Origin of the sequence: Xanthomarina arctica, from assembly GCF_014638915.1 — a bacterium.
In the GTDB taxonomy this organism is placed as follows: domain Bacteria; phylum Bacteroidota; class Bacteroidia; order Flavobacteriales; family Flavobacteriaceae; genus Xanthomarina; species Xanthomarina arctica.
Map to the genome: position 1 here is coordinate 1,038,083 of NZ_BMFQ01000001.1, position 418,993 is coordinate 1,457,075.

Sequence of the window (418,993 nt, forward strand, 5' to 3'; positions counted from 1 at the left end):
CTCTTTTACAGAGCGATTAATTGGTCGTAATAGGTTATTTGACCTTACAATGCCATTAAATTACAGCCTCTAATATCAGAATTATCAAATCTTCCAATAATTTCAAAAGCTCCATTATTATATACACGACCTAAATCTTGTGTGGCAATAAAAGAACAGGAATTTATATTGGCTAAATCTATAATATTAATCCCTCCAGTTTTATTGTTTTCTAAAATAGTTAAGGCATCTTCTGGATCTCTAGCAAAAATCTTCATGGTTTTAGAACATTCAAAAACACCATTTCCTTTAGAATAGCCTTGACTCAATAATTCGGTCATACCATATTCGCTATGAATATTATCAACGCCGAAGCCTTCTTTTAAGATAGAGTGAAGTTCATTTCTTACTAATTCTTTACGTCTCCCTTTCATGCCCCCAGTTTCCATTACAATGGTGTTTTTTAACTGAAACTGATGACTTTCTACTAAATCTAAAAGGGCGAAACTAACACCAATTAAAAGTACATTTTCACCTTGAGCCTCTAATTCAATTAAAGTATCTTTTAACTCTGAAAGATTGTCCAAATAAAAACCACTTTTAGGTTTCAGGGATTGCTTTATTAAAGAGTCCACCATATAGATTAACGAAGACCCATCACGTTCTAAATAACTAGGTAATAAAGCTAGAATGGTATAATCTTCTATAGGTCCATAAAACTGCTTAAAACCTTCATTAAAGCTATTTTCGTAGATGTTTAAATCGGTTACTAAATGTTTGCTAGTTATGCTTCCAGTAGTTCCAGAGCTAGAAAATGTTTTTTGAACAGGTTGTTTTGAACTCAAGATATCATGAGTTTTAAAAAACTGAATAGGTAGGAAAGGAATCTCTTTTAAAGATTTAATATCGCTTGGATTTTTATAAAGTAAATCACAAAAGGAGCGATAGACAGCATTATGATCAAATTGAAATTTGAAGGTTTTAAAAGCCAGAGCTTCAAATTCCTTTTCGGTATTGATATTAAATAGGTTTCCTGTGTCTATCATTTTGAATTAAGTCTCGAGACAAAAGTATGTAAAATAAAAAAGCGTTACCAAATTTTGATAACGCTTTTAAAATGTATTATAACAAATGATTATCTAACCACTAATTTTTTAGTAATTGTTTGACCATCTTGAGCTATTTTCATAATGTAAACACCAGTAGTTAATGAAGATACATTAAGTCTGTTATTATTTACAGTATTGTTTAATACTTGTTTTCCTAAGATATCAAAAATGGTAACGCTAATAACATCATTAGTTTTGCTAGTAATATTTACAAATCCAGTTGAAGTTGGGTTAGGATAAACGTTAAAGTTACTTAATTCAAAAACGTTAGCAGACAAAGTAACATCTAATAAAGATCTTGAACTTATCTGTGGAGCACCACCAAACTCACCAATTAAACCAACTAAAGGCGCAGCTCCAGAAGGGATAGTTTGGTCAATGTAATCAGCTTCGTTAAAAGGTCTGAAAAACATAGAGTTAGTTGAAGCATCAGAAATATCGTAATTCGTATTGGTTTCAAAAGTTCCACCAGCGTCAGCAAATGTTGTACTGTTAATTCGTACTAATTCAGATTCATATTGTTCCCAATCAGTAAGAAGAGTAGCAATTGTAACTACTTGAGGTGTTACTGTAGTTCCTGTGGTAACAGAAGCATCAGAAACAGGGATAAATTGTAAAACACCATTAAATTCTGATGCTTGTCCCATTAAACCAGACATACCGTCTCCAATAGCAAAAGTTGTTGAAATATTTCCTGATGTATCATCTATTAATATTCCAGCAGTTGCATCTTGGATATATTTTTGATTTCTACTAGCTCTTGTAAAAGTAACAGTAGGGATGCTTGTTAATTGATAATAAGCTCCAGTTCCGTTAGCAATAAAATCAGCTCTTAATGCAGCTAAATCTGCAACAACGGTAGCAGAAGCTACTGAAAAGTTTACAGTAGATTCTACTGCAGGTGAAATTGGAGTATGAGAGTCATCAACTAATTGCATAAATACAGCATAAGATGTTCCGTCAGTTACTGTAATAACTTCATCATCTGTATCGTATTTCATTGGTTGTGCAGTTCCATTAATGGTCCAATGAATATGTCCATCGAATCCACTTCCAGTAGCACCAACATTAAAATTTTGTACATTAATTGAAAGGATAGCAGTAGTTGTTCCAGGAGTTAATGTTGCACCTTCCGCAGGTGTTAAAATAGTTAATGCAGGCTCAGTAGAACCCATTGTAGTATAAGTTCCAATTGGAAATTGAGAAGTACAAGTTGCATTATCTGAACAGCCATCTGTTGCATTAGCACCACTAAAAGACCAATTTGTTTCAACAAAAGTAGTTCCATCAGGTCCTGTTCCATCAACTCTATAAGCCCAACCATCTAAATAATCCCATGGTAATCCAGTACCATCGATGTTAATATCTCCAAAAGTGTCAATAACATTTCCATTAAAGAATAACTCCAAGGCATCATCACCATTCACGTTCGCGGAAGAATCGTCATAATCTCCAGTAATACCAAAATAGGTCATTAAAGAACCTGGATTCGATCCTTCATTATAAATATAAATAAAGTCTCCAGCAGTTGCAGTTCCAGTGAAAGTGATTTCTTCACCATCAGAGCCACCACCATTGTTAGCAGATCCAAAACCGTATAGAGAAAGGTCAGAAATATCGTTTGCAACGTATATTTCTATTAATTTAGGTGTTCCTCCAGTTAATGGGCCATCAAATGCTCCAGTGATAATCATGTCTTGACCATAAGTTAAGGTAGCCATGAATGTTAATAATAATAAGTAAATTTTTTTCATAATTGATTGTTTATATAAATAATTAAGGAAACAAATATAAGAATTTAATGCCTAAAAAATATTAGAAACAACAATTAATTAGCTATTTTACAATATAATAACATGGAAGTAATAATTACCTAATAACAAGTTTTCTAGTGGTAGAGTTGCCGTTTTCTGTTATTTTTAGAATATAGACGCCTGCCTTTAGTTTAGAAACATTTAACTCATTTTGTGTAAGAGTAACTGTTAAAATATTCTTGCCTAAAACATTGTAGATTTCAATAATTTTTGGAGAATTGCTATTAGAAGTAATATAGACTTTGTCTTGACTAACTGGGTTCGGGAAAATGGAGAGATTTTCAATGTTAGAAGTGTTATCTAAAACCATACCATTAGTTTGGCTAAAGCCATTTACTGTAAACAAGCCAATTGCTATGGTAATAATTATTAAGTAATGCTTTTTCATTAAAAAGTATTTATATAAAGTTACAGATTTTTATTCAAAAAGTGTACCAAAAAAGAGTAAAATAAAATAATTCGATTTCTAGTGTTAATTCAATGTAAGAAACATGTTACTTAATTGTTATTTGTGGAGTTATGGCTTTAACTAATTATGAATAATGGTATCTTTACCATGTATTTTGGAAAACAAATTATATGAATGAAAAGGACATAAAGATTCTTTTAGTAGATGACGAACCGGATATTTTAGAAATTGTTAGTTACAATTTATCTAATGAAGGTTATCAAGTTATTACTGCAGAGAATGGATTAAAAGCAATAAAAAAAGCTAAAAAAGAAAAGCCTCATTTAATTATTCTTGATTTAATGATGCCGGAAATGGATGGTATTGAAACTTGCGAAAACATCCGACAAATTCCTGAATTAAAAAACACCATTATTACTTTTCTAACTGCTAGAGGTGAAGACTATTCTCAAGTAGCAGGTTTTGATGCTGGAGCGGATGACTATATAACGAAACCCATAAAGCCAAAACTTTTGGTTAGTAAAGTAAAGGCTTTGTTAAGACGTTTAAAAGACGACGAGCAAGAGGAGCCAGTTCTTGAAATTGGACATTTAATAATTAACAGAGAGGAATATAAAGTTACTTACAAGAACAAGGATATTGTTTTGCCTAGAAAAGAATTCGAATTATTATCTTTATTAACATCTAAGCCAGGAAAAGTTTTTAAGCGCGAAGAAATTTTGGATAAAGTCTGGGGAAATGAAGTTGTAGTTGGAGGAAGAACTATAGATGTTCATATTAGAAAACTGAGAGAAAAAATTGGAGACGATTCCTTTAAAACAGTAAAAGGTGTAGGGTACAAGTTTATTGAATAATGCAAAAAATAAAAAAAACATATAAATTCGCTTTCAAAACAGCGTTGTATATTACTTTTTCAATGACACTCCTTACGAGTGTTTTTTTGCTTCTTATGGGTCAATTATCAGTCCTTATAATTTTATTTGCCATTGCTTGTTACTGTATTTCCTTTATTATTATCCAGTATCGTGCTGAACGTTTTATTTACAGACGGGTTAAGAAAATCTACGACGACTTAACTTTATTAGAATCGGCTTCTTTAACAAACAAGCCTATTACTACAGATATGGCGACTCTTACCAAGGAGATAGATAAGTACGCCAGAGATAAAAAATTAGAAATAGAGACTCTTAAAATTAGGGAAGAGTATCGAAAAGAATTTATTGGCAATGTATCTCACGAATTAAAAACCCCTCTTTTTACGGTTCAGGGCTATTTATTAACTTTAGAAGATGGTGCTATAAACGATAGTAAAATTCGAGATAAGTATTTACTAAGAGCTAATAAAGGTGTTGAAAGGCTTATTTATATTGTTAAGGATTTAGACATGATTACTAAATTTGAAGCAGGAGATTTAAGGTTAAAAATAGCGACCTTCGATATAGTAGAGTTAATAAAAAGTGTTTTTGATCTTCTAGAGATGAAGGCCACTAAGAAAAAAATCACGCTTACACTAGATGTCGATTATCCCAAGCCAATTTTTGTAAATGCAGATGTGGAACGTGTTCAGCAAGTGCTAACAAATCTTATTGTCAATTCAATTAAATATGGAAGAGAAAAAGGAACTACAGAAATTAGCATAGAAAACCTGATTAAAAACAAAGTCATTGTTAGAGTTACAGATAACGGAGAAGGAATTGCTAAAGCAAATCTATCCAGAGTATTTGAACGCTTTTATAGAGTCGATAAAAGTGGCTCTAGAAAAGAAGGTGGTTCTGGTCTAGGTTTATCCATAGTAAAGCATATTATTGAAGCTCACGACGAGAAAATATATATTGAAAGTGAACTTGGTGTAGGGAGTGAATTTTCATTCAGTCTTGAAAAGGCTGAATAATTTTTTATAGTTTATTTCATATTCAAAATCGCTTAGTCCTTTGTAGCTAGATGTTTTTTCCAGCGCTTTCAAAGTGAAATCTTCTTGTTTACAGCTCGGCACTAATTTTTGTTTGTCTAATCTTTCGGCTAGATATTCTTGTTCAAATTGTCCAGGAGTAGGAATGAAAAAGGCCTGCTTCCCTAATTTCGCTAAATCCATAATGGTTGTATATCCAGATCTAGAAATAATTAACTTGCTTTCATTTAAAGACGTTTCTAACAAATCACTAGTCATAAAATTATAGAGAATCATATTGCCACGCTTTTCTATAATCTGCTCTTTTTCAACAACACCTTTAACAAATAATACAGTCCCTGGATAAAATTTTAATTCTAAAAGTAATTTTTCTTCCAGCATGGTTCGTTGTGGTTCAGGACCAGAAAGCAACACCATAATATCGTTCTTAATAGCGCAGTCTTTTTTTGTAAACCTGCTTAAAGGACCAATAAATTTAACGGCTATATCCTTGGTGTCTGTGTGACCAAGTTTTCCACTTAGATTTTGAAACCCTTTATTGTCCGGAACCCAACATTCATTAAAATGTTTAATAATTTTTAGATGTAATTTAGTGCTTATCCATGTGGTATTACCACTCAAAACTTGGAGCTGATGGGTCATAAAAACGCTTGGCACGAGTTTATTGTAAACACCCAATCTGTTATCTGAAATAATTCCATGAATGTTTTTGGTTTCAACAATTTCTTTCACTTCCTTTTTTTCAGCTTTAATAGCTTTTAGTAATTTAGGAGAATGTTGCAATAACTTTAGCTTAAAAAAATGTCTATTTTTTGCGTAGGTTACATTGTAAGCAGGAAGTTCTATGTGTTCTAAATCGGGGAATTCTTTTTTTAAAAGCTCTAGAGCAACACCATCGCTAGCAATTACAGGAGTAAACTTATTTTCAATTAAAGCATTAATAATTGGAATAGACCTTGTGGCATGACCTAATCCCCAGTTTAATGGCGCAACTAAAATTCGTTTGTTCATTTGGTTTTTTATGGCGTGCCTTTTGAAAAAAAAATCAAAAAAGGATACCGCTACTATCGGTCACGCTAATTTTGATAAAAACAAAGATAAGGATATTACCCCTTGCATATATTTCCTTAATTTTACCGAATTATATTTTAATTGTAAAATTAATTCAGTGGGAAGTAAAAATAAATTAAAACGTTTTAGAGAAAACGAAACTTTTGCCAATGTGTTTCAGCCATCTAGAGACGAATTGGTGAATAATCAATTCGATTTAAAAGGCAATTGGAACAAGATTTTTTTTAAAAACAGTAATCCCTTGGTTTTGGAATTAGGTTGTGGTAAAGGAGAATATTCTGTGGCACTAGCTAAAAAATATCCAAACAAGAATTTTATTGGAATTGATATTAAAGGCGCTAGATTTTGGAGAGGAGCAAAAACAGCACTCGAAGATAACTTGCCTAATGTCGCTTTTATGCGTTCACAAATTGAATTAATCGATCATGCTTTTGCGGCAGGCGAAGTGGATGAAATTTGGATCACATTCCCAGATCCTCAAATAAAATATAAGCGTACTAAACACAGAATGACTAATTCAGAATTTTTAAAACGTTATAAAACCGTTTTAAAACCAGATGGTGTAATGAATCTGAAAACCGATAGCGAATTTATGCATGGTTACACGCTTGGTTTACTTCATGGAGAAGGCCACGAAGTACTTTATGCAAACCATAATGTGTATAAACAAGAAGGAAGTCCAGAGGAAGTTACTAGTATTCAGACCTATTATGAAAGTCAATATTTAGAACAAAACAAACCAATTACGTATATTCGATTTAAAATTAAATAAGTTTGAATTTAACAGCACTCTTTTTTATAGCTATGCTTGTGGCTTTTGCGGCAGCACTTCCGCCAGGATTGTTAAACATGACAGCGGCTAAAATTAGCTTAAAAGAAGGACGTACCAGAGGCATTATGTTCTCTATTGGAGCTGTTATAATTTTTTTATTTCAAACTCTTTTAGCTACTGTTTTTGCAAGATATTTAACCAAGCATCCAGATATTATTAATGTTCTTCAACAAGTAGCTTTTGTTATTTTTGTTTTAATTACTATTTACTTTTTGCTCATTGCAAAAAAAGATAATAAACCAGAGAAAGATTTAATAACTAAAAGCAAACGAAGTCGTTTTTTTCAAGGTATGTTCTTGGCTAGCATCAACATGTTTCCAATTCCTTTTCAGGCATATATGACCATTACTTTTGCTTCAATTGGATGGTTAACTTTCGATAATTATGGAATTTCAACTTATGTTGCCGGAGCAACCTTAGGGTCTTTTTTAAATTTATATTTTTATATTTTCTTCTTCGATAAAATAAAGAAGACTAAAGAAACGTCTCAAAAAAATATGAATTTTATTATTGGAATAATTACTGGTATCATCTCCATTATTACTTTAATAAGTATTCTAAGAAAGTACTATTAACACTCTGTTATGCAACCAGAAACGCTCAATTTTTTCGAGAAAGTTTATCAAGTAGCTAAAAAAATTCCTTATGGGAGAGTAACAAGTTATGGAGCTATAGCAACATATCTTGGAGCGGCAAGAAGTGCCAGAATGGTGGGTTATGCCATGAATGGTTCGCATAATAAAGACGTGCCAGCGCATCGGGTTGTAAATAAAAAAGGCTTGCTAACTGGCAAACATCATTTTGATGGTACTAATTTAATGCAACAGCTATTGGAGAGTGAAGGTGTTAAGGTGAAAGACTTGCAGATTCAACATTTGGAAACTGTTTTTTGGGATCCTGCCAAGGAATTATAATTATTTTTAAATTTTCCAAAAATAGGAAGTAATTACAAATCTTTAATCTCATAAGAAAACCATATTCCAGCATCAATCATTTCAATTAATCTATTTCAAATTCTAAACAATTCGCTGTATCTTTGCTGTTTAGAATTAATCTTAATAAAAACCGAAAATCTAATCTGTTTTCTAGATTTTATTTTCTCTAGTCTATTATATAATGAAATTAAATAAGCAAGATATATTTAAAGCACTTGAAACTATTTCAGCTCCTGGTGAAGGAAAAAACATGGTAGAAAGTGGTGCAGTTAAAAACATAGTTACTTTTGCCGATGAGGTAATTGTAGATATTGTAATAAATAATCCAAGTTTACAAGCCAAAAAGAAAATGGAAGTAGAGATCATGAAAACCATTCATGATTTGGTATACGAAAAGGCTAAAATTACTGTCAATGTAAAGGTGGAGGCAACGACACCGACTAAAAATGAAATAAAAGGAAAATCGATTCCTGGAATTCAAAATATTATTGCCGTTGCTTCTGGAAAAGGTGGTGTTGGAAAATCTACAGTTACTGCAAATTTAGCAGTGACTTTAGCTAAAATGGGTTTTAAAGTTGGGATTTTAGATGCCGATATTTACGGGCCTTCTGTTCCAATTATGTTTCAGGTAGAAAATGAAAAACCTTTGGCAGTTAATATCGAAGGGAAATCTAAAATGAAACCCGTAGAAAATTATGGGGTAAAAATATTATCTATAGGATTTTTCACTAAACCAGATCAAGCAGTTGTTTGGAGAGGACCCATGGCGGCAAAAGCTCTTAATCAAATGATTTTTGATGCACATTGGGGAGAATTAGATTTTATGTTAATCGATTTACCTCCAGGAACGGGAGATATTCATTTAAGTATTATGCAATCTCTACCAATTACTGGAGCCGTAATTGTAAGTACACCTCAAAAAGTTGCTTTGGCAGATGCAAAAAAGGGAGTTGCTATGTTTCAACAGGAAAGTATAAACGTACCTGTTTTAGGAATTATAGAAAACATGGCCTATTTTACACCAGAAGAACTGCCTGAAAATAAATATTATATTTTTGGAAAAGAAGGTGCTAAGCATTTAGCCGAAGATTTAGATGTTCCCTTTCTAGGAGAGCTTCCATTAATACAAAGCATTCGTGAAGCAGGAGATATTGGACGTCCGGCAGCGATGCAAACAGCAACTCCTTTAGAAGAGGCTTTCGAAAAAATAACACAAAATGTAGTTCAAGAAGTGGTAAGAAGAAATACTGATTTGCCTCCAACTGAAGCTATAAAAATTACTACTATGGCTGGATGTTCAGCAGTTAAAAAATAGGTTATGACTACAGAAGAACTAAGAATGAATATTGAAAAAGCGCTTGACGAAATTCGTCCATTTTTACAAAGTGATGGTGGCGATATTTCGTTGTTATCCATTGAAGATGGTAAGCTTGTAAGAGTGCAGTTAGAAGGAGCTTGCGTAGGATGTAGTGTCAATCAAATGACGCTTAAGTCTGGTGTAGAAATGACAATTAAAAAATATGCACCTCAAATTGAACAAGTTATTAATGTTGAAGCTTAATTAAAATAAAAGCTTAAATGTGACTTTTGTCACATTTAAATAATAAAGTAAATAATAACTTTGTTTTTTGAAATTTACAATTCATGATTAAAACAGATATTCTTATTATTGGAGCTGGTCCAACAGGCTTATTTGCCGTTTTTGAAGCAGGCCTTTTAAAATTAAAATGCCACTTAATAGACGCTTTACCTCAAGCAGGAGGGCAATGTTCAGAGATTTATCCTAAAAAACCGATTTACGATATTCCAGGATTTCCAGAAATTTTAGCAGACGATCTAACTAAAAACCTATTAGAACAATGCAAACAGTTCGAACCAGGATTTACTTTAGGTGAACGTGCTGAGACTATAGAAAAGCAAGAGGATGGAAGTTTTATTGTAACAACTAATAAAGGCACCAAACATCAAGCTCCAATTGTTGCTATTGCTGGTGGTTTGGGTAGTTTTGAACCAAGAAAACCTTTAATTAATAATATTGAATCCTTTGAAGATAAAGGCGTGGAATATTTTATAAAGGATCCTGAAAAATATAGAAACAAACGTGTCGTAATTTCTGGCGGAGGAGATTCAGCATTAGACTGGAGCATCTTTTTATCTGATATTGCTTCTGAAGTGACCTTAATTCATAGAAGAAATGAATTTAGAGGAGCTTTAGATTCTGTTGACAAAGTACAAGAATTAAAGAATTCAGGAAAAATAAATCTTATAACTCCTGCCGAAGTCATTGGAATTGTTGGCGAACATCACGTTAAAGCAGTGGTTGTGTCTCAAGCAGAACATATAGAAAAAGAATATGAAGTGGAATGTGATCATTTTATTCCTTTATTCGGATTGTCTCCAAAACTAGGTCCTATTGCAAACTGGGGATTAGAAATTGAAAAAAATGCCATTAAAGTGAATAACGCTTTAGATTATCAAACTAATATTCCTGGTATTTTTGCTATTGGAGATGTTAATACGTATCCAGGAAAGTTGAAACTGATTTTGTGTGGTTTTCATGAAGCTACTTTAATGTGCCAAGCGGCATATCAAATCCTAAATCCTGGAAAAAAATATGTCTTAAAATATACAACAGTTAGTGGGATTGATGGTTTTGATGGCTCTAGAAAAGAGGCTCCAAAAGCAGTAGTTAAAGCTATAAATTAAATTATTAAACCTTTCAGGTTTTTTGCAATATCCTAACATGGAACAAGACGTTAACATTAAGATAATAGATAGAAACGGTGTTGCTCACGCTATTTTAGCGCCAACAGATATGGCCATGAACTTGATGGAGGTGGTTCGTAGTTACGAACTTGCTCCAGAAGGAACTATTGGTATTTGTGGCGGGATGGCCATGTGCGCTTCTTGTCAATGCTATGTTTTAAGCGATACAAAATTACCAGACATGCAAGATGATGAAGAAGCAATGCTTAGTGAAGCGTTTTATGTTAAAGAGAATTCTCGTTTGGGTTGCCAGATTCAAATAACTCCAGAAATGGAAGGTTTAGAAGTAGAATTAGCTCCTGAAAGTTAAAATTTCTGTGAAGGCAGGAATGCTATTCCGTTTTGTAATCCATCAATTTTCTTGGACCTTCTAACAGGACTCTTACAATTTGAAGTGTGCCATTTTCAGTAGTATCTATAAACCATTTAATCAACGAAATTTCTCCATTTTCTATTTCAATACCCGTTATGCTTCTGGGGTGAACACAACTCCCAGCATTAAAATAGGCAATCTCACTTGGATTTGGGAATCGTGGTCTGTGTGTATGTCCAAGAATAGTAATTAAATTGTTGTTTTCTATAATCCACTTCTTTGTCCGACGTTCTATTTTAATCAACTCTTTATAGTTTTTTGCAGGACTAGTTGGATCTGCAATTCCCATAACATTTAGGGGTTTCCATAAAGCACGAACCATGAAGCGACTAATTTTCCAGAAGGTATAATTCCACGAATCTGCTTGATGTCCGTGAGTTAAAAACACTTGCTGTTGGGTGTTAGTATTTCTTAAAATAATACCCTCGCTATAAGTTACATTACAAAATAGATCCACATCTTCACCTAATTTTTCATCGAAATAAGTAGATAGATTTTTCGTTACATAATCTGGATTTTGGTAAACCATATCATGGTTTCCCCATATTAAATGAAGTCGTTCCTGCTCGTGAAAAAGCTTCATTAATAAATAGATGTTTTTGTGAGCTTCAAAAATAGGTTGAAAGGAAATGTTTTCCCAAAGTTCGTCTCCATCTCCTATTTCACAATACTGAAATCCTTCAGCATAATAATGTTTTAAAGCATGAAAATAGATGTTTCGGTTATTGGCAAAATCGTCTGCAAAACTATTATCACCTCGATGGCAATCGCTGAATAAAATGAATTTACTAGAGTCATCAAAATTGATAACTTTTGCATTTTTATAAGCTCTATCTAAGCGTTTTTTGGATGAAAACATAAAGTAAATGTAAACAAAAAAGATAAAAAAATGCTCCTCATAATTGAGAAGCATTTGGGTTATTTTTCATTTCACATAAATTGCGTCCGAGGGAGGTAATTAAATGTCGCTTAGCGACTATTTGAAAGCGTTTAAGCCAGTAACATCCATTCCTGTAATCAGTAAGTGAATATCGTGAGTTCCTTCGTAAGTAATCACACTTTCAAGGTTCATAGAGTGTCTCATAATAGAGTATTCTCCACTAATTCCCATACCGCCTAGCATTTGTCTAGCTTCACGAGCAATATTAATTGCCATGTCCACATTGTTTCTTTTTGCCATAGAAATTTGTGCTGAAGTTGCTGTTCCATTGTTACGCATCACACCTAATTTCCATGCTAATAATTGTGCTTTGGTGATTTCAGTAATCATTTCAGCTAATTTCTTTTGTTGTAATTGGAATTGACCAATTGGTTTTCCAAACTGCATACGTTCTTTACTGTAACGTAAAGCGGTATCATAACAATCCATGGCTGCTCCAATGGCTCCCCAAGCAATACCAAATCTAGCAGAATCTAGGCATCCAAGTGGTGCGCCTAGTCCAGATTTATTAGGTAATAAATTTTCTTTAGGAACTTTAACATTATCAAAAATAAGCTCTCCAGTTGCTGAAGCTCTTAAAGACCATTTGTTATGTGTTTCAGGAGTTGAAAAACCTTCCATACCACGTTCTACAATTAAACCGTGAATTCTTCCTTCTTCATTTTTAGCCCAAACTACTGCTACTTGCGCAAAAGGCGCATTAGATATCCACATTTTGGCACCATTTAAAAGATAGTGGTCACCCATGTCTTTAAAATTGGTTACCATGCCACCTGGATTAGAACCATGATCGGGTTCTGTTAATCCAAAACAACCCATCCATTCTCCAGAAGCTAGTTTTGGTAAGTATTTTAGACGTTGTTCTTCATTCCCATATTTCCAAATTGGATACATAACCAGAGAAGATTGTACAGAAGCTGTACTTCTAACACCAGAATCACCACGTTCAATTTCTTGCATGATTAATCCGTAAGAAATTTGGTCTAAACCTGCTCCTCCGTATTCATGAGGAATATAAGGTCCAAAAGCACCAATTTCGGCTAATCCTTTTATAATTTGTGTTGGGAATTCAGCTTTTTGAGCATAGTCCTCTATAATAGGTGATACATCACGTTTAACCCACTCTCTAGCCGCAGTACGTACTAATTTGTGTTCGTCGGTTAATAATTCGTCTAGATTATAATAATCAGGAGCTTCAAATAAATCAGGCTTCATTTTTAAATCTTTATGTTAGAAAAGCAAATGTAACAATTTGTTACATCTTTAGATAAAAATCTTTTGTCAAATTTATATACTCTGTAGTGTATTGATGTCTCGAAGTTTCTATGGTAAGATCTTCTAAAATAGGTTCGCTTTTAGTGAATGAAAACTGAATGAGACTTCGTTTAATTTCTGAAGTAGGTGAACCTTTTACGTGCAAAATTCTATTTGGAAATAAACCAACTTTTATAGCCAAAGCAATAAAATGTTCTTCTTCCTTAAAAGGAATAATGACAGAGAAGATTCCATCTTCTGATAACAATTTTGAAGCACTTTCAACTAAATGATTAAAAGGCATGGCATCTTCAAAGCGGGCCAAATCACGTTGGCTGTTATCTGTTTTATAATCTTCAGAATAAAATGGCGGATTTGAAATAATCAAGTCGTAAGTGTCTTCTATCTCTTCTGCAAATTCCTCAAGTGACGCATGATAACAAAATAATCTGTCGGCCCAAGGAGAGCTTTCAAAATTTTCAACACATTGTTCGTAGGCTTCATCATCAATTTCAAGCGCATCTATCGCTTCGGCATAACTTCTTTGAGCTAGAATAAGTGCTAAAACACCAGTTCCAGAACCTATATCTAATATTGAAAAGGGATTTGTTTCGATGGACGTCCATGCGCCAAGAAGCACGGAATCTGTGCCGATTTTCATCGCACATCGGTCTTGGTTTATACTGAATTGTTTAAATTTGAAGGGTTTACTCACAAATTCCAAAAATTAAATTCCAAATTCCAAAAGGATCAGGATTTGTTAATAATAGCAGATAATATTTTACGAAGTTGTTCTGCTTCATTTATTAAATTAATTAAATCTTCATCTATAGGATTTAAATCTCTAAGCAGTTTTAGCCATAAAACAGATTCTTTGGCTTCCTTTCTTGAAATTTTTAATCTAAACTTGAAATCTTTATCCCCAAGTTTTTCATTCGCTTCAATATAGTTTGCAGCAATTGATCCAGAGGATTTAACTAATTGTTTTCCATCTTCAATATTTGAAATTGTTTTTTGAAGTTGTCGTACTTTCAATCTACAGTCTTTAGCAAACAAATATGTTCTTTCCTCTAAATCGTATATTTTATAAGATGCCATAGTCGGAAGTTTTGGAATTTGTTATTTCAAGTTTGGAATTTTTTAAAGATATAAATCTATGAGCCCTTCTGGAGTTTCAACAAAAACGGTCTTATTTGGTCTATCTATTTTATTAATAAACTCATCATTCATTGGAATTAAGATTTCAATTCCATCTCTGTCTATTTCAAAAAGAGCTTGAGCTGTAGAATCATTAATCGATACAATAGTTCCCACAGTTCCGAAGTTGATGTCTTCTACTTTAAAACCAATAACTTCATGGAAATAAAATTTATCTCCTTCTAATTTTGGCAAAAATTCAAGAGGTAAATACACATCACATTTTATCAAGGCATCAGCATCTGGTTCGTTGTCAACATCTTCAAAACGCACACGTAATAAATCTGATTTATGTAATTGAGAGGCTTCAATAAAGAAGGGTACTAAATTATTTCGTAAATCAACAAACATGGCATCTAGGTTTTCGTATAAGCCTGGTTCGTCTGTATCTAATTTTATAAGTAATTCGCCTTTAAAGCTGTACTTTGATACTATTTTTCCTAAGTAAAAACAATCTTCTTTTTTCATATTTATTTCCCGTTAAAACGGGAACCTTTTTTTAATTATGAGAATCCCACTTCTGTAGGAATAAAAAAACCCAGACTTTAAAAAGTCTGGGTTCAAAAGTATAAAAAATAATTGTTTTTATTCTTCTTCGCCTGAAGCATCTGCTTCTGCTACTGGAGCATCTTCTGCTACCGCTTCAACAACTTCCTCTACAGGAGTGTTTGCTGCAATACGAGCTTCATTAGCTACTTTTTCAGCTTCGAAAGCTTTTGCTTTAGCTTCTGCATCAGCTTTTGCTAATCCATCAGTTTTTGCTCCTACTTTACCAGCTTTTTCATCTAACCAAGCAGTGAATTTTGCTTCAGCTTGCTCTTCAGTTAAAGCTCCTTTTCTTACACCACCGGCAAGGTGATTTTTAAGCATTGCGCCTTTGTAAGAAAGTATTGCTTTAGCGGTATCAGTTGGTTGTGCACCATTCTGTAACCATTTAACAGCACCATCAACATCTAATATAATAGTTGCTGGGTTTGTGTTTGGATTGTAAGCACCTAATTTCTCTAAGTATTTACCATCTCTTTTTGATCTAGCATCTGCTGCAACGATCCAATAGTAAGGTTTCCCTTTCTTTCCGTGTCTCTGTAATCTAATTTTAACTGCCATATAAATTAATTGATGAGGTTCGCGACCTCTATTATTAATAAGTGTGCAAAGATACGATATTTTTTTAATTCTCAACTTTTTATATAAAAAGGAATTGTTAGTTTTTTTTATCTTATTTTTGAGTCCTTATTATTAATTTTTAAAATTTTTTATGAAAAAGTTATTGGTACTTGCATTAACCATTTTTACAATGGTAAGTTGTGGTGATGAAATTGAGTTTAATTCACCAGCAATGCAGGGAAAGGTAGATGGTAGTAACTGGAAAGCAGTCTCTTATAGTGGGTATATTGATGAAAATGGAAAATCAATTATTACTGGAGATAATAATTACGAAACTGTAAGCTTACAGGTGTCTTCCTTTGCTGTTGGAACTTATTTGTTAGGTGAGAGTAATACAAATATAGCGACCTTAATAGATTCTGACCTTCAGGAATACTCAACAAATAATTTGCCAGATGAGAATATCGAATTGTATCCGCCAGATGGTATTATAGAAATTACGGAGTTTAATTCTTCTAATAATTCCATTACAGGGAAATTTTGGTTTAATGCTTACTCTGCTTCAGGAACTGAAACAGTAAATTTTAGTCAAGGGATCTTTTACAACTTGCCTATTCCTTTTTCCTCAGATCCAGTTTTATTATCTTGTGATGAGGCTGTAGCTGCAACAATAGCGGCTCAAGAAACCTTTAATTCAACAAGCACAACAGCTCCTGCTTATCCTACAGTTTGTAATGCGTATAGAGCAGCATTAATGGATCAGCAAACGGCTTGTGGTGACGATACTGGAGTGCTTCAGGCAATCATAGATACGTTATATTGTGGCGATGATGATAATGATGGGGTTTTAACTATTAATGAAGATCTTAATGGAGATGGAGACCCTACGAATGATGATACTGATGGAGATTCAATTCCAAATTATCTAGATGAAGATGACGATGGCGATTCTATTTTAACTATAAATGAAGATATAGATGCTGATGGCGATGTTGTAAACGATGATACTGATGGCGATTCAATTCCTAATTATCTTGACAACGATGATGATGGCGATGGAATTCTAACTATAGACGAAGATGCTAACGGAGACGGAGATCCAACCAACGATGACACGGATGGGGACAGTATTCCAGATTATTTGGACAACAATTAATTTCCAATATAAAATAAAGTAATAAAAACGCAACTTGAAAGAGTTGCGTTTTTTGTTTATAACTGTTTGCTGTTTCTCTTTAAAAAAGCATTAATTCTATGTAATTTTATAGTCTTATTTTTTTATAAAATTCATATAATTTTCCCCAGCTTATACTGAGCGTAGTCGAAGGATGGGGAAATCTAAAAGGGACTTATGTATTTAATTTTCGATACCGAAACAACAGGTTTACCAAAACGCTGGGATGCACCAATTACAGATACTGATAATTGGCCAAGATGTATTCAAATTGCTTGGCAATTGCATGACGATATGGGAAAATGTATCGAACATCAAGATTATTTAATCCAACCAGACGGATTTAATATTCCTTATGATGCCGAGAAAATTCATGGTATTTCTACCGAATTAGCCCAAGAACAAGGAATCCCTTTAGCAGACGTTTTAGTAAAATTCAACGAAGCCTTAGCTAAAGCCAAATTTGTTGTGGGTCAGAATGTTAAATTCGACCTCAATATTATGGGAGCCGAATTTGTAAGAGAAAACATAGAAAATCCCTTACAAGAACTTCCGGTATTAGATACCTGTACAGAACATACAGCTACACTTTGTCAGCTTCCTGGCGGACGTTATGGAAAATTTAAGCTTCCAACACTAACAGAGTTACATCAGTTTTTATTTAATCAGCCTTTTTCTGAAGCACATAATGCCACGGCAGATGTGGAAGCAACCACACGTTGCTTTCTAGAATTAATTCGTCGTGAAGAATACAGTCAAGAAAAACTAGACGTTCAGCCAGATTATTTTAAGAATTTTTCTGAAGCCAATCCAAAGGAAATAAAACTTATCGGTTTAAAGCATATCAACCTAAAACAGGAAAGTGCTAAAATCAATAAACGCATCCAAGAGGAACAATCGGTTGATCTTTCTGAAGCTGAAATAAAGGAGAATATTTCAGAAATGGCTGAAGCAGAATTTGTTCATCTGCACAACCATTCGCAATTTTCAGTCTTACAATCTACCATTAGTATTCCCAAATTAGTAGCCGCAGCGGCAGATCAAAATATGCCTGCTGTAGCCTTAACAGATCATGCCAACATGATGGGAGCTTTTCATTTTGTAAAAGCTGTTAACAATCATAATAAAGGGATTCAGACTAAAAACAAAGAAGCTGAAGATCGTGGGGAAATCCCTTCGTTAAAGGAAATAAAACCTATTATTGGTTGCGAATTTTTTGTTTGTGAAGACCATTTAGATAAAAGTAGAAAAGACAACGGGTATCAAATAGTACTCTTAGCAAAAAATAAAAATGGCTATCATAATTTAGCCAAATTATCGTCTCATGGCTTTGTAAATGGGTTTTATTATTTACCAAGAATAGATAAAAAACTTATTCAAGAATATAAAGAAGACTTAATAGTTTTAACAGGGAATTTATACGGAGAAGTACCAAGTAAGATTTTAAATATTGGAGAAAATCAAGCCGAAGAAGCCTTGTTATGGTGGAAGGAAGAGTTTGGCGAGGATTTGTATATAGAATTAATGCGACATAATCAGGAGGATGAAAATCGTGTAAATCCTGTTTTGGTAGAGTTTTCTAAAAAGCATAATGTCAAACTTGTTGCAACAAATAACACGTATTATTGTAAGCAAGATGATGCCAATGCCCACGATATTTTACTTTGTGTAAAAGATGGCGAAAAACAAGCAACGCCAATAGGTCGCGGACGTGGTTATCGTTACGGTTTACCAAATCAAGAGTATTATTTCAAGTCTTCAAAAGAGATGAAAAATCTCTTTAAAGATTTACCAGATGCTATTTCTAACATTCAAGAAGTTGTCGATAAAATCGAGTTTTATCAACTTGCCAGAGAAGTCTTATTACCTGCTTTTGATATTCCAGAGGAATTTAAAAATGATGACGACCTCACTGATGGAGGTAAACGTGGTGAAAATGCCTATTTAAAACATATAACCTTTGAAGGTGCCAATAAGCGCTATCCAGAACTTACTGAAGAAATTACTGAAAGATTAAATTTTGAATTAGATGTTATTCAGAATACCGGATATCCTGGTTACTTTTTAATTGTTGAAGATTTTATTCGCGAAGCTCGAAAGATGGATGTCTCTGTTGGTCCTGGTCGTGGTTCGGCAGCAGGTTCGGTTGTAGCTTATTGTCTTAAAATTACAAATATAGATCCTCTAAAATATAATTTACTTTTTGAGCGTTTTTTGAATCCGGATCGTGTAAGTATGCCCGATATCGATATTGATTTTGATGATGAAGGAAGAAGCCGTGTCATGGATTATGTTATCCAGAAATATGGAAGCAACCAAGTGGCTCAAATTATCACTTATGGAACCATGGCTGCTAAGTCGTCTATTCGAGATACGGCTAGAGTTTTAGATTTACCGCTTTTTGATGCAGATAGAATTGCCAAGTTAATTCCAACTATGTCTAAGTTGCATAAAATTTTTGGGGCAGATGAAAAAGCCTTGAAAGGGATGTTTCGGGCTGAAGATTTGGAAAAGGTCAATCAGCTATTAAACATTTCAGATGGTGATGACTTGGAGGCAGAAACAGTAAATCTAGCTAGAACCCTTGAAGGTTCTGTTAGAAATACAGGAATTCATGCCTGTGGCGTAATTATTACTCCTGACGATATTACCAAGTTTGTTCCAGTAGCAACAGCAAAAGATTCAGATTTGTATGTTACCCAATTCGATAACTCGGTTGTGGAAGATGCAGGTTTGCTTAAGATGGATTTCTTAGGTCTAAAAACTTTGACATTAATTAAAGACACTGTAAAAATTGTCAAAGCAAAGCATGATGTTGATCTCGATCCAGATACGTTTCCCTTAGACGATGAAAAGACTTACGAGCTCTTTCAAAAGGGAGAAACGGTAGGTGTCTTTCAATACGAATCTCCTGGAATGCAAAAACACCTTAAAGAACTAAAGCCAACAGTTTTTGAAGATTTAATTGCCATGAATGCTTTGTATCGTCCTGGACCTATGGAATATATTCCAAGTTTTACCCGACGTAAACACGGACAGGAAGATATTGAGTATGATCTTCCAGCAATGGAAGAATACCTTAAGGAGACTTATGGAATTACGGTTTATCAAGAGCAAGTAATGCTACTTTCTCAGAAATTGGCTGGTTTTACTAAAGGTGAAGCCGATGTTTTAAGAAAAGCCATGGGTAAGAAACAAATTGCGGTTTTGGATAAAATGAAACCTCAGTTTATTGAACAAGCGGGAGAGAGAGGACATGATAAGGACAAACTTGAGAAAATCTGGAAAGATTGGGAAGCTTTTGCCAGTTATGCCTTTAACAAATCGCACTCCACTTGTTATGCTTGGATTGCCTATCAAACCGCTTATTTAAAAGCACATTATCCAGCAGAATATATGGCGGCTGTGCTTTCTAATAATATGAATGATATCAAGCAGGTTACGTTTTTTATGGAAGAATGTAAACGAATGAAGCTAAACGTGCTTGGTCCAGATATTAACGAGAGTTATTATAAGTTTTCTGTAAATCAAGATAATGCTGTCCGTTTTGGAATGGGAGCTATTAAAGGAGTTGGGCATGGAGCCGTAAAAACTATTGTAGAAAACAGAAAAGACGATGGCAATTATAAATCGATTTTCGATTTTGCAAAACGAATAGATTTAAGAGCTGCTAATAAAAAAGCTTTCGAAAACCTAGCTTTAGCTGGTGGTTTCGATTGTTTTGCTACGACGCATAGAGCGCAATATTTTCTTGACGAGGGCGATGGTATTACTTTTCTGGAAAAGGCAATCAAGTATGGGGCAAAACATCAAGAAAATGAAAATTCGGCGCAAGTAAGCTTATTTGGTGAAGCCAGCGATGTTCAAATTGAAGAGCCTTTGGTGCCTCCTTGCGAAGTTTGGGGAACCATGGAAAAACTAGCTAGAGAAAAAGAAGTGGTTGGAATTTATATTTCTGGTCATCCTTTAGACGATTTCAGAATAGAAATGAAAACTTTTTGTAATGCCAATTTGGCATTGTTAAGAGATTTAGATCAATTTATCAATAGAGAGCTCACTTTTGGTTGCGTGGTTTCAGATGTGCAACATAGGGTGAGCAAACAAGGAAAAGGATGGGCTATTTTTACTGTTGAAGATTATACAGATAGTTTTGAATTTCGAATTTTTGGAGAGGAGTATTTAAAATTCAGACATTTCTTGTTAAAAAATTCCTTTGTTTATGTCAAGTTGTTTGTTCGTGAAGGTTGGGTAAATAGAGAGACTGGAAATAAAAGTGAGCCAAGAATGCAGTTCAATAGTTTCCAGTTGCTACATGATGTTATGGATACTTATGCTAAGAAGTTATCCATTCAATTACAGATTTCCGATTTGCAAGAAGATCGTATTTCAAAATTAAAAGAATTGTTTACCATGCATGCAGGCGATAATCTCCTAAACTTCATAATTTATGATACGGAAGAGCAGATAAAACTGGTAATGCCCAGTAGAAAACAAAAAGTGAAAATCTCGCAAGAACTGTTGGATGAATTGGAATCGAATGATGTTTTTTATAAGTTGAATTAGAATTTTTTAGGAGTAAAGACTCTGGTGAAAAAGAAGCATATAGAATTAAACAATAGGACAATAAAAGAAACAAATTGTCAGGGTGTAAGCTTTGGCAAAATTTTTGACTAATATTGTATAATAATAAGAAGTTGAACATATTAAACTATAAATTATGGCATTAGAAATAACAGATGCAACGTTTGAAGAAACAGTATTAAAAAGTGATAAACCAGTGATGGTAGATTTTTGGGCAGCTTGGTGCGGACCATGTAGAATGGTTGGACCAATCATTGACGAAATAAGTACAGAATACGAAGGTAAAGCCGTTGTTGGAAAAGTAGATGTAGATGCAAATCAAGAATTTGCTGCTAAATATGGTGTTCGTAACATCCCAACAGTTTTGGTATTTCAAAATGGAGAAGTAGTAGGACGTCAAGTTGGTGTAGCGCAAAAAAGTGCTTATACGGAAGCTATCGATGTGCTTTTGTAACATACTTTTTATAAGAAAAGATGAAAGGTTTGCTTAACGGCAAACCTTTTTTTTGTTAAAAAATGAAGGTGTTTTAAGGTTTTTGAAAAATTTTCATGAATTAAAAATGTGTTTATGTTAACCTTACTTGTAAGATGCTCATTAAAGGATATAACTCAAGTATAATTTAAAACACGATAAAGATGAAACTAAAATTTTTAAGATGCTTATCCTTAGCATTTGTTACCGTATTAGTATTTTCATGTAGTAAAGATGATGATAACGATGAAATCATTGTAGAGCCAACTGTTAATCAATTATTCAACATTCAAAATGCTACCTTGCAGAATGCCGATTTCCCCACAAGAAACTCAGATGTAAACTTAGAAATTCTAAATATAAATACGCATGTTATTCCCGGTGGAACTTCATATGCAACCATAGAAACAAGCACTCCTGCGCAAAAAATATTTGTAGGTGCTGTAGATAAAATAGGATTTTATGAACTTGAATCTCAAAATAATTCCGACTTAAATCAAAATTTCATCTTAAAAATCAACCAATTAAATCACGAAAGTAGTTTTACTCTCCAATTAGCATATCTCGATGCAAACAATAATGTAAGTGAAACAATTTATGTAGACTTATTTGTAACCATTGTTGGTACTGGAGCTTTACAGGTAAGTCTTTCTTTTGATAATGACAAAGACATTGACTTGCATCTTATCGAGCCAAATGGCGACCATATTTATTATAGTAATCCGCAAAGTAATAATGGTGGCTATTTAGACTTAGATTCTAACCCAGGTTGTTCTATTGATGGAATTAACAATGAAAATATTTTTTATCCAGACAATGCCATTATAGAGGCAGGTACTTATTTTGTCTATGTAGACATGTATAGCAATTGTAATCCTGATATTGCGACTAATTTTGTAACATCGGTTTATTTAAACGGTGTAGAAATACCTACTTCTACTCAAAATCCATTTACAGGAAATTTCCCTAATGGTTTTCCAAGTAATTATGGCGGTAGCGATATAGCAAGCGATATAGCACCTATTTTCTCTTTTGAAATTACAGAAGGAATGGCCAGAGCTTCGCAATCTGAAAGAAAGTTGCAACCTAAAATATTAACTCCTTCCGCTAGAATGAAAATGATAGAATCAAATTCTCATTAATCCATAAATATCATTTTAATGTTTAAGGCAAACCCAAGTTATTTATTTGGTGTTTGCCTTTTTAATTAAAACTTAAGCGAAATATTGTGGTAACGAAATTCTAAAAGAAAAGATAAAAGGTTTGCTTTAACGAGAAACCTTTTTTAGTTTAGGGGCTTATGGATTTAACTAAAGAACTTAACAAAACTGGAGGTTTTAAAAACTTAGATTTACTTGCCAAGCAGGTTGTTGAAGGATTTATTGCCGGAATGCATAAAAGCCCGTTTCATGGTTTTTCGGCAGAATTTGCCGAACATAAAATCTATAATCAAGGAGAGAGTACCAAACACATCGATTGGAAACTCTATGCTAAAACAGATCGGTTATACACGAAACGTTATGATGAGGAAACCAATCTTCGTTGTCATTTAATAATTGATAATAGCAGTTCTATGCACTATCCGGAGCTGAAATCGTTTTCAATAGATCATTTAAATAAAATAGCATTTACAGCTTTAGCTTCTGCTTCGTTAATGCATGTTCTAAAAAAGCAGAGAGATGCCATAGGAATGAGTATTTATAGTGATAGCTATAATTACTATGCGCCAGAGAAAGGAAGTGAGAGACATCACCAAATGCTCTTAAATCAACTTAGTGACCTCGTTGTTACAAAACCTGTCAATAAACAAACAGAAACTTATACCTATTTACATCAAATAGCTAAAAAAATAAAGAGACGTTCACTTATTTTTTTCTTTACAGACATGTTCCAAACGGATGTCGATCAAGAAAAATTATTTGAAGCTTTAAGACATTTAAAATACAACAAGCACGAAGTAGTATTGTTTCATGTGTTTGATAAAGAAAAAGAAGTGCTATTCGATTTTGATAACACACCAAAGCGTTATGTGGATGTCGAGACTGGTGACCACATTAATCTGTATGCCGAAAACATAAAAGAGACCTATAAAAAGGAAGTTTCTGATTTTTTTGAGACCTTAAAATTAAAATGTGCTCAATACAAAATAAAATATGTGGAAGCGGATATTACAAAAAATTTCGATAACATCCTGACAACCTATATGGTAGAGCGACAAAAATTTGGATAAATAAAAAAAATAAAAAAAACTTCAAAAAACATTTGAGATGTTATAAATGAGGTGTATATTTGCAATCGCAATTAAGCAACGGTCTGGTAGTTCAGCTGGTTAGAATGTCGCCCTGTCACGGCGAAGGTCGCGGGTTCGAGTCCCGTCCAGACCGCTAAAATTGTTAATCGCTTAGAAATCAATTTGATATCTAAGCGATTTTTTTTTTGGTGTAAAGTGAAGGTATTCTTAAGGATGTATGATTGTTGGTTTTGTCTTTGACGGTATAAACCAACTGATGCATTAAGTTTATAATAACCTAATGCATCAATTAGATATTTCTAAGAAAGAAATATATACCGTTTTAAACTTAGAGCCCTTACCTCACTAAAGAAAAATGCGAACGAAATTGCTTTGTTTGCCCGGATTCTTCAAAAGTTAATACAAACCAATAGTCTGTAGCAGGAAGAAGTTCTCCATTAAATGTACCATCCCAACCACGACCTGATGGTTTAATGTTTGCTAAGATCTTGCCATAACGATCGAAAATATTAATGGAAGCTTCTGGTTGATTACTTAACGAAGAGATGTTCCAGATGTCATTATAACCATCTGCATTAGGAGTAACAAATTTAGGGTAATCTATAATATTTATATCTTCAATAATGATATAACCACAAGAAGGGGTGTCCGTTTTTCTGTCATAAACATAAACAGTATGTATGCCACCACTGACATTAGTAAAAACCCCGCCATTATTTAGTATCGGGCCATTGTCTAATTGAAACCAATATTCACCATAGCCATCTACTGTAACTGTGATACTTGGATTGGGATTGAACGTGTCAGATTGCGTTACGCTAACAAAAACTGCTTGTCCAGATTGGATTACTTCAAAAGGTTCGCTTATTTCTGAAGTACAGTTAGCAACTGAATTAATTTCTGTGATAGAAATGGTATATAAGCCAGGAGAGGCTGTATTAATTACATAGCTACCTTGATTAGCTCCTGCGATTAAAACACCATCTAAATACCAAGTGTATTCGTAATTAGGATCCTGTAAATCACTTATTAAGGTGACTTGGTTTTGTGAGATTCCAGTTTCAAAATCAACACATATAGTATTAAGTCCATCTACAGAAGTTATTTCTGGTTTTAAAATAGGACTTACAGTATAATTGAAAGAAGTCGTTGCAAAACACACATCAGGAATATGAATGTTTGTAACTCGAATATAAATAGTTTGATTATAAGCGGTAGTATTAATAAAGTTAGCTGGATCTGGAATTGAGTTGAACCCATCTATAGCATCTTGACTATTCCAATAGTAACTAACTTCAAAAATGCTCGAATTTTGACCATTTAAAACTTCAGAATCTAAGGTGGTTAAATCGAAAGGGAAATAGCCGTCATTCATGCCATCGTAATCACATTCTATAATAGGGTTTGGCATGGTTGCCGTAGCGGCATCTTCCACAAATAAGTCAAACGGAAAAACATCAGAACATAATGTGGTGTTATTAGAAATACTTACATAGATGATTTGATTATAAGCTGCAGTATTTGTATATGGGTTAGTTGAAATTAAAATACTTGTCCCTGGATCTTCATAAAATGTAACCGTAAAATCTGCTTGGTTTTGGGTAGCACCTAATATGTTTGGTATTTCGGCTAATAAATTAAAACTATCAATTCCATTACTACTTGTACTACATGCGGTTAACATAGTTAAATCTATTACAGGGATTGGATTTACAATAATCTCCATAGTTTGGGAGATGGCGCATTGTCCTGAATTAGGCGTAAAAGTATAGGTAGTATTGGCTGTATTATTTATTGAAGGATTCCAAGTTCCAGCAATTCCATTATTCGATGTTGTTGGTAATGGAGCTAAACTATCACCATTGCAAATAGGAGTAACCTGTGTAAACATTGGTGTTACAATTGGATTTACAATTATTTGCATTGTCTCTACAGTTGCACACTGTCCTGCATTGGGAGTAAAAGTATAAGTTGCAGTTGTAGTGTTGTCAATTGTTGGATTCCAAGTTCCAGTCACGCCATTATTAGAGGTTGTTGGTAATGGTGTTAAAGCATCTCCACTGCAAATAGGTGCAACTTGTGTAAACAGAGGTGTTACAATAGGATTTACAATAATGTCCATAGTTTGTGTGGCAGCACATTGCCCTGGATTTGGTGTAAAAGTATAGGTGGTTGTTGTGGTATTGTCCAAAGTTGGGTTCCAGTTTCCGGTAATTCCATTAGTCGAAGTTGTAGGTAGAGGACTTAAAACGTCCCCATCACAAATAGGATTAACTTGAGTAAATGTTGGAGTTATGGATGGGTTTACAACAATTTCCATGGATTGTGTTGTAGCACATATTCCCGAATCTGCTGTAAAGATATAGGTAGTGGTTGCCGTATTGTTAATGGATGGGCTCCAGGTTCCTGTTACGCCATTATTGGATGTGGTTGGTAAAGGCGCTAAAGATTCTCCACTACAAATAGGAGCAACTTGAGTAAAGGTTGGTGTAATTATTGGATTTACGGTAATGGTCATAGTTTCTACCGTTCCACATTGGCCTGCATCAGGCGTAAATGTATAGGTTGTTGTGGTTGCATTATCAATTGCAGGGCTCCAAGATCCAACAATGCCGTTATCAGATGTTGTTGGCAGTGGTGCTAAAGTATCTCCACTACAAATTGGGGCAACCTGAGTAAATGAAGTTGTTATAATTGGGTTTACAACAATTTGCATATTTTCAACTAATGCACATTGACCTGCATCCGGTGTAAAGGTGTAGGAAGTGGTTGAGGTATTGTTAATTGCAGGACTCCAGGCTCCTGTTACACCATTATTGGATGTTGTTGGCAAAGGAGCTAAGGTTTCACCATTACAAATAGGAGTTACTTGAGTAAATACGGGAGTTATAATTGGGTTTACAACTATATCCATTGTTGGCGATGTTCCGCATTGACCGGCATCAGGAGTAAACGTGTAAGTAGTTGTTGTTGTATTGTCGATTGCTGGGCTCCAGGTACCTGTTACACCATTATTGGACGTAGTTGGTAAAGGAACTAAGGTTTCTCCACTACAAATAGGAGCAACCTGTGTAAAGGTTGGTGTAATTATTGGATTTACGGTAATTGTCATTGTTTCTAACGTACCACATTGACCTGCATCAGGCGTAAATGTATAGGTTGTGGTTGAAGTATTATCTACTGTTGGATTCCAAGTTCCTGTAACACCATTATCAGATGTAGTTGGTAATGGGGCTAAAGTTTCTCCATTACAGATAGGTGCAACTTGCGTGAAAGTAGGTGTTAAAATGGGGTTTACAGTTATTAGCATGTTTGCAACTATTGCGCATTGCCCTGCATCTGGTGTAAAAGTATAAGTTGTTGTTGACGTGTTGTTAATTACAGGGCTCCAGGTTCCTGTTACACCATTATCGGATGTTGTTGGCAAAGGAGCTAGGGTTTCACCATTACAAATAGGAGCAACCTGAGTAAAGGTGGGGGTGGCAATTGGATTTACCGTGATGGTCATCGTTTCTACTGTTCCACATTGACCTGCATCAGGAGTAAATGTATAAGTTGTAGTTACTGTATTATTCATTGCAGGACTCCAGGTTCCATCAATACCATTATCTGATGTAAGTGGTAAAGGAGCTAGAGCATCACCTTCACAAATCGCCGTTACTTGAGTAAATATTGTTGTTATATTAGGGGTAACAGTAACCATTGCCGTTCCAGATTGGGGATTGGGGCAGATAGGCATATTGGCTGCATCGAATATTTCAGCGCTTGTTAGCTCTAGCGTAGTATCTGTAGTTGGATTTAAAGAAATGGTTGCTACTCCTGCAGCATTAAGAAGAATATTTAGAGAAGTGGTACCTCCATCTAAGGTATAGTAAACTCTAGCGTCTGGTGTTCCTGTTATAGTAAAAGTTACATTCTCTCCCTCACAAGCAGTTGTAGGCGAAACAGCAACCGTGGCTTCTGGTAAGAGAAACACAATTAAATCAAACTCAACGATGCTATAACAGTCCGTGCCACTTGATTTAGCTTTTGCATAAATGGTTTGCGGGTTAGAGGTGTTTGAATAAATAAATCCATTTAATGGGTATAAACCGTCTGTAGCATCTGCCAGACTGGCAAAGTATTGAACAGGATCACTACTGATGCTACTGCTTAAACTATTTAAAGAAAAAAGTCCTATATCTGGAGTACTGCTACAAGTTATTTGATCACCAATATCGTTAACCGTAGGAGGCGTAGGAAAAGCACCAGTGCCATCCATTGCAGTACCTGTCCATTCTAATTCAAAACCACCATCACCATGAGGTCTATCTATAACTAAATAATAAGTTTCTCCAGGAAGAACGTCTAACCACCATACATAACCATTTCCATTTCCGGCTGGTCCAGCTTGTGTTGCGGATGTACTACCATTTATTCCTGTATGATTATTTAAAAGATCAGCTGCGTCTGGGTTTGTTGTAGAACATCGAACAGGAGTTCCTAAATTGGAACAATTATTTGTTTCATATACAAAAAAATCATAATCAACTGTAATATCTGGATCATTAGGGATTAAATCGAAGCCTAATTGTCCAGCTTGAACTATATTTATTTTTAACCATAATGAGTTATGCTCAGCACCAGAACAACTTGAAACTTCCCAGTCATCACCAAAACCAGAGGCATTAGACATGAAATTTCCATTTCCACAAACGGTAATGGCATCCACGCAATCATTGGGTTCATTCTGTGCTTGAACTTGTGAAAACAATGCTATAAAAATCCCTAAAATTAAATACTTGTTCATTTTGAACGTTTTCAGTTTTATAAACTCTAATAGTCAAACTGTTTTTAAAATTCAGGTGGACTATTAGATGCTTATTGTAATTAATATATTAAATGGTTTTAAATGACCATTAAATTTAATCTAAAAAAAGCGGATTACTCTTTGATAATCAGTCTATTATTTAATTATCAAGAATTCCGAACGTCTGTTCTGAGCATCTTCTTCCTCTGTGCAATTTGCTTTACAAGCCACTTTAGGGTCTGCACTTCCAATACCTTCAGCTGAAAGTCGGTCTTTATTTATTCCTTTAGAAATAAGATACTGAACGGTTGATTGAGCACGTCTTTCAGACAGTTTTAAATTGTATTCTGGACTCCCTTGGCTGTCTGTATGTGAACGTACCAATATTTTCATATCGGGATAATCATTCATTATTGTTACCAATTTATCTAATTCGAATGCACCTTGCTGTGTAATGTTACTTTTATTAAACTCGAAGTAGATGTTGTTTAATTTGACTTCGGTTTCAGTAATCATTTCATTTATTGGATTTAATGAAGCATTTACAGCTAAGGCATCTTTTTTAGTGCCTGTAACAGGTATGGTAAGGGCATCATATCCATCTTTTGAAATTGTGATATAATAATCAGGTTCGCAAGAAACATGAAAGGACGTGTTGCCTTTAGAATTACTAGACTGTTCTGTAATAGGATTATTTTGAGAATCTTTAATAACTACTTTGGCTCCTGAAATTAGAGCATTTGTTTTAGCGTCTTTTACAGAAACTATAATTTCTACATGGCAAATTGGAATGGCCAAATAAATATTGTCTACTCCAGAACGATTAGATGAAAAATACCCGATTTCCTTAAGTGTATTTATACTAAAAGCGAAATCGTCTCTATTAGTATTAACCGCGTTTCCCAGGTTGATGGCGTCTTCATTGTTGTTTAATTCTACTTTAAAGATATCTAATCCACCAAAACCTTGTTTGCCACTTGATGCAAAATAAAGGATGTTGTTGTCGCTAATAAAAGGAAAACCTTCTTTTCCAGAAGTATTTACACGTGCTCCTAAATTTTCTGGTTTGCTATAAGAATTACTGCTAATAGAAACTTTCCAAATATCAGTATCTCCTAATCCTCCAGGCATATTAGAAGTAAAAAATAGGGTTTTGCCATCCGAACTTAAACTTGGGTGACTTACAGAATAGTTAATACTATTGAATGGTAATGCTTGGATGTTTTCCCATTTCCCATTAACTAAATTTGCTTTATATAAGCCTTGTTGCGCTAATTTTGCCTTATTGTTTTTTAATTTTTTGTAAGAACCTTCACTGTGTCCATCACGAGAAAAATACATGGTTTTACCATCGGCACTTAAAGTAATTGGGCCATCATGATAAGGAGTGTTTAAACTTTTAACAGCTTCCGGTTCTGTTAAACTTCCATCCTCATTTCTTACCGATTTGTAAATGTCTAAATAAGATTGGTTTGTCCAATAATCTTCTTTTTTGCCGTTACTTCTTGTACTCACAAAATAAAGAATATTATCATTTGTTAGAATAGCCCCAAAGTCACTTCCTTCAGAATCACTTATTGTAGTTTCTTCAACCTCGAAGAATTCTGACTTATCTGTTAGTTGAGGTATATAATTTGGATTTTTCAAATGATTTTTGGCACGAATATCATTAGGCATTTTTTGCGCAAAAACATCCATTTGCTTATTAGCCTCCTTATATTTTCCTTGAGATTTTAAAGTTTGTGCATATTTAAAATATGTTTCAGCATCTTGATCTGTTTGGACTGCTTTGGCATACCATTTAGTAGCTTCTTCAATATTAAAAACATTGTAATAGCTGTCTGCTAATTGCTTATAAACATGCGCATCTGCTTTATTGTTCTTAATTAGTATTAAGTAGGCATCGATAGCATCGACATATTGATAACTCTCAAAAAGATTGTCAGCTTTTTCAGAATTTTTGTTTTGTCCGAAGCTGGCCGTCACAATAAGGGCGATACTTAAAAGACTATATATTTTTTTCATTTTAAACACTTTTTTTATTAGAAAAATCTAGGTGAAACAGATACTTTTTTAGGGAAATTTAAATCGAATAATAACATGATTTCATGAGAACCGGATGTTGAAATATTAAGTTCAGATGTTGTAAAATCATATGCATATCCAATTCGTATTTCCGGAGTTATTGCAAAATTTGCCATAGCTCCGATAGAATCGTCTAGACGATAGGTAGCTCCTATTTCAAATTTTTCGAAGAATAGAAAGTTTGCTGAAACATCTAATGATGTTGGTGCTTCAAACGCCGATTTAAGTAAAAACGAAGGTTTAAATTTTGTGTTAGAAGATAAATTAAACACATATCCGGCAGATAAGAAATAATGCATCACATCTGAGCCATATTTATACTCTTGACCATTGTCTGATAAATCTAAATACGTATTATCTAACATGTTTGGGATAGACAAAGAAACATAGTATTTATCTGTGTAATAAAAGACACCGGCTCCAATATTTAAAAAAGTATTACTCGTGTTTTCACTAAAAGCTTCATCGCCAGCATCAGGTACATATCCATTACCTATATCGCTGTAAAGACCAATTTTCTGGAATGTTGCGCCAGTTTTAACACCAAAAGCCAATTTATGTTCTCCTCCTAAATTTAAAGTATATGAGACATCTACATAAGCATTTGTTTCCTCTACTGGTCCAATTTTATCTGAAACAAGGGAAAGTCCTACTCCTACATTTTTTCCTACAGGACTGCTAGCAGAAAAAGTAGCTGTTTTAGGGGCGTCATTTATACCAACCCATTGAGAACGATATAATAATCCAATAGATAAATCTTCTTTAGAACCTGCATATGCAGGATTTATAACATTCATAGTATACATGTATTGTGTATACTGAGGGTCTTGTTGAGCATGTACACTGCCTAAGATCATAAGTGCTAATGCGATTGTAAAATATATTTTTTTCATCTGTATTTTATATTGCTTTTTCATTTATGATTATTCTGGGCCGTTAATAAATACCCATCCAGTTTCGGAGGTGCCATCTGCTTTCCTTAAACTGTAGAAATAGGTACCGTCTGGAAGTTCTTTTCCTTTGTCCGATTGACCATACCATTGGTTTGTATAGTTGCCAGTAAACTTAAAGACTGTTGTGCCGTAACGGTTAAAAATTTCTAAATGTGTCACTCCGTAACCTGTTAGGTCGAAGTTGTCGTTTTTACCATTTCCATCAGGGGAAATTCCTCTTGGTATATTTTTACATGATAATCTTTCTGTTGTAAATGAAGCCGTAGTTGAACAGCTTCCAAATTCTACAGTAACTGTAAATTGCGTAGGTGCAGTAATATTTTGATTTTGATTCGCATATTCGGTGACATTAAATGTTTCCGAATTTTCACCTACTACAAGGCCATTGGCATCCATCCAAGTATATGTTACATCATTTGGATCATAAGAGTTACCAGCGGGTGATGCGGTTAACCAATATTCTGTATCGTTACAAGCTCCTTCAATTGAAACTTCTATTTCATCAAGTATTGTAATGTCAAAAGAACTGATACTACCTTCAATACAATTAGCAAGGTCTTCGACTATTTCATAAACAATCGTGTAATTGCCCATGGCACTTGCTGAGATATTAATTTCCCCAGTAGTTGCATTGATGGACAATCCTGTTTCAGAACTAAATACACCTCCAGGTGTAAAACCAGTCTCTAAAGTTGGTAATACATTCGTACTATCTTCACAGTAAACGTTATCAGCATAAGTAAATCCGGAAACAGTACTTGTAACTTGAACTACTTCAATAGGAGTTGTATAAGTTCCTGCTTGAGTACAATTGGCTAGATCTGCATCAATGGTGTAAACCACAGTATGTGCTCCTGCAGTTGCAGATGTTAAATCGACTTCTCCAGTAGTTGCATCAACTGTTATAGTTGTTGAACTAAATATGCCACCAGTTGTGAACCCAATTGCTAGATTAGGTAAAACCGTATCTCCTGTTAATAAACAGAATGACTGAGTTCCATAATCAAACATCGTAACTGGACTAATTGTATCCTGAATGGTTATATTAAATGTGCTTGTAGCACCTTCTAAACAGTTTGTTAAGTCTTCGGAAATAACATACGTAATGTTATAGTTTCCAGCAGTACTTGTTGTCGTATTAATTTCACCTGTTGTTGAATTAATATTTAATCCCGTTTCTGCACTAAAAGTTCCACCTGCTGTAAATCCTGTTGCAAGATCTGGTAATATGTTACCGCTATCTGAACAATAAAGGTCTTGTGCATAGGTAAACATGGTTTCAGGAACAATTGTTTCAACTATTTCAATAGTAGTTGTAGATGTACTTCCGTCGATACAGTTTGTTGGATCTGCTTCTAAAGTATAGACAACATCGTGCATGCCTATTGTTCCAGAAGTTAAATCTATTTCTCCTGTTGTAGCATTAACTGTTAGAGTTGTAGAACTAAATACACCTCCTGTTGTGAATCCAGTAGTAAGATTTGGTAATACTGAATTGCTTGAAAGTAAGCAGAACGGTATTGTACCATAATCAAAACTGGTAACAGGTGTTATTGCATTGGTAAATTCTATGGTTGCCGTATAAGTTCCTGCGAGTGTACATGCGTCTGTATCTCCATCAAAAGTATATACTATATCATGTATACCTGCAGTAGTAGATGCCATGTCAATTTCACCTGTTGTAGCATCAACAGTTAAAGTAGTTGAACTAAATACACCTCCCGTTGCAAATCCGGTAGTTAATGATGGCATTGGATTATCGGCGATTACAATACATGTTGTTGCATAACTGAAAGTTAGTTCAGGTGTAAAAGAATCGCTGACTATAACTTCAATTTCGGTACGTGGTCCTTCACAACCATTGTCGTCAACATTTACAACATAATAAGATGTTGTTGCAATTAAAGATGTGTCTGGAGTTGGAGCTGTGGTACTTCCAGTTCCACCAACAGCTTGCGTGTACCAAAGTAAGGTGTAACTACCGGTTGGTGTTGCCGTTAACTGTTGAGCAGTATCGTTTAAGCAATATTGAACAGGTGTTTCAACAGTTGGCATATCTGCTATTCCATTATAACTGATTTCAATATCATTTTCACAATAGCTTGTTTTCCAAGTAAAGGTATAAACGCCAGGTTCTAAAAAGCCAGAAATAGTAGTTGAATTGCTATTTGCATCAGCAAAAGTGACTAAGCTAGGATTACTATCACTAGGAATCCATGTTCCAGCTCCATTGGCTTGAACGGTAGCAACGGCATCATTACAATCAACTTCAAACGATTCTGTAATAATTTCATTGTTACCAACAATATTTACAGCGTCTATAACATTTCCAATATCATCGTTTGTGGTAGCTCTAAAAATGAATCGGGTAGAATTTTGACCTGCTGGTACTTGATATTCTCCTGATACAAGGGTCCAAGCCATTCTAACAGCTACGTTTTCGTTAATCACGGTATAAGGACCACCAGGTGGGCCGGCAACTACTTGAAGGGAATTGTCTTCAGATCTTCCTAAATGTGCATAACTAAAATCGAATAATGTTATTTCAGATGAATCAAAGTCTCTATAATAGCCTCTAACTTCTGGGTCATTTGGATCTATTAAATTGTCATCATCGGTTCTTATTTGAACACATTGACCACCTTCATAAGGTTCAAAACCTGAAGTCGATAAGTCTTCCCAAATAATCACTGAATTTGCTTCTTCTAAAAGGAGATTACTACGCCATCCTGTTATAACTTGTGTTGTTACAAAGCCTAGGAAACTACCAGTCCTGTCCATTAAAGGATCTTCGAAACCACCATTTACCGTTTCTACTGAACAAAGGTCTGAAGGTGTTCTTAAACATACTTTAAATTTGCGACTATTAGCTATTGTACTATTTAAAGTCAACCTTAATTTATAATCTTCACCTACAATTAATTCAGATGAATACATAGCGACTAATGCTTTGTCGTAGGTACACGCTAATTCTTCAAGATTACCAGCGCCATTATCTTTGTAAAGCGTCATGGTAATATCCGGATAAGCTTCATCTCCAGTTGCATAGTAAAAGGTTCCTGAAAACCCGTTAACCTCTATAATATGGATGACAGATTCAGCTGTAAAGTTAAACCAGACATCTCCTGCATTATCACCATCACAACTCATAGTTTCTGATGAAGCAGTAGCGCCAAGGAATGACACATCTGCAGCAAAAAGATCACAGAATTCATTTGAATTTATTGGAAGAGTAGTAGCTGTTGAAACATCATCATTTCGAATGAATTTAAAAGGTCCCGACCAATAACTTTCGTCATCTGTGCCACAAATAGCTCTTACAAAGTATTCGTAAGTAGTTGCATAGGGATCAATAAAATCTGAAGCTGTTGGTGTGTAAGAGTTTGTAGATACAAGCGTCCCAGATTGCGGTATGGTACCGTTTCCTAGAGGTTGTACAGCCACTTCCCATTGTGTTTCACTGCCACCTGCTGTCCAAGACATGACATTTGTTGCGCTAATGGTAAGATCTGTAGGTTGTGGGCATGAAATGGCACCACATATGGCAGCACCTTCATACACAATAGTTCCTAGTGGAAGACCAACAGGGCTTTGATAAACTATTCCTTGTTCGTTTAAGATGTCAAACTGGTAATTATCGTATTGATGCTGTGCACTACCTAAAGTGGAAAATAAAACTGAAAATTCTACTCCAGAACATAAAAATACCGTAAATTCTTCATCTTCTTCCCCTTCGAAATCTAATGATTGTACCACTTGGTTGTTCTGAGTAATGTCTAGAGTTGCCGATATATCATAGTCACTTGTAAGTATAAAGGTATATTGACATAGGTTTTCAAAACTACATTTTGTTAGTAATTCTTTAGGACCAGTCCATTCGCTTTCCGAGCTGTCACAGATAGCTCTAACATAGACATCATAGCTAGTGGATGCCGTAAGTCCAGATACTGGAAACGGATTGGTTGGAGCGCTGTATAAATAGTTAGGGTCTGTATTTCCTACAGGAGCAGGTGTTCCTGATGGTTGCACTGAAATTTCCCATTCAGTTTCATCACCATTGGTATCCCAACCTACCAGTACTTCTGTGTCTATAATGTTGTAGAACGTAATATTAGTTGGTTCGGCACATTCAGGTCTATCTTCAATATTAATATTGTCTAAAATAAGAGCTGCACCACGATAACCTTCATCCCTAGGCGGGTAAGTTGGTATGTGAAATGCGATGTTTATATCACCAACAATTCCATCTGGTAAATTAATTATTTTAACTAAATAATTTACATTATTGATAACTACAGGGTCATCTCCAGAATCGTATAAAACGGTTGTGAATTGATCTAAACCAGTTCCATTGGTAGAAAGGAGTACTTCTAAATCTTCAATTCTCCAGTCGTAAGTCACTCTGTAGTAGTATCTTAATCGTTGATTCTCTGTGATAGTAATTGTAGGAGAAATTAACCAGTCGTCGCTAGCACCGTTAGTTTGTGTACTAATAGCTGCTGCTTGATCTCCTTCATAGGGATATGCGACATTGTTCATTTCCCACCAATTGATATCACCATTATTATTAACAGTTTGCCAACAATCTTCCGAAGTAGAGTCATAGTTAAATGTTTCTACAAAAGGCGTTGTAAATGGCAAGCATAAAGTATCAAATCGCATAGGGCCAACCCATACACTTCCTTCAGGGTCACAGTCTGCCATTACATAGAATTCATAAGCTGTGTCTGCTGTTAAATCTGTAGCAGTATAATTTGGAGTGGTAGTTGATTCACCTGTTGTGGTTGGTATCCCTGTTCCTTCAGGTTGAACCACAATATTCCAAGCTGTTTCTTGATATCCTGGAGTCCAAGATAAATCTGCAGTCGTTTCTGAAGTTGTATTTACGGTTAATAGAGTAGGGTCTGGACAGTCTGGAGCATCAATTATACTCACATTATCTAGTGTCAAGGTAGATACAGGTCCTGTAAGTTCAGTAGGTACTCTAAAGGCTATATATATGGGGCCGTTTCCGTCTATTATTATAGATCTTGTTTCGAATCCGCTATTGGTGATTATTTCCAGAGGAGAAATCACTGAAAAACTACTTGGATTTGTATTTGTTGTAGACATAAGGACCTCTATTCCATGTCGGGCAACGCTATAAAATGGTGAAAAGTCAGCTCTAACCTCAAATGTCAACAGCTTTTCGCCATCTAAATTAATTTTTGGAGAAATTAAATAATCGTCACTCCCTTCACCTTGATATATAACATTCGTTTCTCTTATCCACCATCCTGGGGAGCCATCATTATCTCCTGTAACTTCCCAACAGAACTTTTTCGTATCTGGATCATTTTCATTAAAACTTTCATAGAATGGCGTATCATAGGATGTACATAACGTGGTAAATGGGACAGGGCCAACCCATTGACTCAAGTCATCTACTCCACAAGCAGCTCTGACATAAAATTCATATCTGTTACCTGAATCTAAACCAGTAGCTGGGTAAAGTGTATTGATATCTGTTAGAACACCAGGTGTTGTAGGTACTCCAGAATCTAGATCTTGAACTTTTACTTCCCATTCGGTTTCATCACCACCAGGAGTCCAGAAAAACCTTGCTGAATTGTCTGTAATGATTATCGCAAATGGATCCAGTGGATCTGGACAAGATGGTTTGTCTTCAATAAACACATCATCAATAGAGTATCTAAGAGCAGTTTCAGTTGTATTAGGCTCAATAATCCAAGCTACATTTACCTCTCCAGTAATATCAGGTAAATCAACAATAAATTCTTCAAAATTTGTATTACTTATACTTGTTGGAGCTAATGCCACAATCGTAAAGTCGTCATAACCAACTCCGGTTGTTGATAATTTTATGGTAACAACTGATGTGCCTTGCGTAGAATTTTGTTTAAAGCGTAAACGTTTTGGAGTACCATCAAAATTTATACGAGGTGAAACATAGAAATCATGATTTTCGTATCGTGAGGTACGTGTTACTGTGGTTGCCCATCCGCCAATAAAATTCCAGGTAATACCATCGCCATTAGCATCAATAGTGGTCCAGCATGGTTCTGGGTTTTCGTTTGTGGCATCGTTAAAATCTGTAAAATATGGTGTGTCAAATGTTGTACATTGTGTCGTAAATGTGTCTGGATTGCTCCATATTCCTGGAGTACCATTACATACAGATCTTACATATAAATCGTAAGTAGTAGCTGTAGTTAATCCTGAAATAGCATTATCTACATTGGTACTGGTTGGTGTTCCAGAACCTGTAGGCTCTCCAGAACCAGTTGGTACTGCAATATATTCCCAAGCATTAGAAAATCCTCCAATATTATCCCAAGAGTATGCAACACTGTTTTCTGTTAAATTATTATATCCAAAATCAGCTGGAGGTGCACATTCTTGCCCTGAAATAACCAATTCAAAGCACAATCCTGCCCCCGAACCAAATACTGAAGAGACTATTATAATATACGTTTCACCTGCTTGAACTTCTAGGTTACTTATTGATTTAGGATCTGAACCTTGTGTTGTATACGTACCTGCAAGACAATTAACACCAACATCTTCACAACTGTTGTAAACAAGTAGTGAGCTTAAACTGTTCCAACAGTTAGTTTCTGCGTTATTATCATCATACGTAGTTTGTGTTAATGTTATTAACCCATCTTGGGTAGGAGTGTAGGTAAAAAATACTTTATCTCCCATTAAATAGTTAGTTGTACCTGTACCTGGTATGCAACCTGAACCCTCAGTCGTATAAACTTCGTCTGGGTTTACCCAATTAGCTAAATTGTCTGCAAAAACATATGGGGTTGTCGAAATATCAGGAACAATAATAGGCTCAGCACAAGATAAACCATATTTTAAGGTTTCAAATGTAAAAGGTCCTTCAAACGCACTTTGTGTGCCATTATCACAAATAGCAGCAATATAGATGTCAAATTCTGTTTCTGGGTCTAAACCAAACAATTCAGAACTAAAGCCTGATACACCACTACCACTTGCTGCTGGAGGGAATCCAGTTGGTACACTTTGTATTTCAAAATTAGTAGCAGTAGGGTGTGTCCATGTTACTAAAGCTGAATCTACAGTAATACTTTCAATAGTTACGTCTTCCACTCCAACGCAACCTTCTAAAATAGAAACTTGGTCAACAAACCATTCGTCTCCCGTTGGTGTTGCGCCATCTTGTGTATTAATAGCTACGAAAGCGACATATATGTTTAACCCTGTTGGAATACCAGTTAATTGTACAACCTTTTTCTCGTATTCTGTTTGTAAGCCTGAGTTTAAATCTGATTCAGTATAAGATTGTAAAACAATATTGAAACCATCAATATCTGGTTGTGCAGCTGTAGAAACCCGTATTTGATATTCTGTACCATAGTCTATTTCACTTGCTTGTTTTGTGTAAAATTGAATTTCCCCATTTTCTGGAACAGAAATTAGTGGTGTAACCAAGAAATATTCTGCGGTGTTTTGATCACCAATATTATCTGCGCTAGGATTTATTGATACACCGTCGGTACCTAAATAGCCGTCCGTTGTAGAACTCCAATCTATATTAGCATTAGGGTTCCCGAAAAGGGTCCATGTTGCAGGAATACCAGAATCAAATGATTCATTTAATTGGGCAAATCCTTTTCCGGAAATTAGAAAAAATAAAGATAGAATAAAAGCGAAATTAAGGCTTCTGTTTTTATCCATTCTTCTTGAAGAAAAGCAGGATTTAGTTGCTACAGTTTTGTGTAACTTGTTTATCATGTCAAACAATTTCAGTTAATAATTTAGGTTAAATATATGTATATATATACTATATATATAGTTTAAGACTTTGCTTTTTACCGAAATTTAAAAGGCAAGAACGCGTATTAAAACACTTTAAATCAGTGTGTTATGTTGTAAAACGCTCTTTAGAAGGAATTATGAAGAAGATTTGTTGTTTTGGATGGTTTCAACCTTTTTTTGTAGTGTATTTATGGTTTTTTTGTTTTTTCTTTCTATCAGAATAACAATTACAATGAAGAGAATCACTATTGATATAATCCAGTTGAGTCTATTCCTGAATTGCGATTTAATATGATTTAATTCTTCATTTAAATTTTTAGAATTCTCTTTAATTGAATCGCTAACCGAGTTTCGTTCAGATTTTTTTACCTCTAATTGTGTCTTTAAAAACAACTCGTAATATTTCTGATAATCATCTGATTTGTTTAGGGCTAAATAGTTTTCAAAGAGCCCTTTGTAAATACCTAAATTTAAAACTAAATCGCCTACATTTTTGGAATTATTTAGAGCCTCCAATAATAATATAACAGCCTCATTATATTTGCCTTCTAAGGTGAGCACTTCTGCCATGCCTTTTTGTGCAAAAGATACCAAGCTAGTAGCATTTTCAAGATTGGCAAACTCAATAGCTTTGCTAAAACTCTGTTTTGCATTGCTGTATTCTGACAATTGAATATAGCAGTTCCCTTTATTGTAATATCCAATACTTCTATTATGATAGTTTTGCCCAATCCCATCATATACATTAAGGGCTTTATTGAAAAATTCGAGAGCTATGTCGCAATTCAGATTATCCTTATATATAAACCCTTTTACTAAATAACTTGCAGCCAATATGGTTGTTACAGAGTCTCGTTCAGAATAAATGAGATATCGATTTTCAATTTCTTCCATTGATTCGATGGACTTATCATAGATTTTTAGTTGCTGATATTGAACACCTGTCATGAATAGAATTTGAATTTGCAGTTTTTTGTCATCCAGATGACTTGAAAATTCTTTTGCTTTAATAATATACTCTAAAGCTTTTTTGTAGTCTCTTTTGGATGAGTAGCCAGTGGATACCACAATTAAAGCCCGAGTTCTTGATTCTATAGAATAGGATGTGTTATTAAAAATTGATAAGGCAGCTTCAATCGTTTTATTTGGGTTTTCATATACATTTTTTGTTGCAGCACTTAACAAGCTATCAACTTGTTTTTTCTGTAACTCTGTTGCGTTAATAGACACTATACTTATAAAAAGCATATAAAAAGGAAGATGATATTTAAACTTTATACTCATTTAGTATTCTTTTTAATTTCTTCTCTTTCTGTTTTTAATAAATTTATAAATGTGGCTGGAGACATCCCTATTATCGATTTAAATATAGTTGCGAAACTACTATGAGTAGAAAAACCACTTTCTTCTGCCAAAAAACTGATTTTATAATTCATATAATTTGAATCAGTTTTTAATTTTTCAATAATATAATTAATTCTAAGTTTATTAATGAAGGTATTAAAATTGTCATTATAGTGCTTGTTTATAATCTCTGAAAGGTATTTTGTGTTAGTTTCAAATTGACCAGCTAAAACAGCAAGCGACATATCATTATTTAAATATTTTAAGGATTTTTCAAAGCGTTTTAGTTTTAATAAAATATTTTGTTCTGTTTCTTCAGGAATAATGAAACGTTTCGAGGTTTTTTTGATTGAAGGTTTTACCTTTAAGAAGTTAGTTCTACTTACCTCCAAATAATTAATAATTTCTTTTATACGTTTTTTTCTATTTTCACTTTTTATAAGTATTAATATTCCTACGATTATAATAAAGAAAAGGACAGCCAATAAAAAGTATAAATAATTGGTGAATTTTTGATTTTCGGTTCTTAATTGTTTTTCTTCTTGACCACTAAAAATATTGTAAAATGTATTTACAGATTCTTGTTCTATTTGTTCAACTGAATTGTTTAAAACCAAAAATTCATCATTATAAGCTTTGTGTTGATTTTTTTGATTTGAAGCCAAATAACTAATGGCTAAATCATTGTTTATTTGTTCTAAAAGAAAGGGATTGTTTATAATTTCAGCGAATCTTAAAGCAATAAAAAGATTCTCTTTACATTTTTCAAATTCCTTTTTTTGTAAATATAAATGGCCTAATTCTTTATAAATTAGGGCTTTCTCATAAAGATTATTTTTAGGAGAAGAATTTAATAAGTCGAGGGTTTTCTCAATGTATACAAAGGCAGAATCGTATTTAGAGAGGCTGAAAAAAGCACGTTCTTTAACAAGATAAAAGGCTCTTTTTTCGTCAAAATTAGTTATTAAGAAACTTTTAAACTGAATTTTAGCTTTGTCAATGGCTGTAATTGCTTCGTCCGTGTTAAGCCTGTCTAGAAGCATATGTATGTGTTCTAAAGAGATCTGACTTTCGAATAGGTTTTTATCAGATATTAATTTGGAAGTTAATAAGCTGGCTTTGTTGAGATATTCTTGCGATTGTTGGTCTAGATAGAGCTTTCTTAAGAGCGTAGCTTTAATTATATGATTTTCTATTCGAGTCTTAATATCAATTCTATCAAGTTGATTGGTGTCATCAAATGCATGAATTATAGCATTATTATAATCGCCTTTAACTAAATACCCTTTAGACAACAGCAAGTTAGCTATGGCTCTTTCTTGTGGTTCTTGGTTGGAATTTAAAATGTGAGACGCAATTTTAATAGCCTCATCTGGATTGGAGTAAATAAGCTCTTCTGCTTTTAAGGCAAGATTATCTTGTTGCGAATACAAACTAATTGAAATCAAGAAGCTAATAATCGTAATGAATAAAGTCTTATTTAGTATAAGTCTTTTTAAACAATCCTGTTTTTTTCTGCTTATCAAAAAGTTTATTATGTTTTAATTTTTTTTACAAATATAGCTTTCGAAGCTTAACGTAGGCCATTTTAGTTGAAAAACTATAATATAGTAAAGATACTAAACTTTAAAAGACGATTGTTTTTATGTCTTAATTTTGGGTATTAAATTAAAATTATATACCATTTGTTTTCTGTTTTTCCTTCTTTATAAAACATAAAAAAAGCAGCCATTGTGGCTGCTTTTTTCTGAAAAAAACTACTCTTTTTAGAGTAAATAATAAACACCTTAATTTAGTTTGGGTAAAATAAGAGTATTTATTTTTTGATTTAAAACTCGGACTATCAGTTAAAAGATAGCCCATGTTTTATTTTTGCTATTAATCAAAATAAGGTCTAAATATTTATCTTTTAATCACTTTGATTGTTTTTTGTGAACCATTGATCGTTACTGTAACAAAGTAAACTCCATTATTTAATTCATCCATATTAATGGTTGTTTTTAAGTTGTTTGGAGTAACTAATTTCACCTGTTGACCAATAATGTTATAGATACTAACATTTGAGATGTTGTCTTTAGATTCAACAGTTAATGTGTTAATTACTGGGTTAGGGTAGTATTTAAACGATTCGAAATTATAAGATTCCACACCTATAGTTTCACTTGGATATATTGTTAAATTAAATTCACCAGTTTTATAATAATTACTTACTTGAATTAAATACGTTTGCCCAGCTTCTAATTCTGGAGCTATTTCCGTACCATTATAGCAACCAGTTCCTGCTAGAAGGTCATCGTATACTAGTTCAGAACAATTGTCAGAATTATATATTGCTAATCTTGGGGAATCTGTAGTTTGCTCCGTTATAAAGTTATATACGCCTGAATTAGTAGGTGTAAAGTTATACCAAATAGTATTACTTGAATTACAAACATTCTCTGAAGAAGGATATGCATTCTCAAAAGTACCTGTTACCATGTTATTACCAGTCGCGTCTTCCGATTCCAGAATCACAATAGAGTTTGAACAATCGTTGTTTGCAACAGGATCTGGTAATTGATAGATACATAATTCAAAGTCTACACTAGGAGCCGTGTTAGAAGTTCTAACCATAATATATACAGTTTCTGAAGCATCCATGAAAATAACTTGTGGGGAACTTCCATTGTTTGTACAATTATCATCAACTGGAGCTAAAGCACCACAAGTTCCTGAATATACATTAAGGTATAAGCCTGGTTCAAAATATTCAGTTATTCTCGTATAATTAAGTTGATATGCACCAGCATCTCCTGATGTAAAAGAATACCATACATCTCCCCATCCTTCTGTGTATTGATCATTACAAGAATTGTCTGTAGAAGTGGTAGCTCCTAAAGTATTACCAGTTATTACATTGTTACAAGTCTCATCGGTAGAGACTGTTATTTCAATAGCTCCAGTACACTCGTCGTTTGCAGGCGGTGTTGTTGGTAATCTTAAACACATATCATAAGTATGAGCCAATTCACCACTACTTCTTGAGCTATTTCTAATATAATATGTATCACCTACTGTTAAATTAGAAAAAAGTACATAATCGCTACGGAAACAGCCAAGGCTTGTAAAAGTACCACAGTTTCCTGATAGTAACTCAGTAGATTGCTTAGTGTTATAATCATCTTCTACACCAATTACACCCACTATATTAGAATATTCTAAAATGATGGTTTCATTAGTAGCAACAAATTCATACCAAACGTCATTCGTATTTGCAAAACCTGCTTCACAGTTGATAGGATTAGCAGCATTTTCTGTTGCTCCTGCATTGGTTCCGCTATAAATTGTAGTACAGTTTTCATCGGTGTTTACCGTTAACTCAATGCTATTTCCACAATCATCGTTTGCTGGTGGGCAAAAATAATAGGTCTCAGCTACAGTATAACAATCGGAATTATCATTATTGGTTAATGTTAATTCTGTTGTAGATCCATTACTAAAAACACCTATATTTACTATTCCAGTATTAGTAATATTAATTGGAGTAGCTCCGCCAGTTAAAGTTAATGAATTAGCAAGTCCTAAATAGGTAATATCAACATCAATTGTATAATAGCCATCTGAACAAACGGGAATTGGTGTTAGTGTAAATTCAGGATTAATACAATCATTTTCTACTATTGTAAGATTATATGCAATTGTACTATCAAATCCATTACTACTAGCTACAAAAAAGTACGAGTTACCAGCGGATAAAACAAGCTCTTGTATCTCTTCTCCAGTATTAATGTCATCGACACACTCTGCTGTTCCTGAATCTGGACAACCATTAAAAATATGAAGTCCTCCATAACTACCCGTGGTTACATTAAAATAAACATTTATTGAAATATCTGTGGCTGGTGTGATTTCATAAAATACATCATATCCATCGATATAGTTTGTATTATATCCAAAACAAGGACCTTCATTCACATTATTTTCAAAGTTTACTGTATTTTGTGAATTAGTGTATACACCCGCGCTTAAATCTATAGTAAGTGGCATTGAACATGTAGCACCTACATCTGGTGTACTACGAGTTGTAAAACTATTTTCAGTACAATCTACAGTTGCAGATCCTATACCATTAAAAGGTACAATGTTAACAAAATATTCAGTTTCAAATAACAAACCAAGTCCATCTAACGAATAACTAGTTTCGCTTGTTGTTCCTGCATTTAAAATATCACTTAGTCCAGAGGCAGTTCCAATTGAAACGCTATATCCTGTTGGTAAACCAGTGGCAGCTTGCCATGTTAAAGTGGCATCTGGATTTACATCATCAGCACCATTTAAAGGTGATAATAACGTTACATCGCAATTTGGTACTTCTGATGCTACTTGTACAATAGAAATATTGTCTATAAGAGTCGTTAATACCCAGTTGTTAACGTCAGCAAAAACGACAAATCGTGCTTGAAAATTACTTCCTGCTGTAAGAACACCAAGATCTGTAGCAGGTACAGAATAACAACTTCCAGTAAATGTAAAGTTAGAGTCATCTACTGTTACACCAGTAATCCAAGTCGCTCCACTATCTAAAGAGTACTCCATAGTAACACTTCCCCAAGGCGTAGCAGGTCCAGCAGGCGCAGGTGGCCAGCCCCAACCTTCTGTATATGTATTCACTGAAAAACTAACGGTTAATTCAGTCGCATTGGTTACAGTTGTATAATTTGGTGTGGTTAAAGTGGCAATTGCTTGGGTTACGCCATCAGGGTATTGTGTTACTGTAATACCCTTTCCAGTTGCTTCACACGTTGTGCCAGCTGAAACTCCAAAGCCTCCAGTTTCAGTCCAACCTGTAGGAATACCGAAATCTGTGGTGGTGTCAAAATTTTCAACAATATCTACTTGAGAGAATGCTGTAATGCTTAAGAGCATCATTAATAAAAAAGTAATCTTCTTCATTTTTTTTTGTTTAAATTAGTAATTAGTTAAGTTTTTTTAAGAACGTTTTTAGAGATGAAAATTATGATGTAAACATTTTCGGAATGTCGTTCAGAGTTGAAATATATAAATAGATATACTATATATAAAGAGGATGTCTTTTGTATTTCCCGAAATTTGAAAGCAGAAAAAACATATTAAAATGTTGATTAATAGTGATTTAAAGTGTTATGGGGGTTTTTATATAATTTTATAATTTGGGGATTGTAATTAAGAGAATTTGGAGTTTATCCTTGTTGATTTATAGCCCTTTGATGAGAAATTAAGCATTAAATTGCAAAAGTAATTTTTCATGTACTTAATCCATAAACTCATTTATTGAATAGTTAAGAGTTAAAGTTTCTGAATTTATTACCACATAATCTTAGTAGTGCCTGTTGGGCTGTTTTTGTTCTCAACTAAATTGATATTGAAGATGAGTTTTTAAATCATTTTCAAAATAATAAAATTGCTGAAGTATAAAATTTGTATATATTTGCAGTCTTATTTTTTAACAAAAGAGTCATTTTTATTGAGATACTTTTTATAAAGCTAAGTTCATAAAAAAAATAGAAACTTGTATAAATAAGTAATGCAAGAATAAATAGTTCGGGTAGTCTAAAATCCGTTCAAAGTATTATATTATTTTAAGCCCCTTAAGTCTTAAATAATATCAAAAATTTAGTTGTGTTGTTTTGACAGGTGTAGTAGTCTGTCAATGGTAGTAAAGTTGAAGGTTTTCAGCTTTATCCAATGGAAAGCTTTCCTTTTTTCTTTTTAGAAGATTGGGATGCTTTTTTGTTTTTAGACATTTCATTATTAAACCTACTATTATACATAGTTAGTTTATTCTTATCTTCTCCAACCTTCCTTCTTTATAAGTATAACATTAATTTAACTCTTAATTTAAATCTTTTTCACCTTTTTAAAGGGATCGAAAAATTTTAACAATTAATGCTTTCTGGCTTTTAAACTGTTTATTAAAAAATTCTCTAAAAGCTGTATGAATGACGTGAATATTTATTAATTTCGAATGATTCTAAATAAGGATTGTAAATAATTTAAAATACCTATTATGAAAGTAGCATCATTAGTCTATAATTTGGAGTATAATGAAACAAAACCAGCCATTCAAGTTTTAATGGAAACCGAAACGGGCAAGGAAATTAGAATTGCATTTAAAGAAGGACACGTAATGAAAGAGCATAAAACTCCTTTTCCTATTGTAGTTGAAGTTTTTGAAGGTGCTATAGATTTTGGTGTAAATGGAGAAGTCCACCATTTAAAAAAAGGCGATTTAATTGCCTTAGAAGGAGGTGTGCCTCACGATTTAACTGCCATTAAAACGAGCACAGTGCGCTTAAGCTTAAATAAAATGGATTCTGCAAAACGTGTGGAAGATGTTGCTAACAAATCTTAATTTTTTATAACGCTTAAAAAACAAGGTGAAATAAATCTCTAAATATTTATTTATTAAGTCAATATATAAATGTTTTGAGCCAATCTGCCTTTTATAATATTGGTAGTTTTGAGAGTTGAAAAATGCATTTTATGTGTTTTTAACAAATATATATAAACTCTAAAACTATTATTATGGCAGAAATTAAAATTGAAAAGAAAAAACCAGTATGGCCATGGATTTTGGGCTTTATTATTTTGTTGGGTCTTGTTGCTTATTTCGTTTATGAAAATAACGAAAACGAAGATTATTCAGACGATGTGAATTCTGAAGAAATCTACAATAAGAATACCGATACAATATATAAAAACAATACCTACCAAGATACGCAAGCTTCTCCAGACTCTAACTTCAAGGTCGCTTTGATGGATTATAGTGAATCAATTAGTGATTCCACTAGAATTGGTGTAGATTCTACTTACACAAAAACAGCTTTGTATTATTTATCTAATGTTGTTATTGCAACTGCAACACAACACGACTTAGAAAGTTCCAAAGCCTGGAATGATCTTGAACAATATGCGTCTCAGGAAGTTGGGATGAACACTTCCGACATGCCAGAAAGATCAGGGATTTCTAAAAACCTGAAATCAGTTACTAATAATATTGTAACTGTTTTGGAAACGCTTCAAACCAAAAATTTTCCAGCGCTACAAGCTGAGGTTGCCAATTTGAAAGCCACTTCTAATAAGCTTACTTCATCAACTATTGATAAACAAAAAACAACACTTCAGACATTTTTTAGAAAGGCGAATGAAGTGCTTATCAAAATGAACTCTTAAATTAAAACATCATGACAGAACATAAAAAACATCTCTATTATATGAATGAACTTTCAGATTATAAAATATCTGAAGGTTACCCAGACGTGAGAGGCTGGGATGTGAAAGATTTTAACAATCGTGTTATTGGAAAAGTGGATAATCTGTTAGTGAATCCTGAGGCTGAACGTGTTGTTTATTTGGATGTAGAGGTTGATAAATCCATTATTGATGCAAAACACGATCCATACGGAAGACCAAGTCATGTGGAAGTACGTGAATTTGTGAATAAAGATGGAGAAAACCACATTATTATTCCAATAGGTTTGGCAGATTTAAATACGGATTCAAAATATGTGTATACCGATATATTAGACCATCAAACATTTTCTGAAACCAAACGTTACCGTAAAGGTGATAACGTTAATAGGGATTATGAAATGCAGGTTTTGAACTCCTACGAAAGAAGAACGAGCCCTAAAGAAAATGACAATATTATTATTGGGAATGATGAGGTGAATTTTGGAGAAATTCCGAATGAGGCACGTATTAGGAAAATAGTTCGTGAAGAAATAAGAGCCTATCACAACATTAGAAATACTGGAGATTTAGATGGATTAGGGAATTCTGATGTTGATGAGACCGTGATTTTTACTGATGATGAATCTGAAATTGAAAGAAGACAAAGAAACAATCATATTTATGATGACGACCGTTTTTACCAAAGAAAGGAGTTCGATGACGAACAGTTTAGAAAAAATCGTAATCCAAGATTTTAGTTACCTATTTAATTTAATAAGAAAAAGCTTCACTTATACTGAAGCTTTTTTTATATAATATTTTCAGTATTTGAATTCTTGTTTTTAAGTTGTTTATGCCCCTGTTTTGGTAAAGATTGATATAGCTCCTCTATGCGTTTTAAATCCGTAGCGTTTGTTATAGTTTGTTTTGTGTCTTCATATAATAGTTTGGCTTCTTCAATAAGAGCATCATGGTATTCTGGAAAATGGATTTCCTGTAAAAGTAAATACTTGAACATGATAAATAATTTTTGAATGCAACTTAAATCGTGCTTGCAGTAGGTTCTATAAGAAACCATAACCTGGTAAAGTATCTCTCTAAAATTAACAGTAGTTATTTCAATCAATGGATCACTATTTTTCGAAGTAAAAATGGTTCTATCATTTTTCTTCAGTCTTATAGCAAACAATTCAGTTAAATAATCAATGGTACTTAAAGCCGTCCCAGGATCATTTATTCCAGGAGACATGGCTTTTATTCCTATTTCAGTAATTTGCTTAAAGGCAAGAACATAATTATCTTCAACAAATTCACCTCTTGCAAAATTGAAATTAGATAATACCTGTTTTACTAAATTGTTATCAATTTCTTTACTAATTTGAATAATTGGGATCTCTTGTAAAACAAACATGCCTTGAAAAGGAAGTATTTTCAACTGAATACCTTGGTCTTCACAAACATCTTTTAAATTATTTATAGCTACATTTTGAAAATAACCAGTTTTTGAACTGTAATATGTTTTCCAATTGGAACTATCTGGGAAATTAGGCGCTTTTTCCGATTCATTTTCCAATAAGGATTCTAGACGTTCTTTTGCCTTGCCATAAATATTGTCTAAAATATTATTTATTTGAATGGCTTGAGAAATGGAATGAATAAAATATAGGAAGGCACCCAGACAAATAACGGTGAAAATAATACCAATAAGAACAGAGAAACCGGGTAATTGGTATTTGTCTGTTTCTCGTGGGTTTATTCCAACAAGTGTGAAGATATTATATAAAATGGTAGCCAAATAGATTCCTAAAATATATTGATGGCTTCTATTGGAGATCAAGTCCGGTAGTACACGGGGTGAAAAATTACTGGATGCCTGATTCAACATCACCATTACCATAGAAAAACTAAATACCATAATTGAAATTATGCCACCAGTTAAAAAGCTTAAAAGTGTTTTTGCTGTGTCTGCATTGTTTATAACTAGTTGCGGAACATGCTCTAAAACAAATGCTGAAATCCCTTTTTTTTCTAGATAAAGCATAAGTATGGCAAAACTAAAACCGGCAATACTGAACAATGTTGGGTAAAAGGCTATTTTGCCCTGAATGGTATGTATAAAACTTATAAATTTATTGTAAAGCGATTTCATATATTGGTTTGAGTCTACAAGTTACCAACATTTTTTTGATTTATAAACAAGATGATTAAGACACTTTAATGTATTTGATAATGGAATCCATTTTCATGAAAATAATTAATTTCTGAATTTTATTTTGTAGGCAAATACATATATTTATGCTTTTTGTCGATAAAAAAACGCTTTTTATCGTGTTTATTGTTTTTTATTTGTACCTTAGAGTATATTTACAGCCCTTCTTAAGTCCCTAAATCGATTTATTCAGCTTAAATAAGGTTAATTATTCCATTCAAGACATAGTTGTCTTACTCCCTCATGTTAATAAAATATGTTTGTAATTAATTTATGCACATGTTTTAAAAATAAATTAATATATCCATTTATTCCCTCTATTAGAGTTTTGTAAAAAACAAAACTTGTTAAACATTATTTATTTGTTAACCCTAAAATTGAGAATATATGAAATCCCTAACAATTACTTTATTAGTCGTATTATTTTGCGTAACCGTATCTGGAGTTAATCTGCAAGATCCAGTAATAACTAAACCAACTAAAGAGAAAAATATTTCGAGTGTTGACAACTTCAAGTATAATTTTGAAGTTAATAGACATGTTAAAAAAGGAGTGAAAGTACCTGAGCAAGGATAGTAGTTCTTTCACTTCATCAAATATAAGCGCGTTTTTTATTTTATAATAGGCGTGCTTTTTCATGTCATTAAATGAGGATTTTTAATCATATTATGAGATAGATGGTATTCGTGTCATAAAAAATTATAAATTTGAAAGACACTGAAATAAATCTGTATTGTATTATAAAATAGTCTTTATACTATCCTTATTTTTAAGCTTACCCTTAAAAGCGCAAAATACACCTTCTAATACACTATTAGATAGTATCAGTTATTATCGAAATTTGGCACAAATAGATTTAGATGCTGATAAGAGATTATATTACATTAAATATGCCATAAAATTATCTGAGGCTTCCAAACAAGATTCCACAATATTAAAAAGTAAGCGCATTCTTGCTACACTCTATCTCAGGGAAAGAAATGTAGATTCCTTATTCGATTTAAACCACGAAAATTTAAAGCTTGCAACCAAAATAAATGATTCTTTAGCACTTGGCTACATAAATAATGTTTTAGGCTGGTATCATAAACAAAAAGAGCAAAAAGACAGCGCCTATTTTTACTTTTATAATGCTTCAAAACTGTTTAAAAAATTAAATAAAAGTCAAAAAGAAGCAGAAGTATTGGCTAGTATGGCCGATATTCAATTCGAAGAAAGAGATTATATAGGTTGTGAACAAAATGCTTTTAATGCCATAAGAATTTATCAGAATCTTCCAGATTCGGAAGTGAAATTCGATAATTTATGGGCATTATACAATTTAATAGCTATTGCTTCTGATGAATTGGGTATATACGATAAGGCTATAGAATATCATGAAAAGGCTTTAACGTATAGCGATAAAATACAAGATAATTTTATTTACACCCTATATTCAAATAGTAATATAGCCTTAATATATAAAGAATTAAAACAGTATGATAAAGCTTTAAAAATCTATCAAAACTTATTTCAAAATAAAAAAATTCTACTTAAGGAGCCTGAAAATTATTCTCTTATTTTAGGTGATTATGCCTATATAAAACATTTGTCAAAAAAATACAGTTTAGATGAAATAGGAGATATGTTTTCAGAAGCATATCAAATTAGTGATAGTATACAAGATCCTTATAGTATGATGTCTGTTAGTTTAAATGCTTCTGAATTTTATTTAGACCAAGACAATAAAGATTCGGCACTTTTCTTCGCAAATAAAGCATACACATTAGGATTGGAAACTAGTTCTAATAATGTGATTCTGAAATCCCTTATGCTTAAATCAAAAATAGAAGATGAAGTAAGTGCTAAAACCCATTTAACAGAATATGTAATTCTAAGTGATAGTCTTCAAAATAAGGAAAGAGCTATCAGAAATAAATTTGCTAGAATAGAATTTGAAACAGACCAAATTGTAGAGAAAAATATACAGATTTCAAAAGAAAGACTGTGGTTGCTATTTTTATCAATAGGGTTGATTTTTACCTTATTATTATTGTATATCATTGTTACCCAAAGAACCAAAAACAAAGAATTAAAGTTCAATCAACAGCAGCAGGAAACCAACGAAGAAATATATAATTTAATGCTGTCTCAACAGGATCAAATAGATGAAGCAAGAGTTGCAGAGAAAAAAAGAATTTCGCAAGAAATGCACGATGGTATTTTAGGCAGACTCTTTGGAATTAGATTGAGTTTGGATAGTTTAAATATGAGTTCTAAGCCAGAAGCCATAGATTCTAGAGAAAAATATTTAGGTGACCTTAAAGAAATTGAAGAAGACATACGGAAAGTGTCCCATGAATTAAATACAGATTTTGTTTCTGGTTCAAATTATATAAGCATTATCAAAACCCTTTTAGAAACCCAAACCAAAGCATATCAACTAAATTATGTTTTAAGAAACGACGATAATATTGACTGGGATGGTATTTCCAACAAAACAAAAATCCACTATTACAGAATTATTCAAGAATCTATTCAAAATATTTACAAGCATGCCAATGCAACAGAAATTCATATTAGCTTTAACCAAATAAATAATGTAATTTGCTTAGCAATTGCAGATAATGGTACTGGATTCGATGTTAATAAAGCTAGAAAAGGTATCGGATTAAAAAATATAAATTCAAGAGTTAAAGAAATTGATGGAGAATTAGACATAATTTCTTCTATGGATTCTGGAACAACATTAACTATAAAAGCCCCAATTTTAACCTAAAAAAATTCATGCAAGAATCTATTCGCATTTTAATGACAGACGATCATCCCATGATTATAGAAGGATATCAAAATACGTTGTTAGCGACTAAAAAAGAGAGTCAAGATATAAAAATTGATATTGCAAATAATTGCGACGAATCCATTAAATTAATGAATAAAGCCATTGCGCTAGATTACCCATATGATATTTTATTTATGGACATTAGTTTACCACCATCTTCCGATGGTAAATATACTTCGGGCGAAGATCTAGCCATGCATGCGCGAAGCATCATGCCAAATGCAAAAATAGTAATCCTTACTATGTTTAATGAAACCTATCGGGTGAATAACATTGTAAAAACCATCAATCCAGAAGGATTTTTAATTAAAAGCGATTTAACTTCTAGGGAATTAGCAAATGCTTTTCAGGCGGTTCTGGCTAACCCTCCATTTTATAGTGGTACAGTAAATAAGATTATTAGAAAAACAATTTCTACAGATCTAGTTGTAGACGAAGTAAACAGAAAAATTCTTCACTTATTATCACAAGGGATTAAAACTAAAAGCCTCACGGACTCTATAGATCTATCCATGAGTGCCATTGAAAAACGAAAAAAACACTTAAAAGAACTTTTTAGAATTTCGGATGGAAGTGATGAAACCTTGCTGGAAGAAGCAAGAAAAAAGGGTTTTATATAAAATATCTATCAAAAAGTGTTAAAATTTCGGTTTTTGAGCTAATTACAACCTGTCAAAATCCTTGATGTCATTGATAATTACGGTTTTACCGTAACTATCTTGTGGTTTTACCGTAACAAAATATTAAATATTCACTTTATATTTGACCTATCAACAACATTTAATTAATCCCTCAGAAGTAATTAGTTGATAATAGCATTTACACTAACCTTGTGGTTTTAACATCTGTTAAAGCTACAAGGTTTCTTCTTTCTAGAAACTAAAGATGTCACTTTTATATTCCCAAAACTTCTTAATAAAAAATCCAAAGTAGATTACAGCGACAATAAATTTTATAAATGTCCCGGTTAAAAAACCAAGAAAGGACCCAAATGCCGCTTTTGCCGCCGTTTTAGAATCAGACTTATTTAATATTTCTCCAATAAAAGCACCAACAAAAGGCCATACTATAATTCCAAAAACCCCTAAAATTGGAAAAATAATAGCAACTATTAACCCCAGTGTTGTACCAATAACGCCATATTTACTGCCTCCAAATTTTTTAGTTCCCAATGCAGGAATAATATAATCCAATGCAAAAACTATTAATGCAATTGCTAAAGTAATGCCTAAAAACAACCAATTATTAGGGATGGCATTTGTTAAATACAGTAGTAGTAATCCAACCCAACTTAATGGAGGTCCAGGGAGTATGGGTAGAAAGCTTCCTAAAACACCAAGTATCATAAATAGCAAGCCTAAGAGAGTCAAAAAAATGTCCATAAATTTTTAGTTATAAGACGAAGATATAAAATGATTGTTACATTTTATTAACTAATTTATTAGTTTAAACTAAATATTTAGTTATATTTGTATTCAACTAAGTTTTTAGTTTTAAATAATTCATGAAAATTATGCAGCCCACAAAACAACTCACCAAAGCCGAAGAAGAAATCATGCAGGTGTTATGGCAACTTGAAAAAGCAAATGTCAAACAAATTATAGATCTCTTGCCAGAACCGAAACCAGCCTATAATACAGTTTCAACCATAGTTCGAATTTTGGAAAGCAAAGGGTTTGTAGACTATGAAAAACAAGGGAAAGGGCATATCTATTTTCCCATATTAAAAAAGCAGGATTACAGCAATCAAAGCTTGAATTCGCTTGTGGATAATTACTTTCAAGGTTCTTTTAAAAGCATGGTATCCTTTTTTGTGAAGAAAAACGACATCAGTTTACAAGATTTGGAATCTGTTTTAAAAGACATTAATAAAAAAGATTAATTATGGTACCATATATCATTCAAGCAATCGCATTTCAGTTATTCTTTTTAATAGTTTATGATGCATTCTTAAAAAAGCAAACCTTCTTTAATTGGAATAGAGCTTACCTTTTAATAACCGCAACTTTATCTTTTGTGTTGCCCATTATTAAAATTGAGATGTTTAAAAACATCGTTCCACAACAATATATTATCACACTTCCAGAAGTTTTTATTGGAAAACAAAACCCTATAGTTTTAGACGAAGTTTTAATTGAAGGAGTTAATCAGGCTTCGAGTTTCTCTTGGTCTTGGATGTATTTGTTCTACATTGGATCCACTATTGCTTTTGCCTTTTTTGCTTATAAACTGATTAACATTTTCCGATTAATATATAACAATGAAAAACACGTAGAATCTAATTTGAAAATAGTGAATTTAGAAAATAGTCGGGATGCTTTTTCCTTTTTTAATTACATTTTTATGGGTATGCAATTAGAAAACGAAGAAAGAGATACCATTTTAAAACACGAGTTGGTCCATGTGAAACAAAAACACAGTTTCGATATGTTATTTTTCGAAATCCTTAGAATTCTGTTTTGGTTTAATCCATTCATTTACATGTATCAAAATAGAATTTCGGTGGTACACGAATTTATAGCAGATGCTGAAGCTGTAAAACACAATAAAAAACAATATTATCAAAACCTGTTATCGCAAGTTTTTAATGCCCAACAGGTATCATTCATCAATCCATTTTTTAAACAATCATTAATCAAAAAACGAATCGTTATGTTACAAAAATCAAAATCAAAACAAGTCCAATTAGTAAGGTATGCACTATTAATTCCCATGGTCTTTGGGATGTTAATTTATTCTTCTTGTAGTGATACAAATCAAGAAAGTATTGCTGTTTTAAGCGAAAATCCTCAAGAAGATCAATTAAAAATGATCATTGAATCCTTTGACACCGATGGGAAATTAAATGACACCGAAAAGGAAGAGATGTCAGCCTATTTTTTAGATGTAATTAAAGCAAATGTTCAAGGTCAGGATGTTTCAACAAAATCAATTAGCACCTCTGATTTTGATAAAAAAGAAGATGTGCCATTTTCAGTTATAGATCAAGTTCCAGTATTTCCAGGTTGTGAAAGTGGCAGTACTAACGAGGAACAGAAATTATGTATGAGTAAACAAATTAATACACTTGTTGCTAAAAACTTCAATACAGATCTAGGAAAAACATTAAACTTAACGGGTATAGTAAATATAGCTGTTTATTTTAAAATAGATAATCAAGGAAATATTATTGAAGCTAAAGCAAGAGCAGAAAACCCAGAACTGGTAGAAGAAGCTCTTCGCGTTGTAAATATGTTGCCAAAAATGATACCTGGAAAGCACAATGGAAAAGCTGTTAATGTTCCTTATTACTTGCCAATTAAGTTTCAAATAAATGAGTAGATATTTAGTTCTATTTATAATATTCACCTTTTTTAAAACCGAAGCTCAAACTTCGGTTTTAATGCTTGCAGATAGTTTGTATTCCAATGGATATTATACCAAAGCCATTGAAACCTATAAAACCCATCAAAATCAGGAAGATGTCTATGAGAAAATTGCCAATGCGTATATAGCTATTGGAAATTATAACGAAGCACTCGCAAACTATAAATTGTGTATGGACGCACATCCAGATAATTCACTTTTAAAGATTGAGCACGCTAGATTGTTATTTAAAACGAAGGATTTTAAATCGGCTTCTACCGAGTTTAAAAAGTTAATTTCTATAGATTCATTAAACCCAAATTATCATTATGAATATGGATTGGTGTTAGAGAAAGAAGCTGACTCCTTGGCTGTTTTAGAATTTATGAATGCCATTAAATTAGATAGTTTGCATCAAAAAGCCATTTATAAAGTGGCAAAATATCATTTGCAAAAAAGACAGTTTAAAACGGTTGAAGAATTGGTAGACATGGGTTTACAATCAAATGATTTTAATTTGGAACTTATAAGTTTAAAGGCTCAGAATTATTTTTGGCAACAGGATTATCATAAAGCTATTCTTTGGTTTGAGAAATTGCTGGCATTGGGTGAGTCATCACAATTTATTTATGAAAAGTTAAGTGAGTCTTACAGTAAAACTTATAGAGAAAAACAGGCGATAGCGTATGGTTTGCAAGCGCTTAAATTTGAGCCAAATAACACAAAGAATTTGTTTATACAAGGACGACTTTATGAAAAAGTTAAGGATTATACTGCAGCAGAAACCTATTATACATTAGCATTAAAAATTGAAGATATTCCGTTAGATAAACAATATGTGCAATTAGGCAGAGTCCTAAATTATCAGAAGAAATACAAAGAAGCTATTACCGTTTTAAATAAAGCACTTCAAGAAAACCCTAGAAATGACATGGCGGCATTTTATTTACTACAAACAAAAAATGCCTATTATAAAGATATCGATGTAAAAATAAAGCTCTACGAAAAATTTATCAAAGAATTCCCCGAAAGTGTTCTCAATGCCGTTGCTGCACAACAATTATCTGAACTAAAACAAGAAAAGTTTATGAATACAGATTAAAATCTAAAAAAATTGTACTTTTCCGTTTCAAATCTGTGTATGAAACATTTGTGCCTTTTATTTGGTTTTTTATTGTTTGTTTCTTGCAATTATTTTGATGTCAAGAAAACAACATCAGATGCTATTTTAAATGAAGAATTAAAAACATTTAATTGGAGTGATGTAGACGATTATCCTTCTTTTGCATCTTGTAATGATGGTGTTTCAAAAGAAGAAAAAAAGCGCTGTTTTCAAAATACCTTAACAGTTATTATCAGCAATAAAATTCAAAAAGATACCATTGTAGTATCTCAAAATATTGATGACACTATTTATATTAAGTTTCAAATTTCAGAAACTGGAAAATTGTCATTTATTGAAGCTAAAGTAGACTCTGTCACGCTCCGAGAAATCCCAAATATTAACGAGTTACTTGCAAATAGTTTGGATTCCTTGCCTACAATTTATCCTGCAATAAAACGTGGACAGCAAGTAAAAACAGCTTTTACCTTACCAGTTATTATAAGAGTCAATTAAAATTTTCTAGCTACAAGTTAAATTTAAAGCCAACCGCGAAATCCACTGGAAAGTTTCCTTGATTTTCAGAAAATATGGCAAACAAGCTATTATAAGCAAGCGTTATATAGCCGTTTTTAGATACTTTAATATCACTACCTAACCCAAAGCTAAATGGTGCATTAAAACCAGAACCGGATTGTTCTAAAGTGAGATATGATCCTGGGTTTTCAGGATCTTCATAAACTAAAACTTCATTGTAAAAGGTATAAGTGGCAAAAGTTGCGTTGGCGTAAACACTAAACGTTTCTTTATCGATAAAACGGAATCTATAGCCTAAAGCTAATTGTGTTGCAGAGTAATTGATATCGTCAGAATCCAAGGCTGTTCTTAAACTAAAATACCCTGCATGACGTTTAAATTTTCCATCGCTATAAATTTCGAGTTCGGCACCAAAAGAAGGAACCAATGTGTTGCTAGGATTAGAAATAAAAGGCTGATTGGTGAAACCACCGAATGCTCCTAGTCGCAATTTTAATTTAGATTGCGGCTCGAAGTTGTAACTTAAATCACTTGTAGAATTATAAACGTTTATATAATTTTTTAAACTTGGGAATGTAAATTTAACTTTTTCGGCTGTAAGACCATATTCTTGTGTTAAGCCATTTAGAGTAGTTATATATTCTTGCTGATTTTTCCCGGTTTCAGAGTTTTTAGTATCTACCAATTCTATAATAGAGCCATCTGTAGTTCTAACAAAATAGCGAGACTTTCTTGTATTAGCTGTCCAAAGTAAATCTAAATTACCGCTAACTTCAGTTTTAAGTTCTAAGGTTTCACCATTTATTGTATAAGTTTCCTGTGCTTTAAGAGTTAAAAACGGTAGTAATAAACACAAAATAAGGACTATTCTTTTCATTGGATTTAGGATTTCAATTCTTGTAAATTTAGCAAAAATAAATGATTTGCACACTATTTTTTAAAGTCTCTATCTTTCCATTTGTAGCTTGAAAAAAGGGACAGACTGGCAATGTAAACGGTGAAAAAGGGGTACATAAAAGCACTAATAAGATAACTTTTAAAAAGCCTTTTTTGATTAAAAAATATAGCAGTTTTAAAAAGCAAAATAAAATCAACAGACAGTTTTAAAATCAAAATAATTAATAGAATTTTTAAATTTAAGGATATAATTATAGTTAATAATAAGGAAGAAATAGTAACAGCATTCATTAATAAAACCAGCAAACCTGTAAGCTTTCCAAAGGTGTTTTTATAATGTGTTGTTTTCGAAGCCCATCTCACTCTCTGCGATTTTAAACTTGAAAAATCCGGTTGTGGTTTGGTTAAAACAATGGCTTCTTTAGCTTTTAAAAATAATACAGAATCTCTGTGTTGTTCTATGGCTTTTTGTAATAAAAACACATCGTCTCCACTAGCTATTTCAGAATTACCGTCAAAACCATTTAGTTTTTTAAAGAACTCTTTTTTGTAGGCTAAATTGGCTCCATTACTTAAAAAAGGCCTTTTCAAGCCAAATCCACCAATAGTTGCTCCAATTAAACTCAAAAAGTCAAAGGCTTGAAATTTGTCTAAAAGCGTTTGAAGCCTATAATAGGCAACGGGACCAACAACCATGTTGCAATGGGTTTTGTTAATAAAGCTATTGAAACATTCAAGCCACAAATTAGGTAGCAAACAATCGGCATCCGTGGTTATAATCCATTCGTGTTGTGCTGTTATAATGGCTGTTGAAATGGCATCCTTTTTTGGAGATTTTGAAGTTCTTTTATTCTGAATGATTTTGAAATTTATCTCAGTTGTATCAAGATAATTTCTAATGATTTCAACCGAAGTGTCTTCAGATTCATCGTTGACAAAAATGAATTCAAAGTTTGAAGGTGTGTATTTTAGTTTAGAAATGGAATCTAATAATTCGGGTAGGTTTTCGGCTTCATTCCTAAAAGGAATAATCACTGAAAATTTGATTTTTTTTGATGTCTTTTCAAATTCAAAATCATCAACTTTATCAAAACCATAAATAAAACTTCCTATTAAAATAACATATAAGAACGTGATGATAAGAAAAAAACCGATCATGATTCGACGTTTTTTGGAAGTTTAAAATTTAAAACATACACACTTCCAAGGATACTTGGAAATACAAAATTTAAAAGCCACATACAAGTTACGATACTTAAAGTAGTGAGTTCGTTAACGCCAATAATGGAGAATAAATAAACAGCAACACTTCCTTTGATAACCACATCGAAAATAAAAATTGATGGAATAATAGAAGCTAATAAATACATAGATGTTATAATAATCATAGCATTTTTATATGCTAATTCCGTCCCAAATAATTGTAATAAAAAGTAGAATTGAAATGAAAAAATTAGATATCTAAGAACTGAAAACATGAAGCAAAACAGATAGTTTTTGAATGGTATATTTTTAAAAAAGATTATGACTTTTTCAATAGAAACACCTTTAACAGTGACTTCTTTTTTCTTCAAACCCAAAAAGATAACACTTGAAATTACTAATAAAACAGTTAAAAACCCGAAGCTATTAAGGTAATTGATGTCTATTTGATGTTTTGTTATAAATAAATATAAGCCAATACCTCCAAAAACAACAGTCACTAGCATTTGCATCATGTTTCCAAGGAAAGTTAGTAGGACTATTTTTTTTCTTAATTCTGAAGAAAAAAACATGGCTTTCGCTCCATATTCTCCAATACGGTTTGGGGTAAATACCGAAGCTGTTAAGGAACCTAAACTTTGTTGAAGCGCATTTTGAAATGATATTTTTTTGAAAATAAACACTAAATCTTGCCATTTTAAAATTTCCAATAACCAGTTAAAACAACTTAAAATTATTAAAAAAGTGATGTTTTTTAAAGAAAATATCCTGTTTTCATGTAAAAAACGACTAAAAACCTTAAAATCTAATTGGTTGTTTGTGGTTAGTTTGAAATAAATAAAATAAAATGCACCAACTACCAAGCTTATTTTAAGAAGCACAAAAAAGAATTGTTTAGTTTTGTATGGTAAGGTTCTAAGCATTTTTAGAATGACACATTTATTTGCCGCAAATTAAACAATATCCTTTATATGAACACATTTTTTATAAACTTCAAACAAGCTTCTGTTTCCATTGTTTTTCTCTTCCTTTCAATTTCAGGTTTTAGTCAAGCTGAAACTAGTAAATGGAAAGTGCAATTAGCAGTAGGTGTAAACAGTCCGAGTTCTAGTGGATTTATTCCCGGCCTGGAAGCAAACCCTATTAATTTTCCAACTATTAATTTAGGAGTTCAACACATGTTTAAAAGACAGTTTGGTGCTAAGTTAGATTTTGGCTACAACAGGTTTTCTAATGAGAGTTCATCCCCATTTTTTAAAGTGAACTACACAAGAATAAACGCCCAGTTTATTTACGACCCAACACCAATAATAACCTTTTTGCCAATGGGTTTTGGGGTAGTAGCGCATGCTGGACCTGGTTTTAGCATGATAAAACCTTTGGGGGAATATGGGGCAAACAAAACATCCTATTTAAATGTTATGGGTGGAATAGAATTTCATTATAGCATAACACAATTGTTAACTGTTTATTTGGACGGATCTTATATTTATGGAGTTAGTAGCGATTTCGATCCTGTTTCAGAAGGTTATGGCTCGTTTAACGGGAATTTATTAACAGCAACCATTGGTGTGTCTTATTCTTTAAGTGGTTGTTATTATTGCGATTAATGAGCAAAGAAAAAATTATACTAGGTATTGATCCAGGAACAACCATTATGGGATTTGGTCTTATAAAAGTGGTTGGAAAGAACATGCAGTTTATGCAATTAAACGAATTGGATTTAAAAAAATACGACGACCATTATTTAAAGCTGAAGCTTATTTTTGAGCGAACTATTGAGCTTATTGAAACGCATCATCCAGACGAAATTGCGATAGAAGCGCCTTTTTTTGGAAAGAATGTTCAAAGTATGCTTAAGTTAGGAAGAGCTCAAGGAGTTGCCATGGCTGCGGGTTTGAGTAGAGAAATTCCTATTACAGAATATGCGCCAAAAAAAATAAAAATGGCCATTACTGGAAATGGAAATGCTAGTAAAGAGCAAGTGGCCAAAATGCTTCAAAGTTTGTTAGGTATTAAAACACTTCCAAAAAATTTAGATTCTATGGATGGCTTAGCTGCTGCTGTTTGTCATTTCTACAACGAGGGCAGAATTGAGATTGGAAAAAGTTATTCTGGTTGGGCAAGTTTTGTGAAGCAGAATGAAGATCGGGTTAAGAAGTAAGCAGTGGTCAGTGGCAGCTTACAGACTGCTAAATAATAAAAAAAGCATGAAGAATATTATGGAATCTGATCGTTCAGAAAAAAAAGAAAAAGCAGGAATCTACATCCACATCCCATTTTGCAAGCAAGCCTGTTTTTATTGCGACTTTCATTTTTCGACATCATTAAAAAAGAAGGATGAATTAATTGAGGCCTTAGCTAAAGAGTTGGAACTCCGTAAAGATGAATTTGAAGGTCTAACAGTTAATACTATTTATTTTGGAGGAGGAACCCCAAGTTTATTAACGATTGATGAATTACGATTTTTGATTGCTGAAGTATATAGAAATTTTAAGGTTTCCGAAAATCCAGAAATTACTTTAGAAGCTAATCCAGACGATTTAAGTGATAATCAAATAATAGAACTTTCTAAATCTCCAATTAATCGTTTAAGTATAGGCATTCAATCTTTTTTTGAAGACGATTTAAAATCTATGAATCGGGCACATTCTTCGGAAGAAGCAAAAAACTGTTTGTCCGTTGCAACCCGTTATTTCGATAATATTACCATCGATTTAATTTACGGAATTCCAAACATGAGCTTGGGAAAATGGCATGAGAATCTTCAAATAGCTTTTGGGTATGGTGTAAACCATATTTCAAGTTATGCTTTAACAGTGGAGCCAAAAACAGCTTTAGATACCTTTATTAAAAATGGTAAGTATCCTGCAATGAATGATGAGTTGGCGCAACTTCATTTTAACCATTTAATGTCAGAAACAGAAAAACAGGGTTTTATTCATTATGAGATTTCAAATTTTGGCAAACCAAATTATTTTTCTAAACACAATACAAGTTATTGGCAAGGTAAGCCCTATTTAGGGATTGGACCTTCGGCTCATTCATTTCATGGAAATACAAGAAGCTGGAATGTTTCAAACAATACCAAGTATATTAAAAGTATAAATGAGACTGTCTTGCCGTGTACTAAAGAAATTCTGACCGTTCAAGAGCAATATAACGAATATGTAATGACGGGTTTAAGGACTATTTGGGGGGTATCTCTGGAAAAAGTGGAACAAGATTTTGGTGAAGATTATAAAACCTACCTTTTAGATCAGTCGAGGAAGCATTTGAATCAACAATTACTGAGGCTTGATAATGATAAATTGGTAGTTACTTTAAAAGGGAAATTTTTAACAGATGGAATTGCTTCAGAGCTATTTATGATTTAGTATCTTTGAAATAATAACAGAAAATCATTCAATTAATACCCTTTTCATGCTGGCAACCATTCAATACAATTCAAAAAAACACCAAATAGATTTATCGAAACCTTTAGATATTTCCATTCCATTAAGAGCATCAAAAAGCAATGTGAATGCTTGGTATTTAGAAGAACCTAAAATAGAGCCGGTAAAAGATGGCGAGTGGATTGCAAGTGTGGCAGAAGGAGCAGATGTTAATTTTAATAATATTTGGTTTAATCCGCATGCACATGGCACACATACCGAATGTGTTGGTCATATTACCGAAAAAGTACATTCTATCAATCAGCAATTAAAGCAGTTTTTCTTTTTGGCTGAAGTAATTACGGTTGCGCCAGAAAAAAAAGGAGACGATTTTGTTATTTCCAAAAAGCAAATTCAATTTGCCTTAGGGAATAAAAAACGTGATGCCGTTGTAATTAGAACAATCCCAAACACAACCGAAAAATTATCTCATCAATATTCTCATACTAATCCGCCATATTTATTATCGGAGGCAGCCATTTATTTACGTGAAAAAGGCGTGAATCATTTATTAATAGATTTGCCAAGTGTGGATAAAGAAGAAGATAACGGGGAACTGTTGGCACATAACGCATTTTGGAATACAGCGGGAAGAAAAAGAATGGATGCTACCATTACCGAATTTATTTTTGTTCCAAATTCAGTGGAAGATGGTACGTACTTTTTAAACATACAAATTGCACCTTTTGAAAATGATGCTACGCCAAGTAAGCCAGTTTTATATGAAATTTTAGAGTAGATTCAAATTTCTCTTACCCTGTTCAGAAATATCTTTTTTTCTGTTTTCGAATATTAATGGATTTTGATTTTTTATAAAAATACATTGACAATTAATAGAGCATACTTTTTATTTTTTTTTTATTTTGATGTTAACTTTTAATGGTTCCTTCCATTAAAGAGAGAACAATATAAATTGAAAATTATGGAATCAGTAAAAGACACCCCAAAAGTAACTATCGTTAATGAAGGAAAAAACATAGCTGTAATTGCTTACATCACAATTATTGGATTAATTATAGCATTTGTTATGAATAATGAAAAGAAAAATCCTTTTGCTTCCTATCACATCAAACAATCTTTAGGGTTGGCTTTAACGGGTCTAGCTTTAGGAGTTATTGGTATGATTCCCATACTAGGATGGATTATTAATATTATAGGCATTTTTGTTTTGATTTATATGTGGATCATGGGATTGGTCAATGCCATTAATGGAAATGAAAAACCAGTACCTATTTTGGGAAACAAATATTTAGAGTGGTTTAAAAATTTATAGAATAACTTAATTATGAAAACATACGTTTTAGTATTTCTCAGCTTTTTAGCATGCAATATATTTTATTCGCAGGCCCAGCCAAAAATTGAAGATTATTCTTTGGGAAGTTTAGATGTTAATGTCATGGTTATACCTTTTGGTATGGAAAATCCAATTAAAGTGGGAACCATGTCCAAGTCGGGAGACATTATATTAGACTTTTCAAAAGAGCTTCCTGACATTTCTAAGGAAGAAAAAGAAAGTGATTCATCAAAATTATGGTACACCCTATTTTCTCAATGCGAAAATCGCTTTGAAATAGTAGAAGAAAAAGATAATATTTTTTCGTTTGATACAGGCGCATTATCACTTTGGACCAGTGATGAACGTTATGTAGGCGTGATTTTTACGGTATCAGATGAAAATTTGGTACCATGGATTGAAGATCCAGCTTACATGGAACCAATTATGGCGTCTTATTTCGAATTGATTTATGTTGCTAAACCATTTCAATATAAAGGAAACTGTAATACAACAAGAATGATGGAAGAGGGCGAAGAAGATGTAAAAATAGATTATACCTACAATCTAAATTTAAAAGCGGGTTTTAATTTTATAGAATACAGAATTGAAAGCATCTATAAAACAGATCCAAATATCATGGCTTCTTTTCCAGACAAAATTTCCGTAACCTCTGTGGAAGGGATTCCAAATTGTAAATGGGTTGGGAAGTATTTTTAAAATGACATAAAAATTTAGTATTTTTAAACACGTTCAAGCATTAAATTTGAACGTGTTTTCTATGAATATCGAACAACTTCGCAATTATTGTTTAAGTAAAAAAGGAACCACTGAAGATTTTCCCTTTGATAAAGACACTCTAGTATTTAAAGTGCTTGGAAAAATGTTTGCTTTAATCGGACTTAAAAAATGGGAAGCAGGCGAGAAGGCTATTAACCTAAAATGCAACCCGGATTATGCGGAAGAACTTCGTGAAGAATACAGTAGCATTCGCGCAGGTTATCACATGAGCAAAAAACATTGGAATACTCTTTATATACATGAAGGGGAATTGCCTCCAAAATTTATTTGCGAACTAGTCGACCATTCCTATGATATGGTAGTAAAAGGCATGACTAAAAAAATGCGTGATTCTCTTCAATAAAAACACTATTTTTGCAACTCAGAAATCTGACTTCTGAAATCAAAAATCTAACATCCCATGAGTATATTACAAACATTACAAGAAAGAAGCAACAATACTTGCGAATTATGTACTTCTACCGATAGTTTAACACAATATACATTACCACCATCTTTAAACGAAAATGTAGATAACAGTGTGTTGGTTTGTAAAAACTGTCTGGACCAAATTGAAGGTAATGCAGATATGGACGTAAATCATTGGAGATGTTTAAACGATTGTATGTGGAATGAAAATGTAGCAGTACAAATTCTTTCTTGGAGAATGTTACAAAGACTTCGTGCAGAAGGGTGGCCAAAAGATTTATTGGACATGATGTATTTAGATGATGAAGCCATGGCTTTAGCCAGAGCTACTGGAGAACATGAAGATGAAGCGAGCAAAATAATCCACAGAGATTTAAATGGTGTTATATTAGAAAACGGAGATTCGGTTGTGTTAATTAAAGACTTGAAAGTAAAAGGATCAAGTATGGTTGCTAAGCAGGGAACAGCTGTTAGAAACATTCGTTTAGACCACGAAAATGCAGAATATATAGAAGGAAAAGTAGATGGTCAGAATATTGTCATTATAACCAAGTATGTAAAGAAAACATAATTTGTAAAATTCTTATTTACAAGTTGTTAAGAAATGATTGTTGAAATTAAGTAGTTTGTCGGAAAAAGAAACACCTATCCTTACTTTAACTAATTCTTACGGGTTTTGTCGAGTATTTTATTTGTAAATCACTAATCATTATATATTTACAGCATCGAACCTGATTAATAGCATAAACAGATAGATTAACTTAATTTATGTTATTATGAACCTTACAATCACTCACTACAACAATTTTTTTAAAGTTACAGGTATTTTAAACAGACATACTGTTGGAATGTTTCAGAATGAATTCCAAGATGTTTTTGAAAAACTACAAACTGTTACCATTAGTATCGAAGGCTTAGAAAGCATCGATAAAGATGGTGTAAATGCTTTAGCAAAACTACATAATGAATCTATTTCATTAAAAAAACAGCTTTCAATTATTGGTTTTGGATGTAAGGATTTGTACGATCATTTTAAATCCAATGACGCAGCCTAATTAGCAGGACATATCTGCAATTATTTTCCATTCCCCATTAATTTTTTTGAAGATTATAATAAAGACGCCATTGGCATTTCCAACATCTCTGGTTAAATGGTATTCGCCCATAACCCAATATGTGTTGTTTTCAATTTTAGAAATATCGTTTATTACAAATTTTAAAATACCACTTTCAGCTTTAGTGGGGTAACCTTTTTTGTAGTTGGCTAAGGTTTTATCCCAGCCAAGGGTTAAACCACTTCCACCATAAAATTTAAGGGAGTCATTTTTCCAATAACCTTTCATGAAACCTTCAAGATCGTGATTGTTCCATGCTGTTTCTTGTAATTCCAAAACAGCTAAAATGGCATTTTTGTCATCATTAAATTGGGTTTGTGCCGAACAAAAAACCGTAGAAACGAATAAAATTATAGAAACGAATTTTTTCATAGTAGTTATTTTAGTTTACAAATTTAAAGATACTAACAAAAATTAACTTTGCTATCTGGGAAATAAGATGTTTTTGTAACTTTAATCTGATTTTTTATAACTTTAACGAATAGTTTAAGGGCCTGTTTTTTAGTTTAGTAAAAATAGGATATATTAGTCTCGTTAACTTTTTGTTATCTAAAACTATTTAATTTCTCCCTAATTAAATTAATAGCACAGATAAGGCTCTAATAGGTATTAGAGTTGGTTTAATTTTTTAAATTAATATGCCCGATGAAAAACACAAACGACGTAAAAGCCGAAATTAAAAAATATATTTTAGAAGCATCTTTATCAGATATCAAAGATGTGGAAGACGATGCCTTAATTTTTGAAAATGGCTTATTGGACTCCATGGGATTATTATTTCTTATTGAATTTTTAGGTGAAAGTTTTGAAGTAGAAGTTACAGACGAGGAGTTAAATCCAAAAAATTTCGAATCCATCAATAATATTGTCTCTTTTGTTTCTAATAAACTTTCTGTAAAAGTTTAATTTCTTCAGCAATCAACAACTAACGTAATATGTGTGGCATAGCTGGCTTTTATGGCGATTTAGATAAGGAGAAATCCGTATCTACACTACAACACATGCTTACTAGAATCAAACATCGTGGTCCAGACCAAAGTGGTGTATATGTTTCTAATAAGGCAGGTTTGGGTAGTGTTAGATTAAGCATTATTGATTTAAGTTCTGGCACCATGCCTATTTCTAATCAAGATGATAGCTTATGGATTGTTTTTAATGGCGAAGTTTTCAACTACATTGAGTTAAGAGAAGACTTGCTCCAAAAAAATCACACTTTTAAAACGCAAACCGATACCGAGGTTATTCTGCATCTTTATGAAGAATATGGTCCAGAATGTTTGAATATGCTTAATGGACAATTTGCTATTGCCATTTGGGATAAAAACAAAGAAGAGTTGTTTCTAGCCAGAGATCGCGTTGGCATTAGACCCTTATTTTATACACAAACTGAGAATGCCTTTGTATTTGCTTCCGAAATAAAATCCTTTCTAGAATATCCAGAAATAAATTTAAAATTTTCAAGTAAAGCGCTTTCAGAATATGTTACTTTTTGGACAGCATTATCACCAAATACAGTCTTTGAAGATGTTTTTGAAGTGCCTCCAGGAACTTACATGCTTATTAATTCTGTAGGGATTTCAAAAACAACCTTTTGGGAACTGCCAATAGTAAAACCAGATGACTATAAGTTTACAAACCTTGAAGAAGCTAAAAAAGCTTTTGAAGACATTTTTCTAGATTCAATTAAACTAAGACTTCGCGCAGATGTGCCTGTAGCCGCTTATTTAAGCGGAGGCATTGATTCTAGTATTACAACCGCTTTTATTAAGCAGATTTCACCAGAAAGACTGAGAACCTTTTCTATTGGTTTTACAGAAAAAGATTTTGACGAATCATCTTATCAAAACATAGCTGCGGCATATTTTAACACAGAACATTCTAGTGTTACTTGTAGTGAAAACGATATTTCAAATCACTTTAAAGAGGTAGTTTGGTTTACTGAAGCACCACTTTTAAGAACGGCTCCAACACCAATGAGTTTACTTTCTAAAAGTGTGAGAGACCAAAATATAAAAGTGGTAATAACCGGGGAAGGCGCCGATGAACTTTTAGGAGGTTATAATATTTTTAAAGAAACAAAAATCAAACACTTTTGGGCTAAAGATCCAAAATCGAAATACAGGCCTTTATTATTGAAAAAGCTGTATCCATATCTGCCACAGATTAGCAATTCTAGTAGTAACATGCTAAAAATGTTTTTTGGGTATAAACTAAGTGAAACCGAGTCTCCAATTTATTCACATCTTTTAAGATGGCATAATACCAGCAGAATTAAGAATTATTTTTCTGAAGAGATTAAAGAAAATATTAAAGATTATAAACCTATTGAAGATTTAGGAAAACAATTGGAGTCTAAATTAAAGGGCTACGATTATCTCACAAAAGCACAATGGTTAGAGATCCATTTGTTTATGTCAGGCTATTTATTGTCTTCACAAGGAGATAGAATGGGAATGGCTAATTCTATTGAAGGTCGTTATCCATTTTTAGATCATCGCGTTATTGAATTCTGCATGAATTTACATCCAGATTTAAAACTTCATGGGTTAAACGAAAAATACCTTCTAAAGAAAATGATGGCAGGCAGATTACCAGAAGAAATTTTAAACAGATCTAAGCAAGCTTATCGAGCTCCAATTAGAAGCCTTTTTGTTTCAGAAGCCTTGCCGGAATATTTAAAAATCATGCTTTCAGAAGATAGCATTAAAGAATTTGGTGTTTTTAATGTAGACCATGTTAAAACATTACATTCAAAAATAACATCAAATAAAGGAGTTTCAGAAATAGATAATATGGCTATGACAGCTATTTTGTCTATCCAGATTTTATACGATTTGTTTATAAAAAAATCAATCCCTAAACTCTCTGAAACCGAATTAATTACACTAGATAAAATAATTGTTGAATAAAAACAGAACATCATGAAATCAGAATCACGTAAACCTTTTTCAAAAGACATTATTCATATTGAAAACATAGACCAAGTTTGTAATGATATTATTGCCAAACTTAAAACAGATGTCGCAAAAAACTTACAACGTCGTGGTGCCATTGTTGGTATTAGTGGAGGAATCGATTCGTCGGTTTGTCTGGCTTTGTCTGCAAAAGCTTTTGGTTCTAAAAATGTCTTAGGCATCATGCTTCCTGAACAGGATTCTAGTGATGACAGTAGACAATTAGCCGAAGAATTAGCAGCTACTTATGGTGTAAGTACCTTAATTGAAGATATTACAAAGGCCTTGGATGGTTTTGGTTGTTATGAAAGGAGAGACGACGCCATTTTAAGAGTTATTCCAGGTTTCGATAAAAAAGTGGATAAAGCTAAGATTGAAATTAAGCAGAATATTGCTGAAAATATTCCGGCTATTTTCTCTATTACAGTTATTAAACCTAATGGAGATGTTGTTAGTAAGCTATTACCAGCAAGAGAATATTTGCAAATTGTAGCTTCTACTAATTTTAAACAACGTAGCAGAATGTCTATGTTATATTATCATGCCGAACGTATGCATTATGCCGTTATTGGAACGCCTAACAAACATGAAGTAGAACAAGGGTTTTTTGTTAAATATGGTGACGGTGGAGCAGATGTTATGCCAATTGGGCATTTTTATAAAACACAGGTGTATCAATTAGCAAAACACTTAGGTGTACCACAAGGAATTATTGATAGAACACCAACAACTGATACATATACAGCCGAACAATCTCAAGAAGATTTCTTCTACCAAATGCCTTTTGAATCTATGGATTTAATATGGTATGGTTGGGAAAATGACTATCCGGCAGATGAGGTTGGGAAAGTGATGGACAAGACAACCAAAGAGATTGAAAACATCTATAAAAGCTTTGAAAGAAAAAGAAAAACAACTGAATATTTAAGAATGAAACCTATTTTCTAAATCCTAAAACATGAATGTTTTCGATTACTTTTTTGAATCTACTAAAAACCTTGGAAAGGACTTTCTCTTGGGTTCAAAAGAAACTATTTCTTTCAAAAAACTGTATAACAACAGCTTAAAAATTGCCACATTTTTAAACAGATATATTGGAGCAAACAAGAATATTATTTTAATTAGTCCGAATTCGAAATACTTTATAACGGCTTATTTGGGCATATTAAAATCGGGGAATACATGCGTGCCCTTAAACTTTGCCATAGAACAGGAAAACCTGGATTTTATATTAAATACAACGGAATGTGATACTGTTTTTATGGCAAAAAGTGCCAGATCTAAGTATAAAATCCCTTCACATATTCAAGTTATCGAGGAAGAAGATTTAGATCAAATTATAGCTAATCAATCTATAGTGGATTATTATGTTGAGGTTGAAAAGAATCAACTAGCAGAAATTATTTTCACTTCTGGCTCAACAGGAATCCCTAAAGGTGTCATGATTAGTCATGAAAATATTATAGCCAATACAAATTCGATTATTTCCTATTTAAACCTCACCTCTAAAGATACTATGTGCGTGGTTTTACCTTTCTTTTATTGCTATGGATTATCCCTTTTGCATACACATTTAAGAGTTGGTGGTTCCATTGTTTTAAATAACAGTTTCATGTTTTTAGGCGCTGTTTTAAACGATTTAAATGACTACAAATGTACTGGTTTTGCAGGTGTTCCTAGTCATTTTCAAATATTATTAAAGAAATCAAAAACATTCAAAACAACCCCATTTCCAGATTTAAGATATGTCACCCAAGCCGGAGGGAAACTGCATACCGTTTTTATAGATGAATTTGTAAAAGCTTTTCCAAAGAAAGAATTTTATGTCATGTACGGACAAACAGAAGCAACAGCGAGATTGTCTTATTTAGAGCCAAAAATGATTCATAAAAAAACAAGCTCTATTGGAAAACCCATTCCAGATGTCACTTTTAAAATTGTGGACGACATGGGCAAAACACTTGGTGTTAATCAAGAAGGAGAGTTGTTGGCAAAAGGGAAAAATATCATGTTAGGCTATTATAAAGAGCAGAGTGAAACTAAAATGGCTATTAAAAATAGCTGGCTTTATACTGGAGATGTTGCCGTAGTTGATGAAGACGGATACTATTATTTAAAGGCCAGAAAGAAAGAAATTTTAAAGGTTGCTGGAAAAAGAGTGAGTCCAAAAGAAATTGAAGAAGTTATCCTTTCTGTTGAAGAAGTTATGGATTGTACTATTTCTGGTTATGACGACGATTTATTTGGGGAAGCCATTCAAGCAACGATAGTCGCAAATGGCAATTTTGATGAAGTCCAATTAAAAGAAAAAATACTTCATGCCTGTTCTAAAAAATTGGCACTTTATAAAATACCTCAAAAAGTTATTTTTGAAAAAGTAATGAAAATGAGCGCTTCCGGAAAAAAAGTAAAGTAAAATACTATTTGGTAACTGCCTTCCTGTTGATTGACTTATTATAAAAATCTAAATACTCCTTTGAAACTACTTCATATTTGATAGATTTTATAAATAAAAAATAAGACACATTTCTAACAATATAGGGACTAAACCCAGCATAGCTATAAGATCTAGTGGTGTTAATGTTCTTTACTTCTCCAAAGGTTATGGCGTATTTAGCTCCTAAATCTTTACTTTTTTCTGCCACATCGTATAAGAAGGCAGGAATTATTCCCATGCCTCTATATTTAGGAACTGTAAAAACATTTTCCAATAACACTTCGTCTTGCTTAAGTTGTGGGAATCTATTTCCCCAAGTGGCTCTTAATTTATTGTTTTCTGATGAATCAATTAACCAAACTCTAGCACACGGCACTTGTTCTTTTGTCTCACCAATATAACAGGTATTAAATTTAAGAATGAAACCATTGTTTGGGTTGTCTATAAAAAAGGGTTTATCTGCTTCCGTAAATTCTCGAATGCTAATAGGTTTAAGCGTTCTGGGTTTTTTAAACGGAATACTTAAATCTCGCTTAAAACCAAAAGCTATTTCTTTAGAATATAATCTGTTTGAAAATGCGTTCCAAAGATATTTAGCTTTACCATCTTTTATTAATTTTGGTAATAAAGCAATTTTGCTAAATAAATTACTGCTCATAAATTTATAATTACAACTGTTAGAGGTATTTGTAAAAATAAACATAAAGTTTAAATTCTTATTAAAAACCTCCAATTGATTACAAATTATTTGAGGGCTTGTTGTTGTTTTTGCATAAAAGCATCTGCCTGTAATTGCATAAGTTCTCGGGCTTTTTTGCGCTTGTAATTATAAAGTTCCTCTTCATCTGCAATATCATTGTAAACCTTGTTGTTAATTTCAATATCAGTTTTTAGCAACACTTGTCTTTCTTTCACATTTCTTTCAGACCACGTTTTTATGGCGCTTTCAGAGTCTTCAAGTTTATAGTCGTAAGTTCCTTTTGGCGAAAGAAGTTTTGCTATAATTGGAGACGTTTCAATGGCTAAAAACAATAGAAAGATGAAAAATGAAGGTAACCATGGTAATTCGTTTAAAGCGGTCACACGAGCCATTAAACCATCAAAACTACTGATAATGGGTTGCGTAGCTATCACTCTAGAATTATAATTGCTTTCTAATTCTGAAATCTGTGTTTCTAGACCAGCGATTTTAGCTTTATTTTCTGTTTTTAGTTCCTGTAGTTCTACTATTCCAACATCATGCTTGTCTCTTTTTTCTTTGTAAACAGGTCCTTTTCCTAACAATTTGGTGCCGGCTGTGCCTTCAGCTTCATTAATATATATGTCGTATAGCTTATTAACTTCTTCATTTTTTGCCAAAATTTGAAGTTCTAAACCAGCAATTTCGTTGTTTAAATCTGTGATTTTCGGATTGTATTGTTGTGCAATTTGATCTTTATTAGCAAGAGTCAATTCGTTTTTTTGTTCTAAAAGAACCTGATTGATTTCCTTTTCAAAAATTTTCAATTCTAAGGGTTTTGAAATCACGATGGCAATAATGATTGCTAGAATAATTCTTGGTATCGCCTGTATAAATTCATCTAGAAAGCGATCACGTTTCTTAATGGTTGAAACAATAAAACGGTCTAAATTAAAAATAAGTAAACCCCAAACAAGTCCGAAACCAATGGCGATAAATGCATTATCGAAAACAGTAAAAAGGGCATAACTGGATGCAATAAAAGCCATTACAGCTGTAAAAAACACGGTAGCTCCAATACCTGCATATTTGTTTTGCTCACCATTGGAACAAGTCTCTAAAATGTCTGAATCTGATCCAGAACATAAGATGAAGAATTTCTTTAACATGATTTGATTGATTTTGATTGATAGACTATTAGAACGCAATTCTTGTCTATTTGTTACAAAAAAAAGCCTCGAAATTTCGAGGCTTTAGAATAGGTTGATTTTCTCTATGTTAATCGTCTATTGTAATTGGTTCTTTACTCAAGTAAACTTCAGGATTTTTAGAAGTTGAATTTTTAGAAGAAATATTGATTGATTTATTGTCTTTTAAAAGTTTTATTGCTTCATCTGAAGTGATGCTTTTTTCTTCATAATAAAATGCAGCATTCTTTTTAGCCATCTCAATCACAAAATCTAAAGGTGCTTTTGGAGGAGGTGGAGGAGGAATATTTGACATTTCACCTTTTTTCGCCATGTTGTTCTGAACTTTATTTTGTTCTTCAATGGAAGTAAAACGAACTGTTCCAGCGTGATTCTCAATATTGGTTGTAATAATTATATATGGCTCCTTTTGAGTAATTTTCAAAATTTCATCATATGAAACAGCTTTTCCGTTGTAAGAGTATGAAATATTATCATTTTTTAGACTTAAAACATAGTCGTAAGCAGATTTATGTGGAGGTGGTGGAGGCAAGTCATTAGCTTTTTTCATTTTTGAAGCTGGAGCAGGAGTTGCAGGTGGAGGAGGTGGTGGCGGAATAAAACTTTTTTCACCTTCTTTCACAATTGGCGAATTTGTGTAATTTTCATCGTTTTTATCCACTAATTGAATTACAATGGGCATTTTTATATGTGAAGTTGTTGGTCTTATACTAAAAATCTGAATTAAATTGCTCATTGGATTCTCGTATAATAAGGCAACGGCTTCTTTATTTAAAGTATTACCAGTTATTTTAACCGCTGGTTTACCTATAAATTTAATAACAAAACTGCTAATAGCTTCGCCAGTATTGGTTCCTAGAATAAATTTTTCAGCAGCTTCCTTCGTTAAATTAACTGTACAACCATTGCAAGGAACACCATTAATGGTTGCAATGGTTTCTTGCATTGCTTCAGGAGTTATTTCACTAATAACTTTAGTTTCTTTTTCAATGACATCCTTCGTACTAAAACTATAAATTAATAATGCTAAAATTGGGAGAAGTACGATGCTTCTCAACCAAATACCTGTTTTTGATGATGATGTTTTCATAACTGTAAATCGTTTTTTGATTGATGAATAATTGATGGCTGTTGCCAATTGAGGTTCTAATACATTTGATGAGAATGCTAATAATATTTGTTGATAGGCCGATAAAGTGATGCCTTTTTTAATGACTTCTCTATCTGCTAAAAATTCATGATTTAATTTGATGTCTCTTTTCAAGAGATAAATTAGCGGATTAAACCATAATACAATTTGAAAAATTTCAATAAATAGGATGTCTAAGGAATGCTTCTGATAAACGTGAGCTTCTTCATGAATCAATACTTCTTTAGGGATTTTTTGAGATTCAAAAAGTATTTTATTTAGAAAAATATATTTTAAAAAAGTGTGTGGAACTATTAATTCTTCTAATAAAACGTTTATCGACTTCTGAGTTTTTAACTTCGGATTTCGACTTATTTTAAGCAAGATGCTACTTAAGTTGTAAATGAATTTTAAACCAAAAAACAGAACACCTAATAAATACACAGCCCATAAAATGTATGGTAAATAATTTACAGACTCTTCAATAAGAATTAAAGGTGTTGAAGTGGAATTGTTAATTGCAGCTTCATTTATAGTTATTGGAGCTTCAACAATTTGCGTAAAGGTTATAAAAGGAATCCCAATGGAAATTATTAGAGAGGCTAATAGGTAAACCCTTTTAAAAATATGCATGTTTTCCTTCTCTAAAACGAATTTGTAAAAGAGTAAGAAAATTGCAAGACAAGCGCTGGATTTTATGATGTATTCTACCATGGCTATTTATTTTTAATTTCGGAATCAATTAATTTTTTTAAATCTTCTAATTCTTCTTTGGTTAGGTTGGTTTCCTGGGTAAAAAACGAGGCGAATTGAGATGCGCTATCATTGAAAAAGTTTTTAATCAAGCCGTTAACATGTTTAGAGAAGTAGTCTTTCTTCTTAACCAATGGAAAGTATTCTCTGGATTTACCATATAATTTATAGTCAACAAACCCTTTATCTGTCATGCGTTTTAATAGGGTAGCTACTGTAGTTGTAGCTGGTTTTGGTTCTGGATAGGAGTCGAGTAGATCTTTCATAAAAGCTTTTTCATGCTTCCATAAATGGTTCATTAAATCTTCTTCAGTTTTGGATAAGGATTGCATTGCTCTACAGATTTAGAATGTATTCTACAAATGTAGAGTAAAATTTAAATATTCCAAATATTTTTAACCTTTATTTTATAATCACATATCTTTGTACCTGATTTAATGAATCTAAAGAATAGATGAAAAGACTTGTAATTAGTTTGTTGGTTTTAATTTCAATTAACTCTTTTGGACAAACTGTTCAAGATTTAATTGATAAAGTAGATGTTGATAGATTAGAAATATCTGTTCGTGAGTTTTCTGGGGAACAAGCAACTCAGGTCAATGGAACAGAAGTTACCATCATAAATAGGCAACATACAAACAACGATTTGGCTGCCGAATACCTAAAGGAAAGACTGCAACAATTTGATGATTTAACTATTGAAGAGCAACTTTTTAATACAACTGGTAAAAATATTATTGCGACACAATTAGGGAAAATAAATCCAAACGATATTTACCTGGTTAGTGCACATTATGATGCTACTGCCGATTATTGTGCAGACGATAATGCCACTGGAACTGCGGCTGTTTTAGAAATAGCGAGAATTCTTTCCACTCAATGCATGGAAAATACCATTGTCTATGCTTTCTGGGATGAAGAGGAAATAGGTTTACGAGGTTCTCGGTATTATGCAGAACAAGCAAATAGTGCTAACCTAAACATTCTTGGAGTGATTAATTTGGATATGGTGGGTTATGATGGCGATGCACCAGGAGAATCTGGAGATAACGATTTTGATATTGACGTTAGAGATGTGCATGGTTCTTTAGCCATTAAAGACGATTTAATGAGTATCCTAAATACCTATACCTTTAATTTAAATCCAATAATTGTAAATCCTGGAACTTCAGCAAGTGATCATGCATCTTTTTGGACAAATAGCTTTCCTGCAGTTTTGGTTGGAGAATCTTGGGAAACCAGCGATGAAACACCTTTTTATCACTCTTCGGCAGATAGATTGAGCACATTAGATTTACCTTATTTTACAGAAATAACCAAGTTAGTAACAGCTTATATGGTTACCAAAGGCAGCTTACTTTCTATAAATAATACTTTATCTAGTTCTTCAACATCTATACAGGCAAACCAAAATGGAGCCAGCTATCAGTGGTATAATTGTGATACAAATACCTTGTTGGAAGGGGAAACAAATCAATCATATTACCCAATAATTTCTGGGAATTATTCTGTAGAAATATCTATGGAATCATGCACAGAAAAGAGTGATTGTTCTTCATTTACATCTCTTTCCATTGAAGAATCTATTTCTGATTATTTTGAGATTACGCCCAATCCTGTAACATCTATTTTAACTATAGATTCTTCTTTAGAATCATTTATTTATTTTCAATTATATAATGTTTCAGGACAATTAGTATTAGAATCCTCTTCTAATAAAAAGAAATCTGTAATAGATATGTCGGCTTTTGCAACAGGTATTTATTATTTAAAAATAAAAGGAAACGAAAAAATAAGCACTTTTAAAGTTGTAAAAGAATAAGCTTATTCAAAAGGAACAAAAAAAAATCCGTTCAATTTTTGAACGGATTTTTTTAGTTTTATTATTTACTTAGCTCAGTAAAATATTTATAGAATAAAGGTATAGTTTCAATGCCTTTATAATAATTAAACAAACCAAAATGTTCATTTGGAGAATGAATAGCATCGCTATCTAAACCAAATCCCATTAAAATGGTTTTGCTTTTTAATTCTTGCTCGAATAAGGCTACAATTGGAATACTTCCGCCGCTGCGTTGTGGAATAGGTGTCTTTCCAAAAGTATCAAAATAGGCTTTGCTAGCAGCCTTATAACCTATGCTGTCAATTGGAGTGACATAGCCTTGCCCACCATGATGAGGGGTTACTTTTACGGTTACGCCTTTTGGAGCAATGCTTTCAAAGTGTTTTTTAAATAATTGAGTGATTTCTTCCCAATCTTGATTTGGAACCAATCTCATAGAGATTTTTGCAAAGGCTTGACTTGCAATAACTGTTTTGGCTCCTTCACCAGTGTAACCTCCCCAAATACCATTAACATCTAAAGTTGGACGAATGGAATTTCTTTCGTTGGTAGTATATCCTGCTTCACCATAAACAGCATCGATATCCAACGATTTTTTATAAGCTTCTAATGAAAAAGGTGCTTTTGCCATTTCTGCGCGTTCTTCTTTTGAAAGCTCTTCTACTTTATCATAAAATCCAGGAATGGTAATATGATTGTTTTCATCATGCAATGACGCAATCATTTTTGTTAAAACATTAATAGGGTTTGCAACTGCACCACCATATAAACCAGAGTGTAAATCTCTATTTGGTCCAGTAACCTCCACTTCAACATAACTTAAACCACGAAGGCCAGTAGTAATTGAAGGCACGTCTTTAGCAATCATTCCAGTATCTGAAATCAAGATCACATCATTTTTTAATTTCTCTTGGTTGTTTTTTACAAATATGGCGAGATTCGAACTTCCTACTTCCTCTTCCCCTTCAATCATGAATTTTACATTACAAGGCAATTGATTTGTTTTGGTCATCAATTCCATGGCCTTTACGTGCATGTACATTTGACCTTTGTCATCGCAAGCGCCACGAGCAAAAATAGCTCCATCGGGATGTATCTCTGTTTTTTTGATAACAGGTTCAAAAGGAGGTGAGTTCCATAAATTTAATGGATCTGGCGGTTGCACGTCGTAATGACCATAAACTAAAATAGTTGGTAAATTTTTATCGATTATTTTTTCCCCATAAACAATAGGGTAGCCAGCAGTTTCACAAATTTCAACATGATCGCAACCAGCTTCTTCTAGTCTTGTTTTAACAACTTCAGACGTATGTATCACATCTTTTTTATAAGCTGAATCTGCACTTATAGATGGAATTTTAAGTAAGTCGATAAGTTCGTTTAAAAAACGATCCTTATTTTCATTGACATAATTAGATATATTCTTCATGTGTTTATATTTATTATTTTTTATTAATCGGATGCAACTTCCATATAATTAGTACCTTTTTTAAGGATAAATCATAGATGTTTCATAGAAATTTTTTGAATTTCATCAAAAATACAAAACATGTTGAACTTTTTTGATAAGATACGATTGTATATTAAAACTAATTTTTATATTTGCACTCCTTATCGCGGGCGTGGTGGAATTGGTAGACACGCCAGACTTAGGATCTGGTGCCGCGAGGTGTGGGAGTTCGAGTCTCCCCGCCCGCACAACGATGAGAAGATGAAGCTTTGATACTATTTAGTATTGAAGCTTTTTTCGTTTTGATATTCTCCTGTTTTTACCCCAAATATTTACGGTTGTTTTTAAATTCTTCTCATGTCTATGTTATTTAAATATGCAGTTATCTTAATTTTAGAATCTTAAAACGAAGGAACACATAATTTAATTTTTATCATAAAAAAAAAGGTTCAACCGAAGTCGAACCTTTAAATATTCAAATAGTGCTATTAATTAATACAATTCTCTCAGATTTTCACAAGTTTAGTGGTTAAATGTCCTCCTGAGATATTTTGCGCTTTTATGATATAGATACCACTGTTTAAAGAAGTAATATCGAATTCATTGTTTCTTGAAAAGTTACCAGAATAGTTTTGAATTAGTTTTCCAGTAATATCATATATTTCTACGTTAGTGATGTCTTGACTAAATCTAAAACTAGTATGAGCTGGGTTTGGGTAAATTTTGAATGCTTGAGCTTCTGTAAACTGTTGGGTACTCAATGTACTCGCATTTCCGAAAATTTTAAATTGACCCGGTGCAATTGTAATAGGGCTAGTTGTATTACTTACTTCTATACTTGTGCTACCAGTTTCATCCATTAATTCAAACCATGTTCCAGTGTTTGGAAAATTAGGATTGATGTTTTGACTCACTACATCAAAATTCGTGATTATTATAACATCTTTTAATTGATTAGAAGGAATGGCATCATCCCAAATATGAATTCTGGGTGTTAGATTGCCAGATTCTATAGTATAGCTTCCTTCAAAGACAGGTTCATTAACTTTCAAATCATTTAGTCTTGCCCAATCGTTATATATTTGATTGCGATTTGTTATTCCCAACCAATCATCAGTCCATTGTGGTTGAGGTTTGGTGTCTAGTTTACAATCACCGTCTGTTCCATCTGGAGTATTTACCGTTCCATTACTACAGGTGAAGATGGAGTTTTGCATCCCAAGATCTCCAAAATGCCAAATCATTTTTGGTCCAGGAATGGTTAATGTTACTGCTCCTAGTGCTGACATTCTTGCTAACGACGTGTCTAAATCTTGAACATCATAACTCGCATTTGAATTCCCGTATTGAAGGTTTTTATACATCAAGCGTTCTTCGTCATGACTTTCTGCATATCCAACTAATCTTGGTGCATCAAACCCTCTAGAATCGCTTCCCATTCGGTTTATATTTGAATTACTTGCATAACCCATTGTTAATTGGTTATATGGGTCTGTCATTTTTCCCCACATCATGATTCCTTTGCTAACAGCGTCTGTTAATCTATAATTAGCCCACTGTTGTTCTTCAGTAGCAGAACCTAAATGCTCAAAAATGACGTAATGCGATTCATCTAAACTCCAGCTATAATCGGCGTAGTCTTTTAATACATCTACACGATCTTGTTGGTAGCTATTGGTACAGCCTTCATCACTAGCCGTACAGTTTTGAGTAAAACCTTTAGTTAAATCCCATCTGAAACCATCTATATTGAAGTCTTCAACCCAATGTTTTATAACATTCTGAACATATTTTTGTGTTCTAGGTTGTTGGTGATTAAAATCTTCACCTACATTGTAGGAGTGTCTTGCTACTGTGTTGAAATAAGGGTTTTCCGTACTTGGACTTCCCCAGCCATCTCCATCAGGATCTTCCATCCACATACGAACCATTGGGTTTCTACCAAAGGCATGATTAAGTGCAATGTCTAAGATAACTGCGATATCGTTTTGATGACATAAATCAATAAACTCTTTTAATTTATCTTCTGTGCCATAATATTTATCTAAAGCCATATGAAAAGAAGTGTTATAACCCCAGCTTTCATTGCCTTCGTATTCCATAACTGGCATTAATTGAATGGCATTGACATTTAAATTTTTGAAATAATCTATTCTATCAATTAAATCTTGATAATTACGATTGGCATCGAAATCACGAATTAATACTTCATAAATAACTAAATCTTCTTTAGCAGGTTTCGTGAAGTTGGTTACTTGCCAATTATATGGTGTTTGTCCAGTTTTTAAAACGGTAACTTCTCTTTCTTGGCCAACAGGATACGTTGGCATATTTGGATAGGAATTACTTGGTATTCCTGGATCGTCAAATGGCGAAAGAACTAATGTTGAAAATGGATCCGCAGTCTTCACCATGACAGGTGAATTTGCAATTGGTGATTCGTCAACAACCCAATATTGATATGTATAATCTACACCTGAAGTTAATCCTGTTAATTCTAACCAGAATTTAGAACTTGAAGGGTCTTTTTTCATTCCATAAGATGTGTCCGGTGACCAATTGTTAAAGCTACCAGCTACATATACAAAATCTTTATTAGGAGCATCTAAAACTAAAATTGCTTTTGTGTTATCGTTTTCATTGTAGTTAATACCTTCATCTAAATTAGCTGGTAATGCTTCTTCTGATACATTAGGATCTATAATAACAGCAAATGTTTTTGATAGGGTAGTTCCTGCTTGCGTAACATCTAATACATAGTTTTGATTGGATGTTATACCTGTATGAGTGTATGTGAAATTGGAAGTACTAGAATTTGAATTTAATAGTGATCCGTTAGCATATAACTGATAATTAGCAACTCCATTCGTGTTTGACGCAGCGATGTTGAAGCTATTTGTGGATAATACCGTTGTGCTGCCTTCAGTTGGATTCGTTAATGTGACTTGAAAAGAACCAACATTTATAAAAAAATCTGAACAGCCATTGTCTTTAAGTTCCTGAGAACCGTCGGCGCTTCTAAATACCATTCCCATTTTAGTAGCATTTGTAGCTTGCGTGGCATTTAAACTATAATAGGTTTCAGGAATGAAGGTGATACTCCAAACTCCGTTTCCGTTGTTTGTCATTTCACCTACACCATCATCTTGTCCCCAATTTCCAACTACTCCAAACCCCCATGGGTCAGAGTCCTCACCAATTCCCGAATGCAAGTATATTTTAGTAGGGTTGTTTAAGTTATTACAGTCTGTTACACTGTTTATATTATTTAAATCCAGCGTTATTGTTATGGATTCATCCGTATTAAAAGGGTTTGGATTGATAGTAATCTGTGAGTACCCTACATAGCAGGATAATGTAATAAATAGAAATAGTAATTTTTTCATAGTTTTAAACTTTAAAAAAAAGGCTACCATTAGTGGTAGCCTTTTTAATGAAAACAGTTTAGTTTAGTGTAAGTGTATATGTATAAGCTCTTGCCACACTTAAATCAAGAGTAACTGTATAATTTCCTGCTGTAGGAACTGTAATGTTAGTACCTCCTAGCTCTAAGAAGCCATCTGCATCTGTATCCCCATAATCCAATTCCCATTCGTCATTCGCACGGAATTTAATTTCTTCTGCAGTTAAATCTAATGTTACAGACCATGTACCACTACCAGCATCATAGGTCATATCTTGGTCATCATTCCAACTTCCAGTTCCAGATCCAATTAAACCCCAAGATGTTTGAGTTTCAGAATATGTTAGAGCATCAGTATCTGCTTGAATAAAATAATAACCTGCGGTTGCTGTACAATTTACTTCGCCATCTTCTACTAAAATTCCAGTAAAAGTACCGTTATCTCCCCAATCAGGATTTCCCCAATCAAAGTTTCCATCGGCATCAGGGCCTAAGAATTTATGTTCGCCATCTAACCAAACATAACCTTCATAATCTGCAGTCAAACCAGATGATGCAGCTAATAAGGGTGCCGATGCTGGATCCCATCCTTGATGATTTCCTGGTACAGCAAGTTTAGGTTGTATAATTAGGGTTAACTCTACAGTGAAATTAACAAGATCTACATCGATTTTATATATTCCTGAATCATAGCCTGAAAGATTCGTGCCTCCAAATTTAGTTAGTAAACCGGAATCAGTTGCTATTTCTTGCCAAATTGTTTCTCCTGTTATATTATCTTCTATAAAATTAAAATCGTCTGTATCCGTTAATTCAACAGTGGCTGAAAAAACATTATATTCAACTAAAGTCATAGCTGTAGCCGTACTTGGGTCAAAAGAATTAAATGAGGCATTTACGTACAATTGTTCAACAGTTTGTATAAACGGAGTTACCAAAAGTGTAATAACATTTGAGTACTCGCCTGCCGCATTTTTTACTCTTACATCAACATTTGATTCTACACTATGGCCAATTCTTACTGTTTCTAAAAGAAATGTATTTAATTCGCCAGCAGTCCAAGACATGTTATTCTCATCTGTTACTCCTGCAATAAAAGGTTCTGCAAATAAAGTAGAAGTTTCCGCAAACTCTACAGTATAGTTTTCTCCATCAGTATCTTCCCAAACTATTGTTAGAACCACATTATTCATATTAGTATCATCGATAATAATATTAGTTCCTGTTTCAGGTGTCTCTATTTGAAATGAAGCTGCAGTAGGTTTATAACCAAAGTCATCATTATTTTCGCACGAGGCAAATCCTAATATAACGGCTAAGCCTAAAAGAATTTTATAAATATTTTTCATAGTTTTAATTTTGTATTAATAGGTATGTATACTCACGAGGGACACTTAAATCTAAAACAACTGTATAATTGCCTGCAGCAGGAACAGCGATATTATCGGGAGAATTCAAATCTAGAAATCCATCGGCACCTGTATCTCCATAATTCCAATCCCAAGCATCATTTGCTCTAAATTTAATTTCACCAGATGTAAGTGAAATATCCAATCTCCAAGTTTGAGTTGCCGGATCATAAGTTAAATCAGTATCGCCATCCCAACCTCCAGGAGTTGCGTCACCAATTATTCCCCAACTACTATAATTGGTTTCACTATAGGTTAAAAGTACTGTATCTACTTTTACATAATAGTAACCAGCGGCCGCCAAACAATTAACCTCATCCTCTTCTACTAAATGTCCAGTAAAAGTACCATCATCACCCCAATCTGTATTCCCCCATTCGAAAGCTAAACTTTCATTAGGAGCAAGAAATTTGTGTTCACCATCAAGCCAAACATATCCTTCGTAATCTGAAGCCGCGAAGCCTGAAGATGCTAATAATGGTGCTGTTGGAGGATCCCATCCTTGATGATTTCCTGGGACAGCTATTTTTGGTAAATCTGTAGTAAATGTCGTTACAAGAATAGTTACAGTCTCTGAATATTGAACCAATTGGCTAGGGTCTCCTATTGAAGACTTGATTCGAATATCGATACTTGTTTCTGTAAAAGGAGTTACTCCTAACCCGGCTAATGTTGCATTGAAGTCTGCGATATTCATTGTAAAATATGTCTGATCAATGGTCGCAGGAATAGCTACATCACTAAAGTCTGTACCACTTAAAGCCATTTCGATAGCGTAGTTTATATTAGTGGGTGTTTCATAACTAGAATCATCCCAAGAGAATGTAATAGCGGTATTTGTTTGTTCTTCAAATTGATTAAGAATAAAATGTTGACCATCCGAAGGTGTCAAAATAGTACTAGAACTTTCTGGTGCTACTATTAGCTTTTCATCATCCTCGGAACATGCTCCTATTAGTAAAGCTAAAGCAAATAAATATGATATTTTTATGATATTTTTCATTTTCATTATTTTAAAATTAGTAGCCTGGATTCTGTTCTAAGTTGGGATTAGCATTTAATGCTGATTCTGGAATTGGAAATAAATTGTAGTTTGTAGAAATAGACGTACCATTTTGTACATTCCCTTTCCATGGCCATAGGTAAGAGCTACCTGTAAATTTCCCAAACCTGATAAGATCAGTTCTTCTATGTCCTTCAAGGTTTAACTCTCTGGCTCTTTCATCTAGAATATAATCTAAGGTTAAATCACTCATAGTGATTGGAGTGGCATTAGATCTAGTTCTAACCGCATTAACTAAACTAAGTGCTTTTGTCATGTCGGTTCCTGCAGCGCCCTGTAGCGCACATTCTGCGTACATAAGATTGGCATCGGCAAGTCTGTAAAGCGGAAAATCTGTACCTGAAAATTGTGTTGCTCCAGATGAACTACCATCAGAATCAGTATTTCTAAATTTAATTGAAGGGTAACCGTCCGTCCATGCTTTATAATCTGCCATGACATAATTATGTCCTGTAGTCCAAAATAAAGAAGCTCGTGCATCAACAGAAGTCCCTAGGTCTCCAAATAATCCGTACCATGCTTCGGTGGCACGATGTCCAGACCAGCCTTCAGAGGCTCCAAAATCAGATAAATTCATAGTCTCTGTACCTAAGTTTCCATTTACAATGTAAGTTGTGTTACCAAAACTTTGGCTAAAAACGGCATCTGCTATTAGTGGAAAAATAATTTCAGAAGAATTATCGTTATCTCCAGAAAAATTCTGTACAAAATTAGTAGCTAACGCGTATCCGCCTTCGTCAATTACAACATTTAAATAAGTTAAAGCATCAGTATATCTACTCGTTCCAGTATAAACTTCAGCGTTCATGTATAATTTTGCTAAAAGCATAGAGACAACATAACGATTTGCTCTTCCATAGTCATTATTTAATGAAATTAAGGGTTGGATTTCAAGCAATTCAGATTCCACAAAATTAAACAACTCTTCTCTAGAAGCTTCAGGTAAAGGCGTGGTTTCGTTTAAATTTTCTTCAGTAACTAAAACACCCTTTCCAAATATATCGATTATATAGAAGTAAGCAAGGGAGCGTAAAAAACGTGCTTCATAAATGGCTTCTTCAGAATCTGGAATATCTGTTGCAGTATTTAAAATACTTAATAAGTTGTTACATTGTGGGATCGTGTAATAAGCTCTGTTGTATAGGTATCTAAAAAACTTATTGTTAGCATCCCAATTGGATGTTGTAGTCAACTGGTCTAACCCATCATCTCCCCATCTATTTTTCATGCCATCTGCAGTGAAATCTTGTAAATTAATAATTCCTCTTAAAAATGGTGATTCCCCAGCATCGTCACTAATATCAGATTCTGTCGGTCCATTAGGTCCAGATAGTGCAAAAGAAGCATAAAGCCTTGATACAATACCTTCAATGGCATTTGGGTCATTAGCTAAAATCTCTTCTAAAGATAATTGCACTTTAGGTTCGGTATCTAAATCGTTGGAACATGAAAATAGTGTCAGTGCCAAAAATCCAGTTAATATTAATATTTTTTTCATAGTTTATTTTTTAAAAGTCAAAATTAACACCCATTGTAATGGTAGTTGGGATTGGATAAAAATCACGATCTATGCCTCCAAAATTTTGAGGATCCATACCAGAATAGTTTGTAATTGTAAATGGATTTGAAACAGCTCCATAAAATCTTACATTACCATCCTTAATCATATCATAAAAGGTGTAACCTAAAACAATATTATTACATCTCAAGAATGTTGCATCTTCTAAGTAATAGTCAGAAAACTGGATGTTACCATTTACGTTTTCAAATGCTGGATTGGCAGCGCCACTGTAAAAATCTAAAGCGTTAGTAATACTATTCGTGTTATTTGGCACTACTGTTTCCGTAAAACCGTAGTTTAATTTGTTGAAATTATATAAGTTCCCACCAACTTGTCCAATAAATCCACTTGACAAATCCCAGTTTTTATAATTAATATCTAAGCCAAAACCGTAATTCCAGTTTGGAGCTATTTGCGCAAAGTATCTATCTTCGTCGGTAATAATATTGTCGCCATTTAAATCTGCAAAGGCTCCGGCAACTGGGTTTCCATTAGTGTCATAAACTTGTTTAAACACATAGGCACTTTGTGCTTGTTGTCCAACAACATCTCTCTGTAGAAATGCTCCAGTACCTCTTAAACTACCGCTTCTGTTTATATCACTCTGACCCCCAATATTTGTTACTTCATTATAGATGTATGTTAAATTACCATTGACAGAAACTGATATCGCATCGGTTTGTATTGGGTTTAATATTAAATTTAATTCAAATCCTTTTCCATCTATTGCGCCAACGTTTTTTACAAAAGTATCTGAAAAACCTTGTCCAGGTGGAACATTTACTCGAGCCAATAAATCTTGAGTCTCTCTTTTGTATATGTCGAAAGATCCAGACACGAAATTCTGTTTAAAGAAACTAAAATCAACACCCAAGTTTAAGGTAGTTGTTTTTTCCCATGTTAAATAAGGATTAAAAGGTAATGCAGAATATAAGCCTGCACCAGGAAGATATTGACTATTATTACCACCAGCAGTAAATAAGGGTGTTGTAGGGTAGTAACCAACAGCGCCAGAAATGTCCTGTTGTCCAGTTTCACCCCAACCAATTCTTAATTTTAAGTCATTGACAAAATTGGCATTTTCCATAAACTTTTCACTAGTAATTTTCCAAGCAAAAGCTGCAGCAGGGAAGAAACCCCATGCATTTGGATCCCAAGGATCATCGTCAACGAATAATGAAGAACCATCAGCTCTAAATGAAACGGTAAAAAGATATTTGTTTAGAAGATCTAAATTAGCTCTTCCAAAAAATGATTGCAAGTTCATAACATTATAATAGCGGTTATTCGGGTTGCTTTCGTTGTATACTTCATAACGTAGTCCTGTATCGTCATTATATAAATAGCGATCTTGGTTTCCATCATTTTTAAAGTTTTGATATGAATAACCAATTTGAGCATCTAATTTACTGACAAATTTATCTTCATAAGATTTAGTGTATTGTAAAAAGGCATCTAAAGTGGTATTTGTTAGCGCTTGATTTTCGCTGTAATTTACACCAGGATTAAACACATAATTAGTATTAATATTATTGTCAGAGCCATTGAATCTGTAAGTGCTAGCTGCGTTATCAAAGTAATTTTCTACAATTTTCGATTTTGAAGCATCAAGCCCTGCATTTACAACAGCTCTCAATCCAGGTAAGAAATCGAATGAATAATCTAATTCTAAATTTCCTAAAAATCTTGTGGTGGTTTCTGGTCTTTCACGTTGTTCTAGTAATGCTAACGGATTGTATTGACCATCAATTCTTAAATAATTACCGTCCACATTTGTATTAAAGTAATAACCACCAAAACGGTTGTCTGTGGCGTTGTTGTAAACTGGTTTAGTTGGGTCAAAAACCAAAGAACCACCCAAAGCGCCTCCAGAGTCTACAGAATTTTTATCAGCATAAGTAAGTTTGGCATTTGCAGTAACTTTTAATTTATCGTCAAAGAATTTTGGTGATAAATTAATGCTACCAGTTACTCTTTCATAATCATCTCCAATAACAACACCTTCTGCATTGGTATAACCAATAGATGCTCTAAAAGGCAACGCGTCAAATAAATATGCTCTTGCACTAAAATTCGTATTTGAACTAAACGCAGTTCTTAAAACATTGTCTCTCCAATCTGTGTCATATATAGCACGATCACCGACGGATGTACTTATAATTTGCGTGACAGGTTCGTTGGTTTCAACGGATCCTACGGGCACTCCAAGATTCTTAACATAATCAGGATGATATTCTTGTATAAACCTCACGTAGGCATCACTATCCATCATATCCAAGCCTTCACTTGCTTGATTAACCGAAATGTTGGTTGAAAAATTGAATTGCGTTTCTCCAGAGGTTCCCTTTTTTGTGTTAATGATGATCACACCATTTGAGGCTCTTGACCCATAAATGGCAGTTGCAGAAGCATCTTTTAATATTGAAAAACTTTCAACATCATTCGGATTTACTAATGACAAAGGGTTACTAACTCCCGCAGGGTTAATGTTCGATAATGGAACTCCGTCAATAACAATAAGCGGATTGTTATTTCCAGTTAGAGATGCACCACCTCTAATTCTAATATTTGGAGCAGCATCTGTTTGACCTCCAGAAGGTGTTATTCTAACACCTGCAACTTTACCATTGATTAATTGATCTGAAGAAACCATGTTCCCTTTATTAAAGTCTTTATCTGTAATTAAGGAGATAGATCCAGTAACGTCAGATTGTTTGACACTACCATAACCAATCAATACAATTTCATCTAATTGATTTGTGTCTTCTTCCAACGTTAAGTTTAATTGTGTTTCACCCTTATAGGTGATTTCTTTAGTAAAATATCCTATAAAAGAAAATACTAATATATCGCCATCAGTCGCTTGAATTTCATATATCCCATCAAAATTTGTAATCGCTCCTGTAGTTGTACCTTTAATAACGATATTTACGCCAGGCATAGGCATCATAGATGATAGTTCGGTAACTGTTCCTGTTACTTGCTTCTGACCAAACATAAATGTTGGTAATAGAAATAGTATAAACAGTACGCTATTTATTGTTGTTTTCATATAAAGCTTTTGAATTAGTCTTAATTATATTCGTTATATTTTCACTTCTCGAAGTTAAATCTAGGTAATTAAAATGTAAATAAAATGTTGAACGTTGCGATATTCGTAACGAAAACGTTTTCGTGTTAACAACTTTTTAAGATATTCGCTGTTTGCACAAGAAAAACATTCAAATATGCACTTCAAGTGGTATATTTATTAAATAATTAAATTTATGAAGAAGAAAGTTACATTAAAACAAATGGCACGAGAATTAGATGTTTCTATTTCAACTGTGTCGAAAGCTTTAAGGAATAGTAAGGAAATTAGTGAGGACACTCGAGATAAAGTGCAAGCATTTGCTAAGCTATACAACTATCGCCCAAACAATATTGCATTAAGCCTAAAGAACAGAAAGACAAAAACGATAGGTATAATTATACCAGAGATTGTTCATCATTTTTTCTCTAAAGTTATTCGGGGTATAGAATTAGTAGCGAATAAAAGGGGGTACAATGTAATTGTAGGGTTATCTAATGAGTCGTTTGATAAAGAGGTTATTAATATGGAGATGTTGGCCAATGGTAGTATAGATGGGTTTATTCTTTCTATATCCAAAGAGACTTTACAGCAACAAGATTATCACCATTTTAATGAGACCATAAGTCAAGGTATGCCTATAGTTATGTTTGACCGCGTAGTAAATGAGATCAATTGCGATAAGGTTATTGTGGATGATATTTTAGGGTCAAAAAAAGCAGTAAATAAATTAATTGAAACAGGCTGCAAAAACATAGCCATAATAACTACTAAAGACTATGTAAGCGTTGGTAGATTAAGAACTCAGGGGTATTTAGAAGCTTTAGAAGAACATAAAAGAATTCCGGAATCAAGGTTAATATTGAAAGTAGACGACAAATTAGTTTCAGAAGATCATTTAGAGGTTCTTGAAACTGAAATAGAATTGCTTTTTGAGCAAAATAAAGATTTAGATGGCATTTTTGCTGTAAATGAATTGTACGCCATTATAGCTATGAAAGTTGCTAGAAAGCATAATAAACGTATTCCGGAGGATATTCAAGTTATAGGGTTTACAGATGGCGTATTATCTAAACACGCTACGCCTAGCTTGACAACCGTAAGTCAGCATGGGCAAAAAATAGGAGAGAAAACAGCCGTATTATTAATTGATAAGTTAGAAAATGAAGATGAGGAAGAACGGTATCAAACTGTTATTATTGAAACAGAATTGATTGAAAGAGAATCGACAAAATAAAAATTAATACATCATAATTTAAAATATTTTATATATTTACACCCTATTCAAAACTTATATTTTCACTTCTCACCATAAGTTTTGATAAGTAATTAAGCTTGTCAAAATAGTATTAATCTAAATATACTATTATGAAAAAGCGTATCCTTGGATTTTGGGAAATTTGGAACATGAGTTTCGGATTTTTGGGAATTCAATTTGGCTTTGCCCTACAAGGAGGCTTTATGTCTCGTATTTTTCAAACGCTTGGAGCAGAAAAAGATGCCATCCCATTATTGTGGATTGCAGCACCCTTAACTGGATTATTGGTTCAACCAATAGTTGGTTATTTAAGCGATAGAACTTGGCATCCTAAATTAGGTCGACGCCGACCATATTTTTTAATTGGAGCCATATTAAGTTCCTTCGCTTTGTTTTTCGTTCCAAACTCTCCCACATTATGGATGGCTGCCGGATTTTTATGGATCCTAGACGCGTCTATTAATATTTCTATGGAACCCTTTCGAGCTCTTGTAGCCGACAAGTTGCCTCAATCTCAACGCTCTTATGGCTTTGTTGTACAAACACTAATAATTGGAATAGGAACTTGGATAGCAAGTAATTTACCTTGGATGGTATCTCAATTAGGGGTTAGTAATTCTGCCGAATCTGGAGTCGTTCCAATGTCGGTTAAAGTCGCATTTGCAATTGGTGCATTTGTGTTTTTAGCCAGTATTCTCTTTACAGTATTTAAAACAACCGAGTATCCGCCAGAGGATATGGAAGAGTTTGAACGTGAGAAAGCTAAAAAAAATCAATTTATTCCAGACATACTTAAAAACATAGGAAGCATGCCTTTAACTATGAAAAAACTTGGAATCATCCAGTTTTTCTCATGGTTTGCGTTTTTTACCATGTGGAGTATGGCTAACCCGGCGTTAACGGAACATGTTTATCACACCCCAGCACCTCTAGAATCTAATTTTGATTTGGCTATTGTGGCGCAAGCAGACGCTTTTAACATTGCAAATACCGCTTTTCAAGAATCTTCAAATGCTGTTGGATCTGCCATGGGAGTTTATGGTCTATCGTCTATGGCTTTTGCTTTACTGCTAACTTTTTACACTTCCAAAAGGAGAATTAATAGAAAACTAGTTCATATGTTTTCTTTAATGTTAGGAGGATTAGGGTTCTTACTTATGAGCTCAGCATCCCCAGAAAATTTAAAATACTGTTTTGTTCTTATTGGTTTTGCTTGGGGTAGTATACTATCTATGCCTTATGCTATGCTTTCTAGTTCTGTAGACCCTAAAAAAATGGGGGTAATTATGGGAATTTTCAACATGTTTATAGTAATCCCTCAAATAATTGCGGCCTTAGGTGGTATCAATTTTGTGTCCGGATTATTAGGAGACGAGGCCATTAATGCCATGACTGTTGCAGGAATAAGTTTAATAATTGCAGGTTTTTGTAATTTATTAATTACTAATAAAAATGCGATAACCTATCAAGCAGAAGAAATATAGAATGAACAAAAAGGGATTTATATTCGATTTAGATGGTGTCATCGTGGATACTGCAAAGTATCATTTTTTGGCATGGCAAAAATTAGCGAAAGGTATTGGTGTCAATTTTACCGAAGCTGAAAATGAACAATTAAAAGGTGTAAGCCGTGTGAAATCATTAGAGAAAATTTTAGAATGGGGAAATAAAACCATCTCTGAAGCTGATTTCATGAAACTGATGACTCATAAAAATGAGGATTACCTAACCTATATAAACGACATGAATGAAGAAGAAATTCTTCCAGATGTTGTAAGAGTACTAGATTTTTTGAATGAAAAAAATCAAGGAATTGCACTAGGTTCAGCTAGTAAAAATGCTAGAATCATCTTACAAAAAGTAAGTTTATTGGATAAGTTTAAAGCTATTGTTGATGGAAATGATGTGGTGAAAGGGAAACCTAATCCAGAAGTTTTCTTGAAAGGAGCATCCGCACTTCTTATCGAACCTAATCAATGTATTGTTTTTGAAGATTCCGTTGCTGGAATTCAAGCGGCCAATGCGGCAAATATGATAAGTATTGGTATAGGTGAACAAGATATTTTATATGAAGCAGATTATGTGTTTAAGGATTTTACAGAAATGGATGTTAATTTCCTTAACGAGTTAATAAAAAAGTAAATTTTACAAGAAGCAATATTCGATGTGAAATATTGGCTTCTTAATAGCGTATAGAAAATGAATTTAGATTATATAAAACCAGACGAGTGGTCAATAATTGAAGAAGGATTTAATCCAGATCATATTAAGGCTTCCGAAAGTATTTTTAGCCTTGGCAATGGTGCCATGGGACAGCGTGCCAATTTTGAGGAGCATTATTCTGGAGCAACTTTTCAAGGTAGTTATATTGCTGGAGTGTATTACCCAGATAAAACCCGAGTTGGATGGTGGAAAAATGGCTACCCAGAATACTTTGCAAAAGTCTTAAATGCGCCAAGCTGGATAGGGATTGATGTTCTTATTGATAACGAAAGGCTCGATTTAAATACCTGTAAAAATGTCAAAGATTTTAGACGTGAACTTAATATGAAAGAAGGTTGGTTGTCTCGCTCATTCATGACGACTTTGAACAACGGAAAAGAATTAAAAGTTCAAGCCAAACGTTTTTTAAGTCTAGATTTAGATGAAGTTGGCGCGATAAACTATGAAATTACACCACTAAATGGCGATGCTAACATTGTTTTTCAACCTTATATAGATGCAGGTATCACAAATGAAGATACCAATTGGGACGATAAATTTTGGGATACAACCAAAGTAAGCCATCAAAATAATCAAGCATTTATTAATGCTAAAACCATGAAAACAGAGTTTCATACTTGTACTTTCATGGAGTCCAAATTATTTATTAATGGGGAATCTATAGTTATAGAACCTATTGTAAAAACAGAAGCAAGTTCTATACAATTTGGTTATAGTCAAAACGTCAAACAAGACGAGACCTTTGCTATTCATAAATTTGGTGGTTATACAGTTGATAGAAATCATAAAAAAGACCAATTAATATCTGCAGCAAAAACGACTTTAAAGAAAGCTACAGAACTTGGTTTTTATGCTTTATTAGAAAATCAAAAAACAGCCTGGGCAGATATTTGGAATCTGGCCGATATCACCATTAAAGGAGATGTTAAAGCACAACAAGCTATTCGTTTTAATATATTTCAATTAAATCAAACCTATTTAGGTAAAGACTCTACATTAAATATTGGACCAAAAGGATTTACTGGCGAAAAGTACGGTGGTAGTACCTATTGGGACACAGAGGCTTATTGTATTCCTTTTTACATGGCTACAAAAGATCAAAAAGTAGCGCGATCACTTTTAGAATATCGTTTTAATCATTTAGAAAAAGCGATTGAGAATGCCGAAAAATTAGGCTTTAAAAATGGTGCGGCTCTTTATCCAATGGTAACCATGAATGGGGAAGAATGCCATAACGAATGGGAAATTACTTTTGAGGAAATTCATAGAAATGGCGCCATAGCTTTTGCTATTTTTAATTATTATCGCTTTACAGACGACTTTAGTTATATTCAAGAAAAAGGATTAGAAGTACTTATTGGTATTGCACGTTTTTGGCATCAACGCGCCAACTATTCTGTAGATAAAAAGCAATATGTTATTCTTGGAGTTACCGGACCTAATGAATATGAAAATAATATAAATAATAACTGGTACACAAACTACAGTGCTAAATGGTGTATAGAATATGCTCTTGAAAATATCCAAAAGATAGAATCAGAATATTCAACCGATTATACCCGTATCATGAATAAGACAAGATTGTCTAAAGCGGAATTAAAAGAATGGCAAGATGTTTCTAGTAATATGTATTTCCCTTTTAATGAAGAGAAAGGTGTGTACTTGCAGCAAGACGGATTTTTAGATAAAGAATTAATTACCGTTGCCGATTTAGATCAATCACAAAGACCAATTAATCAAAAATGGTCTTGGGATCGTATTTTACGTTCGCCATATATTAAACAAGCAGATGTATTGCAAGGTTTTTATTTCTTTGAAGATCATTTTACAACCGAAGCTTTAGAAAAGCACTTCGACTTTTATGAACCTTTTACAGTCCATGAAAGTTCATTGTCTCCATGCGTACACAGTATTCAGGCGGCCAAGTTAAATAGAATGGAGCAAGCCTATCAGTTTTATTTAAGAACGGCGCGATTAGATTTAGACGATTATAATCATGAGGTAGATGAAGGTCTTCATATTACTTCTATGGCTGGAACTTGGATGAGTATTGTTGAAGGTTTTGGTGGTATGCGTGTTAAAAATAACACCTTGTCTTTCGAGCCTAAGATCCCAAAACAATGGGAAGCATATTCCTTTAAAGTGAATTTTAGAAACCAAATCATTAAAGTCCATGTGTGTCAAAACGAAACGCATTTTGAAATTGAAGGTGAAGGGGAACTGAATATCTTGGTAAATAATGAAACCATAACGATTGCACCAAATAATTTAGTAACCGTATGAGATAATGAATAATCTAGGTAAACTTTTTAGCATATTCGTTTTTTGTATAACGCTCTCATGTCATGATGAAGGTGAAAAAACAGTGGTTGTTTCTAACGAACCAATTTCTGTTTCAAATACATCTTTAACACATGTAGAACCATTAAATTGGTGGGTTGGAATGAAAAATAACACCCTGCAATTATTAGTAAATCATCCTAAGATTGGTTTTACGACACCTGAAATAACATACAACGGTGTCACAATAAAAAAGGTTCATAAAGCAAAAAGTCCTAATTACTTGTTCATTGATTTAGAGATTTCAGAAGATACGAAGCCTGGGAAATTCGATATCATTTTTAAAGATGAAAATGATACTGTTGAAACCCATACGTACCAATTACTTGAACGCAAAAATCCAGCGAATGATTATATAGGTTTTAATAGTTCAGATGCTATTTTTCTATTAACCCCAGACCGTTTTGCAAATGGAGATCCTACAAATGATGTTGTAAAAGACTTAAATGAAGTAGAAATAGATAGAACTGATGGTTATGCCAGACATGGTGGCGATTTACAAGGCATTATAGATCATGTGGATTACATTTCAGACATGGGCTATACAGCTGTTTGGCCAATGCCTGTTTTATTAAACGATATGTTTGAAGCCTCATATCATGGTTATGCTATAACAGATTATTCCCAAGTAGATCCTCGATTTGGAACTCTAGAAGAATATCAAGAGCTGTCTTTAAAGTTGAAGGAGAAAGGCATGAAATTGATTATGGATCAGGTTGCTAATCATTGCGGTTTAGAACATTGGTGGATGAAAGATTTACCTTCTGAAGATTGGGTAAACAATCAAAAAAACTACGAGGAACATTTTGAAAACTGGAATGGAGAAACAAATATAGTCTCGAATCACAGGCGTACTACAAATCAAGATTTGTATGCTTCAAAAAGAGACAATCAAGAAATGACAGATGGCTGGTTTGTTTCTGCGATGCCAGATTTAAACCAACGTAATCCATACATGGCGAAATATCTGATTCAAAATAGTATTTGGTGGATTGAAACGTTAAATTTAGGTGGCATTCGTCAAGATACGTATCCGTATTCCGATAAAAATTTCATGCGTGATTGGGCAGGAGCCATCATGACAGAATATCCAAACTTTTCCATTGTTGGTGAAGAATGGAGCTCTAATCCACTTTTGGTTGCTTATTGGCAAACAGGAAATAACAATAAAGATGGGTATGAGTCAAATCTGAAATCAACTATGGATTTCCCTATGCAACATGCAATCATAGATGCCTTAAACCAGGAGGAATCATGGGATAAAGGATTCGTGAAAATATATGAAGGTTTAGCAAACGATTTTGTTTACCCTACGCCTAAAGACATCATGATTTTTCCTGATAACCATGATATGAGTCGCATTTTCACACAACTAAACGGCGATATTCCTAATACCAAAATGGCGTTAGCAACCGTGTTAGCATTGCCTAGAATTCCGCAAATATATTACGGAACAGAAATTTTAATGAACGATTTTGATAACCCAGGAGATCATGGATTAATTCGAACCGATTTTCCAGGAGGGTGGGAAAGCGATCAAATAAACGCATTTACAGCTGAAGGCCTAACGGATAATCAGAAGAACATGCAAGAATTTTTAAAAGCAGTTCTTAATTATCGTAAATCAAGTAAAGCCATTCACGAAGGGGAAACAATACATTTTGCACCTTTTAAGGGAACCTATTGTTTTTTTAGAATCCTAGATGATGAAGTGGTTGTTGTCATAATGAATAAGAATAAAGAAGCTATAACGCTCGATCTGGAACGTTTTGGTGAACTTGGATTACAAGGAAAACAATTAACTAATGTCATCTCTAATGAAACCTTTGAATGGGCAGATTCGATGACTTTAGAAGAAAGAGGAGTAACCATTTTGACAACAAAAAAATAATTTCAAAAATGAAAAATTTCGCTTGCTTTTTAGGGTTGCTAATTGGATTTAACAGTTTGGCTCAAGTGACCATTGTGGTTGATGAATTTCCAGAGAATACACCCGAGAATGCAACTGTTTTTATTTCAGGAAATTTTGATGGTTGGTCTGGAGGCAAAAAGGAATATCAGCTTGAGAAAAAAGAGAATTCTTACTTTATTACATTTCCAGAGTCATCAGAAAACCTGACATTTAAATTCACCCAAGGATCATGGGAATCTGCTGAATGCACTAGCCAAGGACTAAGTATTGATAACCGTTCCTATGCATTCAACAAGCCTAACGATACTATAAAAATACAAATTGCTGGTTGGGATAATCTTTTCGACCATGAAAACGTTTCTACGGCAACAAAAAATGTTTCCATTATATCAGAAGATTTTGAAATTTCACAGCTGGATAGAAAGCGACGTGTTTGGATGTATTTGCCTCCAAATTATAAAACATCCAACAAATCCTTTCCTGTTGTTTATATGCACGATGCTCAAAATTTGTTTGATAAAAGGACCTCATCGTATTCAAATGAGTGGGAAGTTGATGAAACCTTAAATAAACTATTCAAGGAACATAATTTTGAACTTATAGTTGTCGGAATTGATCATGGAGGAGATAAACGTTTGGATGAATATTCTCCATGGAAAAATGATGAATATGGGGGAGGAGAAGGTGATGCCTACATGGAATTTATTGTCAATACACTAAAACCATATGTTGATAATCATTATAAGACGCTCACTGATAAAAGTAATACCGCTATTATAGGCAGTTCCATGGGAGGATTAATTTCTTATTATGCCGCATTGGAATATCCAGATATATTTGGAAAAGTAGGTGTGTATTCTCCTGCTTTTTGGTTTGCACCTGAAGTGTCAGATTTTTCAAAAACAAATGGAGAAATTCAAGACACTAAAATTTACTTTTTGGCTGGTGGAAAAGAAGGTGAGAATACTGCTTTTTCTGAAATAAGCCAGACAGCTAGTGATATGAATAATATAATTAACGTTCTAAAAGCTCAAGGTTTTCCTCCAAAAAATATACAGTCAAAAGTTGTCGCGGAAGGAAAACACAATGAAGATCTTTGGAGAAATGGTTTTGAAGAAACAATATTGTGGTTATTCCCAGAAGCTATCAACGAACGTGAATTTGTTAGTTTAAAAGAAACTGATTCTGGTTTGAATATCAATGTAAGTGATGGACAGTATCAGATTAAATTTTATTCACCAGAAATTATAGAAACGACATTTATTCCAGAAGGCGAAGTGTTTAAAAATCAATCTCACGCAGTGGTTTTAAAACCAAAAAAACTGGAAATAGTTTCGGTAGCGGAGTTAAATAAAACGATTATTTCTTCGGAAGGCATTGAAATTACAGTTCAAAAACAGCCTTTCAAAATTTCATATTCCTACAAAGGCAACCCAATTACTTCCGAAAAAAATGGCTATCAAAAAACGGATGATTTTGAGACCATTCAATTCAATTTAACAGAAGATGAAGTGTTATATGGAGGAGGTGCTAGAGCGCTAGGAATGAATCGTCGTGGTAACCGATTAGAATTATATAATAAAGCACATTATGGTTATGAGGAGAGAAGTGAGTTGATGAATTTTACCTTACCTATAGTAATCTCCTCTAATCAATACATGATTCATTTTGATAATGCACCCATCGGGTTTTTAGATTTAGACAGTCAAAACGACAATACTTTAACTTACGAAACCATTTCCGGCCGTAAAACCTACCAAATAATTGTTGGAGATTCATGGTTAGATCTTATTGATAATTATACCGATTTAACAGGGAAACAACCCATGTTGCCACGTTGGGCTTTTGGTAATTTTTCGAGTCGTTTTGGGTATCATTCACAAAAGGAAGTGATGGAAACCATCGAGACCTTTAGAGATGAAGATATTCCTGTAGATGCCATTATTTTAGATCTATATTGGTTTGGAAAAAACATTCAAGGCACCATGGGTAACCTAGAATTTTTTAGAGATTCCTTTCCTAATCCGAAGCAAATGATCAAGGATTTGCACAACAAAAATGTAGAAACCATTTTAATTACAGAACCTTTTATATTAACAACATCTAATCGTTGGGAAGAAGCTGTAACGGAAGATATTTTAGCAAAAGATTCTATTGGAAATCCGTTTACTTATGATTTCTATTTTGGGAATACCGGCCTAATCGATATTTACAATCCGAAAGGAGAACAATGGTTTAAAAACATTTATAAAGATTTAGCTTTACAAGGTGTCAACGGTTTTTGGGGAGATTTAGGAGAACCAGAAGTGCATCCTTCAGAATTACTTCATGCCACAGGAACTGCCGATGAGGTTCATAATATTTACGGCCATGATTGGGCGAAATTGGTTTATGAAGCTAGTCTAGAAGTGAATCCAAATAAACGTCCGTTTGTTTTAATGCGTGCTGGATATTCTGGGTCACAACGTTACGGGCTTGTGCCATGGTCTGGCGATGTGAATAGAACTTGGGGCGGCTTGCAAAGTCAAACCGAAATAGCTTTACAAATGGCCATGCAAGGTTTAGCATATATGCATAGCGATTTAGGTGGTTTTGCAGGGGCGAATCTAGATGATGAATTATATACCCGATGGCTTCAATACGGTGTCTTTCAACCAATATTTAGACCTCATGCACAAGAAGAAGTGCCTAGTGAGCCTATATTTAGAGAAGAGAAAACGAAAAATCGTGCTAAAAAAGCTATTGAGCTACGTTATCAGTTATTGCCATATAATTACACAATAGCCTTTCAAAATAATCAAACAGGAAGCCCACTTATGCGTCCGGTATTTTTTGATGAACCTACAAATAACGAACAGTTAATTAACGCCAACACATATTATTGGGGTGAAGATTTTTTGGTTACACCTATCGTCAATCCGGATGTGACTGTTCAGCAAGTCTATTTCCCAGAAAATCATGTTTGGTTTGATTTCTATACTGATGAAAAATTCATAGGAGGTCAAAATAAAGACGTTACAGTTTCAATAGAAAACATACCAACCTATGTAAAAGCAGGTGCATTTATTTCTTTGGCACAATTAGTACAATCTACTAAAAACTATAGCCTAGATAATTTCGATTTACATTATTACCATGATAATTCAGTAGAAGAAAGTGAACGTTTTATATATAATGATGATGGCACTACACTGAATGCTTTTGAAAAAGAGCAATATGAGAAACTCATTTTTGAAGCAGAAATTGAAGAAAAATGGTTAGAAATAGATTTTGAAGCTGAAACAGGTTCGAACTATAAAACCAGCACAAAAAATATAGATCTTATTATTCATAATGTGAATTGGCAACCAAAAACCATTAAAATAGACGGAAAAAAAGTAACTGTTAATTGGGATTCAGAAAAAAATTCCCTTTCAATTCCTGTAATTTGGGAAACCTCAAAAGAATTAGAAATCAATGTTAAATTATAAAATAATGAAGAAGTTAATTTTAGTACTGGCCATTATGTTTGTTACATTTTCTTGTAAACAAGATAAGGCAAATCAAGTGGAAACAGTAGAAACTGAAGATGTAGAAGTTGTTGAACTAGCTCCAATGTCAGACGACGTTATGGAAACAGCTGTTATTTATGAGGCTAATATTCGTCAATATTCGCCTGAAGGAACTTTTGATGAATTCACTAAAGATATTCCACAACTGAAAGAGCTTGGTGTGAAAATTATTTGGTTAATGCCTGTGTTTCCAATTTCAGAAACCAAGCGTAAAGCGACTGGAGGAGAAGATAGTAAGTTTGCTAGCGACTTCCCAGAAGACGAGCAAGGTAAATATTTAGGGAGTTATTATGCCGTAACCGATTTTACCAAAATAAATCCAGAATTTGGAACCATTGAAGACTTTAGAAAATTAGTAAATACAGCCCATGAAAACGGTATTTATGTTATTTTAGACTGGGTGCCTAATCATACAGGATGGGATCATGAATGGTTAAAAACGAATCCGGAATATTATACTCAAAATGAACAAGGTGAAGTCATTCATCCTGAAGGAACAGATTGGACAGATGTTGCCGATTTAAATTATGATAATCAGGAGATGCGAATTGAAATGATTGAGGATATGAGTTATTGGTTAAATGAAGAAGGTGTAGATGGACTCCGTTGTGATGTTGCAGGTTCTGTACCTACAGATTTCTGGGAACAAGCTATTCCTCAGTTAAGAAATCAAAAGGATATTTTTATGTTAGCTGAAGCTTGGGAACCAGAATTATTAAAAGGAGATCTTTTTGATATGGCTTATGCTTGGGATGGACACCATTTATTAAATGATTTAGCTAATGGAGATAAAAATCTAGAGGATTTAAATGTCTACATAAACAAGGTTTCAAACGATTATGAAGACGACGATATTTTAATGAATTTCATTACCAATCATGATGAGAATTCTTGGAATGGAGCCGTTAAAGAGCGTATGGGTGATGCCTCTCAATTAATGTTAGCTGTTAGTTATGTCATGCCAGGTATGCCTTTAATTTATTCAGGACAGGAGTATGGTTTAGATCACCGTTTATTGTTTTTTGAAAAGGATTCTATTCCAAAAACTAAAGGCGTTGCGTGGGACGATTTAAAAAAATTAGGAGCACTTAAAAATACAAATCCAGCTTTGAATGGAGGTAAGCAAAAAGCTACGGCACTTCAGTTAGAAACGGATAATGTCAATGTTTTAAAATATACTAGAACTAAAGATGGGAATTCTGTAACCCTTTTAGGGAATTTTTCTAACGAACCACAAACGTTTACAATAGAAGAAGAAGGTGAGTTTTTAGATTATATGGCTGATGAGAAGATAGTTTTGAATAACCAATCTATGACCCTACAGCCTTGGGAATATAAAATTTTTGTGAATTAGTATGCGTCATATTTTAATCATAATAGTTGTGTTTTTAACCATGAGTTCTTGTAAAGAGAACCAAACGGATGTGGTTATAGAAAATGAAGTAGAAGTCATAGAGCCTCAAACACCATTTGTTTGGCAGGCTGCTAATATTTATTTCTTATTAACAGATCGTTTTAATAATGGCGATAGTTCAAACGATCTTAACTTTGATAGATTCAAAGAAACAGGAAAACTTCGTGGTTTTGAAGGTGGCGATTTAAAAGGCATCACACAGAAAATCAATGAAGGTTATTTCAACGATTTAGGAATTAATGCCATTTGGATGACACCTATTGTGGAACAAATTCACGGAGGAACAGACGAAGGAACGGGAACTACCTATGGTTATCATGGTTATTGGACAAAAGACTGGTCTGCTATCGATCCGAATTTCGGTACAAAAGAAGATCTAGAGGAATTAGTAGAGTCGGCTCATAAGCATGGCATAAGAGTTCTTTTAGATGCTGTTATAAACCATACCGGACCAGTAACAGATAAAGATCCCGTTTGGCCAAGCGGTTGGGTACGTACAGAACCACAGTGTAAATATGATAATTACGAAAATACGGTTACGTGTACCTTAGTAAAGAATTTGCCAGATATTAAAACTGAAAGTAATGAAGAAGTAGATTTACCTCCTCAATTAGTAGAGAAATGGAAAGCTGAAGGTCGATACGAAGAGGAAGTAGCTCAGTTAGATGCCTTTTTTGAGAGAACAGGATACCCAAGAGCACCACGTTTTTATATCATGAAATGGTTGTCAGATTATATTACGGATTATGGAATCGATGGCTACCGGGTAGATACAGTGAAACATACTGAAGCTTATGTTTGGCAAGAATTTAGAGACGTCTGCGACTCGGCATTTGAAACCTATAAAACAGAAAATCCAGAGAAGGTTTTGGACGATAACGATTTTTATATGGTAGGTGAAGTTTATAATTATGGAATCTCGGCTGGGAAGGCCTTTGATTTTGGAGATAAAAAAGTTAATTATTTTGATGGTGCCTTTGATGCTCTAATAAATTTCGAACTAAAATGGAATGTTGCTCAACAATCTAAAGAAGCAGTTTTTAAAAGTTATTCAGATTCTTTGCAGACCAGTTTGAAAGGTTCCAATGTTCTTAATTATTTAAGCTCGCATGATGACAGTCAGCCTTTCGATCCATCTAGAGAAAAAACTTTTGAAACCGCTAACATGCTTTTACTAACACCAGGAGCTTCACAGGTTTATTATGGAGATGAATCAGCTAGAAGTCTTATTATAGATGGTACGGATGGTGATGCAACATTACGATCAAATATGAATTGGGAAGCCATTCAAAATAATGATGAAACCAAAACCGTTTTAAATCACTGGCAAAAATTAGGTAAGTTTAGAGCCAATCATCCAGCTGTTGGTGCCGGAATTCACGAGATGATTTCCCAAGAACCTTATGTGTTTCAAAGGAGCTATAACAATAATGGGTTTTCAGACGAAGTCATTATTGGTTTAGACCTAAATAGCGGAACAAAAACAATGGATGTGTCTTCAGTATTTGCTGATGGAGATCTTTTACATGATGCCTATTCAGGTCAAGAATTCACAGTCGAAAATGGAAAAGTAATTATAGAGTCTGAATTTGATATCGTTCTCTTAGAAAAAAAATAAACTTTGGAAACTGAAAAGATTTGTATTTTCATGAATACATATATTATCTGCAGGTCTTAACAGGTATTACTCTATATACATTCTCGGTTCCACCAAATAAGTAAAAGCTTCAACATCATGTTGAAGCTTTTTGTTTTCTGTACTTTTGTATTGTAAGGTTACGGGTTATCTGTCGACCAATATGAGCTAAAAGCATTCAAATATTAATTAAATTAGAAAGATCATTATGCTAACTTGGAAAGATGTTATTAATTATTCTGTCAATGGAAATCCAATACCAGATAAGCGTGTTGAAAAATCTGAAGCTGAGTGGAAAGCACAATTAACTTCAGAGCAATTTAGAATTACAAGACAAAAAGGGACCGAGCATCCAAATAGTGGTGCACTTTGCAGTGCCCATGAAGCCGGAATATATAATTGTTTATGTTGTAATACACCAATGTTTGATTCAACTATAAAATTTGATTCAACTTCAGGTTGGCCAAGTTTTACACAACCTATAAAACCTAATGCTATTAAATATGAAAAAGATATGGCGTTTGGAATGGTTCGCGTAGAAGTCATGTGTAATTCTTGTGATGCACATTTAGGACATGTATTCCCAGATGGTCCAGAGCCTAGCGGATTGAGATATTGTGTAAATTCAGAATCCATTCAATTAGAAAGAGATACAAATGAATAATAAAAATATACAACGAGCTACTTTAGGTGGTGGTTGTTTTTGGTGTACAGAAGCTGTTTTTGAGGAGGTAAAAGGAGTTGAAAAAGTAGTTTCTGGATATACAGGTGGAACTGTTCCGGGAAAACCAACCTATAGAGAAATAGGTTCAGGCTTAACAGGTCATGCAGAGGTTGTTCAAGTAACTTTTGATGCGAATGTTATTTCTTATGAAGACATTTTAGTCATTTTTATGACCACACATGATCCTACTACTTTAAATCGTCAAGGTGCAGATAGAGGGACACAATATCGTTCGGTAATTTATTACCATAACGAAATGCAAAAGGAAATTTCTGAAGCAGTTGTAAGTGCAGTTTCTTCATATTATGAAAATCCAATTGTAACTGAAATAAGTAAATTGGGGATATTCTATGAAGCCGAAATGGAACATCAAGATTTTTACAAGAATAACCAAGAACAAGGCTATTGCAGTTTTGTAATTACTCCAAAACTAGCTAAGCTACGTAAACTTCATGCTGATAAATTGAAAACGGCCTAATACAAAAATAAAACACCTAAAAGATGCATACTACGAAACTCAATATTCAGAACAAAAAAGGACATCAATTGCAAGCCTATTTGGAATTGCCTGCCAACCAAAAGCCCAATCATTTTGCCATTTTTGCACATTGTTTTACTTGCAATAGTAATTTTAACGCTGTAAAAAACATTAGTAGATCACTTACAAGTCATGGGTTTGGTGTCGTGCGTTTTGATTTTACAGGATTAGGAAAAAGTGAAGGCGAATTTTCTGAAAGTTACTTTTCTGCAAATGTTGATGATTTGTTAGCCGTAAGCGATTTTCTAAAAGAGAATTACCAAGCTCCAGGTTTGCTAGTTGGGCATTCTTTAGGTGGTGCAGCTGTTATTGTTGCGGCTTCTAAACTTGATAATGTTAAGGCTGTTGCAACCATAGGAGCGCCAGCAACAATAGAGCATGTTACACATTTGTTTTCGCATGGTATTGAGGATGTTAAAGAAAAAGGTGAAGTGGAAATTAATATTGGAGGCAGACCGTTTAAAATAAATCAAGAATTTGTTGAAGATTTTAGCAAAACAAATTTACCAGAAATCACAAAAAACTTACGCAAACCGTTATTGATTATGCATGCGCCTTTTGATACTATCGTTGGTATTGAAAATGCGAATAAATTGTATCACGATGCACATCATCCAAAAAGTTTTATAAGTCTAGATCAGGCAGATCATTTACTTTCAAATAAACGTGATAGTTTGTATGTTGGAAATATGATTGGCACTTGGGTAGAACGCTATTTTGAACCTAAAGATAATGACATGTTATCTACCGAAGGGGAACAATTAGTAGCGCATTTAAATTTAAGAGAAGACAACTTTACTACCTCAATTCAAACTCAAAAGCATCATTTTCTTGCTGATGAACCTGAAAGTGTAGGTGGTGACGATTTTGGGCCATCGCCATATGATTTTTTAAGTGCAGGACTTGCTGCTTGCACAGTCATGACCTTGAAACTTTATGCAGAACGCAAGAAATGGGATTTACAGGAAGTTTTCGCATATATAACCTACTCTAAAAAACATAGTGACGATTTAATGCTTGATGTTGAGAAGCCTATGCGAATAGATCATCTTCAAAAGAGATTGAAATTTATTGGAAATTTAGATGAGGCTCAAAAGCAAAGGTTAAAAGAAATAGCTTCTAAATGTCCAGTGCATAAAACTCTTCAAAGTGAAATTGTTATTGAAACCGAGCTCCTAGATTAATCACTTATTTTTAAGGTATAAATATTGCCACCTATAAACCAAATACGTTCGTCTGTAATATAAATTGTGCTATTGTCTTTAAAACAAACACCTTCTTTTTGTGAAATATGGTTTAATGATATGGGTTCTATTGTCGCATTACAAAAATCATCAGTGTCGAAATTGGTTATTTTCCAAATCGTATTTTTATTTAGGAAGACAATCGTTTTTTGATCTTTACTTATGTCGGCAGATGTAATTTTGCCACCATTTTCTAAATTAAAAGAGCAAACATATTCTGCAGTATGGTTTCCAATAGTATTTGGGACTTTAAATAACATGGTTTCCTTCTTTTTCTTATTTAGAATATAGAAATGATTTTTATATATAAAAAAGGCTTCAAAATTGAGAGGTTTGACGTTTTTGGGTAGTTTAAAAGTTATAAGATCGGCAAAAGTTTTATGTGCAATACCTTCAGGGTTTGGTACTTTGTAAATGGTGAAGTGATCCCTTTCTTTTTTATTATTTCCAAAGTCTCCAATATAAATATTGCCTAGACTATCGCTAGTTAATTCCTCCCAATCAATATTTTTAGCGTTGCTGATTTCTATTTCTCTTACAAGATTCCCATTTGTGTCAACACCAAATAAGGAATTGGAATTTTTCGAATCTTCAATAGTCCAAATAAGTGGGGAACCTACTACTTTTTCAGCGGCGGAAGCTTCTTTCAAGGATAAAGGGAAACTCGCTGTTTTATTTAAACGCCCTTTACTACACGATGATAGTAGAAGAGTTAAAAATATAATATAGAATTGGTTACGGATCATTAAGGCAAATAAAATAGGATTTTTTCAAAACTAATTATAAAAATGAGACCAACCCAAAAATGAATTTAATAGTTTTGATAAAATATAGCATTTAACTCCCTTTTTATGACATCTGTAAAAGACTTATTAGATATTTTAATTTTAGATCAACTTTCGGAGAATAACTTCGAAGGGAAAAGTGAACCAGTTGGAAGTCCCAATGTATTTGGCGGACAAGTGCTTGCTCAGGCCATAAATGCGGCTTACAGAACCATAAACAACGGTCGAGTACTGAACTCGATGCATGCTTATTTTCTTGAAGCAGGTAATTTGAATGTATCTATTGAGTATCAAGTTAGTATTATGAGAGATGGCGGAAGTTTTTCAGTGAGACGCGTTACTGCTAGTCAGAAAGGAATAGCTATTTTTATTCTTTCTGCATCCTTTCATAAGGAAGAAAAAGGCTATGATCATCAAATAAAAATGGATCCAAATATTGTCCAACCTGAAGATTTAATGAGTTGGACTGATATATTAGAACAATTTGGAGACATGTTACCACAAAAAACCAAAGCTTTTTTAGAAATTCCAAGACCAATAGAATTCAAACCTACGGTAATTCCAAATCCTTTTGAAAAGAAAAACCTGCCTCCTTATGCAGACATCTGGTTTAAATTAAAAGGAGATACATCTAAATTAGATTTAGCTACAAAACAAAAGTTGCTAACCTATATTTCAGATTATAATATTTTATCGGTTGCCATACAACCTCATGCTAGTAAAGCACATTGGGGGAATTTGCAAACAGCAAGTTTAGATCATTCCATGTGGTATTTTAGAGATTTCGATTTGGACGATTGGATGCTTTTTTCTTTGGAATCTCCAAGTACGTCGAATGCTAGAGGTTTTGCCAAAGGAAATATTTTTACTAGAGATGGGAAACTTGTTGCTTCTATTGCTCAAGAAGGTTTAATGCGTCCAATAATCAAATAAAATGTCACATGCTTGTTTAAAAATAGGACATCGTGGAGTTAAAGGCTATGTTGCTGAAAACACATTAGAATCCATTCAAAAAGCACTAGACTTTGGTGTAGATGGTATTGAAATAGATGTGCATTTGTGTGCCTCTGGAGAATTAGTGGTATTTCATGATTTCACCTTAGATAGAATGACTAATGGTACTGGCGAAATTGGAAAAATGTCGCTTCAGGAATTAAAACAATTGAAAGTAAATAGTCAATACACCATTTCAACTTTAGAAGGAGTTTTAGATGTCATTGATAAAAAATGTCTTTTGAATGTTGAATTAAAAGGAAGGCATACAGCCTCAAAAACATGTGAGGTCCTTCAGAAATACATCAAAGAAAAAGCTTGGAAATACTCCGATTTTATTGTGTCTAGTTTTCAACATCGCGAACTTCAAGATGTTTTTAATATTGACAAACAGATGCCATTAGGTATTTTAACAAAAGCAAGCGTCGCGGAAGCTATTGAATTTGCCGAAACAGTAAAAGCATGTGCAATTCATCCTAATTTTGCTTTATTAACTTCTGAAAACGTAATTCGTGCTCAGACTAAGGGTTTTAAAGTGTACACGTGGACAGTAAATGAAGAGCAAACCATTGAAAGAATGAAAAGTTATAACGTAGACGGAATAATTTCTGATTTTCCAGATAGACTATGATAAAAAAAGATATTATTATCGTTGGGGGTGGAGCTGCAGGATTTTTTGCGGCCATAAATATTGCTGAACAAAACCCAAACTTAAGTGTTGCCATTCTTGAAAGAGGAAAAGAAGGCCTTCAAAAAGTTAGAATTTCTGGAGGAGGAAGGTGCAACGTGACTCATGCTGAATTTATTCCTCAAGAACTTGTATTAAATTATCCTAGAGGCGAAAAAGAATTATTAGGTCCTTTTCATCAATTTATGACAGGAGATACGATCGAATGGTTTGAAAAGCGAGGAGTTCCTTTAAAAATAGAAGAAGATGGTAGGATGTTTCCGGAGTCAAATTCTTCACAAACTATTATTGATTGTTTTTTAAATGAAGCTGAAAAACATCAAGTTGAGATATTATATAACCATGCGGTAAAATCGATTCATGTAGATGATAATCTTTGGGTTGTTGAAACATCTCAAGGTGAATTTTTATCAGAAAAATTAATTATTGCAACAGGTAGTAATCCGAAGATCTGGAATTTACTTGAAGACTTGGGACATAGCATTTCGCAACCTGTTCCTTCGTTATTTACTTTCAACATAAAAGATGAAAGAATTAATGATATTCCTGGAGTTGTAGCTCAAAATGTAGAGATTAAGGTCGTTGGAACCAACTTGTGTTCTGAAGGTCCTTTACTAATAACTCATGTTGGAATGAGTGCGCCAGCAATTTTGAAATTATCAGCTTTTGGAGCTATTGAATTGGCCGAACGCGATTATAAATTTGAGGTTGAAATTAATTTTATCAAGCAATCTTTTGAAGACTGTTTAGACCATTTAAAAGAATTAAAACAGCAATTAGCTAAAAAAACAGTTTATAAGTCTACCCAATTTGATTTGCCTAAACGCTTATGGCATAAATTGGTTTTCGCATCGGGTATGGACCAAGAAAGCCGCTGGGCCGATTTAAATAAAAATCAGTTAGAAGGATTAGCTTCTCAACTTACCCGAGCAGTTTTTGAAGTTGATGGGAAAAGCACTTTCAAAGAAGAATTCGTTACCGCTGGAGGAATCGATTTAAAAGAAATTAACTTTAAAACGTTTGAGAGTAAAATTCATAAGAACTTATATTTTGCTGGAGAAGTAATCAATGTAGACGCGATAACTGGAGGATTTAACTTTCAAAATGCATGGACAGGCGCCTTTATTGTGGCTAAGAATATTTCTTTGTAACGTACTAATTTCGGTTTTTAATCTACTGATTTTCAAAAACCTAGTTGGTTTTATTTTACAACTTACTTGCGAATATTATATATAATATATATATTTACTATATACAATCTATATATCATGGGAAAAACAAAAAAATTAATCGAGTTAGACAATAAGGCCATTGAAATTCTTGAAAAGCAAGCAAAACTTCAAAAGCGTTCCCTAAAAAATTATCTTGAATACATGTTAGAAGATACAGCTTTGCGTTATAGTGAACCATCCGAAGAGTATAAAGCGATGATGGACGATATGCTGGAGAGGATGGAAAATGGAACACTAAAAACTACACCACTTTCAGAAGTTCTAAAACGTTATGGTCGTGAATTATGAAATTTCTAACGAAGCTGATTTAGAGTTGCATAAGGCTCTTTGTTATTTGAAATTATTTGATAAGGAAGATGAATTTAAAGATGATTTGCTTGACCAACTGAGGGTTATTTGTTCAATGCCAAAAGCATTTCAGGTAAGGTATAAAAAAGTGCGAATTGTAAATTTGGAAAAGTTCCATTATTCTATTCATTACTCGATTTTTAAAGACAAGATAATTATTTTAAGAATTATAAATCAAAATCAAGATTTCTAAAATGAAAACACACATCGCACTTTTAAAAGGAATCAATGTTGGTGGACACAAAAAAGTCCCAATGGCAGACTTGCGTCAATTACTAGAGAAAGCAGGTTTTGAAAAGGTGCAAACTTATATTCAAAGTGGGAATGTGATTTTTCAATCATCAGAAAAAGCCAATACAATCGAAAATAAAATTCAGAAAGCCATTTTAGCGCAATTTGGATTTGAAGTGTTTGTTCAGGTAAAAAAAAGGCAGGATTTGGAACGGATATTTAATGATAGTCCATTTTCAGAAGAAAAAAAGAAGGCTAGTTATTTTATGATGTTGCACGAAACTTCAACTGGAGATTTGGTGAAAGTAGCTTCAGAAAAAGTATATGAAGGCGAAGAATATCAAATTATCAACGATTGCATTTATTTTTATTGTGAGAAAGGATTTGGGAAGGCTAAATTCAATGCAACCATTTTTGAAAGGAAACTAAACACATTTGCAACAGCCAGAAATTATAACACCATGGTAAAATTAATTGCAATGTCATTAGAAAATGAAAAAGAACCTTAGATATTTACTATTTTTGCATACAATAAACGAACAAATTAAAAACCTGTCTTTAGACAGTCTTTGTCCGAAGAAAAATAGTAAATGACAGAGAAAGACTTTATTCCTAAAGCATATTCACAATCAATTGAAAACGGAACCGTTACTTGGGAATCGCCAAGTAATATTGCTCTGGTAAAATATTGGGGAAAGAAGAAGGATCAAATTCCGGAAAATCCATCCATCAGTTTTACATTAAATATCTGTAAAACAATTACAAATCTAACTTTTACACAGAAGGAGCGTGACAATGATTTTTCATTCGAAATCTTCTTAGATGAAGAGAAAAAGGACGATTTTAAACCAAAAATCGAAACATTCTTCAAAAGAGTTGAGGTTTATTTGCCTTTTTTAAAGGACTTTCATTTTCAAATAGAAACGTCGAATACGTTTCCACATAGTTCTGGAATAGCTTCTTCAGCCTCAGGAATGAGTGCCTTGGCTTTGTGTTTAATGAGTTTAGAACGGTCACTGAGCGTAGTCGAAGTGACAGACGAATACTTCAATCAAAAAGCATCCTTCTTGGCGCGTTTAGGGTCTGGATCTGCAAGTAGAAGTATTGAAGGCGATCTAATTGTTTGGGGCAAAACAGATGTTATAGAAGGAAGTAGCAATTTATTAGCCACAAAATATCCCTATCAAGTACACGAAAAATTTAAAGATTATCAAGATACTATTCTTCTAGTCGACAAAGGTGAAAAGCAAGTAAGCAGTACGGTTGGTCATAATTTAATGCATAACCACCCGTATGCACAAAATAGATTTCAACAAGCTCATGACAACTTGAATGCCTTGAAACTAATATTAGAATCTGGCGATTTAGATAAATTTATTGCATTAATTGAGAGTGAAGCCTTAACGCTTCATGCCATGATGATGACAAGTATGCCGTATTTTATATTAATGAAGCCAAACACGCTTGAAATTATCAATAAAATCTGGGATTTTAGAAAAGATACCGGATTACATGTTGGTTTTACATTAGATGCCGGAGCGAATGTACATGTGTTGTATCCAAAAAAGGAAGCTAAGGTAATCTTAGAGTTCATTAAGGATGAATTAGTTGCATATTGTCAAAACGAACAATATATTTGTGACCAAATTGGATTTGGCGCCAAATTAATTAATAATTAAAAAGGAATAATTAATAATTATAAATGATTAACTTTAAGTAGTTTAATAAAAAGTAAGTCATTATGAAACCAAATATTATTAAGGAAAAAAGCTTCGATTTTGCCGTAGATATCGTTAATCTTTATAAAGATTTAGCCTATAATAAAAAAGAGTATGTTATGTCAAGGCAACTCTTAAAATCAGGGACTTCTATTGGTGCAAATGTTAGAGAAGCGGAGTTTGCACAAAGTAAACCCGATTTCATAAATAAAATGTCAATTAGCCTTAAAGAAGCTAATGAAACTGACTATTGGCTTGATTTGCTTCATGCTACCAATTTTTTAAATGCAGATGAATTTGAGAAATTTAAGCCTAAATCGCAGGAAATGTTGCGATTATTAGTTAGTATTGTTAAATCATCTAAAGATTAATTGTTAACTTTGCATTATTAATTTTTCATTAAAAAAATGAAAGGACCCCTTTTTTACTCAAAAATATTACTCTTCGGAGAATACGGAATTATTAAAGATTCTAAAGGCTTATCCATACCTTATAATTTTTATAATGGTGCTTTAAAGATGAATAATGATGCTTCTGAAATTGCAGTAAAATCAAACGAAAGTTTAAAACGTTACGTAGATTTTCTTCAAACAATTGATTCATCTTTAGTTTCTTTCGATTTTGATAATCTTAAGAAAGATGTTGAGGCAGGAATGTATTTTGATTCTTCAATTCCTCAAGGTTATGGTGTTGGTAGTAGTGGTGCTTTAGTCGCCGCGATCTACGATAAATATGCTTTTGATAAAATTACTGTTTTAGAGAATTTAACCAGAGAAAAGCTTTTAAAGTTGAAAGGTGTGTTTTCTGCAATGGAATCTTTTTTTCACGGAAAATCTTCAGGTTTAGATCCTTTAAATAGTTATTTGAGTATTCCAATTCTTATCAATTCTAAAGATAATATTGAAGCCACTGGAATTCCTTCACAAAACTCCGAAGGTAAAAACGCTGTGTTTTTATTGGATAGTGGTATTATTGGTGAAACAGCGCCAATGGTTAGTATTTTCATGGAAAACATGAAACAGGAAGGGTTTAGAAAAATGATTAAAACTCAATTTATAAAACATACAGATGCTTGCGTTGATGATTTTTTAAATGGAGATATTAAATCTTTATTTGGAAACACTAAGAAGTTGTCTAAAGTGGTTTTAAATCATTTTAAGCCAATGATTCCTCTAGAGTTCCACGAGCTTTGGAAAAAAGGTATTGAAACTAATGAGTACTACCTAAAACTTTGTGGTTCTGGTGGCGGTGGATATATTTTAGGTTTTACTGAAGATATCGACAAAGCAAAACAATCCCTTAAAAATTATAACTTAGAAGTGGTTTATAATTTTTAAAGCATAAAAATGGTTTCTTTTTGTTTTTGAAACCTTAAAAATTAACCACTTATATGCTGTTTAATTCACTTGAATTTGCAATTTTTCTGCCAATAGTTTTTCTGCTTTATTGGTTTGTTGCCTCAAGAAAAATTTCCTATCAAAATATTTTAATTCTAGCTTCTAGCTACTTTTTTTATGGCTGGTGGAACTGGAAATTCTTATTCCTAATAGTTTTTAGTTCCTTTTTAGATTTTTATTTGGCTAAGGCTATTTCCAAGACGAGCAAAATTCAACACCGAAAACTATTTTTAAGTTTAAGTATTATTGCCAATTTAGGCTTGTTGGGTATTTTTAAATATTACAATTTTTTTATTGATAGTTTTTCAACAGCATTTAGCTTTTTTGGCCAAAACATCAATCCAGATTACTTACAATTAATCCTTCCAATTGGAATTAGTTTCTATACGTTTCAAACCTTAAGTTATACGATTGATGTGTATCGGAAGAAAATTGATTCGACAAATAATATTCTAGCTTTTTTCTGTTTTGTTAGCTTTTTTCCGCAATTAGTTGCTGGACCAATTGAAAGAGCTTCTAATTTATTACCTCAATTTTTTAAGAAACGATCATTTAACTATGAAAAGGCTGTTGATGGTTCCCGACAGATGTTATGGGGCTTTTTCAAAAAAATAGTCATCGCTGATAATTGTGCTTATTATGTTTCGGCTATTTTTAATGATGCAAATGAACACTCTGGAAGTACTCTGGTTTTAGGAGCTGTATTATTTGCGTTTCAAATTTATGGCGATTTTTCGGGATATTCAGATATTGCCATTGGTACAGCAAAGCTTTTTGGTTTCGAGTTTAAACAAAATTTTGCCTTCCCTTATTTCTCTAAAAACATTGCAGATTTTTGGAGACGTTGGCACATTTCCTTAACAACTTGGTTTAGAGATTATCTCTATATTCCTTTAGGAGGAAGTCGCGTAAGCAACCTAAAAACATATCGAAATATATTTATTGTATTTATTATTAGTGGTTTTTGGCATGGCGCCAATTGGACATTTATTGTTTGGGGTCTTTTGCATTTTTTATATTATGTGCCAACCATCCAGTTGAATAAAAACAAAATATCTCTTAAAAATAACACGGTAAATTCTACTTTATCTCACCTGAACTCAGGTATTAAAATGTTGTTTACTTTTAGTTTAGTAACCTTTGCTTGGATATTTTTTAGGGCAGATAGTATTAAAGACGCATTTGCCTATATAAATGGTATTTTTTCGAAGTCGCTATTTACTTTGCCACAATTTATAGCTGAAGAAAAACTTTGGATTGTCTTGTTCTTTATTGCCTTTCAAATGTTTATTGAATGGCAAGGAAGATTTAATAATCACGCCTTAGAGCGTTTTGGAATCCAATTTCCAAAGTATGTGAGATATGGTTTTTATTACGGATTGGTAATGATTATCTTTCTTTTTGGAAGCAAGCAGGAACAGTTTATTTATTTTCAATTTTAATGAAACAATATTTAATTAAACTTTTTATATTTTCAGTGGTAATTGCCATTTCTATTGGGTTTGTTTTTTCTAAAGCCGATGGACGTTTCGATCCTTTTTATAAACGGTTTACGTCCTCTAAACAAAGTTCACTAATTTTGGGGTCGTCAAGAGCGGCTCAGGGCTTGGTGCCTTCTGTTTTTAATGAAGAGTTAAACAAGGATGGCTTTTATAATTATTCTTTTACATTCAACACTAGTCCTTTTGGTCCTACCTATTTAAATAGTATCAAAAATAAATTTAATGAAGAGTCGACGAACAATATTTTTATAATTTCTGTCGATCCTTGGGTACTTGTAAGCGATGGTTTGGATCCGGAAAATGCCTTACAATTTGACGAATCTGAAAACTTTTTAGGAAAAGTAACATCTGTAAATTCTAACCCAAACTTGTCTTATTTCGTAAATGGTTTTACTGATTTATATGTAAAAGTACTTATTAATAATTCTAATTTTCTTTTACATGATGATGGTTGGTTAGAAGTGAGTATCAAGCAGGATTCTCTTCAATTAGAAAAGAATTTGAGCAGTTCCATAGATAATTATACCCAAAAGCTTGAAACTTATCAGTTTTCAGAATTAAGACTCGATTATTTAAAACAAACCATCTTGTTTTTAAAACCATTTGGAGAGGTTTATTTGGTAAGATTACCCATTCATGAAAAAATGAAAGCTATTGAGTATCAAATCATGCCTGATTTTGATGCACGAATTAATAAGTTATCAGAAATCACTTCGGTTAAATACATAAACCTCTATAATGAAGATGGCTTATACCAATTTACAGATGGGCATCACTTAACTAAGGAATCTGCCATGATGGTTTCAGAAAAAGTAGCTAACTTTATAAAAAATATTGAAGCAACAAATAGTCGTATAAATGAAGATCAATAGAAAACAAAAACATATCCTACTAAAGTTTTTTAGCATGTTTTCTGTCGTTAGGGGTTACAACATCCTTATTGTTATTATTGCGCAATACTTATCAGCTATTTATATTTTAGCACCAGAAAAATCCTTACGTGAAGTGTTTTTTGATGTCAATTTATTGATGTTGGTTTTGGCCTCGGCGGCTACAATTGCATCAGGTTATATTATCAATAATTTTTACGATTCTGAAAAGGATTTAATTAACCGTCCAAACAAATCGATGTTGGACAGGTTAGTCAGTCAGAATACCAAATTATCCTTGTATTTTGTGCTTAATTTTCTGGCAGTAGTTATGGCAAGCTATGTGTCTTTTAATGCAGTAATTTTCTTTTCCATTTATATTTTTGCTATTTGGTTTTATTCGCATAAGCTAAAAAAGATGCCATTTATTGGTAATCTAACATCAGCAATTTTAACCATTACCCCATTTTTTGCCATTTTTATGTATTATAAAAATTTCGAACATGTAATTTTTGTACATGCCGCTTTTTTGTTTCTAATAATTTCAATGAGGGAATTGACAAAAGATTTAGAGAACATCAAAGGCGATTTGGTTCAAAATTATCAAACCATTCCTATTGTTTATGGTGAAAACGTTTCAAAGGTTATGTTAACGGTACTTGCTTTTTTAACAACTATTCCAGCGTATTTTTTATTATTCAGGTACCAGGTAAGTCAAATGGCCTATTTCTTTTATCTAAGTGTTATTTTACTATTCATTTTTATCGTACTCCTTTGGGCTTCAAAAACAAAAACGCATTATTTGGTATTACATAATATTTTGAAATTTATTATAGTGGCAGGGGTTTTTAGCATTATGCTCATAAATATCAACTTACTACTTAATAGAATTTAAGATTTGTTATTTAGTTGGTTGAAAGCAATCTGTCTTTCTGTATCTTTGCAAAAAATTAGTAATCATGAGCAGAAATCAAGGTAGCGGAAGTAAAGGAAAATCTACAGCAAGAGGGCAGAAGAATGAAGGAGCTAGTCAAACTAGTCGTGGGGGTAGTAGTTCTGATAAGGGTAAGAGTTATGCTAGAGGTAATTCTCCAATAAAAAAGACGCAATTTTCTAATGCTAAACCTAAACCTGAGAAAAAATCAGCGCCAAAAAAATCGAATCCAGATGAGATGCGTTTAAATAAATACATTGCTAATTCTGGAATTTGCTCACGTAGAGAAGCCGATGCTCATATTGCTATTGGTTTAGTGTCTGTAAACGGAAAGGTTGTTATAGAAATGGGTTACAAAGTAAAGCTGGAAGACGAAGTTCGTTATGATGGAAGACGTATTAACCCAGAAAAGAAAGCTTACGTTTTACTAAATAAGCCAAAAGGCTTTGCTACAACTACTGCCGAAGGAAAAGGTAGAACAGTTATGGATTTAGTAGCAAATGCTACTTCTTCAAGAATTAAACCTATTGGACGTTTAGGAAGAAACTCTAAAGGGCTTCTATTGTTTACTAATGATGAAAGTATTGCTGAAAAATTCACCAATTCTAAAAATGGTGTAGCACGTTTATTTCAAGTTGAATTGGATAAAAATCTAAAATTAGAAGATCTTAAAAAAATAAGAGAAGGTTTTAAAGTTGAAGGTAAACTTATTGCTGTTGAAGAGATTAGCTATATAGATGGTGCTTCAAAAAAAGATATAGGCCTTAAAATTAAAAACACTGGTAATACGATTATAAGAACTATTTTCGACGAATTAAAATACGAAATTGTAAGTTTGGATTGTGTTGCTATTGGACACCTTACAAAAAAAGATATTCCTAGAGGGCACTGGAAACACCTTACAGAACAAGAATTGAATACCTTAAAGATGTTGTAATTTTTAAATCAACTCTTAACCATTACTGTATACGTTGATATTAAATCTTCTCCAAAATACACATGCACATCATAAAATCCTTTCGAATTAAATTGGTGTTCTAGAGTTAAGGAAGAGCCTTTTAATAAATAGGAAGTGGGTTTGACTTTTTTAGAGTGATGCCCATTATCTATTAATAAATGGATTTCTTTTTGTGTAACTGGTTTTAGAAGAACATACTCAAAGGTTAGCTTATCATGCTTAGTTATAGATTGATGCATCTTTTTTGGTGTGGTGTGAGCTAATAAATTTTTATAAGCTTTACCATAAATAACGGGTGCTTCTAAAAAAGCATCAAATGTAGTTGTGTTCTCAAGAAACCATTTTTCTTCAATTGGAAAGTGATTTATAGCAAATAATTCAGGTTCAGATAAAAAGAATCCCTCGTTGTATTGAAAGTTAAACTCAAAAGTTTCGGCATTTTGTAAGCCACTTGCCCAAGTTGGATCACATAAGTACCATTTACCATTTAACTCAATAGCATTCCATGAGTGGTTTGGAGCTTCTAATTTATCAATATTTGTAGTGCTTGTTCTGCCGTAGCCATGGACAACCTCACAGTTCAAATTGGCCAAACCAGCCATTTTCTTTACTAAATAAGCATAGCCAGTACAAATTGTTTTTTTGTTCTTTAAAAGCTCACGGAATATGGTCTTATTAAATTGAGAGTTCCAATTACTTAGTTTGAGACTATCATTTTGAAATTTATTTCGTTTGCGTTCATTTCTTAAAAACAAATTATAATCGTTAGAAATATTTGTGCAAACCCATAAATATATGGCTTTGAAACGTTCTACATCGGTTGGTAATCCTGCAGTTAGCTTATCAACGAGCTGAGGTAAATTATTTAAATTTTCATTTTTGCATGCCAAGACATTCCTATCCGCTTTGCTAAAATCAATATGACTAAAATCAGATTGTTGCGGATAAACTTTAAATACAAAAAGGAATACTATTAAAAACCAGAGGTTTTTCATCTGGAAATAGAGAGTTACTTATTACGTTTAGATTTATAAGGTTTATCCACTTCTGGAGCCCCTAACATTTCAACTACTTCAGTTCCCATGGTAACTTCTAGAAAAGTATGCTTTTCATTAATTTTTATTTCGGTCGTGTTAAAGCCCAAATGAGTAAAAATTAATATATCATTCTTTTTTAATTCCTTTGGAAAGGTAAATGTCCCATCTTTATCAGTAGATGTTCCTACTGTGGTTCCTTTTAAGGTAATATTCGCCTCCAAAGGTTGGCTAAATTCATCCTTCACCACACCTTTTACAGTAATCTCTTCATTGGTTGAAGCCTTATCTGTTTGTGCGTATATAGGATTTGAAACTAGTAAAGCTATCATAAAGATGCCAAATAGACCAGTTGTTTTCGCTAGCTTTTTCAAGCTAAATCTGTCGTGTGTACTTGTGAAGTGTGTTTTCATAATAATAGAGTTTTATCAAATTTTTATTTTACGTTTTCAAGTTTTCATGTGTATTTTTTTAGTGCAAACCTCTTTTGAGAGAGTTAAGTTATAAATTCTATTTAAGGTAGTGAAAAAACATTTAAAATAAGTTAGTTTTATAAAAAAAAGTATTTCTTTTGCACCAAATTTAGCTGAACAAATTGAATCATGTTTCTATGTTCGGGCTTTTGAAAATAGGGAAGTTATTCTCAAAAGCAGCTTTCAGATTAAGTAACCGAATTTTAAAGCTTACTTTCACTTTACCAATTTATGCTAGCCAGCATAACAATGGCTTTATGCCTACAACACAAAATCAAATTCAAGTTTGATTTGTACTCATTATTGTTTACTTTTAAACGTTTAGTTTTTAAAAATTAGAATATTTACATTTTAACAACATATAATGAATACAAAATATATTGATTTAATCAATCAAACTTTTTATTTTCCACAAGAAGAATTCAAACTAGAAGATAAACATCTTCAATTTCACAATATAGACTTAATGGGTTTAGTTGAAGAATATGGTACGCCATTAAAATTCACCTATTTACCACAAATCTCTACTAATATTGGCCGTGCAAAAGGATGGTTTGCTAAAGCTATTAAAAATCATAAGTATAAAGGAAAATACAATTATTGTTATTGTACTAAAAGTTCGCATTTTAAACATGTTTTAAATGAAGCTTTAAAGAATGACATTCATATTGAAACATCTTCTGCTTTCGATATTGATATTGTAGAAAATTTAAAAGCCGAAGGTAAAATTACAGATAAAACTTACGTGATTAGTAATGGGTTTAAACGTGCTCAATATGTAACCAATATCGCTCGATTAATTAACGGTGGACAAAAAAATTGTATACCGATTATTGATAATTACGAAGAAATTGATTTGCTGTCTCAAGAAATTAAGGGGAAATATAATATTGGAATTCGTATCGCATCAGAAGAAGAACCGAAGTTTGAGTTTTATACCTCTCGTTTAGGAATTGGATATAAAAATATAGTTCCTTTTTATAACAGACAGATAAAAGATAATAAAAAGGTTAAGTTAAAAATGCTTCACTTTTTTATCAATACAGGAATTCGAGATAATGCCTATTACTGGAATGAACTTTCTAAATGTTTAAAGGTTTATACAAGTTTAAAACAAATTTGTCCTTCCTTAGATAGTTTAAATATTGGAGGAGGATTTCCAATAAAAAATTCATTAGGTTTTGATTTTGATTACGAATATTTGGTAGATGAAATTATCAATCAAATTCAATTATTCTGTGACCAAGAAGGTGTTCCTGTACCAAATATTTTTACGGAATTTGGTAGCTTTACAGTAGGGGAAAGTGGAGGAGCTATTTACGAAGTGCTTTACCAAAAACAGCAAAACGATCGTGAGAAATGGAACATGATAAATTCGTCTTTTATTACAACCTTACCTGATACTTGGGCTATTAATAAACGTTTTATTATGTTGCCAATTAATAGATGGAACGACAGTTATGAACGTGTATTGTTAGGAGGTTTAACCTGCGATAGCGACGATTATTACAATAGCGAACAACACATGAATGCTATATATTTACCAAAATATAATAAAGAAAAACCGTTGTATCTTGGTTTCTTTAACACAGGAGCTTACCAAGAATCTATTGGTGGATTTGGAGGCTTGCAGCATTGCTTAATACCTTCGCCAAAACATATTTTAATTGATAAAGATGAAGATGGAAACTTCACAACAAAATTATTTAGTGAACAACAAAAAAGTGAAGACTTACTTAAAATTTTAGGTTACCATGGAGAATAAAACGTATGCTGGAATAGAAGAAGAATATTCGAAATTAGACAGTGCAAAAATTGTTTTAATACCTGTGCCTTATGATGGTACAAGTACTTGGCAAAAAGGAGCTGATAAAGGTCCAGAAGCTTTTTTAAATGCTTCAGAAAACATGGAGCTTTACGATATTGAAACAGGTACTGAAGTGTATCTGCAAGGTGTTTATTTAGCAGATGCTGTTACCGAGAATTCATCACCAGAAGCCATGGTGGATGCTGTACATAAAGCGACAAAAAAGTATATTAAAAGAAATAAATTTGTTACTGCTTTCGGCGGAGAACATTCTATTTCTATTGGTACTATTAGAGCTTTTAACGAATGTTTCGACAATTTAACTGTGGTACAATTAGATGCTCATGCCGATTTACGTAAAGAATATCATGGTTCAAAATGTAACCATGCCTGTGCTTTATACGAAGCTAGCCAAAACACAAACCTAATTCAAGTAGGTATTCGTTCTATGGACGTTCTTGAAACAACTGTCATGGATACAGAGAAAACCTATTTTGCTCATGAAATGGCTGTGGACGATACATGGATGGATTCTGCAATTCATCAAATGACGGAGAATGTGTTTATCACTATAGATTTAGATGCCTTCGATCCTTCCATCATGCCAAGTACTGGAACACCAGAACCTGGAGGTCTTTTATGGTATGAAACTTTAGAGTTTTTAAAACAAATTTTCACCGAAAAGAACGTTGTTGGATTCGATATAGTTGAGTTATGTCCAAATAAAAATGAAAAATCTTCAGATTTCTTAGCTGCAAAACTATATTACAAAATGCTTAGCTATAAATTTCAAAATGAAGGTGTGGACGATGAATATGACAACTCTTTTGATAATTCACACGTAAATAAAAATAACAATTCTAAATTCAATGAAGAAGATGAGTACTAAAGGAGCAATTTCTAATTTTATAGAAAAATATTATTTACACTTTAATGCAGCAGCTTTGGTTGATGCAGCAAAAGGATACGAAGACCAATTAAATTCTGGTGCTAAAATGTTAGTATCTCTTGCAGGTGCTATGAGTACTGCCGAAATAGGGAAGATTTTCGCTGAAATGATTCGTCAAGATAAAGTACAGATTATTTCTTGCACAGGAGCGAATCTTGAAGAAGATATCATGAATTTGGTGGCACATTCACATTATAAAAGAGTACCAAACTACAGAGATTTAACACCTCAAGATGAGTGGGACTTGTTAGAAAAAGGACTTAACAGAGTAACGGATACCTGTATTCCTGAAGAAGAAGCTTTTAGACGCTTACAAAAACACATTGTAAAAATCTGGAAAGATGCCGAAGCTAAAGGAGAACGTTATTTACCGCATGAGTATATGTACAAAATGTTACTTTCTGGAGTCCTTGAAGAGTACTACGAAATAGATTTAAAAGATTCTTGGATGTACGCGGCAGCAGAGAAAAATTTACCAATTATTTGCCCAGGTTGGGAAGATAGTACTATGGGAAATATCTTTGCAAGCTATGTGCTTAAAGGAGAACTAAAAGCTAGTACCATGAAATCTGGAATAGAATATATGACATTCTTAGCAGATTGGTACACAGAAAATTCTAAAAACGGTATTGGATTCTTTCAAATAGGTGGTGGAATTGCAGGAGATTTCCCAATATGTGTGGTACCAATGTTGTATCAAGATATGGAAAGACCAGAAACGCCTTTTTGGAGTTATTTCTGTCAGATTAGTGATTCTACAACTAGCTACGGATCCTATTCGGGAGCTGTTCCTAACGAAAAAATTACTTGGGGTAAATTGGATATCGATACTCCCAAATTTATAATTGAAAGTGATGCAACCATTGTTGCCCCGTTAATATTTGCTTATTTATTAGACATGTAACCTATTTAAAATGAAACGAGTAATAGTTGATTATCAGAAATTGAACGAAGATATTTTAGATCTTCTAGTTGAAAAATTCCCTGACGGTTATGATGATGATGATATCATTTCCTTCAGAAACATTAAAAATGAAATTGTAGAAGCTGTTGAAGTTAAAACCGAAGACACCATTTACTTGGTTAAAGTTGGGGTTAGACTTGTTCAAGCCATGGAGAATTATTCTGAAGATGATAATGAGGTTGATGAGGACGAAGTTGTTGTTGACGAAGAAGCTGGAAAAGATCTAGATTTTGACGACGACGACGCAGAAGACGACGTAGATGAAGTTGACCATGTGGAAGACGTTGTCGACGATGTGGATGAAGACGAAGACGAGGATTAATTAAATAAAATGATGAGAGTAGCTGAATTTTTATCCTTTGAAGATGGTTTTTATACCTTCTTATTTGAAAATGGAGAAGAATTGGTTTTCGACGAAGTTCACCCTAGGGTTTTGAAACAATTTGACTTAAAGCATGATGAAAGTTTTATCAATAAATCTTTTAAAATAACTTTTGTCGAAGTTTCTCAAAAGAATGATGAAGATTTTGTAATTTACAGAGTAGAAAGTTTAAAACAACTTTAATTTGTAAATTTATGAACACGTCATTTCACATGTCATTACCATGTTTAAGTGTAAAAGCAACGAAAAGCTTTTATGAAAACAGTATTGGCGCAACCACTGGCAGGCACACTCAAAATTGGGTAGATATAAATTTATTTGGTCACCAACTAACTTTTATCAAAGCCGAAAAATTTCATTTTAATAGTCCTAATTATGTGTTTGAAGGTAAGATTTTACCTTCCTTCCATTTTGGAATTATAATAGACGAAAAAACATGGAACGACATCTATTTAAAGCTTAAAAAGCAAAATCTAGAGATTGTTGAAAAAACCATGTTTTTAAACGGAAAAGCGGGAGAACATGCTTCTTTCTTTGTTAAAGATCCAAACGATTATATGTTGGAATTTAAATGCTTTAAAGATTCTCAAAACATATTTAAAACCTAGAAAATATTTTTTCTTGATAAAAATAATTCTAGGCCAAGAAAAACTTGAAACAACAATTGCAGTTGCAGTTGTTGTTTCAAGATAATATTGGTTTTTATACTTCTTCAATTATTGGCTTGCCCAAAACAATATTTTTTTGTAGATGTTATCTAAAACAAATTTGTAGTCAGGATTCCTGGCTCTGATAGTGTTTTTAAAGAATTATTTTAAGATCTTGGTAATACTGTCGGGTAATATGTAAGCCATTATGTCCCGCATCTATAATAGGAAATAGTGTGATGTTATTTGGTTGGATAGCTTGAAGTTTTTTAGCATTTGTTTCTGGATGAATCAAAAAGTCGCGAGTGCCATAAAAAATCTTAATCGGACAGGTTACATCCTTTAAGAATAGATAGGTTGGAATGTCGTATTTAATTATAAAATCTGGAATTGGAGGCGCAATTTCTTCAGAAATCAAGGTTTTCCAAGAATAATAAGGCGCATTTAAAATAAGCATTTTGGGCTTATTCTTAGATGCTAAATAGCTTGCGAGTCCAGAGCCTAAAGAAAACCCTAGTATTACTATCTCATCTTCGCTGTAACGGGTTTTAGTGAAATCGTAAACCTTTTGCATGTCACTAAATAACTCATCAGCATTAGAATAGTATCCATCACTTTTTCCATAACTTCTATAATCAACAAATAGAATGTCGTAATTATTTTCTAGGTATAAATTGGCGCGTTTTCCCCAATCATGAATTGCGCCTGCATTACCATGCAAATACAAAATGACTCCTTTCGGATTTTCTGCTTTAAATAAAACGGCATTGAGATTTATTTTTTCGGCAACAGGAATGTTGATCTCTTCAAAGTTTTCTTCGAATTCAAATGGATACTCTTTTGCTAATAATTTCGGATTGAAAAAAAAGCGTTCCTGTTTAAAATATACAAAAACTAGGGAAAGTATATAGAGTATAAAAAGCGATGCCACAATTCTGGCTAGGCGTCTAAGTATTTTAGGAAAATTTATTTTCAAGGGGTTTCTTTCTTAATATTTCATATAAAAGTACACTATAAACTATAATATATTCCAAACCAATAATCCATAAATTTTCGGAGTTGCTAGTATTGGTATAAGCCAAATAACTTAGAATAATAACAAAACTCCAAACCAGTGGAAATTTATAATTGGTAAACACGCTTAAAATTAATAGCGTTGCAATGTACCAAGGATGAACTGTCGTGGCTGTAAAATAATAGAAGGATAAAGCAAAAAGCATAAAGGTAATAAGCTGTTTTACAGATAAGTTTTTTCTAAAGAAGCTTAGAGAAATCACAAATAGAAAAACCAATACGGCAGAAATTGTTCCAATAAAAGCTATTTGGTTATAACCTGTAAATACATATCCAATTTCTCTGGCTAAATAATATAAACTGGCATTAAATTCAAAATTTTGAAACCATAAACCTACTGTTTCGGCATAGTTGGTAATAAATTGTTGCGAATAAAAAGGCGCGAAAAGTAAGATGGTAACCAATCCAACAATTGTATAAAATATAAAGCTTTTCTTCCAACCCAATTTAGAAAAAAGTAAGGGCAGAAATATAAGAGGAATAAGTTTTATGGATACGGAACAAGCGAAAATTATGGCTGCCAGTTTCCATTTATTTATTTGCAATAAATAGAAACTCCATACCAGAAAAAAGATCATGACGCCTTCAAAATGTAGGTTTCCAGTAAGTTCGATGATAATAAACGGATTTAAAATAAACCAAAAAATATGATATTCAGGAAGTTTAAGCTTTTTAAGGAGTTTTCTTCCGAAGACTAAAGTTCCAAAATCTGCTGCAATAATAATAAGACGAAGTCCAATAACAGAACTTAAAATAGACTGTCCTGGAAATAGATTAGCAACAACAAAGCACAGCTGATTTAAAGGTGGATAATTCGTAAAATGACTAGCGCTCAAACTTCCCATGCCATCAAATAATTCTTGGGCCTGATTTATGGGGTATTCTCCTTTTGAAATAAAAGATTCTGGTGTAAATAGGTATGGATTCAGGCCTTCTAAAATCATACGTCCATCCCAAATAAAACGATAAAAATCTTGAGAAAGATTTGGAATGGCTAAAATAAAAACCGCCCGAAACGCAAAGGCTAAAATTGCTAAAAACTTAAAATTGCTTTTATTGATTTGTATTAATTTATAGAAGAGAAAGAATAGAGCGGCATACAAGGTTATTAGCTTGATGGCATCTGTTCTTTGTAAATTGTAAGCAAAACTAAAATAGAAAAGCATACTAGATATAGACAATAGTATGGGAATTTTATAAAGTTTTAAATTGGTGGTATTAAGAAACATCAACCAAAGATAGATATTATTTGCTTTTCAAGTTTTATAATGAAGAACCTATTTATGAAGAAAATATGCAATTCATATAGTAAAATACTTAATAGATGTTATCTTACAAGCTGTTTAAAAATATCAAATTCACCTTATGAAAACTTGGAAAAAAATTGGATTGGTACTTTTGGTTATACTTATTATTTTTGGAATTTGGTTTTACCCAAAATACAAAATGCTAAATCTAACCATGCATCTTTTTGAAGAAGATCAAATTGTACACAATTTTAGATCTTTTGAAACAGTTTGGCCAGTTGCAATTATGGAAGCTCCAGACAACAAGTTTGTTTATCCAAAAGGAACTCCTTTAGAATTGCCTGAAGATTTTCAATATGACGGTACGGATTACAATACTCAGAAATATATAGAAGATGCTTGGACAACAGGCTTACTAGTTATTCAAAATGATAGTTTAGTTTATGAAAACTATTATTTAGGAAATACGGAGTCTACCAGAAACATATCTTGGTCTATGGCAAAATCCTTCATATCAGCCTTAATAGGAATTGCTGTTGAAGAAGGAGATATTAAAAGTATTGAAGAAAATGTAGAAGTCTATGTGCCAGAATTAAAAGGATCGGCTTATGAAGGTGTTCGTATTAAAGATGTGCTACAAATGTCGACAGGAGTTGCTTTTAATGAAGATTATGGCGATTTCTCTAGCGACATTAATCGTTGGGGAAGAGGATTTGCTATGGGAGGTTCTCAAGATGAATTCGCAGCTAGTTTAGAACGTGAATTAGAACCAGGAACTGTAAATCATTACGTGAGTATCAATACACATGTTTTGGGTATGATTCTAAAAAGAGCCACCGGAAAACCCATTACAGAATATATGCAAGAAAAGCTATACAATCCATTAGGGATGGAGTATGATGGCTATTGGTTGCTAGACGGATCAAATATGGAAATGGTTCTTGGAGGTTTAAATTTAACCTTGAGAGATTATGCAAAAGCTGGTACCTTATTTTTAAATAAAGGTGTTTTTAATGGGAAACAAATAGTGCCAGAAACTTGGATTGAGGATTCAACTATTCCAGATGGCACACACGTGCAACCTAGTGATGATTCACTGGGTTATGGATATCAATGGTGGATTCCAGAAAGCAATCAAGGAGAATACATGGCAATGGGAGTTTACGGACAATATATATATGTGAACCCAACAACCAATACGGTTATTGTACAGCTTTCTGCAAATCCAAAATATAACGATAAAACGAATGTTCCAAGTACTTCCTTTTCACATTTAGCACTTTTTAGAGCCATTGCTTTACCTTTTCAAGAAGTGGAAAACATTGAAGATGTTGAAATTATTGTTGAATAGAATTTAGAAAAAAGAGAAATTTAATTGCTTAGGAAAAAAAAGATTGAAAATGATTATAGATGTACACACCCATATAAATAACTACCATGAAGATCGCGTAGTTTCTCTTGAAGATTGTTTAAATCTGCTAACCGAAACGATGGTAGAAAACAAAGTTGATTATTCTTTAGTTTTAACTTCTTACAAGGTCAATGAACACAGGCCAAGCACTAAGCAAGTGGTTGAGGCTATTAAAGGACGGGATAATTTAGGTGTTGTTTCTGGAATTAGTTACCTGAATTATAATTATAAAGACATCATTGAAATTAGTGATTATCTTGAAAGAGGACTTATTAAGGCCTTAAAATTTTATCCAGGTTATGAACCATTTTATCCGAATGATTCCCGACTAAAAGTATGGTATGAAATGGCAATAGAATATGATGTCCCTGTCATGTTTCATTCGGGAGATACCTATGCGCCAACTGGAAAAGTGAAATATTCTCATCCACTTCATATAGACGATTTAGCAGTCGATTATCCAGATTTAAAAATAGTTATTTGTCACGTTGGAAATCCGTGGATTAGAGACTGTATGGAAGTGGTTTATAAAAATCAAAATGTCTATGCGGATATTTCAGGTCTTGTTCTAGGTGATTTTTCTGAAAAGTTTGAACGCTTCATGAAAAAGGAAATCGAAGAAATGATTACTTATGCAGGAGATCCAAATTATTTGTTATACGGAACAGATTGGCCAATTTCAAATATGAAATCCTATTTAAAGTTTATGGATCAATTAGAATTAGATGACGAAAAAAAGGAGCGGATTCTTTGGAAAAATGCAGCCGATCTTTATAAAATAGATGTTAGTAAACTTTAAGCTCTAGAAGTTATAGATTTAAAAAATACAAATCCAAAACCAAGGAATAGCATTAGGTGAAATGGGAATAAACCAAAATCGCCTCCTTGATCGCCTACAATAAAAGCAGAATACATTCCGAAGCCAAAATAGAGAGCTAGTAAGCCTTCAAAAAAAACATAGATAGGAATGTTTTTATTAATGTATTTATTGCTTTTCCAATTATCGGATAAGGCATTGATATTAAATTTTGGTGTTCTAATAAAATCGCTTCGTTTTCCTAAATGACCTTCCATTACCGCAATAGAATTATGTAAAGAGAAACCCATGGCGATAGAGAAGAAAGTAAAGAACATAACAATATATTGTACAAAATCCTTGAAACTATTACCGTAAATTTTCTTGTACATAAACCAATAGCACACAAAGAAAATAACAGAGCTTACTACAAAGAAACTCATCATGTAGAAGTACGGTTTTAAATGCGCGTATTCGTTTTTTATGTACAGCATAGGAATGCTCAATACAGCGACTATTAATACATTTAAAAACATGGTAGAATTTAATAAGTGCAAGAGTCCATGAACTTTTCTTTTCTTTGAAAGTTGTTTGTTAGAAATAACTTTCCATGACATTTTTCTGAAATTCTCAGCACCACCTTTGTTCCATCTAAATTGTTGTGAACGTGCTGCGCTAATAACTATTGGAAGTTCGGCAGGAGTTTCAACATCTTCCAAATATTTAAATTCCCAATTTTTAAGCTGGGCTCTGTAACTTAAATCTAAATCTTCGGTTAGGGTATCTCCTTCCCAGTTTCCAGCATCCAGAATACAAGCTTTTCGCCAAACGCCGGCTGTACCATTAAAATTAATAAAATGCCCTTTGGAGTTCCTGCCTACCTGCTCTAAAGTAAAATGTGCATCAAGAGCAAAGGCTTGAATTTTTGTTAATACGGAGTATTCTCTGTTTAAATGACTCCAACGTGTTTGGACGACACCTATATTCGAGTTTTTAAAATACGGAATGGTTTTCTTTAGCCAATTAGGCTCTGGAAGAAAATCGGCATCAAAGATGGCTATGAATTCTCCTTTTGCAACTTTTAAACCTTCTTTTAATGCTCCAGCTTTAAACCCAGTTCTATCTGTTCTGCAAATGTGAACAATATCCAAACCGGTGCTTTTTAAAGCTTCAATATGTTTTTGTGTCGTTTTTAAAGTTTCGTCTGTAGAATCATCTAATACCTGAATTTCCAATTTGTCTTTTGGGTAATCTATTTTGGATATGTTATCCAACAAACGATCCATAACATACATTTCATTATACACTGGAAGTTGTATGGTTACTAATGGTACTTCAGATGGGTTTGAGAAATTAAATTTAGGCGATTTGTCTTTCTTTTTTTGAGCCGATAGATAATTTGATAGCAGGTTTAGTTGTGCCAAAGCATACATGAAAATAAGTAGCAAAGCAATGGTGTAAACTACAATAATAAGACTGACTAGATACATCATTTAAAACTGTATTTAAAAATCCAACTTAATATTTTAATACCTGCCATAACAGCACCTTCTATAGTTCCTGATACTTTAGAAATACCAATTCTGTTTCTATAATTCACAGGAATTTCAATATAACTCATTTTTTGTTTTAATACTTTTAATTGCATTTCTACGGTCCAACCATAGGTTTTGTCTTCCATGTTAAGTGCTAGTAACTTATCATATTTAATAGCTCTAAATGGCCCTAAATCTGTGAAGGTTGATTTAAAAAAGAGGCTCATTAAAAAAGTAGCTAACCAATTCCCGAAAATTTGTGGTTTGGTCATAGATCCAGTTTCTCTAAGTTGTTTAACACGAGCTCCAATTACAAAATCAATGTTGTCTTCAACAATAGGTTGAATAAGTTTGGTTAATTCTTCTGGATAATCACTATAATCGCCATCCAGGAATACAATGATATCTGGTTTCGAGTCTAACTTTGAAATATAATCCATGCCTTTTAAACATGCATAACCGTAACCTTTGTTTGATTCTTTTAAAACGGTAGCTCCAGCATTTCTAGCATTCTCTTCTGTCTTGTCGGTTGAATTATTACTGATTACAATAATTTCATCAACAATTTCAGGAATATCCTTAATTACATGAGCAATAGAATCGGCTTCGTTGTAAGCTGGAATAATAACTTTAATTTGGTTCATTTAGTGCTTTAAAAACGGTGCAAAAGTACAATAGTTTTATTGTTATTTCTGTTTTAGTAAATCCATTAAATCAACATCGTTTCCTAAAAGGATTTCAGTTGGATTAATACGTCCATCTTCTGGGCCATTTTCTAATTTTAGAACACCTCTTGGGCAAACAGCAGAACAAATACCACAACCTACACAACTAGAACGAACAATATTTTCGCCTTTTTGTGCATAAGCTCTTACATCAATTCCTTGTTCGCAATAGGTGGAGCAGTTTCCACAAGAAATACATTGTCCGCCATTGGTTGTAATTCTGAAACGAGATTTAAAACGTTGTACTATTCCTAAATAGGCGGCTAAAGGACAACCAAATCGGCACCACACACGATTTCCAAAAATAGGGTAGAAGCCTGTACCAATTACTCCGGCAAAAATAGCTCCTATTAAGAATCCATAAATATCTTGAATGGTTTGTGTTTTAATGCCTAAAACAGCTTCGGTTCCTGAAAAATAAGTGTAAAGTGTAAAACCAGTCATCACGATAGCAAATACCAAAACCCCATGAACAATCCATCTTTCAAATTTCCATGCTATTAAAGATTTGTCAGATAATTGTCTGTAAGGATCGCCTAAAGTTTCTGCCAAACCTCCACAGCCACAAACCCATGAACAGTACCATCTTTTTCCGAAGAAATAAACCATGACAGGAACAATTACTAGTGTAAGGACAACACCCCAAACTAAAATAAATAATCCCAAACCACCACTAGCCATAAGTTCGTTTAGATTCCAACTAAAAAAGAAATCGTAATCTAAAGGGAAGGCATTTTTAAAATCGTACCAAGGTTTTTCAAAACGTACTAGAATTTCAGGAATAAGAAAGGCGAATACAATTTGAAAGAAAAGTACAGAGGTTGTGCGTAATATTTGGTATTTGTTATGACGATATTTGATGTACATTCTCACAGCCATAACCGTCATAACCGTACAATATAAAAACCCATATAAGAACCATTGACTGGCTAGGTTGCCGCTTAAATTTTCGCTAATGGGATCCACCACGTAAGTCCAGTTGACAATAAAATCGGGCCTAAAATAAAGGAGCAAGTAAAAGCTAACCAAAAACACAAATGCAAACCAGCCAATCCAACCTCGATTCATGGAAGCATCAAACCAGATGCCATTGTTCTTGATACCTGGACGACCTAAAATAACGACGTTTGGAATGATGTACATTAATGCGCCAAGTATACCCAAGCCAAAAGTTAACCACCAAAAAAGGCTTTTGTTTTCCTTTACAATTCCTGTTCCAGATTTTTTTGCTATTTCATAACTTAAGCTATGTGGTTTGTCCCAAATAACTTTGCCCCATTCACTATTTTGTTTGTAAGTTTCATTTGCAGTCTCTAATGCTGAAGTGATTTCAGATGAAAATGAAAATGGATTAGAAAATTCTTTCCCAACAACATGGGCTTTCATGTCATTAATGAACAGCTCACTTTTTATACCTTTATTACTTACTAACTCATCCAGTATTTGGGGTGTGACTTCATATTTTCCAATGAAAATTAATGAGATAAACACGGTGAGACCTGCTAAGAATAAAGTAAGTCCTATATTTTGGATTGTTTTCATTTATTTAATTGGTTTGAAAGATTCGTTTCCAGCTTTTCTTTTTCAATTGAATGTTTGTATTATTTTCAATATTGAATTTTGCTACGATTTCTTTTTCATGAAGTTTGTAAAATTCTGGGTCAAAATTAGCGTCCGCTAAATGTTCTAAGACGTATTCGACGGATTTTTTTTCAGTCAATACTTTATCAAAAAACTCATGGCGCATGCGTATTCCGAAATTATTAATACCTAAAAATTCGCGGGTATTTTTATCATAATTTATATGAATGCATCTTTTTCCACTTTCGTGTTCCCAATAAAAACGTGCTTCATTTTCTTTAGGTTGCGCCCAAACCCAACCATAGGTCTGGTATTCTATATCAATAAACTTGGCAGAATTAAACCAATGTCCAGGTTTGTATGCCATTCTGTTGCCACAAATAGTTTGTGCTAAAACTTCTCCCATCATACGTCCTGTGTACCAAACAGCTTCAATAGGCCGTCTATTTCCAATGGCTTCGTGTTGTTCAGCACAATCGCCAATGGCATAAATGTTAGGAATATTTGTTTCTAAAAAACGATTGACTTTGATGCCTCGTCCTGTTTCAATATTAGAATTTTTTGCAACATCAATATTAGGTGAAACCCCAGCGGTAAGTCCAACAAGATTACATGGAATTTCCTCGCCTGTTCCTTCAATGATTATAGATTTTACTTGTCCGCTTTCATCTGAAATAACTTCTTTTAGACTAGAAGATAAACGTAAATCAATACCATTATTCAGTATTTCCTTGTTTATCATTTCGCTTTCTTCTTTAGGAAGAACACCATTCCAAAAACTGGATTCACGAACTAAGAATGTTACAGGAATATGTCGGGAATGCAACATTTCTGCTAATTCAATGCCTATTAAGCCACCACCAACAATTACAGCACGTTTGCATGCTTGGTTATTTGGAGCATATACCTCTAAATTTTCTAAATCTTGTTTGCTGTATAAACCTTGAACTCCTTTTAAATCTTGTCCAGGCCATCCAAATTTATTGGTCTTACTGCCAGTAGCAATAATAAGTTTGTCGTAAGATAAGTTGGTGCCATCGGCAAAAAGAAGAGAGCTAGTATCTGTATCGATATGTTCAACGTACCCCGTTTTTAAGTCGATACGATTTTTTTTCCAAAACCAGTCTTCATAAGGTTTTGTGTGCTCAAATTTCATATGACCCATGTAGACGTACATTAATGCAGTACGAGAAAAGAAGTAGTCTGATTCTGCCGAAACAATGGTGATTTGCTTATCGGAAGCTTTTCGGATATGTCTTGCAACTGTAACCCCAGAAATTCCGTTTCCAATAATAACTATGTGTTCCATGAATGTGGTTTAGTTTGATGGTTTGTCGAAAGGTATGTTAAAACCTTAACCAAATAATTTCACTTTGTTTAAATTTAGAGATTAATTAACAGATATGAAGGTCGTTTTCCAGTTTTGTTTGATATTTCTTTTGAGTTCATGTAGCATGATGGACTATAAGCCCGCGAAAATTAATGGGGTGAGTTTTGTGGCATCAAGAGATTCCATTTCGAACAAACATATTAAGCCAGTGGTTAGTTTAAATGCTAACTATGTGGCAGTTATGCCTTTTGGCTTTATTAAAGAGTTGCAGCATCCGGAGATTGTTTATAATACCGGTAGGCAGTGGTTTGGTGAAACTAATGATGGCGTCAAACAATACATTGATGAATTTAATAAGGAAGGTTTGAGCGTTATGTTAAAGCCACAAATATGGGTTTGGCGTGGTGAATATACTGGAAATATAAAAATGGATTCTGAAGAAAATTGGTCAAGTTTAGAAACGTCTTACTCAAAATTTATATTAGACTATGCACAGTTAGCCCAAGAGATGAAAGTTGAAATTTTGTGTATTGGAACCGAGCTGGAACAATTTATAGTCCATAGACCCCAATTCTGGAAAGATTTAATTGGGAAGATTAGAAGTGTGTATGATGGAAAACTTACTTATGCGGCTAATTGGGATGAATTTAAAAGCGTCCCGTTTTGGAGTCAATTAGATTATATTGGCGTGGATGCCTATTTTCCAATAAGTAACTCACAAACGCCAACGGTTGAAGAATGTTTAGAAGGATGGCTGGAACATAAGGTTATTATAGAAATGCTTTCAGAGCAGTATTCTAAACCTGTTTTGTTTACAGAATTTGGGTATAGGAGTGTTGATTTTTCTGGAAAAAAACCATGGGATTATGATAGAAATAACCAAGTTGCAAATTTAGAAGCTCAAGTAAATACAACCCAAGCGCTATTTGAAACATTTTGGCAGGAAGATTGGTTTGCAGGTGGTTTTGTTTGGAAATGGTTTCACGACCATGAAAAAAGTGGAGGTGAAACTAATAACCAATTTACGCCACAGAATAAGCCTGTGGAATTATTAATACAAAAACAATATAAAACGTTTTAATAAGGTTTTGAATGTTTCTTAATCTAACATAATTACTAAATCTTCAGAGTTAACCATAACCCCAGCCTTAAGTACCAATTTACTAATAATTGCGTCTTCATTTGCTGTAATAGTCGTTTCCATTTTCATGGCTTCAATTATAAACAACGGTTGATTTTTAGTTACTTTTTCACCTTTCTTAACCAAAATGGTAGAAAGTAAACCTTGTAAAGGAGCTCCAATTTCTTTTGAATTGGATTTGTCTGCTTTTACATTTTCAATTTTATTAACTTTAATCGATTCATTCTTTATTTGAACAGAGCGACCTTGGCCATTCACTTTAAAATAAACAGTTACCATTCCGTCATTGTTAGCATCCCCAACAGATTCCAGATTGATAAGTAGTGTTTTTCCTTTGTCTAATTCTACAATAATTTCTTCGCCAATCTCCATGCCATAGAAGAAATTTTTGGTCGGTAAATTCATTAAGTTGTCATATTTCAAATGCTTGTTATATGAGTCCGTAAAAACTTTTGGATAGAGTTTATAAGATAGGAAATCGGTTATTTTAATTGGTCTACTTAAATCTTTTTCAAATATTTTTTTGAAGTCTTCATATTCGGCATCGAAATCTAAAGGAGCCATATGAGCATTTGGTCTGTCTGTATAAGGTTTTTCGTCTTTTAAGATGAGTTTCTGAAGTTCTTTTGGAAAACCTCCAACCGGTTGACCAAGATCACCTTTAAATAAGCTGACTACAGATTGTGGAAATGAAATGGTATCTCCTCTCTCTAACACGTCCTGAACTGTTAAGTTATTACTTACTAAATATTGAGCCATATCTCCAACCACTTTCGAGCTTGGTGTTACTTTTATAATATCTCCAAATAACATGTTGACATCGGCATACATGGCTGTAATTTCATGGAATCTATCTTCCAAACCAAGTGCTTGTGCTTGAGGTTTTAAATTTGAATACTGTCCTCCTGGAATTTCATGTTTAAAAACTTCTCCAGATCCGGATTTTAAACCAGATTCAAATGGGTAATAATAATCTCTAACCGTTTCCCAATAGTTGGAATAATCGTTTAAAGAATCGATATTTAAATGACTTTCCCTGTCTTGAAACTTCATCATTTCAACAACCGAGTTAAAATTTGGTTGCGAAGTTAATCCAGATAAACCACCAAGAGCAACATCCACAACATCTACTCCAGCTTCAATAGCTTTTAAATAAGTAGCAGATTGAATGGACGAGGTATCATGGGTATGTAAATGAATAGGAATATTTATTTCTTGCTTTAAAGCTGAAATTAATTCGAAAGCAGCATAAGGTTTAAGTAAACCGGCCATATCTTTGATAGCAAGAATATGTGCCCCAGCATTTTCAATATCTTTAGCTAAAGTGGTATAATATTTTAGATTGTATTTTTTGTTTTCAGGATTTAAAATATCTCCTGTGTAGCAGATAGAGCCTTCGGCCAAACCTTGAGTTTTGGTTCTAACATGTTCAATACAAGGAGCAATGGATTTCATCCAATTTAGGGAATCGAAAATTCTGAAAATATCAACACCGTTTTCCCAAGATTGTTCTACAAATTTTTCAATAAGATTGTCAGGATATGCTGTGTAACCAACGCCATTGGAGCCTCTAATTAACATTTGAAGTAACACATTAGGTATAGCCTTTCTCAATAATTGTAGTCTTTCCCAAGGGTTTTCTTGTAAAAAACGCAAGCATACATCAAAAGTAGCTCCACCCCAAACTTCCATACTAAAGATGTTCGGGTTGTTTTTTGCATAACCTTCAGCTACTTTCATCATATCGAAAGTACGCATTCTGGTGGCTAATAAACTTTGGTGCGCATCGCGCATGGTTGTATCCGTAAAATGAATTTTCTTTTCATCTTTAAGCCATTGCGAAAATTTATCTGGACCTAATTTGGTAAGCAAATCTTTAGTCCCTTCTGGGTAACTAGCATTTGGATTAAACTTTGGAACAATAGGTTTTACAAATGTTTTAGTTGGATCTATTTTTTTAACATCAGGATTACCGTTAACAATAACATCTCCTAAATAAGTTACTAATTTGGTAGCTCTATTTCTAGGAGCTTTAAAAATAAATAAATCTGGATTTTGCTTGATAAAATTAACAGTTACATTTCCTTTTCTAAAGGTTTCATGCTGTAAAATATTGTCTAGAAAAGACATGTTTGTTTTGACACCTCTTATTCTAAATTCGGCTAACGCACGACGTACTTTTCTACAAGCGCCATCTAAAGTTCTACTGTTAGCAGTAACCTTTACAAGCATGGAATCGAAAAAAGGAGAAACAATTGCTCCTTGGTAAACAGATCCAGCATCTAAACGTATTCCGAAACCAGAAGCACTTCTGTAAGTAGTAATTTCTCCATAATCAGGTTTGAAATCGTTTTGAGGATCTTCAGTAGTAATTCTACATTGAAGCGCGTATCCAGTAACCTTTACCGATTCCTGATTTGGTATTTTTATTTGTTGATCGGCTAATTTATAACCTCCAGCAATAAATAATTGTGTTTTAACTAAATCGATATTTGTAACCACTTCCGTAACGGTATGTTCAACCTGAATACGAGGGTTCACTTCTATGAAATAAATTGAATCGTCGTCATCGACTAAAAATTCAACTGTTCCAATGTTATTATAATCTACAGCTTTACAAATTTTAATAGCATACTTGTAAAGTGCATCTTTAGTTTCTTGTTTTAAATCGTAAGAAGGCGCAAACTCAATTACTTTTTGGTAGCGTCTTTGTACAGAACAATCGCGCTCAAATAAATGCACGGTGTTTCCATAATTATCTGCAACAATTTGAATTTCTATATGTTTTGGATTCTCAACAAATTTTTCAAGAAAAACGGTGTCATCACCAAAAGCATTTAAGGCTTCACGTTTACTTTCGTTGAAAGCTCCTTTTAATTCTGAAGCTTCTCTAATGACTCGCATCCCACGACCACCACCACCAGAAGCGGCTTTAAGCATGACCGGATAACCAATAATTTCGGCTTCGCTTAAGGCCGTTTCAATATCAATTAAAGGTTTTACGTTGCTACGAATAATTGGAATGTTGTTAGCTACAGCTACTTCTTTAGCGGTAATTTTATCTCCAAGTGATTTAAGAACAGACACTTTTGGGCCTACGAAAATGATGCCGTTCTCTTCACATTTTTGAGCAAACATGGCATTTTCAGAAAGAAAACCATAACCAGGATGAATAGCATCTGCACCACATTCCAAGGCTACTCTAATAAGTTCGTCTATGTTTAAATAAGGTTTTAACGGATCGTTATCTTCACCAATTTGGTAAGATTCGTCAGCTTTGTATCGATGTAATGAATATCTATCTTCAAAGGTGTAAATACCAACAGTTTTGACATTGATTTCTGTGCAGGCTCTAAAAATTCTAATGGCAATTTCTCCTCTGTTGGCTACAAGTACTTTTTTGATTTTCATTTTCTAGTTGTGTGTTTATTGGAAATTTAGCGAATGTTCGCTACAAATGTAGCAAACGCCGATTAATTTATCAAAAATTATTCAATCAGAAAGTTACAGCTTATTAATAAGTTTTAAGCAATATTTTTTTTATAATATCTGTGAAGTTCTTCTGGCGAAGCCCCAAACCATTTTTTGACATAGATAGTCCAGAAATGGTATTGTAATTTCCAAATGCCATGTTTTTCATAACGCCTGGATGAGGTTATTAATTTTTTATTGATGACTTTAAATTGTTTGCGTTTATAAAGCTCGTTAATAAGAATGTTGTCTTCATAAATGATATAATTTTCATCAAAACCACCAATATCTTGGAACAATTTTTTGGTAATAAACTGGCTTTGATCTCCACCTCTAGAAACTCTCCATTGAAATTGGGTTAGCCAGCTTGCTAAACGTAACCACCAATGCTTGTCGTTAAATTGTAATCTAAAACATCCAGCTAAATGACCTTTTTCAAATTCATTAATAATATGTTGGTCAAAGTTTTTAGGAGGATAAGAATCTGCATGTAAAAAATATAAAATATTGCCTGTAGCAATCTCAGATCCGGAGTTCATTTGTTTTGCTCTTCCTTTAGGACTTTCAATAAAACATAATTTAGGATTAGATTTTTTTTGAAAAAAGGAGGTGGCTATGTTTTGAGTGCCATCCGTACTGCCTCCATCCACAACAAGGATTTCTGCTATATTTTCTTCTGAAGAGTTTTCTAATAAATAAATTAGTAGATGTTCAATAGTTTCAGCTTCATTTAAAATAGGAATAATGATGCTAATTTTATTCATTCAAATCCCAATTATAATCCTTGTAGCTCTTTTTTGCGTTTGGTGAAATTTCAATTTCCGAATAGTCATTTAGAAAATCGATGAGAGTCCCGTTTTGTGTGAAATCTTTAGAAAACCAGCTAAATATTTTAGAGATTTCTATGTTGTTTTGAGAGATCTCATTACGGTTTTTATCAGCCAAAAATTCTTCAGTAGCAACCGTTAATTGCAAATCTAGTTTTGAAGGCACATAAGCTTCGTTTAATAATTTTGGACAAGAAACAGAAGCACAAACAATAGCAAAATGAATTCTAGGCTCATTCATTTTTCTTAAGATTTCATGCTCAATTTCTGATAGAGACATAGGGTTTTTACCAATTGGAATAAATTCTTGATCCCATGGGTTTTTAATGTCTTTAATGCTTTTAACTGGATAATTATCGATAATAAGTTTTATGGTAAATGCATTGTAGGCATTAATCCAATAGCTTAGGGTTTCGTTTTTAGACCAGGAATCTTTTGGTTGATTTTTGGTGAATTCATCTAAACTGGATTGTAATAATTGTTTATCGGTTAAGATGGTTTTATAATTCACTTCACCCAAACTATTCACATGTTTTTGAAGCAATTTATCCAAAGAATTGTATTTCATTGTTTGAGCTTTTGCTGTTTGAAAAACTGTTGCTAAAACAAATAAAATTATCAAAAGAGTTTTATTTTTCATCTTTATGTTTGAATTTGAGCGGGTATAATTCTTGATTTACAAAATCTTTAGGAAATATGTCATCATCAGAAAAACCCAATTCAATATCTCTGCCATTCTCTGGAATGTAGTCCGTTTTAAAAAGATAATCCCAAAGACTTAGAGTAATGCCATAATTAACGCCGTACTTGGTGTGTTTAGGAAGCTCTTTGGCATGGTGCCAAATATGCATTTTAGGATTGTTAAAGATGTATTTTAATTTGCCATAATCCCAACCCAAATTAGCGTGGTTTAAATGACCAATCGTGATATTGAAAAAATGAATAATAGCGACATCTAAAGCATCAAAGCCACCGATGATTGCTAACGGAATATATAAAAGTGACTTGTAAACCACAGGTTCCATCCAATGATAACGTAGATGAGCCGCGAAACCCATTTCTTTCACTGAATGATGCACCTTGTGGAAATTCCATAGAAACGGCACGCGATGTAATAAGCGATGCGTATTCCATTGCACAAAATCTGCTACAATAAAGAAGATAAATAAACCTAAAGCTTTTGGAAGCTCGTTGATAGCTATTAACTGAAAGCTACTAAGAGATAAACCAACTAATCCTAGAATGTCATTAAAGAATTCTGCAACAGTGTTTGATAAGGCAATAAGAACAATAAGGTTTAATAAAAAGAAATTAAAGAACATATAAAAGGTGTCCAGCCAGAAATCTTTTCTAAAAATAGATTGTTCTTCTCTCCATGGAAAGGCAATTTCGAGAATCCAAACAGCTAACGATATAAGGATTAAACCGTAAAAATAGTTGTCCCAATGGGTTATTGAAAACATCTCGGTTTTGAGATAATTCCAATATCCAGAATAGGAGTTTTGTATTAGTTCTAAGTATTTTTCCATTTATGTTTTGAAATCTGAATGTGATTAAACAACAAGCTTTTTTTTGATACCTACAAGGTTTTAAAAACCTTGCAGGATAAGATGAAACCTGAAAGGTCTATGCTAAAGTGTTTTAATCAATTCCCTAAACAAGATAATCATTTCTGGTTCAGCTTTTCCAGCCATGGCAATTATTTCATTGATATTTACGGGTTTAAGGTTTTCTGGGTCGCATTCATCCGTTAAAACTGAAACCGCTGCCGTTTTTAAATTTAAATGATTGGCAACAATAATTTCTGGAACGGTACTCATTCCAACGGCATCTGCGCCAATAATTTTAAGCATTCTGTACTCAGCTCTAGTTTCTAGTTGAGGTCCAACAACACTGGCATAAACACCTTCATGAAGTGTTATGTTGTTTGATTTTGCAATTTCTTTAAACGTCTTATTTAAGTCAAGGTTATATGGTGCGCTCATGTCTGTAAAACGTTCCCCTAAAAGTTCTACGCCTCTAAACGCAAGAGGAGAACTTCCTTGAAGATTGATGTGGTCGTCTATTAACATCAGTTCTCCCTTTTTGAAGTTTTTGTTGATAGCCCCAGAAGCATTAGAAACCAAAAGCGTTTTTATACCTAATTTTTCCATAACACGAACTGGATAGGTTACGTCTTGCAACGAATACCCTTCATAAATATGAAATCGGCCTTGCATGACAATTACTTTTTTTCCTTCTAAATTTCCGTAGATAAGTTTTCCTTTGTGAAACTCGACGGTTGCCGTTGGAAAATTAGGAATGTGATTGTAACTAACTTCGGCAAGAATTTCTATATCGTCAATTAATTTTTCTAATCCTGTTCCTAGAATAATGCCAATTTCAGGATTTATAAATCCTTTTTCTTGTAAATATTCTGCTGTTTCTTTAATGTATTTTATCATCTGTAATTAATTCATTAAGTGTTATATTGTCTTTCATGTCTTCAAAAGTATCTATGTCATTTAAAGTCTCTAATTGAAAAACGTTTAAATGTTCTAAATCTTTTAACGTGCTTTCTAAAACGGTTTCGGTTCCCCAAACTTTGTTTTCAAATATGTTAAGATGCAGTTGTTTCATGCCTAATAAATAATAGCCACCATCCAAAGCAGGGCCTAAAACAACATCGTGAGAATCTAATTTAAGAAAAGCATCTGTAATATGTTCTGTCTTTAAGTCTAAAATATCACTGCCAACTATCATTATTTTTTCATAACCTGAAGTAAAGAGATCGGTAAAGGCATTTTTCATTTTAATACCTAAATCGTTTCCTTGTTGGAGTTTTTTTATAAAGGTGTCATCATTCCAAATATCATTTTTATGAATATGTTCAGAGTAAAAAACCACTTTGTCAGCCTTTACTTTTTCAGTAATATCAACTGTATGTTGCAATAAATGTTTGTAGATTTTTAGAGCGGCTTCATCACCAATAGTTTTTGCTAAACGCGTTTTACATGTTCCTAGTTCCGGATTTCTGGTAAAGATAATCAGGGCTTTTTTTGAGGTTGGAAAATGAAAATCGAAATTCATTTCATTGTCACTATTCGTGTCTTTTGTGCTTAATATTCCCATGGGTTGAAAAAAATAATTAGTTGAAAACTTTTTCTCCTGAAGTTAGCCATTTGCTCCATTCTGGTGAAAACGTATGAATTTTTTCAGTTAGCGTTTCGGTACTGTCGTAAACTTCAAATCCGTTGTTCTTCCATTCAAAAATACCACCATATAGGTTAAGAACATTGGTGTAACCCGCTTTTGTGAGTTTTTTAGCAATATTTTCAGAGCGAATTCCTAAAGAACAATAAACGACTATTAGTTGCTGTTTGTTGTTTAATTGTAAGGTTGTTTCTTGTAAATCAAATTCATTATAGCCAACAGGAATGGCATTTTTTAGGTGACTCACCTGGTACTCATTGAATTCGCGAGCATCCAAAATGATAGCTTGAGTTTTTGGCATGGCTAATTCTTGCACGGAAATATAGGCGACATTTTTGGTGTTGTATTTTTGAAGCAAATCTTCCAGAGTTTCTTGTGCTGAAAGCGAAAAGGATGCAAATGTGAATAAAAAAAGGAATGTCAGTTTCATGTGTTTTATAATATAAGATCTAAACCTTGCAAACTACTTTCAAAAGCTGGTAGGATCTCGGTATTGTCCCAAATACCTGAAATTATGGTATTCGCATAAGCTTCAGGTAGTATGCCGTTTATCATCAAAGAATTTGCTAACTTGTAATTGTAGTTTAGTGTATGATGTTTAAAGGTTAACTCATTATTTTTATCGTCCAAAATCGCATACCAAACAGTAGGTTTGCCATCGTTAGCAGGCATTCCAATAACGCCTGGATTTAGCCATAATTTAGTGTCTTTTTCATCTTGGAAAGGCAAACCGCAATGTCCTGCAATTATAACCTCACTTTTGGTCGCTTCAAAATTAGATTGCTTACGTCCCCAAGGTGTTGATTTAAAAATAAATTCCGAAACATTAAAATAGGAGCCATGTAACACGGTGACTTTCTTTCCTGCATAATTAAATTGAATATGGTCTGGTAAGGTTGCAATAAATTCCAAAGAAGATTTTGATAGTTTACTTTGAGCATAAGGATACCAGAGTTGCGAATATCCATCGCATGTAGAGCCTTTTTTAAAATCGCAACCACAATCTGTAGCTTCTTCCCGCAATTGTATTTCTACATTGCCAACAATGCTTTGGGCTTTCCATTTTTTAAAGGTTTGAATGGTTTCTTCAGGTTGAGCACAATAGCCAACAATATCCCCAGTACAAATGCAATTTTCAGGAGGAATTCCCTCAGCTTTAGCCACAGCTATTAACGCTTCAAGGGCTTGAAGATTACTGTACACACCACCAAAGAGCAGTACTTTACCAGATAGTATTTCTAAATTCTCTATTTTTTTATCCATTTTGGAATCATATATAAAATTATGCAACTTGTAATTCCCCAAATATTAACCCAGAGTAATTCGGCATATTTTCCTTCAGTAAAAATAAGTGACTTTGGGAAAATTTCGAACACTAGAATAAATCCAAATATCAAGCCACAAATAACACTCAAGTAAAAACTAATTTTTGGGACTTTCATATTCCAAAACATAAAAACGGGGGTTAATCCAATAACCATGGTGCCTGAAACTGTGGTTGCAGATAAAATTTCAGCATTTAAAAATACAGGAATGGTGCCCAATACAGCAATTAAAGCCATAGAAATACGTCCAAAAGTAAGGCTTTTATTCAAGTTTAAATCTATGGCCAAGAGTTTTGAAAAAGATGAAAAGGTAGAATCCAATGTGGAAGCAGCCGAGGTTATCATGATAAAATTAATAACTAATAAAACAACAATACCAAAGGCTTTTCCAACTTCTACAGCAGCCTGACCTTTCATGCCCTGTGTATGTGCGTACACCCCAATAATGCTAAATAAAATAATACAAAGTGCGCCTAAAACACTTGCCCATAGAAAACTTTTACGCGTTACTTTTGGCGAACTTATAAAGGCTCTATCTGTTAAAACAGGATCGTGAAACGGGTAACTAAAAGATTGAATAATGGCGGCGAAAAACAGATTAAGGCCAAGCTCAAAGCTCCAAGTTCCAGAGGTTATAATATCTTTTGTGGTGAAATTATCAACCGATAGGACATTCCATAGAATAACAATTAATAGCACTGAGAATAAGCCCATTTGTATAACATCTGTAAAAATAGAGCTACTCAATCCGCCTTTAATAGCATATGCCAAGGTCAAGAGTGTAAAAACAATAATTGCCCAATAATAGTTTGCACTACCCATTTCGCCAAAGTAACTACCAATAACCATGGTGTTACTCCAAACTTCGTTGAAAAGCCTAATAGCAATTAGAATTGAGAATAATGCCATAGCTCCTTTCCCAAATTTTGTGGTTAAGAACTGATGGATGCTCTCAAAGCCTCCTTGAGTTCTAATCTTGTAAATTAGCAAACCTGCGACGGCAAAGGATAAATAATAACCTGCATAAGCGAGACCTCCAACAATGCCAAAATCCATCCCTAGATTTGCTGCGTTGGTAATACTTTTGGCGAAAATCCATGAAATTATTAAACTACCAGTAAGAATAAAGGTGTTGGGGGCTTTATGTTTCCTAACGGCTTTAAAAAATTGGTCCGTTGTTTTTGCTAAGGGAGATAGGAAAAACAATATGAAGCTCGATAAGATGATTAATGCCCATTGATAATTGAGAACGCTCATTCAATTATTAAGTTACATTTCCTTGACAACTACTGCCTGCTCCAGCTGTACATCCATAACAATGTTGTGAAATAACAATGTCTCGTCCTTCTAATAGTTCTTCATTAAAATCTGAAATATGCCTCGATTTACTATTTACGGGGAGTTCTAACATTTGGTTGAAGTCGCAATCAAATAAATAACCATCCCAACTTATAGACAAGGTGTTTGTGCACATAACATTTGAAACAGCTGCAGGATTATAAGCTTCAACTAAAGAATACATATAATCTTCGTAATTTTCACTTGCAATTAGATAATCTAAAAAACGTGCAATGGGTAAATTAGTAATTGCAAAGAGATTGTGGAATTCAATGCCAAAATCGTCCATCAAGGCTTTCTTAAAGTCTTTTTGCATGGCGGCTTGATCTCCTGGTAAAAAGGCACCAGATGGATTGTAAACTAAATCTAATTTCAGATTACTTCCAGGCATGCCATAACCAATAGCATTTAGCTCTTGCAGAGCTTTAATTGATTTATCAAAAACACCATCACCTCTTTGTTTATCCGTTTTTCCTTTGGTCCAGTGTGGCATGGAAGATACTACGTGAACATTGTGTTTTTTAAAGAACTCCGGTAAATCGTAATATTTTTTGTTTGCTCTAATAATGGTTAAGTTGGAACGTACAATAAAATCTTTGATTCCAACTTTGGCGGCCTCTTCCACAAACCATCTAAAGTCTGGATTCATTTCTGGAGCACCACCAGTTAAATCTAAAGTGTGAGCGCCAGATTTTTTAATAACCTCAAGACACTGTTTCATGGTGTCTCTAGTCATAATTTCTTTCCTGTCTGGCCCAGCATCTACATGGCAATGATCGCAAACTTGGTTACACATGTATCCAACATTAATTTGCAAGATCTCTAGTTTTTTTGCTTTAAGAGGAAATTGATTCGTTTCTGATATTTTATCTTTAAACGTTGGTAATTCACCATTTTTAAAAATACCATTTGAGAGTATTTTTAGTTGTTTATTGCTTTGCGCTAAATCACTTCCTAGTTTTTGTAGGGATTTTGTTGCCATTAATTGGGTTTCTTATTTACAATTCTTACGAAATAAATGAAGGAAAGGTTTTATTACTAACCGTCTAATTTATTTACTTTATTCATCATTTGTACTCCATGCACTAAAGTTGCACCACCACGAATGGCAGAAGCAACGTGTAAGGCTTCCATCATTTCTTCTTTGGTAATACCGCGTTTCAAGCTGTCTCCAGTATAGGCATCAATACAATATGGGCATTGAATGGTATGTGATACGGCTAAAGCAATTAGGGATTTTTCTCTTTCAGAAAGAGCTCCTTCTTTAAAAACACTGTTGTAATAATCGAAGAATTTGGAGCCTAATTCTTCATTCCATTCAGATATTTTACCAAATTTCTTTAAGTCGGCCGGGTCGTAATACGTTTTTTGCATGTTTCTTTTGATTGATTTAAAAGATGAATTTACTTATATAAGTCGGAGCTAGTTATTAAAGTTTACATAAAATTGTAAAACTACTTTTAATGTCCTACTTCTAAGGTATGGCGTGTATTTGTAGAAAAGTAGGAGAATGCTATCAAATTTACTTGCATATTAGCTTTTATTTCTTTAAAATATTTTGGGTAAATTAATTGGGACACAGGTAGTTCACTCATTATGCCTGATTGCAAATTTAAATGATTTGCTTTTTGTTAAAATAATAAAAAATAGTTAGATTTGAGGACTGTTTTTTTGAAGGAAGAGAGGTTCTCTTTCTTATAAAAAAATAGAGCAAGCAATAAATTTTTTGGGCTCTGCTTTCCATAGAAAAAGTATGAAGTTCCATTTTACTATTAACTTTTAACAAGCTTAAAAAACACTAACTCAAGTTCAACTAAAACATTACGTTTATTATGAAACACTTAAAATTTCGCTTTTCACCTTTATGTTTATTTTTAATATCCATATTATTTTTAGGATGTTCTGAAGGGAAAACTTCTTCAGACTCTCAAAAGAATATAGATCTAGTTAATAAATATGTTCAGGCAGTAGAAGCTTTAGATTATGAAGGCATGGGGTCTTTGTTAGATGAGAATTATATAGGAATAGGACCTTCTATAGGAGATTCTATTAATAAAAGTAATGCTTTAATTAACTGGGAAAAGAATGCAACAACTTTATACCAAAGTATTAAATACAAGAAATCTCGTACTTTTTCGGTATCAGTTACTGATGGAGATCAGCCAGGGAATTGGGTTTCAAACTGGGCAGAAGTAGCGATTACTTATCAAGGTGATAAAGGATCTGTTGATTTATTGGCCAATACCATCTATAAAATTGAAAACGATAAAATTGTTGAGAGCTACACTTTTTATAATGAAGCAGATGCTTTAGAACAATTAGGATATGTTTTTATCAATGTTAATAATCTATAATAATCAGAACGATGTTAAATAAACAAATATTAAGTACCTTTTTAGTAGTCTTTATGTCTATGAGTTACCAAGTCTCAAATGCTCAAGACAACAATCCTGGAATAGCAAAGAGTTTAGGATTGTATGTTTTTCCTACAAAGAATCAAAGTGCGGATCAGCAATCAACAGATCAAATGGATTGCTATACATGGGCAAAACAACAAACAGGAGTTGACCCAATGAATCCACCAAAAGCTACAGCTGCTCAAGTTGAGAAAGGACCAGATGGTTCTTTACTAATTGGAGGTGCTGGAGGTGCTGCTGCTGGTGCTGCTGTTGGAGCCATAGCTGGTGACGCGGGAGAAGGTGCTGCTATTGGAGCTGTTCTTGGTGGCTTACGTAGAAAAAGAGCTTCTATGGCTGCAAAAGAACAACAACAAGCTGCTAATAATCAGGCAGCAACTGCTAGTGATCAACAACAAATGGGCGATTATAAAAAAGCCTTTACTGCTTGTATGCAAGGTAAAGGGTATACTGTACAATAGACCTTAAATACATTTCAATATATTTCTGAAGCTCCACCTGTTTATATTAGGGTGTGAGCTTCAGTTTTTTTAGGGCGTCCCCTTGTGCTTTTAGTTTATTTGTGGACTTAATTTTAGATAGGAGATACATTAACTAGTAGTAATTTGTGATGCCCTATTTTATTTTTTCTTTCACAAAGCAGATTATCTGGTAGGGAATTTTAATGGCTTCTACTCGTCCCTTCGAAAAGATAGGCTATTTGACTATACTTTTTGTGCTTGAAGAGTTCGATCAATAAATTGGGGGAGCTAGACAAAATAAGACCAACTTTGTTTTTTTAATTTATTTCACCCGGATTCACTACGGATTCACTACGGATTCACTACGGAGTTAGTACGGAGTCTGACCCGTCCTAAAATAACTGCACAGATTTATTCAATTTTCTGATAAATAGAATGAATGGAAATAATTTATACTGTTGGTTTATAATTATGATCAGTTGGATATCTTTTTTTTATCAAATATTATTTTCGCATACTTCTAACGATATTCACAAAAGAACAATTGTTATATTCTGAAATTTTTGAAGAGTTTCATGTATATTTATCAAGGAAGAATAATTTCCTATTTACAGCTGACACATATTATAGAAAAACATCATGAAATCATCAAAAAAAATTGGACTTGTATTATCAGGAGGAGGTTATAGAGGAATCGCTCATATAGGTGTTTTAAAAGCCATGGAGGAACTGGATATTAAACCAGATTACATTTCTGGTACAAGCGCAGGCGCCGTAGTAGGAGCACTTTATGCTGCTGGGCATTCTTGGAAAGAAATTTTGAAATTGTTTACTAATATTGAGTTGTTTTCAATCCATCATTTTGCGATGCACAAACCCGGTTTATTTGATGGGAAGAAACTTGCAAATCAAATAAGTTCCTTTTTTAAAGAAGATAGTTTCGAGAGTTTAAACATACCGATGTTTATTGCTACCACAGATTTGCTAGAAGGAAAAACACAGTTTTTTTATAATGGAAAGATTGTGATTCCCATGATAGCATCTGCTTCCGTTCCAGGGGTTTTTTCGCCGGTAGAATTTAATAACTACCTATTATGTGATGGTGGTGTTACAAATAATTTCCCGATTGAACCATTACTAGTATATTGTGATAAAATTATAGGAGTTTATCTCAATTCGCTTGAAGAAATTACAAAGGAAGACCTAAAGACAACGAAATCTGTCTTGGATCGAAGTTATAAAATTGCTAGAGTTAGGGAGACGAAAGCGAAATTTCAAGACTGTGATGTCCTTATTTCACCAAACGACATTGGCCAATATGAAGTGTTTTCAAAAGCTCACATAGATACCCTCTTCGAATTGGGATATCGCGAAGCAATTCAAAAATTAAGTGTAATGCCATTTGTTACTACGAAATAACAATTATATAGATCACTATGGAATAAAGTATTGACCTATAGTGGTAACCAATTATTTTGATTAATTTTATACTTAAATTAAAACCAAATATTAGAAATTCATTTAACATGAAAAAACAATCCTTAAATAGTATTGCATTAACAGCTTTTAGTGCCTTTGCATTAATGACAAGTTGCGAGCAAGCAGAGAAGAAAACGGCAGATGCTGAGCCTGTTGTAACGAAAGAAGTAGTAACTTCTGACGAAGGTCTTACACCTGAAGAAAAGAAAACAAAAGCAGCTTCCATACCAGACAAGGTACAAACTGTAGCAGGAGAGCTTACATTTTTTGATGGTGTACCAACAGGTAATACAAGCGAATTAGTATATGATTATCTTGACCGTGCTAGAGGTGTAGACGTTTTTCTTGATAATGTTGGGCCAATATCTATTTACAGTCTTCAGGTTGCTGTAGCTGCTCAAGGCGCAGATGCACCTAATAAAGTAGCTATTTGGGAGCAGTTAATGGATTCTCGTACGCCTGTGATTACCGCTAACACCTCTACCATGTATGCGTATTTTTGGACCGACTTAGCAAAAGACGGCCCAACGGTTATTCAGATTCCACCAGGAATGCTTGGTTTCATGGACGATGCTTGGCAACGTTATGTTGGCAATATGGGTGTAGTAGGCCCAGATAAAGGTAAAGGAGGAAAATACCTTGTAATCCCTCCGGGATATACTGGTGAAATCCCTGAAGGTTATTTTATTTTAAAACCACCAACATTTAGAAACTTTATTTTCTTGAGAGGTTCAATTGCTAAAGGCTTAGAAGCTGCCACGGAGAACTTCAAACAAGGCCTGAAAATTTATCCTTTAAAAGATAAAGCCAACCCAGCACCTACCGAATTGGTAAACATGTCTGGACGTTCTTTCCAAACTATTTTCCCGAATACTATAGAATATTTCGAAATGTTGAACGCTATTGTTCAAGGTGAGCCAGATGATGCTATCGATGCAGAAGTTCGTGGTGAATTAGCGGCTATTGGAATTGTAAATGGAAAACCATTTGCACCAGATGCGCGAATGACTAAACTTCTTACCGAAGCGGCAACTTTAGGTAATGCGGCTGGTCGTGCCATTACATATGCACCTCGTATTCCTGGTGTAGAGATTTATCCAGGAACAAAACACAACTGGGATATGGCTTATGCTAGTAAAAACACGTCGTTTGAAGCAGACGGTATTATGGATTTAGATGCTAGAGTATTTTTCTACTTTAATGCAGGTGGTGTAACCCCAGCAATGGCAGTAACACATGCAGGAGCTGGTTCTGATTATGCCTTAGGTATGTTGGATAGTGATTCTAAGCCTTTTGATGGTTCTAAAACCTACAAATTACATTTGCCTCCAAACGTACCAGTAAACGATTTTTGGGCAGTGACGCTTTATGATACGCAGACACGTTGTATGTTGCAAACAAGTCAATTATTCCCTACGGTAGGTAGTCAAACTGATGGTTTTGTTAAAAATGAAGATGGATCTTACGACCTTTATTTTGCACCAAAAGCTCCAAAAGGGCATGAAAGCAACTGGTTAGAAACTGTGCCAGGTAAAAGTTGGTTTAGTATTTTACGTTTGTACGGACCACTTGAAGCATGGATAGATAAAAGTTGGATACCAGGTAATATTGAAATGGTAAAATAATATTTAGAAGTAATTTATTTAAAGTACGGTTTAGCTTGAAAGAGTTAATCCGTATTTTTTTATAAAATTATTAGAGTTTTAAAATTGGAAGACAGTAACATCCAAGATCGATTTATTCACTAAGAATGGGAACCTATGTATATAACAACTTTAACTTCTAAATTGTTTTATTTTAATAAATTATTACCTTGCATAAGAATACTAAATTGTATTATTTAATTTTAGAAACACGAATCTCATGAAAAAACAATCATTTAAAATTATTGCTATAACCATTTTCAGTGGCTTGACACTGATGCTTGGTTGTAAGCAAGCCGATAAGAAGGCAGAAGAAACGAAACCTGAAGTAGCGACTCTTAGTCCTGAAGAAGCAACAAAAATAGGTGTTGAAGGCGTGGTCTACGGGATGCCTCTAGTTATTATGAATCTAACTAAAAACGTCTCTACAAATGTAGCTGGCCCAGAACCAGACGCACATGCTCCAATCAATCAATTTGGTAATATGGCCGCTTATCCGCCGGCGTCAGACCACAGCGTTGTAAGAATGAATGTGGACACACTGTATTCTTGGGGATGGCTTGACCTATCTGATGGACCAGTAGTTGTAACCATTCCAGATACTGGCGATAGATACTACTTAATGCCATTGGTTGATGCATGGACAAATGTATTTGCTTCTCCAGGTAAACGTACTGGAACTAAAGCTGGAAATTTTGTTATTACCGGTCCAGGTTGGAAAGGTGATATCCCTGAAGGTATGAAAGTTTACGAATCTCCAACCAGTATGGTTTGGACCCTTGGTAGAACTCAAGCTAATGGACCAAAAGATTATCCTGCAGTTCACAAAATTCAGGATGGTTACAAAATTACACCGCTTAGTGCTTGGGGAACAGATTACACAGCGCCTGCTGGCGTTGTCAATGCTGATATAAACATGGATCCTCCAATAAAGCAATTGGAAGCTATGAATACAACTGAGTTCTTTAACGCGCTTACGGAACTTATGGTTAAAAATCCTGCTTATGCTGAAGATGCACCAGCCTTAGAAAAACTTTCCTTGATTGGTGTTGTTCCTGGGAAGGAATTCGACCTTTCTAAACTAGATCCAGCTGTTGCCAAAGCACTTGAGAACGTGGTTCCAATGGCTTTAGGTAAACTAAAAACAGCTCCTCTTGCTGCACCGGTTGACGGTTGGGAAGTCCCTCCTGCTAAAGTTGCAGATGCTGGTACTGATTATGGTTTACGTGCTGTAGTTGCAATGATTGGCCTTGGTGCAAACATTACTGCTGACGCTATTTATCCGAACGCTTTTGAAGATGCAGATGGAAACAAACTGAATGGAGCTAATAATTACGTGCTTCATTTTGACAAAGGAGAAACACCACCTACAAATAGTTTCTGGTCTTTGACTATGTACAATGCAGAATCTTTCTTTGTTGAAAACCCGATTAATCGCTACAACATCGCTGGTTGGATGCCATTAAAATACAATGACGACGGATCACTAGATGTTTACATCCAGAAAGAGTCTCCAGGAAAAGCAAAAGAGTCTAACTGGTTACCTGCCGCTGCTGGAACATTTAGTGTTACTCTTAGAGTTTACTGGCCTAAAGAATCTATGATTGATGGAAGTTGGAAAACTCCAGGAATCAAAAAGGTTAACTAATAATAGAAATTTATATTCTTAATTTATTTAAAGTACGGATTGGCTTGAAAAAGGTGCTCCGTACTTTTTTATGGAATAAAATCAATTAAAGATAAAAATGGTATTGTAGGAGGACAAATAGGATATTGGCTCTGGGAGAATTTACTACAAGCTATTGGTAAATACAGTTCTGCTTATGTGAGCCAACAACGTTTAAAACAAAATTTCTATCAGATTAACTTAACTTTTATGACCAATGCTTTAACTGGAACTAAATCGGCTAAAACTTCAGTTAGCAAATAGAAAGAGAATATTCATTTTAGTTAGCAGTGCAAAATAATTATTTACGTAAACTGTGTTCTCTAAAAGTTTAAAGATATTATGACTTAAATTGTCTTTTTGAAAATAGAAAAGCGGCTATTTGTAGTGCTAAAATGTTTTAGGTCGTATTCCGTACCTGTATTCAGAGAAACTATGGAAGCATTTTAAGAAATGAACAAAATATATTATGTTAATAACCAAAAAACCCGAACATAAGTTCGGGTTTTTAGTGGTGGTGCCTCCAGGTGTGCCAGAAAATTAGCTACCTACATCTAATGTGGTTTTAGATTCCATAAAAGCATTGGAAGCTAAAATTGAAAACATAAATAAGTTGCCAGAACTAAATAAAACGTCCATGTCAAACGCAGCAATTGGAACTGCAACTGCTGATGGAGCTATTTATGTCGCAAAGGCAATTTTCGCACCTAAAACACTACCTGCCACAAAAGGAGATGTTGAAGCTTTGAAGCTTGAGATTCAAAATTTGAAGTTTTTATTAAGAGCTAAGAGTGCTAATTAGGATTAGAAATGGTGTCCATTTTGATTAAGCCTGTATCAAATTGAACTCAATTGTAGTCAAAACTAACAGTTAACCAACTGTAGTCTAATATTTAAATAAGGGGCTTATTATATTCAATTAATAAAAAAAGTAAGGTGTAACACTACTTTTGGTAAGGTCATTCCTTACTTTTTTTATTCCATTATCATAATTCAATTATTATAGATTAATTATTTGTGCCTTATAAATTATTAGTAACACTCAATCTTCCTTTCATTAATTATCTTTATTATTTAGTAAATTGTATTCTCATGGTCACATAATGCCCCAAATAGGGTACAGATGTAACCTGTAGCAACAGTGGTGCAACAGTCAGCAACAGTCAGCAACAGTCAGCAACAGTGATGCAACGGTCATCAACAGTCTACCAACGGTGGAGCAACGGTGTTGCAACAGTCAAATAATTAAAGAAGTAATGTTGTGCCTTACTTTTTTTATACCCAGACCTTACTTTTGGTAAGGTCTTACCTCACTAAAAGTAGTAGAAATAATAGGGCTCTGTATTTAAAATTTTTATATCCATATAAAAACAGCATAATACGGAATACCATAATTAAATGTTTTTCTTTTTTACTATCTTTCAATCCCTAATAAGAATTAATTAATCATAGCAATTTATTATTTTAAACACATCTAATTTTGTGTTTATAAAACATTGAAATAAACTATTTATGGCCAAAAAGTCCACTAAAAAAGAAAAATCAATGGAGGAAACCTTATGGGATTCCGCCAACAAATTAAGAGGTTCAGTAGAGCCTTCAGAATATAAACACGTTGTTTTAGGACTTATCTTCCTAAAGTTTGCCAGCGATAAGTTTGAAACTCGTCGAGAAGAGCTTATTGCCGAAGGACAAGACAAGTTCTTAGAAATGAAGGAATTTTATAACATGAAAAATGTGTTCTTTCTTCCTGAACATTCTCGTTGGTCTTACATCATGCAACAAGCCAAGCAAGATGATATTGCGCTTAAAATTGATACGGCACTTCACACCATAGAAAAAAATAATCCAGCCTTAAAAGGAGCTTTACCAGATAACTACTTTTCAAGATTAGGATTAGATAAAAGCAAGTTGGGCGCTTTGCTTGATACTATCAATAATATTGATACTCAAAAAGATAAAGATCAAGACATTGTTGGACGTGTCTATGAATACTTTTTATCCAAATTCGCAATAGCCGAAGGCAAAGGGAAAGGAGAGTTTTATACGCCTAAAACCATTGTAAACCTAATTGCAGAAATGATAGAACCATACAAAGGTATTATTTACGATCCTGCTTGTGGTTCTGGTGGTATGTTTGTGCAGTCCATGAAGTTTATCGAAGCGCATCATGGTAACACCAAAGAAATTTCTATTTACGGACAAGAATATACCAATACCACATACAAACTGGCTAAAATGAATCTTGCCATTCGTGGTATTTCAGGGAATTTAGGCGAAAAAGCAGCCAATACATTTGCGGACGACCAACATAAAGATTTGAAAGCTGATTATATTATGGCTAATCCACCCTTTAACCAAAAAGATTGGCGAGCGGAAAACGAATTACTGGACGACCCAAGATGGCGTGGTTATGATGTGCCACCAAAAAGCAATGCCAATTATGGATGGATATTAAACATTGTTTCCAAATTATCTGAAAATGGTGTCGCAGGTTTTTTGTTAGCCAATGGCGCACTCTCTGGTGGTGGCGAAGAATACAAAATACGGAAAACACTTATTGAAAATAACTTGGTTGAAGCCATTGTTATTTTACCACGTAGTATGTTTTATACTACTGATATTAGTGTCACCCTTTGGATTCTAAATAAAAATAAAACGCATCATATTAAGACTGTTGGAGATCAAGAACGCGTTTATCGTGATAGAGAAGACGAAGTCTTGTTTATGGACTTACGACAAATCGGTGAGCCTTTCGAGAAAAAATACATTCAGTTTAGCGAACAACATATTCAAGAAGTGGCTTTAACCTATCATAACTGGCAACAATTAGATAATGAGTATGAGAACATTCCAGAATACTGTGCTTCGGTAACCAAAGAAGACATTGCTAAAAAAGATTACTCCTTAGTGCCAAGTAAATACATTGAGTTTGTAAATAGAGATGAAAATATAGATTTCGACACAAAAATGGCAAGCCTTCAAACTGAAATGTCTGAACTATTAAAAGCCGAAACCCAATCTAAAGCCGATTTATTAAACGTTTTTAAAGAATTAGGATTTGAGATCGAGTTATAAAAAATTAGGACAGTTTATTCAGGAGGTAAATATTCGAAATAAGGATTTAGGAGTTGAAAGACTTTTAGGTGTAAGTATTAGAAAAGTGTTGATGCCTTCCATAGCAAATACTATAGGAACTGATATGAAAACCTACAAAATTATTAAGCGTAACCAGTTTGCTTATGGTCCAGTAACGTCCCGAAATGGTGATAAAATTTCAATTGCCTTATTAGAAGATTTTGATGAAGCCATTATATCGCAAGCCTATGTAGTTTTTGAAGTGATTGATGAAACTCAATTATTACCTGAATATGCTATGATGTGGTTTAGAAGACCAGAATTTGATAGATATGCACGTTTTAAATCTTATGGAAGCGCACGAGAAACCTTCGACTGGAATGAACTTTGCGATACCGAACTCCCAATCCCAAGCATGGAAGAACAACGAGAAATTGTTGCCGAATACAATACCATAACCAACCGTATTACCTTAAACGAACAACTCAATCAAAAACTGGAAGAAACAGCTCAAGCTTTATACAAACATTGGTTTGTGGATTTTGAGTTTCCTATTCATTGTCATTCAGAGCGCAGCGAAGAATCTCACATTAACACAGATTATTCTAAAGGCTATAAATCTTCTGGTGGAGAGATGGTTTATAATGAGGAATTGGATGGGGAGATTCCTTTGGGATGGGAGGTTAGAAATTTAAGCGATCTTTCAAAACTAATAACAAAAGGTACTACTCCACGAAAGATGTATTCTAATTTTATAAAAGGGAAAATTCCATATATAAAAGCACAATCAATTGGTTCAAATCATTTTATTAATCCGTTGAAAACTGATTTTATTGATGTTGATGATCACAGGAAAGAATTGAAAAGATCTATAATAATAGAAGATGATTTACTATTTACTATTACAGGCACATTAGGTGAATTTGCTTTAGTTGATAAAGAAATAAAGGAAGCTAATACAAATCAAAATGTAGCCATTATAAGGTTTAAGGAAAAAAGGATTCATCCTCGTTTTATTGTTTTTTTATTAATGGGAAACTGGCATAAAGATTTTTTATTAGAGAATACTCAAGAAGCAGTACAAGCAAATCTGAATTTATCAATGATAGGAAATATGAAAATAATATTACCTCCTAAAAGATATTTAGAAATAATTATAAAACCGATCGATGTAATAATTGAACAAAAATATAATCTACATAAACAGAATAATAGATTATTGTTATTTGAACAATTAATTCTCTCCAGAATGTCAAAAGAGGAAGTATTACTGGAATAAGCTTAAAACAAGATTTATGCATGTAAGTAAAGTATTAATAGAAAATTACAAATGTTTTGAGGGTAGGTTTGATCTTCCATTGTCCAACGATGTAAATATTATAGTTGGAAATAATGAGGCTGGTAAATCAACCATTATAGAGGCGATCCATATATGTTTGTCAGGTTTATTAAACGGTAGGCATTTAAGAAATCACTTGTCTCAATATTTGTTTAATAATATAGTTGAGAAAAATTACCTCGATAGTTTAATGTCCGATGAAAAGATAGCTCCACCAAGGATTACGATTGAGGTATATTTAGAAGATGGTCCTGCCCTTTTTGAAGGGAATAATAATTTGGATAAAGCCAAAGCTTCTGGAATATCACTCAAAATTGAGTTTGATAGTGAATATCAACTTCAATATGAGGAATTATTAAAGTCGGATGAAGAAATAAAAAGTATCCCAATAGAGTATTATAAAATTACATGGAGATCATTTGCAAGAGATGGTCTAACATCCCAAGCTATTCCTTTTAAATCAGCAATTATTGATTCCACAGCAACTCGATTTCAAAATGGCTCTGATATTTATATTTCAAGAATTGTAAGAAATGAATTGGATGAAAAGCAAAAAGTAGAAATTTCTCAAGCCTATAGAAGTCTAAAAGAGCAATTTAAAGAAACTCCTTCTATTTTGGAGATTAATGAAATGATAACTTCTATTGCTGATATTTCAGATAAAGAAGTTAAAATTGGTGTCAATTTAGCAACTAAAGACGCTTGGGAATTTGGTTTAACAACATTTTTAAATGATGTGCCATTTCAAAATGTTGGAAAGGGTGAACAATGTATAGTTAAAACAAATCTTTCATTAGGGAATAAAGCTTCAAAAAACGCAGGTGTTATACTTATTGAGGAGCCTGAAAACCATCTGTCTCATACAAAGCTAAACCAATTTATAAAGGGAATTACAAACAAATCCAAAACAAAACAGGTCATTATTACAACTCATGATAATTTTGTGGCAAATAAATTAGGGTTAAATAATCTGATTTTGTTACATAAACAAAAAGTAATGACTATTGGTGATTTGAAAGAGGAAACACAAGAGTTTTTTCAAAAATTACCAGGTTACCAAACCTTGAGAATGTTACTTGCCGAAAAAGCAGTTTTAGTTGAAGGAGATTCAGATGAATTGATTGTTCAAAAGGCTTATATGAAGTCTAATGATGGAAAACTTCCAATTGAAGATGGCATTGATGTAATTTCGGTAAAACTGACATTCAAACGGTTTTTATATATAGCAGAACAATTAGAATTACCTGTTGCTGTTGTTACAGATAATGATAAAAATTATAAGAGAAACATAAAGAAAAAATACAAGGAATTTAAAGAAGTTTCAAGTATCCAAATTTTTGCAGACAAGAGAACTGAATTGAATACGCTTGAGCCTCAATTTGTAGAGGCTAATAAACATCAATTAAAGAAATTATGTGAGGTTATTGAGCTTGATTTTGAAAAATATAACAGTGAAGAGTTGATTTCAAAAAAAATGCAAAAGATGAAGACTACTTGGGCTTTAAGAGTATTCAATTCAAGTGAGCAATTAGAATTTCCAGATTACATTAATAGACTTATCAAATGGTGTAATGAGTAGGCACAAATTAATCATATCATCAGCAGGTTCTGGTAAAACTACATTTCTGGTAAGAGAGGCGCTTAAATTGAAAGATAAAAAAATTTTAATAACAACATATACAGAAGCGAATGAAAAGGAAATTGAAAGAAAATTTATTGATGAAATAGGATTTATTCCAACTAATGTCACATTACAAACTTGGTTTTCATTCTTAATTAGTCATGGTATTAAACCTTTTCAAGGCTTAATGAATGAGGATTTATTTGAGAAGGATATTAGAGGCATGCTACTTGTTAGTAAAGCATCTGGCATAAAATTTATTTCAGGGAAGGGATTTTCTGTCTCTTTTAAAGAGGAGGATAATTTTGATAAGCATTATTTCAGTAAGGAGAGGCGTATATATTCCGATAAAATCTCGAAGTTCATTGTTAATTTGTCATCTATAGATAAAGGGAGTACATTCAACCGAATTTCAAGAGTTTTTGACCATATAATGATTGATGAAGTTCAAGATCTTGCAGGAAATGATTTAGAAATTATTAAGTTGTTAATGAAGAATTGTTCTGGAGTAACAATGGTAGGTGATCCAAGACAAGTAACATATCTAACTCATATAGAAGCTAAACATAAACCTTACAGAAAAGGTAAGATTGCAGAGTTTTTAAAAGATAAATGTAAAAATTTAATTAAGGATGGAATTGACGAGTTAACCTTGAAGGATTCTCATAGGTGTCCTCCAAGTATTTGTGATTATGCATCAAGACTATATTTAGAATTTGAACCTACTACCTCATGTGGATGTTGCAATATAGTACCCAATATTCATGAAGGTGTTTTTTTAGTGAAACCAGAGCATTTGAATAATTATTTAGAGAAATACAATCCAATTCAGTTAAGATGGGATAAGCGTGCAAAAATAAATTTAGATTATTATGCCATGAATTTTGGAGAATCAAAAGGGGCGACATTCGAAAGAGTATTAATTTATCCTACTGAAGATATGAGTAATTGGATAATTGACAATAAATTAAAATTATCGGATGGGGCTAAAGCTAAATTTTATGTTGGATTAACCAGGGCTAAATTTAGTGTTGCTATAGTTCTTGATTATGATAACTCTATTGATTACAAAGGTTTGATAAAATATCAATTAGAAGAATGAAATTTATTTGAGCAAAATTGCAACAAGTTTTTTTAGGTCTTATTGAGCTATTTGAATGCATTATTGTATTGAGTAAATCTATGTTTTAGGATGACGAAGTGGTTTTATAGGTTTTTTTAAAAATGTCAAGTATTCAGAACAAAAAACTTGACATTTAATATTTATTTGTATCTTTGTTGTAAATGAATATAGCACGTAAAATAGCAAGTCAGATAAAACGCTTTCCGTTTGGTAAAAGCTTTGGGTATAAAGATTTAAACATCACCAAAGACCAATATGTAACGGCAGCAAAAGCCTTGGAGCGTTTACAGAAAAAAGGTGTTATTAAAAAAGTGGCAAATGGCAAGTTTTATAAACCAGAAGAAACCATTTTTGGAGAATTAAGACCCAGCGAGTACGAGCTGTTAAAACCATATCTTTTTGAGGGAAATAAGCGTATAGCATATATTACAGGAGCCTCGTTATACAATGGAATGGGTTTAACAACACAAGTGGCTGCCAGAATTAAGATAGCCAGTAGGGGAAGGCGAATATATGTGCAAGCAGGAAATATTAAAGCAACTCCAGCAAAAAGTTATGTAGAAGTCACTAATGATAATTATATACAATTAGGCTTTTTAGATGCTTTAAAGGATATTAATAGAGTTTCGGATTTAAACCCGAAATCGGGTGTTATTATATTGAGCAACATATTAAAGGAAATGTCAGATAAGACATTGAAAGAAACTATAAAATATGCTATGGCTTATCCACCAAGAGCAAGAGCCTTATTGGGTGCATTACTTGAAAATATGGGGAAGAATGAATCTATAGGAAAGCTTAAAGACAGTTTGAATCCTTTTTCGGAATACAAAGTCGTTATAAGCAAGGAACTTCCAACAGCTAAAAATTGGAATCTAATATGAAACTACACGATGACATAAAAGTTTTTGAAGATGCCGTTAAAATTACGGCACAACAATTAGGCATAGCAGAAATTCATGTAGAAAAAGACTATTGGGTAACACTGGCTTTGCATACTATATTTAATAATCCAGTTGGAGAAGAAACCGTTTTTAAAGGAGGAACAGCCTTGTCAAAATGTTTTGGTTTTATAGAACGTTTTTCTGAAGATATTGATTTAGTGGTATTGCATCATGAAAATGATTCTGGGAATCAATTAAAAAATAGGCTTAAAAAAATAACGAAAGCTGTAGCTACAAAAATAGAAGAAGTAGAGATTGAAGGCATTACTAATAAGTTTGGAATGATTCGAAAAGTAGCTTATAACTACCCAAAAATGTTTGAAGGGAATTTTGGTCAAGTTAGAGATGTTATTGTTGTTGAAGCTACTTGGTTAGGACGATTTGAACCTTATCATAAACAGCACATAAGTTCTTACATCTTTGACATGATGAAGAATAATAAGCAGCTTGAAATAGCTGAAAAGTATGACATGCAACCTTTTGAAGTTCAAGTTTTAGATGTAAAAAGAACCATTTGTGAAAAAATAATGAGTTTGGTTCGTTTTTCTTATGGCGAAGATCCATTTACTGATTTAAGAAATAAAATTCGTCATACGTACGACATTCATCAACTATTAAAACAAGATGATATTAGGAAGTTTTTCAATTCATCTGAATTTGATGACATGTTGCTAACGGTAGGGAAAGATGATGTATTAAGTTTCAAATCTGGAAATGAATGGTTGGAAAATCATCCAAAGGATGCTTTGTTGTTTAATGATGCAGAAACCATTTGGGATAAAGAACTAAAAGAGACTTATAATAACGCTTTTAAAGATTTAGTTTACGGAGAATTACCTGAAGATAGCGAGGTTTTAGAGACATTAAAAAGAGTTAGAAAACGATTGCAAGATGTGGAATGGAATTTAAAAATTAAAGAATGAAATTTACCGAAGCTAAATTAGAGCAAGCAGTTATAGGGCTTTTGGCGAGTGGGCTTTGCTTAAAGAAGTTGGTACAAAATCTGTAAATTTGAGTAAATGACAGAAAAAAATCGAATAGAACGTTTACAAGTGGTCAAATAGGTGGTCAAATCAGTGGTCAAATAAATAAACATATAGAAGATTTAACATATATTGAGCGAGAAGGAGGTACAAGAGGATATTGGAAAGTAAATTTAAAAAGTGATGAGTAAAAAATTCACCGAAGCAAAATTAGAAGAAGCATTTATAGAACTTTTGGGTCAAGAAGATTATACCTATGTGTCTGGTAAAACTATATCGAGAGCGCCTGACGAAGTGGTTATAAAAGCAGATTTGAAAGCCTTTCTACAAGAGCAATATAGAGCTGATAAAATTACAGATACTGAAGTCGGACAAATAGTCCAAGAACTACTATTACTTCCAGCTTCAGATTTATACGAGAGTAACAAGACGTTTATGAAAAAGCTATCTGATGGCTTTGCTTTTAAACGTGAGGATAGAAACCAAAAAGACATTTGGATCTACCTTATTGATTATTCTAAGAAGAACAAAAACATCTACAAGTTTGTCAATCAATTAGAAATTCATGGTACAGAACCACCACATCGTATTCCAGATGGTATTGTCTATGTTAACGGTTTACCATTAGTTGTTTTTGAATTTAAGTCGGCAATTGTCGAAGATGCTACGATTCATGATGCATACAAACAGCTAACTGTTAGATATGAACGTGATATTCCAGAGCTGTTTAAATACAATGCGTTTTGTGTTATTAGTGATGGTGTAAATAATAAAGCAGGTTCGTTTTTTGCGCCTTATGAGTTTTATTATGCATGGCGAAAAATTGAAGGACTGAAAAAGGAAGTAGATGGTATAGATTCTATGTACACTTTAATTCAGGGTATGTTTAACCACAACCGATTTAGAGACCTTGTAAGAAACTTTATTTTTGTGCCTGATTCATCAAAGAAAGATGAAAAAATAGTATGTCGTTATCCACAATATTACGCTGCCAATAAATTATTTAAAAATATCATTAAGCACCAGAAACCAGAAGGTGATGGAAAAGGTGGTACTTATTTTGGAGCAACTGGTTGTGGTAAAAGTTTTACCATGTTGTTCTTAACACGACTTTTAATGAAAAGTGTCGATTTTTCAAGTCCGACTATTGTGTTGATTACAGATAGAACAGATTTGGATGACCAATTGTCCAAACAGTTTACAAATGCCAAAGGCTATATTGGAGATAATAATGTACTTAGTGTTGAAAGTCGTAAAGAATTACGAGAGCTTCTACAAGGACGTGAAAGTGGTGGTGTGTTTTTGACAACCATTCACAAGTTTACGGAGGATACAGAATTACTTACTAATAGAACTAATGTTATTTGTATTTCGGATGAAGCTCACCGAAGTCAGGTGAATCTGGATCAGACCATAAAGATAACCGATGAAGGCGTTAAGAAATCTTACGGTTTTGCAAAATACTTGCATGATTCTTTGCCTAATGCAACCTACGTTGGTTTTACTGGAACGCCTATTGATGCCACTTTAGATGTGTTTGGAAAAGTAGTGGATGCTTATACCATGACAGAATCTGTTATTGATGAAATAACAGTAAGGATCGTTTATGAAGGCCGTGCAGCTAAAGTAGCATTGGAAAGTAAAGAACTTCAAAAAATAGAAGAATACTATAATCAAGTTGCAGAAAGCGGTGCAAATGAGTATCAGATAGAAAAGAGTAAGAAACAATCGGCAAGTATGTATGCGATTCTTGGAGATCCAGACCGATTACAAGCTATTGCTGAAGATTTTGTGAAACATTATGAAAATAGAATCCACGAAGGAGCTACTGTAAAAGGGAAAGCCTTATTTGTTTGCAGTAGTCGTGAGATAGCTTACAATCTATATAAAAATATTATTGCTCTACGTCCAGAATGGGCAGAACTAATGATAGCAGAAGAAGGTGTTGATTTAACTGAAAAAGAAAAGGAAGAAATCAAACCTATGGAGCGCATTAAAATGATCATGACGCGAGATAAGGATGATCAGAAAGAATTATACCACTTATTAGGAACAAAAGACCATCGTAAAGAATTGGATAGGCAGTTTAAGAATGAGAAATCTAACTTTAAAATTGCGATAGTTGTGGACATGTGGCTAACAGGATTCGATGTGCCATTTTTAGATAGTATTTACATAGATAAACCGTTACAACAACATAATTTAATTCAAACCATATCGAGAGTAAATAGGACTTTCAAAGGAAAAAATAAAGGTTTGGTTATAGATTATATTGGTATAAAGAAACAAATGAATTTGGCTTTAGCTCAATATGGTAAAGGAGATAAAGATAATTTTGAAGATGTCAAGCAATCGGTGGTTATAGTAAGAAATCACTTAGATTTATTAGCAAAATTATTTCACAAATTTGATAGTGCTGATTATTTTGGAGGATCTCCATTACAACAATTGCACACATTAAATAAGGCGGCCGAATTTGCCCAACAAACCAAAGAGTTTGAGAATCGATTTATGGGAATGGTAAAGCGATTGAAAGCAGCTTATGATATATGTTCAGGAGGTGAAGAATTAATTCAATTTGAAAAAGACCAGATACATTTTTATTTAGCAGTAAGAAGTATTGTTTTTAAGCTAACAAAAGGAGAGGCCCCAGACACTGCTCAAATGAATGCCAAAGTTAGGGAGATGATAAAAGAAGCTTTAAAAAGCGAAGGTGTAGAAGAAATATTTAAAATAGGAGAGGAAACTCAGACAGAGCAAGATATTTTTGATGAAGCTTATTTGGCAAGAATAGATAAAATTAAGTTGCCAAATACTAAAATTAAACTCCTTCAAATGCTCTTGGCAAAAGCCATTGGTGAAATAAGCAAACGCAATAAAGTAAAAGGCATTGATTTTTCTAAAAAGATGCAGGCTTTAGTGGAGCGTTATAATACCAGAAAAGATGATAGCTTTAGAAGTGAAGTTTATGAGGAAATTGCAGATCAGTTAACAGACCTGATTATGCAAGTTCGTGATGAGTTTTCGGCAGGAGATGAATTGGGTATTTCTTTCGAAGAAAAAGCCTTTTATGATATTTTAAAAGAGCTTTGTGCAAAATATGATTTCTCATATCCAGATAACAGGTTAATAGAGCTTTCTAAAGCCGTAAAAGAGTTAGTCGACTCACAAGCCAGATATCCAGATTGGAGCAAACGAGACGATATAAAAGCCGCTTTAAAAGTAGGTTTAATTCTATTGCTGGATGAGTTTGGTTATCCACCAGTAGAACGTGATGAAGTTTATAAAGATATTTTTGAACAAGCAGAGAATTTTAAGAGGAATAGTAGCAGATAAAGCAATTATTTCAATTGATTTTTTACTTTTCTATTTTGTTTTTCATTCGTGTTTTAATAATTAACTAATAATTTTAAAATGTGAATTATGAAAGCTATGCTTAAAGAAGTATTAAATAAAATAGTAAAAATTGAAGAAGCACAATTAAAACTATTAGATCTTTTGGAAGATAGAACTATTAAGGTTCAAGCGCCGAATGTTAATGAGCTTCTTAATCAAAGTAAAAGTCAAAAGGAACTAAAAAAACTTGCTAAAAAAGAAAAATCTAAAAAAGATGATGAAGAATTTCTTTTATATTTTCTAAATAAAGAGGAGATTAAAAAAAAATTCAATTTGGCAGCAACCCCTAATAGTAATCGTGTATTAGCTTATTTAAAAACTATGGATCCTTCTGTATTTGATGGATTTAAAAGAATTAAATAAGACCTGTTTAATATCCTTTATTTTTAGATAGTCAATAGATTAGGGTTAAACATAAATAAAATCATGATAACTAAAACAATTCAAATTCAAGAAATTACTGTTGATGAATTAGCTGATAAAGTGCCTGATAAACTTTTATTAAAAAAGGAAGATTATTTAGATCAGTTAAGTATTAATGGAATTGATGTTTATTTAACAAGAGAAGAAACGGTTGATTTTTTAAAGATCAACTTTTCAACATTAAATCGGTGGACAAACAAAGGCTATATAAAATCCTGTGGTATTGGGTATCGACGATATTATAACAAAAAGGAAATTATTGATTTATTAAAAAAGAATGAGTTAAAATATAAAAGTTAAAGATATTTTGTAGTTTAATTATTCTAAACTTTTTGCCTTATGACAAGGAATGAATTGTATAATTTAGTTTGGTCTAAACCAGTATCTCAAATTCTTAAGCAGTATCCCATAAAAATTACAACTTTTAAAAAGCTTTGTGAGGATAACGTTATTCCTCTTCCAAAAAATGGATATTGGTCTAAAATAAGGTTTAATAAAGAAGTTGATATAATTCCTTTGCCAAAATCCGACAAAGAGAATATTGACATTTCTTTGTCGGAGAAATTAAAAGGATTGTCAGAATTGAATTTATTAATTAGAGAAATAAAAAATGACAAGTCTTTACCTTTAAAGGTTCCTGAGAATTTCACTAAAACGGATAAGATAATAGTTAGAACAAAGAAGTATTTCAGCGAATCAGCAAAAATTAAATACCCTAAAACCATTGAAGAGCCTAAAGAAGGTGTGTTTTATATCTCTGTTTCAAAATTACTTGAAAGAAGGGCATATTTGTTTGCCGATACCTTGATAAAGTTAGTTCGAGCAAGAGGACATGATGTGGCTGTAGTAACTAATCATAAATACCATAATTATAATGGTACAAAACTGATAATATTTGGTGAGTATTTTAATATTCGGATACGAGAACCAGATAATAGGGTTATGGAAAAACATGATACGTATGATTGGATGCAGGCAAAGTATTATCCATCTGGTAAGCTGACACTTAATTATGATAGACGAATTTATGGTAAAACATGGGGTGATACTGAAACTAAATTCGTAGAAGATAGGCTACCAGATATATTGGCCTTTTTTGAAATTCGAGCAAAAAGAATAAAAAAAGAACGAATAGAGAGAGAAATTTGGCACAAAGAATATGAAAGAAAAAAGAAAATTGAAGAGGAGTTAAAAGCCAAAAGAAATCAGGAATTAAAAGATTTTAAATCGGTGATAAATCATTCAAGTCGTTGGCAGAAAGCTATGGATTTACGTAATTATATTCAAACTGTAGAATCCAATGCTATCAAGAATAATAAACTTACTCAAGAGCTTAAAGACTGGTTAGAATGGATAAATGATAAAGCAGATTGGTATGATCCATTAATTGAAAAAGAGGATGAGTTATTTGAGAATGTGGATAGGGATACTTTGGAGTCTAAAAGTCGATTTTGGTAAAAAAAATACTTCTTTAAGGTTATATTTAAAGTTTAATCTTTTATTTGAATTTTATTGAAGGAAATAGTTTTTTGTTAGGGCATGTAATCAACTTCTCCATTATAATTTCCATTAATTTCTATACCGTCCCAATTAAAAGTGTAATCAATATTAATATACGTAAATCTTCCATCACTATTATATTCAATTGAATTTATAGTAGCTGAACCAGATTGAAAATTATTAGAATTTGTCTCTGCACAACAGGTAAATCCAAGGGTGTCTCCAAAAGAAACAAAATCTCCATCTTCTTTAATAATATTTTTATCAAACTGAACCACCCCATGAATCAATCCATTATTAGTTGAATAAATCCCTGGTACTAAATTACCATCTGAATTATCAATTTCAAAGCGACCTCTTACTTCAGTGTATGAATCTAAAGTCTTGTCAGCTGAGGAAAAAATAATTGAACGTAAGTCTGCTCTATTATAAGCATAGTTAGTATAGTAATCGCTTCCATTAACTGAAAATCCATTTTGTATATTACTTGAATCGTCATCATTAGAACAGCTTAAAATTATTGCTGATAATAATAAAAAAAAGACCTTTTTTTTCATATTTGAATTGTTTAAGTTTAAGGAAACGCTTTAGTTTTGGTTAATAGTCTAATTATTGACTACAATTCCCATCAATAATATCTTGTTGAGACGGATTGTATGCATTAGATTCGGTAAGAAATTCTCCCGTAAAAATATTACATATAGGTTGGATGCCACATAAATCTGTTAGAATACTATTATTTATAATATTTAAGGACATACGTAAGGATCCAATATTCTGTAGGCCATTTAAATTTGTTAAAACAGGATTGTTATTTATAACCAAGTTGGTGCCTACTTGTCTAATGTTATTTAAACCAGATATGTCTGTTAACATATCATTATTTTTAATTTCCAGACTATAGCCTACAGATGAGATATTTTCTAAACCATCTAAATTAGTTAAGATACTATTTCCCTCAATTTTCAAATATCTACCCACAGATTTGATGTTCTGTAAACCATCTAAATTAGGAAGTGAATAATTATAGCCTATATATAATTCCTCTTGCATTCTTATATCGACGTTTTGTAAACCACTTAAGCTTATTAAGACACTATTTTCATCAATAGATAAATGATTAACACTTGTCAGGTTAAGAAGCCCATCTAAATTAATCAAAGCATCATTCAAAGAAATATATAAATTAGTATCAACATGTGTAAGATTTTGAAGACCTTCTAAACTTATTAAGGCATCATTATTTCTTATATGTAAATTTTTAATAGAAGTGATATTTTCTAGCCCTTCCATATTTATTAAAGAGTTATTATCACTGATTTGAATTAAACCATTAAAAGATGTTACATTTTGTAATCCAATTAAATTTATTATAGAATTGTTGCCAATTACACGCATTCCACTTTTTAAAGATGTTAGGTTTTCTAAACTACCTAAACTTAATAATGAAACATTATTTATTATACTTATTGATTCCATAGATGTAATATTTTGGATGCCATCTATATTTATTAATGAATCATTATCCATTAGAACTAAACTTCCTACATAGGTGAGGTTCTGTAAACCATCTAAATTAGTAATATCTTCTCCAGAAATTTTTAATGCATAGGTGATTTCAGTATAACAATTATTTGTAAAATCATCAACTTCATTTTGAGTATTTAGTTCTATAGATCCAACATATGTTGTTTCACAACCTTCATTTTCAATATCAGCATTGTCATCATCAGATCCGCAAGAAAATAGGATTAGGTTTAATAAAATAAGAGGTAATAATAATTTCAATTTTTTCATAAGATTTGGGTTTATAGGCTTACTAATGTGAATGTTATCAGTTGTTAATTATTAAAGAAGAATAAATTTGAACTATGAAACCCAGGCTCTCCATTTATGCTTGATTTATCTAATTCACCAGTCTGTATATTAATTATTCCTGCTTCATTTCTACCATCGCCTCTATAAATATATTCGAATCGGGAATCTTCTGAATCATATCCTATGGCAGAACCACCAATAAAATCGGATAACGTACTAATTTGATTTCCATGAATGTCATAAAGATATTCAAAAACTTCAAAATTAATCTCTCTTCTACTTATGATATAAATTTCAGAATTAGAGCTAATAATATTAAATATATTCAAGTTGCTTGGCAAAGATATTTGGGTCATTGCGTTTGTATCTAAATCTATGATTACTCCATTAATTTGATTAGTTTCTTCATCTAATATTACCAACTGATTTAGTTTATCTAAATAAAAAATATCTAAATAACCATTAAATCCATAAATAGCAGATAAATTGATATTTTCAACAATCTGATTTGAAATTATCTTTCTAAAATAGATATGAGAACTTTGATTGTCTTCCAAGACCAAATAGATATTTTCATTATTGTCAATTACTGCTTTTTCTAAATGTTCTTGGTCTGAGATTAAAATTGGTATTTCTTGCGTAGGATAATGATACTCATCACTGTTTAAGATATCTAATACATTTGCCTTATGGAATACTAAATCATTTGAAGTATCACTTAAAGAAGAAAAGTAAAAATTGTTAGTGGTTTCATTGAAATAAAAATTGAACGTAACATGATAGCCATATTTAAATAAACGTTTTATAACCATATTAGAATCATCTCCAATAATAGCTCCAGAGCCATCTGTTTCAAAAATCAGCTTGTATCTTGTGTCAGTAACTTCATCTCCATTTTCTGAATTATCATCACTTGAGCAACCTATAGTTAATAAGATTAATGTAAAAATTGCTAATAAATTTTTCATATAAGTAGGGTTTAATTGAGGGTAATTCTTAATAATTGGACTAATATAAATGTTTTTTTTAAATTTTCCTTTGAGTAAATTTTGTTGGAATATTATTTGTCAACCATTTTATGTCAAAATTATTTAATTTAAAAAGCTTCAAAAATTAGAATGGAGGTATTTAATTTTATATGTATATTTGATTAGAAAATAATTATAAATCAGAGTACACGATCAGGTACATGATTTAGTTAAAATAAGCAGAAAAATAACGTAAAATCGGGTTTTTCTCAAACTCATCCCTCTAAAGTTACTGGTTCGGTTCCAGTTTGGGCTACTAAACAAGAATAATCAGAAATGATTATGTTTTTTCATGATTTTATTTTTTTACATGATAATTGTAAAATGAATACGGAAGTGAAAACGATTTTATTTGAAACAAAATTTAGCATATACTTTAGGTTTGGTGGATTCATAATTCAGAGTAAGTAACAGCCTTATTGTTTTAAGACTATATCTTTAGAATGTCACTTTAAAAAAATCTATAGCTTGTTGAGCCCGTTGGTCGTAGATTTGGTAATTCTCTTCGTCTTTACATTTCCCTTTACGGCTTTAAATTTTGAAGTGGTTGAGCTTATTTGTAAATGAAAAAATTGGGTTATATTTCAAGGAGAATACATATTTTTTCTAAATAATAGTAGTCAATCTGAAGAGCTAATGAAAGTTTGGATGGGGTTAGTTGTCTCTTTTGTATAGATCAATAAATGGTTCTAAAAAAAATGAGATGGAATTTTTACTAAGCAGAAACAAACATGTTGTCCCTTATGTTGTCCCCGTAAAAAGCAAAAACCCCATAAACACTGAAGTTTATGGGGTTTTTTGGTGGTGCCTCCAGGAATCGAACCAGGGACACATGGATTTTCAGTCCATTGCTCTACCAACTGAGCTAAGGCACCAATCGCGTAATTGCGGTTGCAAATATATATTCTATTTTATTATTCGCCAAATGAAAGTAAATAAAAAATCGTTTTGTAATTTTACAAACTTGATTTATGATATGAATTTAATTATTGACGTAGGAAATACTTTTGTGAAATTTGCTGTTTTTCAGGGAGATGAGATTGTTTTTCAGTCTTCCGTTGAAGAATTTTCTTTTGAAAAAAACTTTGAAATTATTTTAAAAAATCATCCAGAAATTGATAAATGTATCATTTCTTCGGTTGGAAAACTTAATGAAGAAGCTTTAAAACACCTAAAACATAACCTAAAAGTCCTTGTTTTAGATTCAGAAACTAAATTACCTTTTAGTAATCAATATGCCACTCCAAAAACTCTAGGAAGAGATAGATTAGCATTGGTTAGTGGTGCAGTAAAACAATTTCCGGGAGTAAATGCGCTTGTAATTGATGCAGGAACATGTATTACTTACGACTTTATTTCTAGTGAAAATGTTTATATGGGTGGTGCCATTTCACCCGGAATTAGAATGCGTTACAAATCTTTGAATAATTTAACGGCCAATTTGCCGTTATTAACTACACAGATGCCAGAACACTTAATTGGAAACACAACAGATAACGCTATTCACTCCGGTGTGGTTTTTGGTGTTTTAAATGAAATTGATGGCATTATTAGCCGTTATAAAGATAAATATCTAGATTTAACAGTTATTTTAACAGGAGGTGACGCTAATTTCTTGTCAAAACAATTAAAAAATAGCATATTTGCCAACTCAAATTTCCTTGTAAAGGGATTGAACCATATTTTACAATTTAATTCAACCGAATGATTAAAAAACTGTTATTAGTTTTTATTGCATTATTTGCAATTCAAAGTTACGCTCAAGAAGGCACAGCCTCTCCATATTCTTTTTATGGTTTGGGTAGCTTAAAATTTAAAGGAACTACCGAAAACAGAAGTATGGGAGGGTTAAGTGTTTATTCAGACAGTATCCACCTAAATCTTAGAAACCCAGCTTCCTATGCGTCCAAAAATCTAGAACGTTACGATTACGAAAGTAGACCTGTAAAATTCACAGTAGGGGGTAATCACAATAATTCAAAACTTAAAAGTGATACGGCTTCAGATGAAGTCAATTCTACTACCTTCGATTATTTTGCTATGTCTTTTCCTGTTGGGAAGTTTGGCGTGGGAATGGGTTTAATTCCTTACACGTCTGTTGGATATAAATTAGAAACTTTAAACGCAAGCAACGAGCTTTCAAGTAAGTTTAGAGGAGATGGAGGTATTTATAATGTTTACGCGTCCGTAGGATATTTAATATCAGATGGTTTTAGTGTAGGTGTTGATCTTGGCTATAATTTTGGGAACATTAAAAATAACACCATTGAATATGTTTATGATAATGAAGGTGATTTAACTCAATATCAAACTAGGGAAGATAATAATTCTGACGTAGGTGGGGTTAGTATGAATTTAGGCTTGATTTATTCTAAAATGATTAATGACGAGTTTGAGCTTACCACTAGTTTTACTTATAGACCTACGGCTAAATTAAGATCCCTAAATTCTCGTACTTATAATACCGTTAGTATAAACCCTTTTACCGATCAAGAGACTGTAATAAACTCTATTGAAGCTAATTTACAAGGGCTTAAGGATACCAGTTTAATTGTGCCAACAAAATTATCTGTTGGAGTTGGAATTGGCCAGCCTAGAATTTGGTTTGTAGGTGCGGATTATGGTTATTTAAACTCTAAGAAATTTGAAAACGAATTATATGCAAATAGTAATTCGGCAGGGAACGTAACCTATTCGAATGCTTCTTCTGTATCTGTTGGAGGATTTTTTATTCCAGATTACAGGGCGTTCTCAAGTTACTTAAAAAGAATAGTTTACAGAGGTGGAGTTAGGTTTGAAGAAACCGGTTTAAATATTAATGAGGAGGCTATAAATGAGTTTGGCATATCTTTTGGAGTAGGATTACCAATGGGGAACTCTTTCTCGAATGCCAACTTTGGAGTTGAGTTTGGAAAAAAAGGAACCACGAGTAGTAATTTAATTCAAGAGAATTTTGTTAACGTCTTCATGAGCTTATCGTTTAACGACAGATGGTTCGAAAAAAGAAAGTATAATTAAAGAATAAAATAAAAGTTATGAAAGCCAAAATTACATTAATGTTGTCCTTTTTATTTTTAGGATTAAGCTATGTGTCTGCTCAAGATGATGATTCAAGTACATTGTCTATCATGTCTGAATATGCAAAAGCTAAAAATTACGAAGCTGCTTATAAGCCATTTATGGAATTAAGAAAAAGCAACCCTAATTACAGTAGAGCCATTTATGTGTATGGTGAAAATATTCTAGATTATAAGATTGAGAATTCTACAGGTACTGAACAAGTTGCATACATAAACGATTTGGTAGGTCTTTGGGGTGAAAGAGAGCAATACTTTGCTAGTAAAACACCAAAAGGTGAATATGCTGCTAAAGCATGTCAGTTAATGTATGATTATAGAGAGGTGTTAAATAAAAGCAATGCAGATTTATATTCTTGTTTTGATGCTGCCTATAATTTAGATGCCGCTACGTTTACAAATCCGAAATCACTTTATACTTATTTTTCATTAATGGTTGATTTGTATGATTCTGGAGATAAAACAGCTTCAGAGTTATTTAATAAATACGATGATATTGTTGAAAAAGTTGATCAAGAAATAGAAAACTATTCTGAAAGTTTAAATGTTCTTATTGAAAAAGAAGAAGCTGGAACTGCTTTAACTAGTAAAGAAGAAAGATACAAAAATTCTTATGAAAGTTATTTAAGAGCTTACGATCAAATTTCAACTAGTATTAATAGTAAATTGGGAACTAGAGCCAACTGTGAAAACTTGGTGCCACTTTATACTAAAGATTTTGAAGCAAACAAAACTAATGCTGTTTGGTTACAAAGAGCGGCAGGAAACATGTCGTCTAAAGATTGTACAGACGATCCATTATTCTTTAAATTAGTAAATGCGTATCATAAATTAAGTCCTTCAGCTAACTCTGCTTATTACTTAGGGATCTTAAAAGACAAAGAAGGTAAAACTTCAGAAGCTATTAAGTTCTACGAACAAGCTATTAGTTTACAAACAGACTCATTTAAGAAAGCAAAACTTTACGAGAAAATTGGAGACAAATTAAAAGCTAAAGGAGATTATGGTTCTGCAAGAAACTATTTTAGAAATGCTTTAAAGCACAATCCTTCTAACGGAAGACCGTATTTAAAAATTGCGGACATGTATAACAGAAGCGCCAATAATTGTGGAGATACTAACTTTAACAAGCGTGCTGTGTTCTGGTTAGCTGCAGATGAAGCTCAAAAAGCTGGTCGTGTGGATCCAACATTAAAAAGTGCCGCTGCTCAAGCCGCTGCAAGTTATGAATCGAAAGCACCTCAAAAAGCTGAGATTTTTAGCGCAGGAAATGCAGGCCAAAAAATTAATATTGGTTGCTGGATTGGAGCGAGTGTTACCGTACCAAGTATATAATGATTAACACAGTTTTACATAAAACTAATTACATAGTCACAGCTTTTGCTGTGACTATGTTTTTTTTATATAGTATTTATTTATTCTTTTAAAATGGACATATATAAATCGCATAGAATATTTTTAGTTTGTAGTGTCATTTTAATGACGCTCATTTCATGTAAAAATAACTTCGATGAGGTTAAAAAAATTGGTGTTTCGGAAAACGCACCTATTGGTATTGCAGAAGGACTCAATTTAAAATATACGGATTCTGGTCGAGTAACTGTAAATTTAAGAAGTCCGAAGATGTTGGATTATTCCAACAGAATATTTGTTTTTAACGAATTTCCAGATGGCATTGACTTAGATTTATTTGATGAGGAAAACCAGAGAAGCAACGTGATTGCAGATTATGCTATTGTGTACGATAAAACTGGAATCATCGATTTACAAGGTAATGTAGTGCTGTCTTCAACTAGTAAGGACACCTTATTTGCCGAACAACTTTATTTCGATCAAAAGCGAGAATGGCTCTTTACCAACAGGCCTGTTACTTTTAGAACAGGGAGAGATGTTATTAATGGTAAAGGTTTCGATTCCGATGTTAAGTTTACCAAAGCCCAAGTTTTAGAAATTGATGGGATTATAACACTTGACGAATAATTCTGTATCTTTACCCAACTATTTTAATACATACCCAATGAAAATATTCAAGTTTTTTCAATATGCTTATTTGTTCTTTGCTGTCATATTTATTTATGATGCCGTAGATGAATATATGGAAACTGGAGTCATAGCTTACACCTCATTATTATTGGCTGCTGCAGCCGTTTTTATGTTTTTCTTCAGAAAAAGATTTAATAAGAAATTCGAAAATAAAGGCGATAATTAAAACATGAACCCAGATGTTATAATTATTATTGCTTCCTTAATTCTTTCTGCATTTTTCTCAGGAATGGAGATTGCTTACGTGTCTTCAAACAAAATTCATATAGAAATTGAAAAAAAGCAACAGGGTGTTTTAGCAAAAATTCTTACTAAATTAACTGCTAGACCTTCCAAGTTTATCGCAACCATGCTTATTGGTAATAATATTGCCTTGGTAATTTATGGGTTTTTTATGGGCGATTTATTGGTAGCTTGGTTTGTTTCTTTTTTGCCATCAAGTTCTAATGTTGTAAATTTTCTTTTAGTAGATTTTAGTTTACTTACGCAAACCATTATCTCCACACTGATTATTCTAATTACTGCGGAATTTTTACCTAAAGTGTTTTTTCAAATCTATGCCAATTCATTCCTGAAACTTTTAGCAGTTCCTGCTTATGTTTTTTATGTTCTGTTTGGTTACATCTCTAATTTTGTAATTTGGATTTCAGATTTGGTATTAAAAAAATTCTTTAAAACCGAAGGAGATCAAGTTCAATTAGCATTTACCAAGGTGGAATTAGGTAATTATATTAGCGAGCAAATGGAATCTGCTGAAGAAAGCGATAATATAGATACCGAAATACAAATATTTCAGAATGCCTTAGAATTTTCCGAAGTAAAAGCTAGAGAAGTCATGATTCCCAGAACAGAAATTACTGCTGTGGATGTGACCGAGAATTCAAAAAATCTCAACATACTTTTTACGGAAACTGGTTATTCTAAAATATTAGTATATAAAGATACCATTGACGATATTTTGGGATATGTTCATTCTTTCGAATTATTTAAAAAGCCTAAAAACTTGAAATCTATTTTAGTTCCTGTAGAATTCGTTCCCGAAACTATGTTAATTAAAGATATTTTAAGTGTTCTTATTAAAAAACGAAAGAGTATTTCTATCGTTTTAGACGAATATGGTGGAACTTCTGGTATTATAACTGTAGAAGATATTGTAGAAGAGCTTTTTGGGGAAATTGAAGATGAACATGATACAGTCGTGTTAATTGAAGAAAAACTAGGAGACGATTTATATAAGTTTTCGGCAAGACTGGAAGTTGACTACCTTAATGAAACCTATAAGATCAACCTACCTGATAGCGAGAATTACGAGACTCTAGGAGGTTTAATTGTGGACTATACGGAGGAAATACCACAGCAAAACGAAATAGTTAAAATTGATAGATTTCAATTTACTATCCTAGAAGTTTCCAGCACAAAAATCGATTTGGTAGAACTAAAAATATTGGACACCGACTAAATTTCTATCCTTAAAAAGCGTTTTATTTAGGTTTTTTTGGCTTCTACCATGATAAAATTCACATTAAACTCAGGTTTAAAGAATTAATATAGCATTCTATTTTATTATTAAATAGAAAATGGTATTTTCGCGCACGATAATTTATACACATTTATAATCAATATAGAAATACAAAATGGCAGTTTTAAATAAAATTAGAAAAAACTCATTCGTTTTAATATTGGTAATAGCTTTAGCATTATTCGCTTTTATTTTAAGTGGACTTTTTGATGGAACAGCAAGCTTTACCGATAAATCTTCAAACATTGTAGCAACCATTAACGGGAAAGATATTACCCGTGAAGCGTTTATGCAAAAAGTTGAAGTTGCTCAAAGACAACTTGGTCCTAATGGAACCAATACACAAGCAATGAATAGAGTTTGGGAACAGGAAGTAAGACAAGCTGTTTTAGAAACACAATTTCAAGAATTAGGTTTATCTGTTGAACAAGATCAAATGAGAGATTTGTTAAGAACAAATTTAGCAAACAGTCCTGAATTTCAAAATGAAGCTGGTTTATTTGACGAAAACAAGTTAAACGAATACATTGCTAATTTAAAAGCAACCTCTACTGTTGCTTATCAACAATGGATTGATTATGAAAATAGTATTGGTGTAAGTGCATTACAACAAGATTATTTTAACTTAGTTAAAGCAGGAATGACTGGTACAGTTGCTGAAGGAAAACTAGAGCATATTTTAGAAAGCCAAACAGTGGACATTAAATACGTGCAAATTCCTTACACATCTATCTCGGATAGCGCTATTTCAGTTTCTAAATCTGAAATTACTTCTTATATTAACAAACACAAAAAACAATATGAAGTAGATGCTACTAGAGATATTCGTTATGTGGAATTTAAAGAAGTTGCTACTGTTTCAGATGAAAACGCTGTTAAAGAAGATTTAACTAGTCTATTAAAAGACCAAGTAATCTATAATGAAGATACAAAGGTTAACGATACTATTAGAGGTTTTGCTCAAGTAGCAAATAATAAAGTGTTTGTAAACTCTTATTCAGATATTAAATTTGAAGACCGTTTTATATTAAAATCAGAATTACCAACATCTGTTGCAGATACTATTTTCAATATGAATGTAGGTAGTGTTTATGGTCCTTATAAAGACGCTAACTATTTTAAATTAACTAAAGTAGTTGCAGCAACACAAATGCCAGATTCAGTAAAGGCAAGACATATTTTAATTCCTTTTGTTGGAGCTGCAAGTGCACAACCAGAAGTTGTACAAACAGAAGTTCAAGCTAAGAAAACGGCAGATAGTTTATTGACTATCTTAAAAAAGGACAATTCTAAATTTGGTGAATTTGTAACAACATATTCTTCAGATCAAGGAAGTTTGGCTAATGGAGGAAGTTATGATTACTTCACTTACAACACCATGGTTGAAGAGTTTAGAGATTTTGTTTTTGAAAATAACGAAGGAGATATCGAAGTTGTGAAAACGGTTTTCGGTTACCATATTATTGAAGTTGAAGGTCAGAAAAATAAACAACGTGCTATTAAAGTAGCAACTATTGCTAGAATTATAGAGCCATCTGATGCTACTATCAATCAAATATTCAACGATGCTTCTAACTTCGAAATTGCTATCCAAGATGGTGATTTTGATGCTATTGCTAAAGAAAAAGATTTAGCTGTACGTCCAGTAAATGGGATTAAGAATTTGGATGAAAACATACCTGGATTAGGAAACCAAAGAGCTTTAGTTCGTTGGGCTTTTGAAGAAGGAAAAGAAGTAGGATCTACTAAACGTTTTAACTTAAATGGAGGTTATGCTATTGTACAAATAACGGCTTCTAATGCAAAAGGTTTAATGAATACTGAACAAGCGTCTGTAACTGCTTTGCCAGCTATTAGAAAAGAAAAGAAAGCCAAAATAATAATGGATGATATTTCTGCAACTACTGTTGAAGAAGTAGCAACTTCTCAAAACGAAACGGTTAAAACAGCTTTAGCAATCACCATGAAAAACCCAACTATTTCAGGTGCTGGAAAAGAAGGTATTGTTGTAGGAACAGCTTTTGGACTTAAAGAAGGTGCAACATCTAAATTAATAAAAGGAGAAAAAGGAGTTTATATGATTGAAGTTACCAAAAAGACACCTGCTACAGAATTGGATAACTACCAAGGGTTTGCTAACCAAGTTGGTGCTTCTAAAATGAGTAATGTAAATACCCAACTATATAATGCTTTAAAAGATGCTTCAGATATTGAAGATAATAGAGCAAATACAGTTCAATAAGAATACACTTATATAAGTTATTAAAAGCTTCACAAACATGTGGAGCTTTTTTTATGGCCTTTATTTAATCATTTCAGAATAAGGTACAATCGTATGATATCCTTTATTTCTGAAATAGGGTGTAGGATTTTCTTCAGAAGTTACCAATACAAAATCGCCACCCCAAGCTCCAAGACTTTTTATAGAACCCTTAAAATCTGGAAATAGCTTTTCTTTAACAGAAACTTGTTGGAGGATACTTGAGATAAGCTGTTCGTGGCTGTTTAAAAGGGTGTTAAAGTCCTTTAAATTGGAACTAGAGATTAGTTTTAAAGTAATTTTACTTATTTCCTTAATCACTTGTGTTTTATCTGCTGTACTTGCTTTGTATTGCGCAATCCCATCCCGACTGTTTTGTTTTTTGTTTAGGTAGACAAAATAGAGGGCTTCTTTAAAAGATGGATTAAAGTCAACTTCTGTAATAAGGTTTTGATTATTGTTGCCTATTTGATAGGAAATAGGATGGTTGTTCTGTGCACAAGCAATATCGTAACCTGAACCACCAAAAGTTAGTTCTAATAATTTGTATGCGTCTACTTTTGCCCAACTGGCTATGTTGTTTATTAATGTTGAAGAAGTTCCTAAACCCCAATCTTGAGGAAAAGTGAGTTTTGTTTCTACATGACAACCAGAAGTTAAAAACTCTGGGTTTAGTTTTTTGACTGCTTGAAGAATGTTTAATAAGCGGGTTTGTTTCTCGCTGTTATTTGGAATTTGTAGAGAAATGTCATTTGGATTAATTTCAAAGACGGTTTCAAACCAAATCTTATTTTCAGAATCGAAACTCTTCCAAGTTACTTTATGTTCGTCGCAAGGCGTAACTTCTAGAGACTGTCCAAATTTAGTAGGAATGGCCAAAGACAAAGCCCCATCAAGAACCACATATTCTCCTGTGATGAGTAATTTTCCGTTGCTATAATGGGTTTCAATCTCAGATTTTGTTCTGCTTTTGGAGGCCGAGCGTAGTCGAAGCCACTCTTTATAGTGACTATCATTCATGCATTCTGCATATTCAGATAGCTTTTGAAAATTTTCTTCTATCAAAGCTGTTTTTTTGTTTCTACTCCAACCTTGAATTTGTTTTTCTCTATAGAAAGCATCATCTATACGTTGAAACTCTTCAAGGTAAATTAGATTTACGGGTAATCTTTTTCTAGTGTGATTTGCTCCTTGTCCATTTTGATGTTGAGCTATTCTTTTTTCAATATCAATAGTACTTCCTGTATAATAGGAACCATCAGAACATTCTAGTATATAAACAAATCCTTTTTGCATTATTTTTTATTTTGTGGCTTCGACTACGCTCAGCCACCGAACTCGACTAAACCCAATCACCAGTTTTAATGTTGAAAATTATTTTTTTCGTAAATTATGGATGGCTTCAACAACAGCACTATGCGTTGCTGTATGTGTTTTAAAATAGTTTGTTAATGTGGCTTTTTCTTCTTCAGTTGCTTCAAACTGATTCAATATATTCATGAGATGCATTTTCATATGACCTTCCTGAATTCCTGTGGTAGTTAAAGAGCGGATGGCACCAAAATTCTGTGCTAACCCAGCAACTGCTACAATTTGCATGAGTTCTTTTGCAGTAGGTTCATGTAATAACTCCAAGGCCAACTTTACAAGCGGATGCAAACTGGTTAGGCCACCAACAGTTCCTAAAGCAAGAGGTATTTCAATCCAAAAGGTAAAGATGTCGTTTTCTAATTTTGCATGAGTCAGACTGCTGTAACTCCCATTTCTGGAAGCATAGGCATGAACACCTGCTTCTACAGCTCTAAAGTCGTTACCCGTAGCTAAAACTACGGCATCAATCCCATTCATAATACCTTTGTTGTGGGTAACAGCTCTAAAAGGTTCCACTTCGGCAATTTTAACTGCTTGAATGAATTTTTTAGCAAATTCTTCAGAATTTATTGACGGATTTTCAGTTAGATCTTTTACGGGACAGCTCACTTCTGCTCGTACAAGGCAATTAGGAACATAATTAGAAAGGATGCTCATAATAATGTCAATGCTCTTTTCTTTTTCAGAAAAGGAAGCGTATTCAACTGCCTCTTCCCGAAAGGTTATAGCAAATTGCTCCAAACACGAATTGATAAAATTGGCTCCCATGGCATCCAAGGTTTCAAATGTGGCATGTAATTGGAAGTAGCCTTCTATGCTTTCGGTTTTATCACGAAGTTCAATATCTAAAATACCACCACCACGTTTTTCCATGTTTTTGGTAATGGCTTTTGTAGCCGCTATAAGTTTTGGTTTTACAGTTTTAAAGAACTTGTTTAAAGCATCAAACGATCCATAAAACATAAAATGAACTTGTCCGATTTTGGTTGTAGATAGGACTTCGGCTTTAAAACCACCTCTTTCTAACCAGAATTTAGCAGCTTTACTCGCCGCCGCAACCACAGAACTTTCTTCAATGGCCATGGGAATAGCATGCATTTTACCATTGATTAAAAAATTGGGTGCTACGCCAAATGGTAAATAATAATTGGTAATGGTGTTTTCTATAAACTCGTCGTGTAATTGCTGTAGCTTGATGTTGGAATTCCAATATTGCTTGATAATATGTTTTGCTTCATCCTTATTATTGAAGTAAGTAGCTACAATCCAATCGATTTTATGCGATTTGGAAAGTTTTGAAAAGCCAGAAATAGATTTGTTCATGGAAATTATATTGAAAACACAAAGATACTGTTCTTGTAACTATTTTTATATTAGTTGTGTTTTAAAAGGCTATTTAACTGTTAATATTGACGGTTTTTTGCATATTTTTTAGTAAACTTGGCATTATTTTATTCCTAAGAAACATTTAAATGAAATTTACTAAACATCTTCTCATACTTTGCATTTTTGCAACTTTCTTAACATCAGCACAGAATCAGGAAATATCCCTTGAAGACATTTGGTCTGGAACCTTTAGAACCGAAGGCATGGACGCTTTACATTCTATGAAAAATGGACAGCAATATTCTGTTCTTAATTTTGATAGAGTAGCTGGATCGACCTCAATAGATGTTTACGACTACAAAACTTTAAAAAAAGTAAATACATTAATTAATTCAAATGAAATTGAACCGATTACGTATTTCACCGATTATACCTTTAGCGATAATGAAAGTCAAATTCTTCTTGCTACAGATGTAGAGCAAATTTTTAGACGCTCTTCCTTAGGGAAATATTATATTTTCGATACTAAAACCAAGCAAGTAACTATAGTTGCTGAAGAAAAAATACAAGAACCAACCTTTTCGCCAGATGGGACTAAAATAGCTTATGGCTATAGTAACAATCTTTTTGTTAAGGATTTAAGTTCTGGAAAAACTACCCAAATTACCTTTGATGGTGAAAAAAATAAAATAATCAATGGTATTACAGACTGGGTTTACGAAGAAGAATTTGGTTTTGTAAGAGCTTTTGAATGGAATGCAGATAGTAATAAAATTGCCTTTATTCGTTTTGATGAAACCAATGTACCAGAATTTTCCATGGATGTTTATGGTTCGGCATTGTATCCTACACAAGACGTTTTTAAATATCCTAAAGCTGGTGAGGCCAATGCTATTGTATCTCTTCATTTATATAATTTAAAAACCGATAAGGCTTCAGAAGTAAAAGTAAAGAAAGCGTATAAAGATTTTTATATTCCAAGAATAAAATGGACGAACAATCCAGATGTGTTAAGTGCTCATTACTTGAATAGACATCAAAATGAATTGGATTTATGGTTAATTGATGCCGAAAAAAACACCTCTCAATTGGTTTTGGAAGAAAGAGATAAAGCTTATGTGGATGTAACAGATAACTTAACCTTTTTAGAAGATAATAGTTTTATCTGGACCAGTGAGAAAGATGGTTATAATCACATTTATCACTATTCTAAAGATGGAGAACTAATAAATCAGATAACCAAAGGTAATTGGGAAGTTACTAGTTATTATGGTTACGACGAGAAACACGATAAAATATTTTTTCAATCTACAGAAATTGGTTCAATCAACAGAGATGTATATTCTATAAAACTTAATGGAAGAAATAAAGAACGTTTAACTAATAGTGAAGGTAATAATAGAGCTTCTTTTAGTGCTGATTTTTCTTATTTTATCAATTCCTTTTCAAGTGCATCTACACCTCCGGAATATACTTTAAACGATGCTAAATCAGGAGACTTAATAAAGGTTATAAAAGATAACGACAAGCTTTCTAAGAAACTTTTAGATTACAAAATGTCTAAAAAAGAATTTAGTACAATCCAAATTAATGGCAACGATTTGAACATGTGGATGGTTAAACCCGCAGATTTTGATGCTTCTAAGGAATATCCGTTATTTATGTTTCAATATTCAGGGCCAGGTTCTCAAAGTGTTTCTAATACCTGGAATAGCGCAAATGATTATTGGTACCAATACCTTGCACAAAAAGGCTATATTGTAGCTTGTGTGGATGGAAGAGGAACTGGTTTTAAAGGCGCAGATTTTAAAAAAGTCACTCAAAATGAATTGGGTAAATATGAGGTAGAAGACCAAATAGATGCGGCCAAACAATTAGGGAAATTACCATATATTGATGCCTCTAGAATTGGAATTTGGGGTTGGAGCTATGGAGGCTTTATGAGTAGTAATGCTCTTTTTAAAGGAAATGATGTTTTTTCTATGGCTATAGCAGTAGCACCTGTTACTAGCTGGCGTTTTTACGATTCTGTTTATACGGAACGATACATGACTACACCACAAGAGAATGCAAGTGGTTATGATGATAATTCGCCTATAAACCATGTTGATGGATTAGAAGGTGATTTTTTATTGATTCATGGAACAGGAGACGATAATGTGCATGTGCAAAACACCATGCGTATGGTTGAAGCTTTGGTTCAGGCCAACAAACAATTTGAATGGATGATTTATCCAGATAAAAATCACGGTATTTATGGTGGCAACACTCGTTTGCATTTATATACTAAAATGTCAGATTTTATAGATGATACATTAGGTGATAAAAGAGATGTTTCTGAAGATAATAAAGTAGAGAAAGTAAAGATTAAAGGATAATAAACTGACTAACTAATAATAAAAAAAATGGAATATAAATTTGGAGGTTCTATTGAGAACCAAAAAACGGTATTAGGGCATCCTTCAGGGTTGTTTGTGCTTTTCTTCACAGAAATGTGGGAACGATTTTCGTACTATGGTATGCGGGCTTTGCTTGTGTTGTTTTTAGTATCAACGCTAATAGATGGAGGCTGGGAATGGACTAGATCAGATGCTTTGGTACTTTATGGTTGGTACACAGGATTAGTGTATTTAACGCCAATAATTGGAGGTTTTATTGCCGATAAATTTATGGGTTATAGAAAAGCGATTATTTTAGGAGCTTTTATTATGACTTTAGGGCATGCTTCTATGGCTTTAGAAGGAATGACTTCTATTTTCTTTTACGTAGGATTGTCCTTTTTAATTATAGGAAATGGTTTTTTTAAGCCAAACATTTCTTCTATGGTTGGGCAATTGTATAAATCGCAAGGAAAAGAAAAAGATGGTGGATATACCATTTTTTATATGGGAATCAACGCAGGTGCCTTTTTAGGAATCTTATTGTGTGGTTATATAGGTGAAAACATTGGATGGCATTTTGGTTTTGGACTTGCTGGAATCTTTATGTTTTTAGGAATGTTGCAATTTTATTTTACTCAAAAGATCTTTGGTAAAATTGGATTATCTCCTAACCAAACTGAAGATTTTGAGAAGAACTTTGAAAATAGTATGGAAACATTAGAAGATAATGTTAAAGCTGTTGCCGATGTTGCCGAAAGCCCTAAAGTAGTAAGAGATAGAATGTTTGTTATTGGTGTATTCTCATTATTTGTAGTATTCTTTTGGTGGGCTTTCGAGCAAGCTGGGGGTTCTATGACGGTTTTTGCGGCAGATTATACAGATAGAGCCTTAGTTGGTAGTGCAGCAATGACGTTTAAAATTGTAAACACAATTATAACAGTAGTGCCTATGTTAGTTATTACTTGGGTATTGGCCATGTTATTTAAACAGACTTATAGCTCATATTCTTTAGCTAATATCTTATTAGGCTTGAGTTTTGTTATTATTTGGGGAATCGTAATTTGGATGTTAAATAGAGAATTTCAATCAGATACAACAGAAGTTCCAGCATCTTGGTTCTCAGTTTTAAACTCCTTATTTATTATATTATTTGCTCCTGTTTTCTCTAAAATATGGGAAAGTAAATTGAATCCTTCAGGACCTATTAAATTTGCCATTGGTTTGTTGTTAGTAGGATTAGGCTTTGGAGTCTTAGCTTATGGAGCATCTACCATTCCAGATGGAGCCCAAACGGCATCTGTAAGTTTAATGTTCTTAGTTGGTGCCTATTTTTTACATACTTTAGGAGAACTTTGTGTATCTCCAGTAGGTCTATCTTATGTTAGTAAGTTGGCTCCTATTAAATTTGTAAGTTTAATGTTTGGAATTTGGTTTACCGCTAATTTCTTTGCGAATCTTTTAGGAGGTTTCACAGGGAGTTATATCGACTCTATTTCGGAGGAATACGGATTATCCACTTTCTTTTTAATGTTTACCATCATTCCAATTGTGGCGGCAGTGATAATGATGCTGTTAAATCCGATGCTTAAAAGAAAAATGCACGGTATTCAATAAAAATACGGATGCACTTAAATATTGCATTAAAAGATATAAAAAACACGCTATAATTAGCGTGTTTTTTATATTTTAGGGCGTTATTAATATTTTAAATTAATTACTAACTAGCTTAAAAAAATTATACATGAATACAGATATTGAAAATCTATTTAAAGACACCGTTCTCGGGCATCCAGTCGGATTATTTATCCTGTTTTTCACAGAAATGTGGGAACGTTTTTCTTTCTATGGAATGCGTATTCTTCTTATTTTATTTTTAACTGCACCAATGATGAGTGACAATCCAGGATGGGATTGGCCACGTGAACATGCATTATCATTAATTGGAACCTATGCCTCTTTACTATATCTAACTCCAATTGTAGGAGGTTGGATTGCCGATAAAATTACTGGATATCGTATTGCTGTAATTATTGGATGTTTGGTCATGACCCTAGGTCACGCAGCAATGGCAATGGAAACCACGCTTACCTTTTATTTGGGTCTAGCCTTACTAGTAATTGGAACTGGTTTTTTTAAACCGAATATCACCTCTATCATCTCTGAAATGTATAAAACTAGAGAATCCAAAAAAGATGGGGCTTATACTATCTTTTACATGGGTGTAAACGCAGGTGCTTTCTTCGGAATGATGCTTTGCGGATATCTAGCTGAAAATTACGGATGGCATTGGGGCTTTGGATTGGCAGGCGTATTTATGCTATTAGGAATGCTTCAATTTATCTTAGCTCATAAAATCTTTGGAAAAATAGGTGGTAAACCAGTTAAAAAGGGAGAAGTTGTGTTATCGGATAATGTAGATTCTACGAATCCTGAAGCGGTGGAAGAAGAATTGAAAGCTGAGATAAAACATAATCCATTTACGAAATTTGATTACTTATTAATAATCTTATCGTCTGTGGGTGGTTTGCTTTATCTTTTTAATGATCCATTGGAGACTATTTATTCCAAATCTTTGCTCCCTTTTGAAATTGCCGGAATGAGTGGTACTAATATTGTAGTTTTAGCAGCCTTGGCGATGTTTTTAGTTTTATTGATAACACGTATTGCCCGATATTTACCTATAGTAAGAGATAGACTGATTGCCGTGACCATATTTGCTCTTTTTACGGTGTTTTTCTTCGCCTTTTTTGAACAATCTTTAGGATCAATGACTTTATTTGCTAGTGATTACACCGATAGGAATTTGAGCGGAAATTCAGCAACTATTTTTAAAATAGTAGATGCCTTATTAACCACAATTCCTTTAATTATAATAACCTATGTTATTACACTTATATTCAAGAAAACATTCACAAAAATTGGAGCTTCAAACATTATCCTCGCCATTGCATTTATTGGCGTATGGGGATTGGTAATATTCCGTTTGTACGATAAGTTTAGCCAAACAGAAATGACGGTTGATGCGACATGGTTTGGAATTCTTAACTCATTCTTTATAATTACTTTGGCGCCTTTATTTTCAAAATGGTGGGAAAGTAAATACAATCCAAGTGCTGCCATGAAATATGGAATTGGATTGGTGCTTTTAGGACTTGGTTTCGGTATTTTGTCTTATGGGTCCGCAGATATCCCTCCAGGAGCTCAAACAGCATCTGTAAGTATGATATTTTTGATTCTAGCATATTTACTCCATACCATGGGAGAATTGTGCTTATCACCATTAGGACTTTCCTATCTTAGTAAATTGGTGCCAGCAAGAATGATTGGTTTTATGTTTGGAGTTTGGTATCTGGCTATCGCTGTAGGCCAAAAAGCTGCAAATACCATGGGAGGCATGATTGATAAAATATCTGAACAATATTCTTTGGGAACCTTCTTTTTAATATTTACTCTAATTCCTATAGGTGTTGGTTTAATATCTTTTTTCTTAAATCCATTACTAAAAAAGTTAATGCACGGTGTTCGTTAATCGAATATTTAGTTAAAAACAATAAAAAACACTTCTGTTTTGGAGTGTTTTTATTATTTTAGGAACAGTTTTTGAAACCTACAAAACTTAATTGTTAAGTTTGAAATTATAAATTATTATGAAAAAATTACTATCAGTATTATCTATTTTGCTTGTTGTTGTCAATATATCTGCACAGGAAATTAATTGGGTAAGTTTGGAGGAAGCCGTTGCTCTTCAAAAGAAAAATCCTAAAAAGATCATGATCGATGCCTATACCAATTGGTGTGGCCCATGTAAGATGTTAGATAAAAACACCTTTCAGAATAAAGATGTAGCTGCCTATGTAAATAAGTATTATTACGCGGTTAAATTTAATGCTGAAGGGAATGAAGTTATTAATTTTAATGGCAATATGTTTGATAATCCTAGTTATAATCCTGCAAATGCAAATAGACGAAATTCACCTCACGAATTAGCAGCTTATTTTAGCGTAAGGTCTTATCCAACTATTTTGTTTCTAGATGAAAAATCTGATTTTTTAAGCCCTGTTATTGGCTATAAAACACCGCAACAATTAGAAGTGTACTTAAAAATGTTTAATGATAACGAACATCTTAATATGAAAACACAAGAAGATTTTTCTGCTTACTACAGTACTTTTAAGCCAGAATTTTCAAATTAATCACTAGATAAATTAGTGATAAAAGCTCCCTTTTCACCTGTTTGGTGAAAAGGGATTTTTTGTTTTTCACAAGTTTCTTTCCAACGTTTTACATAAGACTTATAATTACTGCCGTCTGCAATAATATATTTTGGTTGCAAGGAATCGATGAGTCGATTTAAATTGATTTTAGGCGAATTTCTAAGTAAAACAAAGTCAGGCTTAAAGGAGATTGTTTTATATATCCCCAAGCTATCAATAACTAACAGCCAATTATTGTTTATAGGATAAATAGGCCTTAAGGTATCTTCTTTTATTTTAGAAATATCATGATAGGTTGTAAAGCTGTTTATCATGGTTTCCATTACATTGGTAGTGCTATCTAAATTGTGATATAATTCCAGTGTGTTTCCTTTCTGAATACCAAGAATACTATACCTGCTTTTATGAAAAACTATAAAGTTGTTTTTTGTTTCATTCATGTATTTTGTATACATATATGTGGTTTGACATATTATGATGGTGAGCAGAAATATGATGGTGTTTTTAAAGTTTTTAGCTTTATAAAAATGATATAAACTGATTATAACAAGGTAGCTGGCAATTACTTGCATCCAATTAAAAGAGATGTCTTTAATTATAAATTTTTCATGCTGGGAAACCCATTTAAAGAACCAATTCATCCCACCAATAATATGCCCGTAAATAGTGGCGACAAAATCTGGCAGGAAGTTGATGTTTGCCAAAATTATTACAACAATGCCATAACCTAGTATAATGCCTAAAAATGGTATGACTACCACATTAGAAAGTAGAAAAAGCCCTGGAATTTGATGGAAATAAAAAAGACTAATAGGTAAAACCCCAATTTGTGCGGCAATAGATACTGCAACAACTTGCCATAATTTATCTACCAACCAATATTTAGATTTCCTATAACCATATAATAGTGGGAAAACAGTAACAATAGCAATTACAGCAAGATAACTTAATTGAAACCCGACATCAAAAATTAAATTCGGATTAAAAAGTAACAGAATAAATGCTGAGGAAATTAAAATGTTTAGGGTGTTTTTTGGTCGCTTTAAATTCATTGTTATTGCTATCAAACTAAACATCAGAGAGGCACGTAAAACGGAAGCAGATAAACCCGCTATTACTGCAAAACTCCAAAGACAAATAATCAACAGAATGATCTTGTAAACATGCCCTCGTTTTAAGTATTCTAAGGGTTTAAATACAAAGTTTAAAAGCAAGAGTATAATTCCAACATGCAAGCCTGAAACAGCCAAAATATGCAAGGCTCCTGCATTTTTATAATCGTTGTAAACATCTTGGGAAAGGTCCTGTCTTTGCCCTAGTAAAAGCGCGTTTATAATGGCTAGTTCATTGGGTTTAAAAGGATGTTCCTTTAGCTTTTTATTAATATGTGTTCTTATGGCATCTGCATAGCCACTCAAACTGTTTTTATTGGTACTTTCTATTAAAATAGTTTTATAATCAGAATACATTTGGGCGTAGATGTATTTGTTCTCCAAGAATTGTTTGTAGTTAAACTGATTTGGGTTTAATGGGTTTTCTGTTGGTATTAATTCGGATTTTAACACCAGAACATCATCTACTGAAAAGGGCTTTGTAAGAGAGTCTTTTCTAATATTTAGTAAAGCCAAGCCGTTAACCGAATTGCTGTCTAATTTAATTAATTTCACAACATACCTGTCGTTGTAGCTATTGGGTTTTAAAATGCTGGAAATCTTTAAGCTTATTAAAGAAGTGGCTTCTGTTTGATATGGCCTACTAGATGTATAGTGGTTTTTATAATGTCTTTGATTATGAAGGTTTTCAACTAAGACACCCAAAGAAATCATACATAAATAGGAGACACACCCAAACCAGATGTTCTTAGAATGTAATGGTTTTGAGATAAAATAGATTACAGCAAGTAATACTAGAAGAACGCCAAATGCGATGCTTGCAGACCTTAGTGGAATATCGCTAAAATGAGACAATAAAATACCTGTAACCAGAAAAATGGTTAACTTAATGATAACGAAATCAAAGAGTTTCACATAAGTAAGATACTTAAAATCTTACAATATCCGACGTGCTTGGACAAAAGCAAAATACCAATACTTTTCGGATAATTCGGATGTCATAACACCTTTACTTGTAGAAGCATGGATAAATTCAACATAACCTGGTCTAGATTCAGTAACCATGCCTACATGATTAATATGTCTGCTGTTTTTTTTGGTAGCAAAAAACAGTAAATCACCTTTCTGCACTTCCTTGACATCTACCCAGTCTCCAGTTGTAGCTAAACCTCCTGTAGTTCTTGGTAAAGCAATGTTTTCACTATTGTAAGCCGTAGTAATTAAGCCAGAACAATCCATGCCACTTTTGGAAGTGCCACCATATTTGTAACGAACACCATTATATTTCTCTGCCGTTTTAATAATGTTTTTTATGCTAGCGCTTTCAGGAGCATCAGTCTTATTAATTTTTGAAACAGTTGTTGTTTTAGGAGACTTTTTACTTGAACTGCTTGTACTTTTAGTAGATTTACATGCCGAAATGGTTAAAAGAAGAAGTAATAAGTAGGTTATTTTTCTCATGTTAATTTTTTATAGCGTTATAAATTAATTTGGCAGTTTTTTCGCTAGCTCCTTTTCCACCTAGTTTCTTTTCAAGTTCGTAATATTCTAAAAAAGAAATAGCTCTATTATAAGGATCGAGTATAATATCAAGCTCTTTTTTTAAAGTTTTTGTGTTGAAATCGTTTTGAATTAATTCCGTAACCACCTTTTTATCCATTATTAAATTTACTAAAGAAATATATTCTAAATTAATTAGTCGTTTTCCAATTTGGTACGAAATCCAGTTGCCTTTGTAACAAACTACCTGTGGCACTTTAAACAAGGCAGTTTCTAAGGTAGCCGTTCCTGAAGTTACTAAAGCGGCTGAGGAGACCGAAAGTAAATCGTAAGTTTTATTAGATATAAAGCCAACCTTGGTATTCTTAATAAAAGGTTCGTAAAAGCTATAATCTTGACTTGGAGCTCCAGCAATTACAAATTGGTAATTTGGATAATCTTTTATAACGGAGAGCATTACTGAAAGCATTTTTTTTATTTCTTGCTTTCTGCTTCCTGGTAAAATTGCAATAATCGGTTTTTCATTTAGTTCATGATCTGCCCGAAACGTATATTCATTTACTTGTGTTCTATTGGCAATGGCATCAATAGTTGGATGCCCAACAAAATGAACTGGATATTTATGTTTGGTTTCGTAAAAATCCTTTTCGAAAGGTAGAATCACATACATTTCGTCTACGTCTCTCTTTATTTCTTTTATTCGGCTTTCTTTCCAAGCCCAAATTTGGGGTGAAATGTAATAAAATGTTTTAAAGCCCTTTAGTTTTGCCCATTTGGCAATTCGTAAATTAAATCCAGGATAATCAATAAATATAATAACATCTGGATTAAATTCTTCAATATCCTTTTTGCAAAAAGAGAGATTGCTGAATATGGTTCTTAGGTTCATAAGCACTTCGGCAAAACCCATAAATGCCAAATCGCGATAATGTTTTACTAAGGTACCACTGGTTTCACTCATTAGATCGCCACCCCAAAACCTAAAATTAGCATGCACATCTTCTTTTTGCAACGCTTTCATTAGGTTAGAGCCATGTAGATCTCCTGAGGCTTCTCCAGCAATAATATAGTATTTCATTTGTTTATGTTGCTTCTTTTTTATTAATCGCACAGATGTTTTTTATTTATATAAATTTAAAAACAAAAGTTGAAACAGCAATAATAATTGTCATTAATAAGACACCTCTAGCACGATAATCCTGTTTCTTTTTTATAAAAACGAAAAAAGCTATCAAATTTAAAATGGCTCCCAAACTAATTAGCTTCCCTAAAATACCTTCGTTAGAAGCAGTGCTTAAAACGGTAAAAAAATCTTTACCCTCTCCAAAAATTAAAGAGGCGAAATAGAGTCCCATAACGTTTGCAATTAGACCTACTAATAAACCAATAATAACTTCTTTCTTAATCATTAAATTTCCATGTATTTAAGGTTGAAATGGTATGATGTGCTGTTAAATCAAATTGGACAGGAACTACTGAAATGTAGCCATTTTCTAAGGCCCATTCGTCTGTATCTTCACCAGGATCCAAATTTACAAATTTTCCAGTAAGCCAATAATAATCTTTTCCTTGAGGCGATTGTCTTTTGTCAAATTCCTCTTCCCAATTGGCTTTAGCTTGTCTGCACACCTTGATCCCTTTAATGTCTTTCTCAGGTAAATTAGGGAAATTAACATTTAAAACCACCTGATCTGGTATGCCATTTTCCAACGCATTTTTAGCAATAGTTTTTACGTATTTTTTGGCTGTTTCAAAATTGGCATTGTAATTATAGTCTAATAACGAAAAACCAATGGCAGGAATTCCTTCAATTCCAGCTTCTAAAGCAGCACTCATCGTGCCAGAATAGATAACATTAATAGAAGAATTGGAGCCATGATTAATTCCAGATACACATAAATCTGGGCGTCGATCTAAAATTTCTTTAACGGCTAGTTTGACACAATCGGCTGGTGTGCCAGAGCAACTGTATTCCTCTTGCTCGCCGTCATCAATATAAACACGTTCTAAATGTAGCATAGAATCAATTGTGATGGCATGTCCCATACCGCTTTGCGGACTATCTGGAGCAACAACTACAACCTCGCCAAGTTCTTTCATGACATCAATTAATGCTCTGATACCCGGAGCTGTAATACCATCATCATTAGTGACTAAAATAAGTGGTCTTTTTGTCATTTTTATTTCAAATTAACATTGCTAAAATACATAATTTCCTACGTATGACCTGATTTTTTCTGGTTTAACAAAAAATTATTACCAAATGTCTATGTTGGCATAGTTTTTTCTTTAAATTAGTAAAATAAAAAGATACTTTTAGAATTGTTTAAGCGTTTTACCGTTTTATATTGCCCACAAATTTAAATTCTAAGCGTTATTATTAAATTAATATGATAAGATTTATGAAAAGGAATTATAAGGTTTTAGTATTGGTGCTTTTATTGGCATTTGCGTCATGTAGTTTTACTACAAAAACGTTTGAAGATCCTGATAATGACAAGCTACTTATACAAGTAATTACTTATGTGCTTCAACGAGGTCATTTTGATCCAAAAGAAATAAACGATGAGTTTTCAGCAGAGGTTTATGCAGATTATTTGGATCAACTAGATCCATTAAAACGATATTTCTATAAATCGGATATAGAAGAATTTTCGGAATATGAATTTCTTTTAGATGATCAATTAAAAGAATATGATATTTCCTTTTTCAATTTAACCTTTGATAGACTAGCGGAACGTATTGAAGAATCTAAATCTATTTATAAAGAAGTTTTAGAAAGTCCATTTGATTATTCTGTTGACGAAGAATTTAATTCAGACTACGAAAGTATTGGATACGTAAAGAACAAAAAGCAAATGAAAGATCGTTGGAGACAACAACTTAAGTTTTCTAATTTGGTGAATTACGACGAACTAATGATTGAACAAGAAACGGGAGGAGTTAAAAAAGTTGTAAAAGTAGAAGATGAAGATGGTGAAATTGAAGTAAAAGAATCTGAGGATTTAACTGCTGAGAATGAAACTAAATTTGTTAAGAAAACACCAACCCAAATTGAAGAAGAAGCTCGTGCTGAAACTTTAAAATCTATTGATTTATATTATAACGATTATATAGACGAACTGATTAGAAGCGATTGGTTTACCATTTATATTAATGCTATAGTAACAAAATTTGATCCTCACACAAATTATTATGCTCCAGAAGAGCAGGAAAATTTCCGCGAGCAGATTTCAGGAAAATTAGAAGGTATTGGAGCGCGTTTATCAAAACGTATGGATAATGTTAAAATTATGGAACTTATTTCTGGAGGTCCAGCTTGGAGAGGAAATGAACTAGAAGTTGGAGATATTATATTGAAAGTACGTCAGGAAAAAGAGGTAGAGCCAGTAAATATAGTTGGTATGCGTCTAGACAATGCTATCAAATTAATTAAAGGCCCAAAAGGAACTACGGTTGTTTTAACAGTTAAAAAGGTAGATGGTACTATAAAAGATATTAACATTACTAGGGATGTCATAGAAATTGAAGAAACATATGCTAAGACTTCTATTGTTGTTAAAGACGGTAAACGTTTTGGGGTGATTAATCTTCCTAAATTTTATGTAGATTTTGAAGATTATAAGAGTAGAAATGCGGCCTCAGATATTAAAAAAGAAATAGAGCGCCTAAAAGAAGAAGGCATGGAAGGTCTTGTGCTTGATTTAAGAAATAACGGAGGGGGTTCGCTTCCTGTGGTTGTTGATATAGCTGGTATGTTTATAAAAGATGGTCCAGTTGTGCAAGTTAGAGCTACTGGTGAGCCTAAAGAAGTTTTAGAAGATAAAGACAAATCTATTGTTTGGGATGGTCCATTAGTTATTATGGTAAACGAGTTATCTGCATCAGCTTCAGAGATTTTGGCTGCAGCGATGCAAGATTATAAACGTGCTATTGTTATTGGAAGCAAACAAACTTATGGTAAAGGAACTGTTCAAAACTTTATGGACTTGAATAACATGGTGCGTAATAATAAAAATGGCGATTTAGGTGCCTTAAAGTTAACGACCCAAAAATTCTATAGAATTAATGGAGGTTCAACGCAACTTGAAGGTGTTAAAAGTGATGTAGTTGTTGTAGATAGATATAGTTTTATTGATATAGGTGAAAAGGACCAGAAAAATCCATTGCCTTGGGATAAAATTGAAGCTGTAGATTATGATATTTGGGATGGGAATGTTGATTATACTGAAACCATTCAGAAAAGTACTTTGAGAATGGATAATAACGAACAGCTTCGACTAATTGGTGAAAATGCTAAATGGATTAAAACCAGAATGGACGAAAACATTCATTCTTTAAATTACACTACGTATAAAGCGCAATTAGAATTAAATGAAGAAGAAGCAAAGCGTTTTGAAAAAATTTCTAAATACCAAACAAATCTAACCTTCGAGTCCCTACCATACGAACAAGAAATGTTTGTTACAGATACTATTTTAAAGGAAAAAAGAGATCGCTGGCACAAGAGTTTAAGTCAGGATGTATATGTTGAAGAAGCTATAAATGTCCTTGAAGATTTAAATACAACTTACTCTATTAAAAAAGTGGCTTCTACTGTTAAAGATTAATAATAATGAGTGATATTACTGGCTCATTAAGCAAATTAGCGCTCCAAAAATTCAAACATAATTTTTGGGGCGTTTTTAGCTTTTGGTTTATTGTTTTGGTAGGAATTATTTCAGTTTTCGCATATGCTTTTGCGCCAGATAATTCGCAACATGCCAATCAGATGCATTTATCTATTCATTCTAAAAGACCTGGTTTTAAAGTGCAGATGCTAACGATACCATCTTCCATAGAAAACAACCAATCGGTTGTAGATAAACTGTTTTTTGGAAAAAAAAATACAGAAACCGAAATTCCAATTACGGCTTCATATATAAAAGATCATATCTTATTTTATACCGAATACGCTTCTGATGGACTTGAAGGAGCCGAAAAAGAACTTGACTTAACTTCATTTTCTAAAACTCAAGTTGCTTCTCTAATTAAAGAACGTACTTTTTTGTTTGGAACAGATAAATACGGTCGTGATTTATTAAGTCGCATTCTTGTTGGCGCTAGAATCTCATTTTTTATAGGTTTTGTTGCTGTTTTCATCTCTTTGATTATTGGCATATTTATGGGGAGCATGGCAGGATATTTTGGAGGTAAAATTGATGCCTTTATCATGTGGATTATAAATGTAACTTGGTCTATTCCAACCTTGCTTTTGGTAATTGCTATTACTTTGGCTTTAGGAAAAGGGTTTTGGCAAGTGTTTATTGCAGTAGGTTTAACCATGTGGGTTGAAGTGGCAAGAGTTGTTCGTGGGCAGATTATAAGCGCGAAGGAATTACCATATGTAACGGCAGCAAGAGCGCTTGGTTTTAAGGATTTCCGAATTATAACGAGACATATTTTGCCAAACATCATGGCGCCAGTTATTGTAATTTCTGCTGCTAATTTTGCGGCAGCCATATTAATAGAAAGTGGTTTGAGTTTTCTAGGGATAGGAGCGCAGCCACCCATGGCAAGCTGGGGAGCGATGATAAAAGATCACTATAATTACATTATTTTAGGAAAACCTTATTTAGCATTAATCCCTGGATTGTGTATTATGAGTTTGGTGATGGCATTTATGCTAATAGGAAATGCCTTGCGAGATGCTTTGGATGTAAAAAATTGATTAGAAGTGTCTAAAGTGCTTAAAGTTGGTACATGATTCTAGAACAAACCTGTGTGACTAAAGGAAAGCAATTTTACAACTAACATTATTCCAACTGCATGTTATTATTTAGGGAGTCTATATAGGCTAAAACTTCTTCCTTACCAATATCTTTAGAAGACGATGTGATAAAATAATTAGGGAACTCTTCCCAAGTCTCTAGCATGATGTTTTTATATATTTCAACATGGTTGTCAATAGCCTTAGGTTTTAACTTATCTGCTTTAGTGAAAATAATGGAAAATGGAATGCCATTTTCGCCTAGCCATTGCATGAAATCTAAATCTATAGGTTGCGGTTTATGTCTTATATCTACCAAAACAAAAGCAGAAACCATTTGCTCACGCATTCTGAAATATTGTGTAATAAACTTTTGGAAAGTCTTTTTAGCACTCTTTGAAACTTTGGCGTAACCGTATCCTGGCAAATCGACTAAATACCAACTTTTATTGATAATAAAATGATTTATAAGTTGGGTTTTTCCTGGTCTTCCAGAGGTTTTTGCAAGACTTTTTCTGCTAGTAAGCATGTTGATAAGAGATGATTTTCCAACATTACTTCTACCAATAAAGGCATATTCTGGAATGGCGTTTTTCGGACATTTTTCAACATCAGAATTACTCATTATAAATTCTGCCGATTTAATTTCCATATATCGTTTTTACTTTTTGTGTTGTTTAAAACAGGCTTAAACAGTAAGATTTAATTAGGGTTTGGCTTTTTAGAAATTTCTTTTTTTAAGCCAATTATTAAGAATGTCGTTAAATTGGTCAGGACGTTCCATCATAGCGGCATGGCCACATTTATCAATCCAAAATAGCTCAGAATCTGGTAAAAGTTCATTAAACTCTACTGCTACTTCTGGAGGAGTTACGGTATCGTTTTTCCCCCAAATAATACAGGTTGGCACTTTCATTTTAGGCAAATCTTTTGCCATGTTGTGTCTAATAGCGCTTTTTGCTATGGCTAAAGTTTTTATTAATTTGTTTCTGTCGTTTACGGTTTCATAAACTTCATCTACAATTTCTTTAGTAGCAACCTCAGGATCATAAAAAACATCTTGAGCTTTCTTTTTTATTACTTCATAATCACTTCGTTTGGTATAACCACCTCCCATGGCACTTTCGTACAACCCAGAACTTCCAGTAATAATTAAGGCTTTAACCTTTTTAGGATATAGTTTTGTATGGTAAAGTCCAATATGTCCGCCTAAAGAATTTCCTAGTAAAATAACTTCGTCAAATCCTTTATACTCAATAAAGTCATGTAAATATTTAGCAAAACTTTTTACGTTCGTTTTTAATAAAGACATGGTATAGATAGGCAATTCTGGAATAACAACTTTATAGCCAATGGCACTAAAATATTGTGTGACTGACTCAAAATTACTCAATCCACCCATCAATCCATGAAGTACAATAATTGGAATTCCTTCTCCAACTTCTATATATCTATATTCTTTTTCTTTTTTTAATCGATACCCCATTAAGCCGTAAGTCTTTTCATTGAAAACAAATATAGTTAAATCATTCAAATTATTTTCATAATAATTCATTCTCATGCAGTCACTCTGTAAAAGAGATGTTAATAAGAAATGCGATTGAAATAAGACGACTTGTAATCTGCTGAAATTGAGTGTTTAGGATGGTTTAGGTAAGTGAGATTTCGGATTAAACATGCAGTTAGTCGAAAATTTATCAACAAAGTGGTAAAATGTGGTAAAAAGTGGTATATTTTTCGATATATTTGGAACTTAAACCCAAATTCAAGAATCAGACGCTTTGAACTCATTAATAGGAACATACGAATGTAAAGTAGATGCAAAAGGAAGGCTTATGCTTCCTGTTGCGCTGAAAAAGCAGTTGTCGCCTGTTTTACAAAATGGCTTTGTTCTAAAAAGGGCCGTTTTTCAATCTTGTCTGGAGTTGTATCCTATGTCTGAATGGGAAGCTTTAATGCAACGCATAAACAAGCTAAACCGTTTCAAGAAAAAGAACAACGATTTTATCAGACGTTTTACGGCTGGTGTAAAAGTGATTGAAATTGATGCAACAGGACGATTGTTAATTCCGAAAGATTTGGTGCTTTTTGCCGATATCTCTAAAGAAATTGTGTTATCTGCCGCTGTTAATATTATAGAAATTTGGGATAAAGAGAAGTATGAACAAGCCATAGACGATGCTACTGTAGATTTTGCAGATTTAGCTGAAGATGTTATGGGACAAGACGATGATGAAGATGGAATATCATAACCCTGTTTTATTAAAAGAAACCGTAGATGGTTTAAACATCAAGGAAGGTGGCGTTTACGTAGATGTCACTTTTGGAGGTGGTGGGCACAGCAGAGAAATTCTAAAAAGGCTTGGAGATAAAGGGAAGTTATTTGCATTCGATCAAGATGCTGATGCTCTTGAGAATACATTAGAAGATGACAGGTTTGTCTTAATTCATGAGAATTTTAGGTTCATTAAAAGGTTCCTTAGATTTTATGGCGTGAAAAAGGTGGATGGTATTTTAGCGGATTTTGGTGTATCCTCTCATCAATTTGATGTTGCAGAACGTGGTTTCTCAACCAGATTTGAAGCAGATTTAGATATGCGAATGAATCAGCAAAACAAATTATCGGCATTTCATGTAGTGAATGAATACACAGAAGAACAGATTAAAGACGTGCTTTTGCAGTATGGCGAATTAAGGTCTGCTCCAGCAATGGCAAGTGTTATTGTGGCAAGTAGAGTGGTTGAGCCAATTAAAACCAGTGAGCAATTAAAAGGAGTTTTAAAGAAGTTTTTACCTCCTAAACACGAAAATAAAGTTTTGGCCCAAATCTACCAGGCTATCAGAATTGAAGTGAATCAAGAAATTGAAGCCCTAAAGGAGTTTTTGTTGCAGACCCCAGATTTATTGAAAAAAGGAGGCAGGTTAAGTGTTATTTCATATCACTCCTTGGAGGATAGATTGGTGAAACGATTTATTAGAAACGGCATGTTTGAAGGAGAACCAGAAAAAGATGTTTTTGGAAATTTTGAAGTGCCATTAAAAAAAGTGGGCGGACTTATTGTTCCAACTAAAGAAGAAGTAAAAATAAACAATAGATCAAGAAGTGCCAAACTTAGAATAGCAGGCAAACTATAATTGAATATTTCTCCCCTTTGGGAAAATTATAGATTCAACAAAAAAAATAAGATTAACGCATGTAGTTAGTTGTCGCAAAGCGATAGATGGGATGAAAAAGAGTATTTCAAATATTTTAAAAGGAACTTTTCTAGTAAACGACGATGCGTTTAAAAACTGGAGAATGATTCTTTTTATTTCATCATTAGCATTTGTTATGATAGCTAGTTCTCATAGTGCAGATAATAAAGTACATAAAATAGCCAGAATTAATAATGAAGCAAAAGAATTGCGTTCGGCATTTGTGGATGGCAGGAAAAAACTCATGGAACTCAAGAAAGAGTCAGTTGTAGAACTGAAAATGAAAGAAAAAGGCTTAGCCATTTCGGAGATTCCACCAACAAAAATTAAAGTTAAATCTCAAAACTAGTTCAGCTTGGCAACAAACGAGAAGAACATATTAAACCGATTGTATTTTGTAGCAGGATGTATGTTCATCTTCGCTCTAGCAGTGGTGTTTAAACTTTTGAGTATTCAATTTGTACAAGGTGATAAATACAGAAGCTTAGCTGAAGAGCGAACAATCAAAAATGTTGTGATTCCTGCAAATAGAGGAAATGTTTATTCTGTAAACGGAAATTTATTAGCTACGTCTATTCCTAAGTACGATATTAGAATAGATGCCCTGACGCCCTCGTCAGCTACTTTTGAAAAATATTTAAAACCCTTATCAGATTCGCTTTCAAAATACTCAGGTAAACCTTCATCTTATTATCAAAAGGAAATTAGAAAAGCCAGAGCTAATAAAAATAGATATTATCTCTTGGCTAGAGATATTGGGTATTCAGAGTATTTAAGAGTAAGGAATTTTCCCTTGTTAAGCTTAGGTGCTTATAAGGGTGGTTTAATAGTAGAACAAACTACAAAGCGAGAGCATCCAATGGGTGGTGTCGCAGAAAGAACCATAGGTTATGAGCGTTTTGATGACAAAGGAAATGTTACTAGACCAGGGATTGATGGAGCCTATGGAATTAAATATCTGCGTGGAACTGATGGCTTAAGGTTGAAACAAAAAATAGGAAAAGGTCAATGGAAACCTATTGCAGATTATAATCAAATAGAGCCAAAAGATGGCTACGATTTATATACTACCATCAGTGTTAATATTCAAGATATTGCCCATAACGCTTTATTGCAACAGTTAGAATATTATGAAGCGGAACATGGTTGTGTGGTGGTTATGGAGGTGGCAACTGGTGAAATTAGAGCTATTTCAAATTTAGGAAGAACTAAAACTGGCTCTTATTACGAAAAATTAAATTATGCTGTTGGAGAGGCTCATGAGCCTGGTTCTACTTTTAAAGTTATGGCTTTAATGGCTGCTTTAGAAGATAAGCTAGTAGATACGTCAACGGTTGTGGATGCTATGCAAGGTGTTAAAACCTTCTACGGTAGAAGAATAAAGGATTCTAAACATGGAGGTTATGGAAAAATATCTGCTGCAAGAGCCTTAGAAGTATCTTCAAATATTGGTATTGCGACCATTATAGATGAAGCCTATTCTAAAAATCCAGAAAAATTTATCAATCGTTTAAAAAGCTGGTCGTTAGATACGCCTATTGGTTTACCAATTTTGGGTGAAGGAACACCATTTATTCCGGAGCCAGGTCATGCTAAATGGAGTAAAAATGCTTTGCCTTCTATGTCTTATGGCTATAATTTAAAATTAACGCCCTTGCAAACCTTAACATTCTATAATGCAATTGCAAATAATGGTGTTATGGTGAAGCCTACTTTTATTAAGGAAGTACGTGAGTTAAATAAACAAATAGAGACTTTCAAAATAACTGTTATCAACAATAAAATATGTTCAGATAAAACTATTGGTGAAATGCAGGAAATGCTTAAAAACGTTGTGGTTCGGGGTACAGGGAAATCGTTGTATTCGCCTTATTTCTCTATGGCAGGAAAAACGGGAACAGCACAAACGGAATACTGGATGGAGGATTGGGAAGAAAACCCGAGATACGTATCCTCTTTTGCAGGATATTTTCCAGCTGAAAATCCAAAATATTCATGCATTGTAATCATTCATAAGCCTAGTATCAAAAAAGGGTATTATGGAGCAGATGTTTCTGGGCCAGTTTTTAAACGAATCGCTCAAAAAGTCTTTACAGACACACCCATTATAGACGTAGTTGAAACTTTAGAAGTAATAGATGTTCCTGTTGAAAAGGAGTTTGACAGTTATTATAAAACAGCGCAAACCTATTTAACCATTATGCCAAATGTGGTTGGTTTGCCTTTAATGGATGCTCTTGCTCTGTTAGAGAATATGGGATTAGATGTAAAAATAGAAGGTGTTGGTGTAGTGAAATCGCAATCTCTAGTACAAGGAATTAAAATAAAAAAGAATCAGGTAATTGTTATTCAAGCCTCATGATGACTTTAAAAGACATATTATATAAGGTAACCCTAAACGCTGTTGTAGGGAACACGAGTGTGTCGATTAATAACATCGATTTCGATTCTAGAAACATTTCTAAGAATGATGTTTTTGTTGCCATAATAGGGACAGTTTCCAATGGACATGAATATATAGATACAGCCGTTAAACAAGGAGCTATTGCTATTATTTGCGAAGAATTACCTGCAGTATTAGTAGAAGGTATTACTTATGTTCAAGTGGAAAGTTCCTCAAGAGCTTTGGCTATTATGGCTTCTAATTTTTATCAGAATCCATCTGATAATCTAAGACTTGTTGGTGTAACCGGAACCAATGGTAAAACTACAATTGCTTCTTTATTGTATCAATTATTTAAAAAAGCAGGATTCAAAGTGGGCTTATTGTCAACCGTGAAAATCATGGTAGATAATAAAGAGTATAAAACCTCACATACCACCCCAGATTCTTTAACTATTAATAAGTATTTAAAGGAAATGAGTGATGAAGGGGTAGCTTTTTGTTTTATGGAAGTGAGTTCTCATGGCATTCATCAAAATAGAACTGAAGGTTTGCATTTTGAAGGAGGTATTTTTTCAAATCTATCTCACGATCATTTGGATTATCACGACACATTTGCTGAATATAGAGATGTGAAAAAATCATTTTTTGATAAACTTCCTGCATCCGCTTTTGCTTTAGTAAATGTAGACGATAAGAATGGTTTGGTGATGTTACAAAACACCAAGGCAAAGAAACATACCTATGCATTAAAGGGATATGCAGATTATAGAGCTCAAATTTTAGAAAATCAATTAAACGGACTTTTGCTTAAAATTAATGAAAGTGAAGTTTGGACAAAATTAATAGGGAATTTTAACGCGTATAATGTCTTAGCAATTTATGCCACTGCCGAATTATTAGGTCTTGAAAAAGTAGAAACTCTAAGAATAATAAGTGAATTAGAGAGTGTAGCTGGAAGGTTTCAATACCTAATTTCCAATGGAAAAATAACAGCCATTATAGATTATGCACACACACCTGATGCTTTGAAAAATGTTTTAGAAACCATTAATAGCATCCGAACTAAAAACGAAGAGTTAATTACCGTTTTTGGTTGTGGTGGCAATAGAGATAAAACAAAGCGTCCTAAAATGGGACATATCGCTTCTGCTTTAAGTACTAAAGTTATTATAACAAGCGATAACCCAAGAAATGAAGTTCCAGAGACTATTATAGAAGAAATTGAAAAAGGTATAGAGCCTCAAAATTTTAAAAAAATAGTTTCGATTTCAGATAGAAAGCAAGCAATTAAAACAGCTTGTCATTTAGCCAAACCCAACGATATTATTTTAATAGCAGGAAAAGGTCATGAAACTTATCAAGAGATTAAAGGTGAAAGATTTGACTTCGACGATTATAAAATAGTAAAAGAATTATTAAAACAATTAGAAAAATAGTATGCTGTATTACCTGTTCGAATATTTAGACACGCATTTCCAAATTCCTGGAGCTAGACTTTTTGGTTATATCACCTTTAGAGCGGCTATGGCTATTATTTTGTCGTTGTTAATTTCTACCATATTCGGAAGACGTATTATTAGATATTTACAAAAACAGCAAGTAGGAGAAACTATTAGAGATTTAGGTCTAGAAGGGCAGGTTGAAAAAGCTGGAACTCCAACTATGGGTGGAATTATCATTATTCTAGCCACGCTTATTCCTGTTTTGCTTTTAGCGAAATTGGAAAACATATACATCATCCTTCTTATTATTACAACACTTTGGATGGGAACCATTGGTTTTATAGACGATTATATTAAAAAATTCAAAAAAGATAAAGAAGGACTAAAAGGAAAGTTTAAAGTACTTGGCCAAGTTGGTTTAGGAATCATTGTTGGAACTACCCTGTATTTTCATCCAGATGTTACTTTAAAGGAAAAATTACCAATCGCGCAACAACAAGAAATTTTAGCGGCAAACCCTAAAGTGGAGTCAGCTAAGTTGTTTCAAGACGAAGAGCGTTCAACTAAAACTACCATTCCGTTTGTAAAAGCGAATGAGTTTGATTATGCTGATATTATTGCTTGGGTAAATTCAGATTGGGCAAAATACGCTTGGATTATTTTTATTCCAATTGTTATTTTTATTATCACAGCTGTTTCAAATGGTGCCAATTTAACAGATGGAATTGACGGCTTAGCAGCAGGAACATCCGCCATTATTGTGCTTACTCTGGGAATCTTTGCTTTTGTGTCTGGAAATATTGTTTTTTCAGATTATCTCAACATCATGTATATCCCAAGAGTCGAGGAAATTACTATATATATCGCGGCCTTTGTTGGGGCTCTAATTGGGTTTTTATGGTATAATACTTATCCGGCTCAAGTATTTATGGGAGATACCGGAAGTTTAACCATTGGTGGTATTATAGCTGTAATTGCAATTGCCGTAAGAAAAGAATGGTTAATACCTGTGTTGTGCGGTATTTTCTTAGCTGAAAACTTATCCGTAGTCATGCAGGTTAGCTGGTTTAAATATACCAAGAAGAAATATGGAGAGGGTAGGCGTATTTTTAAAATGTCGCCTTTACATCATCACTATCAGAAATCAGGATATCATGAAAGTAAAATAGTTACCAGATTCTGGATTGTTGGAATCTTGTTGGCTATTATATCCATTGTAACATTGAAAATTAGATAACAAATTTGTTATGCTGAACTAGCCTGTACTGAGCGCAGTCGAAGTGAAGTATCTCAAGATATAATAGAATGGCAAAACAAAGATTAGTCATATTAGGCGGAGGAGAAAGTGGCGTTGGAACGGCTCTTTTAGGAAAGGCAAAAGGCTTTGAGGTTTTTGTTTCAGATAAAGGAAAGATTAAAGAAAAATATAAACAAGTTCTTATACATAATGAGATTGAATGGGAAGAAGAAACCCATACAGAGTCAAAAATTCTAAATGCGGATTTGGTAATGAAAAGCCCTGGAATTCCTGATAAAGCGCCTTTGGTAAAACAAATTCGTAAAAAAGGGATCCAAGTGGTTTCAGAAATTGAGTTTGCTGCCAGATATACAAATGCCATTATTGTTGGTATTACCGGAAGTAATGGCAAAACAACAACGGCTTCGTTAGCGCATCATATTATCAAGCAAGAACTAGAAGTGGGCTTGGCAGGAAATATAGGTGACAGTTTTGCGAAACAAGTTTTGGAGAACGATTATCCAAACTATGTGTTAGAGATTAGTAGTTTTCAGTTAGATGATATTATAGATTTTAAGCCACATATAGCTGTAATAACTAATATCACTCCAGATCATTTGGATAGATATAATTATGAATTTGATAATTATATCGCTTCAAAATTTAGAATTGCTCTAAACCAAACAAAAGAAGATTATTTGATTTATGATGCCGATGATCCTGTTATTCTGGATTGGTTAGAAAAGCATCCAGTTCAATCCACATTATTACCATTTTCTCTAGTGAAAAAAATTGAAAATGGTGCGTATTTAGAAAATGAAAAGATAATTATAACAATAGATAACACCCAAATAGACATGTCAGCAAAAGACTTAGCATTAGAAGGAAAACACAATATTAAGAACGCCATGGCTGCTTCAACAGTAGCTCAATTATTAAGAATTAGAAAACAAACCATTAGAGAAAGTTTAGAGAATTTTCATGGCGTGGAACACAGATTGGAAAGTGTTTTGAAAATTAACAAAGTTCAGTATATAAACGACTCTAAGGCAACCAATGTAAATGCAACCTATTATGCATTAGAAAGCATGGATGCGCCAACAGTATGGATTGTTGGAGGTCAAGATAAAGGGAATAATTATAAAGAATTATATCCATTTGTAAACGAAAAAGTAAAAGCCATTATCTGCTTGGGTGTTGATAACGAAAAGCTATTGGAAAACTTTGGTTCCATGGTGGATGTTATTGTAGAAACTCAGTTTATGAATGAGGCTGTTAAAATAGCTTACAAGATAGCCGAAGCAGGAGATAATGTTTTATTGTCGCCAGCTTGTGCAAGTTTTGATTTGTTTGAAAACTATGAAGATAGAGGAAGACAATTTAAAACTGCAGTAAGAAATTTATAATAAATTCCTGCGCATGCCTGTCGGCAGGTAGGAAAGCAGGAATCTAAAAAAGATGGTGGTTAATAATATTATATGCGTTACTATAAGATAATTGGGATAAATTAAAAAAGAGATTCCTGCCTACGCAGGAATAAAAAATGAACATATTTAAAAACATAAAAGGAGATCGATTAATCTGGGCAATTGCGGCTTTGCTAGCAATTTTCTCATTCCTTCCTGTGTATAGCGCAGCGAGCAATCTAGCTTATGTTGGAGAAAGTTCAAATACCTTTACTTTTTTCCTGAAACATTTAATGCACTTGTTTTTGGGTTTTACTATTATGTATGCCGTTCATAAAATTCCATATCGTTATTTCAGGGGTTTATCTATTGTTTTGTTCCCTGTTGTTCTGGTATTGCTTGTTATAACAATGCTTCAAGGTACTACCATTGATGGCGCTAATGCAAGTAGGTGGATTCAAATTCCATTGGTTAACATGTCTTTTCAAACCTCCACCTTTGCTTTTGTAGTCTTAATGGTGTTTGTGGCGCGATATATGTCAAAGATTAAAGATCAAACCATCACTTTTAAAGAATCCATATTACCGCTATGGATACCTGTTTTTCTAGTGTTAATACTTATTTTGCCTGCCAACTTTTCAACGGCAGCCATTATGTTTGTTATGGTTTTGATGTTAGTGTTTTTAGGAGGGTATCCTATTAAATATTTATTTGTAATTGTTGGAACTGGTATTCTAGCCTTATCATTTTTTGTTCTAATAGCAAAAGCTTTTCCAGATGCTATGCCAAATAGGGTTGATACTTGGATGAGTCGTGTTGAAAGTTTTTCAGATGAAGGAGATACCGAAGCCGATTATCAAATTGAAAAGGCAAAAATAGCTATAGCTACTGGAGGTATTCAAGGAGTTGGACCGGGAAAAAGTATTCAAAAGAATTTTTTACCTCAATCATCTTCAGATTTTATTTATGCTATAATTGTTGAAGAATATGGATTGATTGGAGGTTTTGTATTAATGATATTCTATCTGTGGCTTTTATTTAGAATCGTCATTGTTTCGCAAAAAGCTGATACCATTTTCGGAAAATTAATAGTGCTTGGCGTCGGTTTACCCATCGTGTTTCAAGCTTTAATAAATATGGCAGTTGCAGTAGAATTGTTTCCAGTTACCGGACAGACGTTACCATTAATTAGTAGTGGAGGAACTTCTATCTGGATGACGTGCCTAGCTCTTGGAATTATTTTAAGTGTGAGTGCTAAAAGAGAAGAATTAAAAGAACAGGAAGATAAGGAGGATAACCCATTGGCTGTTCTTTCAGAAGCTATTTAAAGAGAACATAGAATAAAGAATAAAGAAAATAGATAGTGTCAACAACAAAAACATATAGAATTATTTTATCAGGAGGCGGAACAGGTGGACATATCTACCCTGCAATTGCTATTGCAAACGAATTAAAGCAACGTTTTCCTGATGCTAAATTTTTATTTGTAGGTGCAAAAGATCGCATGGAGATGGATAAAGTGCCTCAAGCTGGTTATGAGATTGAAGGGCTTTGGATTTCAGGAATTCAAAGAGAACTTACATTAAAAAACTTGAGTTTTCCTTTTAAATTAATAAGCAGTTTGTTTAATGCCAGAAAGATAATTAATAGGTTTAAACCAGATGTGGTTATAGGAACTGGAGGTTTTGCAAGTGGTCCTTTATTGCAAGTAGCAACGTCAAAAGGAATCCCTAGTTTAATCCAAGAACAAAACTCATATCCGGGAATCACTAATAAGTTACTTTCCAAAAAAGCCAATAAAATTTGTGTGGCATATGATGGCTTGGAACGTTTTTTTCCTGAGAATAAAATTATAAAAACAGGAAATCCTGTTAGACAAGGGTTGTTAGACATTGATACGAAAAGAACGCAAGCTCAAACGTTTTTTGAATTGGATAAAGATAAAAAGACACTTTTTGTCTTGGGTGGAAGTTTAGGTGCCAGACGGATTAATGAGTTAATTGAAAAAGAGTTGGATTTCATCATAGGTCATAACATGCAGATTATTTGGCAATGTGGCAAATTGTATTTTGATCAATACAAGATTTATAACAACACCAAACACGTGCAAGTACATGCATTTGTAAATAATATGGATTATGCCTATGCGGCTTCCGATATTGTTATATCAAGAGCTGGAGCAAGTTCGGTTTCTGAATTATGTATTGTAGGGAAACCTGTCATATTTATTCCTTCACCTAATGTGGCTGAAGATCATCAGACAAAAAATGCTATGGCTATTGTTAATGAAAAAGCGGCATTATTAATTCATGAATCTGATTTGGAAGTGGATTTTGAAAATAATTTTGGGCAATTAATGGCTTCTGCTGAAAAGCAAAATGAGCTTAGCCAAAACATAAAAAAATTGGCATTAGTAAATGCAACAAAACAAATTGCAGACGAAGTAGAAAAACTATTAAAAAAGTAGGTTTTATATGAATTTAGACAACATAGATAACGTTTATTTTATTGGAATTGGTGGTATTGGCATGAGTGCCTTGGCCAGATATTTCCATGCCAAAAACAAACGTGTTGCAGGATATGATAAAACCCAAACAGAGATCACAGATAGTTTGGAAGCCTTGGGTATCAAAGTTCATTTTAACGATTCGGTTTCAAACATTCCTAATCCATTTTTTAATTATGATACTACTTTAGTTGTTTATACGCCAGCCATTCCTAAAGCAAATATGGAATTGGTTTATTTTAAAAATGAACCTAGTTTTACCGTTTTAAAACGTTCTCAAATTTTAGGTATCATAACTGAAAACACCTTCTGTCTTGCAGTAGCTGGAACACATGGAAAAACAACAACAACAAGTATTTTAGGACATTTGTTAAAGGAATGTGATGTTCCTGTTACAGCTTTTCTTGGTGGCATAAGTGAGAATTATAATTCTAATCTGATACTTAATGGAACCGATGTTTCGGTTGTGGAAGCAGATGAGTTTGATAGATCTTTCTTAACGCTTTCTCCAGATATTGCTTGTATTACATCTATGGATGCCGATCATTTGGATATTTATGGAGATGCATCAGAACTAATAAAATCTTTTGAAGATTTTTCAAAAAGAGTGAAAGAAAATGGAAAGCTATTTGTTAAGAATGGTTTGCCACTTAAAGGAATAACTTATGGAATTGAAGATAATTCAGACTATTCCGTTCAAAATATAAAAATAGAAAATGGTGTCTATGTTTTTGATGCAAAAATGCCAGAAACAACACTTAAAAATATACAATTTAACCTACCCGGTAGACATAATTTGTCTAATGCATTAATAGCCTTGGCGATGGCTGTAGAATACGGTTGCCCTCACCAGCAGCTCGCCAAAGCATTAGCATCTTACAAAGGAGTTAAACGTAGATTTTCATATCATATTAAAACGGAGGATTTGGTTTACATAGACGACTATGCACATCATCCAGAGGAAATAAATGCGGTATATCAAGCGGTTCGTGAAATGTATCCAGGAAAAAAAGTGTTAGCCATTTTTCAACCACATTTATTCAGCAGAACTAGAGATTTTGCAGACGATTTCGCTAAAAGTCTTTCTCAATTCGATGAGGTATTGTTGTTAGATATCTATCCTGCAAGAGAATTACCCATAGAAGGAATTACATCAAAATGGTTGTTGGATAAAATTGAAAACCCAAACAAACAGTTAATAGATAAAACAGAAATTATTTCAAAAATAAAAGAAAGTCAAGCTTCCATTATATTAACAATTGGAGCAGGAGATATTGGGGAAGAAGTGAAACATATTAAAAAAAGTTTAAGCGTTGAAAATTAATTGGAACTATATAAAAATGATACTTCTACTATTCTTAGTAGTGTTTCTTTATGCGTTTTCTTCAGAAAAAAATGCCTTAAGAAAAGTGTCAGATCCAATCATAAAATTTAAAGGAGATCACAACCTTTTTCTAACACATGAGAATGTTAGTAAATTGTTAATACAAAAAAACGAGAGTATAAAAAATAAGCCTAAAGAAACTTTAGATTTGAATGTTTTAGAATCTGCCCTGAATTCTAATCAAATGGTCAAGTCCGCACAAGTGTATATGTCTGTAAACGGCTTATTTATGGTGGATATTGAGCAAAAAAAACCTATAGCAAGAGTTCAAACAAATGCATCTTATTACATAGATGATCAGGGAAGTTACATGCCTTTGTCATCTAATTATACTGCAAGAGTTCCTCTTGTGACTGGAAATGTTGAAAAAAACAACCTATCCAATGTATTTAAAATTGCCCAAAAGGTAAATGAGGACGATTTTTTAAGAAAACATGTGATAGAGATTCGTCAAGCAGAAAAGAATACAATTGCTTTAAAGTTTAGACAAAATAATTTTACCATTCAGCTGGGAACGTTGAAGAATTTAGATAAAAAAATCATGAATTTAAAAGCATTCTATAACAAAGCTTTAAAAGAAAATTCACTTGACACGTATAAGACGGTTAATTTGGAGTTTGAAAGTCAAGTTGTTTGTACTAAAATATAAACTATGGAAAACAATATAGCAGTAGGATTAGACATAGGAACCACAAAAATTGTGGCCATGATTGGTCGTAAAAACGATTATGGGAAGGTGGAGATTTTAGGTATTGGAAGATCCAAAAGCCTAGGTGTACATCGTGGGGTGGTAAATAATATTACACAAACCATTAAATCTATCCAACTTGCGGTTCAAGAAGCAGAAGCAGCATCAGAGTTTAAAATTGAAAATGTAACGGTTGGGATTGCAGGTCAACATATTAGAAGTTTGCAACACAGCGATTATATTACCAGAGCAAATTCTGAATTAGTTATAGATGAAGATGATATTGAACGCTTAATAAATCAGGTTCATAAGTTAGTCATGCTTCCAGGAGAAGAAATTATCCATGTGTTACCACAGGAATATAAAGTAGATGGGCAAGCAGAAATTAAGGAGCCTGTTGGAATGTATGGAGGTAGATTAGAAGCAAATTTCCATGTAGTTGTAGGTCAGGTTTCTTCTATTAGAAATGTAGGTCGTTGTATTAAAAGTGCAGGTTTAAATTTAGAAGGGATTACTCTGGAGCCTTTAGCATCGGCAAATGCCGTTTTAAGTCAGGAAGAAAAAGAAGCAGGTGTTGCTTTAATCGATATAGGTGGTGGAACTACAGATTTAGCCATTTTTAGAGATGGTATCATTCGTCATACAGCCGTTATTCCTTTTGGAGGAAACGTTATTACAGAAGACATCAAAGAAGGCTGTTCCATTATAGAAAAGCAAGCCGAATTATTAAAAATTAAATTTGGTTCTGCATGGCCAGGAGAAAATAAAGAGAATGAGATTGTATCTATTCCTGGTTTAAGAGGAAGAGATCCAAAAGAAATCACATTAAAAAATCTTTCAAAAATTATTCACGCACGAGTTGTGGAAATTATAGAACAGGTTTATGCCGAAATAAAAAATTACGGTCACGAAGAACAGAAAAAGAAACTTATTGCAGGAATTGTTTTAACAGGAGGTGGCGCACAATTAAAACACTTAAAGCAATTGGTAGAATATATCACTGGAATGGATACCAGAATTGGTTTTCCAAACGAGCATTTGGCAGGAGATAGTGACGAAGAAATAACAAGCCCATTATACGCAACAGCAGTTGGTTTGGTAATGGATGGTCTAAAAAGACAAGAAAGAAAAAAGGCCGAAATAATTATTGAAGAGGTTCAAGAAGTCGAAGATTTAACAGAAGTTGAAACAGAAATTGAAGAACCGCAACCAATAATAAAACCAGAAAGACGTTCATTTTTAGACAAGTTAACAGAACGAGTAAAAGATTTTCTCGATAATGCCGAGTGAATTTTTAAAAAGAAGTAAAGATTAATCCATAGATATTTTAAATATCGCAAAAAGTAATAGAATAATTAAAACGAAATTCATGAGCAGCAACAAAGAATTCGAAGGTAATATTTCATTTGATCTCCCTAAAAATCAATCAAATGTTATAAAAGTCATAGGTGTTGGTGGTGGAGGTAGCAATGCTATCAACCACATGTTCCAACAAGGTATAAAAGGTGTCGATTTTGTAATTTGTAATACAGATGCACAAGCGCTACAAAACAGTGGAGTTCCAAACAAAATCCAATTAGGTTTAAATTTAACCGAAGGATTAGGTGCTGGAGCAAATCCAGATGTTGGAGAGAAATCTGCAATAGAAAGTTTTGAAGACTTACAGCGCATGTTGGATACCAATACTAAAATGATATTCATAACCGCTGGTATGGGTGGTGGAACCGGAACAGGAGCCGCACCAATAATTGCTAAAATGGCTAAAGATTTAGATATTTTAACAGTTGGGATTGTAACCATGCCTTTTCAGTTTGAAGGAAAAATGCGTAACGAACAAGCGCAAATTGGTATAGAGAACTTACGTAATGTGGTCGATTCGTTAGTGGTAATTAACAACAATAAACTTCGTGAAGTATATGGAAATTTAGGCTTTAAAGCTGGGTTCTCTAAAGCAGACGAAGTGCTTTCTACTGCCGCACGTGGTATTGCAGAGGTAATAACACATCACTACACGCAAAATATTGATTTACGCGATGCTAAAACAGTATTAAGCAATAGTGGAACTGCTATTATGGGTTCTGCTACATCTTCTGGTCAAAATAGAGCACATGACGCTATTAGTAAGGCGCTGGATTCACCTTTATTAAACGATAATAAAATTACTGGAGCTAAAAACGTATTGTTGCTTATCGTTTCTGGTGCACAAGAAATTACTATTGATGAAATAGGTGAAATTAACGACCATATTCAAAACGAAGCTGGTCATGGTGCAAATATTATCATGGGTGTAGGTGAAGACGAATCTTTAGACGAATCTATCGCTGTTACCATTATTGCAACGGGTTTTGATATCGATCAACAAGACGAAATTTCTAATACAGAAACTAAGAAAGTTATTCATGCTTTAGAAGAAGATAAACCTTTTGAACATGATTTAATAAAAAAAGAACAAGCTCCAGCCATTATAACTCCTAATATTGAGTTAGAAAAAAAAGAACCAACAGTTGTTAAGCACACTTTAGATTTAGACGAATTAGATACGTTTGGAAAACCAAAAAATGTTACAACTATAAATGACCTTATTCAAACTACTGGAGCTATTAGAAATATAGATGTTGTTTACCAGGATGTTCTAGCGAAGTTTGAAGAGGAAGATTTTATTATTACAGATGTTCAAAATCAAGCAGAACAGGAAGAAGAAGAAATTGAAGATGAACAGCAAATTACGCTAACCTTCGATATGCCAATTAGCAATTCGCCTGTAATAAGTAAAGATGAGGACTTTGTGGTGCACAAATTGGATGAGAATATTAAAAAAATTCCTGTTAACGATTATGTAGAATTAATTCCTGTTACAGAAACTAATAAACATGGCGAAACAAGATATGTTTTAGACGATTATATGGAAATTGAGTCTGGAATCAATAAAAACCAAAAGCAGGAAAAGGTCATGGAGATCGCTGAAGAATACGATAAAGAAATTGTTTTCGAAAAGAAAACAATTAAATCGGAAGAAACAGAAACTTCTATAGACGAAATTGATCCTATGAATACGCCAATTTCAGAATTGTTAAAAGAACGTGCTGAAGAGCGTAGACGTAAAATGAAAGATTTTAATTATAAATTTAATACATCTAAAATTGATGAAATTGAAAAAATTCCAGCATACAAACGTCGTGGAATCGATTTAGATTTATCAAAACACTCGTCAGAATCTAATATGTCTGGTACTAGTGTTAGTATTGATGATAACGACGATATTCAATTTAGAAGCAATAATTCTTTTCTACACGATAATGTAGATTAAGTTTTAGTGATTAAATTTAGTGATAGTGCTTCTTTAAAACCCGAATGATCTAATTGATCTTTCGGGTTTTATATTTTTCAGTGATTTTATCAATGGTGGTTTTTTAAAAATCACATAGACTTTAAATTTTTAAATTCATTTAAGAAGAAAACTTATTTTCTTAGTACCTTCGTGGCTTGCAATAAAACAAAAAACATGAGTTTACAAGAAGATATCATGACAGCCATGAAAACGGCCATGAAAAGTAAAGATCAAATGGCTTTAACGGCTTTAAGAGCTGTTAAATCGGCCATACTTTTAGCGCAAACAGAAAGTGGAGCTAAATTAGAATTAACCGAAGAGCAAGAGCTTAAAATACTTCAAAAGCAAGTAAAGCAACGCAAGGATAGCGCTGCAATTTATTTGGAGCAAAGTCGCGAAGATTTAGCGGCTCCAGAATTAGCTGAAGCAGAAGTAATCTCTCAATTTTTACCAGAAGCACTAACCGATGAAGAAATAGAAAAAGTAGTTGTTATGACTATTGAAAGCGTTGGAGCAGAAGGCATGAAAGATATGGGAAAAGTTATGGGAATAGTAAGTCAGGAATTAGCTGGAAAAGCAGATGGGAAGACTATTTCAAATATAGTAAGAGCTAAGTTGGCTTAAACCAACAAAATCTTTCAGGTTTTAAAAACCTGAGAGGTTTATCGAAATTTTTAGCAGAAAAGACAAAAGAAGAAGCGATGCTTCGAGAAAAGTATTTTAAAACAGGAATAGGAAGAGAATTTTTAAAGAGTAACATAAAATCATAATTGGCCTCGTAGTTCAACTGGATAGAATATCAGATTTCGGCTCTGATGGTTGGGGGTTCGAATCCCTTCGAGGTCACTATAAAAACTAAAAACAAGCAAGTAATCTAGCTTGTTTTTTTTGTTTAAAGATATAGCTTATTAGCTGTAAGCACTCAAATTGATATATTTCAGAATTCCGATATATAGTTTTTCACTGAATTATATTTTTAATTTACTAGATTTATCAAAATATTACTCCAAATTGTATTTTATGATTAACCTACCTGAATTACCAATTGAATACCTAATCCTCTTTGGGTTTTTGGTTACTGTATTAACTGGTTTAATGCTTTATGCCTTAGTTAATATGGTCGAAATGGTATATGTCATGATTTTTAGAAAACCACTTTATCGACATGCTTCTATTTGGTTAAAAAAAATACCCAAAGATCAAAAGGCTATTTTAGAGAGACAGTTTACTTTTTACAAGCGACTTTCAGATAAGGAGAAACGGTTTTTCGAACATCGCTTGGCTCTATTTATTGCAAACAAGGAATTTGTAGGTCGAAATGGAATTATTGTTTCAGAAGAAATGAAAGTTTTAATTTCTGCTACAGCAGTTATGCTCACTTTTGGCTTCAGAAATTTTTATATTCGATCCGTTAAAATGATTTTTATCTACCCTACCGAATTCTATTCTGAAACCAATGAAACGTATCATAAAGGTGAGTATAATTTCAGATTTAAAGCCTTGGTGCTGTCTTGGGCTGATTTCTTGGAAGGTTATGATATAGAAAATGATAACCTTAATTTAGGTATCCATGAATTTGCACATGCCATTCATTTAAATAGTATGAAGGAAAAACATGTGGGTGCTACTATTTTCACTGATACCTTTTACGAATTAAACCATATGTTGGCCAGCCAAGAAACCTTACGAGAACGTATGATAACTTCTGGTTATTTTAGAGAATATGCCTTAACCAATCAATTTGAATTTATAGCAGTTATTATTGAAACATTTATAGAAACACCGCAACAATTTAAATCGCAATTTCCGGATATTTATGCTAAGACAAAGCAAATGTTAAATTTTAATTTTTCTGGGTATTAGTCTGTTTACATGACATTTGTCATTCTTTTTTATGTATAGTGTAGGTATCTTTAGTATAGAATTTAAAACGATAACACATGAAAAAAAGAGCACCAATTTCAGACATTATGACTAAAGATGTCATTACTTTAAATCATACAGACGATTTAGAAACAGCAGAACATTTATTTAAAAGCAAAAAGATTAGACACATTCCTGTAGTTAGTGGCGAAAAAATTATTGGCATGTTAAGCTATACTGATTTATTGAGAATTAGTTTTGCTGATGCTATTGATGAAGAAGAAGATAATGTGGACACTGTAGTTTATAATATGTTTACTATAGAGCAGGTAATGGCTAAAAACTTAACAAGTGTAAACTCATCTACAACCATTAAGGAAGTTGCTGAAATACTAGCTAAAAAAGAGTTTCATGCACTACCAGTTGTTGATAACAAAAAGTTAGTTGGTATTGTTACCACTACAGATTTGATAAACTACTTAATTGAACAATTCTAAACAGTTAGTTAATAATTCAAACTAAAAAAAAGCTCCATTTAGGAGCTTTTTTTATGAGTTGGCAAGTTGTTTTAATTCCTTTATGGTTTGTGTTGGATTTTTGCTTTTAAAAACATGGCTTCCTGCAACAAAGGCATCAGCTCCAGCTTCTACAAGCTGTTTTATGTTTTTGTCTGTAACACCGCCATCAATTTCGATTAGCGTATTTAAGCCTTGTTCGTCAATCATGCGTCTAAGTTTCTTAATTTTATTATAGGTCATTTCTTCAAATTTCTGACCTCCAAAACCAGGATTAATAGACATAAGTAATACCATGTAACATTTTGGTAAAATGTCTTCTAAAACAGACACGGGTGTTGTTAAGTTTAAAACGACTCCTGCTTTGCAACCAGCATCTTCAATTTGTGAGAGTGTTCTGTGTAAATGCACAGTGGATTCGTAATGCACAGTAATTATATCTGCTCCAACTTTGGCAAACTCTTCAATATAGCGTTCTGGCTTTTCTATCATTAAATGCACGTCTAATGGCTTAGTAGCATGCTTTTTTATAGCTTGAATTACTGGCATCCCGTAAGATATGTTCGGAACAAAATGCCCATCCATAACATCTATATGAAACCAATCGGCGTCACTATTGTTAACCATTTCTACATCGCGTTGCATGTTACCAAAATCGGCGGCTAACATGGAAGGTGCTATTAGTTTTGAGTTCATTGTTGTGTAGTTATTTTGTTTGCACAAAGCTAAGGATTTTTATTTTTAGGTAGTTAGTAGGTCTTCAATAATTTGTAAAAAGAGCGTGCTATTTTCAGTGTCTTTTTTCTCTAAATTAATAACATAATTTTGTAAACCATATAAAGCATCCATATGTTCTATAACACTATAGCCTGTGTCAAAACCCTTAAAGCTTAATTGTGAAATGGATTTGTTTAATAATTCTATTATATCGGTATGTCTAGAGTCTTTTTTTATTTTTAGATAAAGGGCATCTATAATCACAGATTCTCCTTCTAATATTTGAAAAAACACCTGACCTCTCTTAACTAAAACTCCAGTAATATTTTTACTGTCATTCTTAGTTTGAGTTTCATTAAATATTGCTTCGAAACCCATAATATTAATATTTAACTTCGCTTTACTTTTATAACATATTGTTTTTAACATGTTTAAAGATAATATAAAATTTCTGAAAGTTAAATCTATTTCGTGTAGAGGGTTTGAAAAATTAATTAGAAAAGTATGTAAATGAATGAAGCCAGAGTAATCAGCTCTGGCTTCTTTCATCAATCAAAAAACGAACAGTTTTATTCTCACCGAAGTGGGAATCTTATACTGTTTGTTGAGATAAAATTCCAAGCTTCAAAATCCAAAATCCAAATTCCAACCTCTTGGTATTTGGATTTTTGTTTTTGGAATTTAAAACTTACCCTAGGTAAGTTTTTAATATTTTACTTCTAGACGTATGTTTTAATCTACGAATAGCTTTTTCTTTAATTTGTCTTACACGTTCTCTAGTCAGGTCGAAAGTTTCGCCAATTTCTTCTAAAGTCATTGGGTGTTGATTTCCTAAACCAAAGTATAAACGAATAACATCTGCTTCACGAGGTGTTAATGTTTCAAGCGCTCTTTCAATTTCTGTACGTAAAGATTCTTGTAATAATTCTCTATCTGGATTCGGAGATTCGCCAGAATTTAATACGTCGTAAAGGTTAGAATCTTCACCTTCAACTAAAGGTGCATCCATACTTACGTGACGACCAGAATTTTTCATAGACTCTTTAACATCGTTAATGGTCATGTCTAATTCTTTTGCAATTTCTTCAGCACTTGGTGGACGTTCGTGAGCTTGCTCTAAAAATGCAAATGTTTTATTAATCTTATTAATAGAACCAATTTTGTTTAAAGGCAAACGTACAATACGAGATTGTTCTGCCAAGGCTTGTAAAATGGATTGTCTAATCCACCAAACAGCATAGGAAATAAATTTAAAACCACGAGTTTCATCGAAACGTTGTGCTGCTTTAATAAGTCCTAGATTTCCTTCATTAATTAAATCTGGTAAGGTTAACCCTTGGTTTTGGTATTGCTTAGCTACAGAAACTACGAAACGTAAGTTAGCTTTTGTCAACTTCTCTAAAGCAAGTTGATCTCCTGCTTTAATACGTTGCGCTAATTCTACTTCCTCGTCTGCTGTAATTAAGTCAACTTTTCCAATTTCTTGAAGATATTTGTCTAAAGAAGCGGTTTCTCTATTGGTAACCTGCTTGGTAATTTTAAGTTGTCTCATCTAATTGTAAGCCTATAAATAAGTTAAGTTGTTACTTTATGTTATGGTTATACGTTTAAAGAGCAATTTTTGTTACATAAAATGGTGTTTATTTTTTGAAAATTAATTTTTTGGTCAAAAACAAATTGAAATTTAGTAACTTAGCCTTAGTTTAAAACAAAACTTATAACATGAAAAAATTAGTATTTTTATTTTTTGCATTTGCTATGATGCAAGTTTCGGCACAAAATTTATCGTCAATTGCTTCTTCTGCATCAAGTGGATCTATGATTGAAAACTTAGCGTCTGATCAAGTAAAGAATTTAACAAAGAAATTAAATTTAAGTGAAAGTCAACAACAACTAGTTTCCGGATTGGTAGTTAGCCAACTAAAAAGTGAAAAATTCCAAAAACTTTTAGGAAGTTTAGGAGCTGATAAATTAATGGGTTCAAGTAATACCTCTGATAATACAGCGGAACAAACTGATAAAATTCAATCTGCTTTATTAGGAGACGAAGGGTTTCAAAAGGAAATGGGTTCTGTTTTAGATAAAAAACAAATGGAAACCATGAAATCTTATATACCAAGATAAACAATAGATAAGAATATAGAAAGCCCTTTCAAACTAGTTTAGGAATTGCTTTCTAAAATACAAAAACCTCACAAAATTTATAATTTTGTGAGGTTTTTAGTTTTCATTAAAACCAATTGAGGCGACACCTGAATCCGTTTTTATTCCCGTATCTGGCCATCTCCAAATACATAATATTTATTGGTAACCAGTTGTTTTAAGCCTAGAGGTCCACGATGATGTAATTTGTCTGTGCTAATTGCTAACTCTGCACCAACACCCATTTGTCCACCATCTGTAAATCGGGTAGAGGCATTATGGTATACTGCAGCACTGTCTATTTGTTGCATAAAAGTTGCTGCTTCGTTTTTATCTTCCGTTATTATAACCGAAGAATGTCCACCAGAATATTTGTTAATTATTGCAATAGCTTGATCTAATCCGTCTACTTCTCCAATTAATAATTTCATGGCTAGAAATTCTTCATACCAAGTATTCTCATTTGAAATTTGAGTTTCATCGAATAAAATCTCACCTATTTTTTTATCAACTACCAACTCCACATCAACATGATCCAGTGTTTTTTGCAACTCTTGAACTTTCTCTTGATAATCCGGAATGTTTCTATCAATAAGTACTTTGTCTAGCGCATTGCAACCTGAAATTTTATCTGTTTTGGCATTAATAATTACTTTCACTGCTTTTTTCCAATCGGCATTTTTAGAAACATATAAAAAGTTATTTCCACGGCCGGAAATTAAAACGGCACATGTTGCGTGATCCTTAACAAACTTAATTAAGCGTTCCCCACCACGCGGGACGATTAAATCGATTTTCTCCGTAGGATTTTTTAAGAATTCCTGTGTTTCTTCACGTTTTAAATGTAGTAACTTAATCCAGTCTTTAGATAAGCCATTTTCTTCAAGAGCTTCATGCCAGCACTTTTCTAAAATTAGATTGCTATTTATGGCTTCCTTTCCACCTTTTAATAAAATTTTATTGTTCGCTTTAAAAGCCACTACTGCGGCTTCAACTGTTACATCTGGCCGTGATTCATAAATAATCATGATTGTTCCAAAGGGAGCTGTTTTATTAGTAATCTGTAACCCGCTATCCAGAGTTAAATCTGAAATTATCATATTTACAGGATCTTCCTGTTCTCCTACTTCTTTTATAGCTTGAATCATAGCATCTACTTTAGATGTATTTACGACCAAACGGTCATACAAAGCTTGATCCTCTTTATTAAATGCTTCTAGATCTTTTTTGTTTGCTTTTATAATGTTGTTGCGTTCTCTATCAATAATTTGAATCATTGAATTTAAAACGTCATTTTTTTTATATGTATGTAATAATTCCATAAGTGTTTTTTAGTGAATAAATTTAGTTCCTACTTCCTTGTTATCGATAATATCAATAATTACATTTTCACGTTTGCCATTGGCTATGTAAGTTGGAATATTCATTTTGGCTGTGCTTTTGGCAACACGTAATTTTGAAGCCATACCTCCACGACCTTCGCCTTCTTTTTTATCCGAAGCTTTTACATATTGTTCCACGTTTTGATTACCTGTAACTTTATGAATTCTTTCAGAGTCTTCGTCATCTGGATGTCCTGTAAAAAGACCATCGGTATCTGATAATATAATTAAACGGTCCGCATCTATCAATTCTGCAATCAAACTGGCTAACTCGTCATTATCAGAAAACATAGACATTGTTAAAGAAACGGCATCATCTTCATTGGCAATGGGGATTACACCTTCAGACAATAATCCTTCATAACAGTTAATCATATTCTCACGATGTTTTCCATAATCAAAATCTCGTTTCGTGGCTAAAACTTGCCCGCAACGCATGCCGTAATCGTGAAACAAACTGTAGTAATGACGCATCATCCTTGGTTGACCTACGGAGGAATATACCTGACGTCTTATTGATTTATCGGTGATATTCGTGTTTCCTAATACCTCCATTCCAGCAACTGCTGAACCCGAGGATACTAAAACCACCATAATTTCGCGCTCATAAAGCACGGAAATTTGACGTACAAGCTCTTTTAGAACAGGGCCAAGAATACGGTTATCTCTATTAGTTAATACGTTTGTTCCTACTTTTACTACGATACGTTTAATGTCGTCGTCCATATTATTTTTCTTGTCCTAATTCTATTGCCCTATTAAATGCGGCATAAGCGGCATCTTGAATAAGTTGTTTTACATTATTGTCTTCCATAGAATCTATAGCCGCCTGCGTGGTGCCTCCTTTAGAAGACACGCGATCAATCCAAGCTTCCGGAGAAATATCCGATTGATTAAAAAGCTCAATGGCTCCTTCAAAGGTATTACTGACTAATATTTTTGAATCATAATCTGAAAAGCCCATTTTTAAAGCGGCTTCCAACATGGACTGCATAAAATAGAATACATAAGCTGGTCCACTTCCTGAAATACCAGTTGAGGCATCAATGAATTTTTCGGTATCCACATGAATTGAAGTTCCAGTAGTATCCAATAAGTTTCTAACCATAATGAGTTCTACTTTTGAAACATCTGATGATTCGGTATAGGAGGTAACCCCTTTACCCACTTTTGCAGGTAAATTGGGCATGGCTCTAACCACTTTTTTAATGCCTAATTGTTCTTTTATTGTGTCTATTGTTACTCCGGCCATTAACGATACAAATAGTTGCTGCTTGTTAATGTATTTTGTCATACTTTTAAATAAGTCTTCAATATGGTATGGTTTTACGGCAAGAAAGACGATATCTGCTTTTGGTAAGCAATCTTCTAAATTATCGTAAACATCGAAATGAGCTTCTTTGCTTAATGTTGTAATTTTTTTAGGATCTGTATCATATATATTCAGGTTGTGTTTTCCTAATAAAGGCGATTTTGCCATTCCTTCGGAATACGTTAATCCCATGTTTCCAGCTCCAATTACTAATACTCTCATGTTTTATAATGTATTGATTATCAATATTAATTTCTATAAAGAGTGCAAGGACTGTACGGAAGACCCGAAAAAAATAATTAATTTCAAGAAATCCCATATAGTTAGAAAGTAGGGGGAATGGTTAGTGTATTCTTAATATTAGGTCTGTTCGTTGCCAAATTTACAATTAGAGCTATTGTTGATATTGACAAAAGGTGACAGCTTGTCGGGAATAAAAAGGCCCACACTGGAAATAACGAATTGCTGTGCCATAAAAAAAAGCCTTACAATTTCTTGTAAGACTTCTTTATTGTTATCTAAAAACGGGGATTTTTCTATCTTTTTTCTGCTAAACCACGGGTTAACCAACCTCTTCTGCTAGCGGTTGCTATGGCATATGGTGTAATCCAAAATAATCCAAAAGTGTACAGAATACTATAGGAATATGCCCAAATGGACTCTTTTGTTTCATAGTGATGCGAATAAAAGAGAACTGAGAATGTTGAAGTTACTAGAATGCTTAATAAGGTGGATCCTAGAAATAAAAATGGGTGAGTTAGAACAAAAAACAACATAAAAAGCACAAAAGGGTAGCTCATTATAATTCTTGTTGATTGACTTATAAAAAGTAAACGACTACCAAATTTACTACCTTCTTTAAAGTTGGTGAAAACATATTTTGACATGGCAATGTTTTCTCTTACATTACTTCTTCCCCATCTAATAAACATTTTGTAAAGTCCAGTGTATTCTTCTGGCACATTTGTATAAGCTACAGCGTTTTTTTGAAACAGCACATGCTTTCCTTGTTTTAGAATCATGTTTGTCATGGCTCGATCTTCTCCAATATCTGATGGTTGTCCCATAAAAGTTTGGTTGATCCATTCTGGTAAACAAGCATAAACAGCCGAACTTCGGTAAGCTGCTAAAGCCCCAGGAGTACATAATACGGAGTTCAATGTGCTTTCTGCAGAACGTACAAATTCAAAGCTCATTACAAAGCTTACATCCAACATTTTTGGAAGCATTTCTTTTTTATTGTTTAGAACTCTGATGTTTCCTGCAACGGCACCACATTCTTTATCCGCTACAAACGGACTTACTAAATTTCTTAAGGTATCTTCTTTAACTATGGAGTCACTATCAACAGTAACAAAAACATCTCCTGTTCCTAAATTAAAGCCACGATATAAGGCATGACGTTTTCCTTTGTTTTCAGGTTGTTTAAGGATTTCTAAACGATCTCCAAGGCGTTTTTTAGCATCAACCATCCAATCCCAAGTATCATCTAAGCTACCGTCGTCTATTGCAAGTATTTGCATCTTTTCAATTGGATAGTCACTTTCAGCTAGACTCATTAGCGTATCCCAAACTTGTTTTCCTTCGTTATATGCAGGAACGATAATTGTACAAGTTGGTAATTCTTCGTTTGAAACAGATTCAATAGCTTTATATTTAAAATATCTATAAGCTATATAAATAAAGTAAAATGCTTTAAAGAAAAAGAGTATTCCGGCAAGGATTAAGAATGCAAAACCAAATGTTGAGCTTTTTCGATCTTCATTAAATTGCGCAAAATCGCCATGGAATTTATTAAATAGAAAAATTCCAATGATGATTAAAGCAATGGTGCTTATAAGAGTTATTCTATTATAAGAAACATCAGTATCTCCGTTATCATCTATTGTGAATCCAAAGTATTCTTTAATTTTTTGAAGGTTAGATTTTATTGTTGATTCTTCTGAGGGAGTTATTTTTGGAGCCATAAATGTGTCTATCGTTTATTTTGTCTTTGTTAGATGTACGATGATAATTCATGTTTGGACTTTCTTTAATATTTTTTTAAGAGAATAAAGCTACATTTTTTTGATTTTGGATACTTTCTAAGAATTTAACTGTCTTAGAGGAATAAAAAAAAGCCTATTCAAATAAATGAATAGGCTTTCTACTATAGATTATAAAACTAATAATTAGTCTTGTTTATCTTCTCTTGGTTTTCTGTCATCACGACGATTATCACGACCTTTATTGTCACGAGAACCACGATTATCACGTCCACCAGATCTGCTATCCTCTCTAGGAGGTCTTTCTTTAAAACCTTCTGGTTTAGGTAAAATAGCTTTTCTAGAAACTTTTTCTTTACGAGTTCTTGGATCTTGACCAAAATACTTCACATCAAAAACATCTCCCATGTTTACAACATCGGCAACATTTTCAGTACGTTCCCATGCTAATTCACTTACGTGTAATAACACTTCGTTTCCTGGCGCATCCATATATTCTACAACGGCACCAAAATCAAGCATTTTAATAACTTTTACTTCGTAAATGCTACCAACTGTTGGTTTGAATAAGATAGAATCTATTCTAGCCATTACAGCATCAATACCTTTACGTCCTACACCTAAGATTTCAACAATACCTTCTTCAGTTACTGGATCTTCGTTAATTACGATAGTAGTATCTGTTTCTTTTTGCATTTCCTGAATCACTTTTCCACCAGGTCCAATTAAGGCTCCGATAAATTCATTAGGAACACGTCTTGTAACCATTGTAGGCGCATGTTCTTTAACATCCGCATTAGGTTTAGCAATAGTTTCAACTAGTTTATCTAAAATATGTAAACGACCATTACGAGCTTGTTGTAGTGCTGCCACTAAAATCTCGTATGATAATCCTTTTACTTTAATATCCATCTGACAAGCGGTAATACCATCTGCAGTACCAGTCACTTTAAAGTCCATATCTCCTAAGTGATCTTCATCACCTAAAATATCAGATAATACAGCGTATTTTCCAGAAGTTGCATCAGAAATTAATCCCATTGCAATACCAGAAACTGGTTTTTTCATTTGAACCCCAGCATCCATAAGCGCCATTGTACCAGAACAAACTGTTGCCATAGATGAAGAACCATTAGATTCTAAAACTTCAGAAACAATACGTACTGTATAAGGACAATCTGCAGGAATCATATTTTTCAAAGCACGTTGTGCTAAGTTACCATGACCAACTTCTCTACGAGATGTTCCACGGATTGGTCTTGCTTCACCTGTACAAAAAGGAGGGAAGTTATAATGTAAATAGAAACGCTCTTCACCTTCTTGAGATGGCATATCTATTTGGTTAGCATCTCTAGAAGTACCTAAAGTTACAGTTGCTAATGCTTGAGTTTCCCCACGTGTAAAGATTGCAGAACCATGTGTTGATGGTAAATAATCTACTTCACACCAAATTGGTCTAATCTCGTCAGTCTTACGACCATCTAAACGCAACCCTTCATCTAAGGTTAAATCTCTAATAGCAGCTTTTTCAGCTTTACGGTAATAGTCAGAAACTAAACCTCCGTAATCTGCTAACTCTTCTTCAGAAAAAGTAGCTTTGATATCTTCTTTTATTTGTTGAAAAGCAGCACTTCTTTCGTGCTTAGCAGATCCAGCTTTTGCAATAGCATACACTTTATCGTAAGCCATGTCATGTACCTTCTTCTCTAATGCTTCGTCTTTTCTTTCTGGTTGGTATTCACGAGTTGCTTTCTTCCCAAATGCTTCTGCTAATCTTATTTGAGCAGCACATTGTATTTTAATATGCTCGTGAGCAAACTTAATAGCGTCTGCCATTTCTTCTTCAGAAATTTCATGCATTTCACCTTCTACCATCATTACTGAATCTGCAGAAGCACCAATCATCATATCGATGTCAGATTCTGCTAATTGTGCAAATGAAGGGTTGATAATAAATTCACCATTTACACGAGCAACTCTAGCTTCAGAAATTGCACATTCAAAAGGGAAATCTGATAATTGAATCGCTGCAGAAGCGGCTAATCCTGCCATTGCATCTGGCATAACTTCTGGATCGTGAGACATTAATTGAATCATCACCTGAGTTTCAGAATGGTAATCTTTAGGGAATAATGGACGTAATACGCGATCCACTAAACGCATAGTTAAAACTTCACCGTCACTAGGTCTCGCTTCTCTCTTAAAGAAACCACCTGGATAACGACCAGCAGCAGCAAATTTTTCTCTGTAATCTACTGTTAATGGTAAGAAATCTAAATCTTTTTGTTCGTAGTTGGAAACAACTGTACATAATAACATACATTTTCCTGACTGAACAACAACAGAACCATGTGCCTGTTTTGCTAATTTTCCGGTTTCGATAGTAATTTCTCTACCGTCTCCTAGGTCTATGACCTCTTTAAAAACTTTTGGAATCATAATTTTTTTAATTCTAATTAAACATTGGTAGTTGTGTTGTAGTAGTAGTTGTTGTGACCAATGAAAAACCGTTAGTCCCGAACTCGATTCGGGATCTAGCTTCTTATTTTACGAATTTTTAACTCTTACGATTGAGTTATTATAATACAAAAAAAGAGGCGCGAAGCCTCTTAATTATGTGATTATTTTCTTAATCCTAATTCTTTTACAATTGCACGATATCTTAAGACATCTTTCTTAATTAAGTAATCAAGTAAGCTTCTTCTTTTACCTACTAACATTACTAAAGAACGCTCTGTATTGTAATCTTTACGATTTTTCTTTAAGTGCGTTGTTAAATGCTCAATTCTGTAAGTGAATAATGCAATCTGTCCTTCTGCAGTACCAGTATCTTTTGCATTTTTGCCATGTTTTGTAAAGATGGCTTCTTTTTCTTTTTGATCTAAATACATTCCAATATTATTTTAAATGATTTTTATGTACATGAAAGTTTTTCTTTCAAGCTGCAAATATAATACTTTTTCGCCAATTGTAATCTTTTGTAAAAATATTATTTGATTCAACAATGAAAAACTAGACTCTTAAAGGTTGATTTGTAATTAAATCGATATATAAATTAACTTTATTTTTTAGATTTTTTCTATGAGTAATAAAGTCTAAAAAACCATGTTCTAATAAAAACTCTGATGTTTGAAAGCCTTCAGGTAACTCTTGCCCAGTGGTGTCTTTTACAACACGTGGTCCGGCGAAACCAATTAAAGCTCCAGGCTCAGCAATGGTAATATCTCCTAACATGGCGAAGGATGCTGTTGTTCCTCCTGTTGTTGGATCTGTACATAAAGAAATATATGGTATTCCAGCGTCTGCCAGTTGTGCTAATTTAACCGAAGTTTTGGCTAACTGCATTAAAGATAGAGCTGCTTCCATCATTCTTGCTCCTCCAGATTTGGAGATAATCATAAAAGGGATTTTCTTTTTTAAGGAATAATCTGCGGCACGAGCAATTTTTTCGCCTACTACAGAACCCATAGAACCACCAATAAAAGCGAAATCCATACAAGCAATTACTAAATCTTTTCCATTAGATTTACCTACAGCAGTACGAACAGCATCTTTTAAATTAGTTTTTTCTTGGGCTGCTTTTAAACGGTCTGGATATTTTTTAGTGTCTTCGAATTTTAAGGGATCTTTTGACTCTAATTTAGTGTCGAATTCTTTAAATTTATTGTCGTCGAATAATATTTCGAAATACTCTTTACTTCCTATTCTTACATGGTAACCATCTTCTGGGCTCACATAGAAATTTTGTTCTAATTCTTTGGTATCTACTATCTTTCCAGTAGGAGATTTATACCACAAACCTTTAGGAGTATCCTTTTTTTGGTCGGTAGTGGTTTGAATTCCTTTTTCTTTTCTTTTAAACCAAGACATAATGATTAACGATTTTAGAATTATGATTTACGATTTTAGAATTTTAAAATCGTTAGTTTCCTTGTTAGTTATAGAAGCAAAATTAAACGTTTCATTTGAATTGAGCATTTCACTTTTATATATTTTATAATGTATTTACATTATTCAAATCTTCGAAAGCCTTTTTTAAGCGTTCTACAAAGGTTATTTCTCCTTTACGTAACCAAACTCTTGGGTCGTAATATTTTTTATTTGGAATATCTGAACCCTCAGGATTTCCAATTTGTGATTTCAAATAATCTTGGTTTTCAAGAATGTAATCACGAACGCCTTCAGTAAATGCATATTGCATGTCTGTATCGATATTCATTTTTATAACACCATAACCAATAGCTTCGCGAATTTCTTCTACCGTTGAGCCTGAACCACCGTGAAAAACAAAATCGATATGATTGTGTTCTACACCAAATTTCTTAGAAATATATTCCTGAGAGTTTTTAAGGATTTTTGGAGTTAGCTTCACATTTCCAGGTTTATATACGCCATGAACGTTTCCAAAGGCTGCTGCAATAGTAAATTGGTTGCTTATTTTGCTTAATTCTTCGTAAGCATAAGCTACTTCTTCTGGCTGAGTGTATAATTTAGAATCGTCTACGTCTGTATTATCAACACCATCTTCTTCACCCCCTGTAATACCAAGTTCAATTTCTAAAGTCATACCCATTTTACTCATTCTAGTTAGGTATGCTTTACAAATCTCTATATTTTCTTCAATAGGTTCTTCACTTAAATCAATCATGTGAGAACTATATAAGGGTTTTCCTGTTTCTTTAAAATGTTGCTCACTAGCATCTAATAAACCATCAATCCATGGCAATAATTTTTTAGCACAATGGTCTGTGTGTAAGATAACAGGGATACCATAAGCTTCGGCCATTAAATGCACATGCTTTGCGCCGGCAATACAACCTGCGATGGCTGCTTTTTGGTTCTCGTTACTTAATCCTTTTCCAGCATTAAAAACACCTCCACCATTAGAAAATTGAATAATTACAGGAGCGTTTAAATCTCTTGCAGTTTCCAAAACACCATTGATGGTACTTGAGCCAACTACGTTTACAGCAGGTAAGGCGAATCCTTTTTCTTTAGCTAGTTTGAAAATATTTTGAACTTCTTGCCCTGTTGCAACTCCAGGTTTAATGTTATGTGCCATAATTGTTAAATTAAAAAGTTTGAAATACAAAAATAAGAAAATTAAATAGCTTAGAAAGGGTAATTGATACCTATGTTATAAACAGCATTTGAAAAATTGTAATCTTTAAACCATCTATCATTTTCAGGATATGATGGATCATAGGTTTTAAAACCTATGTCAAAGCGGAAAACTGCAAAGCCAAAATCGTATCTTAATCCAAAACCAGAACCAATGGCAATATCCTTTAAGGAAGAAAAATTGTTAAAGGTTGCTTGTGGGTCTGTAACATCATCTAATACATTCCAAATATTTCCAGTATCGATAAAAAAGGCGCCATTGAAGCTATCAAAAAGATTAAATCGATGTTCAATATTAAAAGCTAACTTTAGGTTTGCTTCATTAAACTCGTCATTACTATCTAAGCTTCCAGGGCCAAGACTGTAGGCAACCCAAGCACGGTTATCGTTAGTTCCTCCAGCAAAGAAACTCTTAGAGAAAGGAATGTTTGTAGAGTTTCCATAAGGAATGGCAATTCCAGCAAAGCTTCTAATGGCAAGGACATTTTTTTTGCCTAAATCCCAATGCTTTATATAGTCGAATTCCGTTTTTACATATTGTGAATAGGCTACATTGAACATTTCATATTGTCCTGCATCATTTTTCTTTAAATTTCCAAGTTTTGAAATAGCACCAAATAAGTTTCCAGCAAGCTCTAATTTTAATCTGAAGATAGAAAAAGTCTCATCATATAAATTCTCCCTATTATCTCTTGTGAAATTAAAATTAGAGGCAAAAATTAAATTATCTTCGGTAAGCCTTATTTTTCTTTCGTTAATGGAATATACGTCGTCGTATTCAGCCTCTCCTGGTTGCAAGGAAGTGTCTCCTGATAACACTTCATTTATAAACATATCGGTTTGACCTGGATAGGTTAAATTGTTCCCATTATTATAATCGATGCTGTTAGATATGGCATTTAATTCGTCGTATGAGTTTTGATAAACTCCAAAATAATTATCTGGATTTAAGTTTCTTACATATTGGATGTTAAATAAATCCAGCCTATTGGTTACTAAGTTTGAAGCGTACCATTTATAGTTAAAAATACCAGAAACCGTTTGCTTGTCTAACCCAACATTGGTCTGACTAGAGGTTGAAATGGAAATCCTAGTGGTTGGAAACATGGTTTTTGGGATAATCCGTGCTGTATTGAACGGAAAAAACAATCTTGGAATGGTTAGTTTTAAATCGACACCTATTTCAGTAATATCAAAAAAGGGATCGCTTGCATCAGCTCCATCCTTGGATGCTCCAATGGAGCCAAAAGCTGAAAGTTCTAATGTTTCTGCACCTCTAAAAATATTACGCATTAACAAACTAGGGTTGAAGGCTAGGCCAACAGATTGAATATTACTTTGAGAAACTTCAGCACTAAAATTTAAGCCGAATTTTTTATACGGTGTCAGTAGAATATTTGCTGTTAAAGTAGTATCCGGATTTTCTATATAATCGATGCTAGGGTGTTTAAAAGTCTGTAAATTATTAATGTGTCTATAAGTGTTAGATCTATCTTTATCTCTAAAAACATCACCAGGAGTAATAAATATAGCGTCCGTTATGGCTTTTGGTTTAAAACGCATCTTTCCATAACTGTACAGATTGAATTTTTTAAATGTGATTGAATCTTGAATTGCTAAATCTTTATTCTCGTACGAGTAATCAGTATAAATATTAACTTCTTTAATTTTATAAATACTAAAAGGTTCTTTGTAGACTGTATCTTGGGTAGTAATAGATCTATTTAAAATCTGCAAATCCACATTTACTTTGTTGTTGGTGTTAATGGTATCCATATCAAAATACACATAATCCTGACTAAAATGATAGACTCCAGAGTTTCTCATTTCTTGATTAATTCTAGCTTTCTCGCTAGCAAAAGTGGCCGTTCTATATTGTTTATTTTTTTTAATAAAGGAATTTTCCTTAGTTGAGTTGTAAAGAGAATCAACTACTGGAGAAGCAATGCTTCTTGAAAGGGAATCTACAATATAAGGTTCTCCAGTTTTTATTGAATAATTGATAGAGGCTTTTTTGCTTTCTAAGCTATCTGTAGTAGAAGTAGCATCCACATTAAACCAACCATTATTAAAATAGTATGCTTCTAATTGTTTTTCAGATCGTTTTGTTTTATCATGATTAACAAATACTGGTGCTTCGCCTGTTTTTTTTAGCCAATCGTTAAAACCAATTCGGGCTTCTATATATCTTTCTAATTGTTTTTTAGAAAGAAAATTTTCTAAGTGTTTTCGTTTTTTAGGTTTAGAGTCTATTTTAACGTTAATGATGGAATCTATATTAGGCCTAGCAGCGTTGTAAATATAAAGTCTTAAAGGAGTATTGATAATTTTTTTGTTGCTTTGTTGAAACAGTAAATTATTAACACGCTCTGAATTATCCTTTTTACCATTTACATAAATAGAATTTTCAACAAGTAAAAGTTTGTCTTCAGGTACTCTTTTTACTGAATTACAGGAATACAAAAAGCCAGTAAATACAATAAATAATACTATTTTTGAGAAATGTAGTTTCAAATACAAATTAAATTAGCTAGTAATAAAAGAGTTGCTGTTTTTAGGAGTAATATATATTACTTCAATTTAACTCAAAAATACATTATTTCAATCGAAAAATATATTTAAATAAGTTTGAATGTTATCTAAAAACCAAATAAAATTAATAACGAGTTTAAATCAAAAAAAATTCAGGCTTCAGCAGGGTTTATTTGTTGCTGAAGGTGTTAAAACTATTAACGAATTAATAGGCTCTCATTTTAAATTACAACAGTTATATACTGTAGATTCATTCAAAATTGATGCCAATCTTGAAACGCTTATTTCTGAATCTGAATTAAAAAAAATAAGCTTTCTAAACACGCCTAATACGGCATTGGCAGTTTTTAAAATTCCTGAAGTAAAACAGGTTCATACAGATAAATTAATTGTTGCCTTGGATAATGTTCGAGATCCTGGAAATTTAGGAACCATCATTAGACTTTGCGATTGGTTTGGGATTACAGATTTGGTTTGTAATTTAGAAACAGTAGATTGTTTTAATCCAAAAGTTATACAGGCTACTATGGGTTCTATAACAAGGGTTAATATAACCTACTTGGACTTGCCTGAATTTTTAAAACAAACAGATTTAGAGGTTTTTGGCGCTTTTATGGATGGTGATAATATTTATAAGAAAAAATTGACTGGAAAAGGGGTTTTAGTACTTGGAAACGAGGCGAATGGTATTTCTAAAGATATTGAAAGTCTTATTTCGTCTAAAATTACCATCCCTAGATTTGGCGATTTGCAATCTACCGAAAGTTTAAATGTGGCTACTGCTACTGCTGTTATATTGAGTGAATTTAGAAGAGGTTAGTTGTAGAGCTGTTAGTTGTTGAGCCGATTATAACCAATATACTTTTTACAACTTTACAACAAACACCTACTGGAACGTAAAGTTAATAAACACGCCACGAGTTTGCATTTTGTCAATATTTCCAGTCCAAGGGCTATTTATATCTTCGTCTCTAACTAACTCGTCGTTAATTGCGAAAATTCCACGAATAGAAGGTGTGAATTTGAAGTAGAATAAATAAAAATCGATACCAAAACCTAGCTCGTAATAATACATGTTTTTAGTCGTTCTAAATTTTCCAGCACTATTGTCGTCTGGGTTATCTTGATTACTAGAAAGATTTAATGAGGTAGATACACCACCAATTATAAAAGGTTTAAAATTGTTTAAGCGCTTTGTAGAAACCTTAAGTAATAATGGGACATGTATGTAAGTGGATTTTATTTCTCTTTCTAAATCTGAAGAAGTGAATTCTACACCATCAAAATAACTCTCTGGATATTCTAGAACTCGAGTAGTAATACTTAATCCCGGTTCTAATCTTAAATCTAAAAAGCTATTTATCCTCATGTTTCCAACTAATCCTACATTAAAACCAGTTGATTTTTTTGTTTGAATGTCTGGTTCGTTGTATATATAATCGAAATTAAAATCATAACTATTAAATCCAAGAAAATAACCATAGCTTAAAAAAGCTTTGTCAACATTTTCATCATTTAGTATTTTTTCTTTAGTAAACAGTTGAGCAGAAGCCGACTGAATAATGAATAAAAAAGCGAACAGAAAAATGATGTTTTTCATATTATTTTTTTGATGATGTATATATGGTTGCCACTCCAAAGGTTTGTGGTTTGTTTACAACATTTATAAACCCACTTTCACGCAAAATATTGTTTAAAACTTCACCAAAAGGAAAAACAGATGCAGAATCGCTTAAATATTTATAGGCACTTTGGTCTTTAGAAAAGAGTCTTCCAATAAGTGGCATGATGTTTTTTGTGTATAAGTTGTAGCCTTGTTTAAAAGGTGTTTTTGTAGGAACAGATGTTTCTAAAATAACAAAAATACCACCAGGTTTTAAAACACGATGAATTTCGGAGAGACCTTTTTCTAAATTTTCAAAATTTCTAACACCAAATCCTACAGTAATAGCATCGAAAGTATTTTCTTCAAAAGGCAAGTTTTCAGAATCGCCAACTACCATTTCTATTCTATCCTGTAAATTTTTATTTAATATTTTCTTTTTTCCAACTTCAAGCATGCCTTGGCTAATATCCAAACCTATAATTTTTTCAGCTTTCGTTTCAGCTAAATTAATTGCTAAATCTCCTGTTCCTGTGGCAATATCCAATATGATGTTCGGATTTGTTTGTGCAACCAGATTCACTACGTTTTTTCGCCATTTAATGTCTATTCCAAAAGAAATTACACGATTTAATCCATCGTATTCCTTGGAAATAGTATCAAACATCTTGGTTACCTGTTCCTTTTTGCCTACTTCACTGTCCTTATATGGCTTAACTTTTGTCAATGTGTTATTTTTTTTGCACAAACCTACATATTTATTTTCAATTTGAATTGTTCAATGAAACTCAAATTTCATATTAATAGGATGATTTCATCATTTTATTAAAATAAACAGTTTCATTGAAAAATAAACATTTAAAGGAGGTTTTACCAACTTTAAATCAAATAATTATATCTTTAATTGTCCTTTAATGTATCAATTTAGCAGTATATTTGTGACACTTTTATTATTATTTAACACATGAAAATAATTATTGCTGGAGCTGGTGAAGTAGGATTTCATTTAGCAAAATTATTATCCTACGAGTCTCAAGAAATTACCCTAATAGACACCAATAAAGAGAGTCTTACTTATGCAGACAATCATTTAGATATTAAAGTTATTAAAGGCGATGCTACTTCAATAGCCATTTTAAAAGATGCTAAAATTGAATCTAGCGACTTATTAATTGCGGTAACCTCTTCAGAGACTACCAATATAACCGTTTGTGTTTTTGCAAAACAACTTGGAGCTAAAAGAACCATTGCAAGGATTTCTAATACCGAATTTATCAACCATAAAGATGAGATTGGCTTTGATAAATTAGGAATAGACGAGTTAATTTCGCCAGAATCTTTAGCTGCCTCAGAGATAGAACTGCTATTAAGTCAATCTGCCTTTAACGATAGTTATCAATTTGATGAAGGAGCTTTAACAATGGTGGGTTTAAATCTTTCTAGAACAGCTCTCTTTGTTGGGAAAACTGTTCAGGAAGCGGCAAGAATATATCCAGAAATACACTTTATTCCAATAGCAATTCAACGTTTTGGAACGCAATATACCATTATTCCTCGCGGAGATACCCAATTTAAAGAAGGTGATAATGTTGTTTTTATTACTTCGGAAGGTGGTGGCCAGGAATTATGTGAGCTTACAGGTAAAATAAATACAGAAATTAGAAACGTCATGATTCTTGGTGGTAGTAAAATTGGCTACAAAACGGCAAGAGATTTATGCAAGGATTACGCAAATGTAAAGTTAATTGAGAAAGATAAAGATCGTGCTTTCGATTTAGCCGACGAGTTAGCTGATGTTCTAGTTATTAATGGCGATGGTAGAAATGTTGATCTTTTAGATGAAGAAAACCTAAAGGATATGGATGCCTTTATTGCTGTTACTGGTAATTCTGAAACCAACATCATGTCTTGTTTGGTTGCTAAATCCAAAGGCGTTAAAAAAACCATTGCTTTAGTAGAAAACATGGATTATTTTGAGCTTTCACATTCTATAGGAATTGATACCTTGATTAATAAAAAACTTTTGGCCGCAAACAATATTTTTAGATACATTAGAAAAGGTGAAGTTATAGCCATGACGAAGCTAAATAATATGAATGCAGAATTATTAGAATTTAATGTGAAGTCCACATCTAAGATCTGTAATAAACTAATTAAAGATGTCGATTTTCCAAGATCTGCTATTATTGGTGGGATTATTAGAAATGGCAAAGGACATACTGCTCTAGGAGATTTTAGAATTAGTGTAGATGATAAAGTTGTGGTTTGTTGTTTACCAAGGTCAATCAAACTAGTTGAAAAATTATTCCTATAATTTAATATCTGTGAAACTTAACTATAAAATTATTTTTCATTTTTTAGGACTTCTACTATTATTTAATGGGGGTTTCATGTTGCTTTCATCTCTAGTAAGTTTAATTTATAAGGATGGCGTTACTCTAGAGCTATTTATATCTGGTGGCGTTACTATTTTAGTTGGTCTTTTAGTTATGTTTTTTACTAAAGATCATACTAAAGAAATGAATAAACGTGAAGGCTACATAGTCGTAGCCTTTGGTTGGTTGGTAATGACATTGTCTGGCGCAATTCCTTATATTTTGACAGGAAGCATTACTAATTTTACCGATGCCTTTTTCGAAACCATGTCAGGTTATACCACTACGGGTGCTACTATATTAAACGATATTGAAATTGTTCCAAAAGGGGTTTTATTTTGGAGAAGTTTAACTCATTGGATTGGTGGGATGGGAATTATAGTATTAGCTGTGGCCATATTGCCTTTACTTGGAATAGGAGGGATGCAAATGTTTGCCGCCGAAGCTCCTGGTCCAAGTGCCGATAAATTGCATCCTCGTATTACAGATACAGCTAAACGCTTATGGCTTATATATTTTGGATACACAGTTGCAGAAACTATTTTATTAAAGGTAGCAGGGATGTCTTTTTTCGATGCCATTAATCATTCTATGTGTACCTTATCTACTGGTGGGTTTTCAACTAAAAATGCGAGTGTGGCTTACTGGAATGGACAGCCCATTATTCAATATATTATTATTGCTTTTATGTTTTTGGCAGGGACTAATTTTGTATTAAGTTATTTTGCTTTTAAAGGGAAAGTTCAAAAAATTATTAAAGACGAAGAGCTTAAGCTTTATTTTAAATTTATTGTAATCTTCACCATTATAGCATCTTTAATTATTTATTTTAGAGCAGATTTGACTGTCTCAACCATTGAGCATCCTATGGTTTGGGGGAAAGCAGAGAGTTCCTTTAGACATGGTTTGTTCCAGGTGATATCCGTTATTACCACCACTGGTTTTATTACGGCAGATTATACCTTATGGACTCCGTTTTTAATGGTTTTCTTTTTTGGTTTGATGTTTCTTGGGGGCTCGGCAGGTAGTACTGCTGGGGGAGTTAAGGTGGTAAGACACTTGCTTTTAATTAAAAATGGATTTTTAGAGTTTAAACGAGCTTTACATCCCAATGCTATTTTACCTGTTAGATATAATGGGAAGGGTGTCACGGGAGATATTGTATTTAATATCCTAGCCTTTTTTATTCTTTATATGCTGTCTTTTATTGTGGGAGCATTGGTTTTTTCTATGTTTGACATAGATTTTATGTCAGCCATTGGATTATCGGCTTCTAGTTTAGGGAACGTTGGTCCAGCTCTTGGTAATTTTGGTCCTGTAAATAATTATGCAGCCTTGCCTGCATTGGGTAAGTGGTGGGCTTCCTTTTTAATGCTTATTGGACGTTTAGAATTATTTACGGTGCTTATTTTATTGACGCCTTTTTTCTGGAGAAATAGGTAAGTTTCAAATCGTTCCAGATTTATATTTAACCTAATTCATAGATATTTGCCAATAAATAGTACTATTCACTTCTTTTTTTTGTTGAAATCCACACCATATTCTGTATAAAATTAGGTTTTGATCAATACTTTCATGTTTTCAAATACCTAAAATTCGTTACACTCTAAAATTTAAGATTATGAAAATTAATATGAAGCAACATTTATAATCTGAAATTAATTAAAAAATAATCCTTATTTTGCTTCTCAGGGATTATTGAGTTTTAATTATTTACGTTTAGCAAATCATAGTATAATAAAGGCTTCTAAAAAATCCATATTTGCGAATGCTGCTTTAGAAGATTTACTTTAAAAAATCTTCTTATATTTAGTTTAATCCAATTTAAAAACATCACAATTAATGAGTTTCGGTGCTGTACAATCTGCTATTTCTTCGTTAAAAAACAATCGAAATCTTGTATCTAAAAGAAAGAAACTAAAAAATGGTTTAGTAAAAATGGAGGGTGCGGAGTCAATCGTATTTGAACATAAGGCTTCACCTGAAAAATTAAATGAATTAAGACTAAGACTTCAAAAAGAGAGAAAGGAAAGACGGTTAAAAACCTTAATTATTTTTAGCATTTTTATGCTCTTATTAATCACAGTGATTGCTTATTTCTTTTAAATAAAAGACCCTTCAGGTTTTTAAAACTTGAAGGGTCTGGAATATGTTCTTTAAGCCGAAAAAATTAACTAACAGCTTCTTTGATACGTTTTATAGCTTCAATAATTTGCTCTTGGCTCGCTGCATAACTAATACGAATACAATCGGGGTTTCCAAAGGCTTCACCTGTAACAGTTGCTACTAAAGCTTCTTCTAAAAGATATAATGAAAAATCTGTCGCGTTATTGATCTTTTTTCCTTTTAAGGTTTTTCCGAAGTAATAAGAAATATTAGGAAACACATAAAAAGCACCTTCTGGGGTGTTGGTTTTAAAACCTTCAACTCCTGAAAGTAAATCTAATACCAAATCCCTACGAATTTTAAATTCGTCTATCATGTATTTTACACGTGTAGGAGATTCATTTAAAGCCGTTATGGTAGCACGTTGTGCAATACAATTGGCACCACTAGTAATTTGGCCTTGCATTTTGTTACAAGCACGAGCAATTGCTTCTGGAGCTCCAATGTATCCAATTCTCCAACCCGTCATTGCAAAGGCTTTAGAAACACCATTTACAGTAACTGTTCTATCGAACATATCATCAAATTGAGCCATGCTTGCATGACCTTCTGATGTGAAGTTTATGTGTTCGTAGATTTCATCTGAAACCACATAAATATTTGGATATTTTTGAAGTACATCTGCCAAGGCACGTAATTCTTCGGTACTATATAAAGACCCACTTGGATTACATGGCGAGCTATACCAAATCATTTTTGTCTTTGGTGTAATAGCTGCTTCCAGTTGTTCCGGAGTCATTTTAAAATCGTTGTCAATAGATGTTCTTACTTCTACAGGAACGCCCTCAAAAAGTTCTACAATATCTGCATAACTCACCCAATATGGACATGGTAAGATAACTTCATCTCCTTTATTGATCATGACCGAAGCCACGTTTGCTAAAGATTGTTTTGCGCCAGTAGACACGACAATTTGAGGTAATTTATATGTTAAATTATTATCGCGTTTAAATTTAGTAATGATGGCTTCTTTTAGCTCTACATAACCGTCAACAGGAGAATAAGAATTATAGTTTTCATTTATAGCTTGAATGGCTGCATCTTTAATATAATCTGGCGTGTTAAAATCTGGCTCGCCAAGACTTAATCCAATTATATCTTTTCCTTGTGCCTTAAGTTCTCTTGTTTTTGCTGCCATAGCTAAAGTGGCAGAAGTGGACATGTTTAAAACTCTCTCTGAAAGTAAGCTCATTGTTAAATAGTGTTTAGTAGTGCGAAAATAAATTAAGCCAAACTAGGGTTTTTACCTAGTACTTTTAATTGGTTGTAATGTTCTCCAATGGCAGTCCAAATAGAATTATATTCATTGTAAGGTAAGCTAAATTCATGTGCAGTATCCTTAACTATTTTGGCTATGTCTTTATAATGAACATGGCTGATATTAGCAAATAAATGGTGCTCAACCTGTCTGTTTAATCCGCCAGTATAAAATTCTACCATCCAGCTTTTTGGTGAAAAATTAGAGGTTGTAAATAACTGATGGATTGCCCAAGTATTTTTCATGTTTCCATTTTCATCTGGCATAGGCATATCCGTATTTGGCATAACATGCGCCAATTGGAACACAACACTTAAGATAATTCCAGCCGTATAATGCATGATTAAGAAACCAATTAATACTTGCCACCAAGCATAACCTAAAACTAAAGGTAATACCACCCAAATAGAATAATATAATATTTTACCAATAATTAACTTCGTCCATTGAGTTGCAGGATTAGGGAAATCGCCATAAGATAATTTTCTTTTTAAATAGATATATGTCTGTTTAAAATCTGTAGTAATAGCCCAATTAACAGTTAATAAACCATATAGCAAAAAGGCATAATATTTTTGATATTGGTGAATTTTCAACCATTTAGAATGCTTCGAAAAACGAATGATTCTTCCGGCATCGATATCTTCATCATGACCTTGAATATTGGTGTAAGTATGATGTAAAACATTGTGTTGTACCTTCCAGTTGTAATCGTTTCCAGCAAGGATATGAATACTACTTCCCATTAATTTATTAACCCATTTTTTGCTTGAAAAAGAACCATGGTTTGCATCGTGCATCACATTCATGCCTACGCCAGCCATTCCAATTCCAATAACCATCACGGATACAATAAGTAACCATGTTGGTAAATCAACTGTTAATAATAAAACTAGAGGGCCAAGTAATAATGTAAACATTATGATGGCTTTAATATATAGTTTCCAGTTTCCTGTTTTTTTTATGTCATTTTCTTTAAAATAATTGTTAACACGTTTGTTCAGTGTTTTGAAGAATTTCGCAGAGTCTATTCTTGAGAATGATAATGCTTGTTTTGTCATGCTATTGTTTTTACAATCTGATAATCTTATATAAATAACTATCAAATATGACGCCAAAGATAAATAAATATGACGTGCATCTTAATAAATTTTTCATAAAAAAGCACATTAATTTAGCTACTTTTGTGCAAAATTAAAAGATATGCAGTTACTTCTTAAATATTTCCCTAACCTCACTGAGGATCAAATCGATAAATTTACAAAGCTAGAGGCTTTATATCAAGATTGGAATCTAAAGATAAATGTGGTATCAAGAAAGGATATAGACGAACTTTATTTAAGACATGTCCTGCATTCTTTAGCCATAGCCAAAATTGTAGACTTTAAACCTGGAACTAAAATTTTAGATGTTGGAACAGGAGGCGGATTTCCTGGAATTCCCTTAGCCATTATGTATCCTGAATGCTCGTTTCATCTTGTGGATAGCATTGCTAAAAAATTAAAGGTTGTCGACGAGGTTGTTGAAGGTTTAGGTTTAGAAAATGTAAAAACCACCAATAAACGTGTTGAGGAAACTAAAGGTACTTACGATTTTATTGTAAGTAGAGCCGTTGCCGCTATGCCAACTTTTGTGCATTGGGTAAAAGGTAAAATTGCTAAAAAGCAAAATCATGAATTAAAAAATGGTATAATATATCTTAAAGGTGGAGATTTAGGCGAAGAGCTTCAAAATTATAAAACTGCAACCATTTACGATATTACTGATTTTTTTAATGAAGACTTTTTCGAAACTAAAAAAGTGGTGCATCTGCCTTTGAAGTATAAAGGTTAAATAATTTATTTCATATAAAAAGAAAGCCTTCCCATATGGAAAGGCTTTCTTTTTTGCTTGTTTTTTAGGATTTTTCTATTTCACGATAAGCTTTGTTTTTAAACTCTGAGTTGTTTGTGTATCTACATTTAGAATGTACATGCCTGATGCAAGATTCAATGGGATTGTTGATTGACCAGATAAATTTGTCATTGCACTATAAACTACTTTTCCTGTAATATCAACAATTGAAATGTTGGCATTTGGGTAGTCTTTAGAACTAATTAAAGTTAGATTATTTGTAATTGGATTTTGTTTGAGTTTGATGACATTATCCAAGTATGTTTCTGTAGATAAGGTTTGTTGCAAGATTTCAAATAAAGCAAAAGCTACATTTCCTTGAGTTAAGGTAACATGAGGTTCGTTAATTTCCGGCATATACCAAGCATCAAAAGGTGTGATATTGGTGGTTGCTCTGGCAGTTGTAACACCAGTTGGTGTGTGGAACCAGTCAATTTCGTTGTTAGTAACCTCAAAAGCCATAGAACTTACGCTTGGAATAAAATTAAAATAATCTGTACTTAATGAAGCTAAAAATTCTCCAACAAGCCCATCCGTTGATAAATCTTCAGTTAAATTTAAAATATCAAATAAGCCACCAGATGCCGCATCAACACCATTAGAGTATGAAAATGCTCTAGAGTCTGCATTATTAATTCTATCGTTCGCTAAAGGAAACCACCAAGCAAAATCTAGATGTACTTTACTAGTTTGAATTTGTGTGCTTGCGCTTGGAGTAAAATAAGTTTCAATCTTCATCTCGGCTCCAGTCATGATATCGATATTTGCATTTAAAATACGGCTTCCAGGGTTTAAATTATTGGCAGCGGTTGTATTGTCAGGGTAACGACTATTAATGCCACTTCCGTTTATTATAGATACATTACGCGATAATTCTGGAAAGCCTGTCGTTGTTAAATTATTCATTCTTCCATCAAAAACAGCTTTAAAAGGGTGTGCTCTTGGTAAAGACAACGAGCTGTTAAAAGTCACGTTATCACTATTGGTGATATGAGGTTCAAATTGATCTGTAAGCATTTGTCTAGCGGCTGAAGATCTTAACATGCCATCAATAATTGGTTGTAATTCCTCCACATTTTGATTTCCTAAAACCCAAAAATCATCTAACCCAAAAGCTAAAAAATTAAATTGATGTTGAAACCCAATTGGAACATTGGCTCCATGATGAGGTGCATCAAATGAGATCCAAAGGCGTGTGTCATGATTCATATTTTGATTTTCCATATAATTCATAGCATATCTAGATATGAGGCCTCCCATACTCGGGCCAATAATAACGTTTTCTGCGATGCCCACTTTTTCAGCATTTATGGTGTTTATAAGTTCTACCAGCAACATGGCATTTCTTTCAATAAAATCGACACCACCATCAATAACTGTATTATCTGCAGTTCTTGTGTAGATAGGGAAATTAAGAATAATAACATCGAAACCTTCATCTCTAACTAAATCGCCTAGATTTGAAGTGGTGCCACCATCGTTGAAATTTAAAAGTTCATATATTCCAGTAACGTCTCTTCCGTCTCCAGGATCAAAACCATCTACAAGAATAATAGGTTTGTCAAGAATATTATCCGCACTTAAATAGGTTTCATATTCTCCTGTCCCTGGATAAGAAACAGTTTCGCCATAAGGGGACAAATCTGGAGTAATAGTAGAATTAAAGGTTGTGATAACACGATTGGAATTGGAATATAAATCCTCATTCGAATATTGGATTTCCATGTGGGCCTGACGTGTGATAATATCGCCATTTGCAAGAGTTAATTTGAAGGTGATTGTTTTTTTACCGGCTTCGGTGTAAGTAACTACCATATTCTGGTTTAAGCTAACAACTTTATAACCAGAGTCATCATTAAAATCTATTTGAATGTTTTCAATAACCTGATTTGTGGTATTGAAAATATTTGAAGCGGCTAAGTTAAACGTAGTTTGCAAACCTTTGTGATTGTTTCGTAGTGGCGAAGCTAGTGTGATGTGTTTTTTTTCAAAAACTGGAGTATTACGGGTTCTTACCAGGTAGCCTTCTGCATCTTTTCTTACGGCATTATTTTGTAAAGCTTGATCTTGAAAAGACTCATAATCACTGTGGATTATGGCAAGAGGAATAATCTTAGTAAAATAACTTTGCTTGCTTTGTTCTTTTAAGTTTTCTAAAGGAAGGTAGCGTTTTTCCAAGTCTCCTTGCACTATAGCTTTGTATGCTTGATAGAAGTTATAATTATTAACGGTCCTTTCATTGTAGGTTTCAAGGTCCGTTATTGGAGAATTTGGAATTAAAACAGAAGTTTCCATATCTGAAACATCAAATTTTTCAAATGCGTTCTTTTTATCTTGAGAGAAGACGCTAACTGTTAGAAGGATTAAAAATAGAAAGTAGTTTTTTTTCATCTTAATGGTCATTTGATTACCTTTTAAATATACTAAGTTTTGGGGCAAATTACTGATTTATAGGAAAAAAGGTATAAAAAAACCCTTAAGTAGTAAAACTTAAGGGTTAAAATATTTGATGTGTTATGTTTTTAACCTAAGAAAGGGTATCTGTAATCTACAGGGGTTACAAATGTTTCTTTTATCATTCTAGGAGAAATCCATCGCATTAAATTTTGTGCAGATCCTGCTTTATCATTTGTTCCAGAAGCTCTTGCGCCACCAAAAGGTTGCTGTCCTACAACGGCACCAGTTGGTTTGTCGTTAATGTAGAAGTTTCCAGCACTATTTTGTAAAGTTTCAGTTGCTTCAACAATGGCATAACGACACGTAGATAATATAGCTCCAGTTAATGCATATTCACTAGTTTCATCAACTAATTTCAATGTTTCAGAAAATTTGTTTTCTTCATAAACATAAATAGTCATAACAGGACCGAATAATTCGGTACACATGGTATCGTATTTAGGGTTGGTAGTAACAATAACTGTTGGTTCAATAAAGTAACCTTTAGATTTATCGTATCCACCTCCAACGATGACCTCAGCGTCAGTTGCTGCTTTAGCTTGGTCAATATATTTAGCTAATTTATCGAAAGAACCTTCATTTATAACGGCAGTAACAAAATTGCTTGGATCTTCAGGTGATCCCATTTTGAATGATTTTACATCTGCAATCACATATTTTTTAACATCTTCCCATAAGTTAGAAGGAATATATGCTCTTGATGCTGCGCTACATTTTTGTCCTTGGAATTCGAATGCACCTCTAGAAATAGCAGTAGCTACTTGTTTAGCTACAGCCGATTTGTGAGCCACAATAAAATCTTTTCCACCAGTTTCACCTACAATTTTTGGATAGGTTTTATAGTTTTCAATATTATTACCAATTTGTTTCCATAAACTTTGGAAAACAGGTGTAGAACCTGTGTAATGTAATCCTGCAAAATGAGGATTAGCCATAACGGTATCTGTAATCATTCCTGGATCTCCAAAAACAACATTTATAACACCATCTGGAACCCCAGCTTCCTTAAAGATATCCATAATAACTTTTGCTGAATATATTTGGTTGTTACTTGGTTTCCATACAACAACGTTCCCCATTAAAGCCATACAAGAAGGTAAGTTTCCAGCAATAGCAGTAAAGTTAAAAGGTGTTACCGCATAAGTAAATCCTTCAAGAGGTCTGTATTCTACTCTGTTCCAGGCATCACTTGTGCTTTCTGGTTGTTCCATGTAAATGTCTGTCATGAACTGAACATTAAAACGTAAGAAATCAATCAGCTCACAAGCTGCATCAATTTCAGCTTGATGTACTGTTTTAGATTGCGCAATCATAGTTGCGGCATTTATTTTTGCTCTATATGGTCCAGCAATTAATTCAGCTGCTTTTAAAAAGATACCAGCACGTTGTTCCCAAGGCATTTGAGACCAAGATTTTCTAGCTTCTAAAGCTGTTGCAATAGCTTCTTCTACATGAGATTTTTCAGCTAAATGGTACGTCCCAACTACATGCTTATGGTCGTGAGGTGGAGACATGGTTCTGGTGTTACCAGTTGTAACATCTTTTCCGTTAATATACATTGGTACATCAACTTGACTATTGTACATTTCTTTATAAGCTTTTAAAACGGCTTCTCTTTCCGGAGATCCTGGAGCATAACTCATAACAGGTTCGTTTACAGCTATTGGTACATTAAAAAATCCTTTTCCCATGTTTGTTTATATTTTGTAATTTGTAAAAAATTCAGGTGCAAAGTTACAAATTTTTTACCGATTAACATTTCATTGTTATCCTAAAGGCAAGTTAAATTCTAAGTTTTTTTGTAAGTTGCTAAACCGTTTTTAGACAATTATTTTATGTGTACCGTAACTCTTATTCCTTTGGGGAAAACCAATTTTGTATTAACTTCTAATAGAGACGAAGCGCCAGACAGAGAAACTTTAGATCCAGAATTTTATATGGAAGCGCATGTGAAACTTTTGTATCCCAAAGACAAGGTAGCAGGTGGGACATGGATTGGTGTAAGTAGTAAAAAACGACTTATTTGTTTGTTAAACGGTGGTTTTACAGAACATAAAAGACAAGAAAAGTACAGAATGAGTAGAGGCGTAGTGGTTAAGGAATTGTTAACTACAAACCATCTTTTTAAAACCATTGAAGCCTATGATTTTTTTAATATCGAGCCGTTTACCATTGTGTTAGTGGATTGGGTTGATGAATTACATTTTTATGAACTTGTTTGGGATGGGATTGCCAAACATCTTACTAAATTACCTTTGGAACCTAGAATATGGTCTTCTTCAAGTTTGTATACAAAGCCGATGAAAGATTCCCGATTAGATTGGTTTAAAGGCTTTAAAGCCAATAAAGAATTAATACCCGAAAATATGCTCGAATTTCATAATTCTGCAGGAAAGGGTAATTCGGATTTTGGAGTTGTCATGGATAGAGGTTTTGTTAAAACAACAAGCATTACCCAAGTTATAAAACAAGATGAAGAAATTGACTTGCAATTTTTTAATCTTCAGAAAAACACAAAATCAAATACGACATTTATTTTTGAAGAAAATACCCATGGATAATTCAGGAATCATTATCACTTTAGGGTATCCTGAAACTGTTGTTATGATTTCTGATGAATGGTATGTAAACTATCTCCATTATTTGGGAATAGGTACCAAAAATTATGTTAGAGCTGGACATGCTGCATTGGTTTTAATAGATAAAAAGACAGGGTTTTTAGAATATTATGATTTTGGTCGTTACATAACATCCAGTTCAAATGGACGTGTAAGAAGTAAAGATACCGATTGTGAATTAGAGTTTCCTATGGTAGCCAAAATAGGTAATGAGAACATTTTAAATTTAAATGATATTCTAGAGTTTTTGTCGACTAATCCAGAATTAACGCATGGTAAAGGAACCATGTACGCTTCTGTTAATAATGAAATTAATTATTTCGAGGCGAAAAAATACATCTTAGAACTTCAAGACAAACAACAAGTTCGCTATAGTGCTTTTATTACAGGCGCTAGTAATTGTGCTCGTTTTGTAACCGATGCTTTAATTGCTTCAGTGACAAATAACAGCATTAAAAAAAGATTGCGTCGCTCTAAGCGGTTCACACCAAGTACAGTTGGTAATGTGTTGATAGCGGCATTAAATTCCAAAGTTTATCAGGTAGATGAAACAGGTAAGTTTTTAGATAATAAACTATCTATTAGAGCTATTAATAAAACTTGTTTTTTGGATAAATTAGTGAATCACAAACCTGATTTTGAAGGAACCTTACTCCCTAAGGCCTTAGATCATGTTCATGAATTTGCTCAGTGGTTGCCAGGGATTGGATCTGGAGCTTGGTTTGAATTACATGAAACAGAAATTCTTCACGAATATGTTTTTAGGCGCATTTCGCCATATGGAAACGTAGATATTCACGCTATTTTTGCTGTTAATGATACATCTTTCGCTTTTGGAGATGGTTTCACATTTATGCATAACTCTACCTGTAAATCTCTTCATATTAAACAAGATGAAAAAACCTACATATTTAATAGAATATAGAATTTTAGGTAAAAAAGTAGAAATTAATTTAAGGCGTAAGGCGCACTCAATTTGAAACTAGGAATGGCTACATCAAACTTTTTGGATGTAGATAAATTGACCATATTATAAAAACCATGCATAGCACCAAAAGGTGATGATAATAACGCTCCAGAGGTATAAGTATGAGATTCTCCAGGCTTTAAAACAGGTTTTTTGCCAATAACACCTTCACCAATTACTGTTTCTATATTGTTAAGAGCATCAAGGATGGTCCATTCTCTAGCTTGTAGCTGCACAGATTCTTTGCTTCTGTTTTCAATAGTTACTTTATAACCAAAAGCATATTGAATTCTATATTCTTTATAAAAAGAACCTTCAAAGTGTGTTTCTACCGAAATTTTAATCCCTTTTGTTACTTGTTGAACCATTTTAATTTGGGTGTCTATTAATTAGGTTAGGCAAAATTATAAAATAAAAATATTAATATAGTAAAATATTAGACGATATGCACGTTTATCGCGTTTTAATTGGTAATATTAACAGAGTTGGATTCTCCTACACCAACCAATCTATCATATCTAGCTCCTAAATCTCTGTAATAAACTAGTACTTTATAATTGTTATCTGTTTGGTTGTAATTCCCGCTTATGGCACCTTCCTGTATTTCGTCATTGTCGTCAACTAATACATATTTATAATTGTAAAACCCTTGTTTTAATAGAAGTTGAGCTTCATAAACTCCTCGGGATTCATTAAAGATCATTTTGTTTTCTTCGTTTGTTTCATAATTATTGAAATTCCCATAAACGTAAATGTTTTTGTTCATTAAGTTCGCGTCTGGCAATAAGGAGAAATGAATCCATGCATAGTCAGCTTCTATCCATGGTCTTTCGGTGTCTAAAGCTGTAATTACAAAGTTTCCATCAATATCTGGATTGTAGGTATAAGGGTTGTTTCCTCTTACATAATTTGTGAACAGGAAATTATTATATAATTCGTTTAGTTCAATAAATTGGATGGCCGAGTTAGAACCTTTAATGTCTTTGTTTTCGAAATTTAAAAATTCATTGCCGCCCCAAAAACTGGTTTCAGTGGTGTATTTGTAAACAAGTTCATTACCTAAGGTGTATTGTGGTTTTACATTAGAAATAGCTGTATTTAGATTGTTGTTTTGAACAATTAAAGTTTTAACTGTTTCGGCAGGGTTATTAAATTGAATGCTGCTGGAGCTTATGTTTATATCAACGGTTTGTTTTTCATATAAATACTTTACATCTCTTGATGTTCTTATAAAAACACCAACACTGGCATTGGTTTCAAAAATCATAAATTTTCTTGAAAAAACCATCTCGTCATAATCATTGAAAATTTGGAGCATATAATTTCCAGACTTTATTAAACCGCGAGTATACTCATTAGGAATAGTTAAGTTGTAATGAGAATATATTTGAAAGGTATTGAAAGAGTTTTCGTAGGTTCTTAATCTTTGGTTGTCGTAACCACTCATATATTCAGCTTTGCTGAGGTTTGAGGGCGTCCAATCGTAATCAAAATGTTCTATCTTATAATAGTAATCGTCTTCATTGGCATTTAAAGCATCAAACTCCAGAACAATCCGATCTCCCAATTTAATAATTGGCAATTGACTTTGCTGTGTGTCTCCAGTAAATATAATTGTTTTTATGTCTACTGGAGGTGTCATTTCCTCAGTAACTTGAGCAAAAGAAGGTATTGAAATAATGATAGCAGAAAGCGTGATAAAAAACCTAAAAAGCATACGTATTTAATTTAGCAATAAATATAATCAAATTTTGTGCCTATTCTCAATATGGCATTATAATTGTTTAAAGTTTCCATATTGCAATAAACTGTTAGAAAGCTTTAAAACGTCAGTTTTAGGCTCTTTTTTCTAGTTTTCAACCCTTTAAATTACAGGAATAACCTTTTGTCGGATTTAATTTACAGAATGACTAATATATTTATTTATGTCCTTTCTAGTTCGGAAATTTGTCATCCCTCAGAGATATTTATTTAACCTCATGTGTCCGCACTTCATTTAAAAGTGTCCGCATCTATTATTACCAAATAGTACTTATGAAAACTAAAATTACACAAAACTTATTATTTTTAGGGATTTTCTTGATTTCGACTATGAGCTTTGCTCAGGCTTTACCAGTAGGTTCGCCAACATATTATCTTGTAGAAGATGTATTTCCTACTAGAGTAACAACAGGAACTGAAATTACAGTTATTGGAGGTTCAGGCTTCACTAATTCTACGGTTGTGTCTATTAGTGATATTGCCACCGGTACTGAAGTGCCAGGTAATGTTGGAACTCAATTAAGTTTTCCAATAACTACAACCGGAAACAGTCAAACTGATAAACTACTTAAGATCGATAATTTACCTGTTTATAGGAATTCGTTCCATACAGATAGCCTAGTTAAAATTAGCTATGTTAAGCCTAGTTCTAGATCTTATTCCGAAGATCGTAATTATGGAGTGACAGAAATTTTTACTGATTGGGATTACAACGGTAATGGATATTATAGATCTTCATGGTATTCCTATAGTAATAAGGCTACATGGCCCGACGCTAGTCATGATTTATTAGCTTACACTATTACTCTCGATTCATCTAGTTCATTCCCTGGAACGTATACATACTCAACAGGTGTTAATGATGCGTTGCTTGATACTATAGATGGTCTTATTTATATTGCTCAAGACTATAAGGCGTATTCTACTAACGGGATTACAGGGACTCCACATAGCTCTAATTACTTGGCTATGGCAGATTTGATCGATGGTCATGAGGATTTACGTAAATTAAATGATAATGTGCGTGCTACCGTATATGATGTACTTATTGATGGTAAAAATGGTCAAGGTTTAGATTTGGGTACTGGTATTACGAATTTTAATAAAGAAGCAAGTATTCGTTTTTTTAGTGGAAATGGAGCAGTTGGAGCAGTTGGTGATGGAGTTCCGGATTTGTTGCTAACTCAAATAGCAGATCCTGGTGGGTCTGATATTTATTATTATGCCGATATTGATGGGAATGTTCTTGGGCATCCACTTAAATTGTCGATTTCTAACTCTGCGCCTAAATTATATCAATGGTATTTAGATTTATACAGAATGGATCTTAGCGTACCTTATGATTTATCTCTTCCGGTAGTTGAATCTTTTAATAATAATGATGATCGACCTTTTAGAATGATAGCGTTTGAGTTAGATGAATTTGGTATTGATTCTACTAATATTGGAGAAATCAATAACATTAATATGCTTGCTGGTGGTTCTGCAGATATTGCTTTTATGGCATATAATAAAGCGGCATTTGATATTAAATCACCTACAATTGTGCAATTTCCTGTGTCTAGAAATGTATGTAAGGTCCCTAATAGCACTGGCGTTACTTTTAACACAGAAGCGGATATAGATGGGGGAGGAACTGGAGCAACTGGAGAAGCTTTAGAATATCAATGGTATAGAAATTTTGCAAAAATTCCAGGAGCAACATCAAATACATATACTTTGCCAAGTGTTACTTTGGCAGATTTAATTACATACAAAGTAAGGGTTTATAATGATTTTGGTGCTATTGATTTACCTGTAAGTTTATCAGAAGGAGGCACGCCAACCTATTGGAATGGATCTAGTTGGGAGCTTCCTGCAGCATTATCTGCGGCTGGTGTTACTGTAAGTGGTGCTGATAGGAACTTAATTTTTAGTGAAAATTATGCAGAGAATATTAATTTGGAAGGTTGTGATTGTAGAGTTCCTGCAGGTAAGACAGTAACTATTCCTGCCGGGAAGACTTTAAAATTGTATAGTACTATTACTGTTGAATCAGAAATAGCAGAAGTATTAGATGTAGATGATAATGTTGTTATTCCTTATACACCTGCCGGAACTTTCACCCTAGAAAATAATGCCAGTTTAATACAAATTAAACCGGTTACATCTAATGAAAATAGTGGATCTATTAATGTAAAAAGAATAGCAAGTGATATTCAAACTTACGATTACATCTATTGGTCATCTCCTGTAGTAGACTTTAAATTGTCTAATATACCTGGATCTGCTGGATATAGTTGGAATGTAGGTTATGATAATACTAATGGTTCTTATGGTAATTGGGCTTCTGTTTCTTCTGGCATGACTATGACTGTCGGAAGTGGATACATTAAAAGAGTACCTTCTTCTTTAGACTTTACTACTACATTTACAGGAAAGCCTAATAATGGAAATGTATCTTTGGATGTTTATAAAACACCTTCTTCTGGAGATAACGTAGCGGCTAACAGGCATTGGAATCTTGTTGGGAACCCATATCCATCATCGATTAATGCAAACGATTTTCTTGATGTAAATACAAATATTAAAGGAGCTGTATATTTATGGAAACATGATGCCGCGCCAGCAGGATCAATAAGTGATCCCTTTTATGGAGGTTCTCCTTTAAATTATAGTGATCAGTATTTGACCTATAATGGAGTCGGATCTACTCCAGATACAGGGTATGATGGAAATATTGCTTCTGGACAAGGGTTTTTTGTGCAAGTACTTGATGGTTCGCCAGAGACATCATCACTTTCATATACAAATGAAATGAGATACGATGGTAGTGAAGAGGCCTATGGAAATTCTCAATTTTACAGAACGAGTGAAACCAATACTTCTGAAGCTGAAGTTCAAAAAGAATTAGTATGGTTAAATTTAGTGAATGAGGCAAATAGCTCTTCCGTAGCTTTAGTCGGTTATGTGGATGGCGCTACAAATGGTGCAGACCGTATGTATGATGCTATTTTTAATGGAGAAGGCATGAGCATGTACTCTGTATTGGATGATTCAAAAATGGTTATCCAAGGCCGTTCTTTTCCTTTTGAAGAAACAGACACCGTACAATTAGGTATAGATATTCCGGCAAATGGAATTTATAGAATAGGTATAGAGCAATTAAAAGGAGATGTTTTCTTAACTAACGGGCAGGCTATCTACCTTGAAGATACGTATACAAACGTAATTCACGACTTAAGAGATTCACCATACAGTTTTGCTGGAGTGGTAGGAAGTACTATTGATAGATTTGTATTACGTTACACGGCTTCTCAACTTTCAGTTGAAGGATATGAATCAAATAGTACTTTTGTATATTTAAAAGATCAACAGTTTTATTTGAAATCAACAAAAAACATTAAATCTATAGACCTATACGATGTTACAGGAAAACAATTACCTGCATACAAAGTAAGTGCTAATTCTAATACGTTTAATGCACCATTTCAATATCCAAGAGGTGTGTATATTGCGGTTATTAAATTAGACGATAATGTGGTTATTACTAAAAAACTAATAAACTAAGTTTATAGTCATATCATTGTAAAATAAAGAGGAATACATAGTGTTCTCTTGAAGCCCATAAAAAGCATGCTTTTTATGGGCTTTTGTTTTTTAGAATATTTGCGAAGTGTCATTTTACAAGGTTGATTTAGAGCTTTTAGCCAGGAAAAAATCCGATGAACTGCATTTCAACTTTGTTTTTTTGCTAGTGGGCTAAGATTTTTTATTTAATGAGTTTTTGTTCGGAATTTTGTGTCTTGAAGATTATATAATTCTAACACCTAACGGTTTAATAGAGGTGTAGATTAATTGATTGATAAGCTATGATAAAAATTATTCGCCACTTATTGTTATTAGGGATTTTCTTGCTGACGGCCTTGAACTATGCTCAAACAATAACTAATGTTTTTCCACATAGAATTACAACAACGTCTAAAGTGACTATTATAGGAACTGATTTTACGGTTGCGACAGCTAATGCCATTAATATTGTTGGTTATACAGGTAATACTTTTATCTCTACTAGAACCCTTGTAAGTGCTACAGAAATGAGTTTTATTATTACCTATGCTGATAGTGCTAATGTACCTTTGGATCCTTTGGATTCCGGACTAGTCTTAAATATTGGTGGGACTAATAATGCTACTCAAGGCCTTTATTATATTGCACCAAAATCTAACTCCTTAGAAACAAGTTCTTCTTTTTTTGTAAAAGAAATTTATACCAATTGGGATAATAATGGAGCTGGGTTTTGGAGGTCCACTGAATATGTTTATCAACAAGAGCATACATACCCTAATGATTCTCAAGAATTGCTAGGTTACAGGATGTCTAATAATATTATTTATTCTACGGGAGTAAACGATTCTCTTTTGGAGGCCAGACTGTATTCATTGGGAGTTTTAAGTCAAACTGATATCGATAATGGGAATAGTTCAAATTCTCCAAATTATAGAAAAAAAGTTTTTAAAGCCTATTCTACAAATGGAGTTCAAGGTAAAACCAACGGTTCTAATTTTATTTTAGCTGGTGATTTGATGGATAACAATCTAACAGGATCTGCTGAAAACAGTACGAATAACAATCTGTCTAGTCTTACGGAAATTAATAACCTTACTATTTTTGATGTCATTATTGATGGGATAAATGGATTAGAATTAAGTACAGGTATTTCCAATTTTAATAATAGTACAGATGTACGTTTTTATAGTGGAGATGGACAGCCAGGTGCGATTGGAGATGATGGTGCTCCAGATTTATTAATTAGTCAAATAGCCGATCCAGGAGGTACTGATATTTATTATTATGCAGATAATGATGGGAATGTAGTGGGGTGGCCAGTGAAATTATATATATCATATAGCGGAAGTACACAGTTATCAAGATGGAGATTAGATTTATATAGCTTTCCGAACAATCAAGATTTTTCAATAGCTAACCCAACTAAACGAGGTTTAACTAGTAATGTGAATCAAGAGCGATCTATAAGAATGGCTGCCTTTAAGTTGGAAGATTTTGGGATAGATAATTCTGTGCCTTTTAAAAACGTAGGTTCTATAGAAAATATAAATATGGCTGCCGGAGGTACTGCAGATATTGCTTTTATGGCCTATAATAAAGCAGCTTTTGATATTAAAGTTCCTATTTCGAATCCTCTTTTACCAAAATACGTATGTAGAACTGATGGAAATTCTTCTGTAGTATTTGTTACAGATGCAGGAGTAGAAGATGCTAGTGGTAATATAATAACACCTAGTCCTGGAGATCCTTTAGCCTTAACATACGAGTGGTTTAAGTATAATGTACCAATATCTCCTGCACAAAATGGCCCAAATTTAACTATTAGTAACGTTATTCCGACGGATTTGGCAACCTATAAAGTTAAAATTCACAATAGTAAAGGCACAATTATTATGCCTGTAGATTTATCTCAAGGAGGAACGCCTTACTTATGGAATGGATCTTCTTGGAACTCGCCTTACGGTAGCGTAAACTCAGAAGAACGAGGATTAGTTTTTACATCTGATTATAATGATGATTTATTAAATCTCGATGAAAATGTTGATTTAGTAGGTTGCGATTGTCAAGTAGCTTCAGGTGTAGATGTGGTTATTCCAGATGGAAAAAATATGAAATTATATGGTTCTATTACAGTAGATCCTGAAGTATTAGAAGTGACCGAAGTGATTGATGGCGAAACAGTTGTTGTTGTGTCGCATATACCTGCCGGAACTTTTACCCTAGAAAATAATGCCAGTTTAATACAAACGAAAGACGTTAGCCTTATTGGTAATGAAAATAGTGGTGCTATTAATGTAAAAAGAATAGCAAGTGATATTCAAACTTACGATTACATCTATTGGTCCTCTCCTGTAGTTGGCAATCTTATCTCAGCTATTCCAGGTTCTACAAATAACACATATGTTTGGGACCCTACGGCTTCTAACTCGAATGGTACAACTGGGGATTGGTTGTTTTATTCAGGTGCGATGGCTCCTGGGAAAGGTTACATAAAAAGAGTGCCATCTGCAACGCCTTTAATTACTACAACATTCAGTGGTAAGCCTAATAATGGACCAATATCTATAGATGTTTTTGAGTCAGATAGTCCAGTGCCTTCTACTGATGATAGGAACTGGAATCTTGTTGGAAATCCGTATCCATCATCAATAAATGCTGAAAAATTATTGACTTCCAATACAAATCTTGTAGGAGCCATTTATTTATGGAATCAAACGACTGCGCCTTCAGCAGGAAACAATCCATATTATGGTAGCTATCCTCTTAATTATGGCGATCAGTATATTACACATAATGGAAGTGGATCAACACCTCCAATACCTGCATTTAACGGAAATATTGCTTCTGGACAAGGCTTTTTTGTGAAAGTGAATGGTGATTCGCAAGTTAATTTTACTAATTCAATGAGAATAAACGATAGTGGAAATGCTTATGACAATGATGAGTTTTTCAGAATGACAGAGTCTCCAACCTCTGTAACTGAAGTTCAAAAAGAATTAGTTTGGTTGAACTTAACTAATGAAGCAAATACTTCTTCTGTGGCTTTGGTGGGTTATGTTGAGGGGGCTACTAATGATAGAGATAGGATTTATGATGCCGTTTTTAATGGAGAAGGTATGAGTATGTACTCTGTATTGGATGATTCAAAAATGGTTATCCAAGGCCGTTCATTTCCTTTTGAAGAAACAGACACCGTACAATTAGGTATTGATATTCCGGAAAACGGAATATATAGATTAGGTATTGATAACGTTCAAGGTGCTTTATTTTTAGATGATAACCAGGCTATCTTCCTTGAAGATACTTATACAAACGTAATTCACGACTTAAGAGATTCACCATACAGTTTTGCTGGAGTGGTAGGTAGTACGGTTGATAGATTTATCCTACGCTATACAGCAGAAAGACTTAATGTAGGTGTTCATGAAACAAATGACACTTTTGTGTATATTAAAGATCAACAGTTCTATTTAAAATCCACTAAAAATATTAAATCTATAGACCTATACGATGTTACAGGAAAACAATTACCGGCATACAAAGTAAGTTCTAATTCTAACACATTCAATGCACCATTTCAATACCCAAGAGGTGTGTATATTGCGGTTATTAAATTAGACGATAATGTGGTTATGACTAAGAAATTAATAAACTAAGTTTTAGTCATAACATTATATAATAAAGAGGAATACATAGTGTTCTCTTCAAGCCCCATAAAAACATGCTTTTTATGGGGCTTTTGTTTTTACTCAAATAACAAACTTCCGTGCTTCATAAAACTAGGAATTTATTTCTGACTTTAAATTCAATTTAGGAATAGGAAGGTTTGTCAAAAGCATACTGTTATTATTTCCTTTTTGCTCTTTTTGTAAGATGATTCTTCCTTGTGTTGGTGTTTTTCTTGAAGTTTCATGAAATTAACAATGCCAACTTATAATTAATTCAATAAAATCAATTTTTTTTACAAAAAAACCTATGAAAATTCATTCTTTTTCAGTTATCAATTCGTTATGAATGAGATAATTGTTAAAATTATGACGTATGGCTTGATGCCAATAAAACTAGTTGTTTTTTGGGTTTAAGGAGGTAAATATGCTTGAAAGTGCATTTCAACTTTGTTTATCTGCTGAACGACCAAAATTTTTTATTTAATAGAAAATTGTTCAGAATATTGCACCCGTAAAATAAGCTATTAATAACTATAACTGCTAATCAATCAAGATTAGTGAAGATGAAGCCTTAACCTATGAAAAGAAAAATTACTTTTAAATCAATCCTTAATATTAAATCGGTTAAACCATTCATGGTTCTGGTTTTATTATTTATAACTGGGAATTTTTATGCCCAAGTTACAACAGATGTGTTTCCTTCTAGAATAACCACCAGAGCAACGGTGTCTATTATTGGTAGCGGTTTCACACCTAGTACAACTATTTCTGTTAGTGGAATATCTCTTACAGGGGGAAGTGTTACTTATATTAGTCCTACAGAGATGTCTTTTAAAGTATCTCATTCAGGAACTACGGATGTAACTGGAAATTTAACTGTTGGAGGTGTTGCAACTGGATTAACAATTGATTATGTTGCTCCAACATTAAAAACTTTGAAAAATGGTCCAACTAGTAATGTGACTAAAATTACTGAACTCTTTACCACATATAATGGATTTTGGAGATCTTCACAATGGAAAGCAGATCCAAGTGATATGAGTTTATGGCCTAATACAGGACATGACGTTTTAGCATTTACCTATAATGGTATTACTTATTCTACTGGAGTAGATGATGCTGTCTTAACTGCTAATGGTGTAACATTTGATTCTCAATTATTCTATGCTTACACTACAAATGGTGTAGATGGTACAACACAGCCTAGCAATTATTTAGCAATGGCAGATTTGATAGATGGACAAGTAAATGAAGGGACAGCTATTACTTCACCGGAAATTGCTGGTACAACTATTTACGATGCTATTACAGATGGAGTTAACGGATTAAATATAGGAACTGGTGTTACTAATTTTAATCAAACATCAGATGTTCAGTTTTTTAGTGCTGGAGGTCAAATTGGTGCAGTTGATGATGACATGCCAGATTTTTTAATATCACAAATTGCTATGGCTGGAAGTACAGATGTGTATTTTTATGCAGATGCAGCAGGTAACGTCGTAGGAAGACCTATTAAAATTACCATTTCAGAAGAAGCAGATCTTCAAGGAGATGCATTAATTGCTAAATGGCGTTTAGATTTATATAATTTCCGAAATGGAATTAATTATGGTTTAGCAACTCCTACATCAAGAGCTTTCTCAGCAAATGAAACGCGTCCTTTACGTATGGTAGCATTTCGTATGGATGAATTTGAAATTACAGCTAGCAATGTAGCAGATATTAATAATGTGAATATGGTAGCTGGTGGAACAGCCGATCTTGCTTTTTTAGCTTATAATAGAGGTTCGTTTGATATTAAAACACCTGTGTTTGAGCAATTCCCTGTTTCAAGATTTGTATGTAGTATTCCAAGCACTTCAGATATTACATTTACAGCTACTGGAATTGTTTCTGGCGGAGCTACAGGAGATCCACAGGAAACTTTAACTTATCAGTGGTATAAATATAATACTTTGATTCCTGGTGCTACTAATAGCACTTATACACTTACAGACGATATTGAGCAAGCAGATTTAGCAACTTATAAGGTTAGAATTACAAATGCTTTTGGATCTGTTGTTGCTTCGGCTGGTTTAGTTCAAGGTGGTACGCCAACTTTCTGGGATGGGTCAACTTGGCAATTGCCTCCAAGTTACATAGCAGCTGGAATAACAGTTGATGATCAAGATAGAAATTTGGTCTTTTCAGAGAATTATAATCAATCTGAAGATTTAGAAGGATGTGATTGTTTAGTTCCTTCTGGAAGTAATGTTACTATCCCTTCAGGAACTACGCTTAAGCTTTTAAAAAATGTTGTTGTAGAGTCTGGAGGAACCTTAACAATAAAAGATGATGCAAGTCTAATTCAAACGGAAAATGTTTCAGTAAATGCAAATGTTGGTTCAATAAGAGTTGAGCGCGAAACAACAGGTTTACATGCAGACGATTTTATTGTTTGGTCTTCACCTGTTAATACTTTTGATGTTGCCGGAATTACAAATCCTTATACAACTTCAGTTTTTCAATATGATATAAACGATATTAATACTGATGGTACAGCTGGAAATTGGGTTGCCGCTTCAGGTAACATGGTTATAGGTGAAGGATATAGTGTTCAAGTACCTAGTGAGTATGTAACTTCAGGATTTACAGCAACTTTTCAAGGAACACCTAGAAATGGTGCGATTGATGTAGCTGTTTTTAAATCTCCTACAGCAACGCAACCTGAAGAAGAAAGCAGACATTGGAACTTAATAGGAAATCCTTACCCTTCTGCTATAAATGTAGATGAGTTTTTAGCTAACAATATGGAATTGGATGGTAATGTTAGACTTTGGTCTCAAGGAATTCCAAATACAAACATCTCTTCTAGTCCTTTTTATACAGGTGTAGAATATAATTATGGAGATCAATACGTAACTTATAACCGTACTGGTTCAACTCCAAACGTTTTTGGTGGGAATATAGCTTCTGGTCAAGGATTCTTTGTTCAAGTAAGCGAAGCTTCGCCTGTATCTTCTACTGTGAATTTTCAAAACAGTTTAAGATTTGATGATGCAGGAAATGCATACAGCAATTCTAACTTCTTGAGTACTGATGAAACGTCAACAGTAGATAATGCAAACAAAGATTTAGTTTGGTTAAGTTTAGTAGATGCAAGTAACACGTCTTCAGTAGCTTTAGTTGGTTATGTGTCTGGTGCTACAAATGGTGTAGATCGTTTATATGACGCCTTAGCAGATGGTAATGAATTAAGTATCTATTCAAATGTATCAAATTCTAAGATGGCTATTCAAGGGCGTTCATTACCGTTTGATGAAGCTGATACGGTTTCATTAGGAGTTGATATTCCAGAAAATGGTGTGTACTCAATTGGTATCGATCATTTAAATGGTGATGTTTTTGTTACTCAAGAAGTAGGAATCTATCTTGAAGATACTGTTCTTGATGTTACTCACGATTTAAGAATGCAACCATATAGCTTTACAGGAACAGCTGGTACAACTTTAGATCGCTTTATATTGAAATATACTGCACCACTTTCTGTAGAAGCTTATGACCTTGCTGATACGTTTGTCTTTGTTAAAAACAATGAGTTGTTTGTTAAATCTTCAACTAATATCAAATCGATTGAAGTTTATGATATAACAGGAAAACAAATTACTGTTTATTCAGCAGATGGAAATGACACACGTTTTACAGCTCCATTTAATTTTTCTAGAGGTATTTACCTTACAACTATTAAAATGACGAATGGTGTAGTTGTTACCAAAAAGTTGATTAACTAATCACACAATATCTAAAGGGTTAAAAATTATTAATTCTTTTAATTTCTAAAAGCTCTCATCAAAATTTATTTTTGATGAGAGCTTTGTTGTTTTACAGGGCTAATTAAAAAGAACATTAGCATAAATTCGTGTATGATTTATTGTCTAAATATTTTTTATTTAGAATAAATATAAATAGCAAAGTTCAGTAAAGTGTACTATTAAATGATGTTTAATTTCGTAGATTTGCACCGATTTTTAATAACATTGAAAATCTGAATCACACTTACTATTAACAAATAGATTTATAAATATGTCAAACGACATTAAGATTAAAAAAGGTCTGGATATTAAACTTAAAGGTGAAGCTGAAAAATCAACTGAAAACGCGATAATCAGTAACTACTGTACCTTAAGGCCAGAAGATTTCCATGGAGTTAATCCTAAATTGTTAGTAAAAGTTGGAGCTAAAGTAAAAGCAGGAGAAGCTGTTTTTTATGATAAATCCAATGAAGCTGTAAAATTTGCTTCTCCTGTTTCTGGCGAAGTTTTAGAGGTCTTGCGTGGTGAGAAAAGAAAATTATTAGCTATTAGAATTCAGGCAGATAAAGAGCAGGTTTTTCAAGATTTTGGAAAACTTGATGTAAATTCTGCGAATGCTGAAGCTATTAAAGCCCGTTTATTAGAAGCTGGTTGTTGGCCATTTGTAAAGCAACGTCCTTATGATGTTATTGCAAATCCAAACAAAGCACCAAAGGCTATTTTTATTTCGGCTTATGCATCAGCTCCTTTAGCTGCAGATTTAGATTATACTTTAAAAGGAAAAGAAGCAGAACTTCAGGCAGCCGTTTTAGCATTAGGTAAATTAACCGAAGGTCAAGTACATGTGTCTGTAGCTAAAGATGGTTCTTCACCATTAGCTGGTTTATCAGGAATTACTTTACATAAAGTTTCTGGTCCACATCCTTCTGGGAATGTTGGAACACAGATTAACAAAATAGATCCTGTAAATAAAGGCGAAGTTGTTTGGACAATAAGCGCTCAAGATCTAGTTATTATTGGAGAATTACTGTTAACCGGTAAATTCAATGCAGAACGTATTGTTGCAATGGCTGGTTCTTCAATAAAAAAACCAAGATATTTTAAAACCAAAATTGGTAGCGAAATTGCAACCATGGTTTACGATAACGGGATAGAAAAAGATAGTAACGATCGTATTATCTCTGGAAATGTTTTAAGTGGAAAACAAATAAAACCAGATGGTAATTTAGATTATTACAGCAATATTATTACAGTAATTCCAGAAGGAGACGATTATGAATTGTTTGGATGGAACAAACCTGTATTTAATAAAATATCGACCTCAAGAGCACTAACTTTTTCTTGGTTAACACCAAATAAGAAATTCGAATTAGATACCAACACAAATGGGGAACATAGAAATTTTGTGTTAACAGGTAATTACGAACAAGTATTTCCTTTAGATATTTATCCGTTACAAATACTAAAAGCTTGCATGTATAGCGATTTAGACGAAATGGAAGCTTTAGGGATGTACGAGGTTGCACCTGAGGATTTTGCTCTAACAGAATTTGTTTGTGTGTCTAAGCAACCACATCAAGATATTATTAGAAGAGGTTTAGACGTAATGATTAAAGAAATAGGATAATTATATAACCATGGGTTTAAAAAACACATTACATAATTTAAAAGAAAAGTATAAAGGAACCAAGATGGCTCCAGCGTTTAACGCTCTACATACTTTTTTATACTTGCCAAATGAGACCACACATAATGGAACTCATATTAAAGTAGCAGACGATTTAAAACGTACCATGAACATAGTTATTATGGCTATGGTTCCATGTTTGATATTTGGAATATTCAATGCAGGGTATCAGCATTTTGAAGCTTTCGGTACGCCAGTGGAATTTTTATCGTGGGACGCTTTTTACATTGGGATAATAAAAATATTACCTCTACTAATTGTTTCTTACGGAGTAGGTTTAGGGATCGAATTTTTATTCGCTATCGTTAAAAAACACGAAGTAGAAGAAGGATATTTAGTAACCGGTATGTTAGTGCCTCTTATTGTTCCTATAGATACACCACTTTGGATGTTAGCTGTTGCAGTTGCATTTGGTGTTGTTATTGGAAAAGAAGTATTTGGTGGTACTGGAATGAATATCTTAAATCCGGCTTTAACTATTAGAGCCTTTTTATTCTTTGCTTATCCAACTTGGATGTCTGGAGATAAAGTTTGGATTGAAGGAGCTGTTGAAAGAGATCAATTAATTGCCGCAGGTGAAAAATTAGATGCTGTTTCAGGAGAAACTATTCTAGGGACTTTAGCACAAGGCAAAGCAGTTGGCCACGATATTATGGATATGTTCTTAGGGTTTATTCCTGGTTCTATTGGAGAAACATCAACCATACTCATCATATTAGGTGGGTTATTCTTGATCTTTACTAAAATAGGAAGCTGGAGAATCATGCTATCTTCAGTAGTTGGAGCTATCACTATGGGACTTATTTTTAATGGTCTTGTCAATGCTGAGGTTATAACGGAAGGAAGTAAGTTTTTCGGATTAATGAGTACACCTTTTTGGCAACATCTAATTATTGGTGGTTTTGCTTTTGGAACTGTTTTTATGGCAACAGATCCAGTTACAGCATCTCAAACAAATAAAGGAAAATGGATTTATGGTTTCTTAATAGGATTTTTGTCTATCATGATTCGTGTCTTTAATCCAGCCTATCCAGAAGGTGTTATGTTAGCTATTCTGTTAATGAACGTATTTGCACCAACTATCGATCATTATGTGGTTCAAGGAAATGTGAAACAAAGAATGAAACGTCTTAAAGTTAAAAATGCCTAACTATGGAAAAGAGAACAGATAAAAATTCATACACCATTATTTTTGCCATAGGAATGGTATTAGTAGTTGGTTCCTTATTAGCTTATGCTTCTTCATCTTTAAAGGATAGAATTACTACTAATAGAGAATTGGAAATGCAACAAAATATTTTGTATGCTATGGGAGTTAATGAAAATGACGATAGCAATGCTATTTTTGTATCTACCCAAGAAGCACCAAAATTATTTTCAGAGTATATAACAGAGCAATTAGTTATTCAAGGTGATAATGTTACTGAAGATAATAAAGCTTATTTAATAGATGTTAAAAAAGAGCAAACAAGAGCAAAAGCTGGCGAAGAAAGAAGATTGCCTTTATTTATTGGAGAAAAAGAAGGACAGACGTTCTATATTGTTCCAATAAGAGGTAAAGGTCTTTGGGATGCTATTTGGGCTTACGTAGCTTTGGATGACAATTTGGTTGTACAAGGTGTGTTTTTCGATCATAAAGGAGAAACTGCTGGTCTTGGAGCAAACATCAATAAACGTTTCTTTATGGACGATTTTATTGGAGAAGACTTAATGCATGATGGGAAATTTAAAGGGATTGCTGTTGCAAAAGGTAATGCAGATCCTTTAAATATAGACAAAACTGATAATGAAGTAGATGCCATTGCAGGTGCTACTATTACTGGTGATGGTGTTTCTGCCATGCTAAAAAGCGAACTGAAACTATACGTGCCTTATTTTAAAAACTTAAAAAATAATTAAACTATGGGACTTTTATCAAAAAAAGATGCCAAATTAATAATAGATCCTTTAGCAGACGATAACCCAATTACTATTCAAGTTCTTGGTATTTGTTCCGCTTTAGCAATTACTGCAGAACTAAAAGCGTCATTAGTTATGGCCATCTCAGTAATATTTGTTCTTGGAATGGGTAACGTAGTTATTTCATTAATGCGAAATATTATTCCTTCTAAAATTAGAATTATCGTACAACTTATTGTAGTTGCTACTTTAGTAATTATAGTAGATTTAGTGCTAAAAGCTTTTGCTTACGAACTAAGTAAAACACTTTCTGTATTTGTGGGATTAATTATTACTAACTGTATCATTATGGGACGTTTTGAAGCTTTTGCTTTAGGAAATGGTCCTTGGCGTTCTTTTCTTGATGGAATAGGAAACGCTTTAGGATATGGTGTTATTTTAATTATTGTTGGATTCTTTAGAGAATTATTAGGTTCTGGAACCTTATTTGGATTTCCTGTATTAGGAGACCCAATAGCAAAAACTGGATTGTACTCAACTGGTTACGAAAATAATGGATTTATGATTATGCCACCAATGGCGTTAATAGTTGTAGGTATTATTATTTGGGTACAACGTAGTAGAAATAAAGCATTAATAGAAGACTAATAAGTAAACAGTGTTCAGTCACAAATTACAGTATATACTGTTAACTGAGACTGCGACTGAAAACTAAAAGAATATGGAACATATAGAATTATTTTTCAAATCGATATTTATAGATAACATGGTATTTTCAGTATTCCTGGGAATGTGTTCTTACCTTGCTGTATCTAAAAAAGTAAAAACAGCTGTAGGTCTAGGTGCTGCAGTTATTTTTGTATTAGCTATAACAGTACCTTTAAACTGGTTGTTAGATCAGTATTTATTGCAACCAGGAGCTTTAGTATGGCTAGGACCTGAGTATGCAGATTACGATTTAAGTTTCTTATCTTTTATTATGTTTATTGCTACCATTGCAACTATGGTACAGTTAGTAGAAATAATTGTTGAGAAGTTTTCACCGTCATTATATAATTCACTTGGTATTTTCTTACCGCTTATTGCTGTAAACTGTGCCATCTTAGGAGGATCATTATTTATGCAATCTCGAGAAATTGCTACTTTAGGTTTAGCAACAACTTACGGAATTGGTTCTGGTATTGGATGGTTTTTAGCCATTCTTGCAATTGCGGCTATTCGCGAGAAAATTAGATATTCAAATGTTCCTGCTCCTTTAAGAGGCTTAGGAATTACATTTATTATTACAGGTTTAATGGCTATTGGTTTTATGAGTTTTGGTGGTATGCTAACTGGAGGAGATGATGAAGTTTCTGCTGAAATCGAAACTGTGGAGGTTATTGAACAATCAGAAACTAATGTAGAAACACTAGTTGAAGATGATAATATTGAAGACGAAAATGACATGTCTATTAACGAAGACAAAACATTAGCTAACAACACAATAAAAGAGTAACATGATAGTATTAGCAGCAGGTACCTTAGGAACAATCATAATAACAGTAGTCGCTTTCTTAATAATTACATTGTTATTAGTTGCGTTGTTATTAGTGGTAAAACAAAAATTATCCCCATCTGGTCCAGTAAAAATTACTATCAATGGAGAAAAGACAATAGAGGTATCATCTGGTGGAAGTTTATTATCCACCTTGAGTTCAGAAAAAATATTTTTACCATCGGCTTGTGGTGGTGGTGGAACATGTATCCAATGTGAATGTCATGTATTATCTGGTGGAGGTGAAGCACTTCCTACAGAAACGCCTCACTTTACACGTAAAGAATTACAACATGGTGCACGTTTATCTTGTCAGGTAAAAGTAAAACAAGACATGGAAATAACCATTCCAGAAGAAGTTTTCGGAATTAAAAAATGGGAAGCAACTGTTGTAAGAAATTATAATGTTGCCTCATTTATTAAGGAATTTGTTGTAGAGATACCTGAAGATATGGGTTACAAAGCTGGAGGTTATATTCAAATAGAAATTCCTGAGTGTACTGTAAAGTTCGAAGATATGGACATAACAGCACATCCAGAAGAACACGAAACACCTGATAAATTTCAAGCAGAATGGGACAAGTTTAAACTTTGGCCTTTAGTAATGAAGAATACAGAAGTTGTTGAGCGTGCTTATTCTATGGCTTCTTATCCTGCAGAAGGACGTGAAATTATGTTAAATGTACGTATTGCAACTCCTCCTTTTGATCGCGCTAAAGGTGGTTGGGCAGATTTGAATCCAGGTATCGCATCATCTTATATTTTCAATCAGAAAAAAGGTGACAAAGTAATAATTTCTGGACCTTATGGAGAATTCTTCATTAATGAATCAGAAAGTGAGATGTTATATGTTGGTGGAGGTGCAGGAATGGCACCAATGCGTTCACACTTATATCACTTATTCAGAACCTTAAAAACAGGAAGAAAAGTAACTTATTGGTATGGTGGTCGTTCTAAGCGTGAGTTGTTTTACTTAGAGCATTTCCGTGAATTAGAAAAAGACTTCCCTAACTTTAAATTCTACTTAGCTTTATCGGAGCCTGCTCCTGAAGATAATTGGAAAGTAAAAGAGAATATTGATGCTCCTGGAGATGGATTTGTAGGGTTTATTCACAATTGTGTTATCGACAACTATTTAAATCTGCATGAAACACCAGAAGATATAGAATTATATTTCTGTGGACCTCCTTTAATGAATAAAGCAGTTCAAAAAATGGGTGAAGACTTTGGAATTCCAGATGAGCATATTAGATTTGATGACTTTGGAGGCTAATGGTATAATAATTAGTCTTTTAATAAAAAATGCTCCTATAACCATAGGAGCATTTTTTGTTTTACCTGAATTAATACTGATAAATTATGGATAATTTATAAGAGGTTTAACATTTTTGGTGTTTAATTTTTACCAAAAATGAATTATATTCGGAACCTTAAATAAAAATAGATAAACATGAAAAAGAATTACTTTAAAGCTTTATTATGTCTGGGGATAGCATTTATTTCCTCTAACGGAATTCAAGCGCAACAGCCTAATAAAAAAGGTATTAATACTACTGCAAAGACATTAAGTTTAGCAAGTAGCCAACGAGCAGATTTTCAGGTAACTCCTGAAACTCAAAAGGGAATGGAAGAAACAGGTTATGCAAGATGTTTAACTGTTGAAAATGAAGAAATCCTTCTTGCGAACGACCCAACTAGATTAACTGCAGAGCAATTTGAACAGTGGATAGCACCAAAAATTTTAAAAATGAGAGCAGATAAAGCTGCCGGAAGAAGCACACAGGTTGTGTATAATATACCTGTAGTAGTGCATGTTATTCATGATGGTAAAGCTATTAATACAAATGGATCCTATAGTGAAAACATATCAGATGCTCAAGCTATATCTCAAATTGCCGTATTGAATGAAGATTATCGTAGAATGGCAGGAACCAATGGTGGTGAAAATACCACTGGTGTAGCTGTAGATGTTGAAATTAATTTCTGTTTAGCACAACAAGATCCTGATGGGAATTTTACTTCAGGGATAGTACGCCATAACATTAGTCCTTATTCGAACAACCAAACACCAAGTGTTACGGATGATTGGGAAATTAGAACGGATGTACAGCAAATGAAAGCAGCAACCCAATGGGATCCTACTAAGTATATGAATATGTGGTCTATTAAACCAGGTGGGAATTCTTTAAATGACCCTATAGATCCAGGATTAAGTGGTTTATTAGGTTATGCGCAATTTCCTTCTGGATCTGGTTTAGGTGGTCTTTCAGGTGGAGCGGCTGCTACAGATGGTGTAGTTGCCGGCTATGATGCCTTTGGAACTATTGAGGCTAATGATGGAAGTTTTGTTATAAACGGAAGTTATAATTTAGGAAGAACAATGACCCACGAAGTAGGTCACTGGTTAGGCTTACGTCATATTTGGGGTGATACTTCCTCTTGTGGTGGAAATGGTGATTATTGTGATGATACTCCAGATTCTAATACTGCAAATTATAATTGCGTAGCTGTAACACATTGTAGTTCAGCAGATCAATATCAAAATTATATGGATTATTCTTATGATTATTGTATGGATACGTTTACTGCCGATCAAAAAGCAAGAATGGTAACCGTTATGGAAAATTCTCCTAGACGTATGGAACTAAACGCTTCTGTTGGTTGTCAAACTGCTGCACCATTTATTGGTTTTGGAAGTGTAAATAGTAATATGTACGAAGCTACTGGCTGTGATTTTACAGATTATAATTTTGCTATTAATATTACAGAAGCTCCTACTGGAACAGCTACAATTACATTTAATGTAGACGGTGGCTCTGCAACTAATATGTTCGATTACGAACTAGTAAACTCTAGTGTTACTTTTGCAAATGGCGCAACTGCTTCACAAGATTTAACTTTACGTGTATATAACGATGGTTTTGTTGAAGGTGATGAAACTATAAATATTTCTATGGCACTTTCTGGAAGCAGTGATGCACAATTAAACCCAGGAGCAAATGCTATTTCTATTACTTTAATAGATGATAATGTGGCAGTTGGTACAAGTTCTAATGTTGTTTATTTTAGTGATGATTTTAATGATCAAGACATATCCGATTGGACACTTATTGATGCAGATGGAGATTCAAGTAATTGGGGAGATATATTTCAAGTTACTAATGCTGGAGGTACTGCAGTTTCTCCGGTGTCTATGATTTCTAGATCTTGGACAGTTAATCCTTTATTTCCAGATAATTGGGCAATAACACCAGCCGTTAATTTAGGAGATGCAACAGGTACAGTAACACTTTCTTGGAAAGTTCAAGCAGCAGCAGCAGCTTGGGATTTAGAGAAGTATTCAGTTTATGCAGCTACTACCAATACACAAGCTGCTTTATTAGCTTCTCCAATCTCATTTACGGAAACATATAATGATCCTACTGATACTGGATCGTCATATAATAGAACATTAGATTTATCTTCTTTTGCAGGGGAATCAACTGTTTATATAGCGTTTAGACATTGGGATTGTTCAGATCAAGACTGGTTGTCTATTGATGATGTAGAAGTTAGTTCTGTAATGAGCGTCACGATACAAACAGCAGTAAATACTGGAACTTCAGCGCAAATGAGTTTAAATGGTATGGGTACTGCTTATGCTTATGACAGTGCAAATGGTAACATTATGGCAAGTGTGCAAAATAATGATACTTTTGATTATGGATGTACAGATATTTCTGTAATGCGCGCAGGAACGGGAGCTCAATTATTTGAAAACCCACAGCCAGCAGAGTATGTTATGGATAAAGCGTTTAGAATAACGACAGACAATGCAAATGTGTCTGGAGATGTGTCTGGGACTTTCTACTTTACTGAAGCAGAAATTGCAGGATGGGAAGCTGCTACAGGCAAAGTAAGAGCTGACCTATATATTATTAGAGAAGTAGCTGGTACAGTAGTTGAAATCTCTGGAGCAATTGTTGGTGCATTTGGTGCAAATGTCACTTTACAAGCTAACTTTAATGGTGTTAATGGTGATTTCTACTTTGGACCTTTAAATGCTTCATTAAGCATTACTGAAAATGAGTTTGAATCATTTAGCCTATATCCTAATCCGGCGACAAGTGAAATAACTATTCAGTTAAGTTCTAACAATAATGTTAATTTAACATTATACGATGTAAGAGGGCGTATTATATTTACACAAGCTTACACCAATAATGCATCTGTATTTACTAAAACAATTAATCTTGAAGCAGTAACTTCAGGGATGTATTTATTAGAAATTCAAAGTGGTTCTAAGAAAATGACTAAAAAGATAGTTAAGCAATAAACTACTCTAATTTTAATAAAAAAACCCAACACGCATGTGTTGGGTTTTTTTTTGTTCATCACTTAAAAAAATTAAAAATAATGGCTAATTTTTAAGTAATACCAATCTAGATGGACAAGGCTTACCAATAATTTAGTAATTTTGCAATATGAAAAAAGCACTTTCAGAGCAAGAATTACATAATCTAGCTATGAACCATGTAGGCAAAGATTTAGAAAAACGTGGGTTCGAGTTTATAGCAGTCAATAGTAAATTAAAAAGGCATCCACAGTTTGTATGCATGGACAAAACAAAACAATACTTTTTTGTTATTGTTAAAGCTGTGATTCTTCCAGAAAATCCAAATAATTACGATATCGTTTGGATGGAATCTTTTAAAAAACACGCCACAGATAAAGATGCTAAAGTGTTGTACGCCGGAGTTGGCTTAGGCAATCCAGAAGGTGAGGAGTTACCCATTTATTTAAACGAAGAATATTTAATTGAATATAACGGGATTCAGGTTCTTGAAACTAATTTGAATTAGAATATAGATGAAAGATAAAAGAAAAAAGAATGTTTGTCATTTCGAGTTTAGCGAGAAATCTCAATATTTCACATTATTAATACTTGTGTTTTTTCTATTTTTTTCCTGCGAACAAGAACCCAAAAACACCAAATTATCAGGAGAAGTTTTTGGGACAGGCTTTTCCGTGATTTATGATTCTGAAATAAATTACCAAAAGCAATTTGATAGCTTGTTTCATGTTATTAATTTATCCATGTCAACTTATCAACCAGATTCTGATATTTCAAAAATAAATAGAAATCTGGCTTTTAACATAGATTCACATTTTGTAACTGTTTTCGATGCTTCTAAAGATATTTATAAAGAAACTCAAGGTGTTTTCGATCCTACTATTGGAGCTGTGGTTAATGCATGGGATTTTGGTCCCGAAGGAAAAATAGAGAGCTTAGATAACCTTAAAATAGATAGTTTGATGCTTAGTGTTGGACTGGATAAATTAAGTAGAACAAATCTTACTATTCAAAAGCAAAACCCAAATACATTTATAGATTTTAATGCCATTGCCAAAGGTTATGGCGTAGATGTTATTGGCTTATTTCTGGAGAGTAAAAACATTCATAATTATTTAGTTGAAATTGGTGGCGAAATTAGAGCTAGAGGAAAGAATATAGAGAAGAAATCTGCATGGAAAGTTGGTGTTGAGGAACCACATTTTGATGGTACGCAATCCATTTTAAAGGCGATTTCTTTACATGACGAAGCCATGGCAACTTCCGGTACATATAGAAAGTATAAAACTGATGAAAACGGAAATAAATATTCTCACATTATCGATACAAAAACAGGTTATCCTAGTAAAACTAATTTGTTGAGTATTTCTGTTCTAGCCAAAGATTGTATGACTGCAGATGCCTATGCAACGGCCTTTAAAGCCATGGGCGTGGAAACAGTAAAAGAGTTTTTAAAAACACATCCAGAACTTAAAGTGTTTTTAATTTATGAAAATGAAAACAATGAATTTGAAACCGTTTCCTTAAATGGGTTTCCTGAAAGTTAGAAGTTTAATACAGTAATTTTTAAGCCTTTTTAAGGTTGCTTTTAGAGTTTCAAAAACCAAATAGATTCTATTTAGATTTTTGGATCGCGTTGTTTTATAGATAATTGAGATATTTTGTGTAATTTGTTGCAAATGCATGTTATGAAACAATTATTACTTTTCATTTTAATACTCCCAATAGTAGGTTTTAGTCAGTGTCCTCCAACAGGAGGGATATTTACTTCTCAGTCGGAAATAGACGCTCTGTCTATAGATTACCCAAATTGTACAGAAGTTAATGCTTTTTCAATTTCTGGAGATGATATAACCGATTTAAGTGGACTTAATCAATTAGTATCATGTACTAGTTTTGGGATTGGTCCTACCTTAGTATTACAAAATACAATGGGTTTAAATTCTAATATCCTGATCCGCTATGTTGAAGGGACAGGAACTTCATTTAGCATAACTAACAATGGGTCCTTATTAACTTTAGATGGATTAGAAAATTTGAACAGCCAATCAGGTTTTGAAAGTTCCTTTAGTATTAGTAATAATCCAATGTTGCTTAGTGTTGAAGGTGCTCCAAATATATTTTCTCCTCTTACTTATTTTTATATTGAAAACAATGATGCACTTTTAAATTTATATGGATTAGAAAATTATGCTGCAGGAGAATATACTAGCATTTCTAATAATGATAGTCTTATTGATTTAACAGGTCTTGACGAAATTTATGGTGAAACAGTTCGTATTTCTAACAATGATAATCTTGCAAGTTTAAATGGTCTTTTTAATAGTGGCTTTGATGATTATTTATATATAGAAGGCAATCAAAACTTAACCGATATAAGCGCCATCTTTGCTGGGAGTTATAATGATGATGGTTTAATAATAAGGAACAATCCAAATTTATCAATTTGTAGTACAGATTCAGTCTGTTTTTTTATAGATAGTAATATAGAAGAGGGTGTTATGTTGCCAGGAATTTTTGAAAATAATGCCCCTGGCTGTAATAGTAATTTTGAAGTGGAAAATTTTTGTGGAGTTAATTCAAATGATGATTGCGGATACACTATTAACTTTTTAACCTTAGGAGAGCTAATAACAGCAAATAATGAATTTGCTACGACCTCTTTACAAACACCTAGTTGTGATGATATCGATAATAGAAAAGATGTTTGGTTTGCTTTTAATTCGGAAAGTAATACAACTATTGATGTTATTATACAAGCAGGTTTTTATGCGCAATTATGGGATTCTAATAGTGCATTTGCTGATTGTGACAATCTAAATCTAGTGGAAAACGCATGTGGTACACAACTAAACGATATTCCTGTGACACCAAATATGTTTTACTATATCCAAGTATGGAACGATGATCCTGCTAATAGAGGAGGTTCTTCATGGTTTGATCTTACCGTTCAAGATGGTGCTTTGTCAACACCAGAATTTCAACGTGATTTAGTAAGTCTATACCCTAATCCAGTGCAAAATGAGTTACACATTCAAACTAATTTTACAATTGAAAAAGTTGAAGTTTATAACTTATTAGGGCAACAGGTTATGGTAAGCAATGCAACAACGCTTCATGTTTCCAGTTTAACTGATGGTTTGTATTTAGTAAAAGTATTTAGTAATGGAAGCGTATTTACTCATAAAATAGTGAAGCAATAAATTTTTGGCGGAAGTTTCCTTCTAAAAAGCATGAATCAATAACAACAACCATCCTATTACTAAAAGTAATCCACCTATTGGCGTGATAGGTCCTAAAAATCGAAGTTTCTTGCCTTTAGCATCAGATATTACCAAACCATAAATACTAAAAGAAAATAATACAATTCCAATAGTAAAACACCAATATATTGCTGAGGAGATGCTTTCAGCATTGAAACCCAAAGCAACTAATAAAATAGCATGATACATCTGATACTTTACACCAGTTTCAAAACTATGTAATTGATCTGTAGATAAAATTTTCTTTAATGCATGCGCTCCAAAAGCGCCAAATATTACAGATAACATGCCGAAAATAGCACCTGTTATAATTATGTGTTGTTGTATCATAGAATCTATTTTTTTTACTTTAAAATTTAAGGTTGAAACCTTGTAATTTCAACAGAATGAGGTACGAGAGACGAGAAATCTTATAATATTGAGATTCCTCTTCGTGCCTCATTCAGAATGACAATCTATTCCCAGAATAGAATTACATTCTAATGTCTAATCCTATAAATTTTAAATCCATAGAGGTTTATTTATAAACTACGGGTATAATTTCACCTTTAGCTAAACAGTATTTTTCAATATCTTCTTTTGGAAGTTTAGCAGTATAATCTACTTCATCCACTTTAAAACCTATACTTCGCAGTTTATCAAAATAATCACGACCGTAGATTCTAACGTGATCATATTGACCAAAAATCTTAGCACGTTTCTCTCTATCTGTAATAGAATCGTCTTCAAAAGTTTCAGCGCGTTTCAAATCTTGGGGAATCTGAAAAATACCATAACCACCAGGTTTCATCACTCTGTATAATTCTTGCATTGCCTTAGTATCATCAGGAATGTGTTCTAATACATGGTTGCAGAGTATCACATCATAGCTATTGTCTTCAAAAGGAAGGTCGCAAATATCTGCTTTTACATCAGCAATTGGTGAAAGTAAATCGGTAGTGGTATATTCTAAGTTTTTAAGCTTTCTGAAGCGTTTTAAAAAGCATTGTTCAGGAGCAAAATGTAAAACTTTTAATTTTTCAGAAAAGAAATTAGTTTCATTATTAAGATATAACCATAACAAGCGATGTCTTTCTAAACTTAACGTAGAAGGAGAAAGCACGTTGTTTCGTTGATTGCCATAACCATAAGGTAAAAAACTTTTAAATCCTTTTCCGTCAATAGGGTCTGTAAATGTATTTCCTCTTAAAAATAAAGTTAATATAGGGCTTGCCACATAGCTTAATCTAATAAGTAAGGGTCTTGGGACTGTGTTTAGGATTTTTTTGAAAAGTTTTTTTGACACGAATTTCACGAATTATCACGAATCATTTAAAGAACGATTCGTTTATATTTTAAACTTTCTTCTCCAAAATTAATAAGGAGACCAAGCTTTAATTTTGATACAGCTAAATAATTTAAAGTTTGTTTTACATGTGATGAATTTAAACATTCAATTGCTTTTAATTCCAGGACTATTTTATCATCAATAATAAAGTCTGCTTTGTATTTATGTGGAAGTAAATTTCCTTTGTAACAATTCCATATTTTTTTTCACGTGAATATAAAATATTATGGTCCATAAATTCAATTTCTAAAGCATCGGCATAAACAATTTCATTAAAACCTTTTCCTAATTGATTATGGACTTCCATACATATCCCAATTATTTTGTAAGCTTCTTCTTTATATATTAATGAAGTCATAATTAGTGGAATTCGTGTCAAAAAAAAGGAATAATGTATTCAGTTTTAATTAGTGAATCTCAGCGTAATTTTTTAAAGCACTAAAGCCTTCTGACGAAACTCATCTTCCTCATTAGATACTATCCCTAAAGCCTCATAAACGTAAGCAAAGGTTGAAAGTAATTCTGGTTTACCATCTAATATCGCTACATCATGTTCAAAATGTGCACTTGGTTTATTATCTAAAGTCGTAATTGTCCAACCATCTCTATGTTGCTTAATTCTATGCGTTCCCATATTTATCATAGGTTCGATGGCAACAACCATTCCGTCTATAAACTTTTTACCACGACCACGCTTACCATAGTTTGGCATCTCTGGATCTTCATGCATTTTCTTTCCTAAACCATGTCCAACAAGTTCTCTAACAACTCCGTAACCATGATCTTCACAAAACTTCTGAATAGCATAACCAACATCTCCAACACGGTTGCCAACTTTAAGTTCGCGAATTCCTAAATATAAAGATTCTTTAGTTACGTCTAATAATTTTTGGATTTCAGGAGCAATTTCACCTACAGCAAAAGTATAAGCATGATCGCCATAATACTCGTTCTTAATCGCACCACAATCAATGGAAATAATATCTCCCTCTTTTAAAGGTTCGTTTGTTGGAAATCCATGAACTATTTGAGAATTTGGACTCATACAAAGTGTATTTGGGAAATCATATAAACCCAAAAAACCAGGAATAGCTCCTTGCTCTCTAATATATTCTTCGGCTAATTTATCCAACTGTAAAGTGGTAACACCAGGTTTCACCTCTTTGGCAAGCATCCCTAAAGTTCTTGAAACAACTAAGGCGCTTTCACGCATTAATTCAATTTCTTCTTTTGTTTTAACTATAATCATTCTTAAAAAAATATGTGCAAAGATACTTAAAATTAAATGGAATTCTTTTTTCTGAAACATGACTTTTGACAGTCTTTAGGTGATATTTATATAATATTTTTGTACTCTAAATAAACATGATGTACAATTCTATAAGCGCAGAAGATGCCGTAAAAGTTATAAAGTCAGATAGTAAAGTATATATTCAAGCTGCTGCTGCAGTACCACAAGTTTTAATTCGAGCCTTGACAGCAAGACACGAAGAATTGCGAAATGTCGAAATATGCCAGTTACATACCGAAGGAGACGCACCTTATGCCAATCCAGAATTTAAAGATAGTTTTCATGTGAATTCTTTTTTTATAGGAAAAAATGTGAGACACACGCTTAAAGCTGGAAACGGTTCTTATACGCCCGTTTTTTTAAGTGAATTACCTCTTCTTTTTAAGAGAAATATAATCGATTTACAGGTAGCTTTGATACATGTATCAGTTCCAGATAGACATGGATATTGCTCATTGGGAGTTTCGGTAGAAGCTACATTGGCAGCAATTGATAATGCCGATTTTGTAATTGCTCAAGTAAACAAGCAAATGCCAAGAACGCATGGAGCTGGAATTATTCATGTTTCAGAAATTAATTCATTTGTTGAATGCGATGAACCTTTGCCAATTCACGCAATGTGCGAGCCAACAGAGATAGAAAGTAAAATAGGGAATCTGGTAGCTGGTTTAATTGAAGACAGAAGTACGTTGCAAATGGGGATTGGAAATATTCCAAATGCCGTTTTATCCCGACTAATTAATCACAAAGATCTAGGACTGCATACAGAAATGTTTTCCGATGGGGTAATCGATTTAATTTTAAATAATGTTATTAATGGGAATTATAAAGGCATCAATAGAGGTAGAGCTTTAACCACATTTTTAATGGGTACAAAACGTTTATATGATTATGTAGATGATAACCCATTTATTGAAATGAGAGCTTCAAATTATACAAATAATGTGTCTATAATTAAGCAAAACCCTAAAATGGTGGCTATAAATTCTGCTATTGAAGTGGATGTTACCGGACAGGTTTGTGCAGATTCTATTGGAGCACACATGTATTCTGGTGTTGGGGGACAAATAGATTTTATTCGTGGTGCCTCGTTAAGTGATGGAGGGAAAGCAATTATAGCTTTGCCTTCTACAACAAAATCTGGAATTAGTAGAATTGTTCCAACATTAAAACCTGGAGCTGGCGTTGTTACAACTCGATCGCATGTTCACTATGTGGTTACGGAATATGGTATTGCAAATCTGTATGGGAAAACAATCAAAGAGCGAGTAAAATCCTTAGTTAATATTGCTCATCCAGATCATCGAGAATCGATCGATAGAACCTATTTTGAATTAATAGGGTATTAATTTATTGTAAAAAAATAAGCCACGAATTCACTTTTTTTAAAACGATGAATTCGTGGCTTTTTATATTTTATCTTCTAAAAAAATAAAAGAAACCTTTCTTTTTTTCTAGTTTAAGAGGGTTGTAGTTTGGATTAGACAATATTTGGTATACTTCTCCCCAACCAATAAAACCACCAATATTTCGATCGTCTATAAATAAATCGGCATGGATTTTTCTACTTTTTGAAGAATCAAATTCTTCTTCGGGAAAACTTCTATTTACGGCATAAAAATTTAATCCATTGTCTTGGCAAAAGTCAACAGCTTCTTGGAGCCTAACATCACTTCTGTAAGTCCATAGAATTAATCGATGACCATCTTGTTGTAAGCGTTTTAAAGTTTCGAAAGCAAAAAGTTTAGGTCTGCCAATTTTCGGGTAAGCATCATCAACGATGGTTCCATCAAAATCTATAGCAAGAATAAGTTTATCGTTAAAATTCATACCTTAAAGTTGGTGTCAAAAATACGTAATTTATAGTTTTAGACTAACGAATGTTGTGTCATTTTTTCTGGTTGCTCAATTCCCATAAGTTTTAAAATAGTTGGCGCAATATCACCTAAAACACCATCTTTTATAGCCTTTAAATCCTTATCGATTAAAATAACTGGAACTGGATTCGTGGTATGTGCTGTATTTGGCGAGCCATCTGGATTTATCATGGTTTCGCAATTACCGTGATCTGCAATTAAAATAGTTGTATAATTATTTTCCAAGGCAGTTGTCACCACATTTTTTACACAAATATCTACTGCTTCACAAGCTTTTATGGCAGCACTCATAACACCTGTATGTCCAACCATGTCACCATTAGCAAAGTTTAAACATACAAAATCTACCTGCCCTTTTTTAAGTTCCGGGATTAAAGCATCTGTTAATTCAAAAGCACTCATTTCTGGTTTTAAATCGTAAGTAGCTACTTTTGGTGAATGACGTAATAGACGTGTTTCCCCATTAAAAGCAGCTTCTCTTCCTCCAGAAAAGAAAAAAGTAACATGTGGATATTTTTCTGTTTCTGCAATTCTGATTTGCGTTTTATGATGTTTTTCTAGAACTTCACCTAAGGTATCGGTAAGGTTGTCTTTATTATAAACAACGTGTATGTTGTTATAGGTTTCATCGTAATTAGTCAAGGTTACATAATATAAACTTAATTTGTGCATATTTTGTTCATGAAAATCTTGCTGGGTCAAGGCTTCTGTAAGTTGTCTGCCTCGATCTGTTCTAAAGTTGAAAAAGATTACGACGTCACCATCTTTTATTTTTGCTACAGGTTGATTATTATCATCAACCATAATAATTGGTTTGATAAATTCGTCCGTAACCTCATTGTCGTAACTATCTTGAATAGATTTTAAAGCATTTTTAGAATGCGCTCCAGTACCATGTACCAAAGCATCATAGGTTAATTTTATGCGTTCCCAACGTTTGTCTCTATCCATGGCGTAATAACGCCCAGTAATTGTGGCTAATTTTGTTGGAGAGTTAATTATAAATTCTTCCAAATGTGAAACAAAACCGTAACCTGATTTTGGGTCTACATCGCGACCATCTGTAAATGCATGAATATAAGATTCTTCGACACCTGATGTTTCTGCAGCAGAAATTAACCCTTTTAAATGATTGATGTGAGAATGTACCCCACCATCGCTTAGTAAACCTAAAAAATGAATGGGCTTATTATTGATTTTCGCATAATTAAAAGCGGCAATTAAAGCAGGTTCTTGAGCTAAGGTGTTATTCTTTACAGCAAGATTTATCCTAACTAAATCTTGATAGACTATGCGGCCAGCACCTAAATTCATGTGTCCAACTTCGCTATTTCCCATTTGTCCTTCTGGTAAGCCTACATGTAAACCATCTGTTCTTAAACTGGCATTTGGATATTTGGAATAAAGTGAATCTATAAAAGGAGTATAGGCATTGTCTATGGCAGATACTTTTGGGTCTGGAGATTTCCCCCAACCGTCAAGTATCATTAAAATAACTTTCTTATTCATGGTTTTGGCATTATATGTCAAAGATAAAAGTTTAAAACTCTTTAGCTTTATAATGAATAAAAAAGTTAAGGCAGTCGTCGTAAATTTGAATTGTTTGGAAAAAATCTTTAATTTAATTTTTTAAACATAACATGATGGATTCCAATATTTGGGATATTAAAAGTATCTCCAATTATTTTAAAACCATGGTTTTTATAAAATTTAACGGCTATTTCACGCGCATTAAACCAGAGTACATTTACTTCTTCCTGATTTAAAATGCATTCGCCTGCTTCGATCAGTTGTGCTCCTAAACCTTGATGTTGAAATTCTTTTAATATAGCCATACCTCGGAGTTGGTATTGCTTTTCTTCAGAAAATAATAGAGATTTATTTTTCATAAAAGATGCTACACCAATTAATTGTTTTTTAGAAAACAGACCTAAATGAAAAGTGTCTTTGTCTGTATCTCCTTCAAATACGCAAGTTTCAATGGGTTTTCCTTCACGTAAAATAGGTTGTCTAACACGATAGGTCTCTGTATGTGAAACTTGTGTTACTTGATACATTTTTCTTTGTTTGAATTCAATTTTGATAAAAATTTAATATGTTTTTATTTAAAAAACTAGCTCACTTTGAGGTTGTTAGTTTTAAAAGTGTCTAGCAATCTATAAACTTATAATTTTTTTCTTTTATTAGATGAAATACTTATATATATTTGCACCGGAAATGCGAGAGTAGCTCAGTTGGTAGAGCGTCAGCCTTCCAAGCTGAATGTCGCCGGTTCGAACCCGGTCTCTCGCTCTAAAGCCTCATCAAATCGATGAGGCTTTTTTTATGGGATCCTAATTACCTTAATCTGCAAAATTTAGGGTGAGAAGTTTATGCTGAGTTTCGTCGAAGTAAACCCGGTCTCTCGCTCTAAAGCCTCATCAAATCGATGAGGCTTTTTTTATGGGATCCTAATTACCTTAATCTGCAAAATTTAGGGTGAGAAGTTTATGCTGAGCTTCGTCGAAGTAAACCCGGTCTCTCGCTCTAAAGCCTTATCTAATCGATGAGGCTTTTTTTATTTCAAATGGTTTAGCTCTGTATTGACCTCAATTTCAAAAGCGACTTTCTTGTATTCAAAAATCCTTGCTGATAGCGTCCCTTTTAAAACAATTGATTTTCCTTTAACTCTCAACCAACTGCCTTCTCTCAGTCCAATTACAGGTTGTGAGTAGAACGCATGAAACTCATTAATTCTTGTCTCTCTAGTTTCACCCATGTGTGTATTATTTTTAATAGGATCTAGATAATGCGGATTGATATTGAAAGGTACAAAACCTAAAGCTTTAAAACTTGGCGGATACACAATGGGCATATCATTAGTGGTGTTTATAGTTAGGCCACAAATATTGCTTCCAGCGCTTGTCCCTAAATAAGGAGTTCCTTTTCGAATCGCCTTTTTTAATGGTTCTATTAACTGGTTTTTATATAATTGATACAATAGGACAAAGGTATTGCCACCTCCTGTAAAAATAGCTTCGGCGTTTTCAATGGCTTCCGCAGGATTATCAAATTCATGGATGCCTTTCACGTTTTTATTGATCTTCTTAAAAGCATCTTTAACTTTAGCCGTATAATCTTCATGCGAAATGCCACTAGGTCTTGCATAAGGTATGAAAACAATGGTTTCTACATCTTCAAAGAACAGCGATAATTCATCTAATAAATATTCTAAATAACCACTTCCATGAAGGGTTGAAGTACTTGCTATAATTAAGTTTTTCATTTACAGTAATTTGTTGTAAATTTAAGTAAATACATACCAGAACAATAGTTAAATGGTTTTGTATTTTAAATTGCTAACCTTCAAAAATTTAAATTATGAGAAACATTTTACCTTTAATTGTCTTTTTTATGAGTTTTTCCATTGCTGTGGCTCAAAATAGTGATAGAATTGAAATTTCTGGAAAAGTTATTGTGGATTCTAACGATGTAGAAGGACTTACCGTTAATAATTTAACATCAAATAGAATTGCAGTTACAGACTTGAATGGTAATTTTAATATTTATGTGGCATTAAATGATCAAATTAAAATATCTGCTTTACAATTAGATACCATCTTAATTATCGTTACTCAAGACATTCTAGATTCTAAACAAATTACTGTTTTTCTTGATGAAAGATTAACAACTTTAGACGAAGTCGTTATTTTGCCTTTCAGTTTAACTGGCGATTTGGAAACAGATTTAACGAATGTGAGAACCTTTAATCCAGAATTCGAGTCTATGTATTTTGGGGATTTTGATTGGGAAGATGCTCCTAATGCTGAAATATATTATCAAAAAGTTGAAAACACGATTATGAATCGAGGCAAGTTTTATAATGGTGTCGATTTTGTAAAATTAACGAATTGGTTGGTAAAACCTATGTTTGCCTCTAATACGTCTAGAGTTGATAAGAATACAGAGAATTCAAATTTTGATACGTTAAGAAATACGTATACCACGGATTTTATTAGTACAAACTTTAATATTCCTGAAGATCAAGTTATAGATTTTATAGCTTTCGCTGAAGTTAACAATGCAGATCCATCCTTATATGATAATGGAAAAGAAATTGAATTAATCGAATACTTGGTAAGCCAAAGCCATTTGTTTTTAGATACTAAATCCAAAAAGAATTAATTTTTTTCTATTGGTTTGCATTTAAAGGGCTTCAGGTTTTAACATAAGTTTAATTCCTTGTTGTATTTATTTTAAGATTTGAAATGGTTTCTTTAGCATGACTAAACCAAACCATTTGAAACAACATTATTTAGCTATTACTTTTTGTCTTGTTACTTCCTGTTTATATGCACAAGAGGTTACACGGATTGAGGTTTCAGGTAAATTAATTGGAACTGATGATGCGGAAGGTGTCACCATTTTTAATACCTCTTCAAATAAAGGAACTGTTGCAGACAGTCAAGGTTATTTTATTCTTGAAGTAGCACTAAACGATGTTTTAGAAATTTCAGCCTTACAATACGAAGCAAAGACTGTGAGCGTAAATCAAGAAGTCATATCTTCAAAACAATTACGTCTTTTTTTAGTAGACAAAGTAAATGCTTTAAAAGAAGTTCTCTTATTATCATCTAGTCTTTCGGGAAATCTACTGGCAGATATTGATAATGTTGTAGCCCAAAAAAAAATGGAAATGAACTTCGGAAATTTAAGCGATTTAGAATTTCCTGAAGATGAATTTACAAAAGTAGATAATGAATTAGTAAAACAAGGACAGCTCAATAATGGCTTGAATGTGGCCTCTGTTTTTGGTCTTAATAAATTAATTAACAGACCTATTAAAAAGCGATCACTACCTGTAGAAGAAGTAAAACTTGAAAAAGTCTTAGCTGAAAAATATACGCCTGAATTTTTTAATAATAATTTTCAGATTCCTCTAAATCAGGTTGAAGCTTTTATCAGGTTTGTTGTTTTAAATGGATTGACAAAAAATCTGTTACATAATGATCAAGAATTTATGTTTTTAGAATTTCTTCAGAAACAAAGTTTAGAATTTAAAAAGCAAGATGATGAAAGGAATTAAAAGCATTCTAATCTTGTTAGTAATTGCGAGTTTTCAAACAGCATTTTCTCAAACAGTCGAAATTTCCGGACAAGTTTCTACTGCCTTGGATGCCGAAAATATTCACGTAATTAATAAAACAGCACAAGTATTTACAACTACCAATACCTTTGGAGGCTTTAAAATTTCTGCAAAATTAAACGATACCTTACAGTTTACATCCATTCAACATAAATTAAAGGAAGTGGTTGTAAATGCCAACATTCTGGTTGAAAAACAATTAGACGTCCATTTGGAAGAACTTACCTATTCGCTAGACGAAGTTGTGGTGGGACGAATGCTTTCTGGCGATTTAATGGAGGATGTTGGTAATGTAACAGGAAGTCCTATTACGGCTAAAATGTTAGGGATTCCAAGTTACCAAGGTAAGCTAAAAACTCAAAGTGAAAGACGACTAAATGAAGCTACAACTGGAGGGCCTTTAAATTCACTCATAAATACTATTTCAGGAAGAACTAAAGAATTAAAAAACCACATAAAATTAGAGAATCAAGACAATTTACTGTACGATGTAAGACAAAGAACAGAAACTTTATTGTTTTTAGATGAAACACTTCCCGAAGCATCTAGAACTGATTTTTTTTATTTCTGTTCTGAAGACAATGATTTTGTAGCCCGTTGTAAAGGAAAGAGCGACATTGAAATTATAGAATTTTTAAAAGAAAAATTAGTACCGTATAAGGCAAATCTAAAACTGGAAAATGAAAAAGATTAACCTGTTTCTATTCTTGTTTTTAATCATTTGCTTTGAAACGGTCTTTTCACAAACAGTTGAAATTACCGGAAAAGTTACGACCACTTTAGATGTCGAAAATATTCATGTCATAAATAAAACAGCTCAAGTTTTTACAACGACGAATGCCTTTGGAGGATTTAAAATTTCAGCTAAACTAAACGATACTTTACAGTTTACATCCATTCAGCACAAGCTTAAAGAAGTTGTTGTAGACGCCAACATTCTTGTTGAAAAACAATTAGATGTCCATTTGGAAGAACTTACCTATTCGTTAGACGAAGTTGTGGTTGGGCGTATGCTTTCTGGTGATTTGATGAAAGACCTTAATAACGTAGAAGGTAACCTGGTAACAGCAAATCAATTGGGTATTCCTAGTTATCAAGGAAAACTAAAAACTCAAAGTGAGAGAAAATTGAACGAAGCTACAACAGGAGGAGGGTTTATTCCATTAAATCCCATTTTGAATGCTATTTCTGGACGAACTAAGGAATTAAAAAATCAGATAAAATTAGAGAGACAAGACGATTTGCTATACGATGTGAGAAGAAGAACCGAAAAGCTTTTATTTTTAGATGAAACCCTCCCAGAAACATCCAGAACGGATTATTTTTATTTCTGTTCCGAAGATAGCAACTTTGTATATAGGTGTAAAGGAAGAAGCGACATTGAAATAATAGAATTTTTAAAAGAAAAACTAATAGAATATAAAGCCAATTTAAAAATTGAAACTAATTAATAGGTTGTGAAATACTTTTTGAAAAATCAAATCAGTAGCTTTGCTTCATTAACTCAAACGTATGTTGTTTATTAAAAAATCTTTACTCGTTCTACTGTTGCCTTTAATGGCCTTCACTACCATTCATAAATATTATGTAAGTGTCACACAAATAGATTATATAAAGGAGAAGCAATCGGTTCAAATAACAACACGAATTTTTCTGGACGATTTAGAAGATGTCCTTCAATTGAGATACGACAAAAATTTGATTTTAGATCCGCAATCTGAAGCGGGCGATATCAATTTCAACCTTGAAAAATACTTAAAAACCAAATTAGTTATTCGTATTAATGGGGAAGAAAAATCCTTAAAATATATTGGAAAAGAATATGATAACGACATTGTGATATGTTACCTTGAAATTGAAGACGTAACAGAAATAAAAACTTTTCGAATACAAAACACAGTGCTTTTCGATCTACATGAAGAACAACAGAATATTGTTAGGACTAAAATAAATTCCAAAAATAAGAGCTTCATCTTAACAAAATCAAATGATAAAGGTTTGTTAAACTTTAAATAAAAGCAGGTCGAATTCTTAAAATTTCGTTAATTTACTTACGATTTTTTGTAACTAAATTTTAACGATGAAAACATTAAAGTATTTTATTCTTTCTGTTTTGTTCATTTCAGCTAGTACTTTTGCTCAAGAACAAGACCAACCAGTTCGTAAACCGGGACACACCAACACCAACAAATTCAAGCAACTTTACGACGAGTTTTCGACTCCGAACATGTTTCGTACAGCATCTGGAGCTCCAGGACCTGCTTATTATCAGCAACAAGCCGATTATAAAATGGATCTTATTTTAGATGATGAAAAAGCTACAATTTCTGGTTTTGAAACCATTACTTATCATAACAATTCACCCGATCCGTTAAATTACCTTTGGGTTCAATTAGATCAAAACATGCGTGCCTTAGGCTCACAAACGCCTTTAATTGAAGGTGGAGGAGTAGCAGAAGCACAACAAGCAGGTGCTTTTACTGCCGCTTACATGACAGAAGGTTTTGATGGAGGTTTTAAAATACAAGCTGTAAAGGAAGTAAATGGTACAGATTTACCTCACATGATTAATCAAACCATGATGCGTGTTGATTTACCTAAAGTTTTAAAACCTGGTGAAGTTTTTTCATTCACTATTAAATGGTGGTATAACATAAACGATTATGTTAACTTAGGTGGTCGTTCAGGGTATGAGTACTTTCCTGAAGATGGAAATAGAAATTATATTATTGCACAGTTTTTTCCAAGAATGGCTGTTTATAGCGATGTGGAAGGATGGCAAAACTCTCAGTTCTGGGGTCGTGATGAATTTGCATTACCATTCGGAAATTATGATGTGAATATTACAGTACCAGCAGATCATATTATGGAAGCTACCGGAGAATTAGTTAACCGTAAAGAAATCTTCTCTAAAGAAATGATGAAACGTTATGAACTGGCTAAAAAATCTTACGATAAGCCTGTAGTAATTGTAACACAAGAAGAAGCTGAACTAGCAGAGAAAGGGCATGCTAAAGGTACTAAAACATGGAAGTTTCATGCAGAAAATGTACGTGATTTTGGCTTTGCAACTTCAAGAAAATATATTTGGGATATGATGGCTGTTAAAATTGGCGATAAAGACGCCATGGCAGTATCTTTGTACCCTAAAGAAGGAAATCCTTTATGGGAAGAATGGTCTACTTATGCTGTAGCAAGTACCTTAAAGTCGTATTCAAGAATGACTTTTGACTACCCTTACCCTAAGGCAGTTTCAGTTCATGCCAAACAACAAGGGATGGAATATCCAATGATTTGTTTCAACTATGGACGTCCGGATAAAGATGGAAAATATACAGACCGCATTAAATATGGGATGATAAGTGTTATTATTCACGAAGTTGGACATAACTATTTTCCAATGATTGTAAATAGTGATGAGCGTCAATGGACATGGATGGACGAAGGTTTAAATACTTTTGTGCAATACGTAGCGGAGCAAGATTTTGGCGAATGGTATCCAGCAGCTTTATCTGCAGGGCATGACACATATCCTTCAAGTCGTGGTCCAGCAGCTAACATTGTTCCTTATATGGGAGGTGATCAAGATTTTATTGCACCTATAATGACTAAAGGTTTGAATACATACCAGTTTGGTAACAATGCTTACGGAAAACCAGGAACTGCACTTAATATTTTGCGTCAATCTGTTATGGGACCTGAATTATTTGATTATGCTTTTAAAGAATATTCAAACCGCTGGATGTTTAAACACCCAACTCCTGAAGACTTTTTTAGAACCATGGAAGATGCTTCAGCGTTCGATTTAGACTGGTTTTGGAGAGGCTGGTTTTACACTACAGATTATGTAGATATGGGAGTGAAAGGTGTGAAAAAATATTATGTAACCTCAGAGCCTAACGAATATGCTAAAATGATGGCAAAACGTTATGGAATGGAGTTATCTGAATTACCACCTTTAGTATATATGGTCGAAGAAGGTAGTGCTGAGTTTAATGAAGACATGAAGAATGGAACTCTATTAGAAAACTCAACGCCACTTAATGAGTATGTGATGGATAATTTTACCGAGGCAGAACGTAAAGCTTTAAAGGAGCCTAAATATTTCTATAGTGTTACTTTCGAGAAACCAGGAGGATTGGTTATGCCAATTATCGTAGAATATACTTATGCTGATGGAACTTCTAAAACTGAAAAATATCCTGCGCAAATTTGGAGATTAAATGATAAAGAGGTTAGTAAATCAGTTGCTTCAGATAAGGAGATTGTAAAAATTACAGTAGATCCTGATTTAGAAACGGCAGATGTGGATACATCTAACAATTCTTGGCCTAGAGAAGTACAACAAAGTGACTTCGATAAGTTTAAAGAAGACTCTAAAGATTAATACAAAAAGTTAAATATTTAAAAGCCGACCATAAAAATGAGTCGGCTTTTTTTATTCTCAATAAACAACTCACTATATTTGCATCGTGATACAAGCAAGTATTTTTTTATTTATCGGTACTACCGAAATCATGTTTATACTATTTATAGTAATCATGGTGTTTGGTGCGGACAAAATTCCTGATATAGCCAAAGGTATGGGGAAGGGCATGCGCATGCTTAGAGATGCGACCAACGATGTCAAGTCTGAAATATCTAAAAGTGCCGAAAAAAATGGCCTGGATACAAGCATTACCAAAGATGTTCAAGATGAACTCAAAAAAGTAAAAGACGAATTAGAGGATTTTACGGGTTCTGTAAGACGGAAGATGTAACACATTCCTACGAAAGCAGGAATCTCTTAGTTTAACGAAACTGTAGTCTAGTTGAAAAACAGGTATCTATTTAATTTTTCTATTCTCTTAATTTAGTCTCTTCTATTTATATACTCACAGTTTAATTATCTATACCATATTAAAGCACTTATAAACAAGGCTAATGGTCCAACCATTCCCAATATATAGTAGAAAAGTATTTGTATGTGGATAAAGAGCTTGGTAATGAGGCTGACCTCTCCCTCAATATTAAAAGAACCGGAGGTGTTAGTAACAATTGTCACTTTATGTTTTCTCTCCAAATATTCCAATATCTTTTGTTTCCAAACAAATAGAATGTGGTAAGTCCATAACAAAAAGCCATTGATAAAAAGCAAACTTAACATTGCTATTACTGTCTCTTTGGAAGTCCAAACATCCCAAGGCATGGAAATAGCGCTTATTATAGTTAAGGTAGAAATACCTATTAAAACAATCCTTATAATTTTTTTACTTTTTTCGGATGTTTCGTGTGGTTTAAGCTCTTCCATTTTTAAAGATACTTATAATTTTCCTATTGAGAATGAGTGTGGAAAGATTAATAGTAATGGAGATTCTAATGTAAGGTTTTTGAATATCTAATGATTAAAATTCAATCTCATGTTCCTTACAAAACCAATAAGGTTCACAACCTGTAATTTCACATCCTCCTAGTTTTACTTTACCCTTTTTCTTTTTTGCCATCGTTTTGGCGTTTGGCAAACCATAAACTATGGGAATAACTGATTTTGACTTTGAATCAATGGGACACAAATTTGGAATCTCCTTTTCAAAACACTCTCCAGGCGGTAATGCTATGATTAATTTAGTAAGCTCATTTTCCTTAACTTCTATATTGCTCAAAGTATCTTTTCCATATCCAAGAAATTCAAACAATAAATCATATTTGCCTATTGGTAGTTCGGAAAATTTGAAATTTCCCTCAATATCAGATATAGTTCCATAGGTTGTATTGGAAAGAGTAACAATGGTTCCAGGAAGAATAGAATTATCTTTTTTAAAAACTGATTTGCCTTCAATAGAACCAGTTTGAGAAAAAGTGATCGAACAACTAAAGATTAATAAAGATTTAAAAATTCTATTCATTCTATAAATCTACAATAAATAGGATTAAATATTATCTCAAAATTTTTTATAAACAGATTAGCTTTGCTGAATCGTCGATTTCCTGCCTGCGCAGGAATTTTATTTCTTCCTACTAATAGTCAAGCCGTCTCTGATGGGTAACATAACAGTTTCAATTCGTACATCCGTTTTTAAAAGGGTATTAAACTCCAAAACAGCTTTGGTTGAAACATCCTTAGGATCTAGTTTTTCAACCACTTTCCCGTGCCAAAGCACATTATCTGATATAATGATACCTCCAGGATTTAGCTTATCTATAATAGCGTGAAAATAATTTGAGTAGTTGGGTTTGTCAGCATCTATGAAAACCAAATCGAAGGTTTTATCTAAAGTAGGAATGATGTCTAAAGCATTTCCTAAATGTTGGTGAATTTGTTTACCATAATTAGATTTATCAAAATACTTACGTTGAAAATCTACCAATTCTTCATTCACATCAATCGTATGTACTTCTCCTGACGCTTGAAGACCTTCAGCTAAACATAAAGTAGCATAGCCTGTAAAGGTTCCTAATTCTAAAATGGTATTAGGCCTAATTAACTTAGAAATCATGCTTAAAACACGCCCTTGATAAGGTCCGCTAAGCATGATGGGTTGTAATATTTTTTGATAAGTTTCGCGTGTTAATTGCTGTAATAATTCTGGCTCTTTTTCAGAATGAGCAACCACATAGTTATCTAATTTTTCTGGGAGGAAGTACATAATTATTTAGTAGACCTTTCAGGTTTTATAAACATGAAAGGTCTTTTTTGACCTAGGGTAAAATTCTATTAACTAATTTTTGTTTTGCCTCTTCATCATCTCCGCATAACCATTTAATAACGTTGTCTTCCCAAATAGCATCTCGTTCAGTTTCATTTATAATTTTACGTTCTACGGCTAAGTCTAAAATCTTACCAGGATACGATGATTGTTTTTCGCTTTCCATTTCACCTAAAGGATAAGGATCGTCTAGTCCCATTAATACTTGTTTAGAACCTTGATTTCTAATTAATAATTCCAAACCTCCAGTATCATGAACTAAGGTGTCAAAAAAGATATTTTTATGTCCAACGGCTTTTCTTGGGTGACTTTTGCCTTCAAATAAATCGGGTCTCCCATCAAAACCTTGAATACGTCGTCCTAAATTAATTTGAGCTAATTGTCCTCCATGAGCAAAACAAGTTCTCATGTTCGGATATTTGTCTTGATAGCCATTTAAAGTTAAAAAATGATAAGCATCCGCACATTGAGCTAACATCCAAATTAAGTGAAAACGCCAAGAGGTGTTTTCAAGTTTGATGAATTTTTCACCATCATAAGGATGAATTTCTACAGCCAGATTATATTTGTTTGCCAATTCAAAAATAGGCTCATTTTCTTCATCAAAAATACAACGCCACGTTCCAATAGTATCCATGTAATGAGTTGGTAAGCAAAGAAGTTGCATCCCTAATTCTTCCACACATCTTTTTATTTCCCAGCAGGCTCCTTGAACAAACCCTGGATGTACTACAAAGCCACAGGTGAATTTACTCGGATTTTCACGTTGCACTTTTGCATTAAAATCGTTTTGAAAACGAAGCGCTTGTTTCATTTCTTCCACACGCAAACCATTTCCATAAAGTTGAGATAGGTTTAAAACAACAGCATGATCTATGTTGAAACGTTCCATCCATGCTAATTTTTCATCAAGGAAGAAACTAGAATCCGTTATTGGTCGATTCCAATCTTTTTGAAGCATGAATTTTCTGTCTTTATCAACCCAAAAAATCTCTTTGTCTTTCATAAACTGAGGGATTTCCTCAGGGTAGGGAAGTAGGTGTGAATGGCCGTTAATTCTTAATTTGCGTGTTGTTTTCATATGTCCTGCTGAGCTAGTCGAAGTGTCTCATTATTTTTTATTCAATCTGTTTCTCCCATTTTTGGAAATGTCCGTAGGACAATGTGCGGTTTAGTTTTCTATTTGAACTTTTTCTGGAGGTTGCATGATTTCACCACAATTTGGACAGCTTCGTTTGTCTTGATCTCCATAATACTTGTCGAAAATCTTTGGCATATCAGTTTCAATATTTTCAACCGTAAAATCTTCTTCATACAATTTGGTTGTACAATTTTCGCAAAACCAAAGAAGCGCGTCTTGAACTCCTTTTTCTCTTGGATATTCTATAACTAACCCTACGGTATTCGCTTCTCGTTGTGGAGAATGCGGTACTTTAGGAGGTAGTAAAAAAATATCTCCTTCTTTAATATGAATGTCTTTAGGTTTGCCTTCCTCAATCACTTTTAAAACCATATCGCCTTCAATTTGATAGAAGAATTCAGGGGTTTCGTTATAGTGATAATCTTTTCTACTATTTGGTCCACCAACAACCATGACAATAAAACCGCCATCTTTCCAGACAACTTTATTCCCAACTGGTGGTTTTAAAAGATGTCTGTTTTCTTCAATCCAAGCTTTGAAATTTAAAGGGGATACAAGTTTGCTCATGATTATCTGATTTTAATTAAATAATGATATAAAGTTACAAAGATTTTGTTCGTCCACCATCAACAGGAAGGTTAATTCCGTTAATATAGCTAGCGCATTCACTAGCCAAAAAAGTTACGGCATAAGCTAATTCTTCAGGTTTTGCAAAACGTTTTGCTGGTACCGCATTTTTCATTGCATTGGCAGCTTCTTCTTCTGTATTCCCAGTTTTAGCCGATTTGTTTTTAATAATTTCAGTTAAACGTTCTGTTCCAGTGGCTCCTGGAAGGACGTTGTTTACTGTAATTCCAAATTGACCAAGCTCATTAGCCAATGTTTTACTCCAACTAGCTACAGCTCCGCGAATAGTGTTACTAACTCCTAATCCATCTAAGGGTTGTTTTACTGAGGTTGAAATAATATTGATAATACGTCCATAACTTGCCTCTTTCATGAAAGGAACAACGGTTTGGGCTAATACATGATTACATTTTAAATGTTGCGTAAAAGCACTTTCAAATTCATCCAATCCTGCTGAAAAAACAGGTCCACCTTTTGGCCCTCCAGTATTATTTACTAAAATATGAAAGCCATGATTTTTTGAAATATAATCTGAAACTTTTGTTTTTAATTCTTCAGGATTTGAAAAATCAGCCACAATATAATCATGGTTTCTTTGTTGAGGTAATTCTGCTAAAACAGCTTTTAGTTTGTCTTCGTTTCTAGCTATTAAAGTAATAGTTGCTCCTTCAGTCGCTAAAGACATGGCTGTTGCTTTTCCTATTCCTGCTGTACTACCACAGACTAATGCGTATTTGTTGTTTAAGTTTAAATTCATAATATTCCCTGCGAAGGCAGGGATCTTTTTAATGAGATACGGAAATAAGCTTGTATATCATATGATTAATATTTCGTTTCAATTTAAAATGAGATGCTGAAACTAGTTCAGCATGACAACGGGTTGTCAGTATTTTATACAAACATTCTTAGCTTCCGTAAAAAAGCGTAAGGCTTCAAAACCACCTTCACGTCCAACACCTGAAGCTTTTACGCCTCCAAAAGGTGTTCTTAAATCTCGCATCATCCAGGTGTTTACCCAAACTATTCCAGCTTGTAATTGGTTGCTCATCCTCATGGTGCGTTTTAAGTTGTTTGTCCAAAGTGTTGCCGATAGACCGTATTTTACTTTGTTTGCCATTTCTAATACTTCATCTTCATTATTAAAAGGCATGATGGTTACAACAGGTCCAAAAATTTCTTCTTGATTGACGCGACAATTATCATTTGGAACTTCAATAACCGTTGGCTCCAAATAATAACCGTTTTCAAAACCTTTAACAACGACTTTATTTCCACCGCATAAAATAATTCCGTTTTCTTCTTTTGCAATGTTGATGTATTCCATCACTTTTTCCAAATGTGGTTTTGATACTAAAGCTCCAATGTTTGTTGAGGCTTCCGAAGGGTGTCCAACTTTGAGTGCTTTTATTTTTGCAACGAAATCTTTTTTGAATTTTTCATAAATGGAAGCTTCTACAAAAATGCGACTTCCACATAAACAAATCTGACCTTGATTAGCAAACGATGAACGGACAGTAGTTTCTAGCATATCATCATAATCACAATCTGCAAAAATGATGTTTGGATTTTTCCCGCCCAATTCCAATGATAATTTTTTAAACATAGGTGCTGCTACTCTTGCAATATGTGCTCCTGTGGCAGTCCCTCCGGTAAAGGAAATGGCTTTAATGTCTGGATGCTCAATAATGGCTTGTCCTGTTGAGGTTCCTAATCCATGAACGATATTTAAGACACCTTTAGGTAAACCTGCTTGGTTGCAAATGTCGCCTAATAAATAAGCCGTCATAGGTGTGACTTCACTAGGTTTAGCAACCACACAATTTCCGGCAGCAAGAGCTGGAGCTATTTTCCAAGTAAATAAGTAAAGAGGAAGGTTCCATGGTGAAATGCAACCAACAACTCCAATAGGTTGACGCAAGGTATAATTAATAGCGTTTTGACCAATACTCTCATGACTTTCGCTAGAGAATTGCGTAATAGCATTTCCAAAGAAACGAAAGTTGCTTGCTGCTCTTGGAATATCGACAGCTTTGGCTAAGGAAATTGGTTTGCCATTGTCCTTACTTTCAGCTTCTGCAAAACGTTGTAAGTTGGTTTCTAATAATTCAGAAATCTTTATTAGAATTCTGCTTCGTTCTTCCAAAGTGGTTTGGGACCAACTTGGGAAAGCTGTCTTTGCGGCAGTGTATGCATTTTCTACATCTTCTTTAGTGGAGTTTGGAATTTGTCCGTAAACCTCTCCAGTTGCCGGGCAATAATTATCAATCCATTCATTAGAAATGGGATTTGAAAATTGTCCGTTTATGTAGTTTTTAATAGTCATTTCTATTTATAAATAATAGACATAAGAAAGAAGCTTCTTGAGTCTTGATTCTTTAATCTTGTTTCTTAAAAGCCATCACCTTAATCTCCACAACCAAATCTGGATGAGGTAATTGATGTACTGCAACAGTTGTTCTAGTTGGTCCAGTTTCCTTGTCAAAAAACTCAGCATAGGCTTTGTTATAACCTGCAAAATCATTCATGTTTACTAAAAAGGAAGTAACATCTACGACATCTTTTATACTTGCACCAACCTTTTTAAGGTTCGTGTCTATGTTTTTTAAAACCTCACGAGTTTGTACTTCTGCGTTTAAATGTTTTGTTCCCATCTCGTCAATAATATCTACTCCAGCAATGGTATTGTCTGCTCTTCGAGAACTTGTTCCTGAAACAAAAATGAAATCGCCCACTTGTTTTACGTGTGGATAAGCTCCTCTTGGGGTTACATTAGTTCCAGCCGAAGCAGCACTTTCTTCTTTATCTTTGTTCATATTTATTATTTTTTTAATCCAGCAATTTGATCGTCTTCTAAAATGGCTTCCGTTGCTGTTTTTACTTTTTCTAAAGTGTTTTTTAAAGTTTCATTTGTCATATCGTTCACAGATGAAATATCGCCATCTGCTAACATATTTAAAATAGCCTTGTCTTGTGCACGACCTCTTAGCATAGCTTCTCTATATCCAATATTTTCATTGAAGGTAACCAAAGAATATTTTGAGGAATAATCATTTGGAAAGGTCTTTTCAAAAGCCATTTCTAAACTTCGTTTTTCTCTGAAATTCGCATGATTGACATGTCCTTTCATTTCATGAAAATTATCAATAGCAAGGTCTGCAATAGCGTCTGTATCTTTTTTGCGAGATTTTTCATAAACTTCAAAGATGGTTTCCCAATCTGGATGTCCTTGGTCTAAAACTTTATCAAATTCCGTAACATCTTCAAAAGAAGCGTTCATTCCTTGTCCGTAAAAAGGAACAATAGCATGTGCTGCATCTCCCATTAAAAGGGTGTTTCCTTTATAATGCCAAGGAGAACATTTTACAGTTCCTAAAGGTGATGTAGGGTTTTCAAAAAAGTCATCGACTAGATTTGGCATCAGTTCTAGCGCGTCTTTAAAGTTTTTTGAAAAGAATTCTAGAACGCGTTCTTTAGTCGTTAGGTTATTGAAATTATATTCCCCTTCATCAAAACTTAAAAATAAAGTTACCGTAAAACTGCCGTCTAAATTTGGGAGGGCTATAAGCATAAAGGCTTCTCTTCCCCAAATGTGTAATGCGTTTTTGTAAGTTTTATAACCGCCATTTTCAGCTGGAAGGATACTTAATTCTTTGTAGCCATGAGTTAGATAATTTTGAGAAAAACTGAATAAGAATTTTTTACCCAGATAATAACTTTGTCGCATGGCCGAACCTGCACCATCAGTTGCGAAAATAGCATCGGCATCTTCTACAAATTCTGCACTAGTGATGTAATCTTTAAAAAGTGCTGTGGTATTTTCAAAATCAACCGATTTACATTTTTGATTAAAATGAATTTTTACATTTTCATGTTTTTCGGCTTCATCCAATAATAAAGCATTTAATTGACCCCGAGAAATGGAGTTAATATATTCATGTTCTCGTCCGCTGTATGGGGCTAACATGGTATTACCTTCTAGATCGTGAAGCATGCGTCCATTCATTGGAATACACAAAGGTTTCACCAATTCTTCAAGTCCAACTAATTTTATTGCTTTGATACCACGATCTGAAAATGCTAGATTTATGGAACGACCAGCAGAAATGTCTACTTTTCGTAAATCGGGACGCATTTCCATAACCGTTACGTTATAACCTCTTTGACCTAAGCGTAAAGCCAATAAGCTTCCGCAAAGTCCAGCGCCAATAATGAGTATATTTTGTTGTTTATGCATGCATTCTTTTTCTTAAAATTTGTATTCTCATTCTGTGGTGTCTCTGTAAAATTATTGGATATAAATTTCCTAATATATTTATTAATAAAGTAAGTATCGCTAATTTAATTAAGCCTAAAATAATGAAATAAATACAGACTGCAGTAATAATTACAAATGGAATTAAATGCCCGAATTCAGATTTCTTGGATTGAATATCTAATGTTTTAATGCCTTCCAAGGTGCCATCAAAATATCTTTTTCTTTGATTCTTATTTCTCCAAAAAGTGGCTAATAAAAAATCTCGAAAATAATCTACTTTCATCAAAGCAAATACTTTTTTCAATTTTTTGGTGTTTGTAACCTTATAATATGAGGAAGGGATTAAGTTTTGTGTTGGTAAAGCAAATCCTAAAAAAGCGAAAACACCGGTGATAAATAAATTAACTAAAAAAGCCACTAAGCCAATAGACAACCAAGTTTTTAACTCTATGTGGATTATATAATTTAGTAAACTAATGGATTGCCATAATAAAAACAGAGAAGCAACAAGTAAGATGAATTTTTTTACCATTTTTATTTCTGTTTTAATACATGCCTTTTACAAAAGTGTTCTAAGAGTTTCAGTCATTCTATACACATCTTCAAACGTGTTATATAGAGGAATAGGAGCACAACGTATCACGTCTGGTTCTCTCCAATCGGTAATTATGTTGGCTTCAGTTAATTTTTTATGTAAATTTTTATCAGCATCTTTAACTTGAATAGAAAGCTGACAACCTCTTTCTTTAGGATTTGAAGGCGTAATGATTTTAATCTTATCGTTATTTAATTCGTTGATTAAAAACTCAAAATAACCAGTTAGTTTTTCAGATTTTTCTCGAATGGCATCCATGCCCACTTCATTAAACATATCTAAAGATGCTTTAATGGCAGCCATAGACAAAATTGGGGGATTACTAAGTTGCCATCCTTCCGCTCCTGGAATAACATCCAAGGGTTGACGCATATTAAAGCGAGTCGATTTATTATGACTCCACCAGCCAGCAAAACGTTTTAGTTTTTTATTATGTGCATGTTTTTCATGAACAAATAAACCACCTAAACTTCCCGGACCGGAATTTAAATATTTATAAGTACACCAAGCGGCGAAATCTACTCCAGAATCATGAAGTTCTGGTTTGATATTTCCCACGCCATGTGCTAAATCTATTCCAACCATACAGTTTTTTGCATGACCTAATTCTGCTATTTTCTTAATGTCTAAATATTGTCCTGTGTAATAATTAACACCTCCAATTAGTAGTAACGCAATTTCATCTCCTTGTTCTTCAAGTATGGTTTCTAAATCTTCAATATTTAAAAGTTCTTCACCTTGTCTTGGTTTCCATTCAATCACTCCATCTTTAGCATCATACCCATGAAATTCTAATTGAGTTTGAACCGCATATCTGTCTGAAGGAAAGGCATCACTTTCAATAACAATTTTATATTTTGTTTTGGTAGGTTGGTAAAACGAAACCATTAACAAATGAAGATTGGTAGTTAAGGTATTCATGATAACGACCTCAATAGGTTTTGCGCCAACAACTTTAGCCATGGCCTCTGTTAAGAATTCATGGTATGGCATCCAAGGGTTTTTAGCTTCAAAATGTCCTTCTACTCCAAAATTTGCCCAATCGTCTAATTCTTGTTGAATGTATTTTTGGGTGCTTTTTGGCTGTAAACCAAGAGAGTTTCCGGTAAAGTATAACCAATCATTTCCTTCCTTATTTTTTGGAATGTGAAATTGATCTCTAAAAGTGGATAATGGATCGTTTTTGTCTTGTTCTCTTGCGTATTCAAGACCTAATTTGTAGTTGGACAAAGTGAACTGTTTTTCGGTTTCCAACAAAAATAAGAATTATAATTTTAGGAAGGAAGCCTTAAGGATGAGATAATTTAAATCTGTATTTTTTGTATATTTAATAAAATATCAGGTTATGGGTAAAACTAAAAATTATACAAACGAAGAAGTTACTATTGTTTGGGAACCAGAAAAATGCATTCATTCGGGGATTTGTGTGAGAGGTTTAGGAAATGTTTTTAAGCCTAAAGAAAAACCATGGATTAAAATTGAGGCTGCTAGTACGGACGAATTGATAAGACAAGTAAAAGCATGTCCTTCTGGAGCATTGAGTTTTTTTATGAATTCTGAAGGAGACAAAACAGCAGAAACTTTAGAAACAAAAGTTGAAGTTTTGGAAAATGGACCTTTATTGGTTTATGGCACTTTGAAGGTTACCTACAAAGATGGGAGCAAAGAAGTTAAGGATAAAACAACTGCTTTTTGTAGATGTGGTTCGTCTAATAACAAACCCTTTTGTGATGGAACCCATGTAAAAGAAAACTTTATTGGGTAAAAGAGAAAGTGCTTCAACTTGTTAGTTGAAGCACTTTGAATATATATAGACGCATATTGCGGGATATTTACACTATATATACGTTTGTTTTATTATTTTGGATGTTTCTATTCTAATTCAATAGATACATTGGTGAAAAATAATTCCCAATTGCCATCTTCTTTTGCATGTTTTTGGGAAATTAAAATGTTTTTGAAATTGGTGTTATTCTCCCAAGTGGTTGTCATAGTTGGTTCTTTGGAATTTTCTTTTCTATAAGTCCATTCTTCAATAATATAATCGTTGTTATAATAAAAATCGTAAGCATCACCTGGGGTGTAACCTCCTTCATTAGAATAAGTAAGGGTTATTTTATTGAGTTCTTTTTTGCTTATTGGACTTATCTCCATTATCGGACTGGAAATACTAGTTCCTTCGTCCCAAATCAAATTAAAAGGCGCGAGTAACCAATACTTGTCATTTATAAAAGCCTTGTCAGAAGCCATATTCGTACTATCCAGTTTCGTTCTATTGTAATGAATGGTGTCCTTTTTTGAAATTAAAGTGACTTGGTTATTTTTTGGTTGCCAAATCCAAGAACGTTCAAAATGGGAACTGTCTTTATCTACATTAAAAGTGAAAGCAATCTCTTCAACCTTGTTCCAATGATCAATTCCATAGGCAAAGGTAATTTTTTCAGCTTCAGTGAGCGTCTTTTCTGGTTCTGAAACGTGTTCTTTTTTATCCGATTTACAAGATGAAAAGAGGAATAGAATACAAATAATATAGCTCAGGTTTTTCATAATCTTTATTAGCTAAGATAATAAAAACAGATCACTATAAAACACCTTTAAAAATTATATGATATCTTAGTTTCTTCAACTATATGACAATGAGTAAAAACGATTCTTATTTTAATGCAAATAAAGCTACTTGGAATGAAAAAGTAAAAATTCATTCAAAAAGCACTATGTACCAACTCGAAGATTTTAAAAATGGAAAATCTTCGTTAATGCTATATGAAATAGAAGCTCTGGGAGATGTTAAAGGCAAAAGCCTGTTGCATTTGCAATGTCATTTTGGACAAGACACTTTAAGTTGGTGTCGGATGGGAGCAACTAGTGTTGGCGTTGATTTAAGTGATGAAGGGATTAAATTAGCAGAAGCGCTGAACGAAGAACTTCAGTTACACGCCAAATTTGTTTGTTGCAATGTATTGGATACGTCTAAACATATTTCAGAAACATTTGATATTGTTTTCACCAGTTATGGAGTGATTGGCTGGTTGCCAGATTTAAAACCTTGGGGAAAAATGATTGCTGAACGTTTAAATAAAGGTGGGACCTTTTACATGGTGGAATTTCACCCAATAGTTTGGATGTTCGATTATTTAGAAAAGAAACCAGTTATGAAATACGGGTACATGCAAGACGAAGTGATTTATGAAGAATATGAAGGCACTTATGCCAATACAGAATCTAAAATGATAAGCAAAGAGTACGGTTGGAACCATGGGTTAAGTGAAGTAATAAATGCTTTAACCGAAGCAGGTTTACATATAGACTATTTAAATGAATATGATGAAAGTCCGTATAACGTCTTGCCTGATTTAGTTGAAAATGAATCTGGTATGTTTGTAACTAAAGACAAATTATATCCTTTAATCTTTGAGATAAAAGCGACTAAAAAATAGACCTTTGAAGTTTTTAAATCATAAAAAGACTAAATAATTTGTTTGTCATGCTGAGCCTGTCGAAGCCTCTTTAATGATTATTCTTTTCTCCCAATAACTCTGGAAACTTAGCTTTAAATTTATTCAATCTTGGAATAGATACATTCTGAATATATGGGTTTTCTGGATGAAGCTTTTCATAGTTTTGATGATAATCTTCAGCCTTCCAGAATTTTTGAAAAGGATACACTTCCGCTGCAACAGGAGCATTTAGCTCTTTTGCTAGGGCATTCTTTTTAGAATCTATAATTTGTTTTTGCTCAACATTTTGATAAAAAATAATGGAGCGATATTGAGAGCCTTTATCTGGGCCTTGACCATTTACCTGAATGGGATTTTGAGATCCAAAATACACATCTACTAAAGTAGCGAAACTAACAATTTTTGGATTGTAAATAACTTCAACAGCCTCGGCATGTCCTGTTTGCCCTGTATTACTAGATGCATATGTTGGGTTTTTAGTATGTCCGCCAGCATAGCCAGAAATTACTTCTTCCACACCATTTACGCTTTCATAAATAGCTTCTACACACCAAAAACAACCGCTAGCAAAATAGGCTCGCGCTTCGCCATTATGTAAAGGGACTTCAATAGGTTCGGAGTTTATAACAGCTTGCTGATCTGATTTTTGTTGTGCCATGTTATTACAACTAAACAATAAGGCTATTAAAAATGTAGGTAATATAGATTTTATGTGAAACATCGTGTTTTCCTTTTTTATATTTTGTCGGAAAAGAAGTGGAAAACTTATAAAATATAAATAGAATTTTTAGAATAAAAAAAGCCTTCATAAAATGAAGGCTTTAAAATGTATATGTTTAAAAAGGATTACAGTTTAGAAAACAGTTTGTCCATTTTTACTTTTTGTTCTTCAGCCAAAGCTGCATCTACAAGAATACGACCACTGTGCTCATCTGTAATAATTTTTTTACGAGCAGCAATTTCCATTTGTACTTGTGGTGGAATAGTAAAGAAAGAACCTCCAGAGGCACCTCTTTCAATGGCAACAACAGCAAGACCGTTTTTTACATTGGTTCTGATACGTGCATAAGCTTTTACTAAACGCTCTTCGATGTTTTCTTTATATTCATCAGATTTTTTAATTAAAGCTGTTTCTTCTTTTTCAGTTTCAGCTAAAATAGCATCTAATTCACTCTTTTTATGCTTTAAGTGAGTTTGACGTGCTTTTCCGCGTTCTTTGGTTTCAGTAATAACTACTTTTTTCTGATCTATTTGAACCTTAAATTCTTTGATGTTTTTATCAGCAAGTTCAATTTCTAATTCTTGGAATTCAATTTCCTTAGTAATAGAATTGTATTCTCTGTTATTTCTAACATTTTTTTGTTGTTCGCTGTATTTTTTTATTAACGCTTTAGATTCCTCAATTTGATTCTTTTTATCGTTAATTTGATTGTCTATAGACTCTAAGCTAGACTCTAATTTCTCTAATCTAGTGTTTAGTCCAGCAACTTCATCTTCTAAATCACGAACTTCTAAAGGAAGTTCTCCACGAACATTTCTAATTTCATCGATTCGAGAATCGATTAGTTGTAAGTCGTATAAATCTCTTAAACGCTCTTCTACAGTTGCTTCTTTCTTTTTTGCCATAGTTTAAAAATACTTAACAGGATTGGTGTTTGTCTTTGATAAAACGATTGCAAAATTAGTGATTTTTTTCATAAGATATGCAACTAAAAGGTTTTTTGTGAATTGTTCACTTTCATAATGACCAATATCTGCCAAAACAATCTGGTTTTCAGCAGTAAAAAAGTCGTGATACTTTAAATCTGCGGTTATAAAAATGTCTGCTTCTGATGCTTTTGCGGCTCCAATTGCAAAACTCCCTGAGCCACCCAGAACAGCTACTTTTTTAATGGGTTTGTTTCTAAATTTGGAATGTCTGATGGCTTCTGTTTTCATGTTCGTTTTTAGAAAAATCAAAAAATCTTTTTCAGTCATCTCATGTTCTAACTCTCCAATCATTCCCATACCTATATTCTGATTTTTGTTTTCAAGAGTAGTTACTTCATAAGCTACTTCCTCATAAGAATGGGTTTTGAAAAGTGTTTTTAATATTTGTGACTCCAAATGCTTTGGAAATGTTACAGAAATTTGAATTTCAGCTTCTTGATGGATGATCCCTTTTTTACCAATAGTAGGATTAGAGTTTTCATTGCCTTTATAGGTGCCAATACCATCTGTATTAAAACTACAATGATCGTAATTTCCTATATTTCCAGCACCAACTTCAAATAAAGCATTCCTTAGATGTTCTGCTTCATTTTTAGGAGCATAAGTGATAAGTTTTTTGATGGTACTAGCTTGCGGAATTAATATATTTCGGTTTTTTAGACCTAATTTTTCACAAATCATATTATTAACGCCTAAAATGGAATTATCTAAAGCGGTGTGCATGGCATAAATGGCAATGTCATGTTTTAAAGCTTTCATGACTACGCGTTCCACATAAGTTTTTCCAGTAAGCTTTTTTAAGCCTTGAAAAATAATGGGATGAAAACTAACAATTAGGTTGCAATTGCTTTCAATAGCCTCATCTATAACAGCTTCCAAGGTGTCTAAGGTTACTAAAACACCCGTTAAATTATTGTTTTTATCTCCTACAAGCAAACCAACATTGTCAAAATCTTCAGCATATGCTAATGGTGAAAGTGCTTCAATATGATTTATGACGTCTTGAACTATCATAATTTTATGTTATTAAGTTTCAAACAAAGATAAAATTTTTAATTTCGCTTTAATGAAATTCTTGCGCTACATATTATTTCCTGTTGTTCCAATTTACTATTTAGTGACTTGGACTAGAAATAAATTGTATGATTTTGGTTGGAAGAAAAGTGAATCTTACAACTTTCCACTAATCTGTGTTGGTAATTTAAGTGTAGGAGGTACTGGAAAATCTCCCATGATTGAATATTTAATACGTTTATTAAAAGCCGATTATAAGATAGCCACTTTAAGTAGAGGCTATAAACGAGAAACTAATGGGTTTAAATTAGCGAATGTTTCCGATACTGCAAAAACTCTTGGAGACGAACCTTTTCAATTTTACAATAAATTTGGAAGTGATATTCTAGTTGCAGTAGATGCGGATAGACAGAATGGCATTGAAAAATTAAGAAATTTAGGCAATAAACCTGAGGTTGTTTTGCTTGACGATGCATTCCAACATAGAAAAGTAAAAGCGGGATTTAATATCTTACTTTCAACTTACAACGATTTATATTGTAAGGATTTTGTTTTGCCAACAGGGAATTTGAGAGAGCCGAAAAGTGGAGCGAAACGTGCAAATATTATTGTAGTTACCAAATGTCCAGAAAATCTTTCCGATGAGGAAAAGGCACAGATTAAAAAGCAATTGAATCCTGAAATTTATCAGATGGTGGTTTTTAGTTCTATAAATTATTCTAAAAATGTGTTTTCTAAAACCAAACAAATTGGGTTAAACCATTTAAAACCCTTTACGCTAGTCACAGGTATTGCAAATCCAAATCCATTAATTCAATATTTAAAGTCCAATAATTTAGAGTTTGAGCATCTAAATTTTAAAGATCATCATAGTTTTTCAAACAAGGAGATTGATGAATTAGCTCAATTAGATTGTATTCTTACTACCGAAAAGGATTATATGCGTTTAAAGGATGAAACAAAATTGCAGGAAAAATTATACTATTTGCCAATTGAAGTTTCTATAGATCAAGCAGACGTATTTAATAACCAGATTTTAAGTTTTGTAAGTTCTTAAGCAGTTTCTGAATTTGGTTGAATTAAAGCTTCATAAAGTTTTTTCTCAAAATCCTCTTGTTTAAATGGTTTCGAGATAATGTCATCGAATCCAGCTTCGTCAAACTCGTGCATTTTATCTTCAAGAGTCACGGCTGTAAGCGCAAAAATGGTAATTTCTTTATTAAAAGTTCGTATCAATCTGGTAGCTTCTAGACCACTTATTCCAGGCATGTGAATATCCATTAAAATAACGTGGTATTCTTTGTCCTTAACCATGTTTACAGCATCTTCACCATTATCAACCACATCGCAACTTAGTTTCATTTTGCTAAGGATTTTCTTTGTAATCATCTGGTTAATTTTATTATCCTCAACAACTAAAATATTAATGTCTTTTAAGTCTATTTCATTAATATCCTTAAAGTAGTTTCTTACTACTTGTTTTTCAACTTTTTCAGCATATTTTAAAGGAATTTCAAAGATGAATTTAGAGCCTTTTCCAAGTTCACTTTGCAATGAAATAGTTCCTTTTAATATTTGAATCAAGCCTTTTACTATTGAAAGACCTAAGCCGGTTCCTCCATATTTTCTATTAATTTGAATAGACCCTTGTGAGAAACTTTCAAAAAGTTGATTTTGTTTTTCTTCACTAATACCAATTCCGTTGTCTTCGATTTCGAATCTTACATTAAAAATTTTGTCTGTTTCTTCTGTTCTAATAGCTCTTACCCAAATGTCTCCATCTTTGGTGAATTTGATAGCATTTCCTACTAAGTTTATTAAAATTTGAGAAATCTTAATTTGATCTGCCATAAAATTTTCAGGCAAATTTTGGTCGTATTCCAAATGAATTTTAACATTATTGTCGTTCGCAGAATTATTTAATGCTGCAATAATGTTGGTCATTTTCTTTTTTAGACTAAAAGCTTCTGGTTCGATATCGACTTTGTTGGCTTCAATTTTATTAATTTGAAGGATGTCGTTAATAAAAGTTAAAAGGTATTCTCCAGAAAATTTAAGAGATTTTAAATGCTGAATCTGATTAGGTTTAGGGTCTTCTTCTAAAAGCATGTTAGTTAATCCTGTAACGGCATAAAGTGGTGTTCTTAACTCGTGAGTTACCGTGGATAAGAAGTTTGCTTTAGTTTTAGATGCAAGTTCAGCCTTTTCTTTTGAAACAATTAACTCTGCATTTTTTTTATGCAGCATGTTGTTAGTCTTTAAACGGATGTTATTGTTTTTGTAAAGTGATAAGGTTAAAAGGGACAAAATTGTAATTAATGCAATACTTAAAATAGTAGTTAACTTGTTTAAATTATTGGCAGCCTTTTGCTCTTCTAAATCTGCCAATTGCTTTTTTTGATACTCGGTTTGGTTGTCAATTAACAACTGCATGCGCTTTTCCTGAGAAGAACTATTTCTTTTAATGGATAATAACGAATCGTTAAGAGTCATGTGCTTTCTTAAATATTCGTTAGCTAATTTATAATTTCCCGTTTCTTGGTTAAGGTCGCTTAAAACTAAATAACCATCATTTAAAACATTATTGAAATTATTTTTTATAGCAATGTTTACACCTTCGTTGGCTTGTTTTAAAGCATCTTCAGTTTCTCCTAAATTTATAAGTGCTATTCCTAGATTTATTTTTGAGCTACTAACTATTTTGTCTAAATCGTATCTTTTCGCTAGTACTGCCGATTTTAATAAATGTGCCTGAGCGTTCGGGTAATCTTTTAAATTGATGTAAGTTATCCCTTCGTTTAAAAGTACTTCGGCAACAAAATTGGTTAAATCTTCTTGTTCAAAAAGTGTTTTTGCAGATTTATAATAATCTAAGGCTTGTTGGTATTGCTTTTTGCTAGTATAAACATTTCCAAGAGTTTTGTATGTTTCAGCAAGATTGATATCGTCTTTGGCAAAACGTTGTACTTCGTTTGCTTTAATCAGTGATTTGATGGCTTCATCAGGTTCTTCAATAATGTATTGAAGTTTTCCAATTTTAGAGTAAATGATGCCAATACTTTTCTGGTTATCTATTTTAATAGCAAGTTTTAAAGCCTCATCATATTTTTCTTGAGCTTCAAAATAGGCGTTTTTTCGAATATCTTTTTGTGCTTGATCTATACGATAGTCAATAGTGTTTTGTATGGTTTCACTGTCTTCATCTATAGTTGATTGAGATGATACACTGAAACTCAACAACAGTATAATAGCACATATGTAATTGTTGAATCGAGACATTTTTTTGGTAACTAGTAAAACAAATATAAATATTTATTCGATTAAAGTTACTTTTTCATCGATAAATTGCAAATTAAATCAATGAGTCTACTGGAATATCCTGTTTCATTATCATACCAGCCAATTATTTTAACCATATTGCCTATAACTGATGTCATTTGAGAATCGAAAATACAAGAATGCGTGTTTCCAACTATGTCAATAGAAACAATCGGGTCTTCAGTATATTCTAAAATACCTTTATAGCTGTTTTCTGAAGCAAATTTGAAAGCATTATTAATTTCGTCTATCGTGACGGTTTTTTCTACATTAAAAGTAATATCAGTCAGTGAGCCATTAGCTACTGGAACTCTTATGCCACAGCCACCAATAACGTTAGAAAGCTCTGGAAATATTTTAGTTAAAGCTTTTGCAGCTCCCGTTGTTGTTGGAATTATGGATTGTCCAGCAGCTCTTGCACGACGTAAATCTTTATGTGGTTGGTCGTGTAAACTTTGGTCGGATGTGTAAGAGTGAATGGTAGTGATATAGGCTTGCTTTACACCACATAACTTGTTGATAATATCTATCATTGGAGCCGCATTGTTTGTAGTGCAAGATGCGTTAGAGACTATCGTTTCATCTCCTGTAAGAATGTTGTTATTAACTCCTAAAACAATCGTTTCAATATCGTCTTCTAAAGGAGGAACACTTAGGATAACCTTTTTTGCTCCATTTAAAATATGAAGTTCTAATTCTTCCTTAGTTTTAAATTTCCCAGTTGCTTCTATCACAAAATCGACGTCGTAAGGTTTCCAATTGATGTCTTTTGGATGGCTCGCATTTGAAAAAGGAATCTTTTTATTGTTAACAATTACATGATTTTCATCAAAAGAAACATCTTCTTTAAAAACGCCATGAATACTATCGTACTTTAATAAATGACTAAGTGTTCTAGTGTCTGCTAAATCGTTTACTGCTACTACTTCTATGTTTTTGTTGTCTTGCAATAATCTAAAAACGCGTCTACCAATGCGACCAAAACCGTTTATTCCAACATGTATCATTAATTAATGTGTTTTTGTGCTTTATACGAAGATCTCACCAAGGCGCTACTTTCAACATGTCTGAAACCTAGATCCAATCCAATTTGTCTGTATTCGTCAAATTGTTCTGGTAAAATAAACTGTTTCACCGGTAGATGTTTTTTGCTTGGTTGTAAATATTGTCCAATAGTAACCACATCCACATTATTATCTCTAAGATCATGAAGCGTTGTAATCACTTCTTCACGAGTTTCTCCAAGTCCAAGCATGATACCTGATTTTGTTCTGCGTTGACCTTGATCTTTTAAATATTTTAAAACGCCAAGGCTTCTATCGTATTTAGCTTGAATTCTAACCTCTCTGGTTAAACGTCTAACCGTTTCAATGTTATGCGAGACCACTTCAGGAGCTACGTCTATAATTCGATCGATATGTTGTTCTATGCCTTGAAAATCTGGAATAAGAGTTTCTAAGGTAGTTTCAGGATTCATTCTACGAACAGATTTCACAGTTTCCGCCCACATAATGCTTCCCATATCTTTTATATCGTCTCTGTCTACACTTGTTAAAACAGCATGTTTAATTTTCATCAATTTGATGGAGCGTGCTACCTTTTCAGGTTCATCCCAATCAAGAGTTTCTGGTCTTCCAGTTTGCACGCCACAAAAACCACAAGAACGAGTACAGATATTTCCCAAAATCATAAAGGTAGCAGTACCTTCTCCCCAGCATTCTCCCATATTTGGACAGCTTCCAGAAGTACAAATGGTGTTTAATTTGTACTTGTCAACAAGACTTCTTAGTTCGGTGTATTTTTTACCAGTAGGTAATTTTACGCGTAACCATTTGGGTTTCGCTACCCTTGTAGGTAAAATGTTTGAAGCTGTTTCAGAGTTCATTTACTGTTATTTTTTGTGGCACAAATATACAAAAGTAAGGTGTAACTATTGCTTAACGATGTTAAAATTGGAAGTCAAAATAAGGCGTCTTAAATGAGATACTTAAACCTATTTGTTCTTAATTATTTCGGCAAGAAGTTTCTTTGCACGTAATAATTTCACCTTTATGTTATTGATTGGTTCGTTAAGTTCTTCTGAAATATCTTTGTAACTTAACTCTTGAAAGTACCTTAAATTAATGATTTCCTGATAATGAGGTTTCAGTTTTTTAATGTCGCGTAATAATTTGGCTAGGTTTTGTTCTGTAATTAACTTGTCTTCAGCCGAAGGTGATTCATCTAAAATATCATAAAAAGAATCTTTAGTATCGTTTAAGATGGTGTTTAAAGGTTGTCTTTTTTCTTTTCTCAATAAATCAATATGAATATTTTTTGAAATGGTAATTAACCAGGTCTTAAAAGTGTATTTATCGTCGAAGGTGTTTATTTTATCAAAGGCTTTTGAGAAAGTTTGAATCGTAATGTCTTCAGCATCGTTTTCATTCTCAATGCGTTTTAATTGAAATCCATAAACATAATCCCAATATTTGTCAAATAGGAAGTTGAATGCTTTTTGATTGTTTTGTTTCGCCTTTTCTATGGCTTCTTTTATTTCCAATGTTTTGGTTTAGAGATCAGATTATTGATAAAGATACTTAATTGAAAACCAATTAAAAAAAGTTCTAACAAAGGAATGTAAATTAATAAATCACCTTCGTTTAATTTTTTTGCAGCTTTATTATAAACTATAAACTGCGCAAGGTTTCTAAGGAAGATTAAAATAAGTACAATTTGCCAATGAAATAGAGGAATTAACAAAACGATTGCCAAGGTCCAAAAAACCAATTGTGATATATAAAACAGGGCTAACAAAATTTTATGCTTTGTCTTATAATGTTTTGCCGTAGTTATATGTCTTCTTTTTTGGATTATCCAGTCTTTGTAAGTGGTTTTGGGAGTTGACTCCGTAAAGCTTTCTTCTGAAAAACAAATTTCGGTGTTTTGCGCCGTTGCTATTTGGTTTATAAACAAATCGTCATCTCCAGAACGAATATACATATGACTCATAAAACCATTCGCATTAAAAAAATCTTCTCTTTTATAAGCTAAGTTTCTTCCAACTCCCATGTATGGCATTCCAAGTTTAGCAAAAGAAAAATATTGAATGGCAGTTAAAAGCGTTTCAAAACGAATCAGTTTATTAAGAAATGAATTTTTAATTTTCGTATAACTACCATAGCCTAACACAATGGATTTAGTATCAGAAAAACATGAACTCATTTCCGTGATCCAGTTTTTGGAAAGAGGTTTGCAATCGGCATCTGTAAAAAGTAAATGATTGTATTTTGCCGCCTTTATTCCAAGAGTTAGAGCGTATTTTTTATTCGCCCAAAATGCTTCGGTGTTAACTACATTAACTAGTTTGATATTGTCATGTATATTCGCAAACTCTTCCATGACCTCAAAAGTGTCGTCATATGATGCATCGTTGATAAGTACAATTTGAAAATTTGGATAGTCTTGTTCTAAGACTGAAGGTAGAAACTTTTTTAAGTTTTTAGCTTCGTTTTTAGCACAGATAATAACGGAAATTGGTAAGTTTTGGGGGCTTTGTTTTTGCTCTTTTAAAAAGGCGAATTTTCCAAATAAAATAAAAAAGTATATAATTTGTATGACAACTGCCACTACAAAAATGTAGAGCAAAACATCAAATAGCATCATGTATTATGAGATGTGTTTAGGTTCGTTGCAATCGCTATATTGTTCAGGAGTTTTTCCGCAAAAACCACAAGACTCCCCACTTTTGTTAAGCATTGGATTTTGACTAGCACAAGTACCAGCAAATTTTCCATCTTTTTTTGCCCAAATTTTAATGGCAATTCCTGCTACGGCTAGACTTAATAATACTAAAGTTATAAATAATAATTTCATAATTTACTTATTTTCCAAGTAATCAGGCTCGGTTATTTGAACCTTTTAAATATTATGCAAATTTAAATATTTTTAGTGAGAATATAGAATAATAAAGCCTCACTTTAAAATTTTAAAGTGAGGCTTTATTTTAAAAAGCTGAGGGTGCTTTTTAATTGTGTTTTTGAAGTGATATTTCTGCCACAGAATTTTCTTTCGATCCTGTGTTATTACCTCCTTTAGATTCAATGGTTATGCTTAATCCTAGAGCATTTTCAGTATATGGAATTTGCTTTAATTCTCTATCAGTTTCACTTAATATACCTAAATTAACCATTTTGTCTTGAACTTCTGCCCAGATTTGATAAGATTGATCTTCTGGAAGTTGCGGTAAAGAAACCACATCTATCATAGATGTTTTATCTTTTGGGTTAATATAAGCGACTGTTTTAAGATTTTTTGCTCTGCTGTTTCCTTTAATAATGTACTTTTCTGTTTCAGGATTGTTAAGCTGTTTAAATTGTAGCATAATATCTGTAAGCCTGCTGTTGTTTAAGCTTATATCATTTCTTAAATCGTAGATTTCATCAACAATTTTCTGATTTTCAGTTTTTAAATTCATGTTTTGAGTATAAAACACGAAAGAACTTCCTGCGAAAATTAAGGTTGCAAAACTTGCAGCGATACTTAAATGGTACCATTTTCTATATTTTCTTGTAGGCTTTAAAGCGATTACAGGAGAATTATCTAACTCACTTAAAATTGAATTTAAAATATGTTTTGGAGCTTCAACCCCACGACTTTTTGAAACTATTTCTAAATTAGTTTGTAGTGTGTTGTATGCATTCTGTACTTCTGGGTAATTGGAAAGGTATGTTTCAACTTTTTCTGTTTCGGCAGTAGTAGTGTCACCTAAAAGATATTTTTCTAATAGGTCAGAATTTAAAAATGTAGTTATTTTATCATTCATGACTCGTTTTGTTCTGGATCGTAAATTTTTTTCAGTTCACGTAATCCAATTTTTAATCTTGATTTTATTGTACCAAGTGGAATAGCCAATTCATCACTTGCTTCTTGTTGCGTCATACCCTCAAAAAAGAGTGCATTTATAACTATTTGATATTTTTCATCTATAGATTTTAGATGGGTTTTAATATCCATAACATCATGATTCAAACTCTCAGATGTTAACATATATACGTTAGAAGCGTCTATTTGGATTTCCTTATTCGTTTTATTTGTATGAGATCTCACTTTATCTATAGCAGTATTGTAGGCAATACGATATAACCAAGTGAATAATTTGGCTTTTTTTGAATTGTATGACTTTGCATTTTTCCATACTTTAATAAAAGTTTCTTGTAATGCATCTTTTGCTAGATCATCGTCGTTTAATACCTTTAAAATAACACCATACAGAGCATCTGCATAATTTTCATATAGCAATGTAACGGCTTTTTTGTCTCCCTTTTGGAGTAAGCCTACTATTTCTATTTCGATGGGTGTGCTCAAGGTTGGTCTAATTAATGGTTATTTCAAAGTTAGAGTTTTCTTTTTAATTTAAATAATATTTACCTCTGCTTCAATTGTGATGTTAAAAAGTTGCTTAACAGTTGTCTGGATTAATTTTGCTAATTCTAAAATTTCTTGGCCACTAGCATTGCCATAATTAACTAAAACTAAGGCTTGCTCCTTATGAACGCCATAATCTCCAAATTGTTTTCCTTTAAAGCCTGCTTTTTCAATTAACCAACCCGCAGGAACCTTGATTTCAGTTTCTGAAACTGGATAACCTGGAATATCTTGAAAATTTTCTTTTAAAATGGCATAATTTTCTTTTGAAATAACCGGGTTTTTAAAGAAACTACCACTGTTACCAATTTTTTTAGGATCTGGAAGTTTACTCTGTCTAATTATTATTACCGCTTGTGATACATCTTGAATGGTTGGATTAATAATATCCATTTCAGCTAATTGGTTTGAAATGGAGCCATAAGAAGTATGAAGAGTGTGATTGTTTTTTGAAAGTTTAAATGTCACATTACAAATGATAGATTTTCCTTTTTCTTCTTGTTTGAAAATGGAATTTCTATAGTCGAATTGACATTCTTCCTTGGTGTAAGTTTTTAATGTTTTTGTTTTTTTGTCTAGGACTTGGCAAGAAACAAAGGCATCTTTTAATTCGATGCCATAAGCGCCAATATTTTGAATAGGAGCAGAGCCTACATTTCCTGGAATTAAGGATAGGTTTTCTAGGCCGCCAAAATTCTTGTCTAAACACCAAAGTACAAATTCATGCCAATTTTCACCTGCATTAGCTTGAACAATTGCGAAATTTTCATCTTCCGAAATAATAGAAATGCCCTTAATGTTTAAATGTAACACAAGGGCATCCATGTTTTTGGTTAAAAGCATATTACTGCCGCCTCCCAATACAAAAATGTCTGGATAATTTTCTAACGAAAGTGCGTGCTTTAACTCGTCGATACTATGTATGGTTATAAAGTGCTTTGCCAAAGCGTCTATACCAAAAGTGTTATAAGGTTTTAAAGATATGTTGTGTTGAATATTCACTAATCTTTATACACTTTTAGAGCTTCTTTTAAAATATGGACTGCTTTTTTAAGACTTTCTTGGTTTAATACATAAGCAATTCTAATTTGGTTTAATCCAACTCCAGGAGTGGAATAAAATCCAGCCGCTGGGGCAACCATTATAGTTTCTCCATTTACATCAAAACTTTCTAAAAGCCATTGAGCAAAAGCATCTGAATTTTTAATAGGTAGTTCCACAATGCAATAAAAAGCACCTTTTGGTTTTGCTACTTTAACTCCTTCAATTTTTTCAAGTTCAGAAATTAACGTGTTTCTTCTAGCAACATATTCTTCAATAACATCATCAAAATAACTTTGTGGAGTTTGTAAAGCAGCTTCACTAGCAATTTGGGCTAATGTTGGAGGACTTAATCTGGCTTGAGCAAATTTTAAGGCTGTGGCAATAACTTCTTTGTTTTTTGATACTAAGCATCCAATTCTAGCCCCACACATACTGTATCGTTTAGATACAGAATCTATCATAATGGCGTTTTCGGCAATGCTTTCTTCTTGCATGATGGAATAATGAGTCGCTCCATCATAAACAAACTCTCTATAAACTTCGTCCGAAATTAAAAACAAATCATGCTTTTTTACTATGGCCGCTAATTTTTTAATTTCTTCCTTAGAATATAAATATCCAGTTGGATTTCCAGGATTGCAAATTAAAATAGCTTTTGTTTTTGGTGTGATCAATTTTTCAAACTCTTCAATAGGAGGTAAGGCAAAATTATCTTCAATTTTAGAAATTACAGGAATAATATTTACTCCTGAAGCTGTAGAAAAGCCATTATAATTCGCGTAAAAAGGTTCTGGAATGATAATTTCGTCATCCGTATCCATAATACTTCCAAAAGCAAATAATAAAGCTTCACTTCCGCCTGTAGTTACAATAATATTTTCTTTGGTTAGGTGGATATCGTGTTGGCCGTAGTAAGCAGCGATTTTATTTCTATATTCATCAGAACCTTCAGATCTTGTATAGGCTAAGATTTCCAATGAATGGACTTTTACAGCATCTAAGGCTATTTCTGGAGTTTTAATATCTGGTTGTCCAATATTTAAATGATAAACCGTTTTTCCTTGTTTATAAGCAGCTTCCGCATAAGGAACTAGTTTTCTAATTGGCGATTGTGGCATGTGTTGCCCTTTTTTTGATATACTTGGCATGATACAATTGAATTAAGTAAGCAAAGTTCCGAAATTTATCTTGAAGATTTTTTAAAAAAACATACTAAATAAAAAATTTAAGCCGAAAGTTTCGTAAATTTAAAAGGAAACTCTATTCTAAATATTTATGAAAAAAATTATCTTGGTCATCTCATTGATGTTTTTTTTCAATAATCTAGGGTTCTCTCAAAGTAAGTTTGTTATTCAGAATAAAAAGGAAACGGTTAAGATTCCTTTCAAATTAATTAATAATATCATTATCATTCCTGTTGAAATTAATGGCATCGAATTGTCTTTTTTAGTTGATACAGGCGTTAATAAGTCAATCATTTTTAATTTTTTAAATATTTCGGATAGTCTTCAAATAAAAAATACAGAGACATTTTTTTTAAGAGGTTTGGGTGAAGGTGAAGCTATTAAAGCCTTAAAATCGAAAGGCAATATCTTAAAAATAGGTGATGCTATTAATGTCGATCAGGAATTATTTGCTGTTTATAATCCAAATCTCAATTTTGCTCCAAGACTTGGGATTCCATTAAATGGCATAATAGGTTACGATTTGTTTAAAGATTTTGTAGTTGAAATAAATTATACATCTAAATATATACGACTTACAAATCCTAGTTCTTATACTTACAAAAATTGTAATTCCTGCGAAACTTTAGAGATGGAATTTTATAAAAACAAGCCTTATATTTATTCTAATATTGTAATTAAAGAGAAACAGATTCCTGTAAAATTATTAATAGATTCAGGAGGAAGTGATTCCTTGTGGCTTTTTGAAGAAGATAGTTTAGGGATTCATCCTGGTAACCTCTATTTCGAAGATTTTTTGGGTCATGGTTTGACGGGAAGTGTTTATGGTAAACGTAGTAAAATAAAAGGTTTTTCGATAAATCATTTCAATTTTAATATGGTTAATGTGTCATTTCCTCATCCTGAATCGCTAATCTATGTGAGACAACATAAAGAACGGAATGGAAGTATTGCTGGTAACATTTTAAAGAGGTTTAATTTAATAATTAACTACCCAGATGGAACTATTACATTTAAGAAAAACAGACATTTTTATGATCCATTTAGTTATAACAAAAGTGGGATTGAGTTGGAACAAGACGGTTTAAGACTTGTTAAACAAAAGGATTATGATTATAAAAATACAGATGATTTTTTAGGAGAATATCATCAAGGGTCGAAAACAACGGTTGTATTAGGTACCAAGTATAAAATGGAACTAAAGCCTGTTTATTCAATTGTAGAATTAAGAAAAGATTCACCGGCAGATAACGTAGGACTCATGGTTGGAGATGTTATTTTAACTATTAATGGAAAATCCACAGATAAATATGATCTTCAAGAAATTTCACATATGTTTTATGAAAAACAAGGAGAGCGAATTAAACTGGAAGTTGAAAGAAATGGGGTAGAGTTAACATTCGTGTTTTATTTAGAAGATGTTTTTGAACAATAAAAAAAGCCTTAAGAATTAACTCTCAAGGCTTTTTAAATTGTATAATAAAATGTAATTATTGTTGCATAACACTTTCATTCTTTTTTTCAAGAACGCTTGTTTTACTTGGGTCAATAACTTCACCTTTAATTTTTAAAGCTACAGTTGGAGTCTCTGCATTAGAGATTACTGTTATGGTCTTTCTAATAGGGTTTACTCTATTTGTATCGTACTTAACCTCAATTTCTCCTGTTGCACCTGGTTGAATAGGTCCTTCCGGTTTTTTTGGAACGGTACATCCACAACTAGAATTTACTTTTGAAATAATTAAGGGTTGGTCACCTGTATTTGTAAATTCGAATACGCGAACACCATTAGATCCTTTGTCAATTGTACCATAGTCAATAGTATCTGTTTTAAACACAATTTTTGCTTGAGCTGAAACTGAAAAACTAATTAAACCAATAAACAATACTGTTAATAAATGTTTCATAATTTTATAATTTATAAGATTGTAAACTTAGTACCTTTTTAATCATTTTGCAAAATTTTTAGACGTACGACACACTTATATTCATATTAAACAAATATAAAAGGACATTATGCATCCATAAAGTTTTATCAAAAAAATAAATATAAGTACTTTTGCATGTTATATTTCAAAAACTATTCCAAAGTATGCAAATTCCATCAAAATATGATGCCAGTCAAGTAGAAAGTAAATGGTACGACTACTGGATGAAACACAATTATTTTCATTCTACTCCAGACGAAAGAGAGCCATATACCATTGTAATACCTCCGCCAAACGTAACGGGAATATTACATATGGGACATATGCTTAACAATACCATTCAAGATGTTTTAATACGTCGTGCTCGTTTATTGGGTAAAAATGCGTGTTGGGTTCCTGGAACAGATCATGCCTCTATTGCTACTGAAGCGAAAGTAGTTGCCAGATTAAAAGAGCAAGGAATAGATAAAAACGATTTAACTCGCGAAGAATTTTTAGCACATGCTTGGGAATGGACTGAAGAATATGGTGGCGTTATCCTTGAACAACTTAAGAAATTAGGATGTTCTTGCGATTGGGACAGAACCAAATTCACCATGGATGACGATATGTCTGAAGCTGTAATAAAGGTTTTTGTCGATTTACATAATAAAGGCTTAATTTATCGTGGTTACCGAATGGTAAACTGGGATCCTGAAGCAAAAACAACCTTGTCTGACGAGGAGGTGATCCATGAAGAACGTCAAGGGAATCTATATTATATCAATTATAAAATTGAAGGAAGTGATGATACCTTAACTATTGCTACAACACGTCCTGAAACAATTTTTGGAGATACAGCTATTTGTATTAATCCAAATGACGAACGTTTTGCACATTTACGTGGAAAAAAAGCTATCGTGCCTATTTGTAACCGTGTCATTCCAATTATTGAAGATGACTATGTAGATGTTGAATTTGGAACAGGGTGTTTAAAAGTGACCCCTGCTCATGATGAAAACGATAAGAATTTAGGAGATAAGCACAATTTAGAAGTGATTGATATTTTCAATGAAGATGCTTCATTAAATAGCTTCGGATTACATTACCAAGGACAAGATCGTTTTGTTGCTAGAAAAAATGTAGCTACAGAATTAGAAGAAACTGGTGTTTTAATTAAAACTGAAACACATATCAATAAAGTAGGAACTAGCGAACGTACCAAAGCCGTAATCGAACCAAGATTAAGTGACCAATGGTTCTTAAAAATGGAAGACTTAGTAAAGCCTGCAATAGAAGCGGTTTTAGGTGAAGATGCAGAAATTAAGTTGTTTCCTAAAAAGTTCGAGAATACCTATAGACATTGGATGGAAAATATTCGCGATTGGAATATCTCTAGACAATTACTTTGGGGGCAACAAATTCCAGCTTACTTCTATGGAGATGGGAAAGAAGATTTTGTAGTTGCAGAAAACATCGAAGAGGCTGTTATTCTTGCGAATCAAAAACTAAGTTTGGACACTGAGCGTAGTCGAAGTGTAACTAAAGAAAATTTACGTCAAGATACCGACGCACTGGATACTTGGTTTTCATCTTGGTTATGGCCAATGAGTGTTTTCGATGGTATTCGTAATCCTGAAAACGAAGACATCAAGTATTACTATCCAACAAACGACTTAGTGACAGGTCCGGATATTTTATTCTTTTGGGTAGCACGTATGATTATTGCTGGTTACGAATACAAAGGAGAAAAACCTTTTAACAATGTATATTTAACTGGTTTGGTTCGTGATAAGCAACGTCGTAAAATGAGTAAATCTTTAGGGAACTCACCAGACGCTTTAAAACTTATAAACGATTATAGTGCAGATGGGGTTCGTGTGGGCTTACTTTTAAGTAGTGCCGCCGGAAACGATTTGATGTTCGATGAATCACTTTGTCAGCAAGGAAAAGGTTTTGGAAACAAAATTTGGAATGCTTTCAATTTAACCAACTTATGGGAAGTTAGTGATACTATCGAGCAACCACAGTCTAGTAAAATAGCCTTAGAATGGTATGAAGCTAAGTTTCAAGAAGCTTTAGTAGAAATAGATGATCATTTTAGTAAATACCGTTTAAGCGATGCCTTAATGAGCATCTATAAATTGATTTATGATGATTTCTGTGGGTGGTTATTAGAAATTGTGAAACCAGCTTACCAACAGCCAATCGATGCTAAAACATACCATAGTGTGATAGCTTGTTTCGAAGATAATTTAAAAATTCTTCATCCGTTTATGCCATTTTTAACTGAAGATATTTGGCAATATATTGCTGAACGTACTCCAGAAGAAGCATTAATTGTTGCAAAATGGCCAGAAGCGAAACCTATAAATAAAGATTTAATTTCTCAGTTTGAATTTGCTTCTGAAGTGATTTCAGGAATTAGAACAGTACGTAAAGAAAAGAACATTGCGTTTAAAGATGCGATTGGTTTTTCTGCTATTAATAATGAAAATGCAAATACAGCTTTCGATGCCGTTATTTCAAAATTAGGAAATCTAGAGGCTATCGAATATGTTTCAGAACCTGTTGAAGGTGCTTTAACTTTTAGAGTAAAATCTAACGAGTATTTCATTCCTATGGAAGGTGCGATTGATGTAGAAGCAGAAATCATTAAACTTTCTGAAGAATTAAAATATACAGAAGGGTTTTTGAAATCTGTTCAAAAGAAATTATCAAACGAACGTTTTGTGGCTGGAGCTCCAGAACAAGTTATTACTAACGAGCGTAACAAAGAAGCAGATGCTTTAGCTAAGATTGAAACCTTGAAAGCTAGTTTGGCATCTCTAAAATAAAAATCAATTTACCTGCAAGGTTTCAAAAACCTTGTAGGTTTTATTAAATGACAAAAAGAACCACATATTCCATAGTTGCTATTTTACTCTTATGTGGTGTTTATTATTTTGAGTTTTATCTGGAACAGAAGGAGCAACAGGTTATAGTTGATTCCGGTAAAACAGTAAAAAATAATACCAACGAATTCTTTCTACCCACAAGTACTACAGGACAAATAATTCATCACAATGGGTATTCGTTGTCTTATAGCGAACCTCATGAACAAGCTGAATGGGTTGCTTACGAGTTAAAGAAAGAACACCTTTCTAATACCAATTTTAAAAGACCTTATTTTGAAATAGATCCAGCCGTGAAAACTGGAGCAGCAGATTGGAGAAATTATAAAAAGTCGGGATTTGATAGAGGTCATTTATGTCCAGCAGGAGATAAAGCCTACAGTCAAGAAGCCTATAATGAAACTTTTTTAACAAGCAATATAAGTCCGCAGAACCATGAATTTAATTCTGGAATTTGGAATACTTTAGAACAGAAAGTGAGATATTGGGCAGGTAAATACAATGGTGTATTTGTTATTACTGGAGGTGTTTTAGAAGAGAATTTAAGGACAATAGGAGATGAAAGAGTTTCAGTTCCAAATCAGTTTTATAAAATACTGATTGATACCAATTCTGGTAAAACGAAGATGATTGCTTTTTTAATGCCTCATGAGAATTCTAATCTTCCTCTGTACAAATTTGTTGTGTCTGTAGATTCTATCGAATCTCTCACTGGAATTGATTTCTTTCCGGAATTGGATGATGCTTTAGAAAATGAGCTAGAATCTTCAACTAGTTATAAAAATTGGAGTTTTAATTGACACCTTCCTGTCATGCAGAGCGAAACTGAAATATCTCATTTCTTAATAAGATTCTTGTTTTCTTCGTAAAATACTTTCAATCAAAATATATTTTGATTTCAATAGTGTTCAGAATGACATCTTATTTGAACTTACTTAATATGCCTTTCCAACGAAGATTTCTAATAAAAGCCCCTTGTTCTTCAGAAACTAAAAATGAAAGTTTTTCTTTCTTAGCTTTAAAAAAACCAGCCATATAGTCTTTAAATAAATTGAAACTCCCTTTTTTGTATGCCAATTTTAAAGCTGAAATAAGCGTAATAACAAATCCATATCGCATTTTGTACATGGCTTCCCCTTGCAAGTGCTTAGATGCTTTGTTATAACTAATTCCTGTAGGTTTTAAATGTTTTACATGAAGTGTTTCGTCAGTTAGTAATTCCCAACCATAGAATTTTGCAAGTAGCTCGTCAACGGTATCCCAACCCATAGATGGTTTTAGTTTTCCAATTTCCTCAAAGCACGTTTTTCTGTAAGCTTTTAAAGCCCCTCGAATATGATCTTTTCTTGTTAGGTTTTCTAAAATCCAAGAGTTGTTTTTTTCAATATAACAAAACCCAGATGCCATTCCAAGTTTCTTATTTGCGTTAAAATGAAAAGCTAATTGCTTTAAATAGTTCTTCGGAAAAATTAAATCGGCATCAAATTTACAGATCACATCAAAATCTTCATCTAAAGTTTCATAGCCTTTATAAAAGGCATTAATGATTTTGGAACCGGGTAAATGTTTGTCTGAAGAAATTGTGTTTACTAAAGAAATCCAGTTGTATTTTGAAGCGAATGTTTCTACAATTTGTTGTGTATTGTCTGTGGAATGATCATTTACAATTACAACCTTTTTTGGTAAGAGGGTTTGTGCAACCAAGGAATCTAAAGTTTGCTTGATGCAAGCTTCTTCGTTATGAGCAGGAATAACAATGTAGAAATTCAAGATTTGAAGTTTAAGATTCAAAGTTAATCTTAATTTATGTCTTTTTGGAATTTGGTTTTTAGCTTTTTGGAATTTGTGCAATTCTTTCAGCATATACAATATAATACCTTGGAGTAAACCAACGTAAAATAGGGCGTATTCCAATTTTTTTGGTTGGATTGGTCCATTTCTGTCTGTCTATAATTTTCCAACCTGCTTTTTCTAAAAGCCAGTCAAACTGCCAATCTTCAAATTCGTGATAATGTCTATCTAACATATCCGTTTTACTTCTATATGCTGAAGAAAACCATAATTTTAATGGAATACTAGCTACGAGTTTATCAGTTTTTATAGATTTCAAAACAGTAAAAGGAGAGAGTAAATGTTCGAAAATTTCAAAAGCAGTTACAACGTCAGCATTTGAATTTTCAATAGTAGATGTATCTATGTCTAAATCTTCGCCTTGCGTATTTTCAACTTTAAAACCATGTTGTTTCATGATTTCTGTAAACGGATTTTCAACACCTAAATCTAAAATATCAGAATCGGTTGAAATATGTTTCGTTAAAAATTCAGCTGTATGTTTAAAGCGTTTATTTGGAAAAGTATTTTCGTACATCTTAAGTTTCCGAGAAAACGGAAATCATTTTGAGTTAATATTTATACACGATTGCGTTGATGTTCATTCCTGCGCCAACACTTGCGAACATAATAACATCTCCTTTATTAATTTCTTGACCTTCCAATTGACCTTTTAAAATCAAATCGTATAAAGTAGGAATAGTAGCTACGCTTGAATTCCCTAACTTGTTTATAGTCATTGGCATAATACCTTTTGGCATGTCCATGTTATAAAGTTTATAAAAGCGTTGCACAATGGCTTCATCCATTTTTTCGTTAGCTTGATGAATGAGGATTTTCTTTAAATCACCTATGTTATAACCACTTCTATCTAAACAAGATTTCATAGCGGCAGGAACATGATTTAAGGCAAATTCATAAATCTTTCTGCCATACATTTTTATATAACGACGTTTGTCTGTGATTTCTGGATGGTTGGTTTCACCAAAATAAATAAAATGCGCTTCGTCAACAGCATAGGTTGCACTTTCATGAGTAATAATACCACCTTCTTCATCTGTTTCTTCAAGGATAACGGCTCCAGCTCCATCGCTATAAATCATGGAATCTCTGTCGTGTTTATCAATGACACGAGATAATGTTTCGGCACCAATAACTAAACATTTTTTTGCAATTCCTGACTTTATAAAGGCATTGGCTTGAATCAGTCCTTCATTCCAGCCTGGGCATCCAAAAAGGAGGTCGTAAGCTACACATTTAGGATTTTTAATTCCAAGAAGATGCTTTACTCTAGAGGCTATGCTAGGAACTGTATCACTTTGTTCTGCTAAGTGTTTTACATCTCCATAGTTATGACCTACAATGATGTAGTCGAGTTCTTCTTGATTTATTTTTGAATCTTCAATTGCTTTTTGAGCAGCAAAAAAAGCAAGATCTGAAGTTGTTAGATGATCTTCCGCATATCGGCGTTCGCCAATTCCAGTAATTGCTTTGAATTTTTCAATAATGACTTCATTATGATGTTTTATAGAAGAACCATCTTCATTATGAAATTCATGCTTATTAAAAGCTTCATTTCTTTCAATGTTGTTTGGAATGTAGCTGCCAGTTCCTGTGATTTTTGTTGACATCATGTTGCTATTAATCTGTTATTCTTATGCTAAATTAATCAATAATAAATGGTTAGCATATTCATTTGTTAATAATTATTTAATATTTATGAAATTCTTAAAAAAGAAGCAATATTATTTTGTATTCAGCAAAAAAGCTCTCGAAAAGAGAGCTTTTAAATAATTACTTATGCAATTATGCTTCCATGTATGCTTCAATGGGTGCACAGGTACAAATAAGGTTTCTATCCCCATAAGCATCGTCTACACGTCTTACGCTTGGCCAGAATTTATTATCTCTAATATAATCTAATGGAAAAGCAGCAGTCTCTCTTGAATAAGGCATTGACCAGTCAGAAGACGTTAGCATTTCTAGTGTGTGAGGTGCATTTTTAAGAACATTGTTGTCATCGTCTTTTGAAGCCATATCAATTTCTTTTTTAATAGAAATCAATGCATCACAAAAGCGATCCATTTCAGCTTTACTTTCGCTTTCAGTAGGTTCGATCATTAAAGTTCCAGCTACAGGGAATGAAACAGTTGGCGCATGGAAACCATAATCCATTAAACGTTTTGCGATGTCTGTTACCTCAATACCATTAGCTTTAAAAGGTCTGCAATCAACAATCATTTCGTGAGCTGCACGACCACATTCTCCAGAATACAACGTGTCGAACTGACCTTGTAAACGATGTTTGATGTAATTAGCATTTAAAATGGCAGATTTAGTAGAGTGTGTTAACCCTTCTGCGCCTAACATCTTAATATAAGCATATGATATTAAGCAAACCAAGGAAGATCCATAAGGTGCTGCTGAAATAGCAGTAATCGCTTTTTCTCCTCCAGTTTTAATAATTGGGTTTCCTGGTAAAAATGGTGCCAATTGTTTTGCAACACAAATTGGGCCAACTCCAGGACCTCCACCTCCATGAGGAATTGCAAAGGTTTTATGTAAGTTTAAATGACAAACATCTGCACCAATATTTCCTGGATTTGTTAATCCTACTTGGGCATTCATATTTGCTCCATCCATGTATACTTGCCCTCCATTATCATGAATTATTTGCGTGATTTCTTTGATAGCTGATTCGTAAACACCATGCGTTGATGGGTAAGTAACCATAATGCAAGAAAGATTATCTTTATGTAACTCTGCCTTTTCACGTAGATCTTCAACGTCTATATTTCCTTTCTCGGTAGATTTTGTAACAACTACTTTCATTCCAGCCATCACTGCACTTGCAGGATTAGTTCCGTGTGCGGAAGAAGGAATTAAACAGATGTTTCTATGATGATCTCCACGTGACTCATGATAGGCTTTAATAACCATTAAACCTGCATATTCGCCTTGTGCACCAGAATTAGGTTGTAAAGAGGTAGCTGCAAAACCAGTAATTTCTGTTAATTGGTCTTCAAGCTCTTTTAAAATTGTTTGGTATCCTTGTGCTTGTTCCACTGGAACGAAAGGGTGAATGCTTCCCCAGTTAGGTGAACTTAAAGGCAACATTTCGGCAGCGGCATTTAATTTCATGGTACAAGAGCCTAAAGCAATCATAGAATGATTTAAGGATAAATCTTTTCGTTCTAACATTTTGATGTAACGCATCAATTCCGTTTCAGAATGATGAGAATTAAAGACGTCTAATGTTAAAAACTCGGATTTTCTTTGAAGGTTTTCAGAAATATAATTGTTTTCTGAAAGCGAGGTCATTTTAAGAGTGTCTTTTCCTGTTGCTTCAGCAAAAATGGCAACAATTTGGTTGGCATTTTTTAGGTTTGTTGTTTCATTAATTGAAATAGTAACCGTATTCGCATCAGGATAAAAGAAATTTACTTCATTTTTTTCAGCAAGCGCTTTTATTTTTGAAGCATCAGCTTGTATGCTTAACGTATCAAAATAAGAAGTGTTAGTTTGTTTAAAACCTAACTTTTCAATGGCATTGGAAATGGTTGTTGCTGTATTGTGGACTTTATTAGCTATAAATTGTAAGCCTTTTGGACCATGATATACAGCATACATTCCGGCCATCACAGCTAGTAATACTTGAGCGGTACAAATATTAGAAGTTGCTTTGTCGCGTTTAATGTGCTGTTCTCTAGTTTGTAAAGCCATACGTAAAGCTCTATTACCATTTACGTCTTTGGTAACACCAATAATACGTCCAGGAATATCTCTTTTATAAGCATCTTTTGTAGCAAAAAACGCCGCGTGAGGTCCACCATAACCCATTGGGATTCCAAAACGTTGGGTTGTTCCAACTACAACGTCTGCACCAAATTTACCTGGAGCTTCTAACATAACCAGGCTTAAAATATCTGCAGCTACTGCAACTTTTATTTGTGCTTTATTTGCTTTTTCAATAAACGATTTAATATCAGTTACCTGTCCATTTTTTCCAGGATATTGAAGGATTGCTCCAAAAAATTCTGAAGAAAAATTAAATGTATCTTCATTTCCTATCTCCAATTCAATTCCAATTGGAGTTGCTCTTGTTTGAAGTAATGATAGCGTTTGTGGTAAAATGTTTTCGGAAACAAAGAATTTATTCACACCAGCTTTTTTCTGATCGCGCTCTCTAACGGAAAACAATAAACTCATAGCTTCTGCAGCAGCTGTACTCTCATCTAGAAGTGAGGCATTTGCTAATTCCATTCCCGTAAGGTCTGTAACCATGGTTTGGAAATTTAATAAAGCCTCTAAACGACCTTGAGCTATTTCTGCTTGGTAAGGTGTGTAAGCAGTATACCAACCCGGGTTCTCAAGAATGTTTCTTTGAATTACCGGAGGTAATATGGTTGGATGATATCCAAGTCCAATATAGGTTTTGTATGTTTTATTTAGTTTAGAAAGATCATGAATATGAGTAAGATATTCATACTCACTCATAGGTTCGTCCAAATCTAATGGTTTTTTTAATCGAATACCATCAGGAAGTGTTTCAAAAATAAGTTGATCTAAAGAGTCCACACCAATGGTTTTTAACATTAGGTTTTGGTCTTCTTCTCTAGAACCAATGTGGCGAAGTGCGAAATTAGTTGTGTTCATTAAAAATTAGTTGTGTTAAGAATACGGTTTCTCGAAAATACTGTTTTAATGTTGCTATGATAATAAAAAATATAGCGCTTTTTTTCAAGCGCAAAATTACGGAATAATTCACTCTTTTTTGTTAATGAAAACTAAAGTTTTTAACCAATTAAAAAGGTTATTAACACTTTACGTACATTTGTTTTATGCGTTTGTTAAAGCAAATATTTAATTTTTATATCGATAGTAGTATTCATGTGGCTTTAGCTGTAATGGCTCTGTCATGGATCACGCTTTTAGAGTTTCAAGTTCCTTATGATGGAGCGGTGCTATACTTTATATTTTTTGCTTCAGTTTCTGGTTATAATTTTGTGAAATACTTTGGTTTAGCGCGATTCCATCATAGAAGTTTAACAAGCTGGCTAAAGTTAATTCAAATATTTTCTTTAGTGTGTTTTCTGCTTATGTGCTATTATGCATGGCAGTTAGAACTTAAAACTCTTATAATTATTCTTGTTTTTGGAGTGGTAACTTTTTTATACGCCATACCATTTTTGCCAAATAAAATAATTTATGATAGTCAGAAAAACCTCAGAAATATTAGTGGTTTAAAAGTGTATATTATTGCTTTGGTTTGGGCAGGAGTAACGGTTGTATTACCTTTAATAAATAATAATGTACACTTAAATGCAGATGTGGTAATTACCGTTATTCAAAGGTTTGTTTTTGTAACGGTTTTAATGTTCCCTTTTGAGATTAGGGATTTAAATTATGATAGTTTGAAACTTGCCACTATTCCGCAACAGATAGGGATAAAAAACACGAAGATTATTGGAGTTCTCTTATTAATGTTGTTTTTCTTTTTGGAATTGTTTAAAGATGAGATTAGTGAGTATAATCTGATAATTCTGCTTGTGATTATCCTTATAACTCTAATGTTTCTAATATTTACAAATAGAAATCAAAAAATATACTACTGTTCGTTTTGGGTTGAAGGTATCCCAATTTATTGGTTGTTATTAATGCTCTTGTTTTTTTAATTCCTTCTGAAGTGTTTCTTTTAAATTTTCTTTTTCAGATTGTTTTAAACAAGTCACTTTTGATTGTTTCAATGATTGGGTTAGTTTTTTATTTTTACTAACATAAGTTCTAGTAATTCTACACCATAAAAAACGAAGGCTCAGCTTAAATTTTTCCCACAAAGTAGCTTCTTTGTACTGAGATTTATCACAAATAATCTGTGCTTCTTCACACGATATAAATAAAAAGGATTTATTTTTCATCTTTCTTAAAACCAATTTTTTTCCATACACTCTGCCATTGTTATTCTTGCTCTATGGATTATTACCCACAGATTAGACGGAGTGATGTTCAGTTCATTACAAATAGTATCAGTTTCTAATCCTTCTATAGTTTTCATTCTAAAAACGGTAGCCTGTTTTTGCGGTAATTTGTTTAAACAATTGTAAATGGCATCCCCCAGTTCTTCATTAATAATGGTGTCTTCAGCTGTTTTATAATCTGGATCTGCTACTCTTTTTTCCAACCAGCTTCCTTCGTCATCTTCAGAATTAAATTCTACACGAATTTCAGCTTTACCTTTATTTGAATTTATTTTTCGGTAATGGTCAATTATTTTTCGTTTTAAAATTGATATGAGCCATGTACGTTCACTTGCTTCACCTTTGAAATTCTTCATAGATTTTAAGCCAGCAAAAAACGTATCCTGAACCAGATCTTTTGCTTTTTCTCTATCATTAACGCGAGAAACAGTAAAATTGAAAAGGTAATCGGAATACAGGTCGATCCATTGGTTAGGATCTATTGTGTGTTTAGGCATATTTATTTTTAAACAGTTTTATCAAAAATAGAATAAATATTCTACTTCTCAATCAATCCAGCACGCTTTAATAAGGCATCTGGTTTAGGTTCTTGTCCTCTAAAACGTTTATAAAGAATCATTGGATCTTCCGTTCCTCCCTGAGAAAGTACATGTTCTTTAAATTTAGTTGCGACTTCTATATTAAAAATTCCTTTTTCTTGAAAAAATTCAAAAGCATCAGCATCTAAAACTTCTGCCCATTTATAGCTGTAATACCCAGAACTATATCCTCCTTGAAAAATATGTGAGAATGCTGTACTCATGCAATTCTCAGCCACATCTGGATATAATTTTGTGTTTTCAAAAGCTTCCAATTCATGTGCCTTTACAGATGTAATAGATTCTGGGGAAGCTGTTGCATGCCAACTCATATCAAGTAGTCCAAAACTAATTTGACGTAAGGTTTGCATCCCTTCATGAAAAGTTGAAGAGGCTTTGATTTTTTCAATTAAATCCATAGGAATAACTTCGCCTGTTTCATAATGCGTGGCAAATAACTCTAAGGCTTCTTTCTCATAACACCAGTTTTCCAATACTTGACTTGGTAATTCTACAAAATCCCAAAAGACACTGGTTCCTGAGATACTAGGATAGGTTGTGTTGGCCAGCATGCCATGTAAAGCATGACCAAATTCATGAAACAAAGTTGTTACTTCATTAAAAGTTAATAATGAAGGTTTGCTTTTTGTTGGTTTTGTAAAGTTGCAAACTATGGAGATGTGAGGACGTGAATTTTCGTCGTTTTTTACATATTGTGGCTTGTAAGAAGTCATCCAAGCCCCATTTCGTTTTCCAGGTCTTGGAAAGAAATCGGCATAGAAAATGGAGACTAAATCCCCTTTATCGTTAGTTACTTTATAGGTTAAAACATCTTCGTGATATTTGTCTATGGTTGAAATTTCTTCAAAATGTAAACCATATAATTTTTCTGAAATAGTGAAAACACCTTGAATCACATTTTCAAGTTTAAAATAAGGTTTTAATTTTTCGTCGTCTAAATTGAAACGCTTTTGCTTTAATTTTTCAGCATAATAAGAACCGTCCCATTTCTGTAATTGGTCGATGTTATCTAATCCTTTTGCAAAGGCTTCCAATTCGTTAAACTCATTTAAAGCTGCAGGTTTGGCTTTCTCTAAAAGTTCATTTAAAAAAGAATTAACTTTTTCTGGTGTTTTAGCCATGCGTTCTTCAAGAACAAAATGTGCATGTGTTTTATAACCTAGTAATTTAGCTCTTTGATAACGAAGTTTTACAATTTGTAAGACATTATCTTGATTGTCCAAAGCATCGTTATGAAATGCTTTTGCACCAGAAGCAATGGCTAGTTTTTTACGCAGTTCGCGATTATCAGCATAAGTCATAAACGGAATGTAACTAGGATAATCTAAGGTGATTAACCAGCCTTCCTTGTCTTTAGATTCTGCTAATTGTTGTGCCGCTTCTTTTGCTCCTTCTGGTAAACCAGACAGATCTTCTTCATTTGTAATTAGCATTTCAAACTTATTTGTTTCTGCTAATACATTTTCGCCAAACGTCAGTTTTAATTTGCTTAAAGCTTTGTCGATATCCCTTAGTTGTTGTTTTTTACCTTCTGGTAAATTAGCACCATTTCTAGAGAAACCTTTGTATTTTTTATCTAAAAGTGTTTTTTGTTCTGTGGATAAATCTAAGCTATCTTTCTCGTTGTAAACTGTTTTAACACGTTTAAACAAGGTTTCGTTTAAAGTAATATCGTTACTGAATTCAGATAATAACGGAGAAACCTCTTGAGCAATTTTTTGAATATCGTCATTAGTTTCAGCAGAATTTAAATTAAAAAAGATGCTTGAAATTCTATCTAATTGTTCACCTGAAAAATCTAAAGCTTCAATCGTATTTTTAAAGCTTGGTTTCTCTGGGTTATTTGCTATTTCGTCAATTTCTTTTTTAGCTTTTTCAATGGCTTTTTCAAAAGCAGGTAAAAAATGTTTGTTTTCTATTTTCGAAAAAGGAGCTGTATGAAACTCTGTGTCAAATGGTTTATTGAGAATATTCATTTTTGAATGAGTCTATTTGAAAATCAATGTCTTAATTTTCCTACTAAGAAGTTGATTTTCTGATTATTAACTTTTTATTATGATTTATTTTTGAATATAAGTGCTACTTTTGCATCAGATTTTTCATGAGAGTTTTAAGTGACTCTTTTAAATAGTTGATTAATAGCGATTAAAACCTCGACCAAAAGTCGAGGTTTTTTTTATTTCAAATCTTTTGAAGAGGCTATAACTTTAGCTTTTAATTCTTCTTTGTATTGTATTATTTTATCTAAAACTAGAGGATTTGAACTTCCAATAATTTGGGCAGCTAAAATACCTGCATTTTTAGCACCGTTTAGAGCTACAGTTGCTACAGGAACTCCTCCAGGCATTTGCAAAATGGATAAAATTGAATCCCAACCATCAATAGAATTACTGCTTTTTACTGGAACTCCAATAATTGGAAGAGGAGATAAAGAGGCTATCATTCCAGGTAGATGTGCTGCGCCACCAGCTCCAGCAATAATTACTGAAAAGCCACGTGTGTGTGCGTTTTTACCATAATCGAATAATTTTTCTGGTGTTCTATGTGCCGAAACAATATCCACTTCCACTTCAATATTGAAACTTTTTAAAATATCTATGGCTTCTTGCATAACAGGAAGATCGCTTTTGCTTCCCATAATAATTCCTACTTTCATAATAAATTCTAAATTTCAAATTTCCTGTCTAGCCGACAGGCAGGCAAATTCCAAATTATTAGAATTTCCTTATTCTTATTTATTCACAAATTACTTTAATGGTATTTTTAACTTCTTCAGCAATTCTTCTTGCTTCATTTAGGTCCTCATTTACTATGGTAACATGTCCCATTTTTCTGAAAGGTCTGGTTTGTTTTTTACCATAAATATGTGGTGTTACACCAGGCATTTTCATAATGTCTTCAATGTTTTTGTAAACCACGTTTCCTGTGTAACCTTCAGCTCCAACCAAATTTACCATAATTCCTCCAACTTTACTATCGGTTTTTCCTAAAGGTAAATTTAAAATAGCTCTTAAATGTTGTTCAAATTGCGAAGTGTAACTTGATTCTATGGTGTGATGTCCTGAATTATGAGGTCTTGGAGCAACTTCGTTTACAAGAATCTCATCATCTTTTGTCTGAAACATTTCAACAGCTAATAAGCCTACATGATTAAAAGCTTGAGAAACTTTTAAAGCAATTCCAGTAGCTTTTTCAGCCACTTTTTTGTCTATTCTTGCAGGACAGATAACGTACTCTACTTGGTTGGCTTCTGGATGAAACTCCATTTCAACCACTGGATAAGTAGCAACTTCTCCATTAGAATTTCTAGCAACAATTACTGCTAATTCATTTTTAAAAGGAATCATTTCTTCTGTAATACACTCCACATTTGGAAGGTCTTTTAAATCAGATTCTGTTCTAATAATTTTCACACCATTCCCATCATAACCAAATTGTGCGCTCTTCCAAACAAAAGGGAATTTTAAACCACCATTGTTTATGGCGTCTAGAATTTCGGAGGCATAGGCGAATCTTGAAAATTCTGCCGTTGGAATATCATGATCTCTATAAAATAATTTTTGTTTGCCTTTGTTTTGAATCGTTTTTAAAGTTTTAGAGGAAGGGTATACTTTTACGCCTTCTTTTTCTAAAGCTTCAAGTGCATTAACATTGACGTTTTCAATTTCAAACGTAAGCACGTCTACTTGTTTGCCAAAATTATAAACAGCATCATAATCCATTAAATCTCCTAGATGAAATTCGTTACACGCAACTTTACTTGGAGCTTCGTTACTGGAATCTAAAACACTTGTGTAGATATCAAATTTCCGGGTGTCGTAAAGTAGCATTTTACCTAATTGTCCACCACCTAAAATTCCAAGTTTAAAAGTTGAAGAGAAAAAATTCATTGATTTGATTTTCCACAAAAGTACAAATCAAATGTCTTTGAAAAAACTAAATCCTAAACTATCTAAATTAGAATTCGTAAAACGTTAATCAAATGATTATCTTTGCATTTCTAAAAAAATTAAAACAAGTGGTTCAGCTTCACGATTTACAATTCAAGCCATTTATTTCCGAAGAGGAAATACAACAGACAGTGCAACGAATGGCAAAAGAAATAGCAGAAGACCTTAAGGATGAAGTTCCTGTGTTTATAGGGATTTTGAATGGTTCCTTTATGTTTGTTAGCGATTTTGTTAAAAAGTATCCCAAACCTTGCGAGGTTACTTTTATAAAACTGGCGTCTTATGAAGGTGTAAAATCTACTGAAGATATTCAAAGGTTAATTGGATTGACACAAGATTTAAGTGGTAGAACAGTTGTGATTCTAGAAGATATTATCGATTCTGGAAATACCCTTGAAGAAGTACATAGAATATTTAAAAGCGAAAATGTAAAACAGCTTATTATTGCCACTTTGTTTTACAAGCCTACAGCTTATAAAAAAGATTTTAAACTACATTATGTAGGGATTGAAATACCAAATAAATTTATTGTAGGCTATGGTTTAGACTATAATAATTTAGGTAGAGATTTACCTGCAATATACCAACTAAAAACGACTCAACACATGACTAACATCGTGCTATTTGGCCCTCCAGGTGCAGGCAAAGGAACTCAAGCGAACTTTTTAAAGGAAAAATACAGCTTAATTCATATCTCAACAGGAGATGTGTTTCGTTTTAATATAAAAAACGAAACAGCTCTTGGAATGATTGCAAAATCTTACATGGATAAAGGTGAATTGGTTCCAGACCAAGTAACCATAGATATGTTAAGTGCAGAAGTTGAGAAAAATGCAGATGCTAATGGTTTTATATTCGATGGTTTTCCACGAACAAATGCACAAGCAGATGCTTTAGATAAATTAATGGATAGTAAAGATTCTCAAATCGATGCTATGGTTGCGCTTGAAGTTGCAGATGAAGTTCTAGTGGGACGTTTATTAGAAAGAGGTAAAACTAGCGGTCGTGTAGATGATGCAGACGAGAGTATTATTAGAAATAGAATTAAAGAATACTACAATAAAACAGCGATCTTAAAGGATTACTATTCTGCTCAAAATAAATATTTTGGAGCCGATGGGGTTGGAAGTATTGAAGATATTACAGTTCGATTGAGTGCTATAATTGATAAATTATAAGCTTTAGATTGTTTACAGGGATCGTCCCAAAAAATAATTACAATTAAAATGATTTCCACTTTTTGTGGAAAATACTTATGACAGAAGGAAATTTCGTTGACTACGTAAAATTACATGTGTCTTCCGGAAAAGGAGGTAAGGGTTCTATGCACTTACATCGCGAGAAATTTATTGAAAAAGGTGGCCCAGATGGTGGAGATGGTGGTCGTGGCGGTCATGTAATTATGAGAGGGAATTCTAATTTGTGGACACTCTTTAATTATAAATTTAAAAGACACTTTAGAGCAGAACATGGAGAGCACGGAAGTAAAAGTAGAAGTACTGGAGCTGATGGTGCCGATGTGTTTATGGATGTTCCTTTAGGAACTATAGTTAGAGACAGAGAAACCAACGAAATTATCTTCGAAATCACTGAAGAGGGAGAAGAAGTTATTGTTGCTAAAGGTGGCATGGGTGGTCGTGGTAACTGGCACTTTAAAACGCCAACAAATCAAACACCTAGATATGCGCAACCAGGAACGTTAGGTGAAGAATTAGATATTATTTTAGAATTAAAAGTATTAGCTGATGTTGGTTTGGTAGGATTCCCTAATGCAGGAAAATCTACTTTGCTTTCTGTAGTTAGTTCGGCAAAACCTAAAATTGCCGATTACGAGTTTACCACTTTGAAACCCAATTTAGGCATCGTAGAATATCGCGAGTTTAAAAGTTTTGTCATGGCAGATATCCCTGGGATTATTGAAGGAGCTGCTGAAGGAAAAGGACTTGGACATTACTTTTTGAGACATATTGAACGTAACTCCGTATTGTTATTTTTAATTCCTGCAGATGCTGCCGATATTAGAAAACAATACGATATTCTTTTAGATGAATTAAAACGATACAATCCAGAAATTCTTGATAAAGAGCGTTTTATAGCAATTTCTAAAAGTGATATGTTAGATGATGAGTTAAAAGCAGAGCTTAAAGTAGAGCTTGACAAAACACTTCCAGTTAGTTATATGTTTATTTCTTCTGTAGCACAGCAAGGTCTTACAGAATTGAAAGACAAACTTTGGGTGATGTTGAATTCGTAAATCTTTATGAGGGAACGTATTAGGAGTATTGTTGAAATAAACGATAATAAGGCGAGTAAAATATTTGGTATTTTTATTCAAGTTTTGATCTTAATTTCTATTGTAACATTCACTATAGAAACGCTCCCTAATTTAAAACCAGAAACACGTTCAATATTATATATTATTGAAGTTTTTAGTGTTATTGTTTTTACCATTGAATACCTCTTACGTATTTATGTCACGGATAAGAAACTAAAATTTATATTTAGTTTTTATGGAATTATAGATTTATTAGCATTTTTGCCTTTTTACTTAAGCTTTGGTGTCGATTTACGATCTTTAAGAGCCTTACGTTTTTTAAGACTTTTCAGAATTTTAAAATTAGTACGTTACAATCGTGCTATGAATCATTTTGCTTCTGCTATAAAATCGGCCAAAGAAGAAATATTCTTGTTTCTTTTTATTACTGTGATATTGATTTATTTCGCAGCAGTTGGTATTTATTACTTCGAAAATAAAGCACAACCAGAAAATTTTGCCTCAATTTTTGATAGTTTATGGTGGGCGATTGTTACACTAACAACTGTAGGTTATGGAGATGTTTATCCTATAACAGTTGGTGGAAAAGTGTTCACCTTTTTTATCTTGTTAATTGGACTAGGAATTGTGGCTATTCCTACAGGAATTATAACTGCAGCCCTGACAAGATCTGTTGATAAAAAGTAAACAGTATCATTATTCTAAGGTATTATTACTACTTATTTCATATATTTAAAATAAAAATGAAAAAGCTAGCCTCAATATCTTTTCTGTTATTTTGTTTATCCTGCGGTGTTACAGTTAATTATGATTACGAAAAAACCGCAGACTTTTCAAAGTACAAAACTTACAGTTATTTCTCGAACATGAATACCGGTTTAAGCGAATTGGATGCTGCTCGTTTATTTGAAGCCATGAATCAAGCTATGACTTTAAAAGGAATGACACTTTCAGAAGAATCCGATTTTATCATTAACATTCAAAGTTCTACTTTTCAAGAAACACAAAATAATTCGTCCGTTGGTGTTGGTATGGGTGGAGGTGGAGGTAATTTTGGAGGAGGTGTTTCCGTAGGAATTCCTATTGGACAGCCAAATATGTCCAGACAAATTAAATTCGAATTTGTTGATGCCGAAACCAATCAATTATTTTGGCTAGCCATTACTAGTGAAACAAATGTTCCAACAAACAATCCTAATGATCGAGAAGAAAAGTTTAAGGTTTTAGTAAATAAAGTATTAGAAGGTTACCCGCCTAAAAAATAATAACATCCTATTGATTTCCTTTAATGCGTTAAGTCTCTGTTAAATAGAAATGGGAATTGGTTTCCTTTTCTTTATTTTGGTATAAACTAAAACCAACTTAATATGAACACCTTAGGAAAACTACTTGCCTTATTTATTATCTCTATTACTACTCAAGCACAAAACATAATTGGACCACAACCAGGATATTCACCTGAAGTAGGAACTTTAGTTTCCATGCTTAACGATTTGAGCGATAGAGTTGATTATACCGTTAAAGATTTAGATACCGAACAATTAGATTTTTTAATGGACGATCAAGCGAATAGGATAGGTTCTTTAATTATGCACTTGGCAGCAACAGAAGCTTTTTACCAGGTGTATACTTTTGAACATCGAGAGTTTAATAAGGCAGAAAAAAAGCAATGGGAAGATGCTATGAATCTAGGAGATAAGGCGCGTAAAGAATACCAAGGTCACGATGTAAGCTACTATTTAGATATTTTTAAAACAGTTAGACAGAAAACCTTGGATTTAATGAAGGAGAAGGACGACGAATGGTTAGCAAGTATTCCAGAAGGTTATAATATGAATAATTATTGGGCTTGGTTTCATGTTATGGAACATCAATCAAGTCATTTAGGTCAGATTTTATTGATTAAAAAACGACTTCCAAAACAATAAACTTTATACCAATAAAACAAAAAAGAGGCTTCTATAAAGAGGCCTCTTTTTTGATAAAATGTAATTTGCTTTCCTGCAACTAGACAAGAAATTCAATTAATTCTTAACCAATTTTTTATTAGCAATTAACACGTTGTTAGAATAAAAATTAACCAAATAAATACCTGCACTAAAACTGCTAATATCTATAGTAGATCTCTCATTATTAGAAAGATTGGTAGTCATTATTTTTTTGCCATCTAGGCTAACAATATCAATTGTTAAGCTAGAACCTAAAGTGTTTTTAAATGAAAAATTCAATAGATCTTGAGATGGATTTGGAAACATGTTAATGCTAAGATTGTTTTCTTCGCTAGTAATTTCTTCAATCCCAATGGTAGACATGGTGATGCTCCAATTTACTGTGTAAGCATGAATAGTTTCATGGTTATCGACTCTTACTAGGGTTGTATTATCTGTTACCACAACCGTTAAATTGTTTGAACCTTGGTTTAAACTAGTTTCTAAAACACTCAAATTATCAACGTCTGAAGCCAGTTCCGTGGAATTAAGTGTCCAAGTATTTACTAGGGTATTAGGTAAAGGTTGCACTAGAGATAAGCTAAATTCAATAGGGAAACTTGGGTCTTCAATGGTATTCGAGGTTGGAAGATAAGAATCTATTGGAGAAACTAAATCGTGTACTTTTTCAATAATACCTTGCTTACAAACAGAGCAAAAAGCATAACCTAAATAGCGCATTTTACAAGATTGATGTGGTCTAAACCAAGTGGCGCAATTTCCTGAAGTGCAATAAGCATAAATTCCAATGCCGTTAGTATTCATCCAATTAGACCATTTTACTAAAGTAGGATCTGTTTGTTGCGTCATGTTTATGCCTTCCTCAGCCAAGATGTCTCCAGGATAATATTCGTCTTTTAGGTCGATTAGTGAGTGACCCATTTCATGAATAGCAATTTCGCTAGCACTTGTACCTGTTGAAGCTATAGGAAAAGTTCCTCCACTTCCACCATAATAAGGAGAATTTACCAAGATAAGTCCTTGATCGTAAAGAGGGAAATTATCTGCCAAAACACTCATAATGGTAGCAGAATTCTCAGTATATAATAATCGGTGTGTGCCATAACTATCGTAGCTAGTCCCAAAGTAGTTGTCTACGGTAGAAACAGGAACATTATAGCCTCCTTCATCTGAAGCCGTTCCAGGATGACTCGCTCCACTTTCGTTTGATGGGACTTTTATAATATAGACATTAAAATAATTACTGTATTCAGCAAAAGGAGATTGACTGAACATGTCGTTTACAAAGTTAGTAGCATCAGTCTCAAATTTATCAAACTCACTTGCTTGATAACCATCACCCATAATAACAATATTGATACGGTTTTCCATATCTCCAGAATTTTTAATAATTTGAACTTCAAACTCCTGAGAAAAAGATGTATGAATTGTTAGCAGAGTAAGAATAAAGAGTAAAGTGTGTTTCATATAATTAAAGTTTGGTGGTAAGCAGTTTTTTAGTTTGTTTATCTTTAGAAAATTCGCTTATTTCAAGATACTTTGTGTTTTCTATGTAAGGAGCTCTAATAATAAATTGGGTACTATCCAGTTCGATGATACGTTTTTCTAGATTATCGGAATCATTTACGTATTCAACAATTTTCCTTAATGGGTTTTCAATATTTACTACTTGTAAAACATTCTTTTTGGCATCTAAAAAGGTGCATTCTAAATCTCCTTCAGATTGAAATTTATCATTATTCGCATAGCCTTTAATTTTTCCTACTACAAGTTTTTGCTTTAGAAAGGTAATCTGCGTCTCAGGATTCTTTTGAATACTATAAGTTAAGAACACAATTTTAGCTGGTTCTTCCTTCTCATCCTTTTGATTCTTAGTATTGGCACAAGAATGAATTAAAAATAAAATAATTAAAAATTTCAAGGAATGCTTCAAATTAGATTTTCAAATAGATTAGTAAGTTGCAAAGGTAGTAATTAAAGTGTTCGTTATGAGTAAAAAAGAGGGGGTCGACCTTCTTTTTTATTTACTTCAATTAAGGTTCTACAGATATTCTAACACCTTCACTATGACTGCTAAATTCTGGAGCATACATACTTTGTATGGTTGTAATGCCATTACTCATATTTCCAGCATTTGTTACACGTAAATCGTATTCAAAAACATAAACTCCTTTTGGTAAATAGTCGAAAAAGAAGTTGGTTGCCGCATCTTTCGTGCTTTCATAATACCCTAAATTATCTTGCCATTTGTATTGAGATAAAACATTAATAGGCTCTAAACCACTTGCTCTCATGTCTTTCATATGCAAGAATTCCATATCTCTATCACTTGTTAACTCTATGCGAACACGAACTAAATCGCCAATTTCTAATGGTGTTTCTGTCGTGATTTCTGAAATGGATTCCCCTAAATCGGTATTTGTTTTTAGGAAGAGTTTTTTCTTTAAACTTAATGGCGTTTCCGCTGAAGTAATTTTATCTAAATCTTCAAAATATTGCCAGTATAAACTTCCCCAAGCAATACCTTCACCTTTTTTAGTCAAGGTTACTTCTGCCATTTCTGGTTTAATTTCGGAACCTGTCCAAGATGTTTTATAATATCCTGTTCCAGCTTCAACTTTAACGTCTTCTAATTTTGAAGGATCTATTTTATTTCCTCCTATAACAACATCCACCATATCTGTAACGGACAACCAATCGCTACCTTGAAGCAATAGAGCATAAACAGCTTCGGTTGTAGCCTTCGTAGTTTTCCAGCTGTTAGTTTGCTTGTTTTTTAAGAGCCAGATTTTTAGATTGTCTATATCATTGAGATTCTTTGACTCACTCTGAATGACAGAACCTACTTCTGCAAAAGCCTCAATCATCAAGGCTTGAGTTTCTATTGGAGCTTGATACCAATACCATGAAGCTTTATTTTCTTTCCAGTACATGCCTAATTCGTCGCTAGTAACACTGTTTTCTTTTAATGATTTTAAGATTTTTGAAGCTGTAATTTCATCTCCTGCTCTATGAGATACTAAAGCCATTAATCCTTTGGAATAAATGCTACGTGTTTTCCAATATTTCTGAATTTGTGTCTGATAATAAGCTATAATACTTTCAACTTCTTTGGATTTTTTTATCTCTGGAAAAAAGCTTCGCATATAAACATAATGTAATTGCGTGTAACTTAAATGGTCTAAGTTTAAATCTGCTTTAGAATTGTATTTGGTAATGTCTTTATATTCTTCAACAAACTCTTTGTCTAAATAGTTAATGGCTTTCTCAATCATATTATCTTGGTCACTGAGCGTAGTCGAAGTGAGCTTATTCAAATGCCCAAATCCAGTAATAATATGTTGTGTAATATATCTATTTGGCTTGCCTCCATTAAACCAAGCCCAAGATCCATTTGATTTTTGATTCTGTTTTAATTTTTTAATGTTCGCCTCTAATTCATTAGTCATTTTGTTTAAATCGAAAAGCAAAGCAATACGTTTCTTTTGTTCGGTTTCACTTTCTGCATCTCGCAACCAAGGTGTTTCTTCAATTAGAATCGATTTCAGTTCTTGGTTCTTTTCTAAATTTGAAAGAAGTGCATCTGTGTTTCTCCACTGATTAAAAACTTCCTGAATTCTAGGATTCGAATTTGCTATATGACTTGCTAAGGAATTTGCATAAAACCTACTAAATATCTGTTCATTACATTCATAAGGATATTCCATTAAATAAGGAAGCGATTGCACCGCATACCAAGCTGGATTAGACGTTATCTCTAATGTCAACCTATGGTGACTGAGCGTAGTCGAAGTCACATTTTTTAGCTTATCTAAAGTAAAGGTTTTGGTTTCGTTAGAACGTATCCACATAGGTAAGGTTTCGGTAACCAACATTCTATTAGAAAGTACAGGAAGCGCATTTTGTTCTCCATCACTAAAATCGCCTGCTTTAGCAATTATTTTGTATTGAATAGCATCCACATTATCAGGAATGGTTAAACTCCAAGATACTTCGGTATTTCCATTTTCTAAAACTGTAAAATCTTGGACACTGAGCGTAGTCGAAGTGTGGTCGTTTCGACTACGCTCAACGTCCATTAGTTCAATAGTAATTTCATTTCCTGTAATTCCATCAAAAAGTTGTAAAACCGCTTGTCCTGAAAGTTCTTCTTTAGATAAATTTGAAATTTTAGTACTGATGGTAATTTGATCTCCCTGACGTAAAAAGCGTGGCACATTTGGAATAACCATCAATTCTTTTTGTGTCACAGTTTCCAAACTAGTTGTAGCAGATTCTAAAGTTTTGGTATGAGCTAGTAATTGCAATTTCCATTTGGTTAAAGCTTCTGGGGTGGTGAAACTAAAACTGATATTGCCTTTTTCGTCTGTTTGTAATTGAGGGAAGAAAAAAACCGTTTCTTGAAGGTTTTTTCTAATTTGAACTTGGGAAAAATCTTCTTTTTTAGGATTAGTAAGTTCGTCCTCTGGGATAATAACTTCATCGTTATTCAAGCCATCCATTGCAATACTTTCAGATTCTGATTTTGAAACAGCATAACCAATAGACTTTTTCTCTTTTCTTATTCCCATAGCTGTAACAACAACTTCTTCCATATAATTTTCTTCCGGAGAAATAGTAGACATACCTCTAATTATTAAAGTAGAATTGTAGCCAAAACTAAACCCAAACCAATCTAATTGATCATAATCATTTTGAACATAATTAAGGTAATCCCAATATAAGCTTAGAATACTAAAACCTTCGGTTGAAAAACTAACTCTAGCTGTTCTATTATGATATGAACGATAAGTAGGAAGATTAATTGGGTTAAAATTCCAATTATGTCCTTTAAATTGGTCCAGAGAAACGTCGTACATGCTTGCTAATATTTCAGCAGACACCTGTTCTCCTTTTGGACCTTTAATTTTAAAACTCCAAGTTTCATCTTGTCCTGGTTGTAATTTGTCTCTAAACGTGGTGGTTTCAATTTCTAAATCGGTTTTTGGATAAGGCACAGAAATAGCTCTGGTGCCAGATTCAAAACTATTGGCATAAGCAAAACTGTAATGGACCGCAAAACCGCCTAAATCTTCTTTGTTTACGGGAATACTTAAGGTTTTCTTATTATTACTTAACTGCACCATGAAAGTGTTTACAGTTTGTTTGTTCTTTTCAATTTCAACAGTTACTAAAATATTTTCTGCTGAAGAACCCAGAGTCAATTCCACTGTTTCGTTAATTTGATAAGTTTCTTTATTAGTAGAAATACTGAAAAGCTCCTTGTCTGCAAGTGTTTTGTCTGTGACGCTGAACAAGGTAGTTCTAACTTCATCTTTTACTTCTTGTCCAAATCTGTCTTTGCTTTCTAATTCAATAACATATTGTCCAGATTCCCATTTCTTAATGTTTCCTAATTCTAGTTCTTTAGATTTTTCGGTATTGAAGGTTTTTTCAAAGACAAGCTTCCCTTTTTTCCAATCGTTAGGATTGTCTTCATCTGTATAAGCTTCATATGGAAACTTATTTTTAAATTCAGTTTTAGAAAGCATTTGATAATCTGGCGCTTTCCATGGTCGCGGACGTAAAACATAATCAGGTCCTTGAAGCTTGTATATTTTTATAGTTCCTTGAGCTGGAACAAATTCGCCATTTAGGTTTTTTGTGTCTATAGAAAGTTGGTTGTCTTTTTTCAGTTTATCCAAATCAGCATTCACATTTATAGTGGCAATCAATGCATGATATCCAACTCGAACTGTGGTTGTTGCAGAGCGTGTTTCCCCATTTAAATCGGTAACATCTGCTGTTATTTCATAATTAAAAATAGGAAGGTTACTTTGGTTTACGCTAGTGTCTGGCAAAGCTTTGAAGGTGATTTCAAATTCACCTTTAGCGTTTGTAGTAGTTTCACCATGGGTTATTTCTTGTGCATCGCTATTATAAGAAGGTCTGCTCCAATAATACCAACGAGGATATTGTACTTTTCTATGCACTCTGTAAACCACTTTAGCATCTGTAATGTTACTTCCTGCATAAGCCAAAGCATTTCCTTTTACAGTAACCGAATCGTTAATTTTATAAGTTTCTGTAACTGGTTTAAATTGGGTTTCAAATTTTGGGCGTTTGTATTCTTCAACCGAAAAACTCATGGATGCATTTAAAGTAATGTTGTTTGAATTAGAACTCAACTTAATATAATGGCGCCCAGATAACCCAGTGTTAGGTATGATGAATTCTCCCGAAATGGAACCAAATTCGTTTGTAACCAATTCTAATTTTTTTATTTCTTCATGGTTTACATTATAGAGAATCGCATTTAATGGGATATCTGAAATAGTCGTTGTTTTCTGATCCTCATCATAAAGGATGGCAATTCCTTTAAAATAAACAGTTTGTCCAGGTCTATAAATACTTCTGTCGGTGAATAAAAAGCCTTTATAATGTTCGTTATATTCATATGGCTCATATTTTCTATTCAAATAATAATCACCAAAAAAAGCTTTGTCTTTGGCGCCTGTAACTTCCAAATTTATGTTGGACCAATTTTTATTGCTTTTAGGGATTTCAATTTCGCCTAAGGCATTGCTGGTATAGTATTTACTGCTTTGGCTTTCTCTATAGTTTTTATAATAAGTAAGTTTTATTTGAAGTCCATTTAAAGGTTTTCCATTATTTCTATCAATAAACTGATAGACTTGTTTATCCTGTTCAGTTTTTTCAACTACAGCAATATTGGTGACTTGAATGGTATTATAAGCAATCGTATTTTCTTTATTATTGGTTTTTGCTACAATTAAATAACGTCCAAAACTTAATTTCGGCAGTTCAATTTCTATGCTATGTTGCTGAAAATCTAATTCATTTTTTAGTTCACTTTTCCAAGATTTAGCCGCTTTTAATTTATTAATAAAGTCAATTTTCTCTTCTGTTTTATAAGTTTTACTAAACGTTTTAAATTGATTTTCAGATAAATTATAAATACTAAAATCTAGAGAATCTAAATTTTTGTAAGTCACCAAAATTTTTGTGTCTTGCTGAATAGGTAAATAATTTTCAGAGAGAATATTTAAAGATTCATCAAGGATCTGTTCTAATAAAATAGTACTTTTAACTGAAGCGGGACTATAAGGGAATTGTTTGATAATAGCATTACAAAGTTTTTCTGCACCTTTAATTTTCCAACGATTGGCTTCATTCGTTTCTGGCTGATAATCTTGACCTTTATCAACATAGATTGTTGCAATTTCAAAGGTGTATAATCCAGAAGCTTCGTATGTTTTTATAAGTTCTGCTTCGGTTTTATAGGATTGAATCAATAAACTGTCTTTATTTTGAAACGTTGCGTGTGCTTTTACAAAATTGTAACGTAAAATATTGACATCAGTTAAAGCATCTGGTTTGGGATCTTTTAAATGAAACCGAATTAAATCTTGATATAGTTTTAAAGCTTGTAATTCGAGAGACGTGGAATCTTGTGATTCGATATTTAAATTGGAAAAACTTTTAGAATCACTTAAATAGGCTTCATTGTCTATTTCAAACTTGTAAGCAGGTTTTGTAATGCTGTTTTCTGTTGTTTGATAAAACTCCAAGGCGTTATGAGATAGCAAATCATACAGAGTAGGTCTGTATATTTTGGATCCTTTTTGCTCGTTGAGGATACTAGAATACGCAGTTAAATCTTCTTGTTGCAGTAAAGTGACATCTTTTAATGAATTGTTGTAATGAAGTTGGATCTCGTTGAAAAGAGTTTGTAAATCCCAAGTTCTAAAATCGGTTGCAACCTTTTTATCTTCTAGTTTCGTTCTATTGTAAAACTGATATCTATTTTGCTGAAAGTATTGCCAGTAAATGGTTGCCAGCATATTTTCTAACACATTTTTTATGGGAGCTTTACTTGATGAAATGGCCGTTTTAAAATCGTTTATAATTTTTAGTTGTGCGTCTTCTTCCAAAATCAAAGCAAACTTACTTTTAAAAAGCAAGACCTTTATTTGCTGTGGTTTATTCTGGTCTTTAATGGCTAGAACTTCAATTTGTTCTACAATTTCCAAGGCTGATTTTGGTAAACCTTCACTTTCAAAAGCTTCAACTTGTTTCCAAAGGCTATTATAATTATTGTTTTGAGCTTCAGAAAAATTTGAAAACATTAAAACCATTAATATTGTGACGTAGTATTTCATTTGTAAGATTTTATATCAGTAGCAAATCAAAAGGCGTTCCAAAAAAATAATAATTGAATATAAACAACTTTCAGTTGTGTGAAAATAGACATTTTTTAAATCATTTAGAAAGTTTACTTTTGTTATTCCGACGATTAAGTTATGAAAAACCTCGTATTATTTTTACTGTTTCCACTTTGGGGTTTTTCGCAAACCTCCTACACAGATCTTGAGTTATTATTGGATCAAAAAGACTATGTGAAAGCACAACAATTGGCTATTCCTTTAGTTGCCAAAAACCCTTCCGATTTAAAAGCTATTGAACTATTGGGGGATGCCTATGGATATCAAGAAAAATGGGATGAAGCCATGATAGAGTACGAAAAGTTGGTAGACTTAAATCCGAAGGAGGCAAACTATCATTATAAATATGGTGGCGCTTTAGGAATGAAAGCACTTTCGGTTAACAAAGTTTCAGCGGTTATGTATTTGAGCGATTTAAAAGAAGCATTCCAAACGGCTGCCTCATTAGACAAAAATCATATTGAAGCGCGTTGGGCTTTGGTAGAATTGTATATGCAACTTCCAGGAATTGTTGGAGGAAGTAAAAGTACTTCTTTAAAATATGCTGAAGAATTAGAGCAACTTTCCAAAGTAGATGGGTATCTAGCCAAAGGTTATATTTATGAATATGATGACGAGCCAGAACTTGCGGAAAAATATTATAAGAAAGCGATTGAAGTAGGAGGATCTTTAAATTGTTATACTAAGTTGACTGATTTTTACGAAAAGCAAAATCAGCCAGAAAATGCCATTTCCAATATAGAAAAAGCACAAGAGAAATTACAACGCAATGCCTTGCATTACCAAATAGGAAAGGTGTCTGCCGAATATAATGTGCAACTTGCAAAAGGGGAAACTTGCTTAAAAAATTACATCAAGAATTATTCGCCAGAGGATGGTGTTCCAGTAGCTTGGGCAAATTATAGATTGGCTCAGATTTACAAATATAAAGGCAATAAAAAAGAAGCTTTGAAATATATTGATCTTGCTATTGGTGAACTTCCAGGCATTAAAGTCTTTCAAGAAGAAAGGAAAGCGATTATTAATAATCAGTAGCAATTTTAGTTTCAGATCCTACTCTTTAAAAATCTGTGGTTTTCTGAGAGTCTCTACGATATACCTTTTTTATAACAACTAAACATCAAACAACTCCACAACTAACATCTAAACAGCAAATATATTAATGAATTACTAACAATAATTTGGAATTTGACTTTTGTAATTTGATATTTGTTTTATGAACGTACATTTTATAGCTATTGGTGGTTCTGCCATGCACAATTTGGCATTAGCCTTACACAATAAAGGATATCAGGTAACAGGAAGTGACGACACCATTTTTGAACCTTCAAAATCCAGATTAGAAGCCAAAGGATTATTGCCTGAAGCCTATGGTTGGTTTCCAGAAAAAATAACAACCAAGCTAGATGCTATTGTTCTAGGGATGCATGCCAAGGCAGACAACCCAGAACTTTTAAAAGCTCAGGAATTAGGACTTAAAATATATAGCTATCCAGAGTTTTTGTACGAACAATCTAAAAACAAAACCAGAGTAGTTATTGGTGGAAGCCATGGAAAAACAACCATAACTTCTATGATTCTTCACGTCATGCATTATCACAATCGAGATGTGGATTATATGGTTGGAGCTCAATTGGAAGGTTTTGATGTCATGGTAAAACTAACCGAAGACAACGATTTTATGGTCTTGGAAGGCGACGAGTATTTGAGTTCTCCTATAGACATGCGACCAAAATTTCATCTTTACAAACCTAATATTGCTTTATTAAGTGGTATTGCTTGGGACCATATTAACGTCTTTCCAACTTATGAAAACTACTTGGAGCAGTTTAGCATCTTTGTAGATAGTATTGTTAAAGGAGGAAGTATTACGTACAATGAAGAAGATTCAGAAGTTGTAAAAGTAGTGGAAGCAAGTCAAAATACCATTAGAAAACTGCCTTACCATACACCAGAATACACCGTTGAGAACGGACAAACTCTGCTGGAAACTCCTGAAGGTCCTTTGCCAATTGAAGTCTTTGGAAAACACAATTTAAACAATTTAGCTGGAGCCAAGTGGATTTGCCAGCATATGGGAATTGATGAAGACGATTTCTACGAAGCCATTGCCACCTTTAAAGGAGCTAGTAAACGTTTAGAGAAAATTGCCGAAAGTAAAAATAGTGTTGCTTATAAAGATTTTGCACATTCACCTTCTAAAGTAGAAGCAACAACTAATGCTGTAAAAGAGCAATACCAAGATAGAACTCTGGTTGCCTGTTTGGAATTACACACCTATAGTAGTTTAAATGCTGAATTTCTAAAGGAATATAAAGGCGCTTTAGACTCTGCAGATGTAGCGGTAGTTTTTTATTCCCCTCATGCAGTAGAAATTAAAAAGCTAAAAGAAGTTACTCAAGAACAAATTGCAAACGCCTTTCAACGAGACGATTTAATTATTTATACAAATCCTGAAGATTTTAAAAACTTTCTTTTTTCACAAGATTTTAAGAATAAAGCGTTATTGCTTATGAGTTCTGGGAACTATGGAGGCTTGGATTTTGATGAGGTGAAAGGGTTGATTTAATAATAGTTGTGATGGTTTCTTTTACCTTTCGGCATACAGGAAGGCAGAAATCTATATTTTGCTTAGCGCTATATATTCATTTACAATGAAGTTTAAAAGACGTTTTTTTGATTCGTCATTCGATTTGATGAAATTTTCTAAGAAACGTTTAGTTCTTGGTGTTTTAATAGGATTGATAATGGCATTTGCTATATATGGATTTGTATATTTATTACGGGAAACGTTCCGTTTGATGTCATTTAGTTTTGGATATTTACCAAATATTTTAAGTGAATCCGAAAGAAATATTTACAATTGGTTTTTTGCTTCCCTTGCATTAATATTTGGGAATTCAATGACTTTTAGTATTCTTTTTAGTGGTTCTTCACATGGTTTTGGGGAAAGAAATTATCAGAATAGAAGAGTTATAAATAATCAAACAGTTTTAAATCTTTCCTTTGCTTTTTGGTTTGCAAAAATAGGTTATGTATTGGCTATTTTTTCAATGGGAATTTCAGATTTTAATTTCCTTCCAGATTTTACAATACCCATAATTCTATTAGTTCTTGTTTTGTATTTAGAAACATGGAAAACTATAAGTTTATATCGTATAAAGAATAGATTTAAATGGATGTTAATTCATTTTATATTATTAATTATATTATCATTTGGTTTATCAAAAATTGATTTTATTAATTATAAATCGATAGACAATAATCAGCTAAAATATCATCCAATAGTTGACCTGCCAATCTCAAAATTCTCAAATATAACATATTTTGAAAGGTTCTTAAATGTGACTTTAGATAAGGAAGAGAGTAATAAACTCCTGTTTGAATATTATGAAAATGATATTAACGAATCCTATTTAGATTTCTTAGACTACAAAGTATCGAGAGTTCATGATTCCAGTTTATTATCTATAAGACTAATAGCTAATTCTGATACAAAAATGGAAACTATAATTTCTGTTAGAAAACAAATAGTAAAAGCGCAAATAAATAATATTATTTATGCAATACTTGATCCAGATGAATTAGCTAGAAGGTTCTCTTCTGAAGGTATAAAACTTAAAATTGTAGATAATAGGTATTTTGAGAATGATAAGTTATCCCAAATTTTCTTTATTAGAGAGCATTTTAATGTAGAGAAAGATTTTAATCCTAAAGACACTATAGCAGTTAAAATCAATAAAAGAGTATTTATAGATGGTTCATTGGTTCAACCAGATAAGTTGATTGATATAATTTCACAGCACATAAATCAAGATACAGTTTTTGAGTATCAAATTTCAATGGAAACAATATATCAAGATTATATCACGGTTCTTTCTTCACATTTAAAAGCCATAGAAATTAAACGATATAATAACCGAAAGGTCGATTTAGAATGGGATAACAAAAAGTTTAAATATAAAAACAAAGAACAGTTTTTGAAAGACCAACAACGATTAAGGAATGAATTTCCCTTCAGGCTCATAGAGATAATTAATTAATTTACTCTAAACGGATTTCCTTTCAACGCGACGACTTAATCATTCATACCAATCCAGACGATTTTAAAAACTTTCTCTTTTCTCAAGATTTCGAGAATAAAGATTTGTTACTTATGAGTTCTGACAATTATGGAGGCTTGGATTTTGATGAGGTTAAAAAGTTGATTAAGTAATAATTAGACTTCCTGCAATAGAAGGAATTTTAGTTTTCGTTTACTTGTAATTATAATAAAGTAAACTTTTACACGTTAAAATTAACATAAATAACAAAACGTCAATTATATAAAGCAACATTACTTTTTTAATTTAAAACCAACCTTAATTATGAAACGTATTTGTTTATCTATTTGCTTTATTACCTTTTTACTATCTTGTAATTCGGATGACGACTCTCAAAATCAAGATCAAAACCAACAAGAAGAAGAAAGCCCAGGGTTTTATGCTTTGGAAGTAGGAAATTCTTGGACTTATAAAAGTTTTCAATATAATTTAACTGAAGATGCGTATTATGAAACGGATATTCAGGATGCTGTTTCCATAACAGGCAAAGAAGAAATTTCAGGAAATACTTATTTTGTTTTTAGAACAGAAACAACTGGAAATAACGATCCTGAAAATCCTGTATCTAATCCTAACGGAATTAAGTTTGAATATTTAAGAGAACTTGAAGGGGATTTAGTTAATGAGACTAATGACATTGTTTTCACATCTACAGATTATACAGAGCAAATTGTTTATGAAACCAGTTGGGGAATTGTGTATGATAAACTAGCTACAGATTTGGCAACAGTTGAAGTTCCAGCTGGGACATTTCAAAGTTATGATAAAGAGCGTTATGCGAAATCGCCTGAAGGAGATTTATTTCCTGCCTTAGATCATATTTATTACTCAGAAGGTATTGGATTAATTTCTGACTCGATGTCGTTTGTGTCTCAAGATAAGCCATTTATAGTTAGAAGGTTAAGTTCCTATCTAGTTCAGTAGAAGTTTGAGTTTTTTAAAGTTATGTATTAATACATATCCAATGACTTTTAGCGGAATCTTCATTATCTGAATACAATTTTTGTGTCCAGATAATGAAGATTCCTATTTTTAAGTTTTAAAGGTATTATTGTAAATCGATATCTTTTTTTCGTTCTGGCAAATCTTTTATATGAACATCTTGTTGAGGAAATGGAATTTCTATTCCTAGTTCCTTAAACTTGTTATAAATAGCAATAGAGACATCACTTTTTGCCTGTAATCCTATTTCAAAATGCACCCAAAAGCGTAATTTAAAATTTAAGGAACTATCTCCAAAGTCACTAAAAAGAGCGACAGGAATGGGTTCTTTTATAACATTGATGTAGCTATTGGCACATTCCGTTAATAATTCGAGAATTTGGTTTGGATCAGAATCATACGAGGTTCCTATTAAAATTTCAACACGTTTTATATTATCAGAAAGCGTCCAGTTTATTAAGTCATTGGAAATTAAATTGGTATTTGGAACAATTACATCTGCACCATCAAAAGTGCTTACTTTAGAAGAACGTACCCCTATTTTTTTTACAATTCCCATTAAATTATTCACCTCTACAGTATCTCCAGGAAGGATTGGGCGTTCAAAAACTAAAATAAGGCCAGCAACAAAATTAGAAATAACATTTTGTAAACCAAAACCAATACCAAGTCCTAAAGCGCCAGCCATTAGGTTGAATTTACCTAAATCAATACCTAAAGAGGAGAGTGCAAACACAATACCAAAAGCAATAATAATATAACGAATAACTAAAGATATAGCAGCAGGAACTCCCTTTGGTAGATTCAAGAATTTTAATCCTCCTTGTCCATCATCAAAAATAAATGAAATAAAACTTGTTATTAAAAAGGATATGATAATAATAGATAAAAAAGAAAGTAGACTAGCAATAGTTAAGGTTATTGTTCCGAAAGTGTATGATTCGCTAAGGGCTCCATCGATTAAATTAGTTAAAGGATTTAATTGATCAATAATATTTAAAAAGAATAATACCCATAAAATTAAGACGACAAAATGAATAACTTTAATTAATTTTTTTTCAATCGCTTCACGTTTCTGAAAACTATAAACTGGCTTCCTAGCATAATGTCTATGCATCATGGCTATTAAAATAGCTTTAGAAGCCAATAATATAGCATAAAACATGATTGAGAGAACACTCCCTTGTGTACATATTTTTAATGTAATATCCGTTAGATTTGTATAGCCAAGAATATTGGATACAATTGAAACAATTGCTAGAAAATAAATAATAGGGGTTAGTTTTATTATAAACACACTAAACTTTGATAAGTTTAACTTTCTTGTTTGAAAGTAAGGATGTGTAAAATAATATAAACTTGCAATTACTATAAAAGCTTCAAATAGTAAATAAAACCTGTATTGGTATGTTTCAAACCAAACATAGGTTTTTAACATTTCTAAAATATTAAAAAGTATAATAACATAAACAATATTCTGAAATTTTTTATTGAGACTATTGTATGCAATTGGTAAGGATGTAATTAAAGTACCAATTACTAATATGTTATCGAATAAAATGGGAGCATTAATGAAATATAATTTAGCAATTAAAAAACAGGCAAACAAACTGGTTATCACATATTTTTTTGAAATAATATCCTTTGAGATATCTAGGTTTTCGTTCTTTATATCATGAAGCTCAAAACCATTTTTTAAATATCTAAAAAACAGAAAAATACAAACAGCAATTATAAAAAATAGATAGATTTTATTTTCAAATGTTTTAAAAAACTCGACTGTGCTTTTAAAATCTCCAGGAATAGTATCCCCTTCAGTTATGGTGTTTTTAGTATTCGATTTTTTAAAAGATGTTTTCCAAATTGGTGGATGTCTCAAATACAATAAGTCGTAAACTTGAGAGCTCTTCATTCCCTGCAATCTCTGAATCTGATTATTTACCGAAGTTAATTGGATGTTTATTTTAGACTCCAATAACAAATAATCATTGTTTCTTTTTACAATTAAGAGTTTGATATCATGAAGATCATTTGTAACTTTATTTAACCTATCGGTAATTTCTCTAGGAACATCTTTTTCTATGGCATTTTCATAAGTCAATTGCCAAACTTTCTCCTTAAATGAAACATCAATTAGAACTTTGGAATTCTTTAAAATAACATCATTAATGGTGTTTTCCGAATCTTTTAAATAATCACGAGAGATATACCATTTATTTAATAAGTTATTTATTTTTTGTCTATTCGGATTAGCAGATATAAAATATTCGGAATTCCTTAACTTTATATTAAGTTGCTTTTGATAACTAGGGAAAAGCGAATCAATTTTTGAAATGGAAGGGTCAGGAGCAATCTTTTTATTTATTTCTTTTATGTCATTTGTAGTAAGTTCTAATTGATCAATAACATCTACTACGTGTATTTTAGTAGGTACATTGGTTTTAGTTGAATCCTTCGTTATAATTGGTTCCTTATTTTGCGAAAAACCAAAAACAAAACCAAATACAAAGAGAATGGTGAAAAATGGTTTAAAAAAAGAAAAGTAGTTTCTTGTCATATTTAAATAAAATCAGGTAAAAATAAGCTTTTTTGTGTACTTCTTATAAATAACTATAATAAGCGGTTTAAAAAGGGTTCTATGCTTTTTTTGTTTTGAGTAATAAGTTCTAGATGAGCATTATCAAAATCTTCAGTTTTTTTGTCCTGAGAGAGTTTAAACTTTCCTTCCCAAGACTGGATTTCAATTTCAAAACCTACCACATAGTTTATAAATTGTTCCATCTTTTTATCCTGTTTATCCAATACGTAATTGTGTTCTGGAGCTTCCAAAATCTCTGTCATGCTTACCATAGACTGCTTTACGGTTTCAGGATTGGTGATTTCCGTAGCAATTCCTGTAAGATGGACTTTAATATAGTTCCATGTTGGTAATTGCGGCGTGGTATAAATACTTGGTGAGATATAGCATTGTGGCCCAGAAAAAATTAGGGTTACCAGATTCCCGTTTTTTAGTAACTGGGCTTGAGGATTATTTTTATCTAAATGGCCAATAAGTTTTCCCTCTTGATATATTAAAGGTAAATGCGTTATAAATGGTTGATTATCCTTTATGGAAATAACCGTAGCTAATGGATACGTTTTGATTACTTCAAGCATATGAAGTTTCTCGTTATCTTGGTGATGTTTAGGTGGATAGTTCAAATAATTACTAGAATTTAGATAAACGTTTTTTGATTTATAAAAATACAATTTTTATATTTACTAGATGCAGGATAAAATACCATCGTTTTCTATCAAGAATTGGAATCAAAATGATCAGCCACGAGAAAAGCTTCGCGATAAAGGCAAAGCCACACTAAGTGATGCTGAATTGGTTGCCATTCTTATTGGCTCTGGTAACAGAAATGAAAGTGCTGTAGATTTAAGCAAGCGTATTCTGGCAAGTGTGGATAATAATCTGAACGCATTAGGAAAACTTTCTTTAAAACAATTAATGACTTTTAAAGGCATTGGAGAAGCAAAAGCCATAAGCATTACGGCTGCTTTGGAACTAGGTAAAAGAAGAGGAGGCGAGGAGGTTATTGAGAAAAAGAAAATCACTTCTAGTCAGTCGGTTTTTCAAATCATGCAACCCATTCTTGGAGAATTGCCACACGAAGAATTCTGGATTCTATATTTAAATAATTCCAATAAAGTCATTCAAAAAAACCAATTGAGTAAAGGTGGTATTACTGGAACTTTGGTCGATGTACGTTTGGTACTTAAAAACGCTTTGGAAGTTGGCGCAACTGGACTTATTTTAGTACACAACCATCCTTCAGGAACTTTAAAACCTAGTGAAGCCGACAAGCAAATTACCCAAAAACTAAAATTGGCAGGAGAAAGCTTAGATATTAAAGTTTTGGACCACGTTATCGTTACAGAAAATGCCTACTTTAGCTTCGCTGATGAATCACTCATCTGAAATTCTGAAAAGCAATCTCTAAATACCAATCATAAAAAAATGGTTTGCAAATGGAATTTGGTACTTTTGGAAATTGCCAGCCTAGTGACTAAACAGGGAATTTTATAAAACTATGTTATTAGTATATACTCACAAAATAACACCTCGATTAAAATATTCTTTTAAGCATATTTTTACAAGAATATTAGGTATTCCTGTAGATTTCACGACTACTATTGAAGAATTTATTGCACACGATAGCTTAAAAATATCTTACACAAGACAACCGTTAAGTCATGAAATATTTGTAAAAAGTCATGATATTTTATTCGATCAAGGTATTTCCGATGTCGAGATAAGCATTCAAGATTGGGAAGAAACAAAATGCTTTTTTTCAAGTGGAGAAAAAAGTGCTATTCCTTTTGATATATTTTCTGCTTCATTTTATTTACTAAGTAGATTTGAAGAATATTTGCCACATGTAAAGGACGAATATGGACGTTTTACAGCTAAGGAAAGCCTTGCTTTTAAACATCATTTCTTACATCAACCTGTTGTAGATATTTGGGCTTATAAATTTAGAAAAATCCTTGAAAAAAATTATCCAGACTTTAAGTTTCCAGAAAGAAGTTATTCTATAAAACCGATTATTGATGTGCCTTCTGCCTATAATTTCAAATTAAAAGGGATTATGAGAACCTTGGGAGGAACGGCAAAAGATATTGTTAGTTTTAATTTTAAGAAATTGTATTATAGATATATGGTTCTCTTTGGTTTGAAACGTGATACTTTCGACACCTTTAAATATATTATAAACAAGCAGAAACACAGTGAGTTTAAATTCTTGTTTTTCTTTTTAATTGGAGATTATTCTACTTACGATAAGGGAATTGATGCGCAAAAAAGAAAATTTATTGCACTTATTAAACAAGTGGCAGATTATTGTCAGGTTGGATTAAAGGCATCCTATTTTGCTCTTGAGGATATTACTATTTTGAAGAAAGAAAAACTACGCATGGAATCCATATTAAATTCGTCTTTAACGGCATCAAGACATTCGTTTTCAAAATTGAATTTACCAGAATCTTATAGAAATTTGGTAGAATTGGAAATATTTGAAGATTATACTATGGGTTATGTTAATCATCCTGGATTTAGAGCAGGAACTTGCACGCCTTTTTTCTTTTACGATTTAGATTATGAGATTCAAACGCCGTTAAAGATACATTCTTATCATTTGCTTGATTATTCACTTTTAAAAATAAACTCCCTTTTAGATAAGAAAAAAGCTTTAAACGAGTTAATAAAGGAAGTTAAGCAAGTTCAAGGTGAATTTGTTCCCGTATTTCATAATTACACCTTTAGCGACGTGGACAGGTGGAAAGGATATAAAGAATTGTTTAATATTATTTTAGAATCGGCTCATGAAGATTGAAGGAATTAAAGATGTTTTTTTCGATCTAGATCATACCCTTTGGGATTTTGATAAAAACTCGGCATTAACTTTTAATAAAATATTTAAGATGCATGATGTGGCTGTGGATTTAAATGAATTTTTAAGTCATTACGAACCCATCAACTTGGACTATTGGAAACTGTATAGAGAAGAAAAAATAGACAAGGAATCTTTGAGGTATAATCGTTTAAATGATACCTTTAAAAAAATTTCTTATCAGGCAGATAGTAAGTTAATCAACAAATTATCTATAGATTATATAACTTATTTATCGTCGTTTAATCATTTATTTGATGACACCTTAGATATTTTAAATTATTTAAAACCTAAATATCAATTGCATATTATTACCAACGGATTTCAAGAAGCTCAGGACAGTAAATTAAGAAATTCAAACATTCATCATTTTTTTCAATCGGTTACAGACTCGGAAGAGGTTGGAGTTAAAAAACCAAACCCTATAATATTTCATCATGCTTTAAATAAAGTGAATGCCAAACCAGAAACCAGCATCATGATAGGAGATAATATAGAAGCCGATATTTTGGGGGCATTACATATTGGAATGGAAGCTATTTATTTTAATTATCTTAAGGTCTGTGCAGACCATAAAATCAAACAAATAAATAATTTAAATGAATTAAAATTATTTTTATAAATCTTAATTATCTTTACAAGAATTTAAAAGTCAAAAAATGTTTAAGAAATTTTTATTAATTGCCATTGTTTTTATCTCTTCAATTTCAGGTTTTTCCCAGAATAGTGTCAATGATTATAAATATGTTATTGTTCCAAATGAATATAATTTTTTAGATGAAGAGGATGAATTTCAACTTAATTCAATTTCTCATTTTCTTTTTAATAAATATGGTTTTATAGCTCTTAAAGAGTTTGAACTATTCCCTAATGACTTGATTAACAATCCATGTTTAGCTTTGAAAGCAGACGTTATAAGTGATTCTGGTACTTTTAAAACCAAATTAAAAATTAAATTAATAAATTGTAAAAACGAAACAATCTTTCTTTCAGAAACAGGAGAGAGTTACGATAAAGAATACTCCGTGGCTTATAATAAAGCTTTAAGGGAAGCTTTTATTTATGTAAATGCTCTTAATTATAACTATAGCCCTAATCAGGAAATCTTGGCTTTAGGGAATTCTAGTGATAAAGAGTCAAGTAAAGAAATTAAACAACTTAAAGAAGAAATAGCTACTTTAAAACAGAAAAAAGTGGTGCAAACTCCTATAGAAGTGGTTGCTGTTGCTCCTGTTTCTACCAAAGAAATAGTAACAAGTACTAAGGAAGAAGATACTGTTGAAAAAAAAGAAACCATTTTATATGCTAACAAAACAGATAATGGCTACCAGCTTGTAAACAGTGCAACAAAAGTGGTTATGATATTATTGAACACAAAAAATCCAGAGGTTTTTATGGTTCAAGGTAAAAATGCTATGGTTTTTAAAGAAGGTGGTTCTTGGTTTCTATCTGAAAATGATGGAACACAAGTAAAAGACACCCTATTAAATATCAAATTTTAATAGTTGTACTTATCTTTCCAACGTTGTTTTAAAAAATCTCTATGAGCATTTTCTCTACTGTTTTGTCCTGGATTGTAAAGTGTGGTGTTCTTTATTTCATCAGGTAAAAATTCTTGTGTAGCAAAGTTATTTTCGTAACCATGAGCATATTTATAATCTTCGCCATAGCCTAATTCTTTCATCAGTTTTGTTGGGGCATTTCTAATACCTAAAGGTACTGAAAGGTCTCCCGTATTTTTAACCAATTGTTGAGCTACATTTATAGCTTCGTAGGCGGCATTGCTTTTTGGAGAGCAAGCTAAATAAGAAGCGCACTGGCTTAAAATAATTCTAGATTCCGGGTAGCCTATAATTGAAACTGCCTGAAAGGTATTGTTAGCCATAATTAGTGCTGTAGGATTGGCATTACCAATATCTTCACTGGCTAAAATAAGTAACCTTCTAGCAATAAATTTCACATCTTCCCCACCTTCAATCATTCTAGCCAACCAGTAAACTGCCGCATTAGGATCACTACCTCTTATGGATTTTATAAAGGCAGAAATTATGTCGTAATGTTGTTCACCAGTTTTATCGTAACGAACTGTGTTATTTTGAACCTTCTGTAAAACAGATTCATTTGTAATAGTCATTTTATCTGATGTTTCAGAATTGACTATCAATTCAAAAATATTTAATAATTTTCTAGCATCACCACCAGAAAGACGCAATAAGGCTTCTGTTTCTTTTAATTTGATACTTTTTTTAGAGATGTACTCATCTTTTTCTATTGCTCGCTTTAAAAGCGCTTCTAAATCGCTTTTGCTAAAAGAATTTAAAACATAGACCTGACAGCGAGATAAAAGTGCAGGAATAACCTCGAAACTAGGATTTTCGGTTGTAGCACCTATTAAAGTAACCCAACCTTTTTCTACAGCTTGTAATAAAGAATCTTGTTGCGATTTGCTAAATCTATGGATTTCGTCTATAAATAAAATGGGATTTTTAGTAGTAAATAAACCACCACTCGTTTTTGCTTTTTCAATAATATCGCGTACATCTTTTACTCCAGAACTAATGGCACTCAACGTGTAAAAAGGCCTGCCAGATTCTGAAGCTATAATATTTGCCAAGGTAGTTTTGCCTATACCTGGAGGTCCCCAAAAAATCATAGAAGGAATTAATCCTTGTTTGATCTGTTTCGTTAAAGCACCTTGTTCTCCAATTAGATGTGTTTGACTAATGTAGTCGTCTAGGGTTTTAGGACGTAATCTTTCGGCTAAAGGTTCATTCATATTGTAAAATTACTACATTCCTGCGAGGACAGGAATCTCATTATCAATTTTTTATTATAATTGTTTAGAAGTTCTATGTTTTAGTGTAATCTGACAATTTAACACGAAAATCAATTGTGGTTATGTATTTGTAATTAATAGTTTAAATTTAAAGATGAATTCTAAAGATCAGTTTCAGTTTTCAAAAGGTGTGATTTTATATCCCGTTTTTTTTGTGCTTCTTATTTGGCTGATCTTTTCATTGGAAATTCGGTTTGGTATCAATTTCACAGAATATGGTATTTATCCACAAACTTTAAAAGGATTGAGAGGTGTTTTATTCAGCCCTTTTATACATTCGGGTATTTCACATTTATATCATAATACCATTCCTCTTTTTGTTTTAACTACTGCTTTGTTCTATTTCTATAGACCCATTGCTTGGAAAGTTATTATATATGGTATTTTGCTCTCTGGGTTTATAACGTGGAGTATTGGAAGACCGTCTTACCATATTGGAGCTAGTGGGTTGATCTATGTATTGGTAAGCTTTACCTTTTTTAAAGGCATTTTCGCAAAATATTATCGCTTGATTGCTCTGTCTTTATTAGTTATTTTTTTATATGGAGGTATGATATGGTATGTATTTCCTATTGAAGCAGGCGTTTCTTGGGAAGGACATACAGCGGGATTATTAACAGGGCTAATATTCGCTCTTATATTTAGGAAGGAAATAGCCAAACCTAAGAAGTTTGCATGGGAAGAGGAAAGCTTTAATGAAGAAGAAGATCCATTTTTGAAACATTTTGATGAAAATGGGAATTTTATAGAACTACCTGATATGGAAACAGAACTAGAAGCTACAACTGAAGATGTATTAAATGTGGATTATAGTATGACAAGAGAGCAGGAGGGACGGGCTACAATTCATTATACTTTTAAACCTAATAAGGACTAAGTTTCAAAAACTAAATTCCAAATTCCAATCAACCACTTACCTTTACAGAATACGTTCCGGCGGCTCAAAAATCAAAAATCTACAATCGTAAATCTAAAGTCTCTGTCTTATTACTTCATATAAAAAGACACCACAAGCTACAGAAACGTTAAGAGATTCTATTTCTCCTAATAATGGTAATTTAGCTTTATCATCGACCAATTTTAAGACGGAAGGATTAATCCCTCTACCTTCAGAACCCATAATTATTGCGCAAGGTTCTTTAAAAGACACATCATAAAGCGTGTTGTCTGTTTTCTCTGTTGCTGCAATTACTTTTATTCCAGAAGCTTGCAAAAAGAACATGGCATCTTTGATATGATCCACTTTACAAATAGGTACTTTAAATACGGCACCAGCACTAGTTTTAATAGTATCACCATTTACGGGAGCACCACCTTTTTTTTGTATAATAATACCATGAACTCCTGTACATTCTGCAGTTCTAATTATGGCACCAAAATTTCTGACATCACTTATTTGATCAAGCAGTATAAATAAAGGTGTTTTTCCAGATTCTATTACAGACATTACAAGTTCCTCCATATCATGGAAAGTAATTGGCGAAATTTGCGCTACAGCACCTTGATGGTTTTTATCTGTTAGTCTGTTTAATTTTTCTACAGGAACATAGGAGCTATTAACGTTTGCTTTACGTATAGATGTCTCCAACTCATTGAATAATTCGCCTTTTAGACCTTTTTGAAGAAATACTTTTTCAATTGTTTCTCCAGAATTAATGGCTTCAATGATGGCTCTTAAACCAAATATTTGTGTGCTTTTTTCCATAAAACAAAGGTATAAAAAAAACCATCTCAAAAGAGATGGTTTTTAGAATTATAATATGATTACTTTTTAGAAAGGAGTAACAGTATAGTTAAATCCATCTTTAGTAACAGTTGCAAGAGCAATTTGAGTTCCATCAGGTGAATCAGTTGTAAAACCAGCAACCTCTATAGTTCCACTTGTAGTGAAAAATTCTTGATCGTAGTTTACAGACATAGGTACTTCTGCAGCTAAAGTTAAGTCCGCATATGGATTTTCATATAGAAGAGCAACAAGTATATATTCTCCATCAGGCGTTGTAGCATCAAAATCTAAATACTCAGGACAATCTCCTGTTTGAGCATCTATGTTTCCTGTATCCACGAAAGCAGCATCAAAGACTAAAATGTCAAAATCCATTCCACAGAAATTGTAAACACCTGAAGAGAAATCATCTTCGAAAGTAACTTCACCTTCCCAATCAAACTCCATGTTTAATACATCATTGATGTAATCGCCAGCTCCCAGAATAGTAAAAGTTTCAGTAAAAGGGGTAAGTGTAAAATTACCATCATTAGCCGATGCAGTTACAATAATAGTCTCATCACCTTCTATGTCACCAGTACTCAGAATAGTAATAGTAGCACTACTACTAGTAGAACCAGCAGGAATGATTATCATGGAATTGCTCACTTCATAATCATCGTCCATTACAGCAGACCCAGAAAAATTTAAATCTATTACTGCGTCAGCAGTAGTTATTTCTGGAATAGAAGCTATGATTACCACTTTATTGGTACTAGGATCAGCAGGGTCAATTGCAGTCTCCCAAAATTCCGTTGGAGACGGCGATGCTAAAGTTACATTTTGAGATGTATAATTAATTCCAGATGCACCAGTATTATCATCATCATCACTACAAGCAGTAAACAGAATGCCGGTGAAAGCAATTAATGCAATAGTTTTTATATGTTTTTTCATTATATTTATTTTTTATATTATGTATTAAGGTACTGGTGTATAAGTAGTTTCTATAGAGTAGTTTAAACCAGAACCAGCATCAATTAAGAAGTTGGTGAAAGTAAAACTTCCATCTGCATTCACTATTCCAGTTCCACCAGCTCCAGAGTAATTGTTGTCTTCTAAATCACCACCGTCGTAAGTTAATGTACCACAAGTATCAATCATATACCAAGAAATACAGTTACCAGCTCCAAAACTATATGTTGGCATACTTGAAACTAAATATCTTCCTGGAGATTCTTGTGTAACTACAACAGGATCAGTACCCACTCCACAAACGAAAGGCATGTTAGGGTTAGAATAATTACCAGCAAGGTCAGATGAACAATTAACAATTAAATTGTAATTCCCCATAGAATTGTTGTAGTAATACACATTACCATCAGTTTGCGTGATTTTTGTTCTTAGTGCTAAAACACCACCAATTCTCAAATCAGATTCCGTAACTCCTGTTCCTGCTAATAGGTCATCTATATTATCTATTACAAGCGATAGAGGTAAGGTTGTACTTTCTGCAGCTACTGATTCTTGACCACCGTTATAAGATTTTACAATTTGAACATTTGCAATGTCGGCTAAACTACCAGAAGTAAGTTTAACAGTCATATTTAAATAAGCATTTGTTATTGAAACCTCTGCATCAGCTAAATCAACTCCAGGTTCTGGATTTCCTAATATAGAACTATTAGTAGTTGCATTAACAACAACTAAAGCACCTGCGGTATCTCTATCATTTAGAACTTCTGCTTGATCATCAGCATCACAAGAAAATATGGATACGATAAGAGCAAAAATCATAAATTTTGCTAAATTATTTTTTTTCATTTTTTTCATTTTTTCTCTTTTTTTAATTAATTTTTGTCCCAATCTACTTTGGTAGTTAATAGATCTGGCCCTTGATTAGCAATAGCCGCTGCTAAGTTTGCAGCATTTACTGATTGCTCACTAGTAGGGTATGTATATCTAACAGGTATTGAATTAACACCAGGTGCTGGATCTACAGCTAAAGGTAAAGTAGAAGGAATATCTGATCTTCTCCACTCATTCCAAGCTTCGATACCTTGCATGTAAGTAGAGATCCATAATTGCTCAGCAATTGAAGTGTATCCACCGTAGAAAGGAACATAAGAACCTGCCGGTAAGCCGTTCATCATTAAAGACTCATCAATTCCTGCTTGGAAAAATGAACCAGCATTTCCAGTAACCCAACCTTTGTCAACAGCTTCTGCTAACAATAAGTTAATTTGAGATGCAGCTAAGATATAAACAGGTGCTTCTGCAGCCATGTAAGCATCTCCAATTTCAGAAACAGTTCCAGGAGCATATCCTGAAAGACCTGGGTTTATATAACCAGCAGGTTTTCCTCTATAGATACCATCATCATTTACATTAGCATATACCGTTAATCTTGGATCGCTATCAGAAAGCATTTGATTTACTAATTGCTCACCCATACACCATTCTCCAGATCTACCACCTTGAACGATACCGTAAAAAGGATTTGTATTAGGAGCGTTTTCTGTAGTATAAGATATAAAAGCATTATTATCATTAGTAACAATTAAATTACCTGAACTAGCTAAATCTTGCAATACACTAGAATCAAATTGTGCTGTTTCAGAAATTCTCATCATAGCTCTAAATTTAACTGATGCAGCTAATTTTTTCCATTTAGAAATATCTCCGCCATACATTAAATCTTGTCCTGCACTAATAGTTCCAGAACCGTCTAATAATGCGTCAGCATTTGTAAGCATACCTAAAATCTGAGAGTATGCTGATGCTTGTGTATCATAAGCTGGAAATGGATTTGCACCACCTTGATTAGCTTCAGATACTGGAATGTCTCCATAAGCATCTGCTAAAGTTTGAAAAGCAATAGCTTGCAATACTAAAGATACTCCTTTTACTGCATTATTATCTGCCTCATCGGCCAACTCATACATGTCTTGTGCTTCATTAACTACACTTGTATATAAGGCAACCCATAAATTATTTATAGATCCTACTCTAGGGAAATATCTATCAGCATCATTATATACAGGTTTGGATAAATGTTGTACCCATGCATCTGCCGCTTCTCCAGTTAAGAAATAATTATTTATTTCGTTAACTAAAGTTCTTTGTATAAAACCTAATTCTAAATCTACAATAATCGTTGTAGGCTTATTCGGATCCGTATTAATCTCCTCGAAATCTTTATCACAGCTAGTAAAACCTAATACTAGGAACATGGACAATAATAAAGATATTTTATTATATTTTTTCATTTTCTTTTTTTGATTAAAATTTAACATTTACGCTAAAACCAATGGTTCTTGCTGAAGGTGTTTGTGCATATTCTAAACCTTGTTGTCCAGTACCTGTACCAAATGCAGTTTCCGGATCAATATTCGGAGCTGCTGAATACAATAAAGCTAAGTTTCTAACATTTAATCCAAAAGCAATAGATTGGATTGGCATGTTGTTGAAATGTTTAGAAGGTATAGTATAACCTATAGCAAGTTCTCTCCATTTTACAAAAGTAGCATCAAATACTGAAGATTCTGCAACGTTTTGGCTAAATGCAGTTGAATAGTAACTTTGAGCGGTTTGTATCACATTGTTTGGTACATAACCCCCATTACCATCAGACATAACACCATTTCCAATTACACCAGTTTCTCTACCAGGAAGAGTTTCTGCAAGTACTCCAGATAACATTCCCCAAGTATTGGTTTGTGAATAAACTTCACCACCAACTTTTGTATCGATAAGAGAGCTAAAACTGAATCCTTTATAAGACATATTGATTCCTACACCACCTGTCCAGTCAGCTTGAGAGTTTCCTAAAACCTCATATTGGCTAGAGACAACTGGTAAACCATTGTCATAAATAATTTCACCACTATCAGAACGTGCAAAAGCAGGTCCGTATATTACTCCAATTGGGTAACCATTTCTAGCTTGTGTGTTAACGTTCCATAAATCACCATTCTGTAAATTAACAGCATCTCCAGCTATATCGCTAACCATGTTATCGTTTTTACCAAAATTCACATTAACTCCTAAATTAAATCCATCAGATTCTGTACTTCTAATAATGTCAGCACCAAGTACTAATTCAATACCTTTATTGGTAATTGTTGCAGCATTATCCCAAACACTAATAAATCCAGAAGCAGCTGAAACATCAACAGGTAATATTACATCTGTAGCTTCTTTATTATAATAAGAGAAATCTAATCTTAATCTATTTGAAAAGAATCTAGCATCAAGTCCTACCTCAAATTCAGTCTCATTTTGTGGCTTAATATTTTCATTCCACAAAGTAGTACTAATTAAAGCAGTTGGATCAGTTCCATTTAAAGGAGAAGATGATAAGTTGTAAGAAGGAGCTACGTTATAAGGAGCTAAAGGACCTGCACTACCAGTAATTGCCCATGCACCTCTTACTTTTAAGAAAGAAACTACTTCTTTATCTAAGTTTAACATATCACTAGCTACAAGACTTAAAGATACAGCTGGATAAAAGAAACTGTTATTATCTAAAGGCAATACTGAAGCCCAGTCATTTCTACCACTAAAATCTAAATAAACAAAGTTTTTATAACTTAATTGACCTGTACCAAATAAACTGTTAATAGCTTCTTCAGAATGAAATTCTTGAATTATTGGAGCTGATGCAGAATTTGATAAATTATATAAACCATTAAGTACTAACTGTTCAGCAGTACCTGCCATTAAATTGTACTTAGTTCTCATGATGTTACCACCAACGCTTAAACTAAGACCAAAATCTTCGCTAGATCCTAATTTAGTGTTGTAAGCAAGAATAGCTTGAGAGTTAACCTCATAATTGTTTCTACTTACGGTTTGATAAAATCCATTACGGAAATCTACAGTTCCAAAAGCACGTTGAGTTTCTCTTGAATCATCGAAATAATCAATACCAGTAGAAGCAGAAACTGTTAACTTATCAGTTATTTCATATCCAAGGTTTACAGAACCTACCCATCTATTTCTTTCCCAAGGGTGTAAGTTATTATCAAGTGCCCAGAAAGGGTTGTTGTTAAAACTTAAATTCCAGTTTAAAGGTGTATAGATACCAGGATTGTTAGTTTCTATTAAAGGAAGACTTTGCCAGTCTCTTAAAGCACCCCAATCAACTTGTCTTGCTCCCCAAACTAATTGTCCAATTTGGTTATCTACATCTCCGTAACCAGTAGCATTTCTGTTTTCAGAGGTACTTTTGATATACATTGCTGTAATTCCAGCACTCCATTTGTCACTTAAATCGAAATTTACATTTCCAGAAAAGTTGTACTTTTTAAGATCAGTATTATAAATAATACCTTCAGCATCTGTTAAACCCATAGAAAGTCTATAAGTTGCCTTATCTGAAGAACCATTTAAAGCTACTGTATTAGTAGTTGTTAATCCAGTATTGTAAAAATCATCTACTACACTATCAGGATTAGAAACCCAAGGAAGTGGTTGTGGATTATTTGGATTATCAATTAAAGATTGATATTGAATAAAATTGTAACCAGCATCTAAAGCAGGACCCCAACTTTCGTCAGTTCCACCATCTCCAGAAACAGCACCACCATCATAACCAAAACCATCGATATACTCAAAATAACTGCTAGAGTGACCTTGACCATAAGAGTTTTGGTAATCTGGAAAGATGTAAGGGTTTGAGAAACTTACATTACTATTAATAGAAATTCCTAAACTCTCCTTTTTTGTTCCAGTTTTTGTAGTAATTACAATTACCCCATTGGTACCTCTCATACCATATAGAGATGTTGCAGCACCACCTTTAAGAACGTTTAAATCTGCAATGTCTTCAGGATTAATATCCGCAAGTCCATTAGGCAAATCTGTTCCAGTGTTTGTTTCAGCAAATGATGAGTTATTCATAACTACACCATCAACAACGATTAAAGGTTGTGCACTACCGTAAATAGTAGAAATACCTCTAATTACAATACGAGTAGAAGCACCTACATCTCCAGAAGATTTAGTGATATTCACACCAGCTATCTTTCCAGTTAATGCATCTACAACGTTTGTTACAGGAATCTCGTTTAAATCGTTAGATTTAAGGTTTTGGGAAGAATACCCAATACTTCTCTCTTCTTTTTTAATACCAAGAGCCGTAACAACTACCTCGTCGATTGCAGTTACATCTGGAATCATACTAAAGCTAATCATGTTGCTGGCACTGCCAACAGTCATGTCTTTATTAGTATACCCCACGAAAGAGTATGATAAGACATCGCCAGCACTCGCAGATATGGAGTAATTTCCATCAAAATCTGTTTGTGTACCATTTGTCGTACCTTTTACAATAATATTAACTCCAGGAAGGGGTAACCCGTTTTCATCGGACACAGTTCCTGAAATTGTTTTTTCTTGTGCAAACGTAAATTGCACAACAAACGCTAGGAATAGCGTTAAAATTCCACTAAACTTTGTTTTCATTTTATATTTTATTTGAATTAGTCTATGCCAAAAATCATAATAAAAAGTTAATTAAACAATATTTAAGGGTTAAAATTTTGATTTTTTTTGAAAATAGGTCGTTTTCGCGTTAAAATAGCCTTAAAAAAAGGCGGTTAGGCTTAGATGAACCTGCGAATTTGAGAATTTAAAGCTTTGATTTTCACTTTTACCATTAGCAAAGTTGAATTTTAAGAGTCCAGCTTTAGTAATTAAGCCAAAACCAAAGCCAAAACTGTAGAGTTTTTCCTTTTGATCTATTAGTTTGTTTTCCAAATAGGCAAAATCTATAATTGTATGAACATAAATACTATTATTGAAGACATATCTATACTCTGTATTTAAAACCCCAAATAAAGTGGCAGCTAAACTATTCTCTTCAAACCCGCGAATGGAATTAATACCTCCAAACCAACCCAATTCGTTATCAAAATAGTTGTCAGAAAATAATCCAAAACCATTGACCCTAATATAGATGCTGTTTTTTAGATTTAAATTGAAAATATTGAAAGCATCTAACAGAACTTGGTATTGCTTTGTAGATGTGTTTTCGTACGTCCGGTTTCCGGTTTCCAATTGAATATCGAATAATCTGTTGACATTGAATAAAATGTTTTCTTTTTGCCTGCTTTTGTATTGATAACTTGCGGTAAAAAATAAAGTAGAATAATCCTTTATGGTAGGGTTGCTATATAAGGAATCTAATAAATTATTTGATTGTACAGATCTTATTCCGGCAAATACTTTGTTTTTAGGATTTAACTGATAAAATATTTTTGCGTTTTGGCTTGCTGTAGAAAAGGAAGAGTCTTTCTTTAATAGATGCAACTCCAGTTCGGTTCCAATAGGCGAACCAAATAAATAAGGTAAGTTTAAATTAACCTGGAAAGTTTTTTGTTCGTTTTCGTCGCTTTTGTAAACCAATCTAAAAGATTCACCATAATTTAAATTATTATTCAATTCTAAATTTAAATAGCCACTAAATTCGATTTTGTTTGTTTCTTCATTGGAGCCAAAACCTATAAAGCCATCAAAATTATTACTTTTTACTTTGTCTAGAAAAATATAGAGCGTGGTTGAGTCTTTTGTGAAAAGAATTTCTGGGTCTTTAATTTGGCTCGCAAAAGGAAGTTCGTTTAAGTTTTGAATTTGTTTTTTAATTTTTGTTAAGTTAAAAACATTTCCTTCTTTTATTTTTAAATAATATTTCAAATACGATTTAGGGAATTTCTCATAACCCTTAATAATGATTTTATCAATTCTCCTGTCGCGTAATTTCTCTGAACTTATTAAAGTGCCCTCAATTTCAGAATTTTCATTTATCGTTATTTCAGAAAGCTGTAAAGTGCTAAATGGATCGCCTAACTCTGCCAATTTTAAATTTATGGTACTAAGTGCCTTTTCTGTGTCTTCAATTGGAATTGTAAAATAGGTGTTGGATGTTTTGTTAGAGACTAAATCAATTACTTTTCTAGGGATGATGCTGTCATTATAATGTATCGTAACGCTATTAAATTTTTTATTTAGGTTAAAAGGAACAATAAGTAAGGAGTCCTCTCTTATTATGGGTAGCATGTTACTTTCTATAAATCCAATCGTATTTAGCTTGTTGTTAAAAATAAGAAGCTCCTTGCTTACGGATTCAAAATCCTTATGAAATTTTGCATACCTAATGGAATCTATTGTTTTTGTTTCCATGCTGTCTTTTCCTATAATCTTTAACTGCAATTCTTGACAAATTGCATTTAAAGAAAAAAGAGAACAAACAAGGATAATTAGGTATGGATTTTTTAGCACGTCTTCGTTAAACTATAAGTTTTGTAAAACTAACGCAAAAAGAAGTTTTATTATATATCAAAATGTCTAATTTTTGAATTGAACTGAAATTATTGTTGTTTTTGGAGGATTTTATTTTCATAAATATTCTTAATTCTTGGTACTAGGGGAATTATAAATATAAAAAATTAAATGCTTCTAATTTAGAGGAAATAGTGCTTAAATTGGCTTTTTCAAAAAAAATATGCCCTAAGTTGTGAAAATTAATCTATTAAGGTTTGAAAATTTAAAATATATTTCTACCTTTGCAGCCCTCTAATATGAGGTAATAGTAAATTATATTATAAAACATATGCCAACAATTTCACAATTAGTACGAAAAGGAAGAGCCAAAATAACCAAGAAGAGTAAATCGGTAGCTTTAGATTCGTGTCCACAAAGACGTGGAGTTTGTACTCGTGTTTACACAACTACACCTAAAAAACCTAACTCTGCAATGCGTAAAGTAGCAAGGGTAAGGTTAACAAATGGTAAGGAAGTGAACGCTTACATTCCCGGAGAAGGACACAATTTACAAGAGCACTCGATAGTATTGGTTAGAGGTGGAAGGGTAAAAGATTTGCCAGGAGTTAGATATCATATCGTTCGTGGAGCCTTAGACACAGCAGGTGTTGCAGGTAGAACACAACGTAGATCTAAATACGGTGCAAAACGCCCTAAGAGTTAATTTAAGTAAACTTAAGAAGAAGACATGAGAAAAAGAGCAGCAAAAAAGAGACCGCTTTTACCAGATCCACGTTTTAACGATCAGTTAGTAACTAGATTCGTAAACATGATGATGTGGGATGGTAAGAAGTCAGTAGCTTTTAAAGTGTTTTACGATGCAATTGATATCGTAGAAACAAAGAAAACAGACGAAGAAAAAACAGCTTTAGAATTATGGAAAGATGCTTTATCTAACGTTATGCCTCACGTAGAAGTACGTAGTCGTAGAGTTGGTGGTGCAACATTTCAAATTCCAATGCAAATACGTCCAGACAGAAAAGTTTCAACTGCAATGAAATGGCTTATTAGCTATTCACGTAAAAGAAACGAAAAATCTATGGCGCAACGTTTAGCATCAGAAATTTTAGCTGCGGCTAAAGAAGAAGGAGCTGCCGTTAAGAAAAGAGTTGATACTCATAAAATGGCAGAAGCAAATAAAGCATTCTCACACTTTAGATTTTAAATAAAATGGCAAGAGATTTAACATTAACAAGAAACATTGGAATTGCTGCTCACATTGATGCTGGTAAAACAACAACAACGGAGCGAATTCTTTATTATACAGGAGTATCTCATAAAATTGGAGAAGTACACGATGGTGCTGCAACAATGGACTGGATGGAGCAAGAGCAAGAGCGTGGTATTACTATCACATCTGCTGCTACAACTTGTGAGTGGGTATTTCCAAGAGTAAATGGTGAGCCAACTGATGATTCAAGTGAATACCATTTTAATATTATTGACACACCTGGCCACGTTGATTTTACGGTTGAAGTAAACCGTTCATTACGTGTGTTAGATGGTTTGGTTTTCTTATTTAGTGCAGTGGATGGTGTTGAACCACAATCTGAAACTAACTGGAGATTAGCTGATAACTATAAAGTGCCTAGAATTGGTTTCGTTAATAAAATGGACCGTCAAGGATCTGACTTTTTAGGTGTTTGTCAACAAGTAAAAGATATGTTGAAGTCTAACGCAGTGCCAATTGTATTAAATATTGGTGATGAAGAAGATTTTAAAGGTATCGTAGATTTAGTTAAAAACAGAGCTATAGTTTGGCATGATGATACACAAGGGGCAACTTTTGATGTTATTGAAATTCCAGAAGAACTAAAAGCTGAAGCTAAAAAATATAGAGCATTACTTATTGAGGAAGTTGCATCTTATGATGAGAACTTACTTGAGAAATTCATGGAAGATGAAAATTCTATAACAGAAGAAGAAGTGCATGCTGCACTTAGAGCTGCTGTAATGGATATGGCTATTATACCTATGGTGTGTGGTTCTTCATTTAAAAATAAAGGGGTTCAGTTCTTATTAGATGCTGTATGTCGTTATTTACCTTCTCCAATGGATAGAGAAAGTGTTATTGGTGTGAATCCAGATACAGAAAAAGAAGAAAGACGTAGACCAGATGTTAATGAGCCTTTCGCTGCTTTAGCATTTAAGATTGCTACAGATCCTTTTGTTGGTCGTTTAGCATTCTTCCGTGCTTATTCTGGAAGATTAGACGCTGGTTCTTACGTATTGAATAATCGTTCTGGTAAAAAAGAAAGAATTTCACGTATCTACCAAATGCATGCTAACAAGCAAAATGCTATCGATTTTATCGAAGCTGGAGATATTGGAGCTGCTGTTGGATTTAAATCTATCAAAACAGGAGATACACTTTCAGACGAAAAGCATCCTATCGTTTTAGAATCTATGAACTTCCCTGATCCAGTTATTGGTATCGCGGTAGAACCTAAGACTAAAGCAGATGTTGATAAAATGGGTATGGCTTTATCTAAATTAGCTGAAGAAGATCCAACATTTACAGTAAGAAGTGACGAAGCTTCAGGACAGACTATTATTTCTGGAATGGGTGAACTTCACTTAGATATTATTGTAGATCGTTTAAGACGTGAGTTTAAAGTTGAAGTAAATCAAGGGCAACCTCAAGTTGAATATAAAGAAGCTATTACTCAAGCTGCAGATCATAGAGAAATCTATAAGAAACAATCTGGTGGTCGTGGTAAGTTTGCTGATATCGTATTTACGGTTGAACCAGCAGATGAAGGTAAGACAGGTCTTGAATTTGTTTCAGTAATTAAAGGTGGTAACGTTCCTAAAGAGTTTATCCCTTCTATTGAAAAAGGATTTAAAATGGCCATGATAAATGGACCATTAGCAGGATATGAAATTGATTCTATGAAGGTAACTTTAAGAGATGGATCATTTCACGATGTAGATTCTGATGCATTATCTTTTGAACTAGCTGCAAAGTTAGGATTCAAGAATTGTGCTAAAGCTGCTAAAGCGGTGATTATGGAGCCTATAATGAAAATTGAAGTAATTACTCCTGAAGAAAACATGGGTGACATCGTAGGTGATTTAAATCGTCGACGTGGTCAAATGAGTGATATGGGAGACAGAGCAGGTGCAAAAACTGTAAAAGCTACTGTACCATTATCAGAAATGTTTGGATATGTTACTACATTAAGAACATTATCATCAGGTCGTGCAACATCAACAATGGAATTTTCACACTATGCTGAAACTCCTTCAAATATATCTGAAGAAGTAATTAAAGCTGCTAAAGGCATTGAAGCTTAAATCTAAAGAAAATGAGTCAAAAAATTAGAATAAAATTAAAGTCTTACGATCACAATTTGGTAGACAAGTCTGCTGACAAGATCGTTAAAACAGTAAAAAGTACTGGAGCTGTTGTAACTGGACCAATTCCATTACCAACTCATAAGAAAATTTTCACTGTATTACGTTCACCTCACGTAAACAAGAAAAGTAGAGAGCAATTTCAATTAAGTTCTTACAAGAGATTATTAGATATCTATAGCTCTTCGTCAAAAACTATTGATGCCTTGATGAAACTTGAATTACCAAGTGGTGTTGAAGTAGAAATTAAAGTTTAAGTATAAACTTTAATTTACATCCCGAATTTATTTCGGGAACTCATAAAAGAGATTCCTGCTTTCGCAGGAAGTATAAATGTCCTTAACGATGGTTAGGGAAAAACGGAAAAATACAATTCAAGGCTGAAACGTATTTTTCAGCCTTGAATTTTATAGTATAGTAGGGATAAGTTAAAACTTGTCCATGCAAAATTTGAATAATAAACAATTAATAATTAATAATTATGTCTGGGTTAATAGGAAAGAAAATCGGTATGACCAGCATCTTCGACGAAAATGGAAAGAACATTCCATGTACAGTAATCGAAGCTGGGCCATGTATCGTTACCCAAGTCAGAACTGAAGAAGTTGATGGTTATGAAGCTATCCAACTTGGTTTCGATGACGCGACAGAAAAGAGTGCTACTAAAGCTGACTTAGGTCACGCTAAAAAAGCAGGAACTTCTGTAAAACGCAAAATCGTTGAATTCAAAGGTTTTGATAAGGAGTACAAATTAGGAGATGCAATAACTGTTGAGCACTTTATAGAAGGTGAATTCGTAGATATCGCAGGAACATCAAAAGGAAAAGGTTTCCAAGGTGTAGTAAAACGTCATGGTTTTGCTGGTGTGGGTCAAGCGACTCACGGTCAACATAACCGTTTAAGAGCACCAGGTTCTATTGGAGCAGCTTCTTATCCTGCGAGAGTATTTAAAGGAATGAAGATGGCCGGAAGAATGGGTGGCGATAGAGTGAATGTTGAAAATTTAAGAGTTTTAAAAGTAGTTCCAGAAAAGAACTTACTTGTGGTTAAAGGTTGTGTACCTGGTCATAATAACTCTTATGTAATTATTCAGAAATAATGAAAGTAGCAGTTTTAGATATAAACGGAAAAGAAACTGGAAGAAAGGCAGACCTTTCTGACGCAGTTTTTGCTATTGAGCCTAACAATCATGCTGTATACTTGGATGTTAAACAATATTTAGCAAACCAAAGACAAGGAACTCACAAATCGAAAGAGAGAGCTGAGATTTCTGGAAGTACACGTAAGATTAAAAAACAAAAAGGAACAGGTACAGCTAGAGCTGGATCTATTAAGTCTGGTGTTTTTAGAGGTGGTGGACGTATGTTTGGTCCTAGACCAAGAAACTATAGTTTTAAATTAAACAAAGGTTTAAAGCGTTTAGCAAGAAAATCGGCCTTTAGTATTAAAGCAAGCGAGAAGTCAATTGTTGTTTTAGAAGACTTTAATTTTGAGTCTCCAAAGACAAAAAACTTTACAGCAGTTTTAAAGGCTTTAGGTTTAGAAAACAAAAAATCCCTATTTGTGTTGGGTGCGTCAAATAATAATGTATATTTGTCGTCACGCAATTTAAAAGGCTCTGAAGTTATAACTAACTCTGAATTAAGTACTTACAAGATTCTTAATGCGAATCACGTGGTGCTTTTAGAGAGTTCTTTAGAAGAAATTGAATCGAACTTAAGTAAATAAGAAACAAATGAATATCTTAATTAAACCTATAATCACAGAAAAAGCGACAGCGGATAGCGAGTTAAGAAACTGCTATACGTTCTCGGTGAATACCAAGGCGAACAAGGTAGAAATTAAAAAAGCGGTGGAAGCTGCTTATGGCGTTTCTGTTGAAAAAGTTCGTACTATTAATGTCCGTCCAGATAGAAAAACTAAGTTTACAAAAACTGGTGTTCAACATGGTAAAACAAATGCAATTAAGAAAGCAATTGTACAACTGGCGGAAGGTGAAATGATTGATTTATACAGTAACATGTAATTAAAGACAAATGTCAGTAAGAAAATTAAAACCAATCACACCAGGACAGCGATTTAGAGTAGTAAATGGATTTGACGCCATAACTACTGATAAGCCGGAAAAGAGTTTACTCGTTCCGAACAAAAGGTCTGGTGGTAGAAACAGTCAAGGAAAAATGACCATGCGCTATATAGGTGGAGGTCATAAGAGAAAGTATCGTATTATCGATTTTAAACGTAACAAAACTGGAATTCCAGCAGAAGTTAAGTCTATCGAGTACGATCCAAACAGAACAGCTTTTATTGCTTTATTGAATTATCAAGACGGTGAGAAAGCATACATTATTGCACAAAACGGATTACAAGTTGGTCAAACAGTTGTATCCGGAGATACGGCTCCTACGGAAATTGGTAATGCTATGTCATTAGCAAAAATTCCATTAGGGACTATTATTTCTTGTATCGAATTACGTCCAGGACAAGGAGCTGTTATGGCTCGTAGTGCTGGTACTTTTGCACAATTAATGGCAAGAGACGGTAAGTTTGCAACAATTAAACTTCCTTCAGGGGAAATTCGTTTAGTGTTAGTAACATGTATGGCTACAATAGGTGTCATCTCTAACTCAGATCATCAATTGTTAGTATCTGGTAAAGCAGGTAGAACAAGATGGTTAGGTAGAAGACCTCGTACGAGACCAGTTGTAATGAATCCAGTCGATCACCCAATGGGTGGTGGTGAAGGAAAATCATCAGGTGGACATCCACGTTCTAGAAACGGTATACCTGCTAAAGGTTATAGAACCCGTTCTAAAACGAAAGCGAGTAATAAATATATTGTAGAACGTAGAAAGAAATAATAAGTCATGTCAAGATCATTAAAAAAAGGACCTTACGTTCATTATAAATTAGATAAGAAAGTTCAAGACAACGTTGAATCTGGAAAGAAAACGGTAATCAAAACCTGGTCTAGAGCTAGTATGATTACACCAGACTTCGTTGGACAAACTATAGCAGTACATAACGGTCGTCAATTTGTACCGGTATATGTAACTGAGAACATGGTAGGACATAAATTAGGAGAATTTTCACCAACAAGATCTTTTAGAGGTCATGCAGGTGCTAAAAACAAAGGTAAAAAGTAGTAAGCTATGGGAAGTCGTAAAAAACAAATGGCAGACGCAATTAAGGAAGGGAAAAAGCACATCGCTTTTGCTAAACTTAATAACTGTCCTACATCACCAAGAAAAATGCGTTTAGTAGCCGATTTAGTAAGAGGCGAAAAAGTAGAGAAGGCGCTTAATATTTTAAAATTTAGCCAAAAAGAAGCATCAAACCGTTTAGAAACTTTGTTATTGTCTGCAGTTGCAAACTGGCAAGCTAAAAACGAAGATGCAAGTATTGAAGAAGCTGAATTGTTTATAAAAGAGATTAGAGTTGATGGCGGATCAATGTTAAAAAGATTACGTCCAGCACCTCAAGGTCGCGCACACAGAATTAGAAAACGTTCAAACCACGTAACAGTTGTGGTTGGAGCTATTAATAACACACAAGCTTAAATAGAGATATGGGACAAAAAACAAATCCAATCGGAAATCGTTTAGGAATTATCAGAGGATGGGAATCTAACTGGTACGGAGGAAACGATTATGGTGATAAACTTGCCGAAGACCATAAGATCAGAAATTACGTGCATGCACGTCTATCTAAAGCTAGTGTTTCAAGAGTAATTATCGAAAGAACTCTTAAACTTGTAACCGTTACTATAACTACTGCTAGACCTGGTATTATTATTGGGAAAGGTGGCCAAGAAGTAGACAAGTTAAAAGAAGAACTTAAGAAAATTACTGGTAAAGAGGTTCAAATAAATATATTTGAAATCAAAAGACCGGAACTTGATGCACAATTAGTAGCATCAAGTGTTGCTCGTCAAATTGAAAATAGAATTTCATACAGACGTGCAATAAAAATGGCTATCGCTGCAACTATGCGTATGAATGCAGAAGGAATCAAGATCCAAATTAGTGGTCGTTTAAATGGTGCTGAAATGGCACGTAGCGAACATTATAAAGACGGACGTATTCCATTATCTACATTCAGAGCCGATATTGATTATGCTTTAGTTGAGGCTCACACTACTTATGGTAGATTGGGTATAAAAGTATGGATCATGAAAGGTGAAGTATACGGTAAAAGAGAACTTTCTCCTCTTGTTGGATTATCTAAGAAGCAAGGAAAAGGTGGAGCCCCAGGACGTGGCGGAAATAGAGATAATAAACCTCGTCGCAGAAAGTAATTTTTTAAAGAACAAGAAAAATGTTACAGCCTAAAAAAACAAAATTTCGTAAACAACAAAAGGGACGTATGAAAGGTAACGCCGGAAGGGGTCATCTTTTATCAAGTGGAACTTTTGGGATAAAATCGTTAGACACAAGCTTTGTTACAGCTCGTCAAATAGAAGCAGCACGTATTGCCGCTACACGTTTCATGAAAAGAGAAGGATCTATCTGGATTAAAATTTTTCCAGACAAGCCTATTACAAAAAAGCCTCTTGAAGTACGTATGGGTAAAGGTAAAGGTGCCGTTGAATACTGGGTAGCAACCGTACTACCAGGTAGAATATTATTTGAAGTAGGTGGAGTGCCTTTAGACGTTGCAAAAGAAGCATTACGTTTAGCAGCACAAAAACTACCAGTTAAAACTAAGTTTATAATTGCTCGAGATTACGAAGCATAATTTATTTGATATTATGAAACAATCAGAAATTAAAGAATTATCTGTAGCTGAGTTACAAGATAAGCTTAGTGAAACTAAAAAGAGTTATTTAGATTTAAAAATGACTCATACTATGTCTCCTTTAGAGAACCCAATCCAGTTACGTAACGTAAGAAGAGACGTAGCTAGAATTGCGACTGAATTAACAAAAAGAGATTTACAATAATTCTGCCGAAAAGATGGAAACAAGAAATTTAAGAAAAGAACGTATAGGAATAGTTACTAGTAACAAAATGCAAAAATCAATAGTTGTTGCAGAAGTTAAAAAAGTAAAACACCCTATGTATGGAAAGTTCGTGTTGAAAACGAAGAAATACGTTGCACACGACGAAACAAACGATTGTAACATTGGAGATACTGTAAAGATCATGGAAACAAGACCTATGAGTAAATCTAAATGTTGGAGATTAGTTGAAATAATTGAAAGAGCTAAATAATTATGATACAAACAGAATCAAGATTAAAAGTAGCTGATAACACTGGAGCAAAAGAAGTATTAACCATACGTGTTCTAGGTGGTACCAAAAGAAGATACGCATCTGTAGGAGACAAAATTGTTGTTACAGTTAAAGATGCAACACCTAATGGAAACATTAAAAAAGGTGCTGTTTCTACTGCAGTTGTAGTACGTACAAGAAAAGAAGTAAGAAGACCAGACGGATCTTATATTAGATTTGACGACAACGCATGTGTTTTATTAAACCCAACGGGTGAAATGAGAGGAACACGTGTATTTGGTCCTGTTGCAAGAGAACTTCGTGATAAACAATTCATGAAAATTGTATCATTAGCACCTGAAGTGCTTTAATGCAAAATAAAATGACAAAGCTTAAAATTAAATCAGGAGATACCGTAAAAGTAATAGCTGGAGACCATAAAGGTTCAGAAGGTAAAGTACTTAGAGTATTAACAGATAAGAACAAAGCGATCGTTGAGGCTGTAAACATGGTGAAGAAACATACTAAACCAAGTGCACAGAATCCTCAAGGTGGAATCGTAGAAAAAGAAGCTGCTATTCAAATTTCTAACTTATCATTAGTAACTTCAAAAGGAGAAACTACAAGAGTTGGTTATAGAATGGAAGGCGATAAAAAAGTAAGATTTTCAAAAAAATCTAATGAAGTAATATAGTTATGGCATATACACCTAGACTTAAAGAAGAGTACAAAAGCAGAGTAACTGCTGCTCTTACAGACGAATTTGGTTATAAAAACATCATGATGGTGCCTAAACTTCAAAAGATAGTATTATCTAAAGGAGTTGGAGCAGCAGTTGCTGATAAAAAGTTAATCGACCACGCAGTGGAAGAATTAACAACTATAACTGGACAGAAAACAATTGCAACTATCTCTAAGAAAGATGTTGCATCATTCAAATTACGTAAAGGAATGCCAATTGGCGCTAAAGTAACTTTACGTGGAGAAAGAATGTACGAATTTTTAGACCGTTTAATTACTTCAGCATTACCTCGAGTTAGAGACTTTAATGGAATTAAAGCAACTGGTTTTGATGGTAGAGGAAATTACAACTTAGGAATTACTGAGCAAATTATCTTTCCAGAAATTGATATCGATAAGGTAAACAAAATTTCAGGAATGGATATTACATTTGTAACTACAGCTGCAACTGATAAGGAAGCAAAATCATTATTAACAGAATTAGGATTACCTTTTCAAAAGAATTAAGATATGGCTAAAGAATCAATGAAAGCCCGTGAGGTAAAGAGAGCAAAAACAGTAGCAAAGTATGCTGAGAAACGTAAAGCTTTAAAAGAAGCTGGAGATTTCGAAGGATTACAAAAGTTACCTAAAAATGCTTCTCCTGTACGTATGCACAACCGTTGTAAACTAACAGGTAGACCTAAAGGGTATATGAGAACTTTTGGTCTTTCTCGTGTTATGTTCAGAGAAATGGCTAACCAAGGTTTAATACCAGGAGTTAGAAAAGCTAGCTGGTAATATTAAAAATTAATTATAAACTGGAATTAGGTTTAACAATAATGTTAAAAACCAATTCCGAAATTTAATAACTATGAATACAGATCCAATTGCGGATTATCTAACTAGAGTTAGAAATGCTGTAAGAGCAAATCACAGAGTGGTTGAAATTCCAGCTTCTAATTTGAAAAAGGAAATTACTAAAATATTATTCGAACAAGGATATATTTTAAGCTACAAATTCGAGGATGACTCAGTACAAGGAACAATCAAAATTGCCCTTAAGTACAATAAAGAGACCAAAGAGCCTGTAATTAAAAAAATCCAAAGAATAAGTAAACCAGGTTTACGTAAGTATGCAAGTTCAAAAGAACTACCTAGAATTTTAAATGGTCTTGGTATTGCAATCGTTTCTACTTCTCACGGAGTAATGACAGGAAAGCAAGCACAAAGAGCAAATATAGGTGGCGAAGTACTTTGTTACGTTTACTAATTAAAAGCGAATAAGAAATGTCAAGAATAGGTAATAACCCAGTAGAAATTCCAGCAGGAATTACAGTTGATATTAACGATAACATAATTACAGTAAAAGGAAACCTAGGTGAATTAACCCAAGAATTTTCTGATGTAACAGTTAAAGTTGAAGACGGAAATGTATTTGTTGAGCGTCCTTCAGACACTAAAGTTCACAAAGCAAAACATGGACTTTATAGATCCCTAATCAATAATATGATTAAAGGTGTATCTACAGGATGGACAAAACAATTAGAATTGGTAGGTGTTGGTTATAGAGCATCAAACCAAGGACAAAAATTAGAATTAGCGTTAGGATTTTCTCACAACATAGTTTTAGATATTGCTTCTGAAGTAACAGTGGAGACAGTTTCTGATAAAGGAAAAAATCCAATTATAAAATTAACTTCAAAAGACAAACAATTAGTTGGTCAAGTAGCTGCTAAGATCCGTGGATTTAGACCACCAGAGCCTTATAAAGGTAAAGGGGTTAAATTTGTAGGAGAAGTATTAAGAAGAAAAGCAGGTAAATCAGCTTAATAATTAAGTTATGGCATTAACAAAGAACGAAAAACGATTAAGAATTAAAAGCAGAATTCGTAAAACAGTTTCAGGTACTGAAGCTAGACCAAGATTATCTGTTTTTAGAAGTAATAACGAAATATATGCTCAAGTTATAGATGACGTATCTGGTAAAACTATCAGTGCAGCATCTTCTAGAGATAAAGACATTAGTTCTGCAAAAGGAACTAAATCAGAAATAGCTGGTTTAGTTGGGAAAGCAGTAGCTGAAAAAGCCCTTAAGGCAGGTGTAGATACTATCTCTTTTGATAGAGGTGGATACCAATACCACGGAAGAGTAAAATCATTAGCCGAAGGAGCTAGAGAAGCAGGACTTAAATTCTAAGAAATTATGTATCAGAAATACAAAAGCGCAGAGTTAGTAAAACCAAGTGGATTAGATCTTAAAGATCGTTTAGTTGGTGTACAGAGAGTTACAAAAGTAACTAAAGGTGGTAGAGCATTTGGTTTTTCAGCAATTGTTGTTGTTGGAGACGAAGCAGGTGTTGTAGGTCACGGTTTAGGGAAGTCTAAAGACGTTGCAAGTGCAATAGCGAAAGCTATTGAAGATGCTAAGAAAAATTTAGTACGTATTCCTTTAGTAAAAAGATCTTTACCGCACGAACAAAAAGGTAAATTTGGTGGAGCAAGAGTAAATATTATTCCTGCAGCTCCAGGTACCGGTGTTATTGCTGGTGGTGCTGTGAGAACAGTATTGGAAGCAGTTGGAATTCACGATGTATTATCTAAATCACAAGGTTCTTCAAATCCTCATAACGTAGTAAAAGCTACTTTTGATGCTTTATTGCAACTAAGAAATGCAGGTACAATTGCACGTGAAAGAGGTATATCGTTAGATAAAGTTTTTAAAGGATAATACAAGAAAACGATGGCAAAAATAAAAGTAAAAAAAGTTAAAAGCGCAATCAATCGTACTTTAAGACAAAAAAGAACTCTTGAAGCTCTTGGTCTTAAAAAGATTGGGCAAGTAATAGAGCACGATGCCACTCCAAGTATTCTTGGTATGGTTGCTAAAGTTTCACATTTAGTTTCTGTTGAAGAAGCTTAAAATATAACACTGAAAAATGGATTTAAGTAATTTAAAACCTGCAGAAGGTTCAGTTAAAAGTCAAGGAAAACGTTTAGGGCGTGGTCAAGGTTCTGGAAAAGGTGGTACTGCATCTAGAGGTCATAACGGACAAAAATCTCGTTCTGGTTATTCTAAGAAACTTGGATTTGAAGGTGGGCAAATGCCTCTTCAAAGACGTGTACCTAAGTTTGGCTTTACTAATATTAATAGAATAGAGCACCAAGGAATTAACCTTGATACTTTACAAAAATTAGTAGACGAAAAGAAAATTAAGGATACTTTAGATTTTGAAACACTTGTTTCTTTAAGATTAGCTAGAAAGAATGAACTAGTTAAAATTTTAGGAAGAGGAGAATTAAAATCTAAACTAAAAGTATCTGCTCATAAGTTTACCGCTTCAGCAAAAGCTGCGATTGAAGCTGCAGGAGGAGAAACTGTAACTTTATAATCACAAACAAGCGCATGAAATTTATAGAGACACTAAAGAATGTTTGGAAAATAGAGGAATTAAGAAACAGGATCATTTTAACACTTGGTCTGTTATTGGTTTATCGTTTTGGCGCACAAGTGGTTTTACCAGGAATTGACGCTAGTCAACTAGAGAATTTACAAAGCAACACAGAAGGTGGGTTATTAGGTTTATTAAATGCATTTACTGGAGGGGCTTTTGCCAATGCTTCTGTTTTTGCTTTAGGAATTATGCCTTATATCTCTGCCTCTATTGTGGTTCAGTTAATGGGAATAGCAATTCCTTATTTACAGAAATTGCAGAAAGAAGGAGCTAGTGGACAAAAGAAGATTACACAAATTACACGTTGGTTAACCATTGCTATCTGTTTGGTGCAAGCACCAGGATATTTAGCTAGTTTACCTACTGCATTTGGTATTCCACAAAGTGCCTTTTTATTAGGTACTGGTGGTGTATTCTATTTCTCATCTATTGTTATTTTAGTTACAGGTACTATTTTTGCCATGTGGTTAGGAGAAAAAATTACCGATAAAGGTATTGGTAACGGAATCTCTATATTGATTATGGTTGGAATTATTGCAACATTGCCAAAGGCATTCTTGCAAAATGCCTCATCTAGATTAGAAGGGAATAACGTGATGTTAATTCTTTTTGAATTAGTAATTTGGTTAGTAATTATTTTTGCTTCAATTATGTTAGTAATGGGAGTTAGAAAAATTGCTGTGCAATATGCAAGAAGAACTGCTTCTGGAGGTTACGAGAAAAACGTAATGGGATCTAGACAGTTTTTACCATTAAAGTTAAATGCTTCTGGTGTAATGCCAATTATCTTTGCACAAGCAATTATGTTTGTTCCAAGTTTAATAGGAAGTAATTTATTGAAGGATACTAGTGCAGGTGCATGGATGCAAACAAACTATTCAGATATGTTTGGTTTTTGGTATAATGTTACTTTTGCTTTGCTAATTATTGTATTCACATACTTTTATACGGCAATTACAGTACCAACAAATAAAATGGCAGACGATCTAAAACGTAGTGGTGGTTTTATTCCTGGAATTCGTCCAGGTTCTGAAACTTCAGAATATCTAGATAAAATTATGTCGCAAATTACATTGCCAGGATCTATATTCTTAGCATTAATAGCTGTGTTCCCAGCCATTATAGTAAAGCTAATGAATGTGCAAACAGGATGGGCATTGTTTTTTGGTGGAACTTCACTATTAATTATGGTTGGAGTTGCAATAGATACTATGCAACAAGTAAATTCTTACTTGTTAAATAGACATTACGATGGCTTGATGAAAACTGGTAAAAATAGAAAAGCAATAGCTTAATATTATAACTATGGCAAAACAAGCAGCAATAGAACAAGATGGAACAATTATTGAAGCATTATCTAATGCTATGTTCCGTGTTGAACTAGAAAATGGTCACATTGTGACAGCGCATATATCTGGTAAAATGCGTATGCATTACATAAAATTATTACCAGGAGACAAAGTAAAATTAGAAATGAGTCCTTATGATTTAACTAAGGCTAGAATAACTTATAGATACTAATACGATGAAAGTAAGAGCATCAGTTAAAAAGAGAAGTGCAGATTGTAAAATCGTGCGTAGAAAAGGTAGACTTTACGTAATTAACAAAAAGAATCCTAGATTCAAACAAAGACAAGGGTAGTTATGGCAAGAATTGCAGGTGTAGACATACCAAAAAACAAGAGAGGAGTAATCTCCTTAACTTATATCTATGGAATAGGTAAAAGTAGATCAAAAGAGATTTTAGCAGAAGCTAAAGTAGATGAAAGTACAAAAGTTCAAGACTGGACAGACGACGAAATAAGTAATATTCGTGAAGCTGTTGGTTCTTTTACTATTGAAGGTGAACTACGTTCTGAAATTCAATTAAACATTAAGCGATTAATGGATATTGGATGTTACAGAGGTATTCGTCATAGATCAGGTCTTCCTTTAAGAGGACAACGTACTAAGAACAACTCTAGAACTAGAAAAGGTAGAAGAAAAACTGTTGCTAACAAAAAAATGGCAACTAAATAACAATTAGTCTTTAGTCTTTAGACGTTGGAAAGAATCTGTTTGAAATTTAACGGTTTAGGATTCTAGCGACTTTAAACTATTACTAGAAACTAAAATTTTATGGCAAAGTCAAGTACTAAAAAGCGTAAAGTTATTGTTGATGCAGTTGGTGAAGCTCACGTAACAGCATCTTTTAATAACATTATTATTTCGCTTACAAACAAAAAAGGAGACGTTATTTCATGGTCTTCTGCTGGTAAAATGGGATTTAGAGGTTCTAAAAAGAACACCCCTTATGCAGCACAATTAGCAGCTGAAGATGCAGCTGGTGTTGCTCAAGAAGCAGGTTTAAAGAAAGTGAAAGTTTACGTTAAAGGTCCGGGAAATGGTAGAGAATCTGCTATCCGTTCTATCCACAATGCTGGAATTGAAGTAACAGAGATTATCGATGTTACACCATTACCACATAATGGATGTCGTCCTCCAAAACGTAGAAGAGTATAATTTATTCTTAATATCAAATTAATATCAACTGTTTTTAATGGTTGATATTAATTTTTTATGCGTAAATTTGCAAACTGAAAAATTATAAACAAGTATCAACGAGAGATTAACGGTTATCGAAGGATAAGATTAAGACCTTAATTCATAATCACTCTCATAACAAAATTTAAAATGGCAAGATATACTGGTCCTAAAACTAAAATAGCTCGTAAATTTGGCGAAGCTATCTACGGAGAAGACAAATCTTTTGAAAAAAGAAACTACCCTCCAGGTCAACATGGTGCAAACAAGCGTCGTGGAAAGAAATCTGAATATGCTATCCAGTTAATGGAAAAGCAAAAAGCAAAATATACTTATGGTGTATTAGAAAAACAATTCAGAAACATGTTTAAGAAAGCAACTGCTGCTCCTGGAATTACAGGGGAAGTGTTGTTACAACTTTGTGAGTCTAGATTAGACAACGTTGTTTATAGAATGGGAGTTTCTCCTTCTAGAAGTGGCGCAAGACAATTAGTTTCTCACAGACACATTACAGTAAACGGAGAATTAGTAAATATTCCTTCTTATCAGTTAAAAGCTGGTGATGTTGTTGCTGTAAGAGAAAAATCTAAATCACTTGATGCTATTGATAGATCTTTATCAAATTCAAGTCAAGTTTTCGAATGGATTACTTGGAATACAGAATTAAAGCAAGGAACTTATGTTTCTGTTCCTGCTAGACTTCAAATTCCAGAAAACATTAACGAACAATTCATCGTAGAATTATATTCTAAATAATAAATAATCATATTGGTATTTGGCCAAAGGGTTTATTAGACTTCTTCAAACTTTTAAATCGCGCAACTAAATAACAATTAAAACGAAGAAAATATGGCAGTATTTAATTTTCAAAAGCCCGATAAAGTAATCATGATCGATTCAACCGATTTTGAAGGGAAATTTGAATTTCGTCCTTTAGAACCTGGTTATGGTTTAACAGTTGGAAATGCACTAAGAAGAGTTTTACTTTCTTCTTTAGAAGGATTTGCAGTAACTTCAGTAAGAATTGAAGGTGTAGATCACGAATTTTCCACTATTCCGGGAGTAGTTGAAGATGTTACTGAAATTATTTTAAATTTAAAACAAGTACGTTTTAAAAGACAAATAGAAGATGTTGACAGCGAGTCTGTTTCAATATCTATTTCAGGACAAAATCAAATTACAGCTGGTGATTTTCAAAAATTTATTTCAGGATTCCAAGTATTAAATTCAGAATTAGTAATCTGTAATTTAGATCCTAAAGTGAATGTTAATATGGAAATTACAATTGAAAAAGGTAGAGGTTATGTTCCAGCAGAAGAAAATAAAAAAGCTTCAGCACCAATAGGAACTATCTTTACAGATTCAATTTACACACCTATTAAAAATGTGAAGTATAGTATTGAAAACTATCGTGTTGAACAAAAAACTGATTATGAAAAATTAGTTTTCGAAATCATTACAGATGGATCAATTTCTCCACAAGATGCTTTAACTGAAGCAGCTAAAACATTAATTCACCACTTCATGTTGTTCTCAGATGAGAGAATTACTTTAGAAGCTGATGAGATTGCTCAAACAGAAACTTATGATGAAGAATCTCTTCATATGAGACAACTATTGAAAACTAAATTAGTTGATATGGATCTATCTGTTCGTGCTCTTAACTGTTTAAAAGCAGCGGAAGTAGATACATTAGGTGATCTAGTTTCTTTTAATAAAAACGATTTAATGAAGTTCCGTAACTTCGGTAAAAAATCTTTAACTGAGCTAGAAGAGCTTGTTAATGTTAAAGGTTTGAACTTTGGAATGGATCTTTCAAAATATAAATTAGATAAAGACTAAGGGATTTTAAGTTGTAGATTTTTTATTTACGATTTCGAATTTTATAGTATTTTTCAAAATAAATAATTATTAACGACTCATAATTTGCTCTCCTGATGGATCTGGTAGCAAGATGAAGTCCAAATTTAAAATGTCATGAGACACGGAAAAAAAATTAACCACTTAGGTAGAAAAACAGCTCACAGAAAATCAATGTTAGCTAATATGGGTTGTTCTTTAATAGAGCACAAACGTATTAACACAACTGTAGCTAAAGCAAAAGCTTTAAAACAATTCATTGAGCCTTTAATAACTAAATCTAAGCTAGACACTACTCATAACAGACGTATTGTTATGGCTCGTTTAAGACAAAAAGAGGCTGTTGCAGAATTATTTAGAGATGTTGCTGCTAAAATAGGTGATAGACCAGGTGGATATACAAGAATTATTAAACTTGGAAATCGTTTAGGTGATAACGCTGATATGGCAATGATTGAACTTGTAGATTACAATGAAATTTACAATGCTGATAAATCGCCTAAGAAAACAACTAGAAGAAGTAGAAGAGGTGGTTCTAAAACTACTGAAACAACTGCTCCTGCAACAGAAACTAAAACTACTAACGAAGAGGAATAGTTAAAGTTTTTGTTAATTTATGTTAATATACAAAGGATGGTCTTATTAAGTCCATCCTTTTTTTATATTTGCAACTTAAAAATTGGAAACTATGAACAAATATTTAGTAATATTATTCGCCTTAACTGTTAATTTCACCTTCTCCCAAGCAGGTAGTAACATCTCTGGAGGTAGTTATGGAAATTCTAGTTCATTCACCGGTAATGGAATCTGGGTTAAAAATTCTGAAGCGAATACTAATTTAAAAGGATCTCCTTATTTATTTGATTCATGGACATCTAGTAGTGCGTTAATTTATAGTGCAGACAATAGAGCTTATAAATTCAACAATTTAAATTACAATGTCAGATTAGAACGTTTTGAAGCTAAATTTTCTGAAGACTCTATTCTTGCTTTTAATCCTAAGAATATTGATAAAATTGTTATTCATAATAGAACGTTTAAACGTTATTTAGATAATGAATTTCAAAGAAATTCTTATTTCGAAGAATTAGTAGTTACTAATTCTGTTATCATTTTAAGAAAGTTTGAAATTGGTATTAAGGAAGGCGTAGTCAATCCATTAACTCACCAGAAAACAACTGATGATGAGATGATAGTTAAGGAAAAGTATTACTACACTACAGATGGTGAGAATCTTAAATTTATTCAACTTAAAAAGTCATCTATCTTAAAAACCTTAGATGCGGATAAAAGAGACCTTGTTAAAGAATATGCTAAGGAAAACAAATTAAGTTTCAAGGAAATTAATGAGCTTAAAAAAATACTAGAATATTATAATACACTTTAAGTATTAAATGTTTTTAGATTTGATTGAATTAACTACATTTTATAATTCGCTATTTTAATGAGGATTCATAATAAATAAATCATAAAAGAGGATAAACATTTTAGTTTATCCTTTTTTTTATGCAATTTTGCAAAACTTTTTAAATCATGAAATACAACAAAAGAGAGAAAGCCATAGTTTTATTAGCAGACGGAACCATTTTTCATGGGAAAACCATAGGGAAAAGTGGCACAGCTTTTGGCGAGGTCTGTTTTAATACAGGAATGACTGGCTATCAAGAAATATTTACAGATCCTTCCTATTTTGGTCAATTAATGGTCACTACCAATGCTCATATAGGTAATTATGGTACTAATGTTGACGAGGTAGAATCTCAATCTATAAAAATTTCAGGGTTAATCTGTAAAAATTTCAGCTTCGATTATTCGCGAGATGCAGCAGATGGTTCTTTAGAAGATTTTTTGAACAAAAACAATTTGTTTGGTATATCTGATGTTGATACTAGAGCCCTGGTTAGTTATATTAGGGAACATGGCGCCATGAATGCCGTTATTTCTACTGAAGTTGATAATATTGAAGATTTAAAAAAACAGTTATCAGAAGTGCCAGATATGAATGGATTAGAGCTGGCCTCAAAAGTTTCTACAAACGAGCCTTATTTTTTTGGTGATGAAAACGCCACATATAAAATTGCAGCTTTAGATATTGGAATTAAAACCAACATTCTTAGAAATTTAGCAAAAAGAGACGCTTATATTAAAGTGTTTCCATACAATGCTACCTTCAACGAAATGGAGGCATTCAATCCAGATGGCTATTTTTTATCTAATGGACCTGGAGATCCTGAGCCTTTAGTAGAGGCGCAAAAACTTGCTAAAGAAATTATTGAAAAAAATCTACCTTTATTTGGAATTTGTTTAGGACATCAAGTAATTGCTTTGGCCAACGGAATTTCTACTTATAAGATGCACCATGGACATAGAGGCATTAATCATCCAGTAAAAAACTTAGTTACAGGAAAAGGGGAGATTACGTCACAAAATCATGGTTTTGCTATTAATAGAGAAGAAGCGGAAAATCATCCAGATATAGAAATTACACATGTACATTTAAACGACCATACAGTTGCTGGAATTCGAATGAAAAATAAGAATTGTTTTTCAGTTCAATATCACCCTGAAGCAAGCCCTGGGCCACACGATTCTTCGTATTTGTTTGATCAGTTTATAGAAAATATAAAAAATAAGTAATTAAAAACCTCAATGCAGTCTTACTTCATTGAGGTTTTTAAGTAAGTAAAATATTGTTTAATAAAATTTAAATTATTCATCATGAGCATTATTATTAATATACGCGCTAGACAAATATTCGATTCAAGAGGTAATCCTACTGTAGAAGTAGATGTGGTTACAGAAAATGGCATTATGGGAAGAGCCGCTGTTCCGTCAGGAGCTTCTACTGGAGAACACGAAGCTGTAGAGTTACGTGATGGAGGAAAAGCCTATATGGGTAAAGGTGTTTTAAAAGCCGTTGAAAATATTAATTTAATTATAGCTCAAGAGCTACTTGGAACTTCTGTTTTTGAACAAAATCTAATCGATAAAACGATGATTGATTTAGATGGTACCAAAAACAAATCTAAATTAGGAGCTAATGCTATTTTGGGAGTTTCCTTGGCAGCAGCAAAGGCGGCAGCTAACGAACTTGGCATGCCATTATATAGGTATGTTGGAGGCGTAAGTGCAAACACACTTCCAGTTCCAATGATGAATATTATAAATGGAGGGTCACATAGTGATGCACCTATCGCTTTTCAGGAATTTATGATTATGCCTGTGAAAGCCAAAAATTTTACTCAAGCCATGCAAATGGGGACCGAAATTTTTCACCATTTAAAAAATGTATTACACGATAGAGGTTTAAGTACTTCAGTTGGAGATGAAGGTGGTTTTGCACCAAACCTAGCAGGAGGTACTGAAGATGCTCTAGACACTATTAAAATTGCGGTTGAAAACGCAGGTTACACTTTAGGCGATGATATAATGATTGCTTTAGATTGTGCTGCTGCAGAATTCTATGTGAATGGTAAGTACGATTACACCAAATTTGAAGGCGATAAAGGTCTTATAAGAACAAGTAAGGAACAAGCCGATTATTTAGCTGATTTGGCTTCTAAGTATCCGATTATTTCTATTGAAGATGGGATGGATGAAAATGACTGGGAAGGCTGGGAGTATTTAACCGAAAAAATTGGCGATTCTGTTCAGCTAGTAGGAGATGACCTATTTGTTACAAACGTTGAACGCTTGTCTAGAGGAATTGAAAATAATATTGCCAACTCCATTTTAATTAAAGTAAACCAAATTGGTACATTAACTGAAACCATTGCGGCAGTCAATATGGCTCATAATGCAGGTTATACTTCAGTGATGTCACACCGTTCTGGAGAAACAGAAGATAATACCATAGCCGATTTAGCCGTTGCATTAAATTGCGGACAAATAAAAACAGGTTCTGCGTCAAGAAGTGATAGAATGTCTAAATACAATCAGTTATTACGTATTGAAGAAGAATTAGGGGAAGTAGGTTATTTTCCCGGAAAAAAGGCATTTAAGATTAAGTAAAAGTTTAGAATATTATAATTAGAAAGCGATTATCTGTCAACAGATAATCGCTTTCTTTTTTACTATCAATTTTTCTAATGTTTTAATTAGTAAAACCTTTGTTAAGTACTTTATTAATCGTTATTTATTTTGTAAATTCGTGAAGTTAAAACGCACGTTAAAACATAATAATTTTTTACAATATATGTCAGAGAAAGCTACAATTGAAATTAGAGGCAAAAAATATGAATTCCCAGTAATTGAGGGAACTGAAAATGAGATTGCTATAGATATTAAAAACTTAAGAAGCTCCACCGAAGGTGTTATCACCATAGATCCAGGTTATAAAAACACCGGATCTTGTGAAAGTGCTATTACGTTTTTAGATGGTGAAAAGGGAATTTTAAGATATCGAGGGTATTCTATTGAAGAACTTGCAGAAAAAGCCGATTTCTTAGAAGTTGCGTTTCTTTTAATTTTTGGTGAATTACCAACTAAAGAACAACTTGAAAAATTTCATTCTGATATTAAGGCACAGTCTGTTGTAGATGAAGATATCCGTAAGATTGTTGATGCATTTCCAAAATCGGCACATCCAATGGGAGTTATTGCTTCTCTTACAAGTGCTTTAACTGCTTTTAATCCTTCTTCGGTCAATGTGAATTCTGAAGAAGATATGTATAAAGCTATCGTAAAAATATTGGGTAAATTCCCTGTTTTAGTAGCTTGGACTTTAAGAAAGAAAAATGGCTTACCATTGGATTATGGTGATAAAAACTTAGGGTATGTAGAAAACATTCTTAAAATGATGTTTAAACAACCTAACGAAGAATACAAGTTCAATCCAATTGTAACTAATGCTCTTGATAAATTATTAATTCTTCATGCAGATCACGAACAAAACTGTTCTACTTCTACGGTAAGAATTGCAGGTTCATCACATGTTGGTTTATTTGCTTCTTTATCTACAGGTATTTCTGCCCTTTGGGGACCATTACACGGTGGTGCAAACCAAGCTGTTTTAGAAATGCTTGAAGGAATTAACGAAGATGGTGGAGATACGGACAAGTATATGTCTAAAGCAAAAGATAAAGAAGATCCATTTAGATTAATGGGCTTTGGACACAGAGTTTATAAAAATTTCGATCCTAGAGCTAAAATTATCAAGAAAGCAGCAGACGAAATTTTAAATGATTTAGGTGTTGAAGATCCAATTTTAAATATTGCAAAGGCTTTAGAAAAAGAAGCTTTACAAGATCCATATTTTGTAGATAGAAAATTATATCCTAATGTCGATTTCTATTCAGGGATTATTTACAGAGCTATGGGAATTCCAACAGACATGTTTACGGTTATGTTTGCGCTAGGTCGTATGCCAGGTTGGATTGCACAATGGAGAGAAATGCGTTTAAATAATGAGCCAATCGGTCGTCCACGTCAAATTTATGTTGGCGAGACGTTAAGACCTTTTAAGTCTATTGATAAACGATAATTATATTTTCATAAGACATTAAAGCTTCATTTTTATTAATGAAGCTTTTTTTATATTTTAAGTTTTGGAAATTTATTAGTAAATGAATCTTGAAGCATTATATAAAAAGCTTATTAAGATTTCAAATTAATTTCTGAAAAGATACCAATCAATAAATAATATTTTTTTTAGGTTTGTAATACTATGATAAAATTAAACGTAACTAACGAGACATCGAGATTAAGAGCAGTTGTATTAGGTACAGCAATTAGCAATGGCCCAACACCAACTGAAGACCAAGCTTACGATCCAAAATCTTTAGAGCATATTAAAGCTGGAACTTATCCAGTAGAAGCTGATATGGTTAGAGAAATGGAGGCATTGGCCGAAGTATTCAAGAAATATAACGTAAAAGTCTATAGACCAGAATTAATTAAAGATTGTAATCAAATCTTTACAAGGGATATTGCTTTTGTAATTGATAATGTGTTTGTAAAGGCTAATATTCTCCCAAATCGAGAGGAAGAATTAGAAGCTATACAATATGTTATAGATCAAATAGATCCCGTTAAAGTTGTAAGACCTCCAGAGGAAGTGCATATAGAGGGAGGAGATGTTATGCTTTGGAACGATCATATTTTTATTGGAACTTATAAAGGAAGCGATTATAAAAATTATATTACTGCCAGAACCAACATGGAAGGTGTTCAATACATTAAGGATCTGTTTCCAAATAAAATTGTCAAGGAATTCGATTTAGTAAAATCTAAAATTGAAGCTAAAGACAATGCTTTGCATTTAGACTGTTGTTTTCAACCTATTGGCAAAAACAAAGGGATTATTTATAAAAGCGGGTTTAGGGAAGAAAGTGACTATCTGTATTTAGTAGATTTATTTGGAAAAGAAAACCTGTTTCATATAACTAGAGATGAAATGTACAACATGAATAGCAATGTGTTTTCTATTGCTGAAGATGTGGTTATTTCGGAAAAGAATTTTACCAGATTAAATAGTTGGTTAAGAGATAACGGATTTACCGTTGAAGAAGTTCCTTATGCAGAAATAGCCAAACAAGAAGGTTTGTTGCGCTGTTCTACTTTGCCTTTAATTAGAGATTAAAGATGAAATTTAAAATAATTGAAATTAAAAAGGTCTTCAATTGAAGACCTTTTTTTATAATGTATCAAGTAATAAAAGTTAGTTTATTACTAATTTTTTAGTAATCCTATTTTTGCCTAATTCAAAAACAGCTAAATAGATACCTGCATTTAAATGGCTTACATCTATTTTTGAATATGAATTTTTCAATGTTTTTTGGAATACTTCTTTCCCTAATATATCGATCAATTTGAAATTAGCAAATGGCTCATTTTTTAAATCTATTTGAATGTTTAGTTTTTGTCTTGCAGGATTTGGATACATGCTTATTGTAGCATCCAAAGCATAGGATTCTGTGCTTAAAACATTATAATCTACTTCAGCAAAAAATAAAGCAGCGCCAAGAGTTCCTTTGGTTACTTCAAATAAATAGGTAGGATCCATATTTGCCAAAATATCGTTCGGCCCATGAGCATAAGGTGTCTCATTAGATTCATATAGCCCAGTAATAATTTCATTGTTATCTTCAAAAGGCATATAATCTGAAGCGTAAGCATAAGATATTTCGGTGTCTAAATTGGAATATAATTCTATGCATGTTGCTAGTTGATTGGTAGCCGTATTTGAAGCGACGTTATTTGTTGTAGGCGAACTACTCTCATCTCTTTCACAAACTATACTGTTATTTGTCATCCCGCTAACACCACCAACTTCATCTATATTCAAAACTAATTTTATGTCTAGATTTTGTGGAATTACGGTATTGTTTACAAAGTAATTACTACCCACTAAACCATCTTCTTCACCACTAAAATGGATAAATTTAATCGAATACTCTGTAGGTACATCTGCAAGTAAACGGGCGATCTCCATAATTAGGACTGTACCCGAACCATTATCGTTAGTACCTGGACCATTTATTGTGTCGTAGTGTCCATCAATAATTAAAAAAGTGTTGGGGTAGGTAGTTCCAGTTTTCGTAATAATTATATTATTACTTGTTCCCTTAGAATAAGTAAAGGGTTGCAACTCAATATTAGAATACCCTAAATCGGTATAGCGTGTTGTAATCCAATTTTGAGCATTGCTTAAAGCTAGGGTTCCAACTTCTTTAACTCCAAAGTTTTCGAAGGCCGTTAAATCATTTAAAATATTTGTAGCAGAAACAGTGCTAACAAGATTTCCAGAATAGGAATCGTAGGTTTGGGAATATGTCATAGAACTCACAAAATACATGAGAACCACAAAAAATTTCACAAAGTAAATATGCTTCATTTTATAGTTTTTAGGGAGAGCTAAGGTAGTAGAAAAATAGATTAAAAAAAACAAATGTTAATTCACCACAGAAGTTATGGTGATTTTGGCAGTGCTCCCAACCATAAAAGTTCCAGTATCTTCGCCAATGCCATAATCTAGGCGTTCCAATTCAAAAGTACCAGTAAAAATGTTGTTTGCAAATTCAAAAGGAATTTCTACCATTTTGGTTACACCAAGGATGGTAAGATTTCCTTTAGTCAGGTAATGGTTATCATGTTTAATAACAGAAGTTGATTTGAAACAAATCTCTAGGTATTTCTCTACATTGAAAAAATCGGCGGACTTTAAATGCTCATCACGCTTATTGTTTCCAGTATTGATGGTTGTTGCTTCGATGCAAATATCAAAATTAGAATTCTCTAAATTGTTTGGATTGAAATTAAAAGTACCAGTCATATTTTGAAAAGTGCCTTTAACTGTATTTAACCCGAGATTGCTAATTTTGAAACTAACATGAGATGCTTTCTTGTCTATGGTTTGATTTTGAAATAAAGAAATTCCTAAAGTGGATACAAATAATATAATACTAAATAGCGTTTTCATATGGTGGTGTTTTTATATTGAAAAGTCTGACTTCTATAAAGTTAAATAAAAGGAAGCACAAGTAGCAAAAACCATTCTTATAGTTTCGTTAAATATTAGGGTTCTAACAAGTGTATGAAAGTGGACTTAGGTTAGAAGTTCATAATAAACACCAAAGAAAAAATACTGATGAAAACCCATAAAATGGTGGAGAATACAATGGGTTTAAAGCCACTTTCTTTTAAATCGGAAACACTTAAACTGGCTCCAACCAAGAATAGGGTAATTACAAGTAGTCTTTTAGAAATATCAACTATGCTAACAGAAACTAGTTCTGGAATTAATTGATAACTATTGAGGAGCATGGCTACTATAAAGCCCAAAATAAAATAAGGAATTTTGATTTTTTGATTTTTACTTTTAAATAAGGCCATAGCAAAAAACGATAAAGGAATAATCCATAAGGTTCGAGCCAATTTTACGGTTGTCGCAATTTGTAATGCTTCATCACCATATTCTAAAGCCGCTCCAACCACAGAACTTGTATCATGTATGGCAATAGCACACCACGTACCAAACTGTGTTTGTGATAAATTAAATAGATGGCCAAGTGAAGGGAAGATCAATAAGGCAATTGAGTTTAATAAGAAAACGACTCCAATAGCCATACTTATCGTTTTATTATCTGCTTTTATAACTGGTGATATGGCTGCAATGGCACTACCTCCGCAAATAGCGGTTCCAGAGATCATTAGAAACCCCAGTTTTTTATCAATTTTTAAGGCTTTTATAAGTAATAGTCCCAGACTGATGGTAAGAAAAATGGATAGAGCCGTAATTACAAAACCATCTTTGCTGGCTTTGATAGTTTCTGTAACAGACATTCCAAAGCCCAGACCAATAACTGAAATTTTTAAAAGTACATGGATGGCATTTTTTGACTGATTTGGAAAGGGATGACCTAAAATAAATGTGAAAAGAAAACCTAAAACAAGTGCTACCGGGCTTGAGATATACTTTAAAGCTGCTAGAATAATGATAATAATAAAGATACTTATTTGAGCAATCCGTTTCATAATGTGACCGTTTTATTATGGAACAAAATTAATAAGAACGAATAACTTTTAAGCAATTTTTAATAGCATGTGGTATAACTAAAAGTTATAATTGGTTTTGATTAATTTAATGAGTAAATCCATTTTTGAAGATTGAAAACCTGTACGACAAACAAAATAAAAGTCACGTTCAAAATTAACGCCTTTTATATCCACGATTTTAAGTTTATTTTGAATTAACTTTTCGGTAATGGCATGAATTGACAATAGGGCATAGGCATTTGAATGTTCTAAATATTGCTCGATGGCTTCTGTACTATTTAAAGTAATAATATGATTTAGTTTCTGGATCTTGTTCACTTTTAAAATGTCTTCAATAATGTCTCTGGTACCTGAGCCTATTTCTCTACTAACAAAAGGGATTTTGGATAATTCCTTTATTGTTACTGAAGCTTTACTATTTTGGTTGTTAGCACCTGTAACTAATACAATTTCATCTTTAATAAACGGGGAATACTTTAAGAGCTGGTTAGTCGATTTCCCTTCAACAATGCCATGTTCTAATTCCTGATCTAAAATTTTCTGTTCTATTTCTTTGGTATTACTACTAGCAACATTGAAAGTTAAATGAGGAGCATTCTGTTGAATTTTAGCCAAAACTTTTGGCATGACATAAGTAGCAATTGTTGTGCTTAATCCCAATTTGAATTCCAATGATGCATTTTCTTGATTTAGAAGAAACGTGTGTTCAAGTTCTTCGAACAACTTCGTGATTTTATAAGCATAATCAAGAAAAATCTTTCCTTCGTTTGTTAATGAAATAGAATTTCTAGATCTGTTAAAAAACGCCGTGTTATAATCTTCTTCTAGTTTGGAAATAGTTTTTGAAACCGCAGGTTGGGATAGATTTAATTCTTTTGATGCTACCGTAAAGCTTAAATGTTGAGCAACTTTAATAAATGTTTTTAATTTGTACTTCATTTTTGGGGTGTAACATTTCAGTGATTAAAACCTACTGTATATTTTTATAGGAGTTTGTTTTCTCTTTTATCCTAGAGGAACTATTAATACTGGGATTTTAGATTTCTTAATTAAGTTTCCGGAAACACTTCCTGTAAAGGCATTATAGAAAAAACCATGATCGTGATGTCCAGAAATAATGAGGTCTATTTGTAGTTTTTTGGATTCTTCTAGTATCATCTCTATGGTTGCACCTTGAACTAGTAAACCTTCGGCTTCAAAACCTTTAACACCAAGTGAATTGGCATGATCTTGAAGTATTTTATGTTCTTTCCTGAGCTCAGTAGCACGGTCATCTCTAATATATTGAGGACCTACTTCATACCCAACAAAGTCGGGATCTGGAGCGGCAATATGGATAAGCCATATTTTCGAATGGAATTTTTCGGCAAATAAGAATGCTTTGTCAATTAGTTCTTGGTCTCCTGAGGTAAAATCTATAGTTACTAAAATGTTTTTCATAATAAAAGATTATTCTGAATTCTAATAAAGTAAATCCAACTTTGTCAACCTTCTAATTTAATGTTTTTCAATTAAGTTACAAAAATATGTATTAGAATATAGAGATGTGGGAATAATCAGTCTTAATAAAATATAAATCGGTAACTAATTATTCTGAAACAGTAATCCTGTATTTTGACTAATTCATTCCGGGAAATGAACTCACTACTTGAACTTTTATGTCTGGAAAGGATTCGACTACTTGGATTGTGAAGTCTGGAAATGATTCAACTATATGCCATTGGCCACAGTCCTCTGGGAATGATTCAACAAATTGGACTTTAATATCTGGAAAGCTACTGACATACTGAATTTTTAAATCAGGGAAACTGGTGACAAATTTTACTTTGCCATATAATTTAATGTCATTTATTTCACAAATTTCTTCAGGAGGGCTAAAATTTAAAATTGCTAATTTGTCTATACTTGACCTATCTTGATTTTTGCAACTTATTACAAGTATTCCTAAAAGAATTATGATAGAGACGTATTTAGCTGTTTTCATCCTTGAATTTTAATATCCGTTGACTTTAATTTTAAGTGATATATAAAGTTAAAGATTAGTTTCGAGTTTAAATAACGGTTTTCCTTAAAAGAGTCCTTTTTTTTACAAAAAAAAGGAACCACATTTCTGTAATTCCTTTCTTATATTTTCGTAAAATGTTAAGTTTATACCATTTCTACAAACAAACCATCATCAGTTTTGTCAACTTTCACTAGTTTACTTTTGGTTAAGCCCTTTATTGTTTTATCCCATTTTTTATTGCTTAACCCAGATTGTTCCTTTAAAGCAGTTAATTCGATTGGAGATGTAGTTTTAAGTATTTTAAAAACTGCTTTTTCATCTTCACTCATTTCAACTTGTTTTTTCTCTGGTCTCATTTGAGGGAAAAACAACACCTCTTGAATGGATTGGTTATTAGTTAAAAACATGATTAATCTGTCCATTCCAATTCCCATTCCAGAAGTTGGTGGCATTCCGTATTCCAAGGCACGTAAAAAGTCTTCATCAATAAACTCTGTTGCTTCATCGTCTCCTTTTGCAGCTAATTTTAATTGGTGCTCAAAACGTTCTCGTTGATCGATAGGATCGTTCAATTCAGAATATGCATTAGCGATTTCTTTCCCACAAACCATTAATTCAAAACGCTCTGTTAATTCTGGATTTTCTCTGTGTTCCTTACACAACGGACTCATTTCTTTTGGGTAATCTGTAATAAAGGTTGGTTGGATGTAATTACCTTCACATTTTTCACCAAAAATTTCATCGATTAATTTGCCTTTCCCCATGGTGTCGTCAACTTCAATCCCTAAGTTTCTGGCGGCGACTCTTATTTCTGCTTCAGTTTTACCTGTTATGTCAAATCCTGTAAAATGTTTTATAGAATCTGCCATGGTTACTCTGGCATAAGGCGCTTTAAAATCTATTTCATGTTTTCCAAAAGTGGCTTGGGTTGTTCCGTTAACAGCTATAGCACAGTGTTCCAATAATTGTTCACAGAAATCCATCATCCAATTGTAGTCCTTATAAGCTACATAAATTTCCATTGCCGTAAATTCTGGATTATGGGTTTTGTCCATGCCTTCGTTTCTAAAGTTTTTGGAAAACTCATAAACACCTTCAAAACCACCAACTATCAATCGTTTTAAATAAAGCTCATTTGCTATTCGCATGTACAAAGGAATATCCAAACTGTTGTGATGTGTCATAAATGGTCTTGCAGCCGCACCACCTGGAATAGGTTGTAATACAGGCGTTTCAACTTCAAAATAACCAGATTCGTTAAAGAAATTACGCATGGCAGTATAAAGCTTGGTTCGCTTTACAAAAATTTCTTTTACATGTGGATTTACCACTAAATCTGCATAACGTTGTCTGTAGCGTAATTCTGGATCTGTAAAAGCGTCATGCACATTACCTTCAGCATCTGTTCTTGGTAGAGGCAAAGGTCTAAGTGCTTTACTTAAAATTGTAAAATCTTTTACCTTAACCGTTTTTTCGCCTACTTTGGTTGTGAATAATTCTCCTTCAACACCAATAAAATCACCTATATCAAGAAGTTTTTTATAAACGGTATTGTATTTTGTTTTGTCCTCTCCAGAACAAATTTCATCTCTATTAAAATACACTTGTATTCTACCTTCGCTATCTTGAAGCTCAGCAAAACTAGCATTACCTTGAATTCTACGAGACATTAAACGTCCGGCAACAATCACTTTCTTCCCTTCAGAAAAATCCTGTTTCACCTGTTTTGAGGTATGATTATAAGGAAATAAATCTGCTGGATACGGATTGATGCCTAATTCGCGTAATTTGGCAAGTTTCTCTCTACGTACTAATTCTTGTTCTGATAATTGCGACATATGTAATGAAATTGTATTTTTTTAGAAGCCACAAAGATAATTACTATAAGTTAGGATATCAATTTATTATATTGGAAATTCTATGTAACAAATAGGTGTAATTATATACTAATAGACATATTTCATCAATTAAAATAAATCAAATGAGTTTTTGGCGAGTGTTACTTTGTATTTTTTGTCCCCCTTTAGCCGTAATAGGTAAAGGTTGTGGTTCTATAATTATTGTTTTTTTATTATGGCTTTGTGGTTGGGTTCCAGGGGTTATTGCGGCATTAGTGATTTTAAACAACCCTAAGTCTTAAAAACAGTATCTTTGTATTCTAAATAACTTACTTAAAAGAATACCTATGTCACGTTTTTTTGTTTTACTAATTTGTCTTTCCACATTTTTATTAACTAGCTGTAACTTTACTGAAGAAATTACATTTCAACCCGATGGGTCTGGCGAATTTATGATGAATTATGATTTGAGCGAGGTCTTGAATACACTCGAAGAAATGGGAGGGGATAATGATAGTAGTGAGAAAAAAGAGGAAAAGAAAGTAGATAGCGTTATTTACTTTAAGGATATCCTTGTTGAAAAAGCAGACAGTATTTCTACATTATCACTAGAAGAACAAAATAAATTAAAAGCTCTGGAAACTATTGTTATGCGCATAAAGGTGGATGAAGAATCTGGTGCATTTAATTTTGGATTTGGCTCTACTTTTGAAAATCTGGATGAGCTACCCGAAGTTTTAGAAAAAATAGAACAAGCCAAGGCGTTTAACTCTAAGGATGACGCACAATTTTCTAAATTGGATCAAAGTGCTGTAGCAAATTCTGCAAAGGATATGTTTGAATATGTTGATTATAGCTATGATGGTAAAACATTTTCAAGAACTCTTAAAGAAGATTTTGTGCGATCGCCTGAAGATCTAGAAGTATTAAATTCGGAAATTAGTCAAATGGGTGATGATTCTAAAGACACCTTTGACGATATGACATATACGTTGATATACCATTTTCCTAAACCGATAAAATCGGTAACAAATAAAGAAGCTATAATTAGTGCCGATAAGAAGACGGTTACTCTTAAGTTAAATTTTATGGAAATGATGAAATCGCCAGAAAAAGGGACTTTAAAAGTAATTCTAAAAGATTAAATATTGGTTGCTTTGAATAAAAAAATTGAAATTCAAGAATTGGGTTTAAAAGATTATAAAGATACTTGGGACTATCAGGAATCTTTATTTAAAAGTATTATAGATACTAAAGTGAAAAATAAACGTGAAGATGCTAATCTTGAAACGTCTAATTATTTTCTATTTGTAGAACATCCACACGTGTACACTTTAGGAAAAAGTGGTGATATGAGTAATCTGCTTATAAATGAAGAACAATTAAAAGCCAAAGGAGCCAGTTTTTACAAAGTAAATAGAGGAGGAGATATTACCTATCATGGTCCGGGACAGATTGTTGGTTATCCTATTTTGGATTTAGAAAACTTCTTTACAGACATTCATAAATATCTTCGATTACTGGAAGAAATGATTATTCTTACCCTTGCAGAATATGGCCTCAAAGCCGAACGCAGCAAAGGTGAAACAGGTGTTTGGCTAGATGTGGGAACCCCGTTTGCTAGAAAAATTTGTGCTATGGGTGTGCGTGCCAGTCGTTGGGTAACCATGCATGGTTTTGCTTTGAATGTGAATGCCAACTTAGGTTATTTTGATAATATGATTCCTTGTGGCATTCGTGGAAAAGCTGTGACTTCTTTAAATGTAGAATTAGGGAAAAAGGAGGTAGATGAAGCAGAAGTGAAAGTAAAACTATTGAAACATTTTATAGATTTGTTTGAAGCTGAAATGAAGCTTTCGGTGAGCAGTGTTCGGTAAACTATTATAAGAGTTATAGATTAGTTTGAAAAACTTTATTGAAATTCCATTTCTATAACCTACTATTTCTATACTCTCTGTATTTTATAAGCGGGCTTGTTGCTCTATTTTTAAAAGCATGAATTGAGGAACTGACTATTAATATACTTGCGGCTAAAATGGCAGTGTAGAAAATAGGGGAGTAGCTGTCTTTATTTGCAACTGCTATGGCAATTAATGCCCAAGCTCCAACTAAGGCAAATTCTCTCATGTTGCGTTTCCATGTTACAAGTAAGTTAATGATGGTCGCAATTACAATCATAATGATGGTCCAGCCAACTTCTGAAACCCCAAAACCATCCCAATTAATTTTTACTAAATAAGTAGATGTATTAGCAATACTTGCAACAGTTACCCAACCACTATAAATGGTGAAAGGCCACCAAACGAATAATATGATTGGAAAAGGTGCATCCCAAACTTCCATGGAATTATTTATTACAATTTTTAAAAGTGCAAAAAGCAATAAGAATATAAAGATGCATGAAAGTCCTGTATAACCATATAACCAACTAAAAACCCAAGCACTATTTGCAATACAAGAAATTACAAACCACCATCCTGTTTTTAGAATAAAATCGTTGTTGGACTTTATCTTAACAAATAGACTTCTCCCTTGATAAACAATAAACCCAAGTAATAATAAATAGATCAATCCCCAAATAGAGAACGCGTAGCCTGCAGGTGTGAATAGTGAATTTATTTGGTTTGAAACTTCTCCAATAGTTGTATTGTTGATTTTTCCAGTATTTGATAAGTAATTTATAATAATGGTAGAAACTAGCGCTATTCCATTACTGATTTGAAGTGCTTTTTTCATATTTAGTTCTCATTGTATTTTAACCTAAATTACAATTTTGACAATTAATATGCAATTATATAATTGGAAGTGGCTTGTTTTTAATTCCTTGAGATATTTGGGTTTATGAAAATAACAAAACGTTTCTTAAACCTTTTTTATAATATTCTCTCCAGTAATTGCCATGGCAGATAGCACCCCGGAAAATAAAGCGCCCCCAACACCTGCTGTTACAATATCTTGACCTGTTAGATAAAAGTTTTTAATAGGGGTTCTTGGTTTTAAAAAGGCTTGTCTATATCTAGATGGACTATGGTCTAATCCGTAAACCTCCCCCTTATGGTAATTAACAAAATGTTGTGTGGTTAATGGCGTAGATAATTCGTGACAAGCTATTTTTCCTTCTACTTGTGGTAATTGCTTATATAATTCTTTTAGTAAGCGTTGGGCAATGCCTTCTTTAATTGCTTCATAATCATCGCCTCTCTTTTTCCATGAAGTATCAGACCATTTTTCAAAAGTTTCATAAGGAACCAAGGTAATAATATCTATAGAGCTTTTTCCAGGATAACGATTGGACCAATCCGGATCTTTAGCACATGGAAAAGACATATAAACCACTGGAAATGGTTGTGATAAATCTTCCAAGTAATTTTTTACACAGGTGTCATGATCGCCTTTTTCGGGATATATCCAATAATTTGTTTTTGGAATTTGAAGTTCTTCAGGAGTTCCTTCTAGTCCTATATATAAACTTACATGAGCTACAGAAGGTTTAACTTTTTGCAATTGTTCGTCTAACTTATGTTTTTTAACAATACTTGAAGGTAATAATTTTGTGTAAGTAGTGATTATTCCTGCGCTACTAACGATGTTTTTAGCATGAAATTTTTTCCCATCCTTCATTTGTACACCAATGGCTTTGTTGTTTTCAATAATAACGTGATCCACTTCTGCGCTTACAAGAATGGTGCCTCCTGCAGATTCTATAACTGGATCGATGGTTTTAACAATTTGAGAGGAGCCTCCAATTGGAAAATTACCGCCATCAAAATAATGTCTTGCTACAGATGCATGCATAGAAAAACTACTTTCTTTTGGAGGTAAGCCGTAATCGCCATATTGGCCAGTTAAGACTTTTATTAATTCTTCATTTTTAGTGAGTGAACTCAGGACCTCGTAAGTAGTTTTGTCAGAATAATTATAAAATGGTTTTTTTAGAAATGGTCCAGCCAAGAAACTCCTGAGTGGTGAAATAGCTTTACTAATGTAATAATTTTTGCTTGTTTTAACGGCTTTAAATACCAGGTCGATGTAAGCATTTATGGCTTGTTCTTCTTCAGGAAAATAACCAATCATTTTCTCTTTGAAGTTTTTAACACCTTTTACAAAATCGTAATGTTTATCGCCAATAATGATTCGGTCGTATACCTCTCCCATATCAGCCCATTTCAATTCCCCATCACTTACATAGTCAAACAGTTTTTTTAACATGCTGTTCTCTCTTTGGACTTCCCCTATATAATGAATTCCCACATCCCATTCGTAACCTTTGCGTTTAAAAATGTGTGTAAAACCACCAGCTGTATAGTGTCTTTCTAAAACTAAAACCTTCTGACCTTCTTTAGCTAGAATAGCAGCAGTTGCAAGTCCACCCATTCCAGATCCAATAATAATGGTATCGTAAGAGTCCTGTAATTGTGGTTTTTGTTTGTAAGATTGAATCATGAAGTATATTTTCAACCAAAATACAAAAACAGAAGAACTTATTTTCTTAAAACTTTAATAAGGTCTTTTTCTTTAAATTTAATTATTAGAGTAGTTAAGAAGATTAAAGTTCGGCTCTTTAATCAAAAATCCTCAATCTTTTTACCCTTCCGTGTTAAAGAACACTTTGTAATAGTGCATTTTTTTCTCATCGTCGTAACCACGTTCTAGATATTCAGCTGAGGCATCAGGAGCATCGATGTCTAATTTAATTTGAATGTTGGTATCGAGTTTGATTTCGGTTTTAATTTTCTTTTTCTCTTTGTTTACAACAGATTCAGCAACATCGAATTGGTTTCTAATCACAAGATCTTTCTCTCCTTCAAAGTTTTTCTTATAATCGTCGAATAAGGATTTGTGTTTATCGTCTTCAAAAATATCGTCTTTAAAACGTTCTACATTGATGGTTTCGTTCTCTTTAAAGAAATCGATGGTTTTAGCTAAAAATGTATTTTGTTCTTGATTACCATAAGATATTTTTAAAATGTCTTCAGAAAAATCTTTACACAATTCGATATATTGTTGTGTGTGGTTGTTGGCATCGTCTGCATATTTAATATTCAAGAAATGATTGGTCCAGTATTGTGCATCGTAATTGTTATTATCTGCACTTAAAATAATTGGGCCTTCCGTATCTGATTGATTTAAAATCAAGCACCCTTTATCCACTTTTTTAGAACTGATTCCTTTTTGCACTAGCACATCATAACTATTATTTTCTAAATAGGTTTGGAAGAAATTAACCTTGTTTTCAATTTTAAAAATGCCCAAAGCGTTGGTGGTAATTTCATTGAATTCAATACCTTCAAACATAACAATAAGCACATCACCCGTTTTTATTTGTGCCGAATTAGATTGCTCAAACAAATGCTTAACTATATGTTTAGAAGTTTCAATAAAGGCATCATCTTCCTTAAACATTTGAGAACTATAGGTGTTTATTTCATTTAAAGAAATATCTGCATGGTGATTAAAACGATAAGACTGGACTACAGAACCAAAAGGTCTCAATAAAAATGGTAACATAAGCTCGTAACTAGCTTCATCAAAATGCACTTCTTTTTCGGACAATGCATTTTTTGTGTTGTTGTGTTTATTACCCACTTTATGGATAATACATTTTGAAATGGAAGCGTTTTTACGTGAAATCATAGTCTGAATATTGAGATTGCAATACTAAGCATTTCAAGAGAAATAGTTAAGCGATGTTCATAAAAAAACCGAAGGTATAGCTTCGGTTTTAAATTGGTAAAAAAGGTTTTGATTAATATGCAATTCCATAATAATCGCAAACTTCTTCATAGTTATCCTTATTAACTCCTGCATCTTTTAATTCTTGCAATACAGTTTCTTTGCCACTCATAACTCTTCCATTTCCGTTTGAAGTAGTTGTGTTGGAAGATTCTATTATGATTAATTTCACCCAATCAACAGGTTCTAAATTTGCGTTTGGTGTAAACGAACCATCCATTTCCATGGATATAACAGCCATTACATAAGGGCCTGGTTCAGTAGAAGTTGAATTACCAAAAAGTACAGGATAGTTTCTATAGCCATTTACATATACACTACCAGGAATAGAAGATACTAGATCTATAACTGAAAATTTAACAAACGTTAATAAAACATCATTTTCCAGGATATCATCAGTAATAATACCAGTTAAGTCAATATATAGACCAGAACCAATTGTATTCCAAGATGGAGAATTAAACATAAAATTTTGTACGTTAGCGTTACCATTCTCGCCATTCGTTCCATCTACGCCAGCGGGTCCAATAGGTCCTTGTTCCCCATCTTCTGTAGAACAGGAAAAACTAAATACTACTAAAAGCGCCAATAAGACATACTTTGATTTTGAAATTGTTGTTTGAATTGTTTTCATAATTTTTATTGATTTATTGTTAAATGTATTTATGTTTCTTTTTTTTAAAGGTTAACATGTGAGTAGAAAAAAACAGAAGGTTTTGGCTTAGATTTTAATAAAAGTAAGTTTTGTAATTAGTAGTCTAGATTAAAATAATCCATTACTTCTTCATAAGACATTATTGAAAAGTCTACATTTTCCATTTTTCCAGAATTGTTAGTTGGAATAATTACATATCTAAAATGATCTAAGTAAGGAGATTCATCAAGGGGGGCGCCATCGGCAGAATCACATAACACTAAAAAGTTTAATGCTGGTGTCCAAACAAAGCTAAAGTTTTGATTTAAAAAAGGAAATTGCACAGGGATACCCCAAAATTGGTCACCAGATTTTCCGTAAATTAGGATAATATCATTATCTGTAACTTCTTGAGTTATTTCTGGAGCAGGTAGCTCAAAGATGTCTCTTATTGGGCCTTGCTCCACATAAGTTGCTTCAATCCATTCTGAGGTAAACACATTGGCATTGCCATCTGTTCCTGCAGGTCCTTGAGCTCCATCATTTCCGTCTTCTGTTGAACAGGAAACACTAAAAGCAACTAAAAAGGCTAAAAACACATACGTTGATTTTGAAATGCTTCTTTGAATTGTTTCTGAAATTGTTTTCATAATTTTAAATTTTGGTTAGTAATTAATCCCATAATAATCGCAAACCGCATAGTAATCGTTTACGTTGATACCTTGCGTGGTAAGTTCCTTTATTAAACGTTCCAGTGGTTTTAAAGAACTTGTGCTTGAATGCGATTTTGTAGCATTATTATTTCCTTTTATAATCATATAACGAAAACGCACTCCTTTATTTTCTAAGTTTAAGGCGTCTGGTTCCCATAGATATTCTCTTGGCAATAAATTACGACTATAACTCTCTATTTGAACATATGCCACTGAGAAAGGAGGTCTTATGTCAATAACAACAGATTTTACTAATTCTTCACCATTGGTATCAAAACTATAGTGAGGAAGTAAATATGTATGACCATAAGATGGATTGTCTTCTAATTGGTCATAATAATAAACAAGAAAAGCATCAGTATTATCATCATAATTTTGAAATTCCATTGGTAAAGATTTATAGTCCGCATTATTTACTGAAAAATCTAGATCAACAGGTTCATACCAATTTGAATAAATTACATTCGCATTACCATCATTACCATCATTACCATCATTACCATCAGTACCATCAGTACCATTAGTACCATTAGTACCATTAGTGCCATCTATTCCTGCTGGTCCTTGAAGGCCATCATTTCCATCTTCTGTCGAACAAGAAATATTAAAGACGACTAAAAGTGCCAATAAGACATACTTTGATTTTGTAAAACTTTTTTGAATTGTTTTTGAAATTGTTTTCATAATTTAAAATTTATTAATTATTTAAAGAGTAATATGAATACCTGATTTTTAGATTTAAAATCTTCATTATATTAGGGAATGACATTTACAGTTCAAATTTACTTGGAAGCTGTTTTTTTTGATATAACATATGTGCCAAACTGTTAAACAGAAGTGCCAAAGTTGGAGTAATACCATTCAGTCTGAGGACTAATTCAAATAAGCAGATAATTTATTGGTGTTAAAATTCCATGATTCGCCAAATTTTTCCAGTTCTTCCAGTTGCTCCTCTGGAACCACCAAAAACCCATAGATCACTATTATATGCAATTGTAACATGACTACTTAAGTTTTCTAAAGGATTTGAATCTGTATAAAGAGTCCAATTTTGCATATCAGTAGAATAGTAAATGGTATTATTGCTTTCGGCAGTTGCAGTAGAACCACCAATTACAAATACTTTATCATTAAAGGTTGTTACAGTGTGTCTTTTAATTGCTGGTAAAGTAGTACCTGTTTGCGTAACTAAAGACCAATCTGCACCATTAGAACTTCTCCAAATTTCATTGGTAAGTTCAGATGTTGCTTTGTCTCCTCCAACAATGTAAATAGCATTGTTAAAAACCATTGCTTTATTTCGTTTCAATCCAGGAAATGCATTAGCATTTTCTTCTGTCCAATTTGTTCCATTAGTAGTAGACCAGCTTTGTGTGTGGCCAGTAACCCTACTTAACCCTATAACATACATTTTTCCGTTAAGTACAGCTGTGGCATGGCCAGACACTAAACCAAATGGAGCGGTTTCATAGAGCCTTGACCATATAATACCATCATCTGTTACCCAAATATCGCTTAAAACATTATGGTCATTGTCAGTTCCGCCAATTAAATACATTCTTCCATTAAAAACACTCAGTGTGTGTTCGTGTCTACCAAGAGCAGTTAATGTGCCACCTGTATCCGTGGATGCCCAGTTATTGCCATTATCACTGTGCCATAATTCGTCTGTGGAATCTCCTTCGGGAACATAACTATTAGATCCTCCAAAAGACCAAACCTTGCCATTAAAAACGGTCATGGCATTGTTAGCAAAATTACCCATCTGATCTTGATTCGTAATTAAATCAAACTCTAAATTAATGGTGTCTGGTGGAGGTGGAGCTGGGTTTGAATTTACATCATCATCGGAACTGCAAGAAAATGTTACCGCTAGAAATAATAAAAATAGGAATTTTGAATTTTTCATGATTTTAAATTTTGTTGATATATTCGTATATGGTATTTATGTTTTTTTTCTTTAAAGGTTAACAGATGGCATGAAAAAAATCCGAAAAAGTTTTAGTTTTCGGATTTTTTTAAGCTTATGATATCTGTTTCTATTATAAAAAGGTGTTTGCACCAAAACCTGTGGCACTAGGAGATGAGGTGCCTATGCCATCGTTGTCATCTTCATATTGTGGTTGTTCAGGCCTGGCATCATTGGCTAAAATATACTTTTGCGCCTCATACATGGAAACCTGTCCATCATTATTTATGTCAGCATTGATTGTTGAACCTGTAAGAGGATCTTCTCCAGTAACAGCCGCAAAAAAGTGATAAGTGAATTCTCCATATTGTCCAGAAGAATGAGAATAAGTTACTTGAAATTCTGTTCCTGATGTCATGATGACTCTATTTGGCCCTCTAAAATCCCATATCACACCACCACTATAACAAGGCTTAATTACAGCAATCATAGACCCCATTTGAAGGTTGTTTATTTTAGAGGCTAAATAATCGTCAGTTAACGCAGTTGAGGAATTGTAGTAAAAGTATTGTTCGTCTATATTATCTGAAATGCTTCCTCGGTTATCATCTCCATTGGTGTCTAACACTCCCGTACTTAAGCGCCCAAAATTATCCTTACCACCTCCATGATTGTTCAACATTAAAAAGAACTTGGTGCTAGAGTTCATATATTCATCCAAATAGCTGAATGCCTCATTCAGACCCGTTTGATTGGCCGCGTAATGAACGGGAATCTCACTGTCTTCGCCATAGCCATCTTTATAAACCACTCGTATTTTGTTTTCCGGATAACCTTTGTCGCGTAAAATGGTGTACATTAATTTAAGGTCGTTCCAATATCTGGAATAAGCGTAACCAGAATTAATGCCTCCACTATACAATAATGCTGTTTTGTTTTCTTGGAATATAGGAAACTCACAAATTTGTGGATATACCTGGCAGATGGAAATTATTGGCGGTCTTTGAATAATAATATTAGGATTAAGAAGTTGAATGTTATTTGGGTTATTGATAACAATGGTTGCCAAAGAAATGTCTCCAATCAATAGTGAAGAGATGTGGATGGTTTCATCTTCATTTTCTTCACAAGTACCAGTGATTTTTACTTTCTTACCATAGTACTCAGTATAATTTATTGAATTGTCCAAATTCGAAATGTTATCTATATAAATGTATTTTGGTTCTTCAATTAAACCATCTATATAAAAATCGTTTTTGTTTATTAATAATTTCGCAACACCATTTTCTTCAACCAAAATACCTTCTACTTCAAACTCTTGCCCTATGCGCTCTCGCCATTGCTCATTTTTAATGTTCGAAAAATTAGTTACTGTTGAAGGTGGATTGTTTTCTTCGTTAGAGTTTGTGTCGTCGGTGTCACAGGATAAGTAAGTGATACCCATTAATATAATACATAATACAAACTTGAAACTCAAGTTGTATGATATTTTGTTCCATTTGTTTTTACTAGAAAGATTCATAATTTTTGTTTTTTAAGGTTTGTTATTTTATGGAGTAGGTTTTAAAAGGTTAACGTCTAACTGAAAAAAAAGCCAAAATTTCCTTTTTTGGCTTTTTTCCTTTGAAGACTAATTCAAATAAAATAAATAGATTAAAATAGCAGATGTAATAATTTATAGTTGAAATAAAATTCCAGCATTAAGAACAAACTGTTCGTAATTGCTTATTATATATTTAGGTTCTAGATACACGCTTAGTTTTTCAGAAAAAGCCCATCTACCACCAGCTCCAATATTTACTCCAAAGGCACTATCGCTTACTTCATACGTATCATAATAATATCCATAATAAGAGGCTCCTGTTTTATAGTTGGAATAATTAGCACCAAGAATTGGATAGAGTTTTAGCTTGTTGTCTATAAGATCAAAAAAGTAATGGGCATTAACATCTACAGATAGAATGTTTTGGTTAAAACCGTAAAGACTATTACCAAAAAAGTATGTGCCTCCAGGAGCAATGGCAATCTTGTCTGTAATATTAAATTCTGCTTTTAAAGTGACACCTGGACCAGAGACTTGTTCGTTATAAGCCAAACCACCACCAATGGCTATTTGTGCTTGAATTTGAAAGCTGAAGAAAAAGATAACAGCATAAGTTAAAAATGTTTTTTTGTTTTTAATCGATTGAAGATTTAGTGATTTCATGTTTTGAAATGTTTTAAGTTATTTATATTTTCTTTTTAATGGAGTTATACTAAAAAGGTTAACTTTTTATATATCTTTTTTGAGATTAGGATTAATCTGTAAGAAAAATAATAGCTTATGCTAAAAAATGTTAATTTAGCAGTAACGTGTTAACCTTTTATAATTTAGGATATTAAATGCAAAGAGTCCAAGAGAACATAACTATTGAAGATTTAAAACAAGGCTCGGATTTACTCTTTAAAAGAATTTATGAAGAGAACAGAGACAAGTTCATAAATTTTGCTAAAAAGTATAACTTACCTCAAGACGATATTATAGATGTCTATCAAGATGCCTATATTATTTTCTATAACAATGTGATGCAAGGCAAAATAGAAGAATTCACTAGTTCTATTTCTACTTACTTATTTAGTATAGGAAAGTATTTAATTTTCGATAAAATGAAAAAAAATAATAAGACCATAAATCCAGATTTCGATTTGTCTATTATTAGGGAAAAGGAAGAGCTTGTCGATGAAAATTTCGATTTGGATCAAGAAGATTTAACTACTGAACAGGTTTTATTAAAAACCCATTTTGGAACTCTTGGAAAGAAATGTCAAGAATTGTTAACCTTATTTTATTATAGAGGTTTTACAATTAAAGATATTATTGAAACTAGCGAATATACAAGTGAGAATGTAGTTAAAAGTGCCAAGTCCAGATGTATGAAAACCTTAAAGGAACGTATTAATAGCAATCAACAATAGCAATGAACAATCAAGAATTATTATATCTCTATTTCTCTAACAGCTTAACACCTGAACAGGAAACTTTATTTCAAAGTTTACTGGCAACAGATGTTGCATTTAAAGCGGAGTTTGAATATGAGAAGAATTTACAAAAAGCCATAAAAAGCAGTGAAACGGATAGACTTAAATCCAAACTTCAAGATGTTGAACAAAATCTAAACAAACAAGACAAGTCTATTTTTAATTATAGAAATTTTGCCATTGCAGCTTCTATTGTGTTATTAATGGGCTGGTTTGGATATAATACATTTTTTAGCACCAATTATAATAGTTTGTACGATAGCAATTTTAGCGAATACCCGAACACGGTTTATCCCATTACAAGAAGTGACGATAGTAATTCTTTAGAACGCGAAGCCTTTGTAGCTTACGAAACTAAAAACTATCAAATAGCTATTGAAAAATTCGACGCACTTACAGAAAGTGATAAACAAGAATATGTAAACTTCTACAAAGCACAAGCTTATTTAGGGTTAGAAGACACTAATAATGCTAAAGCTTTATTTATACAAATTTTAACTGAAGATACTAGTTTTGTAGCTGAAGCAAACTGGTATTTGGCTTTAATTGCAATCAAGGAAAAAGATAAAACGCAAGCCATTGCATATCTTGAAAATTTAGTTTCCAATTACAACTATAATAAAAACAAAGCTCAAGAACTTATAGATAAACTTAATTAGATTTTCTGCGTTTTCTAATAATCGCTCCAATTACCACAAAAGTAACAGCTATTAGTAGATACCATAAAAGATTGTTAGTGCTAGCAATTGCCGTTGTATTTCCTGAAATTACAAATCCGGACCAATAATATGGATGGTTTAGGGCATTGTCTTTGTTATCTTTTAAAAATGAAACTTGTGCTTTTTGTAAAGCAAGGTTTTTAGTTTTTCCTTCGGAAAGGTTTTTATAAAAAACATCCATAATTTTTAATGAAGAAGCATCATTGATTTTCCATAAGGTACTAGAAATACTGGAGGCACCACTAAAGTAAAATCCTCTGGCTAAACTCATAAAACCTTCTCCGCGTTTTAAATTTCCAATCCCACTTTCGCAGGCACTTAATGTTACCAAATTGGTGTTGAGGTTTAAATTGTACAAATCGCTTACATAAAGTAAATTGGTATTTGTTTCATTGGGTTGAAATGCTAAATATGAATATTCTGGCGTTTCATCATTTAAAACGGCATGGGTTGCAAAATGTAATAAGCCATAATGTTCACTTTCTAAATTAAAATTTAGAAGCGTTGCTTCGTTATTTCTTAATGATTTTCCTCCAAAGTAATTTAAAATGTCATCAGCTTCAGTTTGATTGTTTGGTAAAGGCAATAAGGTATTGTAAGACGAGGCTTCAAAACTTGGAGCAAAAGCTAAAACTTCATTATTTACGCTTTCTTTTTCTGAAAGTTGTTTTAATAAAGTTGCAGAATTTACATAACTAATGGAGTGCTCTTCTATTAAATAGTGGTTTTCTCCGTTTGTAGATAAACTAGAAAAGGGAATATAATTCAATAAACCGTCTGTTACAATAATGAGATCTTTCTGTGACAGCTTTTCTATACTTGGAACAAGCAATTTTTTATATAAATTAAATGATTTGTTATTTAATTCTTTAAGATTTGACTTTGGGTTATTTAGCATGCTATATATAGAAACAATATCATTCTCCAAGTTGCTGTCTATTTGATATTGTTGAATATCTTTTGATTTTTTTGTAATGGTTATGATGTATATGGCTTGATTTCCATAAAAATAGGAAACTAAAACATCATCAGAATTTAAGAAATTTTGCAACTCGTTTAATGAAACAACTTCCGAATTATATTTTAAATTATAATAAGATTTATAATTGGTTTCTATAGAACTAACAAGTTCTCGGTATTCGTTTTTAACCTCGAATAATTGATCTTCTAAAATTTTATTTTTAGACTGATTAAGCTGTTTCTCCAAATGATTGATCTGAGATTTTAAAAGCAATTCCTTTTCAATAATATCTTTAGGAATGTTGGCAAACTTAGTCGCTTTAGTGCTTAAAATAGCATCCAAAAGCAAGACGCTTTTACTTTTCTCGGAGTAATAAAAAGCAGTGTCTAAAAGCGAGTCTTGTTTGGTTTTTTGATATAAATTATAAGTGGCCTCCAAACCAGATTCGAAAACAGGAAACGCCTCGTCCATTAAAAACAACTTATCCGCATTACTTTTAAAAGTAGGTTTTAATTGGTCTAAAGTTTTTAAAGCTACATTAACTGAAACCATACTCTCAGAGAATTGAGACATGGTATTTAAAATGGAAGCCTTATTTCTTAAAACTCGTAAAAGCGTGTTTTCATTAATAGTGGAATTTATTTTGTCTTCGGAAAACTGATTAATAGCCAAATTGTAGTTTTCTAAGGCTTTTTGCGGCTTGTTAAAGTTTTCATTCAGTTTTCCTAACGTATTGTAAATTTCAGCAACATCGTTATGGGGTTTATTCTGCCATTTTTGCTTGACCAATTTGAGAGCTTCTTGCAGTTCCGTTTCAGCTAAATCATAATTGCCTTCAGCTTCATGGATTTTTGCTTTGGCTTCATAATAGATGTTCCATCTTGGATGATTTTCAGAAAGATGCTCTTTAATAACACTTAAATAATAAAAAGCACTATCTGTTTTCGATTGACTCAAATAATTCTCCAGCAAATGGTTGGCTTCGGTAATAATACTACTTGGACTTCCTTGATTCTCTATATTATAATGTAAGGATTTATTAAAATAGGTGTTTGACGAATCCAGTTGTTTTTGATTTTTTAAAACTTCAGCTAATAAGCTATAGGTTCTATTTATTTTAATAATATCCTCAGCTTTTTTAGATTCTAAAAAGTGAATGTTTTTAGTATAGTAGTCTTTGGCCAAGTTATATTTGCCATCGTTGACATACATTTTTGCAATAAAACTGTACGCGCTTGTTATTAAATCAATTAAATAGACATTCAGTTGACTTTCTTTAAGAGATTCTACGGAATTAATTATGGACTGAAAGGCTTTTCTAGATTTATCATAGTCGTTCAGTCTAAAATAATAGATTCCTTTATCTAATAGAATGGAATTTATATAGATTAAGTAGCTTTCATTTTGTTTTAATTCTACATCATTCTTTAAAACAATAGAATCTAGCTGTCTTAAATTACCCTTGATTTTATCCAGATCATAAAAATGAGCCGCTGTTTTGTTCGAAGAACTAAGACTACTTATTAAACTTAAATAATCTTGATGATTTTTAGCTTCAGAATTAATTTTATCAAAATAGAAGTAAGCCGAATCTTGTTGCGTATACATATGCTCATATGCTTTGCTATATAGAATTGTTATGGTATGGTTATAAACAGAATCGTTTGAGTTTTGAGTAAAAACTTGAGTTATAGAGCTGATTATAAATAATAAAAACAAGCAAAGTTTCATATAAAAAAAGTCTTCAGTATAGCTGAAGACTAATTTACAAATATTTTAATGAAACTGCTTTTTTAAGGTAAGTTTTGAAAATTAACCAAAATAGAATAGTTCTTACTATCACTTTGAATGTTTAAAGTAGCTAGTCCCGTAAAACCTGGTTGCTCGAACGCGAAAGGTTGATACCTACCCGTATTCTGTGTATTCGGGATCATGTTTACTGTTGAATTGTTGTTGGTGCCAACTAGTACGGACTCGGTATTAAAGTCTCTTATTGTTAAACTCAGTTGATCTGTTCCCGGTAAAAAAACAATGTTTCTTATGGAATTAAATTCATCTAAACATAAGCATGGTGAAGGTGATGGTGGAATAGGAGGCAAAATAGGATTGATAATGAAGAAAGCTTCTGCCGGACTTGGAATTGCAGAAATTTCAGACTGGTTTGCATCTATTTCTGCATATGCTAATGCTATATTTTCTTGAGCATCATTATAACCAGGATCGTTGTCTGGAACCTGAACCCAAACATCAATATTATCGTTAAGCCTAACGTTTTCAGCTTCTAAATAATAAATACGCAAATCACCTTCATAAATGTAGTTGGTTGCAGTTAAAGGTGCTTCCTCTACGGGGACGTTATCGTCTTTATCTTCACAACTCAAATTAGTGAATAATAGTAGTGATAGGATTAATAGAACTAGAGGTTGTTTTTTCATAATTAATAATTTATAGTTTTTCATGTGTTACTTAATGCAAAAACGAAACCTAAAGTTAACACTTTTTTAAATTATTAGTTAAAAAAAACAAGATTTATTGATTTAACATGTTGATAGTTAGTTTATTTGATAAATAAGTATCGAGTTATTATCACCTTTAGTAACAAACTCCAGATTTGAGTCTTTATCAATATTATCTAGGATAATCCTAGAGTTTCCATAAACAGGAAAGTTCTCTATAGGTTTAGCTTGGCTGTCAAACAGGTATATTTTTTTAGATTGTAAGTCGGTTACGGAAACATAGATTTTATCGTTTAAGTAAAAGATGTCTGGTTTAGTATAGTTTCCGTAATCCATCTCCAAAGTCTTATTTTTTATGGTCAACTTGTTTTCAGATTGTGCAACAAGTGTTTTAGAGGTAGCTTCTATATGATGTCTTTCGGTTAACTGAATATTTTGTTCTGTGGAATTTCCTTTTTCATCAATGCTTACCAATTTCCCATCTTTAGTAGTAGTAGTAAATTTGTCATTGTACAAATACACAGCTTCATTTGAGTAGTTATAGCTGTTTTTAGGTGACACTCGCGTTTTTCCAACCCGATCTAATATATATAGTTTGCTATCAGTTTTAAAAACTAGATAGTCTTTCTTGGCAATTCTAATATGTTGAGGTTGATAGATTAAATCACTTTCTGCACTTTTAAAATTAAAGCCTCTAATAGTTTTCCCAAGTTGGCTGTACATAAGTATGTTTTTTCCTTGAGTTACTACTAGTCTGTAGTTTCTATTGTTATCGTAATCGAAAACAGATAATGGTTGCGTAATTTTACTGTTGAATTTTAAAGGAAAAGGAGATACATCTTTTCCGGCTCTATCTAAAACATAAACGCGGTTTGGTGTTGCAAAAGCCAATTGCAGTCGGCCATTTTTATACATGTCTATTTGTTCTACTTTGCCTAAAATAGGACCATCAAGTTGTTTTTTCCAAAGCAGTTTTCCGGTATTTGAAATTAAATAGAGATTGTTTTTTACATCTTGAAGCACGATTTCCTTTTGATCAGATTCGTGATTTATAACAAATTGAGGTGTGTTTAAAATGTCTTCGGTAATTTTTATATTGAATTCTTCCGTAACCGAATTTTCTAAGGCCTTTGTTTTGCTCTTCTTTAAGACAGCATTTACATGGGCAAAATTAGAGTCGTAAATAAATTGAATGGCAGACGCTTTGTAATTATCTAGATTTAGAGATAGATTTTCGTCTAAAAACTGCTCAATTTTGTTGTTTAATTTTGAAGGATTTACAACAAGCATCAGCGAAGCTTCGTTACTTAAGTTCTCATTAATAGTTTCAAAATAAGGTCTTTCTTCAAAAGTGGTGTTGTTTTGATAATTCGCGATAATGTTCTGAAGCATTTCAGTGGAATTAGCAAAAACAAAGAAATTATCCAATACACAGTAATGTGTTGCCTTATTAAATTGAACTAAAGGTGAAAAGGTTTGCTTAAATAATTCTGGCTTGCTAAAGTTTAAAATATCTATTTGTCTGTAAGTCTCAACTATATCTTGCTCGTTTAAAAGCGCATCGTTGGTTGATGTGTCATCTAGAGAATTTAGCACAACAGCCTCTTGCTCGCCTTCAAAAATAACACCTACTTCTACAACATTATCAAATAAAGTCGTATCATAAGTTAAGGAATCAACCGTTTGATAGGCTTCAAGGTTTTGTTTGAAATTACTGTAATTTTTAAAAGTGAAACTTAAAAAACCATCGCTATTGGAAGGTGTGATTTTTGCTAACTGATTTTCTTGGGGAATGGTATTTTTAAAAACTTCTATCAGACTTTTTGACGAATCTGTAGCTTTAGTGATTCCGTTGATAAGAATTTCGTCTTGTTTTAAATCGATATCTATTAATAAATAATTGGCTATTTTAAGCTTGCTAATTGAATCATTCAGAAAAAAGGAATTAAAATAATTATGATTTTCATTAATTAAAACAGATAATTGACTGTTTTTATTGGCCGTGTTTAATAATTCTACTAATTCTGAAGGCTTGTTTTTCTTTTCAAGAGATTTAGTAAGCAATTCCATATTAGAAGACCCAATAAATAAACTATCCTTGATAACGCTAAATAACACTTGGTTTTCTACCGAAGTTTTAGTTATAGAATAATCTTTATTTGTAATTGTTTCAATTTTATGGTTTGGCAAAGAATCAACAAGAAATAAGTCCTTATTATATGTTGTAATAATTAAATACTGAAGGCTATCATTTTTATCTTTACTAAAACAAAGAAGTAGTTCGTTGGAGGTTTTAAAATATTTTAAGGCATCTATTTTTTTAGAAACCGAAGAAAAGGTCTTGGATTTGGAAAGTTCATCAAGAAAATTATTGTTAGTAATATTGTTTTTTAAACTTTCAAGATCCGAAGCTTTTAAAACATAAGATGCATTTTCGGGAATATAATCTGCAGGATCGCTGAATTTGGTATCCGTATTACAACTTGTAACTAATAATGTGATTAAGACGAAATAAAAAATTCCTTTCATTTAGTGTGAGCGTTTTATGCAAATATAATAAGTTAAAGTTCTAATTTAAATTGTTCCGGCAAGAGTCTAAAAGATTTTCTATGATATTCTGTAATTCCGAATTCCCTAATGGCATTTCTATGCTCTTTTGTTGGATAACCTTTATTCTGTTTCCAGTTATACATAGGGAATTCTTGATGAATGGCTTTCATATAATCGTCTCGATACGTCTTAGCTAGGATGGAAGCCGCAGCAATGGAGAGAAACTTGCAGTCTCCTTTAATTATAGTTTCATGCGGAATATTTAGAAAAGGTTTAAATCTGTTCCCGTCAACAATTATAAATTCGGGATTCATTTTTAAATTTTCAATGGCTTTATGCATTGCTAAAATGGATGCGTTTAAAATATTTATCTCATCAATTTTCTCAGGAAATACGTGAGCAACGCTAAAAGCTAGAGCATGTTCTTCAATATAAGGTCTTAAAAGCTCCCTTTTTTTTTCAGATAATTGTTTCGAATCATTTAATATAGAATTCTTAAAATTTTTCGGAAGAATAACAGCTGCTGCAGTAACAGGTCCAGATAAACAGCCTCTTCCAGCTTCGTCTGTGCCACATTCTAGAGTGAAATGGGAGTGATTTAATTTTAGCATTTATATAAATCTTAAGAATAAGACGTTATTATTAATCGTAATATTGTGTGGAATAAATAAAATCCAATAAGATATTTTCTATTTTTGACGAAAATTAGTTTATTATTTGTTCAAATTAAATAATACAAATTCAAAATAACCTTAAGTGCCTGCAAGGTCTTAAAAATAATTATGAAGAAAATATTTTTAGCATTTTTTTTAATAGGTTTTGTTAATTTAGGGTTTTCTCAAATTTTGCCTACCATTAGTGAAGATCAAAATCTAAATGGGAATAATAGCGATGATTCTTATCAAGGTTCTACAAAAAGTACAAGCAATAAGAATGTTAAAAACAAAGATGCTAAAATTGAGCAGTATTTAATTATTTCTCAACAGAGAGATACCACTTATGTAGATACGTCACTTACTATAAAAAAGGAATATAAGTTTAATTATTTGAGAAAGGATAATTTTAATTTAATGCCATTTTCAAATGTTGGACAAACCTATAACACCTTAATACATACTTTTGACAATACGGAGTTAATGCCTGCCTTTGGAGCTAGAGCAAGACATTTTAATTATATGGAAGTAGATGATATTTCCTATTATCATGTGCCAACGCCTTTTACCGAGCTTTTGTATAGATCTGTTTTATCACAAGGACAGTCCGTAGATGCTTTTTTTACAGCGAACACTTCTAAACAATTTAATTTTTCAATAGCATATAAAGGTTTGCGATCTTTAGGGAAATATCAAAATGCATTAACCAGTACGGGTAATTTTAGATTTACATCTAGCTATAAAACCAAAAACAATAGATATGTAGCAAATGGGCATATTGTAATGCAAGATTTGTATAACGACGAGAATGGAGGTGTTCAAAACAGTAATATTCCTTATTTTGAATCTGGAGACCCGGAGTTCAAAGACAGATCATTATTAGCTGTTTATTTTACAGATGCCGATAATATGTTAAAAGGAAAGCGGTTTTACCTAGATCATAGCTACAAGATTATTAGGGAAAAGGATTCGCTAACAAATAATAAACTAAGTATTGGAAATGTCCTTTCTTTTGAAGATAAGTATTACGAGTTCAATCAAACAGCTGAAAATGATTATTTTGGGGAAGCATTCCAGCAAACTAATCTTAGGGATAAAGTAACGCTTGAAGATTTTAAAGCCCAAGTCTATGCTAATTATAGTAATAACATTCTTGGAGATCTACAATTTAGTACAACATATAATAATTATAATTATGGATATGATAATGTAACCTATATAGATAATGAATTAATTACAAATAGGTTATTAGGAAGTATCATATCAATAGGAGGAGCATATTCTAAAAGTATTAAAGAGTTTAGCCTGGACGGAAGCTTTGGGTTAAATGTGGCAGGAGATTTTCAAGGAAATTTCATAATGGGTAGTGCAAGTTATCAATTAACTGACGATTTAGGCCTTAGCGCAAAAATCAGTCACAATTCAAAAGCGCCCAATTATAACTTTCTGTTGAATCAGAGTGTATATAAAAACTATAATTGGCAAAACAACTTTAATAATATAAAGACTCAGAGTTTGGAGTTTGTATTAACCTCCAATAAAATTGCAAATGTTTCTGTGGATTTCACGACCATTAATGATTATGTTTATTTTGAAAAGGGAATAGATTCGGGCTCCGTAATGCCTTATCAGACTAATAATGCAATTAGTTATTTAACTATAAAGTTAGAAAGAGAATTCAAATACAGAAAATTTGCTTTAGCTAATACCATATCCTATCAAAACGTTCAAGACGATAACCAGGTTTTTAATGTTCCTGAGTTTGTAACTAGAAACACGCTATATTATTCAGATCACCTTTTTAAGAAGGCCTTGTTTCTTCAAACGGGAATTACCTTTAATTACTTTTCTAAGTATTATATGGATGGATACGATCCGTTACTTGCAGAATTCTATGTGCAAACAGATCAAGAGTACGGTGGATATCCAAGATTTGATTTTTTCGTTAATGCTAAAATCCAACAAGCAAGAATCTATATAAAGGCAGAACACTTTAATGCTGGCTGGTCTGGCTACGATTATTTTTCGGCTCCTAACCATCCGTACCGTGATTTTATAATACGCTTTGGTTTGGTTTGGGATTTCTTCCTATAATATAAGTTGTAAAAACTGCTAGATTTTGAGGTTCCTTTATATGGTAAACTGCAAGCCAATCAATTTTCTTAATTAATTTTCACTGCTAAGTATTCGTTAATAGGAGTTTAAGTCTTACTTCAAAAAAAACTTATTTTTTTTATAAGAATTGTTTGTTTGTAAAAGAAAAAGGGTTGTATATTTGCACTCGCTAAAAACAACATCTGTTATAGTGAAGTTCTTAAAAAGTAGTGTTAATTGAAGATTAGGAAAAGGTTAAAAAAACTTTTTCAAATTTTTTTTCAAAAAACATTGTGTAAGAATAAAAAGGGTTTTATATTTGCACCCGCTTAGGAGATTAACGCCCTAGGGAAGTAAGAAAAAGTTCATAGACATATTGAATTGACAGCGTAAGATTTAGCTGGAAACGGTTAAATCAAACAAAGAGAATAAATTATTTTGAGTACCTAATTAAAACTATTTCGATTGGTT

The 418,993-nt window shown here is 33.0% G+C and carries 368 protein-coding genes, 5 tRNA genes and 2 pseudogenes; 214 read left to right on the forward strand and 161 right to left on the reverse strand.

Annotated features, from left to right (window positions below; translation table 11 throughout):
- Positions 1-44 precede the first annotated feature (44 nt).
- The 3 genes from IEV77_RS04510 to IEV77_RS04520 form a co-directional block, all read right to left on the reverse strand.
- The gene (locus IEV77_RS04510; protein WP_188462248.1) at positions 45-1,025 is read right to left on the reverse strand and encodes a LuxE/PaaK family acyltransferase; all 981 of its coding nucleotides are present in this window, start codon (positions 1,023-1,025) and stop codon (positions 45-47) included.
- Between the two features lie 89 nt (positions 1,026-1,114).
- Positions 1,115-2,842, reverse strand: coding sequence for a T9SS type A sorting domain-containing protein (locus IEV77_RS04515; protein WP_188462250.1), 1,728 nt, complete (start codon positions 2,840-2,842; stop codon positions 1,115-1,117).
- A gap of 115 nt (positions 2,843-2,957) precedes the next feature.
- Entirely contained in the window at positions 2,958-3,290 is a 333-nt protein-coding gene (locus IEV77_RS04520; protein WP_188462252.1) for a T9SS type A sorting domain-containing protein, read from the reverse strand.
- A gap of 191 nt (positions 3,291-3,481) precedes the next feature.
- Between IEV77_RS04520 and IEV77_RS04525 the strand changes: the two genes are divergently transcribed.
- Positions 3,482-4,165, forward strand: a complete 684-nt coding sequence (locus IEV77_RS04525; protein ID WP_188462253.1) for a response regulator transcription factor — start codon at positions 3,482-3,484, stop codon at positions 4,163-4,165.
- On the forward strand, positions 4,165-5,202 hold the full coding sequence (locus IEV77_RS04530) for a sensor histidine kinase (RefSeq protein WP_188462255.1): 1,038 nt from the start codon (positions 4,165-4,167) through the stop codon (positions 5,200-5,202). The genes IEV77_RS04525 and IEV77_RS04530 overlap by 1 nt, the downstream gene beginning before the upstream one ends.
- Here the strand turns inward: IEV77_RS04530 and IEV77_RS04535 are convergent.
- On the reverse strand, positions 5,176-6,231 hold the full coding sequence (locus IEV77_RS04535) for a glycosyltransferase (RefSeq protein WP_188462257.1): 1,056 nt from the start codon (positions 6,229-6,231) through the stop codon (positions 5,176-5,178). The genes IEV77_RS04530 and IEV77_RS04535 overlap by 27 nt on opposite strands.
- A gap of 157 nt (positions 6,232-6,388) precedes the next feature.
- On the opposite strand from IEV77_RS04535, the gene trmB reads away from it, so the two are divergent.
- From trmB to IEV77_RS04570, 7 genes are all read left to right on the forward strand, one after another.
- Positions 6,389-7,063 (forward strand): tRNA (guanosine(46)-N7)-methyltransferase TrmB, encoded by a 675-nt coding sequence (trmB, locus tag IEV77_RS04540; RefSeq protein WP_188462976.1) that lies wholly within the window; start codon positions 6,389-6,391, stop codon positions 7,061-7,063.
- Positions 7,064-7,065: 2 nt separating this feature from the next.
- Positions 7,066-7,698, forward strand: coding sequence for a LysE family transporter (locus IEV77_RS04545; RefSeq protein ID WP_188462259.1), 633 nt, complete (start codon positions 7,066-7,068; stop codon positions 7,696-7,698).
- Positions 7,699-7,707: 9 nt separating this feature from the next.
- Positions 7,708-8,037 carry an MGMT family protein gene (locus tag IEV77_RS04550; protein WP_188462261.1) on the forward strand — a complete coding sequence of 110 codons (330 nt, stop codon included), beginning with the start codon at positions 7,708-7,710 and terminating at the stop codon, positions 8,035-8,037.
- Positions 8,038-8,239: 202 nt separating this feature from the next.
- A complete protein-coding gene (locus tag IEV77_RS04555) occupies positions 8,240-9,373 on the forward strand; it encodes an Mrp/NBP35 family ATP-binding protein (protein ID WP_188462263.1) in 1,134 nt (377 codons plus the stop codon).
- Between the two features lie 3 nt (positions 9,374-9,376).
- The gene (locus IEV77_RS04560) at positions 9,377-9,619 is read left to right on the forward strand and encodes a NifU family protein (protein WP_188462265.1); all 243 of its coding nucleotides are present in this window, start codon (positions 9,377-9,379) and stop codon (positions 9,617-9,619) included.
- A gap of 83 nt (positions 9,620-9,702) precedes the next feature.
- On the forward strand, positions 9,703-10,764 hold the full coding sequence (locus tag IEV77_RS04565) for an NAD(P)/FAD-dependent oxidoreductase (protein WP_188462267.1): 1,062 nt from the start codon (positions 9,703-9,705) through the stop codon (positions 10,762-10,764).
- A gap of 37 nt (positions 10,765-10,801) precedes the next feature.
- Positions 10,802-11,134, forward strand: a complete 333-nt coding sequence (locus tag IEV77_RS04570; protein WP_188462269.1) for a 2Fe-2S iron-sulfur cluster-binding family protein — start codon at positions 10,802-10,804, stop codon at positions 11,132-11,134.
- A 22-nt stretch (positions 11,135-11,156) separates the two neighbouring features.
- Here the strand turns inward: IEV77_RS04570 and IEV77_RS04575 are convergent, their stop codons facing one another.
- From IEV77_RS04575 to IEV77_RS04600, 6 genes are all read right to left on the reverse strand, one after another.
- A complete protein-coding gene (locus IEV77_RS04575; RefSeq protein ID WP_188462271.1) occupies positions 11,157-12,056 on the reverse strand; it encodes a metallophosphoesterase family protein in 900 nt (299 codons plus the stop codon).
- Positions 12,057-12,173: 117 nt separating this feature from the next.
- Positions 12,174-13,352 (reverse strand): acyl-CoA dehydrogenase family protein, encoded by a 1,179-nt coding sequence (locus IEV77_RS04580; protein ID WP_188462273.1) that lies wholly within the window; start codon positions 13,350-13,352, stop codon positions 12,174-12,176.
- Positions 13,353-13,392: 40 nt separating this feature from the next.
- Complete coding sequence (locus IEV77_RS04585) at positions 13,393-14,052, reverse strand: tRNA1(Val) (adenine(37)-N6)-methyltransferase (RefSeq protein ID WP_373282322.1); 660 nt, start codon at positions 14,050-14,052, stop codon at positions 13,393-13,395.
- A gap of 89 nt (positions 14,053-14,141) precedes the next feature.
- Positions 14,142-14,489 (reverse strand): four helix bundle protein, encoded by a 348-nt coding sequence (locus IEV77_RS04590; protein WP_188462277.1) that lies wholly within the window; start codon positions 14,487-14,489, stop codon positions 14,142-14,144.
- A gap of 42 nt (positions 14,490-14,531) precedes the next feature.
- Complete coding sequence (gene rimM / locus IEV77_RS04595) at positions 14,532-15,056, reverse strand: ribosome maturation factor RimM (RefSeq protein WP_188462279.1); 525 nt, start codon at positions 15,054-15,056, stop codon at positions 14,532-14,534.
- A 117-nt stretch (positions 15,057-15,173) separates the two neighbouring features.
- A complete protein-coding gene (locus IEV77_RS04600) occupies positions 15,174-15,695 on the reverse strand; it encodes a 30S ribosomal protein S16 (protein ID WP_188462281.1) in 522 nt (173 codons plus the stop codon).
- 151 nt (positions 15,696-15,846) lie between these two features.
- Between IEV77_RS04600 and IEV77_RS04605 the strand changes: the two genes are divergently transcribed.
- The 6 genes from IEV77_RS04605 to IEV77_RS04630 all read left to right on the forward strand — a co-directional run bounded on the left by IEV77_RS04605 (position 15,847) and on the right by IEV77_RS04630 (position 24,306).
- Positions 15,847-16,851, forward strand: coding sequence for a DUF6252 domain-containing protein (locus IEV77_RS04605; RefSeq protein WP_188462283.1), 1,005 nt, complete (start codon positions 15,847-15,849; stop codon positions 16,849-16,851).
- Between the two features lie 195 nt (positions 16,852-17,046).
- Positions 17,047-21,432, forward strand: a complete 4,386-nt coding sequence (dnaE, locus tag IEV77_RS04610) for a DNA polymerase III subunit alpha (protein ID WP_188462284.1) — start codon at positions 17,047-17,049, stop codon at positions 21,430-21,432.
- Between the two features lie 154 nt (positions 21,433-21,586).
- Complete coding sequence (gene trxA, locus IEV77_RS04615; protein ID WP_188462286.1) at positions 21,587-21,904, forward strand: thioredoxin; 318 nt, start codon at positions 21,587-21,589, stop codon at positions 21,902-21,904.
- Positions 21,905-22,086: 182 nt separating this feature from the next.
- Positions 22,087-23,064, forward strand: coding sequence for a YfaP family protein (locus tag IEV77_RS04620; protein WP_188462288.1), 978 nt, complete (start codon positions 22,087-22,089; stop codon positions 23,062-23,064).
- Positions 23,065-23,222: 158 nt separating this feature from the next.
- Positions 23,223-24,152 carry a DUF58 domain-containing protein gene (locus IEV77_RS04625; protein WP_188462290.1) on the forward strand — a complete coding sequence of 310 codons (930 nt, stop codon included), beginning with the start codon at positions 23,223-23,225 and terminating at the stop codon, positions 24,150-24,152.
- Positions 24,153-24,232: 80 nt separating this feature from the next.
- A tRNA-Asp gene (locus IEV77_RS04630) sits at positions 24,233-24,306 on the forward strand.
- A gap of 204 nt (positions 24,307-24,510) precedes the next feature.
- Here IEV77_RS04630 and IEV77_RS04635 read toward each other — a convergent pair.
- The 7 genes from IEV77_RS04635 to IEV77_RS04665 form a co-directional block, all read right to left on the reverse strand.
- Positions 24,511-28,962: a T9SS type B sorting domain-containing protein gene (locus IEV77_RS04635; RefSeq protein ID WP_188462293.1), complete on the reverse strand. Its 4,452-nt coding sequence runs from the start codon at positions 28,960-28,962 to the stop codon at positions 24,511-24,513.
- Positions 28,963-29,118: 156 nt separating this feature from the next.
- Positions 29,119-30,987 carry an OmpA family protein gene (locus IEV77_RS04640; protein WP_188462295.1) on the reverse strand — a complete coding sequence of 623 codons (1,869 nt, stop codon included), beginning with the start codon at positions 30,985-30,987 and terminating at the stop codon, positions 29,119-29,121.
- Between the two features lie 17 nt (positions 30,988-31,004).
- Positions 31,005-31,940 (reverse strand): PorP/SprF family type IX secretion system membrane protein, encoded by a 936-nt coding sequence (locus IEV77_RS04645; protein ID WP_188462296.1) that lies wholly within the window; start codon positions 31,938-31,940, stop codon positions 31,005-31,007.
- Positions 31,941-31,970: 30 nt separating this feature from the next.
- Entirely contained in the window at positions 31,971-39,764 is a 7,794-nt protein-coding gene (locus IEV77_RS04650) for a choice-of-anchor J domain-containing protein (RefSeq protein WP_188462298.1), read from the reverse strand.
- A 159-nt stretch (positions 39,765-39,923) separates the two neighbouring features.
- Complete coding sequence (locus tag IEV77_RS04655) at positions 39,924-41,072, reverse strand: tetratricopeptide repeat protein (RefSeq protein WP_188462300.1); 1,149 nt, start codon at positions 41,070-41,072, stop codon at positions 39,924-39,926.
- On the reverse strand, positions 41,069-42,580 hold the full coding sequence (locus tag IEV77_RS04660; protein ID WP_188462302.1) for a helix-turn-helix domain-containing protein: 1,512 nt from the start codon (positions 42,578-42,580) through the stop codon (positions 41,069-41,071). The genes IEV77_RS04655 and IEV77_RS04660 overlap by 4 nt, the downstream gene beginning before the upstream one ends.
- A 454-nt stretch (positions 42,581-43,034) precedes the next feature.
- Positions 43,035-46,064 (reverse strand): T9SS type A sorting domain-containing protein, encoded by a 3,030-nt coding sequence (locus IEV77_RS04665; RefSeq protein ID WP_188462303.1) that lies wholly within the window; start codon positions 46,062-46,064, stop codon positions 43,035-43,037.
- A 1,093-nt stretch (positions 46,065-47,157) separates the two neighbouring features.
- On the opposite strand from IEV77_RS04665, the gene IEV77_RS04670 reads away from it, so the two are divergent.
- The 3 genes from IEV77_RS04670 (at position 47,158) to IEV77_RS04680 (ending at position 49,081) form a co-directional block, all read left to right on the forward strand.
- Positions 47,158-47,502 carry a cupin domain-containing protein gene (locus IEV77_RS04670; protein ID WP_188462305.1) on the forward strand — a complete coding sequence of 115 codons (345 nt, stop codon included), beginning with the start codon at positions 47,158-47,160 and terminating at the stop codon, positions 47,500-47,502.
- Between the two features lie 173 nt (positions 47,503-47,675).
- Complete coding sequence (locus IEV77_RS04675) at positions 47,676-48,323, forward strand: hypothetical protein (RefSeq protein WP_188462307.1); 648 nt, start codon at positions 47,676-47,678, stop codon at positions 48,321-48,323.
- An 11-nt stretch (positions 48,324-48,334) separates the two neighbouring features.
- Positions 48,335-49,081 (forward strand): PRC-barrel domain-containing protein, encoded by a 747-nt coding sequence (locus IEV77_RS04680; protein ID WP_188462309.1) that lies wholly within the window; start codon positions 48,335-48,337, stop codon positions 49,079-49,081.
- Positions 49,082-49,131: 50 nt separating this feature from the next.
- On the opposite strand, the gene IEV77_RS04685 is transcribed toward IEV77_RS04680, so the two are convergent.
- Positions 49,132-50,472: a DUF2254 domain-containing protein gene (locus IEV77_RS04685; RefSeq protein ID WP_188462311.1), complete on the reverse strand. Its 1,341-nt coding sequence runs from the start codon at positions 50,470-50,472 to the stop codon at positions 49,132-49,134.
- A gap of 447 nt (positions 50,473-50,919) precedes the next feature.
- Here IEV77_RS04685 and IEV77_RS04690 point away from each other — a divergent pair, with 447 nt between their 5' ends.
- The 3 genes from IEV77_RS04690 to IEV77_RS04700 all read left to right on the forward strand — a co-directional run bounded on the left by IEV77_RS04690 (position 50,920) and on the right by IEV77_RS04700 (position 53,973).
- The gene (locus IEV77_RS04690) at positions 50,920-51,108 is read left to right on the forward strand and encodes a hypothetical protein (RefSeq protein ID WP_188462313.1); all 189 of its coding nucleotides are present in this window, start codon (positions 50,920-50,922) and stop codon (positions 51,106-51,108) included.
- A 157-nt stretch (positions 51,109-51,265) separates the two neighbouring features.
- Positions 51,266-53,290, forward strand: a complete 2,025-nt coding sequence (locus IEV77_RS04695; RefSeq protein WP_188462315.1) for a tetratricopeptide repeat-containing sensor histidine kinase — start codon at positions 51,266-51,268, stop codon at positions 53,288-53,290.
- 8 nt (positions 53,291-53,298) lie between these two features.
- Complete coding sequence (locus IEV77_RS04700) at positions 53,299-53,973, forward strand: response regulator (RefSeq protein WP_188462317.1); 675 nt, start codon at positions 53,299-53,301, stop codon at positions 53,971-53,973.
- 252 nt (positions 53,974-54,225) lie between these two features.
- On the opposite strand, the gene IEV77_RS04705 is transcribed toward IEV77_RS04700, so the two are convergent.
- The gene (locus IEV77_RS04705; RefSeq protein ID WP_188462319.1) at positions 54,226-54,735 is read right to left on the reverse strand and encodes a DUF456 domain-containing protein; all 510 of its coding nucleotides are present in this window, start codon (positions 54,733-54,735) and stop codon (positions 54,226-54,228) included.
- A gap of 131 nt (positions 54,736-54,866) precedes the next feature.
- On the opposite strand from IEV77_RS04705, the gene IEV77_RS04710 reads away from it, so the two are divergent.
- The 4 genes from IEV77_RS04710 to IEV77_RS04725 are packed head-to-tail and all read left to right on the forward strand — an operon-like array spanning position 54,867 to position 58,316.
- Positions 54,867-55,235 carry a BlaI/MecI/CopY family transcriptional regulator gene (locus IEV77_RS04710; protein ID WP_188462321.1) on the forward strand — a complete coding sequence of 123 codons (369 nt, stop codon included), beginning with the start codon at positions 54,867-54,869 and terminating at the stop codon, positions 55,233-55,235.
- 2 nt (positions 55,236-55,237) lie between these two features.
- Positions 55,238-56,674 (forward strand): M56 family metallopeptidase, encoded by a 1,437-nt coding sequence (locus tag IEV77_RS04715; RefSeq protein ID WP_188462322.1) that lies wholly within the window; start codon positions 55,238-55,240, stop codon positions 56,672-56,674.
- Positions 56,667-57,800 (forward strand): tetratricopeptide repeat protein, encoded by a 1,134-nt coding sequence (locus IEV77_RS04720; protein ID WP_188462324.1) that lies wholly within the window; start codon positions 56,667-56,669, stop codon positions 57,798-57,800. The genes IEV77_RS04715 and IEV77_RS04720 overlap by 8 nt, the downstream gene beginning before the upstream one ends.
- A 39-nt stretch (positions 57,801-57,839) precedes the next feature.
- A complete protein-coding gene (locus IEV77_RS04725) occupies positions 57,840-58,316 on the forward strand; it encodes a hypothetical protein (protein ID WP_188462326.1) in 477 nt (158 codons plus the stop codon).
- 10 nt (positions 58,317-58,326) lie between these two features.
- Here the strand turns inward: IEV77_RS04725 and IEV77_RS04730 are convergent, their stop codons facing one another.
- Genes IEV77_RS04730 through IEV77_RS04740 form a run of 3 tightly spaced genes read right to left on the reverse strand, consistent with a single transcriptional unit; the run spans position 58,327 to position 61,360 of the window.
- A complete protein-coding gene (locus IEV77_RS04730) occupies positions 58,327-59,214 on the reverse strand; it encodes a hypothetical protein (RefSeq protein WP_188462328.1) in 888 nt (295 codons plus the stop codon).
- Positions 59,215-59,267: 53 nt separating this feature from the next.
- Positions 59,268-60,392 (reverse strand): glycosyltransferase family 2 protein, encoded by a 1,125-nt coding sequence (locus tag IEV77_RS04735; protein WP_188462330.1) that lies wholly within the window; start codon positions 60,390-60,392, stop codon positions 59,268-59,270.
- Positions 60,389-61,360: a lysylphosphatidylglycerol synthase domain-containing protein gene (locus IEV77_RS04740; protein WP_188462332.1), complete on the reverse strand. Its 972-nt coding sequence runs from the start codon at positions 61,358-61,360 to the stop codon at positions 60,389-60,391. Before IEV77_RS04740 ends, IEV77_RS04735 begins: the two co-directional genes overlap by 4 nt.
- Before the next feature lie 48 nt (positions 61,361-61,408).
- Between IEV77_RS04740 and IEV77_RS04745 the strand changes: the two genes are divergently transcribed.
- The 9 genes from IEV77_RS04745 (at position 61,409) to IEV77_RS04785 (ending at position 67,408) form a co-directional block, all read left to right on the forward strand.
- The gene (locus IEV77_RS04745; protein ID WP_188462333.1) at positions 61,409-62,047 is read left to right on the forward strand and encodes an outer membrane beta-barrel protein; all 639 of its coding nucleotides are present in this window, start codon (positions 61,409-61,411) and stop codon (positions 62,045-62,047) included.
- On the forward strand, positions 62,047-62,601 hold the full coding sequence (gene ruvC / locus IEV77_RS04750; RefSeq protein ID WP_188462334.1) for a crossover junction endodeoxyribonuclease RuvC: 555 nt from the start codon (positions 62,047-62,049) through the stop codon (positions 62,599-62,601). Before IEV77_RS04745 ends, ruvC begins: the two co-directional genes overlap by 1 nt.
- A gap of 46 nt (positions 62,602-62,647) precedes the next feature.
- Complete coding sequence (gene hemW / locus IEV77_RS04755; protein ID WP_188462335.1) at positions 62,648-63,814, forward strand: radical SAM family heme chaperone HemW; 1,167 nt, start codon at positions 62,648-62,650, stop codon at positions 63,812-63,814.
- A gap of 46 nt (positions 63,815-63,860) precedes the next feature.
- Positions 63,861-64,610 carry a cyclase family protein gene (locus IEV77_RS04760; protein ID WP_188462336.1) on the forward strand — a complete coding sequence of 250 codons (750 nt, stop codon included), beginning with the start codon at positions 63,861-63,863 and terminating at the stop codon, positions 64,608-64,610.
- A gap of 183 nt (positions 64,611-64,793) precedes the next feature.
- The gene (locus tag IEV77_RS04765; RefSeq protein WP_188462338.1) at positions 64,794-65,144 is read left to right on the forward strand and encodes a DUF4870 domain-containing protein; all 351 of its coding nucleotides are present in this window, start codon (positions 64,794-64,796) and stop codon (positions 65,142-65,144) included.
- Between the two features lie 12 nt (positions 65,145-65,156).
- The gene (locus IEV77_RS04770) at positions 65,157-65,864 is read left to right on the forward strand and encodes a hypothetical protein (protein WP_188462340.1); all 708 of its coding nucleotides are present in this window, start codon (positions 65,157-65,159) and stop codon (positions 65,862-65,864) included.
- A 61-nt stretch (positions 65,865-65,925) separates the two neighbouring features.
- Entirely contained in the window at positions 65,926-66,288 is a 363-nt protein-coding gene (locus IEV77_RS04775; protein WP_188462342.1) for an MmcQ/YjbR family DNA-binding protein, read from the forward strand.
- A 57-nt stretch (positions 66,289-66,345) separates the two neighbouring features.
- The gene (locus IEV77_RS04780) at positions 66,346-66,924 is read left to right on the forward strand and encodes a PhnA domain-containing protein (protein WP_188462344.1); all 579 of its coding nucleotides are present in this window, start codon (positions 66,346-66,348) and stop codon (positions 66,922-66,924) included.
- Between the two features lie 205 nt (positions 66,925-67,129).
- The gene (locus IEV77_RS04785; protein WP_188462346.1) at positions 67,130-67,408 is read left to right on the forward strand and encodes a hypothetical protein; all 279 of its coding nucleotides are present in this window, start codon (positions 67,130-67,132) and stop codon (positions 67,406-67,408) included.
- On the opposite strand, the gene IEV77_RS04790 is transcribed toward IEV77_RS04785, so the two are convergent.
- On the reverse strand, positions 67,409-67,840 hold the full coding sequence (locus IEV77_RS04790; protein WP_188462348.1) for a YybH family protein: 432 nt from the start codon (positions 67,838-67,840) through the stop codon (positions 67,409-67,411).
- 273 nt (positions 67,841-68,113) lie between these two features.
- On the opposite strand from IEV77_RS04790, the gene IEV77_RS04795 reads away from it, so the two are divergent.
- Genes IEV77_RS04795 through IEV77_RS04810 form a run of 4 tightly spaced genes read left to right on the forward strand, consistent with a single transcriptional unit; the run spans position 68,114 to position 72,838 of the window.
- Positions 68,114-68,374: an acyl carrier protein gene (locus IEV77_RS04795; RefSeq protein WP_188462350.1), complete on the forward strand. Its 261-nt coding sequence runs from the start codon at positions 68,114-68,116 to the stop codon at positions 68,372-68,374.
- Between the two features lie 29 nt (positions 68,375-68,403).
- Positions 68,404-70,377 (forward strand): asparagine synthase (glutamine-hydrolyzing), encoded by a 1,974-nt coding sequence (gene asnB / locus IEV77_RS04800; protein ID WP_188462352.1) that lies wholly within the window; start codon positions 68,404-68,406, stop codon positions 70,375-70,377.
- A 12-nt stretch (positions 70,378-70,389) separates the two neighbouring features.
- The gene (gene nadE / locus IEV77_RS04805) at positions 70,390-71,370 is read left to right on the forward strand and encodes an NAD(+) synthase (protein ID WP_188462354.1); all 981 of its coding nucleotides are present in this window, start codon (positions 70,390-70,392) and stop codon (positions 71,368-71,370) included.
- Between the two features lie 10 nt (positions 71,371-71,380).
- A complete protein-coding gene (locus tag IEV77_RS04810) occupies positions 71,381-72,838 on the forward strand; it encodes an AMP-binding protein (RefSeq protein ID WP_188462356.1) in 1,458 nt (485 codons plus the stop codon).
- A 4-nt stretch (positions 72,839-72,842) separates the two neighbouring features.
- Here the strand turns inward: IEV77_RS04810 and IEV77_RS04815 are convergent, their stop codons facing one another.
- From IEV77_RS04815 to IEV77_RS04830, 4 genes are all read right to left on the reverse strand, one after another.
- The gene (locus IEV77_RS04815; RefSeq protein ID WP_188462357.1) at positions 72,843-73,517 is read right to left on the reverse strand and encodes a hypothetical protein; all 675 of its coding nucleotides are present in this window, start codon (positions 73,515-73,517) and stop codon (positions 72,843-72,845) included.
- 86 nt (positions 73,518-73,603) lie between these two features.
- Positions 73,604-74,707, reverse strand: a complete 1,104-nt coding sequence (locus IEV77_RS04820; RefSeq protein ID WP_188462359.1) for a DUF4407 domain-containing protein — start codon at positions 74,705-74,707, stop codon at positions 73,604-73,606.
- Positions 74,708-74,816: 109 nt separating this feature from the next.
- Positions 74,817-76,589: a M56 family metallopeptidase gene (locus IEV77_RS04825; RefSeq protein WP_188462360.1), complete on the reverse strand. Its 1,773-nt coding sequence runs from the start codon at positions 76,587-76,589 to the stop codon at positions 74,817-74,819.
- A 2-nt stretch (positions 76,590-76,591) separates the two neighbouring features.
- Entirely contained in the window at positions 76,592-76,960 is a 369-nt protein-coding gene (locus IEV77_RS04830; protein ID WP_188462361.1) for a BlaI/MecI/CopY family transcriptional regulator, read from the reverse strand.
- Positions 76,961-77,082: 122 nt separating this feature from the next.
- On the opposite strand from IEV77_RS04830, the gene IEV77_RS04835 reads away from it, so the two are divergent.
- Positions 77,083-78,450 (forward strand): M28 family peptidase, encoded by a 1,368-nt coding sequence (locus IEV77_RS04835; RefSeq protein WP_188462362.1) that lies wholly within the window; start codon positions 77,083-77,085, stop codon positions 78,448-78,450.
- 61 nt (positions 78,451-78,511) lie between these two features.
- Here IEV77_RS04835 and IEV77_RS04840 read toward each other — a convergent pair whose 3' ends face one another.
- The gene (locus IEV77_RS04840) at positions 78,512-79,900 is read right to left on the reverse strand and encodes a dipeptidase (RefSeq protein WP_188462364.1); all 1,389 of its coding nucleotides are present in this window, start codon (positions 79,898-79,900) and stop codon (positions 78,512-78,514) included.
- Positions 79,901-80,087: 187 nt separating this feature from the next.
- On the opposite strand from IEV77_RS04840, the gene IEV77_RS04845 reads away from it, so the two are divergent.
- Positions 80,088-80,169 (forward strand) — tRNA-Leu (locus IEV77_RS04845).
- Positions 80,170-80,427: 258 nt separating this feature from the next.
- Here IEV77_RS04845 and IEV77_RS04850 read toward each other — a convergent pair.
- Genes IEV77_RS04850 through IEV77_RS04870 form a run of 5 tightly spaced genes read right to left on the reverse strand, consistent with a single transcriptional unit; the run spans position 80,428 to position 90,409 of the window.
- Positions 80,428-83,307 (reverse strand): alpha-amylase family glycosyl hydrolase, encoded by a 2,880-nt coding sequence (locus tag IEV77_RS04850; protein ID WP_188462366.1) that lies wholly within the window; start codon positions 83,305-83,307, stop codon positions 80,428-80,430.
- A gap of 58 nt (positions 83,308-83,365) precedes the next feature.
- On the reverse strand, positions 83,366-84,673 hold the full coding sequence (locus tag IEV77_RS04855; RefSeq protein ID WP_188462368.1) for a SusE domain-containing protein: 1,308 nt from the start codon (positions 84,671-84,673) through the stop codon (positions 83,366-83,368).
- A 4-nt stretch (positions 84,674-84,677) separates the two neighbouring features.
- Complete coding sequence (locus tag IEV77_RS04860; RefSeq protein WP_188462371.1) at positions 84,678-85,736, reverse strand: SusE domain-containing protein; 1,059 nt, start codon at positions 85,734-85,736, stop codon at positions 84,678-84,680.
- A gap of 16 nt (positions 85,737-85,752) precedes the next feature.
- A complete protein-coding gene (locus tag IEV77_RS04865; protein ID WP_188462373.1) occupies positions 85,753-87,294 on the reverse strand; it encodes a RagB/SusD family nutrient uptake outer membrane protein in 1,542 nt (513 codons plus the stop codon).
- Between the two features lie 10 nt (positions 87,295-87,304).
- Positions 87,305-90,409: a SusC/RagA family TonB-linked outer membrane protein gene (locus tag IEV77_RS04870; protein ID WP_188462375.1), complete on the reverse strand. Its 3,105-nt coding sequence runs from the start codon at positions 90,407-90,409 to the stop codon at positions 87,305-87,307.
- Positions 90,410-90,623: 214 nt separating this feature from the next.
- On the opposite strand from IEV77_RS04870, the gene IEV77_RS04875 reads away from it, so the two are divergent.
- The 11 genes from IEV77_RS04875 (at position 90,624) to IEV77_RS04925 (ending at position 107,207) form a co-directional block, all read left to right on the forward strand.
- Positions 90,624-91,664, forward strand: coding sequence for a LacI family DNA-binding transcriptional regulator (locus IEV77_RS04875; protein ID WP_188462377.1), 1,041 nt, complete (start codon positions 90,624-90,626; stop codon positions 91,662-91,664).
- Positions 91,665-91,795: 131 nt separating this feature from the next.
- Positions 91,796-93,169: an MFS transporter gene (locus IEV77_RS04880; RefSeq protein WP_188462379.1), complete on the forward strand. Its 1,374-nt coding sequence runs from the start codon at positions 91,796-91,798 to the stop codon at positions 93,167-93,169.
- A 1-nt stretch (position 93,170) separates the two neighbouring features.
- On the forward strand, positions 93,171-93,827 hold the full coding sequence (pgmB, locus tag IEV77_RS04885; RefSeq protein ID WP_188462381.1) for a beta-phosphoglucomutase: 657 nt from the start codon (positions 93,171-93,173) through the stop codon (positions 93,825-93,827).
- Positions 93,828-93,884: 57 nt separating this feature from the next.
- Positions 93,885-96,191, forward strand: a complete 2,307-nt coding sequence (gene mdxK, locus IEV77_RS04890; RefSeq protein WP_188462383.1) for a maltose phosphorylase MdxK — start codon at positions 93,885-93,887, stop codon at positions 96,189-96,191.
- Between the two features lie 4 nt (positions 96,192-96,195).
- Positions 96,196-98,139: a glycoside hydrolase family 13 protein gene (locus IEV77_RS04895; RefSeq protein ID WP_188462385.1), complete on the forward strand. Its 1,944-nt coding sequence runs from the start codon at positions 96,196-96,198 to the stop codon at positions 98,137-98,139.
- Positions 98,140-98,147: 8 nt separating this feature from the next.
- Positions 98,148-101,630, forward strand: coding sequence for a TIM-barrel domain-containing protein (locus IEV77_RS04900; RefSeq protein WP_229736576.1), 3,483 nt, complete (start codon positions 98,148-98,150; stop codon positions 101,628-101,630).
- A 4-nt stretch (positions 101,631-101,634) separates the two neighbouring features.
- On the forward strand, positions 101,635-103,065 hold the full coding sequence (locus IEV77_RS04905; protein WP_188462387.1) for an alpha-amylase family glycosyl hydrolase: 1,431 nt from the start codon (positions 101,635-101,637) through the stop codon (positions 103,063-103,065).
- A gap of 1 nt (position 103,066) precedes the next feature.
- On the forward strand, positions 103,067-104,743 hold the full coding sequence (locus IEV77_RS04910; protein ID WP_188462389.1) for an alpha-amylase family glycosyl hydrolase: 1,677 nt from the start codon (positions 103,067-103,069) through the stop codon (positions 104,741-104,743).
- Positions 104,744-104,969: 226 nt separating this feature from the next.
- A complete protein-coding gene (gene msrB / locus IEV77_RS04915; RefSeq protein ID WP_188462391.1) occupies positions 104,970-105,425 on the forward strand; it encodes a peptide-methionine (R)-S-oxide reductase MsrB in 456 nt (151 codons plus the stop codon).
- The gene (msrA, locus tag IEV77_RS04920; protein WP_188462393.1) at positions 105,418-105,963 is read left to right on the forward strand and encodes a peptide-methionine (S)-S-oxide reductase MsrA; all 546 of its coding nucleotides are present in this window, start codon (positions 105,418-105,420) and stop codon (positions 105,961-105,963) included. Before msrB ends, msrA (IEV77_RS04920) begins: the two co-directional genes overlap by 8 nt.
- A gap of 23 nt (positions 105,964-105,986) precedes the next feature.
- On the forward strand, positions 105,987-107,207 hold the full coding sequence (locus IEV77_RS04925) for a bifunctional alpha/beta hydrolase/OsmC family protein (protein ID WP_188462395.1): 1,221 nt from the start codon (positions 105,987-105,989) through the stop codon (positions 107,205-107,207).
- Here the strand turns inward: IEV77_RS04925 and IEV77_RS04930 are convergent.
- Positions 107,204-107,917, reverse strand: coding sequence for a hypothetical protein (locus IEV77_RS04930; RefSeq protein ID WP_229736577.1), 714 nt, complete (start codon positions 107,915-107,917; stop codon positions 107,204-107,206). The genes IEV77_RS04925 and IEV77_RS04930 overlap by 4 nt on opposite strands.
- A 201-nt stretch (positions 107,918-108,118) precedes the next feature.
- Here IEV77_RS04930 and IEV77_RS04935 point away from each other — a divergent pair, with 201 nt between their 5' ends.
- The 13 genes from IEV77_RS04935 (at position 108,119) to IEV77_RS04995 (ending at position 118,901) form a co-directional block, all read left to right on the forward strand.
- Positions 108,119-108,985 carry an acyl-CoA thioesterase gene (locus IEV77_RS04935; RefSeq protein WP_188462399.1) on the forward strand — a complete coding sequence of 289 codons (867 nt, stop codon included), beginning with the start codon at positions 108,119-108,121 and terminating at the stop codon, positions 108,983-108,985.
- Position 108,986: 1 nt separating this feature from the next.
- Positions 108,987-109,676, forward strand: a complete 690-nt coding sequence (locus tag IEV77_RS04940) for a glycerophosphodiester phosphodiesterase (RefSeq protein ID WP_188462401.1) — start codon at positions 108,987-108,989, stop codon at positions 109,674-109,676.
- Positions 109,673-110,884 carry a BaiN/RdsA family NAD(P)/FAD-dependent oxidoreductase gene (locus IEV77_RS04945; RefSeq protein WP_188462403.1) on the forward strand — a complete coding sequence of 404 codons (1,212 nt, stop codon included), beginning with the start codon at positions 109,673-109,675 and terminating at the stop codon, positions 110,882-110,884. The genes IEV77_RS04940 and IEV77_RS04945 overlap by 4 nt, the downstream gene beginning before the upstream one ends.
- Positions 110,885-111,001: 117 nt before the next feature.
- Positions 111,002-111,253 (forward strand): hypothetical protein, encoded by a 252-nt coding sequence (locus tag IEV77_RS04950; protein ID WP_188462405.1) that lies wholly within the window; start codon positions 111,002-111,004, stop codon positions 111,251-111,253.
- Positions 111,243-111,506 (forward strand): type II toxin-antitoxin system RelE/ParE family toxin, encoded by a 264-nt coding sequence (locus IEV77_RS04955; protein WP_188462407.1) that lies wholly within the window; start codon positions 111,243-111,245, stop codon positions 111,504-111,506. Before IEV77_RS04950 ends, IEV77_RS04955 begins: the two co-directional genes overlap by 11 nt.
- Before the next feature lies 1 nt (position 111,507).
- On the forward strand, positions 111,508-112,053 hold the full coding sequence (locus IEV77_RS04960) for a DUF1697 domain-containing protein (protein WP_188462409.1): 546 nt from the start codon (positions 111,508-111,510) through the stop codon (positions 112,051-112,053).
- Between the two features lie 81 nt (positions 112,054-112,134).
- On the forward strand, positions 112,135-113,223 hold the full coding sequence (locus IEV77_RS04965; RefSeq protein WP_188462411.1) for a diphosphomevalonate decarboxylase: 1,089 nt from the start codon (positions 112,135-112,137) through the stop codon (positions 113,221-113,223).
- Between the two features lie 62 nt (positions 113,224-113,285).
- The gene (locus tag IEV77_RS04970) at positions 113,286-113,633 is read left to right on the forward strand and encodes a four helix bundle protein (RefSeq protein ID WP_188462413.1); all 348 of its coding nucleotides are present in this window, start codon (positions 113,286-113,288) and stop codon (positions 113,631-113,633) included.
- Between the two features lie 36 nt (positions 113,634-113,669).
- Positions 113,670-114,599: a mevalonate kinase family protein gene (locus IEV77_RS04975; RefSeq protein ID WP_188462415.1), complete on the forward strand. Its 930-nt coding sequence runs from the start codon at positions 113,670-113,672 to the stop codon at positions 114,597-114,599.
- A gap of 53 nt (positions 114,600-114,652) precedes the next feature.
- Positions 114,653-116,101 (forward strand): MBOAT family O-acyltransferase, encoded by a 1,449-nt coding sequence (locus tag IEV77_RS04980; RefSeq protein WP_188462418.1) that lies wholly within the window; start codon positions 114,653-114,655, stop codon positions 116,099-116,101.
- Complete coding sequence (locus IEV77_RS04985) at positions 116,101-117,033, forward strand: hypothetical protein (RefSeq protein WP_188462420.1); 933 nt, start codon at positions 116,101-116,103, stop codon at positions 117,031-117,033. The genes IEV77_RS04980 and IEV77_RS04985 overlap by 1 nt, the downstream gene beginning before the upstream one ends.
- Positions 117,020-117,925 carry a geranylgeranylglycerol-phosphate geranylgeranyltransferase gene (locus tag IEV77_RS04990; protein ID WP_229736578.1) on the forward strand — a complete coding sequence of 302 codons (906 nt, stop codon included), beginning with the start codon at positions 117,020-117,022 and terminating at the stop codon, positions 117,923-117,925. Before IEV77_RS04985 ends, IEV77_RS04990 begins: the two co-directional genes overlap by 14 nt.
- Before the next feature lie 64 nt (positions 117,926-117,989).
- Positions 117,990-118,901 (forward strand): pseudouridine synthase, encoded by a 912-nt coding sequence (locus tag IEV77_RS04995; protein WP_188462421.1) that lies wholly within the window; start codon positions 117,990-117,992, stop codon positions 118,899-118,901.
- 8 nt (positions 118,902-118,909) lie between these two features.
- On the opposite strand, the gene IEV77_RS05000 is transcribed toward IEV77_RS04995, so the two are convergent.
- Together IEV77_RS05000 and IEV77_RS05005 are read right to left on the reverse strand one after the other, a co-directional pair.
- Complete coding sequence (locus tag IEV77_RS05000) at positions 118,910-119,917, reverse strand: transglutaminase domain-containing protein (RefSeq protein ID WP_188462423.1); 1,008 nt, start codon at positions 119,915-119,917, stop codon at positions 118,910-118,912.
- 14 nt (positions 119,918-119,931) lie between these two features.
- Positions 119,932-120,369, reverse strand: a complete 438-nt coding sequence (locus IEV77_RS05005; RefSeq protein ID WP_188462425.1) for a carboxypeptidase-like regulatory domain-containing protein — start codon at positions 120,367-120,369, stop codon at positions 119,932-119,934.
- 424 nt (positions 120,370-120,793) lie between these two features.
- Between IEV77_RS05005 and IEV77_RS05010 the strand changes: the two genes are divergently transcribed.
- The 6 genes from IEV77_RS05010 to IEV77_RS05035 are packed head-to-tail and all read left to right on the forward strand — an operon-like array spanning position 120,794 to position 125,139.
- A complete protein-coding gene (locus tag IEV77_RS05010; RefSeq protein ID WP_188462427.1) occupies positions 120,794-122,194 on the forward strand; it encodes a type III PLP-dependent enzyme domain-containing protein in 1,401 nt (466 codons plus the stop codon).
- Positions 122,184-123,125: an agmatinase gene (speB, locus tag IEV77_RS05015; RefSeq protein WP_188462429.1), complete on the forward strand. Its 942-nt coding sequence runs from the start codon at positions 122,184-122,186 to the stop codon at positions 123,123-123,125. Before IEV77_RS05010 ends, speB begins: the two co-directional genes overlap by 11 nt.
- Positions 123,115-124,089 (forward strand): deoxyhypusine synthase family protein, encoded by a 975-nt coding sequence (locus tag IEV77_RS05020; RefSeq protein WP_188462431.1) that lies wholly within the window; start codon positions 123,115-123,117, stop codon positions 124,087-124,089. Before speB ends, IEV77_RS05020 begins: the two co-directional genes overlap by 11 nt.
- Before the next feature lie 10 nt (positions 124,090-124,099).
- Positions 124,100-124,471, forward strand: coding sequence for a hypothetical protein (locus IEV77_RS05025; RefSeq protein ID WP_188462433.1), 372 nt, complete (start codon positions 124,100-124,102; stop codon positions 124,469-124,471).
- Positions 124,472-124,480: 9 nt separating this feature from the next.
- Entirely contained in the window at positions 124,481-124,714 is a 234-nt protein-coding gene (locus tag IEV77_RS05030; RefSeq protein ID WP_229736579.1) for a hypothetical protein, read from the forward strand.
- A gap of 11 nt (positions 124,715-124,725) precedes the next feature.
- Complete coding sequence (locus tag IEV77_RS05035) at positions 124,726-125,139, forward strand: VOC family protein (protein ID WP_188462435.1); 414 nt, start codon at positions 124,726-124,728, stop codon at positions 125,137-125,139.
- A 193-nt stretch (positions 125,140-125,332) separates the two neighbouring features.
- Here the strand turns inward: IEV77_RS05035 and IEV77_RS05040 are convergent, their stop codons facing one another.
- A complete protein-coding gene (locus tag IEV77_RS05040; RefSeq protein WP_188462437.1) occupies positions 125,333-126,154 on the reverse strand; it encodes an alpha/beta hydrolase in 822 nt (273 codons plus the stop codon).
- On the reverse strand, positions 126,135-127,481 hold the full coding sequence (locus IEV77_RS05045; RefSeq protein ID WP_188462439.1) for an MptA/MptB family glycosyltransferase: 1,347 nt from the start codon (positions 127,479-127,481) through the stop codon (positions 126,135-126,137). Before IEV77_RS05045 ends, IEV77_RS05040 begins: the two co-directional genes overlap by 20 nt.
- Before the next feature lie 136 nt (positions 127,482-127,617).
- Between IEV77_RS05045 and IEV77_RS05050 the strand changes: the two genes are divergently transcribed.
- Both IEV77_RS05050 and IEV77_RS05055 read left to right on the forward strand, forming a co-directional pair.
- Positions 127,618-128,850: a serine hydrolase domain-containing protein gene (locus IEV77_RS05050; protein ID WP_188462441.1), complete on the forward strand. Its 1,233-nt coding sequence runs from the start codon at positions 127,618-127,620 to the stop codon at positions 128,848-128,850.
- Between the two features lie 49 nt (positions 128,851-128,899).
- A complete protein-coding gene (locus tag IEV77_RS05055; RefSeq protein WP_188462443.1) occupies positions 128,900-129,709 on the forward strand; it encodes an amidohydrolase family protein in 810 nt (269 codons plus the stop codon).
- Here IEV77_RS05055 and IEV77_RS05060 read toward each other — a convergent pair.
- The 4 genes from IEV77_RS05060 to IEV77_RS05075 are packed head-to-tail and all read right to left on the reverse strand — an operon-like array spanning position 129,706 to position 134,856.
- Positions 129,706-131,196, reverse strand: a complete 1,491-nt coding sequence (locus IEV77_RS05060; RefSeq protein ID WP_188462984.1) for a cellulose synthase family protein — start codon at positions 131,194-131,196, stop codon at positions 129,706-129,708. The two genes, IEV77_RS05055 and IEV77_RS05060, sit on opposite strands and share 4 nt — an antisense overlap.
- The gene (locus tag IEV77_RS05065; protein WP_188462445.1) at positions 131,196-131,885 is read right to left on the reverse strand and encodes a glycosyltransferase family 2 protein; all 690 of its coding nucleotides are present in this window, start codon (positions 131,883-131,885) and stop codon (positions 131,196-131,198) included. Before IEV77_RS05065 ends, IEV77_RS05060 begins: the two co-directional genes overlap by 1 nt.
- Positions 131,886-131,927: 42 nt before the next feature.
- Positions 131,928-133,508, reverse strand: coding sequence for a 4Fe-4S binding protein (locus tag IEV77_RS05070; protein ID WP_188462447.1), 1,581 nt, complete (start codon positions 133,506-133,508; stop codon positions 131,928-131,930).
- A gap of 4 nt (positions 133,509-133,512) precedes the next feature.
- Positions 133,513-134,856 carry an NAD(P)/FAD-dependent oxidoreductase gene (locus tag IEV77_RS05075; protein WP_188462449.1) on the reverse strand — a complete coding sequence of 448 codons (1,344 nt, stop codon included), beginning with the start codon at positions 134,854-134,856 and terminating at the stop codon, positions 133,513-133,515.
- Between the two features lie 145 nt (positions 134,857-135,001).
- Between IEV77_RS05075 and IEV77_RS05080 the strand changes: the two genes are divergently transcribed.
- Positions 135,002-135,958, forward strand: coding sequence for a glycoside hydrolase family 113 (locus IEV77_RS05080; RefSeq protein ID WP_229736580.1), 957 nt, complete (start codon positions 135,002-135,004; stop codon positions 135,956-135,958).
- A gap of 18 nt (positions 135,959-135,976) precedes the next feature.
- Here the strand turns inward: IEV77_RS05080 and IEV77_RS05085 are convergent, their stop codons facing one another.
- The 11 genes from IEV77_RS05085 to IEV77_RS05135 all read right to left on the reverse strand — a co-directional run bounded on the left by IEV77_RS05085 (position 135,977) and on the right by IEV77_RS05135 (position 147,545).
- Positions 135,977-139,429, reverse strand: coding sequence for a pyruvate carboxylase (locus IEV77_RS05085; protein WP_188462453.1), 3,453 nt, complete (start codon positions 139,427-139,429; stop codon positions 135,977-135,979).
- Positions 139,430-139,542: 113 nt separating this feature from the next.
- Positions 139,543-140,253, reverse strand: a complete 711-nt coding sequence (locus tag IEV77_RS05090; protein ID WP_188462455.1) for a TIGR04283 family arsenosugar biosynthesis glycosyltransferase — start codon at positions 140,251-140,253, stop codon at positions 139,543-139,545.
- Positions 140,246-140,938, reverse strand: coding sequence for a DUF547 domain-containing protein (locus IEV77_RS05095; protein WP_229736581.1), 693 nt, complete (start codon positions 140,936-140,938; stop codon positions 140,246-140,248). The genes IEV77_RS05090 and IEV77_RS05095 overlap by 8 nt, the downstream gene beginning before the upstream one ends.
- A 7-nt stretch (positions 140,939-140,945) precedes the next feature.
- The gene (locus IEV77_RS05100) at positions 140,946-141,845 is read right to left on the reverse strand and encodes a sterol desaturase family protein (RefSeq protein ID WP_188462459.1); all 900 of its coding nucleotides are present in this window, start codon (positions 141,843-141,845) and stop codon (positions 140,946-140,948) included.
- Between the two features lie 102 nt (positions 141,846-141,947).
- The gene (locus tag IEV77_RS05105) at positions 141,948-142,760 is read right to left on the reverse strand and encodes a purine-nucleoside phosphorylase (protein WP_188462461.1); all 813 of its coding nucleotides are present in this window, start codon (positions 142,758-142,760) and stop codon (positions 141,948-141,950) included.
- Positions 142,744-143,427, reverse strand: coding sequence for a TIGR04282 family arsenosugar biosynthesis glycosyltransferase (locus tag IEV77_RS05110; RefSeq protein ID WP_188462463.1), 684 nt, complete (start codon positions 143,425-143,427; stop codon positions 142,744-142,746). Before IEV77_RS05110 ends, IEV77_RS05105 begins: the two co-directional genes overlap by 17 nt.
- 16 nt (positions 143,428-143,443) lie before the next feature.
- Positions 143,444-143,938: a rhodanese-like domain-containing protein gene (locus tag IEV77_RS05115; protein ID WP_188462465.1), complete on the reverse strand. Its 495-nt coding sequence runs from the start codon at positions 143,936-143,938 to the stop codon at positions 143,444-143,446.
- A gap of 5 nt (positions 143,939-143,943) precedes the next feature.
- A complete protein-coding gene (locus IEV77_RS05120) occupies positions 143,944-144,771 on the reverse strand; it encodes a metallophosphoesterase family protein (protein ID WP_188462467.1) in 828 nt (275 codons plus the stop codon).
- Positions 144,756-146,090, reverse strand: a complete 1,335-nt coding sequence (locus tag IEV77_RS05125) for a sodium:solute symporter family transporter (RefSeq protein WP_188462469.1) — start codon at positions 146,088-146,090, stop codon at positions 144,756-144,758. Before IEV77_RS05125 ends, IEV77_RS05120 begins: the two co-directional genes overlap by 16 nt.
- Positions 146,091-146,097: 7 nt before the next feature.
- Positions 146,098-147,153, reverse strand: coding sequence for an arsenosugar biosynthesis radical SAM (seleno)protein ArsS (gene arsS, locus IEV77_RS05130; RefSeq protein ID WP_188462471.1), 1,056 nt, complete (start codon positions 147,151-147,153; stop codon positions 146,098-146,100).
- Positions 147,154-147,209: 56 nt separating this feature from the next.
- Positions 147,210-147,545, reverse strand: a complete 336-nt coding sequence (locus IEV77_RS05135) for an arsenosugar biosynthesis-associated peroxidase-like protein (RefSeq protein WP_188462472.1) — start codon at positions 147,543-147,545, stop codon at positions 147,210-147,212.
- Positions 147,546-148,003: 458 nt separating this feature from the next.
- Here IEV77_RS05135 and IEV77_RS05140 point away from each other — a divergent pair, with 458 nt between their 5' ends.
- The 16 genes from IEV77_RS05140 to IEV77_RS05215 all read left to right on the forward strand — a co-directional run bounded on the left by IEV77_RS05140 (position 148,004) and on the right by IEV77_RS05215 (position 168,202).
- Positions 148,004-148,525 carry a nuclear transport factor 2 family protein gene (locus tag IEV77_RS05140; protein ID WP_188462474.1) on the forward strand — a complete coding sequence of 174 codons (522 nt, stop codon included), beginning with the start codon at positions 148,004-148,006 and terminating at the stop codon, positions 148,523-148,525.
- An 11-nt stretch (positions 148,526-148,536) separates the two neighbouring features.
- Positions 148,537-149,049, forward strand: coding sequence for a hypothetical protein (locus tag IEV77_RS05145; RefSeq protein WP_229736582.1), 513 nt, complete (start codon positions 148,537-148,539; stop codon positions 149,047-149,049).
- 639 nt (positions 149,050-149,688) lie between these two features.
- Positions 149,689-150,468: a patatin-like phospholipase family protein gene (locus tag IEV77_RS05150; protein WP_188462476.1), complete on the forward strand. Its 780-nt coding sequence runs from the start codon at positions 149,689-149,691 to the stop codon at positions 150,466-150,468.
- A gap of 107 nt (positions 150,469-150,575) precedes the next feature.
- Positions 150,576-152,153, forward strand: a complete 1,578-nt coding sequence (locus tag IEV77_RS05155; protein ID WP_229736583.1) for a DUF1254 domain-containing protein — start codon at positions 150,576-150,578, stop codon at positions 152,151-152,153.
- A 238-nt stretch (positions 152,154-152,391) separates the two neighbouring features.
- On the forward strand, positions 152,392-153,819 hold the full coding sequence (locus tag IEV77_RS05160) for a DUF1254 domain-containing protein (RefSeq protein ID WP_188462478.1): 1,428 nt from the start codon (positions 152,392-152,394) through the stop codon (positions 153,817-153,819).
- 655 nt (positions 153,820-154,474) lie between these two features.
- A complete protein-coding gene (locus IEV77_RS05165) occupies positions 154,475-154,639 on the forward strand; it encodes a hypothetical protein (protein ID WP_188462480.1) in 165 nt (54 codons plus the stop codon).
- A 710-nt stretch (positions 154,640-155,349) separates the two neighbouring features.
- Entirely contained in the window at positions 155,350-156,915 is a 1,566-nt protein-coding gene (locus tag IEV77_RS05170; protein WP_188462482.1) for a type I restriction-modification system subunit M, read from the forward strand.
- On the forward strand, positions 156,899-158,194 hold the full coding sequence (locus IEV77_RS05175; RefSeq protein WP_188462484.1) for a restriction endonuclease subunit S: 1,296 nt from the start codon (positions 156,899-156,901) through the stop codon (positions 158,192-158,194). The genes IEV77_RS05170 and IEV77_RS05175 overlap by 17 nt, the downstream gene beginning before the upstream one ends.
- A 16-nt stretch (positions 158,195-158,210) precedes the next feature.
- Positions 158,211-159,833 carry an ATP-dependent nuclease gene (locus tag IEV77_RS05180; RefSeq protein WP_188462486.1) on the forward strand — a complete coding sequence of 541 codons (1,623 nt, stop codon included), beginning with the start codon at positions 158,211-158,213 and terminating at the stop codon, positions 159,831-159,833.
- Positions 159,826-160,977, forward strand: coding sequence for a UvrD-helicase domain-containing protein (locus IEV77_RS05185; RefSeq protein WP_188462488.1), 1,152 nt, complete (start codon positions 159,826-159,828; stop codon positions 160,975-160,977). The genes IEV77_RS05180 and IEV77_RS05185 overlap by 8 nt, the downstream gene beginning before the upstream one ends.
- A 182-nt stretch (positions 160,978-161,159) precedes the next feature.
- On the forward strand, positions 161,160-161,882 hold the full coding sequence (locus IEV77_RS05190) for a DUF6088 family protein (RefSeq protein WP_188462490.1): 723 nt from the start codon (positions 161,160-161,162) through the stop codon (positions 161,880-161,882).
- A complete protein-coding gene (locus tag IEV77_RS05195) occupies positions 161,879-162,865 on the forward strand; it encodes a nucleotidyl transferase AbiEii/AbiGii toxin family protein (protein WP_188462492.1) in 987 nt (328 codons plus the stop codon). Before IEV77_RS05190 ends, IEV77_RS05195 begins: the two co-directional genes overlap by 4 nt.
- 243 nt (positions 162,866-163,108) lie before the next feature.
- The gene (locus IEV77_RS05200) at positions 163,109-166,261 is read left to right on the forward strand and encodes a type I restriction endonuclease subunit R (protein ID WP_188462493.1); all 3,153 of its coding nucleotides are present in this window, start codon (positions 163,109-163,111) and stop codon (positions 166,259-166,261) included.
- Between the two features lie 87 nt (positions 166,262-166,348).
- The gene (locus IEV77_RS05205; protein WP_188462495.1) at positions 166,349-166,684 is read left to right on the forward strand and encodes a hypothetical protein; all 336 of its coding nucleotides are present in this window, start codon (positions 166,349-166,351) and stop codon (positions 166,682-166,684) included.
- A gap of 63 nt (positions 166,685-166,747) precedes the next feature.
- Complete coding sequence (locus IEV77_RS05210; RefSeq protein WP_188462498.1) at positions 166,748-167,044, forward strand: helix-turn-helix domain-containing protein; 297 nt, start codon at positions 166,748-166,750, stop codon at positions 167,042-167,044.
- A 39-nt stretch (positions 167,045-167,083) separates the two neighbouring features.
- A complete protein-coding gene (locus tag IEV77_RS05215) occupies positions 167,084-168,202 on the forward strand; it encodes a hypothetical protein (RefSeq protein WP_188462500.1) in 1,119 nt (372 codons plus the stop codon).
- A gap of 74 nt (positions 168,203-168,276) precedes the next feature.
- Here IEV77_RS05215 and IEV77_RS05220 read toward each other — a convergent pair whose 3' ends face one another.
- The 4 genes from IEV77_RS05220 to IEV77_RS05235 all read right to left on the reverse strand — a co-directional run bounded on the left by IEV77_RS05220 (position 168,277) and on the right by IEV77_RS05235 (position 171,965).
- Positions 168,277-168,801 carry a hypothetical protein gene (locus IEV77_RS05220; RefSeq protein ID WP_188462502.1) on the reverse strand — a complete coding sequence of 175 codons (525 nt, stop codon included), beginning with the start codon at positions 168,799-168,801 and terminating at the stop codon, positions 168,277-168,279.
- 52 nt (positions 168,802-168,853) lie between these two features.
- Positions 168,854-170,041: a hypothetical protein gene (locus IEV77_RS05225; RefSeq protein ID WP_188462503.1), complete on the reverse strand. Its 1,188-nt coding sequence runs from the start codon at positions 170,039-170,041 to the stop codon at positions 168,854-168,856.
- Between the two features lie 44 nt (positions 170,042-170,085).
- Positions 170,086-171,030, reverse strand: coding sequence for a hypothetical protein (locus IEV77_RS05230; RefSeq protein WP_188462504.1), 945 nt, complete (start codon positions 171,028-171,030; stop codon positions 170,086-170,088).
- Between the two features lie 859 nt (positions 171,031-171,889).
- Positions 171,890-171,965 (reverse strand) — tRNA-Phe (locus IEV77_RS05235).
- 101 nt (positions 171,966-172,066) lie between these two features.
- On the opposite strand from IEV77_RS05235, the gene IEV77_RS05240 reads away from it, so the two are divergent.
- The 7 genes from IEV77_RS05240 to IEV77_RS05270 all read left to right on the forward strand — a co-directional run bounded on the left by IEV77_RS05240 (position 172,067) and on the right by IEV77_RS05270 (position 179,971).
- On the forward strand, positions 172,067-172,798 hold the full coding sequence (locus tag IEV77_RS05240; protein ID WP_188462505.1) for a type III pantothenate kinase: 732 nt from the start codon (positions 172,067-172,069) through the stop codon (positions 172,796-172,798).
- Positions 172,795-174,108 (forward strand): BamG family beta-barrel-assembly machinery protein, encoded by a 1,314-nt coding sequence (gene bamG, locus IEV77_RS05245; protein ID WP_188462506.1) that lies wholly within the window; start codon positions 172,795-172,797, stop codon positions 174,106-174,108. The genes IEV77_RS05240 and bamG overlap by 4 nt, the downstream gene beginning before the upstream one ends.
- Positions 174,109-174,125: 17 nt before the next feature.
- Positions 174,126-175,502, forward strand: coding sequence for a tetratricopeptide repeat protein (locus tag IEV77_RS05250; RefSeq protein WP_188462507.1), 1,377 nt, complete (start codon positions 174,126-174,128; stop codon positions 175,500-175,502).
- Positions 175,503-175,595: 93 nt separating this feature from the next.
- A complete protein-coding gene (lptC, locus tag IEV77_RS05255) occupies positions 175,596-176,147 on the forward strand; it encodes an LPS export ABC transporter periplasmic protein LptC (RefSeq protein WP_188462509.1) in 552 nt (183 codons plus the stop codon).
- Between the two features lie 37 nt (positions 176,148-176,184).
- Positions 176,185-176,376 (forward strand): hypothetical protein, encoded by a 192-nt coding sequence (locus tag IEV77_RS05260; RefSeq protein WP_188462511.1) that lies wholly within the window; start codon positions 176,185-176,187, stop codon positions 176,374-176,376.
- A 3-nt stretch (positions 176,377-176,379) separates the two neighbouring features.
- A complete protein-coding gene (locus IEV77_RS05265; RefSeq protein WP_188462513.1) occupies positions 176,380-177,669 on the forward strand; it encodes a hemolysin family protein in 1,290 nt (429 codons plus the stop codon).
- A 175-nt stretch (positions 177,670-177,844) separates the two neighbouring features.
- Positions 177,845-179,971: a peptidylprolyl isomerase gene (locus IEV77_RS05270; RefSeq protein ID WP_188462515.1), complete on the forward strand. Its 2,127-nt coding sequence runs from the start codon at positions 177,845-177,847 to the stop codon at positions 179,969-179,971.
- 60 nt (positions 179,972-180,031) lie between these two features.
- Here the strand turns inward: IEV77_RS05270 and IEV77_RS05275 are convergent, their stop codons facing one another.
- Both IEV77_RS05275 and IEV77_RS05280 read right to left on the reverse strand, forming a co-directional pair.
- Entirely contained in the window at positions 180,032-181,285 is a 1,254-nt protein-coding gene (locus tag IEV77_RS05275) for a GYDIA family GHMP kinase (protein ID WP_188462517.1), read from the reverse strand.
- Between the two features lie 78 nt (positions 181,286-181,363).
- Positions 181,364-182,683 (reverse strand): hydroxymethylglutaryl-CoA reductase, degradative, encoded by a 1,320-nt coding sequence (locus tag IEV77_RS05280; protein ID WP_188462519.1) that lies wholly within the window; start codon positions 182,681-182,683, stop codon positions 181,364-181,366.
- A gap of 149 nt (positions 182,684-182,832) precedes the next feature.
- Here IEV77_RS05280 and IEV77_RS05285 point away from each other — a divergent pair, with 149 nt between their 5' ends.
- The 4 genes from IEV77_RS05285 (at position 182,833) to IEV77_RS05300 (ending at position 189,260) form a co-directional block, all read left to right on the forward strand.
- Positions 182,833-185,064 carry a S9 family peptidase gene (locus IEV77_RS05285; RefSeq protein WP_188462521.1) on the forward strand — a complete coding sequence of 744 codons (2,232 nt, stop codon included), beginning with the start codon at positions 182,833-182,835 and terminating at the stop codon, positions 185,062-185,064.
- Between the two features lie 27 nt (positions 185,065-185,091).
- The gene (locus IEV77_RS05290) at positions 185,092-186,681 is read left to right on the forward strand and encodes a peptide MFS transporter (protein ID WP_188462523.1); all 1,590 of its coding nucleotides are present in this window, start codon (positions 185,092-185,094) and stop codon (positions 186,679-186,681) included.
- 127 nt (positions 186,682-186,808) lie between these two features.
- Positions 186,809-188,596, forward strand: a complete 1,788-nt coding sequence (locus IEV77_RS05295) for a peptide MFS transporter (RefSeq protein ID WP_188462525.1) — start codon at positions 186,809-186,811, stop codon at positions 188,594-188,596.
- Between the two features lie 118 nt (positions 188,597-188,714).
- Positions 188,715-189,260 (forward strand): thioredoxin family protein, encoded by a 546-nt coding sequence (locus IEV77_RS05300; RefSeq protein ID WP_188462527.1) that lies wholly within the window; start codon positions 188,715-188,717, stop codon positions 189,258-189,260.
- On the opposite strand, the gene IEV77_RS05305 is transcribed toward IEV77_RS05300, so the two are convergent.
- The 5 genes from IEV77_RS05305 to surE are packed head-to-tail and all read right to left on the reverse strand — an operon-like array spanning position 189,257 to position 194,071.
- The gene (locus tag IEV77_RS05305; RefSeq protein ID WP_229736584.1) at positions 189,257-191,308 is read right to left on the reverse strand and encodes a ComEC/Rec2 family competence protein; all 2,052 of its coding nucleotides are present in this window, start codon (positions 191,306-191,308) and stop codon (positions 189,257-189,259) included. The two genes, IEV77_RS05300 and IEV77_RS05305, sit on opposite strands and share 4 nt — an antisense overlap.
- Before the next feature lie 21 nt (positions 191,309-191,329).
- A complete protein-coding gene (locus IEV77_RS05310; protein WP_188462528.1) occupies positions 191,330-191,854 on the reverse strand; it encodes a C40 family peptidase in 525 nt (174 codons plus the stop codon).
- 1 nt (position 191,855) lies between these two features.
- On the reverse strand, positions 191,856-192,971 hold the full coding sequence (lpxB, locus tag IEV77_RS05315) for a lipid-A-disaccharide synthase (RefSeq protein WP_188462530.1): 1,116 nt from the start codon (positions 192,969-192,971) through the stop codon (positions 191,856-191,858).
- Positions 192,972-193,017: 46 nt separating this feature from the next.
- Positions 193,018-193,302 carry a hypothetical protein gene (locus tag IEV77_RS05320; protein ID WP_188462532.1) on the reverse strand — a complete coding sequence of 95 codons (285 nt, stop codon included), beginning with the start codon at positions 193,300-193,302 and terminating at the stop codon, positions 193,018-193,020.
- On the reverse strand, positions 193,295-194,071 hold the full coding sequence (gene surE, locus IEV77_RS05325; RefSeq protein ID WP_188462534.1) for a 5'/3'-nucleotidase SurE: 777 nt from the start codon (positions 194,069-194,071) through the stop codon (positions 193,295-193,297). Before surE ends, IEV77_RS05320 begins: the two co-directional genes overlap by 8 nt.
- 224 nt (positions 194,072-194,295) lie before the next feature.
- Here surE and IEV77_RS05330 point away from each other — a divergent pair, with 224 nt between their 5' ends.
- Together IEV77_RS05330 and IEV77_RS05335 are read left to right on the forward strand one after the other, a co-directional pair.
- On the forward strand, positions 194,296-196,503 hold the full coding sequence (locus IEV77_RS05330; RefSeq protein WP_188462536.1) for a carboxy terminal-processing peptidase: 2,208 nt from the start codon (positions 194,296-194,298) through the stop codon (positions 196,501-196,503).
- 5 nt (positions 196,504-196,508) lie between these two features.
- Positions 196,509-197,603, forward strand: coding sequence for an ABC transporter permease (locus tag IEV77_RS05335; protein WP_188462538.1), 1,095 nt, complete (start codon positions 196,509-196,511; stop codon positions 197,601-197,603).
- 85 nt (positions 197,604-197,688) lie between these two features.
- Here IEV77_RS05335 and yihA read toward each other — a convergent pair whose 3' ends face one another.
- Both yihA and IEV77_RS05345 read right to left on the reverse strand, forming a co-directional pair.
- Positions 197,689-198,294, reverse strand: coding sequence for a ribosome biogenesis GTP-binding protein YihA/YsxC (yihA, locus tag IEV77_RS05340; protein WP_188462540.1), 606 nt, complete (start codon positions 198,292-198,294; stop codon positions 197,689-197,691).
- Between the two features lie 69 nt (positions 198,295-198,363).
- A complete protein-coding gene (locus tag IEV77_RS05345) occupies positions 198,364-199,128 on the reverse strand; it encodes an alpha/beta fold hydrolase (protein ID WP_188462992.1) in 765 nt (254 codons plus the stop codon).
- Between the two features lie 295 nt (positions 199,129-199,423).
- On the opposite strand from IEV77_RS05345, the gene mraZ reads away from it, so the two are divergent.
- From mraZ to IEV77_RS05430, 17 genes are all read left to right on the forward strand, one after another.
- Positions 199,424-199,894 (forward strand): division/cell wall cluster transcriptional repressor MraZ, encoded by a 471-nt coding sequence (gene mraZ / locus IEV77_RS05350; protein WP_188462543.1) that lies wholly within the window; start codon positions 199,424-199,426, stop codon positions 199,892-199,894.
- Positions 199,881-200,777 carry a 16S rRNA (cytosine(1402)-N(4))-methyltransferase RsmH gene (rsmH, locus tag IEV77_RS05355; protein ID WP_188462546.1) on the forward strand — a complete coding sequence of 299 codons (897 nt, stop codon included), beginning with the start codon at positions 199,881-199,883 and terminating at the stop codon, positions 200,775-200,777. The genes mraZ and rsmH overlap by 14 nt, the downstream gene beginning before the upstream one ends.
- A gap of 91 nt (positions 200,778-200,868) precedes the next feature.
- The gene (locus IEV77_RS05360; RefSeq protein ID WP_188462548.1) at positions 200,869-201,186 is read left to right on the forward strand and encodes an FtsL-like putative cell division protein; all 318 of its coding nucleotides are present in this window, start codon (positions 200,869-200,871) and stop codon (positions 201,184-201,186) included.
- A 60-nt stretch (positions 201,187-201,246) separates the two neighbouring features.
- Positions 201,247-203,199 (forward strand): PASTA domain-containing penicillin-binding protein, encoded by a 1,953-nt coding sequence (locus tag IEV77_RS05365; RefSeq protein ID WP_188462993.1) that lies wholly within the window; start codon positions 201,247-201,249, stop codon positions 203,197-203,199.
- Positions 203,196-204,659 (forward strand): UDP-N-acetylmuramoyl-L-alanyl-D-glutamate--2,6-diaminopimelate ligase, encoded by a 1,464-nt coding sequence (locus IEV77_RS05370; protein WP_188462550.1) that lies wholly within the window; start codon positions 203,196-203,198, stop codon positions 204,657-204,659. Before IEV77_RS05365 ends, IEV77_RS05370 begins: the two co-directional genes overlap by 4 nt.
- A gap of 1 nt (position 204,660) precedes the next feature.
- Positions 204,661-205,902 (forward strand): phospho-N-acetylmuramoyl-pentapeptide-transferase, encoded by a 1,242-nt coding sequence (gene mraY, locus IEV77_RS05375; protein WP_188462552.1) that lies wholly within the window; start codon positions 204,661-204,663, stop codon positions 205,900-205,902.
- A gap of 68 nt (positions 205,903-205,970) precedes the next feature.
- Positions 205,971-207,308 carry a UDP-N-acetylmuramoyl-L-alanine--D-glutamate ligase gene (murD, locus tag IEV77_RS05380; protein ID WP_188462553.1) on the forward strand — a complete coding sequence of 446 codons (1,338 nt, stop codon included), beginning with the start codon at positions 205,971-205,973 and terminating at the stop codon, positions 207,306-207,308.
- A gap of 137 nt (positions 207,309-207,445) precedes the next feature.
- Positions 207,446-208,636, forward strand: a complete 1,191-nt coding sequence (locus IEV77_RS05385; RefSeq protein ID WP_188462555.1) for an FtsW/RodA/SpoVE family cell cycle protein — start codon at positions 207,446-207,448, stop codon at positions 208,634-208,636.
- A gap of 35 nt (positions 208,637-208,671) precedes the next feature.
- Positions 208,672-209,775: an undecaprenyldiphospho-muramoylpentapeptide beta-N-acetylglucosaminyltransferase gene (murG, locus tag IEV77_RS05390; protein WP_229736585.1), complete on the forward strand. Its 1,104-nt coding sequence runs from the start codon at positions 208,672-208,674 to the stop codon at positions 209,773-209,775.
- A 7-nt stretch (positions 209,776-209,782) separates the two neighbouring features.
- Positions 209,783-211,138 (forward strand): UDP-N-acetylmuramate--L-alanine ligase, encoded by a 1,356-nt coding sequence (murC, locus tag IEV77_RS05395; protein WP_188462557.1) that lies wholly within the window; start codon positions 209,783-209,785, stop codon positions 211,136-211,138.
- Between the two features lie 16 nt (positions 211,139-211,154).
- Positions 211,155-211,847 (forward strand): cell division protein FtsQ/DivIB, encoded by a 693-nt coding sequence (locus IEV77_RS05400; protein WP_229736586.1) that lies wholly within the window; start codon positions 211,155-211,157, stop codon positions 211,845-211,847.
- Between the two features lie 3 nt (positions 211,848-211,850).
- The gene (ftsA, locus tag IEV77_RS05405; protein WP_188462560.1) at positions 211,851-213,176 is read left to right on the forward strand and encodes a cell division protein FtsA; all 1,326 of its coding nucleotides are present in this window, start codon (positions 211,851-211,853) and stop codon (positions 213,174-213,176) included.
- Positions 213,177-213,255: 79 nt separating this feature from the next.
- Complete coding sequence (ftsZ, locus tag IEV77_RS05410; RefSeq protein WP_188462562.1) at positions 213,256-215,193, forward strand: cell division protein FtsZ; 1,938 nt, start codon at positions 213,256-213,258, stop codon at positions 215,191-215,193.
- A 195-nt stretch (positions 215,194-215,388) separates the two neighbouring features.
- Positions 215,389-215,838: a GatB/YqeY domain-containing protein gene (locus IEV77_RS05415; RefSeq protein ID WP_188462564.1), complete on the forward strand. Its 450-nt coding sequence runs from the start codon at positions 215,389-215,391 to the stop codon at positions 215,836-215,838.
- 148 nt (positions 215,839-215,986) lie between these two features.
- Positions 215,987-216,060 (forward strand) — tRNA-Arg (locus IEV77_RS05420).
- 174 nt (positions 216,061-216,234) lie between these two features.
- Positions 216,235-217,077, forward strand: coding sequence for a zinc-dependent peptidase (locus tag IEV77_RS05425; protein ID WP_188462567.1), 843 nt, complete (start codon positions 216,235-216,237; stop codon positions 217,075-217,077).
- Positions 217,078-217,154: 77 nt separating this feature from the next.
- On the forward strand, positions 217,155-217,574 hold the full coding sequence (locus IEV77_RS05430) for a CBS domain-containing protein (RefSeq protein WP_188462569.1): 420 nt from the start codon (positions 217,155-217,157) through the stop codon (positions 217,572-217,574).
- Positions 217,575-217,625: 51 nt separating this feature from the next.
- Here IEV77_RS05430 and rpe read toward each other — a convergent pair whose 3' ends face one another.
- From rpe to IEV77_RS05445, 3 genes are all read right to left on the reverse strand, one after another.
- Positions 217,626-218,288 (reverse strand): ribulose-phosphate 3-epimerase, encoded by a 663-nt coding sequence (gene rpe / locus IEV77_RS05435; protein WP_188462571.1) that lies wholly within the window; start codon positions 218,286-218,288, stop codon positions 217,626-217,628.
- A 45-nt stretch (positions 218,289-218,333) separates the two neighbouring features.
- Positions 218,334-218,738 carry a BLUF domain-containing protein gene (locus IEV77_RS05440; protein ID WP_188462573.1) on the reverse strand — a complete coding sequence of 135 codons (405 nt, stop codon included), beginning with the start codon at positions 218,736-218,738 and terminating at the stop codon, positions 218,334-218,336.
- 259 nt (positions 218,739-218,997) lie between these two features.
- The gene (locus IEV77_RS05445) at positions 218,998-219,861 is read right to left on the reverse strand and encodes a sigma-70 family RNA polymerase sigma factor (protein ID WP_008637385.1); all 864 of its coding nucleotides are present in this window, start codon (positions 219,859-219,861) and stop codon (positions 218,998-219,000) included.
- A 170-nt stretch (positions 219,862-220,031) separates the two neighbouring features.
- Between IEV77_RS05445 and IEV77_RS05450 the strand changes: the two genes are divergently transcribed.
- Positions 220,032-220,433: a hypothetical protein gene (locus IEV77_RS05450; RefSeq protein ID WP_188462575.1), complete on the forward strand. Its 402-nt coding sequence runs from the start codon at positions 220,032-220,034 to the stop codon at positions 220,431-220,433.
- A gap of 140 nt (positions 220,434-220,573) precedes the next feature.
- On the opposite strand, the gene IEV77_RS05455 is transcribed toward IEV77_RS05450, so the two are convergent.
- From IEV77_RS05455 to tamL, 9 genes are all read right to left on the reverse strand, one after another.
- Positions 220,574-221,773 carry a glutamate-5-semialdehyde dehydrogenase gene (locus tag IEV77_RS05455; protein WP_188462577.1) on the reverse strand — a complete coding sequence of 400 codons (1,200 nt, stop codon included), beginning with the start codon at positions 221,771-221,773 and terminating at the stop codon, positions 220,574-220,576.
- Positions 221,774-221,782: 9 nt separating this feature from the next.
- Positions 221,783-222,559, reverse strand: coding sequence for a glutamate 5-kinase (gene proB / locus IEV77_RS05460; protein WP_188462579.1), 777 nt, complete (start codon positions 222,557-222,559; stop codon positions 221,783-221,785).
- A 1-nt stretch (position 222,560) separates the two neighbouring features.
- The gene (gene proC, locus IEV77_RS05465) at positions 222,561-223,367 is read right to left on the reverse strand and encodes a pyrroline-5-carboxylate reductase (RefSeq protein ID WP_188462582.1); all 807 of its coding nucleotides are present in this window, start codon (positions 223,365-223,367) and stop codon (positions 222,561-222,563) included.
- A 314-nt stretch (positions 223,368-223,681) separates the two neighbouring features.
- Positions 223,682-225,112 (reverse strand): glycosyltransferase family 2 protein, encoded by a 1,431-nt coding sequence (locus IEV77_RS05470; RefSeq protein ID WP_188462584.1) that lies wholly within the window; start codon positions 225,110-225,112, stop codon positions 223,682-223,684.
- A 204-nt stretch (positions 225,113-225,316) separates the two neighbouring features.
- Entirely contained in the window at positions 225,317-227,569 is a 2,253-nt protein-coding gene (locus IEV77_RS05475) for a polyribonucleotide nucleotidyltransferase (RefSeq protein WP_188462586.1), read from the reverse strand.
- A gap of 182 nt (positions 227,570-227,751) precedes the next feature.
- Positions 227,752-228,021: a 30S ribosomal protein S15 gene (gene rpsO, locus IEV77_RS05480; protein WP_188462588.1), complete on the reverse strand. Its 270-nt coding sequence runs from the start codon at positions 228,019-228,021 to the stop codon at positions 227,752-227,754.
- 121 nt (positions 228,022-228,142) lie between these two features.
- Complete coding sequence (gene accD, locus IEV77_RS05485) at positions 228,143-229,000, reverse strand: acetyl-CoA carboxylase, carboxyltransferase subunit beta (RefSeq protein WP_188462590.1); 858 nt, start codon at positions 228,998-229,000, stop codon at positions 228,143-228,145.
- 124 nt (positions 229,001-229,124) lie between these two features.
- Positions 229,125-230,192, reverse strand: coding sequence for a class II fructose-bisphosphate aldolase (gene fbaA / locus IEV77_RS05490; protein ID WP_188462592.1), 1,068 nt, complete (start codon positions 230,190-230,192; stop codon positions 229,125-229,127).
- Between the two features lie 50 nt (positions 230,193-230,242).
- A complete protein-coding gene (gene tamL, locus IEV77_RS05495; protein ID WP_188462594.1) occupies positions 230,243-232,765 on the reverse strand; it encodes a translocation and assembly module lipoprotein TamL in 2,523 nt (840 codons plus the stop codon).
- Positions 232,766-232,883: 118 nt separating this feature from the next.
- Between tamL and IEV77_RS05500 the strand changes: the two genes are divergently transcribed.
- Positions 232,884-233,603, forward strand: a complete 720-nt coding sequence (locus IEV77_RS05500; RefSeq protein WP_188462596.1) for a TrmH family RNA methyltransferase — start codon at positions 232,884-232,886, stop codon at positions 233,601-233,603.
- A 66-nt stretch (positions 233,604-233,669) separates the two neighbouring features.
- Here the strand turns inward: IEV77_RS05500 and porT are convergent, their stop codons facing one another.
- Both porT and ubiE read right to left on the reverse strand, forming a co-directional pair.
- Positions 233,670-234,383: a type IX secretion/gliding motility protein PorT/SprT gene (gene porT / locus IEV77_RS05505; RefSeq protein ID WP_188462598.1), complete on the reverse strand. Its 714-nt coding sequence runs from the start codon at positions 234,381-234,383 to the stop codon at positions 233,670-233,672.
- A gap of 1 nt (position 234,384) precedes the next feature.
- Positions 234,385-235,113: a bifunctional demethylmenaquinone methyltransferase/2-methoxy-6-polyprenyl-1,4-benzoquinol methylase UbiE gene (ubiE, locus tag IEV77_RS05510; RefSeq protein WP_188462600.1), complete on the reverse strand. Its 729-nt coding sequence runs from the start codon at positions 235,111-235,113 to the stop codon at positions 234,385-234,387.
- 237 nt (positions 235,114-235,350) lie between these two features.
- On the opposite strand from ubiE, the gene trkA reads away from it, so the two are divergent.
- From trkA to IEV77_RS05525, 3 genes are all read left to right on the forward strand, one after another.
- Positions 235,351-236,700, forward strand: coding sequence for a Trk system potassium transporter TrkA (trkA, locus tag IEV77_RS05515; RefSeq protein ID WP_188462602.1), 1,350 nt, complete (start codon positions 235,351-235,353; stop codon positions 236,698-236,700).
- Between the two features lie 10 nt (positions 236,701-236,710).
- On the forward strand, positions 236,711-238,204 hold the full coding sequence (locus IEV77_RS05520; RefSeq protein WP_188462604.1) for a TrkH family potassium uptake protein: 1,494 nt from the start codon (positions 236,711-236,713) through the stop codon (positions 238,202-238,204).
- Between the two features lie 399 nt (positions 238,205-238,603).
- Positions 238,604-238,867: a hypothetical protein gene (locus IEV77_RS05525; RefSeq protein WP_188462606.1), complete on the forward strand. Its 264-nt coding sequence runs from the start codon at positions 238,604-238,606 to the stop codon at positions 238,865-238,867.
- Between the two features lie 64 nt (positions 238,868-238,931).
- On the opposite strand, the gene IEV77_RS05530 is transcribed toward IEV77_RS05525, so the two are convergent.
- Together IEV77_RS05530 and IEV77_RS05535 are read right to left on the reverse strand one after the other, a co-directional pair.
- Positions 238,932-240,119: a pyridoxal phosphate-dependent aminotransferase gene (locus tag IEV77_RS05530; protein ID WP_188462608.1), complete on the reverse strand. Its 1,188-nt coding sequence runs from the start codon at positions 240,117-240,119 to the stop codon at positions 238,932-238,934.
- Between the two features lie 32 nt (positions 240,120-240,151).
- A complete protein-coding gene (locus IEV77_RS05535) occupies positions 240,152-241,246 on the reverse strand; it encodes a fatty acid desaturase family protein (RefSeq protein WP_188462609.1) in 1,095 nt (364 codons plus the stop codon).
- A gap of 142 nt (positions 241,247-241,388) precedes the next feature.
- Between IEV77_RS05535 and rsmG the strand changes: the two genes are divergently transcribed.
- Entirely contained in the window at positions 241,389-242,018 is a 630-nt protein-coding gene (rsmG, locus tag IEV77_RS05540; RefSeq protein ID WP_188462611.1) for a 16S rRNA (guanine(527)-N(7))-methyltransferase RsmG, read from the forward strand.
- Between the two features lie 75 nt (positions 242,019-242,093).
- Here the strand turns inward: rsmG and IEV77_RS05545 are convergent, their stop codons facing one another.
- Together IEV77_RS05545 and pruA are read right to left on the reverse strand one after the other, a co-directional pair.
- Positions 242,094-244,469, reverse strand: coding sequence for a T9SS type A sorting domain-containing protein (locus tag IEV77_RS05545; RefSeq protein ID WP_188462613.1), 2,376 nt, complete (start codon positions 244,467-244,469; stop codon positions 242,094-242,096).
- Positions 244,470-244,600: 131 nt separating this feature from the next.
- Positions 244,601-246,226 carry an L-glutamate gamma-semialdehyde dehydrogenase gene (gene pruA, locus IEV77_RS05550; RefSeq protein WP_188462615.1) on the reverse strand — a complete coding sequence of 542 codons (1,626 nt, stop codon included), beginning with the start codon at positions 246,224-246,226 and terminating at the stop codon, positions 244,601-244,603.
- Positions 246,227-246,370: 144 nt separating this feature from the next.
- Between pruA and IEV77_RS05555 the strand changes: the two genes are divergently transcribed.
- On the forward strand, positions 246,371-247,096 hold the full coding sequence (locus IEV77_RS05555; protein ID WP_188462617.1) for an NRDE family protein: 726 nt from the start codon (positions 246,371-246,373) through the stop codon (positions 247,094-247,096).
- Positions 247,089-248,078 carry a DUF6695 family protein gene (locus IEV77_RS05560; RefSeq protein WP_188462619.1) on the forward strand — a complete coding sequence of 330 codons (990 nt, stop codon included), beginning with the start codon at positions 247,089-247,091 and terminating at the stop codon, positions 248,076-248,078. The genes IEV77_RS05555 and IEV77_RS05560 overlap by 8 nt, the downstream gene beginning before the upstream one ends.
- 23 nt (positions 248,079-248,101) lie before the next feature.
- Here IEV77_RS05560 and apaG read toward each other — a convergent pair whose 3' ends face one another.
- Both apaG and IEV77_RS05570 read right to left on the reverse strand, forming a co-directional pair.
- The gene (apaG, locus tag IEV77_RS05565) at positions 248,102-248,488 is read right to left on the reverse strand and encodes a Co2+/Mg2+ efflux facilitator ApaG/CorD (RefSeq protein WP_188462621.1); all 387 of its coding nucleotides are present in this window, start codon (positions 248,486-248,488) and stop codon (positions 248,102-248,104) included.
- 95 nt (positions 248,489-248,583) lie between these two features.
- Positions 248,584-249,837 carry a type IX secretion system plug protein gene (locus tag IEV77_RS05570; RefSeq protein ID WP_188462623.1) on the reverse strand — a complete coding sequence of 418 codons (1,254 nt, stop codon included), beginning with the start codon at positions 249,835-249,837 and terminating at the stop codon, positions 248,584-248,586.
- 317 nt (positions 249,838-250,154) lie between these two features.
- Between IEV77_RS05570 and IEV77_RS05575 the strand changes: the two genes are divergently transcribed.
- The 13 genes from IEV77_RS05575 to IEV77_RS05635 all read left to right on the forward strand — a co-directional run bounded on the left by IEV77_RS05575 (position 250,155) and on the right by IEV77_RS05635 (position 273,545).
- On the forward strand, positions 250,155-253,430 hold the full coding sequence (locus IEV77_RS05575) for a RemA C-terminal-like gliding motility protein (protein ID WP_188462624.1): 3,276 nt from the start codon (positions 250,155-250,157) through the stop codon (positions 253,428-253,430).
- Between the two features lie 302 nt (positions 253,431-253,732).
- A complete protein-coding gene (locus IEV77_RS05580) occupies positions 253,733-257,086 on the forward strand; it encodes a RemA C-terminal-like gliding motility protein (protein WP_188462626.1) in 3,354 nt (1,117 codons plus the stop codon).
- Positions 257,087-257,676: 590 nt separating this feature from the next.
- A complete protein-coding gene (locus tag IEV77_RS05585) occupies positions 257,677-260,868 on the forward strand; it encodes a RemA C-terminal-like gliding motility protein (RefSeq protein WP_188462628.1) in 3,192 nt (1,063 codons plus the stop codon).
- 292 nt (positions 260,869-261,160) lie between these two features.
- Positions 261,161-262,516 (forward strand): Na(+)-translocating NADH-quinone reductase subunit A, encoded by a 1,356-nt coding sequence (locus IEV77_RS05590; protein ID WP_188462630.1) that lies wholly within the window; start codon positions 261,161-261,163, stop codon positions 262,514-262,516.
- 10 nt (positions 262,517-262,526) lie between these two features.
- Complete coding sequence (locus IEV77_RS05595; RefSeq protein ID WP_188462632.1) at positions 262,527-263,726, forward strand: NADH:ubiquinone reductase (Na(+)-transporting) subunit B; 1,200 nt, start codon at positions 262,527-262,529, stop codon at positions 263,724-263,726.
- Positions 263,727-263,728: 2 nt separating this feature from the next.
- Positions 263,729-264,475, forward strand: a complete 747-nt coding sequence (locus tag IEV77_RS05600) for a Na(+)-translocating NADH-quinone reductase subunit C (protein ID WP_188462634.1) — start codon at positions 263,729-263,731, stop codon at positions 264,473-264,475.
- A gap of 3 nt (positions 264,476-264,478) precedes the next feature.
- Positions 264,479-265,123, forward strand: a complete 645-nt coding sequence (locus IEV77_RS05605) for an NADH:ubiquinone reductase (Na(+)-transporting) subunit D (protein ID WP_188462636.1) — start codon at positions 264,479-264,481, stop codon at positions 265,121-265,123.
- A gap of 73 nt (positions 265,124-265,196) precedes the next feature.
- The gene (nqrE, locus tag IEV77_RS05610; protein ID WP_188462638.1) at positions 265,197-265,970 is read left to right on the forward strand and encodes an NADH:ubiquinone reductase (Na(+)-transporting) subunit E; all 774 of its coding nucleotides are present in this window, start codon (positions 265,197-265,199) and stop codon (positions 265,968-265,970) included.
- 4 nt (positions 265,971-265,974) lie between these two features.
- Entirely contained in the window at positions 265,975-267,282 is a 1,308-nt protein-coding gene (gene nqrF / locus IEV77_RS05615) for an NADH:ubiquinone reductase (Na(+)-transporting) subunit F (protein WP_188462997.1), read from the forward strand.
- Positions 267,283-267,459: 177 nt separating this feature from the next.
- Entirely contained in the window at positions 267,460-270,324 is a 2,865-nt protein-coding gene (locus IEV77_RS05620) for a T9SS type A sorting domain-containing protein (protein ID WP_188462640.1), read from the forward strand.
- 148 nt (positions 270,325-270,472) lie between these two features.
- The gene (locus IEV77_RS05625; RefSeq protein WP_188462642.1) at positions 270,473-270,850 is read left to right on the forward strand and encodes a DUF8840 domain-containing protein; all 378 of its coding nucleotides are present in this window, start codon (positions 270,473-270,475) and stop codon (positions 270,848-270,850) included.
- A 7-nt stretch (positions 270,851-270,857) separates the two neighbouring features.
- The gene (locus IEV77_RS05630; RefSeq protein ID WP_188462644.1) at positions 270,858-271,889 is read left to right on the forward strand and encodes an FAD:protein FMN transferase; all 1,032 of its coding nucleotides are present in this window, start codon (positions 270,858-270,860) and stop codon (positions 271,887-271,889) included.
- Positions 271,890-272,030: 141 nt separating this feature from the next.
- A complete protein-coding gene (locus IEV77_RS05635) occupies positions 272,031-273,545 on the forward strand; it encodes a T9SS type A sorting domain-containing protein (protein WP_188462646.1) in 1,515 nt (504 codons plus the stop codon).
- Between the two features lie 21 nt (positions 273,546-273,566).
- On the opposite strand, the gene IEV77_RS05640 is transcribed toward IEV77_RS05635, so the two are convergent.
- From IEV77_RS05640 to map, 4 genes and pseudogenes are all read right to left on the reverse strand, one after another.
- Complete coding sequence (locus IEV77_RS05640) at positions 273,567-273,935, reverse strand: DUF423 domain-containing protein (RefSeq protein WP_188462649.1); 369 nt, start codon at positions 273,933-273,935, stop codon at positions 273,567-273,569.
- A gap of 187 nt (positions 273,936-274,122) precedes the next feature.
- Complete coding sequence (locus IEV77_RS05645; protein ID WP_188462651.1) at positions 274,123-274,890, reverse strand: class I SAM-dependent methyltransferase; 768 nt, start codon at positions 274,888-274,890, stop codon at positions 274,123-274,125.
- Between the two features lie 26 nt (positions 274,891-274,916).
- A pseudogene (locus IEV77_RS17605) lies at positions 274,917-275,290 on the reverse strand (GxxExxY protein).
- Between the two features lie 72 nt (positions 275,291-275,362).
- A complete protein-coding gene (gene map / locus IEV77_RS05655) occupies positions 275,363-276,181 on the reverse strand; it encodes a type I methionyl aminopeptidase (protein WP_188462653.1) in 819 nt (272 codons plus the stop codon).
- 119 nt (positions 276,182-276,300) lie between these two features.
- On the opposite strand from map, the gene IEV77_RS05660 reads away from it, so the two are divergent.
- Positions 276,301-277,572: an acetyl-CoA hydrolase/transferase family protein gene (locus IEV77_RS05660; RefSeq protein WP_373282325.1), complete on the forward strand. Its 1,272-nt coding sequence runs from the start codon at positions 276,301-276,303 to the stop codon at positions 277,570-277,572.
- 67 nt (positions 277,573-277,639) lie between these two features.
- On the opposite strand, the gene IEV77_RS05665 is transcribed toward IEV77_RS05660, so the two are convergent.
- From IEV77_RS05665 to IEV77_RS05675, 3 genes are all read right to left on the reverse strand, one after another.
- Complete coding sequence (locus IEV77_RS05665; RefSeq protein ID WP_188462657.1) at positions 277,640-278,053, reverse strand: BT0820 family HAD-type phosphatase; 414 nt, start codon at positions 278,051-278,053, stop codon at positions 277,640-277,642.
- A gap of 38 nt (positions 278,054-278,091) precedes the next feature.
- Positions 278,092-279,609, reverse strand: a complete 1,518-nt coding sequence (gene gpmI / locus IEV77_RS05670; RefSeq protein ID WP_188462659.1) for a 2,3-bisphosphoglycerate-independent phosphoglycerate mutase — start codon at positions 279,607-279,609, stop codon at positions 278,092-278,094.
- A gap of 107 nt (positions 279,610-279,716) precedes the next feature.
- Entirely contained in the window at positions 279,717-280,157 is a 441-nt protein-coding gene (locus IEV77_RS05675) for a GNAT family N-acetyltransferase (RefSeq protein ID WP_188462661.1), read from the reverse strand.
- A gap of 162 nt (positions 280,158-280,319) precedes the next feature.
- Here IEV77_RS05675 and IEV77_RS05680 point away from each other — a divergent pair.
- Positions 280,320-280,392 (forward strand) — tRNA-Gly (locus IEV77_RS05680).
- A gap of 265 nt (positions 280,393-280,657) precedes the next feature.
- On the opposite strand, the gene pepE is transcribed toward IEV77_RS05680, so the two are convergent.
- On the reverse strand, positions 280,658-281,365 hold the full coding sequence (gene pepE, locus IEV77_RS05685; protein WP_188462663.1) for a dipeptidase PepE: 708 nt from the start codon (positions 281,363-281,365) through the stop codon (positions 280,658-280,660).
- A gap of 95 nt (positions 281,366-281,460) precedes the next feature.
- Between pepE and IEV77_RS05690 the strand changes: the two genes are divergently transcribed.
- From IEV77_RS05690 to IEV77_RS05720, 7 genes are all read left to right on the forward strand, one after another.
- Positions 281,461-282,264, forward strand: coding sequence for a BamP family beta-assembly machinery protein (locus IEV77_RS05690; RefSeq protein WP_188462665.1), 804 nt, complete (start codon positions 281,461-281,463; stop codon positions 282,262-282,264).
- A 115-nt stretch (positions 282,265-282,379) separates the two neighbouring features.
- Positions 282,380-283,165 carry a BamP family beta-assembly machinery protein gene (locus IEV77_RS05695; RefSeq protein WP_188462667.1) on the forward strand — a complete coding sequence of 262 codons (786 nt, stop codon included), beginning with the start codon at positions 282,380-282,382 and terminating at the stop codon, positions 283,163-283,165.
- Positions 283,149-283,919 (forward strand): hypothetical protein, encoded by a 771-nt coding sequence (locus tag IEV77_RS05700; RefSeq protein ID WP_229736587.1) that lies wholly within the window; start codon positions 283,149-283,151, stop codon positions 283,917-283,919. Before IEV77_RS05695 ends, IEV77_RS05700 begins: the two co-directional genes overlap by 17 nt.
- On the forward strand, positions 283,906-284,676 hold the full coding sequence (locus IEV77_RS05705; protein WP_188462669.1) for a hypothetical protein: 771 nt from the start codon (positions 283,906-283,908) through the stop codon (positions 284,674-284,676). Before IEV77_RS05700 ends, IEV77_RS05705 begins: the two co-directional genes overlap by 14 nt.
- Positions 284,677-284,737: 61 nt before the next feature.
- A complete protein-coding gene (locus IEV77_RS05710; RefSeq protein WP_188462671.1) occupies positions 284,738-285,241 on the forward strand; it encodes a DUF6702 family protein in 504 nt (167 codons plus the stop codon).
- Positions 285,242-285,305: 64 nt separating this feature from the next.
- On the forward strand, positions 285,306-287,612 hold the full coding sequence (locus IEV77_RS05715) for a M1 family metallopeptidase (protein WP_188462673.1): 2,307 nt from the start codon (positions 285,306-285,308) through the stop codon (positions 287,610-287,612).
- A 100-nt stretch (positions 287,613-287,712) separates the two neighbouring features.
- Positions 287,713-287,985, forward strand: a complete 273-nt coding sequence (locus tag IEV77_RS05720) for a Sec-independent protein translocase subunit TatA/TatB (protein WP_373282326.1) — start codon at positions 287,713-287,715, stop codon at positions 287,983-287,985.
- A 125-nt stretch (positions 287,986-288,110) separates the two neighbouring features.
- On the opposite strand, the gene IEV77_RS05725 is transcribed toward IEV77_RS05720, so the two are convergent.
- The 11 genes from IEV77_RS05725 to kynU form a co-directional block, all read right to left on the reverse strand.
- Positions 288,111-288,515: a hypothetical protein gene (locus tag IEV77_RS05725; protein WP_188462677.1), complete on the reverse strand. Its 405-nt coding sequence runs from the start codon at positions 288,513-288,515 to the stop codon at positions 288,111-288,113.
- 94 nt (positions 288,516-288,609) lie between these two features.
- Positions 288,610-289,110, reverse strand: coding sequence for a carboxypeptidase-like regulatory domain-containing protein (locus IEV77_RS05730; protein ID WP_188462680.1), 501 nt, complete (start codon positions 289,108-289,110; stop codon positions 288,610-288,612).
- A gap of 99 nt (positions 289,111-289,209) precedes the next feature.
- The gene (locus IEV77_RS05735; RefSeq protein WP_188462682.1) at positions 289,210-289,851 is read right to left on the reverse strand and encodes an O-methyltransferase; all 642 of its coding nucleotides are present in this window, start codon (positions 289,849-289,851) and stop codon (positions 289,210-289,212) included.
- Positions 289,852-289,903: 52 nt separating this feature from the next.
- Positions 289,904-290,992, reverse strand: a complete 1,089-nt coding sequence (locus tag IEV77_RS05740) for an amidohydrolase family protein (protein ID WP_188462684.1) — start codon at positions 290,990-290,992, stop codon at positions 289,904-289,906.
- 90 nt (positions 290,993-291,082) lie between these two features.
- On the reverse strand, positions 291,083-291,619 hold the full coding sequence (locus IEV77_RS05745; protein ID WP_188462686.1) for a 3-hydroxyanthranilate 3,4-dioxygenase: 537 nt from the start codon (positions 291,617-291,619) through the stop codon (positions 291,083-291,085).
- 34 nt (positions 291,620-291,653) lie between these two features.
- Positions 291,654-292,436 (reverse strand): SDR family oxidoreductase, encoded by a 783-nt coding sequence (locus tag IEV77_RS05750; protein ID WP_188462688.1) that lies wholly within the window; start codon positions 292,434-292,436, stop codon positions 291,654-291,656.
- Between the two features lie 126 nt (positions 292,437-292,562).
- Positions 292,563-294,002, reverse strand: coding sequence for an aldehyde dehydrogenase (locus IEV77_RS05755; protein ID WP_188462690.1), 1,440 nt, complete (start codon positions 294,000-294,002; stop codon positions 292,563-292,565).
- Positions 294,003-294,054: 52 nt separating this feature from the next.
- Complete coding sequence (locus IEV77_RS05760; RefSeq protein WP_188462692.1) at positions 294,055-294,492, reverse strand: RidA family protein; 438 nt, start codon at positions 294,490-294,492, stop codon at positions 294,055-294,057.
- A 5-nt stretch (positions 294,493-294,497) separates the two neighbouring features.
- Entirely contained in the window at positions 294,498-295,913 is a 1,416-nt protein-coding gene (locus IEV77_RS05765; RefSeq protein ID WP_188462694.1) for an FAD-dependent oxidoreductase, read from the reverse strand.
- Complete coding sequence (locus tag IEV77_RS05770) at positions 295,906-296,466, reverse strand: glycosyl-4,4'-diaponeurosporenoate acyltransferase CrtO family protein (protein WP_188462696.1); 561 nt, start codon at positions 296,464-296,466, stop codon at positions 295,906-295,908. The genes IEV77_RS05765 and IEV77_RS05770 overlap by 8 nt, the downstream gene beginning before the upstream one ends.
- 27 nt (positions 296,467-296,493) lie before the next feature.
- Positions 296,494-297,759 carry a kynureninase gene (gene kynU, locus IEV77_RS05775; RefSeq protein WP_188462698.1) on the reverse strand — a complete coding sequence of 422 codons (1,266 nt, stop codon included), beginning with the start codon at positions 297,757-297,759 and terminating at the stop codon, positions 296,494-296,496.
- A 115-nt stretch (positions 297,760-297,874) separates the two neighbouring features.
- Between kynU and IEV77_RS05780 the strand changes: the two genes are divergently transcribed.
- Positions 297,875-298,294, forward strand: a complete 420-nt coding sequence (locus tag IEV77_RS05780; protein ID WP_188462700.1) for a (4Fe-4S)-binding protein — start codon at positions 297,875-297,877, stop codon at positions 298,292-298,294.
- A 107-nt stretch (positions 298,295-298,401) separates the two neighbouring features.
- Here the strand turns inward: IEV77_RS05780 and IEV77_RS05785 are convergent, their stop codons facing one another.
- The gene (locus IEV77_RS05785) at positions 298,402-299,076 is read right to left on the reverse strand and encodes a hypothetical protein (protein ID WP_188462702.1); all 675 of its coding nucleotides are present in this window, start codon (positions 299,074-299,076) and stop codon (positions 298,402-298,404) included.
- 89 nt (positions 299,077-299,165) lie between these two features.
- Between IEV77_RS05785 and IEV77_RS05790 the strand changes: the two genes are divergently transcribed.
- A complete protein-coding gene (locus tag IEV77_RS05790; protein WP_188462704.1) occupies positions 299,166-299,966 on the forward strand; it encodes a class I SAM-dependent methyltransferase in 801 nt (266 codons plus the stop codon).
- A gap of 70 nt (positions 299,967-300,036) precedes the next feature.
- Here IEV77_RS05790 and msrA (IEV77_RS05795) read toward each other — a convergent pair whose 3' ends face one another.
- The 3 genes from msrA (IEV77_RS05795) to IEV77_RS05805 form a co-directional block, all read right to left on the reverse strand.
- Positions 300,037-300,708: a peptide-methionine (S)-S-oxide reductase MsrA gene (gene msrA, locus IEV77_RS05795; RefSeq protein ID WP_188462706.1), complete on the reverse strand. Its 672-nt coding sequence runs from the start codon at positions 300,706-300,708 to the stop codon at positions 300,037-300,039.
- A 125-nt stretch (positions 300,709-300,833) separates the two neighbouring features.
- A complete protein-coding gene (locus IEV77_RS05800; RefSeq protein ID WP_188462708.1) occupies positions 300,834-301,613 on the reverse strand; it encodes a zinc ribbon domain-containing protein in 780 nt (259 codons plus the stop codon).
- Positions 301,614-301,616: 3 nt separating this feature from the next.
- Positions 301,617-302,711: a Nif3-like dinuclear metal center hexameric protein gene (locus IEV77_RS05805; protein WP_188462710.1), complete on the reverse strand. Its 1,095-nt coding sequence runs from the start codon at positions 302,709-302,711 to the stop codon at positions 301,617-301,619.
- Between the two features lie 52 nt (positions 302,712-302,763).
- On the opposite strand from IEV77_RS05805, the gene lpxK reads away from it, so the two are divergent.
- On the forward strand, positions 302,764-303,768 hold the full coding sequence (gene lpxK, locus IEV77_RS05810; protein WP_188462712.1) for a tetraacyldisaccharide 4'-kinase: 1,005 nt from the start codon (positions 302,764-302,766) through the stop codon (positions 303,766-303,768).
- Here the strand turns inward: lpxK and IEV77_RS05815 are convergent.
- The 10 genes from IEV77_RS05815 to IEV77_RS05860 form a co-directional block, all read right to left on the reverse strand.
- A complete protein-coding gene (locus IEV77_RS05815) occupies positions 303,765-305,990 on the reverse strand; it encodes an ATP-binding protein (RefSeq protein ID WP_188462714.1) in 2,226 nt (741 codons plus the stop codon). The two genes, lpxK and IEV77_RS05815, sit on opposite strands and share 4 nt — an antisense overlap.
- A gap of 47 nt (positions 305,991-306,037) precedes the next feature.
- Positions 306,038-307,036 carry a type I glyceraldehyde-3-phosphate dehydrogenase gene (gene gap / locus IEV77_RS05820; RefSeq protein WP_188462716.1) on the reverse strand — a complete coding sequence of 333 codons (999 nt, stop codon included), beginning with the start codon at positions 307,034-307,036 and terminating at the stop codon, positions 306,038-306,040.
- The gene (gene lipA / locus IEV77_RS05825) at positions 307,036-307,914 is read right to left on the reverse strand and encodes a lipoyl synthase (protein ID WP_188462718.1); all 879 of its coding nucleotides are present in this window, start codon (positions 307,912-307,914) and stop codon (positions 307,036-307,038) included. The genes gap and lipA overlap by 1 nt, the downstream gene beginning before the upstream one ends.
- A 108-nt stretch (positions 307,915-308,022) precedes the next feature.
- Positions 308,023-308,571, reverse strand: coding sequence for an RNA polymerase sigma factor (locus IEV77_RS05830; RefSeq protein WP_188462720.1), 549 nt, complete (start codon positions 308,569-308,571; stop codon positions 308,023-308,025).
- Positions 308,562-309,674, reverse strand: coding sequence for a glycosyltransferase (locus IEV77_RS05835; RefSeq protein ID WP_188462722.1), 1,113 nt, complete (start codon positions 309,672-309,674; stop codon positions 308,562-308,564). The genes IEV77_RS05830 and IEV77_RS05835 overlap by 10 nt, the downstream gene beginning before the upstream one ends.
- Before the next feature lie 3 nt (positions 309,675-309,677).
- Positions 309,678-309,884, reverse strand: a complete 207-nt coding sequence (locus tag IEV77_RS05840; RefSeq protein WP_188462724.1) for a membrane or secreted protein — start codon at positions 309,882-309,884, stop codon at positions 309,678-309,680.
- A 151-nt stretch (positions 309,885-310,035) separates the two neighbouring features.
- The gene (locus IEV77_RS05845) at positions 310,036-310,833 is read right to left on the reverse strand and encodes an anti-sigma factor (RefSeq protein WP_188462727.1); all 798 of its coding nucleotides are present in this window, start codon (positions 310,831-310,833) and stop codon (positions 310,036-310,038) included.
- A complete protein-coding gene (locus IEV77_RS05850; RefSeq protein ID WP_188462729.1) occupies positions 310,830-311,375 on the reverse strand; it encodes an RNA polymerase sigma factor in 546 nt (181 codons plus the stop codon). Before IEV77_RS05850 ends, IEV77_RS05845 begins: the two co-directional genes overlap by 4 nt.
- A gap of 48 nt (positions 311,376-311,423) precedes the next feature.
- A complete protein-coding gene (gene murB / locus IEV77_RS05855) occupies positions 311,424-312,437 on the reverse strand; it encodes a UDP-N-acetylmuramate dehydrogenase (RefSeq protein ID WP_188462731.1) in 1,014 nt (337 codons plus the stop codon).
- The gene (locus IEV77_RS05860) at positions 312,437-313,627 is read right to left on the reverse strand and encodes a pyridoxal phosphate-dependent aminotransferase (protein ID WP_188462733.1); all 1,191 of its coding nucleotides are present in this window, start codon (positions 313,625-313,627) and stop codon (positions 312,437-312,439) included. Before IEV77_RS05860 ends, murB begins: the two co-directional genes overlap by 1 nt.
- A gap of 127 nt (positions 313,628-313,754) precedes the next feature.
- On the opposite strand from IEV77_RS05860, the gene IEV77_RS05865 reads away from it, so the two are divergent.
- Complete coding sequence (locus IEV77_RS05865; protein ID WP_229736588.1) at positions 313,755-315,098, forward strand: aspartyl protease family protein; 1,344 nt, start codon at positions 313,755-313,757, stop codon at positions 315,096-315,098.
- A 55-nt stretch (positions 315,099-315,153) separates the two neighbouring features.
- Here the strand turns inward: IEV77_RS05865 and IEV77_RS05870 are convergent, their stop codons facing one another.
- Positions 315,154-315,570, reverse strand: coding sequence for a DUF1573 domain-containing protein (locus tag IEV77_RS05870; RefSeq protein WP_188462735.1), 417 nt, complete (start codon positions 315,568-315,570; stop codon positions 315,154-315,156).
- A 185-nt stretch (positions 315,571-315,755) separates the two neighbouring features.
- Between IEV77_RS05870 and IEV77_RS05875 the strand changes: the two genes are divergently transcribed.
- Both IEV77_RS05875 and IEV77_RS05880 read left to right on the forward strand, forming a co-directional pair.
- Positions 315,756-318,407 carry a valine--tRNA ligase gene (locus IEV77_RS05875; RefSeq protein ID WP_188462737.1) on the forward strand — a complete coding sequence of 884 codons (2,652 nt, stop codon included), beginning with the start codon at positions 315,756-315,758 and terminating at the stop codon, positions 318,405-318,407.
- Positions 318,408-318,454: 47 nt separating this feature from the next.
- A complete protein-coding gene (locus IEV77_RS05880) occupies positions 318,455-319,264 on the forward strand; it encodes a DNA/RNA non-specific endonuclease (RefSeq protein WP_188462739.1) in 810 nt (269 codons plus the stop codon).
- 121 nt (positions 319,265-319,385) lie between these two features.
- On the opposite strand, the gene IEV77_RS05885 is transcribed toward IEV77_RS05880, so the two are convergent.
- The 4 genes from IEV77_RS05885 to gcvP form a co-directional block, all read right to left on the reverse strand.
- Positions 319,386-320,234 (reverse strand): glycosyltransferase family 2 protein, encoded by an 849-nt coding sequence (locus IEV77_RS05885; protein WP_188462741.1) that lies wholly within the window; start codon positions 320,232-320,234, stop codon positions 319,386-319,388.
- A 58-nt stretch (positions 320,235-320,292) separates the two neighbouring features.
- A complete protein-coding gene (locus tag IEV77_RS05890; protein ID WP_188462743.1) occupies positions 320,293-320,832 on the reverse strand; it encodes a class I SAM-dependent methyltransferase in 540 nt (179 codons plus the stop codon).
- Between the two features lie 34 nt (positions 320,833-320,866).
- Positions 320,867-321,925: a 3-oxoacyl-ACP synthase III family protein gene (locus IEV77_RS05895; protein ID WP_188463003.1), complete on the reverse strand. Its 1,059-nt coding sequence runs from the start codon at positions 321,923-321,925 to the stop codon at positions 320,867-320,869.
- A gap of 175 nt (positions 321,926-322,100) precedes the next feature.
- Positions 322,101-324,950, reverse strand: coding sequence for an aminomethyl-transferring glycine dehydrogenase (gene gcvP / locus IEV77_RS05900; RefSeq protein WP_188462745.1), 2,850 nt, complete (start codon positions 324,948-324,950; stop codon positions 322,101-322,103).
- A gap of 185 nt (positions 324,951-325,135) precedes the next feature.
- Here gcvP and IEV77_RS05905 point away from each other — a divergent pair, with 185 nt between their 5' ends.
- The gene (locus IEV77_RS05905; RefSeq protein WP_188462747.1) at positions 325,136-325,969 is read left to right on the forward strand and encodes a UbiA prenyltransferase family protein; all 834 of its coding nucleotides are present in this window, start codon (positions 325,136-325,138) and stop codon (positions 325,967-325,969) included.
- Here the strand turns inward: IEV77_RS05905 and IEV77_RS05910 are convergent.
- From IEV77_RS05910 to IEV77_RS05930, 5 genes are all read right to left on the reverse strand, one after another.
- Positions 325,949-326,212 (reverse strand): hypothetical protein, encoded by a 264-nt coding sequence (locus tag IEV77_RS05910; protein WP_188462749.1) that lies wholly within the window; start codon positions 326,210-326,212, stop codon positions 325,949-325,951. The two genes, IEV77_RS05905 and IEV77_RS05910, sit on opposite strands and share 21 nt — an antisense overlap.
- A gap of 5 nt (positions 326,213-326,217) precedes the next feature.
- A complete protein-coding gene (locus IEV77_RS05915) occupies positions 326,218-326,769 on the reverse strand; it encodes a sigma-70 family RNA polymerase sigma factor (RefSeq protein WP_188462751.1) in 552 nt (183 codons plus the stop codon).
- Between the two features lie 41 nt (positions 326,770-326,810).
- Positions 326,811-328,847, reverse strand: a complete 2,037-nt coding sequence (locus tag IEV77_RS05920; RefSeq protein WP_188462753.1) for a M3 family metallopeptidase — start codon at positions 328,845-328,847, stop codon at positions 326,811-326,813.
- 200 nt (positions 328,848-329,047) lie between these two features.
- Positions 329,048-329,530, reverse strand: a complete 483-nt coding sequence (purE, locus tag IEV77_RS05925) for a 5-(carboxyamino)imidazole ribonucleotide mutase (protein WP_188463005.1) — start codon at positions 329,528-329,530, stop codon at positions 329,048-329,050.
- Between the two features lie 76 nt (positions 329,531-329,606).
- Positions 329,607-330,761 (reverse strand): 5-(carboxyamino)imidazole ribonucleotide synthase, encoded by a 1,155-nt coding sequence (locus tag IEV77_RS05930; protein WP_188462755.1) that lies wholly within the window; start codon positions 330,759-330,761, stop codon positions 329,607-329,609.
- Positions 330,762-330,853: 92 nt separating this feature from the next.
- Here IEV77_RS05930 and IEV77_RS05935 point away from each other — a divergent pair, with 92 nt between their 5' ends.
- From IEV77_RS05935 to IEV77_RS05955, 5 genes are all read left to right on the forward strand, one after another.
- On the forward strand, positions 330,854-331,999 hold the full coding sequence (locus IEV77_RS05935) for an adenylate kinase (RefSeq protein WP_229736589.1): 1,146 nt from the start codon (positions 330,854-330,856) through the stop codon (positions 331,997-331,999).
- A gap of 77 nt (positions 332,000-332,076) precedes the next feature.
- Positions 332,077-333,075 carry a GTPase ObgE gene (gene obgE / locus IEV77_RS05940; protein ID WP_188462757.1) on the forward strand — a complete coding sequence of 333 codons (999 nt, stop codon included), beginning with the start codon at positions 332,077-332,079 and terminating at the stop codon, positions 333,073-333,075.
- 6 nt (positions 333,076-333,081) lie between these two features.
- Complete coding sequence (locus tag IEV77_RS05945) at positions 333,082-333,783, forward strand: ion transporter (RefSeq protein WP_188462759.1); 702 nt, start codon at positions 333,082-333,084, stop codon at positions 333,781-333,783.
- Positions 333,784-333,839: 56 nt separating this feature from the next.
- Entirely contained in the window at positions 333,840-334,361 is a 522-nt protein-coding gene (locus IEV77_RS05950) for a DUF4136 domain-containing protein (RefSeq protein WP_188462761.1), read from the forward strand.
- A gap of 102 nt (positions 334,362-334,463) precedes the next feature.
- On the forward strand, positions 334,464-335,024 hold the full coding sequence (locus IEV77_RS05955; protein WP_188462763.1) for a mycothiol transferase: 561 nt from the start codon (positions 334,464-334,466) through the stop codon (positions 335,022-335,024).
- Between the two features lie 96 nt (positions 335,025-335,120).
- Here IEV77_RS05955 and IEV77_RS05960 read toward each other — a convergent pair whose 3' ends face one another.
- From IEV77_RS05960 to IEV77_RS05970, 3 genes are all read right to left on the reverse strand, one after another.
- Entirely contained in the window at positions 335,121-336,512 is a 1,392-nt protein-coding gene (locus tag IEV77_RS05960; protein WP_188462765.1) for a T9SS type A sorting domain-containing protein, read from the reverse strand.
- Positions 336,513-336,516: 4 nt separating this feature from the next.
- The gene (locus tag IEV77_RS05965) at positions 336,517-336,978 is read right to left on the reverse strand and encodes a hypothetical protein (RefSeq protein ID WP_229736590.1); all 462 of its coding nucleotides are present in this window, start codon (positions 336,976-336,978) and stop codon (positions 336,517-336,519) included.
- Between the two features lie 100 nt (positions 336,979-337,078).
- The gene (locus IEV77_RS05970) at positions 337,079-343,207 is read right to left on the reverse strand and encodes an alpha-2-macroglobulin family protein (protein WP_188462769.1); all 6,129 of its coding nucleotides are present in this window, start codon (positions 343,205-343,207) and stop codon (positions 337,079-337,081) included.
- Positions 343,208-343,348: 141 nt separating this feature from the next.
- Between IEV77_RS05970 and IEV77_RS05975 the strand changes: the two genes are divergently transcribed.
- The 5 genes and pseudogenes from IEV77_RS05975 (at position 343,349) to IEV77_RS05990 (ending at position 348,297) form a co-directional block, all read left to right on the forward strand.
- On the forward strand, positions 343,349-344,305 hold the full coding sequence (locus IEV77_RS05975; protein WP_188462771.1) for a tetratricopeptide repeat protein: 957 nt from the start codon (positions 343,349-343,351) through the stop codon (positions 344,303-344,305).
- Positions 344,306-344,486: 181 nt separating this feature from the next.
- The gene (locus tag IEV77_RS05980; RefSeq protein WP_188462773.1) at positions 344,487-345,839 is read left to right on the forward strand and encodes a UDP-N-acetylmuramate--L-alanine ligase; all 1,353 of its coding nucleotides are present in this window, start codon (positions 344,487-344,489) and stop codon (positions 345,837-345,839) included.
- 127 nt (positions 345,840-345,966) lie between these two features.
- Positions 345,967-347,313 (forward strand): hypothetical protein, encoded by a 1,347-nt coding sequence (locus IEV77_RS05985; RefSeq protein WP_188462775.1) that lies wholly within the window; start codon positions 345,967-345,969, stop codon positions 347,311-347,313.
- 17 nt (positions 347,314-347,330) lie between these two features.
- Positions 347,331-347,486 (forward strand): annotated as a pseudogene (locus IEV77_RS17440) (peptidoglycan synthetase); the annotation flags it as partial.
- 151 nt (positions 347,487-347,637) lie between these two features.
- Positions 347,638-348,297, forward strand: coding sequence for a hypothetical protein (locus tag IEV77_RS05990; protein WP_188462777.1), 660 nt, complete (start codon positions 347,638-347,640; stop codon positions 348,295-348,297).
- 124 nt (positions 348,298-348,421) lie between these two features.
- Here the strand turns inward: IEV77_RS05990 and IEV77_RS05995 are convergent, their stop codons facing one another.
- Both IEV77_RS05995 and IEV77_RS06000 read right to left on the reverse strand, forming a co-directional pair.
- Positions 348,422-350,872: a mechanosensitive ion channel family protein gene (locus IEV77_RS05995; RefSeq protein WP_188462779.1), complete on the reverse strand. Its 2,451-nt coding sequence runs from the start codon at positions 350,870-350,872 to the stop codon at positions 348,422-348,424.
- 53 nt (positions 350,873-350,925) lie between these two features.
- Positions 350,926-351,471 carry an FMN-binding negative transcriptional regulator gene (locus tag IEV77_RS06000; protein WP_229736591.1) on the reverse strand — a complete coding sequence of 182 codons (546 nt, stop codon included), beginning with the start codon at positions 351,469-351,471 and terminating at the stop codon, positions 350,926-350,928.
- 109 nt (positions 351,472-351,580) lie between these two features.
- Between IEV77_RS06000 and radC the strand changes: the two genes are divergently transcribed.
- The 4 genes from radC (at position 351,581) to IEV77_RS06020 (ending at position 355,252) form a co-directional block, all read left to right on the forward strand.
- A complete protein-coding gene (gene radC / locus IEV77_RS06005) occupies positions 351,581-352,279 on the forward strand; it encodes a RadC family protein (RefSeq protein WP_188462783.1) in 699 nt (232 codons plus the stop codon).
- Positions 352,280-352,391: 112 nt separating this feature from the next.
- Entirely contained in the window at positions 352,392-353,693 is a 1,302-nt protein-coding gene (locus IEV77_RS06010) for a polysaccharide deacetylase family protein (RefSeq protein WP_188462785.1), read from the forward strand.
- Complete coding sequence (locus IEV77_RS06015) at positions 353,683-354,372, forward strand: YjjG family noncanonical pyrimidine nucleotidase (RefSeq protein WP_188462787.1); 690 nt, start codon at positions 353,683-353,685, stop codon at positions 354,370-354,372. Before IEV77_RS06010 ends, IEV77_RS06015 begins: the two co-directional genes overlap by 11 nt.
- Before the next feature lie 37 nt (positions 354,373-354,409).
- The gene (locus tag IEV77_RS06020; protein ID WP_188462789.1) at positions 354,410-355,252 is read left to right on the forward strand and encodes a hypothetical protein; all 843 of its coding nucleotides are present in this window, start codon (positions 354,410-354,412) and stop codon (positions 355,250-355,252) included.
- Here the strand turns inward: IEV77_RS06020 and IEV77_RS06025 are convergent.
- On the reverse strand, positions 355,249-356,526 hold the full coding sequence (locus IEV77_RS06025; RefSeq protein WP_188462791.1) for a replication-associated recombination protein A: 1,278 nt from the start codon (positions 356,524-356,526) through the stop codon (positions 355,249-355,251). The two genes, IEV77_RS06020 and IEV77_RS06025, sit on opposite strands and share 4 nt — an antisense overlap.
- A gap of 154 nt (positions 356,527-356,680) precedes the next feature.
- Here IEV77_RS06025 and IEV77_RS06030 point away from each other — a divergent pair, with 154 nt between their 5' ends.
- On the forward strand, positions 356,681-357,463 hold the full coding sequence (locus tag IEV77_RS06030; RefSeq protein ID WP_188462793.1) for a rhomboid family intramembrane serine protease: 783 nt from the start codon (positions 356,681-356,683) through the stop codon (positions 357,461-357,463).
- A gap of 93 nt (positions 357,464-357,556) precedes the next feature.
- On the opposite strand, the gene rlmB is transcribed toward IEV77_RS06030, so the two are convergent.
- From rlmB to IEV77_RS06060, 6 genes are all read right to left on the reverse strand, one after another.
- Positions 357,557-358,291 carry a 23S rRNA (guanosine(2251)-2'-O)-methyltransferase RlmB gene (gene rlmB, locus IEV77_RS06035; RefSeq protein WP_188462795.1) on the reverse strand — a complete coding sequence of 245 codons (735 nt, stop codon included), beginning with the start codon at positions 358,289-358,291 and terminating at the stop codon, positions 357,557-357,559.
- Positions 358,292-358,357: 66 nt separating this feature from the next.
- A complete protein-coding gene (locus IEV77_RS06040; RefSeq protein WP_188462797.1) occupies positions 358,358-359,248 on the reverse strand; it encodes a hypothetical protein in 891 nt (296 codons plus the stop codon).
- 24 nt (positions 359,249-359,272) lie between these two features.
- Entirely contained in the window at positions 359,273-360,115 is an 843-nt protein-coding gene (locus IEV77_RS06045) for a hypothetical protein (protein ID WP_188462799.1), read from the reverse strand.
- 26 nt (positions 360,116-360,141) lie between these two features.
- The gene (locus IEV77_RS06050; protein WP_188462801.1) at positions 360,142-361,560 is read right to left on the reverse strand and encodes a SusD/RagB family nutrient-binding outer membrane lipoprotein; all 1,419 of its coding nucleotides are present in this window, start codon (positions 361,558-361,560) and stop codon (positions 360,142-360,144) included.
- A gap of 13 nt (positions 361,561-361,573) precedes the next feature.
- Positions 361,574-364,759, reverse strand: a complete 3,186-nt coding sequence (locus IEV77_RS06055; protein WP_188462803.1) for a SusC/RagA family TonB-linked outer membrane protein — start codon at positions 364,757-364,759, stop codon at positions 361,574-361,576.
- A gap of 120 nt (positions 364,760-364,879) precedes the next feature.
- A complete protein-coding gene (locus IEV77_RS06060) occupies positions 364,880-366,475 on the reverse strand; it encodes a POTRA domain-containing protein (protein WP_188462805.1) in 1,596 nt (531 codons plus the stop codon).
- 430 nt (positions 366,476-366,905) lie between these two features.
- Between IEV77_RS06060 and rpsL the strand changes: the two genes are divergently transcribed.
- The 37 genes from rpsL (at position 366,906) to IEV77_RS06245 (ending at position 390,324) form a co-directional block, all read left to right on the forward strand.
- Entirely contained in the window at positions 366,906-367,280 is a 375-nt protein-coding gene (gene rpsL / locus IEV77_RS06065) for a 30S ribosomal protein S12 (protein ID WP_040492199.1), read from the forward strand.
- Positions 367,281-367,304: 24 nt separating this feature from the next.
- Positions 367,305-367,781 carry a 30S ribosomal protein S7 gene (rpsG, locus tag IEV77_RS06070; protein WP_188462807.1) on the forward strand — a complete coding sequence of 159 codons (477 nt, stop codon included), beginning with the start codon at positions 367,305-367,307 and terminating at the stop codon, positions 367,779-367,781.
- Between the two features lie 5 nt (positions 367,782-367,786).
- Positions 367,787-369,913, forward strand: a complete 2,127-nt coding sequence (fusA, locus tag IEV77_RS06075) for an elongation factor G (RefSeq protein WP_188462809.1) — start codon at positions 367,787-367,789, stop codon at positions 369,911-369,913.
- 11 nt (positions 369,914-369,924) lie between these two features.
- Complete coding sequence (gene rpsJ, locus IEV77_RS06080; protein ID WP_007650482.1) at positions 369,925-370,230, forward strand: 30S ribosomal protein S10; 306 nt, start codon at positions 369,925-369,927, stop codon at positions 370,228-370,230.
- Between the two features lie 224 nt (positions 370,231-370,454).
- Positions 370,455-371,072, forward strand: a complete 618-nt coding sequence (gene rplC, locus IEV77_RS06085; RefSeq protein WP_188462811.1) for a 50S ribosomal protein L3 — start codon at positions 370,455-370,457, stop codon at positions 371,070-371,072.
- A complete protein-coding gene (rplD, locus tag IEV77_RS06090) occupies positions 371,072-371,701 on the forward strand; it encodes a 50S ribosomal protein L4 (RefSeq protein ID WP_188462813.1) in 630 nt (209 codons plus the stop codon). The genes rplC and rplD overlap by 1 nt, the downstream gene beginning before the upstream one ends.
- A 7-nt stretch (positions 371,702-371,708) precedes the next feature.
- Positions 371,709-371,999, forward strand: coding sequence for a 50S ribosomal protein L23 (gene rplW / locus IEV77_RS06095; protein ID WP_188462815.1), 291 nt, complete (start codon positions 371,709-371,711; stop codon positions 371,997-371,999).
- Between the two features lie 10 nt (positions 372,000-372,009).
- Entirely contained in the window at positions 372,010-372,834 is an 825-nt protein-coding gene (gene rplB / locus IEV77_RS06100; RefSeq protein WP_188462816.1) for a 50S ribosomal protein L2, read from the forward strand.
- Positions 372,835-372,840: 6 nt separating this feature from the next.
- Positions 372,841-373,119 carry a 30S ribosomal protein S19 gene (gene rpsS, locus IEV77_RS06105; RefSeq protein WP_188462818.1) on the forward strand — a complete coding sequence of 93 codons (279 nt, stop codon included), beginning with the start codon at positions 372,841-372,843 and terminating at the stop codon, positions 373,117-373,119.
- Positions 373,120-373,125: 6 nt separating this feature from the next.
- Positions 373,126-373,533, forward strand: coding sequence for a 50S ribosomal protein L22 (gene rplV / locus IEV77_RS06110; RefSeq protein ID WP_188462821.1), 408 nt, complete (start codon positions 373,126-373,128; stop codon positions 373,531-373,533).
- 8 nt (positions 373,534-373,541) lie between these two features.
- Positions 373,542-374,270 carry a 30S ribosomal protein S3 gene (gene rpsC, locus IEV77_RS06115; RefSeq protein WP_188462823.1) on the forward strand — a complete coding sequence of 243 codons (729 nt, stop codon included), beginning with the start codon at positions 373,542-373,544 and terminating at the stop codon, positions 374,268-374,270.
- 20 nt (positions 374,271-374,290) lie between these two features.
- Entirely contained in the window at positions 374,291-374,710 is a 420-nt protein-coding gene (gene rplP / locus IEV77_RS06120) for a 50S ribosomal protein L16 (protein ID WP_188462825.1), read from the forward strand.
- A 13-nt stretch (positions 374,711-374,723) separates the two neighbouring features.
- Entirely contained in the window at positions 374,724-374,915 is a 192-nt protein-coding gene (gene rpmC / locus IEV77_RS06125) for a 50S ribosomal protein L29 (protein WP_188462827.1), read from the forward strand.
- Between the two features lie 13 nt (positions 374,916-374,928).
- Entirely contained in the window at positions 374,929-375,186 is a 258-nt protein-coding gene (rpsQ, locus tag IEV77_RS06130; RefSeq protein ID WP_040288031.1) for a 30S ribosomal protein S17, read from the forward strand.
- Positions 375,187-375,188: 2 nt separating this feature from the next.
- Positions 375,189-375,557, forward strand: coding sequence for a 50S ribosomal protein L14 (gene rplN, locus IEV77_RS06135; protein ID WP_007650464.1), 369 nt, complete (start codon positions 375,189-375,191; stop codon positions 375,555-375,557).
- Positions 375,558-375,568: 11 nt separating this feature from the next.
- Positions 375,569-375,880 (forward strand): 50S ribosomal protein L24, encoded by a 312-nt coding sequence (rplX, locus tag IEV77_RS06140; protein WP_188462829.1) that lies wholly within the window; start codon positions 375,569-375,571, stop codon positions 375,878-375,880.
- A 2-nt stretch (positions 375,881-375,882) separates the two neighbouring features.
- On the forward strand, positions 375,883-376,434 hold the full coding sequence (rplE, locus tag IEV77_RS06145) for a 50S ribosomal protein L5 (RefSeq protein WP_188462831.1): 552 nt from the start codon (positions 375,883-375,885) through the stop codon (positions 376,432-376,434).
- 3 nt (positions 376,435-376,437) lie between these two features.
- Complete coding sequence (gene rpsN, locus IEV77_RS06150) at positions 376,438-376,707, forward strand: 30S ribosomal protein S14 (RefSeq protein WP_188462833.1); 270 nt, start codon at positions 376,438-376,440, stop codon at positions 376,705-376,707.
- A 73-nt stretch (positions 376,708-376,780) separates the two neighbouring features.
- Positions 376,781-377,179 carry a 30S ribosomal protein S8 gene (gene rpsH, locus IEV77_RS06155; protein WP_188462835.1) on the forward strand — a complete coding sequence of 133 codons (399 nt, stop codon included), beginning with the start codon at positions 376,781-376,783 and terminating at the stop codon, positions 377,177-377,179.
- A gap of 17 nt (positions 377,180-377,196) precedes the next feature.
- A complete protein-coding gene (rplF, locus tag IEV77_RS06160; RefSeq protein WP_188462837.1) occupies positions 377,197-377,739 on the forward strand; it encodes a 50S ribosomal protein L6 in 543 nt (180 codons plus the stop codon).
- Between the two features lie 10 nt (positions 377,740-377,749).
- On the forward strand, positions 377,750-378,106 hold the full coding sequence (gene rplR / locus IEV77_RS06165; protein WP_188462839.1) for a 50S ribosomal protein L18: 357 nt from the start codon (positions 377,750-377,752) through the stop codon (positions 378,104-378,106).
- A gap of 6 nt (positions 378,107-378,112) precedes the next feature.
- Positions 378,113-378,637, forward strand: a complete 525-nt coding sequence (gene rpsE / locus IEV77_RS06170; protein ID WP_188462841.1) for a 30S ribosomal protein S5 — start codon at positions 378,113-378,115, stop codon at positions 378,635-378,637.
- A gap of 12 nt (positions 378,638-378,649) precedes the next feature.
- A complete protein-coding gene (gene rpmD, locus IEV77_RS06175) occupies positions 378,650-378,829 on the forward strand; it encodes a 50S ribosomal protein L30 (protein WP_188462843.1) in 180 nt (59 codons plus the stop codon).
- 16 nt (positions 378,830-378,845) lie between these two features.
- Positions 378,846-379,298: a 50S ribosomal protein L15 gene (gene rplO, locus IEV77_RS06180; RefSeq protein WP_188462844.1), complete on the forward strand. Its 453-nt coding sequence runs from the start codon at positions 378,846-378,848 to the stop codon at positions 379,296-379,298.
- A 14-nt stretch (positions 379,299-379,312) separates the two neighbouring features.
- A complete protein-coding gene (secY, locus tag IEV77_RS06185; RefSeq protein WP_188462846.1) occupies positions 379,313-380,656 on the forward strand; it encodes a preprotein translocase subunit SecY in 1,344 nt (447 codons plus the stop codon).
- 10 nt (positions 380,657-380,666) lie between these two features.
- Positions 380,667-380,882, forward strand: coding sequence for a translation initiation factor IF-1 (gene infA, locus IEV77_RS06190; RefSeq protein WP_007094967.1), 216 nt, complete (start codon positions 380,667-380,669; stop codon positions 380,880-380,882).
- Between the two features lie 4 nt (positions 380,883-380,886).
- Positions 380,887-381,003, forward strand: a complete 117-nt coding sequence (ykgO, locus tag IEV77_RS06195; RefSeq protein ID WP_013305171.1) for a type B 50S ribosomal protein L36 — start codon at positions 380,887-380,889, stop codon at positions 381,001-381,003.
- Positions 381,004-381,005: 2 nt separating this feature from the next.
- Positions 381,006-381,380 (forward strand): 30S ribosomal protein S13, encoded by a 375-nt coding sequence (gene rpsM / locus IEV77_RS06200; RefSeq protein ID WP_188462848.1) that lies wholly within the window; start codon positions 381,006-381,008, stop codon positions 381,378-381,380.
- A 99-nt stretch (positions 381,381-381,479) separates the two neighbouring features.
- Entirely contained in the window at positions 381,480-381,863 is a 384-nt protein-coding gene (gene rpsK / locus IEV77_RS06205) for a 30S ribosomal protein S11 (protein WP_104735704.1), read from the forward strand.
- Positions 381,864-382,034: 171 nt separating this feature from the next.
- Positions 382,035-382,640 carry a 30S ribosomal protein S4 gene (rpsD, locus tag IEV77_RS06210; protein WP_188462850.1) on the forward strand — a complete coding sequence of 202 codons (606 nt, stop codon included), beginning with the start codon at positions 382,035-382,037 and terminating at the stop codon, positions 382,638-382,640.
- 93 nt (positions 382,641-382,733) lie between these two features.
- Positions 382,734-383,726: a DNA-directed RNA polymerase subunit alpha gene (locus tag IEV77_RS06215; RefSeq protein ID WP_188462852.1), complete on the forward strand. Its 993-nt coding sequence runs from the start codon at positions 382,734-382,736 to the stop codon at positions 383,724-383,726.
- Between the two features lie 135 nt (positions 383,727-383,861).
- On the forward strand, positions 383,862-384,341 hold the full coding sequence (rplQ, locus tag IEV77_RS06220; RefSeq protein WP_188462854.1) for a 50S ribosomal protein L17: 480 nt from the start codon (positions 383,862-383,864) through the stop codon (positions 384,339-384,341).
- A gap of 91 nt (positions 384,342-384,432) precedes the next feature.
- Complete coding sequence (locus IEV77_RS06225) at positions 384,433-385,131, forward strand: hypothetical protein (RefSeq protein WP_188462856.1); 699 nt, start codon at positions 384,433-384,435, stop codon at positions 385,129-385,131.
- A 146-nt stretch (positions 385,132-385,277) separates the two neighbouring features.
- The gene (gene carA, locus IEV77_RS06230) at positions 385,278-386,381 is read left to right on the forward strand and encodes a glutamine-hydrolyzing carbamoyl-phosphate synthase small subunit (protein ID WP_188462858.1); all 1,104 of its coding nucleotides are present in this window, start codon (positions 385,278-385,280) and stop codon (positions 386,379-386,381) included.
- Between the two features lie 81 nt (positions 386,382-386,462).
- Positions 386,463-387,755, forward strand: a complete 1,293-nt coding sequence (gene eno / locus IEV77_RS06235; RefSeq protein ID WP_188462860.1) for a phosphopyruvate hydratase — start codon at positions 386,463-386,465, stop codon at positions 387,753-387,755.
- A gap of 184 nt (positions 387,756-387,939) precedes the next feature.
- Positions 387,940-389,226 (forward strand): citrate synthase, encoded by a 1,287-nt coding sequence (locus IEV77_RS06240; RefSeq protein WP_188462862.1) that lies wholly within the window; start codon positions 387,940-387,942, stop codon positions 389,224-389,226.
- Positions 389,227-389,409: 183 nt separating this feature from the next.
- The gene (locus IEV77_RS06245; RefSeq protein WP_188462864.1) at positions 389,410-390,324 is read left to right on the forward strand and encodes a dimethylarginine dimethylaminohydrolase family protein; all 915 of its coding nucleotides are present in this window, start codon (positions 389,410-389,412) and stop codon (positions 390,322-390,324) included.
- A gap of 78 nt (positions 390,325-390,402) precedes the next feature.
- Here IEV77_RS06245 and IEV77_RS06250 read toward each other — a convergent pair whose 3' ends face one another.
- From IEV77_RS06250 to lysS, 7 genes are all read right to left on the reverse strand, one after another.
- Positions 390,403-391,578: a M28 family peptidase gene (locus tag IEV77_RS06250; RefSeq protein ID WP_188462866.1), complete on the reverse strand. Its 1,176-nt coding sequence runs from the start codon at positions 391,576-391,578 to the stop codon at positions 390,403-390,405.
- A 57-nt stretch (positions 391,579-391,635) separates the two neighbouring features.
- Positions 391,636-392,163, reverse strand: coding sequence for a YceI family protein (locus IEV77_RS06255; protein ID WP_188462868.1), 528 nt, complete (start codon positions 392,161-392,163; stop codon positions 391,636-391,638).
- A gap of 131 nt (positions 392,164-392,294) precedes the next feature.
- Positions 392,295-393,218: a YeiH family protein gene (locus IEV77_RS06260; protein ID WP_188462870.1), complete on the reverse strand. Its 924-nt coding sequence runs from the start codon at positions 393,216-393,218 to the stop codon at positions 392,295-392,297.
- 78 nt (positions 393,219-393,296) lie between these two features.
- On the reverse strand, positions 393,297-394,178 hold the full coding sequence (locus IEV77_RS06265; RefSeq protein ID WP_188462872.1) for a LysR family transcriptional regulator: 882 nt from the start codon (positions 394,176-394,178) through the stop codon (positions 393,297-393,299).
- 66 nt (positions 394,179-394,244) lie between these two features.
- Positions 394,245-394,679, reverse strand: coding sequence for a universal stress protein (locus IEV77_RS06270; RefSeq protein WP_188462874.1), 435 nt, complete (start codon positions 394,677-394,679; stop codon positions 394,245-394,247).
- Positions 394,680-394,857: 178 nt separating this feature from the next.
- On the reverse strand, positions 394,858-395,223 hold the full coding sequence (locus IEV77_RS06275; protein WP_188462876.1) for a 7(1) septoil knot domain-containing protein: 366 nt from the start codon (positions 395,221-395,223) through the stop codon (positions 394,858-394,860).
- A gap of 164 nt (positions 395,224-395,387) precedes the next feature.
- Positions 395,388-397,082, reverse strand: a complete 1,695-nt coding sequence (gene lysS, locus IEV77_RS06280) for a lysine--tRNA ligase (protein ID WP_188462878.1) — start codon at positions 397,080-397,082, stop codon at positions 395,388-395,390.
- A gap of 143 nt (positions 397,083-397,225) precedes the next feature.
- Here lysS and IEV77_RS06285 point away from each other — a divergent pair, with 143 nt between their 5' ends.
- From IEV77_RS06285 to lipB, 3 genes are read left to right on the forward strand one after another with little or no spacing between them, the layout of a single operon-like run.
- Entirely contained in the window at positions 397,226-397,384 is a 159-nt protein-coding gene (locus IEV77_RS06285) for a YqaE/Pmp3 family membrane protein (protein ID WP_188462880.1), read from the forward strand.
- A gap of 45 nt (positions 397,385-397,429) precedes the next feature.
- Positions 397,430-398,227 (forward strand): hypothetical protein, encoded by a 798-nt coding sequence (locus IEV77_RS06290; protein ID WP_188462882.1) that lies wholly within the window; start codon positions 397,430-397,432, stop codon positions 398,225-398,227.
- A gap of 12 nt (positions 398,228-398,239) precedes the next feature.
- On the forward strand, positions 398,240-398,959 hold the full coding sequence (gene lipB / locus IEV77_RS06295; protein ID WP_188462883.1) for a lipoyl(octanoyl) transferase LipB: 720 nt from the start codon (positions 398,240-398,242) through the stop codon (positions 398,957-398,959).
- 52 nt (positions 398,960-399,011) lie between these two features.
- Here the strand turns inward: lipB and IEV77_RS06300 are convergent, their stop codons facing one another.
- The 9 genes from IEV77_RS06300 to IEV77_RS06340 form a co-directional block, all read right to left on the reverse strand.
- Positions 399,012-399,818: a TspO-related membrane protein gene (locus IEV77_RS06300; RefSeq protein ID WP_188462885.1), complete on the reverse strand. Its 807-nt coding sequence runs from the start codon at positions 399,816-399,818 to the stop codon at positions 399,012-399,014.
- A 126-nt stretch (positions 399,819-399,944) separates the two neighbouring features.
- The gene (locus IEV77_RS06305) at positions 399,945-401,525 is read right to left on the reverse strand and encodes a phytoene desaturase family protein (RefSeq protein ID WP_188462886.1); all 1,581 of its coding nucleotides are present in this window, start codon (positions 401,523-401,525) and stop codon (positions 399,945-399,947) included.
- A 141-nt stretch (positions 401,526-401,666) separates the two neighbouring features.
- Positions 401,667-402,716 carry a nucleoid-associated protein gene (locus tag IEV77_RS06310; RefSeq protein ID WP_188462888.1) on the reverse strand — a complete coding sequence of 350 codons (1,050 nt, stop codon included), beginning with the start codon at positions 402,714-402,716 and terminating at the stop codon, positions 401,667-401,669.
- 112 nt (positions 402,717-402,828) lie between these two features.
- On the reverse strand, positions 402,829-403,449 hold the full coding sequence (locus IEV77_RS06315; protein WP_188462890.1) for a hypothetical protein: 621 nt from the start codon (positions 403,447-403,449) through the stop codon (positions 402,829-402,831).
- Between the two features lie 116 nt (positions 403,450-403,565).
- A complete protein-coding gene (locus tag IEV77_RS06320) occupies positions 403,566-404,099 on the reverse strand; it encodes a hypothetical protein (RefSeq protein ID WP_188462892.1) in 534 nt (177 codons plus the stop codon).
- A gap of 15 nt (positions 404,100-404,114) precedes the next feature.
- Positions 404,115-404,846 carry a hypothetical protein gene (locus tag IEV77_RS06325; protein ID WP_188462894.1) on the reverse strand — a complete coding sequence of 244 codons (732 nt, stop codon included), beginning with the start codon at positions 404,844-404,846 and terminating at the stop codon, positions 404,115-404,117.
- Between the two features lie 220 nt (positions 404,847-405,066).
- A complete protein-coding gene (locus IEV77_RS06330) occupies positions 405,067-406,071 on the reverse strand; it encodes a Kelch repeat-containing protein (protein WP_188462896.1) in 1,005 nt (334 codons plus the stop codon).
- Positions 406,072-406,204: 133 nt separating this feature from the next.
- The gene (locus IEV77_RS06335; RefSeq protein ID WP_188462898.1) at positions 406,205-407,593 is read right to left on the reverse strand and encodes a hypothetical protein; all 1,389 of its coding nucleotides are present in this window, start codon (positions 407,591-407,593) and stop codon (positions 406,205-406,207) included.
- Positions 407,594-407,746: 153 nt separating this feature from the next.
- Positions 407,747-408,277 (reverse strand): outer membrane protein, encoded by a 531-nt coding sequence (locus IEV77_RS06340; protein ID WP_188462900.1) that lies wholly within the window; start codon positions 408,275-408,277, stop codon positions 407,747-407,749.
- A gap of 176 nt (positions 408,278-408,453) precedes the next feature.
- On the opposite strand from IEV77_RS06340, the gene IEV77_RS06345 reads away from it, so the two are divergent.
- Positions 408,454-409,026, forward strand: coding sequence for an RNA polymerase sigma factor (locus tag IEV77_RS06345; protein WP_188462902.1), 573 nt, complete (start codon positions 408,454-408,456; stop codon positions 409,024-409,026).
- Positions 409,027-409,028: 2 nt separating this feature from the next.
- The gene (locus tag IEV77_RS06350; protein ID WP_188462904.1) at positions 409,029-409,748 is read left to right on the forward strand and encodes a tetratricopeptide repeat protein; all 720 of its coding nucleotides are present in this window, start codon (positions 409,029-409,031) and stop codon (positions 409,746-409,748) included.
- On the opposite strand, the gene IEV77_RS06355 is transcribed toward IEV77_RS06350, so the two are convergent.
- The 4 genes from IEV77_RS06355 to rnhB form a co-directional block, all read right to left on the reverse strand.
- Positions 409,741-412,377: a CHAT domain-containing protein gene (locus tag IEV77_RS06355; RefSeq protein WP_229736592.1), complete on the reverse strand. Its 2,637-nt coding sequence runs from the start codon at positions 412,375-412,377 to the stop codon at positions 409,741-409,743. The genes IEV77_RS06350 and IEV77_RS06355 overlap by 8 nt on opposite strands.
- 185 nt (positions 412,378-412,562) lie before the next feature.
- On the reverse strand, positions 412,563-413,204 hold the full coding sequence (locus IEV77_RS06360) for a hypothetical protein (protein ID WP_188462907.1): 642 nt from the start codon (positions 413,202-413,204) through the stop codon (positions 412,563-412,565).
- Positions 413,205-413,321: 117 nt separating this feature from the next.
- Positions 413,322-415,754 (reverse strand): ribonuclease HII, encoded by a 2,433-nt coding sequence (locus tag IEV77_RS06365; protein WP_188462909.1) that lies wholly within the window; start codon positions 415,752-415,754, stop codon positions 413,322-413,324.
- Positions 415,755-415,786: 32 nt separating this feature from the next.
- A complete protein-coding gene (gene rnhB, locus IEV77_RS06370; protein WP_188462911.1) occupies positions 415,787-416,386 on the reverse strand; it encodes a ribonuclease HII in 600 nt (199 codons plus the stop codon).
- 171 nt (positions 416,387-416,557) lie between these two features.
- Between rnhB and IEV77_RS06375 the strand changes: the two genes are divergently transcribed.
- Positions 416,558-418,522: a putative porin gene (locus IEV77_RS06375; protein WP_188462913.1), complete on the forward strand. Its 1,965-nt coding sequence runs from the start codon at positions 416,558-416,560 to the stop codon at positions 418,520-418,522.
- Positions 418,523-418,993: the final 471 nt, after the last annotated feature.

Coding starts and splice junctions, on each gene's coding strand:
- IEV77_RS04510 (WP_188462248.1), bottom strand. CDS start 1,025: ATGATAGACACAGGAAACCTATTTAATATCAATACCGAAAAGGAATTT.
- IEV77_RS04515 (WP_188462250.1), bottom strand. CDS start 2,842: ATGAAAAAAATTTACTTATTATTATTAACATTCATGGCTACCTTAACT.
- IEV77_RS04520 (WP_188462252.1), bottom strand. CDS start 3,290: ATGAAAAAGCATTACTTAATAATTATTACCATAGCAATTGGCTTGTTT.
- IEV77_RS04525 (WP_188462253.1), top strand. CDS start 3,482: ATGAATGAAAAGGACATAAAGATTCTTTTAGTAGATGACGAACCGGAT.
- IEV77_RS04530 (WP_188462255.1), top strand. CDS start 4,165: ATGCAAAAAATAAAAAAAACATATAAATTCGCTTTCAAAACAGCGTTG.
- IEV77_RS04535 (WP_188462257.1), bottom strand. CDS start 6,231: ATGAACAAACGAATTTTAGTTGCGCCATTAAACTGGGGATTAGGTCAT.
- IEV77_RS04550 (WP_188462261.1), top strand. CDS start 7,708: ATGCAACCAGAAACGCTCAATTTTTTCGAGAAAGTTTATCAAGTAGCT.
- IEV77_RS04555 (WP_188462263.1), top strand. CDS start 8,240: ATGAAATTAAATAAGCAAGATATATTTAAAGCACTTGAAACTATTTCA.
- IEV77_RS04560 (WP_188462265.1), top strand. CDS start 9,377: ATGACTACAGAAGAACTAAGAATGAATATTGAAAAAGCGCTTGACGAA.
- IEV77_RS04565 (WP_188462267.1), top strand. CDS start 9,703: ATGATTAAAACAGATATTCTTATTATTGGAGCTGGTCCAACAGGCTTA.
- IEV77_RS04570 (WP_188462269.1), top strand. CDS start 10,802: ATGGAACAAGACGTTAACATTAAGATAATAGATAGAAACGGTGTTGCT.
- IEV77_RS04575 (WP_188462271.1), bottom strand. CDS start 12,056: ATGTTTTCATCCAAAAAACGCTTAGATAGAGCTTATAAAAATGCAAAA.
- IEV77_RS04580 (WP_188462273.1), bottom strand. CDS start 13,352: ATGAAGCCTGATTTATTTGAAGCTCCTGATTATTATAATCTAGACGAA.
- IEV77_RS04585 (WP_373282322.1), bottom strand. CDS start 14,052: ATGAAAATCGGCACAGATTCCGTGCTTCTTGGCGCATGGACGTCCATC.
- IEV77_RS04590 (WP_188462277.1), bottom strand. CDS start 14,489: ATGGCATCTTATAAAATATACGATTTAGAGGAAAGAACATATTTGTTT.
- rimM (WP_188462279.1), bottom strand. CDS start 15,056: ATGAAAAAAGAAGATTGTTTTTACTTAGGAAAAATAGTATCAAAGTAC.
- IEV77_RS04600 (WP_188462281.1), bottom strand. CDS start 15,695: ATGGCAGTTAAAATTAGATTACAGAGACACGGAAAGAAAGGGAAACCT.
- IEV77_RS04605 (WP_188462283.1), top strand. CDS start 15,847: ATGAAAAAGTTATTGGTACTTGCATTAACCATTTTTACAATGGTAAGT.
- dnaE (WP_188462284.1), top strand. CDS start 17,047: ATGTATTTAATTTTCGATACCGAAACAACAGGTTTACCAAAACGCTGG.
- trxA (WP_188462286.1), top strand. CDS start 21,587: ATGGCATTAGAAATAACAGATGCAACGTTTGAAGAAACAGTATTAAAA.
- IEV77_RS04620 (WP_188462288.1), top strand. CDS start 22,087: ATGAAACTAAAATTTTTAAGATGCTTATCCTTAGCATTTGTTACCGTA.
- IEV77_RS04625 (WP_188462290.1), top strand. CDS start 23,223: ATGGATTTAACTAAAGAACTTAACAAAACTGGAGGTTTTAAAAACTTA.
- IEV77_RS04635 (WP_188462293.1), bottom strand. CDS start 28,962: ATGAACAAGTATTTAATTTTAGGGATTTTTATAGCATTGTTTTCACAA.
- IEV77_RS04640 (WP_188462295.1), bottom strand. CDS start 30,987: ATGAAAAAAATATATAGTCTTTTAAGTATCGCCCTTATTGTGACGGCC.
- IEV77_RS04645 (WP_188462296.1), bottom strand. CDS start 31,940: ATGAAAAAAATATATTTTACAATCGCATTAGCACTTATGATCTTAGGC.
- IEV77_RS04650 (WP_188462298.1), bottom strand. CDS start 39,764: ATGATAAACAAGTTACACAAAACTGTAGCAACTAAATCCTGCTTTTCT.
- IEV77_RS04655 (WP_188462300.1), bottom strand. CDS start 41,072: ATGAGTATAAAGTTTAAATATCATCTTCCTTTTTATATGCTTTTTATA.
- IEV77_RS04665 (WP_188462303.1), bottom strand. CDS start 46,064: ATGAAGAAGATTACTTTTTTATTAATGATGCTCTTAAGCATTACAGCA.
- IEV77_RS04670 (WP_188462305.1), top strand. CDS start 47,158: ATGAAAGTAGCATCATTAGTCTATAATTTGGAGTATAATGAAACAAAA.
- IEV77_RS04675 (WP_188462307.1), top strand. CDS start 47,676: ATGGCAGAAATTAAAATTGAAAAGAAAAAACCAGTATGGCCATGGATT.
- IEV77_RS04680 (WP_188462309.1), top strand. CDS start 48,335: ATGACAGAACATAAAAAACATCTCTATTATATGAATGAACTTTCAGAT.
- IEV77_RS04685 (WP_188462311.1), bottom strand. CDS start 50,472: ATGAAATCGCTTTACAATAAATTTATAAGTTTTATACATACCATTCAG.
- IEV77_RS04690 (WP_188462313.1), top strand. CDS start 50,920: ATGAAATCCCTAACAATTACTTTATTAGTCGTATTATTTTGCGTAACC.
- IEV77_RS04700 (WP_188462317.1), top strand. CDS start 53,299: ATGCAAGAATCTATTCGCATTTTAATGACAGACGATCATCCCATGATT.
- IEV77_RS04705 (WP_188462319.1), bottom strand. CDS start 54,735: ATGGACATTTTTTTGACTCTCTTAGGCTTGCTATTTATGATACTTGGT.
- IEV77_RS04710 (WP_188462321.1), top strand. CDS start 54,867: ATGCAGCCCACAAAACAACTCACCAAAGCCGAAGAAGAAATCATGCAG.
- IEV77_RS04715 (WP_188462322.1), top strand. CDS start 55,238: ATGGTACCATATATCATTCAAGCAATCGCATTTCAGTTATTCTTTTTA.
- IEV77_RS04720 (WP_188462324.1), top strand. CDS start 56,667: ATGAGTAGATATTTAGTTCTATTTATAATATTCACCTTTTTTAAAACC.
- IEV77_RS04725 (WP_188462326.1), top strand. CDS start 57,840: ATGAAACATTTGTGCCTTTTATTTGGTTTTTTATTGTTTGTTTCTTGC.
- IEV77_RS04730 (WP_188462328.1), bottom strand. CDS start 59,214: ATGAAAAGAATAGTCCTTATTTTGTGTTTATTACTACCGTTTTTAACT.
- IEV77_RS04735 (WP_188462330.1), bottom strand. CDS start 60,392: ATGATCGGTTTTTTTCTTATCATCACGTTCTTATATGTTATTTTAATA.
- IEV77_RS04740 (WP_188462332.1), bottom strand. CDS start 61,360: ATGCTTAGAACCTTACCATACAAAACTAAACAATTCTTTTTTGTGCTT.
- IEV77_RS04745 (WP_188462333.1), top strand. CDS start 61,409: ATGAACACATTTTTTATAAACTTCAAACAAGCTTCTGTTTCCATTGTT.
- ruvC (WP_188462334.1), top strand. CDS start 62,047: ATGAGCAAAGAAAAAATTATACTAGGTATTGATCCAGGAACAACCATT.
- hemW (WP_188462335.1), top strand. CDS start 62,648: ATGAAGAATATTATGGAATCTGATCGTTCAGAAAAAAAAGAAAAAGCA.
- IEV77_RS04760 (WP_188462336.1), top strand. CDS start 63,861: ATGCTGGCAACCATTCAATACAATTCAAAAAAACACCAAATAGATTTA.
- IEV77_RS04765 (WP_188462338.1), top strand. CDS start 64,794: ATGGAATCAGTAAAAGACACCCCAAAAGTAACTATCGTTAATGAAGGA.
- IEV77_RS04770 (WP_188462340.1), top strand. CDS start 65,157: ATGAAAACATACGTTTTAGTATTTCTCAGCTTTTTAGCATGCAATATA.
- IEV77_RS04775 (WP_188462342.1), top strand. CDS start 65,926: ATGAATATCGAACAACTTCGCAATTATTGTTTAAGTAAAAAAGGAACC.
- IEV77_RS04780 (WP_188462344.1), top strand. CDS start 66,346: ATGAGTATATTACAAACATTACAAGAAAGAAGCAACAATACTTGCGAA.
- IEV77_RS04785 (WP_188462346.1), top strand. CDS start 67,130: ATGAACCTTACAATCACTCACTACAACAATTTTTTTAAAGTTACAGGT.
- IEV77_RS04790 (WP_188462348.1), bottom strand. CDS start 67,840: ATGAAAAAATTCGTTTCTATAATTTTATTCGTTTCTACGGTTTTTTGT.
- IEV77_RS04795 (WP_188462350.1), top strand. CDS start 68,114: ATGAAAAACACAAACGACGTAAAAGCCGAAATTAAAAAATATATTTTA.
- asnB (WP_188462352.1), top strand. CDS start 68,404: ATGTGTGGCATAGCTGGCTTTTATGGCGATTTAGATAAGGAGAAATCC.
- nadE (WP_188462354.1), top strand. CDS start 70,390: ATGAAATCAGAATCACGTAAACCTTTTTCAAAAGACATTATTCATATT.
- IEV77_RS04810 (WP_188462356.1), top strand. CDS start 71,381: ATGAATGTTTTCGATTACTTTTTTGAATCTACTAAAAACCTTGGAAAG.
- IEV77_RS04815 (WP_188462357.1), bottom strand. CDS start 73,517: ATGAGCAGTAATTTATTTAGCAAAATTGCTTTATTACCAAAATTAATA.
- IEV77_RS04820 (WP_188462359.1), bottom strand. CDS start 74,707: ATGTTAAAGAAATTCTTCATCTTATGTTCTGGATCAGATTCAGACATT.
- IEV77_RS04825 (WP_188462360.1), bottom strand. CDS start 76,589: ATGGTAGAATACATCATAAAATCCAGCGCTTGTCTTGCAATTTTCTTA.
- IEV77_RS04830 (WP_188462361.1), bottom strand. CDS start 76,960: ATGCAATCCTTATCCAAAACTGAAGAAGATTTAATGAACCATTTATGG.
- IEV77_RS04835 (WP_188462362.1), top strand. CDS start 77,083: ATGAAAAGACTTGTAATTAGTTTGTTGGTTTTAATTTCAATTAACTCT.
- IEV77_RS04840 (WP_188462364.1), bottom strand. CDS start 79,900: ATGAAGAATATATCTAATTATGTCAATGAAAATAAGGATCGTTTTTTA.
- IEV77_RS04850 (WP_188462366.1), bottom strand. CDS start 83,307: ATGAAAAAATTACTATTTCTATTTATTACATTATCCTGCTATGTAGGG.
- IEV77_RS04855 (WP_188462368.1), bottom strand. CDS start 84,673: ATGAAAAATATTTATAAAATTCTTTTAGGCTTAGCCGTTATATTAGGA.
- IEV77_RS04860 (WP_188462371.1), bottom strand. CDS start 85,736: ATGAAAAATATCATAAAAATATCATATTTATTTGCTTTAGCTTTACTA.
- IEV77_RS04865 (WP_188462373.1), bottom strand. CDS start 87,294: ATGAAAAAAATATTAATATTAACTGGATTTTTGGCACTGACACTATTT.
- IEV77_RS04870 (WP_188462375.1), bottom strand. CDS start 90,409: ATGAAAACAACAATAAATAGCGTACTGTTTATACTATTTCTATTACCA.
- IEV77_RS04875 (WP_188462377.1), top strand. CDS start 90,624: ATGAAGAAGAAAGTTACATTAAAACAAATGGCACGAGAATTAGATGTT.
- IEV77_RS04880 (WP_188462379.1), top strand. CDS start 91,796: ATGAAAAAGCGTATCCTTGGATTTTGGGAAATTTGGAACATGAGTTTC.
- pgmB (WP_188462381.1), top strand. CDS start 93,171: ATGAACAAAAAGGGATTTATATTCGATTTAGATGGTGTCATCGTGGAT.
- mdxK (WP_188462383.1), top strand. CDS start 93,885: ATGAATTTAGATTATATAAAACCAGACGAGTGGTCAATAATTGAAGAA.
- IEV77_RS04895 (WP_188462385.1), top strand. CDS start 96,196: ATGAATAATCTAGGTAAACTTTTTAGCATATTCGTTTTTTGTATAACG.
- IEV77_RS04900 (WP_229736576.1), top strand. CDS start 98,148: ATGAAAAATTTCGCTTGCTTTTTAGGGTTGCTAATTGGATTTAACAGT.
- IEV77_RS04905 (WP_188462387.1), top strand. CDS start 101,635: ATGAAGAAGTTAATTTTAGTACTGGCCATTATGTTTGTTACATTTTCT.
- IEV77_RS04910 (WP_188462389.1), top strand. CDS start 103,067: ATGCGTCATATTTTAATCATAATAGTTGTGTTTTTAACCATGAGTTCT.
- msrB (WP_188462391.1), top strand. CDS start 104,970: ATGCTAACTTGGAAAGATGTTATTAATTATTCTGTCAATGGAAATCCA.
- msrA (WP_188462393.1), top strand. CDS start 105,418: ATGAATAATAAAAATATACAACGAGCTACTTTAGGTGGTGGTTGTTTT.
- IEV77_RS04925 (WP_188462395.1), top strand. CDS start 105,987: ATGCATACTACGAAACTCAATATTCAGAACAAAAAAGGACATCAATTG.
- IEV77_RS04935 (WP_188462399.1), top strand. CDS start 108,119: ATGACATCTGTAAAAGACTTATTAGATATTTTAATTTTAGATCAACTT.
- IEV77_RS04940 (WP_188462401.1), top strand. CDS start 108,987: ATGTCACATGCTTGTTTAAAAATAGGACATCGTGGAGTTAAAGGCTAT.
- IEV77_RS04945 (WP_188462403.1), top strand. CDS start 109,673: ATGATAAAAAAAGATATTATTATCGTTGGGGGTGGAGCTGCAGGATTT.
- IEV77_RS04950 (WP_188462405.1), top strand. CDS start 111,002: ATGGGAAAAACAAAAAAATTAATCGAGTTAGACAATAAGGCCATTGAA.
- IEV77_RS04960 (WP_188462409.1), top strand. CDS start 111,508: ATGAAAACACACATCGCACTTTTAAAAGGAATCAATGTTGGTGGACAC.
- IEV77_RS04965 (WP_188462411.1), top strand. CDS start 112,135: ATGACAGAGAAAGACTTTATTCCTAAAGCATATTCACAATCAATTGAA.
- IEV77_RS04970 (WP_188462413.1), top strand. CDS start 113,286: ATGAAACCAAATATTATTAAGGAAAAAAGCTTCGATTTTGCCGTAGAT.
- IEV77_RS04975 (WP_188462415.1), top strand. CDS start 113,670: ATGAAAGGACCCCTTTTTTACTCAAAAATATTACTCTTCGGAGAATAC.
- IEV77_RS04980 (WP_188462418.1), top strand. CDS start 114,653: ATGCTGTTTAATTCACTTGAATTTGCAATTTTTCTGCCAATAGTTTTT.
- IEV77_RS04985 (WP_188462420.1), top strand. CDS start 116,101: ATGAAACAATATTTAATTAAACTTTTTATATTTTCAGTGGTAATTGCC.
- IEV77_RS04990 (WP_229736578.1), top strand. CDS start 117,020: ATGAAGATCAATAGAAAACAAAAACATATCCTACTAAAGTTTTTTAGC.
- IEV77_RS04995 (WP_188462421.1), top strand. CDS start 117,990: ATGAGCAGAAATCAAGGTAGCGGAAGTAAAGGAAAATCTACAGCAAGA.
- IEV77_RS05000 (WP_188462423.1), bottom strand. CDS start 119,917: ATGAAAAACCTCTGGTTTTTAATAGTATTCCTTTTTGTATTTAAAGTT.
- IEV77_RS05005 (WP_188462425.1), bottom strand. CDS start 120,369: ATGAAAACACACTTCACAAGTACACACGACAGATTTAGCTTGAAAAAG.
- IEV77_RS05010 (WP_188462427.1), top strand. CDS start 120,794: ATGAATACAAAATATATTGATTTAATCAATCAAACTTTTTATTTTCCA.
- speB (WP_188462429.1), top strand. CDS start 122,184: ATGGAGAATAAAACGTATGCTGGAATAGAAGAAGAATATTCGAAATTA.
- IEV77_RS05020 (WP_188462431.1), top strand. CDS start 123,115: ATGAGTACTAAAGGAGCAATTTCTAATTTTATAGAAAAATATTATTTA.
- IEV77_RS05025 (WP_188462433.1), top strand. CDS start 124,100: ATGAAACGAGTAATAGTTGATTATCAGAAATTGAACGAAGATATTTTA.
- IEV77_RS05030 (WP_229736579.1), top strand. CDS start 124,481: ATGATGAGAGTAGCTGAATTTTTATCCTTTGAAGATGGTTTTTATACC.
- IEV77_RS05035 (WP_188462435.1), top strand. CDS start 124,726: ATGAACACGTCATTTCACATGTCATTACCATGTTTAAGTGTAAAAGCA.
- IEV77_RS05045 (WP_188462439.1), bottom strand. CDS start 127,481: ATGTTTCTTAATACCACCAATTTAAAACTTTATAAAATTCCCATACTA.
- IEV77_RS05050 (WP_188462441.1), top strand. CDS start 127,618: ATGAAAACTTGGAAAAAAATTGGATTGGTACTTTTGGTTATACTTATT.
- IEV77_RS05055 (WP_188462443.1), top strand. CDS start 128,900: ATGATTATAGATGTACACACCCATATAAATAACTACCATGAAGATCGC.
- IEV77_RS05060 (WP_188462984.1), bottom strand. CDS start 131,196: ATGTATCTAGTCAGTCTTATTATTGTAGTTTACACCATTGCTTTGCTA.
- IEV77_RS05065 (WP_188462445.1), bottom strand. CDS start 131,885: ATGAACCAAATTAAAGTTATTATTCCAGCTTACAACGAAGCCGATTCT.
- IEV77_RS05070 (WP_188462447.1), bottom strand. CDS start 133,508: ATGAAAACAATCCAAAATATAGGACTTACTTTATTCTTAGCAGGTCTC.
- IEV77_RS05075 (WP_188462449.1), bottom strand. CDS start 134,856: ATGGAACACATAGTTATTATTGGAAACGGAATTTCTGGGGTTACAGTT.
- IEV77_RS05080 (WP_229736580.1), top strand. CDS start 135,002: ATGATGGACTATAAGCCCGCGAAAATTAATGGGGTGAGTTTTGTGGCA.
- IEV77_RS05085 (WP_188462453.1), bottom strand. CDS start 139,429: ATGAAAATCAAAAAAGTACTTGTAGCCAACAGAGGAGAAATTGCCATT.
- IEV77_RS05090 (WP_188462455.1), bottom strand. CDS start 140,253: ATGAATAAAATTAGCATCATTATTCCTATTTTAAATGAAGCTGAAACT.
- IEV77_RS05100 (WP_188462459.1), bottom strand. CDS start 141,845: ATGGAAAAATACTTAGAACTAATACAAAACTCCTATTCTGGATATTGG.
- IEV77_RS05105 (WP_188462461.1), bottom strand. CDS start 142,760: ATGATAAAATACATTAAAGAAACAGCAGAATATTTACAAGAAAAAGGA.
- IEV77_RS05110 (WP_188462463.1), bottom strand. CDS start 143,427: ATGGGAATATTAAGCACAAAAGACACGAATAGTGACAATGAAATGAAT.
- IEV77_RS05115 (WP_188462465.1), bottom strand. CDS start 143,938: ATGAAACTGACATTCCTTTTTTTATTCACATTTGCATCCTTTTCGCTT.
- IEV77_RS05120 (WP_188462467.1), bottom strand. CDS start 144,771: ATGGATAAAAAAATAGAGAATTTAGAAATACTATCTGGTAAAGTACTG.
- IEV77_RS05125 (WP_188462469.1), bottom strand. CDS start 146,090: ATGAGCGTTCTCAATTATCAATGGGCATTAATCATCTTATCGAGCTTC.
- arsS (WP_188462471.1), bottom strand. CDS start 147,153: ATGGCAACAAAATCCCTACAAAAACTAGGAAGTGATTTAGCGCAAAGC.
- IEV77_RS05135 (WP_188462472.1), bottom strand. CDS start 147,545: ATGCAAAAAACGTATTACGACCCGGCCGACTTAAAGAAATTTGGTAAA.
- IEV77_RS05140 (WP_188462474.1), top strand. CDS start 148,004: ATGAAACACTTAAAATTTCGCTTTTCACCTTTATGTTTATTTTTAATA.
- IEV77_RS05145 (WP_229736582.1), top strand. CDS start 148,537: ATGTTAAATAAACAAATATTAAGTACCTTTTTAGTAGTCTTTATGTCT.
- IEV77_RS05150 (WP_188462476.1), top strand. CDS start 149,689: ATGAAATCATCAAAAAAAATTGGACTTGTATTATCAGGAGGAGGTTAT.
- IEV77_RS05155 (WP_229736583.1), top strand. CDS start 150,576: ATGAAAAAACAATCCTTAAATAGTATTGCATTAACAGCTTTTAGTGCC.
- IEV77_RS05160 (WP_188462478.1), top strand. CDS start 152,392: ATGAAAAAACAATCATTTAAAATTATTGCTATAACCATTTTCAGTGGC.
- IEV77_RS05165 (WP_188462480.1), top strand. CDS start 154,475: ATGTCAAACGCAGCAATTGGAACTGCAACTGCTGATGGAGCTATTTAT.
- IEV77_RS05170 (WP_188462482.1), top strand. CDS start 155,350: ATGGCCAAAAAGTCCACTAAAAAAGAAAAATCAATGGAGGAAACCTTA.
- IEV77_RS05180 (WP_188462486.1), top strand. CDS start 158,211: ATGCATGTAAGTAAAGTATTAATAGAAAATTACAAATGTTTTGAGGGT.
- IEV77_RS05185 (WP_188462488.1), top strand. CDS start 159,826: ATGAGTAGGCACAAATTAATCATATCATCAGCAGGTTCTGGTAAAACT.
- IEV77_RS05190 (WP_188462490.1), top strand. CDS start 161,160: ATGAATATAGCACGTAAAATAGCAAGTCAGATAAAACGCTTTCCGTTT.
- IEV77_RS05195 (WP_188462492.1), top strand. CDS start 161,879: ATGAAACTACACGATGACATAAAAGTTTTTGAAGATGCCGTTAAAATT.
- IEV77_RS05200 (WP_188462493.1), top strand. CDS start 163,109: ATGAGTAAAAAATTCACCGAAGCAAAATTAGAAGAAGCATTTATAGAA.
- IEV77_RS05205 (WP_188462495.1), top strand. CDS start 166,349: ATGAAAGCTATGCTTAAAGAAGTATTAAATAAAATAGTAAAAATTGAA.
- IEV77_RS05210 (WP_188462498.1), top strand. CDS start 166,748: ATGATAACTAAAACAATTCAAATTCAAGAAATTACTGTTGATGAATTA.
- IEV77_RS05215 (WP_188462500.1), top strand. CDS start 167,084: ATGACAAGGAATGAATTGTATAATTTAGTTTGGTCTAAACCAGTATCT.
- IEV77_RS05220 (WP_188462502.1), bottom strand. CDS start 168,801: ATGAAAAAAAAGGTCTTTTTTTTATTATTATCAGCAATAATTTTAAGC.
- IEV77_RS05225 (WP_188462503.1), bottom strand. CDS start 170,041: ATGAAAAAATTGAAATTATTATTACCTCTTATTTTATTAAACCTAATC.
- IEV77_RS05230 (WP_188462504.1), bottom strand. CDS start 171,030: ATGAAAAATTTATTAGCAATTTTTACATTAATCTTATTAACTATAGGT.
- IEV77_RS05240 (WP_188462505.1), top strand. CDS start 172,067: ATGAATTTAATTATTGACGTAGGAAATACTTTTGTGAAATTTGCTGTT.
- bamG (WP_188462506.1), top strand. CDS start 172,795: ATGATTAAAAAACTGTTATTAGTTTTTATTGCATTATTTGCAATTCAA.
- IEV77_RS05250 (WP_188462507.1), top strand. CDS start 174,126: ATGAAAGCCAAAATTACATTAATGTTGTCCTTTTTATTTTTAGGATTA.
- lptC (WP_188462509.1), top strand. CDS start 175,596: ATGGACATATATAAATCGCATAGAATATTTTTAGTTTGTAGTGTCATT.
- IEV77_RS05260 (WP_188462511.1), top strand. CDS start 176,185: ATGAAAATATTCAAGTTTTTTCAATATGCTTATTTGTTCTTTGCTGTC.
- IEV77_RS05265 (WP_188462513.1), top strand. CDS start 176,380: ATGAACCCAGATGTTATAATTATTATTGCTTCCTTAATTCTTTCTGCA.
- IEV77_RS05270 (WP_188462515.1), top strand. CDS start 177,845: ATGGCAGTTTTAAATAAAATTAGAAAAAACTCATTCGTTTTAATATTG.
- IEV77_RS05275 (WP_188462517.1), bottom strand. CDS start 181,285: ATGCAAAAAGGATTTGTTTATATACTAGAATGTTCTGATGGTTCCTAT.
- IEV77_RS05280 (WP_188462519.1), bottom strand. CDS start 182,683: ATGAACAAATCTATTTCTGGCTTTTCAAAACTTTCCAAATCGCATAAA.
- IEV77_RS05285 (WP_188462521.1), top strand. CDS start 182,833: ATGAAATTTACTAAACATCTTCTCATACTTTGCATTTTTGCAACTTTC.
- IEV77_RS05290 (WP_188462523.1), top strand. CDS start 185,092: ATGGAATATAAATTTGGAGGTTCTATTGAGAACCAAAAAACGGTATTA.
- IEV77_RS05295 (WP_188462525.1), top strand. CDS start 186,809: ATGAATACAGATATTGAAAATCTATTTAAAGACACCGTTCTCGGGCAT.
- IEV77_RS05300 (WP_188462527.1), top strand. CDS start 188,715: ATGAAAAAATTACTATCAGTATTATCTATTTTGCTTGTTGTTGTCAAT.
- IEV77_RS05310 (WP_188462528.1), bottom strand. CDS start 191,854: ATGAGAAAAATAACCTACTTATTACTTCTTCTTTTAACCATTTCGGCA.
- lpxB (WP_188462530.1), bottom strand. CDS start 192,971: ATGAAATACTATATTATTGCTGGAGAAGCCTCAGGAGATCTACATGGC.
- IEV77_RS05320 (WP_188462532.1), bottom strand. CDS start 193,302: ATGATTAAGAAAGAAGTTATTATTGGTTTATTAGTAGGTCTAATTGCA.
- surE (WP_188462534.1), bottom strand. CDS start 194,071: ATGACAAAAAGACCACTTATTTTAGTCACTAATGATGATGGTATTACA.
- IEV77_RS05330 (WP_188462536.1), top strand. CDS start 194,296: ATGAAAAGGAATTATAAGGTTTTAGTATTGGTGCTTTTATTGGCATTT.
- IEV77_RS05335 (WP_188462538.1), top strand. CDS start 196,509: ATGAGTGATATTACTGGCTCATTAAGCAAATTAGCGCTCCAAAAATTC.
- yihA (WP_188462540.1), bottom strand. CDS start 198,294: ATGGAAATTAAATCGGCAGAATTTATAATGAGTAATTCTGATGTTGAA.
- IEV77_RS05345 (WP_188462992.1), bottom strand. CDS start 199,128: ATGGGGTATCGATTAAAAAAAGAAAAAGAATATAGATATATAGAAGTT.
- rsmH (WP_188462546.1), top strand. CDS start 199,881: ATGGAATATCATAACCCTGTTTTATTAAAAGAAACCGTAGATGGTTTA.
- IEV77_RS05360 (WP_188462548.1), top strand. CDS start 200,869: ATGAAAAAGAGTATTTCAAATATTTTAAAAGGAACTTTTCTAGTAAAC.
- IEV77_RS05365 (WP_188462993.1), top strand. CDS start 201,247: ATGTTCATCTTCGCTCTAGCAGTGGTGTTTAAACTTTTGAGTATTCAA.
- IEV77_RS05370 (WP_188462550.1), top strand. CDS start 203,196: ATGATGACTTTAAAAGACATATTATATAAGGTAACCCTAAACGCTGTT.
- mraY (WP_188462552.1), top strand. CDS start 204,661: ATGCTGTATTACCTGTTCGAATATTTAGACACGCATTTCCAAATTCCT.
- murD (WP_188462553.1), top strand. CDS start 205,971: ATGGCAAAACAAAGATTAGTCATATTAGGCGGAGGAGAAAGTGGCGTT.
- IEV77_RS05385 (WP_188462555.1), top strand. CDS start 207,446: ATGAACATATTTAAAAACATAAAAGGAGATCGATTAATCTGGGCAATT.
- murC (WP_188462557.1), top strand. CDS start 209,783: ATGAATTTAGACAACATAGATAACGTTTATTTTATTGGAATTGGTGGT.
- IEV77_RS05400 (WP_229736586.1), top strand. CDS start 211,155: ATGATACTTCTACTATTCTTAGTAGTGTTTCTTTATGCGTTTTCTTCA.
- ftsA (WP_188462560.1), top strand. CDS start 211,851: ATGGAAAACAATATAGCAGTAGGATTAGACATAGGAACCACAAAAATT.
- ftsZ (WP_188462562.1), top strand. CDS start 213,256: ATGAGCAGCAACAAAGAATTCGAAGGTAATATTTCATTTGATCTCCCT.
- IEV77_RS05415 (WP_188462564.1), top strand. CDS start 215,389: ATGAGTTTACAAGAAGATATCATGACAGCCATGAAAACGGCCATGAAA.
- IEV77_RS05425 (WP_188462567.1), top strand. CDS start 216,235: ATGATTAACCTACCTGAATTACCAATTGAATACCTAATCCTCTTTGGG.
- IEV77_RS05430 (WP_188462569.1), top strand. CDS start 217,155: ATGAAAAAAAGAGCACCAATTTCAGACATTATGACTAAAGATGTCATT.
- rpe (WP_188462571.1), bottom strand. CDS start 218,288: ATGAACTCAAAACTAATAGCACCTTCCATGTTAGCCGCCGATTTTGGT.
- IEV77_RS05440 (WP_188462573.1), bottom strand. CDS start 218,738: ATGTTAAAAACAATATGTTATAAAAGTAAAGCGAAGTTAAATATTAAT.
- IEV77_RS05445 (WP_008637385.1), bottom strand. CDS start 219,861: ATGAGACAACTTAAAATTACCAAGCAGGTTACCAATAGAGAAACCGCT.
- IEV77_RS05450 (WP_188462575.1), top strand. CDS start 220,032: ATGAAAAAATTAGTATTTTTATTTTTTGCATTTGCTATGATGCAAGTT.
- IEV77_RS05455 (WP_188462577.1), bottom strand. CDS start 221,773: ATGGAATTATTACATACATATAAAAAAAATGACGTTTTAAATTCAATG.
- proB (WP_188462579.1), bottom strand. CDS start 222,559: ATGGACGACGACATTAAACGTATCGTAGTAAAAGTAGGAACAAACGTA.
- proC (WP_188462582.1), bottom strand. CDS start 223,367: ATGAGAGTATTAGTAATTGGAGCTGGAAACATGGGATTAACGTATTCC.
- IEV77_RS05470 (WP_188462584.1), bottom strand. CDS start 225,112: ATGGCTCCAAAAATAACTCCCTCAGAAGAATCAACAATAAAATCTAAC.
- IEV77_RS05475 (WP_188462586.1), bottom strand. CDS start 227,569: ATGATTCCAAAAGTTTTTAAAGAGGTCATAGACCTAGGAGACGGTAGA.
- rpsO (WP_188462588.1), bottom strand. CDS start 228,021: ATGTATTTAGATCAAAAAGAAAAAGAAGCCATCTTTACAAAACATGGC.
- accD (WP_188462590.1), bottom strand. CDS start 229,000: ATGTCTTGGTTTAAAAGAAAAGAAAAAGGAATTCAAACCACTACCGAC.
- fbaA (WP_188462592.1), bottom strand. CDS start 230,192: ATGGCACATAACATTAAACCTGGAGTTGCAACAGGGCAAGAAGTTCAA.
- IEV77_RS05500 (WP_188462596.1), top strand. CDS start 232,884: ATGTTATCTAAAAACCAAATAAAATTAATAACGAGTTTAAATCAAAAA.
- porT (WP_188462598.1), bottom strand. CDS start 234,383: ATGAAAAACATCATTTTTCTGTTCGCTTTTTTATTCATTATTCAGTCG.
- trkA (WP_188462602.1), top strand. CDS start 235,351: ATGAAAATAATTATTGCTGGAGCTGGTGAAGTAGGATTTCATTTAGCA.
- IEV77_RS05525 (WP_188462606.1), top strand. CDS start 238,604: ATGAGTTTCGGTGCTGTACAATCTGCTATTTCTTCGTTAAAAAACAAT.
- IEV77_RS05530 (WP_188462608.1), bottom strand. CDS start 240,119: ATGAGCTTACTTTCAGAGAGAGTTTTAAACATGTCCACTTCTGCCACT.
- IEV77_RS05535 (WP_188462609.1), bottom strand. CDS start 241,246: ATGACAAAACAAGCATTATCATTCTCAAGAATAGACTCTGCGAAATTC.
- rsmG (WP_188462611.1), top strand. CDS start 241,389: ATGCAGTTACTTCTTAAATATTTCCCTAACCTCACTGAGGATCAAATC.
- IEV77_RS05545 (WP_188462613.1), bottom strand. CDS start 244,469: ATGAAAAAAAACTACTTTCTATTTTTAATCCTTCTAACAGTTAGCGTC.
- pruA (WP_188462615.1), bottom strand. CDS start 246,226: ATGGGAAAAGGATTTTTTAATGTACCAATAGCTGTAAACGAACCTGTT.
- IEV77_RS05555 (WP_188462617.1), top strand. CDS start 246,371: ATGTGTACCGTAACTCTTATTCCTTTGGGGAAAACCAATTTTGTATTA.
- IEV77_RS05560 (WP_188462619.1), top strand. CDS start 247,089: ATGGATAATTCAGGAATCATTATCACTTTAGGGTATCCTGAAACTGTT.
- apaG (WP_188462621.1), bottom strand. CDS start 248,488: ATGGTTCAACAAGTAACAAAAGGGATTAAAATTTCGGTAGAAACACAC.
- IEV77_RS05570 (WP_188462623.1), bottom strand. CDS start 249,837: ATGCTTTTTAGGTTTTTTATCACGCTTTCTGCTATCATTATTTCAATA.
- IEV77_RS05575 (WP_188462624.1), top strand. CDS start 250,155: ATGAAAACTAAAATTACACAAAACTTATTATTTTTAGGGATTTTCTTG.
- IEV77_RS05580 (WP_188462626.1), top strand. CDS start 253,733: ATGATAAAAATTATTCGCCACTTATTGTTATTAGGGATTTTCTTGCTG.
- IEV77_RS05585 (WP_188462628.1), top strand. CDS start 257,677: ATGAAAAGAAAAATTACTTTTAAATCAATCCTTAATATTAAATCGGTT.
- IEV77_RS05590 (WP_188462630.1), top strand. CDS start 261,161: ATGTCAAACGACATTAAGATTAAAAAAGGTCTGGATATTAAACTTAAA.
- IEV77_RS05595 (WP_188462632.1), top strand. CDS start 262,527: ATGGGTTTAAAAAACACATTACATAATTTAAAAGAAAAGTATAAAGGA.
- IEV77_RS05600 (WP_188462634.1), top strand. CDS start 263,729: ATGGAAAAGAGAACAGATAAAAATTCATACACCATTATTTTTGCCATA.
- IEV77_RS05605 (WP_188462636.1), top strand. CDS start 264,479: ATGGGACTTTTATCAAAAAAAGATGCCAAATTAATAATAGATCCTTTA.
- nqrE (WP_188462638.1), top strand. CDS start 265,197: ATGGAACATATAGAATTATTTTTCAAATCGATATTTATAGATAACATG.
- IEV77_RS05620 (WP_188462640.1), top strand. CDS start 267,460: ATGAAAAAGAATTACTTTAAAGCTTTATTATGTCTGGGGATAGCATTT.
- IEV77_RS05625 (WP_188462642.1), top strand. CDS start 270,473: ATGAAAAAAGCACTTTCAGAGCAAGAATTACATAATCTAGCTATGAAC.
- IEV77_RS05630 (WP_188462644.1), top strand. CDS start 270,858: ATGAAAGATAAAAGAAAAAAGAATGTTTGTCATTTCGAGTTTAGCGAG.
- IEV77_RS05635 (WP_188462646.1), top strand. CDS start 272,031: ATGAAACAATTATTACTTTTCATTTTAATACTCCCAATAGTAGGTTTT.
- IEV77_RS05640 (WP_188462649.1), bottom strand. CDS start 273,935: ATGATACAACAACACATAATTATAACAGGTGCTATTTTCGGCATGTTA.
- map (WP_188462653.1), bottom strand. CDS start 276,181: ATGATTATAGTTAAAACAAAAGAAGAAATTGAATTAATGCGTGAAAGC.
- IEV77_RS05660 (WP_373282325.1), top strand. CDS start 276,301: ATGTACAATTCTATAAGCGCAGAAGATGCCGTAAAAGTTATAAAGTCA.
- IEV77_RS05665 (WP_188462657.1), bottom strand. CDS start 278,053: ATGAATTTTAACGATAAACTTATTCTTGCTATAGATTTTGATGGAACC.
- gpmI (WP_188462659.1), bottom strand. CDS start 279,609: ATGAATAAGAAAGTTATTTTAATGATACTTGACGGTTGGGGGAAATCT.
- IEV77_RS05675 (WP_188462661.1), bottom strand. CDS start 280,157: ATGTATCAAGTAACACAAGTTTCACATACAGAGACCTATCGTGTTAGA.
- pepE (WP_188462663.1), bottom strand. CDS start 281,365: ATGAAAAACTTAATTATAGCAAGTACTTCAACCCTTCATGGAAGTGGT.
- IEV77_RS05690 (WP_188462665.1), top strand. CDS start 281,461: ATGAGAAACATTTTACCTTTAATTGTCTTTTTTATGAGTTTTTCCATT.
- IEV77_RS05700 (WP_229736587.1), top strand. CDS start 283,149: ATGATGAAAGGAATTAAAAGCATTCTAATCTTGTTAGTAATTGCGAGT.
- IEV77_RS05705 (WP_188462669.1), top strand. CDS start 283,906: ATGAAAAAGATTAACCTGTTTCTATTCTTGTTTTTAATCATTTGCTTT.
- IEV77_RS05710 (WP_188462671.1), top strand. CDS start 284,738: ATGTTGTTTATTAAAAAATCTTTACTCGTTCTACTGTTGCCTTTAATG.
- IEV77_RS05715 (WP_188462673.1), top strand. CDS start 285,306: ATGAAAACATTAAAGTATTTTATTCTTTCTGTTTTGTTCATTTCAGCT.
- IEV77_RS05725 (WP_188462677.1), bottom strand. CDS start 288,515: ATGGAAGAGCTTAAACCACACGAAACATCCGAAAAAAGTAAAAAAATT.
- IEV77_RS05730 (WP_188462680.1), bottom strand. CDS start 289,110: ATGAATAGAATTTTTAAATCTTTATTAATCTTTAGTTGTTCGATCACT.
- IEV77_RS05735 (WP_188462682.1), bottom strand. CDS start 289,851: ATGTACTTCCTCCCAGAAAAATTAGATAACTATGTGGTTGCTCATTCT.
- IEV77_RS05740 (WP_188462684.1), bottom strand. CDS start 290,992: ATGAAAACAACACGCAAATTAAGAATTAACGGCCATTCACACCTACTT.
- IEV77_RS05745 (WP_188462686.1), bottom strand. CDS start 291,619: ATGAGCAAACTTGTATCCCCTTTAAATTTCAAAGCTTGGATTGAAGAA.
- IEV77_RS05750 (WP_188462688.1), bottom strand. CDS start 292,436: ATGAATTTAAACTTAAACAACAAATACGCATTAGTCTGTGGTAGTACA.
- IEV77_RS05755 (WP_188462690.1), bottom strand. CDS start 294,002: ATGACTATTAAAAACTACATAAACGGACAATTTTCAAATCCCATTTCT.
- IEV77_RS05760 (WP_188462692.1), bottom strand. CDS start 294,492: ATGAACAAAGATAAAGAAGAAAGTGCTGCTTCGGCTGGAACTAATGTA.
- IEV77_RS05765 (WP_188462694.1), bottom strand. CDS start 295,913: ATGCATAAACAACAAAATATACTCATTATTGGCGCTGGACTTTGCGGA.
- IEV77_RS05770 (WP_188462696.1), bottom strand. CDS start 296,466: ATGGTAAAAAAATTCATCTTACTTGTTGCTTCTCTGTTTTTATTATGG.
- IEV77_RS05780 (WP_188462700.1), top strand. CDS start 297,875: ATGGGTAAAACTAAAAATTATACAAACGAAGAAGTTACTATTGTTTGG.
- IEV77_RS05785 (WP_188462702.1), bottom strand. CDS start 299,076: ATGAAAAACCTGAGCTATATTATTTGTATTCTATTCCTCTTTTCATCT.
- IEV77_RS05790 (WP_188462704.1), top strand. CDS start 299,166: ATGAGTAAAAACGATTCTTATTTTAATGCAAATAAAGCTACTTGGAAT.
- msrA (WP_188462706.1), bottom strand. CDS start 300,708: ATGTTTCACATAAAATCTATATTACCTACATTTTTAATAGCCTTATTG.
- IEV77_RS05800 (WP_188462708.1), bottom strand. CDS start 301,613: ATGGCAAAAAAGAAAGAAGCAACTGTAGAAGAGCGTTTAAGAGATTTA.
- IEV77_RS05805 (WP_188462710.1), bottom strand. CDS start 302,711: ATGATAGTTCAAGACGTCATAAATCATATTGAAGCACTTTCACCATTA.
- lpxK (WP_188462712.1), top strand. CDS start 302,764: ATGAAATTCTTGCGCTACATATTATTTCCTGTTGTTCCAATTTACTAT.
- IEV77_RS05815 (WP_188462714.1), bottom strand. CDS start 305,990: ATGTCTCGATTCAACAATTACATATGTGCTATTATACTGTTGTTGAGT.
- gap (WP_188462716.1), bottom strand. CDS start 307,036: ATGATACATGTTGGAATAAACGGTTTTGGTCGCATTGGTAGACGCGTT.
- lipA (WP_188462718.1), bottom strand. CDS start 307,914: ATGAACTCTGAAACAGCTTCAAACATTTTACCTACAAGGGTAGCGAAA.
- IEV77_RS05835 (WP_188462722.1), bottom strand. CDS start 309,674: ATGATGCTATTTGATGTTTTGCTCTACATTTTTGTAGTGGCAGTTGTC.
- IEV77_RS05840 (WP_188462724.1), bottom strand. CDS start 309,884: ATGAAATTATTATTTATAACTTTAGTATTATTAAGTCTAGCCGTAGCA.
- IEV77_RS05845 (WP_188462727.1), bottom strand. CDS start 310,833: ATGAATGATAAAATAACTACATTTTTAAATTCTGACCTATTAGAAAAA.
- IEV77_RS05860 (WP_188462733.1), bottom strand. CDS start 313,627: ATGCCAAGTATATCAAAAAAAGGGCAACACATGCCACAATCGCCAATT.
- IEV77_RS05865 (WP_229736588.1), top strand. CDS start 313,755: ATGAAAAAAATTATCTTGGTCATCTCATTGATGTTTTTTTTCAATAAT.
- IEV77_RS05870 (WP_188462735.1), bottom strand. CDS start 315,570: ATGAAACATTTATTAACAGTATTGTTTATTGGTTTAATTAGTTTTTCA.
- IEV77_RS05875 (WP_188462737.1), top strand. CDS start 315,756: ATGCAAATTCCATCAAAATATGATGCCAGTCAAGTAGAAAGTAAATGG.
- IEV77_RS05880 (WP_188462739.1), top strand. CDS start 318,455: ATGACAAAAAGAACCACATATTCCATAGTTGCTATTTTACTCTTATGT.
- IEV77_RS05890 (WP_188462743.1), bottom strand. CDS start 320,832: ATGTACGAAAATACTTTTCCAAATAAACGCTTTAAACATACAGCTGAA.
- IEV77_RS05895 (WP_188463003.1), bottom strand. CDS start 321,925: ATGTCAACAAAAATCACAGGAACTGGCAGCTACATTCCAAACAACATT.
- gcvP (WP_188462745.1), bottom strand. CDS start 324,950: ATGAACACAACTAATTTCGCACTTCGCCACATTGGTTCTAGAGAAGAA.
- IEV77_RS05905 (WP_188462747.1), top strand. CDS start 325,136: ATGCGTTTGTTAAAGCAAATATTTAATTTTTATATCGATAGTAGTATT.
- IEV77_RS05910 (WP_188462749.1), bottom strand. CDS start 326,212: ATGAAAAATAAATCCTTTTTATTTATATCGTGTGAAGAAGCACAGATT.
- IEV77_RS05915 (WP_188462751.1), bottom strand. CDS start 326,769: ATGCCTAAACACACAATAGATCCTAACCAATGGATCGACCTGTATTCC.
- IEV77_RS05920 (WP_188462753.1), bottom strand. CDS start 328,847: ATGAATATTCTCAATAAACCATTTGACACAGAGTTTCATACAGCTCCT.
- IEV77_RS05930 (WP_188462755.1), bottom strand. CDS start 330,761: ATGAATTTTTTCTCTTCAACTTTTAAACTTGGAATTTTAGGTGGTGGA.
- IEV77_RS05935 (WP_229736589.1), top strand. CDS start 330,854: ATGATTATCTTTGCATTTCTAAAAAAATTAAAACAAGTGGTTCAGCTT.
- obgE (WP_188462757.1), top strand. CDS start 332,077: ATGACAGAAGGAAATTTCGTTGACTACGTAAAATTACATGTGTCTTCC.
- IEV77_RS05945 (WP_188462759.1), top strand. CDS start 333,082: ATGAGGGAACGTATTAGGAGTATTGTTGAAATAAACGATAATAAGGCG.
- IEV77_RS05950 (WP_188462761.1), top strand. CDS start 333,840: ATGAAAAAGCTAGCCTCAATATCTTTTCTGTTATTTTGTTTATCCTGC.
- IEV77_RS05955 (WP_188462763.1), top strand. CDS start 334,464: ATGAACACCTTAGGAAAACTACTTGCCTTATTTATTATCTCTATTACT.
- IEV77_RS05960 (WP_188462765.1), bottom strand. CDS start 336,512: ATGAAACACACTTTACTCTTTATTCTTACTCTGCTAACAATTCATACA.
- IEV77_RS05970 (WP_188462769.1), bottom strand. CDS start 343,207: ATGAAATACTACGTCACAATATTAATGGTTTTAATGTTTTCAAATTTT.
- IEV77_RS05975 (WP_188462771.1), top strand. CDS start 343,349: ATGAAAAACCTCGTATTATTTTTACTGTTTCCACTTTGGGGTTTTTCG.
- IEV77_RS05980 (WP_188462773.1), top strand. CDS start 344,487: ATGAACGTACATTTTATAGCTATTGGTGGTTCTGCCATGCACAATTTG.
- IEV77_RS05985 (WP_188462775.1), top strand. CDS start 345,967: ATGAAATTTTCTAAGAAACGTTTAGTTCTTGGTGTTTTAATAGGATTG.
- IEV77_RS05990 (WP_188462777.1), top strand. CDS start 347,638: ATGAAACGTATTTGTTTATCTATTTGCTTTATTACCTTTTTACTATCT.
- IEV77_RS05995 (WP_188462779.1), bottom strand. CDS start 350,872: ATGACAAGAAACTACTTTTCTTTTTTTAAACCATTTTTCACCATTCTC.
- IEV77_RS06000 (WP_229736591.1), bottom strand. CDS start 351,471: ATGCTTGAAGTAATCAAAACGTATCCATTAGCTACGGTTATTTCCATA.
- radC (WP_188462783.1), top strand. CDS start 351,581: ATGCAGGATAAAATACCATCGTTTTCTATCAAGAATTGGAATCAAAAT.
- IEV77_RS06010 (WP_188462785.1), top strand. CDS start 352,392: ATGTTATTAGTATATACTCACAAAATAACACCTCGATTAAAATATTCT.
- IEV77_RS06015 (WP_188462787.1), top strand. CDS start 353,683: ATGAAGATTGAAGGAATTAAAGATGTTTTTTTCGATCTAGATCATACC.
- IEV77_RS06020 (WP_188462789.1), top strand. CDS start 354,410: ATGTTTAAGAAATTTTTATTAATTGCCATTGTTTTTATCTCTTCAATT.
- IEV77_RS06025 (WP_188462791.1), bottom strand. CDS start 356,526: ATGAATGAACCTTTAGCCGAAAGATTACGTCCTAAAACCCTAGACGAC.
- IEV77_RS06030 (WP_188462793.1), top strand. CDS start 356,681: ATGAATTCTAAAGATCAGTTTCAGTTTTCAAAAGGTGTGATTTTATAT.
- rlmB (WP_188462795.1), bottom strand. CDS start 358,291: ATGGAAAAAAGCACACAAATATTTGGTTTAAGAGCCATCATTGAAGCC.
- IEV77_RS06040 (WP_188462797.1), bottom strand. CDS start 359,248: ATGAAAAAACATATAAAAACTATTGCATTAATTGCTTTCACCGGCATT.
- IEV77_RS06045 (WP_188462799.1), bottom strand. CDS start 360,115: ATGAAAAAAAATAATTTAGCAAAATTTATGATTTTTGCTCTTATCGTA.
- IEV77_RS06050 (WP_188462801.1), bottom strand. CDS start 361,560: ATGAAAAAATATAATAAAATATCTTTATTATTGTCCATGTTCCTAGTA.
- IEV77_RS06055 (WP_188462803.1), bottom strand. CDS start 364,759: ATGAAAACAAAGTTTAGTGGAATTTTAACGCTATTCCTAGCGTTTGTT.
- IEV77_RS06060 (WP_188462805.1), bottom strand. CDS start 366,475: ATGGAAACAAAAACAATAGATTCCATTAGGTATGCAAAATTTCATAAG.
- rpsL (WP_040492199.1), top strand. CDS start 366,906: ATGCCAACAATTTCACAATTAGTACGAAAAGGAAGAGCCAAAATAACC.
- rpsG (WP_188462807.1), top strand. CDS start 367,305: ATGAGAAAAAGAGCAGCAAAAAAGAGACCGCTTTTACCAGATCCACGT.
- fusA (WP_188462809.1), top strand. CDS start 367,787: ATGGCAAGAGATTTAACATTAACAAGAAACATTGGAATTGCTGCTCAC.
- rpsJ (WP_007650482.1), top strand. CDS start 369,925: ATGAGTCAAAAAATTAGAATAAAATTAAAGTCTTACGATCACAATTTG.
- rplC (WP_188462811.1), top strand. CDS start 370,455: ATGTCTGGGTTAATAGGAAAGAAAATCGGTATGACCAGCATCTTCGAC.
- rplD (WP_188462813.1), top strand. CDS start 371,072: ATGAAAGTAGCAGTTTTAGATATAAACGGAAAAGAAACTGGAAGAAAG.
- rplW (WP_188462815.1), top strand. CDS start 371,709: ATGAATATCTTAATTAAACCTATAATCACAGAAAAAGCGACAGCGGAT.
- rplB (WP_188462816.1), top strand. CDS start 372,010: ATGTCAGTAAGAAAATTAAAACCAATCACACCAGGACAGCGATTTAGA.
- rpsS (WP_188462818.1), top strand. CDS start 372,841: ATGTCAAGATCATTAAAAAAAGGACCTTACGTTCATTATAAATTAGAT.
- rplV (WP_188462821.1), top strand. CDS start 373,126: ATGGGAAGTCGTAAAAAACAAATGGCAGACGCAATTAAGGAAGGGAAA.
- rpsC (WP_188462823.1), top strand. CDS start 373,542: ATGGGACAAAAAACAAATCCAATCGGAAATCGTTTAGGAATTATCAGA.
- rplP (WP_188462825.1), top strand. CDS start 374,291: ATGTTACAGCCTAAAAAAACAAAATTTCGTAAACAACAAAAGGGACGT.
- rpmC (WP_188462827.1), top strand. CDS start 374,724: ATGAAACAATCAGAAATTAAAGAATTATCTGTAGCTGAGTTACAAGAT.
- rpsQ (WP_040288031.1), top strand. CDS start 374,929: ATGGAAACAAGAAATTTAAGAAAAGAACGTATAGGAATAGTTACTAGT.
- rplN (WP_007650464.1), top strand. CDS start 375,189: ATGATACAAACAGAATCAAGATTAAAAGTAGCTGATAACACTGGAGCA.
- rplX (WP_188462829.1), top strand. CDS start 375,569: ATGACAAAGCTTAAAATTAAATCAGGAGATACCGTAAAAGTAATAGCT.
- rplE (WP_188462831.1), top strand. CDS start 375,883: ATGGCATATACACCTAGACTTAAAGAAGAGTACAAAAGCAGAGTAACT.
- rpsN (WP_188462833.1), top strand. CDS start 376,438: ATGGCTAAAGAATCAATGAAAGCCCGTGAGGTAAAGAGAGCAAAAACA.
- rpsH (WP_188462835.1), top strand. CDS start 376,781: ATGAATACAGATCCAATTGCGGATTATCTAACTAGAGTTAGAAATGCT.
- rplF (WP_188462837.1), top strand. CDS start 377,197: ATGTCAAGAATAGGTAATAACCCAGTAGAAATTCCAGCAGGAATTACA.
- rplR (WP_188462839.1), top strand. CDS start 377,750: ATGGCATTAACAAAGAACGAAAAACGATTAAGAATTAAAAGCAGAATT.
- rpsE (WP_188462841.1), top strand. CDS start 378,113: ATGTATCAGAAATACAAAAGCGCAGAGTTAGTAAAACCAAGTGGATTA.
- rpmD (WP_188462843.1), top strand. CDS start 378,650: ATGGCAAAAATAAAAGTAAAAAAAGTTAAAAGCGCAATCAATCGTACT.
- rplO (WP_188462844.1), top strand. CDS start 378,846: ATGGATTTAAGTAATTTAAAACCTGCAGAAGGTTCAGTTAAAAGTCAA.
- secY (WP_188462846.1), top strand. CDS start 379,313: ATGAAATTTATAGAGACACTAAAGAATGTTTGGAAAATAGAGGAATTA.
- infA (WP_007094967.1), top strand. CDS start 380,667: ATGGCAAAACAAGCAGCAATAGAACAAGATGGAACAATTATTGAAGCA.
- ykgO (WP_013305171.1), top strand. CDS start 380,887: ATGAAAGTAAGAGCATCAGTTAAAAAGAGAAGTGCAGATTGTAAAATC.
- rpsM (WP_188462848.1), top strand. CDS start 381,006: ATGGCAAGAATTGCAGGTGTAGACATACCAAAAAACAAGAGAGGAGTA.
- rpsK (WP_104735704.1), top strand. CDS start 381,480: ATGGCAAAGTCAAGTACTAAAAAGCGTAAAGTTATTGTTGATGCAGTT.
- rpsD (WP_188462850.1), top strand. CDS start 382,035: ATGGCAAGATATACTGGTCCTAAAACTAAAATAGCTCGTAAATTTGGC.
- IEV77_RS06215 (WP_188462852.1), top strand. CDS start 382,734: ATGGCAGTATTTAATTTTCAAAAGCCCGATAAAGTAATCATGATCGAT.
- rplQ (WP_188462854.1), top strand. CDS start 383,862: ATGAGACACGGAAAAAAAATTAACCACTTAGGTAGAAAAACAGCTCAC.
- IEV77_RS06225 (WP_188462856.1), top strand. CDS start 384,433: ATGAACAAATATTTAGTAATATTATTCGCCTTAACTGTTAATTTCACC.
- carA (WP_188462858.1), top strand. CDS start 385,278: ATGAAATACAACAAAAGAGAGAAAGCCATAGTTTTATTAGCAGACGGA.
- eno (WP_188462860.1), top strand. CDS start 386,463: ATGAGCATTATTATTAATATACGCGCTAGACAAATATTCGATTCAAGA.
- IEV77_RS06240 (WP_188462862.1), top strand. CDS start 387,940: ATGTCAGAGAAAGCTACAATTGAAATTAGAGGCAAAAAATATGAATTC.
- IEV77_RS06245 (WP_188462864.1), top strand. CDS start 389,410: ATGATAAAATTAAACGTAACTAACGAGACATCGAGATTAAGAGCAGTT.
- IEV77_RS06250 (WP_188462866.1), bottom strand. CDS start 391,578: ATGAAGCATATTTACTTTGTGAAATTTTTTGTGGTTCTCATGTATTTT.
- IEV77_RS06255 (WP_188462868.1), bottom strand. CDS start 392,163: ATGAAAACGCTATTTAGTATTATATTATTTGTATCCACTTTAGGAATT.
- IEV77_RS06260 (WP_188462870.1), bottom strand. CDS start 393,218: ATGAAACGGATTGCTCAAATAAGTATCTTTATTATTATCATTATTCTA.
- IEV77_RS06265 (WP_188462872.1), bottom strand. CDS start 394,178: ATGAAGTACAAATTAAAAACATTTATTAAAGTTGCTCAACATTTAAGC.
- IEV77_RS06270 (WP_188462874.1), bottom strand. CDS start 394,679: ATGAAAAACATTTTAGTAACTATAGATTTTACCTCAGGAGACCAAGAA.
- IEV77_RS06275 (WP_188462876.1), bottom strand. CDS start 395,223: ATGAAAACAGCTAAATACGTCTCTATCATAATTCTTTTAGGAATACTT.
- lysS (WP_188462878.1), bottom strand. CDS start 397,082: ATGTCGCAATTATCAGAACAAGAATTAGTACGTAGAGAGAAACTTGCC.
- IEV77_RS06285 (WP_188462880.1), top strand. CDS start 397,226: ATGAGTTTTTGGCGAGTGTTACTTTGTATTTTTTGTCCCCCTTTAGCC.
- IEV77_RS06290 (WP_188462882.1), top strand. CDS start 397,430: ATGTCACGTTTTTTTGTTTTACTAATTTGTCTTTCCACATTTTTATTA.
- IEV77_RS06300 (WP_188462885.1), bottom strand. CDS start 399,818: ATGAAAAAAGCACTTCAAATCAGTAATGGAATAGCGCTAGTTTCTACC.
- IEV77_RS06305 (WP_188462886.1), bottom strand. CDS start 401,525: ATGATTCAATCTTACAAACAAAAACCACAATTACAGGACTCTTACGAT.
- IEV77_RS06310 (WP_188462888.1), bottom strand. CDS start 402,716: ATGATTTCACGTAAAAACGCTTCCATTTCAAAATGTATTATCCATAAA.
- IEV77_RS06315 (WP_188462890.1), bottom strand. CDS start 403,449: ATGAAAACAATTCAAACAACAATTTCAAAATCAAAGTATGTCTTATTG.
- IEV77_RS06320 (WP_188462892.1), bottom strand. CDS start 404,099: ATGAAAACAATTTCAGAAACAATTCAAAGAAGCATTTCAAAATCAACG.
- IEV77_RS06325 (WP_188462894.1), bottom strand. CDS start 404,846: ATGAAAACAATTTCAAAAACAATTCAAAAAAGTTTTACAAAATCAAAG.
- IEV77_RS06330 (WP_188462896.1), bottom strand. CDS start 406,071: ATGAAAAATTCAAAATTCCTATTTTTATTATTTCTAGCGGTAACATTT.
- IEV77_RS06335 (WP_188462898.1), bottom strand. CDS start 407,593: ATGAATCTTTCTAGTAAAAACAAATGGAACAAAATATCATACAACTTG.
- IEV77_RS06340 (WP_188462900.1), bottom strand. CDS start 408,277: ATGAAATCACTAAATCTTCAATCGATTAAAAACAAAAAAACATTTTTA.
- IEV77_RS06345 (WP_188462902.1), top strand. CDS start 408,454: ATGCAAAGAGTCCAAGAGAACATAACTATTGAAGATTTAAAACAAGGC.
- IEV77_RS06350 (WP_188462904.1), top strand. CDS start 409,029: ATGAACAATCAAGAATTATTATATCTCTATTTCTCTAACAGCTTAACA.
- IEV77_RS06355 (WP_229736592.1), bottom strand. CDS start 412,377: ATGTATACGCAACAAGATTCGGCTTACTTCTATTTTGATAAAATTAAT.
- IEV77_RS06360 (WP_188462907.1), bottom strand. CDS start 413,204: ATGAAAAAACAACCTCTAGTTCTATTAATCCTATCACTACTATTATTC.
- IEV77_RS06365 (WP_188462909.1), bottom strand. CDS start 415,754: ATGAAAGGAATTTTTTATTTCGTCTTAATCACATTATTAGTTACAAGT.
- rnhB (WP_188462911.1), bottom strand. CDS start 416,386: ATGCTAAAATTAAATCACTCCCATTTCACTCTAGAATGTGGCACAGAC.
- IEV77_RS06375 (WP_188462913.1), top strand. CDS start 416,558: ATGAAGAAAATATTTTTAGCATTTTTTTTAATAGGTTTTGTTAATTTA.